We start from the raw sequence: 362,502 nt of genomic DNA, 5'->3' as shown, positions 1-362,502 counted from the left end.
TCGCCCCGCATAAATTCGTTCACCACGCCGGTAAACCGGCGCAGGGGCTGGCCGTCCTGCCACACCACCAGGTCTACCGGCTGTTCCAGTACATCGGCGGCGGCCACATCCGGGTCGGTGCTGGCCAGTTGCAACCGGCCATGGAACAGATCAGACAGCCGTTCGGTCAGCGCGAAGCCGACAACGACAAAGTGATCCGAGGGGAATTCGCCTACACGGGCGGTGAACTGCAATCCGCTTGCCTGGGGCATGACTTCGATCCCTGAAGATTGAATGTATCCGTTTTCAGCCTGCGCCATCCGGGTGCCGGCTCCCGCCAACCCGGGCACAAACCCGGGCGACGGGACACAGTTTAATACAAGCTGCGGGGTATGCGGTACCCTGATAGCAATTGCTCTGTGAACGGGTTGGTATTGCTGGCCGCGTGCAGGCGATAACGCATTTCCCCGTCATCCACCGTGAACTTCACGTCCACCGCATTGCTGCTGACACCGGTGATGTCCGCTTTACCCAGCAACCGGAACAGTGCCCAGGGACCGCTCTCGGAAATGCTCCGGGGCGAGCGGTTAACCTGAATCGGCACCAGCGTTACCCGGCTCTCTACGGTGTCCCGCAGGGTGTTCGGCCACACTAGCGGAATGCTCTGGCTGGGGCCATGGGAGAACTCCACCAGCTGGCCATCGATGTTCACCACCGAGCGACGTTTGTTGTTGCTGAGGTTCAGGGGCTCCAGCGCGAATTCCACATCCAGCGTACCGCTGCGGGTGAAGAACGCCTGGCGAATCTGTCGGGCACGGTCCAGCGCAGCAACCACGTCCCGTCGCACCAGGCTGGCCCGGCGGGCATCGCCCACATGTTCCGGATGGTCTTCCAGGAACAGCTTCAGGTTGTCGTTGTAGAAGGTTTCCAGAATACCGTCCGGCGCGAAGAAGCGCTCGAAGTCCTGGAGTGCGGCATCACGCCCTGCCCCCTGGGTAAACGGATAATGCCGGGCCAGGTTCTGCTGGAATGGCTGATAAACCTCGCGATACCAGTCACGCTCCAACTGGGCTACCGCACTGTCCAGAACCACCCGCCAGCTTTCGGTGGCCAGGCGGTTCAGTATCCGGTTCAAGGGTTCCGGCTGATGGCCGGCCATGCGCTGCAGGGTGAAGATAGGGTCGGCGCCCTGCAGGCCCATGCGGGCACGGGCGGCACTGAGGGCGGCTTTGCCGGTATCCGGGGATTCCTGGATGTTTCGCATGTATTCATGCAGCTCACCCACCACCAGCATGACTTCCTCCAGCCCAGACGGCTCCTCACCCTGTTTGCGGGTAAGCTGGTTCAGGTCGCTGAACTGGCGTTCTATGTCCTGCAGCATGCGGTAATGGGGGGATTGCTCAAGCAACTTGCGTGCGGCTTCCGCTTCGCCTTCACCTACCGGAATCAGGCGGGTGTTTTCCCGCACCTGCGCCAGCAATCGGGCCAGTGGCTGATGGCCGCTGGTCAGGCTGTCGAGAATACGAACGCCGTGGTTCAGGTCCTCAAACCGATGGATATCCAGCCGGCTCAGCGCTGTGCGCCAGGCCTCGGCATAGTGCTCGGCGTACAGCGTTTGCAGGCTGGCCAGCAGTTCGGCTTCATCGGCCTTGCTGAAATCAACATCATCCCGACGGCCCAGCACCCAGGCGTCAATCAAGGCCAGTTCGGTGACCGATCCGGATTCCCGCAAGAACCATTTTTCCAGGCCCTCCCGGGTCAACAACGCTGGTATCGAGAGCGGATCCTCAGCAGACGGCACATCCTCGGCAAGCGGTTCGCCGTAACTGTCCAGGCGTGTGAACACAGTCGAGAACGCCGGGCCGGAGCTGCGGGCCAGTTCCAGTGGTGTCGGGAAATCACGGCTGGCCTCGTTCTCCAGCTCGCGGTATACGCGGTCTGAGGTGCTGATCCGACCAAGCTCGTGCTGCGCCCATTCAACACTGCTGCGGAAGGGCGCCAGAGCCATAGTGGCGGTTGGGTCGCCGTTGGCTGCCAGGTCCGACAGGTCAGTGTGGGCCATGGCGTATTGCAGGTGCCCATACAGGCGATTCTGCACATCGCGCTGGCCGGGGAAACGGGCCTGCCAGTATTCACGCATGTATCCGGACACGATGTCGGTACGGCGGCCGCTGGCATCGTAAAGCATCCGCAGCACGCGCAGGTGTTCGAGCCGCTCAGTGCTGTTATCCGGGGCCTGGCCCATTTCCTCCATCACGCCAAACATCAGCGCAGGCAGGTATTGATAGGCCAACATGTTCAGGTAGGCCTTATCCACTTCCGGGCCCACCTTATGCCCCTGGTACAGCCCCATATCGGTCACCAGCGGCCACTCCTTGCGGTAATCGCCGAAGGCCAGCGTGGCATCCCGCAGCTCATCCAGCGGTTGCAGCAGATTACGGCCGGTGGTGTCCGGCTCGTAGCCAACCGGTTGCCAGTCGTTCAGATAGCTTTTCACCCGGTTTTCCACCTGGGCGGCCGCTTCGGCATTCTGGAGAAAATAATGCTGCCAGCCCGCGGTCATGCCCGCACCGGCGGCCAGGGCCACCACAGCGGCTACTGCCACCCGTCGATGACGCTGGCGCACCACCCGCCGGTTATCCCCGGCCAGGCCCGCCTCAGGATAGATGATTTCGGGGAACAGGCCCTTGGTGAACAGGCTCGCAGACTGGCCACCACGCTGGGCCGGCTGAATCGGGTCGGACATCTGGTAGTTCCGGGCAGCAGCGGAGACAAAGGCGTCCTCGGGCACACCTTCCTGCAACACCGAGGTGAAGTAGGTACCGCGTACCAGTGCCGGCGTGGAGAAAGCATCCGCCGACAGCAAATCCGTCAGGAACTGCTCCATGGCCGGCTTCAGGCCCGCCAACTGGCGGGTGAACGAATAAGCCGCCGCCCGTTCTTCGTTATCACGGGTGTTGGCCAGCACGTCCGGCAGGCGTTCGGTGAGCTCATCCACCATATCGGCGTAACGCTCGGCAAACTGTTCCAGCCACTGGTCCTGATCCTGCTGGCCGTCCAGCCTGAAGGTGAACCCCAGGGCCTTATCCTTCTCCGCCTTGCTGAGAGTACGGACAAACGGCGCAAATCCGTACATCAGATCCATCTTGGTGAAGGTCACATACACCGGCAGCCGGGACCCAAGCTGTTCCATCAGCTCCCGCAGGCGGGTGCGCAGCAGAATGGCGTGGGCTTCACGCTGCTGTTCGTTGGCGGCGCTCAGGCGCGCAAGATCCACAGCCAGGATAACGCCATTGAGCGGCCGCTGGGGCCGACTGCGTTCCAGCCAGGCGATAAAGTGGTTCCACAGCCGGCTCTGGATTTCACCGGTGGCACCCTCGCCCTGGTTCTGGCTCAGCAGTTCGCCATCCGGGTCGATCAGGACACCGTTGTCGCCAATCCACCAGTCAAAACTGAACGGGTTACGGTCGCCCCGGTTGTTACGGGTGACGTTGGTCAGGGTATAGGTTTGCCCGGCACGCTGAATCAGGCTGGTCTTACCGGCATCTTCCAGGCCCATCACCAGATACCAGGGCAGACGGTACAGGCCCTTGCGACCCGGCAGATTGCTTTTCAACGCCTGCAGCTGGCGGTCCAGCAACCGCTGTTGGCGACGCTCCATGGGCAGAATCGGGTCTTCCTGCTCCCGCTGCTCCTCGGCCTTGGCCTTGTTCACTTTACCCAGGCGACGGGCCAGCATGGTACCCCAGACCATCACCACCAGCAGGACCACCCCGAGGGTGACCAGAGCACGCATCTGCCAGGCCATCAACGGGTAGTCGCCGTTGATTTCCAGGCGTGGCCCCAGCCACCAGGTGGCTACCAGCAGGGCAATTACCCCCAGAGCCAGGGTGACGGGGGCGGCGCTGCGGATGTAGGGCAGAAGCCAACGACCAATGAGTAATGCTTTTCTCCACATGGTTTCCATTCCTGCGTTCGTTGCGTCTTGCGGGCGTTACGCCAGTCGTTCCAGTTGTTTTATAAGAGCCGGTTCCCAGTCTTCGAGAACCCGCCCCTGGATCTGGTTTTTCAGATCCTGAATCTGTTCGGCGGCCAGGGCTTTCAGGCCGGTTTCCTTGAGCAGCCGGGCCGTGGCCAGGCGCCAGTAGAAGCGCTCGCGCGGCTCCCGGGCATCGGCCAGACCCTGCTCCAGCAGTTCCATGGCCGGCGCCAGTTTGTTCTGCCGCACCAGCTCAAGCGCACCGTCGAATGCCTGCTCCCAGGGATTGGCACCTGCGCCCGTTCCTTTGCCAGCTGCCGGGGCTGTGTGCAACCAATCTGCACCATCGTCACTGAGAAACGGTGTGCCATCGTTGAAGGTGAGCTCGGCCAGTTGCGGCAGGCGGTCGACAAACGCTTTCAGGGCTTCCCGGATGGCCTCCGCGCAATCGGTATTGCCAAGGGCCATGGCCGCCCGGGCGCTGAGCCAGTGGCCATCGAGCCAGAACGGGCTGACCGACAGGCTTTGTTCAATGCGCTGCCACAGTTCCAGGTCCGGTGTTTTCTCCAGAGCTTCCCTGTACTCGGCCACCCGGTCTGCGCTGACGGCTGCCAGATCTGTGCGCTTGCCATCCCGGGTTGGCGGCAGGCTGGTGATACTCTGCCAGATGGCATACCGACGCATCCGGTAGCCCAGGGCGTTGTCCGGTTCGCTGCTGGTCAGCAGTTCGGCGACCTTGAGCAGACTCTGCCGGGTCGCACGCTCATTACTCGGGTCCAGTGTCAGATTGCCCAGCGACGCGGCCGTAGTGTTGGAACTGGCCGAGCTGGAGGGCGATGAGCTGGCCGTGCTCTCCTGTTTGTTTGTCGGGGAGCTTTCAGACGCCGTCCGGGGCGCGGTGGTCTGGTCCGGCTTGGGCAACTTTTCCACGGCCCGCTTCAGGTCGAACAGGGCGTCGTCAGGCAAATCCCGGTCTTTCGCCTGGGTGTCCAGTTTCTCAACCAGGTCCAGACAGAACTGACGACCATCTCCTACGCTGGCATCAAAGTTCAGGCTCTCGACCGCTTTGAGGGCCCGCTGCAGCATCTGGGTAAACAGCATCTTGCGGGCCCGCTGCCCCTTGGCACCGGGATAGGGCCAGGCGTTTTCCCACCAGTCGTCCAGCACCCGATGCAGCAGGTACAGCGACAGGGCAAACCGTTCACCATCGCCGCCACGTTGCAGGCTGAGCATGACAAAACCCAGCACCTTGATGTCCTTGCTGCGATCCGCCAGCAGTTTCAGTGCTTCGCTTTCAACCTTGTGCCAGTCGATGTCGTTGTGGGCCAGCGAGCCCACTTTCATGATCTCGTCTTCGAGAAACTCCAGCGTGCTGTCTTCAGCCAGGCTTTCGCCTACCCCGGTGTCACCTGGGATCGGGTTCAGTACCTGATCCACGTAAGGATGCTGTTCAATCACCTGCATGCCATCACTCCTTACCAGCCACAGGTCTGGCGCAAAGGCTTGATCGCCTCAGCAAAGCCGTTGAGGTCAAACAGCAGGCCATCAAGCTCCCGAACTCCCGCCTGCAGGCGCACATCCGGCTGGTTGACCACATCCAGTACGGTGCGGATAGCGGGCAGGCCGCGACCCGCGCTGACCACCAAACCTTCATCCCGAACCCGCCAGTGTGCCCGATGGGGCCCCAGAGTTACGTCGACTCGCTCGCGATCCAGTGGCTCCGGCAGCATGATGGCCAGCTCGGTGATGTTGTTGTGGCACTGCAGCGACAGCACCGGGCGTGGAGGTTTTACCCCGAGCGCGGTCACCGTCACCAGATGACCCGCCGCGCTGCCGGTGTCGCGATAGACCACCCCGCCGGCATCGTTCCCGCTGGCCTGTGCAAACACCCGGCGCCAGCGCTCAGACTGGTTCACCAATGCCGGATGCTGGCCGGCCTCGTACTGCGCCAACGGCGTACCGAACACCTCATCAAAACAGGCCAGACGTTCCAGCCGGTTCGGTTGTTCAGTGCAGGCCCCGGCTTCCACCAGGCGGGTATCGGCCCAACTGCTGGCACTCACCAGCAACAGGACCATCAAGGGCAATCGGTTCAGGTCTTTCAGGGTCATACGTCGGTTACCTGATACTTCAGACATTTATGGGCCAGTGTGCGTTTTGGCAGGCCCAGGCTTTCCGCGGCCTGAGCGCGATTGCCGCCATACTGGCGCAGACGTTCGCGGATGATGGCGGCCTCAAAGGCCTGGGCGGCGGCTTTCAGATCGCGGATATCATCGGCCGGAGGTACGCCCGGAATGGTTTTGGCTTCCACGAAAGCCATGGTCGACTCCGGGGAGTCGGCAAACAGATCGTCCAGGCGCAGGACTTCCGGCTGAATGTCGTCACCGGCCGGGGTCTGCAGACAGGCCAGTTCGATGATGTTGCGCAGTTCCCGGACATTGCCCGGGAAGTTGTAGTCGGCCAGCGCGCTCAGGGCATGGCTGCTGATGCCCAGCGGGCCACTGCCCTCGCGCTCGGTGTAGAGCCGGATGAAGTGACGGCTGAGCGCTTCCAGATCTTCACTGCGTTCCCGCAGTGGCAGAACGCGCAGGGGAAACTGGCTGAGGCGGTAGAACAGGTCCCGCCTGAACCGGCCATCCTCAATGCCCTCCTGAAGCGGCTGATGGGTGGCCGCCACCAGGCGGAAATCCGAATGTTGCTCTTCCCGGGCACCCAATGGCCGGAACTGTCGGCTTTCCAGCACCCGCAACAATTTGGATTGCAGTGCCATGGGCATATCGCCAATCTCATCCAGAAACAGGGTGCCGCCGTTGGCCTGGGCCAGCAGACCTTCTTTGGCCTGGTCGGCACCGGAGAAGGCACCCTTGGTGTGACCAAACAGTTCACTCTCCAACAAGGTGTCCGGGATGGCGGCACAGTTGACCACCACCAGAGGCCCACTGGCACGGTCGGACATATCGTGGATGCCCCGGGCCACCACATCTTTGCCACAACCGGTTTCGCCCTGAATCAGCACAGACAGCTGGCTGCCAGCCGCTCGCACCACCTGGGCCCGGAGGTGGGTCATGGCTTCGGAATTGCCAACCAGGGTATAGGCTAACTGGCTGCAGCGCTGGCGCAGGCTTTCGGCATCGTGCAGGTGGTCCAGGGAGCGCTTGAGCAGCCGCCGTTGCCACACCTGGTCACGGGTTTGCAGCTGGCTGATCCATTGATGCACCAGCAGTTGCTTCAGGCCGCTGTAAAGTGGCTGCGTGACGATGCCCTGCCAGTCCGGGTGGTCGCCGCACAACACGAGCATACCGAGGGTGCGGCCATCTTCGCCTTTTAGTGGCTCCAGCCAGAAGCTTCTTGGACGGCCACTGAGTTCCAGGAGCGTCTGGAAGCCGGCATGATCCAGGCGATAGCTGGCAGCACGGGTGAGTTCCCGCGGCTGGCCTGTCTGCAGCACGTGGGCAAAGGGGTGGCTGAAGTCGTTACAATCAAACTCGCCCGCTTCGTCCAGTTTGCTGCAGTGCAGGGTCCGGCCGCTGAGGTCGAGTTCCAGCGCCCAGCACTTGCTGAGCCCGAAGGCGCTTTCGAGTTGGCGGGTGGCGGTGTTCAACAGCGCTGGCAGTGTGTCCTGTTTGATCAGTGCCACCGCCAGATCGATGCCGGTGTGCAGTTCCTTCTGCATCCTTCCCATGCTTTCATTCCCAGAATAATTACTTAGGAGATCGTCGCCCGCGCATCCTGCGGGGTGGCTTTCCAAAACACGCTGTGAATACATCCTTGTAAGCTCCGCTCCGCCCCTCACTGCTTACTGCTCCTGCGTCGCAGTGAGGGTCCTGTCTTGGCCATCCCTGGCCAACCCGTGAAGGGCTTTCGCCCTTCACCCATGGCTCCGCAGGGTTTTGGAAAGCTATCCCCCACGGTGCGCTACGATTCAGTTAGCCCGAAAGTCAGGCGACTGTGCCCGTGAACTTGTTTTCAGTAACCCCAAGCGTCACCTTCGTCACCGGCTCCCTGGCCGCCAGTTTTTCCAGCAGCGCCAGCGACACCGGTGGCAGCAGTTCGCCTTCGATGATCGACTCCAGCATCCGCGCGCCGTTTTCACTTCTGGTGGCGCGGCTGCGGATGGCTTCGACCAGGCCGTCTTCCAGTTCCACATCGGTGTGGTAGCGAGCTTGAATCTGATCCGCAAGGCGCTGGAGTTTGTCGCCGACGATGCGGTTAAGAGTGTCTTCTCCCAGCGGCAGGTAGGGCACCACTTCCATCCGCGCGAGCAACGCCGGCTTGAAGAAGTTGGCCAGTTCCGGGTACAGCGCTTCTTCGATTTTCTCCGGCTCTTCGGCGTGATTGACGATGGTCTGGAAGCCGAGGTTGGAGGTCAGGAAAAAGACCACGTTCTTGCAGTCGATCAACCGGCCTTCTCCGTCAGCCAGTTCGCCTTTGTCGAAAGCCTGGTAGAACAGGTTAAGCACTTCCGGGTGGGCTTTTTCGACTTCGTCGAGCAGCACCACGGAATAAGGCTTCTGGCGGATGGCTTCGGTGAGGATGCCGCCTTCTCCGAATCCGACGTAGCCTGGGGGCGAGCCGATCAGGCGGGAGACGGTGTGTTTCTCCTGGTATTCGGACATGTTGATGGTGGTGAGGAACTGGCGGCCGCCGTAGAGCAGTTCAGCCAGTTGCACCACGGTTTCGGTTTTGCCCACACCACTGGGGCCTACCAGCAGGAAGGCGCCCATGGGGCGACCCGGCCGGCGCAAGTCGGCGCGGGCGGTGAGCAGGTGCTGATGCAGGCAGTCGATGGCCGTGTCCTGGCCTTTGATATGGGCCTGCAGGTACGCCGGCAGGTGGGTGATTTTTTCCAGCTCGTCGGTGGTCATGCGATTAACCGGGATGCCGGTCCAGTCAGCGATGACTTCGGCTACCTGGCGGGCGTCCACCCGGGCGTGTACCAACGGTTCGTCGGCCTGGAGTTCAGCCAGTTCCTGTTCGATGGCGGCGGCTTCGCTTTTCAGGTCCGGGCGTTCTTCGCGATCGCTCTCGGCCAACTCAACAGCAACGTCATCTGCGGTTTCGCGCTCGACATCCCCCACCAACAGCTGTTCACGGATCTCGACCAGCCGGGCAACAAGCTCCCTCTGGTCATTCCAGCTTTGTTCCAGCGCTCCGGATTCGGCGGTCAGGTCAGCAATCTTCTGCTCCAGGGCCTGTTCGCGCTCGGCATCCACGTTCTGGCCAAGCGTGTGTTCCCGGCTCAGAAGCTCCTGCTCCATGGCCAGTTGGTGCAGTTCACTGCGCACATGACTGAGACGGCGTGGCGGTGTACTCAGGTTCAGGCTGACCCGGGCGCAGGCGGTATCGAGAACATCGATGGCCTTGTCCGGCAGCTGGCGACCGGCCAGGTAACGGGCGGACATTTCTGCGGCGGCTTTAAGGGCGCTGTCCGCGATCAGTACCTGATGGGCTTTTTCGTAGACCGTGCGCAGGCCACGGAGGATGTGGACGGCTTCGCCCGGCGTTGGCTCGTCCAGGGCCACCGGTTGGAACCGGCGGCTGAGAGCCGGGTCTTTTTCGAAGTATTTCTTGTACTCGCGCCAGGTGGTGGCAGCAATGGTGCGCAGTTCGCCACGGGCCAGGGCTGGCTTCAGCAGGTTGGCAGCGTCGGAGCCACCTTCGCTGTTACCCGCACCGATCAGGGTGTGAGCTTCGTCGATGAACAGGATGATCGGGGTCGCCGAACCTTTCACGGCTTCGATTACGCCCTTCAGGCGTTTTTCAAACTCGCCCTTCACCGAAGCACCAGCCTGCAGGGCACCCATGTCCAGGGTCCAGAGTTCGACGTTCTTCAGGCGGTCCGGCACGTCACCGTTAACGATGCGCAGGGCCAGGCCCTCCACCACGGCGCTTTTGCCCACGCCTGCGTCGCCCACCACGATGGGGTTGTTCTTGCGGCGACGGCATAGGATATCGATCATCTGATCGATCTCGGCATCGCGACACACCACGGGGTCCAGTTTGTCTTCCCGGGCCAGCTTGGTGAAGTCAGTGGCATAACGTTTGAGCGGGTCCATATCGGCTTCAACCGCTGGCCTGGCACCACCGCTTTCCGTCAGCTGCGGACGCTCCACAGAACCCTCGGTTACCCGATCAAACTGCTTGCGCAGCTGTTCCCGGTTGATGTCCACCAGCGCCTGCGCCACCCGGGGCATCAAGTAGCGATCGGCGTTCATCAGCAGGGCCAGGAACACCGCGCCGGAACGCAGTTCGGTATGGCCGAGTTCGGTGGAGGCCAGCAGCCAGGCGTCCTGCATCAGTTCTACCAGCAGCGGCGAGAACGACGGATACGGTTCGGCGGTCTGAGGTTCGCCGTTCAGGCTGTCACCCACCACGGGTTGCAGTTGCTGGTGGTTGATGCCGGTGTGTTCCAGAATCTGGCGCACATCCGAGAACGGCGTTTCCAGCAGTTTGAACAGCAGGTGCGCCGGGGTAATCTCGGCGCCCTGACGGCTGATGCACAGGGCCGCGGAGGCTTCCAGAGCCTGGCGTGAAATGTCGTTAAGGCGCCCGATCAGCGCCGGCAGTTCTACCCGAATCACAGTGATGTCCTTATTTCGGTAGTTGTTCCAGAACGCTGAGCACATCCCTGATGCGTTCGTTCAGCGCCATGTTATAGAGCGAATAGATCCCGGCCATGGCCGCCACAAACAGGCCACCAATACCCCACAAAGGCAGGCCGCTGCGCAGGCGGTTGCGGGCCGGCATCAGGTTTTCCGTAGCGTCGGCCAGCGGCCGGCTGTCGCGGTCGCCACGCAGTTCCCGAAGCTGGTCATAGAGGCCACGAACCACCTGTTCGTATTCGTCCCGACCGTTTTCCATGACCTTGTAGCGACCCTCAAAACCCAGACACAGGCACAGATAGATGAACTCGAGCATGTCCCGGTAACGAGTCGGCTCTTTTTCCATGCGGGCCAGGATGGCAAACACCTTTTCGCCACCCCAGGTTTCGTTATGAAATCGGCTGAGCAGCGAATGCTGGGACCAGACGCTGTGGGCGCCCCAGTCGGTACCCAGCACAGCCTCGTCGATGAAGGCGCACAGCACGTAGCGGTAGGCCACCACCGTGGGGCGCTCATAGCCCTGCTCCACCAGTTCCCGGTCAACGGCGGCGACTTCGTCCACTACCTGCTGGTACAGGGTTTCCACCTCGCGGAAATCCGCCAGTCGCCGCACCCGAATAACCAGTCCCAGCAGCGGGGTGGCGGCGTCAATCAGCCGGTTATCTTCCAGGCCACGAAGCTGGAAGCTGCTGTCATCGGATTCAACCGGCGACTGGCCGGCGCCGCTATCTGCAAACAAAAGGTCGCTGAATGCACGATCACCCGAATCCCTGGTGTTGTCTGGTCTGTCCATTACCGGTGCATCTGCCATGATTTAGCTCCTGATTGCCCAGAATTGCATCTCCAGCCCCGGGAAGCTGCCCGCCACGTGGAAGGCAAATCCACTGGCGTTGTCCAGCATCTGCCAGGCCTGGCTTTGATCGTCCAATCGGAAATACACAAAACCGGCGTGGTAGGGCAACTGACGCGGGGCCACCGGAAGTGCCGACAGTGGGATACCCGGCAGCTGGAGGCTGATGAGATCCCGAATCTTCTCCACGGAGGCCACCTTGCACTGCTGAACAAACTGTTTGCGCAGGTCGTCCAGTGGCATATCGGCTTTGACCGCCAGAATGAACTCGGCGTCGTTCATCAACTGGCCATCCTGAACCGGTGCGACGGTGAGTCCGTACTGGCGCTGCTGCAGGGCAATCGACAGCGCCCGGGGCTCCAGGACCGTGCTCAAGGCCTGCCTTAGAATCTGCATCAGCGGGCTGAAACAGCCTTCCGGCAGATCGTGATCGTAAGGGGTGAATTCCCTCGGCAAACGGCTTTCATCGGTAAAGGTGACCAGCTCCCCACACAGCTCCAGAAGCGCTTCGTACAAACGCTCCGGGTGCAGCTGACGCAGCCGTGCCAGGTGCATGAAACGCGGGTGCGCCCGGTTCAGCATCTGCAGCAGCATGAAATCCGAGACATCGGCGACACCACCCTGCCCGGGCGCGCCCACCCGTTCGGCAATGTTACGGGCCCGTTCCTGCATCAAACCCGCCATCTCACCGACAAAGCGCTGAAGCCTTGGCGCTGAGCGCACGCTGAGCATGGTCGGCAGGAAGTTCGGGTCCATCACCAGGCTGCCATCGGGACGTTTTTCCAGAATCCGGCCAATGGCCAGTGCTGCATAGGCACTGCGATCTTCCCGCTCCAGCATCAGGCGCGGAGCCACCCGCCCCACATCGATGGTGTGAGCATCGCCGTCAATGGAATGCAGATCCCGCACTTCCACCGGCTGCGCCTGGAACCGGCCGGCCACGGGCGCTTCCGGCCATTCAACTTCGGCCAGGCTATCGCTGCCCAGAGGTAAAGCCAGATAGACCACCTGATTGGCCACCGAGGCATCGGTGATCTCCAGCGGCTCCGGCATCACATCGTCCTGAGGCAGGTTGAACCGGGTTCCGTCCGGAAACAGTCCGGAGGCCCGCACCAGCCCGACCCGGCCAAAGCTCAGGTATTCGGCATTGAGCTCCAGATCGCTGAACCCGAACAGATAGTCCGAGACGGCCAGAGCCCGCTCGTTAATCTGGTGTTCCAGATAGCGTTGCTGTTGCTGGAAGTGCTGGGGCTTGATGAACAGCCCATCACTCCAGACCACTCGATTCGTGACTGCCATTAGCTTTCATCCGACCGTCTGAGTTGCACTTCACGTTCGCGCAGGTTCACCAGCAGGTGATACCGTCCGCCAATCGGGTCGACCTTCACCACTTTTTTCCACTGGGACAGGTTCGGGTAGGCGTAAAAGGCAATCACAGCGATGTAGCGGGTATCGGTACTGACCTCAAAGGGCTCGACAAACTTGAACTGGCCGGGCACCAGACTGTAATCGCTGTGATCCACGTAGTTCTGGCCCAGAGAGTCCTCCAGATCGTTCAACAGCTGGTCGAAATCGCCCGCCATCAGCAGCGAGCTGTCCCGCAGTTCGATCACCTGAAACGCAATGGGGGTGGGTGCCAGGGATTCATTCGGGTTCACGTTCGGTTCCGCCAGCATGGTCAGATCCACCCGGCTGGGCAGATCTTCCGGGTAACCCACGGGAATATCGGGATCCCAAAGCACCTTGGCGGTCTTTGTCACCGCGTTGTAGGGGGTGCTACACCCCGCCAGAATCAAAGCAACAACCAGCAAGCTCCATTTGCAGTACTTCACAACAGTTTCTCCCTCTGTAATTGGCGCAAGTGTTGGTCGTAAGCCTGGTCGAACACTTCCTGGAACAGGCGTTCGAAACCCTGCTGACGACTGGATTTCAGTTCACGGTAATAGTGTTGGTACATATCCCAGGCCCAGCGGCCCTCGTCTTCGTTGTCCTGCAAACCACGGCGATAGCCGTGAAACCGGCGCAACAAGGCTTCCGGTGAGAAGGCGTGCAGAATGGCTTCCAGCGCCTCGCGAATGGCTTCACGGGTGGCCTGCTGGTGGTGATTCAGGCTTTCCAGGCTCTCACGGACAGCAGCGGGGGCCGACAGATGCACCGGACTGCGCTGGGCGGCAAACAGAGTCTGAATGGTGTCCGGATAGTCGTTGGCCAGCCGCAGCGGGTTGTCCTCGATGGGCTGCAAGCGGGTCCGCAGCGCCTGGTGACGGCTGTCTTCGCCCTGATGCAGCGCCAGCAATCCTTCCACCGTTGCCTTCAGGGTCTGCCCGGCTTCCTCCAGAAACAGCCGCATTTCGTCGCTGTCGGCAAAATCAATATCCGCATCCAGCCCCCGGAGCAGTGGTGCACCACTGATGTGCTGGCGGCTGACCTCCCGCATGTTTCGTGTCGTTTCGGACATTCCCTGTCGTTCCTTATGCTCGCGTTGTGGGGTGACCGGCAGGCCCATGGCCACATCCCGGTTCTCCCGGTACTCATCGCTAACCTCAGCCGAACGGGCAAACCAGGCTTGGTCGCTGGCCAGCAGCTCGGGAGCCTCCTCGTCCGGGCGCGTCGGTTTTTGCTGCCAGGGCGCCAGCGGATCACAGCTGACCGGATCGCCGGCTGCCGGCTGCAAACCCTCCAGAGGCTCGCGACCTTCAGGCCGGTTCTGTTCGTTGGCGGCATGCCGTAAACCATTCTCGGGCGCATCCACCAGGCCGTGATCTTCGTGTGCGTTGTGTTCGGTTTCGCTGACAGCCGCCGGTGCGCCGGAGAGCTCGGCCCGTATCTGGTAGCGGCCTATGCTCACGGTGTCGCCGTGGCTCAGCCGGGCACGACGGCCCCGCCCCACAGGCTGACTGCTGCTGTTGATGTAGGTCCGGCCACTGCGATCAATCAGGCAGAAGCCGCCGTCCAGGTAACGCACCTCGGCATGGCCGGCGACAGCGCCGGTACGGTGAGGAGAAAGCTGCCAGCTGTCGCTGGCCGCGGTGCCGATGGAACCGCCACGGGTTCCGAAGCTATGTTCAATGCTGGCGCCACCACCGGTTTCCGTCGGGTTGGTGATCACTAATGTCAGTTCTGCTGCTTGTTGTGCCACGTCTCCGGCTCCCTGCCCTAACGTCTGATCTGTATCCGCACCGCCGGACGCTCACGGGCCCGGTCCGGTGTTACGAAGGAATTCCAGCCCAGGCGAACATCCTCGCCCAGTTGCATGGGGCGAATATCCTTGGGCCGCATTTGCAGCTCCAGGTCATAGGCCAGCTGCTCCCGGGTAGCGAACTCCACCAGTTTGACCAGGCGCTGGTGATCCCGGCCATTGGGCAGAAAATCCGCAAACCGCTGCCGGGTCAGATTGCGCAACCGGAGAATAAACTTGCCGCTGCGATCCCGGATGCGCGAACCCACCAGCGTATCTTCGCCCAGGGTGGCGTTGGCCCTGCCCAGCGCGGTCTGCTGATCCCGAGCGATGTCCACTTTGCGCAGCACCCACTGTTCGATGCTGACGTCGTCCAGGTCAAAACAGTGGCCGATGATGCCGCTGACCACTTCCGGTGACCGGCTCCGGCCCGCCATCAAGCCGGCATAGGCCAGCATCTTGGACCAGTTCACCGGCGTCGCTTCCCGCAGCCGACTGTCGCCCAAACCGGTCAGGGCAAACACCAGTTCCGAAAAACCGTCGCTGGCCCCGGGCTGGAATCGGATGTAGTAGCGGTATTTGCGCCAGGCCCGATGGAACAGGGTCACCAGCCGGTGATTGAAGAAATCCAGAAAATGCCGACGAACACCGAGATTCTGGCCCGCTTCCCAGGCCAGATCTTCCAGGTAATAACCGGGCAGTGGCGACTGGGAGCCGTGAAGCCCCAGGAAGCTGACTTCCATCTGATAGGGAGCGTGCTCATGCTCCGGCGACAGCGCCGACACCACGTCACTGCCGGGAAACCCCAGGCCGGCCGAGGCCGAGAACCGGATGCGTTCCTGGCGGGGCTCATCGTGACCGCCACGCTCCAGGTCGTCTCCATGGTGCCGGTGAATCAGATCCACCAGCTGAAAAAAACTGTATCGCCGCGCGTTGCCGAGAACGGGTTCCAGCCCGGCTACATCAGCGGCTGCTGACCTTGCTGTAACGTCCATGTGTACCGTTCCTGATTGTCTGTATTCACCACTTCCAGTTGGTGAAACGCATTGATACTCGCGTAAAGCGCAAAAAACTGACTCAACACCGTGCCGAACAGGTAGAGGTCACCTTCACTGGCAAACCCATGCTGGTCCAGCTGCAGCTCTGAGCGGATACCGCGCACCGGCAGCCCGCGAATCATGCGATCAACCGGCTTGGTGGTGATGCCCGTGATACCCGCCAGCCGCTTCTGGGACACCCGCTCAGCCTGTCGGTCGACCAGTGCCCGGAAGTCATACACTCGCAGCACGGTGCGCAGGGCATCCACATCCAGCATCGACAGGTAGTTCAATGACAGGTTGGAGATCAGCGTCCACAACAGGCTGCCATCCAGGGTCGGCCGCAGCGTCGCCGTCGGGCGCGTGATATTGCTGAACGCGGCAAAGGCCGGTGTGCTCTCGGTCGCCATGCACACTTCCCCGACCGCCAGTTGTTGTGGCAACTGGCGATTGGTGCAGGTGAGCGTGAGCGAGACCGCTTCCTGACGATTCAGACATTCGGTTTCATCACCGCGAACAAAGGAAATGTAGTGATCAAAACCATCACCACGCACGCTCTCCCGGGTACGTACCCGGTAGTAAAGGGCGGTGCGGCCGCGATCCCGCTCCACTTCATGCTGGAAACTCTCGAACGCCGTGTAGATGCGCGGCTCACCCCGGCCGGAACGGCCTTCCAGCCAGCCCTCAACCTGCTCGATACTGAACACCTCGTAGTGTTCCGGGCAGCGGCTGGAGGGTGAAATACGGTATTCAGTCTGGCGACCGTTCAGGTCTACGGGCTCGCCTTCGTGGCTGAACAGATTTACCGCGGGGGTGCAGTACAACTGCATGGAGTCCCGGGTTACCCGGGTGTCCGGGGGCAAAATCCGGCTGAAGTGGAAACGCAGACTGATCTCATCAGCCTGCACCGCTGGCAACCGGGATTTCAGGCCGGTGATATCAACAAACCGGAAGGCCTCCGGAAAACTCAGGTACTCCTGGATAATCCGGTAGCCGGCATAAGCATTCTTGGGATAAGGCAGGATCGCCTCGTCTGCCGCAAAGCCAACCGGCTGCAACAGGGATGAAGGCAGACTGACCACACGGTCGCCCACCACCAGCTCCATACGGCTGAGGTAATGGTTCAGCCACAGATACAGAGTCTCTGCCGTGTGGTTGTCGCCCCCCAGGTAAAAGCGCAGATTTTCCAGGCCAATGCCATTCAGTGGCTGGTCCGTATGCAGCGCCAGGTCTACGGTCACGGAGGAAACTTCCCGTGAGTGCTCGGCATTGGCCTCGGCCACACTGATCGGAAAAATATCCACCGCCCGGCAGGTGCGAAACCGGCATTGGGTCTGGCGGCTGGCGTCGCCCAGGGGGCGGCTCTTGATCTCGGTATGACGATCCACAACCTGACGTTCACTGATGGCATGCAGCTGTGGATCAAAACGCATGATGGTGCAGCTGGGCACTGGCCGCAGATAATTGGGCCAGAGCATGTTCAGCAGCGAATGAGTCAGCTCCGGAAACTCGTCCTCAACTTTTTCCCGCAGTTTGCCGGTCAGGAAGGCGAAGCCTTCCAGCAGCCGTTCTACGTCCGGGTCGGTGCTCTGTTCGGACAGAAAGCGGGTGAGCTGCGGGTGGGCTTCGGCAAATTCCCTGCCTTGCAACCGCAGAAAGCTCAACTCATCCCTGTAGAACCTGTTTAACTTCATGTTTACTGCACCTTGACTGCTCGGTCTGGCTCCGAGCCAGGATGTGGGTAGTCTTTCCAAAAGACGCTTCTAGCCCGTCCATGGGACGCTTGGGCTCCGCCATCCATGGCTTCGCACACTTTTGGAAAGACTACCCACACCCTGACTCTCATACCTGCCTTCAAAAACTTCGGCCGCATTCCACTCAGGTTTGCCGGAGGGGATGGGGATGCTTTTCTGGCGGGAAAAAAGATGTCTGAGCAAAGCGAGTTATTTTTTCCCAGAAGAAAAGTGTCCCCATCTCCTCCAGCCACCAAGTCTAAACAACCCGGTAGTACCGCTTATCATCCAATACCAGGTCTATCGTCGTCCGATCATCGCTTCCTGCAACGTTCAGGTAGACCGTCACCTGGAACTTCAACTGCAACGGGTCCGGACCCGGTGGCATGGCCACCACATCCACCCGCTTAACCCGCGGCTCAAACTTCTCGATGCACTGACGGATGGCCCCGCGGATCTGGATGCTCAGGTCATGAGTGCCCAGCGTGGCGTCGTTGAAATCCAGCAAGCCAAGATCCGGTGCGCTGCTGCTGTTGCCCGGGTGGGCGTTCAGCAGTCGCACCAGGTGGCGCTTGATGGACTCAACCACATGGGTGAACTCCCCCATGCTCTGGCCCGCAGGAGCGGCAGCCTGTTCAAGCCGTTCAAACAGGCTGCCGGTGTTGCGAACGCCGTCAGTGCCGGTGCCGCCGAACACGGATTAATCCTTGTCCAGTCGGCCAACCAGCGAGAGTTCGAAGTTGGCGCCCATGTATTTGAAGTGCGGACGCACTGCCAGGGAGACTTGGTACCAGCCCGGATCGCCTTCTACATCGGAGACTTCCACTTTCGCGGCACGCAAGGGACGGCGGCTGCGGACGTCTGCGGGCGGGTTTTCCTGGTCGGCCACGTACTGGCGAATCCAGGTGTTCAGTTCCCGCTCCAGATCCTGACGCTCTTTCCAGGAGCCGATCTGCTCTCGCTGCAGCACCTTGATGTAGTGGGCCAGGCGGTTCACGATCATCATGTACGGCAACTGGGTACCCAACTTGTAGTTGGTTTCCGCTTCCTTGCCTTCCTTGGTGTTCGGGAACTGCTTGGGCTTCTGCACCGAGTTGGCGGAGAAGAACGCGGCGTTATCGCTGCCCTTGCGCATGGTCAGGGCGATGAAACCTTCTTCCGCCAGCTCGTATTCGCGACGGTCGGTAATCAGCACCTCAGTCGGAATCTTGGCTTCCAACTGACCGAAGGACTCGAAGGTGTGCACCGGTAGATCTTCCACCGCACCGCCACTCTGTGGACCAATGATGTTCGGGCACCAACGGTACTTGGCGAAGCTCTCGGTCAGGCGTGTGGCCAGCAGGTAGGAGGTATTGCCCCACAGGTAATGCTCGTGGTCACCGGAGACATCTTCCTTGTAGTTGAAGCTGCGCACCGGGTTTTCAGTCGGATCGTAAGGCACCCGCAGCAGGAAGCGCGGTGCGGTCAGGCCCAGGTAACGGGCATCTTCGGACTCACGCAGGGAACGCCACTTGGCGTATTTCGGGCCTTCGAAAACGGCGCTCAGCTCTTTGATGGCCGGCAGTTCCTGGTAGCTGTCGACGCCGAAGAACGACGGTGCAACCGAGGACAGGAACGGCGCGTGGGACATGGCGCCAACCGACGACACGTACTGCAGCAGCTTCATGTCCGGCGTTGATGGGCTGAAGGCGTAGTTGCCGACAATCGCGCCCACCGGCTCACCACCGAACTGACCATACTCGGCGGCATAAATGTGCTTGTAGAAGCCGGTCTGGGTCACGTCCGGAGCAAATTCGAAATCTTCCAGCAGCTCGGTCTTGGTGGCATGGAGGATATCCACCTTGATGTTCTCGCGGAAATCGGTGCGATCCACCATCAGTTTCAGTCCGCGCCAGGACGATTCCAGCTCCTGCAGCTTGGGCGCGTGCAGAATCTCATCCATCTGGGCGCTGATTTTGCGATCCAGCTCGACCACCATCTGGTCGACCAGCGCCTTGTTGACCGGCTGGCCTTTTTCATCGCTCTTCAGCAGGTTGGCAATAAACGTGGCCACCCCTTTACGGGCAACATCGTAGCCTTCATCGGCCGGCGCCATACGGCTGTTGGCCATGACCTGGTCAAGCAGAGAGCCTTCTGCTACGGATTCGGAGGCAGCAGATTGCTGCACAGCAGTATCAGACATACCACATCCCTTCAGTACGTGATTGATAATCGGTGTAGGTTACCGGGTTCCGGTGTTGCGATTACTCGCCGCCGTCGGTGGCCAGCTCAAGTTCAGCCAGCAGCTTTTCCCGGGCGTCGTCGTTGTCCAGCAGCTCCTGCAGCTTGGAACGGAACGAAGGCACGTTGCCCAGCGGGCCCTTGAGGGCAACCAGGGCTTCACGCAGCTCAATCAGCTTCTTGAGCTCAGGGACCTGGCGGGCAATGCTGTCCGGAGAGAAGTCTTCGAGCCCCTGGAATTCGAGATTCACGGGGAGGTCGTCGGCACCGTCTTCGAGCTTGTTGGAAACACTGGTGGAAAGCGTCAGACCCGCTTCCTTCATGACAGAACGGAAGTTGTTCTTGTCGACGGAAATGGCCTTACGGTCTTCAATGGGGGTTTCTTCAGCGTGACCCTTGAAATCACCAACCACGAACATCTTCAGTGGCAGTTCGGTTTCGGCCTGCTGATCGCCTGTGGCGGGGACATACTTGATATTGATGCGCTCTTTCGGCGCAACGGAACCGTCTTTGGCAGACATGGCGTGCTCCCTGTGCAAGTCATTTGCAATTGTATCGATCCTTGGTGCCTGCCCTCCTGGCAGACAACGCGTAAAACTGTACACAGGTCACCCAGGGTTCTCAAGCAAAAATTGGCCAGCGATGGCTCAAAATGTGTACTTGGGCAAACTTTTGCCAGATTGCCAGGGCGACCGGAAAGCCGCTGTTTCGGTCAATGACGCCAACCACCACCGTCGCTATACTGCCAACATGTTTGAACGGAAAAAAACCACCAACACCACGGAGACACAACATGAGTGACCTGAAAGCAAAATTCGAAGAAGCGGTAAACTACATCCAGACGGCGGAAGGCGATTTCAAACCTTCCAACGAGTTGAAACTGGAATTCTACGCCCTTTACAAGCAGGCCACCGAAGGCGATGTCAGCGGCAAGCGTCCGGGCATGATGGATTTTGTTGGCCGGGCCAAGTACGACGCCTGGGAGAAACTCAAGGGCATGTCCAGCGATGACGCCATGCAGCAGTACATCGACAAACTTGAATCCCTGAAGTAACGCCCCTGCCCCGCCGCCACACCGGTTGCGGGGCACCGCACCCGCCAGAATTTTGCGCCGTTCAAACGTTTGTCATATGATGCGCGCAACATAACAAAAACAAGCTTTTGAACGAGTAAACACCATGGACATTACTGAGGCCCTGGAGCAATCGCGCCCAGGCATGATTGGCCAGGTACAGGCCGCCATCCGCAAACGCGAACTGAATCAACGCGCCGAGCAAACCTATCTGCACTGGATCAGCCGATTTGTGCTGTTTCATGATCTGAAGGATCCGGACAATCTGGCCGAAGAGGATCAGAAGCTGTTCCTGACCTATCTGAGTGAAAAGATCCGGGTATCCCGGGCGCGACTGAATCAGGCCAGTCAGGCTCTGAGCTTTTTCTACGAAGATGTGCTCGGCAGGCCCACTGCTGCAGATTCAGCCGCTGCCTGAGCCCGGGCAGCAGGGCCGATGATTAACGACCGGTGAGATTGGTATTCAGGGTATCGTAGGTGCGGTTCTCGGGTGGCCGGATCACGTAATTGTTGCCGTGGCTCTGGCCCGGTATCACTTTGGGATTACTGAAACGGATCTCGACGGGAATCTCGGAACGACCCAGATCGGTTCGCGGGTCTCTCGGCTGCAGGGCCAGCGGGTCCAGATAGAAATCGTCATCCGTTGCCTGCTGCACCGGTACCCCGGCCGCCGGCGCTGCCAGCCCACCCTCAATCACAGTATTGGCCAGCTCCTCTTCCGCGACTGAGCGAAACGGAATCGTGTCGATTGTGGAACGCTCTTCGTACTCAAACGCGGCGTCATCTTCACTCTGGGCATAGGCAGGCAAGGCCATCAACAGCATCAACGGCAACGCCAGCAACGCTGCCCCGGCTCGTTTTTCCTCTGTCTGTTTCCTGACATTCATGGTGCTCATCCCAACCCTAGCCGATCATCCATTTGCCCTGACGGGTGACAATATTTGATCAGTCTATCGCCAAAAATGACCCTTTGCCCAGGCAAAAGCCAGTTTTGTGACAGCACTCACTTGTCGTTCGAGGCCATTTGGTAGCGGATATCGGTAATCACCACCTGCTTCCAGCCCTCAGGGGTTCTCACCGATACCTCGTCATCCAGATGCTTGCCAATGAGCGCGCGGGCCAGCGGAGAATTGATACTGAGATAGCCTTTTTCGAGATCGAATTCATCGGCACCCACGATTCGATACTCCTGCTCACTGCCGTCCTCATCCTCGATGGTCACCCAGGCACCAAAGAATACCCGGCTCCGGTCTTCTGGCAGGCGATCCACCACCGAGACCTCATCCAGCCGCTTGCTGAGGAAGCGTACGCGGCGGTCGATTTCCCGAAGCTGCTTCTTGCCATAGATGTACTCGGCATTCTCGGACCGGTCTCCCAGGGCAGCCGCTTCACGTACTGCCTGGGTAACCTCTGGTCTCTTTACTTTCCATAGGAATTGCAGCTCATCCCGGAGCGCCTGCTCACCTTCGGGGGTGATATAGCGCGGCCGGTTGTTGCCTGAAGGCGTCTGGTTGGCCATGGGTGTCCTGGTTCAAGAAACAATGCATTTCGGAAGGGCAAAAAAAACCCCGTGAATCACGGGGTATAAGGCTAGCGCTGTGCTGGAGGGGGAAGCAAGCAGATCATCCGCCCGCTTCCGCATCTACACCCTCTATTCTGCACATTGACCATTACCTGCCTGTGGCCATGCGATTACCTTTTGGCAAGGCATCCGTTCCGCAATCTAGGTTGAACACTCTAGCGCCAAGGATTAGCGTGGCCGACAATGACACCTGATCTTTTCTGCATGGAGATATGCTAATGGATACCAAGAAACTGATGAATCTGGCACTTGAAGGGGTGGATAGCCTGGGTTTCCGGCTGGACCAGCTGGGCATCACCAGCCGCGTCAATCGCCACAATATTGCGGCCTTTCTGATGGCCGAACAGAAGCATCTGGAAGGCGAGTGGGACAGTATTCAGGCCAAGGTGGATCGCCGTCGCTCGCAGTTTGATCATATCAGCCAGCAGGTCGAGTCACGGGCCGACGCGGTACTTGGCCCTGTCCTGAGCCGTATCAACCGCTTTCGCGCCAGCCAGTAATCTCAGGCCGTGCCGGGTTCTGCGGAGGAGCGACCCTCCTCCGTTGAACCACCATTCTCAGACTGTGTGGCCTTGATCCGCTTTTTTACGGCGGTGTACGCTGGCATCCGGACCGTGACGGTCAAGCCCGGCATGTCTTCCCCAGGATGGGTATCACTCAGCAGAATCTGGCCCTGATGAATCTCCGCCACCGCCGACACCAGGCTGAGCCCCAGACCATTGCCGGGTAACGAGCGGCTCTTGCCAACCCGGTAGAAGCGCTGGAAAACCTGGTCTTTCTCATCATCCGGAATACCGATACCGGAATCCTGAACCTCAAACACCGCTCCGCCGCCGTCCCGGCGAACGACCACCTTGATGGCACCATGCTCCGGCGTGTATTTGATGGCGTTGTCGATCAGGTTACTGATCATCTGGAACAGGAGATCCCGGTCTCCCTCAATCCGGACATTTTGCTCAAGTTCCTGAGAGAAACTCTGATCCTTGTCCTCAGACAGGGCCTCGTAGAGTTCACAGGCATCGCTGACCAGTTCATCCAGCGCCACCGCTTTCATGTCGGCCGAGTTGCCCCGGGTCTCCAGCCGGGCGATGCGCAGCAAGGCATTGAAGGTGGCCAGCAGCTGGTCAGCCTCTGCCACAGCCTGCCCGACATGCTCGCGCGCCTCGTCATTGTCGACCGTAATCAGCGTGTTTTCGAGCTGGTTACGCAGTCGCGTCAGTGGAGTGCGAAGATCATGGGCGATGCTGTCGGAAACATGGCGTATGCCTTCCATCAGATACACGATCCGGTCCAGCATCTGGTTCAGGTTTTCGGCCAGTTGATCAAAATCGTCGTCGGTCCCACGGGTCGGAATCCGGAGGGACAGGTGCCCATTCATGATCCGGCGAGAGGTGTTGTTGATCACTTCAATGCGGCGAGTGGTGCTTCGGCTCATCAGGAAGCCACCCAGGAGCGCCAGGGCAAGGGTGATTCCCATACCCCAGTTGATGGCAGTTTCAATCACCCGCTTGAGGTTGGTGAGGTCATCCACATCGCGCCCCACCAGCAAGCGCAAACCACCCTGGACCTCAAAGATTCTGGCCCGGGCCAGGCGCTCGGGGCCCTGCCAGCCAACGGAGGGGTTCAGGGTGAAATTGATCCAGCCACTGTCAGACGAGCGGCTGCCCTCTGGCCAGGTTTCAATATTCCCGGCCAGTTTCAGAAAGTCGTCTGTGGTCAACAGGTAAATGGACTTGGCATTCGGATCCCTGGCCACCCGTTCCCGGATGATGGTGATCAGACCATTTACACCACGACTGCGATACTGCTCCGCCAGGCCGGCGATTTCCGCTTCAATGGTCTCGTCGGTCTGGGCAGTCATGAACCCGGCTGTACGCCAGTAGATAAATGCCAACAGCAGAAACACCGAGGTGGCAAACACCACCATATACAGCAGGGCAAGCTGGAAAGACGATGTTCTGAGCTGACTAAGCAGTTTCACGTAACATGTATCCCGCCCCCCGCACTGTCTGCAGCAGGGGTGTATCGAATTCCTTGTCGATCTTGGCGCGCAGACGGCTGATATGCACGTCGATCACGTTGGTCTGGGGGTCGAAGTGATAATCCCACACTTTCTCCAGCAGCATGGTACGGGTAACCACCTGCCCGGCATTACGCATCAGGTATTCCAGCAGCCTGAACTCCCGGGGCTGGACATCAATATTCTGGCCGGCTCGTTTTACGGTGCGGGCCAGCAGGTCCATCTCCAGATCCGCCACTTTCAGTACGGTCTCGGTCTCGGCCGCCTGACGGTTACGCCGGATCAGTGACTCGATGCGCGCCAACAGCTCGGTGAAAGAGAACGGCTTGGTCAGGTAGTCATCGCCACCGCCACGCAGCCCTTCGACACGGTCATCGACATCGCCCAGAGCACTGAGAATCAGCACCGGCGTCTGGTTGCCCGTGGCCCGTACCGTCTTGATAATGGAAAGGCCATCCATACCCGGCAACATCCGGTCGACAATCATGATGTCGTATTCTTCACTGGCCGCCATCATCATGCCTTCCTTGCCGTCGGCCGCATGATCCACCACGAAGTCGGATTCCCTCAGTCCCTTTAGCAGATAATTTGCTACATCCCGATCGTCTTCGATTACCAGCGCTTTCACCGGTGCTCCTCCTGATAGCGGAAAACATTAACAACAAGGGTACGAAGAACTCCGGGAACCGGCCAGTTACGATCTTGTAAGAGGGTGTCGCCTATGGCGACGGTCAGTTTGCCTCAGAAAACCAGCCCAGAGACGGCTCTGTCGCCCCCGTAGGCCTGTACTCTGCGCTCACCCAGCCGCCATAACCCAGTCTGTCTATCGCCGAGAAAACATTCAAAAAGTTAATCTCCCCGGTTCCCGGCTGATGCCGGCCCGGGTTGTCGGCGAACTGGATGTGGCCAATCCAGGGCAGCAGGCATTCGATGCCACGAATCAGATCCCCTTCCATGATCTGCATGTGATAGAGATCGTACTGCAGGCGCACGTTGTCTGCCTCCAGCGCCTCAATCAGCGCCATCACCTTGCCACTGGTATCGAGCATGAAGCCCGGCATATCCACCCGCGAATTGATGGCTTCCAGGCACAGGGTCAGGCCGGCTTCGGCGAAGCGGTCGGCTGCGTACTGCACATTCGCCACCAGGGTCTGCCAGGCTTCTTCCTCGGCAACGGATTCGGGCTTCAAACCTGCCAGGCAATTGAGCTGCTTGCAGTCCAGCATCCGGGCGTAGTGAATGCCCTGCTCGACACCGGCGCGAAACTCCTCAATGCGATCCGGCAGACAGGCAATGCCTCGCTCCCCTGCTGCCCAGTCGCCGGGCGGCAGGTTGAACAGTACCTGTTCCAGCCCGTTGCTCTGAAGCCGCTCCGCCAGTTGTTCTGCCGGCCACTCATAGGGAAACAGATACTCCACACCATGAAACCCGGCACTTCGGGCCCGGGCGAAACGTTCCAGAAACGGCACTTCGGTAAACAGCATGCTCAGGTTGGCAGCAAAACGGGGCATGGCAGATTTCTCCGGTTAATTCAGTGCTTGGGGCCTCGGCCCAGTGAACCCATCAAGGAGCCGTTCAGATGCTCCAGCTCCAGCAACAGGCCGCTGTGATCAACATCACTGTGGCCATTGGCGACCAGGGCGAGGTATTCATTATGCACCTGCTGGGCCAGCGGCAGGGTCAGATTTTCCGCGCGGGCCTCATCCAGAATCATACGCATATCCTTGAGTTGGATGCGGGCCGGAGCGCCCGGCGCGAAGTCCCGGTCAATCATCCGCTGGCCATGCAGTTCCAGAATCCGGCTGCCGGCAAACCCGCCCATCAGCGCTTCCCGCACGGCGGCCGGATCCGCGCCACCTTTGGCTGCCAGCAACAGCGCCTCCGACACAGCCCCGATGGTAATACCCACAATCGCCTGATTGGCCAGCTTCGCCAACTGACCGGCCCCTACCGGCCCGATGCGGGTGCATTTTCCCAGCGCATTGAACACCGGCAAAGCCCGCTCGATATCGGCTTCCGAGCCGCCCGCCATGATACTCAAACGAGCCTCGGCCGCACCCACCGTGCCACCGGACACCGGTGCATCCACGTAACCCACCCCCTGCTCTGCGGCCAGCTCGGCATGCTGTCGCGCCAGCGAAGGCTGCACCGAACTCATATCAATCACCAGCGCACCCACCTTCACCGCAGCCAGAGCGCCCTGATTTACCAGCACATCGTCCACCACCTGGCCATTTTCCAGCATGGTGATCACGATATCGGCCTCCGCCACCGCCTCGGCGGGCGTCCCGGCGATCGTCGCTTCGCTGGCAAAGGGCTCGCATTTGCTGGTGGTGCGATTCCAGAGCGTCATGGAAAAACCGGCGTCCAGCAGGTTACGGGTCATCGGCGTGCCCATCAGGCCGATGCCGAGAAAAGCGATACGAGGAGAATGTGCAAACATTTTGGGGAATCCCACTCAGAAGCCCGGCGAAGGGATTGGGGTAGCCTTTCCAAAAATTTGCGGAGCCATGGATGGCGGAGCAGAAGCGCCACATGGATGTGCCGCAGGAGCGTTTTTTGGAAAGGCTACCCCAATCCCTTCTTCCCAGCCACGTGAATTAAATGGTTTAGGCGGATTATACAAACAAAAACGCCACCAACCGCGAACGGTGGTGGCGTTTTCAGCTTTCGAGCTGGCGAGAAAACCTCAGGCGACCTCAGCCATCTGCACCCGGATCTTCTTCATGGCGTTTTTCTCAAGCTGGCGGATCCGCTCAGCGGACACCCCGTACTTGTCGGCCAGCTCATGCAGCGTCGACTTGCTCTCCGACAACCAGCGTTCACGCAGAATATCCTGACTTCGCTCGTCCAGCTGCTCCAGCGCCTGCATCAGCCGGCCGTTGGAGTCCTCAGACCAGTCAGCGTTTTCCAGCTGAACCGCCGGATCGCTACGGCGATCTTCCAGGTAATAAGCCGGCGCCTGGTAGGCGTTGTCTTCGTCATCATCCATCGGGCCGTCAAAGGCGGTGTCCTGGGAAGCCAGACGACCTTCCATTTCCCGCACCACGTGCGGCTCGACACCCAGATCATTGGCGACCGCTTTCAACTCATCGTGATTCAGCCATGCCAGCTTCTTCTTCTGGCTGCGCAGATTGAAGAACAGCTTGCGCTGGGCCTTGGTGGTGGCCACTTTCACAATGCGCCAGTTACGCAGAATGAATTCGTGAATCTCCGCCTTGATCCAGTGCACGGCAAACGACACCAGACGCACGCCATACTCAGGATTAAACCGCTTGACGGCCTTCATCAGGCCAACGTTGCCTTCCTGGATCAGGTCGGCCTGGGCCAGGCCGTAGCCGGCATAGCTGCGAGCAATGTGAATCACAAAGCGCAGGTGCGACAGTACCAACTGACGCGCGGCCTCAACATCGCCATGGTAGTGCAACCGTTCTGCCAGTTCCCGCTCTTCATCAACGGAGAGAACAGGAATGCGACTCGCCGCCTGGATATACGACTCGAGATTCGCACCCGGAACCAGTCTGTCAACCAGCTGTAAACTCGTACCCATGCATTAACCTCCGAACCTGACAGCCTTTAAATATAGCAACTCAATATGAGACCGCCAAGAACTCAATTAGTTCCCGAACTTCCCAGTAAAACGTTAAAAATCATACATCTGGAAAGATCGCCTTTGCTTTTCTACAAATCAAACTACGTCAGAAAAGGCTCTTTTTTCAATACGGTTTTCCCGCGATCCGGATCAGCCTCCAGCAATATCGCCCGGCTCAATGTCATCCAGATGACGCCTCACCGCAACCCAGGCGCCCAGCCAGCCTAACAGCATCGCTACGATTATCAATGCCAACGCGCCATCGAATCCCGGCCCCTGCAAGGTAAACTCACTGCGATACAACCCGGCAAGACGCTCGATCGGGCCGCTTAACCACCAGAGCGACACCTGAATCAGTAACCACGCCACCAGGCCACCCCCGAGCCCGAACCAGGCGCCGGTGTAAAGAAACGGACGACGAACGAAAGCATCGGTTCCGCCCACCAGTTTTGCCACGAGGATTTCATCCCGCCGGTTCTCGATGGCCAGACGCACCGTGTTACCAATCACCAGGATAACCGCAGCCCCCAGCAACAAAGCCAGCGCCCAGACGGCGCGGGCAAGGATGTCGGTCATTGCGTTCAGGCGTTGCAGCCAGCCCAGGTCGACCTGGACCTGATCGATACCGTTCATATTCTCGACAAACGTCACCAGTGCCTGAACGCCCTCTGCCGAGCGAGCGCTGTCTTCGGGTGTAATCAGCAGCGTATGCGGCAAAGGATTCTCTTCCAGGAAATCCAGCGCCTCGTCCAGCCCGGAACTGGCTCGAAAGTCGGCCAGGGCCTGATCACGCTCGACCAGCTGAACCGATACCACTCGCCCATCGCTTTCAATGTCCGCGGCCATACCCCGGGCTTCCTCCGCCGGCAGTTCCATCGCCAGATAGGCGGTAATCCTGGCCGTGCTCTCCCAGCCTGCACTCACACCCTGCAGGCTGGTCAACAGCAACAGCAGGGCAACCGGCAAGGCCAGAGCTACCCCCATCACTGTCCAGGTCATGGCGCTGGCTACCGGGGTTTTCCACATTCTCTGGATAGAATCCCGGGCTACTTTCCGGTGGTGGCCCAGATAACTCCGGGCCTGATCACTCAACAGTGATCGCGAACGGTTAGCGCCCCGGCGATTATCCGGCTTCTGGCGAGAGTCAGTGGCCACTCACACCTCCGCCAGCTACCAGCTGGCCCTGATTCAGAGTCAGCGTACGTCGATTCATTTCATTAATCAGAGCAATATCGTGGGTTGCCACAAGTACCGTTACCCCAACCTGACTGAACTGGGTAAACAACCGCATGATGTCTGCAGACAATTCGGGATCCAGGTTACCGGTCGGCTCGTCCGCCAGCAGTACGGGTGGTTTGTTTACTACCGCACGGGCAATACCGACCCGCTGCTGCTCACCCCCGGATAACTGCATGGGGTTCATCTTTTCCTTTTTCAGCAAACCAACCTTGTCCAGTGCCGCCCGCACGCGCCGGCCGGTGTCTTCCGGCGAGGCCCCCATCACTTCCAATGGCATGGCCACGTTGTCGAACACCGTGCGGTCAAACAACAGCTGGTGATTCTGGAACACCACACCGATATGACGCCGGATGTAAGGAATCTGGCGGCGGGGCAGGCTATTCAGCTTCTGGCCGCCCACGATCACCTCACCCGCTGTCGGGCGCTCCATCACCATGATCAGTTTCAGAAGGGTACTCTTGCCCGCGCCGGAATGTCCGGTCAGAAACGCCAGCTCACCACGGTCCAGGTGAAAGTTCACAGCCCTGAGCGCGGTGTGATCACTGTCGTAGCGTTTGGTTACCTGGCGGAACTCGATCATCGGGGCAGCTACTCCGTCTTTACGGCGTCAGTCTTCGAACAACGCATCCACAAAAGTTTCGGCATCGAAGCTGCGCAGGTCTTCGGCCTGTTCTCCCACCCCGATATAGCGGATTGGCAACTGCAGCTGACGGGCGATCGCAAACACAATACCGCCTTTGGCCGTGCCGTCCAGTTTCGTGAGCGTAATGCCGGAGACACCTACTGCCTGCTGGAATACCTGGGCCTGGCTCAGGGCATTCTGACCAGTGCCGGCATCCAGCACCAACATCACCTCATGAGGCGCAGATTCATCCAGCTTCTTCATCACCCGAACGACCTTGGACAACTCGTTCATCAGGTTGTCCTTGTTCTGCAGGCGACCGGCGGTGTCTGCAATCACCACATCCACACCCCGGGATTGAGCCGACTGGATGGCGTCGAAAATTACCGATGCACTGTCTGCGCCGGTATGCTGGGCCACCACCGGAACGTTGTTGCGCTCGCCCCAGACCTGCAATTGCTCAACCGCCGCCGCCCGGAAGGTGTCTCCAGCGGCCAGCATGACCGACTTACCCTCGCTCTGGAATTTCTTGGTGAGCTTGCCGATGGTAGTGGTTTTGCCGACACCGTTCACGCCAACCATCAGGATAACGTATGGCTGTTTACCAGCATCGATCTCCAGCGGCCGGGTCACGTCCTTGAGAAGGCCATGCAACTCATCCCGTAGCGCCTTGCGCAGGGCTTCGCCATCTTTCAGCTGATTGCGTTCGAGTTTCTCGGTCAGGGCGTCAATGATCTCAGAGGTGGCGGTCACACCCACATCGGCCATCAGCAACGTGGTTTCGATTTCTTCCAGCAGATCTTCGTCAATCTTCTTGCCCACCGAGAACAGGTCGGCCAGACCACCGGTCAGGCTGGCCCGGGTTTTCCCCAGACCCTGCTTGATGCGCTCGAAGACACTGACTCGGGTTTCCGGTTCGCGCTCAACCTCAGGCTCCGCCGCCGGAACGGGTTCCGGCGCGGGAGCCGGCTCAACAACCGGTTGAGCCGCTTCCGGCTCAGCGGCTTCTGCCGCTGGTTCAGGCGGCACTTCAGGTTCGGCCTCAGGTTCCGCTGGCACAGGAGCCGGCCCCCTGGCCACCTCCGGCTTACGCTGAGGTACCGGCTTGGGCCGGGGCGCACGCTTGCGGTTGCCGGCGATATCCAGCACAAAAAACAGAACAAGAAGGGCCAACAGGCCGACTGAAATCCACTCTGCCGTCATAATCTATCCATCTGTCTGAAAAAAGGGCGGGCACAGGCCGCAGGTTCGCGAAGAGGACACAAGAACCCCAGCTCGCCAAAATAAGTGGAGCATTCTAACAGACTGGCCGGCACAAGTGATGGGGCAGGATTAACCGGTCTCGTGGATTCCGGTACCATAGCCGCAAACATCAGCCATCCATGATTTCCCCGGAGCCTCGCCCCTATGGCACGACGTCCCCCAGCCCGCAAAAAACCCGTCGTCTCACCAGGCAAAGGCTCCGGAACCGGCGAACTGAGAATCATCGGCGGCGACTGGCGCAGCCGGAAACTGCGCTTTCCGGACGCCGGCGGCGTGCGGCCCAGCCCGGCCCGCACCCGGGAAACCCTGTTCAACTGGCTGAACTTCCACCTGGCAGGCAGCCGGTGCCTGGATCTGTTCGCCGGTTCCGGGGCTCTGGGACTGGAAGCACTGTCCCGTGGAGCAGCGCAGGCAACGCTGGTGGACCACACCCCCGCCCTGGCCAAAGCGCTCCGGGACAACCTCCGGCTGCTGGGAACCAACAAAGGGGATGTCGCCTGCCAGGATGTGGAACAGTTTCTGGCAAAGGGTGACGGCCGGGGCTACGACATCGTGTTTATGGACCCGCCATTCCGGCAAGGCTGGCTTGAACGGTTGATACCGCTGCTGGACACCCAGCAATGGGTAAAGCCGGGTGGCTGGATCTATGTCGAACACGAGAGTGAAAGAGCCTTGCCGGCGGTTCCGGCCAGCTGGCACCTGCACCGACAGAAATCAGCAGGCCAGGTCAGCTACTGTCTTTTCCGGGTTGAACGGGGTGAGGAACCGGAAGCCCAGTAACGGGGGGCTTCCGGCGTATCCTACAGGCAGGCCTGTCTCAGGAAGCGGGGCGCAAGGAATACGCTCGCAGGTGCGCGGCAAACTCTTCCAGGTAACGAACACCACTGGCTTCGGCGTCACGACACCACTCCATCAACGCCTGCAGCTTGTCCTGGGGCTTGAGCCCGCGCTGGCGCCAGAGTGCCTGGAGTTCATGACTCTTCTCGTAGATCAGCCTGAGCACTTCGTTGCGCTCCAGCACCGTGTCGAGATGTTCTTTTTCCCGAGGCTTGATCAGGCTGATTTCGCGAGACAGCAATTGCTTGAGCTTGCGATAACGGGGACGAATTTCGTCGTCCATCAACGCTTTCTGCTGTCGCAGCACCGGCTCCATTACTCGCTTGCGATACTGGCGCATGATCACAAAGCGGTTATTGGCGATAGCCTGAACGGTTTCCACGTCCACCGCCTGCTTGCCCGGAACATAATGAGCAATAGGCCGGTAGCCTTTCGGCGTCGCCAGACCAAACAGCTGGAACAGACGAATGTAACCCCAACCGATGTCCACTTCGTACCAGCGACGAGACAGCTTGGCCGAATTCGGATAGGTGTGGTGATTGTTGTGCAGCTCTTCACCACCAATCAGGATACCCAGCGGCGAGATGTTGCGGGCGTTATCGGCGCATTCGAAATTCCGATAGCCCAGATAATGACCGATACCATTGACCACGCCGGCAGCCCATACCGGAATCCACATCATCTGTACCGCCCAGATCCAGATACCGTGCACCCCGAACAGTGCCAGGTTGATTACCGCCATCAGGGCAATACCCAGGGTCTTGTACCGGCTGTAGAGGTTGCGCTCAATCCAGTCTTCCGGCGTGCGCTGACCATAGCGTTCAAGGGTTTCAGGGGTGGCAGAAGCAGCGTACAACTCGGCGCCCTCAAACAGCACCTTGCGAATACCCAGCACCACCGGGCTGTGAGGATCTTCCTCGGTTTCGCACTTGGCATGGTGTTTACGGTGGATGGCCGTCCACTCTTTGGTGTTCTGGGCCGTGGTCAGCCAGAGCCAGAAGCGGAAAAAGTGCTTGAGGACGGGATGCAGATCCAGCGCGTTATGGGCCGAATGACGATGCAGATAAAGGGTAACGCTAACGATGGTGATGTGTGTCATCACCAGAGTGACCGCGATCAGCTGCCACACAGAAAGGTCCAGAAGACCGTTAAACCACATAGATAATCCTCGAAACTCGATTAACTTCGAAAGGCGATACTGCTGAGGGATGTCGCTGGCACTCGAAGGGGGTGATCGTTAGGCCCACTCTAGCGTACAGGTGTAAGCCTGGACAACCAGGTTTGGCGGCTTTTTTGTTACCGATTACACTGTTTCGTCTCAAAATCTGTCTGTTGGTGGAGGCTCTGTGCCGGAATTACCTGAAGTTGAAACCACCCGTCAGGGCATTGCGCCTCACTGCGAGGGCCAGACCATCCAGCGGGTAATTGTCCGCAACCCCAGCCTGCGCTGGCCGGTGCCGGCGGATCTGGCCGAGCACCTGGAAGGCAAGACCATCCGGGCCGTGGAGCGCAGGGCGAAATACCTGTTCCTGCACCTGGAGACTGGTTCCGTGATTGTCCATCTGGGCATGTCGGGCAGTCTCAGAGTGATCACCGACGACAGCCCCGCCATGACTCACGATCACGTCGAGCTTGTCCTCGGCAATCATCGCCGCCTGCGCTTCAATGACCCGCGACGCTTCGGCTGTTGGCTGTGGACTACCGACTGGAACCGGCATCCACTGATCAGCGCGCTCGGTCCGGAACCCCTATCCGAAGGTTTCAACGGCGCCTGGCTTTTTCGCCTGTCCCGGCATAAACAGACGCCGGTCAAATCCTTCATCATGGACAACCATGTGGTGGTTGGTGTGGGCAACATCTACGCAAACGAAGCGCTGTTCAAGGCCGGCATCCACCCGAAACGCAAAGCCGGCCGCATCAGCCTGGACCGCTACCACAAGCTGGCCGAGGCCATCCGGGAAACCCTCAGCGCCGCCATACTGATGGGCGGCACCACTCTGCGGGACTTCGTCAACAGCGACGGCAAACCGGGGTATTTCGCCCAGTCGCTACTGGTTTATGGCAAGGCGGGAGCGCCCTGCACCGAATGCAACACCCCGCTGAAAGAGATCCGCATGAACAACCGATCGACGGTTTACTGCCCCCGATGCCAGCGCTGAGATTCCGCAACGGCTCACACTTTTCAACGAAAAACCGTTTGAAATTGAGGCAATATGATTCATAGTTAATGGAGTGCTAGTACCCGGTCGCCGCACGCAGCGCGAACATGCTGGCTCGCAATACAGAGACAGGCGAGCCCTGACCAACCGGGCTGATACGTTCAGGAGAGAATGACATGACCCGCAAGATTTCCCGCACCCTGGTAGCCACCGTCGCAGCCTGCCTGCTGGCATTCTCATCGCTCGGCCATGCCCGTGCCGTGGACGAAAGCCCGTCTGCGCTGGCCATGACCGCCGATGCGGTGTTGCTGCGCCCGGCGCTGCTGGCCACAACCATTATTGGTAGTGCTGTGTATCTGGTATCCCTGCCATTCTCGGCGCTTGGCGGCAATGCCGGTGAAGCCGGTGAAGTGCTGGTGGTTGGCCCGGCCAAGGCCACCTTCGTGCGCTGCCTGGGCTGCACCCGCACCGGTCGCAAGTCAGAAACTGTGGAGCAGTCCGACAACTGATTTGGCGCACCGATCCGTAAAATCCCGGCTTGCCACTGGTCGGGATCTGAGGCAGCCTGAAGAAAATTCTTCAGGCTGTTTTGTTTATGGTGGACTGGTCAACCCTCGATACGGTGTTCCTCGATATGGACGGGACACTGCTGGATCTGCATTTCGACAACCACTTCTGGCTGGAGCACCTGCCAAGGCGCTATGCCGAACACTTTGACCTGCACCCAACCGAGGCCCGGGACTACCTGATTCCGATGATTATGGCCGAGCGGGGCTCACTGAACTGGTACTGCACCGATTACTGGAGCGAACGCCTTGCCCTGGACATAACCGGCCTTAAGGCGGAAGTTGGCGACCGCATTGGCTACCGCCCCCATGTAACCGACTTCCTGGCCGCACTGCGCCAGGCCGGACTGCGCTCGGTCATCGTCACCAACTGCCATCCAGATCCTCTGGCCCTGAAGCTTCAGCGGACCGGACTGGATCAGCATGTTGACGGCATCGTCTCCAGCCACGAACTGGGCAAGCCCAAAGAGGACCCGGCGTTCTGGCAGGACCTTGCCGGCCGCTCCCCCTATCGTCACCAATCTACCCTGATGGTCGACGACAGTTTCCCGGTGCTTGAGAGTGCCCGTGCCGCCGGTATTGGCCAGTGCCTGGCGATTCTGGCCCCCGACAGCCAGCAGCCATCCAAAGACCACCACCCGGACATTCCCGGCATTCATCACTTCGATGAAGTACTGCCTGCCTTGCGCTCACATACAGCAGTGCCATCCACCCCATGAGGGGGTTATAATGGATTATTGCGGCATTTGCCCGACAGGTGAGGAGATATGACGGCGGCGAACGCAGACGATCAGAAAGTCCGGCTCGATAAATGGCTGTGGGCAGCGCGATTCTATAAAACCCGCTCGCTCGCCAAAGAGGCGATTGAAGGCGGCAAGGTGCACTACAACAGCCAGCGCACCAAGCCCGGCAAGATCGTTGAGACCGGCGCCAAAGTGACCCTGCGCCTGGGCTGGCAGGAAAAGATCGTGATCGTCGACGACATCAGCGACCGACGCCGGGGCGCCCCGGAAGCCCAGAAGCTCTATCACGAAACCGACGACAGCGTGAAACGGCGGGAAGATCTGGCCTGGCAACGCAAGACCATGCAGGCTGCACAGCTGCCCCCGGCTCGAAGGCCGAGCAAGAAAGATCGCCGGGATATCCAGCGCTTCCGGGAACAGAATGGTCTGTAACCATTGAATCCCACATATCTGACAACCCGTATACAACCCCGTTTCAGTAACTCCCAGTAAATCGATACATCAGCTCCAGGAGACACCATGGCATCCCGCGACCAGTTCCAACGTTTTCTCTTTGAACACAGCCAGGTGCGGGGTGCCTGGGTACAGCTGGGCGAGAGTTTCAAGGAAATCACCGGCCAGGCCCCCTACCCGGATTCAGTCCGCGAGCTGCTGGGAGAATCCCTGGTAGCCAGCGTACTGATGAGCAGCACCCTGAAATTCAAAGGCACTCTCTCGCTGCAGGCAGCGGGTGAAGGTGCCCTCAGCACACTCATGGCCGAATGCAGCCATGACCGCCATATCCGTGGCCTGGCCCGCTTTGATGCCGATGCGGTCAGCGGCGAAACCCTGCACGAGCTGCTCGGAAAAAGCCGTATGGCCATCACCATTACCCCGGAACAGGGCCAGCGCTATCAGGGCGTGGTACCAAGGGAATCAGAAACCCTGGCCGGCTGCCTGGAAGAGTACTTCGAGCGCTCCGAGCAGATCGCCACCAGCCTGTTCCTGTTTGCCAACGAGGATACCGCTGCCGGCCTGTTACTCCAGCGCCTTCCCGGCCATACCGATGACGACGATGACCTGTGGAACCGGGTGAACCACCTGGCCCGCACAGTGGAAGCGGAGGAACTGCTGAGCCTGGACAGTGAAACCCTGCTGCACCGGCTGTTCCACGAGGAAACGGTGCGCCTGTTCGAGCCGGATCCGGTTGCCTTCCGCTGCAGCTGTTCCCACGAACGCACCCTGGCCGCGCTGGAAGCCATCGGCAAGGACGAGTGCTACAGCATCCTCGACGAACAGGGCAGCATCAACATGGACTGCCAGTTCTGTCACGCAAACTATCGCTTCAATAGAAATGATATTGATCACCTTTTCACCGGCCATACGTTACACTAAGCAGTCACTGAACTTGCCCGGAAGCCGCCTCTGGCGCGGCTTTCAGGGCAGTCGTTTTTTGTGGGCGTCTCTGGCATAATAGCGCGCCTGAATTGACCCGATTGTTCAGTTTTCCGTCAATTTTCGGGGGGACGGCCTGGGCAATCACGAAGACATCCCGAGGGCGAGGTCGAAGTGAGCAACACTTATAATGATCTGAGTACAGCACGACTGGTCGAGCTGGCATTAGCAAGGAACGAAGGCCAGCTGGCATCCAACGGTTCTCTGGTGGTCACCACCGGTGAGCGTACCGGCCGGTCTCCTATGGACCGCTTTATCGTCGAGGAGCCCAGCACCGCCGACGACATTCACTGGGGTCCGATCAACCGCCCGTTCGATGCTGAAAAGTTCGATGCCCTGTGGGATCGCGTTGAAGCCTACATCGCCGAAAAAGACCGCTTCGTCTCTCACGTTCACGTTGGTTCCGACCCGGAACACTACCTGCCGGTAAAAATGACCACGGAAACCGCGTGGCAGAACCTGTTCGGCCGCAACCTGTTCATTCGCCCGGATAGCTTCAACCCGGCCGACAAGCAGGAATGGCAGATTCTCAACGCCGCTAATTTCGAGTGTGTACCGGAGCGTGATGGCACCAACTCCGACGGCTGCGTCATCATCAACTTCGCCAAGCGCAAGGTGTTGCTGGCCGGCATGCACTACGCAGGCGAAATGAAAAAAGCCATGTTCTCGGTTCAGAACTTCCTTCTGCCCGAGAAAGACGTTCTGCCCATGCACTGCTCAGCCAACGTCAGTGAAACCGGCGAGACCTGCCTGTTCTTCGGCCTGTCCGGCACCGGCAAAACCACCCTGTCTGCAGACCCGCACCGGTTCCTGATCGGTGACGATGAGCACGGCTGGGGCCCGGGCACCGTATTCAATATTGAAGGCGGTTGCTACGCCAAGTGCATCGACCTGAGCCAGAAGAACGAACCGATCATCTGGGACGCCATCCGTTTCGGCGCCATCGTTGAGAACGTGATGATTGATCCGGAGACCCGCGAGCCGGATTACAACGACGTTTCACTGACCGAAAACTCCCGCTGCGCCTATCCGCTCGAGCACGTCGAAAAGCGCGTGATCGAGAACCGTGCCGGTGAGCCCTCGCACATCATCTTCCTGACCTGCGACATGACCGGCGTTCTGCCTCCGGTATCCATCCTGAGTCGTGAAGCGGCTGCGTACCATTTCCTGAGTGGCTACACCGCGCTGGTGGGCTCCACCGAAATGGGCTCATCCTCCAAGCTGAAGTCCACCTTCTCGACCTGCTTTGGTGCGCCGTTCTTCCCGCGCCCGGCCGGCGTCTATGCCGAGCTGCTGATGAAGCGTATCGACGAATTCGGCAGCAAGGTATTTCTGGTCAACACCGGCTGGACCGGTGGCCCCTACGGTGAAGGCAAGCGTTTCAGCATTCCGACCACCCGCGCCATCATTGCCGCCATCCAGAACGGCGATCTGGACGACGTCGAAACCGAGCACCTGGATGCCCTGAATCTGGACGTGCCCAAGCACGTTCCGGGCGTAGACACCGAGCTGCTGAACCCGCGCACCACCTGGGTCAGCCCGGACTACTACGACGGCAAGGCTCAGGAGCTGATTGCCCAGTTCGTGGAAAACTTCAAGAAATTCGACGTGGCCGACGCCATTGTTGAAGCGGGCCCGAAAGCCGGCTAAAGCCGCTTTCCCACTGCCATAAAAAAAGCGCCTTGCGAAAGCTCGGCGCTTTTTTTGTGCCTTTGGTTTGAGAACACAGACCAGACAGGCCGCCGGGGCGGCCTCGGGCAGAGAAATCAGTTGGCGTAGAACAGCAACGGCACAAAGGCCACCAGTACCAGAGAAATACCCATGGCAATCAGTGGCATGATGATGCGTTCGTGGCGCTGGTAGAAGGTTCCACCTTCCTGCTGGGCCGCCAGCACCTCAGCCTCGCCCACCACCTGGCGGGTGAGCAGATGGTTCAGGGCCACAGGCGGGCTCAGGTAGCCAAGCTCGAAGGCTACCAGCGTCACCATCCAGAAATGCACCGGGTGAATACCGCTGGAGTAGGCTATGGTCGCCACCGTTGCGGTTACCAGAATCACCGCCCCGAAGGCGTCCATGATCATCCCCAGAATCACCAGGATCACTACCATCAGCAGCATGGCAGACCAGGGACTGTCGAACGCCTGCGGGAAAGTTTCCATGATGTGGGAGCGCTCGATCACACCACCAATGCTCACCGACAGCCCCAGCAGCAACAAAAGGGCGCCAATCTCGGCGGTGGTATCGTTGGTCGCGCCACGAACGCTGCGCTCCAGCCCCTGGTGATTGATCTCACCGGACGCCCGGCCCCGGCCATTTTTCAGGCTGATATGCTCATATACCAGAATGGCCAGCATGATCACCGGCAGCAACCGGGGCGCCGAAAATTCGTCCATCTTCACATCCAGGGCAAGCCGGTAGAACAGCACTACGGCAGCGATCACGATCACATAGGGAATCAATGGCCGCAAAGCCTGGATGGACGCCGGAAAGGCATCGGCCGCCGGGGCCAGGTCAAACTGGCTCTGCCGGTTCACCGTGAGAGCCACCATCGCAAACATGGTGGCGGTCAGTACGAATACCCAGATGCCCCAGCCAAACAACTCATCGGTCGTCACCTCTCGGTTCAGGTAGGCAATCACCACCACCAGCAGACACGGCCGCAATACCACACCCAGGGAGCCCGACATGGCCGTGGCCGCCAGGGCCAGATGTCGGCGCGCGCCCGCCGCTCGGAGCTCACTGTAGATAACGGCACCGGCAGCAATTACAAAAATACCGGAAGCACCGGTATAGGCGGTAGGTACCGCCGCCACCAGAACGGCCACCACCGCCAGCATCTCCGGCGGCATACGCCAGGGCCGGAAAATATTGAAAACCAGAGTCGCCAGGCGGGTCTGTTTCAGCATCATGCCCACCCACACGTACAGTCCCACATTCAGGAACATGTCGGCCAGTTCCATCATCTTGCCCAGATAGATCCCGATACCGGAGGAATGGCCGATCAGCGCGAAGTAGGTACCTGAAATCAGACACATCACGGTATAGAGCGGAACCGACAGAAACGCCTGATTCAGATTGCCCCCCGGCGCCAGATTGTCGGGCACGCGGAACAGGCGATAGAGGCTCGCCAGCGTCAGGCAGGCAAAGCCGACAATCCAGAAATTGTGTAGCAGCAGCTCCTCACCGGATACGGCGGTGCTGCTGGCCAGGCTGGATTGCCGGAAGATCACTGACGAGCCCAGCAACATGGCGTTGGCAATGGTTTGCAGAGTGTGGGAGACGGTGTAGTCCAGCCGGGTCTCCATGGCTCGCATGGCAATGTGATGGCGGGTGAGTGTGGCGGTCACCGCACACAGCATCACCAGAATCACCAGAACATAGCGTTGGGCTGTGAGCCCGAACGCGATCAGGTCGGCTACAAAAAGCTCTACCGCCCGATAGGCTTTCACACCGGGAGTCAGTTTGTCCTGCAGGTCTTCGTAACTGGCGTGAGCGGCCCGGCAATCCGCCACCGAGCGCTCTATGGCAAGACGGACTTCCCGGGGGTCTTTTTCATGGGCGCCAAGCAGTGCTGCCATCGGGTCGTCTGCCGGCGCTTGCTCAGCCAGCTCCCGAGCGACCTCTGCCTCAATATCCCGGTTGAGGTCGCACTCCGGTTGTACCGGGTCCATGCGCAGCTTGTAATAACCGCTCCAGAGCTGCTCACCAGCGCGCAACATCTGATTATGAATATCACTGCTGGTGGAGAACAGAACCACAGCCAGCAACAACAGACAGGCCGGCAGCGATGAAAACCACTCCAGACCACTACGACGAAAACCACCCTGGGGCATAACGGCTTACTCGGCTTGATGATGGTTACAACAGGTCGTCCAGATCCATGGTCTCGACCGGTTCACGCTGGTCATCCCAGAAGGCACCGAACTGCCCGATGGGGGTGCGGTGGCCGGTGTTTTCCACCCACAACCGATCCGAAATCGCCACCAGCATATTGGTCGCCATGGCATCCACAAACCGCCATTCCTCGTTGGCGGGATTGGCCTCAAGGGATTCAGCATGGTCCCGGATAACCGACTTCACCAGGGCTTCATCATTCTTGTTCATGGCCGCAATGGCCTGGAACACATGGCCCAGTCGGACGCCAGCTTCCTCGCCCTGCTCCGCGGCAATGGCCAGGCGCTCGAAGGCATCTTCACCCTGGGGCTGGGTTCCCGGGATCATGGCCCAGACCGTGGCACGCAGGCCCATGGGGGCGCCCCACCATTTCTTGTTATCCAGACACTGGGTAGCACGGCCCACCACGGAGCCGGTATTGAACGGAACGCCCACCGAGGAAGTGGCCTGGATCTGGGCGTTAAGCGCCTGCAGCCCGGACAGCAAACCGGCCATGTACATGAACTCGTCCATGTCATCGTCGAAATCCGGGCACTCGGTTTCATCCGGGTTGCCATAGTGGCTATTGTGATGCTGCCAGCTTTTCAGATAGCGGCGAGCGGCCAGGGTATGGGCACGCTTCTGGCGAATAAAGGCGTCTTCCGCCGCGGTCGCGTCCATGGAGTGCATGGCGGCCAACCCTGCCAGCTCATGCTCCCTGGCCTGCTCTTCCGCACAACTGCCCGAAGACAGGTAGAGCATCACAGCCAGTTGATCCGGCTCGCTGGTTACCCGACCAAACGACATCAACAGCGGCGCGGTAGCCTCGCTCATGGAACAGCCCATGGCCAGATCGTCCGACTCCATGAGGTAGGGGACGGTATGGTTGCGGGAGAAGCCCTTCATGACATCCCCCGTGGTCTTGTAGATCATGTTATTGACCGCCCCGCAGCCGCTCAGCAGGAGACCGGCAGTCAATGCCGCCACCATGCCGCGAAGCCCAGATGATGTTGTCGGGGATCTCCGGAAACCCTTCATACCTTTCAACCTTTTGTTCTTGTGTTCTGTCCAGAAGATGGGGGCGGACTGCACCGTTTGTTACAGTCTGTAACCGGCGTTCATTATGACGAACTCCGCCCCGGGTTTATGAGACCGATCCCGCAAATGACGCCTCCGGGAACATATCGTTACCGAAGAAGGTTTGCAGATTCAGCCCAAAGCCACTATAGATTGCTTCAGCCTCCGGCCTGGCCGGGGCAATAACCAACAACAATCAGAACGAATAATCAGGAGTATCCGATGCGCAAACCTGAACTTGCTGCTGCCATTGCCGACAAAACCGGCCTTACCCGGGAAAAGGCCGGAGAGGTAATCAACGCGTTTACCGACCAGGTGTCGGCGGCTGCCGCGCGGGGAGAGGACGTGACACTGATCGGTTTCGGTACCTTCAACATCCGCAGCCGGGAAGCCCGCAGCGGGCGCAACCCGCAAACCGGCTCAAGCATCCAGATCCCTGCCAGCAAGACCGTGGGTTTCAAGGCCGGCAAGGCCCTGAAAGACGCCATCCGCTGATCACCTGCGGCCCGCTCTGTATGCGGGCCGCTCAGTGCCTCAGGATGCGCACTCCGAACGGGAGCCATCCACCCGACAGCGAATCGCCTTCATCAACTTGATGGCGCGCTCGTCATAGACCCCGTCCTCCAACAGTGAAAGACGAACCTGGCGCAGCATCTTGTCGTACTCGGCCACATCTTCCCGGGGCGGGTGCATCCAAACCTCGGCAGGAATCCCGGACTCCGCTTCCGCAATGATCTCGTAGGCCTGATCAATCCGCTTGATGGACTCATCCCGAACCATCTGGCCGGCGTCTTCCGGGAAACGGTCGCGATGAATAATGACCTGGAAGTTCATGTACGCCAGGGCATACTTGAACACCCCACCCTTGGAATTAACGCCCTTATAGAGTTCCAGAGGCTGATAGGCCACGGCTGGTGCATAGGCCAGGTCGACACTGCCATTATTGAACTTGCCGGCAAAGTTGGCGGAGTTGGAGCCAACCACCGATGCGCCGACATGACGGACCATGCGCACCGAGGCCGAGTCGTAATCCAGCGTTGCGATGCGTTTGCCCTGGAGTTTCTCGACCGAATCAATGGCCCGGTCGCGGGTATACAGGTAAATGGCCCCGGCAGGAAAGACACCGGCTACCTCATAGGGCCCGTCAACCAGGAACGGCCGGGCCTTGGGCTGGCTCAGGGTGTTGTACAACAGGCGCATTTCTTCTTCACCCGGCACTGCCCCCATGGCTTCGAGGCTACCGGTAAACTTGTTGAATTCCCGGGCACGGGTGCCGGTCAGCAACACGGCATCGCACTGACCGGCCTTGAAGTCTTCGGCCGCTACTTTTTCATCGGTGTAGGCACGCAGTTCCAGCTTGATGCCTCGCTTGAGGGCCACCGGCTGGAACTCCTTGGTAATGGCAAACAGCGGGCCATTGGCACCAACCGGGTCAAACACACAGAAACTGCGCTCAAGGATTTCATCCTGGGCCTGAACCAGGGAGGGTGCCACCACGCTGGCACACAGGACGGCCGCCATGGCGAGCCGGCGGGAAAAGCGGATTGATTTCACGGGATGACTCCTGAGTTTTTATTGTCGGGCCGGTCACATCCGGGTGACTGGCTCTCGTATTCTATGACCTGACCGTAGAGGGTCAGGTCATAGAATACGTTGGCTCAGGTGCCTGCCATCAAGGGTTTTTCAGCAAAACCGGCGAGTTCTGTGATGATGTCGACAGAGGCGGAGCCACCTCTGCCTCATTTTTCAAAGAGGTGTTCCGGGAGCCTGCCAGGCGGTGCGACCTGCCACCAGGGTGAGTTTCACCTCCCCTGGCAGGGCTCGTTCCAGAACCGGAGCGTGCCGCCCAGCCGACAGCAGCGTTGCTGCGGAAGGCTGCCAGTGGCCATCCGGGTCAAACAGACAAAGATCAGCAGCAGCCCCGGCCGTCAGAGCCACTTCCCGGCCCAGGACAGCCGCCGGGCCAGCGGTCAGTGCCCGCAGCAAATCCGGCAATTCCAACTCATGATTCTGTACCAGCTCCAGACCCAGGGACAGCACGCTTTCGATGCTCGACAGCCCGGGCTCGGTCGCGGGCAGCGGGGCCTGCTTGGCCGCGGAATCATGGGGCTGATGCTGACTCACAATTGCATCGATAACGCCGTCCCGCACACCGGCCACCAGCGCCTGACGGTCGGCTTCTCCGCGCAGGGGAGGCCGGACATGAAAACGACTGTCGAAGCCGGCCAGGGCCGACTCGGTGAAGACCAACTGGTGCATGGCAACATCGGCGGTAACCTTCACGCCGCGATCCCGGGCCTGGGCCAGCATCTCGACGCTGCGGGCGCAGGACAGCTGGCTCAGGTGCAGGCGCACCCCGGTCTCTTCCGCCAGCAGTAGCATTTCCATAACCGCGGCCGTTTCGGCCACCTCGGGAATACCCAGCAGCCCCAGACGCGTGGTGACCTGGCCATCATGGGCGTAGCCATCGGCCGCCAGTGCCGTATTTTCCGGACTGAACATCACGGTCAGTCCGAAGGTCTGGGCATAGGCCATACACCGGCGCAGAATGCGGGCATTGCGCACGCCCCGGGAACCATTGCCGACCGCCACGCAACCGGCTGCTTTCAGGCCGGCCATATCACTGAGCATATCGCCATCAAGGCCACGGGTGATGGCACCGATCGGCAGCACCCGAACCACACCTCGGGAGGCCACGCTGTCGAGAATCAGATTGGTCACGGCACCGGAATCATTGACCGGCGAGGTTTCCGGCGAGGCACAGACCGTGGTGAAACCACCATGGGCGGCGGCTCGTGTTTCCGAGGCAATATTGCCCTTCTGGCCATTGCCCGGCTCCCGGAGATTACAGCACAGGTCGATAAAACCGGGCGCGATCACCTGCCCGGCGGCGTCCAGTGTTGCGGCGCTCTCGGCTGCCTGGGCCTGCTCTCCAACCGCCTCTATGCGACCATTGCGCACCAACAAGCCCGGGTTACTGATCAACCCCTTGCCCGGCTCAAACAACTGCCCGCCGGTCAGTTTCAGGCCGCCCTCATTCCAGTTCGCTGACGCTGTCATGCCAGGCCCTCCTGCTGTCTTTGCTGACGCTCCGCCATCTGACCACCCATGGCCATGGACATCACCGCCATCCGGATAGCAATACCATTGGTGACCTGGTTAAGAATGACCGACTGGGGGCCATCGGCCACCGCTGACTCGATCTCGACCCCGCGGTTGATCGGGCCCGGATGCATAACGATGCAATCGGGCTTTGCCAGCCCCAGCTTTTCCTGATTCAGCCCGTACAGACGGTAAAACTCACGTTCACTGGGTAGCAGGGCACCTTCCATGCGCTCCTTCTGAAGCCTCAGCATGATCACCACATCCAGGTCTTTCATGCCCCGGGCCATATCGTATTCCACGGTACAGCCAAGATCCTCGACATCTCTGGGCAGCAGCGTGCCGGGAGCAATCACCCGCACCTCTTCCGCGCCCAGCACATTCAAAGCACGAATCTGCGAGCGCGCCACCCGGGAGTGCAGCACATCCCCGACAATGGCAACTTTCAGGCCTTCGAATCGGCCCTTGTGCTGACGGATGGTCAGCATGTCCAGCATCGCCTGGGTGGGATGGGCGTGGCGGCCGTCACCGGCATTGATGATGGCAACGCCCGGGGTCACACTCTCGGCTATGAAATGCGGCGCGCCGCTCTGGGAATGACGCACTACGAACATATCCGAAGCCATGGCCTCCAGATTAAGCAGGGTATCGGACAGGGATTCACCCTTGGAGGTAGCTGAGGTAGAAATATCCAGGTTCAGGACGTCGGCAGACAGGCGCTTGGCCGCGAGTTCGAACGTACTCCTGGTCCGGGTACTGGATTCAAAGAACAGGTTGACTACGGTGCGGCCTCTGAGAAGGGGCACTTTCTTGATACTTCTCTCTCCCACCTCAATAAAGGAGTCGGCGGTGTCGAGAATATCCGTGAGCAGTGGCTGGCCCAGGCCATCCAGCGTCAGGAAATGCCGCAACTGACCATCCCGGGTCAGCTGCAAGTGGTTCGGGGAAGGGTCGTTCGCGGTCATGGCTCGCCTGTTATCAGTTGGGAAGGTTTACTGCCCGGATTCCTGTACTTCAATGCGCAGTGGCTCGGGGCCACGCAGTTTCACTCGTTGATGGGCTTCCAGCGTCAGGGCCCGTCCCACCACATCCGGCTGGATTGGTAGTTCCCTGGCGCCCATATCGATCAGCGTGGCCAGTATGATACTGGCCGGACGGCCGTAGTCGAATATTTCGTTCATGGCAGCCCGGATCGTCCGGCCACTCATGATCACGTCGTCGATCAGGATGATGTCCCGGCCTTCGGTATCAAACGGCAGACTGGACGGCATCACCCGGGGGTTCAGACCAATGCGGCTGAAGTCATCCCGGTAGAACGAGATGTCCAGCTCTCCGAAAGGCTGGGCAATACCCAGGCGCTTCCCCAACACATCCGCCAGCCAGACACCGCCGGTCCTGATTCCGATCAGCACCGGGTCATCCACGCCACGCGCCTGGAGAATCTGACGCAGGCCGGATTCCAAGGTGTCGAGCAGCTGGTCTATATCAAGCAATGCGGTCATTACAGCCTCGTTTATCAGATCAGCCGGCCTGCTCCCGGCACCAGGTTTCCAGTATCAGCACGGCGGCACGGTCATCGACGCCGTGGCGGCCGAAATCGCGGCTGCCACCACCGGCCATCACCTCGCCCTTGGCTTCGTAGCTGGTGAGTCGTTCATCCACCATTTCGACCGTGACATGGTAGCGGCCGTGCAAACGCTTGCCGAACTTGCGGGCCCGCGCGCACATCTCATTTTCGGTGTCATCCATATTCAGAGGCAGGCCAACCAGGACAATATCCGGCTGCCATTCCGCCAGCAGCGCCTCGATCTGCTGCCAGTCGGGAATCCCGTCCCTGGCCGGAAGCATGGCCAGGGGCTGGCCGGTTCCGAGCATTTCCTGCCCTGACGCCACCCCGATACGCCGGGTGCCGAAATCAAAGGCCAGTAGTCGACGGTTACCGGGATCAGGCATGACCCACCGAATCACTGAGCTGGTTCAGATCAATGCCCATCAGGCGGAGTACCGCCTGGTAACGTTGGTCTGCCGGCGTGCGGAACAGAATGTCGGTACTGGCCGGGCAGGTCAACCAGGCATTGCTGCCCAGCTCTTCCTCCAGCTGACCCTCGCCCCAGCCAGAGTAACCCAGTGCCACCAGAAACGATTCCGGCCCCTCATCCCGGCCAATGCTTTCCAGAATATCCCGGGAGGTGGTCAAGAACACCCCATCGGTGACTCGCGCGGTATTCTTCCACTGCCGGCCCGGCGAGTGCAGAACAAAGCCGCGCTCTGGCTGAACCGGCCCGCCGGTGTATACCGGCAAGTCCAGTTCCCCGCCGTGCATGTCGAGCTGCTCGAGGATCTCACCCAGGTGGATATCCAGCGGCTGATTGATCATCAGCCCCAGCGCGCCCTCCTCCGAGTGTTCGCAAAGGTAGATCACCCCACCGTGAAAGCGGGGATCAGCCAACCAGGGCGAAGCCACCAGGAAGTGGTGCCTGAGACTGCCTGTGGTGTCGTGTTCGGCCGTCATCCTGATGTAAGCCCCCGTCTCTGAAATGACCAGGTGCGTATGATTTCCAGTTCGTCCACGTCCTGACGCATTTCCTCCGGGAAAGGCGCAAACGGAGCGGCCATACGCACAATTCGGATTGCGGCATCATCCAGCACCGTGCTGCCGGAGGACTGGAGGATTGCCACTTCCTTGATTGTGCCATCTTTCTTCAGCGAAACCAGCATGCGCAGGGTGCCGTAGATGCCTGCCTGCCTGGCTTCGGTGGGATAGTTGATGTTGCCCACCCGGGTCACCTTGCTCACCCAGTTCTGCACATACCAGGCGTTGCTGGACTTCAGGGTCGAGGCTGCCGTTACCCGCATTACCCGGGGTTTGCGGGCATAGGCCCGCTGCTGTGCGTCAAACCGCGCCTCCAGGCTGGCAATCTCCAGGCTGCGCTCCATCAGGCTCTTTTTCTCGCTCTGGGGCAAGGGCTCTTCCTGGGGCTCGGTTCGCTCCTCGGGCCTTGACGCCTGGCGCTCGGTGCGAGTCTCGGTCTGGACGACCGCCCGCTCCTGTTGAGGCTGAGGCCGGGTGGTGGTCTGTGGCTCGGGTTGCACCTGGGCCAGCTCCGGCTGACTGATCTCGGAGGGATTGGGCGAGGTCATTTCCATGGCCTGCTCTTCCGAGCCACTGCCCTGTTGACTAGTCTGGGCCAGAAAATCGGCTTTCTCCGGCGCCTGCTCATCGTCGAACCGGGACAGGGTAATTTCCATGGTCTGAGCCGAAGACCGGGGCGATTCCGGGGCAAAGGTAATCCCCAACACCAACATGGCATGAACGGCCAATGCCATAAACAGGGTGAAGGAAAACCGATCGAAATCGCTAACCTGGGTTGCCATGACGGTTCCTGAGTCTCCTTGTGCGCTCAAAAGCTGTGATCGGTCTTCAGTCTCTGGCCAGACGTCGCTCGATGGCGTCCATCAGCATGCCGGCAATGTCGATGCCAAACGCCGCATCCAGCTCACGAATGCAGGTGGGGCTGGTGACGTTGATTTCCGTGAGATAGTCACCAATGACATCAAGCCCCACGAACATCAGACCCTTTTCCTTGATCACCGGCGCTACCCGGGCACAGATCTGACGGTCACGCTCGGTCAGCTCCCGGCCCTCACCCCGACCACCGGCGGCCAGGTTGCCGCGATTCTCACCGTGTGACGGAATGCGTGCAAGGGCATAGGGTACCGGCTCGCCCTCAATCAGCAGAATACGCTTGTCACCTTCGGTGATTTCGGGGATGAATTTCTGGGCCATGGCCTGATGGCTGCCGTAATTGGTGAGGGTTTCGATGATGACCCCGAGATTGGCATCGTTTTCCTTGACCCGGAATATCGAGCGGCCACCCATGCCGTCCACTGGTTTCATGATGATGTCACCATGTTCGGCATAGAATTCCCGGAAACGCTGGGCAGAGCGGGTCACGATCAGCGGCGGTGTCAGGTCTTCAAACTGGGTGGCAAACAGTTTTTCGTTGCAGTCCCGCAGAGTGGCCGCCGGATTGACCACCAGAGCGCCCTGCTGCTCCGCCGATTCCAGTATATAGGTGGCCATCAGGAATTCCCGGTCCACCGGTGGGTCCTGCCGCATCAGAATGACGTCGAGGTCACCCAGCGCACGATCCTGACTGGCGCCGAAGCTGTACCAGTTGTCCGGATCCATGTGCACAGTCAGCCCACGGGTGTGAGCCCGGGCCTGGCCGCCCGCAAGATAGAGATCCGGCAGTTCCATGTACTCGATTTCCCAGCCACGTTTCTGGGCGGCATGCAGCATGGCCAGAGAACTGTCTTTCTTGAAGTGAATATCCTGAATGGGATCCATCACGATCCCCAGCCGGATTGTCATAGCGTCTCCTGGAACTGTCGGTAAGAAAACACGAACCGGTCAGCAGAGCGAACCGGTTATTAAGTGCTATGCTGAGAGGTCAAATGGTATTGTACCCGAGCCGCGAATGCATCCGGAGAAATCCGCAGATAAATCCGTGATGGCAGCGGCAGAAGTACATTTGGTCACAAACTAATACTTTTTATCCAGCCATGGATACTCTATAAATGAGCGGGGTTTATAGAACAACCTTAACGTTTGTGTTAAAACCCCCGTTCGAAAATAACGACAGTCGCTAGAGCGCAAGGCAGTTGGACAATGGATGACAACTTCGAGAACCTGAAGATCATGGTGATTGACGACAGCAAGACCATTCGTCGCACCGCGGAAACCCTTCTTAAAAAGGTTGGCTGTGAGGTTATCACTGCCACAGACGGCTTTGACGCTCTGGCCAAGATTGCCGACTCCCAGCCGGACATCATTTTTGTCGATATCATGATGCCCCGCCTGGACGGCTACCAGACCTGCGCACTGATCAAGAACAATTCCTCTTTTAAAAAGACGCCGGTTATCATGCTTTCGAGCAAGGACGGCCTGTTCGACAAGGCAAAAGGCCGAATCGTAGGCTCGGACCAGTATCTGACCAAACCGTTCAGCAAGGATGAGCTGCTTAACACCATCCGCCAATACATGCCTCAGGCGGAACAGTAACCCCTGCTGACACACAGAACCATCGAGGAAACCATGGCCCGCATTCTGATTGTTGACGACTCGCCAACTGAAGTTAAGAAGATTTCCACCATTCTGGAAAAACACAAGCACGAAGTGCTGACCGCAGATAATGGCGCCGATGGTGTGGCCAAGGCCCGCGCGGAAACTCCGGATCTGGTGCTGATGGATGTTGTCATGCCCGGCCTGAACGGCTTTCAGGCGACCCGCCAGCTGACCCGTGCGCCGGAAACCGCTTCCATCCCGGTTGTGATCGTAACCACCAAGGATCAGGAAACTGACCGGGTGTGGGGAACCCGCCAGGGTGCCAAGGGTTATCTGGTCAAGCCAGTTAACGAAGACGACCTGATCAAAACAATCAACAGCCTGATTGCCTGATCCCCAACCTTGGAGTACGCATGTCCGCCCAGGCCGCCCCTTTTGCCGTTCTGACGGATATCGCCCAGCGCAGCCGGTCCATGGCCGCCGGTCTGCCGGAACAACAGGAAGCCGTTGAACTCTGGAACGGCATCGGTTTTATTCTCTCGGGCGAGCGCTATGTTGCCCCCATGGGCGAAGTTACCGAAATCCTGCATGTACCCCGGTTCACCCATGTTCCGGGGGTTCGGTCGTTCCTGATGGGAGCGGCCAATGTTCGCGGCCGCCTGTTACCCCTGGTCGATCTCGCCACCTTTTTCGATGTGCCCCGCTCTTCCCGCAGCCTGCGTGAACGGCGGGTTCTGGTGGTTGAGCAGGGCGACGTATTCAGTGGCCTGGTCGTCGACAGCGTACTGGGCATGCAGTACTTCGCCAAAGACAGTTTCAGGGCCACCCCCGACGGGGTGCCCGACAGCGTTCGTCCGTTTGTGAGCGGCGGTTACGAGCGTAATGAGGAGGTCTGGAAAGTGTTCTCAGCCACCGATCTGGTGGAAGACGAACGCTTTCTTGATGTTGCACAGTGGTAAGGGTGATGGTACTGGCAGGAACATCACCCTGACCGTCTGAAACCCGCTACACATACTTGCCATTTCCAGAAGAAAGAGGCCGGGAGCCAGAAAATGAAAAACAGAGCCGGAAGACTCAGTATGGGACAGGGAGGCAACAAACTGGTTGCCGGCCTGATCGCAGCGCTGATTGCACTTACCGTCCTGCTCGTTGTGGTACTGTTCATCATTAACCAGGACAGTCAGCACGACCAGCAGTACATCGCCAACACCGCGGAAATGCGGGTACTCTCCCAGGAGATCGCGAAGAACGCGACCGAGGCCGCCGGTGGTACCGCCGAAGCCTTCGACCAACTCCGTCGTTCGCGGGATGAGTTCCAGCAGCTCTGGACCAACGTGACCGAGGGCAACCCGGAAACCGGCCTCCCGCCCAGTGAACTGGCCCAGCAAAGTGGCGTACAGGAACACTGGAACACCGTTCGTGAAAACGCCGACAGCATCCTCTCCACCCGTGATGCAGTACTCGGCCTGCACGAAGTAGCCCGGACCCTGAACGAAACCATTCCCCAGCTGCAGGTGGAATACGACGACATCGTTCAGATTCTGCTGGATAACGGTGCACCTGCCGAACAGATCTCTCTGGCCCAGCGTCAGTCGCTGCTGGCAGAGCGTATTGTCCGCTCCGTTAACAACGTACTGTCCGGTGACGAAGACGCCGTTATCGCGGCCGACCGTTTCGGCCGGGACGCCAGCCTGTTCGGCCGGGTTCTTGACGGCCAGCTCAATGGCAATCCCGCCATGGGCATCTCCCGCGTAGCGGACGAAGACGCCATCTATGGTCTGGAAGCGGTTGACGAGCTGTTCCAGTTCGTTTCCCAGAACGTAGACGCGATCCTTGAAGCCTCTCCCGACCTCTTCAAGGTTCGTACCGCCGCAAGTGACATCTTCCAGAACTCCGAGAACCTGCTGGCCGAACTGTCGACTCTGGCCGACAACTTCGCTACCCAGTCCAGTTCCCGTCTGATCAGCCCGACCCTGGCCTTCGCCATCCTGGCCGCCATGGTTGCGATTGTTGTCTTTATCGGTCTTGCCCTGTACCGCGACGCCCAGGAGCGTCTGGCCACCACCCAGGAGCAGAACGAACAGAACCAGAACGCGATCCTGCGACTGCTGGACGAACTGGCCGATCTGGCCGATGGTGACCTGACCACAGAGGCCACGGTAACCGAGGACTTCACCGGTGCCATCGCCGACTCCATCAACTACGCGATCGACCAGATGCGCGGCCTGGTACAGGCCATTCGTGGTACTGCGGTACGAGTAGCTTCCGCCGCCCAGGAAACTCAGGCCACGGCCATGCACCTCGCCGATGCATCCGAGCACCAGGCCCAGGAAATTGCCGGCGCCTCCGCTGCGGTTAACGAGATGGCCGTGTCCATCGACCAGGTATCCTCGAACGCCGCCGAATCCTCCGCGGTTGCGGAGCGGTCGGTTGCGATCGCGAAGAAAGGCGCAGAAGTGGTACAGAACACCATTCGCGGCATGGATAACATCCGGGAGCAGATCCAGGAAACGTCCAAGCGGATCAAGCGTCTGGGTGAATCCTCCCAGGAAATCGGCGATATCGTATCCCTGATCAACGACATTGCCGACCAGACCAACATCCTGTCCCTGAACGCGGCAATCCAGGCCTCCATGGCCGGTGACGCGGGTCGGGGCTTCGCGGTGGTTGCGGACGAAGTTCAGCGCCTGGCGGAACGTTCCTCTGCAGCAACCAAGCAGATTGAAGCCCTGGTTAAGACGATCCAGTCTGATACCAACGAAGCGGTTATCTCCATGGAACACACCACCGCCGAGGTGGTCCGTGGTGCCCGACTGGCCCAGGACGCGGGTATCGCCCTCGAGGAAATCGAGAACGTATCCATGTCCCTGGCGGAGTTGATCCAGAACATCTCCAACGCCGCCCGTCAGCAGTCATCCTCTGCGGCGCACATTTCCAACACCATGAACGTTATCCAGGAAATCACCTCCCAGACTTCCTCCGGTACCAACGCTACCGCGAAGTCTATCGGTAACCTGGCAGAAATGGCCTCCGAGCTGCGGTCCTCCGTTGCCGGCTTCACCCTGCCGGATGAGGAAATGGCCAATCAGGAAGAAGAGGAAAACAGCGACGTACCGGTGGTCAGCTGATCACCGGCCCGGGGCAGATGACGGTCTATGGCGCATACGCATAACCAACTGTCACCCGCCGAAGGCATCTGGTCACTGCGCCGTCTGCCGGATATGGACGACGCGCAGTTCAGCCAGTGGCAGACCTTGCTGGAGCACCGCACCGGCATAACCCTGACCACCGAACGGCGCTCGTTTCTGGAAACCAATCTTGGCATCCGGATGCGCGAAATCGGTTGCAGCAGCTACCAGGCCTATTACGAGAAAATCGTATCCGGCCCGGATGCTGTCAGGGAGTGGGCCACACTGGTAGACCGGCTCACTGTTCAGGAAACCCGGTTTTTCCGGGACCCGGACGCCTTCCGGCTGGTGGCGGATTATGTGCTTACCCGTCCCCGGGAACAGTTCAGGAAGCGGGCCCTGGAGGCCTGGAGTGTTGGCTGCTCCACCGGCGAGGAGCCTTACACGCTCGCGATGATCCTGAACGAGGGCATGGCTCAGTTGGGCGTGCAACCGCTCTTCGGCGTAACCGGCTCGGACATCAGTCAGCCGGCCATCGAAAAAGCGCGCCAGGGCCGGTTTAATGCCCGCAAGTTGCTGGGAATGGAAGAAGACCTGAAAGCCAGGTATTTCCGGCCCTCGGAGCGGAATACCGTAGAAATTGTGAACAGCATCCGTGACCGGGTGTGCTTTACCAGGCTCAATGTTCTGGATCTGGATAAAGCCCCCATGCACGGGATGAACATTATCTTCTGCCAGAACCTGCTGATCTACTTCCGTCGCTGGCGCCGACGGGAGATCGTCAAACGGCTCGCAGAGCGTCTGGCACCGGGGGGGTTACTGGTGCTTGGCCAGGGTGAACTGACCGACTGGCAGCCACCGGGCCTGCAGAGGGTTCCCTCGGAACATGTACTGGCGTGGATCAAGCGCCAGTCCGACGAAGAATAACCGGAGTGGTTATGGGCAATCACCATGACAGCATCGCCCTCGACTGGGTTCGGGGAGAGATACAGGACACGCTGACCCAGGGCCAGCATGCACTTGAAGCGTATGTCGAGAATCGCGACGACACTGCGCGCCTGCGCTTCTGCCTGAATTACCTTCACCAGGTACACGGTACCCTGCAAATGGTGGAACTCTACGGTGCAGCATTGCTCACCGAAGAGATGGAAAAACTGACCCAGGCCATTCTCAACGAAACCGTGACCAGCGTTGACGATGCCGTCAACGTGCTGATGCAGGCCATTCTACAGCTGCCACAGTATCTGGAGCACATTGGCAGCAGCAGCGATGACTTTCCCATGGTTCTGCTGCCGCTGCTCAACGATCTCCGGGCCGCCCGGGGCGACTCCCTGTTGTCCGACACCTCCCTGTTCAAGCCGGATCTCTCTGCTTCACAGATGAGGGTCAGCGGCAAGGTGTCTGAACGCCTGCACGATCCAAAAGTCCTGGGCCACCTGCGCAAGCTGCGCCAGATGTACCAGTTTGCCCTTGCTGGCGTGGTTCGCGAGGCGGACCTCGACGCCCATTTCGATTACATGCAGAAGGTAATCCAGCGGTTGGTGCGCCTGTGCCAGAAAACGCCCCGGGGCGAACTCTGGAAAGCGGCCAGCGCCTTTGTCGACACTCTGCAAGCCCGGGTCAACCCGGTGAACACCGCCGTCAAATCCCTGCTCAGGGAACTGGATTCCGAGATCCGCCGGCTCACCGACGAACATGCGGATATCCTTCAGCAGCCGGTTCCGGAAGCGCTGTTCAAACACCTGTTGTATTACGTCGCCCGCGCCCGGGATCTCGATCGCCCTCAGGTTCAGGCACTGCGTCAGGCCTATCAGTTGGATAGCGCCCTGCCCTCGGAAGACGACGTGGATGCGGCCCGCAACCGGGTATCCGGTCCAGGCCGGGACGCCATCCACTCCGTGGTCAGTGCCCTCAACGAAGAACTGGCTCGACTGAAAGATCAGCTTGACCTGTTTGTGCGGGCCGAATTTCGTCAGAACAGCGAACTGGACGAGTTACTGCCCGGCCTGCGTCAGGTTGCCAACACCCTGGCCGTTCTTGGTCTTGGCATTCCCCGGAAGGTCGTCACCGAACAGATTGAACTGGTAGAAAAACTCTGCCAGCAGGCCGAAGTGGTCGACGATGGCACCCTGATGGACATTGCCGGTGCCCTGCTTTACGTGGAGGCCAGTCTGGCTGGTCTCGACAGCGAGCGACGCCCGGAGCAGTCTTCCGGCTCGGCCGAGGAAGCCTCCGCCATCAACATGGGCTCCCGTGAACTCGGAGAGGCCAGCGAAGCGCTGATCCGCGAATCCCGGAATACCCTGGAGCAGGTTAAATCCGCCATCGTCAATTTCATTGCCTCCCAGTGGGATGCCCGTGAAATCGAACACGTACCCGGACTCCTGCACAGTATCCGTGGCGGTCTGAGCCTGGTGCCACTGGATCGCGTTGCCGATATGCTCGCCTCAGCCGAGCGTTACGTCACCGACGTACTGCTCAGCAACAAACAGGTTCCGGACTGGAAACAGCTCGACACCCTGGCCGATGCCGTTACCAGTATCGAGTATTACCTGGAGAGACTGGCAGATGGCATCAGCGATAACGACGCTATCCTGCGCGTGGCCGAAGACAGCCTCGCCAGTCTCGGCTTCCCGGTCGGACAGGAGCCCACCTGGAGCCTGACGGAAGAAACCGAAGAGGCCCCGGCTGAAGTACCCGTGGCTGAAGAACCTGAGGCCAGCGCCGAAGAGACCACCGCACCAGAGGCCAAAACCTCTGATGCCGAGCTGCTGGATGATGAAATACTCGGCATTTTTGTTGAGGAAGCGGAAGAAGTTCTGCAGACCATCCACGAGTTCTATCCGAGGTTGCGCCAGGATCACGACGATCGCGAAGCTCTGACTGAAGTTCGCCGGGCTTTCCATACCCTCAAAGGTAGTGGCCGCCTGGTCGGCGCCACCAGCATCGGCGAACTGGCGTGGTCGGTGGAAAATCTGCTCAATCGGGTCATCGACCAGACCATCAAACCGACCGATGACATGTTCACCCTGGTGGACCAGGTCAACGCCCGTATTCCTTCCCTGATTGAGGACTTCCGGAACGGCGAGACCAGTGGCGACGTCAACGAGCTGATTGAACAGGCTGAAGCGCTGGCAACGACCCGACGCGCAGAAACCGGACAGGTGGCCGAAGAGACCACAGGCGAAGCAGAAACTGCAGACGAGGCCGCCGCCGAGCACGAAATCGAAATGCCCGAAACGCCCGCTACCGCGCCAACGAGCGAAGTTGAAGAAGCGGACGACAGTGACGATCTCATTGATGACGAAATCCTCGAGATCTTTATTGAGGAAGCTGGCGAGGTACTCGACACCATTCGCGAATACCTGCCCATGCTGCTACGTCAGCACGATGACCGCAGTGCCCTGGCAGAAGTTCGGCGGGCCTTTCATACCCTGAAAGGCAGTGGCCGGATGGTTGGCGCTACCGTGATCGGGGAGCTGGCGTGGTCGGTCGAGAACATGCTGAACCGGGTGATCGACGGCAGCGTGTTCATGAATGATGATATTGCCCAGCTGCTTCAGGATGTCACCGATTCGGTGCCGGCGCTGGTCACCGATTTTGAGAAACGCCAGGCGCCGAGCCTGAACACATCTGCCATGGAGGCGCGGGCCAATGCCCTGGCCAATGGCGAAATTCCCGATGCCACCGCCATGCCGCTGGTGGACACCGACACAGAGTCTGCAGAGGAAACAACGGCCGGTACCGTCACTCCGGAAGACAGCATTGAGTATGATGCCCTGCCCGGAGAAGACGAAGTGGATCCGGTGCTGCTGGATATCTTCGAGAACGAAACCGAGACCCATCTGCAGACCATCAAGGAATACCTGGAGGCTGCGGGCGACAAAGCCACCGCCGCCTACACGGACGATCTCTCTCGGGCGTTGCATACCCTGAAAGGCAGTGCCAACACCGCCGGTATCGCGCCGATTGCGGAAGTCATTACGCCGCTTGAGCGCTTTATCAAAGAATCCCGGGCCCAGAACAAACGGGCAGACCGCGACGTACTGGCGCTGATCAGTGATGCGGCGGGCTTCCTGACCCAAGGGCTTGCCCAGATTCGGGAGAATTCCCAGGCACCGCTGGCAGGCACCGACGAGTACCTTGAGCGCCTGCACCAGGTGTGTGAGCAGACACTCACCAGCCATGCCCAGGCAGACGACGAACAACCCGCCAGGAAATCGTCGTCACAGCTGGTACAGCTGTTCCTGGGTGAAGGCCTGGATATCGTTCTGGATGCCGAAAGCATTCTCGATCGCTGGTCTGAAAACCCGCAGCAGGACGAGGCACTGGCAACCCTCCGTGCCGAACTGGAGCAACTGACCCAGGGTGCGACGGACGCCAATCTGCCCGATGTTGCCGAACTGGCCGCCGCTTTGACCCGCACCTACACCGCGATTTCAGAGCAGGGCCTGCCGCCGGGCGATGATGTATTCCAGACCCTGCGCGCCGGCCATGAGCAGTTGATTAACATGATGGATCAGGTGGCGGCCGGGCTGGCTACTGAACCCAGCCAGGAACTGATTCAGGAACTTGAGGCGCTGGCACAGGCAACCGCAGCCGAGCCCGCAGAACCGGATGAGTTCGAGCAGCAGTTCACCGAGGATCTGGAAGAGATCGACCTCAGCCTGGAAATGGATGAACTGGAGCAGGCAACAGAAGAACCTGAGCTGACAGAAACGCCGCCACTGCCGGAAACGTCTGAAGACGATCAGGCCATGGACGACGAGCTGGCAGCAATCTTCCTGGAGGAAGCCCGCGACCTGATTGACAGCACCGCGGAAGCCCTGTACAGCTGGAGCGAGGACACTTCAAACCTGGACCTCCTGCGGTTGCTCCAGCGTGACCTGCACACCCTCAAGGGTGGCGCCCGACTGGCCGACATTCCGGCCGTGGGTGACCTGTCCCACGAACTGGAAAACCTGTTTGAAGGACTGACCGAGCAGAAATTCTCGATCAATGACACTCTGTCTGACCTGTTGTTCCGCTGCCATGACCGGCTTGCCGGCATGGTCGAGGCACTTGAAGCCAGTGAGGCGCCGAGGCCCGCGCCGGATCTGATCACCGAGATTCATGCCTACATCGATGGCGCCCGCGGCACTCGCCCGGTAACCGATGTACACACCGATGACTCTGCGGAGCCGGAAGACGAAGAGCTGACCCTGCCGGAGCCCGAGCTCGAGGAAAGCACCGAAGAAACTGAAGGTGCAGAGGAGGAAGAGCTCCAGGCCACCGATCTGTCCCATCTGGACCCGGAACTGGTGGGCATTTTCCTGGAAGAAGCCTACGACCTGATCAACTCCACCGGCAGTGCCCTGCATACCTGGAGCGAAGACCCCTCGAACCGGGAGGTTGCCGCCGAACTGCAGCGTGATGTGCATACCCTCAAGGGTGGCGCCCGCATGGCCGGAGTCGAGGCCATCGGCGATCTCACTCACGTGCTTGAGGATCTGTTCGAAAAAGTGGCCGAAGGCCAGCTTGAAGCCAGCGGTCAGATGACCGACTTGCTGTTTGCCTGCCACGACCGCCTGGCTCAGATGGTAGAGCAGGTGGCGACCCAGAAGCCGTGCCCGCCAGCCGAAGAACTGGTGCATCAGGTTCAGGCCATTCTGCGCGGCGAATCCCTGCCTTCGGAGGCACCGCCGCAGTCAGAGCCGGGTGAGCGCGACGTTAGCGAACTGGAAGAACTGGAAATCAGTGAACAGCCGGCGGCAGAATCCGAAGAATCCGCGTCCAGCCTTAGCGAGAGCCTGGAAGACGCCACCGACGACGATCTGGTTGGCATCTTCCTGGACGAAGGCCTGGAAATCCACGAGGCCATTACCGAGTGCCTCGACCAGTGGCGTGAGGAGCCGGAGGAACTGGCTGGCATTACCCGCCTGCAGCAGGAACTGCACACCCTGAAGGGCGGCGCGCGACTGTCGGATGTCGACCCGATTGCGGATCTGGCCGAAGCCTGGGCCGACGCCCTGGACCAGCTGATTGCCGGCGACCGGGGCCAGTCGGCCATGCTTGGCCTGAGTGACCGCGCCGCGGCCAGCCTGAAATCCATGCTTGATGCGCTGGAAGACAGTCGCAAGCCCGATGCCGACACGGCCCTGATCGACGCGTTGCGCACTACCGCACCAGCGGAGGACACATCCGGAACAGAATCGCCACAGCCAGAAACGGCTGAAGCGGACTCCGTGGATCCGGAAGTGCTCGAAATCTTCCTGGAAGAAGCTGGCGAAATCATGGACCAGCTGGAGCAGCTACTCGATGACTGGCGTCGTGAGCCGGCCAATGAGCACTTCAACCGGGAAGCACAACGGGCATTGCATACCCTCAAAGGCGGCGCCCGTCTGTCCCAGCTCTCCGAGCTTGGCGACAAGGCTCATGCTTTCGAGACCCGCCTGATCGATCTGGGCGGTAACGCGCCAACCGAGGAGCAATGGCAGGCCATCACCGGCGATCACGATGCCATCATCGCGCTGGTGGCGGATATCCGCAAACGCTTTGAATCCGGCGCACCGGCACCTGCCCCGCAGCCGGAGAAAGCACCCGAACCGGTTCGCGAAGAACCCGCGCCGGTGCCAAAGGCCTCCACTGCGGAGCCAGCCCCGACCAAACCGGTTCCGGCACCTGCGAAACCGGAGAAATCCGCGGCCCAGGCGCGCAAGAAAGCCGCCGATGCACAGAGAGCCGCCCAGGAAACCATTCGGGTATCGGCACCGCTGCTGGATGAGCTGGTTAACCTGGCCGGTGAAACCAGTATTACCCGGGGTCGCCTGGAGCAACAGAGCAGTGATTTCAGTTACACCCTGGACGAAATGGCCGCCACCATCGAACGTCTGCGGGAACAGCTGCGGCGCATGGATATCGAAACCGAAGCGCAGATCCTGTTCCGGGCCGAGCAGGAGCACGGGCCGGACTACGGCGACGATTTCGATCCGCTGGAAATGGACCGCTACTCCTCCATCCAGCAGCTGTCACGGGCCCTGAGCGAATCCACTTCGGACCTTGCTGATTTGCGTGAAACCCTGTCCGAGCGGGTTCGGGACACCGAAACCCTGCTGGTTCAGCAATCACGAATCAATACGGAACTCCAGGAAGGTCTGATGAAGACCCGGATGATTCCGTTCTCCTCCATGGTGCCCCGTCTGCGCCGCATCGTGCGCCAGATCAGTGGCGAACTCGGCAAGAAAGTCGATTTCGACGTACGCAATGCTGAAGGGGAAATGGACCGGAACATTCTGGAGCGGATGGTCGCGCCGCTTGAGCACATGCTCCGCAACGCGCTGGACCACGGCATCGAAACGCCGGAAGACCGCACCAAGGCAGGCAAACCGGCCACAGGTGAAGTGGTTCTGTCCCTGACCCGGGAAGGCGGTGATGTGGTGTTGAGGATGATGGACGACGGTAAAGGCATTCCGTCCGACGTTATCCGCGACAAGGCCGTTCGCCAGGGCCTGATGCGCGCCGACGAAGACCTCTCGGAAAGGGAAATCCTGCAGTTCATTCTGCAGCCGGGCTTCTCCACCGCCCAGCAGGTTACCCAGATTTCCGGTCGTGGCGTGGGCATGGACGTGGTTGCCAGCGAAATCAAACAGCTCGGCGGCAGCCTCGACATCGATTCCGCCCTGGGCCGTGGCACCACCTTCACCGTACGCCTGCCGTTCACCGTGTCGGTCAACCGGGCATTGATGGTGTCCACCGGGGAAGATTTCTACGCCATCCCGCTCAACACCATCGAAGGTATTGTCCGGGTCAGCACCTACGAGCTGGAAGAGTACTACAAGCCAGACGCCCCCATGTACGAGTATGCCGGCCAGCAGTATCGCCTGCAGTACCTGGGCAGCCTGCTCAACAGTGACCACCAGCCCAAGCTTCAGGGCCAGGCTCTGCCACTGCCGGTCATTCTGGTGCGCGGCGCGGAGCAGCCCATGGCTCTGCAGGTGGACCAGCTGATGGGTAGCCGGGAAATCGTGGTTAAATCCCTCGGGCCGCAGTTCAGTTCCGTCCGGGGCGTTTCCGGTGCCACCATTCTCGGTGACGGCAACGTGGTTGTAATCCTCGACTTGCCGGCGATGATCCGCTCCGACATCCTGTCCGAACGCCAGCGCCTGGCGAATCTGGAAAAGGCACGGGACAGCGCCCGCTACGAGGAAAAAGCCACGACGGTTATGGTGGTGGACGACTCCGTTACGGTGCGCAAGGTGACCTCCCGTCTGCTGGAGCGCAATGGCATGGAAGTGGTGACCGCCAAAGATGGTCTCGACGCCGTTGCCCAGCTTCAGGACCACCGGCCGGACATCATCCTGCTCGATATCGAAATGCCCCGTATGGATGGTTTCGAAGTGGCCAGCTTTGTGCGCCACGACGACAACCTGAAAGATACGCCGATCTGCATGATCACCTCGCGGACGGGCGAGAAGCACCGGGAACGTGCTCTGGCCATCGGGGTCAACGAGTACCTTGGCAAGCCGTTCCAGGAAACCGAGCTGCTTGACACCATCAAGCGGCTGACCGGGAACCGGTGATGGCCGGCCCTCACGGCCGGCCTGGCGTCGGGATTGTGTCCGATGTGGTGCTGCAACGGCATCGGCTGCAGGCGGCGACCGGAAAATTTGGCCTGGACGTCAGCTTCTCGGGAGATCCCGAGCGGCTGATGGACTACCCGGCGTTTCCGGACGCAGCCCTCTGGCTGGTGACCCTGGAAGACGAAGCGGATCATCCGGCACTGTTCGAGCATCTGCTGGAAAATACAGAAGCACCGGTCTTATTTGGCCTGGACCAGGCTCCCAAGCCCGGCACCACGGAATACTTCCGCTGGGAACGCCGGCTGCTCGACAAGCTGGAAAAACAGCTCGGGCATCTGGAGCAGCTGGATACCGCCAACGACATTGAAGAGCTGGCCGAGTCCACGCCAGATGCGGTGGACGCGCCTACGCTGCCACACTGGATAACGCCGGCGGCGCCGGGTTCGGTGGCTGAGGAAGTCTGGATTCTCGGAGCCTCGCTGGGCGGTCCTGCAGCGGTGAAGACCTTTCTCGATCACCTGCCGCCAAGGCTACCGGTCGGGTTTATCTATGCCCAACATATTGATGGCAATTTTACCGAAGTCCTCACCCGGGTTCTGGGCCGGCACGCCCATTATTCGCTGAAACGGGCCGAGGAGGGCTATCGGGTACGCAACGGCGATGTGGTGCTGATGCCGGTTGAAAGAGAGTGGTCCTTTGATCGCCAGGGCCAGCTGACGGAACTGAATCATCCCTGGCCGGGCCCTTATGGCCCATCGATAGATCAGGTGTTGCTGAACGTGGCGGATCACTATGGCAAACACTGTCATGCCATCCTGTTTTCCGGCATGGGCAACGACGGCGCTATCGCTGCACCCATGCTGAAGGCCTATGGCAGCCGCATCTGGGTTCAGGAAAGCACCAGTTGTGGTAATAGCTCCATGCCCGATTCGGTGGCCGCCACCGGCTGCACCAGTTTCTGTGGCACTCCGGAGCAACTGGCCAGGGAACTGGTAAAAGTCATTGAGAACAACTGCCTGCTCAAGGGCCGGCAAAAACGGGATTCCGCCTGAGGTAACAAGCAATGAGTGAAAACAGCCAATCCCTGTCCTGCGTCATGATACCGGTCTTGGACCGCCAGCTCCTGCTGCCCAACGTCTCCATTGCTGAGGTGGTGGATTTCAACAGCAACGATGCCGGCGCCAATACACCGGACTGGCTGGCCGGGTTCCTGGACTGGCGCGGGCTCACACTGCCGGTCATTTCCTACGATGCCGCCAACGGCAACAAGCTCACCATCCCTGGTGAAAACCGTGGCCGCATCATTATCCTCAATACCATCGGCCCGAATCACCAGAGCGCCCCGTTCATGGCCCTGGTCACCCAGGGCATTCCCAGCCAGGCGCGCCTGATGGAAGACCAGATCCGACAACTGGACGGCGACCCCGGCCCTGCGGATCTGATGCAGGTGGAAGTAGACGGCGAGCCAGCCTGGATCCCGAATCTGGAATACCTGGAATCCCTGGCCGTCGACGCACATCACTGAGCCTCCGGTCGGCATGGCGTGGCCGCCTGCAAATGTTATAATGTTGCAAATTTTGCAGGATCCACACCATGCCGGAACGCGCACTTCCCTACCGTCCCCATAACCATCAGGCCTGTGTCGCCCAGGCATTATCCGATGCCCATGCCATCTGCCGCGATGAAAACGCCCGCCTGACTCCGATCCGTGAACGGGTGCTGGAGTTGATCTGGCAATCCCACAAGCCGCTGGGCGCCTACGATATTCTGGCCAAACTGTCCTCGGATGGACATAACGCCGCCCCCCCCACGGTCTACCGGGCCCTGGACTTTCTGCTTCAACATGGACTGGTTCACCGGATTGCCTCGCTCAACGCCTTCGTCGGCTGTGCCCATGCCGGTGAACATCATCGCGGTACTTTTCTGATCTGCCGGCAGTGCGGCACGGTCCTGGAACTGGCCATGCCGGAACTCAATCAGGCCATCGAATCCGCGGCGCGCGCGGAAGCCTTCCTTCCTGACGACGTTACCCTGGAAGTGGCTGGCCTCTGCCCCCGCTGTCAGGGGGAGCAAACGAATGACTGACCCTCTGGTCCGGCTAGAACAGGTTACGGTGGCATTTGACGACCGGCCGGTGGTTGATCGGGTCAACCTGACCGTGAGCCGGGGCGATATCGTCACCATCATCGGCCCGAACGGTGCCGGCAAAACCACGTTGATTAAAACCGTTCTGGGGATTCAGCGAGCGACCAGCGGTCAATTATCAGTGGCGCCCGGTCTGGTGATCGGTTACGTACCCCAGCACCTGACTCTGGAGCCCACTCTGCCACTGAGTGTCCGGCGCTTCATGCTGCTCAGCAGGCGTGCACTGGCAGACTGCACGGCCGCGCTGGAACGGACCGGGGTCGCGCACCTGCTGGATGCGTCCGTCCACCACCTGTCCGGCGGCGAAAAACAACGACTGCTGCTGGCCCGGGCACTGGCCCGGAAACCCGATCTGCTGGTGCTGGACGAACCCGCCCAGGGGGTCGATATCAATGGCCAGGCCACACTCTACGATCTGATTCGCCAGCTTCGGGATGAGCTGCACTGCGGTATCATCATGATCTCCCATGATCTGCATCTGGTGATGGCGGCCACAGACCGGGTTATCTGCCTTAATCAGCACGTATGTTGCAGCGGATATCCGGAGGATATTTCCCAGGACCCGGCTTTTGTGGAAACCTTCGGTCATCAGGTTGCCGAGTCACTGGCGGTCTATCACCACCATCACAACCATCGCCACAACCTCCATGGTGATGTGGTCTCTTCCGCGGACGCCCACGAAGGTTGCAGCCATGACCATCATTGATGCGGTACTGGGCGACTTCTTCTGGCGGGCGCTGCTCGGCGGCCTGGGCGTGGCTTTGGTGGCCGGTCCCCTTGGCTGCTTCGTAGTCTGGCGTCGCATGGCCTATTTTGGAGATACGCTGGCCCATTCGGCCCTGCTGGGCATCGCGCTTAGTTTTCTGATCAGCGTGCCTTTGAATCTGGGTGTAGTGATCACCTGTGTGCTCATTGCGCTGGCCCTGGTGCTGCTATCCCGGACCCGCACCCTGGCTACCGATACCCTGCTCGGCATCCTGGCGCACAGCGCGCTGGCCATTGGCCTGGTCACCCTGAGCTTCATGCCGGATGTCAGGGTGGACCTGACCGGCCTGCTGTTTGGCGATCTGCTGGCCATGACCCGACAGGATCTGGTCTGGATCTACGGTGGCGCCGCCTTTGTCCTGTCTTTGCTGGCGCTGCTCTGGCGCGGCCTGCTGATGAGCACCATTCATGAGGAACTGGCACGGGTAGAAGGGATTCCGGTGGAACGCCTGCGGCTGGCGTTGATGCTGATGTTTTCGCTGGTGATTGCGGTGGCCATGAAGATTGTCGGCGTCCTGCTGATTACCGCCCTGCTGATTATTCCGGCCGCAACCGCACGCCGACTGGCCCACAATCCCGAACACATGACCGCCCTGGCAGTGGTCTTCGGGGTGGTGGCGGTGTCCGGCGGACTGACCCTGTCCTGGTACCTGGACACGCCGGCCGGACCATCGGTGGTGGTCACTGCATTTCTGGTGTTCCTGATGGTGTATGCAGGTGCCCGCCAGAGCCGGCACTGACCGTCCGCGCCACCAGTCAGCACAGGGCGGCGCCCGAATTGCCGGGCCGGTATTGCTGGTCTAAAGTTAGGCGGTATCCGAGCAGCAAAGGCCTCGCGGGAGCACACCAGCATGGACAGCGACCTTCGTAACACACCCGGCACCCGATTCCGGCTCTGGCCGGGTCTCTGGATTCCCGGGGTTATCCTGGGTATCGGCATACTGGTGTCAGTGGCACTGGCCAACACCCTGGCGCGAACTATCGCTGACCTTGGCCTTGAGGCCTACCATGCCAGGCATCAGGCTCTGGTTGCGACGATCGCAGCCCGTCTACAACACACGCCGGGGCAGCAATTGCCTGCATCGCTGACCTCAGCTTTGGCGACAGATCTGCCCGAGGGCCTGCAGCTTCGAATCGATACGCTCGCCAGACACACCAAACAGGCTGTGCTGGAGCTCGGCAACGTAGACGAGCCCCGGGATTCCGAGGCCCTGCGGACCGAGCTGACACTGCCCGGCAGGCACTGGATGGTCACCACGACGCCCAGCGCAGGGTGGATAGACCGGGCCTCGAACCAGGCGCGCTGGCAGCTTCTTACTGCAGGTGCCGGTATCTCGGTACTCGCAGCCTTACTGATGCTGGTCGCCTGCCGTCGACTGGCCATCCGCAATGCCAGAATCCGGCAGCAACAGGCACAACTCGATCGCGATCAACAACAGATTACCAATCTGCAGGTGGAGAAGTCTGTGCTCCGGCATGCGCTGAACGACAGCGAAGCAAGAAGCCGGGATCTGGTCCGGCTGGGCGGAGCGGTAATCGCCGAACTGGATCACCAGGGGCGCATCGGATTTGTGTCCGCCCAGATTGCCGACGTGCTCGGTCGCGCGCCCTCCGACCTGACCGATCAGCCGTTTGAACAACTGGTATCCGAACAAGACCGCAGCCGGTTCCGGGAAAGCCTGGACAGCGCCCGCAGCGAGGAAGACCTGACCCGAACCGATCTGGCACTGATCGGAGCCGACGACTCCCTGCCAGTGCAAGTATGCCTGCGCCTGAAAACCATCAAGGATCCGGTCCACGGCATTACCGGCTTTCGACTCAGTGCTACCCCCGGACTAGGATCAGAATAGACGGCCTGTGCGATCTACCAGAGACTCACAAGGGCTGAATCCGGTCCAGCAGACGCCCGCTCTCAACCAGTTCCAGAAACTCGTCACCCAAACGGTCACTCTCTGCAATCGCTCGACGCCAGGCTCGTTCGCGACCGGCATCATCGCCGGCGTATTTCTCGAAATCCTTGCGGTCCGGCAATTTGCGATCCGGCAGGGTTGCCAGGTAATCCGGTGACGGCGATACCAGCACGACATCCTGCAGCCGGCTGGCACCCCCCCGGCGCCAAGGCAGGGTTTTATCGAACCAGCCAGGAACCACACGATCCGTAAAGTGCGGATAGAGGATAACGCCAGGCTGCTGGTAAGGCAGGTCGAGGTGATAATCGAGCAGCCCGCCATCCCGGTATACACCCTCTGGCGCGCCCGGAATATTGCGGACTCCAGACATCACCAGAGGAATGGAAGCGGACGCCAGCAGGGCTGGCAACAGGTTGTCCCGGCTCAGGGGCACTTCATGACTGGGAAAATCCACCAGGCTGGAGACCGGCGCGCGGCCCCGGGCATCGTGCACAATGCCACGCTCCATAAAACGGCCCAGATGCCGGCGGCCGACCATGTTGGCGCTGATGGCCCGCATCAACCCGAGGCTCAGCCTGCCACGGGTATCGTGTTGCAACAGACCAAGACTGCGCACCACGACAATGCTCAACCGGTACCAGGGATGGCTGAGCAGAAAGTCTTCCCGGCCCCCCAGCAGCTCCTCCAGAAACAGTATGCTTTTGCGGGAGATTTCCGCAGCGCTGACGCCTTTGGCAAATCGCTGGCTGGTGTAAAGCTCCGCCAGGCGAGCCAACTGAGCCTTGGGATCATCCGATGACGCAATGGCGGCAAACCGCCAGCTGCCGATGGACGACCCGATCAGTGCCCGCTCCTGAGCCACCTGGGGTAACCAGTCACCAAATATGGCCTTGTCCAGCCCGCTGATTCCCAGCGCCTTCGGGCCACCGGCTGCCCCCGGAATCACGTGGACGTCTTCCGGCCCCAGCGGTTTCTGTTGCAAGCGCTGCAAAGCCCGGCGACCTGCTCGGATGGTCAGTGCGGGCTTCCGACTGTGAATCGCAGTCATTCCTTTCTCCCCTGAAATGTCCGGCGAGTGTATCCGACCGACCGGAGGTGGCCAACTGAACAGAATTCATGACAGCCATGTATATTCTGAATAACAGATGTCTCCAGAATAGTTTTTGCGAATACCGTCAATCCGTGGTTTTTGCTTTCGCTCGCGGGACTCCGTGCTAGACTTGAGCCATCGATTACAAACGGAAACATGCCGGTTATGAACAGCGGGAGTAGGCTGTGAATCTATTTGCCTCGCCAAATACCCTGGCAACCAACCCGACCCTGGCTGTTCTCGGGTTCAAGCGGCAGTTGGTCTATCACCTGCACATCTGGGCTTTCATTGCCGTCGCGCCATTGGTCATGGTGCAGTGGCAAAATGGCAACATTTTACTGTCATCCCTGCTTATCCTGTTCTGCCTGAACGCGGCCCTGGTGATCGCATTCCTGCGTTTTCGCAGCACCTATTTCTTCAAAGGCCGCCTGTTCCCCATACTGGCCGTGGTGTGCGCCGCCTATTCCACCCTCATCAATGGCCACGCCGGGCTCTACTGGGCTTATCCTGCGGCCATTGCCCTGTTTTTTCTGCTTCCCCTGCGTGAAGCCATTTTCTGCAATGTCGTTTTTGTCTCGGTCATGGCGGTGGTGTCTTTCCTCAAGTTTCCAGAGGCAGACTTCTGGCGTATCACTTTTTCCCTCGGTCTCAGTTGCCTGTTTGCCATGATCTTTGCCTGGCTGGTGGGGCGCCTGCAGGCCGAGCTTACCCGCCTGGCGACAACCGATCCACTGACCGGCTGCCTGAATCGCTCGCAGCTGGCCGACATCCTGAACAGCCAGATTCAGATGCGGGAACGCTATGAACGGGTGTCCAGCCTGGTACTGATTGATCTGGATTATTTCAAGACCATCAATGACCGCTGGGGCCACCTGGCCGGAGACAAGGTGCTCAAGGAAATGGCGCTGCGGGTACGCAAGCGGTTGCGGGAGAGCGATCAGCTGTTCCGTATCGGCGGCGAAGAATTCATGGTCGTGCTCCCGGAAACCCGGCAGAAAGACGCCGACACCCTGGCGCACCAGTTGCTGACCAGCATCAGCGCCCGGCCGTTTCTGGATGACATCCGGGTTACCGCGAGTGCCAGCGTGGCGGAAGTCACCCAGGGCGAGACCTGGTCAGTATGGCTCAACCGGGCAGACCAGGCTCTGTACGAAGCGAAATCCCGTGGCCGGAATCAGGTGGTGAACGCTCCCAGGCTCGCGAGCCAGGAGGACATCCTGGATCCGGCACCACTGGCAGACCCGGCCACCGGCGGCACCACACCGGCCTGAACTGGCTAGCGCGCCTTGCGAAACTCCCTGTAGGCGCTGTAGACATCCCAGGGTTGCTCAAAGTGGGGGTAATGCCCGACATTGCGCAACATCACCACATTGGCCTGAGGGATCAGCTCCCGATAACGCCGGGCCATGGCGGCGCCGGACACCGGGTCGGCACCACCGGAAATCAGTCGCATGGGCTGCTCCGCCTTTTGCAACGCTCCAACCCAGCGGTTGCGGTGACAACGACGCTCCTCCATGAACTGGATCAGGCGGTGCAACACGCCCCGGCCGTTGTTGTAGTTCAGCAAATGCCAGAAGTCGTCCATGTCCTGCCTGCCCGGCGGATTACGCGGCCCGAACAGACGTCGGAAGTTGCGTTCGAAGAGCGATCGGCTGAGCCCCCGGCCAATGAGGCTACCCAGGGGGCTGCGCAGAATCTTCTGGATAAACAGGGGATGGTGAACTTCCGGAAACAGACCACCGTTTAGCAGGCAGACACTGCTGATGGCAAACGACAGCTCGCCCTCCTGCTCCCGGGCCAGCAGTTCCTGGACGACGGTGGTGCCGTAGTCATGTCCGAACAGGTGCACCCGCTCCAGACCCAGGCCCTCTATCCAGCCCTGAATCAAATCCGCCTGATCTTCGATGCTGTAGGAATAATGCAGCGGTTTGTCGGAAAAGCCGAAACCGAGCATGTCCAGAGTCAGCAGGTTATGCTCGCGCACCAGCATGGGCCAGATCCGACTCCAGTCCCAGCTCGCGGTCGGGAAGCCATGCAGCAGAACGAGCGGCTCACCCTGCCCTCCCATGCGGCTGAAGATGGCATGCCCCTCGTAACTGAACCATTTGCCAGCCTGTTGCCAGCCTTCCAGCGTAAATGTTTCCTGGCGACCAGATGCCGCCACTTCTGAACCCGGTATCACCTGTTCCATGTGCAATCCATGACCGTACCCGAAACTCCCCACACTTTAGTGCAAAGCTGCGGCCGGGGCCATATCGCCTTTGGCGGCCTGTGCGGTGGTCCTTTTCTACGCCACAGACGTAAACCATGGAGATACCCGGCGAATTGCCTTAAGCTTTGGCCTTTTTCAGACACCCCAAACCGGAATCGATTATGTCTCTACCCCTTGATGATCTGGCCGATCACTACCGCACTATTATCCAGGGCCTGGGCGAAGACCCGGATCGAGAAGGCCTCCAGAACACGCCCATGCGTGCAGCCAAGGCCATGCAGTTCCTCACACGCGGCTACCAGCAGGACCTCGAAGAGCTGGTTAATAACGCCGTGTTTGAATCCGCCATGGACGAAATGGTGGTGATTCAGGACATCGAACTGTACAGCATGTGTGAGCATCATATGCTGCCCTTCATCGGCAAGTGCCACATCGCCTATTTGCCCCAGGGCAAGGTGCTGGGCTTGTCCAAGTTTGCCCGCATCGTCGACATGTATGCCCGCCGGTTACAGATTCAGGAAAACCTGACCCGGCAGATTGCCGAAGCCATCGAGAGCGTTACCCAGGCCAAGGGCGTCGCGGTGGTCATTGAAGCCCAGCACATGTGCATGATGATGCGCGGCGTAGAGAAACAGAACTCGCGTATGAAAACCTCCATGATGCTCGGGCAGTTCCGCAAATCCCAGGCAACCCGGACCGAGTTCCTGAACCTGATTTCCAGTAACCGCTGATATCCGACTGACTCCAGGGAATTGTTATGGCAAACGCCCAGAAACCACTGGCCCGTGTCCAGATCAAGAATCTTCTGCTGCGTGCCTATATCGGCATCAAGTAAGAAGAGATCAACAACCAGCAGGATGTGGTGATTAACGTTTGCCTGACCTACGATGCCTCGGAGGCTATCGAGCGCAATGAAATCTCTGCTGCGCTCAACTACCGGACCATTACCAAGCAGATTATCGCCCATGTGGACGGCCAGCGGTTCGCCTTGCTGGAGCGCCTGACCCACGAAGTTTTGACCATCGTCATGGAACATGGCGCCGTGCGTTGGGCCGAGGTAGAAATCGACAAGCCCCATGCGCTACGTTATGCAGAATCGGTTTCCGTGACTCTGGAAGCCAGTCGCGACTAGGAGAATCTGCATTATGCCCAGCAACAGCCCCGAACAGATCCGGGAGATTCTGGAATCGGTTAATACCATCGCCCTGGTGGGTGCCAGCGAGAAGACCAACCGGCCTTCCCATGAAGTGATGGAATACCTGCAGCACCAGGGCTATCGGGTGATTCCGGTTAACCCGCGCCTAGCCGGTCAGCAGGTTCTGGGCGAAACCGTCTACGCAGATCTCGCCACACTTCCAGAGCCAGTGGATATGGTGGAACTTTTCCTGGCTCCTGAGCGTACCGATGCCGTGATCGATCAGGCCATTGAGCAGAAGGTTCCGGTGCTCTGGCTGCAGATTGGTGTGATCAATGAAACCGGCGCTCAGCGTGCCGAAGCCGCCGGCCTGGCGGTGGTGATGGATCGCTGCCCCAAGCAGGAAATACCGCGGCACGGCCTGCGCACCCCGGCCAAACGCTGACCTGTCTTACTGTCCCTGGTGCATGACTGATCTCGGTAGCCGGCATGAAAACCGGCTGCCGAAGCTGAGCTGGATCAAGAGCCAGATCACAGTTTCAGATCGTAACTGTTACCAATTGCGACAGTCTGACATACTCTCTGAACAATAATTCGAAGACTGGCAGGACCATGTGGTTCCGAAGTAAACCAGGCAAGTCCAGAGCCGCCGCTAAAGGCCGCGATGTTCAGAGCACTCCCAAAGCGTCTACAGACGTTGTACTGGAACGGGTGCGTCTGCCCGTGGACCTGCTTCAGCCCGGCATGAAAGTGGTCAAGCTTGACCGGCCCTGGACCGAGGTCCCGGTTCTGTTCCAGGGATTCACTCTGCAATCCGACGTCGAAGCCCGAATACTGCGCCAGTATTGCGCCTGGGTCGTGGTCGAGGACGAGGCCGAGAGACTGGCTCCGGTTCTGGATCAGATCCCCCACCTGAAGCAACGCACCACCGAACCCCTGCAGGAAACCCGCACGCTCGAACAGGAACTGCCCCGGGCTGCTGACACCTGGAGCCGAACCCAGCAATTCGTGGAGAAGGTGATCCGGGACATCGAGCAGAACAACGATCTGGAGCTGGCCTCTGCCCGACCACTGATCCGGTCCTGCGTGGACAGTGTCAAAGCCAACGCCAGTGCCATGTTCTGGATGGCACGGATCAAGCACCGGGACGCCTACACCGCCGAACACTGTTTACGCGTCGCCATTCTTACCGTGGCCTTTGCCCGTTTCCTGGGCCTGCCCGAGGATGACCTGGAAGTGGCCGGCATGTGCGGGCTCTTACACGATATCGGCAAGTTAAGGGTACCGGACGAGATCCTCAACAAACCCGGGCCATTATCCCCCCGGGAATATGAGGTGATGCGGAAACACACCACCCTGGGCCATGAACTCCTGAAACAGGATCCAAGCCTGGACCCGATCATCAGCGATGTGACCCTGCATCACCATGAACGTATCGACGGCCGGGGTTATCCTCAGCAATTGCCCGAATGGCAGATCAGTCGGTTTGCCCGCCTGATTGCCATTGTCGACGCCTACGATGCCATGACCAGCGACCGCTGTTACCGTGACGGCATGTCACCAGCCGATGCCGTTCGCATCCTGTATAAAAATCGTGCTCAGCAGTTTGATGCCGACATGGTGGAGGCCTTTATCCGGATGATCGGGATTTATCCACCGGGCAGCCTGGTGGAACTGAATACCGGTGAAGTGGCCCTGGTGGTCAGCACCCACCCGGGACGCAAGTTAAAGCCGAAAGTGGAGATTTTGCTGGATAACAATAAACATCCAATCACGCCCCGGGTAATGGACCTGGGCAGCCAGACCACCACGGACGGCCCCGCCAGAGAAATCAAGGCGCCGCTGCCGGATGGCGCTTTCGGTATCTCTCTGGAAGGCCGAGTTAAACAGCTAATGGCCAAAACCATTGCAAATCACTCATAATCTGGCCGTGCCTGCCGTTAAATCAGGTGCACCCGAAGCCAACCACACCGGAGCATAATGTGGCGAAACCCGAGACATCCATCAGACTGGTCGTTCGTGCGCTGATGAGCCCGGTTTTCCCGGTTCTGATCTTCCTGGTGTTTCTGGGTATTGCCTCCGGGCTCCGGGTTGGCCTGATCCAGCAGAATACCCACCAGATCCAGACCAATCTCAGCAATGAAGCCAGAGCGCTCGCCAACAACCTTGAGCGCGAATTCATGGTGCACCTCGATGCCATCGGGCGTATGGCCATGCGCATGCAGGCCAATCCATCCCAGACCGAGGCGCTCTGGCGTGAGGATGCGCGCAATTATCTGAGAGACTTCGGGGTTTACCAGGCCATTGAATGGATTGACCGCAACTACATCATCCGCTGGCTGGAACCCCTGAGCGGCAACAACGATGTCATCGGTTTCAATGTCGCCTTCAATGAACAGCGGCGAGCGGCGCTATCGCGGGCTGCAGCCTCCGGACAGTACGATATTTCCGGCATCATTGACCTTCGACAGGGCGGAGAGGGTCTGGTGATCTATCATCCTGTCGGGCGGGGTGATGCCAATAACGGTTTCATGGCTGGCGTTTTCAGAATGAATACGCTGGCAGAGCAAATGTTGACCCGGCGGGTCCTTGAACAGTTCCAGGTCACCATCACCCAGAGTGACCAGACCAGTTATCTGCTGAACACCTCGTCGGACCTTGATAACTCGCTGAACCACACCGTACCGATCAACCTGCCTTCCCTGGACTGGTCACTGACACTCACGCCTTCGAGACAATGGGTCGAAGGCCAGCGCAGCAGCTGGCCTACCATGACCTTTACCAGCCTGCTTCTGATGGGCCTGCTCACCAGCCTTACTACCCTGCTCGTGCAACTCATCCTGAAGCGCAACCAGGCTCTGCTCAAAACCCGGAAAGAACTGGAACAGGAAATCGATCAGCGAGTAGCCATGCAGGTGGACCTGGAACGGCTGGAGTCGACCGACACCCTCACGGGTCTGGCCAATCGCCGCTTCTTCATGGAAGACCTCGCGCATACCATCAACATTGCCGATCGACAGCTGCGCCAGATCGCCCTGGTGATGCTGGATCTTGACCGCTTTCAGATGCTTAACGATTCCCTCGGGCATCAGTTCGGGGATGAGCTTCTGATCAAGGTGTCTGAACGCCTGAACGGGTTGAGCAATGAGCGGGTACTGGTCGCCTACTCCGGTGGTGACGAGTTTATGGTGTGTCAGCAGCAGGTCGATGACATTGACGATGTGATTCACCTGCTGGGCCAGATCAAGCAGTGTTTCGCCGCGCCGTTCGAGGTGCAGGGCGAGGCTCACAGTATTACCGCGACCATGGGTGTGGCGGTTTACCCCCAGAGTGGTCTGGACGCGGATGCGCTGTTACGCAATGCCGATATTGCCCTGTACCGGGCCAAGGAGCAGGGCCGTAATACCTACCAGTTCTATACCGAGGGCATGCAGGACCGCGAAGTGCTGCGTCTTGAGCTGGACCGTGACCTGAGCCAGGCGCTGGCCAATGATGAATTCGTGCTTTACTTCCAGCCCCAGCTCAATCTCGACACCGGCCAGATCAACAGTGTCGAGGCGCTGATTCGCTGGCAACACCCGGTTCGCGGGCTCCTGCCTCCGGTGGAGTTTATTCCGCTGGCTGAGGAAAGCGGCCGGATTACCGAGATCGGCCGCTGGGTGGTACTGGCCGCCTGCCGTCAACTGGCACGCTGGAAAGGTACGCCCTGTGAGCACCTGAGAGTCGCGGTGAATCTGTCTGGCCGCGAACTGGATGACGATTCCCTGATTGACCATATCCGTTCAACCCTGGCATCGGAGGCGGTGGATCCGTCGAGGCTGGAGGTGGAACTGACTGAGGAAATCTTTATCCAGAACATCGAGCACAACCTCAATCAGTTATCCCAGCTGCACCAGTTGGGTGTGCATCTGGCGATTGATGACTTCGGGGTTGGTTACTCGTCGCTGGGCTATCTGAGAGATTTCCCGGTCGACCTGCTGAAGATTGACCGGTCGTTCATTACCGACGTCACTGAGCGCCACGATGATGCGGTGATTACCCGGGCGGTGATCAATCTGGCCCACAACCTGGGCATTCAGGTAGTGGCTGAAGGCGTCGAGACGGAGGAGCAACTGAACTTCCTGAAAGCGCACCGATGCAATCTGGCCCAGGGCTATCTGATCAGCCGGCCGATTCCGGCGGCCGATCTTGAGCGGGCGCTTGCGGAAGGCATTCTGATTCCGGGCCTGCCCGTCGGTTCCGGTTTGTAATTACCGGGCCAGAACTCCACACTTCACTTTCAACGGTTTGTCACGAGAGCATTATGTCGGCCAGATATCTGACTTCGGAGCAGGATGCACAGCTTCGCCGCTGGGAGCGGTGGAACCGAAATTATTTTGTGTTTGCGTTTGTGGCGTTGATTGTAGTGCTGGTGTTCAGCAGTCAGTTGGGGCTGTCGTCCGGCGATGACTGGGGGTCGCTGGGGGTGTTGCTGGCGTTGCTGGTGGCGCCGATTGTGGTTCTGCAGTTGCGGCTGAGGTGCCCTGCCTGTGGCGTGAAAATTGGCTGGCAGGCGAAGCTTATGGCGCCGGATCAGTGCAAGTCCTGTGGTGTGTTTCTGCGTTCGAAAAGCTCTTCTTCCTGATATTCTCTCCGAAAACCTTTGACCTATGAGTTGGTCACAGGTTTTAGTCTACCTTTGGGCTTGAAGGCAGCTACGTTGGTGCAGGCCGCGCCGTGGCTGGATAAGCTTCCGAAAACCGCTGTGAATACGTCCCTGTACGCTTGCTCTCCGCCGTCCATGGCTCCGAGCATTTTCGGAAGCTTATCCAGCCACAGCACTCCGCTGACTTGATTCGTGGTTTCCGGGCAGCACTTTTTATCAATCCACGAGGATTGCCATGAAAGTCAAAGAAATCGCCACCGCCGCCGGGGTTAACCCGGATACCGTCCGGTTTTACACCCGGGAGGGATTGTTGCGCCCTACCCGGAATCCGGACAACAACTATCAGCAATACGATGCCGAGGATCTGCGCCGGTTGCGGTTTGCCCGCAAGGCACGGCAGCTGGGGTTTTCTCTGCCGGAGATACGGCAGATTCTGGAGCAGGCGGACGATCATCATTCGCCCTGCCCGATGGTTCGGGATGTGTTCCAGCAGCGGCTGGCGGAGGTTGAGCGGGAGATTTCGGAGTTGCAGAAGTTGCGGGCGCGGATGGTGTCGGCATTGTCCACCTGGCAGGACATGCCCGATGGTACGCCGGATGGACATACGATTTGTCGGTTAATCGAACATTGGGATGATCCTTCGTCATCATCCTGCTGTGAGGAGTCTTGAGTAATGAGTGAAGCATCGGTTCTGAAAACAGCGCTGAGTATTTCCGGCGCCTCTTGTCAGGGTTGTGCGAAGAAGATTCGTCATGCTCTGGAACCGCTGACCGGGAGCACCGAGCGGGTGGAGGTGAATCTCGAAGACCAGACCGTGGCCCTGCCTGAGAATGTGGATAGCGCCGAGGCGGCACGGATAGTAACGGAGGCTGGCTACCCGGCGGAGCCGTTGGTTCATAACGAACCCATCGGCAGTTGCTGCGCATCCAAAAATGGCAAGTCGGCCGCTGATAAGGCGCCGGACTCAGATACACCGGCCGCCTCGACCGACGTCGAGCCATCGGATGCCGGCGACGGGCAGATCGCGCTGGCGGTCAGCGGGGCCACCTGTGCATCCTGTGTGAATACCATTGAGAAGGCGTTGATGTCGGTCGCCGGTGTCACGCACGCCCATATGAATCTGGCGGACAGCACCGCGACCGCCAGCGGGGATGCCGATCCGCAGGCGCTGGTGCAGGCGGTGGAGAGTGCGGGGTATGGTGCCCGGGTGATTGAAGACGCGGATGCCGCGGACGACCGCAAGCAGGAAGAGGACAAGAAGCAGTACAAGGTGCTGCTGGTGAAGATGGCCATCAGTCTGGGGCTGGGCCTTGGGTTGATGATCTGGGGCATGGGCTTCGGGTCGATGATGGTGACCGAGGCCAATCAGCTTACCTGGATCAATCTGGGCATTCTCACTCTGGGGGTGATGATTGCCACCGGCGGGCATTTCTACACCGGTGCCTGGAAGGCGTTCAAACATCATAACGCCAATATGGACACGCTGATTGCTCTGGGTACCGGCACCGCCTGGCTATATTCGATCGTGGTGGCCAGTGCGCCGGAGGCGCTGCCAGAGATGGCGCGCCATGTGTATTTCGAGGCCTCGGCGATGATCATTGGCCTGATCAATCTGGGCCAGGCCCTGGAGTTGCGGGCCAAGGGCAAGACCTCGGAAGCGGTGCGCCGGCTGCTGGATTTACGGGCGAAAACGGCCCGGGTGATCCGCGACGGCCAGGAGCAGGATATTCCCGTTGAAGAAGTTCAGAAAGGCGACCGCATCCGGGTGCGCCCGGGCGAGAAGCTGCCGGTGGACGGGGTGATTGCCGAAGGCACCACCCGCATCGATGAAAGCATGCTGACCGGTGAGCCCATGCCGGTGGGCAAGGGCGAAGGCGATGAGGTCTCGGCCGGTACTCTGAACACCCACGGCTCGATTATTTATGAAGCTACCCGGGTGGGCAGCGAGACCGCGCTGGCCCAGATCATCAAGCTGGTGAAAAAGGCCCAGGGCTCGAAACCCGCCATTGGCCGGCTCGCAGACAAGATCTCTTCGGTGTTCGTGCCCACGGTGATGCTGATTGCCGTGGTGTCGGCGCTGGTGTGGTACAACGTCGGGCCGGAGCCGGCGGTGGTGCACATGATGGTGGCCGCCACCACGGTACTGATCATTGCCTGCCCCTGCGCGTTGGGGCTGGCCACGCCCATGTCGGTGATGGTGGGTGTCGGCAAGGCAGCAGAGTACGGTGCGCTGATTCGCCAGGGCGATGCCTTGCAGACTGCCGGAAAAATCGATCTGGTGATTCTGGATAAAACCGGCACTATTACCGAGGGCCATCCGGCGGTAACCCGGGTGCACGCGACAAACGGCGATGAGACGCGCCTGCTGGCATTAGCCGCCGGGCTGGAGCAGCATTCCGAGCATCCGCTGGCAGAAGCCATTCTGGACCGGGCCCGCGAGAACGATATTGAGCCAGAACCGGTCTCCGGCTTTGAAGCGCTCAATGGCAAAGGTGTGCAAGGCAAGCTTGATAGCGAACCGGTACGCCTGGGCAATCGGCGCTGGCTGGAAGCCAAAGGGCTGTCTGTCGAGGCTCTGGATGATGCAGCCAAAACCATTACCCAGGAAGCCGGCACGCCGCTGTTCCTGGCGGTGGGCCAGCAAGTATTGGGTGTCATCGGCGTGGCCGATGCCATTAAACCGGATTCCGAGGCTGCCATCCGGCGCCTTCACGACGCTGGCATCAAGGTGATGATGGTCACCGGCGATGTCGATGCCACCGCCAAGGCCATTGCGGCCAAGGCCGGCATCGATGACTACCGGGCCGAGGTGTTGCCGGAGGACAAAGCCGAAGTGGTCAGCGAAATGCGGGGTAAAGGCTACACGGTGGCCATGGTGGGGGATGGCATCAACGATGCCCCGGCGCTGGCAGCTGCGGACGTGGGCTTTGCCATCGGAACCGGCACCGACGTGGCCATTGAAAGTGCGTCCATCACCCTGATGCGCGGTTCCCTGCACGGGGTGCCGGACGCCATCGAGATCTCCCGGGCAACGGTGAAGAACATTCACCAGAACCTGTTCGGGGCCTTTATCTATAACTCCTTGGGTATTCCGGTGGCCGCCGGCCTGCTCTACCCTGTGTGGGGCATCCTGATGAGTCCGATCCTGGCCGGCGCCGCCATGTCGCTGTCTTCAGTGACGGTGGTTTCCAACGCCAACCGGCTGCGGCTGTTCAAGACCAGCCAACCCCAGGTATCAGCAGAGGAGCGGAACTGATGACAACATTTCTGGTCAATGCCGGTGGTCTCGCCCTGATGGCTGCCATTGTCTGGTGGTTCTGGCTCTCCGGCTCTAACTCGGACAACTCCGATCAACATCACTGAGGTAATCACCATGAGAAAACACACCCTGGCCCTTGGCCTGATTGCTGCAATGGGTTTTTCCACAACCGCCCTGGCTGGCGGTGCCGCCCAGAGCATCCATGTATACAAATCACCCACCTGTGGCTGCTGCGGCGACTGGATTGACCACCTGGAAGAGAACGGCTTCGATGTCACCGCCACCAACAGCGACGACATGGGCAAGATCAAGGCCGAAGCCGGTCTGATTCCGGGCCTGGGCAGTTGCCACACCGCCTTTGTAGATGGCTACGTGATTGAAGGCCATGTTCCGGCGGACGACATCAAGCGCCTGCTGGCAGAAGCTCCCAAGGCCACCGGCCTGAGCGTACCCGGTATGCCGGCGGGCTCTCCGGGCATGGAAATGGGCGACCGCAAGGATCACTACAAGGTGATTCTGTTTAACGATCAGGGCCAGACCCGGATCTTTAACGAGCACAACTGACGCCCGCCCCGCGGACTATTTTTCCTGGCCGGTTCTGCCAGATCTGACTCCCTCTGGCAGAACCGTTATACTCCGCTGCATCACACATTTTTAGCCAGGTTATTTCTCCATGCTCAATGCCGACGCTCTCAATCAGTTGCGCCAGCTGAAAACCGATATCAAGCAGAACAAGGTGGTCTTCCCGGGTACCGTCAAGCCCACCAACGGGCGCTTCGGCTTTGTGGCCCTGGATGAAGGACGGGACGTGTTCCTGCCGCCCGAGGAAATGCAGAAGGTGCTGCCCGGCGACCGGGTAAACGTTACCGAACAGGAAGTGGAAAAGGGCAAAACCCAGGGCATGGTGGACGAGCTGCTGGAATCGCACCTGACCACCTTCGTGGGCCGTTACCTGATCAAGGGCAAGGGCCACTTTGTTGCGCCGGAAACGCCGGGCATCAACCGCTGGATTTTCATTCCGCCGAAAGAACGTATGAACGCCCAGCCGGACGACTTCATCTACTGCCAGATTCATCGCCACCCGTTCAAGGACGGCAAGGGCCAGGCCAAGGTACTGCGGGTTATCGGCAAGGCCGGTGAACCGGGCATCGAACGGGCCTTCACCCTGGCCAACTTTGATTTGGCCGATGCCTGGCCGGAAGAAGTGCAGAAGCAGGCCGACGCCCTTACTGAGGAATCCGTTACCTCACACCGCGAGGGCCGGGAAGACCGCACCGAACAGCCCTACGTGACCATCGACAGTCCGGGCACCCAGGATATGGACGATGCCCTGATGGCAACCCCGAATGCCACTGGCTGGACCCTGTCCATCGCCATCGCCGACCCGACCGCGATGATCGAGCCGGGCAGCCCGGCCGAAGAAGAAGCCTTTAACCGCGCCACCGCCATCTATTTCCCGGGTGAGCCACTGCCGATGTTACCGGACGCCATCAGCACCCGCCTGTGCTCGCTGATGCCAGAGGTACCCCGGTTGGCCCTGGTGTGCGACCTGCAGGTGAACAACGATGGCAGCCTGGGCGACTACAGTTTTCGCCAGGCCGTCATCCGCTCCCAGGGCAAGCTGAGCTATGAGCTGGTGTCACACCTGATTGAAGGTCGGGAAGACGATGACATCAAGGCCTTGCCCGAAGCCGTCGCCAACAGCCTGGACCAGCTGCATCAGGCCGCCACTGCCCTGCGCAAATGGCGCTCGGAGCACGCGTTACTGAGCAATGATCGCCCCGAATTCCGGTTGCGTCTGGACGAAAACAAGCGGATCCGGGTGATTGAACCGGCAGTGCAGAACGAAGCCCACCGGCTGGTGGAAGAATGCATGGTTGCGGCCAATCGTTGTGCGGCCGATTTCCTGCAAAAGCAGGGGCAAGGCCTGTTCATCCAGCATCCGGGGCTGCGGGACGACCGCGCCGACAATATCCGTAAACTGCTGGAAGGTTACGCCCCACATCTGGCCGAACTGGATGCCACCAGTGCCGAAGGCTTCAAGGCGTTGATGAAACACACCGATGGCCTGCAGGCCGATGTGCCGGTCAAGTCCATTCTCTCGCGCCAACTGGCCCGGGCCGAACTGGGCTTCGAGCCTGCTCCGCATCAGGGTATGGGACTGGCGGCCTACACCACCTTTACTTCACCGCTGCGCAAGTTCTCGGACTTCTACGTGCACCGTCTGATCAAGGCCGCACTCTGGGATCAACCCATCAAGGCCCTGAACCCGCAGCAGCTGGAGAGTCTTCAAACCACCCAGTTCCGCGCCCGCATGGCTGCCAACACCCTGGAGGCCTGGCTCAAGAGCGATTACGCCAAAGGCCTGCCGGCAGATCCGATGGAAGGCACCATTACCCGCACCATGCCGTCGGGGTTTTTCGTCCGCCTGGATTGCAACGGCCTGGAAGGCTTTGTCAGTTGCAAGGATCTGGAGGGCAAGTTCAGCTTTGATCCGGTTACGCTGCGCCTGGTTCACAACAAGAACGGCCGGATCTTCCAGCTGGACCAGCGGGTAACCGTGAGTTTTTCCGGTGTGGACGAAGAGCGTCGGCAGATCAACTTCAAACTGCTCGAGGCCGAGGACATTAATCCCGGAACCGACGACAAGGGTTGAAAACCAGCCGGGCAGACACACCGTATCTGTTCAGAGGTCTTCTGTTTTCAGGAGGTGTGTTATGCCCATCAGTCCTCAGGAATTTCTGCGAAAGTACGGCTTCGACAAGGAAGAAGAAGAGCCCGACCACAGCCTGCGCCACAATGCCATGGAGCATGCCAGGCATTTGAAACGCCCCCATGCCGGCACTCCCCATGACTGGGAAGAGTGGGAAAGGTTCAAGAAGGAACACCCGGATCAGGTCGAAGACGACGACTGACCCGGGACGGCATCAGCTAGGGTTCTGGTCCTGCCGGGCCAGCATTCGCCCCAGCCGCTCGTCTTTGGCACGCCACAGATCGCCCAACCAGTCCTTGACGTTGCGGCGGTGCTCGGCGTCCTCAGAGTAATCCCTGCCCTTGAGGTGTTCCGGAATGGCCTGGGTATCAATGGTCATCCGGATCTCCGGCACCCGCCCACAAATGAAGTCCCAGAACGTTGGAGCGCCATCGGGATAGGCAATCGTGACATCTACCAGGGTATCAATGGAATCACCCATGGCATCCAGCACAAAGGCCACTCCACCGGCCTTGGGCACCAGCAAATGCTGGTACGGTGACTTCTGCCGGTCGTGCTTGGCCGGGGTAAAACGGGTGCCTTCCACAAAGTTCATCACGCTCACCGGCGTGTAGCGGAATTTCTCACAAGCCTTGCGGGTCGCCTTCAGATCATCGCCCCGTTTTTCCGGGTGCTTGATCAGGTATTCCCGGGTGTAGCGTTTCATAAACGGGAAATCCAGCCCCCACCAGGCCAGGCCGATCACCGGCACCCAGATCAGCTGCTGTTTCAGGAAGAACTTCAGAAACGGCGCCTGGCGATTGAACACCCGCTGCATGGCGAGGATATCCACCCAGCTCTGATGATTGCTGAGCACCAGATACCAGCTCTCGCGCTTGAGCTTGTCGGCGCCTTCCACGTGCCAGCGGGTATTGTGGGTGAGCTTCATCCAGCCTGTATTGCAGGCCACCCACGACTCCGAAATCCAGATGATCACGCGGGTGCACAACACCCGGAAACCCTTGTGCGGAATCACCAGCTTGAACACCGCGGGGATATAGAGCAGCAGGCACCAGAACACGGTGTTCAGGCCTAGTAGCAGGGAATTAAGCACGCCAATAACGGGGGCAGGCAGGAAACTGAGCATGGGCATCCTGTTGTGGTTGTTGTTTCCGAAGCCCGCAATCATAGCAACCTGGCAGCCGCTTGGGCAGTGGCCCGAAGTGACCAAAACGCCGACCGGATGTGACAGTCTTGCCATGGCTGGGGGAATGAATCCACTCTATTATCTGACTCCACACGCACCGCAGCTACACCGGACACCCTATGCGCAACCCCCTGAAATCCGCTATCAAGACCTCCTCCGGCCTCGCCCGCCAGAGCGCACTCTACGCTGGCAATGCCTTCGACCGGATTTTCCGGGCGGCCAGCCTGGTACAGGCAGGCCAGACCCCGTTCGAAACCCTGCACAGCAATGGGCTGGTGAGCCTGCGATACTATCCGCCTCTGGAGGAGGATTTCATCGAACTGGATGGCATGGTGATCCCGGTAGAACGCAAGACCCACCGCACGCCGATCGTCATCATTCCTCCTCTGGCCGTGAATATGCTGATCTATGATCTGTTTCCCCAGCGAAGTCTGGTGCGTTTCCTTCGAGCCAGAGGATTTGAGGTCTATCTGATCGACTGGGGTATGCCGGGCCGGGAACATACTCACTACAACATGCATACCTATGTTGCCGAATTCCTGCCGGAGTATCTGAATCGGGTCCGGGAACACAGCGGGGAACAGGAACTGTCACTGCATGGCTGGAGCATGGGCGGCATGTTCACGCTGTTCTACTCTGCCCTCAGCAAGGACCAGCACATCCGCAACGCCATCGTCCTGGGCCTGCCCATCGACAGCCATGCTTCCGGCCTGATTGGCTGGATGTATCAACGAATTGCCGATGTCGCCGAACTGGTTCGCAAGCGCACCGGCTTCCGGCTCCACGACATGAAACCGCACTGGTTCCACACCCCGGGCTGGGCCAACACCATCGGCTTCAAGTTGACCAACCCGGTTGGCAGTGTGATGGGTTACTGGGAGTTGATCGTGCGCCTGGGCGACCGCGAATTCGTCACCAACCATGCCACCACCTCGGCCTTTCTGGACCGGATGGTAGCCTACCCCGGCGGCGTCATCCAGGACACCGTGGTCCGGGTCTGGATTGATAACCAGTTGGCCAAAGGCCAGATCCAGATTGGCGACGACTTCGCTCGACTGGAGAACGTAAACGCCAACTTACTGGCCATCGCCGGCCAGGAGGACACCCTGGCTACACCCGGTGCCGCCAAGCGAGTGATGGACCACGTCAGCTCCACGGATAAGACCTTCCGGGTGGCCCCCGGCGGGCACATGGGGATACTGGCCGGAAGCAAAGCGCCCCGGGCGTCCTGGCTTGAGCTGGCCGACTGGTTGGCTGCAAGGTCTGACTGATACTACTTTCACAAGCGGCAGGTGGCAGGGAGCGCTTTCCACCGCTGACTTTCCGTCTTCCCTGCTTTAAACTGCCACCCATGAAACCTGTTGATATGTTGAGCCTGGATCTGCGATCCCTGGCAACGTTTGTGGCGGTTCTGGATGAGGGCAGCGTGTCCCGGGCGGCGGTTCGCCTGGGCGTTACCCAATCGGCCGTGAGCCACACCCTCGAGCGCCTGAGACAGGCCTTCGGCGACCCCCTGTTTGTGAAATCAGGGCGCGGCATTGTACCCACCGACTACGCCCTGCGCACCGGCCCCCACATCCGCCAACTGCTGGATGATCTGCGCACCCTGCCCTCCGGGCCGCCCTTCGAACCGGCGTCGGCGGAATTCACCTTCACCATTGCCGCCAACGATTACCAGCGGGATCTGCTTCTGCCCGGGCTGCTCCGAATCCTGCGGCAGCAGGCCCCGGGCATCCGGCTACAGGTGATTCCCTCCGGCATCCCCAACGCCGACATGCTGCGCAAAGAAGCCTGCGACCTGATCATCAGCCCGCACGCACCGGAAACCACGGACATCATGCAACGGGGCCTGATGGCGGACCGCATGGTAGTGTTCTATGACCCAAACCAACGCAACGCGCCGACAGATCTGGCCGAATACCTGAAAGCCGATCACATCGCCCTGATGTTCGCCACCGGCGAACGACCCGGCTTTGAAAACACCCTGCACGCCAAGGGCCTGGACCGCCGCAACGTGGTCACCGTCTCCAACTTCTCCGGCCTGCCCGAATTCCTCCGCGGCACCGACATGCTGGCCACCGCCCCGGAACGCATGAGCGCACAACTCATGCGGGACTTCGCCTGGGTTCCACTTCCCTTCGACTACAAGCCCTTTACCCTGCTGATGCTATGGCACCGAAGGCACCAGAATGACCCGGCCCACCGCTGGGTACGCAACCAGGTGAATTCGGTTGCAGCGACCATGAACGGGCTGAACGATTAATCAATCAGTTTTGTTCATGTATTGCATGAGGCTACAAGCCGTTATCCAAACGCACCATAAACCCTAGACTTCACGTCAATCGTCGACCTAGCGCAACTCTAAAGTCAGGACAAATAGTGTTAGCACTCACAAGCATCTGGACAACCATACTGCTGGCCGCCGCCGTCGCCCTCGGGCCACTGGCCGTGGACATGTACCTGCCAGCATTGCCCCAGATCGGCGCCGACTTCGATGCCGGCACCGATCAGGTCCAGCTGACTCTGAGCGTCTACCTGGCCGGCTTCGCCATAGCACAACTCATCTGCGGGCCGCTGGCCGACCGCTTCGGCCGCAAACCCATCATGATCGGTGGCTTCCTGCTCTTTACTGTTGCGAGCATCGGCTGCGCCCTGGCCAACAACATCGAAACCCTGCAGCTGTTCCGGTTCCTGCAAGCCCTGGGCGGCTCCGCTGGCCCTGTGCTGGGTCGCGCCATCATCCGCGACATCTATACCCCTCGGGAAGCCGCCAAAATCCTCGCCCTGCTGGCCAGCATCATGGCCCTGGCACCGGCGGTGGCCCCTACCCTGGGCGGCCTGATGGTTAGTGGTCTCAGCTGGCACTGGATCTTCATCGCCATGGGCGGCTACGCCCTGGTCATGGCCGCGGTCACCGCCTTTGGCATCCCTGAGCCCCTGAAACCGGAGTATCGCCAGCCCCTGCGCCTGTGCCACCTGTTCGCCAACTACCGGCGCATCAGCACCGACGCCAGCTTCATTGGCTACACCCTGACCAACGCTGCCATCTACGGCGGGCTGTTTGCCTTCCTGTCCGGCGCGTCCTTCGTGCTGATTGACGTACTGGGGGTTCAGCCGGAGCACTTCGGCTTCTACTTCGCCGCCATCGTGGTGGGCTACATCGCTGGTAATCTGGGCTCCATCCGACTGGCGCGTTACCTGGGCCCGGATCAGATCCTGTTCTACGGCCTGGTCACCGCCCTGGCCGGCGGCGCCATCATGGCGCTCCTGGCCTACCAACAGGTTTACAGCCCGTGGGCGGTGATGATTCCCCAGGCCATCTTCATGGCCGGTACCGGCCTGGTACTGCCCCAGTGCATGGCCGGCGCCCTGGCCAACTTCCCCACCATGGCTGGCTCCGCCTCCGCGCTTTTTGGATTTATCCAGATGAGCGCCGCCGCCATCGCCGGCGCCATCGTCGGAGCCCTGCACAATGGCACCCCTCTGGTGATGGCCACCGTCATCGCCACCTGCGCCGGACTGGCCATGATCGGCTACCTGCTGCTGGTACAGCGCTACCCGGCGAAAGCCTTCGAAACCGGAAAAGCCAGCGCCTGAAAGGCTCGCACGAGCATGATCTAGCTAAAGTCGGGGATGAAAAGTCATCCAAAGTAAGCTACACAGAGTAAGTTGCAGAACATAAAGCCAAGGAACTCTCAACAAACTCAGGAGCAGCATATGAGCAACGTCACCCTCGACGGCAACCCCATTGAACTGAGCGGAAAATTCCCCCAGCCGGGCGACAACGTACCGCCCTTCACTCTGACCAGCAGCGGACTGGAAGAAGTCAAACTCGACAACTGGGCCGGCAAACGCAAAATCCTCAACATCATCCCCAGCATCGACACCGGTGTATGCGCCGCCAGCACGCGCAAGTTCAACGAAAAAGCCGGCAACCTCGACAACACCGTAGTACTCGTTATCTCCGCCGACCTGCCCTTCGCCGCTTCCCGTTTCTGTGGCGCCGAAGGCCTGAAAAACGTGGAAACCCTGTCCACTTTCCGCAACTACAGCTTCCAGCAGGACTACGGCGTGGCCATCCAGAACGGCCCCCTCGCCGGCCTCTGCGCCCGCGCGGTGGTGGTACTGGACGAGAACAACAAGGTAATCCACAGCGAACTGGTCAACGAGATCAAGAACGAGCCGGATTACGATGCGGCTTTGAGTGTGCTCTGAACCGAACCAGCTACTGACGCCTCATCAGTAGAGTGCCCTGATACGTTCCGGAGTATTCCAGAACGTTGGGGCGGTCGGGGGCGGAAGGCTTTCCAAAAATTTGTGGAGCCATGGGTGAAGAGCGAAAAGCTCTTCACGGGCCGGCCAGGGATGGCCTGCCCTGGACCCTCTGCGCGACGCAGGAGCGATTAGCGCTGAGGGGCGGAACACAAGCGCCCATGGATGGCTTGAGCGCTTTTTGGAAAGCCTTCCGCCCCCGAGTGCTTCCACCAATGCTAGAATCCCCGCCACACTCAATACCAAGGCCCTCAAGCTAACGTGCAAAACCACCTGCAAAACGCCTCCCTGGGCCGCCAGCTCTACCACATGACCTGGCCCATGCTCTTCGGCGTGCTCTCGCTGATGACCTTCCAGCTCACCGACAGCGCCTTCGTCGGCCAACTCGGCCGCGACCCGCTGGCAGCGCTGGGCTTTACCGTGCCCATGCAACAACTGGTCAGCGGCATGTACGTAGGGCTGGGCATCGCCACCACCGCCATCATCTCCCGCACACTGGGCCAGGGCGACGACATGCGCGCCCAACGCCTGGGCGGCCTGGTGGTCGCCATTGGGGCCGGCCTGGCTTTCCTTCTATGCCTGTCGGTCTGGCTCCTGCAAAACCTGATCCTGGACCTGCTCGGCGCCGAACAGGCCCTGCGGCCAGTCATCAGGGAATACTGGGCACCCTGGCTACTCTCCGCCTGGACCGGCGCCATGGTCTACTTCAGCTACGCTGTGTGCCGCGCCAATGGCGACACCCGCCTGCCGGGCTACATGATGATCATCACCAGCCTGCTCAACATCGCCCTGGACCCGCTGTACATCTTCGTGTTCGGCTGGGGTCTGCCCGGCGCCGCCTGGGCCACCATCACCGCCTTCGGCATTGGCGCGCTGATCGTCTACCCGACCCTGCTCAAACGCCAGTGGCTAAGATTCGACCTGCTCCAACTGCAACTGGCTCAGGCTGTACGCCAGCTTGGCGGCATCATGGCGCCGGCCATGGTCAGCCAGCTGATGCCACCTATCTCAGCCATGCTGGCCACGGCACTGGTGGCAGGGTTCGGCTCTGCTGCGGTGGCCGCCTGGGGGCTGGGCACTCGTCTGGAGTTCTTTTCCATTGTGGTAGTGCTGGCCCTGACCATGTCCATGCCGCCAATGATCGGCCGCATGCTGGGGGCAGGAGAAGTCGAGAAGATCCGCAAGCTGGTTCGCATTGCGGTGCGCTTTATCGTGATCTGGCAGCTGGCCATCGGGCTGATCTGGCTGGCCGCCTCCGGCTTCGTCTCTGGCCTGTTCAGCCGCGATGCCGGAGTGCAGGACATTCTGGTGAGCTATCTGCTGCGAGTGCCACTGAGCTACAGCGGGCTTGGCGTGTGTATTCTGATGGTGTCAGTGAACAACGCACTGGGCATGCCCATGCGCGCACTGCTGATTTCCACTCTGCGGTTATTCGCCTGCTATCTGCCCCTGCTCTGGATTGGCGGGCAACTGGCCGGGCTGACCGGGCTGATGTCCGGCGCTCTGGTGGGCAACCTGCTGGCCGGCACCATGGCCTATAGCCTGTATCGCCAGGGTATGAGCCGGTTGCGCCAGCAGGGGTAATACTCAGGCAAACCGGGCGCGGAAGCTCTCGGGCATGGGGGTTACTTCCCGGCTCTGGTAGTTAAAGAACACGAAACCGTACTTGGCCAGCGCCACTGGTTGCCCGCTGTCGGCCTTGGTGACCCGGAACACGAAATCACCGCCGTATTTGTTGAAATCCATCAGCCCCACTTCAAAGCGCAGCAGGTCCGGGTAGAAGGACTCACCCTGATACATGGTCGCGAGATCCGTGACGATGATGCCCACACCATCGTGGCCCGCCTCTTCAATGCCGTGCTCCACCAGGAACTGGGCGCGCGCTTCAGACAGCATGGAGATCAGCGCGTCGTTGCCCAGGTGGTTGGCGCCGTTGATGTCGGTAATGCGGACCGGCAGGCGGGTTTCGAAGGTGAAGGCGGTGTCGGGAAAGTCGAGTTTGATTCTGGCCACTTTGGGGTCCCCTGGGGTGCGCTTGGTGCGATTGAGTGATGGGGGTGCATCATACTCCGACCTTTGTCGCTTCTCATCCTGTGGGTTGTTCGGGTATCTTGCTGTAAACGTCGTAGCGCCGCGAATGCTGGTTCGGTCGGCCGTAGAGATAAGCTTTCCAAAACACGCTGTGTATACATCCCTGTACGCTCTGCTCCGCCATCCATGGCTCCGCAAGGTTTTGGAAAGCTTATCCCTACGCCCTCATCCTGGCCTTGAACGCGCACCATAAAAACAGCAAAAAGACAGAGAGCCTTATGAACATCCGCCCCGCCGCCACCCTGGTTCTGACCCGTGATACCGATAACGGTATTGAAGTCCTGCTTCTGCAACGCACCTGGGATGCGGTGTTTCTGCCGGGTTATTACGTGTTCCCGGGGGGTGCGGTGAATGCGCAGGAGCCTGAGGGGCGGGCTCATGTGGTGGGTGTGGAGGATGCCGACATCAGTCAGACCATGAGTCTGGATGAAGGCGGGGCGGATTACATGCTGGCGGCGGTTCGGGAGTGTTTTGAAGAGGCGGGGATTCTGCTGGCTCAGGATGCGTCCGGTCAGTTGATTGGCGCCGATCACGGGGTTCACAGTGAGCGAATGGCGTTGTTTCAGGAGGAGATTTCGCTGGCGCAGTTGTGCGCGAAGCATGGTTTGACGGTGCCGCTGGACCGGTTGGCGTATCTGAGCCACTGGGTGACGCCACCGGGGCCGCCGCGCCGGTTTGATACCCGGTTTTTTGTGGCCGTGGCGCCGGAGGGCCAGGTGGCGAGCCATGATGGTACGGAAACCATTGATCACGTCTGGATTGCGCCGGCTCAGGCGCTTGAGGAACATCGGGCCGGTGCCCGGTTGCTGGGGTTACCGACGATCCGGACCTTGCGGGTACTGAGTGAGTTCGGCACGACCGGCGAGCTGATGCGTTATGCCCACGCCAATCCCCCGGAGGCGTTTCCGGATCAGCCCTGGCCGGCGGTGCGCAAGGGCAAACCGGTGATGCTGGAACCCAACGCTCCAGCCTATGACGAGGCAGTCAAGCTGGATCCGGAAGGTGAAGGATCAACCCGTGCGGAGATTGTTCCCGGGGAGCCGGTGGAGGTTGCCGCCGGGGTGGTACGGCTGACCGCGCCGAACCCCGGGATGATGACCGGCCCGGGCACCAACACCTATATTCTCGGCCATCAGCGCTTTACGGTGCTGGATCCGGGCCCGGCGAGCGAGGCGCATATCGAGCGGATTCTGGAGCTTACCGGTGGTGTGGTGGATCAGGTGGTGGTTACCCACACCCACATGGACCACTCCCCGGCCGTGGTCCAACTCAAGGCCCGCACCGGTTGCCGGGTATTTGGCTGGCCAGCGCCTGAGGGCGCGGGGCAGGATCAAGGCTTCACACCGGATGATCAACCCGGGCATGAAGACCTGATTGTGACCGAAGCGGGCGTCCTGAAGGTTTTGCATACCCCGGGCCATGCGTCGAACCACCTGTGTTATCTGTTGCTGGATCAGGAATTACTGTTTTCCGGGGATCACATCATGCAGGGATCAACGGTGGTGATTAACCCGCCGGACGGCGATATGAAGGCCTACATTGATTCCATGTACGATCTACTGGCCGAGCCTGTGCGCTTCATTGCACCGGCCCATGGTTTTCTGATGGGCCAGCCTGCGGCGGTGATGGATTACCTGATCACCCACCGGCTGTCCCGGGAACACAAAGTGTGGCGGGCTCTGGAGGCGCTGGCACCGGTCAGTCTGAAAGACCTGACCGCCAGGGCCTATGACGATGTCCCGGCCGCCATTCACGGCCTGGCCGCCCGCTCAGCGCTCGCGCACCTGCTGAAGCTGGAAGCCGAACACAGGGCGTTCGCCGACGACGGGCTCTGGCACGTGGTCGCGCCAGACTGAGCCTACTTCTTGGCGATCACCCATACCGCGTGCACGATGCCCGGAATGTAACCCAGGATGGTCAGCAGGATGTTGATCCAGAAATGCTTGCCGATACCAACCTGTAAAAAGACGCCTAACGGCGGTAACAGAATTGCTACCAGAATTCGCAAAAGATCCATTCAGTTCTCTCCTTGACGGGCGTAAAACAGTCATATCACTGCAAGATAGCAGTGGTATGACATTTCACCATATTGAACCGGGTAAATTCGGCCCGGTTTCATGAAAGTGGCATTAAACCTCTGTCACAGCCGTATTCATGATTGAGGCTCATCCCTATCCTTGGGGCCACATCGTCAGGTAATTGAGGACTTATGCTGAGAGCAAGGCTCAGATATTCCATCACTAGCGCACTCACATCATCACTCCTGGTTTTGGCGACGCCCGCCGTGCTGGCCGAGGCAGTCAGTTCCAAGGCAGACGCCACCGCCCTGTTGGTGGCCGATCTGGCGGAAGATGAAAACGTTGAGGATGTTGAGCACTCGGAACCCCGCCGGGGCTCTGCGCAGGCACGCGCCCAAGCTGAGACAACCAGCGAACAGAGCAGCCCGCAGGCCCCCCCGGTGGAGGCACCGGAGGCAGCCAACAAGCCCCGTGAAATTGCACCCAATATCGACCTGAAAGAAGTGGCCCCGCTGCCGGAGCCGGAGCCCGAGGCAAGCGATTCCGGGGATTCTGCCGCGCAGCCGGAACCTCAGGCCGAAACACAATCCGGCACAGCCGACGCGGCCGGGAGCAACACCCCGGTGTCCCCGGACGATGTTGCCGAGAAGGAACCGGAGCCCGCAGCACCCGTGCCCGCAGAGAGTTTCACACTGCTGGGCAAGGAAATTCTACCCGGTACTGCGACACGACTGGCCTGGTCACCAGGCATTCAGATTGCCGGGTTGTCCCAGATTACCCCGGTACTGGTGGTCAATGGCGTTAACCAGGGCCCGACCCTGTGCCTGACCGGCGCGGTTCATGGTGACGAGCTCAACGGCATCGAGATTGTCCGTCGCAGCATGTACGACCTGAACCCGGAAAAACTCAGTGGCCGGGTTATCGGCGTGCCCATCGTGAACCTCACCGGCTTTCAGCAGGGCAGCCGCTATCTGCCGGATCGTCGCGACCTGAACCGGCATTTCCCCGGCACCCCGGACGGCACACTGGCAGACCGCGTTGCCCATTCCCTGTTTAACAACGTTATCCGGCACTGCGACATGCTGGTGGATATTCACACCGGGTCACTCAAGCGCACCAACCTGCCGCAACTCCGGGCCGACATGAACAATCCGGATGTCGCCGAATTCACCCGGGGCTTTGACCGGATGGCCGTGGTTCACAGTTCCGGTTCACCCGGCATGTTGCGTACCGCGGCTACCGAAGCAGGAATCCGAACCGTGACACTGGAGGCCGGGGAATCCCTGCGCATCCAGGAACACCAGATCGAAGCAGGGGTAAACAGCCTCAATAGTCTGATGGAAAAGCACGGCATGATTTCCCGCATGTTTGTCTGGGGCGATCCGGAGCCGGTGTATTACGACTCTACCTGGATCCGGGCCCAGCATGGCGGCATCCTGTTCAGCGAAATCAAGCTGGGAGCGACGGTATCCGAGGGCGAGGTACTGGGTTATGTCGCCGATCCAATCACCAACGAACAGCATCCGATTCGCGCCTCCTCGGACGGCCGGGTCATCGGCATGGCGGTGGATCAGGTGGTGATGGCAGGGTTTGCCGCTTACCACATAGGTACGGAGGCACAAGTACCCGGAGAGTAGTATGCTAGGCGTTTTCTATGGGTACGGAACCAGCAGGAGACGGGGTGTCTGACCTGAACGCCACAACGCAAAACTCCGGGCAAACCCTGGCCTATGTCGGTCTGGTGCTGACACCGTTGTTCTGGGCCGGCAACGCCGTGGTGGCCCGGGGCACAGTCGAGCACATTCCTCCATTGTCCATGTCGTTCTGGCGCTGGGTACTGGCCCTGGCCATTATCCTGCCGTTCGGCTTACCCGGTATCTGGCGCCACCGGCAGGTCATTCGTCAGCGCCTCGGGTCCATGATTGCACTGGCCACCTTCAGCGTTGCCGCCTTCAATTCCCTCCTCTATGTCGCGGCCATGACCACGACAGCCACCAACATCGCGCTGATCAACGCCACTATCCCGATTTTTGTCGCACTGCTGGCCTGGTTGTTATTGGGTGACCGGACGCGCCCGATTCAGATACTGGGCATTGCCATGGCCCTGGCCGGCATTCTGTGCGTGATTGCCCGCGGCGATGTGTCCGTGCTGACCGGCCTGCAGGCCCAGCCCGGCGACCTGGTGATGGTGGCTGCGGTGTTCAGCTGGGGCCTGTTCTCGGTGCTGTTGCGCCGGCAGGCGGTGCCACTGCCGGCACTGACCTTCCTCACCACGCAGATCCTGCTGGGCACCCTGATTCTCGCGCCGGTTTACCTGCTGGACTTTCTGTTTTTCAGCGGCGGCTTTGCCCTGTCACAAAGTACCGCCCTTCCTCTGATCTATTTTGCGATTTTTCCGGGCATTCTCGCCTACGCCTTCTGGAATCATGGCGTACACAGTATTGGCCCTGCCCGGGCTGCCATTTTCATGTACCTTACGCCGGTTTATGCCTCTGTGCTTGCGGTGGTTTTCCTCGGGGAAAGCCTCAGCCTGTTTCATCTGGCGGGTGGACTGCTGATACTCGGAGGCCTGATACTGGCGACCCGAACCGGCCGGCGTCTGTCCCGCCCGCCTGTCACTGCACTGGATAAAGGAGAGCTGAATGACTAGGCAAACCGCCTCTGCATATTCCTGGCCGGCCATCATTACCCTGATGCTGGCCGCTCTTTCCCTGAACGTCGCGGCAGCCCCCTGCGACCCGGATGAGTCCAAATGGGCGCCATCCCGCTACTACCCGGCCGGAGCGGTAGTGCACCATGACGGCGAGTGGTACCAGTCCCGGGAGCTACACCAGGGCCTGGAGCCGGGTATTACCTTCGACTGGAAACAGCTCGATTCTGCACCCGAATGCTCCGGCGAGGCAGCGCCCCCGGCCCCGATCGACAAGTCCGATGTAGAAACCGGGCGAACTGCGCAGACAGGCACGGTCACCGGAAGCCCGGATTCACCAGCCTCGGAATCGTCCAGTGACAACGAACTGTGCGAGCAGCCCGACCAGTGGCTGTTCTCGGAGAGCTACACCGTGGGCAGCGAAGCCAGCCATGGCGGCAAGATCTGGAAGGCGATCCGCCCGACCAGCGGCGATATGCCCGGGATGAATACGCCGCCGCACTGGCAGCTGGTTGAAGATCACTGCTCCCTGGAAAATCAGCTGCCCTGAAGGGCCGCCTCAATACGGTCGAGAATCTGCGCCAGTACCGCTCTCGGGCAGCCGATGTTCAGCCGCATGAAACCGCTGCCCTGGCTGCCGAAACTTAGCCCCGGATTGAGGCCAACCCCCGCCCGTTGCACGAAGAAGCGTTTCAGGGCGGTGTCGTCCAGCTGCAGGCCCCGGCAATCGAGCCAGATCAGGTAGGTGCCTTCCGGCGCCGCGGTTCGGATGCCCGTGAGTCGGCGGTCAACCTCCTGCACCACGAAATCGCGATTGCCCTTCAGATAGGCCATCAGATCATCCCGCCAGGGACCACCATGGCGATAGCCTGCCTCGAACCCGGCGATGCTGAACGGGTTACACTGCGGCAGGTGCAGCCGTTCGAACACCGTTTTCATGGCCTTGCGGTGCTCCGGATCCGGAATCACCAGGGCCGACAGGCCCAGCCCCGGCATATTGAAGGTCTTGCTCGGCGCAACCGCCGTTATCAGCGCATCATCCCCTTCGGCCAGGGTCGCCAACACCCGATGAGCAGGCTTGTCTGGATAGGTAAGATCGCAGTGAATCTCGTCCGACAGCACCACCAGGCCATGACGGCGCGCGATGTCCAGCACCTGAACCAGTTCCGCCTCGCGCCAGACCCGTCCGACCGGATTATGGGGCGAACACAGCAGCAATACCTTGGCCTCCGGCCGGGCGGCGCATTGCTCCAAATGCTCCAGATCCATGCGGTAGTCACCGGTTTCGTCTGCCATCAACGGATTTTCAATCACGGTCCGGCCGGTATCCCTGACCGAGCTGAAAAACGGCGGGTACACCGGCGGCTGTATAATCACGCCCTCTCCGGGTTGGGCAAAGGCCAGGCAGGCCGCGTTGAGGGACGGCACCACCCCGGGTGCCATGACAATCCAGTCTCGCTGGATGCCCCAGCCATGACGGCTTTCAAACCACTGGATCATGGCCTCATAAAGGCTGTCCGGGAACAGGGTATAGCCATATACCGGATGCTGCGCCCGCTCGGTCAGCGCACGGGTGACCGCTTCCGGGGCCGGGAAGTCCATATCGGCGACCCACGCCGGTATCACATCGTCACGGCCGAATACCGCCTTGCGGGCATCAAACTTTACCGAACAGGTGTGCTCTCTGGCGATGGGCTGATCGAAAACGCTGCCATTCATGGGGGCTCCGCTTGCTGTCTCCGTGAAAACGCTATTGTGGTGGCCCGGTGCCGCCGTCGCAACCGACGCTTTGGCTCCGGCTTTGGTCGAAGAGCCATGAATTTCGCTTGCCCAATCCACCCGATGCTTGCGAACCTAACGGATTAGTCACCTGCGTTGACCAAAAACAATAATCGGAGCCCTTCCATGATTGGCCAGATTCTTTCCACCATGCTGCCGGTATTCCTGATTGCCGGCTGCGGCGCCTTGTACGGGCGTTACCGGACACCGGATATTCAGGGCCTGAATGTGCTCAACATGGAACTGTTCGTGCCCATGCTGGTGTTTGCGGTACTGGCAGACCAGCAGGCGCCCTTGCAGGAATACGGTTGGCTGGCGCTGGCCGCCACGGTGGTGGTTCTGGGGTCCGGTGTGATTCTGTATCCGGTGGCCAGGCTGCTGAAGCTGAACCTGAAAACCTTCCTGCCACCGATGATGTTCAACAACTCCGGCAACATGGGGATTCCGATTCTGGTGCTGGCATTCGGGGATGCGGCGCTGCCTGCGGCCATTGTGCTGTTCATCGTGGAAATGCTGCTGCACTTCTCGGTAGGCCTGTACATGCTGGACCCCCACACCTCCATTATCCGCCGGCTACGGTTGCCCATCGTATTCGCCAGCATCGCCGGCCTGGCGGTGAATCTCAGTGGTATCCCGCTGCCGGGTTGGCTGCTGGAAACCCTGAACATGCTTGGCGGCGTGTGCATTCCACTGATGCTGTTTGCCCTGGGCGTCCGCATGCTGGATGTCGATTTCAGTGACTGGAAACTGGGGCTGATCGGCGCCATCGCCTGCCCGCTCTCCGGACTCATTCTGGCCTGGCCAATGATTGCACTGCTGGATCTGCCGGGGCTGCAGGTCGCCAGCCTTTGGGTCTTTGCCGCCCTGCCACCGGCCGTACTGAATTACATGGTGGCCGAACAGTATCAGCAGGAACCCCACGCTGTGGCCTCCCTGGTGCTGCTGAGCAACCTGGGCAGTCTGGTGGTGATGCCCATTGTGCTGGGCTTGGTATTTGCGGCGGGCTACGTGTAAGCTTCTCCGCAATCCGGAGAGTTGATCAATGTCAGAAACCCTTGCGGTGGTCCGCGCGTCCCGCCCGAACTTTTTACTGCTCGCCCCATTGTGTGCCGGCCTGGGCCTGGCCGTCGCCTGGCAACAGGGCCAGGCGCCCGAACTTTTACACACCTTTCTGGTTTTCCTTGGCGCCGTACTTGCCCATGCGGCGGTGAATCTGCTGAACGAATACGACGATTTTCGCTCCGGCCTCGACATGATCACCGAGCGCACCCCGTTCTCCGGTGGCAGCGGCGCCCTGCCCGAGGTGCCGTCTGCAGCCCGGCGCGTGCTCTGGGCAGGTCTGGGCACACTCGCGGTGGTGGTGACCATCGGTCTGTATTTTCTCTGGCTGCGGGGTCTGCCTCTGCTGGTGCTCGGAGCGGCCGGTGTGGTGCTGGTGCTCACCTATACCCGCTGGATTACCCGCTCCCCACTGCTGTGCCTGCTGGCACCGGGCATGGGGTTTGGTCCCATCATGGTGCTGGGCACCGTTATCGCGCTTGGGGCAAGCATCGATACCACCGCCCTGCTGGTGTCTCTGGTGGCGCTCTTGATGGTCAGTGAGCTGTTGCTGATCAACCAGATACCGGATGCCGAGGCCGATCGAGCGATTGGCCGGCGCCATCTGGTGATTACTCTGGGCCCCGAAAAAGCCGCCCATCTGGTGGCTGGCCTGTTGCTTGCCAGCTATGGTGTCATCGTTGCCGGTGTGGTCAGTGGCTATCTGGCAATGACCAGCCTTATCGCCCTGGCACCGCTACCGGCAGCAATCTGGATCAGTCTTCGACTGCCTCGGGTACTGGCGATGCCAGACCAGCTCAACCACGTGCTGGGCGCCAACGTGGCGGTACTGCTGTCCACACTGGCGCTGCTGGTAACCGGGCTCAGCCTTTGAGCCTGAACCGCTGGGGCTCCGTAAAGAATCTGTAAATCAAGAATTCGATTCTCCCACGGGCTTTTACCTCGCTAACCGCTTGCAACTGACTGAACTTTGACCGATGGTAAGAATCAAATCTGTCTGATTTCATTCATGATATGGAGGTCTGCCCATGAGCGTTCTGCTCCTCGTTATCAGTGCCCTGGTACTGATTTACTTCAGTATCGGTGGCAAAACTGCCGCCCTCATCATGTCCGTCGCTACCCTGATTGGTGTCGCTCAGGACGACTGGCACATTCTGAGTTTTCTGATCGGCGGCATCCTGCTGGCTTTGGCACTGCTCGTAACCCTCCCTGGCGACCTGCGCCTGGATAAACTCAGCCGGCCACTGCTGGGCTGGGTTCGCAGTCGCTTACCAAAACTGTCTCCCACCGAACAGGAAGCCCTCAACTCCGGCTCCGTTGACTGGGACGGCGAACTGTTTTCCGGCCAACCTGAGTGGAACAAGCTGCTGGATGCCGCGCCCGCTCATCTGACCAGTGAAGAACAGGCGTTTCTTGATGGCCCGGTGGAAGAACTGTGCAAGATGCTGGACGACTGGCAGATCACCCACGAACACTACGATCTGCCGGACAAAGTGTGGAAGTTCATTCGCAGCAAGGGCTTCTTTGGACTGGTGATTCCCAAAGAAGACGGCGGCCTGGGTTTTTCCAACACCGCCCATTCCGAAATCGTCATGAAGATCTCCACCCGCAGCGTGTCTGCAGCGGTGACCGTGATGGTGCCCAACTCCCTCGGTCCCGGCGAGCTACTGATGCACTATGGTACCGACAAGCAGAAACAGCACTACCTGCCTCGCCTGGCCGGGGGTGAAGAAATCCCCTGCTTTGCCCTGACCTCTCCGGTCGCCGGCTCCGATGCTGGCGCGATTCCGGACAAAGGCATCGTCTGCAAGGGCGAATGGAACGGCAAGGAAGTGCTGGGCCTGAAAGTGACCTGGAACAAGCGCTACATCACCCTGGCGCCGGTCGCTACACTGATCGGCCTCGCCATCAAGGTTTACGACCCCGAGCACCTGCTTGGTGAGCAGGACGAGATCGGTGTCACCTGTGTGATGGTGCCGCGGGATACCGACGGCGTGAATGCCGGTGCCCGCCACCTGCCCATGAACACGGTCTTCATGAACGGCCCCACCTGGGGCACCGAAGTTTTCATCCCCATGGAACAGGTAATTGGCGGCCAGGACATGCTCGGCAAGGGCTGGAAAATGTTGCTGGAATGCCTGTCCATCGGCCGCTCCATCTCCCTGCCCGCTCTGGGCACCGGCGCCGGCAAACTGGCCAGCCTGGCGACCGGTTCCTACGCCTACACCCGGGAGCAGTTCGGCCGCTCCATCAGCCAGTTTGAAGGCGTACAGGAAGCCCTGGAACCCATTGCCGGCTACACCTACATGATGGACGCAGCCCGCCTGCTGACCGCCGGTATGCTGGACCGGGGCGTTCGCCCGTCGGTACCTTCAGCGGTGCTGAAATACCGCAACACAGACCTGATGCGGGAAGTGATCAACCACGCTATGGACGTGGTCGCCGGCCGGGGCGTGATCACCGGCCCCCGCAACTTCCTGGCACGGGCCTACCAGGCCGTGCCTATCGGCATTACCGTGGAAGGCGCCAACATCCTGACCCGCAGCCTGATGGTCTTCGGCCAGGGCGCCATCCGCTGCCACCCCTTTATTGTTGAGGAAATCGAAGCGGCGGGCATGGACGACGAAGACAAAGCGGCGAAGAAGTTCGACGGCATCTTCTACCGCCACCTGGCCCACACTACCCGAAATGCCCTGCGTGCCTTCGTTCTGGGCCTGAGTAAAGGCTGGCTGGAAAGCGCACCCCGCCAGGGTGACATCCAGAAATACTACCGCCAGCTGGGCCGTTTCTCGGCCGCCTTTGCCCTGATGACCGACGTGACCCTGCTCACCGTCGGCGGCGGCCTGAAAGCCCGCCAGCGGCTGTCTGGCCGCATGGCCGACTGCCTGGTACAGCTTTACTACGCCACCGCCGTGATCAAGCAATGGCATGAGGAAGGCTACCCGGACGACCAACGGGATCTGGTGGAATGGTGCCTGCAAACCTGTCTGCACGACCTGCAGGACTCCATGCGTGAAGCCATCATAAACTTCCCGGTCCCCGCCCTGCGCTGGCCGCTGCGTTTGCTGGTGTTCCCGCTCGGCGCCACCGGCCTGAACGGCCCGGATGACAAGCTCGGTGCCAAAGTGGCGGCCACCATCGTGAAAGACACGCCTGTGCGCCAGCGCATCAGCCGGGGAACCTTCATAAACGCCGATCCGAACGATCCGCTTGGACGCGTACTCAATGCTTACCGACTGGCGAACGAAACCGAGGAATCCCGCCACAAACTTCACGAAGCGATCCGCAGCCGGGACGAAGACGAAGTGGATGGCATTGCCCTGCTGATGGGCCACCAGCGCAAGGAACTGGTGGACTGGGCCTGTGCCCAGGGCATTGTCAAAGCGGATGAGTGCCCGAAACTGGAAGAAGCCCTGACGGCACTGTACGACGTCATCCGGGTGGATGCCTTTGATGCCGACGGATTGAAATCCCTCGCCAAAAGCGCCAAAGGCAAGCGCAAAGTGGTGGAACGGCCGTCCAAAGGCTGAGCTTCGCCACCCTCTCAATGAGGGGCGGTCACTCGCCCCTCAAGCCACCCCGAATTGCCTCATCCACCAACCACCGGCGCAACGTCTGAATCCCGCGCTCCCGCCGCCGGCTGGTTTTCCAGGCAAAGTAGAACTTGTCGCCGGTTACCACCGAATGCGTAGGCAACCGCACAAAATCTTCAGAATCCTTCCGCGTACTCAACATGTAGTCATTGGTCAGAGCAATCCCCTGATGAAACCGCGCCGCCTCCAGCGACAACAGCATATGGCTGGAATGCAGCAGCCGACTGGACGCAGGCAGCCTCAAACCGGCCTCCTGATACCAGGCCTCCCAGTCACCGCCCTGCCTGTCATAAATACTGTGAGTCGACAGCAACGGAAACCGGGCCATCTCTGCCGGCGATACCGGCGGCTCATCCCGCCGCTCGGGCTCCGCATCCCGCCCCAACTCCCGCCGTATACGCTGCCAATAATCCTGACTGCATACCGGAAACAACCGCTCCTCATACAGCAGATCGTAACTGTAGGCCCGTGAATCCCGGTGAATCGTAATAAAACAATCCGCCACCCGGTCCGACAACACCGGATTCTCGCTGCTCATCTCCAGAGCCAGATCAATCTGCGGATGCAAACGCCGAAAATCCGGCAAGCGCGGTGCCAGCCAGCGCACCGCAAACGAACTGAACACCGACAACCGCAACTGCGACTCCTCATGCCCCAGGAGTTGCTCACTGGCCCGTTCGATCTGGACCAGCGCAGAACCAATGGCATCGAAATACTGCCGCCCCTCATCGGTCAACGTCACCCGACGACCGGAGCGCCAGAACAACCGCTCGCCCAGATAGGTTTCCAACTGTTTGATCTGGTGACTGACTGCGCTCTGGGTGATGGCCAGTTCTTCCGAGGCCGCTGAAAAACTATTCAGCCGGGCGGCAGCTTCAAATACTGGGAGAGCTTTCAGGGGTGGGAGTCTCATCGTTGCTTGTTATCTAATTTTCTAATGGATGGGTAATATTCATCATTTTATCGGATATTAGCATCACATTAGACTCACCGCAGAGTCTCGGGGATCAGGTCGGGTAGCCCCTCCGAAAATGTTCGGAGCCATGGATGGCGGAGACAAGCTTACACGGACGTACTCGCAGCGGTTTTCGGAGGGGCTACCCGACCTGATCCTTCCGCCAAACCATCAAGGCCAGGATTTAAAGGAGAGCACAAAGTGTCAGGCAAAACCGTCAACAGCGCCATTCTGCTGCTGGTCATCGGCAACGCCATGGCCATACTCTCAGACGTCTTCATCAAGCTCCTGGACCCCGGCGCCCCCGTCTTCCAGTTCGCCTTCCTGCGCTGCGTCCTCACCCTGGTTTTCCTGCTCCCGCTCGCCCGCAAACTCGACCGCAGCAACCTCCTCGGCGGCCTGAAAATCCACGCCATCCGCGCCCACATCCATCTGGTCGGTATCGTCTGCATGGTGGTGGCACTGACCAACCTGCCACTGGCCACCGCCAACGCCCTGTTCTACGCCGCGCCCATCCTGGTGATGGTACTGTCCGCCGTATTCTTCAGAGAAAAACTGACTCCGCTCAGTGTGACTGCTGTGTTCAGCGGCTTTGCCGGCATCATCGTCATCCTGCGACCGGTGGACTTCAACTGGGCCGTCATCGCCGCCCTCGGCTCTGCCTTCGCCCTGGCCATCAACGCCGTCATGGTGCGCCAGTTGCCCAAGGAACAAACCACCGTCCACAAACTGTTTCTGAACTACCTGCTGATCGTCCCGGCGGCCGCCGCCCTGGCACTCTGGGAAGGCGCGGCCTGGAACCCGCAAATCCTGATCAGCGCCGCCGGTTCCGCCCTGTTCATCCTGGGCTACAACATCACCGTGTTGCTGGCCTACCGGCAGGTAGATGCCAACCAGGTCACCAGCGCCGAATACACCGGGCTGATCTGGGCGGTCGCCATTGGCTGGATCTGGTTTGGTGAGGTACCTGACCTGTGGTTCCTGGCGGGCAGCCTGATGATCGTCGTGCCGCTGGTACTGATTGGCCTGCGGCACCGGAAGCGGTCACCCGCCCGGGGATTCAACCCGGCGGAGCGGGAGACCGCCGGGGAGACAAATCAACGGGGTAGCCGTTCTTCCGCCCGAAGACAGGCCTCGATGGCAAAGGTGTGTGAACAATCATCACCCAGCTGACGCAGCGAATCCGCCAGCCTGAGCAAATACTCCGAATTGGGGCCGCTAGGCCCCGTGGCGAGGGCAATCTGCCGCGCAATATCTGCTTCCGGTGCCTCGCCCAGAAAGGCCTCATTGTCTTCCGTAGCGATGTACACCAGCCCTTCTGCATAACTGCCATCGTCAAAGGTCATGGTGGTACTGAAGCGCAGATAGCCGTTCTTTTCCCGCACATCCAGATACTCGAAGACGTTGGGTGACACCCGATAGGCTACGCCCTTGCATACGGCATCGGGCTGCTCAATCAGCGTGACCACCCGCCCGGGCGCTTCGGGGGTGCCACGGTGATCATGAGAACCCTGCCAGAACCGACGAGCCCAACCGCGAATGGCTGCCGGGCGCTGCTCCAGGAACGGGAAATCCACTTTGTAGATCAGCGAGCCATAGCCGAAGAGCCAGATGGCCTCGATGCCATCAAAATTGAACCGGCTGCGATTATGCTCAATGGTGTTCGCGGGCATGACTCATCCCATCCAGAAATAACGACCGGATTGTCTCAGGCGCCCGAGGTACTGGCAATGAAGCCGGCAATACCGGTCAGCACGATTTCTGCCGCCATCGCGGAAAGAATCAGGCCACTGATCTTCGACATAATGTTCAGGCCGGTCTTGCCCAACGCTTTCTCCAGATAACCGGACAAGCGCAGCAATCCCGCCAGAATCAGCAAACCCGACACCAGGCCCAGCAGACCACCGGCCACTTCCGGCACCGCTTTAAGCTCGGCGCCGTAAACCATGATGGCACCAATGGTCGCCGGGCCAATCATGACAGGAATCGCCAGGGGCACCACCGCGATGTCATCCCGATCCTCTTCGGGCAGCCCGGTGGCGTGGTTACGAGTGCCACTGTTCACCAGACTGATGGCGGTGAGGAACAGCAGACTACCGGCACCGATGCGGAAGGAGTTCAGGGTGATGCCAATGGCGTTGAACAACAGCGGGCCGGCGAAGAACAGGATCACACCCAGAATAAAGGCCGAGACACAGGCCCGACGAATGATGGAGGTTTTCTCCGCCATCGAGAGCCCCCGGGTGAGGGCCAGGAACATGGTGACCACGAAAAATGGCGCCAGCAGGAACAGGAATCGGATGGTGCTGCTGAGATAGGTAGAGAAAAACGTTTCAAACATTCGGGCAAATCCGGCACAGGGTTAAAGCCGGTAAGCATAGCGTCCGAAAGGCTTTTTTGCCGTAAGGAAGAGAACCTATGGGTACTCAACGTTTCTTGATGGACGGCTTGCGGGGCTTGCCCGGTTTCGATGGCTTACCCTTGGACCCCGGACCACGGCCACCCGGCTTTGGGCCGCCACCGGGTTTACCAGAGGGCCGTTTACCGGGCCCGGAACCGGGGCCTTTTCGCCCTTTACCAGCCGGTGACTTCCCGCCAGCTTTTGCACCACCCCGCGCCGGTTTGCCTCCGGGCCCCGGGCGAGCGCCCCTCGCACCCGCAGGCTTCTTCCGGGGTTTACTGCCAGCAGGCTCCGCCGCCTCAGACGAGGAATCCCGGATGGCATCGAACAGTACCGCCAGTTCCTTCTCGGTCAGATCCCGCCAGGCGCCCACGGGCAATCCCTGCAGACTGACATTCATGATGCGCACCCGCTCCAGCCTGGTCACCTCGTAGCCAAAGTACTCCGCCATACGGCGAATCTGGCGATTCAGACCCTGAACCAGGGTAATGCGGAACACAAACCGGGACACCTTTTCGACCTTGCAGCGCTTGGTCATGGTACCCAGAATCGGCACACCGTTGCTCATTCCCTCTACGAATTCCCGGGTGACCGGCTTGTCGACCGTGACCAGGTATTCCTTCTCGTGATTATTGCCGGCGCGCAGGATCTTGTTCACCAGATCGCCATTGCTGGTCAGGAAAATCAGCCCCTGGGAATCCTTGTCGAGCCGGCCAATGGGAAAAATCCGTTCACTGTGGCCGACAAAACGCTGGATGTTGTCTTTCTCCGCTCTGTCCGTGGTGCTGACAATACCCACCGGTTTATTCAGAGCAATGAACACCAGATCTTCTTCGTCTCTCGGCTCCACCACCTGGCCATTGACCTTCACCACATCTCCGGGCAACACCTGATCGCCCACCTGGGCCCGGCGACCGTTGATGTGCACGTTGCCCTGCTCGATGAACCGGTCGGCATCCCGACGGGAGCACATACCGCTCTCGCTGATGTATTTGTTCAGTCGGGTTGAGGTTCGGTTGGCCATGACATCCTGCCGGTTTCAGATGATGGGTGAATGCGTGCCGGGCAGCACGCAACCCGCGCATCATCCCATTGCATCACCGTGACGGCAACTGCCGGTCACCGCCTGCGGAACGGGTAGAACAGCTGCCCCAGATAGGAACCCGGCAGTTTCTGGGTTGTGCCATACTCCGCTGGCCAGTGCGCTTTCGGGAAATGATAGGTGCCGAACAGTCGGTCAAAGAGCACCGTGTGTGCTGAATAATTGGTATCGATGGCCGGCTTCTCTGAGCTGTGGTGCCAGTGGTGGAACTGCGGCGTTACCAACAGGTACTTGAGCGGCCCCCAGGGCACATTGAGATTGCTGTGAATGATGATGGCCTGCAACGCGGCAAACGTGACGTAGAGATCCAGCGCTTCCTTGCTGGCTCCGAGCAGATACAACGCCAGCATGACCAACCCCCGCTCAATAAAAATCTGAACCACATGCGCGCGGGAGCCCGCCAGCCAGTCCATGGTTTCCACCGAATGGTGGACGGCATGGAACAGCCACAGCCGCCGGACTTCATGGAATACCCGATGCTCCCAATACAGCACGAAGTCGGCCACCAGAATCAGCAGAACCACCTGCAGCCATAGCGGCGTGCTCTGGATAGCCGCCTGAAGACTGTCGCTGGCCACCCATTCAAAGCGCGTTACCAGGAAGTTGCCAAAAAGCAGAACCGCCGAGATCAGCAGGTGATTGAGGCAGAAGTAAAAGAAATCCAGCCCCCACTGATCCCGCAAGATGACCTGCTCCCGATACTTCGGAAAGAGCTTCTCCAGGCTGGTAAAGACAATGGTGGAACCCAGAAAGGCCAGAATCAGCCAGTCCACGCCAAGAGACAGAGGTTTCGGCTCCACCGGCCCGACCGGCACGTTGTAGCCACCCAGGGCAAACGCGATCAGCGTCATGGCAATACCTGCAGCGCCAAGCCGTTTGCGCCGATCAAGAATGAAGGTGGTAATGCCGAAAAACAGGGAGAACCACATACCGTACTTCAGGACATCCTGAAGCGCCTCGGCATCATACGCGGCACGAAGATCAGTGGTGGTCAGATAGGAAGGGAACAGGTAGGCGAGCACCGCCGCCAGGCTCAAGCCACCGAGAAATATCGAAAAATACCCGGGGATTCGTCCGTTCCGAAAGCGAAGTTCTTTGTCCGGGCGGGGCACTACCACCCGCTCGCGGTACTGGTAATCGGTATCCTGTTCCGTATTCATGCGTTCCCTGCTGAAATTTCAGGCTTAGCAACAAGCGCTGAATAACCAAGAGCGCCAGTTCATGATCCGTGTTCCAGTGGATCGGGGTGCTTATGGTATTTCAGGAACGCGAAAACTACCAACCACTCGTTGGGATTCCGTGTTGATCCAGGAAATCCCCATGTTGTTCCAGATACTCTTCGGTGTTTACACGGTAGATGTCGGGGTCCCGATCCAACTCGTTCGCCTGGAATCGGGCGAGCTCTACTTCATTGCCGATCTGGTTCATCATCCAAACCACCACTTCACCGCCGGGAGCGAGGCCAAACACAATGAAATTTCTTGGCTTCATTACGCCACCGTGCAGCTCGGTTTGTAATAGTGCAGGCTCTCGCATTCTGTCCTGCCAGGCTCGGGGAACCTTAATGATTCGCTGATAGAACTTTTGCTCTGCAAATGAAAACCATTGGATGGCTACATAATCAGGAAACAGATCCATTCGACCGGCTATTCCGGCTGGGCCGGACGGTCCTTTCCAGCAGCAGCTCATTGAGCCAGCTGGATGATACCAACTACGTTCACCTGATCGCTCGAACTGGAGATGCTCAACCCAGACATCGTAGTGTTTCGGTGTGGCGAGTGAGAAATACCAGGAGATGTCGTTCTCCGCGATTGGCTTATTACTGCATCCGGCTACGGAATAAATAGCCAATATAAATAGAAGTTTAAGAAAGTTGTTCCGGCTCATGCTTTTCCGATTCCCTGTTGGTAATGGACCGTTCTCTTTCTCGTTGGGGTTGGTCGCAATGGATGCCCCCAAGGCTGGAAAGGAAACTCCATCGAAACCTCCTGTTCACCAAGCATAAACCTGATAGGGTTATAGTGGCTTGAGCAGTGGGTATAGCGCTGCTTTAGCAGCATTCGTTGTTTTGGGACCAGTTGGGGAGCGTCTACTCCGTTCACTATCTGCGATTTGAGGCTATCACAGATAGCTGCAAGCTCTTCCGGATAGCTCCAAGAATCCTCATCCGGGATCGCATCAAATAGTAGTCCGGCTTCCTTGGCCATTTCATACATCAAGTTCAAACAAAGATTGGAGTATTCACCACTGACTCTTCTCCTCATCTTCAAAGCAAGATCAACCCGGCCATCGGGCGCTGGGTGCTCACTGCGTTTCTGTGTAATTTCGAGGGTGGGTGCGGTGCCATCACGCATTGGCAGGCTGTAATCCCCAATCCAGCCCTCGGACTGGATCTCGACCATGAGAGCCTCAAGGTTATCCCATTTCATGGTTTGCTCTGGTCGTTGAGTGTCGGAGCCTCTGATCTCCATAACGGGTGCAAGAAGCAACTCCTCATCCTGAAGCGAATGGTACCCTCCCCCCACATCAGAATGAGCGCCCGGCAAGCTTATCTCACGAAAGTTTTCGGGTAGTCGGCCATCAGAATCTCCAACGCTATTTAGGGCAAAATTAGCTCTTATTTCATCGCGCGCGACAAAGTGAACTACCTTCCCAATCTTGGACGAATCCAGCTTGAGTTCAACAGGATCGTTTTCTCCGTCTGAAGCGGAGAAATCTCCGGCTCTGAGATTCACAATTCCGGCAACGGTATCAAATAGTCCTAGAAAGCGAACCTCAACCTGCTCAGGCCAGCCGATCCCTTGTTTAGAGAGTGCCCTACCAAATTTTCCCGCACGACCTCGAAGAATCGAATTTGCCGCATGACGAGCCGCCGCCGCACCTCTGCTGAAGCCAAAGAGATCAATAGAGAGCTTGGTCACGGGTCGACCACGCAGTCGAAGATTCGCAATCGCTGCTGTGGAGTCGAATAGACGATTAACCTGTGAAACTACACCCGTTTTACCCAACCCTGTTGCCGAATCGAGCGTGGAGTCTTCACCCCCATTTTCAGTACCCACTCCATGGCTATACGTCTTCATCATCAGGCTTGTCATTTCGCCATCTTGTGTCTCGCCCTCCCTGTACAGATCAAACAACTTAACCACATTGGTCGGCGCATTGGCGTAGCTGTCACCTAATTCCAAAGCAAGCCGATCAGCGCACGCTTTGGCCGCCTCTGGATCCGTTTGTTCGAGAACTTCGCATTCTCTTACCTGCTCCCGAAAGAGTTCGATATTATCGATATTGTTCAATGTCCCATCGGTGAACAGCCCCATTACGAGGTGCACTCCTCGTTCCGGAAACGTGGAATTATGCTGCTCTCTCATTGGCAGAGGCGCAATGTTGGCGGAGCCCCCTATCGGAAGAGATAAGCGATGTTCATCCTGACGAGGTTGGTCTCCGCCAACGGATTCTGCGAACTGGTTCCACTGTTCAATCTCATTAAGACTGGATGCCCCGGTGGCAGACATTTTCTGAAGTGTCTGCGGCGTAATCCGGCGTCGATTCATTTCAGCGACGAGTTCCTCTAATCCAGGAATTCCCCGGCCAAAGGTCCCGGCACAGTTCCAGAGGCCCGATTCCTCCGCCTCGCTACCTGGCCTCCAGGCGACTAATGGAGCCGAAACCGACCCACTTTCGATGTCGGAATAGACAAGGCATAACTCACCGGCCTCAATCTTCGAGACCAGTTCCTGATAATGGATATCAGATCGGCTATGCGTAAAAGGGGGGGAATAATGAAAAAAGAGGGATGCTGGAATAGGGGTTCCCCTGCGGAACAACTCCCGGATTTTTTCTGCGGCAAAGAATGGACTCTCCAACCGCAACAGATCCTGCGGTTGGAGATCATAGTGATACTTAAGAAACATGACCTTCCTTGTCCTGGACAATAGCGGTAGCGCTATCTGATAAAAAGTGAGCGCAATCCCTGGCTCACGACGCCGTATAAAACTAAGTCATTGGATTTCGTTGAACAAGGTATTCTGTCTCAATTCAACTTCATAGCGACCGAAGCTTCCTGACTCGGGCGCCCGATTATCTCTCGTTTTAACTCGCCAACGCCGGCTCCGCACCCTGCTCCATCACCTCCGCTGATTCACACACATACTGCTCGGCATCAAACCGTCGGGTCTGCTTCCGGAACTGCCAGGTGAAGCCCGGCCACAAGGTGGTGTTCTTGCCGTTCTCGTTCACATACCAGCTCTTGCAACCGGTCTGCCACACGGAGTCGCCCAGTTTGGCGTGTATAGAGGCGTTGTACTGGCTGTAGGCATCCTCTTTCACTTCCACGCTCTTCCAGCCTCTGTGGTCCATCTTCTTGATGGCGTCCAGCACGTACTGCACCTGGGACTCGATCATGTACACCATGGAGCTGTGGCCCAGCCCGGTGTTGGGACCCATCAGCATGAAGAAGTTTGGAAAGCCGGCCACGGTGGTGCCTTTGTAGGCTTCCGCACCCTCGCGCCAGGCGTCGAGCAGATCCTGGCCACCACGGCCGAAGATCATGCCCCGGGGGATGGGTTCCTGGGCCTTGAAGCCGGTGCCATAGACAATGCAATCCACCGGGCGCTCGGTGCCATTGTTGTCGATGATGGTGTTACCTTTCACTTCGCGAACGCCGTCTGTCAGTACGTCCACGTGTTCCTGGTCCAGGGCCGGGTAGTAGTTGTTGGAGATCAACACCCGCTTGCAGCCGAAGTGGAAATCCGGCGTCACTTTCTTGCGCAGTTCCTTGTCCTTGATCTGGTTGCGGATGTGTCGACGGGCCTGCAACTCACCGACTTTCAGAATGCGCGGGTTACCCACGAAGCCAAGCACCCGGGCTTCCAGCATCCAGTAAATGCTCTGGCGGAACGCATTCAGGGTTTGCGGGAACCGGCGGAACATGGCCCGCTCCAGTGGCCGGATTTCCCGGTCAGGCTTGGGCATGATCCAGGGCGGCGTACGCTGGTAAAGGTCCAGATGGGCGGCGTCTTTGGCAATTTCCGGCACGAACTGGATGGCCGAGGCACCGGTGCCGATAACCGCCACCCGCTTGCCACGAAAATCGTAGTCATGGTCCCAGTTCTGGGAATGGAAACTGGCCCCTGTGAACGTGTCTATGCCCTTGATCTCCGGATACGCGGGGGTGCTCAGGCCGCCCATGCCGGACACCAGAATCCCACTTCGCAGCTTGCGGATTGGCGGCAGGGCCTTGTCGCTGCGATCCAGTTCATCCCCGGGCTTCAAACCTTTCTTTTCCATGTAGTCCCAGAGTTTTGCACTGTTGCAGGTTTCCACAACCCAGCCCGAGGTGGCCTCATCCCAACGGGCACCCGCCACGTGGGTATTGAAACGAATGTGATCCATCAGGCCGTATTTCTCGGCGCAATGCCGCAGGTACGCCTGAATCTCCGGCTGGGGAGCAAACATGCGGGTCCAGTTCGGATTCTGCTCAAAAGAGAAGGAATACAGCGCAGATTGAACATCGCAGGCGCAGCCCGGGTAGTGGTTGTCGTGCCAGGTGCCGCCGACGTTGTCGCTCTGCTCCAGAATCACGAAGTCGTCAAAGCCGGCCTCTTTCAACTTGATGGCCATGCCCAGGCCGGAAAATCCGGTGCCGATAATGGCGATCTTGGCGGTTTGTTTCATTGCTGCACTCCTGTGTGGCCTGAAGGGCCTTGCCTGTTGTTGTCGGTGTGGTCATCATGACCAGTAGACACATGTATACCGGTCAAAGTAGACACCTGTATACCCGCGCACACAGGAATGGCCCTGAGTGACAGGTTGTTGGCCCAATGCCCAAAGGAAACACGACTCGATGCAACGACTTGCCGGCGGAAAACTGAAACTGGTTCAGGCCGCACTGAGGCTGATTACCCAAAGCCGCAGCCTGACCTCACTGGGCCTGCGGGAACTGGCCCGGGAGGCGGGGTTAAACCCGAACACCTTTTACCGGCACTTCCGCAATCTGGACGAATTCGGTTTGCAAGTGCTGGGGTATATCGCCGAGGACATGAAAGCCGGCGTGCGGCAGTTGCGGCAGATGGCGGATTCCTCGGAACAGGCCTCCCACGACACCGTCACCTTTGTGTACCACTACTTTCTGGCCAACCCCGCGGCAACCACGGTGGCTGTCAGGGAACTGCACGGCCCGTCGCCCGTATTACGCCGGGCTCTCGAAGCACAGCTGGACGCCAGCGCCCGGGAAATGGCCGAGGATATTCTGGAACGCGGGCTGGTGCCCGGTGTCGATGAGGTGGTGGTACAGGAGATTTCCAACATGACCATCCGCTACATCCTGTTCCGGGCCATGGACTATATCGAGAAGCCCGAGCAGCGGGAGCGGATTCAGGTGGAAACGGAGCGGTTCATCAACCGGCAGTTCCGGGGGGCATTAATTGAGGAACTGGATTCCGGGCAGATTCTGGCGCTGAAACAGGCGCCGGCCGCTGACTGAGGTCAGGCCGGCGCCCGGGAGCTTTTATTCGGTAGTGTTGTATACGTAAGAGGATACCGTGCCGTCGTTATTGAAACGGACCACCAGATCCGTGGTTTCGTCGTCACCAAAGGCGGACCAGCGATACTTGCCGTAAGTCCAGGTGCGCTTGCCGTCTTCAATACCGGTGCGCCAGGGCTCACCGAACATCTCCTGTATCTCGGCGCGGGTCGTCTCACCGATCGTTATCTGGTCGACATTATGAGTCGCAAAATCCCGGCCAACGCTGGCGCAACCCACCAGGGTGACCAATACCGCAGCCAGCCCAGCCAGTTTAAGATGACGCATCAAAGCCATATCCAACTCCTTGTCTGGTGAATAGCAACAATCTGCCTACAGCATAGCGTTTCTGGCGATTGCTGCGATTACGAACCGGACAGATTTAAGACACAAAAAAGCCGCGGGCCCGAGGGCGCGCGGCAGGCACGATCGAAGGGGTAGGTTCGATCAGTAGAGTTTGGCCAGAGACTTCCTGGCGAAGGCTTCCACTTCGTTCAGGCGGCCTTCTTTCACTTTCACCAGCCATTCAGGGTCCTGAAGCAGGGCGCGGCCAACGGCGATCAGTTCGAATTCATGGTTGGTCATGCGCTCAACCAGCTCATCGATGCCAGACTGCTCCACCGACTCTTTCTTGCTGGCGAAGGTACCGCTGATGAAGTCTTCGGTCAGGCCCACACTGCCAACCGACATGGTCGGTTTGCCGGTGATCTTCTGGGTCCAGCCGGCCAGGTTCAGATTGGAACCTTCGAACTCCGGTTCCCAGAAGCGGCGGGTGGAAGCGTGGAAGATGTCGACACCGGCATCCACCAGAGGCTTCAGGAAGCGCTCCAGTTCTTCGGGGCTGTTCACCAGTTTCGCTTCGTAGTCCTGCTGCTTCCACTGAGAGAAGCGCAGCATGATCGGGTAATCCGGGCCCACGCGGTGGCGCACTTCCTCGACGATTTCCACCACAAAGCGCAGGCGGTTTTCCAGGCTGCCGCCGTACTCATCGTCGCGCTGGTTGGTGCCTTCCCACAGGAATTGATCCAGCAGATAGCCGTGGGCGCCGTGGATTTCCACACCGTCGAAGCCCAGAGCCTTGGCGTCCTGGGCGGCATCACCGAAGGCCTTGATCACGTCCTGAATGTCTTCTCTGGTCATGGCCTTGCCGTTGGGCTTGCCAGGCGCAAACAGGCCTGAAGGGCTGTAACCGGGAACAGAGGGATCCGGCTCGATACCTTCCTTGCGTACCGCGCCCACGTGCCACAGTTGCGGGAAAATGGCGCCGCCGGCTTCGTGCACGGCATCCACCACTTTCTTCCAGCCCGCCAGGGCTTCGTCGCCATAGAAGGCCGGTACGTTCGGGTAACCGTTGGCAGCAGCATGATTCACGACAGTGCCTTCGGTAATGATCAGGCCAACACCTGCCTCGGCGCGGCGGCGATAGTAGTCCACCACATCCTGACCGGGTACACCCTTAGGCGAGAAATTGCGGGTCATCGGCGCCATGGCTACGCGGTTGCGCAGCTTGAGGTTATGAAGTTCAAACGGCTCGAACAAAGGACCAAGATTCATACTCATGTGATGTGCAACCTCATCAATTTGGTTTCGTAAAGCAACCCTATTAAATCCGGTTTCAAAATGCAACCCTATTCGGTACACTCCCCTACATGGCCAGAAAACGTTTTGATGACTCCAACTGCTCCGTCGCCCGCGCCCTGAATGAAGTGGGGGACTGGTGGTCGCTGCTGATTGTGCTGCACGCTATGTACGGCACCCGCCGGTTTGTGGATTTTCAGCAGCAACTGGGGATTGCCAAGAACATTCTGTGTGACCGCCTGGCCAAGCTCGTGGACAACGAAGTCTTGCGCAAAGTAGATGTGGGTGAGCACGGCTCACGCTTTGAGTACCGGCTCACTGAGAAAGGCCGCGACCTGTTCCCGGTGGTGGTGGCTCTGCGCCAGTGGGGCGACAAGTGGAACCCGGCGCCAGACGGTCAGCCTCTGGATCTTCGGGACCGCGATAGCGGCCAGCCAATACAGCCAGTCACCGTGCAGAATACCCAGGGTCAGCCCCTGTCCATTCGGGACGTATTTGTGCCCAGCGATGAAGACAAGCCCCTCGACGAAGCCCAGGGCTGACCATCCGCAATAGCCGCATTCCCACCTTTTCTTGAGTTGAATCAAGACTTATTGGCCAGTCGCGCTGCCTTCCGCCATTTCTTGCGCTAAATCAAGATTGCCTGTCCGGATGTCATTAAATTGAAGCCATCGATCTTTCATGGATAAGGAGATGGCTATGTCTCGTGGTTTTAAACTCAGTGTTCTGGCTGCGGCCGTAATGGCAGTGGCTCCTGCAGCTCAGGCTTTTGAAGCGGGTGATTTTGTTGTACGCGCGGGTGCTGTGCATGTCGCGCCGGATGATTCTAGTGATGTTATTACCGTAGGCTCTGTTGCTGCTCTCGGTGACGACGCCCGTGTTGCAGTAGATTCCAACACACAGTTGGGTATTCGTGGCACCTACATGTTTACCAGCAATATCGGCTTGGGTGTGCTTGCGGCAACGCCGTTCAAGCACAACATCAGTGGCGCTGGCGATATTGCAGCTCTTGGTAAGATCGCTGAGACAAAACACCTACCACCGACCATAACTTTGCAATACTACCCGATGGCGAGCTCTTCTGCGGTCCAGCCTTACGTAGGCGTTGGTGTTAACTACACCACTTTCTTTGAAGAGAAAACCTCTGGCGCGCTGGAAGGTCTTGATATTGAGCTGGACGACAGCATCGGTGTTGCTGCAGAGATTGGTGTTGACTATATGCTAAGTGAACAGTTTGGTCTGAACGCCGCGATTTGGTGGGCAGATATCGACACTGAAGCTGAAGTTGAAGGTTTGGACAAATTCGACGTAGAAATCGACCCCATGGTCTACATGGTAGGTTTCACCTACAAGTTCTGATCCGCACTCCCGGTAGCTCCCACGGTCTGTCGGCTACCGGATGGTGCGTTCTCCTGCGCGGGGCTTCGGCCCCGCCTTTTTTATGTCAGGAGAAACGGTTTTCAGGCGCTCTGGCGTTGAGCCGGGCGACCACTTCTACCCTGCCCCTGGCCTCGGCCCTGTCCTTCGCCCTGACCACCACGGCCACGACCGCCGCTACGACCAGCCGGCTTCGGGCCAAAGTTCTTACCATTGCCACCCTGAGGGCGACGATTCCGCGCCTTGCTCGGGTCTGCTTTGGCCTTGGGCTTCAGCGGCAGGTTGTTTTTCGGCTCGAAGCCTTCCACTTCCTTGCGCGGAAGCTGCTTCTTGATCAGCTTCTCGATACCCGCCAGCAGCTTGCCTTCGTCGGCACTGACCAGTGACAGGGCATGGCCACTTTCACCGGCACGACCGGTACGGCCAATACGGTGCACGTAATCTTCCGGCACGTTCGGCAGTTCAAAGTTCACCACTTGCGGCAGCTGTTTGATATCCAGGCCACGGGCAGCAATGTCGGTGGCGACCAGTACGCGCACTTCACCGGCTTTGAAATCCGCCAGGGCACGGGTACGGGCACCCTGGGACTTATTGCCGTGAATGGCGGCAGCCGTGATACCGTCTTTCTCCAGCTTCTGGGTCAGGCGGTTGGCGCCGTGCTTGGTACGGGTGAAAACCAGTACCTGATCCCAGTCGTTGTCACGCACCAGCTTGCTCAGCAAGGCTGTCTTCTGGCTCTGGTCAACCGGGTAGACGGACTGCTTCACTTTCTCGGCGGTGGTGTTACGGGCCGCCACTTCCACCTGCACCGGGTTATCCAGCAGGCCCTGGGCCAGGGTGCGGATTTCGTTGGAGAAGGTGGCGGAGAACAGCAGGTTCTGGCGCTTGGCCGGCAGCAACGCCAGGATCTTGCGAATGTCGCGGATAAAGCCCATGTCCAGCATGCGGTCGGCTTCGTCCAGCACCAGGATTTCCACTTCGTTGAAGCGCACCGCGTTCTGCTGGTACAGGTCCATCAAACGGCCCGGTGTGGCCACCAGTACGTCCAGGCCCTTGCGCAGCTTCATCATCTGCGGGTTGATCTTTACACCACCGAACACCACGGCGGCCTTGGTGGGTACGTATTTGCTGTAAAGGTTCACGCTGTCGTGTACCTGGGCGGCCAGCTCACGGGTGGGTGTGAGAATCAGGGCGCGGGGGCCTTTGCCAGTGCGGGGGTTTTCCGCCAGGCGCTGCAACAAAGGCAGGGTAAAACCGGCAGTTTTACCAGTGCCGGTCTGGGCCGCGGCCATTACGTCTTTGCCAGACAACACCGCAGGAATCGCCTGCTGCTGGATGGGAGACGGGGTTTCATAACCCTGATCGGCGGTGGCACGGACCAGCTGCTCGGACAAACCGAGAGAAGAAAAACTCATATACGATGTACTCTTGATTGATTCTGCCTCCACGAACACCGTCGTCGGCGAATGCGGGCAGATGCCATGAAAGTCATGGAATAAAAGACGACTACGGTCACGCGCCGGGTTCGGGGTGACGTCCTCTGACAGGTCGTATGAAATGGTTCGCAAGGCGGCCTTGAGCCGAAAACTGCGGAATCCCTAGAGGCAGGATGCAGGCACGGTAACAGAGCACCCGGCAAATAGCTATAGGTGGTTTTATTGGCCGGCCTTCATTTTCACGGTGGCAAATGGAACTCTGACAGGGCCCGCCGGTCATTAGCCGCCGTATGCCCCTAAAAACTCACTGATTTCCGGAGATTCCATGCTCAGCGTCGGCGTTGGCCCTCTCAGTCTGTCGATCGGACACCTGCTTCTGGTTCTGGCCTTCGTGGTTGCACTTATAGTTGGCGCACTGATCGGCCGGAAAGAGAAAACGCCGGTCGCTGGTACGCTGGCCGATATCTTCCTGGTGGCCATGGTCAGTGCCCGCATCGGCTTTGTGGTGCGCTACTTCAGCGAGTATCAGGGCAACTGGCTGGGCATGATCGACATCCGCGACGGCGGGTTCGACCTGGTGACCGGCCTGATTGCTACGTTGGCCTTCACCGGTTACCTGATGTGGAAACGGGCGGCCATACGCCGGGCGCTGGGCTCGGCGGTCGCTGCTGGCCTCATCATCTGGGGCGGTATGTCTGGCATTATTGCGCTGATCAACCAGCAAACTCAGGGATTGCCGGAAGTGGCCCTGACCGATCTGAACGAACGCCCGGTGGACCTGGCCAGCCTGGCCGGTGACAAGCCCACGGTGGTCAATCTCTGGGCCACCTGGTGCCCGCCGTGTATCCGCGAGATGCCGGTGCTGGAAGACGCCCAGCAACGCTACCCGAACGTGAACTTTGTATTCGCCAATCAGGGCGAACACCCGGAAACCATCCGCAAGTTCCTGATGGCACAGAACCTGAACCTGAGCCACGTACTGAGCGACCGCCAGAACCGGTTTGGCCGGGTAGTCGGCAGCCACGGCCTGCCCACCACCCTGTTCTACAACTCGCAGGGCCACCTGGTGGATACCCATATGGGCGAACTGTCCCGCGCCAGCCTGGCCCGAAGCCTCGAGCGCTTCGACCCAACTTACCTCAGGCCAGCCACAGGGTCAGACTGAAGCCCAGAAGACTGGCCGCGCACAGACCCGAAAGAGACAATGCCAGGCTCCAGCGGAAGGAGGCATCCCGGGGTCGGTATCCGGTCAGCCGTTCCATAATCAGGGCATTGGCGGCAAAGGGGGTCCCGAAGGCGGTAATACCCCAACCCGTTACCATGGCGATGGCCAGGCCGAGCTGAGCTGCGGTTGGCCACAACGAGCCCAGAATACCGCCGACCAGGGTGGCGATAATAATCGGGTTCATACCTGCCAGCCCGGCAGCAAAGAACACCCAGGGCACACCGGCTGCCAGTATGCCCCATAGCCACACCGGTAATTCCGGCTGACCGCTGATCTGGCCCAGTACCACACCACTGAGTACCGCCCCGATAAACGCCGAGCCACCAACAATAGCCAGTTCGTTGCTGACGTTGGCCATGCTGGTCATAGGTGGATTTTCCCGGTTCAGCCAGCCCAGAATCCTGTATAACAGCACCGCAGCCAGACAGCTCAGGGCCACCGCATGGGCATAACTCAACCCGAACCGGTGGCTAAGCCAGAGTACACCCACACAGATCGCCAGAATCAGTCCGCCAAACCGCAACCAATTACTCGCGCCAGCACGGTTAACGCTCCGCTCTGTGCTTTGCAACGGCTCCGGTTCTCGCCAGCGTAGCCCGGCCAGCACCATCAGCACAGAAAACGGTACCGCCAGTGACAGTAACGACAGCAGGCTCACCTGCGGCAGCAGGGTCAGAGTCAGCACCACAGAAATGGACAGGGGCGAAAACATGGGGGCGACGCCAAACCCTCGCAAAACAGCCCGGGTGGCATTGCGGGTAGACTCGGAATCGCCGTTGCGACGGATGCGCTCGCCCACCAGGCTGCCCACCACCGCCACCGAACCAAAGTTCAGGGGAACAGACACCAGCGAAGTGCCAAACGCGAGGCTGAGGTATCGGGCCAACGGCTCACCACCAAACAGACTGACGGAAATCTGTTGCAGGTCCTCCGTACGGGCCAACACATTCGACAGCAGCATCACCGCCAGCATCAGGCCGGCCAGCCGGGTCATGTTGCCGGAGGCGGTCTCAATCAGCTCCGGGTCATAGCCCAGGGCGAAAACGAACATGGCCAGGGCCACCACAAACACCACCCGGGGCACATTGCGCATGTCCTGCCAGCCCAGCAAGACGGTCGCACCCGCGGCGGCAGCACCCAGATAGGTCATACCCGGCAGGCTCGCCAGAATGGCAGAGAGTAAGGCAACGTAGGCTAACGCAGAGCGAAGTGGCAGCAAGACCGTTTCCCGGACAGATCAAAGGAACCCGAATAGACCACCTATGTTAAGGAAGCTACTTTTACCGCGCCATCAGCAATTATGAGGATGGCCATCAAACCAGCCCATGCTCCCTGGCACTGGCCTCCAGGCGGGCCTGCTCCTGTTTCAATAACGCGCTGACGGCCTTCAGTTCGCGAATCCGGGCATCCACCAGAGCCCTCTTGCGGGCCATCACCGCCGCACCCTGCAGGCAATCAATCCGGTCCGAGCGAACCGCATCCAGCAACTCACGGATTTCGTTCAGCGAAAAACCCAGGCTCTTGAGTTGCCGCACCATCGCCACACGCGCGACGGCCTGCTCCGGGTAGTCCCGATAGTTGTTTCCGCTGCGGCCCACCTCCCGGATCAGCCCCTGTTTTTCGTAGTAGCGCAGGGTATCCCGGGTCACCCCGGTGCGCCTTTCCAGTTCCGATATCCTCATGCCAAGCACCCTCCCTGTTGACCTTCGAGCATACTCCATACTTTAGGCTGCGTTCGACTCAATGAACAAGGAACGCACCATGACCATCCTGATCACCGGCGCCACCGGTTTTATTGGTAAATATCTTTGCCTCACCCTGTTGCAGCAGGGGCATGACGTGCAGGCACTGACCCGCTCCAAGTCCAGCCTGACACAGCTCACCGGCTTTCTCGAACAGCAGGGCGTCGCCATGGAGCGGTTTTCCGCCCTGGAAGGCGATCTGGAAAAGCCGGACCTGGGCCTGGTCACCTTACCGGACCGCATCGAATGCATCGTGCATCTGGCCGCCCGGTTCGCCTGGAACCTGTCCGAGCATGAGGCCCGTCACACCAACGTTACCGGCAGTCTTCGGGTGGCGGAACTGGCCCGCCACCTGGACTGCCGGCTGGTGTTTATCACAGGGTTCATGCTCGCCAACGAGGCACACCTGTCACGCCAGGGCATTCAATTGAGTCACCCGGAGCAGACCGACTGGAGCCAGGTGTACCGGCAAGCCGGTGGCTATGAGGCCAGCAAACTGGAATCCGCATTCCGCTTGCGGGAATTCGTGGCAAAGCACGGGCTGGATGCGGTCGAAGTACAGCCGGCGACGGTGGCGGGCCACCGTTCAACGGGGGACCTGGACCCGGCCCAACCGCTGTACAGCTTGCTCGACAACCTTTACCACGGGCGACTGGCCATGATTCCGGGGTCGCCAGAGCACTGGTTGCCATTGATTCCGGTGGATAGCCTGGCGCAACTAATTGCAGCGGCCTGCACGGCCAATCGGGTGCCCGATACGCTGTTGGCGCTGGACCAGAACACGCCCAACCTGGCGGGACTGTTACAGGCCGCTGCGCAACTCCTGGGCAAGCCTGGTCCCCGCAGGCATCTTCCTATCGGCGTGATGAAAGCTCTGCTGGCCATACCTGGCTTGCCCGGGCTGCTGAAGGTGGCCCCGGAGTCCCTGGCGTTTATTCAGACCTGCCGTTTCGACACATCCCGTACAGAGCAGTTTCTGGCGCAGCAGAACGTGCATTTACCGCCGTTCGCTCAGTACCTGGAGGCAAGCTGCCGACACTACTGCCAACGTCTCGGTGTCGGCGGAGGAGCGGTAACAATCGGGGCCTGACTCAGGCCCCGAACAGAGCCGAACGCAGCGGGCGAAGGAAACCGGATGAACGGCCTTCGCTCGCGCGACTGGGTTGGCCATCAAACTCAAGATAGCCGTCTTCGATGGGATCGAAGCGCAGGATCTTCACATCCTGCAGATAGTTCTGGGAGGCTTTCCACGGGCCGTGGGTGCCCTGACGCGGCAACCGGTCTTCTGCCCGCTTGATGTAACCCGCGTCGAGGGAACCGAGAATGGTATCGTCTCCTTTACTGTTCTCGGTATCTCGTGCCACGGCCACCTGATGGCCGTTACGATCCATGTGGTTGATCAGCCGGCACAGGTACTCACTGGCAATATCGGCTTTCAGGGTCCAGGAAATGTTGGTGTAGCCAAAGATCATGCCCGCGTTGGGTACGCCTTCCACCATCACATTCTTGTAGATCACCTTGTCCTTGAGCGCCACCTCCTGGCCATCCACCCGGGGCGTGATGCCGCCCAGCATCTGGATGTCCAGGCCGGTAGCCGGAATGATGATGTCGGCTTCCATCTCCTCACCGGACTTCAGGCGAATGCCGGTTTTGGTGAAGCGTTCGATATGATCGGTCTTGATGGAGGCGGTGCCGGCTTTAATGGCCTCAAACAGGTCGCCATCTTTCACTACACACAGACGCTGGTCCCAGGGGTTGTAGTCCGGGCTGAAGTGGCGCATGTCGGCCTTGCCCTTGAGTTGGCGCTTGATGATTCCCAGGAACAACCGGCGCATGGCCTTCGGGCTCTTGCGCGAGCGCTCATACAGCAAACGGGAGATGGAGATATTACGGGCACGGGTCAGCCGGTAGGCGGCCTTTTCCGGCAGGACTTTCTGCAAGGCCAGGGTGACTTTATCGGTAGATGGCAGCGGCATGAGATAAGTGGGCGAACGCTGCAACATGGTAACGTGTGCGGCCTTCTCCGCCATGGTGGGCACCAGAGTAATGGCCGTGGCACCGCTGCCGATCACCACCACCTTCTTGCCCGTGTAATACAGGTTTTCCGGCCAGTGCTGGGGCTGGACAATCTGCCCCTTGAAGTCGGCCTCGCCCGGAAAATCCGGTTTGTAGCCCTGATCATAATTGTAGTAGCCGGTACAGCCCACCAAAAAGCTGGCGGTGAAGGTTTCCCGATCACCGGTCTGCTCGTTCTCGGCCGTCAGGGTCCAGCATTTGTCGGCACTGGACCAGTCCGCAGTTTTCACGGCCACGCCATAACGAATGTGGCGCTCGACATCGTTCTCTTTCGCGGTTTCCGCCACGTAGTTCTTGATCGAAGCGCCGTCCGCCAGCACCTTGCCCCCGGTCCAGGGCCGGAAGTTATAACCAAAGGTGAACATATCGGAATCCGAGCGAATACCCGGGTAACGGAACAGGTCCCAGGTGCCGCCGAGGGACTGGCGGCGCTCCAGAATGGCGAAACGCTTGCCAGGGCATTCCCGTTTCAGGTGGCAGGCCATGCCGATGCCGGATACTCCGGCGCCAATGATCAATACATCATAATGCTGTTTAGCCATATCCTGCCCTCTCGGAATCCGATCCGTTTCTTGTAATCACGTGTAGAGAATCACGATAGCGCAGGCCGACAGCTCCGGGAATTGGCCAATCTGCGCTCAGGATATGGCTGTTTGAGTCAGTCGTGGTGACCGATTGGCCCCTCTTTGAACAGGAATTCCCGAAGGTACTTGTCCATGGTCGGATCCTTCCGCCGAATCCACTCAAGCACCATGGCCGCGTGTTCTTTCTCCTCGTCGCGATTATGTTCAAGAATCGCTTTGAGTTCCGGATCCTTGCAGGCATCCACCCGCTGGTTGTACCAGTCAACGGCTTCAAACTCTTCCATCAGCGAACTGACGGCCCGGTGCATATCACGGGTGTCGTCTGTCAGTTCACCCACCGGCTCATGATAACTGTCGTTTGCCATGCATCACTCCTGATTGGCGGTTACTAGGTGCCCGTTGGCACCCTTAGACCATAGCCAAAGCCAGCGACGACGACAAACTTACCCGCGCTCTTCTCCCGACCGTGGCGCCTGCAGATCAAGCCCGGGATATTGTTTCTGCAACCGGTACAGCCGGATGATGGTAATGATGTTGGTAACCAGCACCATGCCCTCAGCCAGAGTACCGCCGACGGATCCGATCACCAGGTTATTGAGCATCCAGGCCAGCGCCGCCAGCCCCAGAACAATACGAAGGGGAATACCCCGGAGCATGAACATGCCCACGGTGCCGAGAACGGCGGCGGTGAGGGGAAACACATCGGTAGCAGACGTCCAGGTTGCCCAGGCCACCAGCAGATTGACCACCAGCATGACCGCCATGATCAACCCGTTGCCCTGGTACCGGCGCGCCAGGGCGATGCGCAGGATCACCAGTACCGTCAGGGCCGCCGCCGTCCAGCTCTGAAAGAACGCGAACATCAGGGCGAAGGCCACATTGGCCGAAATCAGCAGTACCAGGAGGCGGTCGTCGTTCTTGTTGGCAAAACCGGCAATACAGAACCCCAGGGCCACCAACCCACACAGCTGCCCCAGCCCCTGGCTGAGCGTAAGCCCGGCAACCAGTTCTGTCATAGCGGTAATCCCCTCTCCCGATGCTGCACCCCAGCCTGCCACACTTACCGGGTTTGAGCCATGCACAAACCTGTGCCAGAGTGCTTCCACGTTGATATCAAGGACCCGCGCCCTATGAAAACCGTCTTCTCCCCGTTGCACAGCCGGCGCCATGTACGCACCGAACTGGATGGCGGCCTGCTGATCGAACCCCATGAAAAACCCTCAAGAGCCGAGACCATCCTGGCCAGGGTGAAAGACCAGGCCCTGGGCGAGATTCTGGAGCCGGAAGAATTCGGGCTGGCGCCGATCCAGCGCGTGCACACACCGGATTACGTGGCGTTTCTGGAGACCTGCTGGCAGGACTGGCTGGCTGCGGGCAAGCCCGGCGAAGCCATTCCCGCGGTGTGGGCAGGCCGGGGCATGCGCCACCGGATTCCCAAGGACATTGATGGCCGCCTGGGCTATTACAGCTTTGCCGCCGAAACCTCGATCTCGGAGGGCACCTGGGAAGCCGCCCGCGCTTCCGCCAACGTGGCCCTGACCGCCCAGAAACTGGTGGCCGATGGTGAGCGCGCTGCCTTTGCCCTGTGCCGACCACCCGGGCACCACGCCCACGCCGACCTGTTCGGCGGCTACTGCTTCTTCAACAACGCAGCTATCGTGGCGCAGGCGTTCCGGGACCAGGGCTACGGCAAGGTTGCTATCCTGGATGTGGATTTCCATCACGGCAATGGCACCCAGGCCATTTTCTATGACCGGGCCGATGTCCTCACTATCAGCCTGCACGGCGACCCGGATCTGGTGTTCCCGCACTTCCTAGGGTTTGAAGACGAGCTGGGGGAAGGCACCGGCGAAGGCTACAACCTGAACATCGTCTATCCGCCGGGAACGCCCTACAGCACCTGGAGCCAGGGCCTGGAAACCGCTTGCGAGCGCATTGAAGTGTTCAAGCCCGATGCCCTGGTGGTGGCGCTGGGCGTGGACACCTTCGAGCACGACCCCATCTCGTTCTTCAAGCTGGCCTCGGAAGACTACCTCAGCCTGGGGCAGCGCCTGGCGCAGCTGGGTTTGCCCACCGTGTTTACCATGGAAGGCGGCTACGATGTGGACGCCATTGGCGTAAATGCGGTCAATGTCATGCAGGGCTTTGAGGGAAAATCCTGAGTAATACTGGCGACCGGAGGGAGCCCCTTCCTCCGGCGCGCTATCTGCCACCCTGTTTCATCAACGCCGCCGAAAAGCCGTCCATTAATCGCTCGGCACTCACAGGCACCTCGCGGAGCTGCGAATTGAACACCCGACTGAAAGCCCGGAAATCGACAGCTTTCCAGTTTTCCGGCGCAAGCATGTGGGCGATGTCGTCCACGTTGTCGGCAGTCGCAGCCTTAAACTGGTAGTGCATCGAGGCCGATTGTCCGCTATCTGCAAAATCGTATCCCCGGTGATAGTCGTGCACCAGCAATAACGCCAGCCCTCCACCCATGAAATGCCGGCCAAGACTGACATACAGATCGCCCGCGCGAATCGCCGCAAGCGCTTCCGGCTCCCAGTCAATGCCACCCACTACCAAGTCATTGCCGGGACGTAAGCCCGCGCGCCTGGCAGCATCCATGGCGCCAAGCGCCATGCCGTCGCTGGCGCTCCAGATTGCAGCCGTATTCGGATACCGCCGCAACAGCACCGATGTTTTGTCTCTCGCCTCCAGCTCGCTCCAGTCGGCACGAACAGACTGCAACAGTTCCGAGCCTGCCCCATCCGTCGCCTCAAGCAGCCCGAGACTGCGATCACGAGCTGCAGAGGAATCCAGGGTGCCAGTCAGTGCAACAACAGGTACCGGCTCATCAGACCTGACCAGGTTGAGCACCCGTGCTCGCTGGTCGAGCATCCTGGCCAGTAGTTGACCACCGGAGACATTATCGACCCCCAGATGGCCAATCCAGTTCTCCATTTTTTCTCTGGGCGCAGAACCCACCTTCTCTCGCGCGGCCTCTGGCACCGCAGTGTTAAACGAGAACACCTTAACGCTTTGCCGGCGCGCATAATCCAGGATCTGCGCGGTTACCTGCTCCTTCCACATGATGATCAGGTAATCGGGTTTCTCCTCCCGACTGAGAACTTGCTGGACCAGCTTCAGATAACTGAGCCGATGCCGCCCCTCATCGAACAGGACGTCAAACTCAACCTCCAGGTCCGCAGCCACCTGCTCCATGAAACCTGCAACCATGTGCCAGAAACGGGATGTATCCGGTGACAGGAACACCACATTCGGGAGCGTGTCCGACGCACTCGGGTTTGGGAGCGTATCCGCATCCGCCACCCGACTAACGGTGCCCAGAAACAGGCTGATCATCAGTACAACACGTAAAACCATGCAGCTCCTTAGCCGTCGGCAAATCTTGCCGGTCAGTATAACGAACAATACGGTATCCGCATCGACCTCTCCCCAGCCGATCGAACCCGGTGCCTCTGGTCACCCGGATTGGTGGAAAATGTCATTGCCTGTAGCTTGCTAATCGGGAGATCATCAGCCAACCATGCGCAAACTCTGGATGCCCGGAATGGAAAACTACCTGAGAGCCACCCCCTTCTTCGACTACGACCATCCCGCCGTCGAGGCCTGGGTTCAGCAGCACCTGGCCGGCGTAGCGGACGACCCGGTGGCACAGATCAAGGCGCTGTATCTGGCGGTGCGCGACAGCATCCAGTACAACCCCTACGTGTTCAGAACCGAGCCACGCACGCTCTCGGCCAGTTACGCGCTGGAATCGGGCGAAACCTACTGCATTCCCAAAGCCGTGCTGCTGGGTGCCGCAGCCCGCTCCATCGGCATTCCCAGCCGGCTGGGCCTGGCGGATGTACGTAACCATCTGTCCAGCCCGAAGCTGATTGAGTGGCTGCGTTCCGACATTTTCCGCATGCACGGCTTTATCGAGCTGTATCTCAATGGTCGCTGGGTGAAAGCCACACCGGCCTTCAACCGACAGTTATGCGAGCTGATGAAGGTAGAGCCCCTGCCATTTGATGGGGTGAACGACTCGGTCTTCCAGGAATTCACGGAAGACGGCCAGGCGCATATGGAATACATCAATGATCACGGCGTGTTCGACGATGTGCCCTTCGATTTCATCGTTGACGGCGTTCGCCGGGCCTATGGCCACCTGTTTGAAGCGGATGGCCAGCCCCAAACCATGACGGGCAGCCTGGAACAGGACATCTCGGACCGTTCCTGAAGCCATAAAAAAACCGGCAGCCCACTTCCCGTGGGCGCCGGTTTCAGGGGTCAGCCTGAATTCAGGCTTGTGTGAACAACTTACTCAGCAGAATTACGGATCAGGAAATCGAAGGCGCTCAGGGCAGCCTTGGAACCTTCACCCATAGAGATCACGATCTGCTTGTAGGGCACGGTGGTGGCATCGCCTGCCGCGAACACACCCGGGATCGAGGTCTCGTTACGATCATTTACGATGATCTCGCCGTGCTGGCTCAGTTCGATGTCGCCTTTCAGCCACTCGGTGTTCGGCACCAGGCCGATCTGAACAAACACGCCTTCCAGTTCAACGTGATGCGACTCACCGGTGGTACGGTCGGTGTAGTTCAGGCCGCTGACCTTGCCATCGGTACCCACCACTTCCGTGGTCTGGCCAGACGTAATGATCTTCACGTTGTTCAGGCTACGCAGTTTCTTCTGCAGCACTTCATCGGCACGCATCTGCTCGCCAAACTCGATCAGCGTCACGTGGCCGACAATACCTGCCAGGTCGATGGCCGCTTCCACGCCGGAGTTACCACCGCCAATCACCGCTACGCGCTTGCCTTTGAACAGCGGGCCGTCGCAATGCGGGCAGTAGGCCACGCCCTTGTTGCGGTACTCTTCCTCACCCGGCACACCCATCTGACGCCAGCGGGCGCCGGTGGACAGAATCACCGTGCGAGCTTTCAGAGAGCCGCCGTTGGCCAGGCGTACCTCGTGCAGGCCTCCGGTCTGCTCGGCCGGAATCAGCTTCTCGGCACGCTGCATGTTCATGATGTCGACTTCGTATTCGTTGACGTGCTGCTCCATGGCCGCCACCAGTTTCGGGCCTTCGGTGTAAGGCACAGAAATCAGGTTTTCGATGCCCATGGTGTCGGCCACCTGGCCACCAAAACGCTCAGCCGCGATACCGGTCGCAATGCCCTTTCGTGCGGCATAGATAGCCGCAGCAGAGCCTGCCGGGCCACCACCGATCACCAGAACGTCAAACGCATCTTTCTGGTTGATCTTACGAGCTTCTTTTTCAGCCGAGTTGGTGTCCAGCCTGGCCGCAATCTCTTCCAGCGTCATCCGGCCCTGGCCCCAGGGCTGGCCATTCAGGTAAACACTGGGTACCGCCATCACTTCACGCTGCTCAACTTCGTCCTGGAACAGGGCACCGTCAATGGAGGTGTGCTTGATGTTCGGGTTCAGCACGCTCATCAGGTTCAGGGCCTGAACCACGTCCGGGCAGTTCTGGCAGGACAGCGAGAAGTAGGTTTCAAACTCGAACTCACCTTCCAGCTCCTGAACCTGCTGGATCACTTCCTGAGACGCCTTGGATGGATGGCCACCCACCTGCAGCAGGGCCAGCACCAGCGAAGTGAATTCGTGGCCCATGGGAATACCGGCAAAGCGAACGCCAATGTCGGTGCCTACACGATTGATGGCGAAGGACGGACGACGCACCTCAGTCGATTCCTCGGTCCGCAGGCTGATCTTCTCGGACATCGGCTCGATTTCTTCCAGCAGCTGCTTGAGCTCCTCGGACTTCTTGCTGTCGTCATAGGCTGCCACCAGCTCAATCGGCTGCTGCAGCTTTTCCATATAGGCCTTCAACTGTCCTTTGATATTGGCATCCAACATGTTTGGTATTCCCCTTTATGTCGTGAAACTAAGTTTCTGAATTCAATAATGAATCGTTATCTGAAGTTATGATTAAGATACGGCCAGACGGTTCGTTGCTCAAATTGATTGACCCAAACCTTCTGATAGGCCATACCTATAAAATTCAGTCGTAACGATTGATAGATACAAAAAAGGCCCGCAGTGCGGGCCTTTCTGTAAGTTTCACCGAATCGGGGAAACTTAGATCTTGCCAACCAGGTCCAGAGACGGAGCCAGAGTTTCTTCGCCTTCTTTCCACTTGGCCGGGCAAACTTCGCCAGGATGGTTGCGAACGTACTGGGCGGCTTTAACCTTGCGCAGCAGGTCGTCTGCGTCACGGCCGATGCCTTCGGCAGTGATTTCAACAGCCTGGATGATACCGTCCGGATCGATCAGGAAAGTGGCGCGGTCTGCCAGGCCCTGGCCTTCACGCATAACACCGAAGTTGTTGGTGATGGTGCCAGTCTGGTCGCCAACCATGTAGTAGTTGATCTTGCCGATGGTCTCGGAAGTGTCGTGCCATGCTTTGTGGGTGAAGTGAGTATCAGTAGATACAGAGAACACTTCTACGCCCAGCTTCTGCAGCTCTTCGTACTTGTCAGCCACATCGCCCAGCTCGGTCGGGCACACGAAGGTGAAGTCGGCCGGGTAGAAGAAGAAGATGGCCCACTTGCCTTTAACGTCGGCTTCAGAAATTTCTACGAACTCGCCCTGCTTGAATGCGGTGGCGTTGAACGGTTTGATTTCGCTGTTAACGATACCCATCTCAGAATAACTCCTGTCGGTTCATTTAACTGATGGTTTGGAAACGATGCACAAGATACGGGTTTGACCATCTGAGTGAAAATTGATTATTTCCAATCTCAGCATAGGCATAGCCTATATACAGCCATCAACTTCGGCTAAACATGGCGGCCAAAAGCCTTCCGGGCCTTCAGCCACCTGCCATTGATATGGGGCCTTAACCTGCAAGTTCAATCTTGCGGAAGTCCAGAATATTTTCTTTTGGTGACGTTTGGATGGCAGCCACCTCTGAACGTTTCCTGAGCAGTATATAACCAAAGCAACCAAAGTAGAGTGCAATGACCAGCGCACCCACCCACTGAATCCGCAGGAAATCCAGCTTGAACAACATGGTCAGCCCGACCATGGCCACCAGGTTGAAGAGCACATAATTCACCCGCCCCAGGCGTTGCGCCGTCAGGTTCAGGTTATCGGTGTAGAGCCGGATCAGGGAATCCAGGGAGTTGATGACCATCAACACGCCCACCGAGATCATGGCGATGTTGGTGAAGGCGGCAATCTTCAGCCCCTCCGCGTGATAGTAATAGAGCACGCTGAACCACACGCCAATGGCAACGGACGGCACGACCAGCATGGCAATCAGCAGCTGCCAGGTTTTGATACCACTCACGAAACGCGCGGTGAACTGACCAATCATGATGCTCCAGGCAAACCACCAGAACAGATAAAACTCGTGGTAGTCGTTGATGGGCAGGACAAAGTGATGGATGTTGGCAAAGTACTCACCGAGCATGCCGGCGGTGCCAAAGAAATCTGCCGGCGAGCCTTTACCCAGAACAAATGCCCGGAACCACATACCCGCAATCAGGGTAATGAAAAGCACACTGGAACCAACACTCAGAATGCGGATGTATTTGACCTTGGAGCTGGAATACACCGCCAGCGCAATGGACAGGAACACGATGAGGTAGAACGCCGGCACCACCGATTCACCATCGCCCAGTTGCGGCAGATACCAGGGCAGATTCACCAACAGCAGGTAAGCGGTGAACGCGCAGGTGCCGATAATCACCACGTTGTTGACCAGCTTCACCATCGGAATCTCGAAGAACTTCACCCGCGGCTCAATGATGGCAAAGTAAAAGCAGGTCAGGAAATAGAAGCCCCAGATCAGGAAGGCCCAGAACCCGAACTCAATGGCCAGCGGGTTGGCAAAGGCGTATTCCGGGTTTTCAGAGACATTGCCGTAACCACCGAACTCGGTGAGAGGGAACATGATCAGCCCCACATCCAGACCGGAGGTGAACAGGATGGCAATGAAGGTCAGCGTGCGAACCGGCGTAACGCCGATGCACTGCATGTCCCACCACCGATACAGAATCAGGGCGATGGCGGCGAAGGTAAAGATCAGGCCTGTGGATAACCAGAGTGTCATGCGATCTCCCTCCGGTTGTTCCTTGTCATTGTAGTGCACAGCATGGGTGTTCCTCCTCTACTTTTAGGAGCCTCTGATCAACTCCAGATCGACTCTGCGAGCCCTGAGAGCTTCAGATGTAAGGCGCAGTTCGCAGCCAATGGCCGTAGCCCTTGGCAAGAGCTGCAACACAGCAGATGAAGCTCTCAGGGCTCGCCCTACGGGGCCTGCAGAGCGATCCACACTCCGCGTTGCGACTTTTTGAAAGGCAACCAGCCTTCCTGCAAAGTCGCGTCTTGATTGTGAACCGCTCTGAAGGCCAGAGACGATTTGGAGTTAATCAGAGGCTCCTTTTGCGCTGCTTCTTTCGAATCGGACACAAACCCAGGACTTGCCTATCAGTCGCCCGAAAACGGCGGGATGCCGTCGCGCTGATAGGGAAATCCTGAGGGCTTGCTACCCGGGCACCTTGCGTACCCGGGCCGGGACTGCGGTCGCTAGGCCAGCGACCGTTTCGCTTGTCCCGGACGTTGGCGCGCCTGCCATTGGTCATCCATGAAGACCGGCGCGTCCGAAGGTTGCAGGGGCTCCCTGCCCCGGATAAGGTCGGCTGCCCGCTCGGCCACCATGATGGTGGGCGCGTTCAGGTTGCCATTGGGTATGGTCGGGAAGATGGACGAATCCACCACCCGCAGATTCTGGATACCGCGCACGCGGGTTTCCGGGTCTACCACCGCCAGCGCATCAGTGCCCATCTTGCAGGAACAGGACGGGTGATAAGCGCTCTCCACCGCCTGGCGCACGAAGGCATCGATCTGCTCATCGCTCTGCACATCCACACCGGGCTGGATTTCCGCACCACGGTACTCGTCCATGGCCGGCTGGCTGATGATCTCCCGGGTCAGGCGCACACAGTCGCGGAAGCCTTCGCGGTCGGCCTCGTGTTCCAGGTAGTTGAAACGAATGCGCGGGGCCTGTTTGGGGTCGGCAGACAGCACATGCACAAAACCCCGGCTCTTCGGCTTGTTGTGACCGATGTGGAGCTGGAAACCGTCGCCATCAAAGGCTTCGCGGCCGTCGTAGCGCATGGCCGCCGGCAGGAAATGGTATTGCAGGTCCGGCCATTCAACGCCGGCCTTGGAGCGGATAAAACCACAGGACTCAAAATGGTTGGTGGCCCCCAGGCCATCCTTGCGCAGAATCCAGCGCACCCCGATCTTGAGCTTGTTCCACCAGTCCAGTTTGCCATTCAGGGAGACCGGCTTCTGGCAGCGGAACTGGAAGTAGAACTCCAGGTGATCCTGAAGGTTCTCACCCACGCCCGGCAGCTCATGCTTCACCTCAATACCAGCCTGCTCCAGCACCTCGCGCTTGCCAATACCTGACAGCTGCAACAAATGTGGCGAGCCAATAGAACCGGCCGACAGAATCACTTCCTTGGCGGCTTTGGCCTCCTGCACCTGACCACCCTGCTCATAACGCACGCCGGTGGCGGTTGTCCCTTCCAGAAGTACCTTATGCACCAGGGCATGGGTGACCACCGTCAGATTCGGCCGCGCCATGGCCGGGCGCAGGTAGGCGTTGGCGGTGGACCAGCGGCGACCGTTCTTCACGGTCATGTGCATGGCGCCAAAACCTTCCTGGCGGGCACCGTTGTAATCATCGGTCTCCAGATAACCGGCATCGACGCCGGCCCGGATGAACGCCGTATACAGCGGGTTTCGCATGTTGTTGCCGTTGTTCACACCCAGGGGGCCGGCCCCCCCCCGGTAGGCATCGCCGCCGAAGGCCCAGGTTTCTGCCTTCTTGAAATAGGGCAGCACGTTGCGGTAGCTCCAGCCGTCGGCACCTTCAGACTGCCACTCGTCGAAATCCCGGGCATGGCCACGGACATACACCATGCCATTGATGGATGACGAACCACCCAGCACCTTGCCCCGGGGGCAATGCATACGGCGATTGTCCAGGTACAGCTCCGGCTCGGTCTCGAACTGCCAGGCGTACTTTTTGGTGTTCATGGGAATGGATAGCGCGGTGGGCATCTGGATGAAGATGCTCTTGTCACTGCCACCGGTTTCCAGCAGCAGCACCCGGTTTTCACTGTCCTCGGTCAGACGGTTAGCCAGCACGCAACCGGCTGAGCCCGCACCCACAATGATGTAGTCGTATTGGTTTTCTTTCATACGCGTTCTCCTCTGTGGCCTGCGGGGTTAAAACGGGGCGTCGATGTCTTCCATGCCCACATACACCGACTTGATCCGGGTGTAGTGCGCAATGGTTTCGCGCCCGTTCTCACGGCCGATACCGGAGAGTTTGTAGCCACCCACCGGCATTTCCGCCGGCGAAGCACCGTAGCTGTTGATCCAGCAGATGCCGGCCTGAATCTGGTGAATCACCCGGTGTGCCCGGCGGATATCATTGGTGAACACACCCGCGGCAAGTCCGGTATCGGTATTGTTGGCCCGGGCAATCACCTCGTCTTCATCGCGGAAGGTGAGCACAGACATCACCGGCCCGAAAATCTCTTCCTTCACGATGGTCATGTCGTCGGTGCAGTCGGTGAAAATGGTCGGTTCCACGAAATAGCCGCCCTGAGAATCCTCCGGCTCAAAGGCCCGTCCGCCGTGGCTGAGCGTGGCGCCTTCGGCCAGCCCTTTGCTGATGTAACCCAACACCAGTTCCTGATGCTTTTTGGAGATCAGCGCGCCGAAGTTGGTGTCCGGGTTCATCGGGTCACCGGCCTTGATGTTCTTGCGTGTGCGCTCCAGCAGGCGCTCGATAAAGCGCGGGTAGAGGTCCTCGTGCACAAACACCCGGGTACCGTTGGTGCAGATCTCGCCCTGGGTGTAGAAGTTACCCACCATGGCGGCGGAGATGGCGTTCTCCAGGTCCGCGTCGTCAAAAATGATCAGCGGCGACTTGCCACCCAGTTCCATGGTCACGTCTTTCAGCGACGACGCGGCGGCGGCCATCACCTTCTTGCCGGTGCCCACCTCACCGGTGAACGACACCTTGGCAATCTCCGGGTGATGGGTCAGCCACTGGCCAACTTCAGCAGCGCCCTGCACCACGTTGAACACGCCCGCCGGCACACCGGCTTCGATAAAGATTTCCGCCAGCTTCACCGCGCCCATGGGCGTTTCTTCGGAGGGTTTGAAGATCATGGCGTTGCCGCAGGCCAGGGCCGGGGCCGACTTCCAGCAGGCGATCTGGATCGGATAGTTCCAGGCACCAATGCCCGCACAGATGCCCAGCGGCTCCCGCCGGGTGTAATAGAAATCGCCCCCCAGATCCTGCTGGTTACCTTCGATGGACGGCGCCAGGCCGGCAAAGAACTCAATGGCATCGGCACCGGTCACCACATCCACAGCTTCCGCTTCCTGCCAGGGTTTACCGGTATCACGCACTTCCACTGCCGCCAGCTCGTCATTTCGCTCGCGGAGCAAGGCCACCGCGTTCAGCAGAATGCGGCTGCGCTCAATGGCGGGTGTGGCGGCCCACTGGGCAAAACCGGCGCGGGCGCTCTCGATGGCGGCCTGTTGCACAGACTCATCCGCCACTTCCACTTCATAGATCACCTGGCCCGTGGCCGGATTCATCACCGGGAAGGTCTCGCCGGTGCTGTTGGCCAGAAACCGGCCGTGGACAAAGTTCTGAACCACAGGAAGAGATGCAGACATAGCGCGTTGGTAACCTCTGTTCGGTGTCTTCAGGCCTTGTGGGCCGTGGAATTCAAATTGGCTCAGGCGCCAGCCCGGGCCAGTGTCTCGTGGACAAACTGCTTGCACAGCCGCTCGCCGGCTTCAAAGCTCTCGGCCGGGTCCAGGCTCAGGGCACTGCGCAACCAGAACCCGTCGATCATCGCCGCCGTTTGCCGGGCCGCCGCTGTCGCCTCGGCCTGCGGCAGCACCTGCGCGAAGGAATAACGCAGGTTGCTGTACAGCCGGGCGTTGTTGATCTGCTGCAAACGCTTCAGCCCCGGCTCGTGCATCGAGCGGGCCCAGAAGCTGAGCCAGGTTTTCGCCGCCAGCGCCGACCGCTGGAACTCGGAAAAGTTGGACTCGATGATGCAGTCCAACCGCTGGGCCGGGGAGCGATCGGTTTTCGCCATGCGCTCCCGCAGCTCCTTGCCTAACTGGTCCAGCAGGTAGCGCAAGGCGGCCTCAATCAGCCCCTGCTTGCCCCCGAAATAGTGGCTGATGATGCCGGACGACATTCCCGCCCGCTTGCTGATGCTCACGATCGTGGTGTTCTGCATCCCCAGTTCAGCGATGGACTCCATGGTGGCGTCGATCAGTTGCTGGCGGCGGGTGTCTTTCATTCCGACTTTCGGCATGGGCTTTCCATCCAATCTTTATTAATTGAACGTTCAATTAAATTAAAGGCTACAGAAACGTGACAGGGATTTCAAATTTGATCAGAAAACCACCACACCACCTCATCAAACCGGATCTCTCTTCCACCAAAGGTTGCTGGCAACCGCCGGCCAGTCAGGACACAATCGGGGCAACCGCGAACAACAAGGAGCCACTATGAGTACCCTGCCCCAACTCACCGATGCCCTGCTGACTCTGGAAAACCGAGTGGCCACGCTCACCATGAACCGCCACGACCTGCGCAACGCGCTCACCGGCTCCCATCTGATCGACGATATAGTTGCCACGGCCGAGTGGGTGAACAGCTGCGAGGAGGTATCCGTGCTGGTGATCACCGGTGCAGGCTCGGCCTTCAGTGCCGGGGGTAATATTCGCGATATGGCCGAACGGGGCGGTGACTTCGCAGGCGATCCGGCGGAATGCGCCGAGCGCTACCGAAAGGGCATCCAGCGTATTCCCCTGGCACTGGACGCCGTGGAAGTGCCAGTGATTGCGGCGGTGAACGGCCCCGCCATCGGCGCAGGATTTGATCTGGCCAACATGGCGGATCTTCGCCTGGCCGCAGACAACGCGAAGTTTGGCGAAACCTTCCTGAATCTGGGCATTATTCCCGGTGACGGTGGGGCCTGGTTCCTTCAACGCCTGATCGGCTACCAGAAAGCGTTTGAGCTGACCCTGACCGGCCGCGTGATCGACGCCAACGAAGCCAGACAGCTTGGTATCGTGATGGACGTGGTGCCTGCCGATCAGCTAATGGACGCGGCCATGACACTTGCCCGCAGTATCGCCCAGCAGCCCGCCAAGGCCACCCGGCTGACCAAGCGCCTGATGAAAATGGCCCAGCGCACGGAACTGCGGGATTTCCTGGATATCTGCGCCTGCTTCCAGGGCATGAGCCACAATGAGCCGGAACATCTGGAAGTGGTGAACCGCATGCTGGATACCCTGGCCCGAAAGCAATGAGGCAAACGCCCAGCCACGTTAATTACTTAGAAACCTGACACATTTTGCTGCATTAAAACCCACAACAACGGCTTTTCTCGCCCGCCAGCATTGCTAGACTGACAGAGTTAAGAAAACAACAAACAGTCTCGGGTTGACGAGCGAGGTCGGCTTTCGGTGAACCTGCTACACACGTGTCGCATTCTCCTGTTGTTGCTGCTTTTGTGCAGCCAGGCCGCCTTTGCCCGTTCAGCCACCGTCGTCATCGGAGCAGACCAACCTATCGCCAGCCAGTTCCAGTACTGGGAAGACAGCGATGGCCTCGCATCTCTGCAGGACGTGCTCTCACTGCCGGCCGGCGACTAGCAACACCAGCCCGACGGCAAAGCTACCCTTGGCATTACGTCATCGGCCTAATGGCTGCGCGTGCCCACAGAGAACGCCACATCGGCCGGGCTCAACCTGGTGGCCGAACTCGGCTACTCCCAGTTGGATGATGTCCGCTTCTACCTGCTGGACGGCTCGACGGTTCTGCGAACACTGGAAACCGGCGATGACCAGCACCAGAATACCGCTCCAGACCAACAGGCCCTTCAGCAAAACCGTCATCATTATCCGCCGTCCTTCCACCCGATAGCCTGCATCAAGTCGCCTTTGGTAAACCGGAGAACTCCGGCACATCGCCCAGCGCGCGATCCCAGGCTGCCCGGCTCGACGTGAAAAGATGCGCGGTAGGCACCCGGGAGAGCTCCGAGTCCAGACACCCGGCAGGCACTACCAGCAAACCCGGAATATGGGTGTTGGGCACTGCCGAACCACAGGTCCGGCAAAAACACTTTTGGTGCCGGGTGCCCGGGAGCGTAAAGGAGGCCACGGCCTCCTCACCCGACAGCCAGACCAGCCGGGCCGACTGGGAGAACAGGTTTGCCGCGTGGGCAGACCCGGTGTCCTTCTGGCAATACCGGCAATGACACAGGTAAAAGCTGTCGAAGTCTCCGTGCACCTCGAACTTCACGGCGCCACACAGGCAAGAGCCAACATAATCCGTCATCGCATTTCCTCCCATCAGTATTCAAGGTATCAACCGGTGTTCGCGTGCATGCAAAGCTTCGGCAAAGGCACCACCAACTGGCTGCATGGCGCAGGCTATTTTCTGATCGGCGGTGGCTGTGTGCTGCTCGGCCTGCGCCATGTAATCTACGATTTCCTGTCCATCGTGATTGCCAATATCGCAATCATTATGGGCGTTGTGCTGATTTACCGGGGACTGTTTCGTTTCCTGGGTATCACGCTGCGCCATGAGCGTTGGCTAAGCACCACACTGGTGGTCCTGCTTGCTGCTTTACTGTATTTCTATACCTTTCATATTCCAGATATAAATATCCGTATACAGGCCTTCTCTATGGTCTGTGCAGCGATCTGCCTGATCGGTGCCAGCGGACTGCTGAAACACCGGGACATCCGCAACCGCATGGTCGCCAAAATGCTCATCGCCATGTTTTTGCTGATGAGTAGCTTGTTTATTTTCCGCTTTTTCTGGTCGTTCTACGCCATACCGCCTCAAGATTTCATGAGGGCTGGGTTGCTCAGCGCCTTGACGATCATTGCCGGAGAACTACTGGTTATTCTGTCATCCTTCTGCACGATATGGATGGCGTCCGATGAGTTGCAGGATGAACTCTCCGAAATCGCCAGGATTGATCCTTTAACGGGGCTCTACAACAGGCGGGCATTCGACGAATGTTGTGACATTGAGTTCAGCCGTGCGCAGCGTTCAGGTGCGCCCTTCGCCATTATCATGTGCGACCTGGACCACTTCAAAAACGTGAATGACGAGTATGGCCATCATGTAGGCGATGAGGTATTGAGGCGCTTTGCCAATACGCTCAAAGAGCACATACGAAAGCATGACGTGGTGGCGCGTTTCGGGGGCGAAGAATTTGTTCTGCTGTTGCCTGGTAAAGACACCGAGCAGGGATTAGAGGTGGCGGAGAAACTCAGAGCCAAAACGGCAGACACCCAGATCACGATTGGTGATGATGTCTGTTTAACGCTCTCGGCCAGTTTCGGAGTGGCTCACTACGATTCCAGAGACCGCGAGTGGAGTGCCGTGCTGCACCGTGCGGACAACGCGCTGTACGCCGCCAAAAAACAGGGGCGTAACTGCGTTGTCGATCTGGCAACGAAAAACCCAGGCGAGGAATGCCTTTCGCGAACACCCACCGTCATTCGTATTTAACGGGACTTCCGGGCAATAAGAAAAAGGCGTCTCTGCTGCCCAAGCCCGACAGGCTTGCCATCATGGTGACCAGTACGGCATCCCGTAGCATCGAATAAAAAGCTGTGGTCAGGTCAACCGCGTTGGGAAACGGCTCCGCTTACGCTACTGGCTATCAATTCTACGAGTGTAGATCGTCCTGGTTCCAAAAACGGATTTCCGGTTCACTATTAGAAACGGGACAGTGGGGATCGCAGACAGGAGTATGAAAGTGCAAAAATCGTTGATGTAGGAGTTTGAACTGACCGGAATCTGAACCACCTCTCCAATGACCACCAAAAACACCAAAATCATGGCCAGATAATAGACCGGGCCGAACCGTAGATGAAGGATGTCGTCCGACTCACCTGCCTCACTCAAATTGGCGCTGCAAAAAGGACAGAGAAAGCCTTTCCGAAAACCCTGATCACCGCCATCAACAGCCTCTCCTGTAGGGAAGAAACGTTCACAGGAAACACAGAGATATTGCTCTTTCAAAGCTCACCATCCTCATGGTTGGCCTCAACTCACCAGATCTTACAAGATGGCTATGTCTTTGGACCGGCCTCGTTCCCGGTACTACTGTCCAACAGGAGGACTCTGAAGACACTGACGCTCAAAAACCGGACAATCTAAACTGATAAAAAGCGGTCAAACTTCGCTGTTGTTGACACCGGGAACGGGTTAAATGCCGTAGTCGCGCTCAACCCTCGCAATACGAACCCGAAAGGTGGAGTACCAGGTTTGGTGGCCAAGCCTCTGAGCTTCTCGGTGCTCTGCGTTCTTTTTCCAGTTGGTGATGGACTCCAGGCTCTCCCAGTAGGAAACGGTGATGCCTAATTCCTCACGCACCGATTCCATTCCCAGGAACCCTGGCTGGCTTGCAGCCAACTCAACCATCCTGTCTGCCATTGCCTCGTAGCCATTGTCGCCCTCAGTGCGATGGCTACTGAAAATAACCGCGTAATACGGCGGCTCAGGGGTTTTTGCTATCTCCGACATAGATCCCTCTGGCATTTAACGCCCGGCGTAACCGGCTGGCGTTGGAGCATCAGCGGACAATCACATTCGCATTGACGCCACAGTTAGGCACTTATTCATGAAGCCATGGCGCATAACTCAGGCCAATCAACACACCCTCGGGGCTCATAAACCGTGCCACCGTCTGCCCCCAGGGTTCAGTGCGGGTTTCATGAACGAATTCCTGCCCTCTTTCCTTCATCTCTTGCACGGCCGCCTCTACAGCCGCTGCATCCGGCAACTCAAATTCGATGGTCGCCGTCGGCTCCGGAATATAATCGGGCCATTCCTCCTGGCCAAAACAAGAGGTAGCTGCCATCGAAAGGGGCCATACTCCGAAATGGTTCGCTCCGGGGAATTTATCCATGAAACGATAGTCGTCCATCTTCTCCAGCGGCAGGCCCAGCGCATCCTCATACAGAGACGCACTGGCCGCAGGGTCTTTGGTTATGGACGCAAAACCTGAAATGCACTTGATTTCCATACAATCCCTCCGTGGTTTATGGAGCACTTTGAGCCAAGGGCTTCCCTAGCTATAGAAGGTGTTTACTGAAGTGGGGGAAGTCCAGCGTCCCGTTGACCACCTTGTTAACCCCTGAGTTCGAGGTCTTCCCGAATAACCTCGGGATGACGAAACGCAATCTCGATGAGCGCCTTTGCCGGCCCTGAAGGTTTACGTCGCCCCTGCTCCCATTCCTGTAACGTTCGCGGAGAAATATGGAGTACCTCGGCAAACTCCCGCTGTGTAAGGCCAGTCTTGCCACGCGCCTCTGCGACCTGATTTGGCTCCACACGACTGACGCGCGCAGCCTTGCCCGCTTTCATTTCTTTAACAGATTGGAGGAGCTTATTGCCAAGCTCCTCAGCACTCAGAGTCTCATTACTCATTTTCCAATACCTCACGAATCGACTTCAGGATATGCGCGGGTATGTTCTCCTTGACGGCCTTCTTGTAGATCACCAATAACCAGATCTCACCATTTGCCAATCTGGTGAAGTAGATGACTCGCACTCCACCACGGCTACCGCCGGAGTTATACGCCCGTGTTCGAGCCACCCCTGCTCCATGTTGGGGGCGTATAACTCCGCCCGCCCTGTTTTCCTTTTCAAACTTATCAGAAGGTTAGCAACAATTTCCGGAGCCTGCCCGGGGTTTTGCGAACGCGTTCGTATAACTCCGGTTTTTAGGCAGGTTTTTGCTGCAGGGCCCGGCCCAGGGAATGGAAGTAGGTTCGGAAGGCGGCGTTTATCCGGTCGCGCTGTTCGCCCTGTGGGTATAGCCCCAGGCGGGCTTCTTCGCTCTCTTTGGTGCCCTTCACCAGAAAGGCGTTCTTTACTGCAGCATCCTGGATGAAGGCTTCGAAGGCTCGGGCACAGAGTTCTTCTGGCTGGCTGTAGTAGTGCCCGCCGGCGGCTTTGTCGGCTTTTGCGGAGTTCTGGAACAGGGGGCTGGGGTCTTGGCCGGTGTCGTCCAGCAGGATGGCCTGGTAGCAGGCTTGCAGGCGCTGGTTCAGCGGGTGATGGATGGCGTCCTGGCGGGTGAGCCATTGGCGGGAGGCGAACTGGCCCCGGGGTATGTTGGGGAACAGTTTGTCGCCGATGTAGTGGTCGAAGGCATGAAACCATTCGTGGGCGATGCTGCCGGGGCCGGCGTTTTTGGCCAGGGCGAAGCTGCGGGTGGCGGGGGTGTAATGGGCAGACACCCCGGGGCGGCCACCAATGCCGTATTGCAGGGCCAAAGTGCCACGCAGGGAGATCAGGCTTTCGGTGCCGCCGAGGATGGTCATCAGGTCGCACAGGGCGTCGTAGAACAGGGCGGCACTGTGCTGTTTTTCAGGCTCGGTTACCCAGCGGCCAATCTCGACGGATCGAAACTGGAACCGCCGGCGCACGTCTAGAAAGCTGACCGGTGCCCCGGCGCGGTGGTCGGGGCCGGTTCTGTAGAAGGGTCTGGGCATGGCGGCATTGTACGAAGGCGCGGGCGGCTTGTCTCAGTTCAGGTGCTGCCGTTGGCGGCCAGCACCCGGTTGGCGCACTCGCCGCCGGTTTCCAGGTCCGTCAGGTTGCTGAGTGTTGTGTGGGCAATGCTTTCCAGGGCGTTGCGGGTGAAAAACGCCTGGTGGCCGGTGATGACCACATTCGGGAATGTGAGCAAACGGGCGAACACGTCGTCTTTCAGCACGATATTGGAGAGATCTTCGAAGAACAGGTCGCTTTCTTCCTCATATACATCCAGCCCCAGGTAGCCCACCTGGCCGGATTTCAGGCCTTCGATGATGGCGGCGGTGTCCACCATGGCGCCCCGGCTGGTGTTGATCAGCATCACGCCTTTTTTCATTTTGGCCACGGCCGCGGCATCAATCAGGTGATGGGTGTCCGGGGTGAGCGGGCAATGCAGGGTCACAATGTCTGCTTCCCGGAACAGTTCGTCCAGGCTCACATATTCCGCGCCCAGCGTTTGCGCCTCCGGGTTGGCGTGCAGGTCGTAACACAGCACGCGGCAGCCGAACCCGCGCATGATGCGCACCACTTCCACGCCAATCTGGCCGGTGCCCACCACACCCACGGTGCGGCCCCGCAGATCGAACCCCAGCAAGCCGTCGAGGGCAAAGTTGCCATCACGAATGCGGTGGTAGGCCCGGTGAATCTGCCGGTTCAGGGTCAGGATCAAGGCCACGGTGTGTTCGGCCACCGCATAGGGGGAATACGCCGGTACCCGCACCACGGCGATGCCCAGGCGTTCGGCGGCTTTCAGGTCGACGTTGTTGAAGCCGGCGCAACGCAGGGCCACGGCCCGGGTGCCGCCGGCGGCCAGCTGTTCCAGTACGTTGGCGTCCACCTGGTCGTTCACGAACACGCATACCGCGTCGAAGCCTTTGGCCAGCGCCGCAGTGGCCGCATTCAGGCGTGGTTCCAGGAACACCAGTTCATGCTGGTGGCTGGCCTGGTTCGCCTGTGCCAGGAACTGTTCGTCATAGGGCTTGGTGCTGAAAACCGCCACTTTCATGGGATTGGCCTCATCCGGTCTGGGTGGGTACGGGGTTCTTCAAACATAAATCAAATGCCCGGCGGCGAGCCACCGCAATTTTATTCAATACCGGTTACAAGGCTCCGGGCACACTGGGCGCCTCCGTTGGTTCACAGAGTGCTGATGCTATGAGTCTGTCTATTATCCTGCCGATGTCGGCCTTCGCCCTGGTGGCTTCGGTATCGCCGGGGCCGGTCAATCTGGTGTGCCTGAGCAGTGGCACGCGCTATCCGGTGTCTCAGGGGCTGGTGTTTGTCACCGGGGCCACTCTGGGGTTTATCGCGCTGTTTATGGCGGTGGGCCTGGGCCTGAATTCGCTGCTGGAACACGCGCCCGGGTTCGAGCGCTGGTTGAGCTGGGCTGGCGTCGCCTTCCTGCTGTACTTGAGCTACCAGCTGGCCACCGCCGATGGCCATCTCAGTGAGGATGAGGCACGCCCGGCCCCCGGCTTTGTCACCGGCGCCCTGATGCAATGGTTGAACCCCAAGGCCTGGCTTGCGTCAGTGGCGGGTATCAGCGCGTTTACCGAGGGCGGCGACAGCACCCTGCTCTGGCTGTTCGCGGGGCTGTATCTGCCCATTTGCTGGCTGTCGCTGGCCAGTTGGGTGTATGTCGGGGTCGGGCTTCGCCGGCTGGTGCAGCAGCCGCGAATCCTGCGCGGGTTCAACCGGGTTCTGGCGCTGTTACTTGCCGGAAGTTGCGTGTTCCTGCTGCTGGATTGAGGGCTGGCGATACTGGTTCGGGGTGGCCGCCACCACGCGTTTGAAGGTTCTCTGGAAATGCGCCTGGTCGGCAAAGCCGGCGTTGAGGGCCGCGTCGGCAATACTCACGCCGCGTTTCAGTTCGCTCTGGCCGTGCTGTATGCGGCGGTTGATCAGGTAGGCGTGGGGCGTTAATCCGTAGCTTTGGCGAAACGCCCGCACCAGATGCCCCGGGCTGTAGCCACTGAGCCCGCACAGGTCGTCCAGCGATACCTCATCGGTACAGTGGCTGTCCAGGTACTGAGCCACCGCGGCCAGGGTGCCCGAGGGGCGCGGAATACCCCGGGCCGGCGCTTCCGCCAGGCTCTGCATCAGGTCCAGCAGATACTCGGCAACCCGGCTCTGCTTTTCCAGCAGGTCCCGGCCCGGGTCCAGCAGGCAATCGGCCATGGTGCAGTAGTCCTGGTACTGGCGGGGGTCGGTGATCACTGCCGTGTCCAGATCCTGCCAGTCTTCGCTGGGCAGCAGGCCCGCCTCAAATCTGAGCCGGGTCAGCCAGGCGGTATCCACATACAGCATCAGATACGCCCAGGGCTGGTTATCAATGGGATTACAGGCGTGGGGCCATTCCGGGTTCATCAACACCAGCGTGCCGGCGCTCACGTGGTACTGGTCGGTGCGGTACAGGAACGTGCTTTCACCGCCGGTGATGGCGCCGATCGACCAGTGCCGGTGGGTGTGCAGGGCATAACAGACCTCGCGCCCATCCGCGACTTTGCGCAGTTCCACATGGGGCATGCGGGCGTCGCGCCAGAAGATGGGTGTGCGAGGGTCGGTCATGGTGGTTGCCTCAAAGCAAATCGGCCAGGCCAGTGCGTATGGCACTAGCCTAGCAGAAGCTCATCCAATCAACCGCAACCGGTAACCCTTTATTGGCTTTCTGCCCTGGCAAGCAACTCATAAAAACTCACGTTGCGTTCCAGTGCCTGCCTGGCAAGGTCGCATCTCTCTCTTACCGCCACCTTACCGGCTCCGGCTTCACAAAGCTTTTCCTTCAGCGCACTCACGCCAGGAACCTGATACCGTTTGGACAAGTAGTATTCATCGGCCACGTAGGCATCTGGCAGGTCGAGATCCGCGAGCCTGGACACTGCGTCGTGCATGAGCCGTTTTTTGTCGGTATCCGAGAGGCCAGATTGCTGGTCCAGAAACCGGGTGGCCTCACTGAGAACACTGAAACTGGCATCGGGTCTTGCGATGAAGGCTTCCGCCATTTCCCGGGCTTTTTGTTGCTCACCCCGGGCCAGCAGAGCACGAAACTTCAACAGTTGCAGATGGAGATTGTCGGGCTCGCTTGCCAGGGCACGGTCAACCAGTTGCGCGTAGTCTTTACTGGCGGGCGGGTAGGTGTGGATGGTTTTCAGGGACGTCACAGGCGCCAGGGCATCGACATCGATCTGAAGGTCCGTAAACGAGCGTGCCAGTATTGCGCCATCCAGATCGTAGATCACCATCCGGACAATAGTCCGACGCTCTTCCGATGACAGATACTCGCGACCGCCCATATCGCTGGCAACAGAAGACAGCCATTTCTGGAGCTGGTTGTCGCTGACTTCCGCCTCCTGCTTTCTGGCTTTCAAGGCAGCTACGGTCATCATCTCTTCGTAGGCACTGCCGGCTACGGGTATTCCCTCTTTGTCATTCTTGAGCTTGGTTAACAGCGCAATCATGGCCATTGGGCTGTATCGGGATTTTTCCAGAATCTTCACGGCCAACAAATCCGCTTCGGTTTCCTGCTGCCGGTTCCATTGGGTGAATCCTGCCGCCGCCACCAGGGCATCGGTCGATCCGCCCATGCGCAGGGTGGTCTCACGGGCTTTGTCGTCATTACCGAACAGGGAAATGGCCTGGGCCAGATCAGTTATGCCTTTTGTTGTGCTTTGCAGTTCGTTCTTCTGGTGATGATTCAGCCATAGATGAGAGAGTTCATGGGCCAGCAGTGCGGCCACCTCATCTCGGGTATCCAGATATTCCAGGGTTCCTGCCTGAATCACGACGGTACCCTCAGGGTAGGTAAACCCGCCGAAACTGTAGCTCGGGCCCACCCGAACCTGACAATGACAGGGTCCGCCGTACCAGCTTTCTGCCAGTTCCTCGGCAATGGCCTGCAATGCCGGGGTGACATCACGGGCATTCAATGGCGCCACGCTGTCACTGCGCAAACGAACCGCATCCTCGGAAGGATCCTGCCCAGCCGCCTGATACTGATCGGCCTGGACAACAAGCTCATTGATTTCCTGCTGCCGCATCTCTTTGTTGGTGCTCCAGTCTTTCGACTGGTAAGGCGATGAGCTGCAGCCGATCAAGCCGAAACACACGGCGAGTAAAACAAGCGCTATTTTGTGCTGGCAGTTCATGGGCAGTCCTCCCCTACGCCACGGGCACTGGCCACCTGATGGTCATCCGCAAACACCACCTGTGATTTATCGCAGTAAATAACCGGCTGTTTCGAATCGCTGGTAATCACCTCCGGAACAAACACCCGATAGGTGCCCCCCGGCCCTTCAAACAGGTACTGGCCCCGCTCCTTACCACTGATCGTGACGGGCAATTGCAAACCGAGCTCACGTGCCGGTACAAGCGAGCCATCCGGTTTGCTGACGAAGGCATTCTCCGGGTCATGAAAACCCTCAATGGACTGAGCCTCTGCCAAGGCCGAACTGCACAGCAGTGCAAGCAGCCAAAGCCATCGCTTTCCGTTCATTTTCCATCTCCTTTCTTTCTTTTCTGACTGCGATCAACAGTAACGGTGTCAAACCGATCAGCTCTGCCAGGAAGCCAGGGGTGCGGTGAAACAACAGTAAAACGCTGTAGAGCACACAAAGGCTGAGGACGATGATGATCAACTCAGCCAGCTCCACCGCCAACTCTGGCCATTCCGCTCGACGCTCGTCGCGCCAGCGCCATGCCAGAACCCAGCGCGCGAGCATGAGGATGAGAAAAAGGATCAGCGGCCAGGACAGCAACAGATCGACCGGAATGGTCCACCCTGGCAGGCCAATCCCGGCGAGATTCCATTCCACCCCGATCGGTTTCAGATAGTCCGCGCCGTAATGCAGTAGGTTGCGAAGTGCTTCGGCATGCAGATAAACGCCAGGCAACTGCCCCGCAATTGGTGGGTTAAACAGATCTCTGGCCGAGGGTAAAGACACACCCACAATCGCAATCCGATTATGCAGGGGCATCTCGGTGAAGAAATCATCGCAGTTTGGCGCCAGGCAAAAGGCATCCCGAAGGGTGGCAGTCGGCACCGGCGGGCATGGCTTGGCACCGTTGTTACTGACGGATTCTGCGCGAAGGATATTCCTGGCCCAGTGCCAGAGTGAGCTAAATCCGCCATTGTTTTCGGGCGTTGCACGGCAATCCAGCGTTGAGGTGATACGCTGCGCCGGCATTCCCCAACTGAGATGCATACCGGGAGGCTGGGGTACCATCCAGGCCTCCGCTGCCTTCGATAGATCACCGCAAGGCCTGGACCTCGGTTGCTGGCAATAGATCTCATATCCCGCAACAGCCAGCGTTGGAACCTCACCGTATTCAGGCAGTGCTCGCCTAATCGGATAGTGTGAGCCATAGCCGGACCAGCCAACCAACCCGATATCAGAAGCTGCTGCAATGAGTGGCTGAATTGAGGGTTCAAGGTGGCCCGGATGTTCACCAGCACTCATGACCAGGGCCAAACCCGTGTGCTCCCGAAAGTACTGCAATCGGGCCACAAGTAGCGGAAAGCTGTCATCCAGCTGGCGCGCACGATAGAAGGTGATGTCGAGAATAATCGTGCCATACCCCAGGCGGCGAAGGGCGTCGATCAGAACCAGGTGGTCGCTGTAGGCCAGAGGCCAGTCATTGGCGCTCAGGTAACCATTTTCTTCGTGGGAGAGCCGGCGGATGGAGGCGTCATCAATCAGAATGACATCGACCAGGTCGGCACCGCTGGTCGTCACCGCCTGGTCATATAACGGTGAAAACAGCCGATCAAATCCGTCACTGATCGCTTGGGTGCTTCTTGAGCTGATGCCAAAAGGATCGGCAAAAAAAAGAAAGTAGCCCACCACCAGGAGCGCCCAGTGGCGGCGAATCATTCCGGCTAGCGATGTGCCTGCATGTAACGTCTGCACTCTGGCCTCCGCACGGGGATGCAATCCCACGCTGCCCGCACTGCGGAAGCGAGCAAGTTATGAGTGCTTACTCAAGCAACAATCAGGCCTATCGTAAAAAAACACGCTTTATCTGGTCAGTTAATATACAGACCAATGCTATTTCTATTCTGTTTTGTAAAGAACTCTGACAGATACCCACTTCTCAGAGCAGGTATCTGAATGCTCAATTACCACTCCAGCTGCGCGCCGGTCTGATACTCAATCACCCGGGTTTCAAAGAAGTTCTTCTCCTTGCGCAGGGTGGCCTGCTCGTCCAGCCAGGGCGATACGTTCTTCGCCCCCGGGAACGGTTCTTCCAGGCCCACGGTGCGGGCCCGGCGGTTGGCCACAAAGCGGAACTGTTCGCTGTGGTATTCCGCCGAGTAACCCAGGATCGGGTCCCGCAGCACGTAGTTGGCGTAAGCCATTTCCGCGGCTTCGGATTCGTCCCACATCTCACGCACCGCTTTCGGGTCCAGGGTGATTTTCTCTTCCTCGAGAATCTGGTTCACCACTTTCAGGCCGAAGGAGAAGTGCATGGCTTCGTCCCGCAGGATGTACTGCAACTGTTCACCGGTGCCCCGCATCAGGCCCCGGCGCTGCAGGGCGAAGATGGGGCTGAAGCCGTTGTAGAACCAGCAGCCCTCGAACACGGCGGCGAAGAACAGGTAGGACATCACGAAGTCCTGCAGCTCGTCCGGGTTGCGCAGGTTCATGTCGGAGCGCATGGCGGCGTCCAGCCGGCGGTTGGCCAACTGGATTTTGCCGTTGATCTCCGGCACCACGCGGTAGCGGTTGTAGATCTCGCTCTGGTCCAGGTTCAGTGTTTCAATGCAGTGCTGGTAGGTCCAGGTGTGCAGCGCTTCCTCGTACACCTGGCGGGCCTGGTAGATCTGCAGCTCCGGCGCGCTCATCTTCTCCATCACCGCCAGGCCGATGTTGCGCATGGCGAGGATGTCGGAGGTGGTCAGGTACGCCAGCACGTTCTCGTACACGTGTTTTTCCGCCGGTGTCAGCCGGTGGTGGTAGTCGTGAACGTCCTGCGCCATGTTCACGTCCAGCGGCGTCCAGTGGTTCTTGTTGGCGTTCATGAAGTACTCCCAGGCCCAGGGGTACTTGAACGGTGCCAACTGGTTGATGTCGGTCTCGCCGTTAATCACCCGCTTGTCGTCGACATTCACGGGCGCCGGGCCGCCGGTGGCGGCGGCAGCGGTTTGCGCTTTTGGTTCGTCGTCCCAGTCCAGCATGTGGGTGCCTCCCAAATAAGTAAATGGTTACTGACAAGCTTCGCAGTCGGGATTGTCGATGCTGCACACCTGCGGCTGTGGCGCCGACACCGGCGCGGTCTTCTCGGCGCCAGTGGCCCCCAGGGAGCGCAGGTAGTAGGTGGTTTTGAGGCCACGCTCCCAGGCCAGCTGATACAGGGCATCCAGCTTCTTGCCGCTGGGCTCGGCCATGTACAGGTTCAGACTCTGGGCCTGGTCCAGCCATTTCTGGCGCCGGGCCGCCGCTTCCACCAGCCAGCGCGGGTCAATCTCGAATGCTGTGGCGTAGCGGGCCTTGAGCTCCGCGGGGATGCGGTCGATCTGCTGCACACTGCCATCGAAGTATTTCAGGTCGTTCACCATCACGTTGTCCCACAGGCCTTCGGCCTTGAGATCACGCACCAGCGAGGGATTCACCACGGTGAACTCGCCGGACAGGTTCGATTTCACGAACAGGTTCTGGTACGCCGGTTCGATGGACTGGGACACGCCCACGATATTGGAAATGGTCGCGGTCGGGGCAATGGCCATCACGTTGCTGTTGCGCATGCCGTTTTTGGCAATCAGCTCCCGCACCGGGGTCCAGTCGAGGCGGCTGTGGGTATTGAGCGACAGGTCGCCGTCCCGGCGGTTGTCCTTCAGCAGGCCCACCGAATCCATCGGCAGGATGCCCTGGCTCCACAGCGAGCCGTCGTAGGTGTCGTAGGCGCCCCGCTCACCCGCCAGCGTGGCGGAGGCACGCAACGCGAAGTAGCTGAGTTGCTCCATGGCAACGTCGGCAAACTCCACCGCTTCCGGGCTGGAGTACGGCAGGCCCAGCTGGTACAGGGCGTCCTGGAAGCCCATCAGGCCCAGGCCCACCGGGCGATGCTTCAGGTTGGAATTGCGCGCCTGGGGCACGGCGTAGAAGTTAATGTCGATGACGTTATCGAGCATGCGCACGGCGGTGTTCACGGTGCGTTCCAGGCGCGTGACGTCCAGCTCGCCGTCCTTGATGTGGGCAGCCAGGTTCACCGAGCCCAGGTTGCACACCGCAATCTCATCGGCGCTGGTGTTCAGGGTGATTTCGGTACACAGGTTGGAGCTGTGCACCACGCCCTGATGCTGCTGCGGGGAGCGCAGGTTGCACGGGTCCTTGAAGGTGATCCAGGGGTGACCGGTCTCGAACAGCACGGTGAGCATCTTGCGCCACAGCTGTTTGGCCGGAATTTTCTTGAACAGCTTGATCTTGCCTTGCTCGGCCAGGGCTTCGTAGTGCTGGTAGCGCTCACGGAAGGCGTTGCCGTACAGGTCGTGCAGATCTGGCACATCGCTGGGGGAGAACAGGGTCCAGTCGCGGTCTTCGCGCATGCGTTCGATCAGCAGATCCGGCACCCAGTTGGCGGTGTTCATGTCGTGGGTACGGCGGCGCTCATCGCCGGTGTTCTTGCGCAGTTCCAGGAACTCTTCGATGTCCAGGTGCCAGCTTTCCAGATAAGCACAGACCGCGCCCTTGCGCTTGCCGCCCTGGTTCACCGCCACGGCGGTGTCGTTGACCACTTTCAGGAACGGCACCACGCCCTGGCTCTGGCCGTTGGTGCCCTTGATGTGGGAGCCCAGGGCCCGCACCGGGGTCCAGTCGTTGCCCAGACCACCGGCCCATTTGGACAGCAGGGCGTTATCGCGAATGGCCCCGTAAATGCCCTCCAGGTCGTCGCCCACCGTGGTCAGGTAGCAGGACGACAGCTGGGAATGCCGGGTGCCGCTGTTGAACAGGGTGGGCGTGCTGGCCATGTAATCGAAACTGGACAGCAGCTCATAGAATTCGATGGCGCGGGCGTTGGGGTCGTCCTCACGCAGTGCCAGGCCCATGGCCACCCGCATGAAGAACACCTGGGGCAGTTCCAGGCGGGCTTTGTTCCAGTGCAGGAAGTAACGGTCGTACAGGGTTTGCAGGCCCAGGAAGCCGAACTGGAGATCGCGTTCCGGTTTCAGGGCGTTGCCAAGGCGTTCCAGATCAAAGGCCGCCAGGGCTTCGTCCAGCAGTTCGTAGCGGATACCGGCGTGAACAAAGGCGCTCAGGGCCTGTGGATAAATCTCCGCCAGCGGAAGACTGCGGGGCAGGTCCAGGGCTTCCGCTGTTTCCAGCCGGAGCTGTTCCAGCAGCAGGCGGGCGGTTACGGCGCTGTAGTCGGGTTCCCGTTCAATGCGGCCCCGGGCGGTCATGATCAGGGCAGACAGGACTTCGGTCTCTTCGATGCCGTCGTAGAGGTTGCGCAGGGCATCTTCCACCAGCGAATCGCCGTTGATGCCGTCCAGGCCGGTAGCCGCCTGTTCCACCTGCTGCTTCATCAGGCCCAGGTCCAGCGGGGCGATGCTGCCATCGGCTTTTTTCACGGTCAGGTGCGGATGCGCTTCCACCGGCTCGTCCACGGCGCGCTGGCGGGCGTGTTCTTCACGGTACAGAACGTAGGCCCGGGCCACTTTCTGCTCTTCGGCCCGCATCAGGGCCAGTTCCACCTGGTCCTGGATGTCTTCGATGTGCACCTTGCCACCAGCTTTGAGGCGGCGGCTGATGGCCTGCACTACCTGTTCGGTAACCCGGTGCACGGCGTCGTTGATGCGGGCGGAACCGGCTGCCTGGTCCCCTTCCACCGCCAGGAAGGCTTTGGTCACCGCCACACTGATCTTGGCCGGGTTGAAACTCACCAGGGTGCCGTTTCGTTTGATAACTTGCAGGGATTGGGTATCGGTCGCGGGGGCCGGGGGTTCGGCAATGGCAGTGGCTGTCATGGTGCTCTCCTGAATTCGCGTTGGTTCCGTTTCACCCTCGCGAACGCAGTGGCACACCTTGCCCCGAATACGGGCAGGCCTGACCAATCTGCTCACCCTTGAATCGCGAAGGTGCAGTCCAGAAACCCATGGGGGCTTCTGATCCCTGGTAGGTCTTCGGACTCAGGGGCGTGAACCTTTCAGCTCTGCCTAACGTGGCGACTTCCCGGCTTGCGCCAGTGTCATCTTGCCACGCTCGTTCCCCAATACCGCTGCGCGTCAGTTCCGGATTCTCACCGGATTCCCGACTACCCTGTGATCAAGATGATCAGAGCTTGATCACAATATATGGTAGTTAACCAAGGACCCGGTCACTATATAGGGCCGAATACGCCAAGACAAGGCACTTTTTGCAACAGCGCCTGTCCATCTCCAGACCACCGGATTTGAGGAATGAATGTGAGAATTTCGCTGCTTTTGGCCAGTACCCTGACGCTCGGTCTCGCCGCCAGCCCGGTGTGGGCAGAAACAGACCGGCTAACCCGGTTCTCCACCATGACCTCACTGGAGGACGGCTGGGAGCCCCTGACCTTTCCGAACATCGAGACACATACCCGCTACACCCTGGACACGGACGACGGCCAGCAGGTGGTCCGTGCCGACGCAGACGACAGCGCCTCCGGGCTGATTGCCCGTGTTGAGCTGGTGCCCGGCGACTCGCTCACGTTGTCATGGCGCTGGAAGGTGTCGAACATCTACGAAGCCGGCAACGCCCGCGAAAAATCCGGTGATGACTACCCTGCCCGCATCTACGTCGCCTTTGAGTTTCAACCGGACAAAGCCGGTTTTTTTGAACGGGCCAGGCGCAAGACCGTGGAAGTGCTGTTCGGCGAGACCCTGCCCGGCAACGCCCTGAACTACATCTGGGCCAATCAGCTACCAGAACAGAGCATGGTCGCCAACGCCTACACCGACAAAACCATGATGATTGCCGTCAACTCCGGGCCGTCGCAGGTGGGCGAATGGGTGACCGTTACCCGGGATCTGGTGGCAGATTACCGGCAGGCCTTCGGCGAAGAACCGCCCGCCATTGTGGGCGTGGCCATCATGACCGACGCCGACAACACCGGCGAGCAGGCCACGGCCTGGTATGGCGACCTCACCCTCGAGCACAACCAGTGAGCAGCCATAAAAAAGGCCCCTCAAGGGGGCCAAACACGTGAAAGCAATGGTCAGTGGCTGATCATCCAGGGCCGCATGGACGGGAACATCTTCTTGCCGTCGGCGGTGTAGAACAGCATGTGTTTACCGTCCGACTTTTTCTTGCAGCCACAACTCTTGCGGTGCTCGGCGTCCCGGGCCCGCTGGTCGGCGGTGGAGATGATGGGCTCGTGGCTCGCCTTCTCATTCCGCGCCTCCGCGTTGCGGCGGGCCGGGTCCATGGCCAGGAGCTCCGGCGGCAGCACAATCACCCGGGGTGACAGCGCCTTGCAGGTGGGGCAATGGGCCGGGTTACCGGCTTCGGCCATGGCGCCCAGTTCCTGGAACAGCCCGTGTTCCCGGCATTTGTAGTCGTACAGTGGCATGGCTTACTCCTTGTCCGGTGAAAGGGGTACGTCGGTGCCCGGCGTGACCTTCCTGGTCGGTCCTTCCGCCGTGGGGTTGATGTCGAAGTCAAAAATCTCGGTCGGCAACCACAAGGTGGCGCAGGCGTTGGGCACATCCACCACGCCACTGATGTGGCCTTCCACCGGCGCACAGCCAAGCAACGCGTAGCCCTGAGCCGGGGTGTAACCGAACTTGGTCAGGTAGTTGATGGCGTTGAGGCAGGCCTGGCGGTAGGCCACGTGCACGTCCAGGTAGTGCTGCTGGCCCTCTTCATCCACCGAGATGCCCTCGAAGATCACATAGTCCTCGTAGCGCGGCTTGATGCTGCTGGGTTTGAAGACCGGGTTCTTGATGCCGTATTTGGCCATACCGTCCTTGATCAGGTTCACCCGCAGGTGAATCCAGCCGGCCATTTCGATGGCGCCGCAGAAGGTAATCTCGCCGTCGCCCTGGCTGAAGTGCAGGTCGCCCACCGACAGGCCTGCCCCCTTCACATAGACCGGGAAATACACCTTGGAACCACGGGACAAGTCCTTGATGTCGCAGTTACCACCGTGCTCCCGGGGCGGTACGGTGCGGGCGGCTTCCAGCGCCGCCTCTTTGGCGGCATCCCCCGCCAGCTTGCCCAGGTGGGCGGTGTCGGCGTAGGGCAGGTTCGCCAGGCCGGGCACCCGATCCGGCTCGGTGTCGTACAGTTCTTTCTCGCGCTTGTTCCACTCCGCCAGCATTTCCTTCGACGGCAGGCAGCCGATCAGGCCCGGGTGGATCATGCCGGCGAATTCAACGTTGGGGATGTGGCGGGATTTGGTGAACATGCCGTTGAAATCCCAGATGGATTTCTGGGCTTCCGGAAAGTGCTCGGTCAGAAAGCCGCCGCCGTTCTTCTTGGAGAAGAAACCGTTGAAGCCCCACTGGCTGTCCTTGAAGGCACCGATGTCGAGGATGTCCACTTCCAGCAGGTCGCCGGGTTCTGCGCCCTCCACGCCCACCGGGCCAGACAGGAAGTGAACCTGGGTCAGGTCCACGTCGCGCACGTCGTCGGCGCTGTCGTCGTTCTTGATCTGGCCACCGGTCCAGTCGTAACACTCGAGGATGAAATCGTCCCCGGGCTTGACCGTCGCCGCCATGGGAATGTCCGGATGCCAGCGGTTGTGGATATTCTCGTTCTCGTACGCGGATTTGCTCAAATCGATCTTGATGAGTGTTTCGGCCATAGCGGTCGCTCCTTGGTTCTTGGCGTTCGGCGTCTAAGCTTGGGAACGCAGTGCCCGACGGCGCCTGCGCTGACCGTTTCACTATCCGCGATACGCCACCGGCGCGGTATTCGCGAATTGCCCCCGGCACCTACGTCATTCGACGTATTGGCGCACCACGATCTCCTGCCCCTTGAGCTCGGCCAGAAATGAGGAATGCTCGGGATGCGCCAGCAACGCACGGGCCAGCGCCGGCTCCAGTTTCTGGCGGAACGCCCGTAGCATCTCGCGGGCGCCATAGCGGCTGTCGTAATCGCGGCACAACACACTGCGCAGCTCCACCGACAAATCCAGCGAGGCCTGTTTGCGGGCCAGGCGCTTGTTCAAGCCGGCCAGCTCAATCTCCAGAAGGGCATACAGCCACTGGTCTGTCAGGGGATTAAACGTAAGAATCTGGTCAATCCGGTTCAGGAACTCCGGGTCGAAATGGCGGCGCAGGGCCTTGTCCCGAAGGTTCTCCTGCGGGCCCGGCTCCAGCCCCAGCCAGCGGCGCCAGCCTCGCTGATAGCGATGATGGTGCGCTTCCGCTTCCAGGGCTCCGGCGTTGCTGGTCATAAAGATCAGCGTGTTGCGGAAGTCGATTTGCCGGTTGCCGGAGGGGAACACCAGCCGGCCGGTATCGAGCACATTAAGCAGGGTCCGGGTGACCTCCTTGCTGGCCTTTTCAAGCTCGTCGAACAGGACAATGCCCGGTTTGCTGAACGATCCCTGAACCTTCTCAAGATCAAACAGGCTGTGGCCTTCCTTGCTGCCCACATAACCGGGCGGCGCGCCGGTCAGCGCCGCCGCGTAGTGCTCCTGGGCCAGGGTGTTCATGTCGATGCGGCACAGGGCATCGCGGCTGCCATGAATGGCCTCGGCAATCAGCCGCACGGTTTCAGTCTTGCCCACCCCGGTCGGCCCCAGAAACAAGTGAACCGCCAGCGGGCGGTTCTCTTCACCGATGTCGGCCTTGACCCGAACCAGCATGGATTCCATCGCCTCCAGGGCGTGCTGCTGGCCCACGATATTGGCCCGCAGGCTCGCCATTACGGCATCCGGCTCAAAGCGGAACCGGGAAACACGAACCGGGCCTGAATCGGCCCGGTTCCTTGCCAGCGTTTCCCGGTTGGCTTCCAGCCGCTCATTGATAAACGGCATCGCGGTCTCCCGGGCTCAGGCCCCTGCAGTTTTTTCCTTGCCATCGAACGGCAGTTCACCCACCGGGCACTCCGCCGTGCCCACGGTTTTGCGGGTCATGGCCTCGACGTTTTCCTGGGCTTTCTGGGCGTCCATCACCCAGGTGCGATAGAACTCGAACGGGCAATCGGCCACGCCCTTGTCGCCATCACCGGAGTTGTGAACGCCGGTGTAGCCCCGGTGCAGCAGCTTGAACAGGTGGTTCTGGGACTGGTCGTTGGCGCGGGCGTCGCGGATCTGACTGACCGACAACTGGGCGTACTGAACCCCCATGTCCTCCTCTCCACATTCACCCAGGGTACGACCATCAAAGCCGATGATGGCCGAGTGCCCGAAGTACGAATACACCCCGTCAAAGCCGGAGGCATTAGCCACCGCCACGTAACAGTTGTTGGCCCAGGCCATGCTCTTGGCCATCATGATCTGCTGTTCCTTGGCCGGATACATGTAACCCTGGCACCGCACAATCAGCTCCGCCCCCTTCATGGCGCAGTCGCGCCAGATCTCCGGGTAGTTGCCGTCGTCACAGATGATCAGACTGATCTTCATCCCCTTCGGCCCCTCGGTCACATAGGTGGTGTCGCCGGGGTACCAGCCCTCAATCGGGCACCAGGGAATGCACTTGCGGTATTTCTGGACAATCTCACCCTCATTGTTGATCAGCACCAGGGTGTTGTAAGGCGCCTTGTTGGGATGATCTTCATGGCGCTCGCCGGTGAGCGAAAACACCCCCCAGGTGTTCGCCTCCCGGCAGGCCGCCGAGAAAATCGCTGTCTCGTCTCCGGGAATGGTGGCGGCGGTCTCCATCATCTCGTCGTTGTCGTACATGATCCCCATGGTGCTGTATTCCGGAAACACCACCAGATCCATCCCCGGCAGCCCCACTTTCATACCCTTGATCATGTCCGCAATCTTGCGGGCGTTGTCCAGCACCTCGGCTTTGGTATGCAGCCGGGGCATCTTGTAGTTCACCACCGCCACGCCGACGGTATCGTTACTGCTGGAAATATCACCGTGTCTCATATTTATTCCCCCTCAACAAAGCTAAACGGCCAGATAACTGGCAATCTTGTCCTGATCCGCCTCTTCCCGAAGCTCCTCGTGCACAATCTCCCCCTTCTCGATCACCAGAATCCGATCCGCCGCATCCATCACAAAGCTCAACACCTGCTCCGACACCACAATCGACAACCCCCGCTCGTCGCGAATCCGCCGAAGGGTTTTGGCAATGTCCTTGATGATGTTGGGCTGGATGCCCTCGGTCGGCTCATCGAGCAGAAGCACCTTGGGCCGGGTCGCGAGGGCCCGGGCAATGGCCAGTTGTTGCTGCTGCCCGCCGGAAAGGTTGCCGCCCCGGCGGTGCTGCATTTCCTTCAGCACCGGAAACAGCTCATAAAGGTCTTCCGGAATTTTCTTCTCGCCTACCGCGGCCAGACCGGTCTCGATGTTTTCCTTCACCGTCAGGGTCGGGAAAATCATCCGCCCCTGGGGCACAAACCCGATGCCGGCCCTCACCCGCTGGAAGCTCTTCAGGTTCGACAGGTCCGTGCCATCCAGCGTGACCTGGCCACCGCGGCTTGGAGTCATGCCCACCAGGGATTTCATCAGGGTGGTTTTACCCATACCGTTGCGGCCAACCACCGCCACGATTTCCTGCTTGCCCACCTCCAGGTTCAGGTCCTGGATGATGCTGCTCTGGCCATAGGCCACCGAATGTTGTTTGACGCTCAGCATGATCAATGCCCCAGGTAGACTTCGATGACTTTCGGGTCCGACTTCACGTGCTCGATGGACCCCTCAGACAGAACCTTGCCCTGGTGCATCACCGTGACCCGGTCTGCGATATCCCCGACAAACTGCATGTCGTGCTCGATCACCAGCACCGTGTGGTCTTTGGTAATGCGCCGCAGCAGTTCAGCGGTTTTCTTGCGCTCGGCCACCGACATGCCGGCCACCGGTTCATCCAGCATCAAGAGGTCCGGCTTCTGGATCAGCAGCATGCCAATCTCCAGCCACTGCTTCTGGCCGTGACTGAGCAGCGACGCCGGCTGGTCCAGGGCATCTTTCAGGAAGATGGTCTCGGCCACGTCTTCCACCGCAGCCACCACCTCAGCCGAGCGTTTGAAGGCCAGCGCCCCCATCACGCTGTGGCCCTGTGGATAAGACACCTCCAGGTTCTCGAACACCGTCAGGTCCTCGAACACCGACGGGGTCTGGAACTTGCGACCAACGCCGGAATGCACAATCTGGTGCTCCTTGAGTCTGGTCAGCTCCTTGCCATCAAACTTGATGGAACCCGAGGTCGCCTTGGTCTTGCCGCAAATCAGGTCCAGTACCGTGGTTTTGCCGGCCCCGTTGGGGCCGATGATGACCCGGATCTCTTTCGGGTCCAGGTAGAACGAGAGATCATCCACCGCCTTGAAGCCATCGAATGAGACGGTCAGGCCCTCGACTGCGAGCAGGAAGTCCTTGCTCTGTGCTTTGGCTGCGTTCATCAGGATTTCTCCGGGCTGTATTGGTCCAGCATCGGGTCGTAATCACGGCCCTCATCTTGGCGGGCAGCAGGCGCTGGCTTCGCCGGGGCGCTCACCGCTGCTTTCGGCTTGCGCTTGAACAGGCGGTCCTCCAGGGGCATCACGTAGGTCTGGTACAGGCCGGCCAGGCCATTCGGGAACGCCAGCACCACACCGATGAACAACGCGCCCATGGCGAACGGCCACAATTCCGGGAAGGATTCGGAGAAGCCGCTCTTGGCGGCGTTCACCAGCAACGCGCCGTAGACTGCGCCCAGAATCGACAGGCGACCCCCGAGGGCACAGAAGATGACCATTTCAATGGAGGCCACGATGCCGATGAACGAGGGCGACATGAAGCCGACAATCAGGGTGAACAGCGCGCCGCCAATGCCCGCAAAGGCGGCGGCCAGGCAGAACACGAAGATCTTGAAGGCGGCCACATCATAGCCGGAGAAACGCACCCGGTTTTCCTGGGCGTTCATGGCCACCAGGATGCGACCGAGCTTGCGGTTCTGGACAAACCGGGCCACGAACAGGCACACGAACAGCAGGCCCACGCACACGAAGTACAGGATGGTTTTGGCCTCATCGGTGCGGATGTCCCAGCCCATCAGGGTCTGCAGATCGGTAATGCCGTTTACACCCCCGGTGTAGCCCTGCTGACCAATGATCAGAATGGTCAGGATGGCTGCGATGGCCTGGGTGATGATGGCGAAGTAGACGCCCCCCACCCGGCGGGTGAACATCGCAAAACCGATGATGAATGCCAGCAGCACCGGCACACCGACGATCGCCAGCAGGGTGAACGAGAAGCTGTGGAACGGTTCCCAGAACCACGGCAGTTCGGTCAGCTGGTTCCAGTCCATGAAGTCCGGGATACCCGGGGTGGACTGGATGGCCGTGGCCTCCGGCGTGGAAGCCTCCAGCTTCAGGAACATGGCCATGCAGTAGCCGCCCAGGCCGAAGAACACGCCCTGGCCCAGGCTGAGGATGCCGGCTTTGCCCCAGCACATCACCAGGCCGATGGCCACGAAGGCGTAGGTGAGGTATTTACCCACCATGTTCAGGCGGAACGGGTCCAGCGCCAGCGGCAGGATGACGACCAGCAGCAACGCCAGTGCCAGATAGTAGAGCCCCTCTCGGGAGGCAAACCATTTCAAAGGGGAAGTGTTTTTCATGACAGTCTCCTAGCGACGGACCTTGAGCGCCATCAGGCCTTCCGGGCGCAGCATCAGGATGCCAACGACCACCAGCAGGGTGAGGACTTTGGCCATGGAACCACTGAGGAAGAACTCCATCGTGGACTGGGCCTGGGAAATACCGAAAGCAGAGACAATGGTGCCAATCAGACTCTGGGCACCGCCGAACACCACCACCAGGAAGGTATCGACAATGTAGGCCTGGCCGGAGGACGGGCCCGTAGAGCCGATCATGGTAAAGGCCGCACCGGCGATACCGGCAATGCCACAGCCCAGGGCGAAGGTCATACGGTCAACCCCGGCACTGTTGATGCCCACGGCTTCGGCCATCGGGCGGTTCTGTACCACGGCACGGACCTTCTTGCCCCAGCCGGAGCGGTACATCAGCAGGTAAACCCCCAGGGCGATGGACAGGGCAATGATCATCACGAACAGGCCGTTGATGGGCAGTTCCACCAGATCGGTAACCTGGATGGCGCCCATCATCCACTCCGGCAGTTCCACACCCACTTCCCGGGCGCCGAAGATGGAGCGGTAGGTTTGCTGCATGATCAGGCTCAGGCCCCAGGTGGCCAGCAGGGTGTCGAGCGGGCGCCGGTAGAGGTGCCGGATCATGGCCCATTCGATAAAGGCCCCGAGGGCCGCACAGATGAGAAACGCAATAATGATGGCGACGAAGAAGTATCCGCCAAACAGACCGGGCAGGACCGACTGGAAAAACCCGGAGACAAGGTAGGTGGTGTAGGCGCCGAGGATCATGAATTCCCCGTGGGCCATATTGATCACCCCCATCTGACCAAAAATGATCGCCAGGCCCAGTGCCATCAGTACGAATACCGAGAACAGGGACAGCCCGGCAAAGCCCTGCATGGCAAAAATCGACATCAATTCGCTGGTGGTGTATCCGTCAAACATGACCCTTACTCCCGTCGCTTAAGAACACGTGCTTGCGTCCGAGCCGGACGCCGGTGCCCGAAGGCACCGGCCACGGCTGCTTACTGGTAACCTTCCGGGAACGGATCGGGTTCCATCAGCTCGTCGGTTTCATAAACCACTTCATACTGGCCATCGGTTTTGGCGCGGCCGATGCGGGTCTTGGACCAGAGGTGATGGTTTTCGTGGATGCGGACATAGCCTTCCGGTGCCTTGGTAAATTCGATGCCGGGTGAGGCCTCACGAATCTTGTCGATGTCGAAGGAGCCGGCTTTTTCCACCGCCATCTTCCACAGCCACGGGCCGAGATAGGCCGCCTGGGTCACATCGCCAATCACCATGTCGTCACCCCAGGCTTCCTTGAAGGCGGCCACGAATTCTTCGTTGTTGGGGTTATCTAGGCTCTGGAAATACTTCATGGAGGCGTAGATACCTTCCACGTTCTCGCCGCCGATACCGCGGATTTCATCCTCGGTGACGGAGATGGTCAGCAGCAGCGGCTTCTCGTCGGTGAAATCGACACCGGCGGCTTTCATCTGCTTGTAGAAGGCCACGTTGGAACCACCGACCACCGACGCAAAGATCACGTCCGGCTTCTTGAGCTTGATCTTGTTGATCACGGAGTTGAACTGGGTGTGGCCCAGCGGGTAGTACTCCTCGCCCACCACTTTCAGGCCCAGTTTGTCGATGTGCTTGCGGGCAATTTTGTTGGAGGTACGGGGCCAGATGTAATCCGAGCCCAGCAGGTAGAAGGTTTTGGCGCCTTTCTCTTTCACCGCCCAGTCGATACCCGCCAGAATCTGCTGGGTGGCTTCCTGGCCGGTGTAGATCACGTTGGGTGACTGCTCCAGACCCTCGTAGAAGGTCGGGTAGTACAGCATACCGTTGTACTGCTCGATGACCGGCAGAATGGCTTTACGGGAAGCCGAGGTCCAGGCACCGAAGATGGCCGCGACGTTGTCCTGGCGAAGCAGCTTGCGGGATTTCTCCGCGAAGGTGGGCCAGTCACTGGCGCCGTCTTCCTGGACAAACTCGATCTGCCGGCCAAGGACACCACCGGACTCGTTGATCTGCTCAATGGCGAGCTTCTCGGCCTGCACCGAACCAATCTCACTGATGGCCATGGTGCCGGTGATGGAGTGCAGGATACCGACCTTGACGGTGTCGTCAGTGACCGCCAGTCCGGTGGTGTTTACCTCGTCGGTTGCCGGCGTGGCCGCCTGGGCCGACGTGGCCAGCATGATGGATGCGGCCAGGGTGGCCAGGCTCTTTCGCAGCCCTTTGCTCTTGTGACTCCGCCCTCCGGCGGCAATGGTTGTGGTTCCCATGGTCATTCCTCGCAGTGGTTGAAAGCCGGTACCGTGCTCCGCTCCGGAAGCACAGTGCCCACGTCAATCATTCTGCTCAGGCCTGTCATGGGTGCCCATTCGGCATTCACCCCAGCGTGGTACGTCATTTGACGCATACCCGTGCCAGGTCAGACAGGTTACAACCGCAGGCAACCCCAAGGCGCACATCCGTTGCACCGGTTTATGGCACGGTTCTTGTTCCAGCTTTCTGATCCGGTGCGTGACGGCAGCAAACGCGCACCAATTCAGGGCGGCCCGGCGGGCCAGGAGCAGGGCGGGAATGGCAGTAAAACAGAATATTTTTCGGGTCCGGCGTAGCTATAACCAATGGGTAGCCAACCAGACCCTGGAAGACTACGCCCTGCGCTTTACCGCCAAAAGTGCACGCCGGTGGTCGGCTGCGCGGGTCAGCCATACTGCGCTGGGGGCCATCTCGTTCCTGGCCATGGAGGCCATCGGCGGCTCCATTACCCTGCACTATGGTTTCGACAACGCCGTCGCGGCGATCCTCGCGGTCAGCCTGGTGATTTTCCTGACCGCGATCCCGATCAGCTACTACGCCGCCCGCTACGGGGTGGACATCGACCTGCTGACCCGGGGCGCCGGCTTCGGCTACATCGGCTCGACCATTACCTCGCTGATCTACGCCTCCTTTACCTTCATCTTCTTCGCCATTGAGGCCGCTATCATGGCGATGGCGCTGGAAATGCTGTTTGCCATTCCCCTGGTACTGGGTTACCTGATCTGCGCCGTGGTGATCATTCCTCTGGTCACCCACGGCATCACCACCATCAGCCGCTTTCAGGTGTGGACCCAGCCCCTGTTTATCCTGCTGCAGCTGGCGCCTTTCGTTTTCATCATCTACGCAGATGCCTCCTCCATCACCGACTGGACGCAGTTCCAGGGCGTGGGCCTGCCCGCCGACAATGGCTTTGACCTGCTGCTGTTCGGGGCGGCCGCCGCGGTGGTGTTCTCCCTGATTGCCCAGATTGGCGAACAGGTGGATTTCCTGCGCTTCATTCCCGAGCCCACCAATGCTCCGGAACGGCGCCGTTGGTGGGTGGCGGTGATGGCCGGCGGCCCCGGCTGGGTTGTCATCGGCATGGTAAAAATTCTGGCCGGCTCCTTTCTGGCCGTGCTTGCACTGAATCAGGGCATTTCCGCAACAGAAGCGGCCGACCCAACCCAGATGTATCTGGTGGCGTTCAACTACATCACCCATTCCCCCGAGCTCTCGCTGGCGATGGCCGGCATCTTCGTGATTCTGTGTCAGATCAAGATCAACGTGACCAATGCCTACGCCGGCTCCATTGCCTGGTCCAATTTCTTCTCCCGATTGACCCACAGCCACCCTGGCCGGGTGGTCTGGCTGGTGTTCAATGTCGCCATTGCCCTGCTGGTGATGGAACTTGGCGTGTATCGGGCACTGGAAGAGACCCTGGGATTCTACGGCATTGTCGCCATTGCCTGGGTGGGTGCCCTGGTGGCAGACCTGGTGATCAACAAACCCCTGGGCCTGAGCCCGGCCCATATCGAATTCAAACGGGCGCACCTGTACGACATCAATCCGGTGGGTGTGGGCGCCATGATCACCGCCTCGGTGGTGGGAATCACCTGCCACACCGGGGTACTGGGTGACTACGCCCAGGCCCTGTCCCATTTCATCGCCCTGGCGGTGGCACTGGTCACCGCGCCCCTGATTGCCTGGAAGACCGGCGGGCGTTTCTACACCGCCCGTCCGTTTGTGCCCCTGGCCACCGATCACCAACTGGTGGGGTGCAGCATCTGCGAACACCGCTTCGAGCCGGAAGATGTCACCCACTGCCCCGCCTACGATGGCGCTATCTGCTCGCTGTGCTGTTCGCTGGATGCCCGCTGTGAGGACGCCTGCAAACCGGGCGCCGGCTACCAGGAGCAGATGCAGCAGTTTCTCGGGCGGTTCCTTCCGGCGCCACTGCTGTCGGCACTGCGCTCCCGGCTCGGGCATTTCCTGTCGCTGCTGGTGGTCATCAACGGATTTTCCGCACTGCTGCTGTCGCTGATCTACTTCAAAACCCCGGTGGCTTCGCTTGCCGAGGCTACGCTGCTGTCTGTCACCCTGTGGAAAGTGTTCTTCATTCTGGTCATTGTCACCGGGGTGATCTGCTGGCTGTTTGTACTGGCCCATGAAAGCCGGGTAGTGGCGGAGGAGGAATCCCGGCGCCAGACCCGCCTGTTGACCGAGGAGATTGTCGCCCACGAACGCACCGACCAGGCCCTGCAGCAGGCCAAAGAGCAGGCCGAGGCCGCCAACGGCGCCAAGAGCCGGTACCTGACCGGAATCAGCCACGAGTTACGCTCGCCCCTTAACGCCATCCTCGGTTACGCCCAGCTCATGGAGAACGACGACTCGGTACCGCCTCATCGCAAGGAAGCCCTGGGGGTCATTCGCCGCAGCGGCGAATACCTGGCGGATCTGATTGAAGGGTTACTGGATATCTCAAAAATTGAGGCGGGCCGGCTGGATCTGCACCGTGACCAGGTGCGCATCGGGTTGCTGATGGAGCAGTTGGTCACCATGTTCCGGCTTCAGGCCGAAGAAAAGGGCCTGGCGTTTGACTACCACTGCCCTCACCCTCTGCCAGAACTGGTGACCACCGATGAAAAACGCCTGCGCCAGATACTGATCAATCTGTTGTCGAACGCCATCAAATACACCGACCAGGGCAGCGTGTCACTGACCCTCCGCTACCGCAGCCAGGTGGCGGAATTCACCGTGCGTGATACCGGCGAGGGCATTGCCGCAGAAAACATCGAACGCATCTTCCGGCCGTTTGAGCGTATCCGCAATCCCGGCCAGAGCCGCACCGGAACCGGCCTGGGCCTGACCATCACCCGACTGCTGACGGAAATCATGGGCGGCGACATCTCGGTGGAGAGCGAACCTGGCGAGGGCAGCGTGTTCAAGGTCAGCCTGATGCTGTCGAGCCTGCATTCCGCCAGCCCACGCTCGATCTCGACGCCAGCCCGCAGGATCTACGGCTACCATGGCGCCCGCCGGAAAATCCTGCTGGTGGATGACGACGACTCCCATCGTCAGGTGATCCGGGCCATGCTGTCGCCACTTGGCTTTGAAATCAGCGACACCGGCAATGCCATGACCGTTCCGGAACGAGTGGAACAGGAGCGCCCCAACCTGATTCTGCTCGATGTGTCGATGCCCGGGAAAAGCGGCTGGGAGGTGCTGGCCGAGCTCAGGGAAATGAAATACAACCTGCCCGTGGTGATGGTCTCGGCCGACGCCAACGAGGGCCACCATAGCGCCGAGGCACCGCGCCTGCACGACGGTTACATCATCAAACCGGTGCGACTGAACCTGCTGCTGGACACCATTGGCCGGGTCATGGGCCTGGACTGGCGCTTCGAGAAAAGCCCGGAGCCCCTGGCCGCGCTACCGCTGCCAGCCAGCGGCGCGCTTGAACTGCCCGCCCGGGAGCACTGCGAGGCGTTGGCAGACCTGGCCAGAATCGGCCATCGCAAGGGCCTGCTGGAGGCACTGCACAGCTTGCAGTATGCCGGAGACGCCAGTGACGCCTTCGTTCAGGAGATCACCAAATTCACCAACGATTTCCAGTTCGAGAAGATTCTCGAACTTCTTGAGGTAACCGAACATGAAGCATCCTGATGACCGCAAAACCGTGGTACTGGTCGTCGACGACGCCATCGATTCCATCCGCATGATCAATGATGCACTGGAAGAAGCTGGCATGACCGTGCTGGTGGCGCTGGAAGGTAATCAGGCCCTGACCATCAGCCAGAACATCACCCCCGATGTGGTGCTGATGGATGCGCTGATGCCGAATATGGATGGCTTCGAGACGTGTCGGCGACTCAAGGAAAACCCCGCCTTCGCGGACATTCCGATCATTTTCATGACCGGCCTGAGCGATACCGAACACGTGGTTATGGGCCTGAATGCCGGCGGCGTGGACTATGTTACCAAGCCCATCGACACCACCGAGTTACTGGCCCGCATGGCGGTGCACCTGGCCAACGCCAGAATGACCCGCAGCGCCCGTTGCGCGCTCGATACCGCCGGTCAGAACCTGTTTGCGGTCGACCGCGAGGGCAACCTGCTGTGGGGTACCCCGCAAGTATGCCGTTGCCTGCCGCCGCCGGATCACGAGGACTTCCAGGGAGTACGGGAACAACTTGAGGACTGGCTGGGCCACCGACCGGATCCCGGCCACAGTCTGCCCATCCGGTTGCTGGACACGCCCCGCTCCATCGAATATCTGGCCCTGGTGGATGACCAGGAATACCTGTTGCGTCTGAAAACACCCCAGAACCAGAACAGCGCCTCAGCGGCGCTGCGGGAACGTTTTGATCTTACCCTGCGGGAGTCGGATGTCCTGCTGTGGATCGCCAATGGCAAGACCAACCGGGAAATCGGACAGATTCTGGAGATGAGCCCCCGCACCGTGAACAAACACCTGGAGCAGGTGTTCCGGAAGATGAATGTGGAAAACCGGACGGCGGCAGCGGCCAATGCCATTCGGGTGCTGGCAACGCTTTAAAACCTGCCGGTGTTACCGGTACTGCTCCGGGAATCCTGGCACCACATAGGTTTGCTGAAACCGTCGCACCGGCGGTACTTCGCCCTTTTCGGCCAGGCGCAGGTAAGCGTCGTCAAAGGCCTCACGTAGAATGGCCGCACGCGGATTGGCCAGGGAAAACAGCCAGGCGCCATTGCGGCTGCGCATTTCCGATTCGCGAATCTCGGCATCTGTCGTCCGGCTCAGGGTTTCCTGCACCGGTTGCCGGTAGTCCAGCAGGTAATCACCGCGATGACGCTTGAGCATATTGAGGCCGGAGCGATGGTTCGGTGCTTCGGTAATCTGGATATCGGGCTGGGAGGTCAGCCAGTCTCTGAGGCCGGCGTAGGTATAGCCGCCGATCAGAATCACGGTTTTGTTGCGCAGGCGATCCATATGATCCACTGGCGGCACGCCCTCCAGATACCAGGCACTCAGTTCCACCGGAATCGGGCTGATCCAGCTTTCGAGAATGTCGTCTTTTAAAGCGGGAATGTCGGTTAGCCCCATCCACAAATCGATCGTGCCGTTTTTCAGATAGAGGTAGGTGCGGGCCACCGGCAGGTAGATGAATTCCAGTTGGTAACCCGCCTCTGTCGCTACCTTGCGGGTAATGTCCACAAACTCTCCGGCAGGCTCGCCCTTGTCATCCCGATAAGTGACCGGCGGAAACTCAACATAAGCAACCCGTATGGTTTTATCGACAAAAGCCTCCGAATCTGAGGCACGGACAGCGGTGGGATAGAACAAATATGAGAAAACCAGAACAAGAAAAAGCGCCATCAGACAGGCGCGCGAAAGGGTCGATTGGGGTTGTTGACAACTGCGCATGTATACCGCTTTTCTTTTATCTGTTTACCTGAAGGTTAACAGATCCTATGAAAACTGTGCGGTGAAATATGCAAAACCTTGACTCAGAACGCGTGGGTGACCATGTACAGACCGACGCCACCCATCACGATGGTGTAAGGCAACGCCATGATCACCATGCGCCCGTAGGACAAACGCACCAGAGGTGCAATGGCTGAGGTCAGCAGGAACAGGAACGCCGCCTGGCCATTGGGTGTAGCTACGCTCGGCAGGTTGGTACCGGTATTGATGGCTACGGCCAGGGTCTGGAAGTGCTCGTAGCTGATGCTGCCGGCGTCCAGCGCCTGTTTCACTTCGCTGATGTAGACGGTCGCCACAAACACGTTGTCGCTGATCATCGACAACAGCCCGTTGGCAATGAAGAACATGCCCGGCTGCTGGCCTTCAGGCAGCGCCAGTACGTAATCAATGATCGGTTTGAACAGGTGCTGCTCGTGAATCACCGCCACCACGGCGAAAAACACCACCAGCAATGAGGTAAAGGGCAGGGATTCCTGGAACGCCTTGCCAATCTGGTGTTCGTCCGTCACGCCGGTAAAGGAGGTAATCAGGATAATCACCAGCAGGCCAATCAATCCTACTTCGGCGATGTGGAATGCCAGACCAAACACCAGAATGACCGCGGCCACCGCCTGAATCCAGAGCGCCGCCTGATCAGACTTGGTGCGCCGAGCCTTTTCATTATCAGCGAACTCTTCCAACACCCGTCGCACCGGCTTGGGCAGTCGACCGCCATAGCCAAACCAGCGTAGTTTCTCCAGCGCCCAGCACGTGGCCAGACCGGCGAACAAAACCGGAATACTCACCGGTGCCATGTGCAGGAAAAAGCCGGCGAAATCCCAGCCAACCACCTTGGCGATCAGCAGGTTCTGGGGTTCACCCACCATGGTGGCGACGCCGCCCAGAGCGGTACCGATCGCCCCGTGCATCAGCAGGCTGCGGAGAAAGGCACGGAAGTTTTCCAGATCTTCCCGGTGCAGCTCAATCACTTCGTCGTCGCTGTTGGTGTTGTGGTCTTTCTGCTGGTAACCCTTGCCGGATGCCACCTTGTGATAGACCGAGAAGAAACCTACCGCAACGCTGATGATGACGGCGGTGACGGTCAGGGCATCGAGAAACGCAGACAGCACCGCTGCAGCGCTGCAGAACAGCAGCGACAACGCCGACTTGGACCGCACCCCCACCAGAATCTGGGTGAAGGTCACCAGCAGCAGCTCTTTCATGAAGTAAATACCCGCCACCATGAACATCAGCAGCAGGATGACCGGGAAATTGGTCAGAACCTCATGGTACACCGCATCCGCCGACGTCAGCCCGATCAGCAGGGCCTCCACCGCCAGCAGGCCCCCCGGCAACAGTGGATAGCACTTCAGTGCCATCGCCAGCGTAAAAATAAACTCACCGATCAACAGCCAACCCGCCACGCCGGGCCCAAGCAGATACATGACAATCGGATTGATGACCAGAAACAGCAGAATGACCTGCTTGTACCAGACAGGTGCCTTGCCAAGGAAATTATGGGTAAAGCCGGAGATAACAGTCGTGGGCATTACAGACATCTTCTGAGAAATCGGTTTGTTGGTATTGTGCGCCAGAAGACCCGCATCTTCCTTGATATTTACGTACCGGAGTATGGTCCAAAGGTACGAATTTCAGTCCGCTTTTGGTCTTAATAACAAAAAGAAGGCGAGATAGAGCCGGGCACCACAGGAAATTTAAGTAATACTACTTAATTACTGCCGAAACGGCGACGGTATTTTAACCGATTTCTCGATTAACAAGGTAACTTTCTGAACAAATGACGGTCATGCCTAATATTGGATCTGATATTTTCAGGACCGGATCCAGGCAGGCTCCGGCCCATTCTAAATGGTGGCCTATTCCACCGTCACACTCTTGGCCAGGTTCCGGGGCTGGTCCACATCCGTACCCTTCAACACCGCCACGTGATAAGACAGCAACTGCAGCGGCACGGTGTACACGATGGGCGCGGTGATCTCATGCACGGATGGCAGTTGCATCACGTGGATGCCTTCTTCCGGCTTCACATCCGCCGCCTTGTCGGCAAACACGAACAGCTCACCGCCACGGGCGCGAACTTCCTCCAGATTGGATTTCAGCTTTTCCACCAGGTCGTTGTTCGGTGCCACCGTGACTACCGGCATTTCACTGTCCACCAAGGCCAGCGGACCGTGTTTGAGCTCGCCGGCGGGATAGGCCTCGGCGTGGATGTAAGAGATTTCCTTGAGCTTGAGGGCCCCTTCCATCGCCACCGGGAACTGAGAGCCGCGGCCCAGGAACAGGCTGTGGTTCTTGTCCATAAACGCCTTGGACATCTCTTCAATGTCGGCATCCAGGGCGAGGACATCACTCACCTGCTTGGGCAACTGATGAATGGCAGCAACGATGTCTGCCTCTTTCTCTTCGCTCAGGCCATTGTGGCGTGCCAGCGCCAGGGTGAAGATCAGCAACGCGGTCAGCTGGGTGGTGAACGCCTTGGTCGACGCCACACCAATCTCCGGGCCGGCCTGGGTCATGATCACCAGATCGGATTCCCGCACCAGGGAGCTGCCCGGCACGTTGCAGATGGCCAGAGCCGCGCGGAAGCCCGCCTGTTTGGCCTGACGCAATGCCGCCAGGGTGTCGGCAGTTTCACCGGACTGGGAAATGCACAGGAACAGGGTGTCGGGCTGGATGACGTGTTTGCGGTAACGGAATTCGGACGCCACTTCCACCGAACAGGGCACGCCGGCCAGCTCCTCAATCCAGTAGCGGGCCACCATGCCGGCGTGGTAGGAAGTGCCACAGGCGATGATCTGAACGTGACGCACGTTATCCAGCAGGTTGGCCGCATCGGTTCCCAAGGCTTGCTCCAGAACCCGGCTGTCGGTAATCCGGCCTTCCATGGTGGCCTTGATCACTTTCGGCTGCTCGTAGATTTCCTTGAGCATGAAGTGGCGGTATTCACCTTTGTCTGCAGAGTCAGCACCGTGTTCAAAACGGGTAATGGTCCGCTCCACCGGCTGACCACTGCGATCGTGGATGCGGATGCTGTCCTTGCGGATATCGGCGATATCGCCCTCTTCCAGGAACATGAATCGGTCGGTCACCGGCAACAGGGCCAGCTGGTCAGACGCGATAAAGTTCTCGCCAATACCGACGCCAACTACCAGAGGGCTGCCCTCGCGACAGACCACCAGGTGATCCGGCTCATCGGCGTGAACAACGGCCAGGGCGTAGGCACCGCGCAAACGCTTAATGGCCGCCTTTACCGCTTCATAGAGTTTGCCCTGTTCACGGAAGTATTTCTCGATCAGGTGCGCGACAACCTCGGTATCGGTCTGGGAGGTGAACTCAAAACCCTCGGCCCTGAGTTCATCCCGGAGTTCCTGGTAGTTCTCGATGATGCCGTTATGGACGATGGCCAGCCGCTCGCCGGACATATGGGGATGGGCATTCACCTGCGAGGGCTCGCCGTGGGTGGCCCAGCGAGTGTGGGCGATACCCAGGTGACCAGCCAGGGGGTTTGCTTCAATGGCATCAGCCAGGGCCGCCACCTTGCCAACTTCCCGGGCTCGCTGCACCAGGTGCTGGCCATTGATGACGGCCATGCCGGCGGAGTCGTACCCCCGGTATTCCAGGCGGCGCAGGCCCTCCAGCAGAATACCCTGGACATCCCGTTCAGATACCGCTCCTACAATCCCACACATGCTGTTATCACCTGTTCGTTAATCGTTGGTTACGCTTTTTTCGGCCGTTCCCAGCCGGCGATGTTACGCTGCTTGCCACGGGCCACCGCCAGTTCCCCTTCGCTGATATCGCGGGTAATGGTCGAGCCGGCACCAATGGTGGCCTGTTCCGCTACGTTCACCGGGGCGACCAGTGAGGTATTGGAGCCGACAAATACCCCGTCACCCAATACCGTCTGGTGTTTGTTCACACCATCATAATTGCAGGTGATGGTACCTGCACCCACATTCACATTACGGCCCAGTGAGGCATCACCAACGTAACTGAGGTGATTGATCTTGCTGCCCTCACCCACCACGGCCTTCTTGGTTTCGACAAAATTGCCAACCTTGGTGTTGGCGGCCAGTTCAGTTCCCGGGCGCAGACGCGCGAATGGCCCGATCTGGGCGTTGGCACCCACTACAGCACCTTCAATCACGCTGTTGGCCTTGATCTCGGCACCGTCGGCGATGGTGGCGTCTTTGATCACACAGTTGGGTCCGATCACGACGTTGTTGCCGAGGCTCACCCGGCCTTCAAAGACCGCATTCACGTCTATCCACAGGTCGTTGCCAATGGTGAGCTCACCGCGCACCTCAATGCGGGCCGGGTCCGCCAGGGATGCACCCTCGGTCATCAAACGCTCGGCTTGCTGACGCTGGTACCAGCGCTCCAGTTCCGCCAGTTGCAGGCGGTTATTCACGCCCTGAACCTCAAACGGATTCAGCGGCTGGGAAACCGTCACTGACAAGCCGTGGTCCACCGCCATCGCGATAATGTCAGTCAGATAATACTCGCCCTGGGCATTGCTGTTGGACAGAGCGGGCAGCCATTGCTTCAGATGACTGGCTGAAACCGCGAGAATGCCGGTGTTCACTTCCTGAATCTGCTGCTGTTCAGCGGTCGCGTCTTTCTGCTCAACGATGGCCTGAACCAGGCCTTCTTCGTTGCGAACGATCCGGCCATAACCGTGGGGGTTGTCCATATCCACCGTCAGCAAAGCCAGATTCCGTTCGTCCAGGTCCGCGACCATGGTTTCCAGGGTATCTTTGCGAGTCAGAGGGACGTCACCGTACAACACCAACACCCGGGCATCATCCGGCAGTGCCGGCAGCGCCTGGGCCACGGCATGGCCGGTTCCCAGCTGTTCGGTCTGCAACACCCAGTTCACCGAGTCGTCTTCCAGTGACGCCCGAACCTGATCGGCTCCGTGACCAATCACCGTGTGAATTTTCTCCGCGCCCAGTTGTTTTGCGGTATCAACCACATGGTGCAGCATGGCTTTACCCGCCACCGGATGCAGTACCTTGGGCAGGGAGGATTTCATGCGGGAGCCCTGGCCTGCGGCCAGGATCACAACGTGTAACGGGCTCATGGGGCAATCAGCTCCGGTATTCAAAACGTCCATAAATGAAAAAACCGCGTCCCGGTGGAATCGCCGACACTCCGTTTCCGGAATACCGGGCCCTCCACCTGAGGATGCGGTTCACTGTCAGGCCAGTCCGGGCGCTGACACAGGCTCTGCTTAACGCAGGTGCTTGCGCAGCTTCTGGATGGTGCGCAGCTGAGCGGCAGCTTCGGCCAGCTCGGCAGCAGCACGCGAGTACTCGAACTCGCCTGTCTTGTTCGCCAGTGCCTTCTCGGCTTGCTTCTGGGCTTCCAGGGCCGCTGCTTCGTCCACATCCTTTGCACGAACGGCGGTGTCGGCCATCAGGGTAACCAGATTGGGCTGTACTTCCAGGTAACCACCGGATACGTACAGAATCTCCTCACTGCCACCCTGCTTGATGATCCGCACTGCGCCGGGCTTCAGCTCGGTCAGTAGCGGAGCATGGCCATACTGGATGCCAAGCTCACCTTCGGTACCGGTGGCGATCAGCATCTCCACCAGGCCCGAATAGATTTTTTCCTCGGCACTTACGACGTCACAATGTACGGTCATAGCCATTTCATACGCCTCTTGGGTCAGAAAGGAAAAAAGGTGTCTTACTTACCTTCCTTCTCTTTCATTGCCTTAGCTTTCTCAATCGCTTCTTCGATGCCGCCGCACATGTAGAACGCCTGCTCCGGCATGTCGTCGTAGTCACCGTTGAGAATGCCTTCGAAGCTGGCGATGGTCTCTTTCAGAGACACGTACTTACCTGGAGAACCGGTAAATACTTCAGCAACGTGGAACGGCTGCGACAGGAAACGCTCGATCTTACGAGCGCGGGATACGATCAGCTTGTCGTCTTCAGACAGCTCGTCCATACCCAGGATCGCGATGATGTCTTTCAGTTCCTTGTAGCGCTGCAGAACGTTCTGAACACCACGGGCAACGTTGTAATGCTGCTCACCAATCACCAGCGGATCCAGCTGACGGGAGGTGGAGTCGAGCGGATCGATCGCCGGGTAGATACCCTTGGAAGCGATGTCACGGCTCAATACCACGGTCGCGTCAAGGTGCGAGAAGGTGGTGGCCGGAGACGGGTCAGTCAAGTCATCCGCCGGTACGTAGACCGCCTGGATAGAAGTGATGGAACCGGTCTTGGTAGAGGTGATCCGCTCCTGCAGCTGACCCATCTCTTCCGCCAGGGTCGGCTGGTAACCTACCGCAGAAGGCATACGACCCAGCAGTGCAGATACCTCAGTACCGGCCAGGGTGTAACGGTAGATGTTGTCAACGAACAGCAGTACGTCACGGCCTTCGTCACGGAACTTCTCAGCCATGGTGAGGCCGGTCAGGGCCACACGCAGACGGTTTCCAGGGGGCTCATTCATCTGGCCGTAAACCATGGCAACCTTATCGAGAACGTTGGACTCCTTCATTTCGTAGTAGAAGTCGTTACCTTCCCGGGTCCGCTCACCAACACCTGCGAATACGGAGAGACCGGAGTGCTCTTTCGCGATGTTGTTGATCAGTTCCATCATGTTTACGGTCTTGCCTACGCCGGCACCACCGAACAGACCAACCTTACCACCCTTGGCGAACGGGCAGATCAGGTCGATAACCTTGATGCCGGTTTCCAGCAGGTCGGCAGACGCTGCCTGATCGGCATAGCCCGGTGCTTTGCGGTGGATAGCCCAGCGCTCTTCTTCGCCGATGTCGCCCTGTTCGTCGATGGGACGACCCAGAACGTCCATGATCCGGCCCAGAGTCTGTGTACCAACAGGTACAGAGATCGGCTTGCCGGTGTTTTCTGCTTTCAGGCCACGCTTCAGGCCCTCAGTGCTGCCCATGGCGATGGTACGAACAATGCCGTCACCCAGCTGCTGCTGGACTTCCAGAGTTGTTTCGCCACCTTCAAGCAGCAGTGCGTCGTAAACGCTTGGAACGGAGTCACGTGGAAATTCCACGTCGATAACCGCGCCAATGATCTGAACGATGTGTCCGCTACTCATGCTCGGTTCCTCGTTATCTTGATAGTCAATAAAACCAGTAGGTCTGTGAGCGTTAACCAACAGATGCCGCGCCGCTCACAATCTCCGAAATCTCTTGTGTGATCGCTGCCTGACGGGCCTTGTTGTAGGCCAGTTGAAGCTCGTCAATGATGCTGCCAGCGTTATCTGTCGCGCTCTTCATGGCAATCATCCGGGCAGCCTGCTCACAGGCCAGATTTTCTACCACACCCTGATACACCTGGGATTCGATATAACGTGGCATCAGCCCGTCAAGGATCGGACGGGAATCCGGCTCGTAGATGTAATCCCACTGGTGACCGATTTCTTCATCATCGCCTTCCGGCAGCGGCAGCAACTGCAGCGCCTTCGGGCTCTGGGTCATGGTGTTGACGAATTCGTTGCTGATCAGGAACAGGCGGTCGATCTTGCCTTCCACGAACGAATCCAGCATCACCTTGACGCTACCGATCAGCTGATCTGCACTCGGGCTATCGCCCAGGTGCGTCACGGCTGCCACCACGTTCCCGCCGTAGTTGCGGAAGAAGGAGGCACCCTTCTGGCCAATAGCGCAGATATCGGTCTCAATACCTTGTTGTTTCCATTCACGCATTTCTCTGACGAGCAGCTTGAACGCGTTGGTGTTCAGACCACCGCAAAGACCGCGATCAGAGGAGACCACAATGTAGCCTACCCGCTTGACCTCGCGCTCCTGCATGAACGGATGGCGGTAATCCTTGTTGGACTTCGCAATGTGTCCGATTACCTGGCGCATCTTTTCAGCGTACGGGCGGGTTGCCTGCATACGCTCCTGAGCCTTACGCATCTTGCTCGCGGCTACCATTTCCATGGCAGACGTGATCTTCTGCGTGCTCTTGATGCTTCCGATCTGGTTACGTATTTCTTTTCCGACGGCCATATGTCACTGCCTTTTCAAGTTAGACACTCAAATGGACCAGCAGGCCCGCACAACGGCGGGCCTTTTGGATTTACCAGCTCTGAGTGGTCTTGAATTTCTCCAGAGCAGCTTTGAGGCCGGCAGTGATGTCGTCGTTGAAGTTACCTTCAGGGCCGATCTTGTCCAGAAGTTCCTTCTGCTCGGACCGCATCCAGTCCAGCAGTTGGGCTTCGAACTTCACAACCTTGTTGACATCCACATCGTCCAGGAAGCCTTCGTTCGCTGCGAACAGTACGGTACCCATTTCCGCAACGGTCATCGGGCTGTACTGGTTCTGCTTCATCAGCTCGGTGACGCGCTGACCATGCTCCAGCTGCTTACGGGTTGCTTCGTCGAGGTCAGAAGCGAACTGGGCAAACGCCGCCAGTTCCCGGTACTGGGCCAGGGCCAGACGGATGTTACCGCCGAGCTTCTTCATGATCTTGGTCTGGGCTGCACCACCTACCCGGGATACAGAGATACCGGCGTTCATGGCCGGACGGATACCGGAGTTGAACAGGTTGGTTTCCAGGAAGATCTGACCATCGGTAATGGAGATTACGTTGGTCGGTACGAACGCAGACACGTCACCAGCCTGAGTCTCGATGATCGGCAGCGCGGTCAGGGAACCGGTCTTGCCTTTCACTTCGCCGTTGGTGAACTGCTCAACGTAGTCAGCATTTACACGGGACGCACGCTCCAGCAGACGGGAGTGCAGGTAGAAAACGTCACCCGGGAATGCTTCACGTCCTGGCGGACGACGCAGCAGCAGGGAGATCTGACGGTAGGCAACGGCCTGTTTGGACAGGTCATCGTATACGATCAGGGCGTCTTCACCGCGGTCGCGGAAAAACTCACCCATGGAAGTACCGGCGTACGGAGCCAGGAACTGCATGGCGGCCGGATCGGCGGCGCCAGCAGCAACCACGATGGTGTGGTCCATGGCACCGTGCTCTTCCAGCTTGCGCACAACGGCGGCAATGGAAGACTGCTTCTGGCCAACGGCAACGTAGATACACTTGATGCCGGTGTGCTTCTGGTTGATGATCGCGTCGATGGCAACCGCGGTCTTACCGATCTGACGGTCACCGATGATCAGCTCACGCTGGCCGCGGCCGATGGGAACCATGGTATCGATGGCTTTCAGACCAGTCTGTACCGGCTCGTCAACGGACTGACGGGCGATAACGCCCGGTGCAACCTTCTCGACCGGGGAGGTCAGGCTGTTGCCCAGCTCGCCCTTACCGTCGATGGGGTTACCCAGGGAGTCAACCACACGGCCCAGCAGTTCGTTACCAACGGGTACTTCCAGGATACGACCAGTACAACGTACCTTCTGGCCTTCGGCCAGACCTTCGTAGTCACCCAGAACAACCGCACCAACAGAATCACGCTCCAGGTTAAGCGCCATGCCGTAGGTGCCGTTGGCAAATTCAATCATCTCGCCGTACATAACGTCGGCCAGACCGTGGATCAGCACGATACCGTCAGATACAGACAGGATCGTACCTTCGTTTTTTGCTTCGGAAGAGATGTCGAGTTTCTCGATTCTCTTCTTGATGATGTCACTGATCTCGGATGGATTCAGTTGCTGCATGCCTTTGTCCTCAAACCTTGTGCTGAAATCAGGAGCCCAGAGCCCTGGCCATTCTGGCCAGTTTGCCACGGACTGAAGCGTCGATAACCAGGTCGCCTGTTCGTACGATCACGCCACCGATCAGGGACTGATCCACGGTGGTCTCGAGTTCGACCTTGCGCTCCAGCTTTTTGGACAGTGCGTCGATCAGTTTCTGCTGTTCGTCTGGAGACAAGTCGAATGCGGTATCGATTGTCAGGTGCACAGACTTCTCAAGGTCTGCACGGTACAAACGGAACAAAGCAGAAATCTCCGGCAGCAGGGCCAGACGCTTGTTTTCAGCAAGAATCAACAGGAAGTTTCTGAGTGCTTCAGGCAGCGGCTCTTCAAAACACTCTGCGAAGAGTTCCGCCTTGCGTTGCTCAGACAGGCCGGGGTTGGCCAGGATGTTCTTTACCTCTTGGTCAGCCGCAACCTGAGCGGCAAAAGCCAGAGCCTGATCCCACTGATCAACGGCGTTCTGGTCCTGCGCGGCATCAAAAACGGCCTTCGCGTAGGGTCGGGCTAACGTTGTAAGTTCTGCCATGATGACCCTCGTTTAGAGTTCTGCGGCCAGCTTTTCCAGCATCTCGCTGTGAGCTTTGGCGTCTACAGAGGTTTCCAGAATCTTCTCGGCACCGGCAACGGCCAGGGTGGCCACTTCTGCTCTGAGTGCGTCGCGAGCCTGAACACGCTCCTGTTGAATTTCCGCCCTGGCCTGCTCAATAAGCTTTTCGCCTTCTTTGCGGGCATCCTCTTTGGAGGCTTCCACAATCTGGGCGGCACGCTTGTTGGCCTGGTCAATCAGGGCTGCAGCTTCTTCTTTCGCCTTTTGCAGTTCTTTGGTGGCTTTTTCCTGGGCCAGTTCGAGATCGAGTGATGCCCGATCGGCCGCGGATAGGCCATCTGCAATTTTCTTCTGGCGCGCTTCCATGGCAGCCGTAATCGGCGGCCATACATATTTGACGCAGAACCAGACGAAAATAGCGAAGGCAATCGATTGCCCTATCAACGTAAGGTTTATATTCACGGCGATATACCTCTTGCTATTCGTTGCGTCCTGGTTTCCGGAAGGAGGGGCGCGGCCTTAGCCGGCGCCCACAGCTCTCGGTTTAATTAACCAGCAACAACGAAGATCAGGTACATCGCGATACCAACACCGATCATGGGAACCGCGTCAAGCAGACCAGCCATGATGAAGGCTTTGGTTTGCAGTTGGTTGGCCATTTCCGGCTGACGGGCAGTGGACTCAAGCAGTTTGCCACCCAGCAGACCGAAACCGATACCAGCGCCCAGAGCGCCCAGACCGATGATCAACGCAGCTGCGATAAATACCATTTCCATTGAAGACTCCTCAGTTTTTTCAGATAGTTAAGGGTTTGTTTATTTAAGGGTTAATCAGTGATCTTCGTGTGCCGCGCTGAGGTAAACCACAGTAAGCACCGTAAAAATAAAGGCCTGAAGCGGAATAACCAGGATGTGGAAGATCGCCCAGGGAACGTTCAACGTCCACTGAATCCACAGTGGCAACAGCGCAATCAGGATAAACACAACTTCACCAGCGTACATGTTACCGAACAGACGCAGCGCCAGACTGATTGGCTTGATGATCAGTGCCAGAATTTCCAGCAGCAGGTTGAACGGGATCATGATCCAATGATTGAACGGGTTGAAAGCCAGTTCTTTACTGAAACCACTGACGCCTTTCACCTTGAAGCTGTAGAACAGAATCAGCAGGAACACACCAATCGACATGCCGAAGGTGGCATTTGGATCGGTGGTCGGAACAATCTTGAAGTACTCAAGCCCCAGCGCGTGAGCGATCGACGGAATATAGTCGATGGGGATCAGCTTCAGGATGTTCATCAGCAGAATCCAGACGAAAATCGTCAACGCCAGGGGCGCAATCAGCGGATTCTTGCCGTGGAAAACGTCGCGCACGATGCCCTGAACAAATTCAAAGGTCATCTCGATCAGGTTCTGCAAGCCGCTCGGCGTGCCTTCGGTGACCCGGTTGGCCACAAAGCGGAACAGGCCCAGGAACAGAATACCCATGGCGATTGACCAGCCGAGGGTATCGACGTGGATTGCCATGAAGCCCATATCTGTGGCTTCCTGACCAGTTCGTGCGAAGGTCCAGGTGGCCTCCTGCACGACACTGCCATCCGCGCGCTCATAGCCTTCCGGGAGCTTGCCATAGGTAAGGTTGGTGAGGTGGTGTTTTATATACTCTACTGGGGTATCAGCTGCCATACTGCTCTCGTCCAGTCATCGCTGTGTTCGCGGCCGGATGAGCCAGCGCAATGCCGTACCCAACACAACCATCACAGCAAAAGTGAATAACAGAGCCGGTACGTGGACTGGCTCCATTAAAGTGAAAACGGCCGCAAAAAACACTGCGGTAAGGGCCAGCTTGATGCTCTCTGCCCTGAATATGTTGCTCACTGCCAGGTGCATCTGTCGGGCACCCTGATAACGATAAGCGCGGTGAGCAAAGTACGCGTTTGGTATGACAAAAATAAGACCGCCAATGAGGGCGGAATACCCGGCCAAACGACTTTCCAACAACCACAACAGGCTCAGAATCAGCAGAACTGCCATCTCTATAATCAACCACTTGCCAAGTGGTACGTACGTGATGGCTCTCGAAGAACGGTTCATATCACCAGCTGTCATTCCAAGCGCGCGGAATTATATGTGTTAACCGATAGGTGTTCAACATAACCGCACGGAAAAATTGGCGAAAAAGTGAGCAGGTTTTGCCGCCGAAACCTGAAGTTTTACACAGGTTGTGTTGCTCATCGATCACCACAACCACATGTGGTGTTTCCGGCACCAGACGGGACTTTAGGATGATTTTCAGGTTTTATCGGGCCGACTAACGGATGTGGCCCAGAATGCCGTCAAGCTCGTCCAGTGAACTGTACTCAATCACCAGCTTGCCTTTGCCGCGTTTACCATGATTGATCGCCACCCGGGCACCGAGCCGGTCAGACAGATCGTCCTGCAGGGCCCGGATGTTAGGATCCAGAGCCGGCTTGGCGCTGGCTTTGTCTTCCGGTTTTTCCTGCTGAACCCGGCGCACCAGGGCTTCAGTCTGGCGTACCGACAGCGATTTGGCGACCACCTGACGGGCCACCTGCATCTGCTGCTCCGGTGGCAGGGTGAGCATGGCACGGCCGTGGCCCATTTCCAGATCACCATGCTCCAGCATTACCCTTACGTCTTCGGTCAGGCCGATCAACCGTAACAGGTTGGTGATCGTCGTTCGGGACTTGCCCACCGCCTCGGCCACCTGAGCCTGGGTCAGGCCGAACTCGTCCTGCAGGCGCTGCAGGGCGAAGGCTTCTTCAATGGGGTTCAGGTTTTCGCGCTGAATGTTCTCGATCAGCGCCATCGCAATGGCGGCTTCATCCGGGACATCGCGGATAATGGCAGGAATACGGTCCAGTTCTGCCAGCTGGGTGGCACGCCAGCGGCGCTCACCGGCAATCAGTTCATAACGGCCTTCCGAAACCGGACGCACCACGACCGGCTGCATCACGCCCTGCTGACGAATGGAGTCTGCCAGTTCCTGCAGAGCGGCGGGATCCATATCCCGGCGCGGCTGATAACGACCACGCTGGATCAGGTCGACCGGGATCTCACGCAGTTCACCATCGTGATCACTGGTCTCCTGATTGAGATTCACCTTCGAGCCCTGGAGCAGTGCCCCCAGTCCCCGTTCGCCCAAGCCTCGCTTCTTCGCCGCCATGGTAGTTGTCATTCTTCCTGTTGAAATAGTGGGTGCATGGTTGCCTGACGGCGATCTATGTTACACCGCAACCGCGGGCGATGTCTTTTTCGATCCGTGCCGGCGTACCATCTCGCCAGCCAGCGCCAGATAAGCCACCGCACCTTTGGACACCCGATCATACTTGAGTGCCGGCATGCCGTAGCTGGGCGCTTCTGCCAGCCGGACATTACGGGGAATCACCGCCCGGTAAACCTTGTCACCGAAATATTCACTGAGCTGACCGGAGACATCCAGAGTCAGACTGTTGCGGGGGTCGTACATGGTGCGCAGGATACCCTCAATCTCCAGATTGGGATTGACCGTTTCCTGAATCTGCTGGACGGTGTTCATCAGTGCCGCCAGCCCTTCCAGGGCATAATATTCACACTGCATCGGGATCAGTACCGAATCCGCGGCAGACAGAGCATTCACGGTCAGCAGACTGAGTGAAGGCGGGCAATCAATCAGGATGTAGTCGTAGTTTTCCCGAACGGTGTTGAGGGTCAGCCGTAACCGGTGTTCCCGGCCAATCTCGTTCATCAGCTCCACTTCGGCGGCGGTCAGGTCACCGTTGGCGGGCAGCAGGTCAAAACCGGAGGCTTCAGCGTGGACGATCACGTCCGCCGGAGTAGCCCGTTTGGTCAGCACATCGTATCCGGACAGCTCCAGGGAATTTTTATCCACACCGCTGCCCATGGTGGCATTGCCCTGGGGATCCATATCCACCAGCAGCACCCGGCGCTTGGTGGCCGCCAGAGACGCGGCAAGATTGACGCAGGTGGTGGTTTTGCCCACACCGCCTTTCTGATTGGTCACTGCAATCACGCGCGCCATGCTTTGCCTCCTGCTGTTGAGGGTTACCGGTGTCGTTCAGCCCGGGCGACGATCAGTAAATGCCGTTCGCCGTCGGCTCCGGGGACGGTCAGGGAATGGCTGGATTCTACCTGCCAGCCCGCCGGAAGGGCAGCTACTTCATCATCCGGATACTGGCCTTTCATGGCAAGGAACTCGCCGTCATTCGCGAGCAGACCACCACACCAGGTCACCAGGTTTTCCAGCGCGGTGAAGGCCCGGCTGCTGATCTGGGTGAAGGGCTGATCGGGCTGGCAGTCTTCCGCCCGGCCGTGGATAACTTCAACGTTGTCCAGCCCGAGCTCAAGCACACACTGATTCAGGAATCGGGTTTTCTTGCCGTTGCTGTCCAGCAGGGTAAAGCGTTTTTCCGGGAACACAATGGCCAGCGGAATACCCGGCAGGCCGCCGCCGGCGCCCACATCCAGCAAATGGTCTGTGGTCACCCAGGGCAGGATGCTCAGACTGTCCAGCAACTGGCGGGAGACCATGACCCGCTCATCCCGCACGGCGGTCAGGTTGTAGGCCTTGTTCCACTTGTTCAGCAGAGCCAGAAAAGCCAGCAACTGTTGCTGCTGGCTGTCGGACAAAGACAGGTTCATGGCCGCGAGGCCGTCCCGAAGCTGGCCGGGCCACTGTGGATAACTCATCTCAGGCGCTCTGCTTTTTCAACAGGTCGCGCTTTTTCAGATGCACCAGAATCTGGCTGACCGCCGCCGGGGTTACCCCCTGGATACGGGACGCCTGAGCCACCGTTTCCGGGCGCACGTCCTTGAGCTTCTGCTTGATCTCGTTGGACAGGCCACCGATGACGTCGTAGTCCAGATCCAGCGGCAACGCGGTGTTCTCGTTCTTGCGCAGGCGCTCGATCTCGTCCGCCTGCCGGGAGATATAGCCTTCGTATTTGATCTCGATTTCCACCTGATCGGCAACGTTCGGGTCCTCCGCCCGTTCGGCCCCGATCTCGGCGATGTGATCGTAGACAATCTCCGGACGGCGCAGCAGCTCTGCCAGAGACTGGTCACGGGTCATCGGCTGTTTCAGGTAGCCATTGGCTCGCTCACCCGCCTCGGTGTTCGGATGGATGCGGGTGCTTTCCAGGCGGCTACGCTCTTTGGCAATGCCTTCGCACTTCTCGCTGAACTTCTGCCAGCGTTCGTCGTCCACCAGGTCCAGCTTGCGGCCGGTTTCGGTCAGGCGCAGGTCGGCGTTGTCCTCCCGCAGGATCAGCCGGTATTCGGCACGGCTGGTAAACATACGGTAAGGCTCCTGGGTGCCCATGGTGATCAGGTCGTCCACCAGTACGCCCAGATAGGCCTCATCCCGGCGCGGGTACCACTCTTCCTGGTCCCGGGCCCGCAGCGAGGCGTTGATGCCCGCCAGCAAGCCCTGGGCGCCAGCTTCTTCATAACCGGTGGTGCCGTTGATCTGACCGGCAAAGTACAGGCCCTGGATATACTTGGTTTCCAGGGTATGGCGCAGGTCCTGCGGGTTCAGGTAGTCATACTCGATGGCATAACCCGGGCGCAGGATGTGGGCGTTCTCGAAACCCGGTATCGAGCGCACGGCCTTGAGCTGGATATCAAACGGCAGGCTGGTGGAAATACCATTCGGGTACAGCTCGTTGGTGGTCAGGCCTTCGGGCTCGACGAAAATCTGGTGCGAATCCTTGTCGGCAAAGCGGTTGACCTTGTCCTCGATGGACGGGCAATAGCGCGGGCCCACGCCTTCGATGTTGCCAGCGAACATGGGTGAGCGGTCAAACCCACTGCGGATAATGTCGTGGGTTTCTTCGGTGGTGCGGGTCACGTAACAGCAGATCTGCTCCGGATGTTCGTCACGGCTGCCAATAAACGACATCACGGGTGTCGGATCGTCTCCCCACTGCTGCTGCATCGCGGAGAAATCCACGGTGCGGGCATCAATGCGCGGCGGTGTTCCGGTTTTCAGGCGGCCAACGTTGAACGGTAGCTCCCGCAGGCGTTTGGCCAGGGCATTGGCCGGCGCATCACCGGCGCGACCACCGGCGTGATTCTGCATACCGATGTGGATAACGCCACCGAGGAAGGTACCGGTGGTCAGGACCACGGTTTTGGCGTTGAAGCGGATGCCGGTCTGGGTCACCACGCCCACCACCTGGTCGTTTTCCACAATCAGGTCATCGGCCGCCTGCTGGAACAGGGTCAGATTGGGCTGGTTTTCCAGCATATGGCGAATGGCGGCTTTGTACAGAATCCGGTCCGCCTGAGCACGGGTGGCACGCACTGCCGGGCCCTTACGGCTGTTCAGGACCCGGAACTGGATGCCTGCCTGATCGGTGGCCCGGGCCATGGCGCCGCCCAGGGCATCGATTTCCTTCACCAGATGGCTCTTGCCAATGCCACCGATGGCCGGGTTACAGGACATCTGCCCCAGAGTCTCAATGTTGTGGGTCAGCAGCAGGGTTTGCGAACCCATGCGCGCAGCCGCCAGGGCGGCTTCAGTACCGGCATGGCCACCACCAATGACAATGACATCGAAACGGGTCGGAAACTCCACACTACACCTCGGAAATCGGGGAAAAAAACAGGGCGGCGAGTATAACGCCTCGCCCGGGAAATTGCAGTCAGAATGTGCAAATTTTAACCAGCAACGAGGTGAATAAAAACCCTGTCGGCTGGCCTTGGCCGAATATCAGTGCGACGCGGCTCTCTGACAGGGTTCGTACAGGATAAGGAAATTCCGAAAGTTTCAGGATTTCATAGCCTTGTCATACATTGTTCAAAAAAGTTTTCAAAAAGTTATCCACACAATTGATGCCTTCACTTACAGCCAAAAACGTCGGTAACTATTTGTTAAATATAAATTTAATCAAATTACTCTGGCATTATTCGCAAATTATCCCAGTAATTATCCACAGCGTTTTTACCGAATGCCTATATACGGTGCAAAAAGCCGGTACCCCTGAACGCAAGTGCACCAACAAAGGGCCAGTTTCCACGCAGGCTCGCCAGCGCGGTCGCTTGGCCCCGGTGTCAGGCGCCCAACCAGAGGTTTTGGCACAGAACTCGCTTGAGCCTGGAATGCAGTTTCTCAACCACGGCCAGGAAGGCTCGAACAGGCAGTACAAGGGTTCCTGACCATGAAGCGCGTTCTCAGACTTGCCGAGCACCGGCACCGCCCCTCTGGCAAAACCGCCAGCTTTATCGAACATCACGATTTCCGGTCGGTCTATCAACCCATTCTCAGCCCCACCCATCAGAAGATGGTCGGCTACGAGGCACTGGTACGGGTTCGTCGTGGTAATCAGCCAGTGGCGCCGCCTTCGCTTTTCGAGCAGGCCAGCATTCAGGGCGTCACCTCGGAACTGGACCGGCACCTGCTGAACCTGCATCTGGAGAATTTCACCCAGGCCAACCTACCTATCTGGCTGTTTATCAATATCAACCCGGACACTCTGTTCCACCATAACGACTACCTGTCTGTACTGGCTGACCATTGCCATCAACTGGGTGTGCATCCGGAGAAAATCGTTCTGGAACTGGTGGAAACCGCCTCCCGGGACAGCGCCACGCTGCTGGAGTTCGTCCAGGAAGCCAAGGCCCGGGGGTTCCAGATCGCCATCGACGACTTTGGCATGGGTGATTCCAATTTTGAGCGCCTGTGGCGCATCAACCCGCTGATCGTGAAGATTGACCGCTCCCTGTTAATGAACGCCCAGGATCACAACCGCGCGCGATTACTGTTGAACAGCCTGGTCCGGATGATCCGGGAGAGTGGCAGCCTGGTGCTGATTGAAGGCATCGAGAACAATGCCCAGGCCCACATTGCGCTGGCCACCGAAGCGGATCTGCTGCAGGGCTTTCTGTTTGCCCGACCAGGGCAAGGGTCCGAAGAACTGACACAGACCGCCGAAACCGCGTTGCGACAGGTCATGTCGGAATCCGAACGCTGGTGTCAGAACGATTTCAGGACCCGCGAGACCTATCTCAAGCTGCTGAGATTCGAAATCATGGATGCCTGCCATGCCCTGGCCCGGGGCGAGGAATTTGATCGGGTCTGCCGGCCTCTGCTGCAAATGGAGGGCGTACGGCGATGCTTCCTGCTCGATCAAAAAGGGGTTCAGCAAGGTAGTCTGGCCCAATCCGGGGCTTCCCGGAATGCCGCATTCAACCCGCTGTATCAGTCCGCTGGCGCCTGCTGGAGCCATCGGGAATATTTCCGCAACGCCCTGGAGCGACCGCAACACATCAGCTGCAGTCGTCCCTACGTCGCCCTTCCGGACGCCCGACGAACCGTCACCCTGTCCACCGGCACCTCACTGGCCCAGGGCCACCGGATCTTCTGCGTGGATATCCACCCGGATGAGGTCCTGGACGGTCAGGTTCTGTTCCCGGACACCCTTTGATACCGGGATTTCACCCGGTAGGGTTCAGAAATCGTCCGCCTTGCGCTGTGGCACCGCCGCCGAGCTGCTACCACCGGATGGGCCCGCTGCCAGGCGTTCCAGCTCCTGCTCCACCGCGTTCGAGGATTTCGCAAAGCGGGCTAAAAGGTTGTACAACACCGGGATAATGAACAGGGTCAGGGTAGTGGCGAAAATCAGGCCACCCAGGATCACCATGCCAATGGCCGCCCGGCTTTCTGCGCCGGCACCGGTGGCGATCACCAGGGGAACCGCCCCGAACACCGTGGAAATGGTGGTCATCAGTACCGGCCGGAAGCGCAGGCTAGCGCCTTCCAGAATGGCTTCTTTCACCTCGTAGCCCTTGTCCCGAAGCTGGTTGGCAAATTCCACGATCAAAATTCCGTTCTTGGCCATCAGTCCCAGCAGCATGATGATGCCAATCTGGCTGTAGATGTTCAGACTGATGCCCGACCAGGCCAGCGCGATCAGCGCACCGGTCACCGCCAGCGGCACCGACAGCATGATAATCAGCGGGTGGATCCAGCTCTCGAACTGGGCCGCCAGCACCAGGAACACGATAATAAACGCCAGCCCGAAGGTCAGGTAGATGGCCGCCGAGGAATCCTGGAATTCCTGGGACAGGCCCTTGTAACTGAGCCGGGCCTCCGGCGGCAGGTTATCCACAGCCAGGTTATTCAGGTAGGTCAGCGCTGAACCCAGGTCATAGCCCTCGGCCAGGGACGCACTCACCACCACCGCCGGCAGCCGGTCAATCCGGCGCAGATCCGGATTGGCCCCGATCTCTTCCACAGATACCAGAGCCTTGAGCGGAATCAGTTCCCCACCTGCCCGAGGCCGCAGGAAGATCTGCTCCATATCACCGGGCGTGGCCCGGTCGGCATCGTCCGCCTGGATAATGACGTCGTATTCCCGGCCCCGATCCAGATAGGTGGTTACCTGCCGGGAAGCGAGCATGGTCTGCAGGGTGAGGCCTACGTCTTCGATGGTGATATCCAGATCCGCTGCCCGGTCGCGGTCAATGTTGACCTTCAGTTCCGGCCGGGTCAGCTCAAAATCTGTGTCGACATTCAGCAGATTCGGGTTTTCCTTTGCCCGTTCAACGATCTCCTCACTCCAGGCCTGCACCGACTCGTAGTCGGGGCCGGCAATGACAAACTCCACTGGCTGATTGAAGCCGCGCTGGCCAAGCCCCGGCGGGTTAATGACACTGATCCGCACCCCGGAAATGTCAGACAGCTTGTCGCGAATCTCGGTGGTGACCTGCTGCTGCTTGATCTCCCGCTGTTCCCAGGGCACCAGCCCCATGATCATGAAGGCATTGTCTTCTTCATCCCGGAATCCGACGATGGACAGGAAACGCTCGGCGATACCGTCATCCAGGTAGGGCAACAGTCGCTCTTCGGCCTGTTTGACAAAGTGATCGGTAAATTCGACGGTTGAGCCCCGGGGCGCGCTGACGGGCATGATGATTACGCCGCGGTCTTCGGTTGGGGCCAGTTCCTGGGGCAAACGGGGAAAAATCACCACCGCCACAATCAGCCCGACGATACCGAGCCCGAGCAACAGCCCGGGCTGGTTCAGGGAAAACCGCAGCATTCTCTGATAGCCGTGGGTGAGGCCGTTCAGGATGCGCTCACTGAAGGCCCAGAGCCGATGCCCCTCGGCACTTTCGGGACTGTGCCGGAGCCACTTGGAACAGAGCATCGGCGCCAGGGTCAGAGCGACCAGGCTGGAGACCACCACGGCAGCCGCGAGAGTGAAGCCGAATTCCGCAAACAACCGACCCACGTTGCCGCCCATGAACGAGATGGGCACAAACACCGCCACCAGTGTCAGCGTGGTGGCGATCACCGCGAAAGCCACCTGCTTGGCGCCCCGGTAGGCCGCCAGCAACGGTGGTTCGCCTTCATCAATGCGACGCTGGATGTTCTCCAGCATGACAATGGCATCGTCCACCACCAGGCCGATGGCCAGAATGATGGCCAGCAGGGTCAGCACGTTGATGGAAAAGCCCAGGAAACCCAGGCCGATAAACGCACCGATCACTGCCACCGGAATGGTGACCGCCGGAATCAGGGTTGCGCGCCAGGAGCGCAGGAACAGGAAAATAACCAGTATCACCAGCGATACCGCAATCGCCAGCGTGGTCAGAACCTCTTTGATCGAAGCCCGGATAAACACCGATTCGTCATAGCTCTCGGCAATACGCACTTCCGGCGGCAAGGTCTCGCGAATCTTCACCAGCTCCGCCTTCACCGCATCCGACACCGCTACCGTGTTGGCCTTGGACTGGCGGATTACCCCCATCCCGATAGCGGTTTCGCCATTGGCCCGCAAACGACCAACATCCGATTCCACCCCGACCTGAACATTGGCAACCTCGCCCAGGCGCAACAGGTCATTGCCATCCCGGCGGATCACCAGATTGCGGAAATCTTCCACATTGGACAACCGCCCTTCCGCGCGCACGGTAAAGTTGCGGGTGGAGGAGTCCACTGAACCGGCCGGTAACTCCACGTTGTTCTGCCGCAGTGCCTGCTCCACCTCAGCAACGGTTATGTTGCGGGCCGCCAGGCGGGTGCGGTCGAGCCAGACCCGGATGGCGTAACGGCGTTCACCGCCAATCCGGACATCGGCAACACCGTCCAGAACCGATAACCGGTCGGCCAGAACCCGATCGGCGAAGTCACTGAGTTCGGCACTGTCCCAGACGTCACTGATCAGAGTTATCCACATCATCGGCCGGGCATCGGAATCGGCTTTTTGAACCACCGGGGGATCGGCCTCATCCGGCAACTGGTTCAGAACCCGGGACACCGCATCGCGTACGTCGTTGGCGGCAATGTCTACATCCCGGGAGGTATCAAATTCTATGGAGGTTCGGGATTCACCCTGTTCGGTTGAGGATTCGATGGAGCGAATGCCTTCAATGCCACTGATGGCCCCTTCAATCACCTGGGTAATCTGGGTGTCGACCACTTCCGCCGCAGCGCCGGTGTAATCGGTGGACACCGAAACCACCGGCGGATCAATATCCGGATATTCCCGAACCGGCAAGCCCAGCAAGGCGGCCACGCCGAATACGACAATCAGCAGGCTCAGAACGGTGGCAAACACCGGGCGTTTGATGGAGACATCGGACAGCACCATGGATCAGGACTCCACGGTCCGGGCAAACCGGTTTTCCGGAATCGCCTGGTCGTTACTCTGTACTTCAATGCGGTCGCCGGTACTCAGGCGATCCTGCCCGGTTACTACCACGGCATCGTCCAGGGTCAGGCCAGAGGTAATTTCCACCAGACCGGGCATGCGCGAACCGGTCGCCACCGATACCCGGCGTGCCACGCCGTCTTCGGCAACAAACACATACTTGTCGTCGCCACGAATCATCACTGCCTGCTCCGGAATCACCAGCCCTTCCCGTTCCTGCAGGGTCAGTGACGCCGACATGAACTGGCCCGGCCGCAGACGACCGTCCGGATTATCGATAATGGCTCGCACCGACAGGGTTCGGCTCAATTCGCTGATGCGGGTGGCGAGTTCCACCAGCTCTCCCCGGAAGACCTCGTCTGGGAATGCCGGCGAGGAGGCAATCACCGATTGGCCTACCCGAACCTGGCCGACAAAACGTTCCGGAACCGCAAAACCCATTTCCATTCGATCGGTGGTGTCCAGCGTGGTAATGGTGGTGCCCGCTTGCAGATATGCCCCCACGCTGATGTCGCTCAGGCCCACCACACCGGAGAACGGCGCTTCAATGCGATGGTTTTCCAGCCGCACCCGGGCAGCCTGTCGCTGGGCTTCAGCCACACTCACGGCGGTGACCAGTTCATCCACCTGGGACTGGGACACGCTATTGTTGGAGCGCAAACGCTGGGCCCGCTCCAGTTGCCGCCTGGCATCGGCCAGCTGGGCTTCAATCACCTGGAGATCAGCACGGGCCTGACGATCGTCGAGACGTAACAGGACATCGCCCTGAGATACTTTCTGTCCGGGTTCGAGGTTGATCTGCACCACCCGACCGGTGACTTCGGTGGTCAGTTCCACGGCATTCAGTGCCTTGAGGTTGGCCACCGAACGAATCTCATCCCTGACCTGCTGCAATCTGGGCGCCACTGCACTGACTTTGCTGGCCCTCGGCTCCTCACCGGCCTGTTCTGTGGACGAGGAATCCATCGCCAGAAAGAACACCGCACTTCCGGCACCCGCTGCAACCAGTACCACCGCAATCAGCCATTGCTTCCACATGGGTATCGCAAACCTTTCCGAGTTCAGTTCTGCGGGACAGCCCCGCTTTCATGTTTCTGAATCACCAACACCACTTCACCCACATCGACACCCCACTTGCTCATGGTGGTCTGGTTGATCAGGGTGTCGGGAGTAACCAGGTACATCCAGTCGTCCATCCGGACATCGATCGTGCCATCGCCGTATGCCACCCGCAGGACATAATTCATGTGTATGGCGTTGCCCTGCCAGCGCATGGTGCCGGCTTCCACCACGTCGCCGGCGCTGGCGTGATAGCTGCCGTTGTCCGGTGTCAGCGTCCAGATCCGGGTCTGGACCTCGCCGTCGTTGAAACGGAACACCTCATCCAGCGTACCGACACCGTTTTCATCCCAACTGGCCACAATGTCTGCGTCGAAGGTACGGATAACCTGGCCGGCGTAGTCCTTGACCACACCCCGGGCCGAAAGTTCGCCCCGGAAAAACTCCGAGGGCACCAGCTCCGGTGCCTGGCCCTGATAATCCTCCAGATTCGGCCCGGCACACCCTGCCAGCATCAGGGTCGTTAACAGTATAAGACCACCGCTTCGAAGACTACGGAAAAGACCGGGGAAAGGCTGCGTTTGCATGACTTTTACACTCCTTGGCGACTACCGGATAGCAACAGAACGTTTACAGCATTACGGTCCCATGACCGTGCCCGATCAGTCCCCGGGCCCAACCGTCATTTCAGCCAATTGTCCATTCTGACATCAGCACCAGCGCTTTCCGTCAATGGCAGCCCGCCGGGAATACCGTACAACTGCACACACAGTGGCCTTTCTGGCCCAACCAATTCCGGATGATCAATGCATGTGAGGACTGGCTATGCCTGTGTATAAAGCGCCCCTGAGGGACATGAAATTCCTGCTCAATGACGTATTCGATTACCCGCGGCACTACCAGACACTGGCCTCCGGTGAGAACGCCACGCCCGACATTGTCGACGCCATTCTGAGCGAATGCGGCCGTTTCTGCGAAGAGGTGCTGAGCCCGCTGTATCAGTCCGGCGACGAAGAAGGGTGCCACCTGGAAAACGGTGAAGTGATCACCCCCAAGGGCTATAAAGAAGCCTACGAGCAATATGTGATGGGCGGCTGGCAGGGCCTGTCGGCACCGGAGGAATTCGGGGGCCAGGGCCTGCCAGCCTCCATGGGCCTGCTGAAGCAGGAAATGATGGGCACCGCCAACTGGTCCTTTTCCATGTACCCGGGCCTGTCCCTGGGGGCCATGAACACCATCTATCTGCACGGCGATGAGCAGCAGCAACAGACTTATCTGGCGCCGCTGACTGAAGGCCGCTGGGGCGGCACCATGTGCCTGACCGAGCCCCAGTGCGGTACCGACCTGGGCCAGGTCAAAACCCGGGCCGAACCCCAGGCCGACGGCAGCTACAAACTCACAGGCACCAAGATCTTCATCTCCTCAGGCGAGCACGATCTGACCGAAAACATCGTTCACATCGTGCTGGCCCGTCTGCCGGATGCCCCGAAAGGCACCAAAGGCATCAGCCTGTTTATCGTGCCCAAGTTCCTGCCCGATGCCCAGGGTGGTGTCGGTGAGCGCAACGCCGTCAGTTGCGGCGCGCTGGAGAAGAAAATGGGCATCAAGGCTTCGGCCACCTGTGTGATGAATTTCGATGGCGCCACCGGCTATCTGATCGGCCCGGAGAATCAGGGCCTGGAGTGCATGTTCACCTTTATGAACACAGCCCGCATCGGTACGGCAATTCAGGGGGTTGGCCCCGCCGAGCTGTCCTATCAGTGGGCTCTGGATTACGCCAGGGAGCGCCGTTCCATGCGGGCGCTGTCCGGCAAGAAAGAGCCGGATGAGGTTGCCGACAGCCTGATTCACCATGCCGATGTCCGGCGTATGCTGCTGACCCAGAAAGCCATCGCCGAAGGCGGCCGCTCCATGCTCTATTACGCCGCCAAGATCGCGGACCATATGGTGGAAGCGCATACCGCTGGCGATACCGCCAAGGTTGAGAAATATGACGACAAACTCGGCTTCCTGACGCCAATCCTGAAGGGATTCCTGACCGAGCTGGGCTGTGAGGCCACCAATCTGGGCATGCAGGTGTTCGGCGGTCATGGCTACATCCGCGAACACGGTATGGAGCAGATTGTCCGGGATACCCGTATTGCCACCCTGTACGAAGGTACAACCGGCATCCAGGCCCTGGACCTGCTCGGGCGCAAGGTCTTACTGATGACCCAGGGCGGAGCAGTGCGGGAATTCACCCTCAAGGTGGCCAATTTTGCCCGCAAGCACCTGACCAACAAACAACTGCGGCCGATGGCGGTGGAGCTGCTGAAACTGACCGCCCAATGGAACCTGCTGACCGTGCGCGTGATGCTGGCAGCACGCAAGGATCGCGACGTGGTCAGCGCCGCCGCCAACGACTTCCTGATGTACAGCGGCTACGTGACCATGGCATATATGTGGCTACGCCAGGCGGCGGTGGCCAGCGATAAACTGGAAAACGGCGGCGATGAATCTGACGCCTTTTACCGCACCAAGCTGGCGACCGCCGAGTTCTATTATGAGCGCTTGCTGCCCCGGGCCCAGGCCCACGCCACCAGCATGCTGAGCCCGACCCGCAACCTCATGCAGGTGGCGCCGGAAGAGATGGCCTTTACCGGTTAACCTCCGGTATTTTCCCGTCCCGGGCGCTGCCCGGGACATTTTTGCCTGTTCATGACCATCCGGAAACCGGGGTTGAAATCCCGTTGATACGACCTCAACTTTCCCCCTGCCTTACCACTTTTCTCACAATGCACTGAGGTTTAACGACTTTTAGAGACATCACCATTCTCGCGTATAAAAGAAGGAGGTTCGAAAATGGACAATCGTACTGACGACTTTTATCCCACCCGCCTCGAGCGCCCGGCAGAGAGTTTCGAGCGCAAGGACCCGGTTATCCACAGCCAGGGAACCGACCGCCACAATGGGCCGCTGAGCGAAACTGAACTGGCCCGGTATGAACGGGACGGCTTTCTGGTATTTAACAACTTTCTGGATCAGGAAACGGTCAAACGTTTCCGGGACGACCTGCGAGCCTATGAGAATGACGACAGCATCCTGCGTTCCGAAGGCACTATTACTGAGCCGGGCAAGCAGGAAATCCGCTCTATTTTCGGGATCCACGAACTGTCTGATCGCTTCGACCGACTGACCCGGGAGTCCCGCCTGCTGGATATGGTGCACCAGCTACTGGGCAGTGATGCCTACATCCACCAGTCACGCATCAATTTCAAACCCGGTTTCCACGGCAAGGGCTTTGACTGGCATTCGGATTTCGAGACCTGGCACGCCGAGGACGGTATGCCGCGCATGCGGGCCGTCAGCTTTTCCATCGCCCTCACCGACAACACACCATTCAACGGCCCATTGATGCTGATTCCCGGCTCCCACAAAACGTTTGTGCCCTGTGTCGGCCGCACGCCCGAGGACAACTACCAGTCCTCACTGAAAAAGCAGGAGCTGGGGGTCCCCAACGAGCAGGACCTGCAGAAGATGGCCGATCAGTACGGCATCCAGGCGCCTACCGGGCCAGCGGGCTCTCTGATCATATTCGAGTGCAACACGTTGCATGCCTCCAATGCCAATATGTCACCCTGGCCCCGCAGCAATCTGTTCTTCGTCTACAACAGTGTGGAAAACCGTCTGGAACAGCCATTCTGCGGCAACAAACCGCGGCCCGACTTTCTGGGCAATCGCAGCCATACCGAGGCCCTGCGCCCGGTTCGTTCACCGGATCTGCGCCGCACTGGTTAAGCGATGGCCCAATAACGAAAAGGGGAAGCGATCGGCTTCCCCTCCTGCAACAGAGCGACGCTTTGATCAGAGACCGTACTTGGTCTCAATAGCCTCATAGATGCCGTTGTTCTTGATGGTTTCCAGGCCCTGATTCAGTTTCTGGATCACCTCGTCCGGCGTTTCCATGTTCATGGCCAGGTACAGTTCGGTCTTGTTGAACGAATACACCGGAACCAAGCCTTCCACATCCTGCTGGGACGCAAAATAAGGCCCGGCCAACTGGTCTGCAATCCAGAGGTCAACCTGCCCCAGTTCCAGGCGCTTCGGGTTCAGATCGTCGCTTTCCATCTCCGAGACCTTGTAGCCGCGCTCCAGCAGGTATTCGGTCATGACGTCACCGCGATAGCCGGCATACAGCAAACCCCGGGTATCTTCCAGATCGTCGATCTGCAGGTTGGTGCCGGCCGGGGCAAAGATGGTCCACAGGTTGTTGGCCAGTGGCCCCACCCACTTGAACTGGGGCGCCCGGCTTTCGGTATAGGTGGTGCAGAAAATGCCGTGGTTCTTCTTGTTCAGGGCCCGGTTGTAACCGTAATCCCAGTTCCGAAGCTTGATCACATGGTCCAGCCCGGACGCCTGCAGCACCGCTTTTACCATCTCGGTACACAGACCATCAATTCCATCGCCGTTGTGCTCAAACGCACGGCCGGTGGAACTCATGTTGTACGGGGGAAAGTTCTCAGTGTATATGTAGAGTTTGTCTGAGCCCAGGGCGGGCACAGAAACGCCGGCAAACACCAGCGTGGCAGCTAACAAAGAGGCCAACTTGCGCACGGGTTATCTCCTTTACCACGAATGACTTGGTCCGCTGCACAGGCAGCGGCACGATGAGACAGTGGTGGAGTTTACCCGAGCTTTTAACGTTGTTTTACAGATAAACTGTTTGTTTTCGTAAGGGAACACCCGAGAGCCAGAGCGGGCTGAGGGCTTCTTCCTGAATTATTTCCCGATACAGAAACTGCTGAATATCTTACCCAGAAGCTCATCCGGCGTCAGATGCCCGGTGATTTCCCCCAGGGCATCCTGAGCGGCCCGCAGATCTTCGGCCAGCAATTCGCCTGCCCCGTAACCTTCCAGCTGGGTCTGGCCCTGTAGCAGGGAATCCCGGGCACGTTCCAGTGCATCCAGGTGCCGGCGCCGGGCCAGGAAGCCACCTTCGGTGGTGCTGGCAAAGCCGATGCATTCTTTCAGATGCTCACGCAGAACCTCCAGGCCCTCCGCAGCTTTTGCTGCCAGACGAATCACCGGAGCGGTCTGATGCGACTCGGCGCTGATACCCACCGGTTCACCAGACAGATCCACCTTGTTCCGGATCACTGTCACCGGTGCACTCCTGGGCAGTTGATCAATAAAATCCGGCCAGATTTCATGGGGCTCGGTTTTGTCGGTGGTGGTGGCATCCACCATCAGCAAAATACGATCAGCCTGTCGGATTTCTTCCCAGGCCCGGGCAATACCAATCTGTTCCACTTCGTCCGGGCTGTCCCGCAGGCCGGCGGTATCAATAATGTGCAGCGGCATACCATCGATGTGGATATGTTCCCGCAACACATCCCGGGTCGTGCCCTCGATGGCGGTGACAATCGCAGCCTCCCGCCCCGCGAGGGCGTTCAGCAGGCTGGATTTGCCGGCATTGGGCCGGCCGGCAATAACCACTTTCATGCCGTCCCGCAGAATGGTGCCTTGCTGGGCTTCACCGAGAATCTGCTGCACCTGCTCCAGCAGGCCCTGCAAGTCAGAAGCAACTTTGCCATCGGCCAGGAAATCGATCTCTTCCTCCGGAAAATCGATGGCCGCTTCCACGTAGATGCGCAGATGGGTGATGGCCTCCACCAGGTTATCCACACGTTTGGAGAACACCCCCTGCATGGAACGCACGGCACAGCGGGCCGCCTGTTCCGAACTGCTTTCAATCAGATCAGCAATGGCCTCAGCCTGGGCCAGGTCCAGTTTGTCATTGAGAAACGCTCGTTCGGAAAATTCACCGGGCCGGGCCAGCCGGGCCCCCAGGCTGCAGACTTCCCGTAACAGGATATCCAGAATCACCGTGCCGCCATGGCCCTGAAGCTCGAACACATCCTCGCCGGTAAAGGAGTGCGGGTTGGGAAAGTACAGACCGATGCCCTCATCAATCAGCTCTCCCTGACGATCCCGGAACGGGCCGTAGTGGGCGTATCGGGGTTTTGGCTCAAAGCCCAGCATGGTGCGGGCAATGGCCATGGCCCTGGGTCCGGACACCCGGACAATCCCCACCCCGGCCTGGCCCGGGGCAGTGGCGATGGCGGCAATGGTGTCAGTCGCTGGCTGCATCTTGGTTTTCCTGAAATAGAAATGACAAAGGCTCCACAAGGGAGCCTTTGTCAGGTCAGAAGCACTGTTGAATCAGTACTTCTTGCCTGCCGTTTCCGCTTCGATCTTGCGGGTAATGTACCACTGCTGGGAGATCGAAAGAATGTTGTTCACCAGCCAGTACAGAACCAGACCAGCCGGGAACCACAGGAAGAACACGGTGAAGATCAGCGGCATCAGCTTCATGATCTTGGCCTGCATGGGGTCCGGGGGCGTCGGGTTCAGGCTCATCTGGATGAACATGCTGGCGCCCATCAGGATCGGCAGGATGAAGTACGGGTCCATCTGGGACAGATCCTGAATCCACAGCATGAACGGCGCATGACGCAACTGGACACTTTCAAACAGTACCCAGTAAAGCGAGATGAACACCGGCATCTGCACCAGTATTGGCAGACATCCCCCGAGCGGATTGATTTTCTCGCGCTTGTACAGCGCCATCATTTCCTGGGACATGCGCTGGCGATCATCGCCATAGAGCTCTTTCAGCCGGGTCAGTTGCGGAGCGACCGCGCGCATTTTCGCCATGGAGCGATAGCTGGTGGCGGAGAGGTGGAAGAACACCGCTTTTACCAACACCGTCAGCAGGATGATAGCGACACCCCAGTTACCGACCAGGCCATAGAACCATTCGAGAATGTAGAACAGCGGCAGGGAAATGAAGAACAACCAGCCGAAATCAACGGTGCGATCCAGGTTCGGAGCCAGAGCTTCCAGCCGATCAATGATCTTGGGACCGACATAAGCAGTGGCGCCCACTTCTGCGGTCTCACCCGGTGCTACCGTCGTCGCAGGATAAACAAAGCCCATAACATGGAGATCGCCCCGTCGGGTGGTCTGGAACTGGGCTTTCTGGTCCCGCTCGGGTACCCATGCGGTCAGGAAGTAATGCTGCAGGAAGGCCAGCCAGCCATTGGTGACCGACTGATTGACGCGCTTCTCTGACAGATCCTCGAAATCGTACTTCTCATACGGATCTTCCGGGGTACTGATCACCATGCCCAGATAAGCCCGGATTCCCATGCTGGCCTGGGAGGTCGGATCCGGCGCCTGATCACGCACGATCTTGCCGGTGAAGTTACCTTGCCATGGGCTTTCTGAACGGTTGTCGATCAGGTAGCTGACATCAATCTGATAGCTGTTGCGGGCCAGATGATAGCGTTTGGTGATGGCTACACCGCTGTCAGTGGTGTACACCAGGTCGATGGTCAGTTCATCTTCCCCTTCCGCCAGCTGGTAACTGCCGGTTTCTGCCTGAAATACCGGAGCTTCACCGGCCTGGCTGCCATCCGGGCCATCGCGACCGATCAGGCCGCTTTCCAGCAGATAGGTGCGGGTGCGGGTATTGGTCAGCAGTTTCAGTGGCTGTTCGCTGTCCAGAGACTCGTCGTATTGCAACAGGGAACTGTCAACCACATTACCGCCTACGCGGTCGATCTTCAGCTCGTAAACATCCGTGGTCACGGTAATAAAACGATCTGCCAGATCCTGATCGCTGTTGGCGGAGGTTGACGCCAGTGAGCCGGTCTCCGGTGTTGCAAACTCTTCGCCGCCTGCGTTGTTATCCTCAGGCAGGATCATGTCATCAGTGCTGTTGGTAGCACTGCTGTCTGAGGAAGATTGCGCCTCGGCAACCTGTTCTGTTTGAGGCTGGTGATAATCCTCGTTCCAGGCAAGTACCATCAGGTAACTGACAATGGCAAGGCCGGCAAACAAAACGATGCGTTGAATATCCATAAACTTAGTGTCTGGTCTGAGTAGTGGAATGAGTGCTTTCTGTCGGATTGCAGGCCTGGCCGGAGCGAGGCGCCGTATTCAGTTCCGTTCCCGGTACCGGATCATAACCGCCTTCTGCCCAGGGATGACACCTGAGTAGCCGGGCTGTTGCCAGGTAACCGCCTTTAAGAGGTCCGTGATGTTGGATGGCCTCGACGGCGTATTGTGAACAGGTAGGGTAATGACGGCAATGGCTGGCCATCATCGGACTGATGGCATACTGGTAGAACCGGATGGGCAAGAGCAGGAGTTGACGCATTACTCCGTACCTCTGGGATTGCCGACGGATTGATCAGGCGTGGACTGACGGTATTTTTTCTTTACCCGGTGCCACAGATCATTCAGCGAAGATCGGACTGTGTCGTTATCCAGCCGATCCAGACCCTGGCGGCCGAGAACAATGATATCAAGGCCTGGCAGATCGGGTTGGAGCCGGAAGGTTTCCCTGACCTGACGCTTGATCCGGTTTCTCTGAACGGCGAGCCGAAGATTCTTCTTGGAGAAGATCAATCCGACCCTGGCGTGTCCCAATGTATTGGCAGAGGCCAGGATCAGAAAATTCCTGTGCGGAACTTTCAGCGTTACGTCATTGAAGACCCTGCTGTAATCCGAAGGTTTCAACAGTCTGTGAGACTTCGGAAACGTCAAGGCCTTCATGAGGCAGGCTTCAGATTACGCAGACAGGCGTGCACGGCCCTTGGCACGGCGACGAGACAGTACCTTGCGACCATTGGCTGTCGCCATACGGGCACGGAAACCGTGAACGCGCTTGCGCTTCAGGACGCTCGGTTGGAATGTTCTTTTCATGGTGATGTTCTCACAAATCGTCGATGGACATTGATCAGTGGCTGGAAAATAGACAGCCAAAACAGGAGCGGCATTCTAGTCAAATATCGGTGCAAGTTCAATGGTTATGGTTTGGTCAGGCAAGATTCTGGCATGGGTACGAACCGACATGGCGAGTAATAGAATCTGTAAGGTTTTTTTTAAATTCTTTCAAAGATATTTATTACTGTTGTTAGGCACCTTGATTTCTGTGGATAAGGGGAAATTCATTTGAGTAATCATGAAATTAACGCCATGACAAAGCTTGTGACAGATACCGGTGAGCCCTGTGGATTTCGTCATCACGGATTGTGCACAAGTGGGATGGGAGATGGTGAACCGAGTTATGCAAGTATCCGTCAAGATCTTTCCCACAGGACTGAACCCCGGGTTTGCACAAGCTTCTGTGAATAACTTTTTTTCAGGCATTTTCTGTACACAAGGCTGTAGATATGTCTGAAACAATCTGAAAACTATGAAGAAAAGTTTCCACAGGGTGTTTATGACAAAGGTTTCCGGCCTTTTACTGAAGGCTCGTGCAGGTTAGAATCTCCGGTCACTTCAGGCACCGGTTGGCGTTGGTTTAACGGTGCCTTATCAGTCAGGTTTTCGGGAGCAGGCGGTCGTGCCGAACAGTATGTGGCATCAATGTCTTGAAGTACTCCGGGATGAGTTTCCCGCACAGCAGTTCAATACCTGGTTGAGGCCCCTTCAGTCTGATCACCGGGAAGGGCAGCTCATGCTGTTTGCCCCGAACCGGTTTGTGATGGACTGGGTCAACGAAAAATACCTTCGCCGTATAGAAGAAGTATTGAAGGATCTAAATGGTGGTCAGGCGCCACGAGTCATGATGAAAGTGGGCTCTGCGCCCAAGCCCACAGATCCGGTGGTTCGCTCCGAAGTGGCGCCGCCGGTCCGGGTCTCGGAAGAAACCGAGCAGACCGTTACGGAAGAAGAAAGAAGTGTTGCGGCTACTGTTGCGGATTCAGCACCAAGAGCGATGTCTGCGCCGGCACCCAAGGCCCAGGCCGAGCGCCGTCCGGTGCAGGTAGAAGGTGATATCAAACACCAGAGTTTTCTTAACGAAACCTTTACCTTCGATACCTTTGTCGAGGGTAAATCGAACCAGCTGGCCAGGGCTGCCTCCATGCAGGTGGCGGAAAACCCCGGTGGTGCCTATAACCCGCTGTTCCTCTATGGCGGCGTGGGCCTGGGTAAAACCCACCTGATGCACGCCATTGGCAATGAGATTGTGCGTCGCAACCCGCGCGCGAAGGTAGCCTATCTGCGTTCGGAACGGTTTGTGGCCGACATGGTCAAGGCACTGCAGCTGAATGCCATCAATGAGTTCAAACGCTATTACCGGTCGGTAGATGCGCTGCTGATTGACGATATCCAGTTTTTTGCCCGCAAGGAACGCTCTCAGGAAGAGTTTTTCCACACCTTTAATGCGCTGCTTGAAGGTGGCCAGCAGGTGATCGTGACCTGTGACCGTTTCCCGAAAGAAATCTCTGATATGGAGGAGCGGCTGAAATCCCGCTTTGGCTGGGGCCTGACGGTGATGGTTGAGCCTCCGGAACTGGAAACGCGGGTGGCGATCCTGATGAAGAAGGCGGAACAGGCCAATGTGAAACTCAGCAGTGAGGCCGCGTTCTTTATTGCACAGAAGATCCGCTCAAACGTTCGTGAGCTTGAGGGGGCGCTGCGTCTGGTGATAGCGAATGCTCACTTCACTGGCTCGGAGATTACCCCGCCGTTTATCCGTGAGAGCCTCAAGGATCTTCTGGCCCTGCATGAAAAGCAGGTGAGCATCGATAATATCCAGCGCACGGTGGCTGAGTACTACAAGATCAAGGTCGCGGATCTGCTGTCCAAACGCCGCACTCGCACAGTCACCCGGCCGCGCCAGGTGGCTATGTCCCTGGCCAAGGAACTGACCAGCCATAGCCTGCCGGAGATTGGCGACGCGTTCGGTGGGCGTGACCACACCACCGTTCTGCATGCCTGTAAAAAGATTGTTGAATTGCAGGAAACCGATCCCGGTATCCGTGAGGATTATCAGAATTTTATGAGATTGCTGACCACCTGATTGAAGGTGGCCCGTACGAACAACACATACATTCACTTCCGATAACTGAAGCCGAGTGCCATGAAACTGACCATCAGCCGTGAATCACTGATCACCCCGCTGCAAAGCATCGCGGGCGTTGTGGAAAAGAAACAGACCATGCCGGTGTTGTCCAACGTCCTGCTGGAAGCGGAAGACAATACGCTGACACTGACCGGTACCAATATGGAAGTGGAGCTGGTGGCCCGGGTAGCGCCAGTCCATGTGGATCAGCCTGGTCGCATCACTGTTCCGGCGCGGAAACTGGCGGATATCTGTCGGGCACTGGGGGATGAGGCGCCTATCGATCTGGCACTGGAAGGCGATCGTCTGCATCTGCGTTCTGGCAATTCCCACTTCACCCTGTCGACGCTGCCAGCGGAGCACTTTCCCAATGTCGAAGATGAGCCGGAAAGCTTCCGCCTGGCATTACCCCAGAAAGAGCTCGGTCGCATGCTGGATGCCACTGCGTTCGCTATGGCCCAGCAGGATGTGCGTTATTACCTGAACGGGTTGTTGCTGGAAGTGGATGTTAATCATGCCCGGGTTGTGGCTACCGATGGTCATCGTCTGGCCATGGCCCAGTTCGATCTGGATACCGGGTGTCCGGAGTTGCGGCAGGTTATTGTGCCTCGTAAAGGTGTACTGGAACTGGCCCGGCTTCTGGATGATGAAGAATCGCCGGTTACGCTGGTCATCGGTGACAATCATCTGCGGGCGACGGTGGGCAGCTATACCTTTACCTCCAAGTTGATTGAAGGCAAGTTCCCGGATTACAACCGGGTGATCCCGCGAGGCGGTGACAAAACCGTACTGGCGGATCGTTCAACGCTGAAAAGTACCCTGCAGCGGGCGGGCATTCTGTCGCACGAGAACATCCGTGGTGTGCGCCTGAACCTTTCTCCCAACCAGTTGCAGGTGTTCGCCAATAACCCTGATCAGGAACAGGCTGAAGATGCGTTGCCGGTGGAGTATCAGGGCGAATCACTGCAGATCGGGTTTAATGTAGGCTATCTGGTAGATGTCATGAATGCACTGGATGATGACCAGGTGAAGATTACGTTGTCGAATCCCAACAGCAGTGCGCTGATTGAGGCTCAGAACGACAACCGCTGCCTGTATGTTGTCATGCCGATGCGACTGTAATCAGGTTTGGAGGGCTCTATGGGTGCTGTAACGAATGGAATCAAAGGCGCGTTCAGGATCGGTCAGACCCTGTCTGTGCTTGGCCGCACCGGGGTAAACTGGGTTCGGGGCGATCGGCCCCCTGCCCCGAGACTTTTAAGGCAGACCTTCGAAAGCCTGGGCGCAACCTACATCAAGTTGGGACAATTTATTGCCAGCTCGCCGACCTTTTTCCCGAAGGAATATGTGGAGGAGTTCCAGTTCTGCCTCGACAAGACCCCGAGCCTTCCCTTCAGCGTAATCAAGAAGATCATCCGGGACGAGCTTGGTCGCCCTATTGATCAGGTGTATTCGGAAATTGATCCGGTTGCACTGGCTTCGGCATCCATTGCCCAGGTTCATGCTGCTCGCCTGGTAACGGGTGAAGAAGTGGTGATTAAGGTTCAGAAGCCGGGTGTGGAAAACATTCTGCTGACGGACCTCAACTTTCTTTACCTGTCTGCCCGAATGCTCGAGACGCTGGCCCCGAAACTGTCCTGGACCTCCATGTCCGGCATTGTTGATGAAATCCAGAAAACCATGATGGAAGAATGCGATTTCATCAAAGAGGCCAACAACCTGAAAGTCTTCCGGGAGTTTTTGCAGAATACTCACAATGAAGATGCGACCGTGCCGCGGGTGTACGAGCATTGCAGTACTCGCCGGATTCTGACCATGGAACGTTTCCGCGGGGTCCCATTAACGGATCTTGAGAGTATTCGAGGCTTTTCCCGTGATCCGGAGCGGACATTGATAACCGCCATGAACACCTGGTTTGCCAGCCTGACCCAATGCGAGTTTTTTCACGCAGACGTTCATGCCGGTAACCTGATGGTGCTTGAGGATGGTCGGGTTGGTTTTATCGATTTCGGCATTGTCGGGCGTATCAGACCGGATACCTGGCAGGCCGTGAGTGATTTCATTTCCGCGATTATGGTGGGCAATTTTGATGGTATGGCCGACGCCATGATCCGGATTGGCGTCACCCGGCACACCGTGCGGGTGGACGATCTGTCTGCGGATCTTCAGCGTCTGTATCGTCAGATGGATCGTATGGTTCCGGATGATGTGCCCTATCAAGCGGAACAGGCCGAGGACGACGTGAATAATATCCTGATGGACATGGTAAAGGTTGGCGAAAGTCATGGTTTGCATTTCCCCCGTGAATTCGCCTTGCTGCTCAAGCAGTTCTTGTATTTCGACCGCTATGTTCACATCCTGGCGCCAGAGATGGATGTGTTCATGGACGAACGGCTAACCATGCTTCATTAACCGGTCTACCGGGGTTTCTAGTACACTAGGGCGATATCGGAAACGGTATCGCCCTTTCTCGTTTTGGTCGTCCGAATTCTCAGCCTGAGCACTCCGTTAACCTATGGCGCTAGTCAAACTCCAGACACAGCATTTCCGAAACCTGTTATCTGCGCCTGTAGAATTTTCACCGTCCTTCAATCTTCTTTATGGTGCCAATGGCAGCGGTAAAACCAGTGTTCTGGAAGCGATTGGCTATCTGGGTCTTGGTCGGTCGTTTCGGGTCAGCCGGCATCAGGCAGTCGTGGCTCATGGGCAATCGAAACTGACTGTCTTCGGGGCACTGGATTCAGGTCTGTTGGCGCAAGAGTCTTCAGAGAAGGTTGAGCACAGGATTGGTATTTCCCGGGATGTCAGCCTCAAGGAAACCCAGTTGCGGGTAGATGGTGAGGCGGTTCGCAGTCTTTCGTTTCTGGCGATGCATCTGCCGGTCTCGGTCATTGATCCCGGGGTATTCGACATTGTTGCTGGTGGCCCGGGTAAGCGTCGGCAGTTTCTGGATTGGTTAGTGTTCCACGTGGAACCTTCCTTTTCTGCCCTGTGGCAACAGGTTCAGAGGGTCACGTCACAGCGGAATCAAATGCTGAGAAATGGTAGACTGGACGAATCGTTGATGCGGGTCTGGGATTCCCAGTACGGCGCCTTGGCGGAGTCGTTGAGTAACATCCGGGAAACTGTCTTCCATCGCTTCAAGATCGCTTTTGAATCGGTGTTGGCGGAGCTGGATGCGCCCTGGGTGGAAGGTCTGAAGATGGACTTTTATCCGGGCTGGGATCGAAGCACAGCGTTGACCGAAGTATTGGTCAACCATCGCGAACAGGAACGTCGGATGGGCCACACCTTGTACGGCCCGAACCGGGCGGATATCCGTCTGAAGTTTGGTGGTCGTCCGGTGGCGGAAACGTTCTCGCGGGGGCAGCAAAAGACACTGGTGATCCTGATGAAGATTGCTCAGGGCAAGGTGTTGAGTGATCTTGGCAAACAGGTGACGTTTCTGTTGGACGATATCAACGCCGAGTTGGATGTTCGTCATCGCGTTATGCTGGCTCGCAACTTACAGGAACTGCGTTGTCAGGTGTTTATCACCTCCATTGAGCATCCGGAACCGGACACGTTGTGGCACGATGGGGATACACCTGAATACAGAATGTTCCACGTGGAACATGGACAATTGACGGAAGAATAGCTGAGCCGGGCGGGTTCGCGAATGATCGTGTCTGTCGCCAGGGCTGGGCTCACCTCCAGGAGTCTCTTTTAATGAGTGAATCGAACTACAATTCCTCCAGTATCAAAGTCCTCAAAGGACTCGACGCGGTGCGTAAACGGCCCGGTATGTACATCGGTGATACCGACGATGGCACCGGCCTGCATCACATGGTCTTTGAGTTGGTGGATAACTCCATCGATGAGGCTCTGGCTGGTTACTGTTCTGAAATCGGCATCATCATCCACCCGGACGAATCCATTACCGTAAAAGACAATGGTCGCGGTATCCCGGTCGATCTGCATGAAGAGGAAGGTGTTTCGGCCGCCGAAGTCATCATGACTGTGTTGCACGCCGGCGGTAAGTTCGACGACAACTCCTACAAGGTCTCCGGCGGTCTGCACGGTGTGGGTGTGTCTGTGGTCAACGCCCTGTCTTCCTCGCTGACCCTCACCATCCGCCGGGATGGCAAGGTCTATGAGCAGAGCTACACCCACGGTGTACCTAATGCGCCCCTGGGCGAAGTCGGTGAAACCGATGCCTCCGGTACCAAGGTTCACTTTATTCCCTCTCCGGAAACCTTCACTCATATCCAGTTCCATTACGACATCCTGGCCAAGCGCCTGCGGGAACTCGCTTTCCTGAACAGTGGTGTGCGTATCCGCCTGACGGATGAGCGTTCAGGCAAGGAGGAGATTTTTGAATATGAAGGTGGTCTGCGGGCCTTTGTTGAGCACCTGAATACCAACAAGACGGCCATCAACCGTGTCTTCCATTTCAACCGTGAACGGGAAGACGGCATTGCGGTGGAGGTGGCTATGCAGTGGAACGATGCCTTCCAGGAAAACATCTACTGCTTCACCAACAATATTCCCCAGCGTGATGGTGGTACTCATCTGGCCGGTTTCCGGGCAGCACTGACCCGCTCTCTGAACAACTACATTGATCATGAAGGCCTGGGCAAGAAAGCCAAGGTTGCGACCTCCGGTGATGATGCCCGGGAAGGCCTGACCGCTATTATCAGTGTGAAAGTGCCCGATCCCAAGTTCTCCTCCCAGACCAAGGACAAGCTGGTGTCCTCGGAAGTGAAGACGGCGGTGGAGCAGGAACTGTATCAGAGCTTTGCGGAGTACCTGCAGGAGCAACCCAACGAAGCCAAGCAGATCGTTAACAAGATGATCGAAGCGGCCCGTGCCAGGGAAGCAGCCCGTAAGGCACGGGATATGACCCGCCGCAAGGGTGCCCTGGATATCGCTGGCCTACCCGGCAAGCTGGCAGACTGCCAGGAAAAAGACCCTGCCCTCTCCGAACTGTTCATTGTGGAGGGTGATTCTGCGGGTGGCAGTGCCAAGCAGGGCCGTGATCGTAAGACCCAGGCCATCCTGCCCCTGAAAGGTAAGATCCTGAACGTCGAGAAAGCCCGTTTTGACAAGATGCTGTCTTCCGCGGAAGTTGGCACTCTGATCACGGCACTGGGTTGTGGCATCGGCCGCGAAGAGTTCAACCCGGACAAACTCCGTTATCACTCCATCATCATCATGACCGATGCCGATGTGGACGGTTCACACATCCGTACCCTGCTGCTGACCTTCCTGTTCCGCCAGATGCGGGAAATCATCGAGCGCGGCCATGTGTTCATTGCCATGCCGCCGCTGTACAAGGTCAAGCGTGGCAAACAGGAGCAATACCTGAAGGACGAGAAGGCGAAGGAAGCCTATCTGACCCAGACGGCCCTGGAAGGCGCCCAGCTGTATGTGAACCCGGAAGCACCGGCCATCAAGGATTCCGCCCTGGAAACCATGGTGAAGGATTATCAGGCAGTGATGGCGATGATCGATCGCCTGTCCCGGGCCTATCCGGCCAAGGTACTGCAGCAGATGGTCTACAACAGTACGCTCAAGCCGGAACACCTGAAGGAAGAGGTTGAAGTGGCCCGTTGGGTGGCGCGCCTGGGTGAAGGTCTGGATCTGGATACCCGCACGGGCACCAAGTACACCTTCTCCGTTACCCGCGATGAGGAACGGGGCCTGTACCTGCCCAAAGTCACCATCTTTGTGCATGGCATTCCCCATGAGCATGTGTTCAGTCATGACTTCTTCGAGTCTTCGTCCTACGGGGCCATTGCCCGTCTGGGCGAGACCCTGGAGGGGCTGATTGAGGATGGCGCCTACATCCAGCGTGGCGAGCGCAAGCAGTCTGTGCTGTCCTTCGAGGGCGCCCTGGAGTGGCTGATGAAGGAAGCCCAGCGTGGCCTGAACATCCAGCGATACAAGGGGCTGGGTGAAATGAACCCGGATCAGTTGTGGGAAACCACCATGGATCCGGAAACCCGCCGGATGATGAAGGTCACCATTGAGGATGCGATTGCCGCGGACCAGATCTTCACCACACTGATGGGGGATGATGTGGAGCCACGGCGGGACTTCATCCAGAGCAACGCGCTGGAAGTGACCAACCTGGATATCTGATCAGACCAACCTTGTTGGCAATAAAAAACGGTGGCTCCTTGAGGATGCCACCGTTTTTTATGGGTGTCCGGGGAACCCGGAAACCGGTGTTGTAATAACCTATTTCGAGGACCCTGACTCTGCCCTCTTCCGTTCCTTTTCTTTTTCCTTTTCAATCAGATGTGGCGCCATCACCTCTTCCAGGGTATACCCCGTCAGGCGTCGGATGGTGCGCCAGAGGTAATAGAAGATCAGCATCATCATCACCATGGAGGGGATGGCAATCATCGGATAGCTCACCAGGGTCATGCGGCCCAGTTCCTCATTGAAGGCCTGGGTGCCCGAAGGGCTCACCACAATCCATTTCGCCAGCACATAATTCATGATGGACGAGAACAGGAAGGTGCCGGCAAAGAAATAGCTGGCCTTAAGTAGCCGCCCTTCAAACTCCTCCACGCAGTTCTTTTCTTCCAGTGAGGCCTGAATCTTGTCCACGTCCAGCACATTCGGGTTATAAAGCAGAGTACGGACCAGGGGGTACCTGGTGCGCGTAGACACCAGTACCGCCAGACCAATGACGGCGGGCACGGCCGCTTCCTTGATGGCGAGCCAGCCGGCATCCAGTTCCAGCAAACCAATGCCGCCGGTGAGGCCGACACTGATCAGGCCCAGCAAGGCGATGAAGTTTTTCTTGTGGTAGCGCACCAGCTCGAACAGGCCCCAGCCGAGGGGAAACGCCAGGCCGATGATCAGTGCATTGACGCTGCCCAGGTGTTCGTCACCACTGAACTTCATCAGAATCACCGAGGGAATGATGATACTGACCAGCAGATCGATCCAGGGTCTGGGTTGGTGGTCGGGAGTGGGAGAATTACTCTGGGACGTCATGGTTACCGCCTGATCGGTGAATCAACGGCAGAACCCGAGGGGGGAAACTGCCGGAAAGAGCTTCCGGCAGTATACGACGAATAGGAAGTCAGACGTAACCGCCTGGTTCAGGCGCCCACTTCCTTCAGGCATTCCTCAACAATATTCAGCCCTTCTTCCAGCACTTCGTCTTCGATGGTCACCGGCATCAGGAACCGCAGTGTGTTGCCGTGCATACCGCAACTCAGCAGGATCAGTCCTTTCTCCTTTGCCTTCTTGGTAATGGCCCCGGCCAGTTCTGGCATGGGCTTGTGACTATCCTTGCTTTCCACCAGCTCAAAGGCCGCCATGGGGCCCAGATTGCGAGCGTTGTCCACATGGGTGAACTGCTCCTGCCATTGGTCGAACCGGGCTCTGAGTTTCTCGCCCAGGCGCTGGCTCTTGCCAAGGATGTCTTCTTCTTTGATCACATCAAACACCGCCAGAGCTGCGGCACAGGCAGTGGGGCTGCCGGTGTAGGTGCCGCCCAGGGAGTTCGGGCCGGAGGAGTCCATCACCTTGTCGGTGCCGACAATGGCAGAGATAGGCATGCCATCGGCCATGGACTTGGCCATGGTCATGATGTCCGGCTCAACACCACTGTGCTCGATGGCGAACAGCTTGCCGGTGCGGCCAAAGCCACTTTGCACTTCATCCACGATCATCATGATGTCGTTGTCATCGCAGATCTTGCGGATGGCTTTCAGGAAACTTGTCGGTGCCGGGTAGAAACCGCCCTCACCCAGAACCGGCTCCAGTACGATGGCGGCGGTTTCGTGGGCCGGGGAATCGGCTTTCATGGTCATCGCCAGGCCCCGCAGAGCCTCTTCTTCGGAAATGCCATGGTAAGGCACCGGGTAAGGCGCGCGGTACACCAGGCCGGGCATGGGGCCGAAGGAGGTCTGGTAAGGGGCGGCCTTGCCGTTCATGGCCATGGTGAAGAAGGTGCGGCCGTGGTAGCCGCCGTCAAAACAGATAACGTTGTTTTTGCCGGTGGCTGCGCGGGCAATCTTGACCGCGTTTTCCAATGCCTCGGCGCCGGAGTTGGCCAGCATGACCTTGCCGTGGCCTTTTACCGGCACCACTTCGCTCAGTTTCTGGGCCAGCTTCACGTAGCCCTCGTAGGGCATCACCGTCTGGCAGGTGTGCATCAGTTTGTCGAGCTGCGCCTTGACGGCCTCAACCACCTTGGGATGTCGATGGCCGATGTTCAATACGCCGATACCGCCGGCGAAATCGATCATGCGTTTGCCATCTGCGTCCCAGACCTCTGCGTTCAGGGCGTGATCTGCAAATTGATCATTGGGGCTTGCTGCGCCCGCGGCGACGTATCGCTCTTTGAGTGCCTGCAATTCTTTGTTGCTCACTTTGCGTGTCTCCCTGTGTCAGGATTAGGAATTTCTAGTACCAGTGTAGGGAGTACGCACCCAACACACAAACCGACCAACGGGGCACTCAGTGTTCTGTCTGGCTCCCGGTGTCCCGGAATTGCAGGCTGGCCAGGCGCCGGTACAGCGGGTTATCGCGGATCAACTGGTCGTGACTGCCCACTGCCAGCAGTCGGCCTTCGTCAAATACCGCGATCCTGTCGGCATCCCGCACCGTTGCCAGCCGGTGAGCAATCACCAGGGTAGTCCGGCCCTCCGTGAGCGCCGGCATGGCCCGCTGAATCAGGTGCTCGCTTTCCGCATCCAGGGCGCTGGTGGCTTCATCAAGCAGCAGAATCGGAGCGTCGGCCAACAGCGCACGGGCAATCGCCAGTCGTTGTTTCTGGCCACCGGAAAGGCCCTGGCCGGCATCACCCAGGGGCGTGTCGTAACCCTGTGGCAGGGCCTGAATAAATTCGTGGGCGTGGGCAATACGGGCGGCCTGCTCGATCTCAGCCTGATTGGCCTCGGGCCGGGCGTAGCGCAGATTATCGGCGACAGTGCCATGAAACAGGGCGGGATTCTGCGGCACCAGAGCGAAACACCGTCGCAGGTCAGCCAGTGGAACCTTGGCGGTGTCTATGCCCTCCAACCGGATAGAACCGTCCTGTAGCGGATAGAAACCCAGTAGCAGATCAAACAACGTGGATTTACCGGCACCGGACGGTCCGACCAGGGCAAGGGTTTCACCCGGCTGGATTTCCAGAGAGACCCTGGCAAGCGCTGGCCGTTCCGTGCGCCCGCTGTAGCTGAAGCTCAGGTTATCCAGAGTAATTGCACCGGTCACTGTGCCCGGAAGCCGGTCCGTTCCTGTCTCGGGACGCCGCTCCGGCTCGGTCTGCAGCAGCTCAAACAGGCGAGCTGCGGAACCGGCGGCGCGCTGCAATTCGCCAATCACCTCACTGATGGCTCCAGCCGCGACCCCCACCAGCAGGCTGTAGAACACAAAGGCTGCCAGCTCACCCGGTGAGATTCGGCCATGAATCACATCCAGCCCGCCAATCCAGATGACAATACCGACGGCGCCCATCACCAGGGAAATCGCCAATGTGGTCAGCCAGGCGCGCTGCCGAATCCGTTGCCGGGCAATATCGAAGGCTTTTTCAGAAACCTCGGCGAAATAGCGGCGGTCGTGAGGCTGATGATTGAAGGCCTGTACGGTTTTGATCTGGCTGAGATTCTCCCCGACATAACTGCCAACATCCGCCACCCGGTCCTGACTCAGTCGGGACAGCGCCCGCACCCGGCGGCCGTAAAACAGGATCGGCGCAATCACCAGCGGAAATCCCAGCAGGATGATGCTGGCCAGCTTGGCGTTGGTGACAAACAGAAGAATGAGCCCGCCGATAAGCATCAGCGTGTTGCGCAGGGCGATGGAGACGGTGGAGCCAATCACCGATTGCAGTACGGTGGTGTCAGCCGTAAACCGGGACTGAATCTCCAGGGCCCGGTTCTGTTCAAAGAAGCTGGGCGTGAGATCGATCAGGTGATTGAATACCCGTTTTCGAATATCTGCCACCACCCGTTCGCCAATCCAGGACACCAGGTAGAATCGGGCAAACGAACCAAAGGCCAGGCCGAGTACCAGCACGAAAAACAGGCCGATGGCTTTGGCGAGGTTTTCCGGAGACTGCGTGGCCAGGCCCTGATCGACCAGAATGCGCAGGCCCTGGCCCAGACCAAGAGTGATGCCGGCAGTAATAACCAGTGCCACCAGTGCCCCTACAACCGCGCGTCGATAGGGACTGATAAACTCGATGACAAGTCTTAGAGCTTTACGATGGTTGGGGCTGATGGTCACTCTCCTGATCGATCAAAGTTTAATTAAGCCGTTTCTTTTACGATTTGTCCTCAGATGAAGACGTATCATAGCTGTTAGCAAGAGTGCACGGGATGGGGAGCCTTTCCGGGACCGTCAAAAGCCAGGGATGGCTTTTGTCGAGCGTACAGGGATGTATTTACAGCGTGTCCCGGAAAGGCTCCCCATCTCGGGCGCTCGACATCTCCAAAAGTTCAAGGATATTGCATTGAGAGCCTACGCCGACAACGACTACCCCGCCGATCATAAGCCAGACTGGTCGATTATTTCCGGGCTGTGGCCGTATCTTCTGGAATTCAGGGGGCGGGTCGCGTTGGCTATGGCGATGCTGGTCTTGGCAAAGCTGGCCACCGTCGCCACCCCGGTGGCACTGAAATACATTGTCGACTACCTGGACCAGAACCGCGGTGCCGACATGCTGCTGTGGATTCCGGTCGTGCTGGTGGTGGCCTACGGTAGCCTGCGCTTTGGCGCCACCCTGTTCAGCGAACTGCGGGATGCCGTGTTTGCCCGGGTGGCGGAACGGGCCATGCGGCGGGTGTCATTGCGGGTGTTTGAACACCTGCATCAGCGCGAGCTGGGCTTTCACCTGGACCGTAAAACCGGTGGCCTGGCCCGGGATATTGAACGCGGCACCAACGGCATCAGCTTTTTGCTGCGCTTCACCCTGTTCAACATCGTGCCTACCATCCTGGAAATCCTGCTGGTGGCGGGCATCCTGCTGGTGGTGTTCAACGTCGGGTATGTCGTCGCCATTCTGGTGGCGGTGGTTGTGTATGTGGTGTTCTCTATCAGGATCACCGAGTGGCGAACCAGGTTCGTGCGGGAAGCCAATGCCCGGGACAACCAGTCCAACTCCCGGGCCATCGACAGCCTGCTGAACTATGAGACGGTGAAATACTTCAACAACGAACGCTACGAGGCCGAACTGTACGATCAGGACCTGGATGAGTGGGAAAAGGCTCGGTTGAAGAACCGCCTGTCGCTGGCCACCCTGAACGCTGGCCAGGCATTGATCATCGGCATAGCGCTGATCGTCATTATGGCCATGGCGGTGGGCGAAGTGGCCAGCGGCGAAATCACCCTGGGTGATTTCACCATGATCAACGCCTACCTGATCCAGCTGTTCATTCCCCTGAATGCCCTGGGCTTTGTCTACCGGGAAATCCGCCAGGCCCTGGTGAATGTGGAGCGTCTGTTCAAACTACTGGGTGACCAACCGGCAATCCAGGACGCGCCGGATGCCAGGCCCCTGGTTGTGGATAACGGAGAGGTACGCTTCGAACATATCCACTTTGCCTACCGCCCGGACCGGTTGATCCTGCAAGACGTTAGCTTCACTATCCCTGCCGGCCATACCGTGGCGGTGGTGGGCGCCAGCGGTGCCGGCAAGTCTACCCTCGCCCGGCTGCTGTTCCGCTTCTACGAGGTCGATAACGGCGCTATCCGGATTGATGGCCAGGATATTCGATCGGTCACCCAAGACAGTCTGCGTTCTGCCATCGGGGTGGTACCGCAGGACACCGTACTGTTCAACGATACCCTTTACCGTAACCTGGCGTATGGCCGCCCCGAAGCGACCGAGGAAGAAGTCTACCGGGCCGCGCGCATGGCCCACCTGGAAGATTTTATCCACAGCCTTCCAGAAGGCTACGAAACGAAAGTCGGCGAGCGCGGCCTTAAGTTGTCTGGCGGCGAAAAACAGCGGGTGGCCATTGCCCGGGTTATCCTGAAGAACCCGCCAATACTGATTCTGGACGAGGCAACCTCCTCCCTGGACTCCTTGTCCGAACAGGCCATCCTCGGTGCCCTGAAAGAGGTCAGCCACCAGCGTACTACCCTGGTGATTGCCCACAGGTTATCCACAGTTCGCGATGCCAATAGCATTCTGGTGATGGACGGGGGCCGGATTGTCGAAAGTGGCAGTCATCACGAGTTGCTGGCCCGCGATGGTCATTACGCCCGTCTTTGGGAACAGCAACATCGGAGTGAGGATAACTGATGCCCGGGGCTATTGCTCCCCGAGCCGAAGCGCCAGTCCTGAAGCCCGCACCACCTGTTGGCTTACGCTGTCTTTGAACACCTGCGCATCGCCGGTAATCAGGCTGAACCAGTTCTTGGCCCGGGTGATGCCCGTGTACACCAGTTCCTTGGTCAGTACCGGGCTGAGGCGATCCGGCAGCACCAGACAGGTGTGGTTGAATTCGGAACCCTGGGACTTATGCACCGTCATGGCGTATACCGTTTCCAGCTGTTGCAAACGGCTGGGGGAAATCCAGCGAATGCCGCTGGTGCTGTCACCGCTCGGGAAGGCTACCCGAAGGGTCGCTTTTGGCTCGCCGGTTTCGGTCTTATCCCAGGGTACACTGAAGGTGAGGCCGATATCCCCGTTCATCAGGCCGAGGTTGTAGTCGTTGCCGGTGACCAGCACCGGCCGGCCGGCGTACCAGCCGTCGGTTTTGTCGATCAGTTTTTCAGCCAGCAGCTTCTGGGCGATACGCTGGTTCAAGCCCTCCACGCCCCAGGGGCCTTTGCGTAACGCACACAGCACCTGGAAATCGTTGAAGGCTTCCAGCACCTCAGCGGCGTGGGCATCCCAGGCTTCCCGGGGACTGTCGGCGGTCAAATCACAGCTGTGGATAACTTCCAGATAATGGCGATAGCCCACCGGTGTTGGCAGCGCCTCGCCATTCACCACCCGGCCCTGGCCGGCGTTGCGGAAAGCCTCCGGTGAGCCGGTGATGGCGTGGTAGCAGATCAGCTCAAGTGTTTGATCCGAATCGGGTTTTGGTGTTTGGCCGTTCAGCCAGATTACATCATCAAACCCGGCGTCCCGGATCTGACCCAGTACCTGGCTGGTGAGCTCGCTGGTGTTTACGGCTTCTGCCAGTTGACGGATACCACTGTCCTGCCCGAAGCGGTAGCTCTTGCGCAACATCGCCACCGCCTGGTCGAGTGGCTGGCCGGAGTTATCCACAAGGCTATCCGGTACCTGCGCGCCGGTGATGGCGGCCAGCCAACGGGCAGTATCCGGCGTGTAGTGGGCGTCCAGGGCCCGTTGGCAAAGTTCCCCCAGCACCGCACCGGCGTCCACTGAGGCCAGCTGGTCCTTGTCGCCCAGCAGGATCAGCTGAGCGCTGGCGGGCAGGGCATCGAATACCGAGGCCATCAGGTCGACATCCACCATGGAGGCCTCATCGATGACCAGGATATCCACCAGCAACGGATTGTCTCGGTGATGTCGGAACTGGCGGGTGTCTGGCCGGCTACCGAGTAGCCGGTGCAGGGTGGTGACCTTGGTGGGAATGTCCTCCAGTTGCACGGAGCCGGGCAGGTCGGCCAGTGGCAGCTTGCTGACCGCACCGCCAATGGATTCGTTCAGCCGGGCGGCGGCCTTGCCGGTGGGTGCGGCCAGGCGGATACGGTACTTGCGCCCTGCCCGCTCCGGGCTTTCCCCGGCCACGGCCTGCAGGGCTGCCAGAAGATTCACCACGGTGGTGGTCTTGCCGGTACCCGGGCCACCGGTGATCACGGCAAAGCGGTTACGGGCGGCCAGGGCGCAGGCCAGTTTCTGATAATCCACCGGCTCTGTGGACCGGAACAGTTTGCTGAGCGCTGTGGATAAGGTTTGCGAGGCCACCGATTGCGGGTCGGCCAGCGGCGATGGCAAGGCCAGTCGTTGCTGAATGCCCTCGGCAATGCGTTGTTCGTAACGCCAGAACCGGCGCAGGTACAGTCGGGTGCCGTTCAGTACCAGCGGTGCCGGCACGGAGCCATCGCTCACGGCCAGAGAACCCTGCAGGGCTGCGAGGCAATCGGTTAGCTGTACCCGTGACAGCAGTTCCTGTGGATAACGCCCTTGCAGGTTGGCCACCTCGCTCTCAGACAGGCCGGTATTGGCCGGTTCTTCCGGCGGCAGCGCCAGGGTCTGGCCGGCATCGTCGAGTAGCGTGGCCAGATCGATGCATACGTGCCCCCGGCCCACCTGGTGCGAGGTCAGTGCCGCCAACAGCAGCACCAGTGGTTGCGGGCGTTCGCCCTGCTCTTCGCTGAGTTCCCTGATCAGCCGGGCAAAGCCGGTATCCAGCGGGCGAATCCAGCCGGCCTGTTGCCATTGCCCTAACAGCGCCTCGGTGTCGTCAGGATGGGCCAGCAGCTGGGAGTTATCCACAGCCTCCGGTGATTCTGTGGCCGCCCGGTTCACTGGCGTGTCGTCACCCAGGTCCAGGGCAAACTGGTTTTCGGTATGGCGGGTACGGCTCATGCAGCCACCTCCCCGGACACCGGCTCGCCATCGAACAGGGCGTCCAGTTGTTCGATCAGCACCCTGGGGGGCTTGTCGGTAAAGGCGCCGCCGCTGGCGGAGTTCACCCCTCGCAGGAACAGGTACACCGCGCCGCCAATGTGCTGGTCGTAGTCGTATCCCGGTAAACGGGCCTTCAGCAACCGGTGCAGGGCCAGCAGGTAGAGGATGTATTGCAGGTCGTAGCGTTTGTCCAGAATCGCCTGGCCCATGGCCTGGTCGGTGTAGGCGTCGTCGTCCTCGCCCAGAGCATTGGATTTGTAGTCCAGCACGTAATACTGCCCCTTGTGTTCAAACACCAGGTCGATAAAGCCCTTGAGCATGCCATTGAAGCGGTTGGCCTCGGCCCGGGGCCGGTCCGCGCCGTTCAGGGTGTAACGGGTGACCAGTTTGTCCAGTGTATGGATGCTGACGTTACGGCTTTCAAACCAGAACTCCAGCTCTGGGCGCAGATTGGCCAACTGCGCCAGGCTGGCGGCATCCTGGCCATTGCGATCCAGTCGCAGTGGTTTGCGGATCAGCCCCAACAGCCACTGTTGCAGGGGCTCGATCCAGTCGCCCCAGCCCCGGGTGGAGCAGCGGCGGGCCAGCTGCTCGTGCAACAGCTCCGGGTTATCCACAACCCGTTGGAAGCCCTGGGCGGTGCACCATTCCAGCAATTCGTGCAGGAAGGTGCCGGGTCCCGCGCCTTTGGGGAAATGATGGTGGTTGCGTACGGCGGGTACGGCGGGGGCCTCCCCGGTGTCATTCTGGGCGCTTTCTTCCAGCAGGTTCTGGGTCTGGGCGTCTTCCACCTCGCCGGTGAAGGTAATACCGGTGCCGGTCATGCCGGTGTATTCGATGGTGGAGTAGCTGGCGATCCACCAGTCTTCCTTCGCTTCCCGCGTGGAGATCAGCGCCGGGCCCATGGCGTCCGGGGCCATTTCGGTGAATATTGTGTTTCCGGCTTCCGGCAGCGGGGAAATCCGGATTTCCGGGCGGCCCTGGGCCAGTGAGGCCAGAGCCTGGCTGATGGACTGCTCCGGTGTTCCGGCAATCGCATAGCCCAGGCCGCTCTGATACCAGTTATCCACAGCCGCCGCGCCCACCCAGGTGGCAAACCGGGCCCGCGTCAGGGCCACATAGAGTTTACGGATGTCTTCGCCCAGGCGTTCCTGGTCGGCCCTTTCAATGTCTTCCGGAGTCGGATCGAACACGGTCACCAGCTTGCCGGTGTCGTCGTGGTAGCGAACATACGCCTGCTTCTGGCTTTCTGCCCGGAAAGCGGTGCCGAAGGGCAGGAACACCAGCGGGTATTCCAGGCCCTTGGATTTGTGCACGGTGATCACCTTCACCAGCCCGGCGTCGCTTTCCAGGCGCAGGGTGCGGTGTTCGTCCTCTTCGTCTGCTGCCCGCAGGATCTGGGTGAAGTGGTGTACCAGCGCGTGTTCGCCGTCCAGTTGCAGGCTGTCCTGCTGCAGCAGTTCGGCAATGTGCAGGATGTCGGTCAGTCTTCGCTCACCATCCGGGCGCTGCAGCAGGCGGCCCGGCACTTCGAAGTCCATCAAAAAGCTGCGCAGCATGGGCAGCACGCCCTGGCTCTGCCATTGCTGCTGGTAACCCTGAAAGCGCTCGATTTCACGTTCCAGCACCAGCTCGTCGGTCAGCAGCCGATCCAGCGCTTGCCAGCTCTGGCCCAGGGTCGGCGTCGCCAGCGCGGCGCGGATGAAGGCCAGTTGCCGGGGTTCGGCGAAGGCGCGCAGCCAGCACAACACTTCTTTGGCTTCCCGGGAAGTCAGCACCGAATCCCGGTCCGACAGGTACACGCTTTTGATGCGCCGGCGGCCAAGGGCGTCCCGGACCGCAGCCGCTTCGTTGCGATTGTTCACCAGCACGGCGATGTCTTTGGGCTCCACCGGCTCTAGGTCAGTCGGGTTATCCGGCAGGACAAAGCCTGCCTGCCCGGCCTGGCCCAGGGTCAGCAGCCGGGTAATCTCGCTGGCGCAGGTTTCGGCGACATCGGCGGTGGCGGTGCCTTTGGCCAGGCCTTTGAGGTTGCCATCCTTGTCGGTTTCATCGGATTCGTGGGTCCAGAACATCAGGCTGGGTTGGATTTCACCCTGCACCGCCCACAGGCGTTTGGTGCCGTTGGCATCCACGCCCTGGAACGGCAGTGGCGTGCTGTCGCCCTTGCCGAACAGGAAAGCGCCTTTCGGGCTGTGCTGGTCGCTGTACTCGAACACCCGGTTGACGGCGCTAACCATGGTTTCCGCGGAGCGGAAGTTCTTGCCCAGGGTGTAAGTGCGTGCCTGCACGCCCAGGCGGGCCTGCAGGTAAGTGTGGATATCGGCGCCCCGGAAACCGTAGATGGCCTGTTTCGGATCGCCGATCATCAGCAGGCAGGTGTCCGGTTGGTTGCCTTCTACGTTATAGATCCGGTTGAAGATGCGGTACTGCACCGGGTCGGTATCCTGAAACTCGTCAATCAGCGCTACCGGAAACTGGCGGCGGATGGTGGCGGCCAGCTGGTCGCCCCGGGGGCCATGCAGGGCGTCGTCCAGGCGGGTGAGCAGGTCATCAAAGCCCATTTCCGAGCGCTGCTGCTTTTCTGCTTCCAGCCGCTCGGCAATCCAGTGGCTGGCGTGGCGCAGGATGTCGGACTTGGCGCTGGGCTGGTTCTGGCCGAATTCCAGCAAGGCTTCGATGGCGTCAAAGGCCGGGTGCTGAGGCGCCGGGTCGTCCCCTTTCAGGATGTTGTCCAGGCCCTCGGGTGTCTGGTTCTTGTAACCGGCGGCGCTGTCCAGCTTCTCCGGCAGCAGCTCGTTGGATTCAGCCCAGGCCAGCAGGCTGTCCCAGACCTTGAGCATGGCGTTTTTGCTGTTGCCGTTCAGGCGTTTGGCTTTGTTCAGGCCGTTCAGCAGATCGGTGACTTCCTGCTGCCATTGGGCCCAGGGGTGTGCCCTCAATTCATTGGCCCGTGCCAGCCGTTCGCTGACCACCTGGTTGATAGCATGGTGGACACTCTCTGGCGGTGTGCCCAGGGCGGCCGGGTCGTCAATCAGGTTACGCACCGCCTTGCGCAGGTCGGTGGGGGTTTTCCAGTGGCTCAGGGCTTCGTCCATGAGGGCCGGAGGTAACGGGTAAACAAAGGTGCGCCAGTAATCCCGTGCCACCTCGTCCAGCAGTTCGCTCTGGTCGGTTTCCAGGGTCAGCTTGAACAGGCTTCCGCTGTCGAAGGCGTGTTCGCTGAGCATACGATTGCAGAAACCGTGAATGGTGGATACCGCGGCTTCGTCCATCCATTCGGCGGCCAGCAGCAGTTTCTTGCGGCAGTCGGGCCACCTGGCCGGGTCCGGGTAACTGTCATCCCGCAGCTTGTGGATAAGTGCGGTTTCCGGGGTGGGTTCGAGGTGGTCAGCGGCGTCGGAAAACACCTCGGCGGCCTGGGTCAGCCGGGTGCGGATGCGGTCCCGCAGCTCCTTGGTGGCGGCGTCGGTAAAGGTGACCACCAGCAGGTTAGGCGGCAACAGGTTCTGCAGCGGGCTGTCTTCTGCCTGGCCATGGCCCAGCACCAGGCGCACATAAAGGATGGCGATGGTGAAGGTTTTGCCGGTGCCTGCGCTGGCCTCGATCAGCGCGCTGCCGTTCAGGGGCAGGGCCAGTGGGTTCAGATTCGGGTTTCGGTTGGTTCTCTGTTCCGTCATTCCATGCTCCCGATTTGCTCCGCCGCCGACTTGCCCTGTTCGGCTTCCCACAGAGGCACATAAAGCTGATGCAGCAGGGCTTCAAACTCGCCGCTCGCCATCAGTGCCTCGGGACTTTCGAAGGCACCCAGCAGGTAGCCGGTGTCCCGGTCCAGGGCGGTGGAATAGGCCTGTTCTGCTTCACTGATGGCCCGTTCGTGGTCGCCGATAAATTTCTTGCCGCCATAGAAACTGGTGATCCAGGCAAAGCCGGCTTCGCAGTGAATGGGCAGGGTCCGGGTGGTGGCTTCCATCCAGCGGCCCAGAATGGCTTCGAAGTGCTTTTGTGCCTGCTCCGGGGCCATGACCGGGAAGTGGAATTTACGGCCTTCTTCCTTACCGAGGATCAGGGTTTCAAAGGGCTGGCCGCTGAGTTGCCCGGCCAGATGAATCAACCAGTCTCGCAGCAGGTTGGCGTAGCGGACTTTTTTAGAGTAACCGGAGCCGGTCAGCAGACCGGCGTTGGCGATCACCAGTCGGCACAGTTGTCCTGAAGGGTTGCAGCGCAGATTGTCGATTAAATCGACCACCTCCACGGCGCCTGTGCTATCCGAGTACCGACACTCGAACGGTAAGGGCTCGGCCACTGCTTCCGGCCACTCGGTCAGCGCGCCGCGATAGCGTTGAAACAGGTCTGGCAGGCGGCCGGCCAGCTCGGTGCGCAGGCGATGTTCGGTCACCCCCATACCCAGGTCGCCCCGCCGGGCCATGCGGTCCAGAGTGGCTTCCAGGCGTTCGTGCAATTCCTCTTCGCTGGCGGCTTTGACGACACCCTCCTGGATCAGCTCGTTGTCCAGGCGCCAGCGGTCCAGGCCGTTCAGGTCGAAGTTTTCGTTATCGGTGTCGTCTTCTTCCACCGCTTCAAAGCGCACCTGCAACCGGCGCTGGTAGAAGGTGTCGATGGGCTTTTTCAGGAAATTCGCCAGCTCGTTCAGGCTGATGGGCTCTTCGGGCGTCTGGTACGGCAGCGCTTCCCGGCTCTGCTCCGGGTTATCCACGGCATGAGCGCTGCGCCATTCCCGTTCATAGGTGAACAGTCCCCGGGCCTGCAGCACGTCGGCCAGGGGTTTGGGTTGGGTCTCTTCACCCTCGCCCACGCCGTTGGTTCTGGGGAAATAGTCCCGGCTGAAAGGCTGCAGCGGATGCTGGGTGGTCAGAGCCTTGGTAACAGAACCATCCGGTTGCCCCGCCACGGTCCACAGACTGTTCAGGTGGTCCTGTAACTGGCCGATGAGCACCGAGGGTGGCCGTTCGGAGTCGTCCCTGATACTGCGCCCCACCCAGCTGATGTACAGCTGTTCCCGGGCGGACAACAAGGCTTCCAGAAACAGGTAGCGGTCGTCTTCCCGGCGGGAGCGGTCCCCCGGCCGATAATCCTGGGCCATCAGGTCGAAATCCACCGGCGGCCGGGAGCGAGGGTAATCGCCGTCGTTCATGCCCAGCAGGCACACCTTGCGGAACGGAATGGCCCGCATCGGCATCAGGGTGGCGAAGTTGACCTTGCCGGCCAGGAAACGCTGGTTCAGGCCGCCCTCATCCAGGCCCTGCAGCAGCACATCCTTGACGATATTCAGGGGAAGCGGTTGCTGTTCCAGTCCGGCGGCCAGGGCATCGTCCAGCCACTGCTCCAACTGACGGCGGAAGCGGTTGAGCAACAGCAGGTCCTGGCCTTCCACCTTGTGGAAAAACTGCTCCAGCATGGCGGAGAACAGGGCTTCCCATTCCCCGGGCGTGCGGGTGGCCTGCAGTGCCTGCCACAGGGTTTCCAGCTGGTGTACGAACTCGCCCAGGCGCCCGGCCAGGCTGGCTTGCAGGCCGCCGATTTCGCCATAGGGCTCTACCCCGCCCCAGGGTTCGTCATCGCCCATGCCGTAGCCGAGCAGCATGGACCGAAGGCCAGACTGCCAGGTGTTGCGATCCAGCTCCGCCGGCAGGTCCAGGCTTTGCCGGTGCTCGCCATGTAGGCCCCAGCGAATGTTGGCGCCTTCCACCCAGCGCCGGGCCAGGGGAATCTCGTCTTCACTGATATCAAAGCGGTCGCGAATGCCGGGCACTTCCAGCAGGCTGATAATTTCGCTCACGCCAAAGCGGCTGCGGGGCAGCGACATCAGGGTTTCCAGGGCTATCAGCACCGGTTCGTGGTGGCGCTGGCCCTGGTCGGAAATGGTGAACGGAATGTGGCGTTTGCGGCCCGGCGAATAGCGGCCAAATACGGCCTGGATGTGCGGCGCATACACATTAATATCAGGCACCATCACAATCACATCCCGGGGCCGCAGCGTGGGGTTGGCATTGAACGCGGCCAGCAGTTGGTCGTGCAGGATTTCCACCTCCCGCTGGGGGCCGTGGGCGTCGTGGAACACCACGGAATGGTCCCGGGCCAGATCCACCGTGCGGTGCTGCTGGCGGATTTCCTGCAATGGGGTCAGGTTGTGGATATCGTTCTGCAACTGGTGCAGCAGGCAGGGGTTATCCACATCGCCATGGTCGGTGAAGATGTCGATCTTCTGGCCCGGGGTCTGAAAGCTGGCGCGGTAGTCGTCCGGGTTGTCGAACTCATCCAGCAGGCGGATGTAGTCCCGACCCTGCTTGCCCCAGGCGGCCAGGAGCGGATTGGCGTGCTGGTGCAGCTGGTCCGGGTCATCAATCTGTGACAATACCGGGTGCGCGGCGCCCCGTTTGCGTTCGGCCTTCAGCAGTTCCCGGTCGCTGATGATATCGGCCCAGTAGAACTGGCAGGGGTTGTGCACGCACAACACCACCTGGCTAAAGCGGCTCAATACGTATAAAGCTTCCAGCGCCTGCCGGGGCAATGACGACACCCCGAACACCACAATGCGTTTGGGCAGGCGCCCCGGATTGGCCGGCTCGCTGATGCGCTGGCCCTGCTCCATAAAGCGGGTGTGAATTTGCGAGCGGCTGGTGTGGGCCTCGCTGCCCACGTCTTCTACCAGCTTGCGCCAGAGTAACGGCTGCCAGAGGGTTTCCGCATCCAGGGCCTTTTCCTCACCCCGGGCGGTGATCACCACATCCTTGCCCTGCTCCCAGGCCGCCAGCCAGTCGGCGCGGAACACCTGGTACTGGTCGAACAGGTCGGCTACTTTTTCGGCCAGCTGGAAGTTGCGCAGGTCGGTATCGCTGCCGTCCAGAAACCGTGCCAATGGCGTGAACGCTTCATCCTGCCCCACCAGCTCCGGCAACAACCGGTACAGCCGCCACACCAGCCGGCGCTTGTCGAAGGGAGACTGCTCCGGCACTTCGCCGTCCGGCAACACCGCGCGGTAGGCCTGCCAGATAAAGCGCGCAGGAAACAGGAAATCCATGCCGGCGGCAATGCCCAGGCCGCCTTCCACACCATCGTCGGTGCGCTTTTCCGCCAGTGCCAGCTTCAGCCACTGGGCAATGCCGTTACTCTGCACCAGAAAGGTCTCGCTCTGCAGCGGCGGCATGGGGTTCTGCCGGCAGATATAGACCACGGCGCGGCGCAGGTCTTCCAGATGGTTGGCATGGATGGCGTGAAAGCCGGGTTCAATGGCTGTGGAGTCGGCCATGGTTTTCCTTGTCTGATGAACAATTCAATCCTCGGGCCACAGCTTACCGCAGTTGGCCGAGAATACGGACCGTCAGGCGTACTCCATCGTAACCTGACGGAGCGACACGGGCAGTCGTGATTGTTCAAAAGACAGAGGTTGCGAATCCGGATGTCGGCCGGGTCAGGAATGCCGCAGACAAGCCAGAAGCAGATGACGAACCAGACTCTGGGAGGACGCATCCAGACAAGAAAAATCCTCGGCGTGCAACTGCCTGTTTTGCATCAGCCTGGCCAGACTTTTGGCATCAATGCTGATGCAAACCCGATCATGATGCCGGCTCTCCAGCCAGCTCAGATCTTCAATCTTGTGCGCCTGAACCGGGTTCGGGCGTGTGAAGGGCATACCCATAGCTCCTCCGTAAACCTGTCAGTGCATGGCCATCGCCGGACGTGTTGTCGGCGTTGTGAACGGGAACGAGGGCCAGTTCAGGTACTCGGCAAAGAATGCCGAATGGCGACGATGATCCAGCAATACCTCCAGACACTCATCGGTGCTGCATCGACCGGTTATACCCGGGCAGGGCTCGCTGGATTGCAGGCTGTCCAGAGCCCGGAAAAGCACATGCTCGGCGGCGCTGATGTCGCCACGGTCGCGCAGCGCCCGGCATACCAGTATCGCCGCCAGGGTCAGCTCTACCTGCATGCAGTCCGGGTGATGTTTGCGGGCCAGGCACGCCAGATCGAAAGCACTGCCGGTGGCGGCCACCAGCTTGTCGGAATCCTGGTTTTCGCTGAAGGTAAAGGCATATTCCATCCAGAGCAGCCATAGATCATTTTTCTCGTTCAGGGAAAGACTGGCAAACATCCGGCGGTGGCGTGGGCAGAGAAATTTCATGGCGTCCTCCTTGTCTTGATGCAAATGATAATAGTTATCATTAAATAAATTGGCAAGGCTCGTGATGATTAATTTTTGTGCATGGAACAGGTTTGAGCCTGCCCGCCTTCCGGCGTAAAGTTTGTGCCTCTCTGCCAATCCAACGTCTGCATTCCTATGATCAAGCACCGACCGGTTCCCGCCAGCCTGGATGATCCGCTCTATTATCTGGAGAACATGGATATTCTGGTGGCCTGGGTAGCGAACCACCACGCGGACCTGTTAACGGAACAGGAGCGAAACCGGCTGGCGGCCTTCAGCGGCCTGGCCACCGGGCCCCGGGCGCTGCTGACCCGCATGGTAATGCGTACCGGAGAGCTGTTCCGGGCCGACAAGCTGCGTTATCCCGAACTGCCGGTGCCGGAATCGGAAGCACTCAGGATGCTGATACAGGCGGGCTGGCTGGATCCTGCGCCGGAGCTATGCCTGGACGACCTGTTCCGGCTGTTTACCCTGGCCGAATTACGGCCGGTGTTCGCCGATTGGCTGCAACAGCAGGGTCACCCGAAAACCCTGGGCAAGGCCCGGATGCGGGAGCTGCTGGCGGAACCGTTCAATGCACCAAGAGCCCTGGGGGCTTGGCTGCCTGGTGGCGGTGAGGCTTCGACTGTGGTCCAGCTGCAGGACATGGCCCTGTTTGATCGCATCCGCCTGATGTTCTTCGGCAATCTGCGCCAGAGCTGGACTGACTTTGTGCTGGTGGAACTGGGCGTACAGCAGTTCGAGTCTGTGCCCTTTACCCCGGAATCCCGCGCCTTTCAGCATCGCTCGGAAGTGGATTGTTACCTGCAGATGCACCAGTGCCGGGAACGGCTCGACACCGGCGAGCCGGCGGTGGACGTCTGGCCCGATGTCCCCGGGCCTGTGGATAACCCCTGGCTTACCAGCCGCCGGGACCGGTTGTTGCTGGAACTGGGCCGGCAGGCGGAGCGCCAGGGCGAACGGGAACTGGCACTTGAGGTCTGGGAAAACAGCGGACACCGGGAAGCGCGGCTGAAACAGCTTCGTTTACTGGAAAGGATGAAGTGTTTTCAGGAGGCCTGGGGCATTGCCTGTCAGTGGCGAACCAGTGACCTGAGCGACGCCGAAGCCCAGGGCCTGGCCCGGTTGCTGAAGCGGCTGGCGCCGAAGGTAGGGGCCGACCAGCCCGAGCCTGTGGATAACCCCCCACTGCAGGAATTCACCCTCACATTGCCGAAGCCGGACACTGGTAAGGTGGAGTGGGCAGCGCTGCAACATCTGGCCACGGATGACGCCCCGGTGTTCTATGTGGAAAACACCCTGATCAACGCCCTGTTCGGTCTGCTGTGCTGGCCGGTGCTCTTCCTGCCGCTGCCCGGCGCCTTCTTCCATCCGTTCCATATTGGTCCGGCAGACCTGACCCGGGAAGACTTTGTCGCCCGTCGCCAGCAGGCGTTCGAGCAACGTTTCCGTCTGCTGGACACCGGCGCCTATCGCCGGGAAATTCTCGACACCTTTAAAAACAAGCAGGGCATCGCCAATCCTTTTGTGTTCTGGCCGGTACTCGATGAAGCCCTGTTGGAGCTGGCCCTGCACTGCATTCCCTCAGGCCACCTGGAGGCCCTGTTCCGCCGCCTGCTCAACAACATCAAGGAACACCGCAGCGGCTTCCCGGATCTGATCCGGCTGGTGCCGGAAGCAGACCAGCCGGAACAACGCTACGAAATGATCGAGGTGAAAGGCCCCGGCGACCGCTTGCAGGACCATCAGGTGCGCTGGTTGCAGTTCTTCGCCCGGCAAGGCATCCCGGCCAGCGTATGCTATGTGCGATGGCAGGATGATGAGGCTCGCGGGGGAAAGTCGCCGTTCGCACCCTGTGTGAGTTCGCCGCCCGCCACGGCGACCTGGACTTCCGCTACACCCCGGCGCCCAGCAGCGAAGAGGGCATTGCCGGCCACCAGGCGATCCAGGCTAAACGCGGTTACGGCTATAAAAGCGAGTACTCACTGACCGGTAAGGTTCTGGGAATGCAGCTTTCCGGTCGGGCCGATGGTTACCACCCGCACAAGAACCGGCTGGAAGAAATCAAAACCCACCGGGGCGATGTGTCCCGCATTCGCCCCCACCAGCGCGCCCTGCACCGGGCCCAGTTACGGGCTTACGGCGCCCTGCTGTGCCGACAGGAAAACCGCAAAAACGTGGAACTGGCGCTGGTGTATTACGACACCGGCCGCGACAAGGAAACCGTGCTCACCGAAACCGCCACCGCGGGCGAACTGTGGCAGGAACTGGAAACCCTGTGTGGCCTTTACAAGGCCTGGGCCGAGCAGGAAGAACACCACCGGGAGCTGCGTGATGCGCTGCTGGCCAAACTGCGCTTTCCGTTCCCGGACTTCCGGCCCCGGCAACGGCAACTGGCGGAAACCGTGTACAAGAACTCGGTCAAAACCGGCACCCTGCTGCTGGAGGCGCCCACCGGCCTGGGTAAAACCCTGGGCACCCTGTTTCCGGCCCTGATGGCCATGCCCGCGGCAAAGCAGGACCGGCTGTACTACCTCACCTGCCGCAACACCGCCCGGCAGCTGGCGCTGGATGCTGTGGATAAGTTGCGACACGCCCAGGATGAGCTACAACCCTGGCCGCTGCGTACCCTGGAGCTGGTTTCAAAAGACGACGCCTGCGAACACCCGGACAAAGCCTGCCACGGCGAATCCTGCCCGCTGGCGAAAGGGTTTTTCGACCGCCTGCCGGACGCCCGGGCCGAGGCGGTGCAGAGCAAAGAACCGTTAAATCAGGAGAATTTGGCGAAAATCGCCGCAGATCATGATATTTGCCCCTATTTTCTTGCCCAGGAAATGGCCCGTTGGTGCGATCTGATCATTGGCGATGTCAACCGCCTGTTCGACCAGTCGGCCCTGTTGCACGGCCTGATCCGTCAGAACAACTGGCAGGCCAGCGTGCTGGTGGACGAAGCCCACAACCTGGTGGATCGTGCCCGAGGCATGTACTCGGTGCAGTTGGAACAACAGCGGTTATTGAAGCTGAAGAAGACCGCCCCGAAACCGGTGAAAGCAGCGCTGGACCGCACTGCCCGGGCCTGGCAGGCGCTGATTCGGGACCATGGTGAACAGGCGCAACCGGTGTTCCTGGCCACCCTGCCGGCGCAACTGCTGGGCGCATTGCAGGCCTTGGTCTCGGTGATCACTGACTACCTGGCTGACAACCCGCCAGACCTCGCCCTGCAGGAAGTCCTGTTCGAAATCGTGGCCTTTATGAAACTGGCGGACAGCTTCGGCGACCACTCCCTGTGCGAATTTCAGCGCAGCGGCCGTGGCCGGGCCCGCCTGACCATCCAGAACCTGATCCCGGCGGATTTCCTCACTGAACGCTTCAAGGCCGCGCACTCGGTACTGCTGTTCTCCGCAACCCTCAGCCCCGGCGTGTATTACCGGGATTTGCTTGGTTTGCCGGAAGACGCCCGCTTCACGTCCCTGCCCAGCCCTTTCAGCGCCGGACAACTGAAGGTTGAGTTCACACCCGGCATCAGCACCCGGCAGGTGCATCGTGAAGCCAGCCTGCAGCCCGTCGCCGAACTGATCGCCAAACAGTACCGGACACGGCCGGGCCACTACCTGGCGTTCTTCAGCAGCTTTAAATACGCCAAAGAGGTGAGCGATGCGTTGGCAAAACAGGCACCTGATATTCCCCAGCGTTCACAGCAACCGGGGATGAGTGCGGAGCAGCGTCGGCAGTTCCTGGCTGACTTTCGGAAGCCTGAAGGCAGCATCGCTTTCGCGGTACTCGGCGGCGTGTTCAGCGAAGGCATCGATCTGCCTGGTGACCAGCTGATTGGCGCCTTTGTGGCCACCCTGGGCCTGCCACCGTTTGATGCCTGGCATGAAATCCTCAAAGAGCGCCTGCAACAACGATTTGGCGAAGGCTATAACTACACCTACGTGATCCCCGGCCTGCAGAAAGTGGCCCAGGCCGCCGGCCGGGTGATCCGCACCCCGGACGACCGGGGCGTAATCTGGCTGATTGATGACCGCTTTCTGAAACGACCGGTGCGTGGCCTGTTGCCGACCTGGTGGTTCACCAACACCTGATTCAGAGAGCGTCAAATTGTCGCGATCGACGTCAGTTGTTACATATCACTATGGAAAAACCTGTTCGCTTGCTTAGAATCCGTGGCCCTTAATGACAACCCCCCCGATGATCAAGGACACTGATTGCAAATGAACCCGACCGATCTTGTTTTCCAGAGCTATGGTCGCTGCTGCCGCAAGGATGAATTCTTTGTGGATTTCTACGACTTCTTTATGTCCAGCTCCGATGCCATCCGCAACCGGTTTCTGAACACGGATATGTCTGCTCAGCGCCATCTGCTGCGTAACGGTGTGATGCAGATCATCCTGGTTGCCCGGGGTATGTCCGACCGCAAATTGCGGGATCTGGGAGAAAGCCATAATCGCCACAATTACAATATTCAGCCTGAGTGGTACGACCTCTGGCAGGAGGCATTGCTGAAAACGGTCCGCGCTCACGATCCGGAATACACGCCCGAACTCCGAGAGGCGTGGCGTAGCGTGCTCAAGCCCGGTATCGACCTGATCCGCGGCGCTTACTGAGTTCGTGGCAAGCTGACGGGCGGGATAGATTGGAAGCTATTTTGATTCCCGTCAGCCTGAACGTTACACTTCTGCTCTATACTTACCCTGTCATACCTATTCTTCCCCTCAAGGACGACACATGGCCCAGAAAAGCACCAACACCGCTCCCAAACTTTTTCTCGTTGTGCTGATCGTGGCCCTGATTGCCGTTGCAGCCTGGTACCTGATGCCGAAAGGCGATCAGGTGCCGGAGCATATTGGCTCTGGTAACGGTCGTATTGAAGCCACCGAAGTCGATATTGCCACCCGAATACCCGGACGCCTGGAATCCTTCGAAGTCCGCGAGGGCGACATGGTTGAAGCCGGCATGTTGCTGGCTGTGATGGATACCGACGAACTTGAGGCCAGCCTGGCAGCGGCGCAAGCCAGTTTGCACCAGGCCGAGCAGAGCCGGCGACTGGCCGAGGCCGTGGTGGCCCAACGGGAAAGCGAGCGTCGGTATGCCCAAGCCGAACTGGCCCGTATTGAATCGCTGGCCGATCGGGGCCATGCCTCTCAGGAGCAGTTGGACCGCGCCCGTACCGCGGCGGAAACCGCCGAGGCGGCATTGCAGGCCGCCAGAGTACAAGTGGCGTCTGCCGATGCCAGTATCGAAGCTGCCAAAGCCAGTGCCCGCCGTATCCAGACCAATATTGATGACAGTCAGTTGACCACGCCGGTGGGTGGCCGGGTTCTGTATCGGCTGGCGGAGCCGGGCGAGGTGCTGGCCGCCGGTGGCAAAGTAGCCACGGTACTGGATGTCACCGATGTGTACATGACCATCTTCCTGCCCACAGCCCAGGCGGGCAAAGTCCGGGTTGGCTCTGAAGCCCGGATCGTTCTTGATGCCCTGCCGGACTATGTGGTGCCAGCGGAAGTCAGCTTCGTCGCCGCCGAAGCCCAGTTCACGCCGAAGTCTGTGGAAACCCGCAGCGAGCGGGAGAAGCTGATGTTCCGGGTTCGTATCCGGATTGATCCGGAGTTGCTCAAAGCCTATCGGGACCGGGTGAAAACCGGCGTACCGGGCGAAGCCTACGTAAGACTGGATGAGGGCCAGCCCTGGCCCGAGAGCCTGAAAGTGGCTTTGCCCAATGACTGAGACCGTGGCCCGGCTGGAAGGAGTCAGCCATCGCTACGGGGAAACCGATGCGCTGTCTGAACTATCCCTGACGTTTCCGTCTGGCTGCATGGTTGGGCTGATCGGCCCGGACGGGGTGGGCAAATCCACACTGTTGGGCCTGCTTGCCGGTGCCCGTGAGTTGCAGACCGGCGAGTTGCAGGTGCTTGGCGGCGATATGCGCAGCCAGAGGTTTCGTAACCGGGTCGCCCCCCGCATTGCCTATATGCCCCAGGGACTGGGCGGTAATCTCTACCATACGCTGACGGTGGACGAGAACATCGCCTTCTTCGCCGATCTGTTTGGTTTGCGAGGCCCCTCCAGGAAGGATCAGATTGACCGGTTGCTTGAAGCTACCGGGTTGTTGTCTTTCCGGGACCGTCCCGCCGGCAAGCTGTCCGGCGGTATGAAACAGAAGCTTGGGCTGTGCTGTGCCCTTATCCACAGCCCCGATCTGCTGATTCTGGATGAACCCACCACCGGCGTGGACCCGCTCTCCCGCAAGCGTTTCTGGGATCTGATCGATACCATTCGCCGACAACGCAGCGGTATGAGCGTGTTGGTGGCCACGGCCTACATGGAAGAAGCCGAACGTTACGACTGGCTGGTGGCCATGGACGAGGGCAAGGTACTGGCCACAGGCTCACCGGCCGAACTCCGTGAGCAGACCAATACCGAGACGCTGGACGATGCCTTCATCGCGCTGTTACCCGAAAACCGGCAGGTGCAGGAAAGCGGCGATACGGCTATTGCTGCGCAGCGAGAGCCAACCGGGGAAAACCAGACGCCGGCCATTGAGGCTGAGCATCTGACCCTGCGGTTTGGCAGCTTTACGGCGGTTCGTAACGTCAGCTTTTCCATCCCGAAAGGCGAAATCTTCGGTTTTCTGGGATCCAACGGTTGTGGCAAGACCACCACCATGAAAATGCTCACCGGATTGCTGACTCCAACGGAAGGCGAAGTCCGGCTGTTCGGTGAACCACTGGATGCCAAAGACCTGGCCACCCGGCAGAAGGTGGGCTACATGTCCCAGGCCTTCTCGCTCTATGGCGAGCTCACCGTGCGCCAGAACCTGGATCTGCATGCCCGGCTGTTTCACCTGCCGGACACCAGAATCCCGGAGCGTATTTCGGTGCTGGTTCGGGAGTTCGGTCTTGAAGATGTACTGGACCAGCGAGCAGGCGCCCTGCCACTTGGGGTTCGCCAGCGGCTGTCCCTGGCCGTGGCTGTGGTGCACGAGCCCGAATTGCTGATCCTGGATGAACCTACCTCAGGCGTCGACCCGGGGGCCCGCAACCGGTTCTGGCAATTGTTGATGCGCCTGTCGCGGGAAGATGGCGTGACCATTTTTATCTCCACTCATTTCATGAACGAGGGTGAGCGCTGCGACCGGATTTCGCTCATGCACGCGGGCGAAGTATTGGCTTGCGATACGCCCGATCGACTGGTTGAAGCCTCTGGCACCGACAGCCTGGAAGGCGCGTTCATGAAAACCCTGGAAGCGGTGGATAAAGAGCCGGAGACCGGCGCCGACCAACTGGCTCTGGAGCCCGCCAGTCATGGTGACCGGCCGACCGTGTTCAGTCCCCGGCGCTTGCTCGCTTACGCCACCCGGGAAGCGAGGGAACTGTTGCGGGACCCCATTCGAATGGCCTTCGCCTTTATCGGTTCCGCGTTGTTGATGCTGATCCTGGGTTACGGCATTACCCTGGATGTCGAAGACCTGTCGTTCGCCGTGCTGGATCGGGACCAGACACCCCAGAGCCGGGATTACATTGCGGCGGTGTCCGGCTCCCGGTATTTCCTGCAACAACCGGAGTTGCAGAATATCCAGGAGCTGGAACAACGCATGCGCTCCGGCGAGCTAAGCCTGGCTATTGAGATTCCGCCGGGCTTCGGCAAAGACCTGAAACGGGGGCGACCGACTGAAATGGCGGTCTGGGTGGATGGTGCCATGCCTTTCCGGGGCGAGACCATCCTGGGTTACGTTGAAGGCATGCACATCAGTTACCTGACGGAGCTGGCCCAGCGCACTCTGGGCGTGGTACCCACACTGACACTGGTCACGCTGGAGGACCGGTATCGCTACAACCAGGACTTCCGGAGCCTGGATGCGATGGTGCCCGCGGTTATCCCCATTCTGCTGATCTTTATTCCGGCCATTCTGATGGCCCTGGGCATTGTTCGGGAAAAGGAACTGGGCTCCATCACCAACCTGTACGTCACTCCGGTTACCCGTGTGGAGTTCTTGCTGGGCAAACAGCTGCCCTACATCGCGTTCAGCATGATCAGCTACGTGAGCCTGGTCTTGCTGGCGGTGTACGTGTTTGATGTCGCGATCAAAGGCAGCCTGCTGACGCTCACCTTCGGCGCCCTGCTCTTTGTGACGGCCACCACGGCCCTGGGTCAGGTAATGTCGACCTTTGCCTCGACCCAGATTGCCGCCCTGGCGGCCACTGCGATTCTCACCATCCTGCCGACCGTGCAGTTCTCCGGCCTGACCGAACCGGTGTCGTCCCTGAGCGGTGCCGGCGCATTGATCGGTCCCGTCTGGCCGGCGACCTGGTTCCTGCAGATCAGCCGTGGCGTGTTTACCAAAGGCCTGTCGCTGGCGGATATGCAGGGCGCGTTCCTGGCCCTGGCGGCGTTCGTTCCGGTGCTGACCGTAATGGCGGTGGCGTTGCTCAGAAAACAGGGGCGCTGACATGAATTCCTTACGCAACATCTGGCACCTCGGCATCAAGGAACTGCGCAGTCTGTGGCAGGACAAGGCATTGATGGTGTTTGTGCTGGTGGCGTTTACGGTGATGATCTACACCGCAGGTTCCGCCGGCTCCATGGAGCTTCACAACGCACCGATCGCCGTGGTGGACGAAGATCAGACGGTGTTGTCTGGCCGCATCATCAATTCGCTCCAGCAGCCATGGTTCCTGAAGCCGGATCTGGTGGCCTACGGCGACATCGACGACCTGCTGGACAAGGGCAGCCATACCTTTGCCCTGGTGATTCCCGAGGGCTTTGAGCGGGATGTCCGGCAGGGCAACCCGGTGGCGTTGCAGCTGAACATCGACGCCACCCGCATGAGCCAGGCCTTTATTGGCACCAATTACATTCAGCGCTTTGCGATGGCAGAAGTGGCGGAGTTTCTGCAACCGGGTAGCTCTGCCAGCACCGGGCTACCGATCGAGCTGGTCACCCGGGTGAGTTACAACCCCAATCTGGACGGAACCTGGTTTGGCGGTGTCATGGAGCTGATCACCCAGGTGACCCTGATCAGCATCATTCTTACCGGGGCAGCACTGATCCGGGAGCGGGAGCACGGGACTGTGGAGCATCTGATGGTGATGCCGTTGCGGCCTTTCGAAATCATGGCGTCCAAGGTGTGGGCCAATGGTCTGGTGGTGTTACTGGCCGCGGCGCTGTCGGTAACGCTGGTGATCCAGGGCTGGCTACAGGTGCCGGTGGCAGGGTCAGTGTTGCTGTTTCTGCTCGGCGCCCTGATTCACCTGTTTTCCACCACCGCCATCGGCATTCTGATCGGCACCGTGGCCCGAACCATGCCCCAGTTTGGCCTGCTGCTGATTCTCACCATTCTGCCCTTGCAGTTGCTGTCGGGCGGAATCACGCCCCGGGAAAGCATGCCCGAGCTGGTGCAGGATCTGATGCTGGCGTCGCCCACCACCCACTTTGTCAGCATGGCCCAGGCCATTCTGTACCGCGGTGCGGGGCTGGAGGTGGTGTGGCCACAGATGCTGGCTCTGATGGCCATTGGCGGGGTGTTCTTCACGGCGGCGTTGTTGCTCTTCCGTCGCCATCTCTCGGTGTAAGTCAGTAAGCCACCACCCAACCGGGGTGGTGGCGGTCGACGCTTAGCCGAATTCGAAGAACGCCAGCTTGTTGCCATCCGGGTCGCGCACATAGGCGCCGTAGAACATCTCCGGAATACGCTGCCCCGGTTCGCCATCGCAGGTGGCGCCCAGTTCAATGGCCTTGTGGTACAACTTATCCACGGCTTCTTTGGAGCCCGCCGGAATGGCCACCATATTGCCGTTGCCGGGATGGTTAGGTTCACCGTTGAACGGGGTGCAGACGGCCAGCATGGGGGCTCCCATGCTCTTGCCAATAAACGCAATTCGGTCCATGTCCATCAGCACCTTGGCGCCCAGATCTGCCAGCAGATCCGTGTAGAACTGCTTGGCCCGGCCCATATCGCTGACTCCGAGTGTGACGTATCCGATCATATTCGACTCCTTGGTTGGTTAGCGCTGGGTATACGAGCGCCAGGGTGTTTCAGAGCTTAACACCTGTTTGACGATCTTTGCCTGTGGCTTTGCGTTGGTTCACGACTGTTCTTTGGGAGTTTGTCATGAAGACTGGATTGGCTGTAATCGTGTTACTGTTTCTGATGACGGGCTGCACCGGTGTGCCCAAAGGCATTGAGCCGGTGACCGGTTTTGACCAGCGGCGCTACCTGGGCACCTGGTACGAGATCGCCCGGTTGGATCACTCGTTCGAAGAGGGCCTGAGCCAGGTTACCGCCGAATACACCCTGAACGACGACGGTAGCGTCAAAGTTATCAACAGGGGCTATAACGAAGAAAAAGGCGAATGGGAAGAGGCCGAAGGCCGGGCAAAGTTTGTCGGTGACAGTGATGTGGGCCACCTGAAAGTGTCCTTCTTCGGGCCTTTCTATGGCTCTTACGTGGTGTTCGGGCTGGATGACGACTACACCACGGCTTACCTGACCAGCTACAACCGGGATTACCTGTGGCTGATGTCGCGCACGCCGGAGGTGAGCGACGAGGTGCTGGAGGCGTTCAAGGCCCGGGCCGAGGCGGAGGGGTTTGAGCTTGGGGAGTTGATTGTGGTGGAGCAGTCGCGCTAACCGTGGTGGCTGCCTGGCAAAGCCTGAAACCGTTTGAGTTGCTTATGTCCCCAGCACAAATCGGGCATTTAACTCTCGAAGGAACTGAAACGTATTGATGCAGGTAACGTCAAACTGCTGACATATATTTGGAACTTTTACCTTCCGGGCGTTTGGTGCAACTACCGATTCATGAGTGACGACAGTTGCCCCGAGGCATTGTGCTTTAGCAATAATCCAGGGATCGGCTTTTGCCAGAAAACTATCACGATTACCGGCGTTGTAATCACCTTCCATGACGGATTGCACAATGGCGGCAAAGGCACTTTGGGTTGCTTCGTCGTCATTGCTGATGAAATGCCCAGGTCTTTCTCGCACCCAGTCTGCCAGGTCATCGTTGCCGTCCCGCAGCTCCCGGCCGATCATATCCACACTGCCGATCAGGCCTTGCTCGAACTGTAAGTCCAGCCAATCCCAGTACGCGGGGCAGATATCCATGCCGTAGTATTGATTCTTGGCTTGTATGTAGGTATTCGCATCCAGCAAATATCTCAAACGCCTAACTCCCTGGCGAACGTCTCAATTTTCCCCGGTTTGATTCCACCCAGAAGTTCACCTGCTTCCCGCAGCAACAGTTGGCCACTCAAGGCTTCACCGACAACTGCCTGGGAGAATTGGCGACTAATCTGTGCCTTTTTGGTTTGGTAGTAAGTCGGGCCACCGCTTCCTTTCCGCTGTTCGTAGTGCTTTTTCTGCTCAAAAATGTAGCGGCCATACTCTTGCTGGGAAATAAAATTGAGCGTTAAAGCACGCCTGGCTAGCGCCCAGGTACTTACGTGGAAATGAGCCTCAAGCGGCGGCAGGTTGTCTTCCCAGCTTTCAGAATCGTGTTGCCAGAGTGCCCTGAACTCCTGGGCAGGCACCAGAAATTCTGCCGCCACAGCGTTACACAGAACCTCTTCCTGACGATGGGTATTAGTGTCGCCGTCAGAGATCCCGGATTGGCCAATCCAGATATGGCAAAGTTCATGAATCAGTGTGAAAAGGCGCGCACCCAGCGCGTCGCTGTGATTCACAAAAATGATCGGAGCATACTCATCAACAATCGCGAACCCACGGAATTCCTCAACGTTGAGCGGACGGCTATGGTGCCCAAGATTACCCTGACGCATAACGAGAATCCCCAAGGATTCAATACGCTGGACTAAATCCCGATAGTAATCATCCCATTTGCCTCTGGTTGGGTGGGGCTCAACATCCAGGCACGCGCGGATGTCTTCGACAATGGACTCCACGGAGTCAGAATAGGAGGCGCGGCCGACATAGGGGTTGGCCTGGGCAAAATGCTGTTGAAGGTATTCCCGATACCATTCCTGGCGCTGCATCATCAGTTTGACCAAGTCTAGCAATTCTGCACTCGGGCGCTGTACACCTTGGCCTTCGAGGGTGCGCAGGTCCGGAATGGGTAAGACTTCCTCAGGTGGCTTTGCCAAGAACAGATAGCCAAACGGCACATGCGCTTTTTCAGCGAATCGCATTGCCTGGTTGAACGTCAGTTTTCGTTCGCCGGATTCCCATTCCCGAAGTCGCTCCTCAGAAATACCGCAGCGCCGGGCAAAATCAGGCACAGAGATACCAGAGCGCTCCCGCGCCCAGGTCAACATGTCTGTGTTGATGTTTGCCGTGGTCATTGTGGCGTTCCGGAATACTCAAAAAAAGAGAAAACGCCCCAGGGGCTCGGCACAGCCTCGGGATAGTTGAGGGAGGCTTACTGCCAAGGGGCGGATGTGATTTGAAGTCTGATATGGCGGACTTTGGTTGTCAAACACGGGGTCCTTTAATCGTGACCCTCATTCCCGAGTGACTGTGATAGATCTTTCGATAGATCCATCAAGACGGATTCAATATCCGGATCCAGGTGTTTGGTAGCGACATACTGCGGCACAACAAGCCCGGCCTTCTCTACTACGGGTAGTCGGCGCAGAACGTCAAGGTAACGTTCCAGCAGTTCAGGTTTGGTAGTAGGCCGCGTGAGTTCTTTCTTGAGCCGTTCTTCGAAACGTTTCAGCTCTTCATCATCATCAGTGTCATTCAGCTCCCAATGAAGCTGTCGGGCAAGCGCCTTGCGTGACCATCCTACTCTCGCGATCAAAGACTCAATCGCTTTCTGAAGCTCCAGCGTTCGTTCAGTCCCCATTTGTCCCCGACTCCCTATGTATCTTTGAACTGTCCCAGCGGGGACATAAACCAAACATTGATGGAGAAATACCATGAGCAAAGCAAAAACACCGATGTCGCCGGCCGCTGCTGCACGTATTCAGAGCGCGACTGCAAAACAGCATGGCGGAACTACGCCGAAAGGCTCTTTTGCAGCGAAAGCCCAATCCGTGGCAGCAAAAAATATGGCGTCAAGCGGGCAACGGCCACCGAATGGCCCGAGCACCACGGGTAATCCTTCCGGTAAAGGGCGCGGTAACAATCGGCCTTCACGCTAAACAGAAGTACCTTGGCGGGGGCATGACAGCCCCCGCCTTATCTGCAAGCCCTGGCGCTGGCAGACAGTACAGTTTTAAGTTCAGATTTACGTTCATCCAACTCGTTGTAGGGTAGTGCCTTTATGGTTTTATCCACAGCACAAAGGCAGATTTCCTGCTTTGACTCGTAAAGCCCTCGTGGCAGAGCGCTGATATCTCCGTTGGTACACGCATTTACCAACGCATACTCCAGCTCCATAGGGTAACGTTTGTCGTCTAGCAAGTTGCGATCGACCAGACCGTAGCCTGTAAAACCAACCGTAAATGCCAGAACTGCTGGCAAAGCACCTCGTGCGCCATACTTCTGCCCCGTGATGGGTTTCTGGCATTTCTCGCACTCGATCTTGCGGTGCTGATTCAACTCATTGACGGCAGAACAGGCAGGGCAATTCACAGATACAGTGGTGGAGTGTTTGATTTCTTGGGTCATTTTGCAGCCTGTTCTGTCTTCCCGATTTTTGTGCGGCGTCTTGTAGGTTTTTGTGCTGCCCGCTCTGACCTGATCCTCTCCAACAACGCCTCCGCACTGTTCTCCCCACTGATCAGCTCCGGGTTCTCTTTCCGCCATTGCTCGGTGAGTTCGCCCCGGAAAGCCTTGGCCAGAATGGACTGGGTGAGGCTGTTGACGCGGGCCAGGGCGTTGTTGACCTGTTGTTCGATGCGGTCGGCGTGGGCGAAGAGTTGGTCTACTCGGCGGACAATTTCGGTTTGTTCTTCTTTATCAGGTACTGAAATGCCAATGGTACGAACCTTGTTGAGATTAAGGTTTGGCTGAGCCCCACCGGCCGCTGCTTTTCGGGTTTCCTCGTAATTCTCAAGAAGCCTCAGCTTCAGATAGCTGCGTAGGATCTTTTGTTCATCGGCTGTGACGGCAGCGCAGGCTTGGTTACATGTGGCGGACAGTCTCAATTCTGTTACCTGTCCACGAGTTTTACCTTCACCGTACATTGCCAACAACAGTGTGCCTGGTGGAAAAACCTTCAGAGAGCACTCATCAACGGCGCTTTTAGTGACAAATTGTTCCGCTGAATCTGTATAAATTGCTCCGGTACTGGCGCTGGTCAGCCATGGTGTGTCGCCATCTTCCCAGTATTTGGGCTCTTTTCGGCTGGGGGTTTTTCCTGTTGCAACGGTTGCAACATCACCGACTGTGAGAGCATCCCAATCAGTGTCGGATACACCATTCTGCTCCCGCCACTCTTCCGTCAACCGCCCACTCACCGCCGCAGCCAGCACGGACTGGCGGAAGCGTTTGAGAATTTGAGGGATGCGTTCGAGGCGGGCTTTGGTGTTTTCCAACTGAGCCAGCAGGGTGTCGAGTTTGTCGGCGATGACTTTTTGTTCGGCGAGGGGTGGCACTGGAACTTCAAATTTCTCCAGTTTCTTTCGGGTAATTCGTTTCCTCGTTGTGCCGGATGCGTTCTCCGAAATCAAACCACGAAAACTAGGGGAATTAATCCAGTACTTGAGCAGTTGATTGGTTAACGCGGAGCTGGAGCCTACTCTAATCAAACAAACATCTACGACAGTTACCGCGGGCTGCCCGACCCCGGGGAAAAGGCAGGCTCGACCCAAAGGGTCTGGCATACGCGCAACTAATACATCTCCCTCCGCTAAGAATGTGCAGTTAAGAAGAGTTGCCTTCTCTTCCGACATAAACCGATTCGATTTATTTCGGAAGTCACCATCACCGATGTCAGCAAGCTGAATCAGGCGTATCGAGCCGTTTGGATCTTGGTCTTTGGATTCAACCCAGTCGCCATCGGATATCAGGCCATCGGCAGAGGTGAGATTCTGAATGGCTGAAAACGCCCAGCCTTCAGGAAGTTGATGCTCTGACATTACTCTTCCCCACCCATCACTTCCCGCAAAAGCACCCTAGCCCCATCAGCCTCCTCCTCAGCCCCCAACTCCCGCATCAACGCATCCAGCTCGCCCAGCGCCTGTACCAATTCCCCCATCGCCTCACCCGCCAACACACTCGGCTCCGGCAGATTGGCGGCATCCACACTGTCGCTGTCCTTCAGCCAGGAAATATCCAGCGAGTCGCCCTTGTGCTCGGCAATCCACTGGCGGCTGAAGCTGCGCCAGCGGCTGTGGGCGAGGCGTGGGTCGATGCCTTCGTTCTCGTCGCCGTGCTCGGGCAGTTCGATGTCTTCGGAATGGAAGCTGTATTCGCCCTCTTTGCGTTCGCTGTTGCCGTTAGGGCTTTCGCCATAAACAGCTTCAAACGGCTTCAGGTGTGGGTCGCCAAAGGGGGTGCGTTTGCCGAAGCTGGGCATGTTGGTACGCAGGTCGTAGACCCAGACGTTTTCGGTGCAGTTCTCTTCCTGGTGTTTGTCCGACGCGCTGCCTTTGGTGAAAAACAGTACGTTGGTCTTCACGCCCTGCGCATAGAAGATGCCGGTGGGCAGGCGCAGGATGGTGTGCAGGTTGCATTTGTGCATCAAGTCCCGGCGCACGTCGGTGCCTACGCCGGCTTCGAACAGCACGTTGTCTGGCAGCACCACAGCGGCGCGGCCACCGGGTTTGAGGTTGCGGTAAATGTGCTGCAAAAAGGCCAGCTGCTTGTTGCTGGTTTTGTAGGTCAGGTCGTCACGGGTGATGCTGGCATCGCCGCCTTTGCTGGTGCCGAAGGGCGGGTTGGCCAGGATCACATCGGCCTTCTCCAGCCCGGCGCCGGTCTGGCCCAGGGCGTTGCCCAGGTGCACCACGCCTTCGGCATCCCCTTCCATGCCGTGCAGCAGGCAGTTCATCAGGGCCAGGCGGCGGGTGCCGGGCACCAGTTCAATGCCCACGTAGGCCTTGGTGGTCTGAAAGGCTTTCTGTTCGGTGGTCAGGTCGTACAGGTCGTCGGTCTGGCCTTTGATGTATTCGTGGGCGGCAATCAGAAACCCTGCCGTGCCCGCGGCCGGGTCCTGGATGCGTTCGCCCGGTTGCGGTTTCAGGCAGCGCACCATGGTGTTGATCAGGGCGCGGGGCGTGAAGTACTGGCCGGCACCGGATTTGGTTTCGTTGGCGTTCTTTTCCAGAAGGCCTTCGTACAGGTCGCCCAGGCCGTCTTTCTGGGCGCTGAACCAGTCGATCTGATCCAGGGTTTTGATCATCTGTTCCAGATGGCGCGGCTCCCGCAGGCGGGTCTGGGCATCGGCGTAGATGGCGCTGATCAGCGGGTCGTCGTGTACCAGATTGCCGTCGCCGTCCTTGCCGGTGGACAGGCTGAGCAGGATGCGTTTGTAGTCGTTCAGCAGGTTGATGCCGGATTTGCCGTTCAGGTCGGTCCAGCGGCAGCCTTCCGGCAGCGGGTGCTTTTTCAGGGTGCCGGCTTCGGTGTTCTCGTGCACCATTTTGATGAACAGCAGCAGCACCAGTTCGGTGACGTAGTCCGAGTAGTTGATGCCGTCGTCCCGCAGAACGTCGCAGAGGTTCCAGAGTTTCTGGACGATGTCGTTGTTGGTCATGTGTGTTCTCAAGGTTGCTGAATTCAGTGGTAAGGCTGAAGCTCGTTGCTATCGCTGGTCATCAGGCGTAGCAGGCGCGGATTGAGGAACAGCTTTTCGTTGCCTGCTGTTTTCTCCTGCAGTACGCCAATCTCGACCAGCTGTTTCAGGTAACTGGATGCTGTCTGCCGTTTGGCGATGTCTTTTTCTACCAGGTTGCTGATGCGGCAATAGGGCTGCTCAAAAATGGTCTGGACCAGTTCGTGGCTGTAGATCTTGGGCAGCGCTTGTCTGACATGGTCTTCAGTTTCAGTAATGAGCTTTCTCATGGCGGCGATCTTGGCGCAGGTCCAGGACGATACCTGCTCCACGCCGTTAAGCATAAAGATAATCCACTCCTGCCACTCACCGGTGCGGGTAACCTGGGTCAGTAGGCGGTAGTAATCGTTTTTGTGCTGAACTATGTAGCGGCTCAGGTAGAGTATGGGCAGGGTGAGTAGCCGCTGTTCGATCAGGTAAAGCACATTGACGATACGGCCGGTTCGTCCATTGCCGTCGTGGAACGGATGAATGGCTTCGAACTGGTAATGGCTGATGGCCATTTTGATCAGTGGGTCCGTGTCGTCGTCTGCATGCAGATAGTTTGCCCAGTTGGTGAGCAGGTTGCGAATAACCTCTTCACCAACCGGTGGGGTGTAGATGGTTTCACCGGTTGCCTGATTGCCAATGATGGTCCCGGGCACCTTACGTACATCCATATCCACGCCTTTCAGCGTGCTGCACACCTCTATAGCGGTGCTCGCGCACAGTGGTTTGCGCTGAAGATGGACGAAGCCCTCATAAAGGGCTGTGCGATATCGGAGCGCTTCTTTGGTGGCCGGATCGGCCCCCTGATCTTCCTGCGAAAACTGAAACAGTTTGTCGGTGGTGGTGACGATGTTCTCGATCTCGGAACTGTCTTTGGCTTCCAGCAGTGGCAGAAGGTTTATCAGCAGTGATTGATTCGGAATCAGTTCACCTGCCTGTTTAAGCTCAGCCAGAGCGGCCCGGGCGGGAATGCAGGCTTTGAGGATGCCCAGAGTCTCGGTCACTTCTTTGGCAGGCGGAAGCGGCGGTAACTGGTTGTAAGGCTGATCCGGTCGCCAGGCCATGTTTAAATTCCTTGAAAATTTCGACAAAGGTGTGTGTTTTGCGCAGTCTATGTTTATACGGTAAACATAGCAATGATCTGTGTCGAAAAAATACTGAAAAATCGACACAGGTTAAACCTATGTCGATTCCATAAACATGGCATTCTCAAGCACTCCGCTCCGGCCACATCGCCTCATTCAATTCCTCCAGCACGGTATCCAGCTGTTGCCCCAGCACCTTATTCATCTGCCTGGCCCCGCCATCGTCGGCAAACCGGTGGTTCACAAACTCCCGGTCGATGATGACTTCGTGCACCAGCTGCTTGGCCAGGCGCTCCAGCCATTTGCGCTGGTTTGGGGTCCAGCTGTGCTGGGTGTAGATTCGGTCCATGGCTTCCGCTACCCGCTGTTCGAAGGGGATCAGCGGCTCGCCCAGGGCGGCGCGGCGGATGTAGCCGATGATGCTGGCGGCGATATCTTTGTTGGTCTGGTTGCGCACGGCACTTTGCAGGCGGGCTTCGGAGTAACCGTGGTTGTCCAGCAGCAGTTTTACTTCCCGTAGCTGTTCGCGGGTGAGGTTCCGGGGTTTGTTGACCACCACGGCAAGCGCGGCAGACTGGTTGAGCTGTTGTTTGATGAACTCGTTGAAGCTGTCCAGGTAGTCTTCCGGCTTGTCGTGCTCGCCGTAGCTCTGGGTGCGTTCGCGGATTTCGTCGTCGTGATCGGAGATCAGCGGCAGGTAGTCGCTGCCCACCAGCGCCTTCACCTCTGCCAACTGGTTCAGCACGCCGCTGTGCTGCTTGATGAATTCGGAAGCCTGGCGTGGGCCGAGCTTACGCAGGTGGGTATGCAAGGATTTGGGCTCCATGCCCCAGCTCTGGTGCAGTTCATCCAGTTTCTGTTTCAGCGCTGGCCGGCTTTCGGCTTTGTTGTCGGCTTTGCGCAGTACCCGCATGAGTTTCTGGCTGAGCTGGCTGAGTACCACATCCGCGTGGCTTTCGTCGGGAACTTCGCCGGGGCTGTTGAGGGCTTTTTCCAGTTGCTCGTCGTCGGTGAGTTCGTCGACCAGTTGCTCCAGGGTGATGTTGGGGTCTTTCACCAGGGGCTTCATGGTGTTTACATCCTGTAGCGCCGCATAGATATCCACCGGGTCGTAGATGCGGAACACGGTTTTGCCGATCTCGTCGCAGCGGCGGGTGGCACGGCCGATCATCTGTTCGTACAGGATGCGTGAGCGTATCCGGCGCATGAACACCAGGTTGCAGATGCGCGGCACGTCGATGCCGGTGGTCAGCAGGTCTACGGTGATGGCGATGTTGGGGTAGCGCTCGTTCTTGTAGCGGCGGATGAGCTGGTCCACCTTGTCGCTCTGGCCGGTAATTTTGGCTACGGCGGCTTCGTTGTACTGGCCGTTGTAGAGAGCTTTGAAGGCTTCATCCAGCAAGCGTTTGACCATATCGGCGTGCAGGTCGGTGGCACAGAAGATCATGGTTTTTTCGTCGCCGAACGGGTCCAGTTCCTGCACCAGCTGTTCGCAGATCACCCGATTGAAATTCTCGTTGATCACCCGGCGGTTGAAGGTGTCCACCTCGAAGGTCAGTTCGTCTTCCAGCTCGGTGGTGTCCACTTCTCCGGTCTGCCGGTTTATGACTTCCACCGGTTTGCCCTTCTCGAAGGTAATGCCGTTCTGGGTCAACAGAGTTTCGTAGCGAATGGGCGGTTCGTGGTCGATCAGCCAGTCGTCGGCCACGGCTTCCCGGTAGGAATAGGTGTACACCGGCTTGCCGAAAATCTCGCTGGTGTGTTTGGCCGGGGTGGCGGTGAGGCCGATTTTGACCGCATCGAAGTAATCCAGAACCCGGCGGTAGCTGGACAGGTACTGGCTGGTGTCCCGCAGGGCCAGTTCGCCCTCTGTCATTTCCTGGTCCAGGGTGTAGCCCCGGTGGGCTTCGTCGATGATGATGCAGTCGAACTGGTCGATGGGCGGCGGGTTGTCGCTCATGAAGATGCGTTTGACCATGGCCTGCACGGTGGCCACCTGGATGCGGGTTTCCGCTTCGGCGGCCATATCGCCTAGCTCGGCCACGTTGTAGATCTTGCTGAGCGTGTGGTTCTGTTCCAGTGGCGCTTCGTTGAAGGCGTCGATGGCTTGCTGGCCCAGGGCGGTGCGGTCCACCAGGAACAGGATTCGGTGAAAGCGTTCGGCTTTCAGGAAACGGTACATCAACCCGATGATGGTGCGGGTTTTACCGGTGCCGGTGGCCATGGCCAGCAGGGCGGTGCGAACGCCTCGGGCCAGAGCGTGTTCGGTGGCGACAATGGCCTTCTGCTGGTAATCCCGCAGTTTCAGGTAGCCGAAAGGCTCTTCCTTTAGCAGCTTCTCGGCGTTTTCCTTGTCCCGTTCCAGCAAATCCAGCAGGCCGCCCGGCGTGTGGAACTGCGGCAGTGCGCGGCGCAGGTTGCTGGGTTCGCGCACATCCCGGAACCAGGTGCCGGACTGTTCTGCCAGTTGTGGCACATAGGGCCGGCCGTTGCAGGAATACACGAAGGGCACGTGGTAATGGCCGCTTTCGTCTGCGGGCCAGGCGATGGTGCGGCCCATCAACTCCCAGGCGCCGACTAATGGTGCGTCTACCTTGAAGCCTTTGCTGTAACGTTCGGCCTGGCGGATTTTGCCGGCGACGTTGGTGTTCTCTTTCTTGGCCTCTACCACTGCGATGGGCGTTAGCCCTACGAATAGCACGTAATCGGCCCGGCCCTTCTCACCCTTATGGTTGGTGGGCCATTCAGCAATCGCGCGATAGGTGCCTTTCTCCGGGCGGGCGCCTTTCTGGAAGGTGATATCCTGGCTGTCGGCTTCCCACCCGGCGTCTTGCAATTGCTGGTCGATGAGAATGCGGATGAGTTCTTCGTTCAGTACCAGGGTGTCGGTGGCAGCTTTGGTTTGTTTTGCCACCTGCTGGCGCTGCTGGTTAACCGTCTGCTCGCCCTGCTCCGTGAGCTGTTGTTGCAGCGCTTTGATCTTTTGCTCGTAGGCCTGTTGCTGTTGGCTCAGGGCCTGTTCGTGCTGGCGCGCCTGTTCCGCCAGGGAGCGGGATTCCTCATCCATGGCCACGGCCAGGGCTTCGTATTCTGCCTTCTCTTGTTCGATCAGCTGGCTGAGCTGCTGGCTGCTGTCCAGCGCCATGTTGGCGTGTTGCAGGTCGTGCCGGAGCTTTTCGATGTCGCTCTGGAGCTGGCGTAACTGGGCGCTGGGGTCGGCGGGGGGTATGAAAGGGCCGGGCTTGAAGCTGGCACCGGCTTTACCGAAGGAGCGGTGAAACCAGATGGCCAGGGCCCGCGCCACTTTCAGGCCATCCATCGCTTCTTTGTGCTGGGTGCGGAACTGGTGGGTGGCCTTGTTGCCTTCAATGCGCAGGATGTGGAACAGCTCTTTGATCTGCGGTTCCAGCCGCAATTCCCGGTTCAGGCGATAGAGCAGTTCGGACTGGCTGGTTTGTTCGTCAAACTCGATACCGGAGAGCGCGGCCAGGTGTTGGGCCAGGGCTTCACCCAGCTGGCGGAGTTTGATCAGAGTGGTGTTGGGGTCACTGGCGAAGGCACGTTCGGCGGATTCAGCCAGCTCTACGAATAACGAATCGTGCTCTGACAAAAACGAAAAGTTGCCGGACTTGAATTCCGTTGCCTTGTTCAATGTATCCCTCCACGACAGTCTTACGGCAGAACATTAGCAGACTTATCAAGGATACAGAAACGTAGAAGCCGTGAGGATAACGACGAAAAAAGAATCAAGGAGGGACAAAAGCGGGAAAGTGGTCGGCGTGGCAGGATTCGAACCTGCGACCCCTTCGTCCCGAACGAAGTGCGCTACCAAGCTGCGCCACACGCCGAACAACGGCCGGTATTATACGGATTGCCGGCCGTTTTGCTACCCCTTCCCTGGGGAAAATCATCAGTACATCTTCTGAGCGGGCCTGTTATCCTGCAGTGGGCAGCAGGGAGATGTCGGCAACCCGCAGGAACAGGTTGCGCAGGCGGTTCAGCAGTGCCAGACGATTGTTGCGCACGGCGTCGTCGTCGGCCATCACCATCACTTCGTCAAAGAAGGTGTCGACCGGCTCACGCAGGCTGGCCAGCGACGTCAGCGCACTGGCGTAGTCACCCTGCTCGAACATCGGCAGTACTTTCTGTGCCTGCTCTTCCACCTTCGCCGCCAGGGTTTTCTCCGCAGCATCCTGCAACAGAGAGGTGTCCACGGTCTCGCCGATGCTGTCACCACCCTGTTTGGTGAGGATGTTGGAAACCCGCTTGTTGGCGCCGGCCAGGGCCTGTGCCTCTGGCAGCTGGCGGAAGGCTTCCACGGCTTTTACCCGGCGGTCGAAGTCCAGCGGGCGGGTTGGGCGGCGGGCGTGCACCGCCAGGTACACTTCGGCGCCGATGCCCTGCTCATCATAGTGGGCACGGAAACGCTCCAGCATGTAGTCCACCACGGTGCTGGCGGTGTTCTTCTCGGTCAGCACGGAGAAGTTTTCTTCCGCCCACTCGCAGACTGTCTGCAGGTCCAGCGGCAGTTCACGTTCGATGATGATGCGCAGCACACCGAGAGAAGCACGGCGCAGGGCAAACGGATCCCGGGTGCCGGACGGCGGCTGGTTGATGCCGAACAGGCCGACCAGGGAATCGATGCGGTCAGCAATGGCCACCGCACAACCGGTCAGGGTGGTGGGCAGGTCGTCGCCGGCAAAGCGCGGCATGTACTGCTCGTTCAGGGCCTTGGCGACATCGGCATGTTCGCCGTCATTGGCCGCGTAGTACTGACCCATAATGCCCTGCAGGTCGGTGAACTCCAGCACCATTTCGGTGACCAGATCGGTCTTGGCGAGCATGGCAGCACGCTCGGCCAGGGCCGGGTCGCTGTTGATGGCTTCGGCAATCTTTTTGGCCAGGGCTGCTACCCGTACAGATTTGTCGTAGATGCTGCCCAGCTTGTCCTGGAACACGATGGGCTTGAGTGCCTCGACGCGGTCTTCCAGTCTGGTCTTGCGGTCGGTGTCGTAGAAGAAGGCGGCGTCGGACAGGCGCGGGCGAATCACTTTCTCGTTACCGGAAATCACCTGGGCCGGGTCTTTACTCTCCAGGTTGGCCACGGTGATGAACAGCGGCAGCATCTTCCCGCCGGCATCCACCACGTGGAAGTACTTCTGATGTTCCTTCATGGAGGAGATCAGGGCTTCCGCGGGTACATCCAGGAAGCGCTCCTCGAAGCGCCCCATCAAGGGTACCGGCCATTCGTTCAGGGCCGTCACTTCGTCCAGCAGGTCTTCGTCGATCACGGCCTTGCCGCCGGCTTCTTTCTCCGCCAGCGCGGCCACGCCGGCGCGGATCTGCTCACGACGCTCGGCGAAGTCTGCCAGCACGTAGCCTTCCTGCTTGAGCACCACTTCGTAGTCGGCCGGGGTGGGCACAATCAGCTCTTTCGGGCAGTGGAACCGGTGGCCACGGGTCTTGTTGCCGGGCTTGAGGTTCATCACCGGTGCGTCAATCACCTTGTTGCCGTACAACAGAATCAGCCAGTGTACCGGGCGCACGAATTCCGTCTTCCAGGCACCCCAGCGCATACGCTTGGGAATGGGCAGGGCGGCCAGGGATTTCTCGACCAGATCCGGCATCAGTTCTACGGTGGGCTTGCCCTTCTCAACGGTACGGTATACCAGCCAGGCACCCTTGTCGGTCTCCATGGTGTCGAGCTGATCCGGGGTAATCCCGAGGGAGGTGGCGAAGCCGGTCAACGCCCGGGTGGGGTTACCGGAATCATCAAACGCTGCTTTCACGGCCGGGCCGCGCTTTTCCACCGATTTGTCCGGCTGGGCATCGGCCAGGTCCCGGATCCGTACCGCCAGACGACGGGGTGCTGCAAAGCTTTCCACCGCACCAAAGGCCACGCCGGCTTCTTCCAGGCCTTTGACAATGCCCTGGGTGAAGGCGTCAGACAGTGGCTTGAGAGCTTTCGGAGGCAGTTCCTCGGTGCCCAGTTCGACCAGAAAATCCTGAGTTGCCATGATTATGCGTTCCCCTGTTCCTGCGGTGCCTTGTTGGCTTTCTTGCCCTTTTTACTGGCCTTGGCGTCGGCGGCTTCAGCGGCGGCCAGCACTTCCTTGCGGAGGTGTTCCGGGGCCAGCGGGAAGCCCAGCTTGCGGCGGCTCTCGAAGTAGGCCTGGGCCACGGAGCGAGCCAGGGTACGTACACGCAGGATGAAACGCTGGCGCTCGGTCACGGAGATGGCGTGACGGGCGTCCAGCAGGTTGAATGTGTGGGAGGCCTTGAGCACCTGCTCATAGGCCGGCAGTGGCAGGCCGGCGTCGATCAGGCGGGCGCTTTCCTGCTCATAGACATCGAAGCTGTGGAACAGGAACTCGGTGTCGGCATGTTCGAAGTTGTAGGTGGACATCTCCACCTCTTGCTGATGGAACACATCGCCGTAGGTAACCACGCCATCCGGGCCATTGGTCCAGACCAGGTCATACACGCTGTCCACACCCTGCAGGTACATGGCGATACGCTCAAGGCCGTAGGTCAGCTCGCCGGTGACCGGATAGCATTCCAGGCCGCCTACCTGCTGGAAGTAAGTGAACTGGGTCACTTCCATACCGTTCAGCCAGATTTCCCAGCCCAGGCCCCAGGCGCCCAGGGTCGGCGATTCCCAGTTGTCTTCGACAAAGCGGATGTCGTGCACCAACGGGTCCAGGCCCAGGGCACGCAGGGAATCCAGGTACAGCTCCTGGATGTTGTCCGGTGACGGTTTAAGCACTACCTGGAACTGGTAGTAATGCTGCAGGCGGTTGGGGTTTTCGCCGTAGCGGCCGTCGGTGGGGCGGCGGCTGGGCTGAACGTAGGCGGAGTTCCAGGTTTCCGGGCCGATGGATCGCAGGAACGTGGCCGGGTGGAAAGTACCGGCGCCCACTTCCATGTCCAGGGGCTGGAGAACCACGCAGCCGTGCTGCGCCCAGAAATTCTGCAATGCCAGGATCAGACCCTGGAAGGTCTTGATGTCCGGCGCGGAGTTGTTGGTTGCCTTGTCTGTCACGACGTTTGCCTGCTGGTCAGTCTGTGTGTGGGCCCCGGTTCCGGGGCACTCCGAAAATTTGAAAACGCGCATTATACGCTGGCTGGCGCCGCATTTCTAAGTGCCAGCCAGGGTGTTGTTTTGCCTGAGATCAATCAGAAGAACGTGAGGCCCACCTGGAACAGTTTTTCCACATCCCGGATGCGGGATTTGTCCACCAGGAACAGGATCACATGGTCGTCTGGTTGCACCCGAAGGTGGTCATGGGCGATGAGCACTTCGTTGTGCCGGACGATGGCACCGATGGTGGTGCCGCTTGGCAGATTGATTTCGTCCAGGCGCTTGCCAACCACTTTGGAGGAGCGGTGGTCACCGTGGGCGATGGCCTCAATGGCTTCGGCCGCGCCCCGGCGCAGGGCGTGCACGTTCACCACGTCACCCCGGCGCACGTGGGTAAGCAGGCTGCCGATGGTGGTCTGCTGGGGTGAGATGGCTACGTCGATGTCGCCGCCCTGGATCAGGTCCACGTAATCGGGGTTGTTGATCAGGGTCAGGACCTTGCGGGCACCCAGTCGCTTGGCCAGCAACGAGGCCATGATGTTGGCTTCGTCGTCGTTGGTGACGGCGCAGAACACATCGGTATTCTCGATGTTCTCTTCCAGCAGGATGTCCTTGTTGGCGGCGTTACCTTCCAGTACCACGGTCTTGCGGAGGCGCTCGGACAGCATCACGCAGCGTTCATGGTCCCGTTCCAGCAGTTTCACCTGGTAGCGGTCTTCCAGGGTGTTGGCCAGCCGGTAGCCGATGTTGCCGCCGCCACAGATGAAAACGCGTTTGTAGGGTTTTTCCAGCGGCTGCAATTCGCTCATTACCGAGCGGATGTGGTCGGCGGCGGCGATGAAGAACACCTCGTCGCCGTCTTCGATCACGGTATCGCCCTGGGGCATGATTGCCCGGTCCTTGCGGAAAATCGCCGCCACCCGGGTATCGATCTTGGGCATGTGGGTGCGCAGGTAGGACAGCTCGTGCCCCACCAGTGGGCCGCCCTCGGTGGCGCGAATGGCGACCAGTCGGGTCAGGCCCTTGGAGAACTCCAGTACCTGCAGGGCACCGGGGTATTCAATCAGCCGGGTAATGTGCTGGGTTACCAGATGTTCCGGACTGATCAGAACGTCCAGGGGGAAGCCCCTCAGGCTGTCCAGGTCCTTGACCGTATCCCGGTTGTAGAACAGCTCCGGCTTGGCCAGGTAGGCACCGGCACGTACCCGGCAGATGGTAGTGGGCGTCTTGTAAAGCAGTTTGGACACCTGGCACGCCACCATGTTGGTTTCATCGCTGTTGGTTACGGCTATGACCATATCGGCGTCTTCTGCCCCGGCCTGCCTCAGTACCGTAGGGTATGAGGCCCGGCCATGCATGGTGCGGATGTCCAGTCGGTCCTGCAGTTCCCGCAGGCGCACGCTGTCGTTGTCCACCACGGTAATGTCGTTGGCTTCATTGGCCAGGTTTTCCGCCAGGGTGCCGCCGACCTGGCCGGCGCCGAGAATCAGGATTTTCATGGTTCAGGTTTCTCCAGCACGGCGTAGAAAAAGCCGTCATGGCTGTCCGGGTCTGGGAACAGCTGACGCCCGGTGTTCATGTCCCGGCCCCAGTCTGCTTCGATACATTTCAGCGTTGCCTGATTCTGCTGCTTCAGGAATCGCTGGATTATACGGTGGTTCTCCTGTGGAAACACCGAACAGGTGGCATACACCAGTCGCCCACCGGGCTTCAGGATAGACCACATGGCCTCCAGCAGGCCAAGCTGGATACTGGCCAGTGGCACAATATCGGATTCCCGGCGCAGCAGTTTGATGTCCGGGTGCCGGCGAATCACGCCGGTAGCACTGCAGGGCACGTCCAGCAGGATGCGGTCGAAGGGCGTGCCGTCCCACCAGCTGTCGATATCGGCGGCATCGGCCTGGGTCAGGGTGGCGTGCAGGTCGAGCCGGTCCAGGTTTTCCTGAACCCGGGGCAGGCGCTCGGCGGATTCGTCGATGGCCACCACTTCGTCCAGTTCGCCACAGGCTTCAAGGATGGCGCAGCTCTTGCCTCCGGGCGCGGCGCAGGCATCCAGTACCCGCTGGCCTGGCTGCAGATCCATTAGAGTCGTACACAATTGGGCGGCTTCATCCTGAACACTGACCGCGCCGTCCTCGAACCAGGGCAGTCGGTCCACCGGCACCGGCCGTTGGAGCTGGATGCCGCTGGGGGCAAAGCGCGTGGCGTGGGCCTCGATGCCGGCTTCCGACAACAGGTTCAGGTACTCGTCGCGTTTGAAGCGCAGGGCATTGACCCGCAGGGTCATGGGTGCCTGCTGGTTGTTGGCTTCAAGGATGGCCTGCCAATCGTCCGGCCAGTTGTGGCGAAGCTTCTCCACCATCCACACCGGATGACTGAAGCGGCCACTATCGTCTTTCGGCGCTGGCGCCCCTTCCCGTTCGGCGGCCCGCAGTACTCCGTTGACCAGACCGGTCAGGTGGGGCTTGTCCAGTGCCCGGCAAGACTCCACGGTTTCGTTCAGTACCGCGTAGGTGGCCTGTTCGCTGTAACGTAACTGGAACAGGGCCACCAGCATCAGATGGTGAATGATCCGGTCCGGCTTGCGCAGGGGCTTTTTCAGGCGTTGGTTCAGCTCGCTCTCAAGCCGGTGAAACCAGCGGCAGGTACCGTAACAGATAGCTTGCAGTTGTGGCCGTTGTTCCGGTGGTAACTGGTTCAGGGCGGGTGGCAGGCATTGGGATAACGACTGGCCCTGTTCCACCGCCAGCAATACGTTGGCGGCAATGGCGCGGAATGGCAGGGGCTGGTAAGCCATGGTCAGTTCAGCTCCTGGCCGGGCAGCAGCACCTGCTTGCCACCATTGATCAGATCGTTGATGCTCTGGGCCTTGCTGCCTGGTAACTGCACGGAGGTGATTCTGAGCGTGCCGGTGCCGCAGGCAACGTCTACACCGTCCCGCTCCCGGGCAATCACGGTACCGGGACCCTTGTCGCTGCCCTGCTTCAGGGCACTGGCCTGATGAATACGGATACGTTGCTCGCCAAGATCGGTAAAGGTACCGGGCCAGGGGTTGAACGCGCGAATCAGTCGTTCGATTTCCTGCGCGCTTCGGCTCCAGTCGATGTGGCCCTCTTCCTTCGACAGCTTATGGGCATAGTTGGCCTCTGCCTCATTCTGGGCTTCGCCGGTCAGATCGTTGTTGGCCAGCCGCTCCATGGCCTGCACAATGGCCTTGCCTCCCATCTCGGCCAGCCGGTCATGCAGGCTGCCGCCGGTATCGTCGGCATTGATGGGGGTGCCCAGTTTCAGCAACATGTCGCCGGTATCCAGGCCCTCGTCCATCTGCATGATGGTGATTCCGGTTTCGGCATCGCCGGCGGCAATCGCCCGCTGGATAGGGGCGGCGCCACGCCATCGCGGCAGCAGGGAGGCGTGAATGTTCAGGCAGCCATGGGTTGGTATGTTCAGCACTGCCTTGGGCAGAATCAGGCCATAGGCAGCCACGATCATCACATCCGGTTGCAGCGACGCCAGTTCCTGTTGGGCCTCTTCTGGCTTCAGACTGACCGGCTGATACACGGGAATACCAGTATCCAGTGCCACCTGTTTGACCGGGCTGGGCATCAGTTTTCGGCCGCGGCCGGCGGGGCGATCAGGCTGGGTGTAAACGCCGACGATGTCGTAACCGGCATTCAGCAGGGTTTTCAGGGCGGTGGCGGCGAAATCCGGCGTGCCGGCAAACACAATGCGCACGTTGGTTGCTTCTCTGTGTCGTTGATACGAAAAAACCGGGTCGTAACCCGGTCCTGAATTCGGTCTATGCTGGCAGCGCCTCAGGCGCTCTGCTTGTGCAGCTTTTCCAGCTTCTTGCGAATGCGATTACGTTTGAGCTGGCTCAGGTAATCGACAAACAGCTTGCCATTCAGGTGGTCCATTTCATGCTGGATGCAAACTGCCAGCAGGCCTTCAGCCTCCAGGACAAACTCCTTGCCGTCGCGATCCTTGGCGGTAATCCGGCAGTGCTCGATGCGCTTCACATCTTCATAGAAGCCCGGCACCGACAGGCAGCCTTCCTGCATGGCTTCGAGCTCGCCATCCAGCACTTCCACTTTCGGGTTGATGAACACCCGCGGCTCGGTTTTATCTTCGGACAGATCCATTACGATGATCTGCTTGTGTACATCCACCTGGGTCGCGGCCAGGCCAATGCCGCGGGCATCGTACATGGTCTCGAACATGTCGTCGATCAGCGTACGGATGTCATCGGTCACTTCCTCCACCGGCTTGGCGATGGTGCGAAGTCGTGGGTCCGGATACTCAAGAATTTCTCGAATCATAATGCTCTTGCTTCTGGCCTGTGTGTATCGGGCAATCTCTAATGTCAGCCTGTTTGACGGGCTGCCCAGCGCAGAATTTTACCATTTGTAACGCTGTGAAACCGATTGCCGAAATGCGACAGCGTACTGCGCAAATTTTCTTGGTCTGCCTATGATGAATCCAGAGATTCCGACAGTATGAACCGTTAATGCTGGCAGAGTTCCCGGGTTCAAGGTAATAACGTCCGCCTGACGGTGCCTATTATCCAATAATTCGCCGATTGAGTACAAACTGATCAGTTAATAGTTAAAATCTTTCACGAATGCGCTTCGATGGCTGCAGAAATCACTCGAAGAACAAAAGATAACATCACAAATTCCGGGACTTCTTCTATAGTAACGGGAATAACAACGTAATATGCTGCGGGGATTCTGCGGCGACATTACCGAACGCAAAGATTCAAGGCACGCGATCAAGGACATAAACAATGAGGAAACTGTTGTACGCTCTGGCAGCCTCTGCGCTGCTGTTTACCTCCTGGGCCCAGGCACAGCCGGAGCTGAGGTCTGATCATCCTGAGCGTTACACTGTCGTCAAAGGGGATACCCTCTGGGACATTTCAGCGCGATTCCTGAACAACCCGTGGTACTGGCCGGAAATCTGGCACGTGAACCCGCAGGTTGCCAACCCCCACCTGATCTATCCCGGTGACCGCCTGGCACTGGTGTACATCGATGGCAAGCCCCGGATTACCAAGGTCGCGACCAGCGATGTGGTGAAGCTCTCGCCCCAGGTTCGTTCCGAGGCCATCGACACACCAATACCGGCCATCCCCCTGGATGCCATCGCCAGTTTCCTGACCGAAACCCGTATTGTCAGCCCGGAGGAAATCAACGGTGCGCCCTATGTGCTTGAGGGTGAGGACGGCCGCATCATCACCGGCGCCGGTGACCGTATTTACGCTCGCGGCGAGAAGCCGGCCGATCGCGTGGGTATTTTCCGTCGCAGTAAGGAATTTGTGGATCCGGACACCGGCGAGTTCCTTGGCCTGGAAGCCCGGAGCATTGCCCGCGGCAACGTTAATGCCGAAAACGGTGATGTGCTGACCGTAGGCATTACCAAATCCAGTGAGGAAGTGCGTATTGGCGACCGGCTACTGGTGAATGAAGATCGCCGGCTGACCACCAGCTTCGTGCCCAGCTCGCCGGATAGTGAGATCGAAGGCAAGATGATTTCTGTCGATGGCGGTGTCAGCCAGATCGGTCAGTACGATGTGGTCGCCATTAACCGTGGTGAGCGCGAAGGCCTGGCGGCCGGTAATGTGCTGGCGGTGCTGAAGGCGGGCAACATGGTTCGTGACCCGGTCACCGGCGAAACCATTGAATTGCCGTCTGAGCGGGCTGGCCTGCTGATGGTGTTCCAGGCCTATGAGAAAATGAGCTACGGTCTGGTGCTGCAGGCAACGCGGCCCCTCTCGGTGGGTGACAAGGTCACCAATCCCTGAGGCCGCGCGTTTGATGAGTTGAAGGAATAAGACATGGCCGGGCCGGAATGCCCGGCCATTGTTGTTTTCAAGGAAGAGAAAATGTCAGATCAGGAATTTCTGCAAACACCGGCAGGCCAGTGGCTGCTGCTGTCACTGCTGCCCCGGTTCGGAATCCCCCTCAGGGAGCGGATTCTGGGTTCTGTTGATACGCTCACCGATATCCTGCCCCTGAATGCTGCCACGCTTCGCGCCATGGGGCTTGGCGGCGATGCCGTGGAGGCGATTGTCGCCTGGCAGGCGGGTGATCTCAGCCAGGGCGTCATTGCCCGGGCACTGGATATCTATCGCCAATGTCGGGAACGGGGTATTGGCGTGCTCGGACAGGGCCAGGCGCCCTACCCGGAATGCCTGCGACATATCCACAATGCGCCTCTGGTGCTCTATACCCTGGGTAACGTTGAGTTATTGCAACGGGACCAGCTGGGCGTGGTCGGCAGCCGCAACGCTACCCGGGCGGGGCTGGACCATGCCCGCCAGTTTTCGGCGGAACTCAGCCGGCGGGGGCTGCTGATCACCAGTGGTCTGGCCCTCGGGATAGATGGCGCAGCCCACGCCGGCGCCCTGGACTCTGGCTACCCGACACTGGCGGTGGTGGGTTGCGGCCTGGACCGGCTGTATCCTGCCCAGCATCGTAAGCTGGCCCATCGCATCATCGGGAACGGCTTGATTGTTTCTGAGTACCCGCCGGGCACCCAGGCACGGGCCGCCTATTTCCCCCAGCGTAACCGCATTATCAGTGGCCTCGCCCGGGGCGTGCTGGTGGTGGAGGCCAGTCTGCGGAGCGGTTCACTAATTACCGCCCGAACCGCCCTCGAGCAGGGGCGGGAGGTGTTTGCCATTCCCGGTTCGGTGCACAGCCCGGTGGCCCGGGGTTGTCACCAGCTGATTCGCCAGGGCGCCCGGCTGGTGGAGACCGCCGATGACGTGATGGAGGAACTGGGTACCTGGTGGTCCATGCAGGCGCAGCCCGCAGAACCGGAAGCAACAGAGAATTCGTCAGACCTGTCGTTTCTGGACAGCCGGGAAATCGCGGTATTCGAGGCTTTGGGGTATGATCCGCAGTCTACCGATGCACTGAGCCTTGCCACGGGTTTGCCCGCGGATCAGTTGCTGCAGTCACTACTGATCCTGGAGCTTGAGGGCCTCGCCCATGCCTGCCCGGGTGGTTATCAGCGCACCGGTCGGGACCTTGTTCATTGTTCTGCATGAGGGCGCCGATATCTGATGGCGGATACATCTTCTCCGAGTTTTCTTCAACTGGCTCTTGCCCGCCAGACGGTACTGGCAGGCGGAGTAATCGCCTATCCCACGGAAGCGGTGTGGGGACTGGGGTGCGATCCCTGGAACCGGGAGGCGGTCGAATACATCCTTGAGCTCAAGCGGCGACCCATGGAGAAGGGCGTGATACTGGTGGCAGCCTCGGTTGAACAGGTGCGTTTCCTGCTGGATCCGTTGCCCGACGCCGTTCAGAGCGAGGCTCTGCGCCACTGGCCAGGGCCGGTCACCTGTCTGTTGCCGGACGTAAACCAGCAGGTGCCGGAGTGGGTCCGCGGCAAACACAGTTCCATCGCCGTTCGGGTCAGTGATCATCCGGTGGTGCGGGCCTTGTGTGAGGCGACGGGTATGCCGCTGGTCAGTACCTCATGCAATCCGGCGGGGCGTCAGCCAGCCCGTGCGATCTGGCAGGTGCGGCGCTATTTCGGCGACCGCATAGATCGTATTGTCCCCGGTGCGCTGGGCGGCAATCGCAAGCCCAGTCGCATTATTGATATTGTTACCGGTCAACAGTTTCGCTAGGAGAATTCATGTCACAGCAGCCGGATATCCAGGCCGTCAAGGACTACCTCATCGGTCTTCAGGAGCGGATTTGTCAGCGGCTGGAAACGGTCGATGGCCAGGCATCGTTTATCCGTGACAGTTGGCAGCGGCCGGAAGGCGGTGGCGGTATCAGCCGCGTACTGGCCGACGGTGGTGTTATCGAGAAGGGCGGCGTTAACTTTTCCCACGTGATGGGCGAGACCATGCCAGCGTCTGCCACGGCTCACCGCCCTCACCTGGCGGGCGCACCCTGGCAGGCCATGGGGGTGTCGCTGGTGATTCATCCGAACAATCCATACGTGCCCACCTCTCATGCCAACGTGCGCTTTTTCATCGCTACGCCGGAGGACAGCGCTCCGGTGTACTGGTTCGGTGGTGGCTATGACCTCACGCCCTATTACGGATTTGAGGAAGACTGCGTGCACTGGCACCGCACCGCAAAGGCAGCCTGCCAGCCATTCGGTGACTCCGTCTACGCGGACTACAAGCGCTGGTGCGACGACTATTTCTACCTCAAACACCGGCAGGAGCCACGGGGCGTTGGCGGGCTGTTCTTCGATGACTACAACACCGGCGATTTCGACCGTGACTTTGCCTTTATGCAGGCCGTGGGCGACAGTTACATTGAGGCCTACGAGCCGATTGTGCGCCGGCGTATGGATCAGCCCTGGGGGGAACGGGAGCGGGAATTCCAGCTCTACCGCCGGGGCCGCTATGTCGAGTTTAACCTGGTGTACGACCGGGGCACGCTGTTTGGACTGCAGTCGGGCGGCCGGACCGAGTCTATCCTGATGTCCCTGCCCCCGTTGGTGCGCTGGGATTACGACCGCCGTCCGGAGCCAGGCACTGAGGAAGCCCGGCTGACCGAGTATTTTCTGACCGGCCGTGACTGGTTGGAGGAACGTAATGACTAGCGATCTGTATGCCGTGGTGGGCAACCCCATCAGCCACAGCAAATCACCCCGTATCCACAGCCTGTTTGCCCAACAGACCGGTGAGGCCGTGGAATACACCGCGATTCAGGCGCCGCTGGAGGATTTCGCCGGCACCGTTCATCACTTCTTTGACCACGGCGGCAAGGGTCTGAACATTACGGTGCCGTTCAAGGAACAGGCCTGGACCCTGGCTGAGCACCGGACTCACCGGGCCGAGCTGGCAGGTGCCGCCAATACTCTCTATCTGGATCAAGAAGACCAGCTGGTGGCCGATAACACAGATGGTGTGGGTATTGTTCGCGACCTCCGGGACAACCATGGCGTGCCTCTGAAGGGCGCGCGTGTGCTGGTGCTGGGCGCTGGTGGTGCGGTGCGCGGTGTGCTCGGGCCTCTGCTGGACGAGCAGCCCGCCAGTGTGGTTGTGGCCAATCGCACTGTCGCCAGGGCCGAAGCGCTGGCCCGGCTGTTCGGCCGGGAACACAGTGGCATTGAACTCTCGGCCTGTGGTTTTGAGCAGGTCGAAGGACCGTTTGATCTGGTGATCAACGGCACCAGCGCCAGCCTGAAGGGTGATTTGCCAGCCATTACGGCAGATGTGATCGGCGCAGATACCGTGGTCTACGACATGATGTATTCTCTGCAGACCACCACGTTTAACCAGTGGGCCCTGGATCATGGTGCCGTACGCGTGTTTGACGGTCTGGGTATGTTGGTGGAACAGGCTGCCGAAGCTTTTTTCGTGTGGCGGGGCGTACGCCCGGAAACCTCGGCCGTCATCGAGGAACTGAGAACAGACTGAGGCAGGCGATGCAGCCGAGCCGTCGATAAGGGTCAGTTATGGATATTCTTACGCTTGTCGGGTTGCTAGCCGGAACCCTGATTGTGTTGCTCGCCATGTTGGCGAATGCAACCGTACTTACCTTTCTGAACCTGCCTGGCCTGGCCATCGTACTCGGGGGTACGTTTGCCGTAACCCTGATCAAATTCCGGATGCCCTCCGTGCTGAGTGCTTTCCGACTGGCTTTCCGCGCAGCCTTTACGGACCGGTTGGCGCGCCCGGCGGAACTGATTCGGGAAGTGGGCGTGCTGGCCCGGGTGGTTCGCAAGGAGGGCATTCTGGGTCTGGAGAACCATGACACCAAGGACGAGTTCCTGCAGAAAGCCATCAACCTCTGTGTCGATGGCCACCCGCCGGAACTGGTGGAAGAGGCCCTGTTGCAGGACAGCCAGCAGACCGCCGAACGCTACGAAGTGGCGGAACGGGTGTTCCGCGGCATTGGCGAATCGGCACCGGCCATCGGCATGCTCGGTACCCTGGTGGGGCTGGTGCAAATGCTCAATACCCTTGATGATCCTTCCTCTATTGGTCCGGCCATGGCCATTGCTCTGCTGACCACCCTGTACGGCGCATTCATTGCCCAGCTGATGGCGTTACCCCTGGCCGACAAGTTGCAGCTGAAGGCGGAAGACGATGCCCGTAACCAGATGCTGATCATTACCTCCATCAAGAGCATCATGCGCGGTGAAAACCCCAGGGTTATGACCGAACTGCTGTCTTCCTACGTGTCTCCGGAACACCGCACCAACCTCGAACCCGAGCGGGAGGCCTGAGGTTTGCAACCGGCACGGCCACTGAAAAAGAACCGGGGCAAGAAAGGCACCCCGGACTGGATCGTGACGTTTGCCGATCTGGCCACACTGCTGCTGACGTTTTTTATTCTGCTGCTGTCCTTCGCCGAAATGGATGTGGAAAAGTACCGGGCCATGGCCAACTCCATGTCGCTGGCCTTTGGCTCCAGCAACGTGGTGGCGGAGGACGTGGGTGGCTCCCCTATTACCCTGGTTGAATCGGATACCGTCTCGCTGCCCGAACCGTCGGAGTCGTTGCAACAACAACCTGAGTTTATTGATGAGCGTACCGAGCGCTCGGAAACCCGGCAGATACCCGGCGGTGTGCTGGACCTGGCCGGGCGTCTGGTTCGGGAACTGGAAGAGGAAGTGGCTTCCGAAACCCTGCATGTGAACTACGACGAGGATCAGGTGGTTATCCGGTTCTCGGAGGAAGCGACCTTCCGCTCTGGCGACGCCACCATCAAGCCGGAAATGATCCCGATCATCGAGCGTGTGGTGAGCGTCCTGTCCGCCTGTAGCGGGGATGTGGTGGTTTCCGGGCATTCCGACGATCGACCGATTTCCAGCAGTCAGTACCGCTCAAACTGGGACCTGTCTGCTGCCCGGGCGGTCTCGGTGGTGCATGAACTGGTACTCAACCGGGATATCCCCGCCGAGCGGGTCGTTGCCGCTGGCCGTGCCGAGACCCGGCCACTGGCCCCCAACACCAGCCCGGAAAACCGCGCTATCAATCGCCGGGTGGAAATCGCCATCGGTAACCCCGAATGCAGTGATGAAGTGCCCACCGCAGACCTGCCGGTGGAAATCCTGCCCTGAGACGCCGGTATGTACCACCCGCCTTATGCTCGCAGCGCAGATACTCATAGTGGATTCATATAACCTCTGCTCATTCAAAGCCTTATACTGTGCGCCCTGAATTGCACACAGCAGGAGATGCCAGCATGAGCGGACCGGACAAACCGAAAGTCATTGGTGAGGAATGGAGTGACGAGCGGGTAAAGAGCTATCTCGACCTGACCCCCTGGGACCGAAGCATCAATGCCGATTATTTCGTGCTGAGTCGGGCTTATGAATCTATGCGGGCCGAAGACTTCGAGCGCTTTATCAGCTTCTTTGTTGAAGCCGGTCGTGACCTGAATGCTGAAGACGAACACGGAGCAACCATTCTGGATCGGGTCGCCCGCCACCGGCGTAGTGCAGAGTATGCCCGCGTCTTGGAAAACGCCGGCGCACAAAAAAAGGCAGCGGCCGGGAATTGATTCCCGGCAAGGCTGCCTTGCAGGCTCGAAGGCGAGGGCTTACTTTACCTCGACTTCGATGGCCTTCGGTTCTTTGGGTTCGGCCTTCTGGATGCTCAGTGTCAGCAGGCCGTCCTTGAAATTGGCCTTCACACTGTTCTCATCCACGTTGTCCGGCAAGGTGAACCGGCGCATAAAGCTGCCGTAGAACCGTTCAATGCGGTGCAGCTTCTTGTCCTTGGTTTCCTCTTCGCTCTTGCGCTCGCCCTGAATGGTAAGTACGCCGTCGTGCACGGTCACCTTCACGTCGTCTTTGCTCATACCCGGCAGCTCGGCTTCCACCATGAAGGCCTCCGGGGTCTCCTTGATATCCACCGCCGGGGCCCAGTCACTGCGGCTGAACAGATCCTTACCTTCCCGTTCTCCGTTGGTGCCGGCCAGGCCGAACATCCGGTTGTAGCGGTTCATCATGTCTTCGAACTCACTGATCGGATTCCAGCGTGTAATGTTGCTCATGGGAACTCCTCCAATAACGATGTCGAATCTGAGATGGTCATCAGCTTCGCTCGCGGAACAGCTCCAACCCGGTGGCGCCCCCGGATGGACTCCGTGAACTTCTGCTATTCTCGAAAGTAGGTGCAGGCGGGTATTTTTCAAGGTGCCCCTGATCAGAATTTGATCTGAATCAGGGGCGGTTGGTCAGGGCTTATTCGGCAGGGTTCAGGTATTCGTCTTTCAGTTTGACATAGTTGGCGGCGGTGTATTTGAAGAACGTTTTTTCCTTGTCGCTCAGGGCTCGGGCCTGCTTGCACGGGGAGCCCACGTACAGGTAGCCGGATTCCAGGCGTTTGCCTGGCGGTACCAGGGTGCCGGCGCCGATAATGACTTCATCTTCCACCACGGCGCCGTCCATCACGGTACAGCCCATGCCGACCAGAACCCGGCTGCCAATGGTGCAGCCATGCAAAAGGGCTTTGTGGCCAACGGTCACGTCGTCGCCCAGGATCAGCGGCCAGCCGCCGGGGTTGTAGTCGCTGGCGTGGGTGATGTGCAGCACCGAGCCGTCCTGGATGCTGCAACGGTCGCCGATGCGGATCTTGTGCATGTCGCCTCGGATTACGGTCATGGGCCAGACCGAGCAATCCTCCCCCATTTGTACATCTCCGATGACCACGGCGCTGTCGTCTACCCAGGTGCGTTCGCCAAATTGTGGTGTGATACCCTTGTGAGTTCGTACATTCGCCATTACATATACCTCAATGCTGTCCAAGTGCGGTGCAAGGTGCCGGTGGGGGATGGCTTTCAGAAACACGCTCCTTCGGCACATCCCTGTGACGCTTGAGTTCCGCCATCCCTGGCTCCACACAGTTTCTGAAAGCCATCCCCCACCGGCACCCCGTAAGTTGGTGCAAGCTATCTCATAAACGAACAGCTGAGAAGGGGACCTATGAATAACCCGCTACTGACTGACGATCTGTTGCCGAAGTTCGGCCATATCCGTACCGAGCACATGGAAACGGCCATAGACCAGATTCTCAGCGAGAACCGGATGAAGATCCAGACGCTGGCCCAGCAGGAGGATCCCAGTTGGGAAACTCTGGCTCAGCCCATGCAGGAGCTGGAAAACAAGCTAAGCAATGCCTGGTCGGTGATCTCCCACCTGAACGGTGTCATGAACAACGATGACCTGCGCAAAGTGTACAAGAACTGCCTGGAAAAACTGACTGAATACAGTACCGAAGTCAGCCAGAACAGTGTCTTGTGTGAGGCCTATAAAAAACTGGCCGCCCGCGATGATTTCCACAATCTGAGCGAATCCCAGCGCAAGTCCATCGACAACATCCTGCGGGATTTCCGGCTCGGTGGTGTGGATCTGCCCGAGGACAAGAAAAAGCGTTACGCGGAACTGTCCCGGGAGCTGGCGGAACTGTCCAACAAGTTCAGCGATAACGTGCTGGACGCCACCCAGCACTGGTACAAACACATCACCGATGTGGACGAGCTGTCCGGTCTGCCCGAAACGGCCATTGAAGGCGCCAGGCAGGCGGCCCGGCAGAAGGAGCTGGACGGTTATGTGATTACCCTGGATTTCCCCAGTTTCTATCCGGTGATGACCTACGGTGACAACCGCAGCCTGCGCCGGGAAGTGTACGAGGCGTTTGTGACCCGGGCGTCAGATCAGGGCCCGGATGCGGCGAAGTGGGATAATACCCCGGTGATGGCTGAGATTCTCAAGCGTCGCCATGCCCTCGCCCAGTTGCTCGGATTCGACAACTACGCCGAGCGTTCGTTGGCCACCAAGATGGCCCGCAGTGTCGATGAGGTGATGGAGTTCCTGAATCAGTTGGCGGCGAAATCCAAGCCCCAGGCGGAGAAGGAGTTCGCCGAGCTGAAGGCTTTTGTGAAAGACGAATACGGCGTCGAGGATCTTCAGGCCTGGGATGTGGGTTATTTCAGCGAGAAGCTGCGCCAGAAGCGTTATGACATTTCTCCGGAAACCCTGCGCCCCTGGTTCCCGGTGGACAAGGTGGTGCCGGGCCTGTTCCGGGTGGCAGAGAAGCTGTTTGATGTTCAGATCGAAGCCCATCCGGAGGTGGAAACCTGGCACGAGAATGCCCAAGCCTACTGTATCAGTCGCCACGGCGAGCCGATTGCCTGGTTCTACCTGGATCTCTATGCCCGCCAGGGCAAACGCGGTGGTGCCTGGATGGCGGACTGCCGGGTGCGCTGGCGCGATTTGCGCGGCCGGTTGCAGTTGCCAGTGGCGTTCCTGACCTGCAACTTCACGCCACCGGTGGACGGCAAGCCGGCATTGCTGACTCACGACGAAGTCACCACCCTGTTCCACGAATTCGGTCATGGTCTGCATCACATGCTGACCCAGGTCGAGGTGATGGATGTGTCGGGTATTAACGGTGTGGCCTGGGATGCGGTGGAGTTGCCCAGCCAGTTCCTGGAGAACTGGTGCTGGAATCCGGAGTCGCTGGCGCTGATTGCCAGTCACCATGAAACCGGAGAACCGCTGCCGGAAGATCTGCTGCAGAAACTGTTGGCGGCCAAGAACTTCCAGTCCGGGATGGCCATGGTGCGGCAGCTGGAGTTCTCGCTGTTCGATTTCCGGTTGCACGCGGAATTCAGCGAGCAGGCGCCGACCAATCCGCTCGACATGCACCGGACAGTGCGGGAAGAGATTGCCGTGGTTCAGGCGCCGGAGTTCAATCGTTTTCCGAATGCTTTCTCCCACATTTTCGCCGGGGGCTACGCGGCGGGCTATTACAGCTACAAGTGGGCGGAAGTGCTGGCGGCCGATGCGTTCTCGCTGTTTGAGGAGAATGGTATTTTTGATCCGGAAACCGGCAAGGCCTTCCTGCACAACATTCTGGAGAAAGGCGGCTCGCAGGAGCCCATGGAGCTGTTCAAGGCGTTCCGGGGCCGGGAGCCCGAGGTGGATGCCTTGCTGAAGCAGACCGGCATTACGGACGAAGCGGCCTGATACAAACACGCCCGGTGGTCGTACTGGCCATCGGGTGACTTATCTGGAGTTGAATTATGGCGAGTCCGAAACGCTTTATCGCCGGCGCTGTCTGTCCCCGTTGTGCGGAGATGGACAAGATCATGATGTTTACCGATGACCACGGTGAGCAGGTGCGCGAATGCGTGGCATGCGGGTTTACCGATGCCATGTCCGATCAGGAGCAGCCGGCGGCACCGGAGATCGAGACCCGGGTGAACAAGCGCGACAACAAGGATGATCACACGGTAAAACAGGTGGTGTTCTTCAAGTCCGGTTCAGAAGACTGATCCCCCGGCTTGCCTGGCCGTCTTTGGCCGGCGGCAAACCGAGGGTGTTGCCGGTGCCTCAGAGCACCATGGCGGCCAGCCAGCCGAAGGCCAGCAGTGGCAGGTTGTAGTGCAGGAACGTGGGCACCACGGTATCCCAGATGTGGTTGTGCTGGCCATCCACATTCAGGCCGGCGGTGGGGCCAAGGGTGGAGTCTGATGCCGGAGAGCCGGCATCGCCCAGAGCACCCGCCGTGCCCACCAGGGCTACGATGGCCAAGGGGCTGAAGCCCAGTTGCAGGGCCAGTGGCACATACAGGGCGGCGATAATGGGGATGGTGGAGAATGATGACCCGATGCCCATGGTAATCAACAGGCCCACCACCAGCATCAGCAATGCTGCCAGCGCCTTGTTCTCGCCTATGACGGCGACCGAACCTTCCACCAGAGTGGCGATTTCGCCGGTTTCCCGCATGACTTCCGCAAAGCCGTTGGCGGCAATCATGATGAAGCCGATCATGGCCAGCATTTTCATGCCTTCTGTGAACAGGTCGTCGGCTTCTTTCCACTTCACCACGCCAGAGACATTGAACAGCACGAAGCCGGCCAGGGCGCCCAGGATCATGGAGCCAAGCCAGAGTTGCACCACGAATGCCACGGCAATGGCGACCAGCGCCATCACCAGCGTTCTGGGACTGTATTTCACATCCACACGCTCGGTCTGTTCGATGCGCTTGAGGTCATAGCCGCGACCGCCCCGGTAGCTGAAGAAGACCGCAATCAGCAGGCCAAGGAGCATGCCCAGGGCCGGTAGTGCCATGGCAGACATAACGTTCAGGTTGCTGGCATCCACCCCGTTGTCGGCCACATTGGCCAGCAGGATTTCGTTCAGATAGATACCGCCAAAGCCTACCGGCAGGAACATGTAAGGCGTGATCAGGCCGAAGGTCAGCACGCAGGCCACCAGCCGTCGATCCATGTTCAGCTTCGCCATCACATACAGCAGTGGCGGCACGACCAGTGGAATGAATGCGATGTGAATCGGCAGGATATTCTGGGACGACACGGCAATGGCCAGCAGCAGACCGATGATCATGAACCGGATGCCGGTGGCAGCGCCCCCTTCATCCTGTCGGCCCACCATGGCCAGGGTCTTGTCGGCCAGGGCATGGGCCAGCCCCGATTTGCCAATGGCGACGGCAAAGGCGCCCAAGGTGGCATAGGACAAGGCCACGGTGGCACCACCGCCCAGGCCGGTATTGAAGGCATTGATGGTCTCTTCAAGGGACATGCCCGCCACCAGGCCACCGGAAATGGCGCCGATGATCAGGGCAACAACAACGTGGATGCGGCACAGGCTCAGTACGAGCATGATCAGTACCGCGGCAACTACGGCATTCATGGCAAACTCCGGATAGGAATCGAGGGTATACCGGCACCTTTTGGGCGCCGGCAGCACGAAAAGTGCGCTAATGTGCAGGAAATGGCCGCCGCAGTCAAAACGGTTGTGTAACCGTTACTCGTCCTCAACCCGCATGAAACGGGGAACCTGTTCGCCGGCCACATCGACGGTTTCCAGAAACATGGGGAGCGGGCGAACCCATAGACTATGGTCGCCGTACAGGCAGCGATAGACCACCAGCGGCTCTTCGGTTTCGCTGTGGCGGGCCACGCCGATCACGTCGTAGTCCTTGCCTTTGTAGTGCCGGTAGCGGCCGGGCTGAACCGTGTGTCTGCGTTCGGGCATGTCTTCCTCTCTGGTGGTAGCGGGGCTTTACCCCTTAATTTCGTCGGACTTGAGCCGGATATCCGTCTACACTGTTTGTGAAGCACGGTTGGTTATGGTATTTCCCATCAGAACACAACAGTGTAGTTCAAGCACTTCGGGCCGGAAATTACAGACAAGAATGAACGGGCGCATTTCCCGCAGAACAGGCATATTCCTTACCTTGCTGCTGTGCTTGGCCTTCAATGCTGCCCATGCCGAGCCGGTATCCTTCCAGTGGTTGTCGGTACCTCAGGGGGCCAGGGATGTCGAGGCAGTCCGTGCCATCGGGCCTGACCAGTGGCAGACGGTTTCGGCTGGCCAGACCCTGAACCGGGGATTCAGTGACGACGAATTCTGGTTGCAGGTACCGGTGCCGGCACAACCCGCTAACCGGGTTCTGGAACTGGGCTATCCGCTGCTCGATGAAGTGTCGGTGTATTGGGAACTGGATGGCCGGATTATCGAATCCCATCACACCGGGGACACCCGGCCGTTCGACAGCCGGCCGATTGTGCACCGCAATTTCGTCTTTCTGGTGCCGTCCAATACCGAGCCGGTCACCGCCTGGATTCGTGTGCAGACCCAGGGCTCGGTTCAGGTTCCCGTCGCGGTAACCCCGTCCGCCGAATTTCTTGCTAACGAGCAGATTTCCTATGGCTGGCAGACCATGTTCCTGGGAATCGTGGTCGCTCTGGCCCTGTATAACCTGTTTCTGTTCCTGATTGTCCGCCACCAGACCTACCTCTGGTATGTGCTGACGGTTGTCTGTTCCGGTGCTGTGCAGCTCAACTTCAATGGCCTGCTGTTCCAGTGGTTCTGGCCTGACGTGCCGTGGATCAACCGTTACTTCACTGTGCCGGTGGTCAGTGCCGCGCTGATTGCGGCCATTGTTTTCACCATGAAATTCCTGTTGGTCAAGAGTTACTCGCGCTGGGGTTATCGGATTCTTCAGGCACTGCTGGCGGTCAACCTGTTGGGTCTGATCTATGGTTTCCTCGGTTCTTACCAGGTGGGCATTATCTGGATAAGCAGTCTGGCTGCGTTCGCGACCCCGGTGGCCTGGCTGATTGGTATCAATGTCTGGCGCAGGGGCCAGATCCTGGGCGGCTTTTATGTACTTGCCTGGACGCCCTTGCTGCTGGGGCATCTGGTGCTGGCGGTCAGCAAGCTGGGCTGGATTCCGCGCAGTCCGTTTACCGAGTTGGCGCCCCAGGCCGGGGTGGCGGTTGAGGTGATTCTGCTGTCGTTTGCCCTGGCCTACCGGATCAACATGGAGCGCCGGCGCCGGCAACAGGCCCAGGAGCATGCCCTGGACATACAGCGCCAGGCCAACCTGACCCTGGAATCCCGGGTTCGGGAACGCACCGAGGAGCTGGAGCAGGCAAACGAGCAGTTGCGGGCCATCAGTCTGACCGATGGCCTGACTCACGTCGCCAACCGGCGCCGGTTTGATGAGAAACTGGAAACCGAGTGGAACCGGGCGTTGCGTCACGAGCATGAACTGAGCCTGATTCTGCTGGATATTGACCACTTCAAGCAGGTGAACGACCGCTTCGGTCATCTGGTGGGGGACGATTGCCTGGTGGCGCTGGCCTCGATTCTGTCCGATGAAGTCCAGCGCTCTGGGGACCTGGTGGCTCGTTACGGCGGTGAGGAGTTCGCCATTCTGCTGCCCACCACGGATGTAGCCGGCGCGCAGCAAGTGGCGGAACGGATGCGGCTGTCGGTCGCCCGAACGCCGGTCAACAGCGGCGAGCACATGTCGCCGGTCAGCCTGACCATCAGTCTCGGTGTGGCGACATTGACCCCCAACCGGCAATCCGATTGTCAGGAACTGATTCGCCGCGCCGATGAGGCGCTCTATGCCGCCAAGTCTGATGGGCGCAATCGGGTGGTGGTCTGGCACCCGAAAGCGGTTGCCCCCACCACCGGCTGACCTCAGTTCTTGAGCTTGTACCGACCCGGCCCCAGGAAAATCAGCGCCAGTGCGGTGAACAGGAAGAAGCCCTGAAGTTCCAGCGCCCAGCCGCCATTGCTGCTCAGGGTCAACAGCTGATGGCCATGCACCAGGGCGATGGCGACGATCATGTTGAAGACAATGATCAGGGCGCCAATGCGGGTCTGGTATCCGAGAATCACCATCAGCGGTGCAATGACTTCCCCGATATAGACGCCGTAGGCCAGGATCGTGGGCAGGCCATGGCTGGCCAGCTGGCCTTCGATAAAGCCAATGCCATTGAGCAGTTTGGCGATGCCGTGGAACAGCAGTAACCCGCCCAGTGTCAGCCGTACAATCAGTTTTCCAAGATCGGCATTATCCAGCACGTTTGGCCTCCTCAGTGTTGTTCGGGAGGGCAAGAATACTGTTTTTCCGGAGGCAATTCAGTGACGTGTTGTTATTAAACTCAGCACGACGGCCCGAGGGCGAAGCGGATGTGGTTCCGCTCCAGCAGGTTTTCCCAGTACTGTCGCATCCAGTCCCAGGCCTGGTTATTGACCTGGTCGATGAAGGGTTCCAGGTCCAGGTCGTAGTAATCCGGGGTGCCGGCAATCTGGAGTACGGTAACGGTAATGGCATCGTCCAGCTCATTGGCGAAGGGTTCACCAATGAGCTCGTGCACCAACAGGTTGGCCCGGGTGGCTTCCAGGTCAATCAGTTCGCTGGCGCGGGTAGAGCGGTTGTTATCGTGCATTTCTTCCATCAACCGGTGGCAAAGGTAAGCGCGTATGAGCAGCCCGTCGAGGCCATCGTAGCGGACCAGCAGTACCGAGGGCTGGGTGAAGTAGCGGGTAGCGGCATCAATGAAGGGTTGGAACAGTTCGGTTATACCGGCTTCCCGGGCACAGGCGTCAACACATTCCACCAGCCTGGGCGCCATCTCGATGTATTCCACCGCGAACTGGAACAGGGACGTTGCCGGTTGATAGCCATCCACCACCACCGAACCCGGCAGCCGGGCGGCTTTCTCTTTCATCTGGCGTAAGAAGGCGCCGGATCGTGCTTCCTGGCGCCTTGCCTGATCGATGATTTCAAGGACGGCCTGTGGTGTCATTTCAGGAGATGCCGAAGTCTGAACAATTTGAGGTCGCAAGGCGCCTCCCGTTCTATCAAGGAGTAACCGGAGGCAGGAAAGCAGGGGCTGGCTACCGCAACATGCCTGCCGTTTCTGACTAGTGTAGCCAAGATTTGTTGCCTTGCTGCCTGTACTGGCAAATTTAACGGTTACGATGTGTATAGCTGGCGTCAGCGTGTATCAAACCACCGACCCTCGCGGGTATAGCGCCAGCACAACCAGCCCATGCTTCCGGCTCGCGCCAGCATCAGCGTGATGAGCGAAAACCAGAGTCCGTGGTTCCCCCACCCGGTGGTCAGCCACCAGACCGGCAGAAACACAGCCAGCGCTGAAAACAGCATGGTGTTCTGCATTTCCCGGGTGCGGGTGGCGCCGATGAACACACCATCAAGCAGAAAACCCCAGACCGAGGCAAATGGCAGTAGCCAGAGCCAGGGCAGGTATTGCCAGGCGGTAGTTCGCACCTCCTCCAGACCGGTCAGCAGGCTGATCAGCCAGCGGCCGCCGAGCACGAACGCAACGGTCAGCAACAACGCGCCCCAGATCGACCAGCGCAGGGCGCTCAGGAAGACCATGCGGAACCGGCGCCGGCTGTTCTGGCCAATGGCCTCACCCACCAAAGCTTCGGCAGCATTGGCGAAACCGTCCAGGGCATTGGAAATCACCAGCAAAAAGGTGATCAGCACGGCGTTGGCGGCCAGGATGACATCGCCCTGCCGGGCACCCTGAGCGGTGAAAAACGCCAGTACCAGCAGCAGGGCAATGGTGCGAACCATGATGTAACGGTTCACCCGCAGAATGGTCAGGTAGTCTGCCAGCTGCCCGAACAGCGCGCGGGTCAGTCGCTGGCCTTCCGGCATCCTCCGGAGCACGATGGCAAACCCGATCAGGGCGGCGCCGTATTCGGCCATCACGGTAGCCATGGCCACGCCCCGGCTGTTCCAGCCCAGTACCGTGACGAAGAACACGTCCAGCGCAATGTTGATACCGTTGGCGATGATCAGCATCACCATGGGGCCGCGGGGGAACTGGGTGCCGATCAGCCAGCCCACCAGGGTGTACTGGCACAGCACCGCCGGTGCGCTCCAGATGCGGATGGCCGCGTATTCTGCCGCCAGAGCGGCCACCTCGGGGCTGGGATTCATCAGCTCCAGACCAATCCGGATCAGCGGTTGGTGGAACAGGATCAGTAACAGCCCGATACCGATGGCCAGCAGGATTGAGCGCAATAGTAGCGCGACCTGGGCAAAGGCATCCCGTTTGCCCCAGGCCTGGGCCGCCAGACCGGTGGTGCCCATGCGCATGAAACCGAAGGTCCAGTACAGAATGCTGAACAGATTGGCGCCCACGGCGACCGCGCCCAGGTATTCCGGACTGTGCAGATGGCCGAGCACGGCGGTGTCCACCAGGCCCAGCAGGGGCACGGTGAGATTGGTCAGCATCAGTGGCCAGGCCAGTGCCCACAGGCGTCGGTCAATGATGCCGGGCGCACGCTGCTTATTCTTTATGCTTCTCAAAACTCTGCACTTATCTTATTTGGATTTAAGGATTTTTTAGTCTTTTTTTGATCTGTGTCTATACTCAATTTTGATGTATCCATAAGCAGGCTTTCACTCGGGGATTTCCGACGGTTGCGAGTGCCATCGGTAAATTTCGGAGGGATGACGCAAAATCCGACAAGAATAACACTCTGTGGAGACACAGTATGCGCGTGCATGCCAAGCGGGCAGTAGCCCTAGCCGCTGGTCTGTTGTCACCGGCTGTGGTCGTGGCCGACTGGACCATGAACATGACGCCCGGTGTAACCGGCACCAGTAATCAGATTTTCAGCCTTCACATGACCATTCTCTGGATCTGCGTCGCCATCGGTGTGGTGGTGTTCGGGGTCATGTTCTGGTCCATTTTCGCCCATCGCAAATCCCAGGGCGCCAAACCGGCCAATTTCCATGAGAACACGGTGGTCGAAATTCTCTGGACCATTATTCCCTTTGCCATTCTCGTGGCCATGGCCATTCCCGCCACGGCAACGCTGGTGGAGATGTACGACACCACCGAATCCGAAGTGGATATCAAGATTACCGGCTATCAGTGGCGCTGGCAGTATGAGTACATCAATGAAGATTTCGGTTATTTCTCCAGCCTGTCCACACCCCGGGACCAGATCGAGAACCGCCAGGCCAAGGGTGAAAACTACCTCCTGGAAGTGGACAACCCGCTGGTGATTCCAGTCGGCAAGAAAGTGCGTTTTCTGTTGACCGCCAATGATGTAATCCACTCCTGGTGGGTGCCGGAGTTTGGTGTGAAGAAAGATGCCATCCCCGGATTTATCAATGAAACCTGGACTCGGGTGGATGAGCCGGGCATTTACCGTGGCCAGTGCACCGAGCTGTGTGGCAAGGACCACGGCTTCATGCCGGTGGTGGTTGAGGCGGTGCCGGAAGAGGAATACAACGCCTGGGTGGCGGAGCAGCGCGAGGCAGCCGAGAAAGAGCGCCAGCTGACCCAGAAAGACTGGACTCTGGAAGAACTGATGGAGCGTGGTGAGAAGGCCTACGCCACAGCCTGTGCGGCCTGCCACCAGGCGGATGGCAGCGGGGCCCCCCCGGCGTTCCCCGCGCTCAAGGGTAGCCCGATTGCGACCGGGGATATGACGGCTCACATCGACATTGTGGTGAACGGCAAGTCCGGGACGGCGATGCAGGCGTTCGGCAACCAGCTGAGCGAAGTGGACCTGGCCGCGGTGATTACCTATGAGCGTAATGCCTGGGGTAACAACACCGGCGATATGGTCACGCCCAAGGAAATTTTTGATTACAAGAACCAGCAGTAATCAACGCCAGATAACAACAATCACCAGCCACATCAGAAGGCGGTAACGGGGGTTTTCATGAGTGCGGTTGCAGATACCCACAGCCAGGAACATCACCACGGCCCGGCCAAAGGCATCAGCCGCTGGCTGCTGACCACAAACCATAAGGACATCGGGTCCATGTACCTGATGTTCAGTTTTGCCATGTTCCTGCTCGGCGGCAGCATGGCCATGGTCATCCGGGCCGAACTGTTCCAGCCCGGCCTGCAGATTGTGCAGCCGGAGTTTTTTAACCAGATGACCACCATGCACGGTCTGATCATGGTGTTCGGGGCGGTCATGCCGGCCTTTGTCGGATTAGCCAACTGGATGCTGCCCTTGATGATCGGCGCTCCCGACATGGCACTGCCGCGCATGAATAACTGGAGTTTCTGGCTGCTGCCCTGCGCCTTCCTGATTCTGGTCTCCACCCTGTTCATGCAGGGCGGCGCCCCCAACTTCGGCTGGACCTTCTATGCGCCGCTTTCCACCACCTATGGGCCACCCAGCACCACGTTCTTCATCTTCGCGGTGCATATCATGGGGGTGTCCTCGATCATGGGCGCCATCAATGTCATTGCCACCATTCTGAACATGCGGGCGCCGGGCATGACCCTGATGAAAATGCCCCTGTTCGTCTGGACCTGGCTGATCACCGCGTTCCTGTTGATTGCGGTCATGCCGGTGCTGGCCGGCGTGGTGACCATGATGCTGATGGACATCAACTTCGGTACCAGTTTCTTTGATGCCTCCGGTGGTGGCGATCCGGTGCTGTTCCAGCATGTGTTCTGGTTCTTCGGGCATCCGGAGGTTTACATCATGATCCTGCCGGCGTTCGGGGCCATCTCCCACATTGTTGCGGCCTTCTCCCGCAAGCCGCTGTTTGGCTATGCCTCCATGGTGTATGCGGTGGGTGCCATTGCCCTGTTGTCGTTCGTGGTCTGGGCGCACCATATGTTTACCGTGGGTATTCCACTGGCCGGGCAGTTGTTCTTCATGTACGCCACCATGCTGATTGCCGTGCCCACCGGGGTGAAGGTGTTCAACTGGGTCACCACCATGTTCCGGGGCTCCCTGAGTTTCGAGGCGCCCATGCTGTTCGCCGTGGCCTTTATCATTCTGTTCACTATCGGTGGTTTCTCCGGGCTGATGCTGGCCATCGCGCCTGCGGACTTCCAGTACCACGATACCTACTTTGTGGTCGCGCATTTCCATTATGTGCTGGTGCCCGGTGCCATCTTCGGCATCTTCGCTTCCGCCTACTTCTGGCTGCCCAAGTGGACCGGCCACATGTACGACGAAACCCTGGCCAAGACCCACTTCTGGCTGTCGTTCATCGGCATGAACCTGGCTTTCTTCCCCATGCACTTCCTGGGGCTGGCGGGCATGCCCCGGCGGATTCCGGACTACGCGCTGCAGTTTGCTGACTTCAACATGGTATCGAGCATCGGGGCCTTTATGTTCGGCGTCAGTCAGTTGCTGTTCCTGTTCATCGTGGTGAAGTGTGTGCGAGGGGGCGAGAAGGCCACCGCCAAACCCTGGGATGGTGCCGAAGGGCTGGAGTGGACGGTGCCCTCACCAGCGCCGTATCACACTTTCTCGACACCGCCGGAAGTGAAATAACCGGGAGGTCGCCATGGCAGAGCCACAACCGCAACACGGCAAACGCAGCAACGGTCGGGTGATTGCCTGGTGCATGGCCGGCGTGGTCGGTATGTTTGCCTTCGGCTTTGCCCTGGTGCCCCTGTACGACGTGTTCTGCGAAATCACCGGTATCAACGGCAAGACCGGCGGCCGGTACGAAGCGCAGGTCACCAACCAGGTGGATGCCAACCGCACCGTGACGGTCCAGTTCCTGGCCAGTAATGGCCCGGGTATGTCCTGGGAATTCCGGCCGGTGACCCGCAGCATCAAGGTGCATCCCGGTGAGCCGGTGACCGTCAATTTCTACGCCGAAAATGGCAGCGACCAGGCCATGATCGGACAGGCAGTTCCGAGCCTGTCCCCGGCTGAGGGCACCCTGTACTTCCACAAGACCGAGTGTTTCTGTTTCAACCAGCAGCCCCTGGAAGCCGGCGAAAGCACAGAAATGCCTCTGGTGTTTATCGTGGATCCGGAACTGCCGGAACACATCACCAAGCTGACACTGTCCTACACCCTTTACGACCAGAGCCAGAAGGCCGAAGTATCGGGTGCCGCCGGGGCAGCAAAAACAACCAACAATAACGGCTAAGCCATCGGAGACAGCTATGGCGGATCACCAGACCTACTACGTTCCCGAACAGAGCAAGTGGCCCATTGTCGCTACCGTTGGCCTGGGGGTCACCCTGTATGGCGCGGCAGCCATCATGGTGAACGGCAACCAGGGTGAAAGCACCACCGGTTCCTGGATCATGTTCTGGATTGGTGCCCTGATCATGGCGTACATGCTGTTCGGCTGGTTCGGCAGCGTTATCCGCGAGAGCCGGGCCGGACTATACAGCGACCAGATGGACCGATCTTTCCGCTGGGGGATGAGCTGGTTCATTTTCTCGGAAGTCATGTTTTTTGCGGCTTTCTTCGGTGCGCTCTTCTACGTTCGGATGTTCGTGGTGCCCTGGCTGGGGGGCGAGGGTGATAAAGGCAGTAGCAACATGCTGTGGGAAGGCTTTCAGGCCAGTTGGCCTCTGGTCAACAACCCTAACCCTGAGGCCTACCCGGGCCCGAAGGAAGTGATCGGGCCCTGGGGCCTGCCGCTGATCAACACCATCCTGCTGGTAACCTCGTCGTTCACCGTGACCATTGCCCACCATGCCCTGAAAGCGGGTCACCGGGCCAAGGTGAAGCTGTGGCTGGGAGCCACCATTGCGTTGGCGGTGGTGTTCATGTTCGTACAGGGGTACGAGTACATGCACGCCTATCAGGACCTGGACCTGACCCTGCAGTCCGGCATCTATGGCAGCACGTTCTTTATGTTAACGGGTTTCCACGGGGCCCACGTGATGCTGGGTACGTTGATGCTCGCCATCATGCTGGTCCGGATCATCAAAGGCCATTTCACCGCCGACAATCATTTCGGCTTTGAAGCGGCAGCCTGGTACTGGCATTTTGTGGACGTGGTCTGGCTGGGTCTGTTTGTGTTCGTGTATGTGCTCTGAGGCAGGTGAAGTCAGGGCGTCGGGTTCAGGGTGAGATCGCCGGTCCAGAGCGCGATCAGCACCACGGCCAGTAATAGCACGCTGAGCGAGACCCGCACCGCCAGTGAGTTCACCACACGGTTGGTTTTACCGCCGTCCCGAATCAGGAAAAACAGCCCGCTGAACAGGCTGATAATGACGGCGAACAGCAGTACGACAATGGCAAGTTTTAACATGAGGAATCCGGTTGTTTCAGGTCCGCAGCCTGTTGAGCATTCTGGTGCCGGGAACAACGCCCCGGTTTGTTACTTCACTATAGCAGAGCGGCGCTAAGTGGGTTTCAGCTCCCGCCGCTGGCAGTTCGACTGGCGCCCGCTGGTCTTCAGCGGTGTCTTTCTGCCTCTGCTGATCAGTCTGGGCGTCTGGCAGCTGAACCGCGCCGCGGAAAAAACCAGTCTGCTGCGGACCTGGAATTCAGAAAGCGCCGGGTGGGACTGGCAGGATGTGGCGGCTGCAGATGGATGGCAGGAGGGCCAACCGGTCACCCTGACCGGTTGGTACCGGGAGCAGACCTGGTTGCTGGACAATCGGACCCGGGACGGCCGCGCCGGTTACGAAGTCCTGACGCTTTTTGAGCCGCTCTCAGGCCCTTTGGTGGTGGTCAACCGGGGCTGGGTGCCGGCACCGGCCAGTCGTGAGCAACTACCGGAAGTGCTGACGCCTGAGCCTCTGTTTACCCTTCAGGGCCGGCTGGCGGCCTATCCGGAACCGCCGGTACTGGGGGCGCAGGAGCCCGATACACCCGGCTGGCCGAGACGGGTCCAGGCGTTGCCGGAGAGCCGGGTCCGGGCGTTGGGCAGCACGCCGGCCCCGATGATTGTTCACCTTGCCGACAGCCAGCAACCGGGTGCATACCAGGCGGACCGGGCGCCGGATGTGATGGGCCCGCAGACGCACTACGGATACGCCGCCCAGTGGTTTGCACTGGCGGTAGCACTGACTATATTGACTCTGGTGGCGAGTTATAAAAAAGACAGCGAAAGACCCAAGGCAGGAGCCGACAATGACAACGACAACGGCTGACTCTCTCTCTCATTCTGATGGCCCGAGCCCGGCTCAGGTCAGGCGGGGCCGGCGCACCGCCATGTTGCTCTTTGCGGTGGGGTTCGGCCCCATGCTGGTGGCGACGGTCATGTTTTACACCGGCTGGCTTAATCCGGCCGGTCAGAGCAATCAGGGGCAGTTGGTGCAACCGCCGGTGCCAGTGGCAGAGCTGAATCTGCAAACCGCTGCGGGGAACCCCCTGCAGGCACGCTTTGGTGTTGATGTCGCCGACCCGAAATGGCTGATGCTGGTGGCTTCGGAACGTTGCACGGAAGACTGCGAGCAGCTGCTGTATCTGGCTCGCCAGGTTAACGTTGCGCTTGGCAAGAACGCGCCGCGTGTTGGTCGTGCCGCCTATCTGGGCACGGTACCGGCGGATCTGGAGCGGCGCTGGTCTGATGAGTACCAGTTGATGGAGCGCCTGCAACCGGCCCCTGGCAAGACACCGGCATGGCCCGCCGGGATCAACCCGGAGCAGCAACCGAGAATCCTGCTGATCGACCCGTTTGGCAATGTAATGATGCACTATGGCAGCGAACACACCGGCAAACAGCTGCTTAAAGATCTGAAGCACCTGCTGAAACTGTCACAGATTGGCTAACGGGAGGCCTGCGGTATGACGGCGATGTCTCCGGAGCAATCCCGGGCAATAGCAAAGAAACTGGCGTTCTGGGCTACCCTGGCCTGCTTGCTGGCAGTGGTGGTGATTATGCTCGGTGCCTGGACACGGCTGGTTCACGCCGGCCTGGGATGCCCGGACTGGCCTGGCTGTTATGGCTTTCTGACCGTGCCCCAGGATGAAACCCGCATCGCCATTGCCAATGCCCGTTTCCCGGAGACCCCGGTGGATGTCTCCAAGGGCTGGCCCGAAATGATTCATCGCTACGCCGCCGGTACCCTGGGACTACTGGTATTCGGGCTGGCCATTGCCTCGGTGCGCAACCGCAGAGCGGGGCTTCCGGTCAAACTGCCGCTGTTCATTGCCGGCTTTATCGTGTTGCAGGCCGCGTTCGGCATGTGGACGGTTACCCTCAAGCTCTGGCCCCAGGTGGTGGCCCTGCATCTGCTGGGCGGATTTACCACCCTGAGCCTGTTGTTGTTGCTGACCCTGCGGCTCCGGCGGCGGGCACGTGAAAGTGAGGCGCCGCGACCGGCGATGGCGGCATCCCTGGCAAGACTCCGACCCTGGCTGTATGGCGGTTTGCTGCTGGTCATTGCCCAGATTGCCCTGGGGGCCTGGACGGCAGCCAACTACGCCGCCGTTGCCTGTACCGATCTGCCTACCTGTCAGGGTCAGTGGTGGCCCGAGGGCATGGATTTTCAGCATGGATTTGATATCACCCAACATGTTGGTCCCAACTATCTGGGCGGCCAGCTGACCAGCGATGGCCGGGTTGCTATTCACGTCAGCCATCGCCTGGGCGCAGTCCTTGTGTTGGGTTATCTGGCCATATTGCTGGGGCTGCTGTGGCGCCAGCGCGCCCAGAGCGGTCTCGACAGGGCTATCGCTCTGGTGGGCGGTGCCCTGGTGCTCCAGTTCTGTCTGGGGCTGACCAACGTCTGGCTGCACATTCCCCTGATCGTTGCCGTTGCCCATAACGCCATGGGCGCTGGCCTGTTACTGTCGATGGTGCACCTGATCTGGCGGCATCATCAGCTGGCCCTGCCAGCACTATCCCCCGCACCTCACACAACAACCATAAACCGGGAGGTTACGGCATGAGCGAGCAAGTGAAGGCGCTGCCGATCCAGAATCCAACGCATGCGAGCCCTATTTCCTGGCGCGATTACCTGGAACTGACCAAGCCCCGGGTAGTGGCATTGATGATTCTTACCTCGGTGATCGGCATGCTGCTGGCAGCACCAGGCGTTCCCGGATGGAGCGTGCTGCTGTTCGGCAACCTGGGAATCGCCCTGCTGGCCGGCGCGGCTGCGGTGGTGAACCACGTGGTGGATCAGAAGATTGATACCGTGATGGCCCGCACTCGCAAACGGCCGGTGGCGACTGGCCGGATTGCGCCGCTGGACGCCCTGCTGTTTGCTACCGTACTGGCGGCCCTGGGTATGGTCGTGCTGGTGTGGCAGGTGAACGAGCTGACCGCCTGGCTGACGTTGGCCTCCCTCGTGGGTTACGCCGGTGTTTACACCCTGTTCCTGAAACGGGCGACGCCACAGAACATTGTCATCGGCGGGCTGGCCGGTGCCATGCCGCCACTGCTGGGCTGGACCGCGGTCACTGGCCAGGTGGAAGGCCATGCGTTGCTGCTGGTGCTGATCATCTTCGCCTGGACGCCACCGCATTTCTGGGCTCTGGCCATCCACCGCAAGGAGGAATACGCCAAGGCTGGTATTCCCATGCTGCCGGTGACCCACGGCAATCGTTACACCGAACTGCATATTCTGCTCTATACCCTGATGCTGCTGGCCGTCAGTCTGCTACCGTTTGTCACAGGCATGTCCGGCGGTATTTACCTGGTGGGCGCCCTGGCGCTAGGCTTGAGGTTCCTGCAATATGCTGTTCGCCTGCTGCGCGGCGACGACCGGCGGGTAGCGCTGAACACCTTCAAATATTCCATCACCTATCTGATGGCGTTGTTTGTGGTGTTGCTGGTGGATCATTTTGTCTTTGTCCCGGCCTGACTGGCCGGGGTTAAGCCTGGTTGGGAGACCCTATGGGGCGGTCGATTCGGATCACGTTGTTTGTTCTGTTGTTGCTGGTGGTGCTGGTGTTCGGCCTGACAGTGGGACGGCAGGTCTTTCTGGTGGGGGGCGAACCGGCACCGGCGCCGGATCTCAGCCAGTACAACGCCTATGTCTACGACCAGCCACGGCCCCTGGTGGAGTTCTCTCTGACCAACGAGGAAGGTGAGACGGTCACCCGGGAAGACCTCCGGGGCCGGTGGACCTTCGTGTTCGTGGGCTACACCAATTGCCCGGACATCTGCCCCGCTGCCATGGCCAATCTGCGCCGTACCGACCAGTTGCTGTCTCCGGAATTACCCCAACCGGACTATCTGCTGGTCTCGGCAGACCCGGAGCACGATACCCCGGCGAAACTGAAGGCCTATACCGATTTCTTTGGTGAGCATTTCCACGGCCTGACCGGCGATCTGGACACCCTGAGACAGGTCGCCAAGAGCGTGAGCGCAGTATTTGTGCACCGACAGGTGAATGGTGAGTTGCTGGTGGACCACAGCGGGCATTTTGCCTTGCTCAATCCGGACGGAGACGTTCAGGCGCTGATCCAGCCACCCCACAAGCCGGACCAGCTGGCCGAAGCCTTTGAGCGCATCTACCAGTGGGCCAACGCCAATCGCCAGCCAGGCTGAGGCGAAGGTCTCACTGACAAGCATTGGTTAGTCACCTACACTACCCGGTTTCCGTTGATAACCTGACGACCGGGCCTCTGCCATGACTTCTGCAAACACCCCCACCCCCAGGCAACTGTTTACGGTTCTGCTCGCCGGTAGCCTGGTTTTGCTGGTTGTCCACGGCCTTGGCCGATTCATCTACACCCCGTTGTTGCCCTACCTGGTGGCCGATAACCAGTTCAACGCGCCGGACGGAGCTGCGGTGGCCACCTGGAACTACCTCGGCTATCTGATGGGGGCAATGCTGGCCATCCGTTGGCACAGAATCGACCAGATCCGGCTGATGTTGCCTCTTTTCCTGGCGGTTCATGTGGTGACCACGCTGATCGTGACCCAGACCGACCAGCTGACGGTGATTTCTGTCACCCGCTGGCTGAACGGTGTGGCTAACGGCGTGGTATTCGTCCAGGCGCCAGCTCTGATTCTGGAGTGGCTGGTACTGCGCAACCGGGCCTCTCTCAGCGGTCTGGTCTATATCGGTGTTGGTGTAGGGCTGCTGGTGTCCAGCGGCCTGGTTACCGGAACCGCCAGCCTGCTGGAGGGCGCGGAGCGCTGGTGGCCGGCTGCCCTGTTGTCGATTCCCCTGGCCTGGTGGGGTGCCATGCAGTTACGGCAACTGGAGGTACCGGTGCGCCAGCATGATGACGCCGGTAAGGCGGTGGTCAATACCCCGTTGCTGGATCGCGCCAGCATCCCGCTGTTTCTGTCCTATGCCGGGGCGGGCCTGGGTTACATCCTGCCCATGACCTTCCTGCCCCTGTTGGCAAAACTGGAACTGCCTGAGGGCCACGCCTTGCTGGACGGCACCTGGGTGATCGTCGCCCTGTTCACCATCCCGGCGCCCTGGCTGTGGAACAAACTGGGGGCCCTGATGGGAGACTTGCCCGCCCTTCGCCTGAATTTTCTGATTCAACTGGCCGGTGTGCTGGCCACCGTGGTCTGGCCTGGCGCCTTGGGCTTGGTGTTATGTGCCGCCCTGGTCGGCAGCACCTTCCTGGGTACGGTATTGCTGACCCAGCGCATCGGGCGCGCGCTGCATCCGCATCAGGGCCCGCGCCTGTCGGCAGCAATGGTGGCACTGTATGGCTTTACCCAGATGGTCGGCCCCTGGCTGACCAAACAGTGGCTGGATGCCGGCGGCACCCTGGTGTCGGCCTTCGGCATCGGGGTGGCAGCGCTGGCGTTTGGCCTGGTATTCGCGTTCTTCGTGCCCCGGCCTGAAGCCTGGCATGCCCGCTCCTGAGGCATGGTAAACTGCGGCCACATTCCGGCAAGCACCCAGTACCATGCTCCCGATTGATGGCATCCTCCCAGAACTGACCCGCACACTGGCAAAGACCACCACCGCTTTGCTCCAGGCGCCGCCCGGCGCGGGTAAAACCACCCGGGTACCGTTGGCGCTGCTGGATGCGCCCTGGCGCGATGGCCGCAAAATCCTGATGCTCGAACCCCGCCGACTGGCGGCCCGGTCGGCAGCGCGGTATATGGCCCGGCAACTGGGAGAGGCGCCCGGGCAGACGGTGGGCTATCGCACCCGACTGGATACCAGGGTCTCCGGCACCACCCGGATCGAAGTAGTGACCGAGGGTATACTCACCCGCCTGATCCAGACCGACCCCATGCTGGAAGACTATGCCGCTGTTCTGTTTGACGAATTCCATGAACGTTCCCTGCAGGCCGATCTGGGGCTGGCACTGGTGCGTGAGAGCCAGCAGGCCCTGCGAGAAGACCTGCGCCTTCTGGTGATGTCCGCGACACTGGATACCGCGCCCATTGCCAAGATGCTGGGGGACGTGCCGGTGATTTCCAGTGAAGGCCGGGCGTTTCCGGTGGATGTCCTTTATCGGCCCCTGTCCCGCAGTGCCCGGATGGTGGATCACGTAACGGCGGTGGTGCTGGAGGTCCTGGGAGACCAGGCTGGCTCGGTGCTGGTGTTCCTGCCCGGGGCCGGTGAAATTCGCCGGGTGGCGCAACAGCTGGCGGGGCAACTACCGGAAAACGTGGTGTTGGCACCCTTGTATGGCAACCTCAAGTCTGAAGAACAGGATCGGGCCATTGCGCCGGCCCCGGACGGTTCTCGCAAGGTGGTGCTGGCGACCGCCATTGCTGAGACCAGCCTCACCATTGAAGGTGTTCGGGTAGTGGTTGATGCCGGCCAGCAGCGCCGGGCCGTGTTTGATCCCAACAGTGGCATGACCCGCCTGATCACCGGCCGGGTGTCCAAAGCCTCTGCCGAGCAGCGTAAAGGCCGGGCCGGACGGGTCGAACCGGGGGTGTGCTACCGGTTATGGAGCGAGTCGGAGCAGTTTGGGCTGGCTGAGTTCACGCCAGCGGAGATTCAGGAGGCGGACCTGGCGCCGCTGGTACTGGAGCTGGCCCAGTGGGGGGCTCGTTCACCGGATCAGGTGGCCTGGATTGATGCGCCGCCACAAGCCCACTGGCAGCAGGCGGTGGATTTATTGCAGTGGCTGGATTTGCTGGATGCTGACGGTGCTATTACCGATCACGGCAAGGCCGCCCGGGATCTGGGGATGCACCCTCGTCTGGCCCATATGGTTCTCCGGGGCAGGGCCCTGGGATTTGGCCAGCTGGCGGCGGAGCTGGCGGCATTGCTGGAAGAGCGTGATTTGCTGGGGCCAGGCTCCGGTGCGGATTTGCACGAACGGATCCGGGTGGTACGGGGACAACGGCCACCCCGTGGTCTGGATACGGCCCGGTTACAGGCGGTACGGCAGGCGGCGAAACGGTTGTGCCGGGAGCCGGGGTCACGGAGCGAACCCGTTGCTACCGAGGTGGGCCGGGTGTTAGCCCAGGCTTATCCGGACCGCATTGCTCGCCGCCGTTCGGGCGAGGCGCCGCGCTACCAGCTCAGTAATGGAAAGGGGGCGAGCCTGAGGGACGATGATCCGCTGGCCCGGGAGGACTGGCTGGTGGCTGCGGACCTGGACGGTAAGGCCCGTGAGGCGACGATTTATCTGGCGGCGCCAGTGGATCTGGGGGATCTGGAGCAGGACCTGGCTGCGCACATACAAGAACGGGAAGAAGCCCTCTGGGACGACAAACGGGGCACGGTGGTGGCGCGTCACATACGCATGCTTGGCGCCCTGATACTGGCGGAAAGGCCGTTGCAAGCGGTGGACCCCGAACTGATCCAGCAGGGTTTGCTGGATGCCGTCCGTCGCAAAGGACTGGATCGGCTGCCCTGGAACGAGGCCGCCCGCCAGTGGCAGGCCCGGGTGCAGTTACTGGCCACACAGTTCCCCGGTCACTGGCCGGATGTGACGGATTCTGCCCTGCTCGCCGGTGTGGAAAGCTGGTTGGCGCCGTTTATGGCCGGCATGCAGCGGTGGTCGGATCTGGCCCGGATTGATCTGACATCCGCTCTGAACAGCCTGCTCGCTTATCCACAGCAACAAGAACTGGATGAACTGGCTCCGAAAGCTCTGGCCATCCCCACCGGCCAGAAGGTGACGCTGGATTACACTGCCGACAATGGCCCGGTGCTGGCTGCCAAGCTGCAGGCCCTGTTTGGCTGGACTGAAACACCGACGGTGGCGGGCGGCCGGGTGCCCGTGGTAACCCACCTCCTGTCCCCGGCCCAGCGCCCGCTGGCGGTCACGGCAGATCTCGCCAGCTTCTGGCAGAACGCCTATCCACAGGTACGAAAAGAACTCCGGGGCCGCTACCCGAAACACCCCTGGCCGGAAGATCCACTCACTGCCCAGGCTCAGCAGGGAACGAAAAAACGCCCTGCTCGCTGATTCGTCCACTGATCAGCTGCACCGGAACAGGCTCAAAAAAAAGGTTGCGAACGGTAATGTGTTGGCCGGCCGGTGCACCGAGCTGGTTTGTCGCCATTTCTTCCAGTGTGACTTCATTATGTGAAGCCGTGCTGTCCTTGAAACTGTCTGCCAATACCCAGAATGGTTTTGCTTCGGCCCTGGCCAGCAAGGCAAGCGGATAACTGCCCGCCTTGTTGAGAAAGTGGCCATCGGCCAGCCAGGTGTCACAGCCGCACAGCACTAAGTCCGCCTTCGGAACGAACAGCCCCATCTGGGCATCGGTGATCACCGTCACTGGCACGCCCAGTTCATCCAGTTCACGGGCCAGGGTAAAGCCCTCGTTACCGGGACTACCCTGTGTACAGATTACCGAGAAGTTGCGGCCCTGCTTTACCAGTAAACGGAACACTGCCAGTACCTGGGAGCTACGGCTGTGAGTGAAAATTCTGGCCCGCTCCGGAATCCGTGTCGTGGCGATTTCCGCCACACGATGGTTGGCGGAGGCAATCTGCTCCAGAACCGAGTCCACCACGGGCAGCGCCTGTTCAGCCGCAGAAGCACCGTCCTGGCTGCCTATTAGGCTCTGACGCACCCGTTCCATGGCATTGGCCAGCGGCACCATGCTGGGACGGGCTCCGGCAAGATCGTTAAGCAGTTTTTTGAGAGTATCCGGGGATACTTCACCCGCGGCCAGCCATTGGCGCAACAGCGTCAGTGCTCTGGTTGCCAGCTGGGCGGCACCGGATTGGTTATCGGTACGTACGGTTTCGACAATCTTGCGGGCCGGGAAATCGGGTTCGGGGGTGCCCATGGCTGGCTCCGGTTAGTCAGCGAGTAATAACCGGAGCTTAGCAGCCCGTGGCCGTTACCGGATGATGGACCGGCTCTTTTCCAGATACACCGCGCCTTGCTCTTTCACGGTATCCGGGGCTGCGTGCTCGGAAGCCTTGTGCACTTTCTCCAGCCGCTCGGCAATGTCCTCCAGCTCATGGTCCAGTTTGCCCAGGGCATTTTCCAGAGTGTAGGTGAGCTGATGGACTTCACTCATGGCCTCTGGTGTCAGATCACCGGCCAACACCTGCTCAAGCCGGTTGTTGTACTCGGAGAAATTGGCCACCGCCTGTTCCAGGGTTTTCGAGGGTTCGCCTTTGTAGTGATCGTACTCATCATCGGCGAAGGCCGGAAGGGTGAACAGCAGGGTGGCAGCGGCCAGCATCAGGTGTTTTGTCATGGTCAGTTCCTCATTAGTGATAACTAATGCGAATTATTGTCAGTATCATTAACTGTGACCATGAGATCGGTCAATTTACGCATAAAATAACCCTTGCCAGGGTTCCAAAGCTGGATAAAATGCAGCCAATTTTCACTCTGTGCGGCTGTCACCATGCACCTTGTCTCATTCAACGTGTTCCGTACCCTTGGCTTTCCCGACACCACTGTACTGAAGCCCGAGCATTTCCTTCGCCACAAGCCGCTGTTGCAGGAGGCGGACTGGGTACTGTTCCCGGAATACTGGCAGATCAACGCCCTGGTGCATGGCTTGAAGTGCCGGGTGTTCCCCAGTATCGCCAGTTATCGCATTGGTCACGACAAAGTGGAAATGACCCGCGCCTTTCAGACCGTGGCGCCGGAACACACACCCTGGACCTTGATTGAAGCCAATGGTCCACAGGAACGTGACATGCTGTGGGACACCATGGCCCTGCCTTTCGTGGCCAAACTACCCAAGGCCAGCATGGGCGAAGGTGTGTGGTTGATCGAGTCCCGGGCCGACTGGCTGAAGTATTGTGATCGCACAGACGTGCTCTACGTGCAGGAGTACCTGCCGATCGATCGGGATGTGCGGGTAGTCGTGGTGGGTGATCAAGTGGTGACCGCCTACTGGCGTACCCAGTCGGAGCAGGGGTTCTACAACAACGTCGCCAGGGGTGGCCAGATTGTGGCTGGTGATGTGCCGACGGCGGCTACCGATCTGGCCCTGCGTCTGGCCCGGGAACTGGAAGTAGACCATGCCGGCTTTGATATCGCCCTGGTGGAAGGCTATCCCTATGTGCTGGAATTCAACCGCCTGTTCGGCAATCAGGGCCTGGGTCAGGGCAGTGATCTGAAAGACGCCATCCTGGATTATCTGCAGCGCCAGAGTCGGCCCCAGGACCCGGATGGTCCCACCGAACCAACGCCGCTGTGGCCAATTGCGGTCTGAGGCAGAGACAAACCGGTCAGGCCCGAACGTCGATCATGCTGCCCACATTATCTGAGGGGTTGGCGCCGGCTGTCGCGACAGATGTTTCTGTCAGGCCTTCAAGCAACTGAAGTGCACCTTGTTGGGCTATGTCCATGGACTTTTTCAGAACGGCCAGTTCCGCCTGTTCCTGAACCCGTTGTTGCTTGAGCTGGGTATAACTGGATGCAATTCCGGCAATGTCAGACACGCCAACCCCTCCAGGGTTGATTAATTTGCAAACAGGCTAGCATGATCCCCTGAACGTGTCGGTAGCTGTTAACCGACAGTAACAAGTTTTCCTGTCGCTGACCCCTGAATCAGAGGCACGCGTGGCGCACCGTTGACCGGTGCGTTTATGGGTATAACTGCGCATTTGCGGTGATCGGGAAAAGGCCCGATGATCGCGCCATTCACGGGTAACACAGCCAGTCTGTGCTACCCTTTTTTTATGCCCGTTTACCCTGTGGAGGGACACACCACCCATGATCCAGACGCCTAACGCTGATATCTCCGACTACTACAGTGCCGAGACTTTCAAGCGGATCAAGGACTTTGCCGACGGCAAGGAAACCCCGTTTGTGGTGATCGACACCCAGACCATTGACCGTCAGTACGAAGAGCTGGTGGAAGGGTTTCCTTACGCCAAGGTCTATTATGCGGTGAAAGCCAACCCGGCCCCGCAGATTCTGACCATGCTGCGGGACAAAGGTGCGAATTTTGATATCGCTTCGGTGTATGAACTGGACAAGGTGATGGCCCTGGGTGTGACCGGCGACCGCATCAGTTACGGCAACACCATCAAGAAGGCGAAAGACATTCGCACCTTCTACGAGAAAGGTGTGCGCCTGTACGCCACCGATTCCGAGGCGGACCTGCGCAACATTGCCAAGGCAGCACCGGGCTCAAAGGTGTATGTGCGGATCCTGACCGAGGGCACCCTGACCGCCGACTGGCCGTTGTCCCGCAAGTTTGGCTGTCAGACCGATATGGCCATGGATCTGCTGATCCTGGCCCGTGATCTTGGCCTGGTGCCTTACGGTGTCTCGTTTCACGTCGGTTCCCAGCAGCGCGAAATCGGCGCCTGGGACGCTGCCCTGAACAAGGTGAAGGTGATTTTCGAGCGCCTGAAGGAAGAAGACGGCATCGAGCTGAAGATGATCAATATGGGCGGTGGTTTTCCGGCCAACTACATTACCCGGACCAATGAGCTGGGCGTGTACGCGGAGGAGATTGCCCGTTTCCTGCACGAAGACTTTGGTGACGACCTGCCCGAGATCATCATCGAGCCGGGCCGGTCGCTGATTTCCAATGCCGGTGTGTTGGTGAGTGAGGTGGTGCTGATTTCGCGGAAATCCCGCACTGCCCTGCATCGCTGGGTGTTCACCGATGTCGGCAAGTTTTCCGGGCTGATCGAGACCCTGGATGAGTCCATCAAGTTTCCGATCTGGACCGAGAAGAGCGGTGAAGGCGAGGATTGTGTGATTGCCGGGCCGACCTGCGACAGTGCCGATATCATGTACGAGCACCACAAATACCCGCTGCCGCTGAATCTGGCGATCGGAGACCGGATGTACTGGCTGTCGACCGGGGCCTATACCACCACCTACAGTGCCATTGAATTCAACGGGTTTCCTCCGTTGAAGGACTACTATATCTGACCGTGAGTTAGTGCAGTATTTCAGGAAGGATCAGCTTTCGGGCTGATCCTTTTTTCGTTTCAGGTCCAGGGTAAACGCCAGAGGTAACACCAGCAGGCTATAGGCCACTATGGTCATCACGGCATGACGGGTGTCGCCGGTCCAGTCGGCGAGCAGGCCGCCGAGCATGGGTACCGAGAAGGCCATGGTATAGCCCACCAGGAAGGTGCCGGCAGACAGCCGACCAGTTTCGGCGGAGTTCACCAGCAAAGGCGGCAGCGCCACCAACAGGATCAGCAGAATGCCGGCCACGAAGCTCATCAGCGTGGCGCTGGCAATGAACCACCAGCCTTCGAGTACCAGCGTGCCGGCGGTGCCGGCAATGCTCAGAACCGCCATGACAACAATGAAGGTACGGCGGCCGACCCAGGCCCGTGCCATTTTCAGCATCACCAGGGACGCAAAGACCTGGGCGATGTTGTACCAGAACAGAGCCTCGGGCAGCATGCCGATACGCCCCTGTTGCTCCAGCAGGTTACCCATGTAGGCGTTGAGGCCGAAGAACATGGAGCCGGAGAGCCCCAGCAGCAGGCCCAGGCGCAAGGTGAGCGGGTTTTTCCAGTCGGGCAGCCAGGCGGCTTTGCGTGCGGGCCGGGCCAGGTCCCGTTTGGGCAGAAACAGGGCGGCGGCCACCAGCAGGGCAGGCAGCGACCAGGCCAGCATGGTCTCGCGCCAGCTGTTGTCCAGCAGTGGCATGAGAACCGGCAGGGTAATACCGGCACCGATGAATTCGCCCATGAGCATGCCGTTCATGTATATGGCGGAGCCCAGGGCAATGTGGTGGGGTTCCAGCCAGCGCGGCAGCAGGGCTGGCAGGGCCGGTTGCATCATCGCCACACCCAGGCCCATGACGGCGCTGGCTATCATCAGGGTGGCGGTGTCCGGTACCAGGCCACGGCCGGCCGAGCCGATGACCATGATCACCATGGCCAGTGCCAGGGTGTTCCTTGGGCCGATGCGGGAAATGGCCAGCGAACCGGGCATGGCGCCAATGGCCAGCATCAGGATGGGCAGTGTGGTCAGGGCGCCGGTCAATGCCTGGGTCAGGGCCAGCTCACCGCCGATGAAGGGTGCCAGCGGCGGCGCCACCAGCACGGGTATGCGCAGGTAAACACCGGCCAGCCAAAGCAACACCGCCACCGGCAGCAATCTGGCTGGCGGTGGCGGTGTGGTCGCGGCGGTTTGAAATGCCACGGCGGAGCGAATCAGTCTTCGCTGGTATCCGGCAGGTAAGCACCGTCTTCGTCGTGCACTTCACGGCCGGTTACGGGCGGGTTGAAGGCGCAGATCAGGCGCATGTCTTCGGTGCCGCCGTACAGGGTGTGACGGTCGTGCTTGTCGAGGGCGTACAGAGTGCCATCGGTGATTTCGTGCACTTCGCCGGTGGCGAGATCCTTGATGCGCCCGTTACCCGCGACGCAGTAAACCGCTTCCAGGTGGTGCTTGTACCAGAAGGTGTGCTCGGAACCGGCTTTGATGATGGTTTCGTGGAAGGAAAAGCCCATGCCGTCCTTTTTCAGCAGCAGGCGGCGGCTGGTCCACTGCTTGTCGCTGACTTCACGCTCGGTACCGATAATGTCTTGCACTCGTACGATTTTCATTCGCATTCCTCATTTTGTGATGGAATAGCCATACAGTATAAACATGCGCCTCAGGCTCGATTCAACCGCCAGTCGTCGTAAGCCGCCATGGCGTGCTCGATGGCGGCGGCAAATTGTTCCCTGTGCTGATGGGTCAGAGGCCGCTGTTTCCGGCACCGGTCAAAGGCTTTCTGGATCTCCCGCCGGCTGGCTTTGTCGAGCTGGTCCAGCCAGTGGTGGTCGGCCGGTTCCAGTTCCAGCAGATCCCGTCCGGCGTGGTTCCGGTGGCTGATGTGCCACCAGTGATCCACCGCCCGCCCTAACACAACATAGCCGAACTGGCTGTCCTGTACAGGCCCGAAGCTGGCGGTTTTCAGCCCGTCCTTCATGGGCCCGATGCTCAGTGCCGGCAAAACCAGGCGATCGCCATAGAAGTAACTGCCGGCAGCGCCAATCAGCCCACCGAGCAGGGCGCCAGTGCCCAGCGATGAGCCAAACGTTACGGCATCAATGCCGGCACCACTCACCGCTCCGGCGCCAAAGCCCGCGGTGGCCAGATAGCGCTTGCTGACCGCCCAGTGCTTGCGGGTGTCCTCGGAAAACAGATCGTGCTGGCTGTGCCATTGGAGTTCGGCTTCCTGGCGGCGGATGCGCTGATGCTGGTACAGGTGCTCGATGTCGATCCTGAGGGTCTGTTCCCGCTGGCGTTGGTGCCGGTACCAGCGATCCCGCAGGGTCTCGGCGAGGCTGGCATCGCTGGTTTCGGCGATCTGGTTGAGCGTTAGTGTGCGTCGTTCCTGGTAGGACATCAGGTCTTCCAGGGCTCTGGCAACCAGGCCCGCCGCCTGGCGCCGGCGCTGGCGGCGCTGTTCGGACAGGAACCGGGTGGCCCGTTCCAGCGGTGCTTCCCAGTCCGGTTCCAGCTGGCCGAAAGCCCGTAACAGGCTCAGATGTTGCTCAAACGGGGCGCGAACAGCGTCGAACTTGCGGACAACCTGGAAGAACTGGCCCAGTGCGGCCTGCCAGGTGTCGCTGTAATCGTCCTCACCGATACTGTTGATCAGCGCCAGGCTCGGACGCCCGGTCCAGCGCAGAATGGTCATTTCCGCCTCGTGCTCGGCACTGTAGGGCACCGAGCCATCCACCACGTAGATGATCCCGGCGCCTTCCACGATCGGTGCCAGCAACTCACATTCATCGACAAACCGGTCGTCGCCCCGGTGCTGGAGCACAAAAGCCCGCACGGTTTCCGGGTGATCCGAGGCGGAAATGCTGTGGGCTTCCAGCCACTGCAACACTCGCCGTGGGCGCTGGAAGCCCGGGGTGTCCACCAGGGTGTAGAGTTTCTGGCCGTCAACGGTCAGTGGATAGTCCTGCCTGGCCCGGGTGGTACCCGGTTCGAGGGCTATGGCTATAGCGTCGTTCTGGGACAGGGTGGCGACGACACTGGATTTGCCCTTGTTCGGGTGGCCGACCACGGCGAATGCCGGAGCGTTGGTCATGGCTGCGCGCTCCCGGCCAGATAGGGGTTGGGCTCGCCGGTAGACGGCAAGGCGACCGAGGCAAAGCCCGGAGCCAGGCGTTCGGTAAACCGAAGCCAGGGTTGAACCAGGTGGCTCTGCGGCGGCTGGTTAGGATTACTGGCCAGCGGCAGCAAGGTTACCCGGCTGTTTGATGGCCAGCGCTCGCGGGCGTTTTCCAGAAAATCGTGCAGCTCGCCGGTGGGCGGCTCCCAGCTGCGTGTGACGACAATGACCACTGGATGTTTCTGGTTGGCCAGGTGGTCGCCCACTTGTGCCAGTACCTCGTCGTCCTGGGCCAGAGTGGCCCGGCCTCCGGCCCGGAAAATTCGGGAATCCGGTGCCTGCAGGCGTTGGGGCAACTCCGGTTCGCCGGCACCGGCCCAGCAGATCATCAGCGGGGTGTCCGGCAGTTGCTCTGGCTGGGCCCGGGTGCGGGTGTCTGGCAGGTCGGCGGCATCGTTGTGGCTGCTGCCGGTATCCAGGGTGGCGGTTTCCATCCGGTATAGCAGGGCCTGCATGCCGGGGTGGCCGGCCAGCAGGTGAGTGGCGCGGCGGCGCAGCAGAGCCTGACTGAGAATCAGCAGGAGCACACGCGGGATCACCGTCCAGGTCAGCCATAACATGACCACGAAAGGCCACCACAGGCCCCAGCGCGAAGGCTCAACTCCGGTTGTGACGGGAGCGGCGCGAAAGAATCGGGTTGCCTCCACCAGCTCCAGGGACGGCACCGCGGAGGGCCACAGCCAGGACCAGGGCGCCGCCAGGGTGCTGACCAGATGGTGGTAGCCGGAAGCGGCGGTATCCAGAGTGGTGCTCCAGCCAAAGGCCAGATCCTGGACCACCACCATGATCAGCAGAGTGGCCAGGCCGGCAAGACCAAAGGCAACGCCGCCGGCGTGGGCCGCCCGCGCCATCAGTAGTGGCTGGAGCCGGGCCCGGGTCGGGCTGGCATGGTTCCGGTGCAGCCGTTTCAGCAACCAGCGCCAGGGTTGCCAGCCGATCATGGCCTGAACCGTGGTGGCCAGGGCCAGCAGTAGCTGGAGCAGCACAAACGCCAGAATCACGGTGATGTTGATGCGCTGGCCGCCGTCATAGAACAGCAGGCCCAGCATGGTCACTATGCCCATCAGGCAGCCGGCGCATGCGAAGCCGCTGGTTACCCGGCGCCAGAGTTTCAGTTCCCGACGGCCAGCCGTCACGGTGCCGCCGGGGCCGGACAGTCGATTCATGTGTGCCAGCCAGCGCGAAGGGCTGGGCGTTATTCCCTGCTGCTCGCAGTCCAGAGCAAAGCGCCGGTCCCGGCGGTGGAGGAAGGCGGGGGGCTGATCCCTGTCCCGCTGGATGCGGTCGTCAAAATCCAGCAGCAGACGAAGGGGGTTCGGGCTCATGCAGTGTCCTGATGCAAGTTCGGTCGTGGGTGCTTTGCTGTTAGCATATAGGCAATTACGATCCTGATACCAGCCAATGGACGCGCCATGCCCCATCACCTGATGAATCTGCGCCATGTGCCCGACGACGAAGCCGACGAGATCCGGGCGTTGTTTGAGGAACATGGGGTTCGCTACTACGAGACCCCGCCCAGCCGCTGGGGCATCAGCATGGGCGGCTTCTGGGTTCACGATGCGGAGGAAGCGGCCCGGGCCAAGGCGTTGTTGGACGAGTACCAGCGCCAGCGTTTTCAGAGCCAGCGCCAGGCCTACGAACAGGGTCTGGCTCGCGGCGAAATCGGCGGTATCGGCTCCATGTTCCGACGCTATCCGGTCCGGACCCTGGCTGCCTGTCTGGCCATCGCTGCAATTGCGGCAATCAGCTTGTTGCCCTTTGTCCGAATAGGGTAGTTTCGCTGCCCGGTGTCTGGTTTATCAGACAGTGTTCGGTCTGCCGGACAGTCTACGGCCAGCGGCGATGCTGCGCGCGTGCCATGCCATTGCACGCGCAACCGCTGTCCGGAATTCCGGATTAGCCCCCTCTCAAGTGCCAGTAGTTTTTCATTTTTCTAAATATATTCATGGTCTTGTCCGGTTGGCACAGGATACGCATGGGCAGTGGCGCCCATGGGGCCGACTCAACAACAACAAACAAGGACCGACCATGAAACGAATGATGCTCTGCACCTTGATAGGTGCTGCCACGGTAACACTCACTGCCTGCAAGAAGGATGAGGTGTTCAACTCCTTGCCTGACTTCTTGGTGAGTGATGTCCAGCAGTTCGATTACGATGGCAATACCGATGATCTTCTTACCGCAGGCCTGGGGCCGGAGGTTCTGGCCAGTGCCACACCACCGGCGTTTGTCGATGCCCTGAATCCGACACCGGCGGAGTTGCGCCGGCTGGCCATCTACAACAATTACCGGGCACTGGTGGATACTGCACCCGGCGGAGGCTATGGCAGTCTGTTTGGCCCGGCCGTGGGTAACGCCAGTGGCCGAATTCCTGGCCAGGAATTCATTGCGCTGATGCAGGTGCCGGGCGCCACTGTGCCGGTGACAGTAATGGCCCAGGTGCCCGACAGCTTTGATCCGGATTTTCCGTGCATGGTAACCGCGCCGTCCTCGGGTTCCCGGGGGATCTACGGCGCCATTGGCACCGCCGGGGAGTGGGGCCTGAAAAAGGGCTGCGCAGTGGTTTATACCGATAAAGGCACCGGTACCGGTGCCCATAACCTCGCCACCGATACCGCCCAGTCGGTGAATGGAACGCTCACCACGGAGCCCGAAGAAGCCTTGTTCCGGGCGGATCTGGATGCCCAGAGCCGGGATGATTTCAACAGCCAGTGGCCGGACCGCTTCGCCTGGAAACACGCCCATTCCAAACAGAACCCGGAGGCAGACTGGGGCCAGCATGTGTTGCAATCCATTGAGTTCGGCTTCTATGTGCTGAACACACTCCATGGCCGGGAACTGGGCAACGGCGAAACCCTCCGGACCATCACCCCGAGGAACACCCTGGTGATTGCCTCCAGCGTTTCCAACGGTGGCGGTGCCTCGGTGCGAGCAGCGGAACAAGACGAGAAAGGCCTGATTGATGGTGTGGCGGTGTCTGAGCCCAATGTGAATCCGGCTGTGGACCGGAGTTTCAGCATTCGCCAGGGCAATGGCCCTGCACTGACGGAACACAGCCGCAGCCTGCTGGATTACACCACCGCGCTGGCGGTGTACCAGGGTTGTGCCAACCAGGCCCCCGGCATCCGCGATCTTGCCCCCCTGAACGGCGTGTTCAATCCGCCGGCGACTGGCCAGAACATCTGCCACTCCCTGTTCAACAAGGGGCTGGTGTCGGGCGCTACCCAGGATGACTGGGCGCTCGATGCGCAACGGATCCTGAACGAGGACTTCGGCGTGCAGCCGGAGCAGAACCTGCTGGCGCCGGTGCATTTTGGCCTGGCGGTCGCCCAGAGCATTGCCATGACCTACGCCAATGCCTACGGCCGCGCGGGTGTTGAAGACAGAGTGTGTGGCCTGAGCCTGGCGGCGACCGGCAGTGCCGGTGCGGTGGTGCCACTGGCGCCTGCGGCCGAGGCGGCGCTGTTTGCAGCGAGTAACGGCATTCCGCCCTCGGCCGGCGTGAACCTGGTCTACGACGACGCCGAGGGCCAGCCCACGAACCTTGCCGTTAGCGCTTCGCCCAGTTCCAGCCAGGTGGATTACGGGCTGGATGCCCTGTTGTGCCTGAGAAGTCTTGCCGAAGGCAGGGATGTGGTGACCGGCGAGCCCCTCGAGGGCGATCGGGCCGAATTGCATGAGGCCATTAGCCGTGGCATTTCAGCGGTGCGGGCCAGCGGAGATCTGCAGCGCAAGCCAACGGTGTTTGTCACCGGGCGGGCCGATGCCATCCTGCCCATCAACCACACCTCCCGGCCCTATGTCGGCCTGAACCAGGTAGTAGAAGGCCGGCACAGCACCTGCGCTATTACGAAATCCTCAACGCCCATCACCTGGACGTGCTCAACGGCTTTCCAGGCATTGGTGACCGCTATGTGCCGCTGCATCACTACTACTTCCAGGCGCTGGATCTGGTGTGGGCCCATCTCACCGACAAGCAGCCGCTGCCGCCCAGTCAGGTGGTGCGCACGGTGCCCCGGGGCAGCCTGACCACGCCCCTGACCCTGGCGAACCTGCCGCCCATTCAATCCGAGCCGGCGGAAGTGGACCGGATTGTCTTCACAGGTAACCAGTTGCAGATCCCGGACTGATTACCGACGGTTGAATGCCACCTTTGGAGGTTTGCCCCCGAACCGGGGGCTTCCTATACTCCCGTGACGGCGTCCGGAAATCCGGACGCCCAAGGATTGCCCATGAAACCATCCCCACCCGTGAGCACGCGGACTATGAGCGAGTTGTTTACCAACAAGAACAAGAGCGGCCTGACCCGTGACCTGATCGAAGCCCTGTTCCCGATGTTTGAGGAAGCCAGTGCCGGTGCCATTGCGGTTGACCGGGATGCCAATATCACCTGGATCAACAGCAGCTATTCCCAGCTGCTGGGTCTGGTGGACCCCTCCCACGCCATTGGCAAATCGGTACGAAAGGTGATTCCGCAGACCCGCATGCCCGAGGTGGTGGAAACCGGGAAGCCCCTGCTGCTGGACATCATGGAACACAACAAGCAGCAACTGGTGGTCACACGCCTGCCGTATTACGACGATCAGGGCGGCATTGTCGGTGCCGTGGCTTTCGTGCTTTACGACGATCTGCAACCGCTGACGCCGCTGGTGTCCAAATACCGGCGCCTGCACCGGGATCTGGCGGCGGCCCGTAAGGCCCTGGCGAAGAAAAGCCGGGGCACCCGCTACAGTCTGGGTGATTTTGTCGGTGGCAGTCCGGCGGCCCTCGAAGTGAAACGCCGGGCGCGACTGGCGGCAGGCCGTGACATGCCGGTGCTGCTGCTGGGGGAAACCGGCACTGGCAAAGAGGTGCTGGCCCAGGCTATCCATGCGGTGTCGCCCCGGGTGGACAAGCCGTTTGTTGGTGTGAACGTGGCGGCGGTGCCGGAAAACCTGCTGGAGGCGGAATTCTTTGGTGTCGCCCCGGGCGCTTACACCGGCGCCGACCGGCGTACCCGGGAGGGCAAGTTCCAACTGGCCAACGGGGGCACGCTGTTTCTGGATGAGGTGGGGGATATGCCGCTGCCTTTGCAGGCCAAGCTGTTGCGGGCATTGCAGGAGGGCGAGATCGAGGCCCTGGGTTCGAACAAGGTGACGACGGTGGATGTGCGGGTGATTGCGGCCACCAGTCGCAACCTGGAGGCCATGATTGCAGAAGGCAGCTTTCGTTCAGATCTCTATTACCGGCTGAATGTGCTGGAGATCAATATCCCACCCCTGCGGGACCGATTGGCCGATCTGGGTGTGCTGTGCGAAGCCCTGCTGGGTGAAATCTGCGAGGGCCAGGACATGCGTGGCGAGATTACCGATGCCGGCGTCGCGGCGCTGGGCAGTTACGACTGGCCGGGCAACATCCGGGAATTGCGCAACGTGCTGGAGCGGGCCCTGACCATGAGTGAGGATGGCGATTTACTGGATGCGGACGCCATCTTTAAAGTGCTGCCCCGTGCTGGCCAGCGTCTGGTCTCGCCGGTGCCCGCTCGCTCTGTGCGCCCGCTGGCCCGCATTGTGGCTGAGGCTGAAGCCCAGGCCATTGAAGAGGCCCTGGTGACCTGCCGTGGCAACCGGACCAAGGCTGCCCGGCTGTTGGGGATTTCCCGTTCCGTGCTCTACGAGAAGTTGGCCAGATTGTCCTGATTTCCGAACGGCTGTCCCGTTATCCGTACAATCACCTACGACCATGGTCGATGAGTGTCCGGATTGCCGGACAGCTGCCTTGGCTCCAGAACTGCCGCAAATATCTATCCGCATGAAATAAAAAGCATTATCGGCTGTGGCACGGTGTCTGCTATAGCCTGTTTGCAGGACGTCAGAACAACGTAAGAAAACAAAGCTGGCGCAAACTCGTTGGACCCGACCCAAAGTCAGCTATGGTTTCCTGCGTTGTCTGATCAATTTCAGACGTAGCCCGCCGGCAAGAACCGGTGGCTGTACGACAACAACAAAAAGGATCCATTTCATGTCGATCAAGCATAAGCTTTCAAAACTGACCTATGGCATTACCGCCGCCGCGGTTATCACCGGTGGTCTGGCCAGTGCGGACGCCGTGGCCGCAGAGAAGGTTCGCTGGCAGGTTCCTCTGGCGTTTCCATCCCATCTGGTGGGTCTGACCACACCGGTCAAGCACCTTACCGAGAATCTCAAGAATATCTCCGGTGGCGATATCCAGCTGCGTTATTACGAGCCGGGCGAACTGGTGCCGCCGTTCGAAATCATGGACGCCGTTGGCAGTGGCAAATACCCCGCCGGTTACACCTGGGTCGGCTATGACCAGGGCACCATTGCTTCGTTGCCGCTGTATTCCGGCGCACCCTTCAACATGGAGCCACCGGCCTATCTGGCCTGGTACTACGAGGGCGATGGCCGCGAGCTGCTGGAAGAAATCTACGCGGAACGCAACATCCACCCGATGCTGTGCTCCATCATCGGCCCGGAAGGCGCTGGCTGGTTCGCGCAGCCCATCGAGGGCATGGACGACTTTGACGGCCTGAAGATCCGCTTTGCCGGCATTGGCGGCAAGGTTCTGGAGAAGCTGGGCGCATCGGTAACCATGGTGCCAGGTGGCGAGATCTACCAAGCCCTGGAGCGCAAGACCATTGATGCCACCGAGTTCTCCCAGCCGGCCATCGACAAGATGCTGGGCCTGGATCAGATCATCAAGAACTACATCATGCCTGGCTGGCACCAGACCCTGACCACCTCGCACCTGCTGGTCAACAAGGACACCTGGGACAAGCTGGAGCCACAAACCCGTGCCCTCATCGAAATGGGCTGTGAGTCGGCCACGCTCAAGGGTTTCGCCGAGAGCGAGTGGGCCCAGCCAACCGCCCTGCGTGACTATGAGAAAGAAGGCGTAACCGCCCAGACCCTGCCGGAGCCTGTCCTGCGGGAGCTGCAGAAGGTCACCAACGAGGTGCTGGATGAAATCGCCGCCAAGGACGAAATGTTCAAGCGCGTTCTCACCAGCCAGCGTGAGTTCATGGAACACCACTCCATCTGGCACTCCAAGGGCTACCTGCCCCGGGATTTCTACCAGTACGACTGATCAGCGGATGATGATCATGGCAGGCGGCGTTGATGCCGCCTGCATTCCCTCTCTGCATCCGGACTATTCGAGGTTGTTGTGACTGATACCAATGTCTCCGGGGGTGAGCAGTCCCCGGCACCGGGCGAGGATTTTCTGCCCACCAACGCCCTGGCCTGGCGCCTGGATCGCCTGGTGGTGGCGGTCGGCCGTTTTGCTTCCTGGCTGTGGATCGGCGTACTGGTGGTGGTGCTTATCAACGTGTTTTCACGGTACGTGCTGTCCCAGGGCTCCATTGCACTGGAAGAGCTGTCCTGGCACCTGTTTGGCACCGCCACCATGCTGACCCTGGGCTACGCCGTAGTGCGTGACGACCACGTGCGGGTCGACGTGCTGAAAGAAAAGTTCCCGCCCCGGGCCCAGGCCGTCATTGAATTGCTGGGCATTGCCCTGCTTGCGCTGCCGGTGATCTACCTGATGGTGGAAGTGCTGGTGCCCTACGCCTGGAAAGCCTGGACCTACAGCGAGCGTTCCCAGGCCCCGAGTGGTCTGCCGTACCGGTTCATTTTCAAAAGCATGCTGCCGCTGGGACTGATCTTCGTGATGATCGCGCTGTTCTCCCGGTTCCTGCGTTGCGCCACGTTCCTGTTCGGGTTCCCCCGGGCCGTAACGCCCCCTGAAGACGATCGCCGGTCTACCGGCCATCCCAATCCCTGAATCACGAGGCAGACGTCATGGGTGTAGAAGCGATTCTTGTTATCGCCATGTTCGCCAGCTTCATGGTGCTCCTGCTGCTGGGGTTCCCGGTAGCCTGGTCACTGGCGGGTATTGGACTTGTGTTCGCCATTGTCGGACACGTGATGGTGGAGTATTTCGACTCCCCGCTCTGGTTTACCTGGCAAGGCACCATGGGGGTGCTGGATGCCAGAATATACGGCATTGTCGCCAATGAATTGATGGTGGCGCTGCCGATGTTCATTTTCATGGGCATCATGCTGGACCGTTCCGGCATTGCCGAGAAACTGATGCACAGCCTGGTGCGGGTGCTTGGCCCGCTGCGTGGCGGTTATGCCATCACCGTGGTGATTGTCGGCGTGCTGCTGGCCGCCTCCACCGGTATTGTCGGGGCCTCCGTGGTCTTGCTGGGCATGTTGTCCCTGGGGCCGATGATGCAGGCCAACTACAACAAATCCCTGGCCGTGGGCACAGCCTGTTCCGTGGGCACCCTGGGTATCCTGGTGCCGCCCAGCATCATGCTGGTGCTGATGGCGGACCGCCTGGGCACGTCAGATGCATCGGTCGGCAAGCTGTTCATGGGGGCGCTGATTCCGGGCATCATGCTCGGGGCCATGTACATCCTGTACATTCTGATAGCATCGTTCCTGAAAAAAGACCTGGCGCCTGCGCCGAAGGACCGGGAGCCGCTGGATGCCCGGGCCTGGCTGGATGTGCTGAAAGCGGTGCTGCCGCCGATGGCCCTGATCATTGCCGTACTGGGCTCGATTTTCTTCGGCATTGCCACTACCACAGAAGCCTCGGCCGTGGGTGCCGGTGGCGCCATGTTGATGGCCTTTGTCAGCAAGCGCCTGGACATGGCCACACTGAAAGAATCCCTGTACCAGACCAGCCGCACCTCGGCCTTCATCTTCGGCATCTTTATCGGTGCCACGGTGTTTGCCTCGGTGCTGCGTGGCCTGGGTGGTGACGAGGTGATTGAAAGCGCCATTACCGGGCTGCCTTTCGGTACCACCGGGGTCCTGCTGACGGTGCTGTTCATCACCTTCCTGCTCGGTTTCTTCCTGGACTGGGTGGAAATCACCCTGATCATCCTGCCGCTGGTGGCGCCGGTGCTGTTCAAGATGGGCGTGGAGCCGGTGTGGTTTGCCATCATGTTCGCCATCTGTCTGCAGACCTCGTTCCTGACGCCACCGGTGGGTTTCTCACTGTTCTATATCAAGGGCGTGTGCCCGCCGGGCATCACCACACGGCATATCTATCTGGGCGTGCTTCCGTTTATTGCCCTGCAGTTGCTGGCGCTGGCCCTGGTGTTCTGGTTCGAGCCGCTGGCCACCTGGCTGCCCAACGAGGTATACGGAGGGGGCTGACCGGCCCTCTCTCCGGATTCCAATAACAATTCCAATCCTGAAAGGAGACTGTGACCATGCGTCTTCACAATCAAGTTGCCCTGATTACCGGCGCTGGCCGGGGCATTGGCCGCGCCATTGCTGAACATTACGCCCGTGAAGGGGCTCGGGTGGCGGTGGCAGACCTGACCCTCGAAAGTGCCGCCGACACCGTGGCTGCCATTGAACAGGCCGGCGGCACGGCCCTGGCCCTGGCCATGGATGTCACCGACGAACAGGCGGTCGACCAGGGCGTGGCCAGCATTGTTGAACAATGGGGCAGGCTTGATGTTGCCCTGGCCAACGCCGGTATCCAGCACATCGACCCGGTGCACAAGCTGGCCTACGCCGACTGGAGCAAGGTGATGAACGTGCACCTGGACGGTGCCTTCCTGGTGACCCGGGCGGCCCTGCGCCAGATGTACGCCCAAGGTGGGGGTACTATGCTCTATATGGGCTCGGTACACTCGGTGGAAGCGTCGCCCCTGAAAGCGCCCTACGTCGCCGCCAAGCACGGCATGCTGGGCCTGTGCCGGGCGGTGGCGAAAGAAGGTGCCGAGCATGGGGTACGCAGCAACATTATCTGCCCCGGCTTTGTACGCACACCGCTGGTGGACAAGCAGATACCGGAGCAGGCCAAAGAGCTGGGCATTTCCGAAGAAGAAGTGATCAGCAAGGTCATGCTCAAGAACACCGTGGACGGGAAGTTCACCACCCTGGAAGACGTATCAGAACTGGCGGTGCATCTGGCAGCCTTCCCGTCCGCTGCCCTGACCGGCCAGTCGATCGTGGTCAGCCACGGCTGGCATATGCAGTAATTTTCTGGAGAGACGGATGAGCAACACAGAACAATCACCGGTTGTCTGGACCCCGGACCAGGACACCCTCACCCGTTCCCGCATGGGCCAGTTCAAGGCCTGGCTGGAGCAACAGGGCTTTGGCCCCTTTGATGATTACCACGCCCTGCACCAGTGGTCGATCACCGAACTGGACACCTTCTGGCAGAAGGTCTGGGACTACTGCGGCCTGGTCTGCGAGACACCGGCCCAACAGGTGCTTGGCAACCGGGAAATGCCGGGTGCGGAATGGTTCCCGGGCATGAAACTGAATTTTGCCGCCAACCTGCTGCGGCTGGCGGACGGCGACCATGCTGATAGAGAAGCGGTGGTGGCCTACTGCGAAACCCGCCCGGCACTGCGCAAGACCTACGCCGAACTGAAAGCCGACGCCGGTGCTCTGGAAGCCTTCCTGCGCAGCAAGGGCATTACCAAGGGCGACCGGGTGGCGGGTGTGGTCACCAATGGCTATGAAGCCCTGGTGGGTATGCTGGCGGCCACCAGCCTGGGCGCGATCTGGAGCTCCGCATCACCGGACTTCGGCATCGGCGCCATCAACGACCGTTTCGGCCAGATCGAGCCCTCAGCCCTGGTTGTGGTCAACGGCTACGGTTATGGCGGCAAAGTGTTCGCGCGCCAGGCCGACTTCGCCGAGCTGATCGCTGGCCTGCCCTCCCTGAAGGTGGTGGTCAGCATTGCCCAACTGCCCGATGAAGCACCGATCCCCGGCGAACTGGTTACCACCTGGGATGATGCCCTGAAGGTCGGTGAAGGTCAGGCGCCCTCGTTCACCCCGGTTGATCCGGACCATCCGGTGTACATCCTCTATTCTTCCGGCACCACCGGCAAACCCAAGTGCATCGTGCACGGTACTGCCGGCTTGCTGGTTAACCACGCCAAGGAACTGATGCTCCATGGTGATGTTGGCCCGGAAGACCGCTTCCTGTACTTCACCACCTGCGGCTGGATGATGTGGAACTGGCAGGCCTCTGCCCTGATGACCGGCGCCGCCGTGATCACCGTGGATGGCTCCCCGGGTTACCCGAACCTGAACTTCCTGTGGGAAACCGTGGCCAAAGAACGGGTCACCCACTACGGCACCAGCGCCCGCTTCATCGCCGGCTGCCGCAAAGCTGAACTGCAACCGGCGAAAACCCTGGACCAGAGCCACCTGCGCGTGGTGTTCTCCACCGGCTCCCCGCTGTTGCCCGAAGACTACGACTGGATCTATACCGACGGTGCTCCCAACGTATTGCTGGGCTCCATCGCCGGTGGCACCGACATCTGCGGCTGCTTTGTGGGATCAACACCACTGTTACCGGTACGAAGAGGCGAAATCCAGTGCCGCTTCCTGGGCGTGGACGCGGTCGCCTACGGCGACGACGGCCAGCCGGTCAGCGAAGGCCGGGGCGAACTGGTCTGCCGCCAACCGTTGCCCTCGATGCCCGTCAGCTTCTGGCAGGACCCGGACGGTGAACGCTACCGCGATGCCTACTTCAACACCTTCCCCGGCGTCTGGGCCCACGGCGACTTCATCGAATTCACCGAACACGGCGGCGCCATCATCTACGGCCGCTCCGACGCCACCCTCAACCCCGGCGGCGTCAGAATCGGCACCGCTGAAATCTACCGCCAGGTGGAAACCGTTGACGCGGTCAAAGACAGCCTGGTTGTCGGACGCCAGATCGACGGCGACGTGGAAGTGGTCCTGTTCGTAGTCCCGGCCGACGGCCAGACTGTAACCGACGACCTAATCAAAACCCTGAAAACCCGAATCCGCGAAGGCGCCAGCCCCCGGCACGTACCCAAACACATCGTGGAAGTGCCCGACATTCCCTACACCCGCAGTGGCAAAAAGGTGGAACTCGCGGTGGCCCGGCTGGTCAATGGCTCAAGTAAAGCGGACAACCGGGATGCCCTTGGCAATCCGGAAGCCTTGGACCGGATACGTGAGCGGTTGGTGGAGACTGGTTTGCTCGCAAGGTGATTTGATCTGCCAGGGATGGCCATGAATGCAATGCTTCTGGTTAGCGAGGGCCGGCTTACGACTTAGTACCACGAGAGTTCCGGATGTAGGCTTGGACTCGCTCGGTGATTCAGGTACATTTGCCAACACTACAGGCATGGATTGTGCCGATTAATACTTTGTGGAAACACGGACGTGACCAAAATAGCAGACCCGCACTCGCTTGCGCTTCACGAAGCGTTGATGATCGAGGGTGGCTGGGACCAGTACTCCGATAAGGAACTGGCCAGCTATCTCCCGAGTTCCAGTTATACCCCTGCCCGTATACGAGACCAGCTTGCCAGTGGCGAGCTGGTGTTGCTGAAAGAAATCCCGGCGGTTCCCGTCTTCAGGCTGATTTCCGGGAGTATTGTTCCCGCGGAAAGTGCCTCTGGAGCCATTGCCGAAAGTGCGCTCACCGCCTTAACAACACGGTTCGAAAACAAGCAGCCGTTTCGTTCAGGCGCCGCTGGGCAAGCCCACGCCGATAGCTTGTCGCCACCGACGAAACTCGACTATACGCCGGAAGCTCCGGTGATTGAGCCGGCCAACGCGCCTTTACCTCCGCCCGTGGTGATCTCAGAAAACTTCGGGCTCCCGCCCCTGGGTCCCAAGGTGTTTGCCAAGTCCTGCACCCGCCCCTCCGGGGATACCGACAGTAATGAGGGCGAGGAAAAGGCCAGCAACTTCGGCACATTAGCGATGCTCGCCCCCGCCACGGTCACCAGCCCTGGTGCAAACGGTTTGCGGCCGCTGGGCCTGATCTCCGGCTCGGCAATGAGACTGGCAAAAGGCTGGGCCATGGCCGCCCGCGTCGGTGCCAGTGTACTGAGTACTGCTGCCAGTTCAGTGCTTTTGGCTCTCTGGCCATCCAAGCTCGGAGACGGCACCCTTTACACGGAGGAAGAACTCCGAGAAATGACCGAGGCGGCCATTCGGGTACGCTTTCATCTGCACGTGGATGCCACCGGGAACCTCCGGGTGGCTGGCTATCACGTTAACGACAGCACCGGATACAAAGACCGGGTTCCGGTTGCTCACGCAGAGCTCAAGGGCGAGAATTTTGAAGTGGTGGTTGATGACGACTTCACCCTTGTATGGTACCCGGATGACAGCGGCCACCGCCCGGTAGTGAGCATCGAATACCCGGCGGATTCCGGTATTGATCCCTACAGCATTCTGGTGACACCCATCCAGGATGATGGCCAGGAACATTCGCCACCCGGCTACCAGCAGCCCTTTGAGGATCAGGTTGAGCTGATCGTGAGCTTTCCGGCGGACAGCGGGATTGAGCCGTTGTATTTGGTTTTCCGGAAGACTGCTCGCGATGAACGAGGGGTGGTCACTGGAAGTGGAGAAGAAATTACCGGAATCTGGTTAGAGAGTGCTTCAAGAGATCTTGGAGCGCCGATACCTGCACAGATCGCAGATCGGCTCAGGGGGCGTGAATTTGCGAATTTTGACCGGTTCCGTGAGGCCTTTTGGCTTGAGGTGGCAAAGGATACGGAACTCATGGGGCAGTTCAGTTCTCGAAATCAAAAAACCATCAGGGCCGGCAGAGCTCCTTTTACAAGGCTTAATGATCAAGCCGGAAAAAGGAACCGGTTTGAAATTCACCATGTAGAAGAAATAGGAAACGGGGGCGCCGTATACGACGTTGAAAATTTGAGAGTGGTAACCCCCTTCAGGCATATTCAGGTCCACCGGAGGACATAATGAAACTGCAAAAAAAACGATTGAGTGACTATACCGAAGAAGAGTTCATTGCTGCTCTAAACTGGTTTTGGAATGAGGATATTACTGAAGATGAGGAAAGTCAGTTTGTTGACCAATTCAATGAGCTGGTTGAGCACCCTGCAAAAAGCGATTTGATTTTCTATCCAGAGACTGACCGCGAGGATTCTCCCCAAGGCATCGTTAATGAGATCAAGAGGTGGTACCACGAAAAGGGAAGAGTCTGTTTTCGTGAGTAGGGATCAAAGTATCAGAGCCTGTCAATAAATCTGGGTAACATTCCAACTAGGTATGGCCCCCCGTCATCAACGTCGCCGGCCAGACTGTCACCGACGACCTGATCAAAACCCTGAAAACCCGAATCCGCGAAGGCGCCAGCCCCCGGCACGTACCCAAACACATTGTCGAGGTGCCGGACATTCCCTACACCCGTAGTGGCAAAAAAGTGGAACTCGCGGTGGCCCGGCTGATCAACGGCTCCAGGAAAGCCGACAACCGGGATGCACTGGGCAACCCGGAAGCGCTGGACCGGATTCGGGAACGTTTGGCGCAAGCAGGGTTGTTGCCCGACTGATTCTGGATAAAGGGGAATGTGAAGTGTGCCGATATGGGCTGTTTTGTCGACAAAACAGCCCATATTTGCGAACTCTGCGACGATGAAATTGGACTACCCGTACATCGTTTGGGCGTGGCAGGGGGAGAGCTTTCCAAAACCTTGCGGAGCCATGGATGGCGGAGCAGAGCGTACAGGGAGGTATTCACAGCGTGTTTTGGAAAGCTCTCCCCCTGTCACGCTTACCCCATACCTGATAAATGTTAGAAAGTTTCGTAAATTCCCGCCATTTCATCGTCCTGTCACGGAAGATCAGGCATTTTAAGTCCGTTCTTATACTAAGATCGTAACCAAAATTTTGTAAAAAATGCTATCTTAGTAGGTCTATCAAAAGTTCCGAATCAGTCACTGGCCCGACCGGACGTTCACAAGACGCCCGACCGCGCCATGACCGTCCTGAACCCACCCAATAGCCTGAGGACGAAAATGACATCATCCAAAGCCAAGATTGTCTACACGTTGACCGACGAGGCCCCCGCCCTCGCGACCCGGTCACTGCTTCCCATCCTGGAAACCTTCGCCAAGCCGGCTGGCATCGACTTCGAAACCAGCGACATCTCTCTCGCGGCGCGTATTCTGGCAGGCTTCCCGGACTACCTTGAGGAAGACCAGCGGGTTCCGGATGCCCTGGCTGAATTGGGTGAGTACACCAAGGATCCGGACGCCAACATCATCAAACTGCCGAACATCTCCGCGTCCATTCCGCAGCTGCGTGCCGCGATCAAAGAACTGAACGAGCAAGGCTACAAGGTGCCCGAGTACAAGGAGCACCCGGAGACCGACGAAGAGAAAGAAATTCACGCCCGCTACAGCAAGGTGCTGGGCAGTGCCGTTAATCCGGTGCTGCGTGAAGGTAACTCCGATCGTCGCGCGCCGGCCGCGGTCAAGGCTTTCGCGCGTAAGTACCCGCACACCATGGGCGAATGGAGTCCGGCCTCGCGTACCCACGTGGCGCACATGCGCGGTGGCGACTTTTACTCCAGCGAGCAGTCCGTGACCCTGGACAAGGCCACCAACGCCCGCATCGTGTTCGAGAACAAAAAGGGCGAACAGACCGTTCTGAAATCCGACCTGCCGCTGCAGGAAGGCGAAGTGCTCGACGGCATGTTCATGAGCAAGAAGGCGCTGGTGAAGTTCTTTGAGGACGCCATCGCCGACTGTGAGAACACCGGCGTGATGTTCTCCCTGCACGTGAAAGCCACCATGATGAAAATCTCCCACCCGATCGTGTTCGGTCACGCGGTGAAGGTTTTCTACAAGGAGCTGTTCGACAAGTACGGTGAGCTGTTCCAGGAAATCGGCGTTAACCCGAACAACGGCCTGTCGTCCGTGATCGAGAAGATCAAGCAACTGCCGGAATCCAAGCAGGAGCAGATTCAGGAAGACCTGCACGCGTGCTACGAGCACCGTCCGGAAATCGCCATGGTCGATTCTGTTAAAGGAATCACCAACCTGCACGTGCCGAGCGACGTCATTGTCGACGCCTCCATGCCGGCGATGATCCGTAACTCCGGCAAGATGTGGGCCCGTGATGGCAAGCTGAAGGACACCAAGGCGGTGATGCCGGAGTCCACCTACGCCACCATCTACCAGGAAGTGATCAACTTCTGTAAGACCCACGGCGCGTTTGACCCCACCACCATGGGTACCGTTCCGAACGTGGGCCTGATGGCACAGAAAGCCGAAGAGTACGGCTCTCACGACAAGACCTTCGAAATGAAGGAAGACGGTGTCGTGCGCGTTGTGGCCGAAGACGGCACTGTCCTGACCGAGCACAAGGTTGAGGAAGGCGATATCTGGCGTGCCTGCCAGACCAAGGATCTGCCGATCCGCGACTGGGTCAAGCTGGCGGTTAACCGTTCCCGCTCCAGCGGCATGCCGGCCGTATTCTGGCTGGACGATGAGCGTGCCCACGATGCCCAGCTGATCAAGAAGGTCAAAACCTACCTGGCTGAACTGGACACCGAAGGTCTGGACATTCGCATCATGTCTCCGGTTCGCGCCATTCGCTGGACCATGGAGCGTCTGATTCGCGGCCTGGACACCATCTCTGTCACCGGCAACGTGCTGCGTGACTACCTGACCGACCTGTTCCCGATCCTGGAGCTGGGCACCAGCGCCAAGATGCTGTCCATCGTGCCGCTGCTGAACGGCGGTGGTCTGTATGAGACCGGTGCCGGCGGTTCCGCACCCAAGCACGTACAGCAGCTGATTCAGGAAAACCACCTGCGCTGGGATTCCCTGGGTGAGTTCCTGGCCACCGCGGTGTCCCTGGACGAGCTGGGCGAGAAGCAGAACAACGAGCGTGCCCGCCTGCTGGGCCAGACTATGGACAAGGCCACCGAGCGACTGCTGGAAAACAACCAGTCTCCGTCGCGGGTAACCGGCGAGCTGGATAACCGTGGTTCACACTTCCACCTGGCCCGCTACTGGGCGGAAGAGCTCTCCAAACAGGATGAAGACAAGGAACTGAAAGAATTCTTCACCAAGCTGTCTGCCCAGTTGGAGGAGAACAAGGACAAGATCCTGGAAGAAATGACCGTGGTGCAGGGCCATCCGGCCGATATCGGTGGTTACTACCACCCGCCCATGGAGAAGGTGTGCGAGGTTATGCAGCCGAGCGCCACTTTCAACAAGATCCTGGCCGAGGCACGGGATTCCGTGAAGTAAGGCCAGTGTTTCAGCCGGGCCACGGGCCCGGCATGAATCCCCGAAACCCGGTGCGCTTGAAGCTCACCGGGTTTTTTATTGGTCTGGCTCTTCCTGGTAGCCCTGTCCGGTTTCACCGGCCTTGCGTAGCTGAAGCAGCGTCATTGGCGGGCCGATCAACTCGAATACCACCGTAGCGCCAATCACCAGAGGCAGAATGTAGCCAAGCTCCGGCAGCCGTTCGGTGGCCACCAGGGCGAGGCCCAGGGCAACGCCGGCCTGGGGCATCAGGCAGGCACCGATACGTTGCCGGGTTTCCGGAGCGGAGCCGGCGAGCAGGCCGCCCAGGTAACCACCGGCCAGCCGGCCGCCAATGCGGGCCAGTACATAGGCCAGGCCAAGCGCACCGAGGGTGGGTAGCGCCAGCCAGTCGAGCTGGTAGCCGGCCATGAAGAAAAACAGTGCCAGGAAGGGCTCGGAAATGCCTTCGATGGAACGGAACGGCCGAACGTGATGTCGGGCTCGGTTCGCCACCACAATGCCCAGAGTCATGCAGGTCAGCAGGTACGACAGGCCAAACCAGCTGGCCAGCCCCGCCGCGACAAAGACAAACCCGGCGGATTCCAGCAGCATGGGTTCACCCGGCCGTAGCCGCCCGGTCAGCCAGGCCATGGGAAACCCCAGTACCATACCCAGCAGCACCGAGCCTGCCACTTCCCAGAGCCCGTGCAACATGGCCGTGGGCCCGCTCAGGTCGCCGTTGCCCAGCAACAGACCGGCCGCCACCAACAGAACACTGAACAGTATGGCGCCCCAGGCATCGTCGATGGCGACCACCTGAAACACCAGCCGGGTGAGCGGACCGTTGGCGCCCGCTTCGCGCAGGACATCCAGGGTCGCTGCCGGTGCCGTGGCGGTGGCGATGCCGCCCAGCAGCAGAGCCGCCGGCAGGTTGCCGGTTACGGCCCAGACCGCCAGGATGACGGCCATGGCGGTCAGCAACGTGACGGCCAGGCTGACAATCAGCGCTTCCTTTCCCTGCCTGAGATCCCGTGCCGACATTCGTTCACCCAGCAGAAACCCCACCATCGCCAGGGTTAACTGGGTAATCAGGCTGAAGCTCTGGTCTGCGTTATCCGGCAGCAGGTCAAGAAGATCCGGTCCAGCCAGGGCGCCCAGCAACAGCAGCAGGGTCACCCGGGGCACGTGTACCTTCTGGCCCACGGCGTGGGCCGCGAGTGCCAGCAGCAGGGTGCTACCGATAAGGATCAGGTCGCTGGCGTGATTCACCCCCTTACTCCTGTTGCAGCGGAGCGAACCGGGCCTGGGTCAGTCGGGCCAGATCGGCGGGTGCCAGTTCGATTTCCAAGCCCCGTTTGCCAGCACTGACAAAGACCGTTTCGAAGCCCTCGGCAGACTGGTCGATGAAGGTTTTCAGAGGTTTTTTCTGGCCCAGGGGACTGACCCCACCCAGGACATAGCCGGTGGTGCGCTGCACCAGCTGTTTGTCGGCCATGACGGCTTTCTTGGCGCCGGCAGCCTTGGCAATCTGTTTCAAACCGAGCATGGCGGTGACCGGTACGATGCCCACCGCGAGATTCTTACCATCGAGGCTGACTACCAGGGTCTTGAACACCTGGGCCGGGTTCGCACCGGTTTTTTCCGCCGCTTCCTCGCCATAGCTTTCCGCAGCCGGATCGTGCTCATACTCGTGAAGGATGAAATTCACCTGGGCCTGTTTGGCGGCGTTGATTGCGGGGGTCATGACGGTTCCTGTTGGTTGGATCGAACGTAGCACCGATTAAAGCATGTGCCGCCAACGAGTTCATCCTTCCCGGAACACCGGCCAGCGGTCGGTAATCGCTCCCCGGGTCGGATCGAAGACGGCCAGGTCTCCAAACTGCAGGAAGACCGATTCGCTCTGGTGCGGCCGCAGGAACACCCGGTCGCCCTCTGCCAGATCGAGCCCATCGGCGAAATTCAGCATTTCCTGATTACTGGATCGGCCGTAGACCGGGTTATCGCTTAATCCTGCCGGTGACACCGGCGTTGCCGGCCAGTTGCCGCCGTAGATGAAAGCCGTGCGGGCCCGGTTCGGGTTCCACAGAGCCTGCAGCCTGCCCAGCCCGGGTGCACCGGGAATTCGGGTGCTTGCCAGCAGCTTCAGGACCGGCGTGGCAATGAACGCCGCGGGCCGGTGGTCAGACAGTGTTGGCAGGTCGAAATCCGTGGGCATTACCAGGCCGGAACCGGCGGAGAGCTCATTCACGGGCAGCTCGCCGGACAGCCCGCGATAGAGCTGATAGGTGGTGGATCCCCCGGTGTTAAGTGTCAGGTCTGTCAGTGAGCGTCCCAGGTGTTGCTCGGCGGTGGACACGTAATCCTGATACCGCGCCATGGCCCGGTCCCGCAGCCAGGCCGCTGGCCCCGGTGCTTTCATGATATGAGGTTCGTAGCCCATGAACCCGCTGAAACTGAGCCAGGGCGAGCGTTCAATCATGGTGAGGACCCGAGCTAGGTCACCGGTGTCGGTAAACCCGCCACGATGCAGGCCAACATCGATCTCCAGGTTAATCCGCAGCCGGCGTTGTTGTGCCCGGGCGAAGCCTTCATAGGCCTCAAGCCGCTGCCGGGAATCCACCAACCATTGCAGTTGCTGTTCTGGCCGAAAGCCGCTGGTACTGAATGTGAGCTGCTGGTAGAAACGGTCAACGGCGGCCACCGGAAGCGGCTTGCCCATCAGCACATCCGCCTGAGGCAGGGCCTCGGCCACGGTGTTGAGAAAGGGTTGGTGGAAAACCATCAGCCGGTTGCTGCCGGTGGCCGCCATGATTCGTTGCAGAAGCGGCAGTGACGGCAGTGATTTGACCACAATGCGGTAATGGTATTCGCCGTTCAGGTGGCTGTTCAGGGCCGACAGGTTGTGCTCCAGCCTGGCCTGATCCAGCACCAGCGTGGGGGTTGCCTGGCCGGCTTCAGTAAGGGCAACGTCCAGAGCCCGGAAATAGAGGTTATGTCCGTCCCGGCGGGCTTCTGGTCGCAACCAGGCCAGGGCGCCGGCGGCACCCAGGGCGGTGGCGCCGAGCAGAAGCCGGCGACGTTGTCGAACGAAGGCATCACTGTGGGCCATGGTTACGCGCTCTCCCCCGCCGTCTCGAACAGGCCCGCCAGGTAAGGATTGAGAAACCGCCCGCCCGGGTCCAGGCTGCGCCGCACCTCCAGAAAATCCTGCCATCTGGGATACAGGGCCCTGAAATCGCCGGACTTGAGGGTGTTGAGCTTGCCCCAGTGGGGCCGGCCGCCGTGCCGCAGCAAAATCGGCTCCAGCGCTGTGAACATGGGTTGATAGTCTTCCTCGAAGAACCGGTGTACTGCAATGGAAACGGAATCACGCTGGTAAAACGGGCTGAGCCAGGCATCGTCGGCCTTCACAAAGCGAACCTCGAAGGGAAAGAACACCTCGGGAAATTGTGCTTCCACTACAGACACAATCTCCCGGAAGGCCGCCTGCCAGTTTTCCCGCGGCAAATGGTATTCCATTTCATTGAAACGGACATTGCGGTCGCTGGTGTAGTTCTGCCAGGACGCGGCCACTTTCACTTCTTTGTCCAGGGAGCGGATATAGCCGCCCAGGATCAGCCGGCGTAACCGGGGCGACCAGGCCAGGTAGTCCCGCGCCCGTTGAAGATCCCGGGCGCCGTCGTTCTGGTCCAGCTGGGTGGTGGCCGATACCGGTTCGTCGGTCAGATCATGCTGGCTGGTAAAACCCATGCCGGAAAAAGGAATGTAATAGAACTCGTAGTTGCGATGCTGGTCGGCGCGGGCATCGGCAGCATCCAGAATGTCGTCCAGTGGCAGCCACTCGGTGGTCTTACGCAACCGGTAAGGTCGGGTGTTCTGCAGGGTCACGTCGGTCACAATGCCCAGGCAGCCGAGGCCAACCCGGGCGGCGTGGAAAATCTCCGGGTGCTGGTGCCGGCTGCATTCCAGCAGTTCGCCCCCGGCGGTCATCAGCGTGAGGGCTTCGACATAGCCGGACAGACTCATCAACCCGGCGCCGGTGCCGTGGGTCGCGGTGGCTAACAGCCCGCCCAATGCCTGTTGATCAATGTCCGGCATGTTGAACAATGCCTGGTTGATGGCGTCCAGCGGCCGGCCTACCTGCCCCAGCAGGGTTCCGGCAGCGATGCGGGCCTGGCACTGCTGATCATCGTGGCTCAGAACACCGGTCATGCGCGCCAATGAGACCAGAATGCCGTCGGTGGGTACCAGGGCCGAGAATGAGTGCCCGGACCCCACGGGCCGTATGGTAGTCCCCACATGGTCAGGGTTCTGCAGCAGATGCCGGAGCTCGTCAATGTTGGCCGGAGCAATCCGGTTTTCGGGCAGGCAGGTCTGGGAGCCGGACCAGTTTCGCCAGGGCAAAGGGCTTTGTGATGGCTCGCCCGCAGCCGGCAATGCGCTCTCACTGGCGGTGGCACCGGTCAGATGGCTGGCGATGGCAGTGCTGACCAGTAACTGCAGGAAATGGCGCTGTTGCATCGTCAGTGGTCCTCCGCTTCGGCGGGTGTGGCCATAAAGCGAATCAGCTGGCGGAACTGCTCGGCGTTGCAGTCCATACAGAGCCCGTAGGGTGGCATGCCACCGATACCAGAGACCACGTTATCCACGAGGGTTTCCATGCCTTTGGCCAGCCTTGGCTGCCAGGCCTCGCCGTGGCCGGTCAAGGGGGCATCCGAGGTGCCTCGGGCGTGGCAGGCCTGGCAGGACCGCTGGTAAACCGCGGCCAGTTCCGGGCTCGCCGGGCTGCTGTTGGCGGCATGGGCCTGAACGGCAGCGGATGGGCTGTGACCGCCATTACAGGCAGCCAGGCCGATGGTAATGGTGGCCACAATGGCCCGAGGCAGATGCTGGTGCAATCTCATTCTTGTTATCCATAACGCGATTATGTGTCACGTTTAGTGTCATCGATCCCGACTGAAACTGCAAATCCTTCTCGACTCATGAGTCGTAACTGTCTATTTTTTGTATAGGAAGCTTGAGGCGACAAGGAAATTGGCATGCAGCCAGAACGGCCGGATTATTCGGGGCTGACCCGACTGAAGGAAAGACACAGTCCGCGAAGACGGGCGCTTTGGACAACACTGGTGTATCTGGTGGCCGGGCTTATCTGGATTACCTTCTCGGATCGTATCGTCGAGCTCTGGTTTCCAGATGCCCGCATGTTGTCGTTGGTACAGACGTGGAAAGGATTTCTGTTTGTCGTGGTGACCGGCCTGGTGCTGTTCACAGTGATTCTGCGCCAGCTCCACAAGGATCGCCTGCTGCTGTCCCTGCAAGCCGACCAGCGCCGCGCACTCCGCCGCCGTGAACGACAGCTGACGGTGCTGATGGATAACCTGCCGGGTATGGCCTACCGCTGCCTGCCCGACGAAGACTGGACCATGTTGTTCGTATCGGCCGGGTGTGCCGATCTCACGGGGTATCAACCTAATGAGTTGATTCGTAATCGAACCACCAGCTACGCGGCCCTGATGGATGAGGAAGATGCCGGACAGGTCGCGCAGGAAGTGGAAGCGGCGGTCCGCAAAGATGAGTCCTTTTCCGTCGAGTACGCCATTACCCGCAAGGACGGCCGGAAGATATGGGTCTGGGAGCGGGGCTGCGGTGTGCTGGATGATGACGGCACCATGGTGCTTGAGGGCATTATTCTGGATATTTCCGACCGCAAGCAACTGGAAAACGAGCTCGAAGCACTGGCGACGCGGGACTCACTGACCGGCGTGCTCAACCGCCGGGAGTGCTCACGGGTGCTGATCGAAGAGCTGGAGCGGGCGCGTCGGTACAACCGTCCCCTCGCGTTATTGTGGATCGACTTTGACCACTTCAAGGAAATCAACGATACCTGGGGTCACGCTGCAGGGGATTCCGTGCTCTGTTCCATCAGCAGTCTGCTCGAGGACAGCGTCCGCAGTGTTGATACCCTGGGCCGTTTCGGGGGCGAGGAGTTTGTCCTTATTCTGCCAGAAATGGACGTTGCGGAAGCGGAGGAAACGGCAGAGCGGTTGCGCCAGCGTGTCTGTAATCAGCCGGTGGCCCTGGAATCCGGCCACAACATTCGATTGACCATCAGTATTGGCGTGGCGGTCTTTCCCGACCATGGCGACACGCTCGATGCGCTTTGCGCTGCCGCCGACAAGGCGATGTATCGGGCCAAAAAACAGGGTCGGAACTGTATCGCCATGGCACAGGCGGTTCAGCCAGTCCATAATGGTTTCAGATAGTCACGTTTTCCGGTCCTGGCTGAAAAACCTCTGGCGCACCAACCAATAACAAGACTGATAAGGCGTTTATCATGCATTCACTCGCCCGCCGTGCCCTGCATACCTGTGATGTGCCACGGGATCTGACCCCGGTGACTTTTCGCGACACCGCCGGTGAACACCCGGATCGGGTCGGACTCCACAGCGATGCCGCCGACGCTGTGTGGCGCAGTGTTGAGGCCCTGTACAGAACCGGAGTGCATCCAGGTATTCAATTGTCCCTGCGTTATCGGGGCGAGCAGGTGTTGCACCGGTCGCTCGGGCACGCGCGGGGTAATGGTCCTCACGATCCGGCCTCGTTGCCGCGCATTCCCATGACCACTGACACCCCGATCTGTTTCTTTTCCGCCTCCAAAGCAGTCACTGCGCTGCTCATGCATATGTTGTCCGAGCAGGGGCTGGTCAACCTGATGGACCCGGTGTCGTACTACTGCCCGGAATTTGCCCGTAACGGCAAGCGCACGATTACTGTGCACCAGATTCTCTCTCACCGGGGCGGTATCCCTGCGATACCCCGGGAAACCCCGATCGATGTGCTTTGGGACCGCGACGAAATCTGGCGGCTGCTCTGCGCCGCCAGGCCGGTGGAAGTGGACGGCGCCAAGGTGGCCTACCATGCCATTACCGGTGGCTTTGTGTTGCAGCGGGTTCTGGAAAAGGTGACCGGGGACACCATTGAAAACTACCTGGATCGTTACCTGCGCCGACCCATGGGTATGAAGTGGTTTACCTACGGCATCGCCCCCGAACACCTGCATGAGCTGGCCAGCAATTATGCGACCGGGCCCACACCCCGATTTCCGGTGTCCTGGGTGGTGAATCGCGCGCTGGGTGGCGATATCCGGACGGTGGAGAAAGTCACCAACGACCCCCGCTTCCAGGAGGCTGTGATCCCTGCCGGAAATCTGTGCGGCACGGCCGAAGAAATGGGTCGCTTCTTTCAGATGATGCTCAATGGTGGTATCTGGAATGGCAAGCGCATCTGCAGTGAACTCACGGTTCGCCGTGCCATTCAGCAATTTGGCTCATTGCAGATGGACAGAACCATGCTGGTGCCCATGCGATTCAGTGCCGGCATGATGCTGGGCAGCAATCCTGTTGGCCTTTGGGGCCAGCAAAGCCGTTATGCGTTTGGCCATGTCGGTCTGATCAATAAACTGTGCTGGGCGGACCCGGCCCGGGATATTTCCGTCAGCCTGTTGAACACCGGTTTTCCGATTGTGGGCCATCACTTACCGGCCCTGGCCCGTTTCGTCTACACTGTCTGCAAGCAGTTCCCGGTGTTGCCGGAAAACCAGCGGAGACTGGTGGCGGCCTGAGCGTTTCATTAAGGCGTCAGGCCCTGGCGCCCAAGACCTGACGCCAGAATCTGTCAAAAAAAGTGAAAGCTTGTTCATTGCAATTGCACTTTGTCTGACAGTTCGGCACACTTGGCATTAGTCAATAAGGATGTTTTCCACACTCATTGGACGAGGTTAACTATGGAAAAGCCGCAATTTCCCCCGCCTGAGCAGCGTAGCGTCAAGCTTGATCAGCATGACAGCGTCCGTTCCCACGTACAGCAACAGATCTGCGATGAAGTGCAGCGCCTGGAACGCCGGATTGAAACCCTGCGCCTGACCAAAGCCCCCCACGCAGCCATCATGATTTCCACGTATGAACGGATGATCTGCCGAAAAAAGGGCTTTCTGCAGAATTGGGATCTGCAGTAAACAATCAGGGCCTCAGGCCGGTGTGCATGGTGGCATATTGGTAGTCCGCCTCCGTTTTCTCAGAACAGTAATTGCTGGAGCCGGGCGCCTCATTATATGAGGTGAATACCATTACTTTCGGGGCATCGTAATCCATGCGGATTTTCACGCAGTCGACGAGTTCGCCAGCAAATTCGAATTCCGGCCCGCCTTCACTGTTGTCTTTGGTGCCTATCGTGGTGCCGTCAATAATCAGGGTGTCTGAATCGAGCCCCTCATAGGTTCGGGTGAAAGACAGCTCACGCTCACCTTCAATGACGATTGAACCCTCGGTTTGTGTTCTGGCACCGTCATTGTATCCGGTTGAGGAAAAGCTGGCGGGAGTGAACTGGGTCGCCAGGGTCGCACTGGGCCGTGTGGATTCCTCGGGAAAAGTGCCGGAAGCTGCCCAGGTAAGCACACGTGTTACCCGGTTAGAAGAATCCGGTGTATAAACCCACTTCACGATCGGGTACTGCCAGTTGTATTCCTGCACCGGCTTGCCTTCCAGAGCAGCAGTCTGGTCGGTAAAGCGAACCTGTACCCGATTAGTGCGGTTGTTGTATTCCCCGGCCTCTTCCTTTTCTATGCGCCGAACCATGTATTGCCGCCCCTCCTGGAAATTAGCGACCTCGTTTTCACCGATTACGCGACGAATAAGATCCAGCGGATTTCTGACAGAGTTTATGCGGGGCGGTGCATCGCTGGTGTAGTCCAGCCCGGCAAACAGGGCTAGCTGACTGCGAATGCTGGTGGCCACGTTTTCCGCTTCCGTCGCATCGGGGATGCTGGCATCCGGCTCCACGGCCCGGACAAGGTCGGCAAACAGAGTGTTGCTGGTCTGCTCCGTCAAGGTAAAGCTGGAAAAGGTGAGATCAACATTACTGGCCGGATTCAACGTCGATGAGGAATCGCCACTGCTCTCTATCCGGCAACCGCTGAGTGTCAGTAACGTGAGTGAAACAGCAGCAAAAAGGCAGGAATGTCTCATTTCAGGTGACCCCGGGGTGCGAAAAAACGTGTGAACGGCTAAAGTGACGAGTGCTGACAATAAACGATAAAGCACGCAGCTACCCGCGCGGAGATCACATTTTGCAGCAACGGTTTGCCCATATCCCGGTGCGGACGGTGGTTCTGCTCCTGTTTCTGGCCGTTCTGGTTTTGCCATCTGTGGCGAAGGCCCAGAATGCCTGCCGGGATGGGCAGATCATGCTGGATCACAACACCGATAGCATTCCGGATCTGGGCGAGTGCCTCTGGTATCTGGAAGATCCGCAGCAGTCACTGACGATTGATGAGGTTCGCGCCGCAGGCGAGGACACGCTGACCCGTCACCAGGGTGGCGTGCTTAACTTCGGTTATACCGGCTCCGCCTACTGGACCCGCTTCGACCTGAGCACCCGCCGTTTAACCTCCCGCTCGGACTGGATACTGGAGCTGGCGCTGCCACTGGTGGACGACGTTCGGCTGTATCTGGTTCGGGATGGGCAACTGGTGGAACAGCGCCAGACCGGGTATCTGGACAGCTGGGACGACCGGGATCTGGCCGTGCCAAACCCGACCTTCCGGCTCAGATTGTCGCCAGACACCGTCACCACGGTTTTCCTGCGCATTACCAACACCAACACCTTCCGCCTGCCGATTACCCTCTGGCACCCGGACAGTTACATAGAAAAGGTCTCCATCGACGAAGCCGTACGCGGGCTGCTGCTGGGTGCCATCCTGGCTATCCTGGCTTACAACCTGTTTGTGGCGGTATCGGTGCGGGAGCGCAGCAACATCTACTACGTGCTCTACCTGGTATGTGCGGCGGTCTTCATCGGTACCGAACAGGTGCACGGGGTTCAGTTGCTGGATAGCCGGCCAGCCTTGCTCAACAAGGAATACCTCCATTTCCAGATTATCCTGACCTGGTTCTTTGGCCTGTTGATGGCCCGTTCGCTGCTGGAAACCCGGCAACGCTCGCCCGATCTGGATCATGTACTCCGGTTATGTCTGACCTCTGTCGTCACCACCTTTGGTTTGTCGTTTTTCATGCCCTATTCGGTGGCCATGGAATGGATTGTGGTCGGCTCGATTCTGCTCAGTATCATTCTGATTGTGGTCAGTTATCTGTCCTGGCGCTATTACAACCCGGCAGCACGCTCCTATTTCTTTGCCTGGACCCTGGCCCTGATCGGGTTTGGTATCTATGCGCTGACGGTGATGGGTTACCTGCCGCTGAATACCTTTACCAGCTATTCGCCACAGTTCGGCCTGACGGCCCAGATCATCCTGTTTTCCTTTGCCCTGGCTGACCGAATCAAGCAGGTTCAGGGCGAGGCCCTGGCCTGGAACCAGCGCGCTCTGGCAAACCTGAGGCGTTACCAGTCGCTGTTTGATAACGCCATTGAAGGCGTGTTCCAGATGTCACCGGAACGTCGGTTTGTGACCGCCAACCCGGCCATGGCCGAGTTGCTGGGCTACAGCAGCAGCCGCGAGCTGCTGGTGCGAAACCCGGATGTGCTGGAAACCTGCATTGCCGATGAGCGGTTGCGGCGCCTGGTGGTTGAGCAACTGGAAGCCCGGGGCACGGTCAAGGGGATTGAGGCCCGTTACCTGACCCGTCAGGGCGAGGAGCGCTGGGCCACTATCTCCCTGCACACGGTGTATGATGCCGAGGGCCTGCCCATGCATCTCGAAGGCACCTGTATTGACGCCACAGAAAGCCATCAGCGCCTGCAGATTGAACGGGAGCGGGAGCAGGAACGGCTGGAGAAAGAGCTGGCGCGGAATTCCGCTCAGGCCAAGAGCCAGTTCCTGGCCAATATGAGTCATGAAATCCGGACCCCGCTGGCGGCCATCATCGGTTATGGTGAAACCCTTCTGGACCCGGATCTGAACGAAACCGAGAAACGCAGCAGCGCTGAAACGGTGGTTCGCAGCGGGCGACACCTGCTGGAGCTGGTGAACGATATCCTCGACCACTCAAAGATCGACGCCAACAAGCTGGATGTTGATGTGGTGCCGGTCAATCTGCCGGAGTTGCTGGATGAAATCCGCGCCTTCTTCGCCCCCCGGGCCCGGGAAAAGGGCCTGGATTTCAGTATCATCTGCGATTATCCCCTGCCCGAGAAGATCCGGACCGACCCAACCCGTTACCGGCAAATTATCATTAATTTGTGCGGAAATGCCCTGAAGTTCACGGAAAATGGGTCTATCTCCCTGATTGTTCGCTGTGACCGCGACGCCGAGAAGCTTTACGCCCGGGTGGTAGATACCGGGATTGGCATGAAGCCGGAACAGCTGGACCGTCTGTTTGACCCCTTTGCCCAGGGCAGCACCGCCATTTCCCGCCAGTATGGCGGCACGGGGCTCGGCCTCAGTATATCCCGGAGGCTGGCGGAACTGCTGGGCGGCGATATCCGGGTGTCCAGCACCTATGGTGAAGGCAGTGAATTTGAAGTGTGCATCAGCACCGGTGAACTCGCGCAGGTTCATTTCCTGCGGGATGCCTCGGAATTCAGCCAGCGGCGCCGGGCCATTGCCATGGTCATGGCGCCCCGGTTGTCGGGCCGCATCCTCTGTGCCGAGGATAACGATGTAAACCGCCGGCTGGTGTCGTTGCTGGTGGGGCGCACCGGTGCCGAGCTGGTGCATGTCAGTAATGGCGCGGAAGCCCTGGAGCGCGCCACCCGCGAGCACTTCGATCTGATTCTGATGGACATCCAGATGCCGGTGATGAATGGCCGGGATGCCACCCTGGCGTTGCGGGAAGCAGGTGTTAACACCCCGGTGGTTGCGCTTACGGCCAATGTCATGGCCGAGGATATCGCTGAATATCGTCTGGCGGGATGCAATGATCACCTGGCCAAACCCATCGACAAGCAGCGCTTTTACGAGGTATTGGCCCGTTACCTGGCGTTGTCGGCGGAAACGGCGGTGGGTTCGGGTCACCGGTACAGCGGTAAGGTGCTGGTGGCCGAAGACAACGATGATAACCGTGGGCTGGTGGAGCGGATGCTCCGCCGCACCGGCGCAGAGCCCTTGCTGGTGACCAATGGGGAAGAGGCGGTTCGCCGGGCCCTGTCGGAAACCGTGAAACTGGTGCTTATGGATCGCCACATGCCCGGCATGGACGGCGTTGCGGCCACCCTGCTTTTGCGCCAGGCGGGCTTCCGGCGGCCGATCATTGCCTTTACCGCTGGTGATCAGGCAGAGAATGAAGCCTTGCTGGAGGCCGGTTGCGACGGGGTGCTGAACAAGCCCATTGACCATGCCCACCTGCAGGCCCTGCTGGATCGCTATCTGCCGGTGGAACAATGGGTCGGCGAGGCGGTTGACGATGACATTGGTCCGCTGGTGAACCGTTTCCTGGATGGCCTGGCTGAGCGAAAGCGGCGCATGGAAGCCGCACTGGCCCAGGGACAGTTGCAGCAATTGCAGTCCGAGAGCCATCAGATCAAGGGCACTGCCGGTGCCATGGGCTATCCGTTGATGACAGAACAGGCAGGGATACTTGAGCGATGTGTACGCTCAAGCCCCGGAGAGAGAGGGATGATTCGACAGGAACTGACCACCCTGAACGCCATGATTGACCGGGCCCTTGAGGGCCACCAGAGGTCGTCGAAAACCACAAAGGAACAGGCCAATGAGCGATAACCAAAAACAGGAACATTATTCCCTGAGCATGATGTATGGCACATACGCCGACATACTGTTCGTACTGTTTCCGTTTCTTGTCATTGCCATGCAGCGGCTCTGGGATGGCAACCTGTACCAGTCCCTGATGCGGCCCGACCTGAGTATTGCTGCGGCGATTCTGGCCGGCCTGGCTATCGGCAAATTTGTGCTGGGGTTGGTGACCAATCGCGATCTGGGGCGCTACAAAGAGCGGATTGTGTTTTTTATTGCCCTGACGCTGTTCGTGGTCCTTGGGCCGGCCATCATCCTGATCCTGAGTATGACCGGGAACGCGGAGATTCCGGGCTTTGTGGCCTTTGTGCAGCCGGTACTGCTGATTGTCTCCATTTCCCTCTATACAACGGCAGTTAGCATTGCCAATATTCTCACCCGGGTGACCGCGCCACCGTCCTTCGGTGACCATGGTGGGCCCACCGGTGATGAACCGGTTGATGTCCGCCCCGGGCCCGCACCTCTGGACTTGCCGCGCCGAACCGGCAACGATACCTACTGAGCCAGGGCACAGAACAGGAGAGTGTAATGAGTGATCTCAGAGTACTGGTGGTCGAAGATGAGCCGGTGATGCGGGAGCGTCTGGTCGACATGCTTTACAAAGCCGGTGCTACCAGCGTGTCTGAATGTGCGGACGCTGCGTCTGCCAGGGCGGCGTTCGAGGCCAGTGAGTTCCAGATCATTCTGCTGGATCTGGGACTGCCGGATGGTAACGGTCACGAACTGATGACCCGTTTCAAACAGGTTCGGGAGAACCAGCATATTGTGCTGGTCACGGCAGACGATTCCATTGAGAGTATTCAACGTGCCATCAGTGCCGGCGCCAATGGCTATGTAGTGAAGCCCTACTCCCAGGAAAAGATTTACGATGTGGTGAACAACTACGCCATGGTCCATGGCGGTGATCTGTCGATGATGGATGGGCTGAACCGGCATCATTGACCGGTCCAGCCTGCGGTCGTGGCGGCAAACCTGCTCAGGCGACCTGGCGGGCAATCCAGGAGTTGTAGCGGGTGGCCAGCGCCCGGACATATCGGGCTTCGGCTCCGTCCAGATTGCTGAGTACGCCTTTGAAAATCCAGCCCCGCTCGTACAGACCCAGCACCCGCTGCTCGTCATCCAGGTTGACTCGCTGATTGAGTTTCTTGCAGATTGCATCCAGCAGCGGCAGCTTCTCCGGGCGCTTGATCGGAGCCTGACGATTGGCCATGGGCTGGTTCGCTGCACGTGATGTCGGATGTCTTCTCATGATGTTCTCCTTGTCGTTTTGCGGCTGCAAAAACAGAAAACCCCGGAGCCTCACAGGCAACCGGGGTCTGGCGGAGAAGCTGCCCCGGTTGCCGCAACGGCTCCCGGGACTGACCGAAAGCCGTTAGCTGTCTTTCACCATGGCACGCACGGCCTGCCCAATCTGGCAACCGGCGGCTGAGTATACGGTGTGCTTTGAAATCATCCTGGTCATATCGGCTCTGTGGATTCGGTTCAGTCATCAGTGTATAGGCAATTGGACGGTTTGCAATAGCCCAGCCCATTCGGCAAACCCGTACAGACGCACCGGCGGGAAATCCTCATACTTCTCCCTGTCACGTGTTTTTACGTTGTGCAATCCGCGGTACCTGCCTGGCAGGTATCGAATGGATCTCTCCTTTCTACGCAGCCCGATGGGCTGCGTTTTTTTTGCCATCTCGGTAAGTTCGTAGCCACTACTTCGTACAGCCATTTATGGCGGCTTTGGCGATAATTCAACCACTCAATACATCCAGTTATCCAATTGATATCCAGAGGTTGAAACCGAAGAAAATGCCCGAAGAACCCGGACCTGCCCGTAACAAGTTCCGTTCTGATTTTATTGTCGAGATTGCCCTGATTGTCGCGGTTGCCGTTTATCTGGTGATGGCGCAGGGGCAAGTGGTGGGTGAGAACCTGTCCTTTACGGTTACTGGTGCCGCGCTGATGGCACTGGCCACCTACTGGACACTCCATACCATCCGAGATGGCCTGGAAGTTATTGCACTGCGGCTTCGCCCCGGCAAATAACCCGTTCCCAGGTTTTGTGCAGGATGAGTGCATCGTTGGCTGCCCGATGCACGGGCAGCCCGAGTTCGGCAATCACCTGCTGGCGGATGCCTGACCAGTGGCGTACCTGGCCCGGGTCGAGCAGCATGGAAATGGATTCCAGTTGAAACGCCGGAACCTCACCGGCGGCCCGGAATAGCCTGTGTAGCCAGAAGCTGTCGAAAGTCCAGGCGTCACAGAATACCTGCTCCGGCAACAACTTGTTTAATTGCTGAGCCACCTCGCTAACCGGCATGCCTTCCTGCAACAGCCGTTGCCGTGAAATTCCGTGAATGGTTTCCGCGCTTTCAGACCAGTCCTGCCAGAGCACATGGGGCTGAATCAGCCAGCTGTGCAGTGCCCCGTCGGGCATGCAGATGCCTACCTCAATCGGGTAGCTGGCGATCAGGTCGAGGCTGGACGCCTCAAAGTCAATAAAGGCCGGGCTGAAGTCTGAGCTCATTGAATCGGTGCTGGTGCTTTGTCGTTTTCTTTCGAGTTTACCCCTGATCTTGCCAGGACGCGAACCCAACTCGGTTTGTCACTGTTACAATATGGCCACGCTTTGTAAAAGCCCGATGACACACCCTTCTGAAAAACTGGTGCTGACCCCTCATGACTGACTCCGTTGTCGTTATCTATTCCGGTGGTATGGATTCTTTCACACTGTTGCACCTGGCCCGCGCCAGGGGGCTCAAGGTACATGCCCTGTCCTTCAACTATGGCCAGCGCCACGTGCGGGAACTGGATGTGGCCGCCGATGTTTGCCGGGCTGAAGGTATCCCCCACAAAGTGATTGATATCCGTGCCATGAGTGAGGTGATGTCCGGCTCTTCTCTGACGTCCGACATCGAAGTGCCTGAAGGCCATTATGAAGAAGGCACCATGAAAGCCACGGTTGTGCCCAATCGCAATATGATCCTGTTATCGCTGGCGACCGGGTATGCGGTGACTACCGGGGCGGGCGCGGTCTGGTATGGAGCCCATGGCGGGGACCACGCCATTTACCCGGATTGCCGGCCGGAGTTTGTTGAAAAAATGGATGCTGTGTGCCGGGTGGCCAACTACGAGCCCGTGGGCATTGAGGCACCCTTTATGGCCATGGACAAGGGCCAGATCCTGGCTGAAGGGCTCAAGCTGGGCCTCGATTACAGCCAGACCTGGACCTGCTACAACGGCCGCGACAAGGCGTGCGGACGTTGTGGTTCCTGCGTCGAGCGGCTGGAGGCCTTTGCCGCCAACGGCGTCACCGATCCACTGACCTACGAGCGTCTTGCCTGATGTACCGCGTCAAGGAAGCCTTTTACACTCTCCAGGGTGAGGGTGCCCAGGCTGGACGCGCGGCGGTGTTCTGCCGGTTCAGCAAATGCAATCTCTGGACGGGGCGTGAGAAAGACCGGGCGAATGCGGTGTGCAATTTCTGCGACACAGATTTTGTCGGTACCGATGGCCAGAATGGCGGCCGCTTCGACACCCCGGAGGCCCTGGCCGCCCATATCCGGTCACTGTGGCCCGATGCTCCTGGCCGGCCCTATGTGGTCTGTACCGGTGGTGAGCCTCTGCTGCAACTGGATGAGCCTTTGATCAGGGCCTTTCACCGGGCCGGGTTTGAGGTTGGGGTGGAAACCAATGGCACATTGCCTGCGCCCGAAGGTATCGACTGGCTGTGTGTCAGCCCGAAAGCCGATGCCGAGGTGGTCATTGCCGAGTGTGATGAGCTGAAGCTGGTCTACCCGCAGCCGCTGGCGCCACCGGAGCGATTTCTGCACATCCAGGCGAGGCATTACTTCCTGTCACCCATGGCCTCACCGTCTGTGCCGGAGGGTGGGCCGGATGCCATCAAGCAAAGCAATACCCGCAAAGCCACGGACTACTGCCTGGCGCATCCGCAATGGCGGTTAACCTTGCAGATGCACAAGATTCTGGGCATCGACTGAGTCAGGCGGTTTCCGCGGTCTGCAGTTCCCGGTTGCGAAAGTGGCTGGGGCTCAGCCCCGTCCAGCGTTTGAACGCCCGGGTAAAATTGGCGGCGTCGGCATAGCCCAGGCTGTCGGCAATCTGGCTCAGATTCATGGTGGTGCTGGCCAGCAGATCCCGTGCGCGCTCCAGGCGGACCTGGTCCACAAGGGCCTGGAAGCTGGCTTCTTCTTCCTGCAGCCGGCGTTTGAGGGTGCGCTCTGAAACATACAGGGTGGAGGCCACCCGGGCCAGTTTTGGCGGAAACGGGTGGCTGGTTTCGATCACCCGTCGAACACGGCAGGCAAACCCGGCATCTTCTTTTAGTTGTTTCAGTGCCGTTTCGCATTGTTCCCGCGAACTGACCGCCAACTGATCGTTACTGAACTGCACAGGCAGATTGAGCTGGCTGGCAGGAATCACCAGGGCATCTTCACTGGCGCCGTAGTCCACCGGCACCCCGATGGAGCGTCGGAACCGGTGAAAGTGGTTGGGTTCCGGGCCCCGGCGCAAAACCTGTGTCCCGGGCACCGGGCTGCCAGTGAGTTGTGCCCCCATGGAAACGCAGCCGAACAGCACGGCATCCAGAACGAATCCCTGCAATGGGCCTAGCTCGATATCGCATTTGACCGCGTACCAGACATTGCTGCCTGCGACTCGCTTCTCTACCTTCAGATGCGGTGCCCGCAAGGTGAGATAACGGGTCATCAGCTCCAGAGCCTCGGCCAGCGTGCGGCTGCTCATGACAGCGGTACCCAGTGCACCATGCAGGGGCAGCTTGAGCTCCCTTGCCAGCAGGATACCAAGTCCAGGTTCACCACTTTCAATGATGGCCCGGGTCACAAACTCGCTGGCCTGGGCCTGGCTGACCCGAAGTTCGGTGGAATTGAGCCGGGTGGGATCCAGCCCGACTCTCAGAATCAGGTCCCGGTCATCAACACCAATGGTATGAAGCAGCTCGGCCAGGGTATGCAGGTAGATGGCCGGCATGCCCAGATCCTGAGAATTGGAAACAGAGGCGCGCATGATGTTCCTCGTCAGCGTGTGTTGTTGTTATGTAAGGGAGCTCGTTGGAACCGATTATGGCGCTTTGCACGGTTGAGCCCCATGACTTCGCTGACGGGTCAATGGGCCAGAGAGGCCAATTGCTTTATCTCGCCTGTCGTTGAACAAATTCCTGCAACACCCTGGCGGATTGGCCCGGGCGCTCCAGCATGGGCAGGTGGCCGACACCCGGGAACACGTGAACTTCCGCATTGGGTGTAGCGGTACGAAACCAGTCTACGCAACGGGTTGGTGTGATCACGTCGCGATCACCCCATTGCACTTGCAGTGGTGGAGTGTCCGGGCCAAGAAATCGCGCGGGGGCCAGGGCATCGGCCAGCATATCGTTGAAAATATGCCGTAGCGACGCTTGCCGTTTGAGCAGGTCGGGACCCAGCAGGCCGGTCATGGCCAGCCCGGGTACCGTGGGCTTGCCATTCCCGACGCTGTTGAACATGCGGTAAACGCCGGCCCAGTCGCCAGGAATAAGAATGGCATCGCGATCAGACTTGAAGGGCGCGTTGATATCCACATCCGGGTGTTCCGGAATGCCGGCGCTATTGAGCAGTGTGACCGAGCGGGGTGGCTGGTTCAGCTTATGGGCGAGGATCGCGGCAATGGCACCGCCCATGGAACTGCCCGCCAGATGCAGGTTGTCGCCCGGGTATTCAGACAGCCAGTCCCTCAGCCGCTCTGCCTGGCGTTCGTAGCGATAGCTGGCCGCGGGCTGATACTGGCTTTCGCCCAGCCCCGGCAGGTCCGGAATCAGCAGATGCCAGTGCGAAGGCAGCTTCTGCATCCAGAGCGCCCAGTTCTCCTTCATGGAGGCAAAGCCATGGATAAGCACCAGGGTCGGACGCCCCGGGCCGGGCCGGCCGCGTTCCAGAAAAATCATGCGATGACCGTCCACACCGGCTTCCCGGCGTTTGGCTCTGAGCAGCCAGCGTTGTCCGGTTCGGGCCATGGGCCAGAGATCGGGTACAGGGATCGATGCCACGGGCATACCTCATTACTGTGAATGCCTTGTCAGTTTAACGCGGCGCGGGCCGTGCGCTATTGCCCGGCTGCCGGACTCCGGAGGCGGTGCAGCAAGTCAGCGGGTGGGAGTGAGGTTCAGATCGGTCAGCACGGGATTGTGGTCAGACGATCGCCACGGGCCCGACTGATCCGGGGTCTGACGGTAGCTCAGCGCCCGGGGCTCATCAGCGTTGATGTTCCAGGTTTGCGCCTGCTCAATCCAAGGCATCAGTGCCGGGCTGGCAAGCGCGTAATCAAGGGTACCTTTCTGGCCCTGGTACCGGTAGGTATAGTGCTCGCACTGCATTGGCAGGCAAGGGTAATACTGGTGTACCAGGCTGGTGAAACCGGCTTCCTGGAACCGTTTGACCGGCGCCTCGCGGGCATAGCTGTTGAGATCGCCAGTGATCAGTACGGGTGTGGTTTCGGGATCTCCGGCCAGTGCCTGGAGCCAGATCACGATAGCGTTGGCGCTGAGGGTCCGCTGCCGGTTGTAGCAGCCCTGCCCGTCGCCCTGATCCTGTTCTCGGGCCGCTGCATGCCGGCAGGATTTTGATTTCAGATGTGGTACTACCACCCAGAACGTCAGCTCACTTCCCCGGGCACGGAATGCCTGGGCGAGTGGCGGGCGGGACGCGCCTGGAAGTTCGCCTGGTCCGGGCCTGTAAGCCGGGCCAGTGGGGCGGACCCGGGATTCCCGATACAGCAAGGCAGTGCGGATGGCATCGTTGCCGTCCCGGCCCGGCGTCTGTACGACTGCCCAATCAGCGCCGAGCGTCCGGGCCAGGCCAGCCGCCGCACTGTCTGGGCCGTAGCCGTCATTTTCCAGTTCGGTCACGGCAAGGATGTCGGGGTGCGCGTCCTGGATGGTTCGGGCGAGTTTACGGTTCTGGGTCTGAAACTGCTCGAGCGATGATGCGCCCCGTGGCGTGGGAAAGCCCTTGCCCTGCCCGTCGCCATTGAAGTAGTTCTGCAGGTTCAGGGTCATGATCCGGATACTGTCCGTTGATTTGGTCGGCGCTTGTGGTCTGGGGTTACGGGCCTGGAAACGTGGTACAGCGCCCGGTTGAACCCGCCACTGGCCAAAGCGGTAATCCAGTACGCCCTCCAGTTCTGACACGATATCGCCGGCCCGAACGGTATCGCGTTCTAATAGCCAGGGCACCGGCGTCGGGTTTTGCTTGCCCAGGCCGTCGTCCAGGGTTATCCGTTGCGCCAGGTTTTGCTGTTCCAGTGTGCGGGCAGCCGGACCTGGCGCTAACTGTTCTGTGGCAATCACCTGATCGCTGGCCGCCAATGCCAGCTCGCCGTACCTGGCCAGGTTGTAATTATCGATGACCGTCAGGGGCTCGTCGAAACGCACCCGCATGTTTTCCAGGCTTTCGGGCGGTTGCGACCAGGGTAGCGATACGTTGATCGGCGCTGGCAGGGGTGCCTGGCCGCAGACTGAAAGGCTGTGCACCGGTGCCAGTTCGGTCAGGCCGTGAAACTCCTTGACGGTGCCGGTAACCCGCACCCGCTGACCCACGGTGCCAGCGGCTTTGCGGGTATAGACAAACAGTGCTTCTGAGGTGGCTGGATTGTCATCGGTCTGGTGATCGGCCTGCTGCAGGTAGAATCCGGAAAAGCCGCCAGGTTTTCGGGCATCCAGTACAAGAATGCCTTCTACGGTCACGGTTTGGCCGATCAGTGGGGATTGGTTGCCGGTGCCCTGTACCTGATGGATGGGCGTGGCGGAAGCTCCACAGCGGTTATCGGCATGCGCCTGGAGTGGCGTCGCCGATAACACGAGCCCCAGGTAAAAAAGGGCAGTAAAGGTCTGGAGCGGTCTGGTCACGGGGCCAGTCTAGCAGAGACCGGCCACCGCCTTGAGTGCCCGTTCGCGTTTGCTGCCAAAACCGAGCTGGTCCGGGTTGGCCAGTTCTAGCTGCTGAACCAATGGGTCTGGGTGGCTGTTTTCGTAGGTGATGCCTAGTCGGGACAGCACATAGGGTGCCAGGGCTGCTCGGGTTTCGATGTGCAGCAGGCCATTGGTCATGCCGTAGTCGCGGGCGATGATCTTCTGCTGGGCTTCGGTCAGGCGCTGGTCCGGGGTGATCTCCAGTGTCACCTGCCGCTGCCAGTCGTCATCCTGCTGGGCGTTGTGCCGGGCTTTCTGACGCAGGGCTTCAATACGGCCGTGGAAGCGACTCAGGGCAAAATCCCGGAATTCCCGGTTGGCGCTGCACCATGCCCGAACGTGCCAGCTGTTGCCGGAACAGACCAGAGCGTGGGGTTCCAGCACACTTTCGGCGGCTTCCGGGCGACTCAGTGATACGTAGCTCGCCTTCAGCTGGCGATGATAACGGGTAGCGGTCACCACGGCCCGCATAACTTCCGGTTCTATATGGCGGGCCGCCTCCGGGATGACGGCGTTGCCGGGCAGGCCCAGTTCAAGATCGGAGAAAGTATCACTCAGATTCTGCTGGCGGGCCAGAAGATCCTGATACTCGGATACGGCGCCCCGGGTGACCACCGGCTTGAAATTGTCAGAGGGGACATAGCCTTTCAGGTGCCGGTCGTAGACCAGATTGCCGGGAGCCAGTTCACGAAGATAAGTATTGATGTCCTTGGAAGCCTGCTGTCGACCGATACCAAAGCTGTGACAGATATGGTTGGTGGTCAGCCGACCCTCCCACAGGGCGATAATCTCGATCAGGCGATAGCGAAGCAGTAAATCCCAACGAATGGGCCAGTCCGTTTTCTTCATAACCAGGCGCTCACGGTCCAGTAGATTGCATGGCAAATATGTTACCTGCTCCCGCCAATCGGGTCTGTTACGACCCATTAATGTAAAACATTGTCAAATGGCCTGCCAGTGCGGGCTCGGGGTCTCGGCAACTCCCTAGTGGCGCGGCTATAAAGAGGTTGGTTAAATGCTCGCCAGCAGACAATCTATAATGTTGCTATCTTTTCTTTTTGTTACCCACTGTAATCGCGACAGGCAGAATTCCGATGACCCGAATGGTTGCGTCTTTATCAGCGCTGATACTCAGTATTGTCCTTCTGGTCAGTGGCAACGCCTTTCTGATGACTCTGTTGGGCATTCGCCTGAGTATTGAAGAGGTTTCGCCAGATGTGATCGGCTGGGTGCTGGTGTGCTACTCCATCGGGTTTGTGCTTGGCACCTTGTATGTGCACAAGATTATTGGCCGGGTGGGTCACATCCGTGCCTTTGCGGTGTTCGCAGCCATGGCGGCGGTCACCGCACTGATGTATCCGATGGCTATTTCCATGGTGTTCTGGGCCGTGCTGCGGGTGCTGTCCGGGTTCAGTATTGCCGGGGTGCTGGTGGTCATTGAGAGCTGGTTTTCCAGTCGGGCCACCAACGCGAATCGCGGCGCACTCTTCGCGGTCTATCAGATTGTCTTCTATCTTTCTGCCGCCGGCGGCCAGTTGATTGTCAATGTCGGTGACCCGGCCAACTTCCTGCCGTTCTCGCTGGCGGCCATGTTGCTGACGCTGGCATTGATTCCGTTGTCTTTGACCCGGATGGAGGCGCCGGTTATTGAACAGGCCAGCCGCATGTCGGTGTTCAAGCTGGCGCGCGAATCGTTTTCGGGCGTTGCCGGGGCGCTGATCTGTGGGGTGATGATCGGTGGCTTCTATGCCCTTGGGCCGGTTTACGCCACGCTGGTTGGCCTGGATGTGGCGCGCACCTCTACCTTTATGGCCAGCGCGATTGTGGCGGCCATGCTTCTGGCCTGGCCGCTGGGACGGCTGTGCGACCGTTTTGACCGGCGCAGGGTCATGTTCTGGGTGGCGGTGGCCGCGTCGGCTTCCGCGGGCGGTGTGGCGGTGCTTGGCGCCGGTAACCTGGCCTTACTCACGCTTTTGGTAGGGCTGTTCACCGGCCTGTCGGCCACTATCTATCCGATTGCCGTGGCGATCACCAACGACCGTATGGACAGCAACCGGATAGTCTCGGCCAGTGCGACCTTGCTGCTGAGTTACGGTATTGGCAGTGTCATCGGCCCCATTGCCATGGCAGAGCTGATCAGCCTGTTGGGTCCGGCTGGCCTGTTCTATGGCAATGCGGGGTTCCTTCTGGTGTTGGCGGTGATTACCAGCTACCGCATCAGCCACACCGAAGATGTTCCGGTGGACGAGCAGGAGCATTTCGTTCCGACCATGCCGGAAACCTCACCGGTGCTGACCGAGATGGATCCCCGGAACACCGAGTTTCACGAGTCACCGGAAGTGGAAGAAATGCAGGAGGAGCTGCGTCAGGCCGGTTGACGCAGCTTTCGGTTTTCCCCAATTATATTTTTGTCTTCACATCTGTTTTTATTTCAATGGTTAGCTTACTATTGGTGAATTTCCAATAAGGTAAGTCTTTTGTCGGTTTTCGGGGTGGCGTTTGCTTGTCCCATGCCGGATCACCATCAGGAGTAATGAACCATGAGAGATCAGTTTCCGTTTGCCGTTGCCCGGGTAACCCGCCGCTGGCGCAAAATGCTCGATGAACGCCTGAAAGATCTGGGTGTTACCCAGGCACGTTGGAGCACCATGGTGTATCTGCAGCAAGGTGGTGAAGGCCTGACCCAGCGTGAACTGGCCAGCCTGATGGCCATTGAAAACCCGACCCTGGTACGTTTGCTGGACAGTCTTGAGCAACAGGGGCTGATTGAGCGCCGCCCATGCCCCAACGATCGTCGCGCCCGTCGCCTTCACCTGACCAAGGCCGGTGTCGAGTTCATGGATGAGTTGTCCGAGCGCGCGGCCACGCTCCGAGAGGAGATGCTTGACGGCATTTCCGACAAAGACATTGAGGCATCGCTCAAGGTTTTCCACAAGATCATGGAAAACGCCGAGAAGCAGAAGTGAGTCTTGGCTGATCAATCCGTAGAGGGCCTGCGGGCCCGATATGGTGACCGCTGGCGCTGGCTGGCGGTGCTTACCGTGGTGCTCGGCACCATGGCCACGGTGCTCAGTGCCACGGTGGTCAACGTTGCCCTGCACGATATCATGGTGGAGTTCGGTATCCGCCAGGGCCAGGTTCACTGGCTGGCGACCGGTTTCATTGCCGCCATGACCACCACCATGCTGGCTTCGGCGTGGCTGCTGGACCGCTTCGGTGTCCGCAAGACCCTCAGTGCCGCCATGGCCATGTTCACGCTGATTTCCCTTGCCGGTGGCTTCGCGCCCACGCCGGAATTGTTGATTGCCGCCCGGATTGGGCAAGGGGCCATGGCCGGGTTGATGCAGCCCATGGGCATGTATCTGGTGTTCCGGATTTTTCCGGCTGACCAGCGCGGCCGCGCCATGGGCATCTATGGTATGGGTGTGATTCTTGCGCCGGCTCTGGGTCCGGTCCTCGGTGGTTTTCTGGTGGATCAGTTCCACTGGCGCTGGGTCATGTTTGCCCCGGCTCCGGTCACCTTGCTGGGTGTGTGGATGGCCTTGCGCTTTCTGCCGTCACCACGGTCCCGTCCGGCTCCCTACATGTTCGATCTGTCCGGTATGGTTCTGCTGGGGGCCGCGGTTGCTGTCACCCTGGAAACGCTTAACCGTCTGCAGGACTGGCCCGGCGACTCTGTGCGTATTGCCTGGCAGGGCGCGTTGGCTGCGAGTCTGATTACTGGATTTATCGTACATGAACGCCGCACAGCCCATCCGCTTATCCGGCTGGCGTTGCTGCGGGAGCCGGTTTTTCTGTATGCAACCCTGGGCGCTATGGCGCTGGGCCTGGCGCTGTTCGGTTCCACTTACCTGATCCCGCTATTCGTACAGACTTCCCTGGGTTTTTCGGCTACGGAGGCGGGCGTGCTGATGTTACCGGCAGGTATTGTGCTGGGGATGGTGTTCCCCGTGGCTGGCAGGCTTGCCGACAAACGCAGTGCCCGGGGGCTGGTACTGTTTGGTATTGCCATGTTTGCCTGCTCGGCTGTGTTGTTTGCCGCTACCGGGGCGCTGGTCGGGTTTGTCTGGCTGGCATTGTGGGCAGTTGTGGGCCGAATCGGTATAGGCTTTATGTTGCCGGCGCTGTCGACGGGAGCTCTGAACCCGCTCGCGCCGGAACAGCTGGGTGCAGGTTCCAGTACGATCAATTTCGCCCGTCAGCTGGGTGGTGCGCTCGGGGTGAATATCGTTGCCCTCACCATCGAGTTCGGCGAACACGAAGGCGGGCTGCCAACCGTTTCAGCCTTTGCCTCGGCCTGGTGGCTGGTTGCGGTATGCGTGGCGCTGGCGGCGGTGCCGATCTGGAAAATGCGGGCCTGAGGCCGGGAGTTGCCTTGTTTGCCGCTATTCATTACTATGGCCGCACCTTCGGGGGAGTAGCCTCTGCACCGGTGATCCGGGGCAGACGGTGGTCAACATACTTGCAGCTCAATCTGCATGGCCATCGTGTTCCTGAACAGGAATTGGCAAGACCTGAGGCAGATCACCTCCAATGGGCGGAAGGTGGGCTGTCTCATGTCTGAATTGTCTCCGCCCTGAGGTTCTGCTGAATGGATGCTTTTCTCGCTTCGACGCTTGCCGTTGCCATCGCTGAAATTGGCGATAAAACCCAGCTGTTGTCTCTCTTTCTGGTTGCCAGATACGCCAAACGTACCCCTATCATCCTCGGGATTCTGATTGCTACCGTGCTTAACCATGCCCTGTCCGCCTGGCTGGGCGCCTGGGTTGCGCAATGGATTCCGGAGGCCTGGCTGCCCTGGATCCTGGCCGTCAGCTTTGTTGCCATTGCCCTGTGGCTGTTGATTCCAGACAAGGATGATTCGGAGGACTCGAAATTCCTGGGTATGGGTGCCTTCATGGCCACGACCATCATGTTCTTCCTGGCGGAAATTGGTGATAAAACCCAGATTGCCACGGTGGTCCTGGCCGCACGGTATACCGACACGTTCTGGGTTATCATGGGTACAACGGTGGGTATGCTGTTGGCCAATGTGCCGGTTATCATGGCGGGTCGCTGGCTGATGGAACGCCTGCCGCTGGCCATGGCGCGAATCAGTGCGAGTATTCTGTTTGTGGCCCTGGCCGTGGTGACGGTCTGGGCCACGGTAATGAACTCCTGAGCCGGACGCCGGTCATTGAGTGTGAGAAATGTTGTTACGGGAACCCAATCTTATGCGGTGGAAAAGCTGGTTGCTTGTTGTCATTGGTGTCAGTCTGCTGTGGCCGTTTTCCTCAGTGCAGGCCGCCCGGGACACAAACGGGCCGGAGGCATCAGAACGGGCGCCGGACCGCTCCCCGCGGGTTCCTACCTTTCAGCCCGACGGTGACCTGGCGGGAGAGCTGCAGGTGTTCAATACCGTCTATGAGGACACCTTTGCCGGCATTGGTAACAAGTTGGCCCTGGGGTACCTGGAGTTGGTGAAGGCCAATCCCGGTATTGATCCCTGGCTGCCGGGCGAAGGCACCATGATCACTCTGCCCCGCATGTATGTGTTGCCCGATGTTGAGCGCGAGGGCATCGTGATTAATCTGGCTGAATACCGGCTGTATTACTTCACACCGGATGGCGGGGTGCAGGTGTACCCGGTTGGTGTGGGCACTGAGGAAAACCCGTCGCCGCTGACCAATGCCAAAGTAACCATGCCACTGGAGTCCCCGGCCTGGTACCCGCCAGCGAGCATTCGTGCCGAATATGAGGCGTCGGGAGACTATCTGCCGAAAATGATCCCGCCAGGCCCGGGCAATCCCCTGGGTACCCATGCCCTCATGCTGAGTGAGAAAGGCTATCTCATTCACGGCACCAACAAACAGTTCGGTGTCGGTATGCCGGTCAGTCACGGCTGTTTCCGCATGTACAACGAAGATATTTCACGGTTTGTCTATCAGGTGGAGAAAGGCACGCCGGTTCAGGTGATTCGTGAGCCGGTCAAGATCGGTATGGCCGGTGGTGAGGTGTGGCTGGAAGTGCATCGGCCCCATGAGGACTATTCGGCCCGCGACCGGGAGCGCTTGTGGGCTCAGGTATTTGAAAAAGTAGAGAGCTTCCGCCAGCAGCATCCGGATGTGGATCTTCGCCGCCGTTCCATTGAGCTGGCGGTGGATCAGGCCGATGGTCTGCCCACCATGATCGGCGAGAAGCTGACCCGGATGGCATCCGAGGATTCGGTTGAACCGGCAGAATCCGAGAAACAGGGCAATCCGGAACAGACCCTGTATTTCTAGTCCCCCTGGTAAAGGAACACCGCAATGAGCAGGAGCATTCTGATCACCGGCGCCAGTTCTGGCCTTGGCGAGGGCATGGCCCGAGAGTTTGCCGCCCGCGGAGATAACCTGGCGCTCTGCGCCCGAAGAACTGAGCGGCTCGAGGTGCTGAAAGCGGAGCTTGAACAGCAGTATCCGGGTATCCGGATTCAGGTGATGGCACTGGATGTGAATGATCATGTTCAGGTGCAGGAGGTGTTCCGGGCTTTTCAGGCGCACTTTGGAGCACTGGACCGGATTATTGTGAATGCCGGTATCGGTAAGGGCCAGCCACTCGGAACCGGGCGCTTTGATGCTAACCGGCAGACCGCAGAAACCAACTTTGTCGCCGCCCTCGCCCAGATTGAAGCGGCGATGGAAATTTTCAGGGAACAGAACCGGGGCCACCTGGTGGCCGTATCATCGGTAACGGCAGTGCGCGGTATGCCGGGCAACGTTACCACCTATGCCGCCACCAAGGCCGGGTTGGCAGCACTCTGTGAAGGACTGCGCATCGAGTTGAAAAAACGCCGGTCCCCGATCCGTGTGACTACCCTGTATCCGGGCTATATTCGCACTGAAATCAATGAGAAGGTGAAAAACACACCGTTCATCGTCGACGCACAAACCGGCTGTCGTGCTATGGTGAAAGCCATAGAAGCCGGAAAAGCCGAGCATTTTGTGCCCGCCTGGCCCTGGGCCCCGATCGGTTTTGTGCTAAGGCGGTTACCGGAGTCGGTTCTGGCAAAGCTGTTCTGATCACTCCCGTGGGAGGTTGAGATGCGTGCAAGCCACTTCAGGACATCGACACTCACCCCCAGAGTAAAGCTCTGGGCGCTGGTGTTTGTAGCCGGAGCCTTGCTGGCCCTGTTCAGTCTTTCCCTGAAAGTCTTTGCGCAACAGGAATCGCCCCGTCAGGCCCTGGTGCTTTCGGTTGAAGGTGCGATTGGCCCGGCCACCATGGATTATGTGACCCGCGGTATTCGCCGGGCGGAGCGGGAAAGCGCCGGCCTGGTGGTGATTGAAATGGACACCCCGGGCGGTTTGATGGATTCCATGCGGGAAATCATCAAGACCATTCTCGCTTCCGATGTGCCGGTGGCGACCTACGTTTCACCCCAGGGTGCCCGGGCGGCCAGTGCCGGTACCTATATCCTCTACGGCAGCCACATTGCCGCCATGGCTCCGGCCACCAACCTTGGCTCAGCCACACCCGTGCAAATGGGTGGCCTGCCCGGCTCCACAGAACCTGAGTCCCCTTCTGAATCTGCCCCTGAAGAATCTTCGGAGGACACCGACCAGAGCGAATCGGCCGACAAACGTCGTGGCGACACTGCTATGGAGCGCAAGGTACTGGAAGATGCCGTGAGCTACATCCGCGGCCTGGCAGAGCGCCACGGTCGTAATGCCGACTGGGCGGAAGAGGCGGTTCGGGAGGCGGTCAATCTCGGGGCTACCGAAGCCCTTGAGCGTAACGTGGTGGACGTGGTGGTGCCGAACCTCCGGGCGTTGTTAAGCGAAATTGATGGTCGCACTGTGCGCATGGCCGCCGGTGATCGGGTACTGGAAACCGCGCAACTGGAATTGGTGCGGGCCGAGCCGGACTGGCGCACCAAACTGCTGTCGGTGATTACTGACCCGAATGTGGCCTATTTCCTGATGATCATCGGTTTTTACGGCATTCTTTTCGAACTGGCCAATCCCGGCGCCGTAGTGCCTGGGGTGATTGGCGCAATCAGTCTGATTCTGGCCCTGTTCGCCTTCCAGGTATTGTCGGTGAATTACGCGGGCCTGGCGCTGATCCTGTTGGGGCTGGCCTTCATTGTCGGCGAGGCGTTTGTGCCCAGTTTCGGCATCCTCGGCATCGGTGGCATCGTGGCGTTTGTCACTGGCTCCGTCATCCTGATGGACGGCAGCCATCAGGACATTTCGCTGCCCACGATTGGTGGCACGGCGGTGGTGGCTGGGGGCTTTATTCTCTGGACCGTTACCCGGTTCATCGGTCTTCGGCGGCGCCACCCGGTCTCGGGTAGTGAGCAGCTGGTCCACGAGCACGGTATGGCACTGGATGATTTTGTCCCCACGTATGATGCCTACGCGGGCCATGTACGGGTCAGCGGCGAACGCTGGAACGCCCGGAGTCAGGTGGCCATTGCCGCCCGATCGCAAGTGCGGGTAAATGGTATGGACGGCCTGACTCTGCTGGTGGAGCCCGGCAACGACGAACCGGCAGAGCGCACAGATTAAACATCAACGGCAAATCAAGGAGGCCGTATGAATCTCGGTGACATTATTCCCTATATTGCACCGACGGTGGTGCTGCTGCTGATCCTGGGGTCAGCAATCAAGATCCTGCCGGAATACGAGCGTGGCGTGGTCTTTTTTCTGGGTCGGTTCCAGGGCGTGAAAGGCCCGGGACTGATCATCGTCATTCCCGGTATCCAGCAGATTGTGCGAGTTGACCTTCGGGTGATCACCCTGGATGTCCCCAGCCAGGACGTGATCTCCAAAGACAACGTTACCGTCCGGGTAAATGCGGTGCTGTACTTCCGGGTGGTGGATCCGGAAAAAGCCATTATCCGGGTTGAAGATTATGGTGCCGCTACCAGCCAGTTGGCCCAGACGACACTGCGATCTGTACTGGGCAAGCACGACCTGGACGAGATGTTATCCGAACGGGACAAGCTGAACGCCGACATTCAGGAGATCATTGATGCCCAGACCGAAGAATGGGGTATCAAGGTGGCGAATGTGGAAATCAAGCATGTGGATCTGAACGAATCCATGATCCGCGCCATCGCCCGTCAGGCGGAAGCCGAGCGGGAGCGCCGGGCCAAGGTTATCCACGCTGAAGGCGAGCTTCAGGCGTCGAAGAAACTGGTGGAGGCAGCAGAAGTCATGTCGGCGAACTCGGGGGCTATGCAGTTGCGTTATCTGCAGACCTTGGCGGATATGAGCAACACCAACTCATCGACCATTGTTTTCCCACTGCCGATGGATATGATCAAGAACTTCCTGGACAACCAGTCGGCTAACAAAGGGCCGGACAAACCAGACCAGTAAAGCCGGGGGGGCAGACAGCCACAAAAAAGGCCGGATTAACCGGCCTTTTTTGCTAGCTGACAGCCTTACTTCTGGCTGGCACGCTCGAGCATACGCTTGGCGCGCTCGTTTGCTTCGTCAGCAGCTTTCTGGGCAGCACGGGCTGCAGCCAGAGCTTCTTCAGCAGTCTGCTGGGCAGTGCGTGCACTGCTGGCGGCGCTGTTAGCTGTGTTCAGGGCGTTGTTGGCAGTCTGCTCAGCGGAGCTGGCAGTTGCATTTGCTTCGTCGATAGCAGCTTGTTCAGTAGTGGCACAACCTGCAGTCAGAGCAGTAGCCAGTGCAAACCCGGCGATCGTCAGTTTACGCATTGTAAATCCCCTTATTGGTCGTTTTATTTCCTGTGATCCGGAAGCCGGTCAGACAGCTCCCTTCTGCTAGGCCCGATAGGCAGTGACTACCGGAGTCGTTAAACAGTGTAAAACACTCAGAGACAAAATGTTAACTAAGGATACGTAAATTTTCTTAGCTTATGACAACAACTTAATCCGGCTTTCATGGCGTTGTCACCAAGCAGAACGAATCACGGAACGATGCGGATGGGGGTTCCATTCTGGACCAGTTGCCAGATTTCATCCATGGCTTCGTTGCTCACTGCAATGCAGCCATTGGTCCAGTCCAGCCCGGTGTAGGCAAAGGCCATGTCGCCGGCATTGTTGGGCAGGCCATGGATCATGATGCTGCCGCCGGGATCAAGACCCCAGGCTTCAGCCAGTTCCCGGTCGCGGGGGCTGGGGTAGGAAATGTGGATGGATTTATAGAAGTCGCTGCTGGCATTGCGCCAGTCCAGTACATAGTCACCCTCGGGTGTGCGTTCATCCCCCTCGTACAGCTTGTGGCCGACGGGATTGTCGCCGAGGGAGATCCGGTACTGGCGTACGGTTTCATCACCGCTGAGCAGGTAAAGGCGACGTTCTCCTTTGTTGACCAGTACCTGGGTAATCTCCAGCAGGCCTTCCATTAACGCCGGTTCCGGTGGGCTCGGCATCATGCGGGTGTCGGCCCGGGCCAGAAGCTCAGAGGTTGACGCCATCAGAGGGGAGGCAATCAGGGCGATGGTCAGTAGAACTCGAACAATCATGAAACTCGCACAAATCGGTAAATGGTTAAACTTTGTTCATGCTGTTTATACCATAGCCTGGTAACGGGGTGATAAGGGGTTCTGTTACAGAGTTTGGCTTTTCTTGACCGGGATCCCATTCAGGAATCCATTTTCATGCCTACTTTGGTCACCCGGTCAGCGTCGGTGGCCCTGGCGACCAGGGTAACGGGCCCCAGCACAACCTTGTCACCAACCACCGGGTGGCCCTTGGTACGCCTGGCAAAACACTCAGCCAGGGAGAGTTCGGGCGGCAGCTCGTCAAATTCGATGCCGTACACCTGTTCAACATCCCCCAGCAGGGCATCGCCATTGAGCACAAAATCCCCGAAGAATGCCCGTTCTGCCAGATGCTTCGGCGCCTGCCTGCCGCTAAGGGCCTTGCCAAGATCCGGCAGCAAGGCTGGCGTGGCAAACATGGCCACCACATCGCCTGAGGCAACTTCCAGTTCCCGGGTCGGTTGCAGGCATTTGCGATCCCGGAAGATACCGGCAACGGCGGTATTGTCGGGTAGCCTGAGCTGGCCGAGGGCCCGGGGGCTTTCCCAATTCTTGCCGCGCAGCGGAAACAGCATCAGTTCGTGATCACCTGCGGCAGGCACATCCAGAGGTAGCCTGCGGTACGGATCTTCCCCTGCAGGCACCTCCAGTTTCAGTTTGCGCGCCAATGGTGCCATGGTGGTGCCCTGTACCAGCAGCGATACCAGCACAATAAAGAAGGCGGCATGGAACACCAGTTGGGCATCCGGAAGGTCTGCAATAATCGGAAACAGGGCGAGCACGATCGGCACTGCGCCACGCAGGCCCACCCAGCTGATAAACCCCAACTCCCGCCGATTGAACGCGAAAGGCCAAAGCGTGAGTAGCACGGTGGCCGGCCGGATCACGAAAATCAGCGCCAGTGCCAGAATCAGACCGCCACCGGCCAGCGGCACCAGATCCGATGGATTAACCAGCAGGCCCAGCATCAGGAACAGGCAAAGCTGTGCCAGCCAGGCCAGGCCATCATGCACCTGAAGAATCATCGGCATCATCCGAACATGCCGGTTACCAATCACCACCCCGGTGAGGTAAATCGCCAGAAAGCCACTGCCGCCGATGGCGTTGGTTGAGGAGAACACGGCGATGCCGGCAGCGGCTACCAGCAGCGGGTAAAGCGACGGGGTCAGTCGTATCCGGTTGACCAGCTGAACCACGGCAAAGCCACCAAGGAGGCCGGCCACCGTGCCGATGCCGAACTGCTGTACCAGCATCATCAGGCCTTTGGCCAATGCCCCCTCTTCGTAACTGCCAATCAGGGTAACCAGCAGCAGAGTCAGGAAAATGGCCATGGGGTCGTTACTGCCGGATTCGATTTCCAGCGTGGCGCTGACCCGCTCGTTCAGATGCAGGCCCCGGCCCTGGAGTAGTGAGAAGACGGCGGCGGCATCGGTGGAGGAAATAATGGCGCCGACCAGCAAAGCCATCAGCCAGTGCAGGTCGAACACCCACCAGGCAACCAGTGCGGCGCCACCGGCGGTCAGGCCAACGCCAAGGGTGGCCAGTACCAGTGCCGGCCGCAGACCTACCCGGAACGTTTCCACCCGGGTACGCATGCCGCCATCCAGCAGAATCACACCCAGCGCCAGATTGGCGATCAGGAAGGCCAGCTCGAAGTTGTCGAATTCGATACCACCCGGGCCGTCCTCCCCCATCATCATGCCCACGACCAGGAAGATCAGCAGCACGGGCATGCCAACGCGGCTGGAAAGCGGGCTGAGAACGATGCTGATCACCAGCATCAAGGCGCCAATCAGGGTAAGTGTGGGATCCATCAGACTCCAGACCAAAGGGGCTTGCCCGAACGCAGGGCCCGGGCTTATATTGCTGTGGCAATCATTATGCAGGCGGGCGTAGCTCAATGGTAGAGCAGAGGCTTCCCAAGCCTACGACGTGGGTTCGATTCCCATCGCCCGCTCCAGGTTGATCCCCGCAAATATCTCAGAATCTCCTTAAATATCCGCTTTCCAACAACTTGAAAATGTCCAATGACGTTGTGCTCGGTGTATATCCGCGCGTCTTTTGATTGACGGTGCATTGCAGCTACTCAAACCTGTCCCAATAGGGCGGATCACCAAAATAGCCGTCGATGAAGTCGATGAAGCTGCGGACCTTGCTTGCCAGTAACTGGCGGTGAGCGTAGACGGCGTATAGCCCCAGCGGCTCCGGTTCATGTTCCGGCAGGACGATCGTTAACTTGCCTTCCTGAATGGCGGGGCCCGCGATAAAGGTCGGTTGCAGGGCAATCCCGGCCCCGGCAATGGCTGCCTCGACAAGCACGTCGCCGTTGTTGCTGACCATTCCCTGCAGGTTGTCACTGCGGTTGTCCTGGAGCCACTTCTGCGGGGGATGGTTGGAATCCGGGTCCATGTAGCTGTAGCGCAGGTACTGATGGTCCCGGAGGTCTTCCGGTTTGCCGGGGCTGCCGTATCGTGCCAGATAAGCTGGAGAGGCACACAGCACCAGCCGCACCGGCGCCACCCGCTTGGCGATCAGGGAAGAGCTTTGCAGGCGGCCGATGCGCAGCGCGATATCGAAGCCTTCCTCGACTATGTCGACTTTCCGGTCATTGAGTTGCAGGTCAATACCCACGGCGGGGTGCATTCGCTGGAACTCGGTCAGCAGGGCCGGCATGTGGCGAATGGCGAAAGAAACCGGGGCACTGATGCGCAGCAGGCCCTGGGCCTCGGTTTGCAGGTCGCCGAGCTGATTTTCCAGATCATCAATATCGCTGAGCACCTGCTGGGCCCGCGGGTAATATTGCCTGCCTGCTTCGGTCAGGTGGAGCCTGCGCGTGGTGCGGTTCAGCAACCGAACGCCCAGGTGCGTCTCCAGCTGAGACACGTATTTGCTGACCAGTTGTGGCGAGGTGTCCAGGCGGTCAGCGGCTCGGGTGAAGCTGCCTTCGTTGACCACTGTCACGAAGGTGCGCATGGCTTCAATACGATCCATGGCGGTGTCCTGATCTGAGTTGTGCTGATGATTATCAATAAAATGACGATAATATAGCAACAAGAGTCATCTTAGTCTTTGAGATTGGTGATAGTAAAGTGAGCCCATAGCCTGAAGCCAGGGCTTCGGGATAAACCAATCAGAGAAAGACTTAAGGTGACGAATATGAACGCTCAATTCACAAAGGCATTACTCCAATCCAATGGTGGCTTTGCCGCACTGGTACTGAGGGTTCCGGTGGGGCTGATCCTGGCCGCTCATGGTGCCCAGAAACTGTTCGGCTGGTTTGGCGGATACGGGCTGGAAGGTACCGGACAATGGCTGGCCAGTATTGGCCTGGAGCCTGGCTACCTGATGGCCTTGCTGGCAGGTGGTGCCGAATTCTTTGGCGGTCTGGCACTGGTGCTCGGGCTACTGACACGTCCGGCGGCGGTGGTTGCGGCTTTTACCATGTTGGTGGCCATTTTCGCGGTGCATATCGGTAATGGCTTGTTTATGGCCAATAATGGTTACGAGTATGCACTCACGCTGTTTGCCGCCACCGTCGCTCTGGCGATTCAGGGCGCAGGCCGGTTCGCTGTCGATAATCTGTTGCATAAAGAAAGCTGAACCGGGGAGAACGCCATGAGCAAAGCGACCGATGTACTGTTTGTTTCCCACGGTGGCGGCCCCATGCCGCTGCTGGGAGATCCCGGGCACCAGGACATGGTGGACCGGTTAACAGAGCTAGCGGCTGACCTGCGCAAACCCTCTGCGATACTGGTGATCAGCGCCCACTGGGAGGAGGCGATCCCGACCATTACCTCAGGTACTACGCCGTCGCTGATTTACGATTATTACGGTTTTCCTTCGGAAGCCTACAAGATCGAATACCCCTGCCCGGGTGAGCCAGTGCTGGCGCAGCAGGTCGCCCAGGCGTTGGATCAGGCTGGTATCCAGGCCCGCCTGGATGACCAGCGGGGCCTGGATCACGGCGCGTTCGTGCCGCTTAAACTGATGTATCCGGAGGCAAAGATTCCCTGCATTCAGCTCTCACTGGTCAACACTCTGGACGCCAGTACGCACCTTGCGATTGGCCGGGCATTGCAGGCACTGGATTACGATCACCTGCTGGTGCTTGGCTCAGGCTTCTCGTTCCACAACATGCGGGCCTTCTTTGCTGCACAGACACCGGAAATCCAGGCCCGTAACCTGGCCTTTGAGGACTGGCTGGAACAGACCTGCAGCGACAGCTCCCTGTCGGAGCCGGAGCGGGCGAAGCGCCTGGCAGATTGGGAGCAAGCGCCCCATGCCCGGTTCTGTCACCCCCGGGAAGAGCACCTCCTGCCCTTGCACGTGTGCTATGGCCTCGCCAACAAAGCCAGCGACCGGCACATTGCCGCAACCATCCTCGGGAAACAGTCGGGGATGTTTTACTGGGGCTGAATCAGTGCAGCTTCAACCGTGGCTGCATGGCCCGACTGATCTTGTCCATCAGCCAGATCACGCCGGTTCGCAGGAAACCGTGCAAGGCCACCTGGTGCATTCGGTACAGCGACACGTAGAACAGCCTGGCCACTTTCCCTTCGATATACATACTGCGTCCGGACAGGTTACCCATCAGGTTGCCGACGGTGGTGTATTTGCTGAAGTTGATCAGTGAGCCATGGTCGTTGTACACGAAGGGAACGGCTTCTTTGCCTTCCAGCCGGTTGCAGAGGGTTTTGAACAGGGCATCGGCCTGCTGGTGTGCGGCCTGGGCACGTGGTGGCACCGGCCGGTCGGATTCCGGCTGCGGGCAGGCGGCGCAGTCACCAAACGCGAAGATATCCGCATCTTTGGTGGTTTTCAGGGTCTGTTCCACCAGCAGCTGATTGCCGCGATTGGTCTCCAGGCCGTCCAGTTCCGCCAGGAACGGCGGTGCTTTGATGCCAGCGGCCCAGATGGTCATTTCCGAGGGCAGTTCAGTGCCGTCCTTCATGATCAGACTGTTCTCGCGCACCTCGCTTACAGGTTGTCCGGTCAATACCTTGACCTTCTGGCGTTCCAGTTCCCGGGTGGCTGCGGCGGAAAGGCGCCCGGGCAGCGCAGGCAATATGCGGTCGGCCGCCTCGATCACGCTGATGGAAACATCGGAAGATTTGAGGTGGTTCATGCCGTAGATGGGCAATTCGCGGGATGCCAGTCTCAGTTCGGCGGCCAGTTCCACGCCCGTGGCTCCGGCACCAATGATGCTGATGTTCAGGGCATGGGGCTGGCCCTGAAGGGCTTCGTGGTTTTTGCGCAGGAAGGCATTGAGCATCAGGTTATGAAAGCGGCGAGCCTGCTTCAGACTGTCCAGGAACAGGCAGTGGTCCTGTGCGCCGGGGGTGCCGAAGTCGTTCGCGGTGCTGCCAACAGCAATCACCAGGGTGTCGTAATGAAGGCGCCGTTCCGGCACTACTTCTTGGCCTTCTTCATCCCGGAACGGGGCAATCACGATCGCTTTATTGGTCCGGTCCAGACCGCTCATGCGGCCGAGCTGAAACTCGTAATGGTGCTTGCGGGCGTGGGCGCGGTAATTGATTTCGTTGGCGCTGGCGTCCAGCGAGCCGGAGGCCACTTCATGCAGCAGGGGTTTCCAAACATGGGTAAGACCGGCGTCGACCAGGGAAATACGGGCTTTGCCTTTTTTGCCAAGCTTGTTGCCCAGACTGGTGACCAGTTCCAGACCGCCGGCTCCGCCGCCGACCACGACTATGTGATGAAGGTTTTCCATAACGTTTCAGACCTTTAAGTGATGAGAGCCAAACGCTCTCGGATGAAAGCGCTTGGCTGTCGTCACTGGCCTGAATGTCTATGATTAGGGAGCTAATACAGGGGCGTATACTACCGCCGATGTTGAAGCGAGACAATTGAGCCCAAGTACCTATTGGCTCCATCGTTAGTATTGTCGGGCTGGACACAGAGCCGTTGGCGCTGCTACAAACTTCTCATCCACTTGAAGAACAGACAGGAGAAAGCGACGTGAAACTGCAGGTTCGAGGTGTTGAGGAAGGCCAGCCGGTACCGGAAAAATTTGCCTTCGGTGTGTTCAGTGAGCAGGACCACATGAGTTTTGGTCCCAACCGGAATCCAGAGCTGGTCTGGGACGGTGCACCGGAGGGCACCAAAAGCTTTGTGGTGATGATGTTTGACCCGGATGTGCCCAGCGTCGCCGACGACGTCAATCAGGAAGGCAAGACCGTACCGGCCGACCTGCCACGCGTCGATTTCTTCCATTGGCTGCTGGTGGATATTCCCGCTGGCACAAAGCGGATCCCGGAAGGTGAAGACAGCGATGGTGTCAGTCCCAAGGGCAAGGATTATGGACCTGGCCCGATTGGTGTCCGTGGTGTGAACAATTACACCCAGTTTCTGGCCGGCAATCCGGACATGGCCGGCACCTATGCCGGTTATGACGGCCCCTGCCCGCCCTGGAACGATGAAATCATCCATCACTACCACTTTGAAGTGCATGCTCTGGATGTAGACACCCTGGGCCTGGAGGGTGAATTTGACGGCAACGACGTGCGTCAGGCCATGGCCGGACATGTGCTGGCCAGTGCCCGGGTAACCGGCACCTACACGCTTAATCCCGCCCTTCGCCAGTAGTTGCAGCCAGCGGAGCCGGCCACATCGGCTCCGCTTTCATCAAATTGTCTTGGTGCTGTCACCCCGGTGTCACCGGGTGTTGCCAAGGTGATGTCAGGATCCTGAAAGCAGGCCTGTTCTCACCGGAGGCACCATGCGACAGTATCGAAGCGTATTCATATCCGACGTCCATCTGGGTACCGCCGATTGCCAGGCGGACTATCTGCTGGATTTCCTGAATAACATTCAATGCCAGACACTTTACCTGGTAGGCGACATCGTCGACCTGATTGCCATGCAGCGACGGGCTCATTTCCCAGACAGCCACCGACAGATTATCCACAAGCTGCTGGAGCTGGCGGCAACGGGAACCCGGGTGGTGTACATCCCGGGCAATCACGATGAATTTTTCCGGCGTTTCTGTGGCCAGACATTTTCCGGCATCGAATTGCAGTACAAGGCCGTGCATACCACCGCCGACGACCGTCAGTTTCTGGTCTGCCATGGCGACCAGTTTGACCAGGTGGTGCGCTGCAGCCCTTTGATGCTGCTGGTCGGAGACCGCGCCCATGGGTTGTTGCTGCGTCTGAACCGCTGGTTCAACGCCCTGCGGCGATTACAGGGCAAGCCCTACTGGTCGCTGGCGGCCTGGATCAAAAGCCGGATTGGCAAGGCCAGAACCTTTATCCGCCGTTTCGAGTTGGCGGCGCTGACCGCGGCGGAAAAAGGCCACTATCACGGTTTTATCTGCGGCCATATCCACTCGGCGGGCTTCCTGCGCAGCGAAGAGGGTCTCTACTGTAACGATGGCGACTGGGTGGAACACTGCACCGCACTGGTGGAGCGGGAAAACGGTCGGCTGGAACTGCTGCACTGGTCCGAATCGCCTGTGACCCTGAGTCAGGAACCGGAGACGCCGAACCCGGAGCTGGCCGGTGACGCCCGGCCCGTGATTGATGCGTTACCGGCGGCGTTTCTGGAGCAAATCAACGGTCCCGCCCGGTGATTCAGTTGTGGACCCGATAGGGCTCCAGGATAGCCGCCATATCCTGACCCAACTGTTCGAGGTCGGTCCGAGATAGCTCCCGTTCGGCGATGGAACGAAGCCCCATGATCTGACTCTGATACAGTCTGGCCAGGCGTCGGCAATCTGTGTCGGGCGCCAGCTCGCCCTGCTTTCTGGCGGCTTCCAGTAACTCGGTAAAGGCATTTTCAATGGCGGTCAGTAAGGCCTTTGCCTCTTGATGGAGCGCGGTGTTGGTGTTGCTGGATTCAAGCAGCGTTTTCACAATCAGGCAGGCCCGCGCCGGGGTGCTGCTGTCTGGCTCTGAACAGCTCCTGGCGATCTTGACCAGAAAAGCCTGCAGGCCATCCAGCACGTTGTTGTAGCCGGCCATGTGGCAGGCAAGATCTTCGCCTGCCTGGTGCGCATACCTTGCCAGCGCTTCCGAAAACAGCCCGTCTTTACTGCCGAATGTTGCGTAGATGCTGCCCGGGCGCATGTCCAGAGCCCGCTCAATCTGCTTCATGGAGCTGCCATGGTAGCCCTTGTGCCAGAACAGGCCGACCGCGCTGGCAAGGGCAGTTTCCCGATCATAGCTTGGAGGTCTGGGCATCTGTTTCCCCGCTGGGTCTTTCAATGAATATTCGGGCAATCATAACGTGAGTGTTCGCTCAAAAATAGCTGCGATTGAATTGCAGGGTGGGCTGTCAGTCGCCATCTACATCTTTGCCTCTTCGGGCGTTCAAGGCTTCGGCTACCCGTTCATCAATCTTGCGCAGAAACGCCTCCTCGGTTCGTGCCGAGGCGTGGGCACCCAGCAACTCATTGCTGGCGCGCAGGTTACCGATAAAGGTTCGGCAGTGTTTGCACATCATCAAATGTGTTTTCACCGACAGATTCCGCCGGGTACCCAGTTCGCCGTCGATGTAGTCACTGGCGATCCTGGCCAGCTCGCTGCATTTCAGCATTCGCCGGTCTCCTGAAAGGTTTCTACCATCAGAAAGATCTTCTGCCTGGCACGATGTAACAACACCCGAAGATTGGACGCGCTGACACCGAGAATGTTACAGAGGTCGTCTGATTTGTGCTGGTGCGCCTCGTAGAGAATCAGGGCGGAGCGTTGGGTTTCCGGCAACGCAGAGAGATGTTTGTCCAGGCACTGGTTAAGAGCGCCATTTTCCATCAGCGTATCGGCAGATTCATGAAACTTCAGCCTGGGGGGTAATTGCCAGTGGCCTCTGGCGTTGAAGCGTTCCGCCAGAGCAGGCTCCAGGCTGTCTGAGTCTTCGAGAGGGACTTCCCGTTTACTTGCCCGCAGCCGATTCTTGCAACGGTTGGCGACAATGCGGTGCAACCAGGTTTTTAGCCCCGAACGGCCCTCAAATTTCTGAATGGCATCGATGACGGCGACCCAGCAGTCCTGCACGACGTCTTCGGCGGCCGCCTCATCAAGGTAAAACCTGGCGACCGCGAGCATACCGGGCGTGAAGCTGCGCACAGCTTCCCGAAAGGCGAGGTTGTCTCCGTCACGCAGCCCGCATACTAGCGCCTGCTCGTGTGGAGGGGCTGTGTGAGTCATGGTTATTCTCTTTCGTGAGCGGTCGTTCAAGAATAGCGGTAAGGCGCCCGATGTGTCGAGAAGTTTCCCTGACTGTATGCACTAACAACTTGTGACTGAATTGTTAAACAATCGTGTGTATTTGATGACATCTGGCAGGGCACGATGACGTAAAACCCAATAGGCATGTTTAAAAGGTGGGCGAGGTGTAACAGGTGTAGAGTTGATGTGTCTCAAAGGTAAACGATAAGTGTTTAAAGGGTTTCTTTCATGACATTGAAAAAGTGGATTCTTGTTTTCGCCATTGCGATTGTTGTGATCGGCTTTATCGCAGCTGGCGGAAATGAACTTCTGACACTGGAAAACCTGAAGAGACATCAGCAGAGTCTTGGCGACTGGATTGATTCGAATCTACTGATTGCGCTTTCCGCTTTTGTGGTGGTTTATGTACTGGTTACCGCATTGTCTTTGCCGGGGGCAACGGTCATGACTCTGGCAGGAGGGGCTTTCTTCGGAAACCTGTACGGATTTGCTGCGGTGTCTTTAGCCTCGACCGTTGGAGCCTCTTTGGCGTTCCTGGCTGCTCGTTTCCTGGTGCGGGATTCGTTGCGCAAACGTTACGGAGACACAGTGGCGAAAATGGACCGTGGCATCGAAAAAGATGGTGCCTTCTACTTGGCCACCCTGAGGCTTGTACCGGTGTTCCCTTTTTTCCTGATCAACCTGGCCATGGGCCTGACCGCCATGAAGCTGCGCACCTATGCCGTGGTGAGCTGGGTTGCCATGTTGCCTGGCACGGTTGTTTACGTAAACGCCGGCACCCAGTTGGGGCAGATTCAGTCCACCGGTGACATTGTCTCGGTTGACCTGCTGCTGTCCTTTGCATTGTTGGGTCTCTTTCCCTTGATTGCCAAGTTTGTGGTGGGCTTCATCCGCCGCCGCAAAGTGTATGCCGGCTGGCAGAAACCCGCGCATTTCGACTACAACCTGCTGGTCATTGGCGGTGGTTCCGCCGGTCTGGTCTCTGCCTATATAGCGGCGGCGGTGAAAGCGAAGGTTGCCCTGATAGAAAAGCACAAGATGGGCGGCGATTGCCTCAATACCGGCTGCGTGCCCTCCAAAGCCCTGATTCGCAGCGCCAGGGCGGCGGATACGCTGCGCCATGCCAATCGGTACGGGCTGGAATCGGTGCCGGTCAAAGGCTCATTCAACAACATCATGAACCGCGTCAGGGAGGTGATTGCGAAAGTTGAGCCCCACGATTCTCCCGAGCGTTACCGAAAACTGGGTGTGGACTGCATTGCTGGTGAAGCCAGCTTTGTGTCGCCCTGGGAACTGGAAGTAAGGCACAACGATGGCCGCACCGAGCGCCTCACCGCCCGCAGCATCGTCGTGGCCACTGGTGGCAAGCCGGCGGTACCTTCAATTCCTGGTCTGGAAGACATGGAGCCGCTGACCTCGGACAACCTGTGGCAACTGGAAGAACAGCCTGACCGTCTGCTGGTGCTCGGCGGTGGCCCGATTGGCTCGGAACTGGCTCATGCGTTTGCGCGGCTGGGTAGTCAGGTGACGCAGGTGGAAATGGGTGAGCGCCTGCTGGCGAAAGAGGATGCCGATGTCTCTGAACTGGTGTTGAAACAGTTTCGGGCAGACGGCGTGGACGTTCGGTTGAAACATTCTGCCGCCGAGTTTCGTATAGAGGAAGGGGAGAAGGTTGCCTACTGTAAGCATGAAGGTGAGCGGGTACGCATTCCTTTCGATCAGGTTCTCGTGGCGGTTGGCCGCGCAGCCAACACCGCCGGCCTGAATCTGGAGCGTATTGGTGTGGAAACCCTGCCAAACGGAACGGTACCGGTGGAAGAGGACATGAGCCTGAGGTACCCGAATGTGTTTGCCTGTGGCGATGTGGCCGGCCCGTACCAGTTCACTCACGCTGCGGCCCACCAGGCCTGGTACGCGGCCGTTAACGGACTGTTCGGGCAGTTCAGGCGCTTCAAGGTGGATTATCGGGTAATGCCCTGGGTCACCTTTACCTCGCCGGAAGTGGCCAGGGTTGGGTTGAGTGAGAATGAGGCTAAGGAAAAGGGTGTGGCCTACGAGGTCACTCGTTACGGCCTGGATGACCTGGACCGGGCCATTGCCGAAAGCGAGGACAATGGCTTTATCAAGGTGCTGACAGCGCCGGGCAAAGACAAGATTCTTGGCGCTGTGGTGGTGGGCACGCACGCCGGGGAAATCCTGGCCGAGTTCACCCTGGCGATGAAACACGGTCTGGGCCTGAACAAGATCCTGGGCACCATTCACCCCTACCCGACCTGGAACGAGTCGGCCAAGTACGCGGCCGGTGAATGGAAGCGCTCTCATGCCCCTGAAGGCATTCTGAAGCTGCTGGAGAAGCTCCATGGCTGGCGCCGTGGGAAAAAGACGAATACACCAAGGAGCCACTATGCCCCTGACCAAAACCCGACCGGCCCGCGCTAAACGCATTCCGGCCGTGGAAGTTCTGGAACCCCGGGCCCGTGATCGCTGGACCCGCACCCGCAACGGTGATCCCCGGGGATACATCGATGCCGACAGGCTAAAAGAGCTGTGGATACACACTGGTACCGCCTGCAACCTGGCCTGCCCGTTTTGCCTGGAGGGTTCCCATCCCGGTGATGGCCGCATCCCGGGCATGAAGCTCCTTGACGTGAAACCGTTTATCCACGAAGCCATTGACATGGGCGTGGAGCAGTTTTCCTTCACCGGTGGTGAGCCCTTCGTGATCCGGGATTTCGTCAATATCCTGGACTACGCGAGCCAGTACCGCCCCTGCTTTGTGCTCACCAACGCCACTGAGCCGCTGCACAGGCGCCAGCACCAGGTGCTGCCCTTATTGGATAACCCCTATCCGATCCACTTCCGGGTGAGCCTGGATTTTCCCGACCGCGCCCGGCATGACAAGGACCGCGGCGAGGGCAGCTTTGATGAGGCCTTGCAGGGCATCCGCTGGCTGATCGAACAGGGTTTCAAGGTATCCATTGCCCGCCAGACCGATCCGAAGGAAATTCCGGCTGATATCGAAGCCGCGTTCCGTGGAATCTTCCGGGAATGGGGCATTCCGGAGGGCCTGGCGTTCACCGCGTTTCCGGACCTGGGCACGCCTGGTTCGGAAGATGGCAGCCCGGAGATTACCGAGACCTGCATGGAGAAGTATCCGACGAAGGAATCCCGGTCGCACTTTATGTGCACCTATACGCGGATGCTGGTGAAGAAGGGCGAACAGGTGCGGGTGTATGCCTGCACGCTGGTGGACGATGATCCGCAGTATGACCTTGGCGGCACGCTGGCGGAGAGTATGGACGAGCGGATCATGCTGCGGCATCACCGGTGTTTCTCGTGCTACCGCTTTGGGGCGAGTTGTTCGGCGCCTGCGTAGATCCGTTAAACCGTAAACCAGGAACAAGACAATGAATTTTACCGAAGCATCCCTGTTCTGGGGATTCCTGCTGGTCTACGGCGTGGTTATGTATGCGCTGTCGCCCAAGAGCAAGAACGCAAACTCTTTTTATAAGGGCGCCGATGATCAGGGCAACCCGGTGGGTCAGTGGTCGCTGACGGCGAGTATTTTTATCAGCTGGATCTTTGCCAAGTCGGTGACTAATGCGGCGAATCTGGGGGCGGCTTATGGTGTGGTGGGCGGTCTGGCTTATGCCAGTTACTGGCTGTCCATCCCGGTGGCAGGCTATGTGATTTACCTGATCCGGACCCAGACCGGGGCCCGGAGTCTGCAGGATTTTCTGACCTCGCGTTTCGGGAGGCTGGCCAGTCTGGCGTTTGCCGCGGCGGTTCTTATCCGGCTCTATAACGAGGTCTGGAGTAACACCGCGGTGGTGGGCGGTTACTTCGGGTTGCCCGGTGAGTGGGAGTATTACGCGGCGGCGATGCTGTTTACGGTGTTTACCCTGGCTTACAGTCTGAAGGGCGGTCTCCGGTCCTCGATCTTCACCGATGTGATTCAGGCCTTCGTGTTTGTGTTCTTTGTGGGGGCGGTATTGTTCCTGATCATCCCTGCCAACGACACCAGCGCCCTGTTGACTAATGGTGAGTTCCGGCTCAATGCTGGTTTCGACTTGCTGTTGGTGGCTCTGTTGCAACTGTTCAGTTATCCATTCCACGATCCGGTGCTGACTGACCGGGGCTTTGTGAACAAGGAAAAGACCATGCTCAAGAGCTTTGTGGTCGCCGGATTGTTGGGCTTTGTGGCGGTGTTTATTTTCAGTCTGGTGGGCGTTCACGCCCGGGTTAACGGCATTGAGGCCATGGGGAACGCTCCCGCAGCAGTGGGCCAGTCCCTGGGGCTGGCGGCGTTGTTCTTCATGAGCGTGGTGATGATGACCTCGGCCGGTTCCACTCTCGATTCCACCTTTACCTCACTGGCCAAGTCCCTTGCGGTGGATCTGCCTCGCCTGGCGCGGCGTGCGTCGGACAAGCTGCCGAGCATGAGAGTGGGGGCCGTGGTGATGGTGATTTTTGCCTTCCTGGGTAACCTGCCCATGTTCGCCGGTACTGACATCCTCAAGGCGACGACCATCTCGGGCACTATGGTCATGGGGCTGGCGCCGGTTTTCCTGTTCTATGGTTTTACCCAGTGGTCGCCCTGGAGCTTCCATCTCAGCTTCTGGACCGGGCTTGGTCTTGGTGTTCTGTTGGCGGTGGGCCTCATCCCATCAAGCTGGGCGATTGGTGACGGTGCCTATGCGATGTTGCTGGGCGTGAATGCTTACGGTTTCCTGATCTGTACGGTGTGTTTCTTCCTGCCCTTGCTGTTAAAGCGTTTGGCTGGAAAGCCGGTGGCCGCCGAAGGTGCCTGACCAGAACGGAGGGGCCAGATCATGGCTGATAAGGAAGGGCGCAGCTGCCCGCTGGCATACCGCTACAAGCCAGAGTCTCTTTGCAGAGAGCCGGCGCATGTTTCTGAGGATGTGCTGTACATCGTCGGTGGTCTTTACGGCAATGCCTTCGCCCTTGATGAAATCGAGGCCATGGTGCGCGCAGAGGAGCGCCATGGCCACCGGGTGAAGCTGGTCTTCAATGGCGATTTCAACTGGTTTAACGCTGACGACACTCTGTTCCGGGAGATCAACAGCCGGATCCTGGACCACACAGCGATTCTCGGCAACGTGGATTATGAGCTCTCGGTCCCCAATGCCGGCGCCGGCTGTGGCTGCGCTTACCCGGAGTATGTGGATCAGGGAGTGGTGGAGCGGTCCAATCAGATGATGGGGCGGCTGCAGGTGGTGGCGGACCGACACCCCGATATTCAAAAGAAACTCTCATTATTGCCACGATACCGTTGCCTGATATTTGGAGGCCTAAAGGTTTTGGTCTTGCATGGTGATCCGGAGTCTCTGGCCGGGTGGGGGCTGGCTCACGAATCCATTGCCTCGGGCAGCGAGGAAAAGCTGGCGTACTGGTTTCGCGCCACCGGTGCCAACCTGATTGCTTGCACCCATACCTGTCTGCCGGTGATCTGGTCCGGTAAAGTGGATGAAAAACAACGGATCGTGGCCAATAACGGTGCGGCCGGCATGGGGAATCTGCGTGCCGACTCCCGGGGGCTCGTTACCCGCATTGGCTTTACAAGCCCTTTTATGGAGCCGTTGGCGGCAATTGCGCGGCCCGGTCTGCATGTTTCCCTGATGCCGGTGGCTTACGATATCGATGCCTGGCTGGCTCAGTTTGACAGGCTTTGGCCCGAAGGGTCTCCTGCCGCTGTGTCCTATCGAAGACGCCTGACTGACGGCACCCATCTTGTGCCGGAGGGCATCATTTTTCCGTCTTTCCGGTAACCAATTTGTCACTGGCAAATGCTTCAATCCGGTCTATTCTGAAACGATCGGGCCCGGGCCGTGTTGAGTGGCTGGCCGGGGTCGACTTGAAATATATTTTGTGGTCTATATAATTCAACACTAACTTTTGGCAGCGAATTGATCACGTTATGACATCAGAAGGATCGAATACCACCGCCATCACCCTGCGTAAACCGACAAAGGATGATGGCTACAGGCTTCACCAGCTGGTTGCGGAATGCCCCCCGCTGGACCCCAACTCGATTTACTGCAACCTGTTGCAGTGCAGCCACTTTGCCGAGACCGGCGTGGCCGCGGAGAAGGAAGGCGATCTGGTCGGCTTTATCTCCGGATACATCCCTCCCCAACAGCCCGAGACCGTGTTTGTCTGGCAGGTGGCGGTTCACGAGAAAGGTCGTGGACAGGGCCTCGCCAAGCGGATGCTGAAGGAAATCGTTGGCCGGGACGCGTGCAGCAATGTCACGCACCTGGAAACCACGATTACCGAAGACAACGAGGCCTCCTGGGCGCTGTTCCGCTCTTTCGCCCGTGACCTGGGAGCCGAGCTCACCTACCACGAGCATTTCGAGAAAGAGACCCACTTTGGCGGCAAGCACGATTCTGAGTTCCTGCTGCGCATCGGGCCTTTCACGAACCCTGTCTGAGAGCCTGTGTTCACGCCTTCTGGCGTGAACCACTGACGAGATTGTAGTAGCCGGCAGGCCACCCGGGGTGGGCCTGCCATACGGCTTAAAGCAACGCTCGGCGGGTCTGTTGCGACCGACACGTTTTACCGACAGGCTCCCGCGCATTTACCTCGAACCTGACATGCTAAGAGGCAAGACAATGGAAATTTTCAAGTCGACTGAATCTGAAGTTCGCGTTTATTCCCGTGCTTTTCCTGTGATTTTCAACCGCGCCAAGAACGCGCATCTGTACACCGAAGATGGCAAGGAATACCTGGACTTTCTGGCCGGTGCCGGTTCCCTGAACTACGGCCACAATAACGACATCCTGAAGAAAGCGCTGCTTGAGTACATTGAAGCGGACGGCGTGAGCCAGGGCCTGGACCTGTTCACCACGGCCAAGCACGACTTCATGGAATCGTACAAAAAGCACATCCTCGATCCCCGTGGTCTGGACTACAAGATGCAGTTCACCGGTCCCACCGGTACCAACTGTGTGGAAGCGGCCATGAAGCTGGCCCGTAAGGTGAAAGGCCGTACCAACATCATTTCCTTCACCAACGGTTTTCACGGTGTCACTACCGGTGCGGTAGCAGCCACTGGTAACGAGCATCACCGTGGTGGCGTAGGTATTCCCCTGGGGCATGTCGACTTCATGTTCTACGATGGCTACCTGGGCGAAGACGTTGATACCCTGGCCATCATGGACAAGGTGCTGTCAGACAGCTCTTCCGGCGTTGAGCTGCCGGCTGCCGTCATTGTTGAAGCCGTACAGGGCGAGGGTGGTCTGAACGCCGCCCGTGCCGAGTGGCTTAAAGGTCTGTCCGAGCTGTGCCAGAAGCACGATATTCTGCTGATTGTGGATGATATCCAGGCGGGCAACGGCCGTACCGGCGAGTTCTTCAGCTTCGAGTTCGCCGGCATCAAGCCGGACATTGTGACCGTGTCCAAGTCCCTGAGCGGCTATGGTCTGCCGATGGCACTGGTGCTGTTCAAGCCGGAACTGGACGTGTGGGAATCCGGTGAGCACAACGGTACCTTCCGTGGTAACAACATGGCGTTTGTCACTGCCCGTGCCGCCATTGAAACCTACTGGAAGGACGACACCTTTGCCAACGAAGTGAAGGCCAAGACCAAGGTGCTGGGTGATGCCCTGCAGGCCATCTGCGACAAGTACCCGGGTGAGTTCAAGATGAAAGGCCGGGGCCTGATGCGCGGCATCGAGGCCAAGCATGCAGATCTGACCGGGCCGATCACCAAGCGTGCTTTCGAGCACGGTCTGATCATCGAGACCAGTGGCCCGAACGATGAGGTGATCAAGTGCCTGATGCCGCTGACCACCAGCGAAGATGATCTGCGCCTGGGTGTGAAAATCCTGGCCGAGAGTGTCGATGAGATCATGCAGGAAGGTGTTAGCGAGGCGTCGTAAGACGCCCGCCATCCCACACTTACATTCCGCAGGATAGCAAAGGCAACGACATGACAACGGCACAACATACCGTCGAGAAAATCGGCGGTACTTCCATGAGTAACTATGAGGCCGTGCGCGACAATATCATTATTGGTAAGCGCAAGAAGAGCGACCTCTACCAGCGGATTTTTGTGGTCTCTGCCTACGGTGGCGTGACCAATGAACTGCTGGAGCACAAGAAAACCGGCGAGCCGGGGGTCTATGCCCTGTTTGCCGATGCCGAATCCGACTGGGCCTGGGGCGACGACCTTACCAAGCTGATTCAACTGCTGACGGACATCAACGGTGAGCTGTTTGCCGATCCGATGCTCAAGCAGCAGGCGGACCAGTTCATTACTGATCGCATTGAAGGTGTTCGGGGCTGCCTGATCGACCTGCAGCGCCTGTGTTCCTATGGCCAGTTCCAGCTTGAAGAGCATCTGCTCACCGTGCGGGAGATGCTGGCGGGGATTGGCGAGGCCCACAGTGCTTTCAATACCGCCCTGAAACTGCAGCAGGAAGGTATTAACGCCCGCTTTGTCGATCTGACCGGCTGGCGCGACAGTGAATTACTGCCGCTGGATGAAAAGCTCAAGCAGGCCTTCGATGCCATCGACCTGAGCCGGGAACTGCCAATCGTGACCGGTTATGCCCAGTGCAAGGAAGGTCTGATGCGTACCTTCGACCGGGGCTACAGTGAGATGACGTTCAGCCGCACGGCGGTGATCACCAACGCCCGGGAAGCGATCATCCATAAGGAATACCATCTGAGCTCTGCCGATCCGAACATTGTTGGCGAAGACAAGGTGGTTCCGTTAGGGCGTACCAACTACGACGTCGCCGACCAGTTGGCCAACCTGGGGATGGAAGCGATTCACCCCCGTGCGGGTAAAGGTCTGCGCCAGAACGAGATTCCGCTGCGGGTGATGAACACCTTCGAGCCGGAGCACACTGGTACGCTGATCACTGGCGACTACGTCAGTGAAAAACCCCAGGTGGAGATCGTGGCAGGTGCCAAAGGCGTATTTGCCATTGAGGTGTTCGACCAGGACATGCAGGGCGAGCCGGGTTCCGACCGCCGTATCCTGGATGTACTGAGCCGTTTTAAAGTGCGGTTCATGTCCAAGGACACCAATGCCAATACCATTACCCACTACGTGGATACCACGCTCAAGCACGTGAAGCGGGTGGTCAAGGCACTGGAGGAAGAGTTCCCCAATGCCGAAATCAGTACCCGCAAAGTGGCCCTGGTGTCTGCCATTGGCAGTGATATGAAGGTGCCGGGCATTCTTGCCCGTTCGGTAAAATCACTGGCTGATAATGACATCAGCGTGCTGGCGATCCACCAGTGCATGCGCCAGGTGGATATCCAGTTCGTGGTTGATGAAGACAAATACGACCAGGCGATTGTGGCCCTGCACGGGGCGCTGATAGAACCCCATAACCACGAATATGCCATCGTGGCGGCATCAACCACCGCCGGCTAGGAATTACCCACAGGCGGAACCGGTCGCTTCGTCTGTGGGTAATGGAGGAGTCTTGCCTCCAGATCGGGCGCCCGGTCGGCCGTCTCACAACCTGTGAGGTTTCATGGCCGGGCGTGACCGATCCCTCCCCCACTCATCCTCCTTTCTGTATTCCTGTATTTCGGTTTTCCCCTCGCTGCCGGGGAATCCATGCCTGCCTGATCTGCGTATTCTCAATAAATATCAAACGGGTACCGAGCCATGCAGATACAGAGCCGGCCGGGACCGCTTCCGACGCTGCCCAACGATGGTGAAAGGGATTCCCTGGTCGGGTTGTATTTCAGGGATGCGTCCCGGCATGACCTCCTTAGCGAAACCGATGAACGGCGTCTGGCCAGAAAGCTGATCCGGTCGCTAAAGGTGATTCATACCGAACTGGCATTACCCGAGGATACACCACAAACCCTGCGGGATGTGGTGGGTAGCCTGGGCGATGCCTGCGCCTTTTCGGCCCGCTGTCGCCGGGCCTATCACCTTGCCATGGCCTGCCGTCACCGCCTGATCCAGAGCAACCTGAGACTGGCGGTGCACATTGCCCGGCGCTACGGCCACCATGGTATTCCCATGTCGGATCTGATTCAGGATGCCAATGTTGGTCTGATCAAGGCTGTGGAGCGCTACGACCCGGGCAAGGGCTTCCGGTTCTCCACCTATGCCTACTGGTGGATCAGTGAAGAAGTGCGCCGCTGCCTGCAGCGGGGTGTGCGTGTGGTGCATACGCCGGAGAATGTGGTGGAGGAGATCCGCCAGTTGCAGAAGGTGTCCATGCGCTTGCATCACTCCCTTGGCCGGGAGCCTACCCAGTCCGAGCTGGCTCGGGAAATGGAGGCCACACCCTCCAGGATTGGCGAACTGAGAGCCCTGGCGTCCAGGGAAGTGTCGACCGATGTTCCGCTGGTTGAAGACGGATCGGTGACCCTGGCCGACAGTCTCGATGCGGGTGCCGATACCCGCCCGGATCAGCCGTTTCGGGCGCGGGACCGGATGATTCGGCTGGAGCGCATGATGGGGGAACTGTCGGACCGGGAGCGGGATATCCTGACCCGGCGTTACGGGCTTGGCTTGATTGAACCCGAGACTCTGCAAACCATCTCGGAGCAGATGGGCCTGAGCCGGGAGCGTGTGCGACAGATCGAGAAAGGGGCCCTGAGAAAACTGCAGGCGCTGTTTGGAACAGATCCTGACGGTGCCTGAATCAGGCACCGTGCAGCAGGAAAAACCAGGCAGCGACCGTTAGCTGGCAGGCCAGTACCACGGTGGTCAGCACCAATCGCATCTTCAGATACCAGGCCGGCCAGTAGGTACGCATCCAGCGGGCGTCCACCAGATACAGCAACAGGAACGCGACGATGTAGAGCGGGATTTTCTGTGGCGTCTGCAGTAATAGCCCGATACCGGCGGCAACGAAGAACAACTGGCTCAGCAGCATGGTCACCAGGGGCGATTGCGGGTAGGAGCGGTTTTCCAGCTGCATGGCAATGGTCCAGTAGATTCCGCCCATAAAAGCGAGAATACCGGCGCTGTAAATATAGAACCACGCCAGAATGGCAACGCTGTTGGCTGGCATCAGGAACAGGCCAGCGGTGCCAAGAATGAATGGAATCAGGCCGGCAATGCCGACCAGAACGGCCAGGCGAGCAACTGAGATCACGACTTCTGCCTCTGTACCTGTATCCGCATGGGTTCGATGTCTGCCGGCGCCATACCAACCATTTCGTGGTACGCCGAGGGATGCACCACCTGGGTTTCCCGGATGGTGTAGCCAGAAAGCGTGTCCTGAATCTGCCAGGCACTTCGGAACAGCCGGGTCTGCCCCTTATGATCGGACAGCACCTTCATGCCTTCCGGGCCGTGTAGCCGTGCCATGTATTGCTGCCCCTCCAGGGAGAGGATCTCCAGAAGGTCGATCACCGGTTGTTCCAGGTTTTTGAGTTCGTCGAGGGTAATGCGCACCGTAAAGCTCCCGAAATGGCGTGTCTGGGGAACTTACGACCAACCGGCCCGGTAAGATCATTGTGCCAGTTGTTGGCACTCGGCGTGGGCATGGCAGGTCACCAGATGATCATTGACCATGCCGGTGGCCTGCATGAAGGCGTAGACAATGGTGGGGCCCACAAAATTAAAGCCCGCTTTCTTCAGGGCCTTGGACATGGCTTCAGATTCCGGGGTGGTGACGGGGACCTCGGCCAGTGCCTGCCACCGATTCTGGATCGGCCGGCCGTCGACGAATTGCCAGAGAAACTCCGAGAACGAGATGCCCTGATCCCGCAGAGCGAGGAACCCCCGGGCATTGCGGATGATGGAATGAACTTTCAGGCGATTCCGGATAATGCCCGGGTCTGCCAGCAGGCGGGCGATATCGTCCTCATCAAAGCGGACAATCTGCTCCGGGTCAAAGCCGGCGTAGGCCTGCCGGTAGCTTTCCTGCTTGCGAAGGATGGTAATCCAGCTTAGACCGGCTTGCTGTCCGTCCAGGCAGAGTTTCTCGAACAGCGCCTGATCGTCGTATTCGGGGCGCCCCCAGACAGTATCGTGGTAGTGCACGTACAGTGGATCGGTGCCGCACCAGGGGCAACGGCCGGTGGTCTGGGGCATGGTGGCCTCGCTAGGGTCGGGCTCTGATCAGCCGGTGAAACAGTGGCTCCCAGGTAAGGTCGAGGCTGGGAGCCGGCTCCTGATTGTAGTCATCCGGCGGTGGTTCCAGCAAGGTGATCTCCGGCCAGAGACTGGTGTTATCCGGGCTGCCATCGCAGGGATAAACCAGGGTGACCAGAAAGCCCTCGGCATACAGACAACTGGCCTGCCAGTGTCGGTCCGGCTGATCCCCGTACAGCTCGAAATTCTTGCGCACTTCCAGAGTTTGCAGGTTGCCGGCGATGCCCCGTCCGGTCGCTTTGAGCCAGGCCTCTTTCAGAGTCCAGACCTTGAGAAAACTGAAAGGATCGTCCGCCCTCAGCAACCACTCCTGTTCAACGGCGGTGAACCAGCGTGTTGTCACTCTGGCCCAGTCTGCCCGGCGCTGGCTCGGTTCAAGATCAATCCCCAGGGCGCTCCGGCCGGTGGCACAGGCAGTCAGCCCCTGGCTGTGGCTCAGGGACAGGTGCCAGCCCTGCGGGCTGGCGGAGGCAACGGGCCGTCCCGGTACCGGATTACAGCTTGCCGGAGCCTCACCACTGGCCCGGGCCAGGGCCTGGCGAATCAGCCAGCGGCTGGTCAGGTATTCCTGGCGCCTGGGCCCTTCCAGGCGCGCCAGGGTTTCGCCTTCATCGGCGGTCATCCAGGCCGGAGCCTGAGACAGGTTCCGGTTAATCTGGTGGCATAGCCAGATTGCCGGCCGGTCAGGGTTGCAGTCGTTGGATTGTCCAGCCATCGCCCTCTCTCACGTACTCAAATCGATCGTGAAGCCGGCTCGGCCTTCCCTGCCAGAATTCGATTCGCTCCGGAACCACCCGGTACCCGCCCCAGAAACTGGGAAGCGGAATTTCTCCGGAACTGAATTTGCGCTTCATCTCCGCGACTTTTTGCTCCAGCAGGCCTCGGGACGTAATGACCTGACTCTGCTCTGAAACCCAGGCGCCAATCTGGCTGCCCCTGGGCCGGGACGAAAAGTAGCGCAGGGATTCCGCCTTGCTGACCTTTTCGACCGCACCCTGAATACGCACCTGCCGGTTCAGGCCAATCCACGGGAACAGCAGGGCGGCCCGGGGATTCTCCTGAAGCTCCTGAGCCTTGCGACTGCCGTAATTGGTGTAAAACACGAATCCCTGGTTGTCGAAATACTTCAGCAGCACGGTTCTGAGATCGGGCATGCCATCGGCACCGGTGGTGGCCAGTGACATGGCATTGGGCTCCAGAATGCCCGCCGTTCTGGCATCCTCGAACCAGGTCTGGAACTGCTGCACCGGATCTTCGTTCAGGTGTTCCCGGTCCAGCCCTTCGCTTTCGAAATCCCGACGCATATCGCCGATATCCATACTGCTCGTCTCCGTTGATCAACACAGGGAGTCATACGTCAGCGGAGCATATCGGGTTCGGTGGCCGCTGTCAGGTTTCGTGTCTGGTCTGGTGAATTCGCTGACAAACACCGTACACGGGCGCTATGCTTGCACCATGGCCGGCTACGGTGCCGTGGGCAGATAAAGGGAGAGACTTGTGGCAGAGAAAGAGGCGGAGAATAACCAGGTAGCAAGCCGCCGGGTGGTGAGTCGCCGGAAGAGCCATCTGGTCAGGAACCTGCTGATCGCATTGGGAATGTTGCTGGGCCTGTATGCCCTGGCAGGCTTCCTGGCTCTGCCCTGGTGGCTGGAGCGGTCGCTGCCGGAACAGCTGGACCAGCGCATGGGCTGGCAGGCTGAGGTGGAGCGCGTCCGGTTCAACCCGTTTTCCTTCAGCCTGGAAGCAGACGCCTTTTCTGCAAAGGATGCAGATGGGGAGCCGGTGACGGCGTTTGACCACCTGCGGGTCAATCTCAGTTTCCTCAATTTGCTCCGCGGTATCATCGGGTTTGAAGAAATCCGTCTGGTGGAGCCGGACGTTCGCCTGGATTTGCTGCAGGACTACGACATCAATTATGCCCGGGACTGGCGCAGTGCCAATCCCGAGGGTGAGGACGCGACCCAGACTAAAACCGCCGAGAAGGGTAATCCGCCCAGGCTGTATTTCCAACAGGTGACCATTGACGGCGGTGAACTGCTGTTCCGCGACTTCTCCCAGGGCGGCGACCCTGCCGAGTTCCGGGTTGCGCCGCTGGATCTGACCCTGAACGACCTGGCCACCTGGCCCCGGGAAGGCAGCGACAGCCAGTATTCTGTGATGGCCGCACTGGGTGAGCAGGTGATTGAATGGGATGGGGAATTAAGCGTTACCCCGCTGTACTCCGCCGGGCGGCTCCGGCTTTCCGGGCTTCGCCATGATACTCTCGCCCACTTCCTGGCTCCCTATCTGCCGTGGCAGCTGCGCGATGGCACCGTGACCCTGGAATCCCGCTATGAACTGGCCGGTGGCGATCGCTTTGAACTGATCACTTCCGATGGCAATCTCACCATCCAGCAACTGGCGCTGGCGCTGTCGGCTGCAGATGACCAGCCTGCCCTGGCCACCGAGACCATTGCCGTTCAGGGCATTGGCTTCGATCTGACGGCCCGGGAGGCCACCGTTGGCATGGTGTCGATCGAGCAACCGTCGCTGGCTGCGTCCCGGAATGCCGAGGGTGAGGTGGATTGGCAGGCGTCTCTGGCAACTGCCGGAACCGATCAATCCGAAACCTCGGAGCCGGCGTCTGATTTGGGCGAGCCATTCCGCTGGTCGGTCCAGGGTGTCGAGTTGTCTGGTGGCCAGGTGCGCTGGCGGGATCAGGTGCCGGAAACAGACGCGGACATTGCCGTGAATAATCTGGCCGTTACCATGGGTGGTCTCTCGCACCGCCTGGATGAACCGGTTTCCTACGATGTCTCCGCGGAACTCGGCACCGGTGGCCGGGTGACCGCCATTGGCCAGCTGACTCCGGCGCCGTTTACCTTTGAGGGCGCCTTGTCCGGCAGCGACATCCTGTTGCCCGTTATCCAACCCTATGTTGCCGATGCCGCAAACCTGGAGCTGGTGGACGGGCGCCTGGGTTTCGATGGCAATCTGGACCTGGACGCCCAGGATGAACCCCTGACCGGCACCTTCAGCGGCACCGCAGAAATTGCTGGGCTAGCCACGAGGCTACCGGGCAATGGCGGGGAGCTGGTGTCCTGGGAGTTGCTGCGCCTGGCGCCGGTGGAGTTCAACCTTAATCCCGCCCGCCTGGAGATCGGTACCGTGACCCTGAACAGCCCGGCGGTTAATGTCATCCGGGCCGCCGACGGCCTGCATAATCTGCAGCAGATTATTCAGAATGGCGGGGCCTCCGAGGCAGAAGCCAGCGCAACGGAGCCGTCGGAAGGCTCGGAGGCAGGCTTTATTTTCCGCATTGGCGAACTGGTGGTGGAGCAAGGTTCCATGGCCTACACCGACCGCACGCTGGAGCCGCCCTTCAGTACTGCGTTCCAGGAACTCACGGGGTCGGTGACCGGCATCAGCAATGTCCCTCCGCAACAGGGTCGGGTGGCGATCAGCGGCCAGCTGGCCGGTGTGGCACCGGTTCGTTTTGACGGAACCCTGGGCGCTCTGGGCACCGAAGAGCCCAGCAACCTGAAACTCACCATGAAAGACATGGCGTTGCCGGTCCTGTCACCCTATTTTGGCCGCTATCTGGGGTATTCGGTGGACAGCGGCAAACTGGAACTGGCGCTGGACTACCAGATAACCGGTACCCGGCTTGAGGCTTCCAACGAAGTGGTACTGGACCGGATGCAACTGGGCTCTGCGGTGGCCAGCGAACAGGCCATTAACGCCCCGGTCAAGCTGGGTCTGGCTCTGCTCACAGATCGTGACGGCGTGATCGAAGTTAATCTGCCCATTCAGGGTGATATGTCAGACCCGGAATTCAGCGTTGGCCAGATTGTCATGCGGGCGTTCGTGAACCTGTTGGTGAAAGCGGCTGCCTCACCGTTCAGTATGCTGGGCTCGCTGGCAGAAATGGCGGGCTTCAGCAGCGAAGAGCTGGGCCAGGTCAGCTTTGTCCCCGGCAGTGTGCAACTGGCGGATAACGAGGCCGAGAAACTGTCCGCGCTGGCCCAGGCGTTAAGAGAACGTCCGGAGCTTCTGCTCAACATCCGTGGTGCCGTCGCCCCTGAGGCTGATGCCCTGGCGTTGCTGAAAGCTCAGATGCAGGCCCGTGGCGAGACCGTCACCGGTGAAGCCTGGGAGCAGGCGCAGCAGGCCTGGCGTGATGGCGAGCGAAGCCTGCCCCCGGAAGCGCTCGGGCGTCTGGCCTCGGAGCGAGGGGTAACGGTTCGTCAGGTGCTGACGGCGACGCACGAGGTGTCGGACAGCCAGCTATTCCTGCTGGATCCGGCCCGTGATGCGCCGGTTGATGACCAGGGCAACGTGACGGTCCGGTTTACCCTGGACGTTCGTTGAAGCGGAATACACGGAGTTCCCCAGCCATGATTGATAGCCCGGGCCGAAAGGCCAGCCATTTCTTTGCCTATGTGTCGCGCCTGCGCTGGATCAAACGCTGGGGCCTGATGCGCAACGCCATTGATGAAAACGTGGCCACCCATTCCTGGGAGGTGGCCACGGTCGCCCATGCCCTGGCCCTGATTCGCAACCGGCATTTTGCCGGAACGGTCAATGCAGACCGTGTTGCCGCCGCGGCGCTTTACCACGATGCTACCGAAGTGATTACCGGGGATATGCCCACCCCGGTGAAATACCATTCCCGGGTGATGCGGGAGGCATTCGGCGATATCGAGCACAAGGCCGAAGCTGAATTGCTGGCGCTGTTGCCGGAAGACCTTCGGGATGATTTCTCTCCCTATGTGCGGGAATCCCGCCTGGGGCCGGAAGAAAAGGAACTGATCAAGGCGGCGGACCGGCTCTCGGCCTGGCTGAAATGCCGCGCTGAACTGCGCGCCGGCAACCCGGAGTTCGGCCCCGCGGAGCAGCAGATCCGGGCGCGCCTGGAAGCGGATGGCCTGCCGGAAGTGCAGTACTTTCTGGACGTGTTTGCACCCGGGTATGACCAGCCTCTGGACAACCTGCTGGGGTGAATCCTGGACTGGCTCTGGTGCCGGGCTCGCCTGGAGTCCAGTGCCATAGGTTTGCCTCTGGTGGCTCACTAAAGTGGCGAATAACCAAAGCGCTGCTT

321 protein-coding genes, 2 tRNA genes, 3 pseudogenes and 1 riboswitch are annotated in these 362,502 nt (G+C 59.3%); of the genes and pseudogenes, 148 read left to right on the top strand and 178 right to left on the bottom strand.

All coding sequences use genetic code 11. From position 1 onward, the window contains the following. The 15 genes from ARC85_RS02640 to tssB all read right to left on the bottom strand — a co-directional run. Positions 1-251: contractile injection system protein, VgrG/Pvc8 family (locus tag ARC85_RS02640; RefSeq protein ID WP_286714243.1), on the bottom strand; the 251-nt coding region annotated here is incomplete at its 3' end. 101 nt (positions 252-352) lie between these two features. Beyond that, positions 353-3,946, bottom strand: coding sequence for a type VI secretion system membrane subunit TssM (tssM, locus tag ARC85_RS02635; protein WP_286714242.1), 3,594 nt, complete (start codon positions 3,944-3,946; stop codon positions 353-355). Between the two features lie 27 nt (positions 3,947-3,973). Further along, a complete protein-coding gene (gene tssA / locus ARC85_RS02630) occupies positions 3,974-5,422 on the bottom strand; it encodes a type VI secretion system protein TssA (RefSeq protein WP_153741736.1) in 1,449 nt (482 codons plus the stop codon). Between the two features lie 11 nt (positions 5,423-5,433). Further along, positions 5,434-6,069: a type VI secretion system-associated protein VasI gene (gene vasI / locus ARC85_RS02625; protein WP_153741735.1), complete on the bottom strand. Its 636-nt coding sequence runs from the start codon at positions 6,067-6,069 to the stop codon at positions 5,434-5,436. Further along, positions 6,066-7,631 (bottom strand): sigma-54 interaction domain-containing protein, encoded by a 1,566-nt coding sequence (locus ARC85_RS02620; RefSeq protein ID WP_011787127.1) that lies wholly within the window; start codon positions 7,629-7,631, stop codon positions 6,066-6,068. Before ARC85_RS02620 ends, vasI begins: the two co-directional genes overlap by 4 nt. A gap of 265 nt (positions 7,632-7,896) precedes the next feature. Beyond that, complete coding sequence (gene tssH / locus ARC85_RS02615) at positions 7,897-10,539, bottom strand: type VI secretion system ATPase TssH (RefSeq protein ID WP_286714241.1); 2,643 nt, start codon at positions 10,537-10,539, stop codon at positions 7,897-7,899. 10 nt (positions 10,540-10,549) lie between these two features. Beyond that, positions 10,550-11,371, bottom strand: a complete 822-nt coding sequence (icmH, locus tag ARC85_RS02610) for a type IVB secretion system protein IcmH/DotU (protein WP_023008683.1) — start codon at positions 11,369-11,371, stop codon at positions 10,550-10,552. Positions 11,372-11,374: 3 nt separating this feature from the next. After that, complete coding sequence (gene tssK / locus ARC85_RS02605) at positions 11,375-12,709, bottom strand: type VI secretion system baseplate subunit TssK (protein WP_014422964.1); 1,335 nt, start codon at positions 12,707-12,709, stop codon at positions 11,375-11,377. Further along, complete coding sequence (tssJ, locus tag ARC85_RS02600; RefSeq protein ID WP_011787131.1) at positions 12,709-13,242, bottom strand: type VI secretion system lipoprotein TssJ; 534 nt, start codon at positions 13,240-13,242, stop codon at positions 12,709-12,711. Before tssJ ends, tssK begins: the two co-directional genes overlap by 1 nt. Then, a complete protein-coding gene (gene tagH, locus ARC85_RS02595; RefSeq protein ID WP_278350560.1) occupies positions 13,239-14,549 on the bottom strand; it encodes a type VI secretion system-associated FHA domain protein TagH in 1,311 nt (436 codons plus the stop codon). The genes tssJ and tagH overlap by 4 nt, the downstream gene beginning before the upstream one ends. Positions 14,550-14,566: 17 nt before the next feature. Beyond that, complete coding sequence (tssG, locus tag ARC85_RS02590) at positions 14,567-15,583, bottom strand: type VI secretion system baseplate subunit TssG (RefSeq protein WP_014422966.1); 1,017 nt, start codon at positions 15,581-15,583, stop codon at positions 14,567-14,569. Beyond that, positions 15,547-17,319 (bottom strand): type VI secretion system baseplate subunit TssF, encoded by a 1,773-nt coding sequence (tssF, locus tag ARC85_RS02585; RefSeq protein WP_199451588.1) that lies wholly within the window; start codon positions 17,317-17,319, stop codon positions 15,547-15,549. Before tssF ends, tssG begins: the two co-directional genes overlap by 37 nt. A gap of 298 nt (positions 17,320-17,617) precedes the next feature. Further along, positions 17,618-18,055, bottom strand: coding sequence for a type VI secretion system baseplate subunit TssE (gene tssE / locus ARC85_RS02580; RefSeq protein ID WP_011787135.1), 438 nt, complete (start codon positions 18,053-18,055; stop codon positions 17,618-17,620). Between the two features lie 3 nt (positions 18,056-18,058). Beyond that, positions 18,059-19,540 carry a type VI secretion system contractile sheath large subunit gene (gene tssC, locus ARC85_RS02575; protein ID WP_011787136.1) on the bottom strand — a complete coding sequence of 494 codons (1,482 nt, stop codon included), beginning with the start codon at positions 19,538-19,540 and terminating at the stop codon, positions 18,059-18,061. 61 nt (positions 19,541-19,601) lie between these two features. After that, positions 19,602-20,099 carry a type VI secretion system contractile sheath small subunit gene (tssB, locus tag ARC85_RS02570; RefSeq protein ID WP_011787137.1) on the bottom strand — a complete coding sequence of 166 codons (498 nt, stop codon included), beginning with the start codon at positions 20,097-20,099 and terminating at the stop codon, positions 19,602-19,604. 272 nt (positions 20,100-20,371) lie between these two features. On the opposite strand from tssB, the gene ARC85_RS02565 reads away from it, so the two are divergent. Together ARC85_RS02565 and ARC85_RS02560 are read left to right on the top strand one after the other, a co-directional pair. Continuing rightward, positions 20,372-20,632 carry an acyl-CoA-binding protein gene (locus ARC85_RS02565; RefSeq protein WP_011787138.1) on the top strand — a complete coding sequence of 87 codons (261 nt, stop codon included), beginning with the start codon at positions 20,372-20,374 and terminating at the stop codon, positions 20,630-20,632. A 124-nt stretch (positions 20,633-20,756) separates the two neighbouring features. Further along, entirely contained in the window at positions 20,757-21,068 is a 312-nt protein-coding gene (locus ARC85_RS02560; protein ID WP_228224237.1) for a site-specific integrase, read from the top strand. Between the two features lie 22 nt (positions 21,069-21,090). On the opposite strand, the gene ARC85_RS02555 is transcribed toward ARC85_RS02560, so the two are convergent. Both ARC85_RS02555 and greB read right to left on the bottom strand, forming a co-directional pair. Beyond that, positions 21,091-21,537, bottom strand: coding sequence for a hypothetical protein (locus ARC85_RS02555; protein WP_502688006.1), 447 nt, complete (start codon positions 21,535-21,537; stop codon positions 21,091-21,093). A gap of 116 nt (positions 21,538-21,653) precedes the next feature. Then, the gene (gene greB, locus ARC85_RS02550) at positions 21,654-22,169 is read right to left on the bottom strand and encodes a transcription elongation factor GreB (protein WP_014422972.1); all 516 of its coding nucleotides are present in this window, start codon (positions 22,167-22,169) and stop codon (positions 21,654-21,656) included. 281 nt (positions 22,170-22,450) lie between these two features. Between greB and ARC85_RS02545 the strand changes: the two genes are divergently transcribed. Then, positions 22,451-22,732, top strand: a complete 282-nt coding sequence (locus tag ARC85_RS02545) for a hypothetical protein (protein WP_011787142.1) — start codon at positions 22,451-22,453, stop codon at positions 22,730-22,732. A gap of 2 nt (positions 22,733-22,734) precedes the next feature. Here ARC85_RS02545 and ARC85_RS02540 read toward each other — a convergent pair whose 3' ends face one another. The 8 genes from ARC85_RS02540 to ftsY all read right to left on the bottom strand — a co-directional run bounded on the left by ARC85_RS02540 (position 22,735) and on the right by ftsY (position 30,908). Continuing rightward, positions 22,735-24,213: a HAMP domain-containing sensor histidine kinase gene (locus ARC85_RS02540; protein WP_199451581.1), complete on the bottom strand. Its 1,479-nt coding sequence runs from the start codon at positions 24,211-24,213 to the stop codon at positions 22,735-22,737. Further along, complete coding sequence (locus ARC85_RS02535) at positions 24,200-24,880, bottom strand: winged helix-turn-helix domain-containing protein (protein ID WP_011787144.1); 681 nt, start codon at positions 24,878-24,880, stop codon at positions 24,200-24,202. Before ARC85_RS02535 ends, ARC85_RS02540 begins: the two co-directional genes overlap by 14 nt. Positions 24,881-24,983: 103 nt before the next feature. Next, on the bottom strand, positions 24,984-25,763 hold the full coding sequence (gene hyi, locus ARC85_RS02530; RefSeq protein WP_278350561.1) for a hydroxypyruvate isomerase: 780 nt from the start codon (positions 25,761-25,763) through the stop codon (positions 24,984-24,986). A 20-nt stretch (positions 25,764-25,783) separates the two neighbouring features. Beyond that, a complete protein-coding gene (locus ARC85_RS02525) occupies positions 25,784-26,695 on the bottom strand; it encodes an NAD(P)-dependent oxidoreductase (RefSeq protein ID WP_278350562.1) in 912 nt (303 codons plus the stop codon). A gap of 246 nt (positions 26,696-26,941) precedes the next feature. Next, on the bottom strand, positions 26,942-27,802 hold the full coding sequence (rpoH, locus tag ARC85_RS02520; protein ID WP_011787147.1) for an RNA polymerase sigma factor RpoH: 861 nt from the start codon (positions 27,800-27,802) through the stop codon (positions 26,942-26,944). Between the two features lie 192 nt (positions 27,803-27,994). Then, positions 27,995-28,999 (bottom strand): permease-like cell division protein FtsX, encoded by a 1,005-nt coding sequence (gene ftsX, locus ARC85_RS02515; protein ID WP_023008692.1) that lies wholly within the window; start codon positions 28,997-28,999, stop codon positions 27,995-27,997. After that, positions 28,989-29,663 carry a cell division ATP-binding protein FtsE gene (gene ftsE, locus ARC85_RS02510; RefSeq protein WP_014422980.1) on the bottom strand — a complete coding sequence of 225 codons (675 nt, stop codon included), beginning with the start codon at positions 29,661-29,663 and terminating at the stop codon, positions 28,989-28,991. Before ftsE ends, ftsX begins: the two co-directional genes overlap by 11 nt. A gap of 27 nt (positions 29,664-29,690) precedes the next feature. Beyond that, positions 29,691-30,908: a signal recognition particle-docking protein FtsY gene (gene ftsY, locus ARC85_RS02505; RefSeq protein ID WP_286714240.1), complete on the bottom strand. Its 1,218-nt coding sequence runs from the start codon at positions 30,906-30,908 to the stop codon at positions 29,691-29,693. Between the two features lie 204 nt (positions 30,909-31,112). Here ftsY and rsmD point away from each other — a divergent pair, with 204 nt between their 5' ends. Beyond that, positions 31,113-31,748, top strand: coding sequence for a 16S rRNA (guanine(966)-N(2))-methyltransferase RsmD (gene rsmD, locus ARC85_RS02500; protein WP_014422982.1), 636 nt, complete (start codon positions 31,113-31,115; stop codon positions 31,746-31,748). Between the two features lie 37 nt (positions 31,749-31,785). Here rsmD and ARC85_RS02495 read toward each other — a convergent pair whose 3' ends face one another. Then, on the bottom strand, positions 31,786-32,964 hold the full coding sequence (locus ARC85_RS02495; protein ID WP_199451584.1) for a DesA family fatty acid desaturase: 1,179 nt from the start codon (positions 32,962-32,964) through the stop codon (positions 31,786-31,788). Positions 32,965-33,151: 187 nt separating this feature from the next. On the opposite strand from ARC85_RS02495, the gene mutM reads away from it, so the two are divergent. From mutM to ARC85_RS02465, 6 genes are all read left to right on the top strand, one after another. Further along, complete coding sequence (gene mutM, locus ARC85_RS02490) at positions 33,152-33,964, top strand: bifunctional DNA-formamidopyrimidine glycosylase/DNA-(apurinic or apyrimidinic site) lyase (protein WP_199451585.1); 813 nt, start codon at positions 33,152-33,154, stop codon at positions 33,962-33,964. A gap of 176 nt (positions 33,965-34,140) precedes the next feature. Continuing rightward, the gene (locus ARC85_RS02485; RefSeq protein ID WP_011787154.1) at positions 34,141-34,473 is read left to right on the top strand and encodes a hypothetical protein; all 333 of its coding nucleotides are present in this window, start codon (positions 34,141-34,143) and stop codon (positions 34,471-34,473) included. Positions 34,474-34,559: 86 nt separating this feature from the next. After that, positions 34,560-35,249: a GMP/IMP nucleotidase gene (gene yrfG, locus ARC85_RS02480; protein ID WP_199451586.1), complete on the top strand. Its 690-nt coding sequence runs from the start codon at positions 34,560-34,562 to the stop codon at positions 35,247-35,249. Between the two features lie 48 nt (positions 35,250-35,297). After that, a complete protein-coding gene (gene hslR / locus ARC85_RS02475; protein WP_011787156.1) occupies positions 35,298-35,705 on the top strand; it encodes a ribosome-associated heat shock protein Hsp15 in 408 nt (135 codons plus the stop codon). Positions 35,706-35,792: 87 nt separating this feature from the next. Next, positions 35,793-36,647 (top strand): Hsp33 family molecular chaperone HslO, encoded by an 855-nt coding sequence (hslO, locus tag ARC85_RS02470; protein ID WP_022991325.1) that lies wholly within the window; start codon positions 35,793-35,795, stop codon positions 36,645-36,647. Positions 36,648-36,821: 174 nt separating this feature from the next. Next, complete coding sequence (locus ARC85_RS02465) at positions 36,822-38,357, top strand: phosphoenolpyruvate carboxykinase (protein ID WP_022991326.1); 1,536 nt, start codon at positions 36,822-36,824, stop codon at positions 38,355-38,357. Positions 38,358-38,473: 116 nt separating this feature from the next. On the opposite strand, the gene ARC85_RS02460 is transcribed toward ARC85_RS02465, so the two are convergent. Together ARC85_RS02460 and ARC85_RS02455 are read right to left on the bottom strand one after the other, a co-directional pair. Further along, the gene (locus tag ARC85_RS02460; RefSeq protein ID WP_286714239.1) at positions 38,474-40,540 is read right to left on the bottom strand and encodes a TRAP transporter large permease subunit; all 2,067 of its coding nucleotides are present in this window, start codon (positions 40,538-40,540) and stop codon (positions 38,474-38,476) included. 25 nt (positions 40,541-40,565) lie between these two features. After that, complete coding sequence (locus ARC85_RS02455) at positions 40,566-41,618, bottom strand: hypothetical protein (protein WP_286714238.1); 1,053 nt, start codon at positions 41,616-41,618, stop codon at positions 40,566-40,568. A gap of 261 nt (positions 41,619-41,879) precedes the next feature. On the opposite strand from ARC85_RS02455, the gene ARC85_RS02450 reads away from it, so the two are divergent. Continuing rightward, positions 41,880-42,152: an HU family DNA-binding protein gene (locus tag ARC85_RS02450; protein WP_286714237.1), complete on the top strand. Its 273-nt coding sequence runs from the start codon at positions 41,880-41,882 to the stop codon at positions 42,150-42,152. A 39-nt stretch (positions 42,153-42,191) separates the two neighbouring features. On the opposite strand, the gene ARC85_RS02445 is transcribed toward ARC85_RS02450, so the two are convergent. The 8 genes from ARC85_RS02445 to gshB all read right to left on the bottom strand — a co-directional run bounded on the left by ARC85_RS02445 (position 42,192) and on the right by gshB (position 49,134). Then, positions 42,192-43,211 (bottom strand): putative solute-binding protein, encoded by a 1,020-nt coding sequence (locus ARC85_RS02445; protein ID WP_011787162.1) that lies wholly within the window; start codon positions 43,209-43,211, stop codon positions 42,192-42,194. A gap of 192 nt (positions 43,212-43,403) precedes the next feature. Next, a complete protein-coding gene (locus ARC85_RS02440) occupies positions 43,404-44,717 on the bottom strand; it encodes a dihydroorotase (protein ID WP_011787163.1) in 1,314 nt (437 codons plus the stop codon). Then, entirely contained in the window at positions 44,714-45,724 is a 1,011-nt protein-coding gene (locus ARC85_RS02435; protein ID WP_286714236.1) for an aspartate carbamoyltransferase catalytic subunit, read from the bottom strand. The genes ARC85_RS02440 and ARC85_RS02435 overlap by 4 nt, the downstream gene beginning before the upstream one ends. Positions 45,725-45,751: 27 nt before the next feature. After that, the gene (gene pyrR, locus ARC85_RS02430) at positions 45,752-46,261 is read right to left on the bottom strand and encodes a bifunctional pyr operon transcriptional regulator/uracil phosphoribosyltransferase PyrR (RefSeq protein WP_011787165.1); all 510 of its coding nucleotides are present in this window, start codon (positions 46,259-46,261) and stop codon (positions 45,752-45,754) included. 19 nt (positions 46,262-46,280) lie between these two features. Then, a complete protein-coding gene (gene ruvX / locus ARC85_RS02425) occupies positions 46,281-46,712 on the bottom strand; it encodes a Holliday junction resolvase RuvX (RefSeq protein WP_153739614.1) in 432 nt (143 codons plus the stop codon). Next, a complete protein-coding gene (locus ARC85_RS02420) occupies positions 46,705-47,271 on the bottom strand; it encodes a YqgE/AlgH family protein (protein WP_153739615.1) in 567 nt (188 codons plus the stop codon). Before ARC85_RS02420 ends, ruvX begins: the two co-directional genes overlap by 8 nt. Beyond that, a complete protein-coding gene (locus tag ARC85_RS02415) occupies positions 47,268-48,134 on the bottom strand; it encodes an energy transducer TonB (RefSeq protein ID WP_153739616.1) in 867 nt (288 codons plus the stop codon). Before ARC85_RS02415 ends, ARC85_RS02420 begins: the two co-directional genes overlap by 4 nt. Before the next feature lie 46 nt (positions 48,135-48,180). Then, positions 48,181-49,134: a glutathione synthase gene (gene gshB, locus ARC85_RS02410; protein WP_011787169.1), complete on the bottom strand. Its 954-nt coding sequence runs from the start codon at positions 49,132-49,134 to the stop codon at positions 48,181-48,183. A gap of 297 nt (positions 49,135-49,431) precedes the next feature. Here gshB and pilG point away from each other — a divergent pair, with 297 nt between their 5' ends. The 12 genes from pilG to ARC85_RS02350 all read left to right on the top strand — a co-directional run bounded on the left by pilG (position 49,432) and on the right by ARC85_RS02350 (position 66,273). Continuing rightward, positions 49,432-49,824 (top strand): twitching motility response regulator PilG, encoded by a 393-nt coding sequence (pilG, locus tag ARC85_RS02405; protein ID WP_011787170.1) that lies wholly within the window; start codon positions 49,432-49,434, stop codon positions 49,822-49,824. 33 nt (positions 49,825-49,857) lie between these two features. Beyond that, positions 49,858-50,220, top strand: a complete 363-nt coding sequence (gene pilH / locus ARC85_RS02400) for a twitching motility response regulator PilH (protein ID WP_011787171.1) — start codon at positions 49,858-49,860, stop codon at positions 50,218-50,220. Between the two features lie 20 nt (positions 50,221-50,240). Beyond that, a complete protein-coding gene (locus ARC85_RS02395; protein WP_011787172.1) occupies positions 50,241-50,786 on the top strand; it encodes a chemotaxis protein CheW in 546 nt (181 codons plus the stop codon). 93 nt (positions 50,787-50,879) lie between these two features. Further along, positions 50,880-52,955, top strand: coding sequence for a methyl-accepting chemotaxis protein (locus ARC85_RS02390; RefSeq protein WP_011787173.1), 2,076 nt, complete (start codon positions 50,880-50,882; stop codon positions 52,953-52,955). A 27-nt stretch (positions 52,956-52,982) separates the two neighbouring features. Continuing rightward, a complete protein-coding gene (locus ARC85_RS02385; RefSeq protein ID WP_011787174.1) occupies positions 52,983-53,882 on the top strand; it encodes a CheR family methyltransferase in 900 nt (299 codons plus the stop codon). A gap of 11 nt (positions 53,883-53,893) precedes the next feature. Continuing rightward, the gene (locus ARC85_RS02380; protein WP_286714235.1) at positions 53,894-61,513 is read left to right on the top strand and encodes an Hpt domain-containing protein; all 7,620 of its coding nucleotides are present in this window, start codon (positions 53,894-53,896) and stop codon (positions 61,511-61,513) included. Next, positions 61,513-62,565, top strand: a complete 1,053-nt coding sequence (locus tag ARC85_RS02375) for a chemotaxis protein CheB (RefSeq protein ID WP_286714234.1) — start codon at positions 61,513-61,515, stop codon at positions 62,563-62,565. The genes ARC85_RS02380 and ARC85_RS02375 overlap by 1 nt, the downstream gene beginning before the upstream one ends. Before the next feature lie 11 nt (positions 62,566-62,576). After that, positions 62,577-63,038: a chemotaxis protein CheW gene (locus ARC85_RS02370; RefSeq protein WP_278350570.1), complete on the top strand. Its 462-nt coding sequence runs from the start codon at positions 62,577-62,579 to the stop codon at positions 63,036-63,038. 68 nt (positions 63,039-63,106) lie between these two features. Continuing rightward, a complete protein-coding gene (locus ARC85_RS02365) occupies positions 63,107-63,598 on the top strand; it encodes a Fur family transcriptional regulator (protein WP_011787178.1) in 492 nt (163 codons plus the stop codon). After that, a complete protein-coding gene (znuC, locus tag ARC85_RS02360; RefSeq protein WP_273031633.1) occupies positions 63,591-64,364 on the top strand; it encodes a zinc ABC transporter ATP-binding protein ZnuC in 774 nt (257 codons plus the stop codon). The genes ARC85_RS02365 and znuC overlap by 8 nt, the downstream gene beginning before the upstream one ends. After that, positions 64,351-65,163, top strand: a complete 813-nt coding sequence (znuB, locus tag ARC85_RS02355) for a zinc ABC transporter permease subunit ZnuB (protein WP_041655189.1) — start codon at positions 64,351-64,353, stop codon at positions 65,161-65,163. Before znuC ends, znuB begins: the two co-directional genes overlap by 14 nt. Before the next feature lie 111 nt (positions 65,164-65,274). Further along, the gene (locus ARC85_RS02350; protein WP_286714233.1) at positions 65,275-66,273 is read left to right on the top strand and encodes a PAS domain-containing protein; all 999 of its coding nucleotides are present in this window, start codon (positions 65,275-65,277) and stop codon (positions 66,271-66,273) included. A gap of 25 nt (positions 66,274-66,298) precedes the next feature. Here the strand turns inward: ARC85_RS02350 and ARC85_RS02345 are convergent, their stop codons facing one another. Continuing rightward, positions 66,299-67,381, bottom strand: coding sequence for a patatin-like phospholipase family protein (locus ARC85_RS02345; RefSeq protein ID WP_286714232.1), 1,083 nt, complete (start codon positions 67,379-67,381; stop codon positions 66,299-66,301). A 227-nt stretch (positions 67,382-67,608) separates the two neighbouring features. Here ARC85_RS02345 and ARC85_RS02340 point away from each other — a divergent pair, with 227 nt between their 5' ends. Further along, complete coding sequence (locus tag ARC85_RS02340) at positions 67,609-68,694, top strand: GGDEF domain-containing protein (protein ID WP_222534093.1); 1,086 nt, start codon at positions 67,609-67,611, stop codon at positions 68,692-68,694. A 5-nt stretch (positions 68,695-68,699) separates the two neighbouring features. Here ARC85_RS02340 and ARC85_RS02335 read toward each other — a convergent pair whose 3' ends face one another. Continuing rightward, on the bottom strand, positions 68,700-69,614 hold the full coding sequence (locus tag ARC85_RS02335; protein ID WP_286714231.1) for an alpha/beta fold hydrolase: 915 nt from the start codon (positions 69,612-69,614) through the stop codon (positions 68,700-68,702). Between the two features lie 182 nt (positions 69,615-69,796). Here ARC85_RS02335 and folE point away from each other — a divergent pair, with 182 nt between their 5' ends. The 11 genes and pseudogenes from folE to ARC85_RS02280 all read left to right on the top strand — a co-directional run bounded on the left by folE (position 69,797) and on the right by ARC85_RS02280 (position 81,589). Beyond that, on the top strand, positions 69,797-70,366 hold the full coding sequence (gene folE, locus ARC85_RS02330) for a GTP cyclohydrolase I FolE (protein ID WP_011787185.1): 570 nt from the start codon (positions 69,797-69,799) through the stop codon (positions 70,364-70,366). Positions 70,367-70,392: 26 nt separating this feature from the next. Continuing rightward, positions 70,393-70,767: pseudogene (folX, locus tag ARC85_RS02325) on the top strand (dihydroneopterin triphosphate 2'-epimerase). Between the two features lie 13 nt (positions 70,768-70,780). Beyond that, the gene (locus ARC85_RS02320; protein WP_153739627.1) at positions 70,781-71,215 is read left to right on the top strand and encodes a CoA-binding protein; all 435 of its coding nucleotides are present in this window, start codon (positions 70,781-70,783) and stop codon (positions 71,213-71,215) included. A 167-nt stretch (positions 71,216-71,382) separates the two neighbouring features. Further along, on the top strand, positions 71,383-72,693 hold the full coding sequence (locus tag ARC85_RS02315; RefSeq protein ID WP_286714230.1) for an HD-GYP domain-containing protein: 1,311 nt from the start codon (positions 71,383-71,385) through the stop codon (positions 72,691-72,693). A 59-nt stretch (positions 72,694-72,752) separates the two neighbouring features. Further along, positions 72,753-75,020, top strand: a complete 2,268-nt coding sequence (locus ARC85_RS02310; protein ID WP_278350573.1) for a putative bifunctional diguanylate cyclase/phosphodiesterase — start codon at positions 72,753-72,755, stop codon at positions 75,018-75,020. 53 nt (positions 75,021-75,073) lie between these two features. Then, positions 75,074-75,394, top strand: coding sequence for a hypothetical protein (locus ARC85_RS02305; RefSeq protein WP_199451909.1), 321 nt, complete (start codon positions 75,074-75,076; stop codon positions 75,392-75,394). A 256-nt stretch (positions 75,395-75,650) separates the two neighbouring features. Beyond that, entirely contained in the window at positions 75,651-76,085 is a 435-nt protein-coding gene (locus ARC85_RS02300) for a MerR family transcriptional regulator (protein ID WP_014423036.1), read from the top strand. Positions 76,086-76,088: 3 nt separating this feature from the next. Then, on the top strand, positions 76,089-78,671 hold the full coding sequence (locus ARC85_RS02295; RefSeq protein WP_286714229.1) for a heavy metal translocating P-type ATPase: 2,583 nt from the start codon (positions 76,089-76,091) through the stop codon (positions 78,669-78,671). Positions 78,672-78,788: 117 nt separating this feature from the next. Next, positions 78,789-79,238 (top strand): DUF411 domain-containing protein, encoded by a 450-nt coding sequence (locus ARC85_RS02290; RefSeq protein WP_286714228.1) that lies wholly within the window; start codon positions 78,789-78,791, stop codon positions 79,236-79,238. Between the two features lie 109 nt (positions 79,239-79,347). Then, a complete protein-coding gene (locus tag ARC85_RS02285; protein WP_278351445.1) occupies positions 79,348-81,330 on the top strand; it encodes a ribonuclease R family protein in 1,983 nt (660 codons plus the stop codon). A gap of 61 nt (positions 81,331-81,391) precedes the next feature. Then, a complete protein-coding gene (locus tag ARC85_RS02280; protein WP_011787196.1) occupies positions 81,392-81,589 on the top strand; it encodes a hypothetical protein in 198 nt (65 codons plus the stop codon). Positions 81,590-81,601: 12 nt separating this feature from the next. Here ARC85_RS02280 and yihG read toward each other — a convergent pair whose 3' ends face one another. Continuing rightward, a complete protein-coding gene (yihG, locus tag ARC85_RS02275; protein WP_036148786.1) occupies positions 81,602-82,513 on the bottom strand; it encodes a 1-acylglycerol-3-phosphate O-acyltransferase, YihG family in 912 nt (303 codons plus the stop codon). A 179-nt stretch (positions 82,514-82,692) separates the two neighbouring features. On the opposite strand from yihG, the gene ARC85_RS02270 reads away from it, so the two are divergent. The 5 genes from ARC85_RS02270 to ARC85_RS02250 all read left to right on the top strand — a co-directional run bounded on the left by ARC85_RS02270 (position 82,693) and on the right by ARC85_RS02250 (position 88,429). Then, positions 82,693-83,844, top strand: a complete 1,152-nt coding sequence (locus tag ARC85_RS02270) for an alpha/beta fold hydrolase (RefSeq protein ID WP_011787198.1) — start codon at positions 82,693-82,695, stop codon at positions 83,842-83,844. A gap of 80 nt (positions 83,845-83,924) precedes the next feature. Then, positions 83,925-84,836 (top strand): LysR family transcriptional regulator, encoded by a 912-nt coding sequence (locus ARC85_RS02265; RefSeq protein WP_031210070.1) that lies wholly within the window; start codon positions 83,925-83,927, stop codon positions 84,834-84,836. 116 nt (positions 84,837-84,952) lie between these two features. Then, positions 84,953-86,170 (top strand): Bcr/CflA family multidrug efflux MFS transporter, encoded by a 1,218-nt coding sequence (locus ARC85_RS02260; protein WP_153739634.1) that lies wholly within the window; start codon positions 84,953-84,955, stop codon positions 86,168-86,170. A 120-nt stretch (positions 86,171-86,290) separates the two neighbouring features. Further along, entirely contained in the window at positions 86,291-86,788 is a 498-nt protein-coding gene (gene tpx, locus ARC85_RS02255) for a thiol peroxidase (protein WP_206854516.1), read from the top strand. Positions 86,789-87,106: 318 nt separating this feature from the next. Further along, a complete protein-coding gene (locus ARC85_RS02250; protein ID WP_022991351.1) occupies positions 87,107-88,429 on the top strand; it encodes an MATE family efflux transporter in 1,323 nt (440 codons plus the stop codon). A 3-nt stretch (positions 88,430-88,432) separates the two neighbouring features. Here the strand turns inward: ARC85_RS02250 and ARC85_RS02245 are convergent, their stop codons facing one another. Further along, complete coding sequence (locus ARC85_RS02245; protein WP_014423046.1) at positions 88,433-88,858, bottom strand: thioesterase family protein; 426 nt, start codon at positions 88,856-88,858, stop codon at positions 88,433-88,435. 296 nt (positions 88,859-89,154) lie between these two features. On the opposite strand from ARC85_RS02245, the gene ARC85_RS02240 reads away from it, so the two are divergent. Then, positions 89,155-90,792 (top strand): MBL fold metallo-hydrolase, encoded by a 1,638-nt coding sequence (locus tag ARC85_RS02240; protein ID WP_286714227.1) that lies wholly within the window; start codon positions 89,155-89,157, stop codon positions 90,790-90,792. 2 nt (positions 90,793-90,794) lie between these two features. Here the strand turns inward: ARC85_RS02240 and ARC85_RS02235 are convergent, their stop codons facing one another. Beyond that, entirely contained in the window at positions 90,795-90,953 is a 159-nt protein-coding gene (locus ARC85_RS02235) for a YqaE/Pmp3 family membrane protein (protein WP_014423048.1), read from the bottom strand. A gap of 192 nt (positions 90,954-91,145) precedes the next feature. Between ARC85_RS02235 and ARC85_RS02230 the strand changes: the two genes are divergently transcribed. The 3 genes from ARC85_RS02230 to ARC85_RS02220 are packed head-to-tail and all read left to right on the top strand — an operon-like array spanning position 91,146 to position 94,154. Beyond that, positions 91,146-92,591, top strand: a complete 1,446-nt coding sequence (locus tag ARC85_RS02230) for a succinylglutamate desuccinylase/aspartoacylase domain-containing protein (RefSeq protein ID WP_286714226.1) — start codon at positions 91,146-91,148, stop codon at positions 92,589-92,591. 17 nt (positions 92,592-92,608) lie between these two features. Beyond that, on the top strand, positions 92,609-93,604 hold the full coding sequence (locus ARC85_RS02225) for a DMT family transporter (RefSeq protein WP_222179702.1): 996 nt from the start codon (positions 92,609-92,611) through the stop codon (positions 93,602-93,604). After that, on the top strand, positions 93,597-94,154 hold the full coding sequence (locus tag ARC85_RS02220; protein ID WP_286714224.1) for a carbohydrate-binding protein: 558 nt from the start codon (positions 93,597-93,599) through the stop codon (positions 94,152-94,154). Before ARC85_RS02225 ends, ARC85_RS02220 begins: the two co-directional genes overlap by 8 nt. Here ARC85_RS02220 and ARC85_RS02215 read toward each other — a convergent pair. Further along, a complete protein-coding gene (locus tag ARC85_RS02215) occupies positions 94,142-95,323 on the bottom strand; it encodes a MalY/PatB family protein (protein WP_286714223.1) in 1,182 nt (393 codons plus the stop codon). The two genes, ARC85_RS02220 and ARC85_RS02215, sit on opposite strands and share 13 nt — an antisense overlap. A gap of 186 nt (positions 95,324-95,509) precedes the next feature. Between ARC85_RS02215 and ARC85_RS02210 the strand changes: the two genes are divergently transcribed. From ARC85_RS02210 to ARC85_RS02200, 3 genes are all read left to right on the top strand, one after another. Next, positions 95,510-96,397: an AEC family transporter gene (locus ARC85_RS02210; RefSeq protein WP_011787210.1), complete on the top strand. Its 888-nt coding sequence runs from the start codon at positions 95,510-95,512 to the stop codon at positions 96,395-96,397. 28 nt (positions 96,398-96,425) lie between these two features. Continuing rightward, the gene (locus ARC85_RS02205) at positions 96,426-97,316 is read left to right on the top strand and encodes a prenyltransferase (RefSeq protein ID WP_023008721.1); all 891 of its coding nucleotides are present in this window, start codon (positions 96,426-96,428) and stop codon (positions 97,314-97,316) included. A gap of 154 nt (positions 97,317-97,470) precedes the next feature. Further along, positions 97,471-99,972: an acyl-CoA dehydrogenase gene (locus tag ARC85_RS02200; RefSeq protein ID WP_286714222.1), complete on the top strand. Its 2,502-nt coding sequence runs from the start codon at positions 97,471-97,473 to the stop codon at positions 99,970-99,972. A gap of 28 nt (positions 99,973-100,000) precedes the next feature. Here the strand turns inward: ARC85_RS02200 and ARC85_RS02195 are convergent, their stop codons facing one another. Beyond that, positions 100,001-100,948 (bottom strand): LysR substrate-binding domain-containing protein, encoded by a 948-nt coding sequence (locus ARC85_RS02195; protein WP_286714221.1) that lies wholly within the window; start codon positions 100,946-100,948, stop codon positions 100,001-100,003. A gap of 243 nt (positions 100,949-101,191) precedes the next feature. Between ARC85_RS02195 and ARC85_RS02190 the strand changes: the two genes are divergently transcribed. Further along, positions 101,192-102,163, top strand: coding sequence for a DMT family transporter (locus tag ARC85_RS02190; protein WP_286714220.1), 972 nt, complete (start codon positions 101,192-101,194; stop codon positions 102,161-102,163). On the opposite strand, the gene ARC85_RS02185 is transcribed toward ARC85_RS02190, so the two are convergent. The 7 genes from ARC85_RS02185 to ARC85_RS02155 all read right to left on the bottom strand — a co-directional run bounded on the left by ARC85_RS02185 (position 102,088) and on the right by ARC85_RS02155 (position 110,166). Beyond that, positions 102,088-102,663, bottom strand: coding sequence for a gamma-glutamylcyclotransferase (locus ARC85_RS02185; RefSeq protein ID WP_286714219.1), 576 nt, complete (start codon positions 102,661-102,663; stop codon positions 102,088-102,090). The two genes, ARC85_RS02190 and ARC85_RS02185, sit on opposite strands and share 76 nt — an antisense overlap. A gap of 35 nt (positions 102,664-102,698) precedes the next feature. After that, positions 102,699-103,331 (bottom strand): MarC family protein, encoded by a 633-nt coding sequence (locus ARC85_RS02180; protein ID WP_022991362.1) that lies wholly within the window; start codon positions 103,329-103,331, stop codon positions 102,699-102,701. 85 nt (positions 103,332-103,416) lie between these two features. Continuing rightward, positions 103,417-104,415: a 23S rRNA pseudouridine(2604) synthase RluF gene (gene rluF, locus ARC85_RS02175; protein ID WP_286714218.1), complete on the bottom strand. Its 999-nt coding sequence runs from the start codon at positions 104,413-104,415 to the stop codon at positions 103,417-103,419. Between the two features lie 95 nt (positions 104,416-104,510). Continuing rightward, positions 104,511-105,653, bottom strand: coding sequence for a sterol desaturase family protein (locus ARC85_RS02170; RefSeq protein WP_226596164.1), 1,143 nt, complete (start codon positions 105,651-105,653; stop codon positions 104,511-104,513). Between the two features lie 115 nt (positions 105,654-105,768). Continuing rightward, positions 105,769-106,380: a DUF2931 family protein gene (locus ARC85_RS02165; protein ID WP_199451923.1), complete on the bottom strand. Its 612-nt coding sequence runs from the start codon at positions 106,378-106,380 to the stop codon at positions 105,769-105,771. Then, positions 106,377-108,404, bottom strand: coding sequence for a phospholipase effector Tle1 domain-containing protein (locus ARC85_RS02160; protein ID WP_286714217.1), 2,028 nt, complete (start codon positions 108,402-108,404; stop codon positions 106,377-106,379). Before ARC85_RS02160 ends, ARC85_RS02165 begins: the two co-directional genes overlap by 4 nt. Positions 108,405-108,582: 178 nt before the next feature. After that, positions 108,583-110,166: a flavin-containing monooxygenase gene (locus ARC85_RS02155; RefSeq protein WP_286714216.1), complete on the bottom strand. Its 1,584-nt coding sequence runs from the start codon at positions 110,164-110,166 to the stop codon at positions 108,583-108,585. A 169-nt stretch (positions 110,167-110,335) separates the two neighbouring features. On the opposite strand from ARC85_RS02155, the gene ARC85_RS02150 reads away from it, so the two are divergent. Beyond that, positions 110,336-110,974: a TetR family transcriptional regulator gene (locus ARC85_RS02150; protein ID WP_113879338.1), complete on the top strand. Its 639-nt coding sequence runs from the start codon at positions 110,336-110,338 to the stop codon at positions 110,972-110,974. A gap of 24 nt (positions 110,975-110,998) precedes the next feature. Here ARC85_RS02150 and bamE read toward each other — a convergent pair whose 3' ends face one another. After that, a complete protein-coding gene (gene bamE / locus ARC85_RS02145; protein ID WP_041655220.1) occupies positions 110,999-111,310 on the bottom strand; it encodes an outer membrane protein assembly factor BamE domain-containing protein in 312 nt (103 codons plus the stop codon). 150 nt (positions 111,311-111,460) lie between these two features. Beyond that, positions 111,461-112,573 carry an NADH:flavin oxidoreductase gene (locus ARC85_RS02140; protein WP_286714215.1) on the bottom strand — a complete coding sequence of 371 codons (1,113 nt, stop codon included), beginning with the start codon at positions 112,571-112,573 and terminating at the stop codon, positions 111,461-111,463. 89 nt (positions 112,574-112,662) lie between these two features. On the opposite strand from ARC85_RS02140, the gene ARC85_RS02135 reads away from it, so the two are divergent. Both ARC85_RS02135 and ARC85_RS02130 read left to right on the top strand, forming a co-directional pair. Beyond that, a complete protein-coding gene (locus ARC85_RS02135) occupies positions 112,663-113,133 on the top strand; it encodes a winged helix-turn-helix transcriptional regulator (protein WP_286714214.1) in 471 nt (156 codons plus the stop codon). A gap of 157 nt (positions 113,134-113,290) precedes the next feature. Continuing rightward, entirely contained in the window at positions 113,291-113,950 is a 660-nt protein-coding gene (locus tag ARC85_RS02130; RefSeq protein WP_023008734.1) for an OmpW/AlkL family protein, read from the top strand. Positions 113,951-114,051: 101 nt separating this feature from the next. On the opposite strand, the gene ARC85_RS02125 is transcribed toward ARC85_RS02130, so the two are convergent. After that, complete coding sequence (locus tag ARC85_RS02125; RefSeq protein ID WP_153739657.1) at positions 114,052-115,383, bottom strand: DEAD/DEAH box helicase; 1,332 nt, start codon at positions 115,381-115,383, stop codon at positions 114,052-114,054. A gap of 346 nt (positions 115,384-115,729) precedes the next feature. On the opposite strand from ARC85_RS02125, the gene ARC85_RS02120 reads away from it, so the two are divergent. Then, a complete protein-coding gene (locus tag ARC85_RS02120; RefSeq protein WP_153739658.1) occupies positions 115,730-116,569 on the top strand; it encodes a TlpA disulfide reductase family protein in 840 nt (279 codons plus the stop codon). Here ARC85_RS02120 and ARC85_RS02115 read toward each other — a convergent pair. Further along, positions 116,544-117,848, bottom strand: a complete 1,305-nt coding sequence (locus ARC85_RS02115) for a hypothetical protein (RefSeq protein ID WP_286714213.1) — start codon at positions 117,846-117,848, stop codon at positions 116,544-116,546. The two genes, ARC85_RS02120 and ARC85_RS02115, sit on opposite strands and share 26 nt — an antisense overlap. 94 nt (positions 117,849-117,942) lie before the next feature. After that, positions 117,943-118,311 (bottom strand): MerR family transcriptional regulator, encoded by a 369-nt coding sequence (locus ARC85_RS02110; RefSeq protein WP_199451928.1) that lies wholly within the window; start codon positions 118,309-118,311, stop codon positions 117,943-117,945. A gap of 79 nt (positions 118,312-118,390) precedes the next feature. Here ARC85_RS02110 and ARC85_RS02105 point away from each other — a divergent pair, with 79 nt between their 5' ends. Then, positions 118,391-119,461: an SDR family oxidoreductase gene (locus ARC85_RS02105; RefSeq protein WP_286714212.1), complete on the top strand. Its 1,071-nt coding sequence runs from the start codon at positions 118,391-118,393 to the stop codon at positions 119,459-119,461. 1 nt (position 119,462) lies between these two features. On the opposite strand, the gene ARC85_RS02100 is transcribed toward ARC85_RS02105, so the two are convergent. The 3 genes from ARC85_RS02100 to ARC85_RS02090 all read right to left on the bottom strand — a co-directional run bounded on the left by ARC85_RS02100 (position 119,463) and on the right by ARC85_RS02090 (position 122,047). Beyond that, positions 119,463-120,989 carry a flavin-containing monooxygenase gene (locus tag ARC85_RS02100; RefSeq protein ID WP_199451930.1) on the bottom strand — a complete coding sequence of 509 codons (1,527 nt, stop codon included), beginning with the start codon at positions 120,987-120,989 and terminating at the stop codon, positions 119,463-119,465. Between the two features lie 116 nt (positions 120,990-121,105). After that, positions 121,106-121,396, bottom strand: a complete 291-nt coding sequence (locus ARC85_RS02095) for an encapsulin-associated ferritin-like protein (protein WP_011787234.1) — start codon at positions 121,394-121,396, stop codon at positions 121,106-121,108. Between the two features lie 78 nt (positions 121,397-121,474). After that, complete coding sequence (locus ARC85_RS02090) at positions 121,475-122,047, bottom strand: YgjV family protein (protein WP_113879346.1); 573 nt, start codon at positions 122,045-122,047, stop codon at positions 121,475-121,477. Positions 122,048-122,161: 114 nt separating this feature from the next. On the opposite strand from ARC85_RS02090, the gene ARC85_RS02085 reads away from it, so the two are divergent. After that, positions 122,162-123,193: a histone deacetylase family protein gene (locus ARC85_RS02085; RefSeq protein WP_023008741.1), complete on the top strand. Its 1,032-nt coding sequence runs from the start codon at positions 122,162-122,164 to the stop codon at positions 123,191-123,193. 40 nt (positions 123,194-123,233) lie between these two features. Here ARC85_RS02085 and ARC85_RS02080 read toward each other — a convergent pair whose 3' ends face one another. Further along, complete coding sequence (locus ARC85_RS02080; RefSeq protein ID WP_199451931.1) at positions 123,234-124,400, bottom strand: ABC transporter substrate-binding protein; 1,167 nt, start codon at positions 124,398-124,400, stop codon at positions 123,234-123,236. A 187-nt stretch (positions 124,401-124,587) separates the two neighbouring features. On the opposite strand from ARC85_RS02080, the gene ARC85_RS02075 reads away from it, so the two are divergent. Continuing rightward, positions 124,588-125,259: a transglutaminase-like domain-containing protein gene (locus tag ARC85_RS02075; protein WP_228285468.1), complete on the top strand. Its 672-nt coding sequence runs from the start codon at positions 124,588-124,590 to the stop codon at positions 125,257-125,259. Positions 125,260-125,339: 80 nt separating this feature from the next. On the opposite strand, the gene ahpF is transcribed toward ARC85_RS02075, so the two are convergent. The 6 genes from ahpF to betI form a co-directional block, all read right to left on the bottom strand. Next, entirely contained in the window at positions 125,340-126,905 is a 1,566-nt protein-coding gene (gene ahpF / locus ARC85_RS02070) for an alkyl hydroperoxide reductase subunit F (protein ID WP_199451933.1), read from the bottom strand. 222 nt (positions 126,906-127,127) lie between these two features. Next, positions 127,128-127,691, bottom strand: coding sequence for an alkyl hydroperoxide reductase subunit C (gene ahpC, locus ARC85_RS02065; protein ID WP_011787240.1), 564 nt, complete (start codon positions 127,689-127,691; stop codon positions 127,128-127,130). A gap of 196 nt (positions 127,692-127,887) precedes the next feature. Further along, the gene (locus ARC85_RS02060) at positions 127,888-129,144 is read right to left on the bottom strand and encodes a BCCT family transporter (protein ID WP_227548768.1); all 1,257 of its coding nucleotides are present in this window, start codon (positions 129,142-129,144) and stop codon (positions 127,888-127,890) included. A 437-nt stretch (positions 129,145-129,581) separates the two neighbouring features. Next, positions 129,582-131,267 (bottom strand): choline dehydrogenase, encoded by a 1,686-nt coding sequence (gene betA / locus ARC85_RS02055; RefSeq protein ID WP_153739665.1) that lies wholly within the window; start codon positions 131,265-131,267, stop codon positions 129,582-129,584. Positions 131,268-131,294: 27 nt separating this feature from the next. Further along, the gene (betB, locus tag ARC85_RS02050) at positions 131,295-132,764 is read right to left on the bottom strand and encodes a betaine-aldehyde dehydrogenase (RefSeq protein WP_286714211.1); all 1,470 of its coding nucleotides are present in this window, start codon (positions 132,762-132,764) and stop codon (positions 131,295-131,297) included. A 62-nt stretch (positions 132,765-132,826) separates the two neighbouring features. Beyond that, positions 132,827-133,420 carry a transcriptional regulator BetI gene (gene betI, locus ARC85_RS02045; RefSeq protein ID WP_023008748.1) on the bottom strand — a complete coding sequence of 198 codons (594 nt, stop codon included), beginning with the start codon at positions 133,418-133,420 and terminating at the stop codon, positions 132,827-132,829. Positions 133,421-133,616: 196 nt separating this feature from the next. On the opposite strand from betI, the gene ARC85_RS02040 reads away from it, so the two are divergent. The 3 genes from ARC85_RS02040 (at position 133,617) to ARC85_RS02030 (ending at position 135,122) form a co-directional block, all read left to right on the top strand. Then, positions 133,617-134,423 (top strand): enoyl-CoA hydratase-related protein, encoded by an 807-nt coding sequence (locus ARC85_RS02040; protein WP_153739667.1) that lies wholly within the window; start codon positions 133,617-133,619, stop codon positions 134,421-134,423. Positions 134,424-134,579: 156 nt separating this feature from the next. Then, the gene (locus ARC85_RS02035; RefSeq protein ID WP_226538070.1) at positions 134,580-134,768 is read left to right on the top strand and encodes a hypothetical protein; all 189 of its coding nucleotides are present in this window, start codon (positions 134,580-134,582) and stop codon (positions 134,766-134,768) included. Positions 134,769-134,828: 60 nt separating this feature from the next. Continuing rightward, positions 134,829-135,122 (top strand): 7TM-DISM domain-containing protein, encoded by a 294-nt coding sequence (locus ARC85_RS02030; RefSeq protein WP_227548769.1) that lies wholly within the window; start codon positions 134,829-134,831, stop codon positions 135,120-135,122. Here ARC85_RS02030 and ARC85_RS02025 read toward each other — a convergent pair. Continuing rightward, positions 135,046-135,453: a GFA family protein gene (locus ARC85_RS02025; protein WP_153739668.1), complete on the bottom strand. Its 408-nt coding sequence runs from the start codon at positions 135,451-135,453 to the stop codon at positions 135,046-135,048. The two genes, ARC85_RS02030 and ARC85_RS02025, sit on opposite strands and share 77 nt — an antisense overlap. 48 nt (positions 135,454-135,501) lie before the next feature. Between ARC85_RS02025 and ARC85_RS02020 the strand changes: the two genes are divergently transcribed. Then, the gene (locus ARC85_RS02020; protein ID WP_227548770.1) at positions 135,502-136,641 is read left to right on the top strand and encodes a GGDEF domain-containing protein; all 1,140 of its coding nucleotides are present in this window, start codon (positions 135,502-135,504) and stop codon (positions 136,639-136,641) included. A gap of 144 nt (positions 136,642-136,785) precedes the next feature. Here ARC85_RS02020 and ARC85_RS02015 read toward each other — a convergent pair whose 3' ends face one another. The 7 genes from ARC85_RS02015 to ARC85_RS01985 all read right to left on the bottom strand — a co-directional run bounded on the left by ARC85_RS02015 (position 136,786) and on the right by ARC85_RS01985 (position 140,686). Then, positions 136,786-137,157: a hypothetical protein gene (locus ARC85_RS02015; RefSeq protein WP_199451937.1), complete on the bottom strand. Its 372-nt coding sequence runs from the start codon at positions 137,155-137,157 to the stop codon at positions 136,786-136,788. Between the two features lie 186 nt (positions 137,158-137,343). Then, a complete protein-coding gene (locus ARC85_RS02010; protein ID WP_153739670.1) occupies positions 137,344-137,661 on the bottom strand; it encodes an antibiotic biosynthesis monooxygenase family protein in 318 nt (105 codons plus the stop codon). Positions 137,662-137,752: 91 nt separating this feature from the next. Beyond that, positions 137,753-138,163, bottom strand: a complete 411-nt coding sequence (locus ARC85_RS02005) for a VOC family protein (protein ID WP_153739671.1) — start codon at positions 138,161-138,163, stop codon at positions 137,753-137,755. A 104-nt stretch (positions 138,164-138,267) separates the two neighbouring features. Beyond that, a complete protein-coding gene (locus tag ARC85_RS02000) occupies positions 138,268-138,567 on the bottom strand; it encodes a helix-turn-helix domain-containing protein (protein WP_153739672.1) in 300 nt (99 codons plus the stop codon). Further along, the gene (locus ARC85_RS01995) at positions 138,560-138,736 is read right to left on the bottom strand and encodes a hypothetical protein (RefSeq protein WP_199451938.1); all 177 of its coding nucleotides are present in this window, start codon (positions 138,734-138,736) and stop codon (positions 138,560-138,562) included. Before ARC85_RS01995 ends, ARC85_RS02000 begins: the two co-directional genes overlap by 8 nt. Before the next feature lie 127 nt (positions 138,737-138,863). Then, a complete protein-coding gene (locus tag ARC85_RS01990) occupies positions 138,864-139,637 on the bottom strand; it encodes a CLCA_X family protein (protein WP_153739673.1) in 774 nt (257 codons plus the stop codon). Positions 139,638-139,675: 38 nt separating this feature from the next. Beyond that, positions 139,676-140,686 carry a 2-hydroxyacid dehydrogenase gene (locus tag ARC85_RS01985; protein ID WP_153739674.1) on the bottom strand — a complete coding sequence of 337 codons (1,011 nt, stop codon included), beginning with the start codon at positions 140,684-140,686 and terminating at the stop codon, positions 139,676-139,678. Positions 140,687-140,835: 149 nt separating this feature from the next. Between ARC85_RS01985 and ARC85_RS01980 the strand changes: the two genes are divergently transcribed. Next, entirely contained in the window at positions 140,836-141,429 is a 594-nt protein-coding gene (locus ARC85_RS01980; protein WP_011787255.1) for a LysE family translocator, read from the top strand. Here the strand turns inward: ARC85_RS01980 and ARC85_RS01975 are convergent. The 6 genes from ARC85_RS01975 to ARC85_RS01950 form a co-directional block, all read right to left on the bottom strand. Then, positions 141,391-142,248 carry an AraC family transcriptional regulator gene (locus ARC85_RS01975; RefSeq protein WP_153739675.1) on the bottom strand — a complete coding sequence of 286 codons (858 nt, stop codon included), beginning with the start codon at positions 142,246-142,248 and terminating at the stop codon, positions 141,391-141,393. The genes ARC85_RS01980 and ARC85_RS01975 overlap by 39 nt on opposite strands. A gap of 89 nt (positions 142,249-142,337) precedes the next feature. After that, positions 142,338-143,825 (bottom strand): M48 family metalloprotease, encoded by a 1,488-nt coding sequence (locus ARC85_RS01970; RefSeq protein WP_153739676.1) that lies wholly within the window; start codon positions 143,823-143,825, stop codon positions 142,338-142,340. Further along, entirely contained in the window at positions 143,822-144,172 is a 351-nt protein-coding gene (locus tag ARC85_RS01965; RefSeq protein WP_141066679.1) for a hypothetical protein, read from the bottom strand. The genes ARC85_RS01970 and ARC85_RS01965 overlap by 4 nt, the downstream gene beginning before the upstream one ends. Then, on the bottom strand, positions 144,099-145,586 hold the full coding sequence (locus ARC85_RS01960; RefSeq protein WP_153739677.1) for a CHASE2 domain-containing protein: 1,488 nt from the start codon (positions 145,584-145,586) through the stop codon (positions 144,099-144,101). Before ARC85_RS01960 ends, ARC85_RS01965 begins: the two co-directional genes overlap by 74 nt. A gap of 209 nt (positions 145,587-145,795) precedes the next feature. Beyond that, the gene (locus tag ARC85_RS01955; RefSeq protein WP_022990159.1) at positions 145,796-146,854 is read right to left on the bottom strand and encodes a ribonucleotide-diphosphate reductase subunit beta; all 1,059 of its coding nucleotides are present in this window, start codon (positions 146,852-146,854) and stop codon (positions 145,796-145,798) included. A gap of 27 nt (positions 146,855-146,881) precedes the next feature. Then, on the bottom strand, positions 146,882-149,644 hold the full coding sequence (locus tag ARC85_RS01950; protein WP_228224563.1) for a ribonucleoside-diphosphate reductase subunit alpha: 2,763 nt from the start codon (positions 149,642-149,644) through the stop codon (positions 146,882-146,884). Positions 149,645-149,774: 130 nt separating this feature from the next. Beyond that, positions 149,775-149,971, bottom strand: a riboswitch (cobalamin riboswitch). Positions 149,972-150,076: 105 nt separating this feature from the next. On the opposite strand from ARC85_RS01950, the gene ARC85_RS01945 reads away from it, so the two are divergent. Then, positions 150,077-150,805, top strand: a complete 729-nt coding sequence (locus ARC85_RS01945; RefSeq protein WP_278350842.1) for a DUF3047 domain-containing protein — start codon at positions 150,077-150,079, stop codon at positions 150,803-150,805. Positions 150,806-150,855: 50 nt separating this feature from the next. Here the strand turns inward: ARC85_RS01945 and ARC85_RS01940 are convergent, their stop codons facing one another. From ARC85_RS01940 to urtA, 9 genes are all read right to left on the bottom strand, one after another. Then, positions 150,856-151,209 carry a zinc ribbon domain-containing protein gene (locus tag ARC85_RS01940; RefSeq protein ID WP_011787260.1) on the bottom strand — a complete coding sequence of 118 codons (354 nt, stop codon included), beginning with the start codon at positions 151,207-151,209 and terminating at the stop codon, positions 150,856-150,858. Between the two features lie 3 nt (positions 151,210-151,212). Beyond that, on the bottom strand, positions 151,213-152,445 hold the full coding sequence (gene fmdA / locus ARC85_RS01935) for a formamidase (protein ID WP_023008410.1): 1,233 nt from the start codon (positions 152,443-152,445) through the stop codon (positions 151,213-151,215). 135 nt (positions 152,446-152,580) lie between these two features. Beyond that, the gene (locus ARC85_RS01930; RefSeq protein ID WP_023011871.1) at positions 152,581-153,624 is read right to left on the bottom strand and encodes an AAA family ATPase; all 1,044 of its coding nucleotides are present in this window, start codon (positions 153,622-153,624) and stop codon (positions 152,581-152,583) included. A gap of 15 nt (positions 153,625-153,639) precedes the next feature. Next, entirely contained in the window at positions 153,640-154,686 is a 1,047-nt protein-coding gene (locus ARC85_RS01925) for an aliphatic amidase (RefSeq protein WP_014423120.1), read from the bottom strand. A gap of 21 nt (positions 154,687-154,707) precedes the next feature. Then, positions 154,708-155,397, bottom strand: coding sequence for an urea ABC transporter ATP-binding subunit UrtE (gene urtE / locus ARC85_RS01920; RefSeq protein WP_011787264.1), 690 nt, complete (start codon positions 155,395-155,397; stop codon positions 154,708-154,710). 2 nt (positions 155,398-155,399) lie between these two features. Further along, complete coding sequence (gene urtD / locus ARC85_RS01915) at positions 155,400-156,158, bottom strand: urea ABC transporter ATP-binding protein UrtD (protein ID WP_011787265.1); 759 nt, start codon at positions 156,156-156,158, stop codon at positions 155,400-155,402. Then, positions 156,158-157,357, bottom strand: a complete 1,200-nt coding sequence (urtC, locus tag ARC85_RS01910; protein ID WP_121208004.1) for an urea ABC transporter permease subunit UrtC — start codon at positions 157,355-157,357, stop codon at positions 156,158-156,160. The genes urtD and urtC overlap by 1 nt, the downstream gene beginning before the upstream one ends. Positions 157,358-157,366: 9 nt before the next feature. Then, positions 157,367-158,293 carry an urea ABC transporter permease subunit UrtB gene (gene urtB / locus ARC85_RS01905; protein ID WP_011787267.1) on the bottom strand — a complete coding sequence of 309 codons (927 nt, stop codon included), beginning with the start codon at positions 158,291-158,293 and terminating at the stop codon, positions 157,367-157,369. A gap of 80 nt (positions 158,294-158,373) precedes the next feature. Then, positions 158,374-159,639 carry an urea ABC transporter substrate-binding protein gene (gene urtA / locus ARC85_RS01900; protein WP_011787268.1) on the bottom strand — a complete coding sequence of 422 codons (1,266 nt, stop codon included), beginning with the start codon at positions 159,637-159,639 and terminating at the stop codon, positions 158,374-158,376. Positions 159,640-159,940: 301 nt separating this feature from the next. On the opposite strand from urtA, the gene ARC85_RS01895 reads away from it, so the two are divergent. Together ARC85_RS01895 and ARC85_RS01890 are read left to right on the top strand one after the other, a co-directional pair. Next, positions 159,941-163,324 (top strand): hybrid sensor histidine kinase/response regulator, encoded by a 3,384-nt coding sequence (locus ARC85_RS01895; protein WP_278350841.1) that lies wholly within the window; start codon positions 159,941-159,943, stop codon positions 163,322-163,324. Next, entirely contained in the window at positions 163,311-164,216 is a 906-nt protein-coding gene (locus ARC85_RS01890; protein ID WP_228224560.1) for a response regulator, read from the top strand. The genes ARC85_RS01895 and ARC85_RS01890 overlap by 14 nt, the downstream gene beginning before the upstream one ends. Positions 164,217-164,228: 12 nt before the next feature. Here the strand turns inward: ARC85_RS01890 and ARC85_RS01885 are convergent, their stop codons facing one another. The 17 genes from ARC85_RS01885 to mnmG form a co-directional block, all read right to left on the bottom strand. Beyond that, positions 164,229-164,984: a substrate-binding periplasmic protein gene (locus ARC85_RS01885; protein ID WP_278350840.1), complete on the bottom strand. Its 756-nt coding sequence runs from the start codon at positions 164,982-164,984 to the stop codon at positions 164,229-164,231. A 164-nt stretch (positions 164,985-165,148) separates the two neighbouring features. Continuing rightward, entirely contained in the window at positions 165,149-166,654 is a 1,506-nt protein-coding gene (gene nhaB, locus ARC85_RS01880; RefSeq protein ID WP_041656555.1) for a sodium/proton antiporter NhaB, read from the bottom strand. 327 nt (positions 166,655-166,981) lie between these two features. After that, positions 166,982-168,814, bottom strand: coding sequence for a glutamine--fructose-6-phosphate transaminase (isomerizing) (gene glmS / locus ARC85_RS01875; RefSeq protein ID WP_286714210.1), 1,833 nt, complete (start codon positions 168,812-168,814; stop codon positions 166,982-166,984). A gap of 29 nt (positions 168,815-168,843) precedes the next feature. Further along, complete coding sequence (glmU, locus tag ARC85_RS01870) at positions 168,844-170,208, bottom strand: bifunctional UDP-N-acetylglucosamine diphosphorylase/glucosamine-1-phosphate N-acetyltransferase GlmU (RefSeq protein ID WP_183579560.1); 1,365 nt, start codon at positions 170,206-170,208, stop codon at positions 168,844-168,846. 150 nt (positions 170,209-170,358) lie between these two features. Further along, on the bottom strand, positions 170,359-170,781 hold the full coding sequence (locus tag ARC85_RS01865) for a F0F1 ATP synthase subunit epsilon (protein WP_014423136.1): 423 nt from the start codon (positions 170,779-170,781) through the stop codon (positions 170,359-170,361). A gap of 38 nt (positions 170,782-170,819) precedes the next feature. Next, positions 170,820-172,214 (bottom strand): F0F1 ATP synthase subunit beta, encoded by a 1,395-nt coding sequence (atpD, locus tag ARC85_RS01860; RefSeq protein WP_011787276.1) that lies wholly within the window; start codon positions 172,212-172,214, stop codon positions 170,820-170,822. Positions 172,215-172,266: 52 nt separating this feature from the next. After that, positions 172,267-173,130: a F0F1 ATP synthase subunit gamma gene (atpG, locus tag ARC85_RS01855; protein WP_011787277.1), complete on the bottom strand. Its 864-nt coding sequence runs from the start codon at positions 173,128-173,130 to the stop codon at positions 172,267-172,269. A gap of 70 nt (positions 173,131-173,200) precedes the next feature. Further along, positions 173,201-174,745 carry a F0F1 ATP synthase subunit alpha gene (gene atpA / locus ARC85_RS01850; RefSeq protein ID WP_011787278.1) on the bottom strand — a complete coding sequence of 515 codons (1,545 nt, stop codon included), beginning with the start codon at positions 174,743-174,745 and terminating at the stop codon, positions 173,201-173,203. A 28-nt stretch (positions 174,746-174,773) separates the two neighbouring features. Continuing rightward, positions 174,774-175,310: a F0F1 ATP synthase subunit delta gene (locus ARC85_RS01845; protein WP_183579563.1), complete on the bottom strand. Its 537-nt coding sequence runs from the start codon at positions 175,308-175,310 to the stop codon at positions 174,774-174,776. Between the two features lie 12 nt (positions 175,311-175,322). Continuing rightward, positions 175,323-175,793, bottom strand: a complete 471-nt coding sequence (locus ARC85_RS01840; RefSeq protein ID WP_011787280.1) for a F0F1 ATP synthase subunit B — start codon at positions 175,791-175,793, stop codon at positions 175,323-175,325. 86 nt (positions 175,794-175,879) lie between these two features. Further along, positions 175,880-176,107 carry a F0F1 ATP synthase subunit C gene (gene atpE, locus ARC85_RS01835; protein WP_014423137.1) on the bottom strand — a complete coding sequence of 76 codons (228 nt, stop codon included), beginning with the start codon at positions 176,105-176,107 and terminating at the stop codon, positions 175,880-175,882. Positions 176,108-176,161: 54 nt separating this feature from the next. Then, positions 176,162-177,016, bottom strand: a complete 855-nt coding sequence (gene atpB / locus ARC85_RS01830) for a F0F1 ATP synthase subunit A (RefSeq protein WP_011787282.1) — start codon at positions 177,014-177,016, stop codon at positions 176,162-176,164. Positions 177,017-177,031: 15 nt separating this feature from the next. Beyond that, positions 177,032-177,424, bottom strand: coding sequence for an ATP synthase subunit I (locus ARC85_RS01825; RefSeq protein WP_286714209.1), 393 nt, complete (start codon positions 177,422-177,424; stop codon positions 177,032-177,034). Between the two features lie 217 nt (positions 177,425-177,641). Then, positions 177,642-178,517 carry a ParB/RepB/Spo0J family partition protein gene (locus tag ARC85_RS01820; RefSeq protein ID WP_031211705.1) on the bottom strand — a complete coding sequence of 292 codons (876 nt, stop codon included), beginning with the start codon at positions 178,515-178,517 and terminating at the stop codon, positions 177,642-177,644. 60 nt (positions 178,518-178,577) lie between these two features. Beyond that, positions 178,578-179,372, bottom strand: coding sequence for a ParA family protein (locus ARC85_RS01815; RefSeq protein WP_014423140.1), 795 nt, complete (start codon positions 179,370-179,372; stop codon positions 178,578-178,580). 23 nt (positions 179,373-179,395) lie between these two features. After that, positions 179,396-180,040, bottom strand: coding sequence for a 16S rRNA (guanine(527)-N(7))-methyltransferase RsmG (gene rsmG, locus ARC85_RS01810; protein ID WP_022992616.1), 645 nt, complete (start codon positions 180,038-180,040; stop codon positions 179,396-179,398). A gap of 1 nt (position 180,041) precedes the next feature. After that, positions 180,042-181,928, bottom strand: a complete 1,887-nt coding sequence (gene mnmG / locus ARC85_RS01805; protein ID WP_273030947.1) for a tRNA uridine-5-carboxymethylaminomethyl(34) synthesis enzyme MnmG — start codon at positions 181,926-181,928, stop codon at positions 180,042-180,044. 583 nt (positions 181,929-182,511) lie between these two features. On the opposite strand from mnmG, the gene ARC85_RS01800 reads away from it, so the two are divergent. Then, positions 182,512-183,777: a sensor domain-containing phosphodiesterase gene (locus tag ARC85_RS01800; protein ID WP_121208015.1), complete on the top strand. Its 1,266-nt coding sequence runs from the start codon at positions 182,512-182,514 to the stop codon at positions 183,775-183,777. 24 nt (positions 183,778-183,801) lie between these two features. On the opposite strand, the gene ARC85_RS01795 is transcribed toward ARC85_RS01800, so the two are convergent. Genes ARC85_RS01795 through ARC85_RS01785 form a run of 3 tightly spaced genes read right to left on the bottom strand, consistent with a single transcriptional unit; the run spans position 183,802 to position 188,582 of the window. Beyond that, positions 183,802-186,948, bottom strand: a complete 3,147-nt coding sequence (locus tag ARC85_RS01795; RefSeq protein ID WP_022992620.1) for an efflux RND transporter permease subunit — start codon at positions 186,946-186,948, stop codon at positions 183,802-183,804. Between the two features lie 3 nt (positions 186,949-186,951). Continuing rightward, positions 186,952-188,046 carry an efflux RND transporter periplasmic adaptor subunit gene (locus ARC85_RS01790; RefSeq protein WP_114434614.1) on the bottom strand — a complete coding sequence of 365 codons (1,095 nt, stop codon included), beginning with the start codon at positions 188,044-188,046 and terminating at the stop codon, positions 186,952-186,954. Between the two features lie 23 nt (positions 188,047-188,069). Further along, positions 188,070-188,582 (bottom strand): DUF3833 domain-containing protein, encoded by a 513-nt coding sequence (locus ARC85_RS01785; RefSeq protein ID WP_374730301.1) that lies wholly within the window; start codon positions 188,580-188,582, stop codon positions 188,070-188,072. A gap of 310 nt (positions 188,583-188,892) precedes the next feature. Here ARC85_RS01785 and ARC85_RS01780 point away from each other — a divergent pair, with 310 nt between their 5' ends. Both ARC85_RS01780 and thpD read left to right on the top strand, forming a co-directional pair. Beyond that, complete coding sequence (locus ARC85_RS01780; protein WP_014423148.1) at positions 188,893-190,713, top strand: acyl-CoA dehydrogenase C-terminal domain-containing protein; 1,821 nt, start codon at positions 188,893-188,895, stop codon at positions 190,711-190,713. 195 nt (positions 190,714-190,908) lie between these two features. Next, positions 190,909-191,844, top strand: coding sequence for an ectoine hydroxylase (thpD, locus tag ARC85_RS01775; protein WP_011787293.1), 936 nt, complete (start codon positions 190,909-190,911; stop codon positions 191,842-191,844). Positions 191,845-191,910: 66 nt separating this feature from the next. Here the strand turns inward: thpD and ARC85_RS01770 are convergent, their stop codons facing one another. The 6 genes from ARC85_RS01770 to rpmH all read right to left on the bottom strand — a co-directional run bounded on the left by ARC85_RS01770 (position 191,911) and on the right by rpmH (position 196,818). Next, on the bottom strand, positions 191,911-192,660 hold the full coding sequence (locus ARC85_RS01770) for a substrate-binding periplasmic protein (RefSeq protein WP_023011888.1): 750 nt from the start codon (positions 192,658-192,660) through the stop codon (positions 191,911-191,913). A gap of 165 nt (positions 192,661-192,825) precedes the next feature. After that, positions 192,826-194,196, bottom strand: coding sequence for a tRNA uridine-5-carboxymethylaminomethyl(34) synthesis GTPase MnmE (gene mnmE, locus ARC85_RS01765; protein ID WP_023011910.1), 1,371 nt, complete (start codon positions 194,194-194,196; stop codon positions 192,826-192,828). A gap of 72 nt (positions 194,197-194,268) precedes the next feature. Next, positions 194,269-195,972: a membrane protein insertase YidC gene (gene yidC / locus ARC85_RS01760; RefSeq protein ID WP_014423152.1), complete on the bottom strand. Its 1,704-nt coding sequence runs from the start codon at positions 195,970-195,972 to the stop codon at positions 194,269-194,271. A 4-nt stretch (positions 195,973-195,976) separates the two neighbouring features. After that, positions 195,977-196,270, bottom strand: a complete 294-nt coding sequence (gene yidD, locus ARC85_RS01755; RefSeq protein ID WP_011787297.1) for a membrane protein insertion efficiency factor YidD — start codon at positions 196,268-196,270, stop codon at positions 195,977-195,979. After that, positions 196,270-196,668, bottom strand: coding sequence for a ribonuclease P protein component (gene rnpA, locus ARC85_RS01750; RefSeq protein WP_286714207.1), 399 nt, complete (start codon positions 196,666-196,668; stop codon positions 196,270-196,272). The genes yidD and rnpA overlap by 1 nt, the downstream gene beginning before the upstream one ends. Before the next feature lie 15 nt (positions 196,669-196,683). After that, entirely contained in the window at positions 196,684-196,818 is a 135-nt protein-coding gene (gene rpmH / locus ARC85_RS01745; protein WP_008940054.1) for a 50S ribosomal protein L34, read from the bottom strand. Between the two features lie 643 nt (positions 196,819-197,461). Here rpmH and dnaA point away from each other — a divergent pair. The 5 genes from dnaA (at position 197,462) to gyrB (ending at position 205,090) form a co-directional block, all read left to right on the top strand. Beyond that, a complete protein-coding gene (gene dnaA / locus ARC85_RS01740) occupies positions 197,462-198,925 on the top strand; it encodes a chromosomal replication initiator protein DnaA (RefSeq protein ID WP_286714206.1) in 1,464 nt (487 codons plus the stop codon). A 60-nt stretch (positions 198,926-198,985) separates the two neighbouring features. Further along, positions 198,986-200,089: a DNA polymerase III subunit beta gene (gene dnaN / locus ARC85_RS01735; RefSeq protein WP_023011914.1), complete on the top strand. Its 1,104-nt coding sequence runs from the start codon at positions 198,986-198,988 to the stop codon at positions 200,087-200,089. Between the two features lie 18 nt (positions 200,090-200,107). Next, positions 200,108-201,379 carry an ABC1 kinase family protein gene (locus tag ARC85_RS01730; protein WP_023011915.1) on the top strand — a complete coding sequence of 424 codons (1,272 nt, stop codon included), beginning with the start codon at positions 200,108-200,110 and terminating at the stop codon, positions 201,377-201,379. Positions 201,380-201,482: 103 nt separating this feature from the next. Continuing rightward, on the top strand, positions 201,483-202,604 hold the full coding sequence (gene recF, locus ARC85_RS01725) for a DNA replication/repair protein RecF (protein WP_286714205.1): 1,122 nt from the start codon (positions 201,483-201,485) through the stop codon (positions 202,602-202,604). Positions 202,605-202,675: 71 nt separating this feature from the next. Further along, on the top strand, positions 202,676-205,090 hold the full coding sequence (gene gyrB, locus ARC85_RS01720) for a DNA topoisomerase (ATP-hydrolyzing) subunit B (protein WP_023011916.1): 2,415 nt from the start codon (positions 202,676-202,678) through the stop codon (positions 205,088-205,090). 99 nt (positions 205,091-205,189) lie between these two features. Here gyrB and ARC85_RS01715 read toward each other — a convergent pair whose 3' ends face one another. From ARC85_RS01715 to ARC85_RS01705, 3 genes are all read right to left on the bottom strand, one after another. Then, complete coding sequence (locus ARC85_RS01715) at positions 205,190-205,957, bottom strand: VC0807 family protein (RefSeq protein ID WP_011783587.1); 768 nt, start codon at positions 205,955-205,957, stop codon at positions 205,190-205,192. 107 nt (positions 205,958-206,064) lie between these two features. Further along, entirely contained in the window at positions 206,065-207,342 is a 1,278-nt protein-coding gene (locus ARC85_RS01710; RefSeq protein WP_023011917.1) for an aspartate aminotransferase family protein, read from the bottom strand. 88 nt (positions 207,343-207,430) lie between these two features. Beyond that, a complete protein-coding gene (locus ARC85_RS01705) occupies positions 207,431-209,203 on the bottom strand; it encodes an ABC transporter transmembrane domain-containing protein (RefSeq protein ID WP_286714204.1) in 1,773 nt (590 codons plus the stop codon). A gap of 226 nt (positions 209,204-209,429) precedes the next feature. Here ARC85_RS01705 and ARC85_RS01700 point away from each other — a divergent pair, with 226 nt between their 5' ends. Then, positions 209,430-211,223, top strand: a complete 1,794-nt coding sequence (locus ARC85_RS01700) for an ABCB family ABC transporter ATP-binding protein/permease (protein ID WP_141066699.1) — start codon at positions 209,430-209,432, stop codon at positions 211,221-211,223. A gap of 9 nt (positions 211,224-211,232) precedes the next feature. Here ARC85_RS01700 and recD read toward each other — a convergent pair whose 3' ends face one another. From recD to ARC85_RS01675, 5 genes are all read right to left on the bottom strand, one after another. Further along, a complete protein-coding gene (gene recD, locus ARC85_RS01695) occupies positions 211,233-213,485 on the bottom strand; it encodes an exodeoxyribonuclease V subunit alpha (protein WP_141066700.1) in 2,253 nt (750 codons plus the stop codon). Then, positions 213,482-217,207, bottom strand: a complete 3,726-nt coding sequence (gene recB / locus ARC85_RS01690; protein WP_286714203.1) for an exodeoxyribonuclease V subunit beta — start codon at positions 217,205-217,207, stop codon at positions 213,482-213,484. The genes recD and recB overlap by 4 nt, the downstream gene beginning before the upstream one ends. Continuing rightward, complete coding sequence (recC, locus tag ARC85_RS01685) at positions 217,204-220,797, bottom strand: exodeoxyribonuclease V subunit gamma (RefSeq protein WP_286714202.1); 3,594 nt, start codon at positions 220,795-220,797, stop codon at positions 217,204-217,206. The genes recB and recC overlap by 4 nt, the downstream gene beginning before the upstream one ends. Before the next feature lie 162 nt (positions 220,798-220,959). Beyond that, a complete protein-coding gene (locus tag ARC85_RS01680) occupies positions 220,960-221,181 on the bottom strand; it encodes a hypothetical protein (RefSeq protein WP_147271083.1) in 222 nt (73 codons plus the stop codon). Between the two features lie 24 nt (positions 221,182-221,205). Next, positions 221,206-221,673: a hypothetical protein gene (locus ARC85_RS01675; protein ID WP_023011924.1), complete on the bottom strand. Its 468-nt coding sequence runs from the start codon at positions 221,671-221,673 to the stop codon at positions 221,206-221,208. A gap of 156 nt (positions 221,674-221,829) precedes the next feature. Between ARC85_RS01675 and ARC85_RS01670 the strand changes: the two genes are divergently transcribed. The 6 genes from ARC85_RS01670 to ARC85_RS01645 all read left to right on the top strand — a co-directional run bounded on the left by ARC85_RS01670 (position 221,830) and on the right by ARC85_RS01645 (position 231,266). After that, positions 221,830-223,683 carry a VRR-NUC domain-containing protein gene (locus ARC85_RS01670; RefSeq protein ID WP_286714201.1) on the top strand — a complete coding sequence of 618 codons (1,854 nt, stop codon included), beginning with the start codon at positions 221,830-221,832 and terminating at the stop codon, positions 223,681-223,683. A gap of 17 nt (positions 223,684-223,700) precedes the next feature. Continuing rightward, the gene (locus tag ARC85_RS01665; protein ID WP_286714200.1) at positions 223,701-225,779 is read left to right on the top strand and encodes an ATP-dependent DNA helicase; all 2,079 of its coding nucleotides are present in this window, start codon (positions 223,701-223,703) and stop codon (positions 225,777-225,779) included. A 129-nt stretch (positions 225,780-225,908) separates the two neighbouring features. Then, entirely contained in the window at positions 225,909-226,301 is a 393-nt protein-coding gene (locus tag ARC85_RS01660) for a globin domain-containing protein (RefSeq protein WP_011783597.1), read from the top strand. A 121-nt stretch (positions 226,302-226,422) separates the two neighbouring features. Further along, entirely contained in the window at positions 226,423-227,421 is a 999-nt protein-coding gene (locus ARC85_RS01655) for an HlyD family secretion protein (protein ID WP_022992636.1), read from the top strand. Beyond that, positions 227,414-230,143: a ribosome-associated ATPase/putative transporter RbbA gene (rbbA, locus tag ARC85_RS01650; protein ID WP_141066706.1), complete on the top strand. Its 2,730-nt coding sequence runs from the start codon at positions 227,414-227,416 to the stop codon at positions 230,141-230,143. Before ARC85_RS01655 ends, rbbA begins: the two co-directional genes overlap by 8 nt. Position 230,144: 1 nt before the next feature. Beyond that, the gene (locus ARC85_RS01645) at positions 230,145-231,266 is read left to right on the top strand and encodes an ABC transporter permease (protein ID WP_141066707.1); all 1,122 of its coding nucleotides are present in this window, start codon (positions 230,145-230,147) and stop codon (positions 231,264-231,266) included. 42 nt (positions 231,267-231,308) lie between these two features. Here the strand turns inward: ARC85_RS01645 and ARC85_RS01640 are convergent, their stop codons facing one another. Further along, entirely contained in the window at positions 231,309-231,680 is a 372-nt protein-coding gene (locus ARC85_RS01640) for a VOC family protein (protein WP_141066708.1), read from the bottom strand. A gap of 125 nt (positions 231,681-231,805) precedes the next feature. Between ARC85_RS01640 and ARC85_RS01635 the strand changes: the two genes are divergently transcribed. Next, the gene (locus ARC85_RS01635; protein ID WP_141066709.1) at positions 231,806-232,324 is read left to right on the top strand and encodes a lipocalin family protein; all 519 of its coding nucleotides are present in this window, start codon (positions 231,806-231,808) and stop codon (positions 232,322-232,324) included. Between the two features lie 42 nt (positions 232,325-232,366). On the opposite strand, the gene ARC85_RS01630 is transcribed toward ARC85_RS01635, so the two are convergent. The 3 genes from ARC85_RS01630 to ARC85_RS01620 form a co-directional block, all read right to left on the bottom strand. Further along, positions 232,367-232,858: a DUF4411 family protein gene (locus tag ARC85_RS01630; protein ID WP_141066710.1), complete on the bottom strand. Its 492-nt coding sequence runs from the start codon at positions 232,856-232,858 to the stop codon at positions 232,367-232,369. Continuing rightward, positions 232,855-233,994, bottom strand: a complete 1,140-nt coding sequence (locus ARC85_RS01625; protein ID WP_286714199.1) for a helix-turn-helix domain-containing protein — start codon at positions 233,992-233,994, stop codon at positions 232,855-232,857. The genes ARC85_RS01630 and ARC85_RS01625 overlap by 4 nt, the downstream gene beginning before the upstream one ends. A gap of 146 nt (positions 233,995-234,140) precedes the next feature. Beyond that, complete coding sequence (locus ARC85_RS01620; RefSeq protein WP_113879400.1) at positions 234,141-234,500, bottom strand: hypothetical protein; 360 nt, start codon at positions 234,498-234,500, stop codon at positions 234,141-234,143. Between the two features lie 73 nt (positions 234,501-234,573). On the opposite strand from ARC85_RS01620, the gene ARC85_RS01615 reads away from it, so the two are divergent. Continuing rightward, positions 234,574-234,798: a hypothetical protein gene (locus tag ARC85_RS01615; RefSeq protein ID WP_113879401.1), complete on the top strand. Its 225-nt coding sequence runs from the start codon at positions 234,574-234,576 to the stop codon at positions 234,796-234,798. A 37-nt stretch (positions 234,799-234,835) separates the two neighbouring features. On the opposite strand, the gene ARC85_RS01610 is transcribed toward ARC85_RS01615, so the two are convergent. From ARC85_RS01610 to def, 12 genes are all read right to left on the bottom strand, one after another. After that, positions 234,836-235,267 carry a hypothetical protein gene (locus tag ARC85_RS01610; protein WP_286714198.1) on the bottom strand — a complete coding sequence of 144 codons (432 nt, stop codon included), beginning with the start codon at positions 235,265-235,267 and terminating at the stop codon, positions 234,836-234,838. Then, positions 235,264-236,679, bottom strand: coding sequence for a restriction endonuclease subunit S (locus ARC85_RS01605; RefSeq protein WP_286714197.1), 1,416 nt, complete (start codon positions 236,677-236,679; stop codon positions 235,264-235,266). Before ARC85_RS01605 ends, ARC85_RS01610 begins: the two co-directional genes overlap by 4 nt. Further along, positions 236,679-238,298 carry a class I SAM-dependent DNA methyltransferase gene (locus tag ARC85_RS01600; RefSeq protein WP_286714196.1) on the bottom strand — a complete coding sequence of 540 codons (1,620 nt, stop codon included), beginning with the start codon at positions 238,296-238,298 and terminating at the stop codon, positions 236,679-236,681. The genes ARC85_RS01605 and ARC85_RS01600 overlap by 1 nt, the downstream gene beginning before the upstream one ends. A 23-nt stretch (positions 238,299-238,321) precedes the next feature. Next, positions 238,322-239,428, bottom strand: coding sequence for a protein adenylyltransferase Fic (fic, locus tag ARC85_RS01595; RefSeq protein WP_286714195.1), 1,107 nt, complete (start codon positions 239,426-239,428; stop codon positions 238,322-238,324). A 145-nt stretch (positions 239,429-239,573) separates the two neighbouring features. Further along, on the bottom strand, positions 239,574-243,101 hold the full coding sequence (gene hsdR, locus ARC85_RS01590; RefSeq protein ID WP_286714194.1) for a type I restriction-modification system endonuclease: 3,528 nt from the start codon (positions 243,099-243,101) through the stop codon (positions 239,574-239,576). Between the two features lie 119 nt (positions 243,102-243,220). After that, positions 243,221-243,297 (bottom strand) — tRNA-Pro (locus tag ARC85_RS01585). Between the two features lie 87 nt (positions 243,298-243,384). Then, positions 243,385-245,466 (bottom strand): glycine--tRNA ligase subunit beta, encoded by a 2,082-nt coding sequence (gene glyS / locus ARC85_RS01580; RefSeq protein ID WP_286714193.1) that lies wholly within the window; start codon positions 245,464-245,466, stop codon positions 243,385-243,387. Positions 245,467-245,468: 2 nt separating this feature from the next. Further along, complete coding sequence (glyQ, locus tag ARC85_RS01575; RefSeq protein ID WP_502688005.1) at positions 245,469-246,491, bottom strand: glycine--tRNA ligase subunit alpha; 1,023 nt, start codon at positions 246,489-246,491, stop codon at positions 245,469-245,471. Positions 246,492-246,625: 134 nt separating this feature from the next. Continuing rightward, positions 246,626-248,029: a Trk system potassium transporter TrkA gene (trkA, locus tag ARC85_RS01570; protein WP_286714192.1), complete on the bottom strand. Its 1,404-nt coding sequence runs from the start codon at positions 248,027-248,029 to the stop codon at positions 246,626-246,628. Further along, the gene (rsmB, locus tag ARC85_RS01565) at positions 248,026-249,327 is read right to left on the bottom strand and encodes a 16S rRNA (cytosine(967)-C(5))-methyltransferase RsmB (protein WP_286714191.1); all 1,302 of its coding nucleotides are present in this window, start codon (positions 249,325-249,327) and stop codon (positions 248,026-248,028) included. Before rsmB ends, trkA begins: the two co-directional genes overlap by 4 nt. A 2-nt stretch (positions 249,328-249,329) precedes the next feature. Then, the gene (gene fmt, locus ARC85_RS01560) at positions 249,330-250,265 is read right to left on the bottom strand and encodes a methionyl-tRNA formyltransferase (RefSeq protein ID WP_286714190.1); all 936 of its coding nucleotides are present in this window, start codon (positions 250,263-250,265) and stop codon (positions 249,330-249,332) included. An 80-nt stretch (positions 250,266-250,345) separates the two neighbouring features. After that, a complete protein-coding gene (gene def / locus ARC85_RS01555) occupies positions 250,346-250,852 on the bottom strand; it encodes a peptide deformylase (RefSeq protein ID WP_198324811.1) in 507 nt (168 codons plus the stop codon). 464 nt (positions 250,853-251,316) lie between these two features. Here def and ARC85_RS01550 point away from each other — a divergent pair, with 464 nt between their 5' ends. The 8 genes from ARC85_RS01550 to ARC85_RS01515 all read left to right on the top strand — a co-directional run bounded on the left by ARC85_RS01550 (position 251,317) and on the right by ARC85_RS01515 (position 258,019). Then, entirely contained in the window at positions 251,317-252,333 is a 1,017-nt protein-coding gene (locus ARC85_RS01550) for a LysM peptidoglycan-binding domain-containing protein (protein WP_014420023.1), read from the top strand. Between the two features lie 33 nt (positions 252,334-252,366). Further along, positions 252,367-253,584: a DNA-processing protein DprA gene (gene dprA / locus ARC85_RS01545; protein ID WP_286714189.1), complete on the top strand. Its 1,218-nt coding sequence runs from the start codon at positions 252,367-252,369 to the stop codon at positions 253,582-253,584. Positions 253,585-253,599: 15 nt separating this feature from the next. Continuing rightward, positions 253,600-254,172: an L-threonylcarbamoyladenylate synthase type 1 TsaC gene (gene tsaC, locus ARC85_RS01540; RefSeq protein WP_023011936.1), complete on the top strand. Its 573-nt coding sequence runs from the start codon at positions 253,600-253,602 to the stop codon at positions 254,170-254,172. An 8-nt stretch (positions 254,173-254,180) separates the two neighbouring features. After that, entirely contained in the window at positions 254,181-255,107 is a 927-nt protein-coding gene (gene hemF / locus ARC85_RS01535) for an oxygen-dependent coproporphyrinogen oxidase (protein WP_014420026.1), read from the top strand. Further along, complete coding sequence (gene aroE, locus ARC85_RS01530; protein ID WP_114434653.1) at positions 255,100-255,927, top strand: shikimate dehydrogenase; 828 nt, start codon at positions 255,100-255,102, stop codon at positions 255,925-255,927. Before hemF ends, aroE begins: the two co-directional genes overlap by 8 nt. A gap of 38 nt (positions 255,928-255,965) precedes the next feature. Beyond that, on the top strand, positions 255,966-256,739 hold the full coding sequence (locus ARC85_RS01525; RefSeq protein ID WP_014420028.1) for a motility protein A: 774 nt from the start codon (positions 255,966-255,968) through the stop codon (positions 256,737-256,739). 3 nt (positions 256,740-256,742) lie between these two features. After that, on the top strand, positions 256,743-257,576 hold the full coding sequence (locus ARC85_RS01520) for a flagellar motor protein MotB (protein WP_286714188.1): 834 nt from the start codon (positions 256,743-256,745) through the stop codon (positions 257,574-257,576). Positions 257,577-257,701: 125 nt separating this feature from the next. Further along, positions 257,702-258,019: a PA4642 family protein gene (locus tag ARC85_RS01515; RefSeq protein WP_014420030.1), complete on the top strand. Its 318-nt coding sequence runs from the start codon at positions 257,702-257,704 to the stop codon at positions 258,017-258,019. A gap of 39 nt (positions 258,020-258,058) precedes the next feature. Here the strand turns inward: ARC85_RS01515 and ARC85_RS01510 are convergent, their stop codons facing one another. Further along, the gene (locus tag ARC85_RS01510; RefSeq protein ID WP_286714187.1) at positions 258,059-258,514 is read right to left on the bottom strand and encodes an Hsp20/alpha crystallin family protein; all 456 of its coding nucleotides are present in this window, start codon (positions 258,512-258,514) and stop codon (positions 258,059-258,061) included. A gap of 190 nt (positions 258,515-258,704) precedes the next feature. Beyond that, positions 258,705-259,244, bottom strand: coding sequence for a gamma carbonic anhydrase family protein (locus ARC85_RS01505; protein WP_011783633.1), 540 nt, complete (start codon positions 259,242-259,244; stop codon positions 258,705-258,707). A 201-nt stretch (positions 259,245-259,445) separates the two neighbouring features. Here ARC85_RS01505 and prlC point away from each other — a divergent pair, with 201 nt between their 5' ends. After that, on the top strand, positions 259,446-261,491 hold the full coding sequence (gene prlC / locus ARC85_RS01500; protein ID WP_286714186.1) for an oligopeptidase A: 2,046 nt from the start codon (positions 259,446-259,448) through the stop codon (positions 261,489-261,491). Between the two features lie 56 nt (positions 261,492-261,547). Next, complete coding sequence (locus ARC85_RS01495) at positions 261,548-261,799, top strand: YheV family putative zinc ribbon protein (RefSeq protein ID WP_011783635.1); 252 nt, start codon at positions 261,548-261,550, stop codon at positions 261,797-261,799. Between the two features lie 58 nt (positions 261,800-261,857). On the opposite strand, the gene ARC85_RS01490 is transcribed toward ARC85_RS01495, so the two are convergent. Beyond that, positions 261,858-263,180 (bottom strand): Na+/H+ antiporter family protein, encoded by a 1,323-nt coding sequence (locus ARC85_RS01490; RefSeq protein ID WP_286714185.1) that lies wholly within the window; start codon positions 263,178-263,180, stop codon positions 261,858-261,860. A 114-nt stretch (positions 263,181-263,294) separates the two neighbouring features. Then, positions 263,295-263,525 carry a DUF1653 domain-containing protein gene (locus ARC85_RS01485; protein ID WP_011783637.1) on the bottom strand — a complete coding sequence of 77 codons (231 nt, stop codon included), beginning with the start codon at positions 263,523-263,525 and terminating at the stop codon, positions 263,295-263,297. Between the two features lie 160 nt (positions 263,526-263,685). Between ARC85_RS01485 and ARC85_RS01480 the strand changes: the two genes are divergently transcribed. Continuing rightward, a complete protein-coding gene (locus ARC85_RS01480; RefSeq protein WP_286714184.1) occupies positions 263,686-265,482 on the top strand; it encodes a sensor domain-containing diguanylate cyclase in 1,797 nt (598 codons plus the stop codon). Positions 265,483-265,484: 2 nt separating this feature from the next. On the opposite strand, the gene ARC85_RS01475 is transcribed toward ARC85_RS01480, so the two are convergent. The 3 genes from ARC85_RS01475 to ARC85_RS01465 form a co-directional block, all read right to left on the bottom strand. Next, entirely contained in the window at positions 265,485-265,871 is a 387-nt protein-coding gene (locus ARC85_RS01475; protein ID WP_014420036.1) for a DoxX family protein, read from the bottom strand. 80 nt (positions 265,872-265,951) lie between these two features. Then, entirely contained in the window at positions 265,952-266,599 is a 648-nt protein-coding gene (locus ARC85_RS01470) for a hypothetical protein (RefSeq protein WP_031211724.1), read from the bottom strand. Positions 266,600-266,790: 191 nt separating this feature from the next. After that, complete coding sequence (locus tag ARC85_RS01465; protein WP_141066717.1) at positions 266,791-268,137, bottom strand: MATE family efflux transporter; 1,347 nt, start codon at positions 268,135-268,137, stop codon at positions 266,791-266,793. Between the two features lie 188 nt (positions 268,138-268,325). On the opposite strand from ARC85_RS01465, the gene coxB reads away from it, so the two are divergent. Genes coxB through ARC85_RS01445 form a run of 4 tightly spaced genes read left to right on the top strand, consistent with a single transcriptional unit; the run spans position 268,326 to position 272,605 of the window. Further along, positions 268,326-269,450: a cytochrome c oxidase subunit II gene (coxB, locus tag ARC85_RS01460; RefSeq protein ID WP_014420040.1), complete on the top strand. Its 1,125-nt coding sequence runs from the start codon at positions 268,326-268,328 to the stop codon at positions 269,448-269,450. Positions 269,451-269,507: 57 nt separating this feature from the next. Further along, on the top strand, positions 269,508-271,091 hold the full coding sequence (gene ctaD / locus ARC85_RS01455) for a cytochrome c oxidase subunit I (protein ID WP_014420041.1): 1,584 nt from the start codon (positions 269,508-269,510) through the stop codon (positions 271,089-271,091). A 13-nt stretch (positions 271,092-271,104) separates the two neighbouring features. Next, on the top strand, positions 271,105-271,701 hold the full coding sequence (locus ARC85_RS01450) for a cytochrome c oxidase assembly protein (protein WP_141066718.1): 597 nt from the start codon (positions 271,105-271,107) through the stop codon (positions 271,699-271,701). 16 nt (positions 271,702-271,717) lie between these two features. Further along, positions 271,718-272,605, top strand: a complete 888-nt coding sequence (locus tag ARC85_RS01445; RefSeq protein ID WP_011783645.1) for a cytochrome c oxidase subunit 3 — start codon at positions 271,718-271,720, stop codon at positions 272,603-272,605. Between the two features lie 11 nt (positions 272,606-272,616). Here the strand turns inward: ARC85_RS01445 and ARC85_RS01440 are convergent, their stop codons facing one another. Further along, on the bottom strand, positions 272,617-272,820 hold the full coding sequence (locus ARC85_RS01440; RefSeq protein ID WP_011783646.1) for a twin transmembrane helix small protein: 204 nt from the start codon (positions 272,818-272,820) through the stop codon (positions 272,617-272,619). A 97-nt stretch (positions 272,821-272,917) separates the two neighbouring features. Between ARC85_RS01440 and ARC85_RS01435 the strand changes: the two genes are divergently transcribed. From ARC85_RS01435 to hrpB, 7 genes are all read left to right on the top strand, one after another. Then, on the top strand, positions 272,918-273,667 hold the full coding sequence (locus ARC85_RS01435) for an SURF1 family protein (RefSeq protein WP_286714183.1): 750 nt from the start codon (positions 272,918-272,920) through the stop codon (positions 273,665-273,667). Next, a complete protein-coding gene (locus ARC85_RS01430) occupies positions 273,648-274,289 on the top strand; it encodes a redox-active disulfide-containing membrane protein (RefSeq protein WP_141066720.1) in 642 nt (213 codons plus the stop codon). Before ARC85_RS01435 ends, ARC85_RS01430 begins: the two co-directional genes overlap by 20 nt. Before the next feature lie 15 nt (positions 274,290-274,304). After that, complete coding sequence (locus tag ARC85_RS01425) at positions 274,305-275,411, top strand: COX15/CtaA family protein (RefSeq protein ID WP_014420046.1); 1,107 nt, start codon at positions 274,305-274,307, stop codon at positions 275,409-275,411. Beyond that, positions 275,408-276,328 carry a heme o synthase gene (cyoE, locus tag ARC85_RS01420; protein ID WP_141066721.1) on the top strand — a complete coding sequence of 307 codons (921 nt, stop codon included), beginning with the start codon at positions 275,408-275,410 and terminating at the stop codon, positions 276,326-276,328. The genes ARC85_RS01425 and cyoE overlap by 4 nt, the downstream gene beginning before the upstream one ends. Positions 276,329-276,360: 32 nt before the next feature. Beyond that, the gene (locus tag ARC85_RS01415; protein ID WP_141066722.1) at positions 276,361-277,017 is read left to right on the top strand and encodes an SCO family protein; all 657 of its coding nucleotides are present in this window, start codon (positions 276,361-276,363) and stop codon (positions 277,015-277,017) included. A gap of 82 nt (positions 277,018-277,099) precedes the next feature. After that, entirely contained in the window at positions 277,100-278,302 is a 1,203-nt protein-coding gene (locus ARC85_RS01410; RefSeq protein ID WP_121208049.1) for a YbfB/YjiJ family MFS transporter, read from the top strand. Positions 278,303-278,345: 43 nt separating this feature from the next. Beyond that, a complete protein-coding gene (gene hrpB / locus ARC85_RS01405) occupies positions 278,346-280,820 on the top strand; it encodes an ATP-dependent helicase HrpB (RefSeq protein ID WP_141066723.1) in 2,475 nt (824 codons plus the stop codon). On the opposite strand, the gene ARC85_RS01400 is transcribed toward hrpB, so the two are convergent. Together ARC85_RS01400 and ARC85_RS01395 are read right to left on the bottom strand one after the other, a co-directional pair. Then, complete coding sequence (locus ARC85_RS01400; protein WP_141066724.1) at positions 280,774-281,652, bottom strand: eIF2B alpha/beta/delta subunit family protein; 879 nt, start codon at positions 281,650-281,652, stop codon at positions 280,774-280,776. The two genes, hrpB and ARC85_RS01400, sit on opposite strands and share 47 nt — an antisense overlap. Positions 281,653-281,706: 54 nt before the next feature. Continuing rightward, positions 281,707-282,072 carry a DUF6746 family protein gene (locus tag ARC85_RS01395; protein ID WP_011783655.1) on the bottom strand — a complete coding sequence of 122 codons (366 nt, stop codon included), beginning with the start codon at positions 282,070-282,072 and terminating at the stop codon, positions 281,707-281,709. Positions 282,073-282,225: 153 nt separating this feature from the next. On the opposite strand from ARC85_RS01395, the gene ARC85_RS01390 reads away from it, so the two are divergent. Continuing rightward, positions 282,226-283,044, top strand: a complete 819-nt coding sequence (locus ARC85_RS01390; RefSeq protein ID WP_141066725.1) for an ATP-grasp domain-containing protein — start codon at positions 282,226-282,228, stop codon at positions 283,042-283,044. Positions 283,045-283,060: 16 nt separating this feature from the next. Here the strand turns inward: ARC85_RS01390 and ARC85_RS01385 are convergent, their stop codons facing one another. Beyond that, positions 283,061-283,273 carry a YjfB family protein gene (locus tag ARC85_RS01385; RefSeq protein WP_189383313.1) on the bottom strand — a complete coding sequence of 71 codons (213 nt, stop codon included), beginning with the start codon at positions 283,271-283,273 and terminating at the stop codon, positions 283,061-283,063. Between the two features lie 274 nt (positions 283,274-283,547). Here ARC85_RS01385 and ARC85_RS01380 point away from each other — a divergent pair, with 274 nt between their 5' ends. Further along, positions 283,548-284,723 carry a type III PLP-dependent enzyme gene (locus tag ARC85_RS01380; RefSeq protein ID WP_278351387.1) on the top strand — a complete coding sequence of 392 codons (1,176 nt, stop codon included), beginning with the start codon at positions 283,548-283,550 and terminating at the stop codon, positions 284,721-284,723. Between the two features lie 30 nt (positions 284,724-284,753). Here ARC85_RS01380 and ARC85_RS01375 read toward each other — a convergent pair whose 3' ends face one another. From ARC85_RS01375 to ARC85_RS01360, 4 genes are read right to left on the bottom strand one after another with little or no spacing between them, the layout of a single operon-like run. After that, a complete protein-coding gene (locus tag ARC85_RS01375; RefSeq protein WP_286714182.1) occupies positions 284,754-285,956 on the bottom strand; it encodes an MFS transporter in 1,203 nt (400 codons plus the stop codon). Positions 285,957-285,967: 11 nt separating this feature from the next. Continuing rightward, the gene (locus ARC85_RS01370) at positions 285,968-286,363 is read right to left on the bottom strand and encodes an ectoine synthase (RefSeq protein ID WP_022991806.1); all 396 of its coding nucleotides are present in this window, start codon (positions 286,361-286,363) and stop codon (positions 285,968-285,970) included. Positions 286,364-286,413: 50 nt separating this feature from the next. Further along, positions 286,414-287,844 carry a GTPase/DUF3482 domain-containing protein gene (locus ARC85_RS01365; RefSeq protein WP_286714181.1) on the bottom strand — a complete coding sequence of 477 codons (1,431 nt, stop codon included), beginning with the start codon at positions 287,842-287,844 and terminating at the stop codon, positions 286,414-286,416. Further along, the gene (locus ARC85_RS01360) at positions 287,841-289,253 is read right to left on the bottom strand and encodes a DUF2868 domain-containing protein (RefSeq protein ID WP_286714180.1); all 1,413 of its coding nucleotides are present in this window, start codon (positions 289,251-289,253) and stop codon (positions 287,841-287,843) included. The genes ARC85_RS01365 and ARC85_RS01360 overlap by 4 nt, the downstream gene beginning before the upstream one ends. Positions 289,254-289,340: 87 nt before the next feature. Here ARC85_RS01360 and ARC85_RS01355 point away from each other — a divergent pair, with 87 nt between their 5' ends. The 12 genes and pseudogenes from ARC85_RS01355 (at position 289,341) to ARC85_RS01295 (ending at position 304,974) form a co-directional block, all read left to right on the top strand. Further along, positions 289,341-289,703, top strand: coding sequence for a DUF6164 family protein (locus ARC85_RS01355; protein ID WP_286714179.1), 363 nt, complete (start codon positions 289,341-289,343; stop codon positions 289,701-289,703). A gap of 67 nt (positions 289,704-289,770) precedes the next feature. Further along, positions 289,771-292,058: pseudogene (locus ARC85_RS01350) on the top strand (3-hydroxybutyrate oligomer hydrolase family protein). A 102-nt stretch (positions 292,059-292,160) separates the two neighbouring features. Beyond that, the gene (locus ARC85_RS01340) at positions 292,161-293,606 is read left to right on the top strand and encodes a sigma-54 interaction domain-containing protein (RefSeq protein WP_502688004.1); all 1,446 of its coding nucleotides are present in this window, start codon (positions 292,161-292,163) and stop codon (positions 293,604-293,606) included. Between the two features lie 322 nt (positions 293,607-293,928). After that, positions 293,929-295,014: a TRAP transporter substrate-binding protein gene (locus ARC85_RS01335; RefSeq protein WP_014420063.1), complete on the top strand. Its 1,086-nt coding sequence runs from the start codon at positions 293,929-293,931 to the stop codon at positions 295,012-295,014. 78 nt (positions 295,015-295,092) lie between these two features. After that, the gene (locus tag ARC85_RS01330) at positions 295,093-295,710 is read left to right on the top strand and encodes a TRAP transporter small permease subunit (RefSeq protein ID WP_014420064.1); all 618 of its coding nucleotides are present in this window, start codon (positions 295,093-295,095) and stop codon (positions 295,708-295,710) included. 17 nt (positions 295,711-295,727) lie between these two features. Next, positions 295,728-297,098, top strand: a complete 1,371-nt coding sequence (locus ARC85_RS01325; protein WP_023011958.1) for a TRAP transporter large permease — start codon at positions 295,728-295,730, stop codon at positions 297,096-297,098. A gap of 56 nt (positions 297,099-297,154) precedes the next feature. Further along, complete coding sequence (locus ARC85_RS01320; protein WP_199452049.1) at positions 297,155-297,934, top strand: 3-hydroxybutyrate dehydrogenase; 780 nt, start codon at positions 297,155-297,157, stop codon at positions 297,932-297,934. A gap of 16 nt (positions 297,935-297,950) precedes the next feature. Then, on the top strand, positions 297,951-299,939 hold the full coding sequence (locus ARC85_RS01315; RefSeq protein ID WP_286714177.1) for an acetoacetate--CoA ligase: 1,989 nt from the start codon (positions 297,951-297,953) through the stop codon (positions 299,937-299,939). Between the two features lie 174 nt (positions 299,940-300,113). Beyond that, complete coding sequence (locus ARC85_RS01310; protein ID WP_141066733.1) at positions 300,114-301,673, top strand: S-type pyocin domain-containing protein; 1,560 nt, start codon at positions 300,114-300,116, stop codon at positions 301,671-301,673. Continuing rightward, the gene (locus tag ARC85_RS01305; RefSeq protein WP_106694168.1) at positions 301,673-301,930 is read left to right on the top strand and encodes a bacteriocin immunity protein; all 258 of its coding nucleotides are present in this window, start codon (positions 301,673-301,675) and stop codon (positions 301,928-301,930) included. Before ARC85_RS01310 ends, ARC85_RS01305 begins: the two co-directional genes overlap by 1 nt. A 77-nt stretch (positions 301,931-302,007) precedes the next feature. Beyond that, positions 302,008-302,265 (top strand): annotated as a pseudogene (locus tag ARC85_RS01300) (acetoacetate--CoA ligase); the annotation flags it as partial. A gap of 465 nt (positions 302,266-302,730) precedes the next feature. Continuing rightward, positions 302,731-304,974 carry an NADP-dependent isocitrate dehydrogenase gene (locus tag ARC85_RS01295; RefSeq protein WP_011783670.1) on the top strand — a complete coding sequence of 748 codons (2,244 nt, stop codon included), beginning with the start codon at positions 302,731-302,733 and terminating at the stop codon, positions 304,972-304,974. Between the two features lie 75 nt (positions 304,975-305,049). Here the strand turns inward: ARC85_RS01295 and ARC85_RS01290 are convergent, their stop codons facing one another. The 5 genes from ARC85_RS01290 to ARC85_RS01270 are packed head-to-tail and all read right to left on the bottom strand — an operon-like array spanning position 305,050 to position 309,878. Further along, positions 305,050-306,243, bottom strand: coding sequence for a cation:proton antiporter (locus ARC85_RS01290; protein ID WP_121208062.1), 1,194 nt, complete (start codon positions 306,241-306,243; stop codon positions 305,050-305,052). Between the two features lie 4 nt (positions 306,244-306,247). Beyond that, a complete protein-coding gene (gene ybaK / locus ARC85_RS01285; protein ID WP_286714176.1) occupies positions 306,248-306,718 on the bottom strand; it encodes a Cys-tRNA(Pro) deacylase in 471 nt (156 codons plus the stop codon). 60 nt (positions 306,719-306,778) lie between these two features. Continuing rightward, positions 306,779-308,083 carry a DSD1 family PLP-dependent enzyme gene (locus ARC85_RS01280; protein WP_226596885.1) on the bottom strand — a complete coding sequence of 435 codons (1,305 nt, stop codon included), beginning with the start codon at positions 308,081-308,083 and terminating at the stop codon, positions 306,779-306,781. 2 nt (positions 308,084-308,085) lie between these two features. Beyond that, positions 308,086-309,495 carry a D-arabinono-1,4-lactone oxidase gene (locus ARC85_RS01275; RefSeq protein WP_286714175.1) on the bottom strand — a complete coding sequence of 470 codons (1,410 nt, stop codon included), beginning with the start codon at positions 309,493-309,495 and terminating at the stop codon, positions 308,086-308,088. Positions 309,496-309,497: 2 nt separating this feature from the next. Continuing rightward, a complete protein-coding gene (locus ARC85_RS01270; RefSeq protein WP_041654417.1) occupies positions 309,498-309,878 on the bottom strand; it encodes a c-type cytochrome in 381 nt (126 codons plus the stop codon). Positions 309,879-310,013: 135 nt separating this feature from the next. Between ARC85_RS01270 and ARC85_RS01265 the strand changes: the two genes are divergently transcribed. The 3 genes from ARC85_RS01265 to ARC85_RS01255 all read left to right on the top strand — a co-directional run bounded on the left by ARC85_RS01265 (position 310,014) and on the right by ARC85_RS01255 (position 312,988). Then, on the top strand, positions 310,014-311,237 hold the full coding sequence (locus ARC85_RS01265; protein WP_153739727.1) for a sensor domain-containing diguanylate cyclase: 1,224 nt from the start codon (positions 310,014-310,016) through the stop codon (positions 311,235-311,237). Positions 311,238-311,308: 71 nt separating this feature from the next. Beyond that, positions 311,309-312,595 (top strand): serine hydrolase domain-containing protein, encoded by a 1,287-nt coding sequence (locus tag ARC85_RS01260; RefSeq protein WP_286714174.1) that lies wholly within the window; start codon positions 311,309-311,311, stop codon positions 312,593-312,595. 162 nt (positions 312,596-312,757) lie between these two features. Beyond that, on the top strand, positions 312,758-312,988 hold the full coding sequence (locus tag ARC85_RS01255; protein WP_041656059.1) for a hypothetical protein: 231 nt from the start codon (positions 312,758-312,760) through the stop codon (positions 312,986-312,988). Between the two features lie 4 nt (positions 312,989-312,992). On the opposite strand, the gene ARC85_RS01250 is transcribed toward ARC85_RS01255, so the two are convergent. After that, the gene (locus ARC85_RS01250) at positions 312,993-313,997 is read right to left on the bottom strand and encodes a hypothetical protein (RefSeq protein WP_278351378.1); all 1,005 of its coding nucleotides are present in this window, start codon (positions 313,995-313,997) and stop codon (positions 312,993-312,995) included. Positions 313,998-314,098: 101 nt separating this feature from the next. Here ARC85_RS01250 and ARC85_RS01245 point away from each other — a divergent pair, with 101 nt between their 5' ends. From ARC85_RS01245 to ARC85_RS01235, 3 genes are read left to right on the top strand one after another with little or no spacing between them, the layout of a single operon-like run. After that, a complete protein-coding gene (locus ARC85_RS01245; RefSeq protein WP_286714173.1) occupies positions 314,099-317,647 on the top strand; it encodes a 7TM diverse intracellular signaling domain-containing protein in 3,549 nt (1,182 codons plus the stop codon). Then, the gene (locus ARC85_RS01240) at positions 317,637-318,182 is read left to right on the top strand and encodes a hypothetical protein (protein ID WP_222534168.1); all 546 of its coding nucleotides are present in this window, start codon (positions 317,637-317,639) and stop codon (positions 318,180-318,182) included. The genes ARC85_RS01245 and ARC85_RS01240 overlap by 11 nt, the downstream gene beginning before the upstream one ends. 26 nt (positions 318,183-318,208) lie before the next feature. Then, on the top strand, positions 318,209-318,622 hold the full coding sequence (locus tag ARC85_RS01235) for a response regulator (protein ID WP_011783682.1): 414 nt from the start codon (positions 318,209-318,211) through the stop codon (positions 318,620-318,622). 34 nt (positions 318,623-318,656) lie between these two features. Here ARC85_RS01235 and ARC85_RS01230 read toward each other — a convergent pair whose 3' ends face one another. Then, on the bottom strand, positions 318,657-318,929 hold the full coding sequence (locus ARC85_RS01230) for a hypothetical protein (RefSeq protein ID WP_031209774.1): 273 nt from the start codon (positions 318,927-318,929) through the stop codon (positions 318,657-318,659). Positions 318,930-319,480: 551 nt separating this feature from the next. Here ARC85_RS01230 and ARC85_RS01225 point away from each other — a divergent pair. Beyond that, positions 319,481-319,717 carry a hypothetical protein gene (locus ARC85_RS01225; protein ID WP_014420082.1) on the top strand — a complete coding sequence of 79 codons (237 nt, stop codon included), beginning with the start codon at positions 319,481-319,483 and terminating at the stop codon, positions 319,715-319,717. Here the strand turns inward: ARC85_RS01225 and ARC85_RS01220 are convergent. After that, positions 319,686-320,198: a 3'-5' exonuclease gene (locus ARC85_RS01220; protein WP_022991828.1), complete on the bottom strand. Its 513-nt coding sequence runs from the start codon at positions 320,196-320,198 to the stop codon at positions 319,686-319,688. The genes ARC85_RS01225 and ARC85_RS01220 overlap by 32 nt on opposite strands. Positions 320,199-320,350: 152 nt before the next feature. Between ARC85_RS01220 and queC the strand changes: the two genes are divergently transcribed. Continuing rightward, positions 320,351-321,016, top strand: coding sequence for a 7-cyano-7-deazaguanine synthase QueC (queC, locus tag ARC85_RS01215; protein WP_272998915.1), 666 nt, complete (start codon positions 320,351-320,353; stop codon positions 321,014-321,016). Next, the gene (gene queE / locus ARC85_RS01210) at positions 321,016-321,672 is read left to right on the top strand and encodes a 7-carboxy-7-deazaguanine synthase (protein ID WP_114434682.1); all 657 of its coding nucleotides are present in this window, start codon (positions 321,016-321,018) and stop codon (positions 321,670-321,672) included. Before queC ends, queE begins: the two co-directional genes overlap by 1 nt. 1 nt (position 321,673) lies before the next feature. Here queE and ARC85_RS01205 read toward each other — a convergent pair whose 3' ends face one another. From ARC85_RS01205 to ARC85_RS01190, 4 genes are all read right to left on the bottom strand, one after another. Continuing rightward, positions 321,674-322,717: an AraC family transcriptional regulator gene (locus ARC85_RS01205; RefSeq protein ID WP_014420086.1), complete on the bottom strand. Its 1,044-nt coding sequence runs from the start codon at positions 322,715-322,717 to the stop codon at positions 321,674-321,676. A 124-nt stretch (positions 322,718-322,841) separates the two neighbouring features. Continuing rightward, on the bottom strand, positions 322,842-323,738 hold the full coding sequence (locus ARC85_RS01200) for an alpha/beta fold hydrolase (protein WP_041654419.1): 897 nt from the start codon (positions 323,736-323,738) through the stop codon (positions 322,842-322,844). Positions 323,739-323,828: 90 nt separating this feature from the next. Continuing rightward, positions 323,829-325,589: an ExeM/NucH family extracellular endonuclease gene (locus ARC85_RS01195; RefSeq protein ID WP_014420088.1), complete on the bottom strand. Its 1,761-nt coding sequence runs from the start codon at positions 325,587-325,589 to the stop codon at positions 323,829-323,831. A 9-nt stretch (positions 325,590-325,598) separates the two neighbouring features. Continuing rightward, on the bottom strand, positions 325,599-326,501 hold the full coding sequence (locus tag ARC85_RS01190; protein ID WP_014420089.1) for a helix-turn-helix transcriptional regulator: 903 nt from the start codon (positions 326,499-326,501) through the stop codon (positions 325,599-325,601). A 245-nt stretch (positions 326,502-326,746) separates the two neighbouring features. Between ARC85_RS01190 and ARC85_RS01185 the strand changes: the two genes are divergently transcribed. The 8 genes from ARC85_RS01185 to ARC85_RS01150 all read left to right on the top strand — a co-directional run bounded on the left by ARC85_RS01185 (position 326,747) and on the right by ARC85_RS01150 (position 334,996). Then, on the top strand, positions 326,747-328,030 hold the full coding sequence (locus tag ARC85_RS01185) for an MFS transporter (protein ID WP_286714172.1): 1,284 nt from the start codon (positions 326,747-326,749) through the stop codon (positions 328,028-328,030). A gap of 162 nt (positions 328,031-328,192) precedes the next feature. Continuing rightward, positions 328,193-328,618 (top strand): MarR family transcriptional regulator, encoded by a 426-nt coding sequence (locus ARC85_RS01180; RefSeq protein ID WP_011783693.1) that lies wholly within the window; start codon positions 328,193-328,195, stop codon positions 328,616-328,618. 3 nt (positions 328,619-328,621) lie between these two features. Then, the gene (locus ARC85_RS01175; protein ID WP_014420092.1) at positions 328,622-330,013 is read left to right on the top strand and encodes a DHA2 family efflux MFS transporter permease subunit; all 1,392 of its coding nucleotides are present in this window, start codon (positions 328,622-328,624) and stop codon (positions 330,011-330,013) included. 230 nt (positions 330,014-330,243) lie between these two features. Next, positions 330,244-330,813 (top strand): TMEM165/GDT1 family protein, encoded by a 570-nt coding sequence (locus tag ARC85_RS01170; protein ID WP_011783695.1) that lies wholly within the window; start codon positions 330,244-330,246, stop codon positions 330,811-330,813. A gap of 52 nt (positions 330,814-330,865) precedes the next feature. Continuing rightward, positions 330,866-331,915: a L,D-transpeptidase family protein gene (locus tag ARC85_RS01165; RefSeq protein WP_153739733.1), complete on the top strand. Its 1,050-nt coding sequence runs from the start codon at positions 330,866-330,868 to the stop codon at positions 331,913-331,915. A gap of 24 nt (positions 331,916-331,939) precedes the next feature. Beyond that, positions 331,940-332,692 carry an SDR family oxidoreductase gene (locus ARC85_RS01160; protein ID WP_041654424.1) on the top strand — a complete coding sequence of 251 codons (753 nt, stop codon included), beginning with the start codon at positions 331,940-331,942 and terminating at the stop codon, positions 332,690-332,692. A gap of 21 nt (positions 332,693-332,713) precedes the next feature. Beyond that, the gene (locus tag ARC85_RS01155; protein WP_153739734.1) at positions 332,714-334,180 is read left to right on the top strand and encodes an NfeD family protein; all 1,467 of its coding nucleotides are present in this window, start codon (positions 332,714-332,716) and stop codon (positions 334,178-334,180) included. Positions 334,181-334,207: 27 nt separating this feature from the next. After that, positions 334,208-334,996 carry a slipin family protein gene (locus ARC85_RS01150; protein WP_153739735.1) on the top strand — a complete coding sequence of 263 codons (789 nt, stop codon included), beginning with the start codon at positions 334,208-334,210 and terminating at the stop codon, positions 334,994-334,996. 65 nt (positions 334,997-335,061) lie between these two features. Here the strand turns inward: ARC85_RS01150 and ARC85_RS01145 are convergent, their stop codons facing one another. The 3 genes from ARC85_RS01145 to ARC85_RS01135 all read right to left on the bottom strand — a co-directional run bounded on the left by ARC85_RS01145 (position 335,062) and on the right by ARC85_RS01135 (position 337,945). Further along, entirely contained in the window at positions 335,062-335,343 is a 282-nt protein-coding gene (locus tag ARC85_RS01145; RefSeq protein ID WP_011783700.1) for an Lpp/OprI family alanine-zipper lipoprotein, read from the bottom strand. 212 nt (positions 335,344-335,555) lie between these two features. After that, entirely contained in the window at positions 335,556-336,113 is a 558-nt protein-coding gene (locus ARC85_RS01140; protein ID WP_153739736.1) for a L,D-transpeptidase family protein, read from the bottom strand. Between the two features lie 119 nt (positions 336,114-336,232). Continuing rightward, on the bottom strand, positions 336,233-337,945 hold the full coding sequence (locus ARC85_RS01135) for a potassium/proton antiporter (RefSeq protein WP_153739737.1): 1,713 nt from the start codon (positions 337,943-337,945) through the stop codon (positions 336,233-336,235). Between the two features lie 72 nt (positions 337,946-338,017). On the opposite strand from ARC85_RS01135, the gene ARC85_RS01130 reads away from it, so the two are divergent. Next, a tRNA-Gly gene (locus ARC85_RS01130) sits at positions 338,018-338,091 on the top strand. 122 nt (positions 338,092-338,213) lie between these two features. Here ARC85_RS01130 and ARC85_RS01125 read toward each other — a convergent pair. Continuing rightward, on the bottom strand, positions 338,214-339,122 hold the full coding sequence (locus ARC85_RS01125) for a LysR family transcriptional regulator (RefSeq protein WP_153739738.1): 909 nt from the start codon (positions 339,120-339,122) through the stop codon (positions 338,214-338,216). A 165-nt stretch (positions 339,123-339,287) separates the two neighbouring features. On the opposite strand from ARC85_RS01125, the gene ARC85_RS01120 reads away from it, so the two are divergent. Together ARC85_RS01120 and ARC85_RS01115 are read left to right on the top strand one after the other, a co-directional pair. Further along, entirely contained in the window at positions 339,288-339,731 is a 444-nt protein-coding gene (locus ARC85_RS01120; protein ID WP_153739739.1) for a DoxX family protein, read from the top strand. 15 nt (positions 339,732-339,746) lie between these two features. Beyond that, the gene (locus ARC85_RS01115; protein WP_153739740.1) at positions 339,747-340,547 is read left to right on the top strand and encodes a DODA-type extradiol aromatic ring-opening family dioxygenase; all 801 of its coding nucleotides are present in this window, start codon (positions 339,747-339,749) and stop codon (positions 340,545-340,547) included. A 1-nt stretch (position 340,548) separates the two neighbouring features. Here ARC85_RS01115 and ARC85_RS01110 read toward each other — a convergent pair whose 3' ends face one another. Next, entirely contained in the window at positions 340,549-341,859 is a 1,311-nt protein-coding gene (locus tag ARC85_RS01110) for an NAD(P)/FAD-dependent oxidoreductase (protein ID WP_014420117.1), read from the bottom strand. A gap of 248 nt (positions 341,860-342,107) precedes the next feature. Between ARC85_RS01110 and ARC85_RS01105 the strand changes: the two genes are divergently transcribed. Both ARC85_RS01105 and ARC85_RS01100 read left to right on the top strand, forming a co-directional pair. Further along, positions 342,108-342,734 (top strand): YbhB/YbcL family Raf kinase inhibitor-like protein, encoded by a 627-nt coding sequence (locus ARC85_RS01105; RefSeq protein ID WP_121208084.1) that lies wholly within the window; start codon positions 342,108-342,110, stop codon positions 342,732-342,734. 133 nt (positions 342,735-342,867) lie between these two features. Then, positions 342,868-343,719 carry a UDP-2,3-diacylglucosamine diphosphatase gene (locus tag ARC85_RS01100; RefSeq protein ID WP_153739741.1) on the top strand — a complete coding sequence of 284 codons (852 nt, stop codon included), beginning with the start codon at positions 342,868-342,870 and terminating at the stop codon, positions 343,717-343,719. A 1-nt stretch (position 343,720) separates the two neighbouring features. Here the strand turns inward: ARC85_RS01100 and ARC85_RS01095 are convergent, their stop codons facing one another. From ARC85_RS01095 to ARC85_RS01085, 3 genes are all read right to left on the bottom strand, one after another. Beyond that, positions 343,721-344,329, bottom strand: a complete 609-nt coding sequence (locus tag ARC85_RS01095; protein ID WP_222534194.1) for a TetR/AcrR family transcriptional regulator — start codon at positions 344,327-344,329, stop codon at positions 343,721-343,723. Between the two features lie 94 nt (positions 344,330-344,423). Next, complete coding sequence (locus ARC85_RS01090) at positions 344,424-344,684, bottom strand: zf-HC2 domain-containing protein (protein ID WP_199452033.1); 261 nt, start codon at positions 344,682-344,684, stop codon at positions 344,424-344,426. Then, positions 344,678-345,295, bottom strand: coding sequence for an RNA polymerase sigma factor (locus tag ARC85_RS01085; protein WP_226596846.1), 618 nt, complete (start codon positions 345,293-345,295; stop codon positions 344,678-344,680). The genes ARC85_RS01090 and ARC85_RS01085 overlap by 7 nt, the downstream gene beginning before the upstream one ends. Before the next feature lie 249 nt (positions 345,296-345,544). On the opposite strand from ARC85_RS01085, the gene ARC85_RS01080 reads away from it, so the two are divergent. The 8 genes from ARC85_RS01080 (at position 345,545) to ARC85_RS01045 (ending at position 355,961) form a co-directional block, all read left to right on the top strand. Continuing rightward, complete coding sequence (locus ARC85_RS01080) at positions 345,545-347,755, top strand: dihydrolipoyl dehydrogenase family protein (protein WP_286714171.1); 2,211 nt, start codon at positions 345,545-345,547, stop codon at positions 347,753-347,755. Further along, the gene (locus ARC85_RS01075) at positions 347,721-348,692 is read left to right on the top strand and encodes a radical SAM protein (protein ID WP_286714170.1); all 972 of its coding nucleotides are present in this window, start codon (positions 347,721-347,723) and stop codon (positions 348,690-348,692) included. Before ARC85_RS01080 ends, ARC85_RS01075 begins: the two co-directional genes overlap by 35 nt. Positions 348,693-348,723: 31 nt before the next feature. Further along, positions 348,724-350,127, top strand: coding sequence for a sodium:solute symporter family transporter (locus ARC85_RS01070; protein WP_199452029.1), 1,404 nt, complete (start codon positions 348,724-348,726; stop codon positions 350,125-350,127). Positions 350,128-350,148: 21 nt separating this feature from the next. Beyond that, positions 350,149-351,105: a hypothetical protein gene (locus tag ARC85_RS01065; RefSeq protein ID WP_286714169.1), complete on the top strand. Its 957-nt coding sequence runs from the start codon at positions 350,149-350,151 to the stop codon at positions 351,103-351,105. 149 nt (positions 351,106-351,254) lie between these two features. Next, the gene (ectA, locus tag ARC85_RS01060) at positions 351,255-351,770 is read left to right on the top strand and encodes a diaminobutyrate acetyltransferase (protein WP_011783727.1); all 516 of its coding nucleotides are present in this window, start codon (positions 351,255-351,257) and stop codon (positions 351,768-351,770) included. A gap of 181 nt (positions 351,771-351,951) precedes the next feature. Continuing rightward, positions 351,952-353,220, top strand: coding sequence for a diaminobutyrate--2-oxoglutarate transaminase (ectB, locus tag ARC85_RS01055; protein WP_014420132.1), 1,269 nt, complete (start codon positions 351,952-351,954; stop codon positions 353,218-353,220). Between the two features lie 50 nt (positions 353,221-353,270). Then, entirely contained in the window at positions 353,271-354,728 is a 1,458-nt protein-coding gene (locus ARC85_RS01050) for an aspartate kinase (protein ID WP_011783729.1), read from the top strand. 240 nt (positions 354,729-354,968) lie between these two features. Continuing rightward, positions 354,969-355,961, top strand: a complete 993-nt coding sequence (locus ARC85_RS01045) for a sigma-70 family RNA polymerase sigma factor (protein WP_022992295.1) — start codon at positions 354,969-354,971, stop codon at positions 355,959-355,961. A gap of 1 nt (position 355,962) precedes the next feature. On the opposite strand, the gene ARC85_RS01040 is transcribed toward ARC85_RS01045, so the two are convergent. The 5 genes from ARC85_RS01040 to pdxH are packed head-to-tail and all read right to left on the bottom strand — an operon-like array spanning position 355,963 to position 358,741. Continuing rightward, positions 355,963-356,418, bottom strand: coding sequence for a DUF3429 domain-containing protein (locus ARC85_RS01040; RefSeq protein WP_022992294.1), 456 nt, complete (start codon positions 356,416-356,418; stop codon positions 355,963-355,965). Next, a complete protein-coding gene (locus tag ARC85_RS01035) occupies positions 356,415-356,720 on the bottom strand; it encodes a DUF6482 family protein (RefSeq protein ID WP_022992293.1) in 306 nt (101 codons plus the stop codon). The genes ARC85_RS01040 and ARC85_RS01035 overlap by 4 nt, the downstream gene beginning before the upstream one ends. A 57-nt stretch (positions 356,721-356,777) precedes the next feature. Continuing rightward, positions 356,778-357,362 (bottom strand): DNA-3-methyladenine glycosylase I, encoded by a 585-nt coding sequence (locus tag ARC85_RS01030; protein WP_153739750.1) that lies wholly within the window; start codon positions 357,360-357,362, stop codon positions 356,778-356,780. Positions 357,363-357,372: 10 nt separating this feature from the next. Continuing rightward, positions 357,373-358,137 (bottom strand): 4'-phosphopantetheinyl transferase family protein, encoded by a 765-nt coding sequence (locus tag ARC85_RS01025; RefSeq protein WP_153739751.1) that lies wholly within the window; start codon positions 358,135-358,137, stop codon positions 357,373-357,375. Beyond that, entirely contained in the window at positions 358,106-358,741 is a 636-nt protein-coding gene (gene pdxH, locus ARC85_RS01020; RefSeq protein WP_153739752.1) for a pyridoxamine 5'-phosphate oxidase, read from the bottom strand. Before pdxH ends, ARC85_RS01025 begins: the two co-directional genes overlap by 32 nt. A gap of 178 nt (positions 358,742-358,919) precedes the next feature. On the opposite strand from pdxH, the gene ARC85_RS01015 reads away from it, so the two are divergent. Next, entirely contained in the window at positions 358,920-361,772 is a 2,853-nt protein-coding gene (locus ARC85_RS01015) for a DUF748 domain-containing protein (protein WP_286714168.1), read from the top strand. 26 nt (positions 361,773-361,798) lie between these two features. Continuing rightward, entirely contained in the window at positions 361,799-362,404 is a 606-nt protein-coding gene (gene yfbR / locus ARC85_RS01010; protein WP_278351359.1) for a 5'-deoxynucleotidase, read from the top strand. Positions 362,405-362,502: the final 98 nt, after the last annotated feature.

This window comes from Marinobacter sp. tcs-11, assembly GCF_002049515.1.
Lineage (GTDB): Bacteria > Pseudomonadota > Gammaproteobacteria > Pseudomonadales > Oleiphilaceae > Marinobacter > Marinobacter nauticus.
This window is presented reverse-complemented; position numbering and strand designations above follow the sequence as displayed.

Coding starts and splice junctions, on each gene's coding strand:
- tssM (WP_286714242.1), bottom strand. CDS start 3,946: ATGGAAACCATGTGGAGAAAAGCATTACTCATTGGTCGTTGGCTTCTG.
- tssA (WP_153741736.1), bottom strand. CDS start 5,422: ATGCAGGTGATTGAACAGCATCCTTACGTGGATCAGGTACTGAACCCG.
- vasI (WP_153741735.1), bottom strand. CDS start 6,069: ATGACCCTGAAAGACCTGAACCGATTGCCCTTGATGGTCCTGTTGCTG.
- ARC85_RS02620 (WP_011787127.1), bottom strand. CDS start 7,631: ATGCAGAAGGAACTGCACACCGGCATCGATCTGGCGGTGGCACTGATC.
- icmH (WP_023008683.1), bottom strand. CDS start 11,371: ATGGCAGATGCACCGGTAATGGACAGACCAGACAACACCAGGGATTCG.
- tssK (WP_014422964.1), bottom strand. CDS start 12,709: ATGGCAGTCACGAATCGAGTGGTCTGGAGTGATGGGCTGTTCATCAAG.
- tssG (WP_014422966.1), bottom strand. CDS start 15,583: ATGGACGTTACAGCAAGGTCAGCAGCCGCTGATGTAGCCGGGCTGGAA.
- tssF (WP_199451588.1), bottom strand. CDS start 17,319: ATGAAGTTAAACAGGTTCTACAGGGATGAGTTGAGCTTTCTGCGGTTG.
- tssC (WP_011787136.1), bottom strand. CDS start 19,540: ATGTCTGATACTGCTGTGCAGCAATCTGCTGCCTCCGAATCCGTAGCA.
- tssB (WP_011787137.1), bottom strand. CDS start 20,099: ATGTCTGCCAAAGACGGTTCCGTTGCGCCGAAAGAGCGCATCAATATC.
- ARC85_RS02565 (WP_011787138.1), top strand. CDS start 20,372: ATGAGTGACCTGAAAGCAAAATTCGAAGAAGCGGTAAACTACATCCAG.
- ARC85_RS02560 (WP_228224237.1), top strand. CDS start 20,757: ATGGACATTACTGAGGCCCTGGAGCAATCGCGCCCAGGCATGATTGGC.
- ARC85_RS02555 (WP_502688006.1), bottom strand. CDS start 21,537: ATGAATGTCAGGAAACAGACAGAGGAAAAACGAGCCGGGGCAGCGTTG.
- greB (WP_014422972.1), bottom strand. CDS start 22,169: ATGGCCAACCAGACGCCTTCAGGCAACAACCGGCCGCGCTATATCACC.
- ARC85_RS02545 (WP_011787142.1), top strand. CDS start 22,451: ATGGATACCAAGAAACTGATGAATCTGGCACTTGAAGGGGTGGATAGC.
- hyi (WP_278350561.1), bottom strand. CDS start 25,763: ATGCCCCGTTTTGCTGCCAACCTGAGCATGCTGTTTACCGAAGTGCCG.
- ARC85_RS02525 (WP_278350562.1), bottom strand. CDS start 26,695: ATGTTTGCACATTCTCCTCGTATCGCTTTTCTCGGCATCGGCCTGATG.
- rpoH (WP_011787147.1), bottom strand. CDS start 27,802: ATGGGTACGAGTTTACAGCTGGTTGACAGACTGGTTCCGGGTGCGAAT.
- ftsE (WP_014422980.1), bottom strand. CDS start 29,663: ATGATCGAGTTCCGCCAGGTAACCAAACGCTACGACAGTGATCACACC.
- ftsY (WP_286714240.1), bottom strand. CDS start 30,908: ATGACGGCAGAGTGGATTTCAGTCGGCCTGTTGGCCCTTCTTGTTCTG.
- rsmD (WP_014422982.1), top strand. CDS start 31,113: ATGGCACGACGTCCCCCAGCCCGCAAAAAACCCGTCGTCTCACCAGGC.
- ARC85_RS02495 (WP_199451584.1), bottom strand. CDS start 32,964: ATGTGGTTTAACGGTCTTCTGGACCTTTCTGTGTGGCAGCTGATCGCG.
- ARC85_RS02485 (WP_011787154.1), top strand. CDS start 34,141: ATGACCCGCAAGATTTCCCGCACCCTGGTAGCCACCGTCGCAGCCTGC.
- yrfG (WP_199451586.1), top strand. CDS start 34,560: ATGGTGGACTGGTCAACCCTCGATACGGTGTTCCTCGATATGGACGGG.
- hslR (WP_011787156.1), top strand. CDS start 35,298: ATGACGGCGGCGAACGCAGACGATCAGAAAGTCCGGCTCGATAAATGG.
- hslO (WP_022991325.1), top strand. CDS start 35,793: ATGGCATCCCGCGACCAGTTCCAACGTTTTCTCTTTGAACACAGCCAG.
- ARC85_RS02460 (WP_286714239.1), bottom strand. CDS start 40,540: ATGCCCCAGGGTGGTTTTCGTCGTAGTGGTCTGGAGTGGTTTTCATCG.
- ARC85_RS02455 (WP_286714238.1), bottom strand. CDS start 41,618: ATGAAGGGTTTCCGGAGATCCCCGACAACATCATCTGGGCTTCGCGGC.
- ARC85_RS02450 (WP_286714237.1), top strand. CDS start 41,880: ATGCGCAAACCTGAACTTGCTGCTGCCATTGCCGACAAAACCGGCCTT.
- ARC85_RS02440 (WP_011787163.1), bottom strand. CDS start 44,717: ATGACAGCGTCAGCGAACTGGAATGAGGGCGGCCTGAAACTGACCGGC.
- ARC85_RS02435 (WP_286714236.1), bottom strand. CDS start 45,724: ATGACCGCGAACGACCCTTCCCCGAACCACTTGCAGCTGACCCGGGAT.
- pyrR (WP_011787165.1), bottom strand. CDS start 46,261: ATGACCGCATTGCTTGATATAGACCAGCTGCTCGACACCTTGGAATCC.
- ruvX (WP_153739614.1), bottom strand. CDS start 46,712: ATGCCTGATCCCGGTAACCGTCGACTACTGGCCTTTGATTTCGGCACC.
- ARC85_RS02420 (WP_153739615.1), bottom strand. CDS start 47,271: ATGACGGCCGAACACGACACCACAGGCAGTCTCAGGCACCACTTCCTG.
- ARC85_RS02415 (WP_153739616.1), bottom strand. CDS start 48,134: ATGGCAACCCAGGTTAGCGATTTCGATCGGTTTTCCTTCACCCTGTTT.
- gshB (WP_011787169.1), bottom strand. CDS start 49,134: ATGACAATCCGGCTGGGGATCGTGATGGATCCCATTCAGGATATTCAC.
- pilG (WP_011787170.1), top strand. CDS start 49,432: ATGGATGACAACTTCGAGAACCTGAAGATCATGGTGATTGACGACAGC.
- pilH (WP_011787171.1), top strand. CDS start 49,858: ATGGCCCGCATTCTGATTGTTGACGACTCGCCAACTGAAGTTAAGAAG.
- ARC85_RS02395 (WP_011787172.1), top strand. CDS start 50,241: ATGTCCGCCCAGGCCGCCCCTTTTGCCGTTCTGACGGATATCGCCCAG.
- ARC85_RS02390 (WP_011787173.1), top strand. CDS start 50,880: ATGAAAAACAGAGCCGGAAGACTCAGTATGGGACAGGGAGGCAACAAA.
- ARC85_RS02385 (WP_011787174.1), top strand. CDS start 52,983: ATGGCGCATACGCATAACCAACTGTCACCCGCCGAAGGCATCTGGTCA.
- ARC85_RS02380 (WP_286714235.1), top strand. CDS start 53,894: ATGGGCAATCACCATGACAGCATCGCCCTCGACTGGGTTCGGGGAGAG.
- ARC85_RS02375 (WP_286714234.1), top strand. CDS start 61,513: ATGGCCGGCCCTCACGGCCGGCCTGGCGTCGGGATTGTGTCCGATGTG.
- ARC85_RS02370 (WP_278350570.1), top strand. CDS start 62,577: ATGAGTGAAAACAGCCAATCCCTGTCCTGCGTCATGATACCGGTCTTG.
- ARC85_RS02365 (WP_011787178.1), top strand. CDS start 63,107: ATGCCGGAACGCGCACTTCCCTACCGTCCCCATAACCATCAGGCCTGT.
- znuC (WP_273031633.1), top strand. CDS start 63,591: ATGACTGACCCTCTGGTCCGGCTAGAACAGGTTACGGTGGCATTTGAC.
- znuB (WP_041655189.1), top strand. CDS start 64,351: ATGACCATCATTGATGCGGTACTGGGCGACTTCTTCTGGCGGGCGCTG.
- ARC85_RS02350 (WP_286714233.1), top strand. CDS start 65,275: ATGGACAGCGACCTTCGTAACACACCCGGCACCCGATTCCGGCTCTGG.
- ARC85_RS02345 (WP_286714232.1), bottom strand. CDS start 67,381: ATGACTGCGATTCACAGTCGGAAGCCCGCACTGACCATCCGAGCAGGT.
- ARC85_RS02335 (WP_286714231.1), bottom strand. CDS start 69,614: ATGGAACAGGTGATACCGGGTTCAGAAGTGGCGGCATCTGGTCGCCAG.
- folE (WP_011787185.1), top strand. CDS start 69,797: ATGTCTCTACCCCTTGATGATCTGGCCGATCACTACCGCACTATTATC.
- ARC85_RS02320 (WP_153739627.1), top strand. CDS start 70,781: ATGCCCAGCAACAGCCCCGAACAGATCCGGGAGATTCTGGAATCGGTT.
- ARC85_RS02315 (WP_286714230.1), top strand. CDS start 71,383: ATGTGGTTCCGAAGTAAACCAGGCAAGTCCAGAGCCGCCGCTAAAGGC.
- ARC85_RS02305 (WP_199451909.1), top strand. CDS start 75,074: ATGTCGGCCAGATATCTGACTTCGGAGCAGGATGCACAGCTTCGCCGC.
- ARC85_RS02300 (WP_014423036.1), top strand. CDS start 75,651: ATGAAAGTCAAAGAAATCGCCACCGCCGCCGGGGTTAACCCGGATACC.
- ARC85_RS02295 (WP_286714229.1), top strand. CDS start 76,089: ATGAGTGAAGCATCGGTTCTGAAAACAGCGCTGAGTATTTCCGGCGCC.
- ARC85_RS02290 (WP_286714228.1), top strand. CDS start 78,789: ATGAGAAAACACACCCTGGCCCTTGGCCTGATTGCTGCAATGGGTTTT.
- ARC85_RS02285 (WP_278351445.1), top strand. CDS start 79,348: ATGCTCAATGCCGACGCTCTCAATCAGTTGCGCCAGCTGAAAACCGAT.
- ARC85_RS02280 (WP_011787196.1), top strand. CDS start 81,392: ATGCCCATCAGTCCTCAGGAATTTCTGCGAAAGTACGGCTTCGACAAG.
- yihG (WP_036148786.1), bottom strand. CDS start 82,513: ATGCTCAGTTTCCTGCCTGCCCCCGTTATTGGCGTGCTTAATTCCCTG.
- ARC85_RS02270 (WP_011787198.1), top strand. CDS start 82,693: ATGCGCAACCCCCTGAAATCCGCTATCAAGACCTCCTCCGGCCTCGCC.
- ARC85_RS02265 (WP_031210070.1), top strand. CDS start 83,925: ATGAAACCTGTTGATATGTTGAGCCTGGATCTGCGATCCCTGGCAACG.
- tpx (WP_206854516.1), top strand. CDS start 86,291: ATGAGCAACGTCACCCTCGACGGCAACCCCATTGAACTGAGCGGAAAA.
- ARC85_RS02240 (WP_286714227.1), top strand. CDS start 89,155: ATGAACATCCGCCCCGCCGCCACCCTGGTTCTGACCCGTGATACCGAT.
- ARC85_RS02235 (WP_014423048.1), bottom strand. CDS start 90,953: ATGGATCTTTTGCGAATTCTGGTAGCAATTCTGTTACCGCCGTTAGGC.
- ARC85_RS02230 (WP_286714226.1), top strand. CDS start 91,146: ATGCTGAGAGCAAGGCTCAGATATTCCATCACTAGCGCACTCACATCA.
- ARC85_RS02225 (WP_222179702.1), top strand. CDS start 92,609: ATGGGTACGGAACCAGCAGGAGACGGGGTGTCTGACCTGAACGCCACA.
- ARC85_RS02220 (WP_286714224.1), top strand. CDS start 93,597: ATGACTAGGCAAACCGCCTCTGCATATTCCTGGCCGGCCATCATTACC.
- ARC85_RS02215 (WP_286714223.1), bottom strand. CDS start 95,323: ATGAATGGCAGCGTTTTCGATCAGCCCATCGCCAGAGAGCACACCTGT.
- ARC85_RS02210 (WP_011787210.1), top strand. CDS start 95,510: ATGATTGGCCAGATTCTTTCCACCATGCTGCCGGTATTCCTGATTGCC.
- ARC85_RS02205 (WP_023008721.1), top strand. CDS start 96,426: ATGTCAGAAACCCTTGCGGTGGTCCGCGCGTCCCGCCCGAACTTTTTA.
- ARC85_RS02200 (WP_286714222.1), top strand. CDS start 97,471: ATGAGCGTTCTGCTCCTCGTTATCAGTGCCCTGGTACTGATTTACTTC.
- ARC85_RS02195 (WP_286714221.1), bottom strand. CDS start 100,948: ATGAGACTCCCACCCCTGAAAGCTCTCCCAGTATTTGAAGCTGCCGCC.
- ARC85_RS02185 (WP_286714219.1), bottom strand. CDS start 102,663: ATGCCCGCGAACACCATTGAGCATAATCGCAGCCGGTTCAATTTTGAT.
- ARC85_RS02180 (WP_022991362.1), bottom strand. CDS start 103,331: ATGTTTGAAACGTTTTTCTCTACCTATCTCAGCAGCACCATCCGATTC.
- rluF (WP_286714218.1), bottom strand. CDS start 104,415: ATGGCCAACCGAACCTCAACCCGACTGAACAAATACATCAGCGAGAGC.
- ARC85_RS02170 (WP_226596164.1), bottom strand. CDS start 105,653: ATGAATACGGAACAGGATACCGATTACCAGTACCGCGAGCGGGTGGTA.
- ARC85_RS02165 (WP_199451923.1), bottom strand. CDS start 106,380: ATGAGCCGGAACAACTTTCTTAAACTTCTATTTATATTGGCTATTTAT.
- ARC85_RS02160 (WP_286714217.1), bottom strand. CDS start 108,404: ATGTTTCTTAAGTATCACTATGATCTCCAACCGCAGGATCTGTTGCGG.
- ARC85_RS02155 (WP_286714216.1), bottom strand. CDS start 110,166: ATGAAACAAACCGCCAAGATCGCCATTATCGGCACCGGATTTTCCGGC.
- ARC85_RS02150 (WP_113879338.1), top strand. CDS start 110,336: ATGCAACGACTTGCCGGCGGAAAACTGAAACTGGTTCAGGCCGCACTG.
- bamE (WP_041655220.1), bottom strand. CDS start 111,310: ATGGCTTTGATGCGTCATCTTAAACTGGCTGGGCTGGCTGCGGTATTG.
- ARC85_RS02140 (WP_286714215.1), bottom strand. CDS start 112,573: ATGAGTATGAATCTTGGTCCTTTGTTCGAGCCGTTTGAACTTCATAAC.
- ARC85_RS02135 (WP_286714214.1), top strand. CDS start 112,663: ATGGCCAGAAAACGTTTTGATGACTCCAACTGCTCCGTCGCCCGCGCC.
- ARC85_RS02130 (WP_023008734.1), top strand. CDS start 113,291: ATGTCTCGTGGTTTTAAACTCAGTGTTCTGGCTGCGGCCGTAATGGCA.
- ARC85_RS02125 (WP_153739657.1), bottom strand. CDS start 115,383: ATGAGTTTTTCTTCTCTCGGTTTGTCCGAGCAGCTGGTCCGTGCCACC.
- ARC85_RS02120 (WP_153739658.1), top strand. CDS start 115,730: ATGCTCAGCGTCGGCGTTGGCCCTCTCAGTCTGTCGATCGGACACCTG.
- ARC85_RS02110 (WP_199451928.1), bottom strand. CDS start 118,311: ATGAGGATATCGGAACTGGAAAGGCGCACCGGGGTGACCCGGGATACC.
- ARC85_RS02105 (WP_286714212.1), top strand. CDS start 118,391: ATGACCATCCTGATCACCGGCGCCACCGGTTTTATTGGTAAATATCTT.
- ARC85_RS02100 (WP_199451930.1), bottom strand. CDS start 120,989: ATGGCTAAACAGCATTATGATGTATTGATCATTGGCGCCGGAGTATCC.
- ARC85_RS02095 (WP_011787234.1), bottom strand. CDS start 121,396: ATGGCAAACGACAGTTATCATGAGCCGGTGGGTGAACTGACAGACGAC.
- ARC85_RS02090 (WP_113879346.1), bottom strand. CDS start 122,047: ATGACAGAACTGGTTGCCGGGCTTACGCTCAGCCAGGGGCTGGGGCAG.
- ARC85_RS02085 (WP_023008741.1), top strand. CDS start 122,162: ATGAAAACCGTCTTCTCCCCGTTGCACAGCCGGCGCCATGTACGCACC.
- ARC85_RS02080 (WP_199451931.1), bottom strand. CDS start 124,400: ATGGTTTTACGTGTTGTACTGATGATCAGCCTGTTTCTGGGCACCGTT.
- ARC85_RS02075 (WP_228285468.1), top strand. CDS start 124,588: ATGGAAAACTACCTGAGAGCCACCCCCTTCTTCGACTACGACCATCCC.
- ahpF (WP_199451933.1), bottom strand. CDS start 126,905: ATGTTGGATGCCAATATCAAAGGACAGTTGAAGGCCTATATGGAAAAG.
- ahpC (WP_011787240.1), bottom strand. CDS start 127,691: ATGGGTATCGTTAACAGCGAAATCAAACCGTTCAACGCCACCGCATTC.
- betA (WP_153739665.1), bottom strand. CDS start 131,267: ATGAAAGAAAACCAATACGACTACATCATTGTGGGTGCGGGCTCAGCC.
- betB (WP_286714211.1), bottom strand. CDS start 132,764: ATGTCTGCATCTCTTCCTGTGGTTCAGAACTTTGTCCACGGCCGGTTT.
- betI (WP_023008748.1), bottom strand. CDS start 133,420: ATGCCGAAAGTCGGAATGAAAGACACCCGCCGCCAGCAACTGATCGAC.
- ARC85_RS02040 (WP_153739667.1), top strand. CDS start 133,617: ATGAGTACCCTGCCCCAACTCACCGATGCCCTGCTGACTCTGGAAAAC.
- ARC85_RS02025 (WP_153739668.1), bottom strand. CDS start 135,453: ATGACGGATTATGTTGGCTCTTGCCTGTGTGGCGCCGTGAAGTTCGAG.
- ARC85_RS02020 (WP_227548770.1), top strand. CDS start 135,502: ATGCAAAGCTTCGGCAAAGGCACCACCAACTGGCTGCATGGCGCAGGC.
- ARC85_RS02010 (WP_153739670.1), bottom strand. CDS start 137,661: ATGTCGGAGATAGCAAAAACCCCTGAGCCGCCGTATTACGCGGTTATT.
- ARC85_RS02005 (WP_153739671.1), bottom strand. CDS start 138,163: ATGGAAATCAAGTGCATTTCAGGTTTTGCGTCCATAACCAAAGACCCT.
- ARC85_RS02000 (WP_153739672.1), bottom strand. CDS start 138,567: ATGAGTAATGAGACTCTGAGTGCTGAGGAGCTTGGCAATAAGCTCCTC.
- ARC85_RS01990 (WP_153739673.1), bottom strand. CDS start 139,637: ATGCCCAGACCCTTCTACAGAACCGGCCCCGACCACCGCGCCGGGGCA.
- ARC85_RS01985 (WP_153739674.1), bottom strand. CDS start 140,686: ATGAAAGTGGCGGTTTTCAGCACCAAGCCCTATGACGAACAGTTCCTG.
- ARC85_RS01980 (WP_011787255.1), top strand. CDS start 140,836: ATGAGTCTGTCTATTATCCTGCCGATGTCGGCCTTCGCCCTGGTGGCT.
- ARC85_RS01975 (WP_153739675.1), bottom strand. CDS start 142,248: ATGACCGACCCTCGCACACCCATCTTCTGGCGCGACGCCCGCATGCCC.
- ARC85_RS01970 (WP_153739676.1), bottom strand. CDS start 143,825: ATGAACTGCCAGCACAAAATAGCGCTTGTTTTACTCGCCGTGTGTTTC.
- ARC85_RS01965 (WP_141066679.1), bottom strand. CDS start 144,172: ATGAACGGAAAGCGATGGCTTTGGCTGCTTGCACTGCTGTGCAGTTCG.
- ARC85_RS01955 (WP_022990159.1), bottom strand. CDS start 146,854: ATGCTGGACTGGGACGACGAACCAAAAGCGCAAACCGCTGCCGCCGCC.
- ARC85_RS01950 (WP_228224563.1), bottom strand. CDS start 149,644: ATGACAGCCACTGCCATTGCCGAACCCCCGGCCCCCGCGACCGATACC.
- ARC85_RS01945 (WP_278350842.1), top strand. CDS start 150,077: ATGAATGTGAGAATTTCGCTGCTTTTGGCCAGTACCCTGACGCTCGGT.
- ARC85_RS01940 (WP_011787260.1), bottom strand. CDS start 151,209: ATGCCACTGTACGACTACAAATGCCGGGAACACGGGCTGTTCCAGGAA.
- fmdA (WP_023008410.1), bottom strand. CDS start 152,445: ATGGCCGAAACACTCATCAAGATCGATTTGAGCAAATCCGCGTACGAG.
- ARC85_RS01930 (WP_023011871.1), bottom strand. CDS start 153,624: ATGCCGTTTATCAATGAGCGGCTGGAAGCCAACCGGGAAACGCTGGCA.
- ARC85_RS01925 (WP_014423120.1), bottom strand. CDS start 154,686: ATGAGACACGGTGATATTTCCAGCAGTAACGATACCGTCGGCGTGGCG.
- urtE (WP_011787264.1), bottom strand. CDS start 155,397: ATGCTGAGCGTCAAACAACATTCGGTGGCCTATGGCCAGAGCAGCATC.
- urtD (WP_011787265.1), bottom strand. CDS start 156,158: ATGAACGCAGCCAAAGCACAGAGCAAGGACTTCCTGCTCGCAGTCGAG.
- urtC (WP_121208004.1), bottom strand. CDS start 157,357: ATGAAAAACACTTCCCCTTTGAAATGGTTTGCCTCCCGAGAGGGGCTC.
- urtB (WP_011787267.1), bottom strand. CDS start 158,293: ATGTTTGACGGATACACCACCAGCGAATTGATGTCGATTTTTGCCATG.
- urtA (WP_011787268.1), bottom strand. CDS start 159,639: ATGGGAACCACAACCATTGCCGCCGGAGGGCGGAGTCACAAGAGCAAA.
- ARC85_RS01895 (WP_278350841.1), top strand. CDS start 159,941: ATGGCAGTAAAACAGAATATTTTTCGGGTCCGGCGTAGCTATAACCAA.
- ARC85_RS01890 (WP_228224560.1), top strand. CDS start 163,311: ATGAAGCATCCTGATGACCGCAAAACCGTGGTACTGGTCGTCGACGAC.
- nhaB (WP_041656555.1), bottom strand. CDS start 166,654: ATGCCCACGACTGTTATCTCCGGCTTTACCCATAATTTCCTTGGCAAG.
- glmS (WP_286714210.1), bottom strand. CDS start 168,814: ATGTGTGGGATTGTAGGAGCGGTATCTGAACGGGATGTCCAGGGTATT.
- glmU (WP_183579560.1), bottom strand. CDS start 170,208: ATGAGCCCGTTACACGTTGTGATCCTGGCCGCAGGCCAGGGCTCCCGC.
- ARC85_RS01865 (WP_014423136.1), bottom strand. CDS start 170,781: ATGGCTATGACCGTACATTGTGACGTCGTAAGTGCCGAGGAAAAAATC.
- atpD (WP_011787276.1), bottom strand. CDS start 172,214: ATGAGTAGCGGACACATCGTTCAGATCATTGGCGCGGTTATCGACGTG.
- atpG (WP_011787277.1), bottom strand. CDS start 173,130: ATGGCCGTCGGAAAAGAAATACGTAACCAGATCGGAAGCATCAAGAGC.
- atpA (WP_011787278.1), bottom strand. CDS start 174,745: ATGCAGCAACTGAATCCATCCGAGATCAGTGACATCATCAAGAAGAGA.
- ARC85_RS01845 (WP_183579563.1), bottom strand. CDS start 175,310: ATGGCAGAACTTACAACGTTAGCCCGACCCTACGCGAAGGCCGTTTTT.
- atpE (WP_014423137.1), bottom strand. CDS start 176,107: ATGGAAATGGTATTTATCGCAGCTGCGTTGATCATCGGTCTGGGCGCT.
- atpB (WP_011787282.1), bottom strand. CDS start 177,016: ATGGCAGCTGATACCCCAGTAGAGTATATAAAACACCACCTCACCAAC.
- ARC85_RS01825 (WP_286714209.1), bottom strand. CDS start 177,424: ATGAACCGTTCTTCGAGAGCCATCACGTACGTACCACTTGGCAAGTGG.
- ARC85_RS01820 (WP_031211705.1), bottom strand. CDS start 178,517: ATGGCGGCGAAGAAGCGAGGCTTGGGCGAACGGGGACTGGGGGCACTG.
- ARC85_RS01815 (WP_014423140.1), bottom strand. CDS start 179,372: ATGGCGCGCGTGATTGCAGTGACCAATCAGAAAGGCGGTGTGGGCAAA.
- rsmG (WP_022992616.1), bottom strand. CDS start 180,040: ATGAGTTATCCACAGTGGCCCGGCCAGCTTCGGGACGGCCTCGCGGCC.
- ARC85_RS01800 (WP_121208015.1), top strand. CDS start 182,512: ATGAAGCGCGTTCTCAGACTTGCCGAGCACCGGCACCGCCCCTCTGGC.
- ARC85_RS01795 (WP_022992620.1), bottom strand. CDS start 186,948: ATGGTGCTGTCCGATGTCTCCATCAAACGCCCGGTGTTTGCCACCGTT.
- ARC85_RS01790 (WP_114434614.1), bottom strand. CDS start 188,046: ATGTGGAAGCAATGGCTGATTGCGGTGGTACTGGTTGCAGCGGGTGCC.
- ARC85_RS01785 (WP_374730301.1), bottom strand. CDS start 188,582: ATGCTGGCAGGGTGTGCCGGGCCGAATCTGGAGGATTATCAGGGCCAG.
- ARC85_RS01780 (WP_014423148.1), top strand. CDS start 188,893: ATGCCTGTGTATAAAGCGCCCCTGAGGGACATGAAATTCCTGCTCAAT.
- thpD (WP_011787293.1), top strand. CDS start 190,909: ATGGACAATCGTACTGACGACTTTTATCCCACCCGCCTCGAGCGCCCG.
- mnmE (WP_023011910.1), bottom strand. CDS start 194,196: ATGCAGCCAGCGACTGACACCATTGCCGCCATCGCCACTGCCCCGGGC.
- yidC (WP_014423152.1), bottom strand. CDS start 195,972: ATGGATATTCAACGCATCGTTTTGTTTGCCGGCCTTGCCATTGTCAGT.
- yidD (WP_011787297.1), bottom strand. CDS start 196,270: ATGCGTCAACTCCTGCTCTTGCCCATCCGGTTCTACCAGTATGCCATC.
- rnpA (WP_286714207.1), bottom strand. CDS start 196,668: ATGAAGGCCTTGACGTTTCCGAAGTCTCACAGACTGTTGAAACCTTCG.
- rpmH (WP_008940054.1), bottom strand. CDS start 196,818: ATGAAAAGAACATTCCAACCGAGCGTCCTGAAGCGCAAGCGCGTTCAC.
- dnaN (WP_023011914.1), top strand. CDS start 198,986: ATGAAACTGACCATCAGCCGTGAATCACTGATCACCCCGCTGCAAAGC.
- ARC85_RS01730 (WP_023011915.1), top strand. CDS start 200,108: ATGGGTGCTGTAACGAATGGAATCAAAGGCGCGTTCAGGATCGGTCAG.
- recF (WP_286714205.1), top strand. CDS start 201,483: ATGGCGCTAGTCAAACTCCAGACACAGCATTTCCGAAACCTGTTATCT.
- gyrB (WP_023011916.1), top strand. CDS start 202,676: ATGAGTGAATCGAACTACAATTCCTCCAGTATCAAAGTCCTCAAAGGA.
- ARC85_RS01715 (WP_011783587.1), bottom strand. CDS start 205,957: ATGACGTCCCAGAGTAATTCTCCCACTCCCGACCACCAACCCAGACCC.
- recD (WP_141066700.1), bottom strand. CDS start 213,485: ATGAGCCGTACCCGCCATACCGAAAACCAGTTTGCCCTGGACCTGGGT.
- recB (WP_286714203.1), bottom strand. CDS start 217,207: ATGACGGAACAGAGAACCAACCGAAACCCGAATCTGAACCCACTGGCC.
- recC (WP_286714202.1), bottom strand. CDS start 220,797: ATGGCCGACTCCACAGCCATTGAACCCGGCTTTCACGCCATCCATGCC.
- ARC85_RS01680 (WP_147271083.1), bottom strand. CDS start 221,181: ATGCCCTTCACACGCCCGAACCCGGTTCAGGCGCACAAGATTGAAGAT.
- ARC85_RS01675 (WP_023011924.1), bottom strand. CDS start 221,673: ATGAAATTTCTCTGCCCACGCCACCGCCGGATGTTTGCCAGTCTTTCC.
- ARC85_RS01670 (WP_286714201.1), top strand. CDS start 221,830: ATGATCAAGCACCGACCGGTTCCCGCCAGCCTGGATGATCCGCTCTAT.
- ARC85_RS01665 (WP_286714200.1), top strand. CDS start 223,701: ATGCAGCTTTCCGGTCGGGCCGATGGTTACCACCCGCACAAGAACCGG.
- ARC85_RS01660 (WP_011783597.1), top strand. CDS start 225,909: ATGAACCCGACCGATCTTGTTTTCCAGAGCTATGGTCGCTGCTGCCGC.
- ARC85_RS01655 (WP_022992636.1), top strand. CDS start 226,423: ATGGCCCAGAAAAGCACCAACACCGCTCCCAAACTTTTTCTCGTTGTG.
- rbbA (WP_141066706.1), top strand. CDS start 227,414: ATGACTGAGACCGTGGCCCGGCTGGAAGGAGTCAGCCATCGCTACGGG.
- ARC85_RS01645 (WP_141066707.1), top strand. CDS start 230,145: ATGAATTCCTTACGCAACATCTGGCACCTCGGCATCAAGGAACTGCGC.
- ARC85_RS01640 (WP_141066708.1), bottom strand. CDS start 231,680: ATGATCGGATACGTCACACTCGGAGTCAGCGATATGGGCCGGGCCAAG.
- ARC85_RS01635 (WP_141066709.1), top strand. CDS start 231,806: ATGAAGACTGGATTGGCTGTAATCGTGTTACTGTTTCTGATGACGGGC.
- ARC85_RS01625 (WP_286714199.1), bottom strand. CDS start 233,994: ATGACCACGGCAAACATCAACACAGACATGTTGACCTGGGCGCGGGAG.
- ARC85_RS01620 (WP_113879400.1), bottom strand. CDS start 234,500: ATGGGGACTGAACGAACGCTGGAGCTTCAGAAAGCGATTGAGTCTTTG.
- ARC85_RS01615 (WP_113879401.1), top strand. CDS start 234,574: ATGAGCAAAGCAAAAACACCGATGTCGCCGGCCGCTGCTGCACGTATT.
- ARC85_RS01610 (WP_286714198.1), bottom strand. CDS start 235,267: ATGACCCAAGAAATCAAACACTCCACCACTGTATCTGTGAATTGCCCT.
- ARC85_RS01605 (WP_286714197.1), bottom strand. CDS start 236,679: ATGTCAGAGCATCAACTTCCTGAAGGCTGGGCGTTTTCAGCCATTCAG.
- ARC85_RS01600 (WP_286714196.1), bottom strand. CDS start 238,298: ATGACCAACAACGACATCGTCCAGAAACTCTGGAACCTCTGCGACGTT.
- fic (WP_286714195.1), bottom strand. CDS start 239,428: ATGGCCTGGCGACCGGATCAGCCTTACAACCAGTTACCGCCGCTTCCG.
- glyS (WP_286714193.1), bottom strand. CDS start 245,466: ATGGCAACTCAGGATTTTCTGGTCGAACTGGGCACCGAGGAACTGCCT.
- trkA (WP_286714192.1), bottom strand. CDS start 248,029: ATGAAAATCCTGATTCTCGGCGCCGGCCAGGTCGGCGGCACCCTGGCG.
- rsmB (WP_286714191.1), bottom strand. CDS start 249,327: ATGGCTTACCAGCCCCTGCCATTCCGCGCCATTGCCGCCAACGTATTG.
- ARC85_RS01550 (WP_014420023.1), top strand. CDS start 251,317: ATGAGGAAACTGTTGTACGCTCTGGCAGCCTCTGCGCTGCTGTTTACC.
- dprA (WP_286714189.1), top strand. CDS start 252,367: ATGGCCGGGCCGGAATGCCCGGCCATTGTTGTTTTCAAGGAAGAGAAA.
- tsaC (WP_023011936.1), top strand. CDS start 253,600: ATGGCGGATACATCTTCTCCGAGTTTTCTTCAACTGGCTCTTGCCCGC.
- hemF (WP_014420026.1), top strand. CDS start 254,181: ATGTCACAGCAGCCGGATATCCAGGCCGTCAAGGACTACCTCATCGGT.
- aroE (WP_114434653.1), top strand. CDS start 255,100: ATGACTAGCGATCTGTATGCCGTGGTGGGCAACCCCATCAGCCACAGC.
- ARC85_RS01525 (WP_014420028.1), top strand. CDS start 255,966: ATGGATATTCTTACGCTTGTCGGGTTGCTAGCCGGAACCCTGATTGTG.
- ARC85_RS01515 (WP_014420030.1), top strand. CDS start 257,702: ATGAGCGGACCGGACAAACCGAAAGTCATTGGTGAGGAATGGAGTGAC.
- ARC85_RS01510 (WP_286714187.1), bottom strand. CDS start 258,514: ATGAGCAACATTACACGCTGGAATCCGATCAGTGAGTTCGAAGACATG.
- ARC85_RS01505 (WP_011783633.1), bottom strand. CDS start 259,244: ATGGCGAATGTACGAACTCACAAGGGTATCACACCACAATTTGGCGAA.
- prlC (WP_286714186.1), top strand. CDS start 259,446: ATGAATAACCCGCTACTGACTGACGATCTGTTGCCGAAGTTCGGCCAT.
- ARC85_RS01495 (WP_011783635.1), top strand. CDS start 261,548: ATGGCGAGTCCGAAACGCTTTATCGCCGGCGCTGTCTGTCCCCGTTGT.
- ARC85_RS01490 (WP_286714185.1), bottom strand. CDS start 263,180: ATGAATGCCGTAGTTGCCGCGGTACTGATCATGCTCGTACTGAGCCTG.
- ARC85_RS01485 (WP_011783637.1), bottom strand. CDS start 263,525: ATGCCCGAACGCAGACACACGGTTCAGCCCGGCCGCTACCGGCACTAC.
- ARC85_RS01480 (WP_286714184.1), top strand. CDS start 263,686: ATGAACGGGCGCATTTCCCGCAGAACAGGCATATTCCTTACCTTGCTG.
- ARC85_RS01470 (WP_031211724.1), bottom strand. CDS start 266,599: ATGACACCACAGGCCGTCCTTGAAATCATCGATCAGGCAAGGCGCCAG.
- coxB (WP_014420040.1), top strand. CDS start 268,326: ATGCGCGTGCATGCCAAGCGGGCAGTAGCCCTAGCCGCTGGTCTGTTG.
- ctaD (WP_014420041.1), top strand. CDS start 269,508: ATGAGTGCGGTTGCAGATACCCACAGCCAGGAACATCACCACGGCCCG.
- ARC85_RS01450 (WP_141066718.1), top strand. CDS start 271,105: ATGGCAGAGCCACAACCGCAACACGGCAAACGCAGCAACGGTCGGGTG.
- ARC85_RS01445 (WP_011783645.1), top strand. CDS start 271,718: ATGGCGGATCACCAGACCTACTACGTTCCCGAACAGAGCAAGTGGCCC.
- ARC85_RS01440 (WP_011783646.1), bottom strand. CDS start 272,820: ATGTTAAAACTTGCCATTGTCGTACTGCTGTTCGCCGTCATTATCAGC.
- ARC85_RS01430 (WP_141066720.1), top strand. CDS start 273,648: ATGACAACGACAACGGCTGACTCTCTCTCTCATTCTGATGGCCCGAGC.
- ARC85_RS01425 (WP_014420046.1), top strand. CDS start 274,305: ATGACGGCGATGTCTCCGGAGCAATCCCGGGCAATAGCAAAGAAACTG.
- cyoE (WP_141066721.1), top strand. CDS start 275,408: ATGAGCGAGCAAGTGAAGGCGCTGCCGATCCAGAATCCAACGCATGCG.
- ARC85_RS01415 (WP_141066722.1), top strand. CDS start 276,361: ATGGGGCGGTCGATTCGGATCACGTTGTTTGTTCTGTTGTTGCTGGTG.
- ARC85_RS01410 (WP_121208049.1), top strand. CDS start 277,100: ATGACTTCTGCAAACACCCCCACCCCCAGGCAACTGTTTACGGTTCTG.
- hrpB (WP_141066723.1), top strand. CDS start 278,346: ATGCTCCCGATTGATGGCATCCTCCCAGAACTGACCCGCACACTGGCA.
- ARC85_RS01400 (WP_141066724.1), bottom strand. CDS start 281,652: ATGGGCACCCCCGAACCCGATTTCCCGGCCCGCAAGATTGTCGAAACC.
- ARC85_RS01395 (WP_011783655.1), bottom strand. CDS start 282,072: ATGACAAAACACCTGATGCTGGCCGCTGCCACCCTGCTGTTCACCCTT.
- ARC85_RS01390 (WP_141066725.1), top strand. CDS start 282,226: ATGCACCTTGTCTCATTCAACGTGTTCCGTACCCTTGGCTTTCCCGAC.
- ARC85_RS01380 (WP_278351387.1), top strand. CDS start 283,548: ATGATCCAGACGCCTAACGCTGATATCTCCGACTACTACAGTGCCGAG.
- ARC85_RS01370 (WP_022991806.1), bottom strand. CDS start 286,363: ATGAAAATCGTACGAGTGCAAGACATTATCGGTACCGAGCGTGAAGTC.
- ARC85_RS01365 (WP_286714181.1), bottom strand. CDS start 287,844: ATGACCAACGCTCCGGCATTCGCCGTGGTCGGCCACCCGAACAAGGGC.
- ARC85_RS01360 (WP_286714180.1), bottom strand. CDS start 289,253: ATGAGCCCGAACCCCCTTCGTCTGCTGCTGGATTTTGACGACCGCATC.
- ARC85_RS01355 (WP_286714179.1), top strand. CDS start 289,341: ATGCCCCATCACCTGATGAATCTGCGCCATGTGCCCGACGACGAAGCC.
- ARC85_RS01340 (WP_502688004.1), top strand. CDS start 292,161: ATGAAACCATCCCCACCCGTGAGCACGCGGACTATGAGCGAGTTGTTT.
- ARC85_RS01335 (WP_014420063.1), top strand. CDS start 293,929: ATGTCGATCAAGCATAAGCTTTCAAAACTGACCTATGGCATTACCGCC.
- ARC85_RS01325 (WP_023011958.1), top strand. CDS start 295,728: ATGGGTGTAGAAGCGATTCTTGTTATCGCCATGTTCGCCAGCTTCATG.
- ARC85_RS01320 (WP_199452049.1), top strand. CDS start 297,155: ATGCGTCTTCACAATCAAGTTGCCCTGATTACCGGCGCTGGCCGGGGC.
- ARC85_RS01315 (WP_286714177.1), top strand. CDS start 297,951: ATGAGCAACACAGAACAATCACCGGTTGTCTGGACCCCGGACCAGGAC.
- ARC85_RS01305 (WP_106694168.1), top strand. CDS start 301,673: ATGAAACTGCAAAAAAAACGATTGAGTGACTATACCGAAGAAGAGTTC.
- ARC85_RS01295 (WP_011783670.1), top strand. CDS start 302,731: ATGACATCATCCAAAGCCAAGATTGTCTACACGTTGACCGACGAGGCC.
- ybaK (WP_286714176.1), bottom strand. CDS start 306,718: ATGACCCCCGCAATCAACGCCGCCAAACAGGCCCAGGTGAATTTCATC.
- ARC85_RS01280 (WP_226596885.1), bottom strand. CDS start 308,083: ATGGCCCACAGTGATGCCTTCGTTCGACAACGTCGCCGGCTTCTGCTC.
- ARC85_RS01275 (WP_286714175.1), bottom strand. CDS start 309,495: ATGCAACAGCGCCATTTCCTGCAGTTACTGGTCAGCACTGCCATCGCC.
- ARC85_RS01270 (WP_041654417.1), bottom strand. CDS start 309,878: ATGAGATTGCACCAGCATCTGCCTCGGGCCATTGTGGCCACCATTACC.
- ARC85_RS01265 (WP_153739727.1), top strand. CDS start 310,014: ATGCAGCCAGAACGGCCGGATTATTCGGGGCTGACCCGACTGAAGGAA.
- ARC85_RS01260 (WP_286714174.1), top strand. CDS start 311,309: ATGCATTCACTCGCCCGCCGTGCCCTGCATACCTGTGATGTGCCACGG.
- ARC85_RS01255 (WP_041656059.1), top strand. CDS start 312,758: ATGGAAAAGCCGCAATTTCCCCCGCCTGAGCAGCGTAGCGTCAAGCTT.
- ARC85_RS01250 (WP_278351378.1), bottom strand. CDS start 313,997: ATGAGACATTCCTGCCTTTTTGCTGCTGTTTCACTCACGTTACTGACA.
- ARC85_RS01240 (WP_222534168.1), top strand. CDS start 317,637: ATGAGCGATAACCAAAAACAGGAACATTATTCCCTGAGCATGATGTAT.
- ARC85_RS01235 (WP_011783682.1), top strand. CDS start 318,209: ATGAGTGATCTCAGAGTACTGGTGGTCGAAGATGAGCCGGTGATGCGG.
- ARC85_RS01230 (WP_031209774.1), bottom strand. CDS start 318,929: ATGAGAAGACATCCGACATCACGTGCAGCGAACCAGCCCATGGCCAAT.
- ARC85_RS01225 (WP_014420082.1), top strand. CDS start 319,481: ATGCCCGAAGAACCCGGACCTGCCCGTAACAAGTTCCGTTCTGATTTT.
- ARC85_RS01220 (WP_022991828.1), bottom strand. CDS start 320,198: ATGAGCTCAGACTTCAGCCCGGCCTTTATTGACTTTGAGGCGTCCAGC.
- queC (WP_272998915.1), top strand. CDS start 320,351: ATGACTGACTCCGTTGTCGTTATCTATTCCGGTGGTATGGATTCTTTC.
- queE (WP_114434682.1), top strand. CDS start 321,016: ATGTACCGCGTCAAGGAAGCCTTTTACACTCTCCAGGGTGAGGGTGCC.
- ARC85_RS01205 (WP_014420086.1), bottom strand. CDS start 322,717: ATGCGCGCCTCTGTTTCCAATTCTCAGGATCTGGGCATGCCGGCCATC.
- ARC85_RS01200 (WP_041654419.1), bottom strand. CDS start 323,738: ATGCCCGTGGCATCGATCCCTGTACCCGATCTCTGGCCCATGGCCCGA.
- ARC85_RS01190 (WP_014420089.1), bottom strand. CDS start 326,501: ATGAAGAAAACGGACTGGCCCATTCGTTGGGATTTACTGCTTCGCTAT.
- ARC85_RS01185 (WP_286714172.1), top strand. CDS start 326,747: ATGACCCGAATGGTTGCGTCTTTATCAGCGCTGATACTCAGTATTGTC.
- ARC85_RS01180 (WP_011783693.1), top strand. CDS start 328,193: ATGAGAGATCAGTTTCCGTTTGCCGTTGCCCGGGTAACCCGCCGCTGG.
- ARC85_RS01170 (WP_011783695.1), top strand. CDS start 330,244: ATGGATGCTTTTCTCGCTTCGACGCTTGCCGTTGCCATCGCTGAAATT.
- ARC85_RS01165 (WP_153739733.1), top strand. CDS start 330,866: ATGCGGTGGAAAAGCTGGTTGCTTGTTGTCATTGGTGTCAGTCTGCTG.
- ARC85_RS01160 (WP_041654424.1), top strand. CDS start 331,940: ATGAGCAGGAGCATTCTGATCACCGGCGCCAGTTCTGGCCTTGGCGAG.
- ARC85_RS01155 (WP_153739734.1), top strand. CDS start 332,714: ATGCGTGCAAGCCACTTCAGGACATCGACACTCACCCCCAGAGTAAAG.
- ARC85_RS01150 (WP_153739735.1), top strand. CDS start 334,208: ATGAATCTCGGTGACATTATTCCCTATATTGCACCGACGGTGGTGCTG.
- ARC85_RS01145 (WP_011783700.1), bottom strand. CDS start 335,343: ATGCGTAAACTGACGATCGCCGGGTTTGCACTGGCTACTGCTCTGACT.
- ARC85_RS01140 (WP_153739736.1), bottom strand. CDS start 336,113: ATGATTGTTCGAGTTCTACTGACCATCGCCCTGATTGCCTCCCCTCTG.
- ARC85_RS01135 (WP_153739737.1), bottom strand. CDS start 337,945: ATGGATCCCACACTTACCCTGATTGGCGCCTTGATGCTGGTGATCAGC.
- ARC85_RS01125 (WP_153739738.1), bottom strand. CDS start 339,122: ATGGATCGTATTGAAGCCATGCGCACCTTCGTGACAGTGGTCAACGAA.
- ARC85_RS01120 (WP_153739739.1), top strand. CDS start 339,288: ATGAACGCTCAATTCACAAAGGCATTACTCCAATCCAATGGTGGCTTT.
- ARC85_RS01115 (WP_153739740.1), top strand. CDS start 339,747: ATGAGCAAAGCGACCGATGTACTGTTTGTTTCCCACGGTGGCGGCCCC.
- ARC85_RS01110 (WP_014420117.1), bottom strand. CDS start 341,859: ATGGAAAACCTTCATCACATAGTCGTGGTCGGCGGCGGAGCCGGCGGT.
- ARC85_RS01100 (WP_153739741.1), top strand. CDS start 342,868: ATGCGACAGTATCGAAGCGTATTCATATCCGACGTCCATCTGGGTACC.
- ARC85_RS01095 (WP_222534194.1), bottom strand. CDS start 344,329: ATGCCCAGACCTCCAAGCTATGATCGGGAAACTGCCCTTGCCAGCGCG.
- ARC85_RS01090 (WP_199452033.1), bottom strand. CDS start 344,684: ATGCTGAAATGCAGCGAGCTGGCCAGGATCGCCAGTGACTACATCGAC.
- ARC85_RS01085 (WP_226596846.1), bottom strand. CDS start 345,295: ATGACTCACACAGCCCCTCCACACGAGCAGGCGCTAGTATGCGGGCTG.
- ARC85_RS01080 (WP_286714171.1), top strand. CDS start 345,545: ATGACATTGAAAAAGTGGATTCTTGTTTTCGCCATTGCGATTGTTGTG.
- ARC85_RS01075 (WP_286714170.1), top strand. CDS start 347,721: ATGCCCCTGACCAAAACCCGACCGGCCCGCGCTAAACGCATTCCGGCC.
- ARC85_RS01070 (WP_199452029.1), top strand. CDS start 348,724: ATGAATTTTACCGAAGCATCCCTGTTCTGGGGATTCCTGCTGGTCTAC.
- ARC85_RS01065 (WP_286714169.1), top strand. CDS start 350,149: ATGGCTGATAAGGAAGGGCGCAGCTGCCCGCTGGCATACCGCTACAAG.
- ectA (WP_011783727.1), top strand. CDS start 351,255: ATGACATCAGAAGGATCGAATACCACCGCCATCACCCTGCGTAAACCG.
- ectB (WP_014420132.1), top strand. CDS start 351,952: ATGGAAATTTTCAAGTCGACTGAATCTGAAGTTCGCGTTTATTCCCGT.
- ARC85_RS01050 (WP_011783729.1), top strand. CDS start 353,271: ATGACAACGGCACAACATACCGTCGAGAAAATCGGCGGTACTTCCATG.
- ARC85_RS01045 (WP_022992295.1), top strand. CDS start 354,969: ATGCAGATACAGAGCCGGCCGGGACCGCTTCCGACGCTGCCCAACGAT.
- ARC85_RS01030 (WP_153739750.1), bottom strand. CDS start 357,362: ATGCCCCAGACCACCGGCCGTTGCCCCTGGTGCGGCACCGATCCACTG.
- ARC85_RS01025 (WP_153739751.1), bottom strand. CDS start 358,137: ATGGCTGGACAATCCAACGACTGCAACCCTGACCGGCCGGCAATCTGG.
- pdxH (WP_153739752.1), bottom strand. CDS start 358,741: ATGGATATCGGCGATATGCGTCGGGATTTCGAAAGCGAAGGGCTGGAC.
- yfbR (WP_278351359.1), top strand. CDS start 361,799: ATGATTGATAGCCCGGGCCGAAAGGCCAGCCATTTCTTTGCCTATGTG.